Raw genomic sequence first — 367,901 nt, forward strand, 5'->3', positions numbered from 1 at the left:
CCCCGCGAACGACCCGGACCTCGTGGAGCGCGCCGCCGGTGCCCTCGGCGTCGACCCCGGGACGGTTCTCGACATCCGTGCCACCCGCCCGCGCCGCGACGGCCTCGCCGTCGACCGCCCGCTGACGGTACGCGAACTCCTCACCCACCACGTCGAGTTGCAGGAGAAGCCGACCCGCCGCCAGCTCGACCTGCTCGCCGAGGCCAACCCCTGCCCGCCCGAGCGCGCGGCCCTCGCCGCCCTGCCCGGCGACGACCCGCGCACCCTGCTGGAGATCGTCGAGGACCACCCCGCGCTGCGCGGCGCCCTCGGCTGGCCCCTGCTGCTCGACCTGCTCACCCCGCTGCGCCCCCGCCACTACTCCGTCTCCTCCTCCCCGGCGGCCGACCCGCACCACGCCGACCTCATGGTCTCCGTGCTCGACGCCCCCGCCCGCTCCGGCAAGGGCCGCTACCGGGGCACCGGCTCGAACCACCTGGCCGCCCTCAAGCCCGGCGACACGGTGTACGCCCGCGTCCAGCCCTGCCGCGAGGTGTTCCGTATCGACGGCTCGGCCCCGGTCGTGATGATCGGCGCCGGAACCGGCCTCGCCCCCTTCCGGGGAGCGGTGGCGGACCGTGCCGCCGCCCGCGCCCAGGGCGCCGAACTGCCCACCGCGCTGCTCTACTTCGGCTGCGACGCCCCCGACGCGGACTACCTCCACGCCGACGAACTGCGCGCCGCCGAGGCCGCCGGAGCCGTCTCGCTGCGCCCCGCCTTCAGCGCCGCCCCCGAGAACGGCGCCCTCTTCGTCCAGCACCGCATCGCGGCCGAGGCCGACGAGGTCTGGGACCTGCTGAACGCCGGGGCCCGGGTCTACGTCTGCGGCGACGGCTCCCGGATGGCCCCCGGCGTACGGGAGGCCTTCCGCACCCTGTACCGGGAGCACACCCCCGGCGCCGACGAGGCCGACGCCGTGCGCTGGCTCGACTCCCTTGCGGCGGACGGGCGTTACGTCGAGGACGTGTACGCCGCCGGGTGATCCCGGGCCCTTCCCGTCGTGGCCCACAACTCCACGCCTTAGCTCACAGCATGAGATAAGGGCGACCCGACATCGTGCCCGGCCTGCCAGGAGAGGTATGTTGCAGGTCGGGCACGGTTCGGAAGGGGCCACATGGCGGGGCGGAACGGGCGCACGGTACGCGATCTGAGGCGGGGCAACCGCACGGCCGTGCTCCAACGGCTGTACTTCGACGGCCCGTTGAGCCGCTTCGAACTCGGCCCGGCCACCGGACTCAGCTCCGGCTCGGTGAGCAACGTGGTCGCCGACCTCGTCGCGGACGGCCTGGTCGAGGAGGCGGGCAGCGTCGACTCCGACGGCGGACGGCCGCGCACCCTGCTCCGGGTCGCCCCGCACAGCGGCCAGATGATCGGCGTCGACGTGGGCGAAACCCGCGTCCGCGTTGAGCTGTTCGACCTCGCCCTCACCGAACTCGCCCGCGCGGAACACCCGTTGACCCCGCAGGGCTACGACGTCGACGTGATCGTCGGTCACATCCGCGACGGCATCGCCGAGGTCCTCGCCGCCGAGGCGGCCGTCCCCGCCCGGCTGCTCGGCGTCGGGGTCGGCGTCCCCGGCATCATCGAGCACACCGCAGACCAGGGCGCCGTGGTGCACGGGCAGACCATCGGCTGGGACGGCGTCCCGCTGGAACGGCTGCTCCGCGCGACCTCACAACTCCCGGACGACGTGCCGTACTTCATCGACAACGGCGCCAAGACGCTCGGCCAGGCCGAGATGTGGTTCGGCGCGGGACGCGGCGCCCGCAACGCCCTGGTCGTCCTCTTCGGCTCCGGCGTCGGCGCCTGCCTGGTCGCCCCCGACGTGGAGCAGGGGCGAGCGGTGGAGTGGGGGCATCTGACCGTACGGGTGCGCGGGCGCCGGTGCCGGTGCGGGGCGCCGGGCTGTCTGGAGGCGTACGCGGGCGCCGAGTCGCTGCTGGCCCGCTGGCGCGAGGAGGGCGGACGGCCGCCCGAGGACACCGACGAGGAGACCGCGCTCACCGCGATGCTCGCCGCCGCCTACCCGGCCGACGACGCCGAGCCCGACCCGGTGGCCCTCGCGGTCCTCGAGGAGACCGCCGAGTATCTGGGCGCCGGGCTCTCCGACCTGATCAACCTCTTCCAGCCCGAGCGCATCCTCATCGGCGGCTGGGCCGGGCTCCAGCTCGGCACCCGCTTCCTGCCCGCCGTACGCCGCCACGCGGCCACCTACGCGCTGCGCCATCCGGCCGACCGGGTGACCATCGAGCTGGGCCGCCTCGGTCCGGACGCGGTGACCGTGGGCGCGGCGATCCTGCCGCTGGCCGACTTCTTCGCGCGCGGCGGCCGTCGGGCCGAGCCCGCCCCGGGGGACCGGCTGCCCGCCTGGCGTACGGCGCTGGAGGAGCGGTCGCCGCGCTGAGGGCGTGGCAAGGGGCCGTGACGCGCACGGCGAAGGACCCTCATCCGAGGCAAAGGGCCGGAAAAGCCTGAGAAAAGAAGGGCCCCGGCCGTGACGGGGGGACGCACGGCCGGGGCGGGGTGGGCGCTGCGGCCGGTCGGTCGACCGCGTCCCACACCCCCTACAACGGCCCGGGGCGCCCGGTCGTTCCTGCGGTGGCGGTGACCCCGGTCACGTCCGGGAGCCGCAGGTCAGCGCGCCGCCGCCCGCTCGGGAACCCGGCCCTCGCGGGTCCAGCCCAGCAGTTCGTCCGCCGTCCAGGTGGTCACCACCCGCTCCGGCGGCACCGCGCACTCCTCGGCGCGGGCGCAGCCCAGGACCTGCCAGTCCAGCTGGCCGGGCGCGTGGGCGTCGGTGTCGATCGAGAACAGCGTGCCCGCCGCCACCGCCTCCCTCAGCAGCCGCTTGGGCGGGTCGAGCCGTTCGGGGCGGCTGTTGATCTCCACGGCGGTGCCCGACCCGGCGCACGCGGCGAACACCTCGGCCGCGTCGAACGTGGACTCGGGCCGCTTCTTCCCGGCGAGCAGACGGCCGGTGCAGTGGCCGAGGACGTCCGCGTGCGGGTTCTGTACGGCCTTCACCATCCGGCGGGTCATCGCGCGGGCGTCCATCCGCAGCTTGGAGTGGACCGAGACCACCACCACGTCGAGCCGGTCGAGCAGCTCGGGCTCCTGGTCCAGCGAGCCGTCGTCCAGGATGTCGCACTCGATGCCGGTGAGCAGCCGGAACGGCGCCCAGCGGGCGTTCAGCCCCTCGATCACGTCCAGCTGCTCGTGCAGCCGCTCCGGGGAGAGCCCGCGGGCCACGGTGAGCCGGGGGGAGTGGTCGGTCAGCGCGGTCCACTCGTGGCCGAGCGCGGCCGACGCCAGACCCATCTCCTCGATCGTGCTGCCGCCGTCCGACCAGTCCGAGTGGGTGTGGCAGTCGCCGCGCAGCAGCGCCCGCAGCCCCTCGCCCGCGCCGTCGGTGAGCGGTGCCCCGGCCTCCTCCTCCAGCGCGCTCAGATAGCCGGGCACCGCACCGGCCAGCGCCTCCCGCACCACCTGGGCGGTCTTCGGGCCGATCCCCTTCAGCGACTCCAGCGACCCGGCCGACGCCCGCCGGGCGACCTCGTCCTCGGGCAGCGCCGAGAGGACCCGGGAGGCGGTGCGGAAGGCCTTCACCCGGTAGGTGGGCGCCAGCGAGCGCTCAAGGAGGAAGGCGATCCGGTCCAGGGCCGCGACGGGATTCATGGGGCACCTCCGGCTTCGGGCCCCCGGCCGCACGGGGACCTCCAGCGTTCCCCAGCCCCGCGCCCGGCGCACGGCGGGCGCCGCCGGTCCGGCGCACCTGGACGAGTCGTCCGGGTGCGTGGCGATTTAGGCTCTAGAACATGACCGAACAATCAGCTCCGTACATGTCGAAGCCGCGGGTCATGGTGCGTGGGGTGTGTCCCGGCAAGCCGGGGCGCCCGCCCTTCCGGATCATGGAGATCGACGGTGAGGTGATCGGCGAGGTCACGTCCATCACGGAGGTGCTGGAGGTCGCCGCCGCCCGGGGGATCGTCATCCACGACCTGGACGATCCGGATGTGATCCGCTGGGTCGGCGGCGACAAGTTCACCTGGAGGCTGCGCTGAGCCTCGGGCGGCTCAGCCGACGGTGAGTCCGGGGCGGCTCAGCCGACCGTCCACTTCTGGTTGGCGCCCCCGCCACAGGTCCAGATCTGGAGCCGGGTGCCGTTGGCCGGGTTGTTGTCGGTCACGTCCAGGCACTTGTTGGCCTGCGGATTGACGATGTCGTTGGCCGAGGACACCACCCACTTCTGGTTCGGGCCGCCCGTGCAGTCCCACAGCTGGACCTTCGAGCCGTCCGCCGTGCCGTTGTCCACGATGTCCAGGCACTTGCCGAGCGCCCGGATCGTGCCGTCCGAGCCGACCGTCCACTGCTGGGCGGCGGTGCCGTTGCAGTCGTAGAGCTGGACCGGGGTGCCGTTCGCCGAGTTCGCGGCGGCCACGTCCACGCACTTGCCGGCCAGGCCCCGGATGGCCTTGCCCGCGGCCCCGTCGGCCGTCGTCACCGACACCGAGTCGACCACCAGCTGCGCCGGGAACTGCGTCGAGCCGTCCGGGTCGCCCGGCCAGTAGCCGCCGACGGCGAGGTTCATGATCAGGAAGAACGGCTTGTTGAACACCCAGGTCTTCCCGCCCAGGTCGGCCGGGGTGCGCCGCTGGTAGACGTTGCCGTCCACCGACCAGGTGATCGAGTCGGGCGCCCAGTCGACCGCGAAGGTGTGGAAGGCGTCCGCGAAGGCCTGCCCGCTGGGCAGCGAGTAGCCCGCGCCGATGCCGCCCGCGCCGGAGTAGCCGGGGCCGTGGATCGTGCCGTGCACCGTGGAGGGCTCGAAGCCGACGTTCTCCATCACGTCGATTTCACCGGAGTCCGGCCAGTTCACCGGGGTGCCGAGCATCCAGAACGCGGGCCACATGCCCTGCCCGCGCGGGATCTTCATCCGCGCCTCGACATGGCCGTACTGCGCGTTGAACTTGCCCGAGGTGTTCAGCCGGGCCGAGGTGTACTGGCAGGTGCCGTACCAGCACTGGTAGTTGTTCGGGTTCTCCTTCTTGGCGGTGATCACCAGATGGCCCTGGCCGTCCAGGGCCGCGTTGTTGGTGCCCGAGGTGTAGTACTGCCGCTCGTGGTTGTTGACGTTGTCGCCCGTCTCCTGCGTCCACTTCGAGGAGTTGACCGCGGAGCCCGCGGGTCCGTCGAAGGTGTCGGAGAACGTGGTGACGGCCGCCGCGGTGGGCGCCGCCGTCCTGGCGTGCGCCGGGGCGACGGCCGCCGTGCCGATCAGGGCGGCGGACAGGGCCGCGAACAGACATCTGCGGAGCAGGCGTGGGGTGGCCATGGCTCTCCGTTTCACGTGGGGGGTCTCCTGCACCTCGATTCAAGGAGTGAACTGATGACACGTCAATACCTTGGTACGGACCAGAAGTCGGAGCCGTACCCGGGGGTGCCCGGGGGAGTCCGCTGTCAGGCGTCGGCGGGCTCACGCACCCGCCGCGCGTGCACCGCCCGGCCGAGCCTGCGGCCAAGGAGCGCCCAGCCCAGCAGCGAACCGGTCGTGTTGAGGATGACGTCGTCGATGTCGAAGGCCCGCCCGGTGATCAGCGCGCCCTGCGTCAGCTCGACCATCAGCATCACCAGCGCGGTCAGCGCGAGGACTTGGAGGACACCCCGGGCGCGCGGGGCGAGCACCGGCACCAGCACGCCGAACGGCACGCCGAGCAGGATGTTGCCGCCGAGCTGCCGGATCACGTCGCGTACGGAGGCGTAGTCCAGGTACGCCCGCAGGGAGTTGCCGGGGTGCAGATTGCTGTGGGTCAGCGCCACCGAGGCCGGGGAGGGCTCCAGGGTGACCCGGGCGAGGAGGATGGCGAAGGCCACCATGAAGACGAAGGCCAGCAGCATGATGGGGAGCCGCAGGGGGAGCGGGAGCGGGCGGGGGCCTGCGGGCTTCGCCGCCTTCGCGGGGGTGCTGGTCCGCCGGAACTTCGCGAGGAGGTTCGCGCGTCCGGCCTTCGCGGGCGCGCTCGTCCGGCGGGCCTTCGCGGCAGTGGCCGTGCGCTTGGTCTTCCCGGAGGCCCGCGTCCGTCCGGCCTTGGCCTTGCGTTCCGGCCGCTCGCCTCGCCTCGGCAGGCGCAGCGCGGCGGGCAGGCGGGGGGCGGTACGGGTCATGCGGTCCTCCGGTCGGGGTGTTGTGTTCAGGGGCTGTACGGGTACGGGTGCGCGGGAGCCGTGCGGGTGCCCGCGCGCGGGGGTTGTGTTCAGGAGCCGTAGGTGACGCGGACCTTGTCGAAGCCGAGGGAGCGCAGCAGGCCCTGGAGCATGTCGGTGGTGTTGGTCTCGGCGCGCGCGGTCAGTTCGCTGTCCTTCGCGGCCTCGCCGATGTGCCGCACGGCGAGTTTCTGCACCGCCTGCTCGCCGTTGGGGTTGTCGGAGAAGAAGTCACCGAGCCGGTCCAGGAGCCCGCGCTGCTTGGAGACGGCGTAGGAGCGGTCCAGGTCCAGGGCGGGCTTGCCGAGCCGGGCGTGCGGCAGCCGGAGGGTCGCCGAGGTGCGGTCCTTGTCGACCTTCACATCGTTCTTGCCGAGCCGCCCGAGGTCCACATAGGCGTCCACGGTGCCCGCGCCGACGTACAGCGTGCGGGTGCCCCGGAGCGCGTCGGGGAGGAACTTGGCGTCCTTCTCCAGGTCCACCACCACCTGGAAGTTGCCGGAGGCGGCGTCGTAACGGCTCATGTCCTGGATGGACTTGAGCAGCGCCGGGCCGGAACGGTCGTGTGTATCGGTGCCGAACAGGTCCTTGATGCCCGGGAGTACGGCCAGCCGTATCCCCGCCACCAGCAGCACCAGTACGACGACGATCGCGGTCACCACTTTGGCCCAGAGCGGCATGTGCCGGGGCACGTCTCTGACGGAACGGGTCCTGACGGAACTGGTCTTGTCCACGGGTCCTCCTTCCCCCGAACGGATGCCCGCCAAATCCCTTCACAGGCAGGTGAGTTGACGAGAGGGTCCGGACGGCGTACGCGGCCGGTGGCGCGGGGGCGGTCCGGGGCGCCGCTAGCATGTCCGGCGCAGCCCGTACGGATCATGCGAGGAGCGGATCGTGCGAGACATCGCCGTCTTCAGTGGCAGTGCCCATCCCCGGCTGGCCGAGGAGGTCTGCGCGCATCTCGGGGTGCCGCTCAGCCCGACCCGCGTGAGCCGCTTCGCCAACGACTGTCTGGAGGTGCAGCTCCAGGCCAACTGCCGGGAACGGGACGTGTTCCTGATCCAGCCACTGGTCAAGCCGGTGCAGGAACATCTGGTGGAGCTGCTGCTGATGTGCGACGCGGCGCGGGGTGCCTCCGCCGCCCGGATCACCGTCGTGATGCCGCACTACTCCTACGCCCGCTCCGACAAGAAGGACGCGCCCCGCATCTCGCTGGGCGGCCGTCTCGTCGCCGACCTGCTGGTGGCGGCCGGGGCGAGCCGGGTGCTCGCGATGACCCTGCACGCCCCGCAGGTGCACGGCTTCTTCTCCGTCCCGGTGGACCATCTGCACGCGCTGCGCGAACTGGCCGCGCACTTCTCGCGGTACGACCTCTCGCGCACCACCGTCGTCTCCCCCGACCTCGGCAACGCCAAGGAGGCGGCGGCCTTCGCACGGCTGATCGGGGCGCAGGTCGCGGCGGGCGCCAAGCAGCGGTTCGCGGACGACCGGGTGAGCATCAGCTCCGTCATCGGCGAGGTCACCGATCGCGACGTCATCGTCCTGGACGACGAGATCGCCAAGGGCAGCACGGTGCTCGAACTCCTGGACAAACTACGAGAATTGGCGCCCCGCTCCATCCGGGTCGCCTGCACCCACGGCCTGTTCGCCGCAGGCGCCCTGAAGCGGCTCAGCGAACAGCCGGACGTCCTGGAGATCGTCTGCACCAACACCGTCCCGGTCCCCCTCGACGACCACCCCGAAAAACTCCACGTCCTCTCCATCGCCCCCGCCCTCGCCGAGGCCGTACGCCGCATCCACAACGGCGAATCGGTGAGCGCGCTGTTCGAGGAACCGAAGAACGCGTGAGCGGGGCGCGCTGCGCGTCCTCGGCGTACTGGCGCTGCTCGTGGCGGCGACGGGGTGTGCGCGGGGAGGCGCGGCGTGCGCGGGCTGGGGAACCGAGTCGGGCGTCGGCGTCATGTTCCGCCAGGCGGGGCACGGTCAACTCGCCGGGGCCGTTGCGGAGTTGTGCGCGCGGGGCGAGTGCGTGCGGTCGCGGCTGCGGGTCGTACGACCAGGGGCTCGCCCTCACCGAGGGCGGGGCCCTGACCGCGAGGATTCCGAAGTGACAACGGTGCCCCGCTCAGCGGGACTCCGCTCACCGGGACTCCGCTCACCGGGACTCCGCGTCCGACTCCCACAGGGCCGCCTCCACGGTCGGGTGCGGGGGCAGGAGGCGGGTCAGGCCGGTGACGCGGAAGACGCGGAGGGTCAGGGGATGGGTGCAGACCAGGTGGAGACGGCCCCCGCGTTCCAGGAGGCGACCGCGGGCGCGGTGGACGAGGCGGAGCCCGGAGCAGTCGAAGAACTCCACCGCGCGCAGGTCGAGGACGAGACGGACGCCGGGGCGGCCGGTGAGACGGTCGAGCAGCGGGGCGATCTCGGCTGCCGTGGCGATGTCGATCTCGCCGCGTAACTCCAGGACCGTGTGACCCCGGTCCTCGTGCACCCGCAGATGCCGGGTGGGCGGAGTGGGGTCCTGTCGCACGACGACATCACCTCCCACCCGCGCCCGTGACGCGCTCCGCGCCCGCCTACTCGCCTTCGACAGAAGGAATTTGAGCATGTTCGATTGACATATGTCTTCGACTTTGACGCATGTCGTTCGAACATGATCGAGCTGCGGATACGTAAGCGATTGCGTGGCCTGATCGTGTCGCTCAGGGCTACTTCGCCGTGCGCTGCTTCGCCGCGTGCGGCTGCGGCCAGCTGCCCGTCGAGCGGGCGACCGCCTTCGCCCGGGTACGGTCCACCGCGCTGCGCGCCACCGCGAAGATCGCGCCCTGCACCGCCGCCGCGAGCAGGATCTCGCCCCAGCCCCGGTCCGGGTCCAGGGGGTCGGGCGCGTGGTCCTCGTGCCGGACGGCCGTCCACACCTTGCGGAACGCCAGCCCCGCCAGCGCGCCGCCCGCCCAGCTGAGCAGGAAACCGACCGGCTGGTAGTGGAGGGGAAGCTTGGTCTTGTTCTTCGCCATGGGTCACTCCTTCCTCGCGTCGCGGACCTCTTGTCGGCCGAGCGGGACGTGCCACCCGTTCGCCCCTTCCGCCCTCTGTCCACCGCCTTCCCCGATTCCCGTACTCCGCCCGTTCGGCGCCGTATGAACCACCCGGTGCGGGGCAGTCGGTGACGGATGAGCGGGACATCCTCGAAGCGGAAGAAGCAGGCCAAGGCCGACCGGCACACCCGGATCACCGTGCTGGTGGCGCTCACCGCGAATCTGGTGATCGCGGTGGCGAAGGCGATCGGCGGGGTGTTCGCCGGCTCGCCCGCCCTCCTCTCGGAGGCGGCCCACTCGGTCGCCGACAGCCTCAACGAGGTCTTCCTGCTGGCCGCGCTGCGCCGCAGCCGCCGTCCGGCCGATCCGCGTCACCCGTTCGGGTACGGCAAGGAGCGGTACTTCTGGTCCCTGCTCGCGGCCGTCGGGATCTTCGTGATGGGCGGCTGCTTCTCCTTCTTCCAGGGCTTCGAGGCGCTGCGCTCGGGCACCGAGGAGAAGTTCAGCGGGTACGTCGCGGGCCTCGTCGTCCTCGGGGTCGCCTTCGTCGCCGAAGGGCTCTCGCTGCTCCGCGCGCTGTACCAGGCCCGCAGGAAGGGCGGCGGCTCCGCGGACCTGAGCGACCCCGCCCTGCGCACGGTGATCGCCGAGGACGGCACGGCGGTGCTCGGCGTCACCCTCGCCGCCGTCGGCATGGCGCTGCACATGATCACCGGCCAGGTCGCCTGGGAGGCCGCCGCCTCCCTGGTGATCGGCGCGCTGCTCGTCTACATCGCCTACCGGCTCGGCCGCGAGGCCCGCGATCAGCTCATCGGCGAGGCCGCCGACCCCGGACTCACCGCCCGCATCCGCGCGCTGCTGTGCGCGCAGCCGGAGATCGACAGCGTCGAGGCGCTGTTCACGATGAAGACCGGCATCGACTCCACGCTGGTGGCCGCCCGCGTCGACCTCGTGCCCGGCCTGGACAGCGAGCGGGTCGAAGAGGTCGCCGTACGGATCAAGCGATCGGTCGCGGAGATGTTCCCCGAGGCCGACCGGATCTTCCTCGACGACCGCAACGGCGCCACCGGCACACGGGAGAGCCCCGCCGCGACGGGGGAGCGCGGCGGGGCCTGACCGGCGAGTGCCCGGCCCCGGGGCGGTTCATGCGCACCGCCCCCGAAAAAATCCCCGCGGACCCGGATCGCCACCGGGCCGTCCTGAAAGCCGGACTCAGCCCGCCTCCACCGGCTCCAGCACGAACACCGGGATCTCCCGCGCCGTCTTCTCCTGGTACTCCGCGTACGGCGGAAACGCCGCCACCGCGCGCTCCCACCACTCGGCCTTCTCCGCGCCGGTGACCTCGCGGGCCCGCATGTCCTGTCTGACCGGGCCGTCCTGGAGTTCGACCTGGGGGTCGGCCTTGACGTTGAAGTACCAGACGGGGTGCTTGGGGGCGCCGCCGACGGAGGCGACCGCCGCGTACTTCCCGTCGTGCTCCACCCGCATCAGCGGCGTCTTGCGGATCTTCCCGCTGCGCGCGCCCCGGGTGGTCAGGACGATCACCGGGAGCCCGGTGTCCCGCAGCGTCGTGCCCTCGGTCCCGCCGGACCCCTCGTACAGCTCGACCTGCTCGCGCACCCACTGGGCCGGGCTGGGCTCGTACTCGCCCTCAAGCGGCATTGCCTCGTCCTCTTCTCGTGCAGACGGCTTCTTGCGTGAACGGCTCGCGACCGCGATCTGCCGTAACAGCGGCGGGCGCCGCAATCATCCGTACCGCGCTGCGGTGGCCGGAACACCCCCGTGTCCGCGAGACTGAAAGTGGCCGAAAGCAACCGAGTAACCTGGCCGAGAAGAAGCGACGTGCGATCCGGAACGGCCGGAACCGGTGCCTCCGCGCTCATGGCGGCCACGTTCTTCGGCCAGATCCGGGGACCGCCGATCTGGCCGAACTTGTCGTCGCCCCATGGGTGCCCCAGGCATCTAATGAAGATCGGCACGACGCACCTCTTCGTCTGCGAGGTCTTTCCATGACGGAACTGACGGACATCACCGAGCCGGACACCCCGGCCGCCCCCGTCGCCTTCCCGCAGGACCGCTCCTGTCCCTACCACCCGCCCACCGGGTACGGCCCCTTGCGCGAGGCACGGCCGCTGTCCCGGGTCACGCTGTTCGACGGCCGCGAGGTCTGGGCCGTCACCGGGCACACCGCCGCCCGCGCGCTCCTTGCCGACCCACGCCTGTCCAGCGACCGCACCAGGCCCGGCTTCCCCGTCCCCTCGGCCCGCTTCGCCGGGGTGCGGGACCGGCGGGTCGCGCTGCTCGGCCTGGACGACCCCGAGCACAAGGCCCAGCGGCGGATGATGATCCCGTCGTTCACCGTCAAGCGCGCCGCCGCGCTGCGGCCGAGCATCCAGCGCATCGTGGACGACCTGCTGGACGCGATGATCGAGCAGGGGCCGCCCGCCGAGCTGGTCTCCGCCTTCGCGCTGCCCGTGCCGTCCATGGTGATCTGCGGCCTGCTCGGGGTGCCGTACGACGACCACGAGTTCTTCGAGGAGCAGTCCCGCAGACTGCTGCGCAGCCCGACCGCCGAGGAGACTCAGGCCGCCCGGGTGGCGCTGGAGAAATACCTCGGGGATCTCGTCGACCGCAAGGCCGCCGCGGCCGAGCCCGGCGACGGCGTGCTCGACGACCTCGTGCACCAGCAGCTGCGCGAGGGCGCCCTGGACCGTACGGAGACCGTCTCGCTCGCGCTCATCCTGCTGGTCGCCGGGCACGAGACGACCGCCAACATGATCTCGCTGGGCACCTTCACCCTGCTCCGGCACCCCGAGCGGCTGGCCGAGCTGCGCACCGACCCCTCGCTGCTGCCCGGCGCGGTCGAGGAGCTGATGCGGATGCTGTCCATCGCGGACGGCCTGGTGCGCGTCGCCCTGGAGGACATCGAGGTCGAGGGGGAGACCATCCGGGCCGGGGAGGGCGTGCTCTTCTCCACCTCGGTGATCAACCGCGACGCCGCCGTGTACGAGGACCCCGACAGCCTGGACTGGAACCGCTCCGCCCGCCACCACGTGGCCTTCGGCTTCGGCATCCACCAGTGCCTGGGACAGAACCTGGCCCGCGCCGAACTGGAGATCGCCCTCGGCTCACTGCTCACCCGGCTGCCCGGGCTGCGCCTCGCCGTCCCGGCCGAGGAGATCCCCTTCAAACCCGGCGACACGATCCAGGGGATGCTGGAACTCCCCGTGAACTGGTAAGAGGCTCAGGCCATGCACATCGACATCGACACGGACACGTGTATCGGCGCGGGACAGTGCGCGCTGGCCGCCCCGGCGGTCTTCACCCAGGACGACGACGGCTACAGCTCGCTGATCCCCGGCCGCGAGAGCGGCGCGGACAGCCCGATGGTGCGGGAGGCGGCGCGGGCCTGCCCGGTCGGCGCGATCACCGTCACGGAGGACGCGCCCCAGGCGGCGGCGGTCACGGACGACTGAGCACGGCCGCCGGTGCGGATCACCGGTCCCGGTAGGGTGCCCGGATGACCGACCGACCCGGCAAGCCGTTCCTCTACGTCGTCGTCTGCGCGGCCGGGATCGCCGACGGGGTCGGCACCCTGATCGCGGCCGCGCGGACCCGGGGCTGGGAGGTCGGCGTCATCGCCACCCCGGCGGCGGTCAACGGCTTCTTCGACCTGGCCGCCGCCGAGGAGCTGACCGGCCGCACCGTACGGTCCGCCTGGCGCACCCCGCGCGACCCGCGTCCCTTCCCGCCGCCGGACGCGGTCGTGGTGGCACCCGCGACCTTCAACACCGTCAACAAATGGGCGGCCGGGATCGCCGACACCCTCGCGGTCGGCACCCTGTGCGAGGCGCTGGGACTCGGCGTGCCGATCGTGGTGCTGCCCCGGGTCGGCGAGGCACTGGCCGCCCACCCGGCCTACGCGGAAAGCGTGGCGCGGCTGACCGGGCTCGGCGTGCGGTTCGGCGAGGGCGGCGGGGACGGGGGCTTCCCCTGGGAGTCGGCCCTCGACCTGCTGGAGCCGCCCCGCTGAGCCGTCGGGTCCGGCGCCGGGTCAGCGGGTACGGCGCACGTACCCCGGCTCGCCGGGCGTGGAGACCTCCAGGTCCCGGCGGACGATGCTCAGCCGGGAGCCCCAGCGCGCCAGCGCCTTGCGCAGGCCCGCGTCGGTGTACTCCACGTCCAGCACCCGGTTGTCGTACGCCTTCGCGTACACCCCGCACTCGTCGTACTGCCCGCACTCCTCCGTCACCGCGAAGTCCAGCCCGGCGGCCTCGCGGTGCCCGGTCAGCTCCGCCGTGTTCTTCTGGCCGACGGCCAGGTGCCGGGTGTGCGCGTGCCGGGTCAGCAGGCGCATGTACGCCACCGCGTCGGCGGCGGTGAGCAGCCGGTGGGAGCGGGTGTAGCTGTCGTAGTTGTCGGGCTCGACGGCGTCGTAGCCCTTGCGGGCGCAGCCGTCGATCCAGGCGTTCACCCGGCGCGCGATCCGTTCCCGCTTGGCCGGGGTGCGCAGATCGAGGAGGGGTTCGTCCCAGTCCTCGTCGATCACCGTGCGGCCGTGCGCGTCGCGCAGCAGGAGACCGGCGGGCCAGTCGGCGCGCTCGCCGGGCTGGGCCTGGAAGGCGTTGACGTAGCAGACGTTGTAGCGGCCGGGGGCGGGGGAGTCGGCGCGGTCGCGGGTGACGATCCGGACCCCGGCGGGCGGTGGGTAGGCGCCGCCGATCTGGTAGTCGAACCCGGCGTGGCGCGGCGGCAGCCGCACCCCCTTCGCCTCCTCGCCCGGTCCGCAGCCGGTCAGGACGGCGGCGAGGGCGAGCAGCGCGGCGGCGGCACGCGGGACAGCCTGGCGGGCCACGTCCGCTCCCTGGGTTCTCGTGTGCGGCGACGGGACCGCCGTACGGCACTTCCGTGATCCAACCGGCCGCGCGCCGCGTGCGTCAACTCGCCCTGACCAGGCGCGCGTACCCTCGCGGTGACAGCACCTCCCCGACGGCAGGAGCGGCAACGATGCGGTATGTGAAGCTGGGTTCCACGGGCCTGGACGTCTCGCGGATCTGTCTGGGCTGCATGACCTACGGCGAGCCCGACCGGGGTGTCCACGAGTGGACGCTCGACGAGGACGCCGCCCGCCCGCTGATCCGGCAGGCCCTCGAAGCGGGGATCAACTTCTTCGACACCGCCAACGTCTACTCCGACGGCACCAGCGAGGAGATCGTCGGCCAGGCCCTGCGGGACTTCGGGCACCGCGACGAGATCGTGCTCGCCACCAAGGTGCACGGCCGGATGCGCCCCGGACCCAACGGCGGCGGCCTGTCCCGCAAGGCGATCATGTCGGAGATCGACCACAGCCTGCGCAGGCTCGGCACCGACTACGTCGACCTCTACCAGATCCACCGCTACGACCACGAGACGCCCGTCGAGGAGACGATGGAGGCCCTGCACGACCTGGTGAAGGCGGGCAAGGTCCGTTATCTCGGGGCGAGTTCGATGTACGCGTGGGAGTTCGCCAAGGCGCAGTACACGGCCGAGCTGAACGGCTGGACCCGGTTCGTGTCCATGCAGAACCACTACAACCTGCTCTACCGCGAGGAGGAGCGGGAGATGCTGCCGCTCTGTGCGGACCAGGGGGTCGGGGTGCTGCCGTGGAGCCCGCTGGCGCGGGGGCGGCTCACCCGCGACTGGGGCACGGTCACCGGGCGCAGCGCGAACGACGACTTCGGCGGCCGGCTGTATCTGGAGAGCGACCGGGAGATCGTGGAGGCGGTGACCCGGGTCGCCGAGGCGCGGGGTGTGCCGCGCGCCCAGGTGGCGCTGGCCTGGCTGCTGCACCAGGACACGGTGGCGGCGCCGATCGTCGGGGTGTCCAGGACCGGGCATCTGGAGGACGCGGTGGCCGCCGTGCGGCTGGAGTTGACCGACGAGGAGATCGAGGAGCTGGAGCGGCCATACACCCCGCGCGCGGTCAGCGGGCACTGATTTCCGCCACCTATTTTCCTTGAGTGATCAACAGGATTCCGGGGATTGAATCCTGGTCAATGATCAACTCCTTCCCGTCCGTTCTGTTTTCCGTGCCCGTGAACGGGAGATCTCTTGTTCCGCGCCACCGGCTTGTGCGAAAGTGTGCGCTGCCGGTGCGCGGGCCATTGTTTTTCCGCCGCGAGTGCCGGCCCGCTCCGGTGCGTCCCCCCTGTCTCATATGAGCTTCCCCAGGCGGGCGTTGGGGCTGTCGCGTTCGGGGTCCTGCCGTCGGTATGGGCCGATTCCGTGTCGGGTCTGGAGGAATGCGGTAGTGAAAGGCGAAGGACCGGAGAATTTCCCTGATTTCCCCCCGTCCCGGTATTCCGTCGAATACGCCGAGCAGGGCGGGCGAGCCTCGGTATCGGACCGGGAACTCAGTGCCGAGCTGAAGAACTGGACGGGAGCGGCGCCCGCGCTGTACCCCGTCGGCGAACTTCTCGACCGGCACTGGGCCGCGGGCTACGCCTACGCCCGGCTGTGCACCGCCGGGCCGCGCGCGGCCGGGATGCTCACCACCGCCGCCTTCACCCGGCTCTTCGGCGAGACCCTGCGCCAGGCCGGGCCCTCCGCCGCCTGGCGCCCCCATCTGCTGGTCACCGTGCGCCGCGTCGCCGCCGAGTGGGACGCCGACGGCCGCCAGGACCTGCTGCACCCCGCGCTGCTCCCGGGCCCCGGCAGCACCGAACGCGCCGCCGCCCGGTTGCTCCCCTCCTCCGGCAGGCGGCTGCTGTCCCGGGCCTTCCAGCGGCTGCCCCAGTCCTACCGCACCGTGCTCTGGCACGCCGAGGTCGAGGGCGAACCCCTCTCCGTCCCCGCCGAACTCCTCGGCCTGGACGAGGAGAACACCCTCATCGAACTGCGCCGCGCCCGTGAACGGCTGCGCGAGGAATGCCTCCAGACCCACCGCGAGCTGGCCGCCGACCCCGAGTGCGGGCGCTATCTGCGGATGCTCGACGTGACCTTCCGGCGCGGCGCCATGGACATGGACCCCGATCTGCGGGCCCATCTGGAGGGCTGCCGCCACTGCATGGAGACCGCCGAGCAACTGGCCCGCTTCAAGCAGGGGCTCGGGCTCGCGCTCGCGGAGTCGGTCCTCGGCTGGGGCGCCGCCGAGTACCGCGAGGCCCGTACACGCCGCACCGAGGAGACACCCGCCGTACCCGCGCTGACGGGCGGCGAGGACTTCGGCCCGTCGCCCGCCGCCGCTCCGGGCCTGCCGCCCGCGCAGCGGGACATCACGCCCCACGGGGCGACTGTCCGCTCCGCGCACCGGGCCGCGCGCCGCGCCCGCCGCCGCAACCTCGGCATGGCCGTCGCCACCGTCGGCGGCCTGGTCGTCCTCCCGCTGGTGCTGTGGTCGGCGCTCGGCTCCGGCGACGACTCCCCCCGCGCCCACGGCGCCACCCCCTCCGAGGCACCGGACACCCAGCCGCCCTCGCCGGGCCCGTCCTGGGCCGGGGCCAGCACCCGCGAGGGCGCCCTGCACGGCAGGCTGCACAACGTGGCCTCCGGCGACTGCATCGGGGTCGCGGGCAAGGCGGTCAAGGGCGCCGAGACCGAACTGGCCGCCTGCTCCTCGGCGCCGTCCCAGCGCTGGACGTACGAGACGAGCGGCCTGCTGCGCAGCGACGCCGCTCCCGACCTCTGCCTCGACTCCCACCTCGGCTACTCGGTGCGCCTCGCCCCCTGCTCGGCCACCGGACGCACCGCCAGGAACCTGCGCTACGACTTCACGCTCCAGGGCGTCCTCGTCCCGCGCTGGGACCAGGACCTGGCGCTCTCCCCGGCCGCCACCGACGGCTCGGGCGCGCTGGTCGTCAAGAACCGCGAGGACACCGGGGCGCAGCGCTGGGTCATGGACACGAGCCGTACCGACCCCCAGATGCAGACCGTCGGCTGGGACGGCACCACCCCGCCCGCCAAGGGCACCAGCAGCGCGCCCGCCGCTCCCACCCGGACCGCGTCACCGGCTCCGGCGCAGAGCGCCCGGCCCGCCCCGAGCGCGACCCCCACCGAGCAGCCCGGGCCCACCCGCGAGGGCTTCCCCGTCTCCTACCGCTGCGCCGACCACCAGGACGCCTGCTTCCGGGACGGCCACTTCGGCGACCGGGACCACGGCGGGTCCTACGGCTCGTACGGCGACTCCTACGGCGGTTCCTCCGGGGGCCGCCGCCGCTGACGGGCCGTCAGTGGGGTGGCGGGGGCGGCAGGGTCCGCAGGGACGGCGCCCGGTCCGGCCAGACCAGCAGGACCGGGCAGGGCGCGTGGTCCACGGTGAAGCGGGAGGCCGGGCCCAGGCTGTGCGGGCCCAGCCGGGTGCGGTCGCCGTCGCGGGCGAGGACCAGCAGATCGGCGCCCTCGGCCGCCGCGACCACCTCGCGCTCGACCCGGCCCGAGCGCTCCTCGCGGACGCAGGGACGGCCCAGGCGTTCGGCGGCCGAGGCGAGCAGTTCCGCCGCCGAACCGTCGTTCAGCGCCTCCATCAGATCGCCCGGATCACCCCGGCGCCCCCGCCCGAGCAGCCCCGCGAACGCCCCGTGCGCCACCCCGGGCACCTCCGGCCCGCTCACATGCAGCAGCACCACCTCGGCACCGGCCGGGGTGTGCTCCCGTACGGCGTCCACACAGGCGGGCCAGGTGCCCTCGACGAGCCAGGCGATCACACGCATCCGGTCGGGCCCCTCTCGACGTACGGCGGTCGCTCCGAGGGACCACCGGGGTTTCAGAACAGGTGCAGCGCACCCCACAGTGCCACCACCGACACGGCCAGCGCCGAGGGCACGGCGATCAGACCCAGCCGGGTGAACTCCCCGAGGTCCACCCCGTGGTCGTGCTGGTGCACGATCCGCCGCCACAGCAGGGTCGCGAGCGAACCGGCGTAGGTGAGGTTCGGGCCGATGTTCACCCCGAGCAGCACCGCGAGGACGGCGCCCGCGCCCGCCGGGGCCGCCAGCGGCAGCAGGACGAGGACGGCGGGCAGGTTGTTGATCAGGTTCGCCAGCAGGGCGGCCAGCGCGGCGGTGCCCAGCAGCGCGAATAGGCCCGTGCCGCCGGGCAGTACATGCTTCAGCGCGTCCGCGAGCCCGTTGTCCACCACCGCGCGCACCACCACCCCGAGTGCGAGGACGAACAACAGGAAGGAGGGCGCCGCCGCGCGCACCACCGTCAGCGGGGTCGCCTGCCGCCGGAGCAGCGCCCGCCCCGCCAGCACCAGCGCGCCCGCCGCCGCGACCCACGCCGGGTCCACCCCGAACCCCGATGCCACCACGAACCCGGCCAGCGTGCAGCCCACCGTCACCAGCGCGAACAGCGGCAGCGGCGGCTCCTCGCCCGTCTCCCGCGCACCCGGAGCCGAGACCGCCAGATCCCCGGCGAAGAACCGCCGGAACACCCCGTACTCCACCGCGATCGCGGCCAGCCACGGCAGCGCCATCAGCGCCGCGAACCGGGTGAAGCTCAGCCCGCTCGCCGCGAAGGCCAGCAGGTTCGTCAGATTGGACACCGGCAGCAGCAGCGAGGCGGTGTTGGACAGATGCGTACAGGCGTACACCTGCGGTTTCGGCCGTACGCCGGTGCGCGCGGCCGTCGCGAACACCACCGGGGTCAGCAGCACGATCGTCGCGTCCAGGCTGAGGACGGCCGTGATCACCGAGGCCAGCGCGAACACCGCGGTGAGCAGCCGCACCGGGCGCCCCCGCGACCAGCGCGCCATCCACGCCCCGCACGCCCGGAACAGCCCCTCCACGTCGCAGAAGTGGGCCAGCACCAGGACCGCCGCGAGGAACCCCACCACCGGGCCGAGTTGTGCCACCTCGTCGCGGGCGTGCTCCGGCGAGATGACACCGGCCACGATCGCGATCCCGGCGGCGGGCACCGCGAGGACGGCCTCCGAGCGGCCGAAGGGCCGTACGACCGCCCAGGCGAGCACCGCCACGAGCAGGACGGCGGACAGGGCCTCGGCGAGCGGGGTGTTCAGGGCGTTCCTCCGGGTCGGACGCGGTCGGTGCCCGCCCATGAAAACAGATCACGGGCGGGACACCGGGCGCCTGCCGCGCGCGGAACACCGGACGCCTGTCGCGCGTACGTGCCGGTCAGGGCTGGGTGCCCGGCCGGAACACGCTCAGGAACACGGAGGAGGAGTTGCCGCCGACCGGCACCGCACCGGCCGACCAGGTCACCTTCAGCGAGTCGCGCTCGTCCGGCGGAGTGACCACCAGGGCGGCGGGCTGGGCCTTGTCGGCGCCGCTGATCTCCGGGTTGGAGAAGGTCAGCCCCGCCCAGGCGCTCGCGCCCGGGCGCAGCGTGACCGTCACCGCGGAACCGGAGGAGCGCTTCGGGTCCGGACCGAGCTGCCTGCCCGAGGCGTCGACGAAGGCCGTGCCCGGATAGCCGTGCACCGTGCAGGTGCGGGAGGACTTGTTGGTGAGCACGACGGGGAAGTTCTCCTGCCCGGCCCCCGGGTCGTTGCGGCCGACCGAGGCGCGCAGCTCGGAGGTGTGGCAGCGGGAACTCGCGGCGGGCTCGGCACCCGGCTTCGTCGCGTCGCCCTTGGTGCCGTCGTCGTCCTTCGTGCCGTCGCCGCGCCGCGACTCCTTCGGCTCGGCGGCCGAGGACGCGTGCTTGCCCGACGGGGTGGCCGTCGCGGCCGACGCGGGCGGGGAGGCGCCCGGGGACCGCTCGGTGGCGGGCGCGGCCGTGCCCGACTCCGTCTTGACCGGTTCGGCGCGGACGCCCTGGCCGCCGCCGCAGGCGGTCAGCAGACCCAGTACGGCGACCGACCCCGCGATGAGGGCCCCGCGCCGCGCGGAGGGAGATGAGTTCGCCATGTCGCTCGACACTCCTGGTAGTCGCGGCACGCGCCGTACGCGTGCCTCCGGCGCCGGGTGCGCCGTCACCACACTCCGATGCGCGGACCGACGGAAAAGTTCGGAGCGCGCGAAGAATATTTTCCCGCCCCCGGTCCTTTCGCGCCCCGCCAGGCCGTCGTACCTGGTCAGCCGACCCGCAGCGAGCGCAGAACGGCGTCGGTGGCGTCCTTGCCGCCCCGGCGGCGCACCTGGACGTACACCTGCGGCGCGTCCGTCCCGTCCGCCGGGCGCAGCGCCGACTCGGTCACCGCGCCGCCGTCCGGGCAGTCCCCCCAGGTGTGCACCGTGCCGCGCCAGCCGCCCCCGGTGAAGGCCCGGCCGCCCCCGTCACGGCACCCCGCGTGGGTCAGCGCGGCCACCCGCGCCGCCACGTCCCCCTGACCGGCCACGCCGACGAACACACCGTCCACCGGCGCGTCCAGGTCCGGCCAGCGCTCCAGGTCGCCCGCCACCACCAGCCCCGGCTCCTTCCCGGACGGCAGCCCGAGCGCCGCCGGGTTCCAGCCCGAGTCACGGACCTCGCGCGCCCAGCCCGCGGGCACCTGGACGCTGATCCGGCCCGAGGCGTCCCGCACCCGGACCGGCCCGGCGTCCCCGGCGGCGGGCCGGTGCAGCACCAGGGCCACCGCCCCGGCGGCCACCCCCAGCGCCACCGCCCCGGCCACCACCGCGTACCCGGCCCGCACCCGGGGCCGCGGCCACCGCCCGCGCCCGCCGCCGGAACCGTCCGCCAGCCGCTCCAGCTCGTCCGCGAACGCCGCCGCGTCCGGCCAGCGCCGCTCCCGGTCCGGTTCCAGGGCCCGCAGCAGCGCCCGCTCCACGTCCGCGCCGAGCCCGGGGCGCAGCCGTCCCGGCGGCACCACGCGGCCCGGCGGGCCCGGCACGGTGCCGGTGACCAGCTCGTAGCCCACCGCGCCCAGGCTGTAGACGTCGGCGCGCGCGTCGATGCCCGCCCCCGGCTCGGCCTGCTCCGGCGGCTGATAGCCCGCCGAACCCGCCGCCAGCGTGAGCACCGACGCCTGCGCGAGGCTCTTGGCCAGCCCGAGGTCCGCGAGCAGCAGCCGCCGCTCGCCGTCGGGGGCGGTGTGCAGCAGCACGTTGGTCGGCTTGATGTCGCGGTGCACGATCCCCGCCTCGTGCAGAGCCGCCGCCCCGCGCGCGGCCTCGGCGGTCAGCCGCAGCGCCTCCGCGACCGGGGGCGCACCGTCCTTCAGCAGGTCGGCGAGCGTGCCGCCGTCCGCGTACTCCATGACGAAGTACGGCCTGCCGTCCGGGAGTTCACCGATGTCGTAGACCTGCACCAGACGGCTGGAGGAGGCCCGGCGCAGCAGCCTGGCCTCGGACAGGAACCGCTCGCGCACATCGAGCCGGTGCGCCCAGTTGTCGGCGAGCACCTTGACCGCCACCGGCGCGTCCAGCTCGTCGTCGTGGGCGAGCCACACCGTGGCGAAGGCGCCGGTGCCCAGGACCCGTTCCATACGGTGACGGCCGATCCGTTCCGGGGGATGCATACGACTATCATGCCTGGACTGAGATCGACTTCCAGGGGGCCGCTGTGGGGGACCAGCCGACGGCCGCTGCGGCGGACGAGCCGACGGCCGAGGACCTTGCCCGGCGGGCCGCGGCCGGGGACACGGCCGCGCTCGACCGGCTGCTGGCCGAGCTGCGCCCGGAGGTGGTGCGCCGCTGCGGCCGGTTCCTGCCGTGCCGCGAGGACGCCGAGGAGGCCGCGCAGGACGTACTGCTCCAGGTGGCCCGGCACATCACCGGCTTCCAGGGCCGCAGCCGCTTCAGCACCTGGCTCTACACGGTCGTCGCCAACTGCTGCCGCCAGAAGTACCGCGAGCTGCGCCGCCGCGCCGCCGAACGGCCCGCCCCGCCCACCCGCCCCGAACCCGTCGACCCCCGCACCACCAGCGTCATCGCGGGCTCCCGGGTCGACCTGCTGGAAGCCCTCGACCGGCTGGAGCGCGAGTATCCGCACCTGGTCGCGCCGCTCGTCTACCGGGACATCTGCCATCTGGACTACGCCGAGGCCGCCGAACGGGCGGGCATCCCGCTCGGCACCCTCAAGTCCCGTCTGCACGAGGCCCGCAAGCGGGTACGGCCCTGGCTCAGCGGCTACTGAGCACATCCGGGCGGCGGCTGAGCACCCCGGGCGCCCGCTGAGCCACCGACCGGCTACTGATCGTCCCGCTGAGGCCGCCGCTCGTCCTCCGGCACGGTCAGCTCCGCCCAGATGGTCTTGCCCTCGGCGGTGTGCCTGCTGCCCCAGCGCTGGGTGAGCTGGGCGACCAGGAGCAGCCCCCGGCCGCCCTCGTCGAAGGTCTTGGCCCGCCTCAGGTGCGGGGCGGTGTGGCTGGCGTCGGAGACCTCGCAGATCAGCCGGTCCATGTCGTGGATGAGCCGCAGCCGCACCGGCTGGGAGCCGTAGCGGATCGCGTTGGTGACCAGCTCGCTCACCACCAGCTCCGCCGTGAACGCCGCCTCGCTCAAGGCCCAGCGCTCCAGCTGCTCCCCGACCTCCCGGCGGACCGGCGCCACCAGCGCCGGATCGTCCGGCACGTCCCAGGCCGCCACCTGTCCGGCGGGCAGGGCGTGGGTACGGGCCAGCAGCAGGGCCACGTCGTCCGCCGCGTCACCGCGCGGCAGCAGGGCGGCCAGGACCCGGTCGCAGGTGGCGTCCAGCGCGTGGGCGCAGCGCTCGCCCAGGCGCCGCGTCTCCTCGCCGAGCACCTGGAACAGCAGCTGTCTGCCCCGGTCCCCGGCGCGGTCCCGGGAGGCCACCAGACCGTCGGTGTACAGGGCGATCACCGTGCCCTCGGGCAGCTCCACCTCGGCCGACTCGAAGGGGAGCCCGCCCAGGCCCAGCGGGGTGCCGGAGGGCAGGTCGAGTTCGCGGGGCGGCTCGCCCGGCTCCAGGACCACGGGCGGGGGATGGCCCGCGCGGGCCAGCGAGCAGCGCCGGGACACCGGGTCGTAGACCGCGTAGAGGCAGGTCGCGCCCACCTCGCCGCCGCCGTCGCCGCCGGACTCCTCGTAGAGCCGGACCACCAGGTCGTCCAGATGGGTGAGCAGTTCGTCCGGGGCCAGATCGAGATCGGCCAGGGTGCGTACGGCGGTGCGCAGCCGCCCCATCGCCGCCGACGCCTGCACCCCGTGGCCCACCACGTCCCCGACGACCATCGCGACCCGCGTCCCGGACAGCGGGATCACGTCGAACCAGTCGCCGCCCACCCCGGCCCGCGCCGCCGGGAGATAGCGGGAGGTGGCCTCCAGGGCGGCCGTGGGCGGCAGCCGCCGGGGCAGCAGGCTGCGCTGGAGGGCCAGGGCGGTGTCGCGTTCGCGGGAGTAGCGGCGGGCGTTGTCGAGACAGACGGCGGCGCGCGCGGTGATCTCCTCGGCCAGCAGCACGTCGTCCGCCGTGAACGGATCGCGCCGCCGGTGCCGGGCCAGCACCGCGACCCCGAGCGTCGTGCCCCGGGCGTGGATCGGCACCGCCAGCGAGGCGTGGATGCCGAACTGGCGCACCCGCTCGCCCCGCTCCCCGCTCCAGGCCAGCCACTTGTCCAGGTCGCCCGCGGCCACCGTGGCGGCCACGGTACGGCCGGTCAGCAGGGCCGCGGCCTGCGGCGAGAACTCCGGGTACACCTCGGAGCCGCCCGGCTCCGCGACCGCCTCCGGCTCGCCCTCGAGGACCGACCGGTGGGCGGCCCGGCGCAGCGGCACGGGCGCCACCACCCGGTACGGGGGCTCGCCGCCGTGCTCGGCCGGGTCCAGCAGGTCGATGGTGACGAAGTCCGCGAGCACGGGCACGCACACGTCCGCCAGCTCCTGCGCCGTACGGGTCACGTCCAGGGAGGTGCCGATGCCGATGCTCGCCTCGTTCACCAGGCGCAGCCGCTGCCGGGCCCGGTCGCTCTCGGTGACGTCGTGCGCGGCGACGACGACGCCCCGCACCCGGCCGTCCGGGCCGGTGACCGGCGCCATCCGGGCCAGCCACGTCCGCGCCGGTTCGCCGTCGGTGGCACAGGTGTGGACGCGGACGTCCAGCCGCTGCCCGGTGGTGAGCACCTGGAGCATGCTCCGCTCCAGCTCCTCGGGCTGGGGCAGGCCGCCCGTCTCGGTGATCCGCAGCCCGCGCACCCGCTCCTCGGGCAGCCCGGTGATCCGGGCCATGGCGTCGTTCATCCGGCACAGCCGCAGCCGGTCGTCGTAGACGGCGACGGCGCAGGGGGACTGGAGCAGACCCGCCTCGGCCAGCGGGTCGCCGGCCAGGGGCGGGGCGGTGCCGGGCGGCGGGGCGACGACGAGCCAGTCGCCGCCGTGGGTGCCGTCGGCCGGGCGGTGCTGGGCGAGCAGCCAGACGGTGACCGTGCGGCCGTCCTGGTGGCGCAGGTCGAGCGTGCCGTCCCAGTGGCCACCGGAGAGGACCGGCGCGGTGCCGTCGTAGGCGAGCAGCCCGGCGGCCGGGCGGCCCAGGACAGCGTCGGCGGAGTGGCCGAGCAGACGCCGGGCGCCCTCGTTCCACTCCAGCAGTGTTCCGTCGTCGGCGATCACGGCCCGGGCCGTCGCCGCCTCGTCGAACGGATAGCCCCGGCTCATCGTCGCCACTCCCAAGCGCGTGCGCGCAGAGTCGACAGGCGCACCTCCGTGACCCAGCCTAGGCCCAGTCGGCGAACTCCCGCCTGCTGTGCGGGCCCGAGCGGGAGACGGGGCGCCCGGCGGCTCGCCAGGGGCGCCCGGGCCCGCCGCGCCGCCGCCTCGTCAGAAGCGGGTCGTACCGGCACCGTTGCGCCCCGCTCAGGTGCGGTAGCCGAGGATCGTCATCATGCCGCTCTCCGAGTGGTACTGGTTGTGGCAGTGCAGCATCCACAGGCCCGGGTTGTCGGCGTCGAAGTCGAAGACCAGCTTGCGGTGCGGCAGGACGATCGCCGTGTCCTTGCGGGCGCCCACCGCGTCGAGCCCGGTCATCGCGAAGGTGTGGCCGTGCAGATGCATGGGGTGCCACATGTCGGTGGCGTTGATGAGGGTGACCCGGACCCGCTCCCCGGCCTTCACGGGGTGGCGCTGGCGCACGTCGTACGGCTTGTGGTCGAAGCTCCAGTCGTACTTGCCCATGTTGCCCGTCGCCCTGATCCGGAACTGGCGGTCGGGCTCGCGCTCGGACAGGGCCGCCGAGTCGGCGGGGCGCAACTGGTTCGCGAGGACGATGTTCCCGTCCAGCTCGTCGGGGTGCACATCGGGGAGAGGAACGGTTCTGCTCTTGTCGGTGCGCAGCACCGCGATCGCCTGTCCGTTCTTGCCCTCGGCCTTCGCCACCAGCGGGAAGACACCGTCCTTCGCGGTGACCAGCACGTCGTAGCGCTCGGCCATGCCCACCAGCAGCGCGTCGGTGTCGCAGTGCTGCACCGGATAGCCGTCGGTGTGCGTGACCGTCATGGTGTGGCCGCCGAGCGCGACCCGGAACGCGGTCTCGGAGCCCGCGTTGATGATGCGCAGCCGGATCCGCTCGCCGGGGCGGCAGCGGAAGCTGGTGGGCTCGCCCGGACGGCGGCCGTTGACGAGGTAGACGGGGAAGTCCACGCTGCCGCCCATGCTGTGCAGCAGGCGGCTGTAGGAGTGGTGCAGCCTGCGGTCGGGGCCGTTGTCCACATGGGTGGCGGTGGGATGGGCCGACGGGTGCTGCGGGCCCATTCCCATGTCCATGCTCATGCTGTCGAGCGTCGACGAGTCCGGGACCAGCTGGCGGAGCACCTTGTCCGGGGTGGAGCCGTTCACCCCGTCGAGCCAGTCGTCCAGGACGACGATCCACTCCTGGTCGTAGGAGAGCGGTTCGCGCGGGTCGTCGATGATGAGCGGCGCGTACAGCGCGCGGTCCGGCTGCATCCCGACGTGCGAATGGATGAAGTAGGTCCCCGGATCGGCGGCCGTGAAGCGGTAGGTGAAGTCGGCTCCGGAGGCGACGGCCCGCTGGGTCAGACCCGGCACGCCGTCCATGTCGCAGCGCAGCCGGATGCCGTGGAAATGCAGGGTGGAGAACTCCGGCAGCCGGTTGGAGAAGGTGAAGCTCAGCACGTCACCCGCGGTGGCGCGCACCAGCGGCCCCGGGAGCTGGTCGTGGTAGGCCCAGGTCCGCACACTGCGGCCGCCGAGGTCCAGCGTGGTCTCCCGGGCGGTGAGCCCGACCATGCGCACCCGGCCCGAGCCGCGCCTGCGCTCGGCGGCCCGGACCTCCGGACCCGACGGGTCGACATATCCCTGGGGCCCCGGGGGGACGAAGGCCTTCTCGGCCGCCGACGCGCCGCTCGCCTCCGGACCCGGCCTGGGCCGGGAGCCGGAGTCCGTGCAGGCAGCCAGGAGACCCGCGCCGGCGGCAGCGAACGGGGCTCGGAGCAGGGTACGCCGCGAAGGTGTATGCATAAAGGAAATAAGACACTTTTTGTGCTCATATGTGATGGATCTGGGGCGGCGCGTCCGCTGGTGTCGGCTCCGCACCGTCCCTGCCACCGGCGCGAAAGGTGCGGCAACTGGCGGAATTTACGGGTAAGTACCCGCGCTGTACCGTGAGGCCATGCCAGCTCTGAATGTGGAGTTCAGCGAGCGTGAACTGGCCGACCTGCGCCAGATCGCCAAGGAGCGCGGTACGTCGATGAAGGCGCTCGTGCGCGAGGCCGCCGCCGCGGACATCGCCCGGCACCGGGCACTCCAGGAGGGCGCGGAGACGTTCCGCGGCTTCTTCGCCGCCCACGCGGCGGAGTTCGCGGCGGCCTTCCCGGACGACGAACCGGCCGTACGAAGCGCCCCCGCACCCGCATCCGCGCCCGCACCCACCAGCACATCCGCACCCGCAGCTGCCTCCGCGCCTGCCTCCGCCTCCGCCTCCGCCGACGGCGAGGCCGCCTGAGCGATGCCGTCGCCCGTCATCCACATCGACGTCCCCTGGCTGCTGCGGCGGTACGAGGAGGTGCTGCCCGGAGCGGCGGCGGTGGGGGACCTGTCCGTACTGGTCGCCGCCGTGGCCCGGCACCGGGTGGAGCCGCCGGGGCCCGGGGTGGAGGCCGACGCCGCCTGGCGCGCGGCAGCCCTGCTGCACACCCTCGCCGTGCTCCGGCCGCTGCCCTCGGCCAACGCGCGGTTCGCCTGCGCCACCGCCGTCGCCTATCTGGCCGTCAGCGGCGCCCGGATCGAACCGCCGCCCGGCGCCCTCACCGCACTCGTACGCGACCTGCGCTCCGGCGCCGCCGACGTGCACGGCGCGGCCGGCCGGCTCCGTTCCTGGCAGATCTGACACCGCCCGGCGGACGGGGGAAGCCGTCGTGACCGCCGGCCGGGGCGGTGGGAACGGGCCGACCGGCCTGCCCCGTACGCGGAACCGCCGTTCCGCCGGGGCCTCCCGAGAAGGACCGGGACCAAGTCCACACCGCCGTGCCGCCCGGCGACACCGTGCGCGGCGGGGCATCGGGTGCGCGTGTTTCACACGGGGCGCGAGAGAACACACCGCCGTGGGTTTCGAAGAGTTCCTTTCAAAACCGGTGATGTGGGACGGGCGCCTTGTTGCTTGTGCAGAAGTTGTGCGAGGGTTGACACACCCGCGCGGGGGGTAAGGTCCGGGACCGCTTCGGCAGTTGAGGAACCGGAGCGGGGGCGACACCGGTGACTTCCCGCTCCCTGTGCGCACCCCGGAGGTCCGCTCCCGGCTCCCACGCACCGCACGCGCCAAAGGAAACCGCTCAAGTGACCACCCCTCGACCTCCCCGTCCCCCGTACCCGCAAGGCGGCGACCCGGGTGAGTCCGACGAGTCGCTCGCCGCGCCCCTGCGCGCCGGTTCCGACGCGGAGTCTTCCCGCTCCGCCGCCCTGCTGATGGCCCGTCACTGGCAGCCCGCCACCGACTACGCGGTCATCTGCCTGGCGACGTCCGGCCCTGTCGCCCAGATGGTCACGGCGGCGGCCTTCCACCAGGTGCTCGACCGGCTCCGCTTCGGCGAGCCCGCCGTGGCCCTGCGCCCCCGGCTGCTCCTCACCGTGCGCGACACGATCGTGGACTGGGCCGCCACCGACCGGATCACCGCCGCGCTGCCCGGCCTCGGCAAGCCCGCGGGCGGACGCGGGATGCGCGCCGCCAAGTCGCTCACCCCGGAGAACCGCGCCCTCGCCGAGCGCTCCTTCCACGCCCTGGCCCCGCTGGAGCAGGCCCTGCTGTGGCACACCGCCGTCGAAGCGGAGCCGACCGGCGTCCCGGCCGTGCTGCTCGGCCTGGACGAGGCGAGCGCCGCCGCCGCGCTGGAACAGGCCCGGGAGCGCTTCCGCGAGGGCTGTGTGCGCGCCCACCGCGAGCTGGCGCCCAGCGCCGAGTGCCGCCACTACAACCGCCTCTTCGACGTGCCGATCCGCCGGGGCGGCGACCTGCTCCCCGACGTGCGCAGGCACCTGGCCTCCTGCGCCTACTGCCGCCACGCCGCCGAACAGCTCGGCCAGATCGACACCGCGCTCGGCGCCCTGCTCGCCGAGGCCGTCCTCGGCTGGGGCGCCCGCCGCTATCTCGACTCCCGCCCCGGCCGCTCCGGCTCCGGTGCCGCGCTCGGCACCTCCCGCCGCCCGGGCGGTCGCAGGCGCGGCGGCGGCAAGCGCGGCGCGACGGCCGCGAGCGGCGACGGCACGGGCCGCCGCCGGGGCGGCGAGGGCCCGCTCGCCCGCGTCGTCGGGGTCCTCTCGCCCAAGGGGGTGCTCACCGGCGTCGGGGTCGCCTCCGCCGGAATCCTCGTGACCGTGCTCGCCGTCGGCGCCTGGCCGGGCGGCGGCGACGGCACCTCCCAGGTCGCCTCCACCGGTGCCGAGCCCGCCGCCGACCCCCGCACCGCGCAGCCGTCCGACGGCACGTCACCGTCCGTGCCCGCCGCCTCTCCTACCGCCGTGGCGGTCCCCACGGCCGGGCACCCCTTCCGACTGCGCAACGTCGGCGCCGACCTCTGCCTGAGCGTCAAGGGCGAGCCCCGCACCGGCGCCGCGACCACGCTGGCCCTGTGCTCCGGCGACGACATCCAGCGCTGGACCTACGACGCCGACGGGCTGCTGCACAGCGCCGCCGACCCCCAGCTGTGCCTGGACTCGCACGCCGACCCCGGCGTGGTCATCCTCGGCACCTGCGCCGACGCCGGTACGGAGCGCGCGGACGACGTGCGCTACGACCTCACGGTGCGCGGCGACCTGCTGCCCCGCTGGGACCGGACGCTGGCCCTCGCGGCGGCGGACACCCGGCCCGGCTCCGACATCGTGGCCGCCTTCCGGGACCGCTCGGCCGGGCAGCGCTGGCTGACGGACACGCCGTCGGCGAGTCCCGACGCGCTGTCCATATCTGGGGCTTCGGAACCGCCGCGCCAAGGAGCGTAGGGCCTGCGGCGCTTTGGCCGGAGAACATGGGGGGTTCTCGCCGTTGGCAGGTGCCGGATCGGTGTGGCTGGTCGCGCAGTTCCCCGCGCCCCTGGGGGGTTGTCCGTGCCCTTGGCTTCTCGGCTCAGGTCAGCGAGTCCGGGCCCACCGTCGCTACGGAGGCGTGGCCGGAGAGGGCCATCGTCAGGTCCAGTTCTGCCAGCAGGCTGCGGATCACGTGGTCCACGCCCGCTTGGCCGTCCAGGCCGAGGCCGTATACGTAAGGGCGGCCTAGGAGCACCGTACGGGCGCCCAGGGCGAGGGCCTTGAACATGTCGTCGCCGGTGCGTATGCCGCTGTCGAAGAGCACGGTGAGCCGGTCGCCGACGGCCTCGGCCACCCGGGGCAGCGCGTCGGCCGCGGCGACGGAACCGGCGACCTGGCGGCCTCCGTGGTTGGAGACCACCACCCCGTCCATCCCGGCGTCGGCGGCGAGGCGGGCGTCGTCCGGGTGCAGGATGCCCTTGAGCACGATCGGGCCGTCCCAGTGTTCGCGCAGGAACTCCAGGTCCGGCCAGGTGTGCCCGGCGTCCCCGAACAGAGCGAGGAAGCGCAGCACGGCCGCGTTCGGGTCCTCGTGCACCGGCTTGGCCAGCCCCGCCTGGAACGCCGGGTCGGTGAAGTAGTTGGCGGTGCCGACGCCGTGCAGGAACGGCAGATACGCCCGGTCCAGGTCGCGCGGGCGCCAGGACAGCAGCGGGGTGTCCAGCGTGACCACCAGCACCGAGTACCCGGACGCCTTCGCGCGGGCCAGGAAGCTGGCCGTCACCTCCCGGTCGCTGCCCCAGTACAGCTGGAACCAGCGCTCGGCGTCCCCCATCGCCTCCGCGACCTCCTCCAGCGGCGTGCTCGACGCCGACGACAGGATGTACGGCACACCCCGCGCGGCGGCGGCCCGGGCGGCCCCGGACTCCGCCTCGGGGTGCATGATCGACAGCACTCCGACCGGCGCGAGGGCCAGCGGCGCGGGCAGGGTGCGCCCCAGCACCTCGGTGGACAGGTCGCGTTCGCGTACGTCCCGCAGCATCCGGGGCACGATCCGTCGCCGCTCCAGCGCGGCCCGGTTGGCCCGCGCCGTGCTCCCGTCCCCGGCGCTCCCCGCGACGTACCCCACGGGGCCGGGGCCGAGCCGGTGTTCGGCCAGCTCCTCCAGGCGGGTCAGATCGGTGGGGAGCCGGGGCACCGCACCGGTCATCCCGTTCAGATAGATCTCGTACTGGAAATCCGCCCACTGCCCGACCATGATCCGGCTCCCTCCACTCCGCCACGGACAACCGGCCCCGTAGGGACCGGCGTCGATCCTAGGCGGGCGCGCGCCGCTGGTCAGGAGTCGGGACGCGGCCCTGGAAACCGGGGACTTGCGGGCGTCACCGGCCCGGAGACGCCCGCCCGGGAGCGTGGCAAAATCGGCGGGTGCAGATCGGGATGCTGGGGCCGTTGACGGTGCGCGCGGACGACGGTGGTCCGGTCGACGTGCCGGGGGCGCGGCTGCGGGGGCTGCTGGCCGCGCTGGCGCTCAGGGCGGGGCAGCCGGTCCCGAAGGCGTCGCTCGTGGACTGGATCTGGGGCGAACTGCCGCCCGCCGACGCCGCGAACCCCCTCCAGCGGCTGGTGTCCCGGCTGCGGAAGCTGCTGCCGGACGGCGCGATCGAGGGGCGCACGGAGGGGTACCGGCTGCGCGTGGAGCCGGACGCCGTGGACGCCGTACGGTTCGAGCGGCTGGTCGGGGAGGCCCAGGGGCGGGACGCGTTCGGGCGGGTGCGGCTGCTGCGGGAGGCGCTGGGGCTGTGGCGGGGCGCGGCACTTCAGGACGTGGGGCTCGGCGGCGGTGCGGCGTTCGACGCGGTCGTGGCCCGGCTGGAGGGGCTGCGGCTGAGTGCCGTCGAGGAGCGGGCCGAGGCGGATCTCGCCCTCGGGCGCGGGGCGGAGACGGTCACGGAGCTGACCGCTCTGGTGGCCGCGCATCCGCTGCGGGAACGGCTCGTGGCGGCGCTGATGCGTGCCCTGGTCGCGGCCGGGCGGGACAGCGAGGCGCTGCTCGTGTACCAGCGGGCGCGGGAGGCGCTGGCGGACACGCTGGGCGTCGATCCCTCGCCGGAGCTGGCCGCGCTCCATGTCTCCCTGCTGCGCGGGGAGTCGGGCCGCGCGGAGGCGAGCCGGAAGACCAACCTGCGGGCCGAGCTGACCACGTTCGTGGGCCGGGGCGACGAGGTGGAGGCGGTGCGCGGGCTCGTCACCGAGCACCGGCTCACCACCGTGATCGGGCCCGGCGGGGCGGGGAAGACCCGGCTCGCCACCGAGACCGCGCGCACGCTGCTCGGCGAACTCCCCGACGGGGCCTGGCTGGTGGAGCTGGCCAGGGTCGGCGCCGACGGCGATGTGGCACAGGCGACCCTCTCCGGGCTCGGTCTGCGGGATACCCTCCTCGGCGGGGCCCCGCACGCGGAGCCGGTGGACCGGCTCGTCGCCGCGATCCGCGAGCGCGAGGCGCTGCTGATCCTGGACAACTGCGAGCATCTGATCGAGTCCGCGGCGCTGTTCGCCCACCGGGTCCTCGGGGAGTGCCGGAGGCTGCGCATCCTGGCGACCAGCCGGGAACCGCTCGGCATCACCGGCGAGGCCCTGTGGCCGGTCGAGCCGCTGGCCCTGCCTGCGGCGGACGCCGCCCCCGGCGAGATCGCCGCCGCACCGGCCGTACGGCTGCTGCGGGACCGGGCGTCGGCCGTGCGCCGGGACCTCGCGGACGACACCGGCACGCTGGCGACCATGGTGCGGGTCTGCCGGGCGCTGGACGGACTGCCGCTGGCCATCGAGCTGGCCGCCGCCCGGCTGCGCACCATGTCCGTCGACCAGCTCGCGGGCGGCCTCGACGACCGCTTCCGCCTGCTGACCGGCGGCAGCCGCACCGCCCTGCCCCGGCACAAGACCCTGCGCGCGGCCGTCGACTGGAGCTGGGAACTGCTCACCGACGCCGAGCGGGCCGTGCTGCGCAGACTCGCGGTGTTCTCCGGCGCGGCGAGCCTGGAGGCGGCCGAACGGGTCTGCGCGGGCGAGGAGTTCGCGCGGGAAGAGGCCGCCCGGGACGGGATCGCCCGGAAGGAGGTCGCCCGGGAGGAGGTCTTCGAACTGCTCACCGCGCTCACGGAGAAGTCGCTGCTGCGCGCCGAGGGCGACGGCGCCCCGCGCTACCGCATGACCGGCACCATCAAGGAGTACGCCGGGCACCGTCTCGCGGAGGCCGGGGAGGCGGATCGCGCCCGCCGGGCCCACCTCGCGCATGTCACCGAACTCGCCGAGACCGCCGAGCCGCAGCTGCGCCGCGCGGGCCAACTCCACTGGCTGGCACGGCTGGAGGCCGAGCACGACGACATCGCGGCGGCCATGCGCGGCGCGCTCGCGGCGGGCGACGCACAGGCGGCGATGCGGCTGGCGGCGGGCGCGGGCTGGTACTGGTGGCTCGGCGGACACCGCGCCGAGGGCATGGAGCTGATCACCGCCGCCACGAAGGTGCCCGGCGAGGTGGCCGACGAGGTCCGGGCCACGGTGTACGCCCTGTACTCGATGTTCGCGACCTCCGGGCGGGGCGACGCCCAGCAGGCCGCGGAGTGGATCCACGAGGCACATCGGCTCAACGAGGGCCTGCGGGGCGGCGGTCATCCGGCGCTGGGGCTCGTGGGCGCCCTGGTGCGTCTGCTGCGCGGGCCCGAGGAGGCACTGACCGCGTTCGAGCCGCTGCTCACCGACGCGGACCCCTGGGTGCGTGCCCTGGCCCGGCTGCACATGGGCAAGATGCGGATCGTGCTCGGCCGCAGCGGACGGGAGGCGGACGCCCATCTGGAGGCGGCGCTCGCGGAGTTCAGGGCGCTCGGGGAGCGGTTCGGGATCGCGTTCGCGCAGACCGAGCTGGCCGACCGCATCGCCGCGCGGGGCGAGTTCGCCGCCGCCTGCGCGCACTACGAGCAGGCCGTCGCGGTCGTCACCGAGGTCGGCGCCGCCGAGGACGTCATCCGGATGCGGTCACGGCAGGCCCAGTTGTCCTGGCTGCTCGGCGACCGGGCGGCGAGCACGGCGGCCCTGGCCGAGGCGCGGCGCTGGGCCGAGCGGGTCACCTGGCCGGACGCGCTGGCCGAACTGGCCTTCGCGCAAGCGGGACTTGCCCGCTGGGACGGGGACGCCGAGGAAGCACGCGCCCAACTCGACAGCGCGACCGCCCTGTTGCGCGACGAGGCCGAGCTGCCGCACATCCGCGCGATCAGACACGACCTGCTCGGCCACCTCGCCGACGACCTGGACGAGGCCCGCACCCACCGTGCGGCGGCCTGCGCGGCGGCGGCCGAGTCGGGGTACGCGCAGGCGATCGCACAGGTGCTCGTCGGTGTCGCGGACCTCGCGCTGCGCCGGGGCGAGCCCGGGCAGGCCGCCCGGCTGCTCGCGGCGAGCGCGGAGGTGGGCGGCCTGCGGGACCGCTCGAACCCGGACACGGACCGGATCGAGCGGGAGGCCCGCGACCGCCTCGGCGACGCGCGGTACGCCGAGGCGGCGCGGGAGGGGACGCGGACCGACTGGCCCCGGCTGGCCGAGGCCGTGCTCGCCGCGCCCCGGGTCACGCCCGCTTCTTGAACGTGGAGACCGCCCACAGATAGCCGACGACCGCGAAGCCGGTGCACCAGGCGACGGCCGCCCAGATGTCGCCGCCCGACGGGTGGCCCGTCAGCAGCCCGCGCAGCGTCTCCACGATCGGCGTGAAGGGCTGGTACTCCGCGAACTGCCGTACGCCCGCGCCCATCGTGTCGGCGGGCACGAACGCGCTGCTGAGGAACGGCAGCATGATCAGCGGCACGGTGGCCAGACCCGCCGACTCCACGCTCTTCGCGGCAACGCCCAGGGCGACCGTGAGCCAGCTGACGGCGAACCCGAGCAGCAGCATCACACCGATCGCGCCGAGCCATTGCGGGAAGCTCGCGTGCGGACGGAACCCCATGGCGAAGCCGACGCCGATGATGACCGCGTCCGCGATCAGACCGCGCACCGTCGTGGAGACGACATGCCCGATGAGCACGGCGCCGTGCGAGACGTCCATGACCTTGAACCGGTTGATGATGCCCTTGGTCATGTCCCCGTTGACGGCGGCGGCCGTCGGACCGAGCCCGTAGGTGAGGGCCATCACGATCAGGCCCGGCACCGCGTAGTCGATGTACTCGCCCCGGACCTTGAAGGCGCCGCCGAAGACGTAGACGAACATCGCCATCATCACGAGCGGGAACAGGACCGCCTGGAACACGGTGACCGGATTGCGGAGCGTGTGCCGGAAGTTGCGGCGCAGCATGACCGCCGCGTCGGCCAACGGCAGGGTGGGCGTGCTCACTTGGCGGTCACCTCCGGCTGGGCCTGGCCGGTGAGGGCGAGGAAGACGTCGTCGAGATCGGGTGTGTGCACGGAGAACTCCTTCGCGTCCAGCATGTGTGCGTCCAGGCGGTCCAGCAGGGCGCGCAGCGACCGCGAGTCGCCCTCGCTCGGCACCCGCAGGGTCAGTTCCTGGTCGTCGCGTACGGACCCGGGCAGCACGCGGGCCGCCGTGTCCAGGTCGGCGGGGGCGGCGAAGCGCAGCCGGACATGGGTGCCGGGGATCTGCCGCTTCAGCTCCTCGGGGGTGCCCCGGGCGACCAGGCGGCCGTGGTCGAGCACCGCGATCCGGTCGGCCAACTGGTCGGCCTCCTCCAGGTATTGGGTGGTGAGCAGGATCGTGGTGCCGTCGGCCACCAGTTCGCGGACGATGTCCCACATCGTGCGGCGGCTGCGCGGGTCCAGGCCCGTCGTCGGCTCGTCCAGGAAGATGATGCGCGGATCGCCGACCAGGGTCATCGCCAGATCCAGCTTGCGGCGCATGCCGCCGGAGTAGGCGGAGGCCGACTCGTCCGCCGAATCGGTGAGTTCGAACCGCTCCAGCAGCCGCGCGACCACCTCATCGGCCGGGCGTACCCGCTTGAGGTCGGCCATCAGACGCAGGTTCTCCCGGCCGGTCAGCAGCTCGTCCACCGCGGCGAACTGGCCGGTCACGCCGATGGCCGCACGCACCTGACGGGTCGCGGTCGTCACGTCGTGCCCGGCGACCCGCACCGTCCCGGCGTCGGCCCTCAGCAGGGTGGTGAGGATGTTGACGGTCGTCGTCTTGCCCGCGCCGTTCGGGCCGAGCAGGGCGAAGACGGAACCCTCCGGGACCTCGAAGTCGACGCCGTCCAGGACGACTTTGCCGCCGTACGCCTTGCGCAGTCCCCAGACCGCGATCGCTGAATTTCGCATGCCCCCAAGGTGACGGCCCCGCCTGACACGGCGCCGCCACGCCCCTGACACGGGTGCGGGGCCCGTGTCACCACGGGCCCCGCACCGCCGTTCCGCGCGCCTCGCCCCGCGCCGTCACGCCCCGCCGAGCCGCGCCACCGCGCGCACCGGCGCCCCGTCCGCCCCCGGCAGCCGGAGCGGGAAGAGGAACACCTCGGCGTCGGCCACGCCCACCAGCCGGTCCAGGCGCGTCAGGTTCTCCGCGATCACCGCGCCCGCGCCGCACAGCACGCGGTGGGCCGGGAGGGCCGGGTCGGCGTCCGGGCCGCTCGGGTCCACGCTGAGGGCGTCCACCGCCACCGTGCGGACCCCGGCCGCCACGACGGCCTCGGCGGCGGCCGGGGTCAGCCAGGGATGGTCCGCGTAGGCGTCCGTGCCCCAGTGGGCCGACCAGCCGGTGGCCAGCAGCAGCACCGCGTCCGGAGCGAAGGCGTCCAGGGCCGGGGCCAGCAGCTCCGGCGTGATGGGGGAGCGGGGCGTAAGGCCGCGTACGTCGGCCACCACCGCGCGGCCCGTGAAGCGGGACAGGGGCAGCTCGTCAAGGCGGGGCCACGCGTCGTCGATGTGGTACGGCGCGTCCACATGGGTGCCGGACTGCGAACCCAGGTGCAGGGACAGGACGTTGACGCCGTCGGCGGGGGCGCGCAGCGCGGGGGAGACCGTGACCTCCGGGTCACCGGGATACACGGGCATCCCGGTGACCACGGGGACGGAGAGGTCCAGCCACCGCGTCATCGGGTGGGCTCCGCCAGGACCGGCTCGCCCACCGGCTCCGGGCCGCCGCCCGTGATCGGCGGCACCGGGGTGTCCGCCGTACGGACAAGACGGGCGCCCTCCGGGCCGTAGACCGCGCGGGGCTCGGGGAAGAGCCACAGCAGGGCCAGGTAGAGCAGCGCGGCCACAGCCAGGGAGAGCGGCAGGCTGATGTCCACGCCGCCCGCCACGTCGCCCAGCGGGCCCACGAACTGGCCCGGGATGTCGGTGAACAGCACGCCGAGCACCGCCGAGACCCACCAGGCGGTCATCCCGCGCCAGTTCCAGCCGTGCGTGAACCAGTAACGGCCGCCGCGCTGACGGCGGTTGAAGACCTGGAGGGCGTCGGGGTCGTACCAGCCGCGCCGGGTCCAGAAGCCGAGCATCATCACGACCATCCACGGCGTGGTGCAGGTGATGATCATCGTGGCGAAGGTGGAGATGGACTGCACGAGGTCCAGGCCGAAGCGGCCGACGAAGATGAACGCGATGGACAGGACGCCGACCAGCAGCGTCGCCCGGACCCGGGACAGCCTCGGGAAGACCGAGGAGAAGTCCAGGCCCGTGCCGTAGAGCGAGGTCGTGCCGGTGGACATGCCGCCGATCAGGGCGAGCAGGCACACCGGCAGGAAGAACCAGCTCGGGGAGATCGCCAGCAGCCCGCCCACGAAGTCCGGCGCCTTCGGGTCGACGTACTCCGGCGCCTTCGTCGCGATGATGCTCGCGGTCGCCAGGCCGAACACGAAGGGCAGCAGCGTGGCCAGCTGGGAGAGGAACGCGGCCCCGATCACCTTGCGGTGCGGGGTGGCGGCGGGGATGTAGCGCGACCAGTCGCCCAGGAACGCGCCGAACGACACCGGGTTGGACAGCACGATCAGGGCCGCGCCGATGAACGACGGCCAGAACATCGACCGCGTCGCCGCGTCCGCGTGGGCCGTGAACACCCCGGCGTAGGACGGGTCGAAGTCACCGGCGAAGGCGATCGCGCCGAGCAGGAACAGCACCGTCGCGGACGTCACCGCGATCTTGTTGACGAAGAGCATGAACCGGAAGCCGTACACGCACACCGCGAGGACGAGCCCCGCGAACAGCGCGTACGCCACGACGTACGACAGCGTGCCGCGCTCCAGGCCGAACAGCCGGTGCGCGCCGCCCACCAGGGCGTCGCCCGAACTCCACACCGAGATGGAGAAGAAGGCGACTGCGGTGAGCAGGGAGAGGAAGGAGCCGACGACCCGGCCGTGCACCCCGAGGTGCGCCGAGGAGGACACCGCGTTGTTGGTGCCGTTCACCGGGCCGAACACGGCCATCGGACACAGGATCAGGGCGCCCGCGACGACCCCGAGGACGGTCGCGGCGAGCCCCTGCCAGAAGGAGAGCCCGAACAGGATCGGGAACGCGCCGAGGACGCAGGTGGAGAAGGTGTTGGCGCCGCCGAAGGCGACCCGGAAGAGGTCGAGCGGGGTCGCGGTGCGTTCGGCGTCGGGGATGCGTTCGACGCCGTAGGGCTCGACCTCGGTGAGGGCGGGCGGCGGCGTGGCCGGGGATTCGGCGGGCTGTGAGGTCAACGGGGGCTCCTGCGCCGCGAGATGGGCGGATGTCCGGATCGGGATCTGCCGAAAGTACGACCCGGGCGCGGAGCCGGGCCAGGTGATGTTTCGTCCATCTCCGGGCCCCGCGATGGAGGGTTCGGCCACTGGGGCGCACCCGAAACCCGGGCGAACGCGAGGAAGCGTGAAGGTGTCACGGACGGGACGTGAAGGGGCGCCCGGCGGCCACGGCCGGAATGTTTCAGGCCGATTACACAGGCGGTGGGTTTCGGCCAGTCGGCCATGCGGCGCGATCAAGAACCGTGGCGTTGCACGGCCGACGCGTTCGATTTCCGTGACTTCTCGCCACTGATTCAACACGCAAGGTTACTGAAAGTCATGGGTGGGATGTGTGTTCCGGCGGCGGACTCGGCAGAGTGGCCGCCGCCACCCCCGGCACCCGATCGGAGCCGGACCGGCACCCCCGACTGTTCGAGCGGAAGGATGCACACGATGCGGAACACCGCGCGCTGGACCGCGGCCCTGGGACTCACCGCGGTTGCCGTCTGCGGCCCCCTGACCCAGGCCGCCGCAGCCGCCCCGGCCTCGCTCTACGCGCCCTCGGCGCTGGTGCTCACCACCGGGCACGGCGACAGCGCCGCCACCCTCGCCCCCGAGCGCGCCGTCACCCTGAGCTGCGCCCCCACCGCGTCCGGCACCCACCCGGACCCCGTCCGGGCCTGTGCCGAACTGCGCGGACTCCAGGGCGACTTCACCGCCCTCAAGGCCCGCGCCGACGTGTGGTGCACCCGGCTCTACGACCCGGTCACCGTCACCGTCCAGGGCGTGTGGCAGGGCCAACGCGTCTCCTACGAGCGCACGTTCGGCAACGCTTGCGCGAAGGACGCGCTCGACAGCAGCGTCTTCGCGTTCTAGGACCGGGATCGCGCGGACTCCAGGACGCCGGATCGGGCTCGTGACTGGGGAGTGCGGCCCCTGGCCGGAGCGACCGCGATCTCGTGACCGGAGCAGGCGGACGGTGTGGGGCCGTCCGCCGGACTCCGGAGGCACAACCGTGTCCCGGCCGGGCCCGTGGGGGGCCTAGGCCGGGACACGGCGTTTCCGTCTCCCGACGGCGTCCGGGGCGCCCCGGCTCCTACGCCAGCTGCCTGCGCACCAGTTCGTGCAGCCGCCCCCCGGTGTCCGCGAGCAGGTCGGCGGGCGCCCCCTGCTGGACGACCTTGCCGTCCTCCATCACCACCACCCGGTCCGCGTCCATGACGGTCGACAGGCGGTGGGCGATGACGATGCGGGTGGCGTTGAGCTTGCGGGTGCTCTCCATGACCGTGCGCTGGGTCTCGTTGTCCAGCGCGCTGGTCGCCTCGTCGAAGAACAGCACGCGCGGGCGGCGGATCAGCGCCTGGGCGATCATCAGCCGCTGGCGCTGGCCGCCGGAGACCGCGCCGCTGCCGGAGACGATCGTGTGCAGCCCCATCGGCATCCGCTGGATGTCCTCGGCGAGACCGGCCAGTTCGGCCGCCGCCATCGCCTCCTCGGGGGTGTACGGCTCGGCGCCGCAGATGACGTCCAGGATTGAGCCGGTGAACGGCTGCGCGTGCTGGAGCACCACCCCGCACTGGCGCCGCACCGCGGACTGGTCGAGCGCCGCCAGGTCCTGGCCGTCGTAGAGCACACTGCCGGAGACCGGCTTGTCGAAGCCGATGAGCAGGCGCAGCAGCGTGGACTTGCCGCAGCCGCTCGGGCCCACCACCGCGACGAACTCGCCCGGGCGCACCGAGAAGGACACGTCGTCCAGGACCAGCGGGCCGTCGTCCGCGTACCGGAAGGACAGCCGCCGGGCTTCCAGCGCGCCGGTGAGCGGACCGGGACGGGTGCTGGCCGCGCGCACCTCCGGGGTGGCGTCCAGCACCGGGCGGATCTCCTCGAACAGCGGCAGCGCCGCCACCGCCGAGACGAACGCGCCGGTCAGCTGGGTCACCGAGGTCAGCACCATCGTCACCGAGGTGCTGAAGGTGAGGAACGCCGCCGCCGACATCGCGCCCCTGGCCGGGCCCGCGAGCAGCATGAACATCACCAGTGTGCACACGGGCAGATAGACCGCGCCGAGCACCGAGCTGAGGTTCTTGATCCGTCCGACCCTCTGCTGGAGCTCCCGGCTGCGCGCGAACTCCCGTGCCCAGGCGGCGTACGCGTAGTTCTCCGCCGCCGCGACCCGCAGCTTGGGCAGACCGCGCAGGGTCTGGAACGCCTGGTTGTTCAGCTTGTTGCCGAGCGTCACCAGACGCCGCTGCCAGCGCACCTGCCACAGCCCGAGCCCGAGGAACACCGCGCCGATCACGATCAGCAGCCCGATCGCCGCGAGCGCCATCGGCACGCTGTACCAGAGCAGCAGCCCGACGTTCATCGCGCCGACCGTCACCGACTGCGCCACCACCGGGCCCACACCCGCGAGAAGGCGCCGGATCGCGCTGATACCCATGGCGGCACTGGCCAGTTCACCGGTCGAGCGCTTCGCGAAGAACCGGGTGGGCAGCCTCAACAGCCGGTCCCACACCGCCGGTTGCAGTGCCGCCTCGATACGGCCCTCCAGGCGCAGGATCGTCAGGTTCTCCAGCAGCGTGAACGCCGCCGAGACGATCCCGCTCAGCATCACCGCGAGACACACCTGCGCGATCAGGTTCTCCCGCGCCTCGGGCACGTACTCGCCGAGCACCTTGCCGGTGGCCACCGGCACCAGCGCGCCGATCACCACCGTCACCAGACCGGCCAGCAGCAGGTTCGTCAGATCACCGCGCGTGCCGCGCAGACTGAAGCGCAGCAGGCCGAGCGGGCCGAGGCGCCGCTCGGGCAGCGGGCGGTAGAACATCACCGCGCGCGGCTCGAACTCCTCCGCGTTCGCCTTCTCCACCGGCGTCTCGCGCCCGGTCGCGGGCTGGACGGCGACATAGCCGCCGCGCCGCCACAGCAGCGCGACCGGCGCCCCGGACAGCGCCCGGTGACCCACCAGCGGGCCCACGTTCTCCCGCCACCAGTGGCCGTGCAGGCGGACCGCGCGGGTGCGGACCCGGGAGGCGAGCGCGACCCGCTCCACCGGGTCCAGGCGCTCGCTCTCGGTGCCGCTGTGCGCGGGCTCGGCCAGCGCGATCCCGGCCGCCTCCGCGACCAGCCTGCAGGCCGCGTACCCGGCGTCCGCGTCCGCCGCCGTGGTCCGCCGCGCCGAGCGCTTGCCGATGGAGGCGAGCAGGGTGCGGTCGGCCTCGGCACGCACCGCCTCACCGGCCTTGATCCCGGCCGCGGCACGCGTCTCGTGGCTGCGCTCCAGCTGCTCGATCCACCGGTCAAGGGCCGTCAGCAGCCGGTACTGCTGGTCCACCAGGGTCTGCCACAGCGCCGGGTCCATCAGCAGATCGGCGGCGGCCTCCGCGCCGTACACCGAGCCGTACTGCACGCTGCCCGGCGGCACCTGGGTCCAGAACACGTCGTCGTCCGAGGGCGCGGCGGAGCGGTCCTCGGCCAGCGGCGCCTGGAACAGCACCGCGAGGCCGCGTCCGACGCCCAGTGCGAGCGCGTACTCCAGCGGGCTGGTGGCGGGCGGGACGTACTGCGGGTTGCCGTACTCGTCGTACGACCAGGTCTCGGTCTGCGCGCTCTGGTACAGCTCGCGCAGGTTCACCCGGTGCACCACGCAGTCCCGCACCGGGCGGGCGACCAGCGTGTGCTGGGGTCCGGCGACCGGGCCGAGCAGCAGCGCGCCCGCCTCCAGACGGCCGAGGTGGTGCCAGTGGCCCTGCTGGGCGGCGTCCACCGCGAACAGGTCGAGCGCGCCGGACGCCACCAGCCACAGCACCTGCGGGCCTTCGAGGTCCAGGCGGTTGAAGCCCGCGCAGTCCACCCGGGAGCCGAGCGCGCCGAGGGCGCCGAGGACCAGGTCCCCTTCATGTGTCCGCGTCATCTCACCGCTCCCTGACCAGCGCCGCGTAGGCGCCGCCGCGTGCCACCAGCTCCTCGTGGCGGCCACGTTCGACCACCGTGCCGTGCTGGAGCACCACGATCTCGTCGCTGTCGCGGACCGTGCTCAGCCGGTGCGCGATCACCACACAGGCGCAGCCGCGCCTGCGCAGGTTGTCCATCACGACCAGCTCCGTCTCCGCGTCGAGCGCGCTGGTCACCTCGTCCAGGACCAGGATGCTCGGGCGGCGCACCAGCGCCCGCGCGATCTCCAGGCGCTGGCGCTGGCCGCCGGAGAAGTTCCGGCCGTCCTGCTCGACCCGGCTGTGGATGCCGCCGGGCCTGCGCATCACCACGTCGTACAGCGCCGCGTCCCGCAGCGCCTCCACCACGGCCTCGTCCGGGATCGAGCGGTCCCACAGCGCCACGTTGTCGCGCACCGAGCCCTCGAAGAGGAACACGTCCTGGTCCACGAAGGAGACCGAGGAGGCGAGCGCGCCGCGCGGAATGTCCTCCAGACGCGTGTCGTCGATCCGGATCACGCCGTCCCACGGGGAGTACAGCCCGGAAATCAGCCGGGACACCGTGGACTTGCCGCTGCCCGAGCCGCCGACCAGCGCCACCTGCTGACCCGGGCCCACCGTCAGGTCGAAGCCGGTGAGCAGCGGCTTGTCGAGCGGGCTGTAGCCGAAGGTCACGTTCTCCAGTTGGACATGCCCGCGCAGCCTGCGCGTGGACTCGCCCGCGCCGCCGGGACGGTCGTAGAGCGGGTCGGCCTGGAAGTTCTCCACGTCCTTCAGCCGGGCCACGTCGGCCGCGAAGTCCTGGATGCGGCCCGCCACGCCGTTCAGCCGGGTGAGCGGGGCCGTGAAGCGGGCCACCAGCGCCTGGAAGGCGACCAGCAGACCCACCGAGATGTGCCCCTCGATCGCACGCACCCCGCCGATCCACAGGATCAGCGCGCTGTTGAGCGTGGCCAGCGTCGGCGCGACCACCCCGAGCCACGCGCTCGGCACCCCGAGCTTCTGCTGCTCCTCCAGGGTCGCCGCGTGCTGCCCGGCCCACTTGCGGAAGTAGCCGTCCTCGCCGCCGGTCGCCTTCATCGTCTCGATCAACTGGAGGCCGGTGTACGAGGTGTTGGTCAGCCGCGCCGTGTCCGCGCGGAGCTTCGCCGTACGGGTCGCGCGCAGCCGTACGACCATGCGCATCGCCACGATGTTCAGCAGGGCCACGCCGATGCCGACGAAGGTGAGCTGCGGGTCGTAGGTGTAGAGGAGGACCGCGTACAGCACGACCACGATCGCGTCGACGCCCGCCGCCGCGAGGTCGCGGGCCAGGGTCTCGGCGACCTGGTCGTTGGACTGGAGGCGCTGGACCAGGTCGGCGGGGGAACGCTGGGAGAAGAAGGTGACCGGCAGCCGCAGCAGATGGCGCAGGAAGCGGGCGCTGGAGAGGGTGGAGGAGATGATCCGGCCGTGCAGCAGATTGGTCTGCTGGAGCCAGGTCAGCACCAGGGTCAGCGCGACACAGGTGCCCATGGAGGCGAACAGCACGCCGAGCAGCGAGGTCTGGCCGCCGATGAGGAACATGTCGATGTAGGTGCGGCTCAGCGCGGGCAGCGCCGCGCCGACCGCGACCAGCAGCAGGCTCGCGAGGACCGCGGCGGGCAGGGTGCCCGCGGTGCCGCGCAGCCGGGCGGGCATCGCGCCGAGGATGCCCGGCTTGCGCCCGCCCTTGGCGAAGTCCTCGCCGGGCTCCAGGACGAGCACCACACCGGTGAAGCTGCCGTCGAACTCCTCCATGGGCACGAACCGGCGGCCCTTGGCGGGGTCGTTGATGTAGACCCCGCGCCGACCGAAGCGGCGGCCCATGCCGTCGTAGACGACGTAGTGGTTGAACTCCCAGAACAGCACGGCCGGGGCGCGCACCTCGGCGAGGGCGGCCAGGTCCATCTGCATGCCCTTGGCGGTCAGGCCGTAACTGCGGGCCGCCTTCAGGAGGTTGCTCGCGCGCGAGCCGTCGCGGGAGACACCGCACGCGATGCGCAGCTCCTCAAGGGGGACATGGCGGCCGTAGTGGCCGAGCACCATCGCCAGGGAGGCGGCGCCGCACTCGACGGCCTCCATCTGGAGCACGGTGGGCGTACGGACCGTGCCGCCACGGCCCTTGGGGACCGGGCGCCGGGGCGGTGCGGCGCGTCTGCGGCTACGGGTGTCGGGGTCCTGCCCCGTCTGCACGGTCACGGGAGCAGCCAATCGAGGGGACGCTGGTCGGCCAGGTGGACCGAACCGGTGGCCAGGGTCATGGAGTCGAGCCGGAAGGGCGGCCCGTCGGCGGAGGACCAGCGGTAACCGCTCTTCGCCGAGGCCGACTTCTCCAGCTTCACGGTCACGGCGACCGGGCGGCTCTTGCGGGTGAACTGCCGGCCGAGCTGGGTGTCGCCGAGGAACGCGGCGATCGACTGGGCCGACTGGGCGGTGCGGTCCACCGACTTCACCCGGCCGCGCAGCACGCCGTAGCGGTCGGCGGGCACGGAGGAGACGGTCAGGTCGACCGCCGCGTGCGCCGGGATCGAGGCGGCGTTCTCGGCGGGCACGTACACCGTCGCGTACAGCGGATCGTCCGCGTGTGCGACCTTCTCCACGGCGGCCACGTCGGCGCCGGTCTGGATGATCTGCCCGATCGTCGCGGCGAGCGCGGTGATCCGTCCGGCCGCGACCGTGCGGATGAGCGAATCGCCCTGCGCCGTACGGACCTTGAGGACGGGGGCGTTCGCGGGGAGCCGGGCGCCCTGCTTCGCGAGCACGGCGGTCACCTGACCGGCGACGGGGCTCTGGAGGAGATAACTGCCCTGCGCGTGCGTGAGGATGGCGGGCGCGGCGACCGTGGAGGTGACCGAACCGGTCACCGCCCACACGGAGGCGGCGGCCATCACGACGACGGTCACACCCAGCGCGAGCCAGCCCTGCGGGCGCGCGAGCCGCACCGGGAGGTCGAGTTCCTCCGGCGACTGGAGCTTGGCGAGGGCCTGTTGGCGGAACTGCACGGAACTTCCCTCACCCGAGGAGAGACGACGGCACGGAAACAGCGGCGGAGTCCGGTCCGGAAACCGCCGCGGAACGCCCGAGAGTCCCGGAGCCGGCGGACGGCTCCGGGACTTCGGTGAAACCAGGTGCGATCAGAGACCGGCGACCAGGTTGGTGACCGGCTGGGTGTTCAGGCCGGTGACGCCCTCGACGGTGCCGATGGCGGTGTCCACCAGGCCGGAAACCGGGGCGATGCCGTTGACGGCACCGGTCACGGTGTTGAGGGCGTTCACGGACAGACCGCCGGAGACGTTGTCCAGCTCGGCGTCCGAGATCTCGACGGTCTCAACCTGGGGGGTGGAGTTCATGGTGGAACTTCCCTTCATATGGATATCTCACAAGGGGGAGAGCGGCCCCCTCTGGGGGACAGATGGACCGCCGTACCGCGAAAGCGCCCGGGGGCCGCCGTCTCCGGCAGCCCCTGAGCGGTCCCCGCGGTGCGATGGATCAAAGCACGCACGCCGCGCCCGCTTCCACCCGAACAAGCCCCTCACCAGGCGTTTCTGTCGGTAATGGGGGGTGATGGTGACGGCGTGCGCACGACGTCGTGGCCACTCCTTCACATGCCGGGCGCGCGCCGCGCACCGACTCGTGCGTTCCTCCGGCGGCGAATCCGGCACTCCTCTCCAAAGGCGCGCCGCGGGGGCGCGCGGATGTGCAGATCCGGCCGTGCCGGTGACCCGCTTGGGCAGTCGGTGTGCAGATTCCCTGAAGCAACGATTCCGGTACACCTCGTGGACGGACCGTCACCTGACGGGCCCCCAGCGTGACGATCCGGACCCGCCGCCCTCGCGGTACGGCCCCGCGAGCCGGGCAGACCCCGCTGTCGCGGTGGCCGATTCGCTTTGCCCTGAAGGAAGTTGGTGAACGGAGTTGAACGCTCCGCGCACCCCGCCCGTACCTGTAGCCGTCCGGGCGCCCCCGATCCACTGCCCCTAGCGGCAGACCCCCGTCCCCCACTGGAGGTCGAGAAGGTTGAGTCACAAGCGAATGCCCAAGCGCAAGGCCGCGATAGCGGTGGGCGGTGTCGCGGCGCTCGGAGCCGCGGCCCTCCTGCTGCCCAACGCCATGGCGTCGCAGGACAAGGACGCGACCGCCGCCGCAGGCACCGCCAAGACGCTGAAGTCCACCGACGCCTCCACGCTCAGCGCCCAGATCCAGAAGCAGCTCGGGGCCGCGTTCGCCGGTTCCTACTACGAGAACGGCAAGCAGCAGCTCGTCGTCAACGTGGCCCGGGGCGACCAGAACGCCATGGCGCGCGCCCAGCAGGCCGGTGCCACCGTCCGCGAGGTCGACAACAGCACCACCGAACTCAAGGCCGCCGCACAGACGTTGAAGACCAAGGCGACCATCCCCGGCACCGCCTGGGCCGTGGACCCGCGCACCAACAAGGTCGTCGTCAGCGCCGACAGCACGGTCACCGGCGCCCAGTGGGACCGCCTGGAGTCCACCGTGGACGGCCTCGGCGCGAACATGGCCACCCTCAGAAAGTCCTCCGGCACCTTCAAGACCTTCGTCTCGGGCGGCGACGCCATCTTCTCCCAGGTCGAGGGCGGCAATGTGCGCTGCTCCCTCGGCTTCAACGTCACCGCCTCCGACGGCAGCCCCGCCTTCCTGACGGCCGGTCACTGCGGAGTCGCCGCCAAGGAGTGGTCCGACTCGCAGACCGGTCAGCCGATCGCCACGGTGGACCAGGCGACCTTCCCCGGCGAAGGCGACTTCTCCCTCGTGAAGTACGACGACCCGGCGACCGAGGCCCCGAGCGAGGTCAACGCGGGCAACGGCCAGACCGTGCCGATCAGCCAGGCCGTGGACGCCACCGTCGGCTCCACCGTGTTCCGCATGGGCTCCACCACCGGGCTGCACAACGGCCAGGTGACCGGTCTGGACGCCACCGTCAACTTCCAGAGCGAGACCGACCCCAACGGCGTGGACACCGTCACCGGTCTCATCCAGACCAACGTCTGCGCCGAGCCCGGCGACTCCGGCGGCTCCCTGTTCACCCAGGACGGCGGCGCGGTCGGGCTGACCTCCGGCGGCAGCGGCGACTGCACCAGCGGCGGCGAGACCTTCTTCCAGCCGGTCACCACCGCCCTCGCGGCCACCGGCGCCACCCTCGGCGACGGCGGCCAGGCGGGCGCGGGCGACCAGGCCGGTGCGGGCGACCAGGCGGGCGCCGGTGACCAGGCGGGCGGCGACGAGGTCGGCGGCTCGGCCGACCCGTCCGCCGGGGCCGGTGACCAGGCCGCCGGTGACGGTACCGGTGACCAGGCAGCGGACGACCAGGGTGCCGCCCAGGACGGCACCGCCCAGCACCACAAGTCGCGCCACCACCGCAGCGGCAACTGAGCCGCCGCACCCCTCCGGCACCCCGCGCGGGTGCCGGGACCTGACGCCCCGGCCGGCCGTTTACACGCGGTTCCGGTCGGCCGGGGACGGTCCGGCCCTCCGGCGGGAGGGCCGGACCACCCTTTTTCGGCCCCAGCCGCCGTACGGCCCCTGCGGCCCGGGTGCCCTCCCCCTCACCCGCCCCCGCTCGCCCGCAGCAGCAGCACCGCCACGTCGTCCACCCGCTCGCGCCCCGACGCCCCGTGCCGGATCAGCTCGTCGGCGACGCGTTCCAGCGGCCCGGCGCCCGCCTCGGCGAACACCGCGCCCAGCTCGACCAGCGCGTCCTCGATGTCCACACCCGGCGACTCCACCAGCCCGTCGGTGTAGAGGGCGAGCACCGAACCCGGGGTCAGGGACACCTCGGTCGTCGGATACACCGCCCCCGCGTCGATCCCGAGCAGCGGGCCCCCGGCCAGGTCCAGCACCCGGACCCGGCCGTCCGGGCGGCGCAGCAGCGGCGGTGGATGTCCGGCCCGCGCCATCACGGCCCGTCCGCGCGCGGGGTCCAGCCGGAGATACAGACAGCTGGCGAACAGATCGGCACCGAGATCGAGCAGCAGCCGGTTGATGCTGTCCATGACCTCCTCCGGCGCCTGCCCCACCGCCGTGTACGCCCGTACCCCGGTGCGGATCTGGCCCATTAGCGCCGCCGCCGTCACGTTGTGCCCCTGCACGTCGCCGATCACCGCCGCCGCGAGCGGCCGGGTCGGCACCAGGTCGTAGAAGTCGCCGCCGATCTCCATGCCCCGGGTCGCGGGCAGATAGCGTGCCGCCGCCTCGATGCCCGGCGGCGGGGCCAGGCTGTGCGGCAGCAGCGCCGACTGGAGTCCGTGCGCGAGCCGGTGCTTGGCGTCGTACAGCAGGGCCCGCTCCAGGGCCTGCGCGATGAGCCCGCCGAGGCTGGTCAGCACCGCGCGCTCCTCGGCCCGGAAGACATGCGGCTCCCCGTACGCCAGCACACAGGTGCCCACCGGGCGTCCCGAGGCGACCAGCGGCAGATACGCCCAGGCCGCGAAGCCGTCCCGGGCCTCGTGACCCGAGGGATAGAGCCGTTCCAGATGCGCCCCCGACTCGAAGAACGCGGGCACCCCGCTGTCCAGGACCTGGGTGCCGGGGGTCCGCGCGCTCAGCGGCAGGCCGTCGTAGTACTCGACCGCCCGCGCGTCGGGGTAGCCGTGGTGGCCCAGCACACGCAGCCGTCCCTCCTGCGAGCCGAGCAGTACCAGCGCCCGGCTGCCGACGGCGGGCCCCAGCTCGTCCGCGACCAGCCGCACCAGATCCCGTACCGCCACCGCCTCGGTCAACGCGCCGCTCAGGCTGAGGAGTTGGGAGATGGTCACCAGGCGGGGCGGGGGCGCGCCCGACCGCGCCGCCTCGCGCGCCCGTTCCGTGAGCACCTTGACCCGGGTGATGCGCACGCTCAGCCCGGTCGTGCTCGGATACAGCCGGAAGGACAGCCACGCGTCCGGCGGACGCAGCGCCACGAACGAGGTCGGGCGCTGGCCGAGCAGCGCGGCCCGGTAGCGGTCCTCGTACCCCGGATCGTTCAGCCACGGCACCGACATCCACGGCAGGGTGCCGAGCAGTTCCCCGGCGGGGCGGCCGAGGAGTTCGGCGGCGGCCTCGTTCAGGAAGCCGATACGGCCGCGCAGATCCATCGAGACCAGGCCGTAGGGCAGCCGGGACAGCAGCCGCGCCGCCTCCGCCGGGTCCGGGGCCGCCCCGGCCTCCGGCGCGGGCGCCGCCAGCAGATCGGGCTCGGGTCCGGGCGGGCGGGCCTCGGCGGCGGCCCGCTCGAGCTGCCCGGAAAGGCGCGCGCAGGCTTCCGTCAGCCGCGCCTGCTCCTCGCCGGACCGCTCCGCCGCGCGCGTGCCCGGCCAGGTCACGAACACCACGCCGTGCACCCGCTCCGCCGTCGCGAGCGGCACCGCCGCGAGCGCGAAGGGGTACGGCAGCACCACCGCGATCCTCGGGAAGCGCCGGGCCATCTCCTCCGCGCCGCTCACCCATACCAGGCGCCGCTCCCGGACCGCCTGGGCCACCGGGATCTGCGCGCTCAGCCCGACCCGCTCCCAGGGCGCGGCGAACGCGCGCGGCAGCCCCGCCATCACCGCCATCTCCAGGACCGGCGCGTCGGACCGCAGCAGATAGACCGCGCCGGAGTGCGCCTCGACCTCCTCCATCATCGAGGCGAGCGCGACCGACAGCAGCGGTCGTCCGGCCGCCGGGGAGACGGGCCCCGGTGTGTCGGACACCCCGACCACCTCCTCGTACGGTCGCGCGCCCGGCCCGGGCGGAGCGGGGCGCCCGCCCGGGGACGCCCCGCGCGCGGCGGATGCCGCCACCGGGCGGCGTCCGTGACCTGCGGACCGGCCCGGTCGGCAGTGGGACACCCGAGTACCCCGCGAGGGCGGGGCCCATGCCCGTGGTTCCGGAGCACGCGATGGCACACGGGCGCCGCGTGTGCGCCCCCGCGCCTCCTGATGGCCGGATCTCCGCGCACGAGATGGGCCGACACACCCAACAATGGGCACGCGGTCGACTTCCGAGGGTGACAGTACGGCCGCGCAGAGCGACGTAGAGCGAGACCGAGGGGGCGGGAGTGATCCGGGTGCTTCTGGTGCACGACGCGTGTCTGGTACGGGCGGTCCTGGCGGAGTGGTTGCGGCGGGAGCCGGGTCTCCACGTGGACGACACGCCGTGGCGCGGCGCCTCCGACCAGGTGCGCACACTGTCCCCGGACGTGTGCGCGGCCGACCTCGAGTACGGCGACGGCAACGCGGCGCCCCCACTGGCCGAGTTGTGTCCCCCGGGCACGGGAGGACGCCCACCGGCCCTCGTGGTCCTCGCCAGTGCCCATCGCCCCGGACTCCTCAAGCGCGCGGCCGAAGCGGGGGCGCTCGGCTTCGTCGACAAGGCGGGCTCCCCCGACCGCCTGGTGCGCGCGATACGGCACGTCGCCGCGCGGGAACGTTTCATCGACGCCTCCCTGGGCTTCGGCTTCCTGCGGGCGACACAGATCCCGCTCACCCGCCGCGAGCTGAGCGTGCTGGACCTCGCGGCGGGGGGCGCGTCGATCGCCGAGATCGCCCGCAGCCTGCATCTGTCCCACGGGACGGTCCGGAACTACATGGCGGCGATCACCCGGAAGACGGGGGCGCGCAACCGGATCGACGCGATCCGGATATCGCGGGGGGAGGGGTGGCTGTGACGGGGGCTGTGACGCCGTTCCCGGGGCCGCTCAGCCCACCCGTGTGTCGGGCGCCTCGGCCCAGTCGCCCATGAGGTCCCGGTACAGCGGCGAGGAGGCCAGCAGTTCGGCGTGCGTCCCGCACACCGTGCGCGCGCCGTCCAGCACCAGCACCAGATCCGCCCGCCGGGCCGAACTCATCCGGTGCGCGACGACGACGAGAGTCCCGCCGGGGCGGGCCGCGAACGCCCGCTCCGCGCGTTCCTCCGCCTCCGCGTCGAGATGGCAGGTCGCCTCGTCCAGCAGGGCGAGCGGGGCGGGGGAGAGGTAGGCGCGGGCGAGCGCGACGAGCTGGCGTTCGCCCGCGGAGAGTGCCGCCGGGTCGACCCGGGCGTCCGGGCCGCCGAGTGAGGTGAGCAGGGGGGTCAGGCCCACCGCGTCGGCGGCGGCCAGCAGTTCGTCCTCGGGTACGGGGCCTGGGCGGTGCAGCGTCAGGTTCTCGGCGAGGGTGCCGCCGTGGACGTACGCCTCCTGCGGGATGAGCGTGCGCAGGGCGGTCGCGTCCGGCGCCGGGTGCCCGTGGACGTGGAGGGTGCCCGCGTCGGGCGTGAGCAGCCCGGCGACGAGGGCGGTCAGCGTGGACTTGCCGGTGCCGCTCGGGCCGACGACGGCGAGGTGGGTGCCGGGGGGCAGCGTCAGGTCCAGCCCGTGGAGGACCGGTTCACTCGCCGGGCCGTAGGCGAAGCGGAGGCCGGAGAGGGCGAGTGCGGGTGTCTCGCGCTCCGGCCGCGCCACGGCGGCCGGGGACGCCTCGGGAGCGGGCGCGTGCGAGGTCTCCCCCGCAGGGATCAGGCGGCGCAGTACGACCGTCAGCCGTGCCCCGCTCGTGCCCAGCCCGTGGACCAGGTTCTGCAGGGCCGGATACAGGGACTGGCCGACGTACGCCAGCGCGCCGAGGAGCGCCCCCGGCGTGACGCCCCGGCGCAGCAGCCAGGGGGCCGCCACGAGGAGCAGGAGCACGGGCACCTCGCCGCCCAGCGCCAGCGCGGCCACCCGGGCCGGGCTCCAGCGGGCCAGGGAACGCGCCGTCCGCAGCTCGGCGTCGACGCGGCGGCCCAGGCTCTCCGCGACCCGGGCCTCGGCTCCGGTCGCGGTGATGTCCCGCAGGCCGGGGCCCACCGCGCCCAGGTCCTCGGCCAGCGCCTCGTCCGCCGCGAGGAACGCCTCCTGGCGGCGGGCCAGGGGACGCAGGGTCGCCGCGAAGAGGGCCACTCCGGCCAGCAGTGGAGGCAGCACCACCGCCAGGAGCAGGGGGTTCAGGGAGAACAGGCCGATCAGCGCGCCCGCCGCGGTGAAGAGGAAGGAGCGGGAGACCAGGACAAGCCCCGCGAGGGTGTCGCGGGCTATCTCCACCTGCTGGGTCAGGCCCGAGAGCGCGCCCGGGTCGGCCTCGCGGACCCCGCGCCGGACCACCCCCGTCACCAGCCGGTCCCGCACCGGTTCGACCAGCGCGGCCACCACGCCGTACACCCGCCCGGTGCCGACCGCGCCCACGACCACCGCCGCACCGGCCGCCCCGAGCCAGAGCAGGCCGGTGCGGACGTTTCCGGCGAGGAAGCCCGCGTCCAGGGCACGCGCGAGGGCGTACCCGGCCAGGAAGGTCTGCCCGGCCTCGAGCAGGGACCAGGCGCCGAGCCGCACCAGCACCCGCCACCGCGTCCGCGCGTACCGCGCCGCCCGCTGCCGTAGATTCACCGGAGTTCAACTCCCCTTGTGTCAAGAGCTACTTGGCCTCGGCGTCCCCGAACACCGCCCGGTACTCCGCCTCCCGCCACAGCTCCGCGTGCGGCCCCACCGCCCGCAGCCGCCCGCCGTCCAGCCACGCCACCGCGTCCGCCGCCGACGCGGTCGCCACCCGGTGGGCGACCAGGAGCCGGGTCGGGCCGCCGGGGGTCAGCAGGGAGCGGGAGATCTGGCGTTCGGTGACGGTGTCCAGGCTGGAGAGGGCGTCGTCCAGGATCAGCAACCGGCCGCCGTGCGCGAACGCGCGGGCCAGGCCCAGGCGTTGGGACTCGCCGCCGGAGCGGGGCGCCTCCCTGAGCGGGGTGTCGTAGCCCCGGGGCAGTCTGCGGACGAAGGCATCGGCGCGTGCCGTGCGGGCCGCCTCGCGGACCCGGTGGGCCGACGGCCGGTCCAGGCCGAAGGCGAGGGCGTCCTCGACGGTCGTCCCGAACAGGGCCGGGCGTTCGAAGGCGTAGGAGACGGCGCGGCGCAGCGCGTCGTGGCCGAGGTCGCGCAGCGGGACACCGTCCAGCAGCACCTCGCCCCCGTCCGGGTCGGCGAGCCGCCCGGCGATCTCGGCGAGCAGCGACTTGCCGGTGCCGGAGCGGCCCACGACGGCGAGGGTGGTGCCGCCGGGCACCATGAGGTCGACCCCGTCCAGGACGGTGCGTCCCCCGCGCCGGGCCGTCACGCCCCGCAGCTCCAACTTTCCCGGGGCGGAGGGGAGTTGCCGGGTGCCGTGCGCGGGCACCGGTTCGGCCAGCACCTCGGCCAGTCGCGCGGTGCCCGCCCGGGCCCGGCTGAGCGCGGCCAGCCGCCCGACCAGGACGCCGACCCCGGTCGCGAGCGCGGCGTACCGGGAGGCGGCCAGCACGTCGCCCACCGAGAGCCGGTGCCGGGCGAGCAGCAGCCCGGCCACCGCGACCACGCCCAGGTTCAGCAGCGGGGCCACGGTGAGCGCCCGCGCGGCGGCCCGGCCCTGTACCCGCCACATGGCGTGGCCCGCGCGGGAGAGCCGGGGGAGCGGGGCGAGGACCCGGGCCGCCTCCCGCTCCTCGGCGCCCGCCGCCCGGATCGTCCGGTGCCCCCCGACCGCCTCCGCCAGCCCCGCCGCGAGCACACCCTGCTCCCGCTGGTACTCGGCCGCGCACGCCGAGGTGTCCCGGGCCAGGGCCCGCAGCAGCAGCGCGAGCACCGGCGCCCCGGCGAGGAACACGGCCGCGAGCAGCCAGTCGACCAGACCGAGCGCGACCAACGCGCCGATCGGCAGCGCGAGTTCGGCGAGCAGCGCGGCCAGCGCCCCCGGGCCCGTACCGGCCTGCGCGGCGCCGCCGACGAGCCGGGCCACCAGGTCCCCGCCGCCGAACCGGGCCGCCGCACGCGGCCCCGACGCCAGTACGCGCCCGGTGACGCGACGGCGCAGCCACGCCGCCGCGCCCGCGTCCAGGGTGCCGCTCGCCACGCCCGCGCAGCCCTCGAGGATGGCCGACAGCAGGACGAGCCCCGCGCACCAGAGCACCCAGCGGGTGGCGTCCTCGCGGGTCAGCAGCAGATCGAGGGAGCGCCCCAGGACGGCCGGCAGCAGCAGCCCGGCGGCGGTCGCGGCGGTGCTCAGGGCGAACAGGGCGGCGGCGCGCGGGCCGCCGTGACGGAGCACGGCGCGGGACAGGGCGCGGGTGGCGTCGGCGTCGGGACTGGGCGTCATCGGCTGCGGCCTCGCCTCGGTTCGAGCGGGTGGAAGAGATCGAAGGGCGTCAAGCCCCCGTCGTTCAGCGGGCGTTGGGAACCGCCCCCGGGAACGGGAAGGCCCCGGACGCCCCCTCCCCGTGAGGGGAGAGGTCGCCCGGAGCCGAGTGGTGCCGGTCAGATCACAGGCAGAGCAGAACGCTGGCCGCCGAGACGCAGGACAGCAGGCTGACCGTGCTGGCGACGGTGAGGGTGTGGTCGTCGGACTCGAGAACCTGGAGGTCGAGCAGTGCCATGGTGGTGTCCTCTCCCTATTCATGGGGACGGGGTTGTGTCACGACTCCGGGTCGGAGCCGCGTGTGAGGGCCGCCTGCGGCGGCGGGAGGAAGGGCAGGTGGGCGCCCACATGGGGGGCGGTGCCCGGGCCGTCGCCCGCGTCCCGGCCGGCGTCGAGCGCCGAGGCGAGGGCGAGCAGACAGCCTGCCGTTCCGGTGGCGAGGTCCATCGAGAGCCGCATCATCTGGTGCCCGGGGAAGGCGAGTTGGCCCTGATAGGCCATCGCGAACCAGCCGAGCCCGTCGATCTGCCGCTCCAGCCGCTCCTGGGTGACACCCGGCGCGGTACTGCGCGCCAGATGCAGCACCATTCCGGCGCGGCCCTGGAGGAGACCTGGTTGTGCGTAGAAGCGGGAGGTCGCGGCGGCGAGGATGCCGTCCCGGGCGCGCTCGAACTCGGGTGCCGCGCCCGCCGCGTGGGCGAGGAGGGTCTGTTCCCGGCTGCCCGGGGCCGCCGCGCGGGCCTGTGCGGCGAAGCCGTCGGCGCCCGTGTGGGCGAGATAGTCGTCCAGGACCAGTCCGATCCCGACGCTGCCGTCCCCGAGGTAGGGCAGCGTGCGCCAGCCCTCGTCGACCTCCAGGCCGCCGCTCGCCTTCTGGACGACGCAGCAGGCCAGGTCGCGGCGGAGTGCTTCGGCCGCCGCCGCTGCCGCGCGCGGGTCGCCGGTCTCCTCGTACCGGCGCAGCAGGAACAGCGCCGGGCCGCTCGCGCCGCGCATCAGGCCCGCCCGCCGCCGGGGCGTGTCGGGGACCGGTTCGGCCAGCCGCCGTACGAGGATGTCGGCCGCCTCGGCGGCGTGTTCCGCGAGGGCCTTCTCCCCGGTCGTGGCGGCGAGATGCCCGAGGACCAGACCGAGTCCGGCCAGGCCGCCGTGCAGATCGGCGGACAGATTGCGCCAGTTCTCCCGCAGGATGCCGCCGACCAGATCCAACGCCTGCTGCTGATAGCCCAGTTGGTCGAGGACCAGGGCGACGCCCGCGAGTCCGTCGTAGAGGCCGAGCGGGGTGCCGGGCGGTGGGGGAGCGGTGTGCCTCAGCAGCCAGCGCTCACCCTCCTCGTACCGGTCGGCCCCGCAGGCCGCAAGCGCGTAGAGCACTCCGGCCGCGCCGTGCGCGAGGCCGAGTCCGCCGCCGTCGGCGAACTGGGCGATGTCGCCCGGGAAGAGCCGGTCGGAGCGGTCCGGGGTCGCGGAGGCGAGGAGCGCCTTGACCATGGAGTCCCGGCTGTGCGGCCAGTCGCCCGGCATCACCAGCGGGGTGGCCGGACGGGCCTCGCCGCCCCGGGTGTTCCGGGTGATCTCGGCGACCGCCTCGTCCAGGAAGGCGCGCGGCACGTCCGGGAACTGCTCCGCGATCACCTCCGCCAGATGCGCGGCCTTGCCCCGGTCCACCACGAACAGCGAGGTCACCGGCAGGAACAGGGCGATCCGCAGACAGGCGAGCGCATAGCGGTCCACGTCCTTGCCCCGGCGGTCCGGCGGGGCGAAGAAGCCGGGATGGGCGACCGTCTGGCGGCCGTTCTCCGCGGCCGGGGCCGCCGCCTCGAAGTCGATGAGGTGGACCGTTTCCTCGTCCGGCGCGACCATGATGTTGAAGACATGCAGGTCGTTGAAGACCAGCCCGCGCTCGTGCACCGCCGCGACCGCCCGCTCCACCGCCGCGTGCACCCTGAGCGCCCAGGCCGTGTACGCGGCCGTCTTCTCCGGGTCGGGGTCGGGTATCAGCAGCGGATGCCGCTCCGCGAAGAAGGAGTTGAGCGGGCGTCCTTCCAGGAACTCCATGACCAGGAACCGGTGTTCGCCGAGAGTCAGCCAGTCGCGCACCTCGGGCACCACCCCCGTCCCGGCGACCAGCTCCAGCGCGTCCTTCTCCCGTTCGAGCCGGGTCACCGCGTCCGCGCCGTCGGCCGCGAGCCCCGCGTACGGCCGGGCCTCCTTCAGCACCACCCGGCTGCCGTCCCGGACATCCGAACCCGCGTACACCCCACCGCCGTTGGAGAAGTGCAGCGCCTTCTCGACGCGGTACGGCAGCTCGCCCACCGTCGTGGTGTTGCGGGCCTCCAGATGCGGGCGCAGGAACTCCGGCAGCGTGACCCACTCCGGCACCTGGAAGGAGGGGTCGCGCCGGTCCGGCACGAGCGTGCCCTCGCCGTCGGCCACCGCGAGCACCAGCGAGCCGCGCTCGTCGACGACGTACCGGCGGGCGAACGCGCCGTAGCGGACGTAGAGCGGTCCCGCGCCCCAGCGCAGATCGGTCAGGATGTAAGGACCCTCGACACCGTCGAGCAGCGCGCCCAACTCGGTCAGAATGAGGTGCAGTTGCTCCTCGTCGGCCGGGTAGACGGTGACGAACTTGCCGCTGGTGTCGCGGCCCGCGTACTTCGCGTTGCGCAGATGCAGCAGATGCGGCCCGGGCACGAACTTGAACGGGATGCGGCGCGGCACGCAGTAGTCCCACACGATCTCCGCGACCCGGCCGGCGTTCGCGGCCGTCGCCGAGGAGTGGATCTTCCAGCCCTGGGCCGGTCCCGGCTCCGGCGCGCCGCCCTCCCCGAGCGGGGTCAGCGTCAGCCAGTCCCCGGAGCGGGCCGCGTGCCAGCCGTCCGGCACCGGGCGCCGTGCCGCCGCGTACTGCGGTGCCGCCTCGCCCGTCTCCGCCGAGAGCCGGTCGGGCGTGTCGTAGAAGTGTCCATCGGCGAGCGCGTACACCTCGTACCGCTTGTCCATGGCCTTGTCGCCCCTCCCACCCCTGCAACCGCCGTTCCGGTGGTCCCGGTCGGCACGAGAAGACACTCTCAGGAGTCGAACGGTGGCGGACAGTCATACAAGTCATGAGATCGTCGTGCGGAACGCACGGGTAAAGATGTGTTCGGACGGCTACGCGCGGAATGCTCGTACCACTTGGGGCGTGCACGGGGGCTGCGCGAAAGCCCCACAGGCGCTGTAATGGCCAACGTGGCGAGCGAGGGTGCTGCGGTACGCAGATCGAGAACCGAGCGTGCCGAGCGTGTCCTCGCCACGCTGATGGCCATGCCGTCTACGGACCGGCCCCGCCGGGTCCTCGAACAGGCACTGGTCCTGGCGGGAGCCACGTACGCGGGGATCTACGCCCCCGGCGACGACCCCGCGACCCTCCGGCTCGTGGAGTCCGCGGGCCTCCCACGCCCCCTGTACGGCCTGCGCGACGGCTGCCCGGCCACGGCGGGCTCCCCCGTCGCCGAGGCTCACCGCACCGGACGGCCGGTCTGGTCGGGCCCCGGTGCGACACCCGCCCCGGACACCGGCTTCGCGCTCGCCGCGCTGCCGCTCGGGGCGCCCGGCAGCGGCTGCCTGGCCGCCGTCACAGAACAACCCGGCGGCTTCGGCGCCGACGAACCGGGCCTGCCTCGAACTGCTCGCCGGAGCGGTCACCGCGCCGGTGCCCGTGCCGCCCGGCCCCGCCCGCGAACTGGCCGACGACGCGTTCCGCCTCGCCATGGACACCGGCCGGGTCGAGGTCGGCGACGACATCCTGCGGCTCTTCGGCCTCTCCCGCGAGGCGTTCGACGGCAAGGTCGAGACCCTGCTCGGCCGCACCGTGCCCGAGGACCTGCCCGCGCTGATGTCCGTCGTCGAGGCCGACCACCTGCCCGTCGGCGACCGCGAACTGGAGTTCCGCGCCCTCCAGCCCTCGGGCGCGCCCCGCTGGCTGCGGCTGCGCGGCAGGCTGCTGCCCGGCGGCGGGGGACACCCGGCCCGGCTCGTCGGCACCGTCGCCGACGCCTCCGCCTTCCGCTCCGACGTCACCGACGTGGCCCGCGTCCAGCGCCTGGCCGCCGCCCTCGCCACCGCGGGCACCGTCAAGGACGTCGGCCAGGCCGTCGTCGCCGCCCTGCGCGCACCCCTGCGCGCCGACCGCATCGCGCTCGCCGAACTGGAGAACGACCGTCTCGTCGTCACCGTCCTCGATCCGCCCGAACCCGGCGCCTGGCCCGAACTCTGGCGCGCGGAATGGCGCGGCGAGTGGCCCGACGCCCCCGTACGCGCCATGCCCGCCCTCGCCGCCGCCCTGCGCAAGGGCCGCGCCCGCATCTGGCCCGCGGGCTCCCGCCTGGAGCCCGGCCTCGCCGGAGTCGGCCCCGGCGGCCTCGCCGTCCTGCCGCTGCCCGCCGGGGGCCGCACCGCCGGGGTCTGCCTGATCGGCTGGGACCGGCCGCACGAGTTCGGCCCCGACGAACGCGCCCTGCTCACCGCCTGCGCGGGCCTGACCGGACAGGCCCTGCTGCGCGCCCACGCCTTCGACGCCGAGCACGAACTCGTCGGCATGCTCCAGCGCACCCTGCTGCCCCGCCGCCTGCCCCGCCTCCCCGGCGCCGAGGCCGTCGCCCGCTACCTCCCCGCCACGGCCGGTCTGGAGGTCGGCGGCGACTGGTACGACGTGATCCCGCTCGCCGACAACCACGTCGCCCTCGTCATCGGCGACGTTCAGGGCCACAACGCGGGCGCCGCCACCCTCATGGGCCAGCTGCGCACCGCCCTGCGCGCCTACGCCGCCGAGGGCCACCCCCCGGACGTGGTGGTCGCCCTCGCCAACCGGCTGCTGCTCGACATGGAGACCGACCTCTTCGCCACCTGCGCCTACGTCGACGTCGACATGGAGAGCGGCTCCGCGCTGTGCGTGCGCGCCGGACATCCGCAGCCGGTGCTGCGCCACCCCCACGGCACCACCGGGATCGTCACCGCCGAGGGCGGACCGCCCCTCGGAGTGCTGGCCCAGGCCGAGTTCCCGATGACCCCGCTGCGCCTGAGACCCGGCACCGTCCTCGCGCTCACCACCGACGGCCTGGTGGAGTCCGCCGACTCCGATCTCGACCAGGGCATGGCCCGGCTCGCCCGCGACCTCGCGGCCGTCGACCCCGCCGACCTCGGCGCCGCCGCCGACGCCCTGCTCGGCGGCGCCCACCGGGGCGACGACGTGGCCCTGCTGCTCACCCGCTACGACGGCATGGCCGTACGCCCGCTGCGCGAGAGCTGGAGCGTGTGGCGCGTCCCCGAGGCGGTCCGGCACGCGCGCCGCTTCACCCGGCGCGTGCTGCGCGGCTGGGACGTGCCCGAGGGCAGCCTGGACGCGGCTCTCCTGATCGTCTCCGAGCTGGTCACCAACGCCCTCGTGCACACCGAGGGCCAGGTCCGCCTCGATCTCGGCCTGGTCGGCCGCCGCCTGCGCCTCGCGGTCGCCGACGCCTCCCCGCGCGGCCCCCTCAAGCCCACCAGCGTCGCCTGGGAGGCCACCGGCGGGCGGGGCGTCCTCCTGGTCGAGGCGGTCTCCTCCACCTGGGGCACCGTCCCGGTCAGCGGCGGAAAACAGGTGTGGGCGGACCTGGTGACGGACGAGAACGCGTGAGCGGTACGGCTGTTTCGAGTGGCGCGTTCGCCGGGCGTGCCTAGGGTCGGTTGGTGTGGCTCATTCTTTTGAAGAACTCGTGCAGAAACAGCGTGCGGCCGACGAGGCCCATGCCACCGTGACGGACCTGCGCGACACCTACGGTCCGCCCGCCGAGCGCGGGATGACCGGCGCCCAGTCCGGCACCTACGAGACCGCCCTGCGCGCCTGGCGCGACCTGGCCCGCGACGCCCAGACCGCCGTCAGCGAGTACGCCCGCGAGACCGGCCGCCCGCGCGCCGAGGTGGAGGCCGAGGTGGAGCGGGCGGCGACCGGGGACTGACCCGGCGCGGGCCGTCGTACGCGCGTGCCCGGCCTCCGGTGGACCGCACCGGAGGCCGGGCACGCGGGCGCGCCGTCGGTCGTGGAACCGCCCGGCGCGGAGCCGCCCGGCGCGGACCCGTCAGGCGTGGGTCTTGGCCAGCAGCTCCAGGATCTCCGCCGTGGTGCCGTTCTCGCCCAGGCGCGGGAAGACGCGCTCGACGCTGTTGGTGTGCGCCTCCGCGTCCGAGTCGGCCATCGCGTCCGTGGCCAGGGTGACGTTGTAGCCCGCCGCGTAGGCGTCACGGGCGGTGGACTCCACGCCGATGCTGGTGGCGATGCCGGTCAGCACGATCTGCGTGATGCCCCGGCGGCGCAGCTGCACGTCCAGGTCGGTGCCGAACAGCGCGCTCCAGTTGTGCTTGGTGACCGTGATGTCGCCGTCGTGGCCGGAGAGTTCGTCCACGACGACGTCCCAGCCCTCGGGGAAGGAAAGGCCGCGCGGCTGCCGCTCGGTGCGGCCGGGCACCGCGTCCGCGCCGTCGGCGGCGAACGAGACGCGGACCAGCACCACCGGCAGCTCACGGGCGCGGAAGGCGTCCGCCAGCTCCACGGAGCGGGCCACCACGTCGGCGGCGGCGTACGGCTGGGTCTGCATGCCCACGATGCCGCGCTGGAGGTCGATCACGACGAGGGCGGTACGGGGGTCGAGCGTGGTGACGGACATGAGGTGATCAGACCTTTCGGGGGGTGAGCCGGCCGCGCGAACGGTCCGGCGGGGTGCTCACCGGCGGACCGGCGGGCGTGAACGGGGCCGGGGGGTACGGCCCGGCGGGTATGGCCGGTGTCACGGGCGCGAGAGCCGTTCCAGCAGGGTCAGCGCCGTGAGCACCGTCTGCCGCTCCTCCTCGGAGAACCGGTCCTCCAGGGCGCGCGCCAGCCACTCCTCGCGCACCTGCCGGTTGCCCTCCACCCGCGCCTGCCCCGCCTCGGTCAGGGTGACCAGCTGACGGCGGCCGTCGGCCGGGTCTGGCGTACGGCGGATCAGCCCGTGCTGGTCGAGCGCGGCCAGCGTGGCCGCCATCGACTGCGGTCGTACGCCCTCGGCGGCGGCCAGCGCGCTCGCGGTGGCCGCGCCGTGCTTGCCGACCAGGGAGAGCGCCGACTCCTGCGGCGGGGTGAGATCGGAGTCCCGTGCCACCTCGCGGATACGGCGCCGCAGCCTGCTGAACATCACGCGCAGTTCGCGCGCGGCCAGGGCGGCGGAGTCCGAGATGTGGGCCATGGCGTCACCGTAGACACCGACAGGGAGAACTGTCCAGCTCAGGCTGTTCAGTTTTACCTGTGTAAAAGACGCGGGGGTGCGGAGCGAGAGCGGGGGTGTGACGGCGGTCCGGGCGCCCGACCCCACTCGGCGCGCGTGATCCCGGGCGAACTGGTCTGCTGGAACGGCAGGGTTCCCACCCCCGAGCCGTACTCCGGAGACACGCATGAGCACGTATCGAGTCGCGCAGGTCACCGCCCCCGGCGGGACGTTCGAGCTGGTCGAGCGGGAGGTGCCGCATCCGGGGCCCGGCGAGGTACGGATCGCCGTGGAGGCGTGCGGGGTCTGCCACAGCGACGCCCTGTTCGTGACCGGCGCCGCGCCCGGCATCACCTTCCCCGAGGTCGCCGGACACGAGATCGCCGGGCGTGTCGAGGAACTGGGCGAAGGCGCCCTCGGCCGGGGCTGGAAGGTCGGTGACCGGGTGGCGGTCGGCTGGTTCGGCGGCAGCTGCGGCTACTGCACGCCCTGCCGCCGGGGCGACTTCATCGCGTGCGTCCGCCTGAAGGTGCCCGGCTGGGCCTACGACGGCGGCTTCGCGGAGAAGGTGATCGTGCCGGTCGACGCGCTGGCCCGCATCCCCGACGGTCTGGACGCCTCCGCCGCCGGACCCATGGCCTGTGCGGGCGTGACCACCTTCAACGGGCTGCGGCGCAGCGTCGCCCGCGCGGGCGACCGGGTCGCCGTCCTCGGCCTCGGCGGACTCGGTCACCTCGGCGTGCAGTTCGCGGCGGCGATGGGCTTCGAGACGATCGCCATCGCCCGGGGCGCCGAAAAGGCCGGATTCGCCAAGGAGTTGGGTGCGCACCACTACATCGACAGCACGTCCGGCGCCCCGGTCGCCGAGGCGCTGCAGAACCTCGGCGGCGCCAAGGTCGTCCTCGCCACCGCCGGGAACTCCGCGGCGATGTCCGCCACGGTGGACGGCCTCACCCCGCGCGGCGAACTCGTCATCATCGGGGTCTCGCCCGAACCGCTGGACATCACCCCGCTCCAGCTCATCAGCGGCGTCCGCGAGGTCAAGGGCCACCCCTCCGGCACCTCCCAGGAGGTGCAGGACACCATGAACTTCGCCGTCCTGCACGGCATCCGCCCGATGACCGAGACCGTCCCGCTGGACGACGTGGAGGCGGCGTACCAGAAGATGCTGTCGGGGCGGGCCCGGTTCCGGATGGTGCTGGAGACGGCGACGGGCTGAGGGGGCGGGGGGCCTCCGGCGGGGATTCGGCTCGGCTGGGCTGAGCGGGGGCCTCCGGCCGGGGGGTTCGGTTCGGACCGGCTGAGCGGCGGTGTCGGGTGGGGCGGTCGGGTCCGGCCGACCGGCGGTGGCCCTGGCTGCGCGGTCGGGCTCGCCGAGTGAAGAGGTCCGGCGCGGTGGCGCCTGGCGCCGTCGGCGACGGGACCGGGGTGGGCGAGGGGCTGGGGCGGGCGAGGGGCTGGGGGCCGGCGGACGGACGGCTCTCCGGCAGAGCGACGGTGACGGGTGCCGGTGCCGGTGCCGGTGCCGGTGCCGGTGCCGATGGCGGCGGCGGCGGTGCCGATGGCGGTGGCGGCGACGGGGCCGGTGGTCCGGCGGGAGGCCGGGGCGAGTCACCGGCGTCGGCCGAGCGGCGCGTGGTCGCGGGCGTCGGGAGAGGCCACGGGTGCCCGTTCGGTGCCCGACCCGCGCCGAGGCGGCCCGCCGGTGTGGGCCCGCCGGTGTGGGCCCGCCGGTGTGGGTCAGCCGGTGTGGCGTCGTCGCCCCGGCCGGTGCCGGGCCGCGAACCTGGCCGCGTGTCCCGCCGTCCGCAGCACCGAGCGGAGCGCACCCGCACCCGCGCCGGAGACATGGCCCGGCCTCGCCGCTTCGTGCCGGGGCGGGCGGGGGCCGTAGGACGCGCGGGCCGAGAACGACCAGGAGAGGCGGGAGCCGACCTGGGCGTGCGCGCCCCTCGTGCCTACTCGTCCCATGCCTGGATCAGGATCTGCTCGGAGATCCTGCCGTCCCGCAGGGTGATCATCGACTCGGCGTAGACCCGGTCGCCGTTGGCGTACTCGCAGGACTCGGTGAACGCCGCGTGGTCGCCGTCGATGACGCACTGGCCGAGCCGGTGGATCATGTCGCGGCTGTAGATGTCGTCGAGCATCTCCCTGATCTCGCCCCGGCCGCGCAGCACCTTGGGGTGGCTCGGCTGGGCGTCGCGGTCGATGACGCGTATCTCCGCGTCGTCCTCGTACAGGTTCAGGAGCGAGTCGCCGGTGTCGGACTCGATGCTCTCGCGCAGGGTGTCGGTGGTGAACGCGGGGTTTTTCGTGCTGCCCATGGTGGCCTCCTTCGGACGCTCGCGGCCCGGCGGGGAGCGGGACCGCACGGTCCACCTTTCGAGGCTCCCCCGCCCCGGCGGCCACGGCAAGCGCAGCAGCCGGGCTCCACCTGTCGGGTGAGGAGCGGCCGGTGCCCGTGTCCGGGGCGGGGCGCGCGCGTTGCAGAGAGCATGATCTCAACACGACGTATCGTCGCCGCGGTCGGTCTCGCCGTCGGCGTCACGGGCCTGGCCGCACCGCTCGCGAGCGCGGCCGACGCGAGCGCCGCGGGCACCGGGCAGATCAACCCGATGACCACGCTGGACACCCTCGCCGTCAGCGACATCCCCGCGGAGCACCGCGCCGAGGTCCCCGGCGTCAGCGAGCAGCTGCGCGGCCTGAACCAGCTCAGCGACATGAACCGGCTCAGCGAACTCCACCAGCTGACCGATCTGGCGGCACCGGCGCTGGGTGTGCTCCCGGCGCTCGGCTGACCGCAGGACCGACGCTCCCCGGACCGGGCCGTCAAGGCCCGGTCCGACGTATGTCCGTGGCGTAGGGTCGGCAGCGAAGGTACGTACAAGGGAAGAGGGGCCAGGTCATGGCGCAGGAAGTACGCGGCGTAGTCGCACCGGGCAAGGACCAGCCGGTGCGCGTCGAGACGATCGTGATCCCCGATCCCGGGCCCGGCGAAGCCGTCGTACGCATCCAGGCCTGCGGGGTCTGTCACACCGATCTGCACTACAAGCAGGGCGGCATCAACGACGACTTCCCCTTCCTGCTGGGCCACGAGGCCGCGGGTGTGGTCGAGTCGGTCGGCGAGGGGGTCACCGATGTGGCGCCGGGTGACTTCGTGGTCCTCAACTGGCGTGCGGTGTGCGGCAATTGCCGGGCCTGTCTGCGCGGGCGCCCGTGGTACTGCTTCAACACCCACAACGCCAAGCAGAAGATGACGCTCGCTTCGACCGGGCAGGAGCTGACCCCGGCCCTCGGCATCGGCGCCTTCGCGGAGAAGACGCTCGTCGCCGCCGGGCAGTGCACCAAGGTCGACCCGGCCGTCTCCCCGGCGGTCGCCGGACTGCTCGGCTGCGGTGTGATGGCGGGCATCGGCGCCGCGATCAACACCGGCAACGTGGGCCGGGGCGACTCGGTCGCCGTCATCGGCTGCGGTGGCGTGGGCGACGCGGCCATCGCGGGTGCGCGCCTTGCCGGGGCGGGCAAGATCATCGCCGTCGACATCGACGACCGCAAGCTGGCGAAGGCCCGCGAACTGGGCGCTACCGACACCGTCAACTCCCGTGAGACCGACGCGGTCGAGGCGATCCGCGGGCTGACCGGCGGCTTCGGCGCCGATGTGGTGATCGACGCGGTCGGCCGCCCCGAGACCTACCAGCAGGCCTTCTACGCCCGCGACTTGGCGGGCACCGTCGTCCTGGTCGGCGTCCCCACGCCCGAGATGAAGCTCGACCTGCCCCTGCTCGACGTGTTCGGCCGCGGCGGCTCCCTCAAGTCGTCCTGGTACGGCGACTGTCTGCCCTCCCGGGACTTCCCGATGCTCATCGACCTGCACCTCCAGGGCCGTCTTCCGCTGGACGCGTTCGTCACCGAGACGATCCAGATCGACGAGGTGGAGAAGGCGTTCGAGCGGATGCACGAGGGCGACGTGCTGCGTTCGGTGGTGGTGCTCTGATGACCGCCCGCATCGAACGCCTCGTCACCTCCGGCCAGTTCACGCTCGACGGCGGCACCTGGGACGTCGAGAACAACGTCTGGATCGTCGGCGACGACCACGAGGCCATCGTGATCGACCCGGCCCATGACGCCGAGGCCATCGCCCGCGCGGTCGGCGACCGGCGGCTGACCGCCATCATCTGCACCCACGCCCACAACGACCACGTCAACGCGGCCCCCGCCCTCGCGGACCTCACCGGCGCCGTCATCTGGCTGCACCCGGACGACCTTCCGCTGTGGAAGCTCACCCACCCCGACCGCGACCCCGACGCCAACCTCGCGGACGGCCTGGTCATGGAGGCCGCCGGAGCCGACCTCACCGTCCTGCACACCCCGGGCCACGCCCCCGGCGCCGTCTGCCTCTACGACCCCGGCCTCGGCACCGTCTTCACCGGCGACACCCTCTTCCAGGGCGGCCCCGGCGCCACCGGCCGCTCCTACTCCCACTTCCCCACCATCATCGACTCCCTCCGCGACAAGGTCCTCACCCTCCCCCCGGAGACCAAGGTCCTCACCGGCCACGGCGAACCGACCACCATCGGCGCGGAGGCCCCCCACCTGGAGGAGTGGATCGAACGCGGCCACTGATCCCCCCCCCCGACACGCGGGCAGGGGCGACCGGTTTCTCAACCGGCCGCCCCTGCCCGTTTTTTCTTCCGCCCTACGCCCGCACGGACGCGACCAACGCTTTCCAGGACCTGTTCCGCTTGAAGGGCAACTCGAAGACCCGGGCGAACACCCACGCCCCCAGCACCGAGACCGGCAGGGCCACGCCGAGCGTGAACCAGAAGGTGGGCAGTCCGCGGCCCACGAAGTGCGGGGCCACGCGGTGGATCACGGCCATGACGATCGGCAGATGGATCAGATAGAGGCTGTACGAGAAGTCACCGAGACTCCGCAACGGCCGCGTGGTCAGGAACCGTACGAGCACGGCGGGCCTGCCGGTGGCCACCGCGATGATCAGCATCGTCATGGCGGGAGCGACGGCCAGATCCACCCAGAAGTAGTGGTTCACCGTCCACACGGAACCCCGCACGACGCCCACCACCAGCACGGGCAGGGCGGCCAGCACGGCGAACCATCCCCATGGCAGACGCCGCACCCGCTCCGACGCGACGACGACTCCCGCCCCCACCATGCCCGCGACGAACACGGGCGCGAGATGCGCGGTGAGCCCGTTGGCACCCTCGACCGGGTTCGCACCGGGCGCCAGCATCCCCCAGGCGATCACCGGAATCGTCACCCCCGCGACGAGCAGCGCCGCCCCGAACTTCCGCCGGACGAACAGGAAGAGCGGAAACAGCAGATACAGCTCGCTCTCCACGCCGATCGACCAGAACGCGCCGTTCGGTGTGGGCGCGGTGACCATGTCCTGAAGGACGAGGCCGTACACGAGGATCGACTTCGCGGTGGGGAGCCCGTAGTGCGAGGGCGACACCACCCACCAGGCGATGACCAGACTCATGGCGAGCGCCGCCCAGTACGGAGGCAGAATCCGCCACGCCCGCCGCCGCAGAAACCGGCCGACCCCGCCGGTCCGCCACCCGTGCCGCGCCGGAGCGATCGCCAGCGAGAAACCGGACAACACCAGAAAGAACACGACAGCCAGCCGCCCGAACATCAACCCGTCCAGCCAACCGGGCGCCGTACTACGGGGATAACCGGGAAACGTGTACAACCAGCAGTGGAACAGCACCACATAGAGAGCCGCCAGCCCCCGCAGCCCATCGAGCCCCAGCACCGGCCGAGGGCCGGGAGCCTCGCGCTTCGGCTGTTCCGCCGGGGCGGCCACGTCGAGATTTCCGCCGCCGACCGGGCGGCTCACATCCCATAAAATCGCTCGACCTCTTCTCCGGATACCGAGCGGCACGGCGCCGCCCCGCAACGAGTGGTACGTGATGCCAGGCCGGGCAGTTCACCGCATATGGCTCGGTACGACCTCTGTCGCGGCGCGGTTCGCTGGCCTACCGTCGGGCCATGGTCGACGCAACTCGCTTTGCTGGGCACGGAGTTCTTGTCACCGGGGCCGCTCGGGGGATCGGGGCCGCGGTCGCCCGGCGGATCGCCGAGGAGGGCGGGCGGGTCCTGGTCACCGACCGGGATGGGGAGGAGGCCGAGCGGGCGGCGGCGGGACTGCGGGAAAAGGGGCTGGACGCACGGGCGTTGGCGTGCGACGTGGGGGAGCGGCGGTCGGTCGAGGCCGCTGTCGCCTGCGCCGTGGACGCCTTCGGGGCGTTGGACGTGCTGGTGAACTGTGCCGCACGGTCGTCGCCGGACCCGGAGTTGTTCGAGGACGGGCTCGACGAGGTGTGGGACGGGGACCTCGATGTCACGTTGACCGGGGTGTACCGGTGTTGCCGGGCCGCGTTGCCGCAGCTGGCCGCTTCCGGGCGGGGAGCCGTCGTCAGTGTGGGGTCGGTCAATGGGACGCAGGACTTCGGAGGGCATGCCTACAGCGCCGCCAAGGCGGGGCTGGCCTCGCTGACGCGGACTCTCGCCGGGCACGCCGCCGCGCGGGGGGTGCGGGTGAACCTGGTCGTGCCGGGGACGGTGCGGACGTCGGCGTGGGAGGGGCGCGACGAGGATCTGGCGGCGGTGCGGGGGCTCTATCCGCTCGGGCGGATCGGGGAGCCGGAGGACGTGGCCGCGGCCGTGGCCTTTCTCGCCTCGCGTGATGCCGCCTGGATCACCGGCACCGCCCTCGTGGTGGACGGTGGACTCACCGCCGTGCACACCGGGTTCCACGCGGCACTGCACGGGCGATGACCGACGGCGATGACCGACAGACGGTGAAGTTCACCGTTTCGTCACAGCATGACCGGAACCACAACCGTCCGGCCCGGGGGCGGGTCTAGTAGGCGACGGATGCCGTAGGGCAGAAGAGAGAAACGGGAGAGGGGAAGGGGTCGGACCATGGGGGACACACGCAGACGAGGTGCCGCTCTGCTCGGCGTCACCGCGCTGGCGGCGCCGCTGGCGCTCGTCGTCACCGCCGCACCGGCGCAGGCCGCGAGTTGCAGCACGAAGGCGGGGCCGTACCAGAAGAAGGTGGAGAAGTTCCTCGGCCGACCGGTCGACGGCAAGCAGTCCAGCGCCGACTGCTCGGCCATCCGCGCCTTCCAGAGCAAGCACGGCATCACCCCCACCATCGGCTACGCGGGCCCGGTGACCTGGGGCGTCATGGACCTCATGAACAAGCAGAAGGCCGTGGGGAAGAAGCCGAACAAGGCGGGCAAGTGCCCGGTGAACAAGGGCCGTATCGCCTGTGTGAACCTCACGCTCCAGCTCAGCTGGATCCAGGACGGCAAGAAGCTGGTCTACGGCCCCGTACCGGTGCGCACCGGACGCGATCACTACGAGACCCGCACCGGGCTGAAGAAGATCTACTGGCGGGACATCGACCACGTCTCCACTATCTACGACGTGCCGATGCCCTACAGCCAGTTCTTCGACGGCGGTCAGGCCTTCCACTCCGTCGGCCTCAGCATGTGGAACCCGCCCGGCTCCCACGGCTGTGTGAACATGACCACGAAGGACGCCAAGAAGTACTGGTCGCTGCTCAAGAACGGCGACGACGTGTTCGTGTACGGCCGCAAGCCGGGCACCTGAGAAGCGGGCCGGGGGCGCCCGTTCGCCCCCGAACTCCGCCCGGGTCACGGCCCATTGACGTGATGAGCAACACGGTCCGAAATGTCCGTATCGAGCGCACTTGCTCACACCGTCTTCACGAGGACCGGCATATGCTTCACACCATGTCCACCACTGCTGACACCGCCTGCCAGCGGTCGGCCGCGGAGGTCAACGAGGAGATCCGGGCCCTGTGGCGCCGCTCGGGCGGGATACTCACCACCGAGCAGCGCGCGGAGTACCAGCGCCTCGTCCTGGAGTGGGCCTCCGCGACACCGCAGCCGCGCCGCCCGTCCTGAACCGGCCGCCGCGCGACCGCCGACCTACCCGTTCGCCGTCCGTCCGTGACCGTATGGGCGCCTCTGGTGACCGATTTTTTCCCGGCCACGAGCCACCCTGCCATCGGCCACTTGCCACCTGTTACCGACCTTCGGGCCCTTCGGCCCCTGGTCACCCCCAGGTCGCCGAGTAGTACCGCTGATACGCCCGCCGCTCCTGCTCCGAGCGGATGTAGCGCGCCGCGAACAGGGCGATGAGGCTGCCCGCCATGATCAGCAGGCCGGGGCCCACATTGCGGGTGTCGGTGAGGCGGGCCAGCAGCGTACGGCCCTCGGCGATGCCGCTCACCGGGGCAGAGGAGCCGGGTGCCGCCGCGCTCGGGGCCACCGTGCTCTGCGGGGCGGCGGACGGCGCGGGCGAGGGGTTCTGGCCGCCCCCGGCCCCCGCACCGGCGCCGGAGGTGATCAGGCGGACGTTCAGCGCCGCCATCGCCTTCGTCAGCGGCTGGAAGAACGTCGTACCGCCCGACGTGCAGTCGCCACTGCCGCCCGAGGTGACACCCAGCGCCACCCCCTCGGAGAACAACGGGCCGCCACTGTCGCCGGGTTCGGCGCACACGTTCGTCTCGATCAGCCCGGTGACGGTGCCCTCGGGGTAGTTCACGGTCGCGTTGAGCGCGGTCACCTGGCCGTCGTGCAGCCCGCTGGTGCTGCCGCTGCGGAACACCCGCTGCCCCACGGTGGCATCGCCCGCGCCGGTGATCCGTACACCCTTGCCGCCGCCGACCGCGACCACGTCGGCCCCCGCCCCGGCCTTGCCCGAGTCGTACTGCACGAGCGAGAAGTCGGCGCCGGGGAAGTTGCTGTTCACCGTCGCGCCGAGCTGTTTGTCGCCCTGGTTGTCCGCGAACCAGATGGAGCCGGTCGGGCCGCAGTGGCCGGCCGTGAGGATGAAGTCCCGTTGCCCGTTGGTCACGTTGAACCCCGCCGAGCAGCGGCCACTGGTGGAAAGGATCGGCTGCGCGCCGTTCAGCCGGGTGGTGAACGTGCCCTTCGACCGCTCCATGGTGACGAAGTCCCCGATGCGCGAGGCGACTTGGGTCATCTTCGTCCAGTCCCCCGAGGACACCGTGCTGTCCGCCCGCACCACGACCCGGTTGGTGCGGTAGTCCACCGCCCACGCGGTGCCCGCCACCCGGGGCGCCGAACGCAGCGTCGCCGTGGCCGACTTCAGCTCGTTCATGCTGTGGCCCACCCGCTTGGGCTCGGCGCCCGCCTGCCGCACTTCCCGCGCGGCCTTCGCGTCGGTCACCGCGACGACCGGGCGCCCGTCGGCGCCGATCCAGCTGCCCGCCGAGCGCGCCGTGCCCAGCTTCGCCGTCAGCGCGGAGCCGGTCTCCCCGGCGGTGCCCGCCGTGCTCAGCGGGGTCGCGGGGGCCTGCGGCGGCTCGCTCGCCATGGCCGCCTGCGTCACCATCGCGCCTCCCAGAAGGAGTCCGCCGACGGCCGCCAGCCGTGTCACTCGCCGGACGACCCGCCGTCGTGCGTGCCTCATGCCTGACTCCCGAAACCCCGAGCGCGCGACACCCCGGCCGGGCGTCGCGGGGCCCTCCGGTCGATGAGCGCCCGCCCCTGAGTACGTGGGGCGGGGCGGGCGCGTTCAGCGACCGTCGCGATCTTCCGGCGGCTTTCGCGGATTCCGTTTTCCCTTGCGGGCGGGGCGAGTTCGTGCGGGCCGGGTCAGTTCTTGCGGGCCACCCCGCCGAACATCGCGACCTCCTCCGGCTCGTCCCCGGCCGCCGCCTCCGGGCGCCAGCGCGAGCAGGAGACGACACCCGGCTCCAGCAGGTCGAGACCGTCGAAGAAGCGGGTCACGTCCTCGGGCGTGCGCTGGGTGAGCTTCGGCGTCCCGTGCTCGTTCCAGAACGCGACCGCCTCGTCCACGTCCGGCATCGACGGGCTGGTGATGGTGTGCGAGAGCACGAGATGGCTTCCGGCGGGCAGCCGCTCGGTCAACTGCCGCACCAGGCCGTACGGGTCCTCGTCGTCGCCGATGAAAATGACCACGCCGAGCAGGATCAGCGCCACCGGCTCGCTGAAGTCCAGGGTCTTCGCGGCGTGTTCGAAGATCGCGTCGATGTTGCGCAGATCCTCGTCCAGATAGTCGGTACGGCCCTCGGGCGTGCTGGTCAGCAGGGCGCGGGCGTGCGCGAGGACCAGCGGGTCGTTGTCGACGTAGACGATCCGGGCGTCCGGGGCGAGCCGCTGGGCGACCTCGTGCGTGTTGTCGGCGGTGGGCAGCCCGGTGCCGATGTCCAGGAACTGGCGTATGCCCGCCTCCTGCACCAGATGGCGTACGGCACGGCCGAGGAACAGCCGGTCGGCGCGGGCGTACTCCCCGATGCCCGGGTGGAGTTGGCGGATCTGGTCGCCCGCCGCGCGGTCCACCTCGTAGTTGTCCTTGCCGCCGAGCCAGTAGTTCCAGATCCGGGCGGTGTGCGGCTGGCCGGTGTTGATGCGGGCGCGCAGCGACTCGGCGACATCGTTGGCGGCGGCCGGGTTGTCGGTCACGTGGGTCAGCTCCTGAGGGCCTTGGGGGAGTGGGGTCTTGAGCGGTGCACGGGTCAAGACGCAATCTAGACGCAGGAGTTGATCCCCATCGCTGGTCCCGCCCATTCCACCGCCTCCTCCGTGCGGTGCGGCCTCTCCGTGCCGGGCCCCGCCGTGCTGCCGGACGCCGGGCCGCCTCCTAGACTGCGGACATGGACGACACGCTCCTGACCCGGCTCGGCACGGGCAAATACCTGCTGGTCACCAGCTACCGCAAGAACGGCACGCCCGTTCCCACCCCGGTCTGGGTGGTGCGCGACGGCGACGCCCTCGGAGTGTGGACGACCGCCGACAGCTGGAAGGTCAAGCGCATCCGCCGCCGCGCCGATGTGCTCGTCGGCCCCTGTGACATGCGCGGACGCCCGACCGGCGAGCCGGTACCGGCCACCGCGGAGATCACCGACGCCGGTACCACGGCCCGCTACCGCTCCCTGATCGCCCGCAAGTACGGCATCGTCGGCCGCCTCACCCTGCTGGGCAGCAGGCTGCGCCGGGGCGCGGAGGGCACGGTCGGCATCCGGATCACCCTCGAGGACTGAGCCGCGCGGCGGTCAGCTCCAGGCCCGGTACGCCTCGTCGAGCAGCTGGAACACCGGCTCGCCCCGCACCGGGTCCTTGGCCGTGGACAGCCGTACCCGGTCCCCGCTGTGGATGCCGACGGCCGGGCCCATGACCCGGCCGCGCACCACGAAGCCCTCGGCCATCTCGACCAGCGACACATTGCGCGCCATCGGGGTGTTGCGGTGCACCACGGTGGAGTGGCGGACCGTGCCGACGCCCTGGCTGCGCTCGGTGCGCAGATCGCTGCCCTGACACACCGGGCACAGCAGCCGGTGGTACATCGCCGTGCCGCACCAGGCACAGCGCTGGAAGGTGATGACGTCCTTGTCGTCGGTGGCCCGCGTGGGTATCGCGGATCCGGCGGCGGGGGACGAGGCGGGGGCGGGTCCGGCGTCGGACGCCGTCGCGGACGACCGGGGTTCGAGTACCCCCGCCGCCCGGCCGCCCACCGGGTGCGTGGCGCTTGCTGAGTGGTGGTACACGCTGGTCAACTCCCTGCGCTGGGCCGGAAATCCCGAACGCGCGGTGTGAACCGCGCACACGTGTGCCCGGTCGTCGTGCCACCGTGCACACCGCCAGCGTATGGCACTCAGTGTCAGCCGTAAAGGCACTCCGTACCCTCAATCTGCGGGCGCGACCGCGCGGTTGCCCGCGTCAGGGCCGCCCGAGCGCCGCCTCGACCTCCCGCACCACGCGCCACAGCGGGGCATCGCGCCGGGCGACGACCACGATCACGTCCTCACCCCGGGCGGGCGGAGCCGGTGAGCGGGCCGCCGCAGCACCGCCCGGCTCCGCGAAGGCCGCCCGCACGCACCCCAGCGCGTGGTCCACCGCCGCGTCCGCGTCCCCCGCGCCGTCCGAACGCAGCCAGGACCGCAGGGCGTTGTTGTGCGCCGCGACCACCGCCGCCGCGATCACGTCCGCGCGCAGCGTGCCGTCGGGCCGCCCCGCGTACCGCTCGCGCAGATAGCCGGCGAGCGCCCGCTCGTAGCGCCGCACCACCGACAGCTCGTACGCGCGCAGCCCCGGCACCTGCTTGGTCAGCCGGTAACGGCGCACCGAGAAGGCCGGGTTCTCCGCGTACATCCGCAGCACCAGACGGGCCGCGTCGCACACCCGCTCCACCGGTTCCCCGGCGCCGTCGCCCGCCGCGAGGAACGCGGTCATGTCGGCGAGGCAGCGCTCGTGGTCGGGGAAGACCACGTCCTCCTTGGAGGGGAAGTAGCGGAAGAACGAGCGCCGTCCGACCCCGGCCAGCGCCACGATGTCGTCCACGGTGGTGCGGTCGTACCCGCGCTCCAGGAAGAGCCGGAAGGCGGCCTCGACCAGGGCGTCACGCATCGGCGGCTTCACGGCCGGGGCCGTGCTGCTGGTGCTCATGAGCGGGAACGTAGCACCCCGCGCGCCCGCATGGCACTCGGTGCACACAAGGCCGCCCATGAGGGAACCGAGTGCTGTACGGCAACGCCGGGGCGCACATCTCCACGCGATCACCCCAGGGCCCGCCGATCATCACCCCGGTCCTGCGGCGTAACCTTTCTCCACCCTGCCGTCACCGGTCCGCCCGAGGAGAACCCCCATGCCCCGCCCCCGCCTGCTCTACGTCACCGACCTGGCGTATCCGGCCCATGGGCGCCGCTACGGCGACGAGGACGTGTTCCTCACCTCCCGGCTGCGCGCCCACTTCGACCTGGCCCTGTGCCACCCGCTGGACGCGGCGGCCCTGATGGACGGCTTCGACGCCGTGGTGGTCCGCAACTCCGGCCCGGTGCTCGGCCACCTGGCCGCGTACGAGAAGTTCCGGGCGCACGCGCTGGAGACCGGGGCCCGGGTGTACAACCCGCTCACCGGCAAGGCCGACATGGCGGGCAAGGGCTATCTCATCGAGCTGACGGCGGCCGGTCACCCGGTCATCCCCACCGTCGACCGCGCCGAGGACCTGGACCGGCTGCCGCGGGCCGACCGCTACGTGGTCAAGCCGCGCCTCGGCGCCGACTCCCTGGGCATGCGCCTGGTGCCCGCGAGCCGGGTCGCCGAGGCACCCGTCGCCGACGGCAGCGTCCTGGTGCAGCCGCACATCGACTTCACCCACGAGATCTCCTTCTACTTCGTGGACGACGACTTCGAGTACGCCCTCTACGCCCCCGACCCCCGCCGCCGCTGGGAGCTGAAGCCGTACCAGGCCACCGCCGCGGACCTGGAGTTCGCCCGCCGCTTCATCGACTGGAACGCGCTCGGCCACGGCATCCAGCGCGTCGACGCCTGCCGTACCCTCGCCGGTGACCTCCTCCTGGTCGAGCTGGAGGACCTCAACCCCTATCTCTCCCTGGACGCGCTGCCCGAGGACGACCGCGAGGCCTTCGCGGCCACCCTGACCGCCTCCCTGAACCGCTTCGTCCAGGGGACACCGGGCCCCGCCTGACCTCGGCCCGGCGCGCGCCCTGAACGCCCGCGCCCCGCCCTCCGTATCCCCCTCGGGACCGCGCACTCCCGGACCCGAGGGACGGAAAGGAGAGCAGCGTGCCGACACCCCCCGATCCCCAGCCGCCGCGCCCCGGGCGGATCGTGGAACCCGTCCGTGTCGTACGGGCCCGCCGCCAGGACGCGCTCGCGGAGCTGATGCGCGAGCTGCTGCCCGAGGACGGCCGAGCCCCGCGCGAGACCGCCGGTACGCCCCCGCCTCCGCCCCTCGCGCCTTCCGCGCCCGCCGGAGCCGAGGACGACACCCAGGAGCTGCCCCCGGTCCCCGGAGCGAGACCCACACCGGCCGCGCGTTCCGGACGGTCCGGACGCCGGGCCCTCGCCGTGCTCGCCCTCGCCGCCGCCGCGCTCGTCGGCTTCGGCTGCGCCCTCCTGCTGCCCGCCCGGCAGAGCGCCACCGCCGCCGCCCGCCCCGGCCACTCCGCCGCGCCCCGCCCCGTCACCATCACCCCGGCCACCACCGAACCCGCCCCACCGACCGCTTCCACGGCCCCCGCCGCCTCCGCCACCGCTGACCCCGACGGCCCCGGCACCCTGCGCGAGGGCGACTCGGGGCCCGGTGTCACCGAGCTGCGCGAGCGGCTGCTCCGCGTCCCCGACGTGTTCCGGGACGGCTCCCCGACCGGCGGCTACGACGCCGTGCTCGCCGAGGCCGTCGCCCGGTTCCAGGTCTGGTACGGCGTCAGCGGCGACGAGCGCGGCGTCTACGGCGACGACACGCGCCGCGCCCTGGAGTCGCGCACCTGAGCGGTCCGGCTACTCCTCGGCCGAGGGCACCCGGATGTCCACCACGCACACGTCGTCGCGCCGCTCGTCGGCGAGGAGCGAGACGAGCAGCGCGTCCAGCGAACCGGCGCCCTCCCGGCCCTGCCCGCGGACCGTGCCCGCCAGACGGGACAGGGCCGAGTCCAGGCTCTCGCCGGGCCGTTCCACCAGGCCGTCGGTGTACAGCAGCAGCCGGTCGCCCGGTTCCAGGCGCAGCTCCGCCGACTCGAAGACCGGGGCCGCGCTCGCGCCGAGCAGGATGCCCCGGGGCCGCCGTACATAGCGCACCTCGGTGCCGCGCACCAGCAGCGGCGGGGGATGCCCGGCCTGGGTCCAGGCCAGCACGCGGGTACGGGGGTCGTAGCGGGCGAGGATCATGGTCGCCGTGGTCAGCGCGTCCCGCGAGTGCAGCAGCAGCTGGTTGAGCCGGGACAGCGCGCCGGTCAGCGAGGAGCCCGTGCTGACCATGCCCTTGGTGGTGAACCTGAGCTGCGCCATCGTGGCCACCGCGTCGATGCCGTGGCCCGCCACGTCACCGACCACGAACAGGGCCTGGTCGTCGGGGAGTTCGATCGCGCTGAACCAGTCGCCGCCGACCTGGATGCCCGACTGCGCGGGCAGATAGGCGACTTCGACCCGCAGCCCGGCCAGCCGCACCGGCTTGCGGGGCAGCGGCAGCAGCGCGTGCTGGAGCCGTCCCGCGAGCGCCCGCTCGGCCTGGAGGACACCGCGCTGGAGCAGCATCGCGCGTTCGCTCTCCACCAGGGCCAGTTCGGCGCTGCGCTGCGCGGTGAGGTCCTGCACGAACCCGTGCACCTCCACCGGGGTGCCGTCCGGGTCGGCCACGGCCTCCGCGACGATGCGCAGATGCCGTACGCCGCGTGCGGTGTGGACGCGGAAGGGGAGGCTGAACGGCGTGGCCCGGGTGGTGAGTCCGGTGATCGCCCGGGTGAGGAGGTCCGCGTCGTCCGCCGCGACCAGCCGGGGCAGCCGCTCCAGCGGCACCGGTCCGTCGGCGGGGTCCTGGCCGAGCACGGCGTACGCCTGCGCGGACCAGACCGTCTCGCCGGTCACCAGGTTCCAGTTGGCCCAGCCCAGGTTGCCGAGCCGCTGCACGTCGGCCAGGCGCTGTTCCTGGAGTTCTGCCGGGTCGTGCCGCAACCAGGTCACCAGCAGACCGCCGTCCAGCGGGGCGGCCCGCACCGAGTAGGTCGCGGTCACGGGCACACCGTCCACGGTGTCGTGGTAGGCGAACGGCTCGCTCTCGAAGGGGACCTTGGTGGTGAGCGCCTGGAGGTAGCCGTCCCACAGCGGCTCGCCCGCGACGGACGGATAGCTCTCCAGGATGCGGCTGCCGACCATGTCCTGGCCGCTGCGGCCGAACACGTCGACCGCCTCGGGCGCCGCGGCCTCGATGCGGTAGTCCTCCACCTCGCCGGCGGCGGAGCGCAGCGGGCACAGCAGGATCACCGCACCGGGCAGCGCGTCGAGCACGCTCTGCACCGGCTGCGACCCGTCGTCCTGGCCGTCCGGGCGCGCGTCGAAGGCGCGCAGCCGTCCCGCGCACAGCCGGGCCACGGCGCGCAGCAGCCGCCGGTCGCGCGAGGTGAACGGCCGCCCCTCGCCGCGCAGGACACCGAGGGCGACCCCCGAGGCCGCGCCGCCGGGCACCGGCAGCCAGGCCCGGGACCGCCACCGGTCCGGCGGGTCGTCGACCAGCAGATAGCGCTCCCGGTCCTTGGCCAGGTCCTCCAGCCAGCACGGCTCGCCCGCCGCCAGCGCCTCCAGCGGGGCCACGTGGGGCAGGGGCGGTATCCGGTGCCACTGCGCGGCGAAGGCGGGGGCGATCCCGGCGTGCCCCATCAGTTCGAGGCCGCCCTCGGGCAGCCGCTCGTAGAGCAGCACGGCGTCGGCACCGGCCTCGGGCGTCAGATGCCGCAGCAGGCACGCGGCCAGCTCCTGCGGCGAGCCGACTTGCACCAGGTCCCGGCCCAGTGCGCCGAGCACGTCCGCGATGTCACCGGTGCCGGAGGCCGCGGCGGCGCCCCGCGCGTCCCGGTCCGGCCGCCCCGCGGCCTCCCGCCGGGGCTGTTCCAGGGCCCCCAGGGTCAGCCAGCACTCCTCCAGAAGGGTGCGCCCGCCCGCCCGGGCGCGGCGCAGCAGCTCGTGGTGGGCCGCGTCGGCGGACCGGCCGTCCGCCGCCATCAGGGCGCCCTTGGCGCGCTCCACCACCGCCGTCGTCGCGGCGGCGTCCCGCAGCCGCTCCAGTTCCGCGCGCTGACGGGCCACGGCCTGGGCCGGCGCCGTGGGATCGGCGCCCGTGCCGGGGTCCATGGGAAGCGCTGGCTCGCTCGTCACGCGTTGAGCATGGCACAGGTCAGGCAGCTCGATCACGTGTCCGGCCGGTACGTGTGCTGCTCACGCGGTCGCCGACCGCTCAGCGCACGGTGCCGCGCCCGCCGAGCGCCTCGGAGACCACGCGCACACTGCGCGCGATGTGCTGGAGCTGGAGCAGCTCGGCCGCGTAGAGCTTGATCGTGTGCTCGATCACCGACTCGGGCAGCCCGAGGACGGGCAGTTCGGTCCGGGCGGTCTGCAGCGCGGTGCGCGCGACCCGGATCTCCTGCTGGACCTGGAGCCGGGCGTGCCGGGCGAGCAGGACGGGGTGCTTGATCAGCGCCGGGTAACCGGCGTAGCGGGCGGGGATCAGCTCGCGCAGCCAGCGGGCCGCCGAGCGCTCCCAGTCGTAGCTGCCCGGGGTCTTGACCTGGCATGGCCAGTCGGGGCTGATGCGCGTGGTGGTCATGGGCATGGTCATCGCTTCCGGGTGTGCCGCGGTGGGGGGCGCCGGGAGCAGTATTTATATATGCCGTCGGGTTTTCAAGACGCATGAAAACATTCATGCGTGCCTGGTCACGTGGCATCTGCGGCGATGCGGGACCATCCGGACCCCCGGACCAGCCGGGCCCCGGCTCACTCCGGCAGGAAGAACCGCCGCTCCTCGGCTCCCCGCTCGTACTTCTCCAGCCGGGCCTGGGTGCGCTCGGCGTCCGCGTCCGTCATGGCCTGGAGCAGCGCGGCGGCCATCACGCCGGGCGCCGCGTACGAGTCGAAGACCAGCCGGGAGCCGGTGCCCGTGGCGAAGGTGACGTCGGCCTCGTCGGGCAGCGGACTGAGCGCCAGATCGGTGATCAGGGCGACCTTCAGACCCGCCTCGCGGGCCACCCGCAGCGCGGTCAGCGTCTCCCGCGCGTGCCGGGGCATCCCGAACGCCAGCACCCAGCTGCCGCCCGCCTCCCGCGCCTGGAGCAGCGCGTCGTACGCCACGCTCCCGCCGTGGGTCACCAGCCGGACATCGGGGTGGATGCGCCGGGCCGCGTACCCGAAGTACTGCGCCAGCGAGGCCGAGATGCGCAGGCCGAGGACGGTCAGCGGGGTGGAGCAGGACAGCGCGCGGCCCACCCGGACCACCTTGCCGGGGTCCGCGAGGTCGCGGCGCAGGTTCTCCAGGTTCTGGATCTCGGCGTCCACGGCGGCCTGCAGCTCGTTCGCCCGGTCCGCCTCGTGCGGGCCCGGCAGCGTGCTCAGCGCGATCGACTGGAGGCGTTCACGCAGCGCCGGGTAGCCGCTGAAGCCGACGGCCGCCGCGAACCGGGTCACCGACGGCTGGCTGACCCCCACCCGGTCGGCCAGCTCGGTGATCGACAGGAACGCGGCCTCGGTGATGTGCTCGATCAGATACTGCGCGATCCGCCGCTGCCCCGGGGACAGCCGGGGCCCGTCGAAGAGCGCGCGCAGCCGGGAGGTCGGCGAGGCGGCGGGCCGGGAGACGGCGCCGTGCGAGGTGATCGCGGACGCCTGGGCGCGTGCCTGCTGCGGAGAGGGCACCGGCCCGTCGACTTTGTCTCCCACGATCACTCAACATAGCTCACCGTCCTTGACGGCCCGCCGGGTTGGGGCGGGCGGCCCGCTCAGCGCCGGTACAGCGTGATCGAGTACCCCACCTGGCCGACGGGACGGCTGGTCCGGATCAGCCGGGCGAGATCCCCGCGCGCCTTCGCGGCGGCCGAGTCCGACACCACGAGCAGTCCGCGCACCTGCGACACCGGCACCGCGCGCGGATCGGCGGCGTGGATGCCGTACGCCGACGGCACACCGGCGCCCTTGTAGACCAGCCACACCCGCTCGCCCGGGTACTTCTCCCGCAGCCGGTCCGCGAGCCTGCCCAGGTCCTGGCCCCAGTCCACGTTGGAGTCGTGCAGCAGCCGGTGCGTGGCCGCCGGGCCCCCGAACGCCTCGTTGGCGTACGACAGGTAGTACGGGAACACCCGCAGCGAACTCGCCGCCGCCCAGGCCACCAGCACGCCGGTCAGCGGCACCGTCCATCGATGCCGGGTCCGTACCGCCGTCACGCAGCCCGCCGCCACCGCCAGGAACACCGGCACGAACAGCGCGTACCGGGTGCCGAAGTCCCGCGCGCCCGTCATCGCCACGGCCAGCAGCAGCGCCGGGGGCAGCAGCAGATACGGCGCGGCGGGACGCAGCGGGCGCAGGACGAGGACCGTCACGGCACCGGCGGCGCCCAGCGCGAGCAGCGCCAGCGGGGTCTTCACCAGGAGGGCGGCGGGCAGGTAGTACCAGAGCGGGCCGGTGTAGAGCCGACCGAACAGGAAGCCCTGCCAGGCGTGGTTCTCGAAGGCGAACTGCACGCTCATCCCGGCCCGGTAGGCGGGCGGCAGCGGGAGCAGCGAGGTCAGCCTGCCGTGCAGTCCGGCGAGCGCGGGCACCGGCTCGGCGGGGGAGAAGCGCAGCAGCGGATCGACCGCCGCGTACACCGCCCACACCACCGCGACCGCCAGCACGGCCGTCCCCGCCGCGCCCCCGGCGCTCAGCAGGGCCCGGCGCCGCCGGTCCGTACCGGGCAGCGCGTGCCACACGGACAGGCAGACGAGCAGCATCAGCACCGGGATCGCGGGCAGCGCGCTCATCTTCGTCGCGAGGGCCGCGCCGAGGGCCAGGCCCGTGAGCGGGACGTACCGCCGGGGGCGCCGTCGCGCGCGCCAGGCCAGCCAGGCGGCCGTCACGAGGAAGCCCGTCACCGGCATGTCCAGCGTGGCCAGCGAGCCGTGCGCGATCACGTCGGGCGAGAAGGCGTACAGCGCGAGCGCCACCAGCCCGCCCGCCGTACCCGCCAGGTCACGGGCGAACGCGAACACCACCAGGCCGGTCAGCAGCGTCAGCGCGATCACCGGGAGCCGGGCCCAGAGCATCAGCTCGCCCGGGTCGTTGCCCGACTCGTACAGCAGACGGCGGCCCACGTCGCCCTGGGTGCCGGGGGTGTTCGGGTCGTAGCGCGGGTCGGCCACCGCCACCCCGGCCGCGATCAACAGCTTGCCGAGCGGGGGGTGTTCGGGGTTGTAGCGCAGACGGTGCTCGTGGAGGTAGTCGGTGGCGGTGGCGACGTAGACCGGCTCGTCGATGGTGGGTGTCTGTTGGACGGCGGTGGTCACCATGGCGACGGCCAGCTGGCCGAGGAGCAGGGCGATCAGCAGCAGGAGGGGCCAGCGGCGGTTCCTGGTGAGGAGGCGGAGTCGCGCCGGGGAGAGGACGGCTCTTGGGCCCTCGGGGGCCTGTTCGTCCCCAGGGGCCGCCTGCTCGCCCCGGGGGGCCGTCCGCTGTTCGCTCGCCATCGCCCGCCCCGCGACGGCGCCCTCGGCCGACGGGGCGACGGCCCGCGTCCCCCGCGCCCGGCGGCGCCACCGCCTCATGAGTCGTACCGGCGGGCTCTCCGCCGTGCCCAGGGGTACGGCCCCGGGGCGGCCGGGGTTCACCCCGAGGCCGGGGAGGGGACGGGCGGCGTTCCCTGGGGCGAGGGAAGCGCGGCGCAGGGCACGATCAGGTCGGCGGCGTCGCGGGTCGTCGCGATCAGGTCCGCGTTGCGCTGGTCCGGGCCGAGCACCCAGGCCAGCGCGTCGGCGTGCGGCTTGCCGAACTCCTCGTGCCGGGCCACCAGACGCCGTACCCGTTCGGCCTCGGCCACCTCGCAGTACCAGACCTCGTCCAGCAGGGGCCGCACCCGCGCCCACGAACCCTCGCGCAGCAGAAGGTAGTTGCCCTCGGTCACGACGAGCCGGGCGGTCGGCGGCACGGGGATGACACCGGCGAGCGGCTGCTCCAGGACGCGCTCGAACCCGGGCGCGTACACGACCTCGTCCGTCTCGGTCCGCAGCCGCCGCAGCAGCGCCGCGTACCCGGCCGCGTCGAAGGTGTCGGGGGCGCCCTTGCGGTCCCGCCTGCCCAGCCGCTCCAGCTCGGCATCGGCCAGATGGAACCCGTCCATCGGCACATGCGCCACCCACGGCGGCCCGTCGGCGTTCAGTGCCCGCGTCAGCGACTCCGCGAGCGTCGTCTTGCCCGCCCCGGGACCGCCCGCGACACCCAGAATCGCGCGCTCCCCGTCCCGGACGAGGCCACGCGCACGGACCAGAAGGTCTTCGAAGATCGACGGCATGGGCCGAGTGTGCCACTGGCGCTCCGCTGGTGGAACGGGTGGCGCGGGTGAGGTTGGGGGCGGGTGCGGCTGGGGGTGCGTGGGGTGGCGGTGTCCCGTGCCGGGGTGGCTGGAGGGGGTGGGCGGGGCGTGTGGCGTGCTGGGGTCGCTGGAGCGGGTGTGGTCGGAGCGGGTGTGGTGGGGCTGTGCGGCCGTGGCGCGGGAGCGTGCGGGCGCGCAGCCGGGCCCGGGGCGGGCCGGTGTCCGGCGGCGAGGCGCGCTGCGGGGCGGGCGGGTGGACTAGGGCGCCTGTCCGGCAGCACCGCGCCGTCGTGGTCACCCGGCCGTACCGGCCTCCGGCCCCTCGCCGTGCCGTACCCCCCACCCGGCCGTACCGCCGACCCCCACCCGGCCGTACGCCGCGTACCCGCCCAGCCGTACCGCCGTGCGGCCCCGGGAATCCGCCCCCGCTTCCGGGGAAGGCTGGCTGTTATGACTCAGCTCGGACTGCCTGACACCATCCTGGCCTGCCTGTTCGACCTGGACGGAGTCGTCACGAAGACTGCCGTGGTGCACGCGGCCGCGTGGAAGGAGACCTTCGACGCGTTCCTGCGTGGGTACGAGGGGGAGCAGGGGCGGCCGTTCGACGCGGTCGCCGACTACGACACGTACGTGGACGGGCGGCCCCGCGCGGACGGGGTGCGGGCCTTCCTGGAATCGCGGGACATCCGGCTGCCCGAGGGAAGCCCGGACGACCCACCCGACGCCGAGACCGTCAACGGCCTGGGCAACCGGAAGAACGAGCTGCTGCTCGCGAAGATCCACAGCGGGGGCGTGGAGGCGTACGAGGGGACGCTGCGGTACATCGAGGCGGTCAGGGCGCAGGGGCTGCCGACCGCCATCGTGTCGTCCAGCGCCAACGCCCGCGACGTGCTGCGCGCGGTCGGCGCCGAGGACCTCTTCGACGTACGGATCGACGGGGTCGTCGCCGCCGAGCGGCACCTGCCGGGCAAGCCGCACCCCGACACCTTCCTGGCCGCCGCGCACGATCTCGGCGTCGAGCCCGCCCGCGCCGCCGTCTTCGAGGACGCGCTCGCCGGGATGGACGCGGGCCGCGCGGGCGGCTTCGGCTATGTCGTCGGGCTCGACCGCACCGGGCAGGCCGACGCGCTCTTCGCGCACGGCGCGCATATCGTCGTGAAAGACCTCGCCGAGCTGGGAGGAAAGCAGTGATCACGGAGCGCGCCTACACCGTCGAACCGTGGACCGTCCGCGAGACGGCACTCGACCTGGACATCCTCGCCCAGAGCGAGTCGGTCTTCGCCCTGTCCAACGGCCATGTCGGCTGGCGCGGCAACCTCGACGAGGGCGAGCCGCACGGCCTGCCCGGCAGCTATCTCAACGGCGTGCACGAGCTGCACCCGCTGCCGTACGCCGAGGCCGGGTACGGCTACCCGGAGTCCGGCCAGAGCGTCATCGACATCACCAACGGCAAGATCCTGCGGCTGCTCGTCGACGACGAGCCGTTCGACCTGCGCTACGGCCGCCTCGTCTCCCACGAACGCGTCCTCGACATGCGGCGCGGCGTCCTGGAACGCACCTGCGAGTGGACCTCGCCCGCCGGGTCCACCGTCCGGGTCCGCGCCACCCGGCTGGTCTCGCTCACCCAGCGCGCGGTGGCCGCCATCGCCTACGAGGTGGAGGCCGTCGGGCGGCGCAGCCGGGTCGTCATCCAGTCGGAGCTGGTCGCCAACGAGAGCCTGCCGGGGCCCAACGGCGACCCCCGCGCCGCGATGACCCCGCACTCCCCGCTGGAGCAGGAGGACGGCTTCGCCTCCGGCGAGCGGCTGCGTCTGGTCCACCGCACCAAGCGCAGCGGGCTGCGGGTCGCCGTCGCCGCCGACCACGTCGTCTCCGGGCCCGGCCGCACCACCAGCCGCAGCGAGAGCGGCACCGACGTCGCCCGGCTCACCGTGACCTCCGTCCTGGAGCCGGGCCAGACCCTGCGGGTGGAGAAGACGGTCGCGCACGGCTGGTCCGGCACCCGCTCGCTGCCCGCGATGGCCGACCAGGTGGACGCCGCCCTCGCCGCCGCCTCGCACGACGGCTGGCAGGGCCTGCTCGCCGACCAGCGGGAGTGCCTGGACGACTTCTGGGCCCGCGCCGACGTCGAGGTGGACGGCGACGAGGAGATCCAGCAGGCCGTACGCTTCGGCCTCTTCCACGTCTTCCAGGCGGGCGCCCGCGCCGAGCAGCGCGCGATCCCCGCCAAGGGCCTCACCGGCTCCGGCTACGACGGGCACGCCTTCTGGGACACCGAGATGTTCGTGCTCCCCGTCCTCACCCACACCTCCCCGCGCGCCGTCGCGGAGGCGCTGCGCTGGCGGCACAACACCCTGGACGCCGCCCGCGAACGCGCCGTCCAACTCGGGCTCGGCGGGGCCGCGTTCCCCTGGCGCACCATCGAGGGCTCGGAGGGCTCCGCGTACTGGCCGGCCGGGACCGCCGCCTTCCATGTGAACGCGGCCATCGCGGACGCGGTCGTGCGGTACGTCGAGGCGACCGGCGACGTGCGCTTCGAGCGCGAGGTCGGGGTCGAACTGCTCGTGGAGACCGCCCGGTTGTGGCGCTCGCTGGGGCATCACGACCACCACGGGGCCTTCCACATCGACGGGGTCACCGGGCCCGACGAGTACAGCGCCATCGCGGACGACAACACGTACACCAATCTGATGGCCCGTCAGAATCTGCTCGCCGCAGCGGATGTGGTCGAGCGGCACCCCAAGGAGGCGCACCGGCTCGGCGCCGACGAGGAGGAGAGCGCGGCCTGGCGGGATGCCGCCGAGGCCATGAACATCCCCTACAACGACGAACTCGGCGTCCACGAGCAGAGCGCGGGCTTCACCCGCTACCAGCGCTGGGACTTCGCGGGCACCGGGCCCGACCAGTACCCGCTGATGCTGAACTTCCCGTACTTCGACCTCTACCGCAAACAGGTCGTCAAACAGGCCGACTTGATCCTCGCGCTGTACACCTGTGACACCTGCTTCGACGACGAGCAGATCGCCCGTGACTTCGCCTACTACGAGCCGCTGACCGTCCGCGACTCCTCCCTGTCCGCCTGCTGCCAGGCCGTCATCGCCGCCCAGACCGGGCACCTCAGGCTCGCCTACGCCTACACCACCGAGGCGGCCCTGATGGACCTGCACGACCTGGAGCACAACACCCGCGACGGACTTCACATCGCCTCGCTGGCCGGGACCTGGATGGCACTCGTCGCGGGCTTCGGCGGCATGCGGCGCCCCGTCGGCCGCTCAGGGCTGCGCTTCGCACCCCGCCTGCCCGAGCACCTGCGCCGCCTCGCCTTCAACCTCCAGTACCGGGGGCGCAGGCTGCGGGTGGACATCGGCGCGGACAAGGCGACGTACTCCCTGCTGGACGGCCCCCCGCTGGTCCTCAGCCACCACGGGGAGTCCTTCACCCTGAACACGGGCGAGCCCGCCGTACGCCTCCTGCCGCCGGTGCCACTGCGACCGACACCGGAACAGCCGCCGCACCGGGAGCCGAGGAATGTGTGAGGGGCGGGTTTGTCGTGGGGCGGTGGCCCCTGTCGGGGGCGGGCGTGGCGCTTCTGCGGGGGTTCGGTGACTGTGCCGGGTTCTCTGGCTAGGCCGAGCCCGGGGGTGACGACCTGATCCGCCGCGACGCGGCCGGGTGGCGCTGCCGGGCAGGGGGCTTGGGCGGGACGCGCGGCGCCCTGGCGCTCCGCCGGGGCCGGGAGTGACGACCTGGACCCGCCGCGACGTGGCCGGGCGGTGGCGCTGCCGGGCACGGGGCTTGGGCGGGTCACGCGGCGCCCTGGCACTCCGCCGGGGCGGGGGCGATGCCTGACCTACCGCGACGTGGCCGGGCGGTGGCCCTGCCGGGCAGGGGGCTTGGGCGGGACGCACGGCTCCTGGCGCTCGGCAGCCGAGAGCAGCGAGATGCCCCTGTCTTCTCCGGGTGCACCACCTTGTCCGCTTCGGCGGCCCTCTGGTGCTCCGCGCTGCCGTCCGGCTCGCTGCCGGGAAGTCGTGCGGAGCACAAGTCTTTTCCGGGCCCGGTCTGTCTTGGGGGTCGGGTCTGGCTCGGGGCGCGGGCCGGTCAGGCGGATGCGTCGAGGTCGGGGCGCCCCTTGAGGTCCGCGCCCCCTCGTTGCGCTCCGCGGCCGGGAAGCCGCAGGGCCGCCCCTGGCTTCTGCGGGTGCGTTCTGTCGGCCTCGTCGGGGCCAGGGAGGTCGGGGCGTCCTAGGCTGTTGCGTCGGGCTCGGGGGCGCCGTCGGGTTCGGGGGCGGCAGGGCCGCGCTCCGCGCTGCCCTCCGCCCCGGCTGTCAGGAAGCCGCGCAGCGCTCCCGCCTCCTCCGGCCGTAGCAGCGGTACCAGGTGGGCGAGCGCGCCGATGGGGTCGGGGCACTGGTCGAGGGTCCGTCGTAGCGCCTCGGCGGTGAGCTGGGCCGGGTGCTTCGCGGGACGGTACGCGCCCCGGCGGCCGTCGGCGTCGCGCAGGACCAGGCCCTTGTCGTAGAGGCGCTTGAGGATGGTGTGCACGGTGTTGTAGGCGAGACCGCCGATCCCGGCCTGGATCTCGGCAGGGGTCAGCGCCCGCTCGGTGGCCCAGAGCGCGGTCAGCACCTCGTTCTCCAGCGCCCCGGCGCAGCGCCGCATCACCCTGCCGGTCATGGCCGAACCCCGCGGCGCGCGAAGCGGCTGCCCCGCGCGCCGCGCCCGTTCTAGGGCAGCAGCTTCTCGACCGCCGCCGAGCCCTCGCTCTCCAGCTTGCGGCGGGCCCAGTCCAGGTTCTTCGGCGTGACGTCCCTGCCCGCCGCCATCACCAGGTCCTCCGGCGAGACGTCCCGGGAGGGAGCGGTGTGGAGCAGGGCGTCCGGGGTGCAGTGATCGTCGGACGACCGGGACTCTTCGGATGTTGAGCTCGACATGATGCCTCCTCGTCGGTCCGGATGGGCGCATCCGTGCCGGTGCCCACAGAACGGGGCACCCTCTCACCATTGCCCGCCGGGCCCCACCCCGCATCCGGAACACGCCCCAGCCGACCGACGCCGAACCGCCTGCCCGACACCGGCGCCCCCCACACCTCCCCCTGCTCCCGAAGCGCCTGCGCCCCTCGCCCCCACCCGCGTCCGGCTTCGGGCCGCGCCCCCACCCGCGTCCGGCTTTGGCCGCGCTCGCTGCCGCGCCCCGCCCTCCCGCCCCCGGCCTTCGGCGGCGGTCGGCCGGGGGGCCCTGCGTGGCGTGCCGCCTCGGCGGTGCCGGCCTGCTTCTCGGGGGGCGTACGCGGCGCTCCAGCACCGGCCTTCCAGAGCGGCGCCCGACTTCCGGCTGGCTACTGGTTCCCGGCCGCGCGAGGCGCGTTTCCCTGGGCGTGCGCGGCGCTCCGGCTTCCGGTCGCAGCCCCGCCCGGTCGGTGCCACACGCGGACTCCGACTCCCGGCGGCAGCGGCCCCCGCGTCCCGGCCGTGCGCGGCACCTTGGCTCCCTGCCGCGCCCGTCCACCAGCTTCCCCGCCGTTCGCGGCGCGTACCGTCCCGGCCGAGCGCGGCGCGATTCGCGGGGCGTGGGCGGTGCTCCGGTTTCCGGCGGCGGCCGTCCACCCGTTCCCGCCCATGTGGCGCTGCGGCTTCCGGGCCACCGTCCACCCGGTTCCCGGACCGTTCGTGGCGTACCGCCCTGGCTGTGCGCAGCGCGCTTCCCTGGCCGTGCGTGGTACCCGGCTTCCGGTCGCAGTCCCACCCACGCTCCGGGCTTCGGTCGCCGTCCCACCGGGTTCCGGCCATGTGCGGCGCCCCGGCTCCCCGCCGCACCCGTCCACCCCGGCCCCGGCCCCAGCCCTGCGCGAGGTACCGCACCACCCCGCCGCCCACACCCGCACCCGCCCCACCCGCCCTAAGCTGGAAGCACCCCCGTACCCCCACCAGGAGGCAGTGGCGATGGACGGGATTTCTTTTCAGCAGGGTGTCAGGGGTGGGGAATGGCACCTGCCTATTGCCGAGCATGGGCTCGTGGGGGATCTGCGGAGTGTGGCGCTGGTCGGGAGTGAGGGGACGATCGACTGGTACTGCTGTCCGTCCTTCGACGCGCCCAGTGTTTTCGCGGCGCTGCTCGATCCCGAGCGTGGCGGGTGCTTCGCGCTGGGTGCCGCCGTGCCGGCGCGGACGAAGCAGTTCTACTTTCCTGACACCAACGTGCTCATCACCCGCTTCTTCACCGAGGAGGGCGTAGGGGAGGTCCAGGACTTCATGCCGGTCACCGGGGACGACCCGGCCGAGCAGAGCCGGCACCGGCTGATCCGGCGGGTGGTCTGCGTCCGGGGCACCGTCCCCTTCCGCGTCCTGGTCGCCCCGCGCTTCGGGTACGGCGCCGCCCCGCACACCCTGCGCGACGACGAGGGGCGGATGCTCTTCGAGTCGCCGGAGCTGTCCCTCGCGCTCACCACCACCGTCGCCCTGGAGTGCGACGGCCACGACGCCCGGGGCGAGTTCAAGCTCGGCGAGGGCGAGACCGCCGTGTTCGCGCTCGACCAGGCGGGCGACGAGATCGCCCCGCGCGGCTGCGCCCACGCCGAGGCCGAGCACGAGTTCAACGCGACTGTCGCCTACTGGCGCCGCTGGCTCGCCCAGTCCCGCTACCGGGGCCGCTGGCGCGAGATGGTCCACCGCTCCGCCCTGACCCTCAAGCTGCTCACCTACGCCCCCACCGGCGCCATCGTCGCCGCCCCCACCACCAGCCTGCCCGAACAGCTCGGCGGCGAGCGCAACTGGGACTACCGCTATGTCTGGGTGCGCGACGCGGCCTTCGCCGTCTACGCCCTGCTCCGGCTCGGCTTCAGCGGCGAGGCGGAGGCGTTCATGCGCTTCCTGACCACCCACATCAGCCCCGGCGACGGCGCGGCGCGCGGCCTGCTCCAGATCATGTACGGCATCGACGGCCGCACCCAGCTGCCCGAGCACGAACTGCCCCACCTGGAGGGCTACCGGGGCTCCGCACCGGTCCGCGTCGGCAACGCCGCCGCAGACCAGCTCCAACTCGACATCTACGGCGCCCTGGTGGACTCCATCTACCTCTACGACAAGTGGGCCCAGCCCATCTCCAGCGCCCAGTGGGACGACGTGTGCCACCTGGTCGACTGGGTCTGCGACCACTGGGACCAGCCCGACGAGGGCGTGTGGGAGACGAGGGGCGGACGCAAGAACTTCCTGTACTCCCGGCTGATGTGCTGGGTCGCCATCGAACGCGCCATCCGGCTCGCCAACCGCCGCGGCCTGCCCGCCGACCACCGCCGCTGGCGCCAGGCCCGCGACGACATCTACCGCCGCATCATGGACCGAGGCTGGTCGGAGCAGCGCCACGCCTTCGTGCAGCACGAGGCGAGCGACGTCCTGGACGCCTCCGTGCTGATGATGCCGCTCGCCAAGTTCATCGCCCCCACCGACCCCAAGTGGCTCTCCACCCTGGACGTGCTCACCGAGGAACTGGTCTCCGACTCCCTCGTCTACCGCTACGACCCCGGCGCCAGCCCCGACGGTCTGCGCGGCGACGAAGGCACCTTCTCCATCTGCTCGTTCTGGTACGTCGAGGCGCTGGTCCGCGCGGGCCGACTGGACGAAGCCCGCCTCGCCTTCGAGAAGATGCTCACCTACGCCAACCATCTCGGCCTCTACGCCGAGGAGATCGGCCGCACCGGAGAGCAACAGGGCAATTTCCCCCAGGCGTTCACCCACCTCTCCCTGATCAGCGCGGCCTTCAACCTGGACCGGGCGCTGGGTTGAATCAGCCGTCCGCAGAGGCCAGTTGCTGGTGGACCGCCGCCGTCACCCGCGCCGTGTCGCCCGTCGCCAGCAGGTCGAGCAGCCCGCCCCGCAGCACCGCGAGCACCAGCGTGCGTTCCGCGCGGCCCGCCTCCGTGTCGCGCAGCGCGGCGGGCTGGGCGCCCGCGAGCAGCGCCAGCCAGTCCTCCACCGTGGCCCGCGCGAAGCCGCCCCAGGGACCGTCCGGGTCGGTGAGGGAACGGGCGTAGCTCTCCACCCACAGGGTCAGCAGCCCCCGGTGGGCGTCGTCGGACAGCCACCGCCACAGCTCCCGCGCGACAGGGCGCAGCCCGCCGGGCACTTCCGGTGCCTCCCGCGCGTCCATGATCCGCCGCAGCGCGGCCAGCTCGTCGGCCCGCGCCCGGGCGAGCAGGGCGCGGATCAGCCCGTCCTTGCTGCCGAACAGATAGAGCAGCACGCGCGGACTGGATCCGATCGCCTCCGCGAGCGGACGCAGGGACAGCTCGGCGAGGCCGCCGCGCAGCGCGTAGGCGTAGGCCGCTTCAAGGAGTTCCCGGCGGCGGGGCGAGGGGTCTGGCTCGGCGGGGCTCACAGGAGCTAGTCTACTGAAACAGTCGTTTCAGTGGCGCGGAAGGGTACCGGGAGGACGCGATGACGGAGCGTACGGCGGTCGTACGGCCCCTGGGCAGGCCCGGCGACCTGGGTTGGGTGGTCATGGCCCACGGCGAGTTCTACGACCGGGAGTTCGGCTGGGACACCGACTTCGAGGCGCTGGTCTGCCGGATCGTCGCCGACTACGCCGACGGCAAGGAACCCGGACCGCAGGCCGCCTGGATCGCGGAGGTGGACGGGCGACGGGCGGGCTGTGTCTTCTGCGTGCGCGCGGACGACCGCACCGCCAAGCTGCGCCTGCTCCTCGTCGACCCGGCGGCGCGCGGACTCGGCGTCGGCGCCCGGCTGATCGAGGAGTGCCTGGACTTCGCCCGCGAGGCCGGGTACGAGGCGATCACCCTGTGGACCAACGACGTCCTCGGCGCCGCCCGCCGTCTCTATCGGCGCCACGGCTTCGAGCTGACCGCCGAGGACCCCCACCACAGCTTCGGCCACGACCTGATGGGCCAGACCTGGCAGCGCCGCCTCTGACCCGGCCCCCTCCAGGGGGGTCACGGCAGCGGCTGCTCCGCCCAGATGATCTTCCCGGTGGGCGTGTAGCGAGTACCCCAGCGGTCCGCGATCTGCGCCACCAGGAACAGACCCCGGCCGCCCTCGTCGGTGCTCGCCGCGTACCGCAGATGCGGGGAGGTCGTCGTCCCGTCGGAGACCTCGCAGATCAGCGAGCGGGCGAGCAGCAGTCGTACGCCGATGGGGCCGCGTCCGTAGCGGATGGCGTTGGTGACCAGCTCGCTCAGGATCAGCTCCGTGGTGAAGGTCAGCTCCTCCAGGTTCCACTCCGCGAGCTGCCGGGTCACCTTCGCCCGGATCTCCGAGACCGCCGCCGGATCGGAGGGCACCTCCCACTCGGCGACCCGGTCCTCGCCCAGCACCCGCGTCTCGGCCACGATCAGCGCCACGTCGTCGGCGGGGCGCACCGGCAGCCGGTCGAGCACGACCCGGCAGGTCTCCTCCGGCGAGGCGTCCGGCGCGTGACCGAGCGCGTCGCGCAGCAGATCGAGGCCCACGTCGATGTCGCGGTCCCGGTCCTCCACCAGACCGTCGGTGTACAGCACCAGACGGCTGCCCTCGGGCAGCTCCAGCTCCGCCGTCTCGAACGGGAGGCCGCCCAGGCCCAGCGGGGGACCGGCGGGCACCTCCGGGAACTCCACCCGGCCGTCCGGGTACACCACGGCGGGCGGCAGATGACCCGCCCGCGCGATGCTGCAACGCCGCGACACCGGGTCGTACACCGCGTACAGACAGGTCGCCCCGGTCACCGCCGCCGCGCCGTCCGCCGGGGTCTCGTCCTGGTCGATCCGGCCCACCAGCTCGTCCAGGAGGCCGAGGAGTTCGTCGGGCGGCAGATCGAGCGAGGAGAAGTTGTGCACCGCGGTGCGCAGCCGGCCCATGGTCGCCGCCGCGTGCAGCCCGTGCCCGACCACGTCACCGACCACGAGCGCGACCCGGGCGCCCGGCAGCGGCAGCACGTCGAACCAGTCGCCGCCCACCCCGGACTGCGCGGGCAGATAGCGGTAGGCGATCTCCAGGGCGTCCTGCGCGGGCAGCGAGCGCGGCAGCAGGCTCCGCTGGAGCGTCACCGCCATGCTGTGCTCGCGCGTGTAGCGGCGGGCGTTGTCGATGGACACCGCCGCCCGCGCCACCAGCTCCTCGGCGAGGGTGACGTCCTCGGCGTCGAAGGGCTGCGGCTTCTCCGAGCGCCAGAAGTTGGCCACCCCGAGGATCAGATTGCCCGTCCTGAGCGGCACCGTGATCAGCGAGTGGATGCCGTACTCCACGATCTCGCCGGTGCGCTCGAAGTCCTGCGCGTGCCAGCCCGGCGCCTCCCGCAGGTCCGGCTCCACCACCGACTGCCCCGTGGCCAGGCTGCGGGCCTGCGGCGAGGTCGGCACGAACCGGATGCGCTCGCCCAGCGGATACAGCGGGGCGTCCTTGCGGATACCGCTGTACGCCGCCCGGCGCAGATCGGTGCCGGGCTTGGGCTCCTCGCCGTTCAGCACCGCCTCGAACAGGTCCACCGTCACGAAGTCCGCGAACCGGGGCACCGCCAGCTCGGCCAGCTCCTGCGCCGTACGGCTCACGTCCAGGCTGGTGCCGATGCCCACCCCGGCGTCGTACAGCATGTTCAGCCGCTCGCGCGCGACCTCGGCCCGGCCGGACAGGGCGCGCAGCTCCGTGGAGTCGCGCAGCGTGGTGACGCTGCCGGGCGGGCCGCCCTCCAGATCGGTGGGGCGCTGGTTGATCGCGACCAGCTTGTCCTTGACCAGGTGCACCTCGTCCGTCGCCACCCGGCCGGAGGCGAGGAGACCGGCCGTCTCGTCGTCCAGGCCCAGATCGAGGACGCTGCGCATCTCGGCGTCGTCGGGCAGATCGAGGAGGCGGTGCGCCTCGTCGTTGGCGAGCAGCAGCCGCCCGTCCCCGCCGACGATCAGCACACCCTCCCGGACGGCGTGCAGCACCGCGTCGTGGTGCTCGTACATCCGGGTCATCTCGTAGGGGCCGAGCCCATGGGTCTGCCGCAGCAGCCGCCTGCTGACCAGCGCGGTGCCCGCCGTGGCCAGCGCGAGCGCCGCCGCAGCCGCCGCGAGCAGCAGCGGCACCTGCTGGTCGGCCGCCCCGCCGACATGCTCGGTGGTGATGCCCGCCGACACCAGCCCGACGACCTTGCCGCCGGAGTCCCGCACCGGCACCACGACCTGGACCAGCGGGCCTATCGTCCCGTTCAGATGCTCGACGACCGTGCCGCCGTTGAGCGCGGGCCCGATGGTGCCGACGAACTTCTTGCCGATGCGGTCCTGGTTGGGATGGGTGTAGCGGATGCCGTCGGTGTTCATCACGACGATGAAGTCCACCTTGGACACCTTGCGCGCGGCCTCCGCGCTCGGCTGGAGCGCCGCCGTCGGGTCCGGGGTGCGCAGCGCCGCCGCCGTCCCCGGGGCGTTGGCGAACGCCCCCGCGGCGGCCAGGGAGCGGTTACGGGCCTCCAGATCGCTGTCGTGCCGCACCTGGAGCACCTGGGCCACCACGGCCGCCACGACCAGCAGCAGCACGATCGCGACCTGGAGGAGGAACACCTGCCCCGCGACACTGCGCGCGGACACCGCCGCCCGCAGCACACCGGGGTGGGAGCCGTCCCCGGGCGTACCGTCCGGCCGGTGCGCGCCGAAGGGCGCGCGCGGATGCCCGAACGAACGGGGCGTCCGCGTGTCGGGCCGGCCGGGCAGTCGCACCATGTGCCCATGTCTACACTGCCCGGCCCCATCAGGCGAGACCGTCACAGCCGGTGGCGGACGGCGCACTACGAGGACCGCCGCGCCGACCTACCCGGACGCCCCCGCCTCACCCCGGCGGCGGGAGCCCGTACGGGTTCCTCCGGAAGGGCGCGCGGGGCACGCATGGAGCGCAGGGCGAGCAGCAGTACGCCGATGTCGTCCAGATAGACGGGATCGGGCAGCAGGTCGGTCGGCAGCAGCAGATAGGCGACCGCGCCCCAGAACACCCAGCGCGGCCCCGTGGGCAGCCCGGCCCGCCGCAGCCCGCGCCGGGTCCGCACCAGCCGCACCAGCAGGACGACCGCGACGGCCAGCACCCCGGCCGCCACGACGGCGGCCACCAGCAGCAGGACCGTGGTGGAATCCATCCGCTCTCCCCTCCCCTTCGTCCGAGCCCTCGGCGGGCCCCTCGTGGCGGGCCCGGAACCGTACGCCTTCCCTCTGCCCGCCGTACAGCGCTCTACGGCACCGGCGGGCCGCTCACTCCGGCCGGTCCGCCCCGCCGTCGCCGGACGGCGCCTCCCGCGCGGGCTCGGACCTCGTGCCCTTGGGGATGAACCGCAGCCGCTCGAAGGTCCGCGTGAGCTGCTGCAACGCCGAGCCGGGCCGGGCGTCGGCCCGCTGCTGGGGCAGCGCGGCGGGCGCCAGCTCACGGTAGGCGGCCAGCGCCTCGTGGGCCTCCTCGGCGGCCTGCCGGTACAGATCCCGCGACTTGGTCATCGCCTCCAGCGCCTCGGCGTACCGCGTGACCCGCTGCCGCTCGCGCTCCAGCTCCTCCTGGAGCGTCATCAGCGTCCAGTGGTCCCGCAGCTCCGTCAGGGCCTCCCCGAGGCCCCGGGGCAGCGGCCGGTCCAGTGCCACGAACCGCCGCAGCGCCGCGACGAGTTCGGTGGGCTCGGAGCCGTCCAGGAACACGCTGCGCACGCTGAAGTCACGGCTGTCGTAGTCCTTCGGCGCCGGGTCGGGGGAGAGCAGCACGGCACCGCCGCGCGGCACCTCGACCCCGAGATCCTTCAGGGCCCAGTTCACCGCGCGGAACTGCTGCGGGCTCGCCCGGTGCTCCACGACCCGATGCCGCAGGCCCGGCGGCAGCAGCCCGGCCAGCGGCAGCCGGCCGCGCTCGTCCGGGGTCATCGCCTCGTGCACGACCAGATTGACGCACCAGGCGTCCTTGGCCGCCTCGCGCAGCCTGCGCCGCATCTCCTTGTCGTCCGCCGGAAGCGGGTTGACCTGCCGGAACCGCAGGCCCGCGACGGTGGGATGGTGATCCCAGCCGCTGTCCTGCGGGGCGCCGCCCTCGGGCCAGAACAGGGTGGCGGGCGAGGGCCACGACTCGTCCCACGGCCGCTCCGCCTCCGCGACCAGCCGCCACGCCCACCCCTCCGGGCGTCCCGTACGGGGCAGGAGCGTCATCCGGGCCCGTACGGTGACGGCGCCCCCGGCCCGCCAGCGGGCCTCGAAGACGTACGGGACGGCTTCCTCGTCCCCGGCGGCACCGTCCATGGGGACGGCCGGTTCGGCGAAGTCGTCTATGTCCCCGCTCTCCTTGCGCCGCCGCAGGGTGCGGCGCACGACCTCCTCGGGGGCGGGGCCGGTGTGACGGCCCCGCGCCGCCCAGAGGGTCCGGGGGACGGTGTCGCGGTCGGTGGCGGAGTTCGACATGGGCCAATTCTGCTGATGGAGGCTGGTGCGTCCTCCAGTATCACCGTTCGGGTGCGCCGGACGGCGGCCGGTCCCCCCGGCGGCGCGTCGCCCGTTCGGACGCCCCGCCGGGGAGCCCTCCCGCTGTCACGTGGGAGAACGCCGTACGACGCGCCGAGACCCCTGCGGAGCCCGTGCGGTCCCGTAGGGGTCTCGGTCTTCAGTTCGTACGCGGCGGGAGGGCCGTCCGCGTGTCTCAGGCGCCGCTCTCGCGGAGCATGTCCTCGCGCTCGACGAGCTTCACCCGCGCGCGGCCCTGCGGCTCGCCCAGGGCGCGCTCGGCGGCGTCCAGCTTGTACCAGCCGTCCCAGGTGGTGAAGCGGACGCCCCGCTCGGCCAGGAACGCCTCCACGGCCTCCGGCTCGGGCGTGGCCGGGGTCTGGAGCCTGCCGCCCGCGTAGTCCTCCAGCAGGTTCGCGACGGTCTCGTTGGCGTCGCCCTTGGTGTGGCCGATGAGGCCGACCGGGCCGCGCCGGATCCAGCCCGTGACGTACGTCGACCGAAGGTGGTTGCCGCTCTCCTCGATGACCCGGCCGCCCTCGTCCGGGACGGTGCCCGTCTCCAGGTCCCAGGGCAGCTTGGGCAGCTTCTCGGAGAGGTAGCCGACGGCGCGGTAGACCGCGGTGACGTCCCAGTCCTTGAACTCGCCGGTGCCCTTGACGTTGCCGGTGCCGTCCAGCGCGGTGCGCTCGGTGCGCAGGCCGGTGACCTTGCCGTCCGCGCCCAGGATCTCCGCCGGGGACTCGAAGAAGTGCAGGAAGAGCTTGTGCGGGCGGTCGCCGACGTCGCGGATCGCCCAGTTCTCCAGGGTCTTGGCGACCATGTCGGCCTGCTTGTTGCCGCGCCGGGTCTCGATCGAGCCCGCGTCGTAGTCGATGTCCTCGGGGTCGACGATGACCTCGATGTTCGGGGAGTGGTCCAGCTCGCGCAGCTCCATCGGGCTGAACTTCGCCTGCGCCGGGCCACGGCGGCCGAAGACGTGGACCTCCAGGGCCTTGTTCGCCTTCAGACCGTCGTAGACGTTCTGCGGGATCTCCGTCGGCAGCAGCTCGTCGGCCGTCTTGGCGAGGATGCGCGCCACGTCCAGGGCCACGTTGCCGACGCCCAGGACGGCGACCTTCTCGGCCTCCAGCGGCCAGGTGCGCGGGACGTCCGGGTGGCCGTCGTACCAGGACACGAAGTCGGCGGCGCCGTAGGAGCCGTCCAGGTCGATGCCGGGGATCGACATCTCGCGGTCGGCCATCGCGCCGGTGGAGAAGATCACCGCGTCGTAGAAGGCGCGCAGGTCGTCCAGGCTGAGGTCGGTGGGGTAGTCCACGTTGCCGAAGAGACGGATCTGCGGCTTGTCCAGCACCTGGTGCAGGGCCGTGATGATGCCCTTGATGCGCGGGTGGTCGGGCGCGACGCCGTACCGGATCAGGCCGAACGGGGCGGGCATCCGCTCGAAGATGTCGATGGACACGCCGGGGTCGGCGGCCGTCTCGGACTTCAGCAGGGCGTCGGCGGCGTAGATCCCGGCGGGGCCGGCTCCGACGATGGCTACCCGCAGGGGGCGCGGCATGATCAGGTTCCCTTCGAGCGTGGACAGGCGACTCGATCAGGAAGCCTAAGCTAAGGCAGCCCTAAGTTAGTACACGGGTCCGGCCTATGGACTCATAAGGCTGTCTTATGGGGCGATAGGTCGGGTTATGGGGCCAGATGTGTGGTCTGGCCCCATGTGGGCTGTATGCGTGGCTGGTCGGGCCCGGGCCGTCACGCGGGGCGGATCACGCGGTGGATCGCGGCCTCGCCCGCGCCGTAGATCGACTCCTCGCGGATGAGGGCGCCGGGGCCGGGGGCGTGGATCATCGTGCCGTTGCCGACGTAGAGGCCCACGTGCCGGTCGTCCTCGAAGAACAGGACGAGGTCACCGGGCTGGATCGCGGCCAGCGTCACCGGGCTGCCCCCGAGCGCCTGCTCCGCCGCACCGCGCGGCAGCGCGACCCCGGCCGCCCGCCACGCGTTCTGCGTCAGGCTCGAGCAGTCGTACGAGTCTGGCCCGGTCGCCCCCCAGACACACGGCCTCCCGAGCTGCGCCCGCGCGAACGCGATGGCCTTGGCGGCGCGGACCGCGTGCGCGGATTCGCTGGCCGCGGGGGTGGCGGGTGCGGCGGTGGGGAAGCCGCCGGTCTGCTGAGCGGGCGGGGCTGCGGGGGCGGGGGGCTGCTGGGGGTAGGCGGGGGGTGTGGCTGCGGTTGCGGCTGTCGGGGGCGTGGTGGGGACGGGGGGCTGCTGGGGCTGGGGTGCGGCGGCCTGCGGGGCCGGGGCGGGAGCGGGTTGGGGGGCGGCGGCCTGGGCTGGGGCCTGGGCGGCCGGGAACGTGAACGAACCCGTCTGGTACGCGGCGGCGGGGTAGGCGCCGGGCGCCTGGGCGGGCGGGGGTGTCGCGGGGGCGGCCATCTGCGGGGGTGCCGTGTCAACTGCGGTCATCGGGGCCGCACTTGTGGCCTGGTAGGGGTTTGCGCCGCTGGGCTGGGCGGCAGGGAAGGCGCCGGGAGCGGGGGTCGGGAACTGGCCCGTTGCTCCCGCCTGAAGCATCCCCGGGTCAACGGGCGGTGCGGCAGCCGTACTTACCGCCTGGAACGAACCGGTGCCGTCTTGCTGGGGCACCCCGGGGGCAGCGGTGGGGAAGGCTCCCGTGTTCGCGGCCTGCGCCGCGCCGCTGTCGGCTGCCGGGTATGCCCCGGTGGCGCCCTGCTGGGGTGCGGGGGCGGCCATCGCCGGGAATGTTCCGGTGTTGCCCGCCTGGGGGGTCGCGGCTCCGGCCGCCGGGTATGTACCTGTGCCGTTCTGCTGGGGTATCCCGGAGGCAGCGGTGGGGAAGGCTCCCGTGTTCTGGGCCTGCGCCGGGCCGGGGTTGGTCGCCGAGTATGCCCCGGTGGCGCCCTGCTGGGGTGCGGCGGCGGCCATCGCCGGGAGCGTTCCGGTGTTGCCCTGCTGGGGAGTTGCGGCTCCGGCCGCCGGGTACGTACCCGTGCCGTTCTGCTGGGGCACGCCGGGGGCGGCCCCCGGGAAAGCCCCCGTGCTCGCGGCCTGCATGGCACCGGTGTCGGCCGTCGGGTACTGGGGCGCGGCGGCGCCAACGCCCGGGAAGGTTCCCGCGCTTGGGGCCTGCGGGGAACCGGCGTCCGGTGCCGGGTACGCACCCGCAGCGCCCTGCTGGGGCGCGGTGGTGCCAACTCCGGGGAAGGACCCGGTGTCGGCCGCCGGGTACGCCCCCGTGCCCCCCTGCTGGGACATCGCCGCGCCGACTCCCGGGAAGGACCCGGTGTTCGCGGCCTGCGGTGCGCCCGCTGCGGCCCCCGGGAACGTACCCGTGTTCCCCGCCTGAGCCGTCGCCGGATCGACCACCGGGAACGCGCCCGTGCCACCGGCTTGGAGCATCCCGGGGTCGACCGCCGGGAACGCGCCCGTGCCACCGGCCTGGAGTACTCCCGGGTCAACCGCCGGGAAAGCACCCGTACTTGCCGCCGGGAACGCGCCGGTGTCCCCGCCGGGGAACGCCCCCGGGCCGCCGGGAGCCGCCGCAGGCTGCGGAGTCGGGGGGAAGTACGCGAGCGAACCCGTGTCCGTCACCGCGTCCGGGATGGCCGCGTACGCCGCCCAGGTACCGGCGCTGGTGTCGGAGAGGGGCGCGGCGGCCGGGAGCGTCGCCGCCCACTGCTGGGGCTGCTGCCACTGACCCGTGGCCTGGGACTGGCCCCCGGGCTGCGACTGGGCCTGGGCGGCCTGGGCCGGAGGCTGCGCGCGCTGGACCGGTGGCTGCGCGCGCTGGACCGGTGGCTGCGCGGGCTGCGCGGACGGCGTCGTCGGCGGTACCGGGTGCCGAGTCAGCAGCTGGTTCGCGGAGGCCAGCTTGTCCTGGTACTCCGACTTGGCCTCGGTGCCGTTCGGCGCGGCGGGCAGCCCGCTGGACGCGCGGACCGCGGCCTCCTGGGCGACGGCCGGGGCCGGACCGGCGGGCGGCGCGGCGAGGGCGGCACCGGCGGCGGGCGCGGCGTACCCCATCGGCTCCGGCGGCCCCGCCGTCATGGCGGGCAGCGGGATCAGACCGCTCGTCTCGGTCATGCCGGGACCGGCGAAGCCCGGCGGGGTCTGAGCCGGGAAAGCGCCCTGCGCGGGCGGGAGTTGCGGCGCGGCGGGAGTCGGCCCGGCCTCCAGGGCCGCCGGGGGCCGCGCGCCCGGGAGGGCCGCCGAGGGACCGCCGCCACCCGTCAGCTCGGCAGGCGCGCGCTGCCCGGAGGGCCCGGCGCCGAGCGCGGGCGGGGCGGGGGCGGTGAGTTCGGGGGCGTAGTCGGTACGGCCGCCCGAGGTGATCTCCGGCATCCGGTCCGGCGGCAGCGCGGCGGGAACCGTCGGGCCCAGCTTGGCGCGGGCCACGTCGAACCACTGCTGCGCGAGCGCGTCCAGGGCCGGGTCGGAGCCGCCCCGCTGCTTGGCCAGCGGTACGCCTCTACGGGTGGCCGCCGCCATCGCACGGGTGGCGTTGAAGTTCCCGGTGTCGTTCTCGGCCCGGGCGTAGAGGGAGTCGATCCGCTGCCGCACCTCTTCGGGGTTCTCCGATGCCATGCGAGACGCGCTCCTTCCTCGCCCCGCGGGGCAATCGGGCCGGCGCGCCCGCGAAGTCGGTCGAACCCCCGCTCCGGGCGCCGCGGAGGGCTCACGGGGTGGGGAGCCGGGCGGCCTTGGCGTCAACCTAGCCAACTTGTGTCACTCGTGTGAAGGTCGACGGGTGGAATGTCCGATACGTATTTGTGATGTTCACGGCAGTGTTCGAGCGGGAAAGGGAGCGCCCCCGTGACGAACCCGCGCCCCGCGCCTCCGGGGGCCCCGCGTCCGTAGGCCGTCGCCCGTCATGTGGCGGGTTTTTCTTATGAGTTCGGCCTGAATCCCTGATGCCGTTGAACACATCGGCGCCGCCCCGCGTATGGGGACCGGGGCGACTCCTGCCCCGCACCGGGCACGCCCCGACCGACCACGACACGCAGGGGAACGACCTTGGAACCCAACAGGCGCAGACGCCCGACCGGCGCACGACGTGTGACCTTCGCCGCCATGGCCCTGATGCTCGGCGGCGGTGGCCTCGTCGCGGCGAACGTCTACGCCTCGGCCTCCGAAGGCGGCTGGGGCGGGCAGAGCCCGGAGGCGACCGGACAGGTCAAGGCCGCCGGTATGGCCACGATCGACTGCCCCGACGTGGGCACCCAGTTGACGAAGGTGCCCGAGGCGGCCCGCGCCGACGTGGACCGCGAACTGGCCCAGCTGGACCAGCAGATCGCCGCCGCCTACCAGCAACTCCAGCAGTCCGCACCGGAGATACGGCAGGACCCGGCCGCCGCCGACGGCCCGATCATGAACCCGCTGAAGGACAAGCGGAAGGCGACCCTGGACCGCGTGGCCGACGCCATCGGCCGGGCCGGGGACCGCCCCGAGGGGCTCGACGCGCTCGCCGCCTGCACCATGCGCCCCGCCGAGAGCGCCCCCGGCGACAGCGCCTCGGCCGAGAGCACGCCGCCCGCCGCCACCCAGCCCCCCGCGGACAACGGCCAGGCCCCGGGCCAGGGCGGCAACGGACCCGTCGCGGCGGACTACACCGACATCAAGTCCGTACAGCCCAACGTGCCGAACCCGGCGAAGGGTTCGGACGCCTCCGGCGGTTCGTTCACCTCCGAGTGCGGTGTCAACGAGAACGGCCTGCGCAACTCCGACAACGTCATCGTGGCCCCCGGCGTCTCCAACGGCGCCCACCACTTCCACGACTACGTCGGCAACCAGTCCAACACCGCCTTCGCCAGCGACGACGACCTCGCCAAGGCCGACACCTCCTGTGTCGACAAGGGTGACAAGTCCACGTACTACTGGCCGGTGCTGCGTCTGCAGAACGGCAAGCAGGAGAAGGACGCGGGCGCCCCGGGCGGCGGCACCGAGGGCAACGCGGGCGAGATCGTCACGCCCAAGCAGGTCACCATCACCTTCGAGGGCAACCCGCGTGGCAAGGTCGCCGAGATGCCTCGGCTGCTGCGCATCATCACCGGTGACGCCAAGTCGTTCGTCAACGGCCCGGCCAACGCCAACGCGTCCTGGAGCTGCACCGGGTTCGAGGACCGGCAGCTGAAGGACAAGTACCCGCTGTGCCCGTCCGGTTCGGACGTGGTGCGCACCTTCCGCTTCCAGAGCTGCTGGGACGGCCGCAACACCGACAGCGCCAACCACCGCACCCACGTGGCCTTCGCCGGTGAGGACGGCGCCTGCCCCGAGGGCTTCGAGCCCATCCCGCAGCTGGTGCAGCGCATCGTCTACGACGTGGACGCGCCGAGCCTGAACGACGGGGGGAAGACGGTGCCGTTGTTCGCGGTGGACTCCTTCCCCGAGCAGCAGCACAAGCCCGTCACCGACCACGGCGACTTCATCAACGTCTTCGACGAGAACCTGATGCGCGAGATGGTCGACTGCATCAACTCCGGCCGTACGTGCGGCCCTCGCGGTGACGACGGCGGCGACAAGGGCGGCGACCAGGGCGGCGACGGCAAGGGCGACGGCCAGAACGACAACGGCGGCAAGCCCGGCGACGACGCCACCGCGAGCAGCCCCGCCGAGGCGCCGCAGACCGACGCGACCGTCACCCCAACCGGCGGCACCAAGCACGACGGCCACGGCAAGGGCGGCAAGCAGGACGAGCCCGGGAAGGCCGCCGAGCCGACCGAGACGACCGAGCCGGCCCAGGCCCCGAAGTCGGACCGCACCACCGCCCCGGCCGACCGCACCACCGCCCCTGGCAGCAAGGGCACCGAGACCGCCGAGGCCACCCCCTCCGTCTCGGCCACCGACAGCACAGGCGTGGCGGCCGTTCCGCAGACCACGCCGCCGCCCGCCACCGGCACCGAGCCCCAGACGTCCGGCGGCAGCCTCGCGGAGACCGGCGCGCAGCTCTGGCCCGCCGCGATCGGCGTCCTGCTGGCCCTGTCCGGCCTGGTGATGTTCCTGCGGGCCCGGCGCCTGCGCTACTGACCGGGAATCGGCAGCCGTAGCGACAAGGCGGCGGCGGTGCGAGGGCGACGAGCCCCGCACCGCCGCCGCCGTCGTCGTCTCAGCCCTCGTCCCGTCGGCAGTACAGGAACACCTGCGGCTCCGGCCCGCCGTCCGGATGTGCCGGAGTGAACATCACGTTCTCCTCCGCCAGCACCGAAAGACCGGAATCCGCCGCCAGCCGGGCGAAGTCCCCGGCCGCGAAGCTCGTCACCCGCACCGGCTGGCCCATGAACGTCACGTCCACGCCCTCCACGTCGACCGGCACCGTCGCCAGCACGGCGAGCCCGCCCGGCCGGAGCGCTGCGGCCAACTTGCCCACCACGGCGGCCTGTTCGGCGCGGGTCATCTGGAGCAGCGAGAAGTAGACGCACACCGCGTCGAACGCCCCCACGGCGAGCGGCAGTTCACGGATGTCCCCGAGCCGGAACTCGGCCTCCGGCACCTGCCGTGCGGCCAACTCGACCATCACCGGGGAGACATCGACGCCGAGCACCCGATGTCCCGCGTCCACCAGGACCCGCGCGGTCGGCCGGCCCGTACCGCTGCCCACGTCCAGCACCCGGCTGCCCGGCTTCAGCCGCTCCACCAGCCAGCCCAGCGAGGCGAGATGGGATGCGGAGGTGGCGAACGCCTCCTCGTAGGCCAGACCCAGCGCGTCGAACACGACGGCTGCCGGTGCCCGCTCTTCTTCCTCGGCCAAGACGGCTCCTCCCGTATCCCGTTCAGCTGCCCGGCATCGTCGCACCCCGGCCGGTGCGCCACAACGACCCCGTTTGCGGCTCCCGGTGCCCGCAGGGCACGCTTCCGGACGTGCCTACCTTGCTGATCGTCCATCACACCCCCTCGCCGAACTGCCAGGAACTGTTCGAGGCCGTGCTCTCCGGCGCCGAGACCCCCGAGATCGAGGGCGTCCGCGTCGTACGCCGCGCCGCCCTCGCCGCCACCGCCTCCGACGTGCTGGCGGCCGACGGCTACCTCCTCGGCACCCCCGCCAACCTCGGCTACCTGTCCGGCGCCCTCAAGCACTTCTTCGACCAGGTCTACTACCCCTGCCTGGACGCGACCCGGGGCCGTCCCTTCGGCGCCTGGGTCCACGGCGGCAGCGACGTGACCGGCGCCCTGCGCGCACTCGACGCCCTCACCACCGGCCTGGGCTGGCGCCGCGTCGCCGAGACCGTGACCGTCACCGGCACCCCCGCGAAGACCGACACGGAGGCGTGCTGGGAGCTGGGCGCCACCGTGGCCGCCTCCCTGTCCGCCGAGGTCTGACCGGACGGTCCCGCCACCGCCCCGGTTCACCCGTTCGAGTGGTCGGGCGACTCGGATACGGTGCGCCTCCCGCACCGGCCGGACGCCCCCTCGGCCGACCCGCCCGAGCGCCCCGTCCGCCCGGCGCCGCGCGGGTCCGACGGGCCTTCCGGAACCGTCCCCGCGCCCCTCGTCGCCGTCTCACCTGCGACCCGGACGGAAGTGCGGGCACGCAGACGCTGGCCGACGATGGGACCGAGGCCGCCTCCAGGGCCTGTCGTCGGAGGCGGTCGCACCCGTCGTACACAGTCGAACCGAGGGAGCGTCGGATGCGAGCGGACGGCCACGCACCCGGACGGCCCGCCAAGGGCGGACAGCACGACGACGGACGCGAGAGCGCGGAACTGCTGCGGCGGGCCGCACGCGACGTGCTCGACGCCGCCGAGGGCATACGCGCGGTGGCCGCGCGCACCACGGCCGCGCTCTCCGCGCCCACCCCCTCGGCGCCGCGCCGCCGCCGTACCCGCCTCTCTCCGGCCGCCCGCGCCGCGCTCCTGCGGGCCCTGACCGACCGCCGGGGCCTCGGCTCCCCACCCGCCCGCGATGCCCGGGGCCTCGCTCGCGTGCTCGGCGCGGGGGCCTCGGCCCTCGGCGGCGAGAACCTGGCCGCCAAGGTGGCCGTCACCGCGCTGCGGCTGCGCACCGCCGCCCTGCTCACCGGCCACCCCGAACTCGCCCGCGAACCGGGCGTGCGCAGGCTCCGCCGCGCCCTCACCGCCCACCGTGACCGGGACGCCGTCCGCGCCCTGCGCGCCCTGTTCCGCGACCGGGACGCCCAGCGCTCCCTGGCCGGACTCACCGCCCTGATGGCCGAACTGCTGCCCGTGCGCGCCCTGTTGGACGCCGAACCGGAGGACCGCGCGGGCGACGCGGAGGGCGGACCGGCGAGCGGGCCCGGCGCCGCGGCGGCCGAGGGCACCGTCCTCACCGACCAGGAACGGCAGACCATCGCCACCGAGGGCTCCTTCCTCGGCTTCCTGCGCAACATCGAGACGCTGTCCTGCGCCGGACGCGTCCTCGTGCAGAACGTACGCGGCCCCGACGGCGTCGTCCGCTACGTCGTCCAGGCCCCCGGCACCGCCCCCGGCCGCCCCCGCGACGACGCGCCGCCCGACGTGCTCGGCGCCTGGCACGAGCAGTTCACCCCCGACTCGCCGTACACCCGGGCCCTGTTGCCCGCCGTCGGGGACCACGGCATCCCGCGCGGCGCCGACCTCGCGCTGATCGGCCACGGCGAGGGCGGCACCGCGCTGCTCAACCTCGCCCAGGACCCCGAGTTCTGCGCCACCTACCGGGTCACCCATGTGATCGCCGTCGGCTCCCCGCCCCACCGGGGCAAACCCGCCGACCCGCGCACCTGGGTCGCCCGCGTCACCGACGAACACGACATCGTGCCCGCCCCCGAGGGCCGGGCCAGTGCCGCCGCCGACACCCACCCCCACCGCTACGAGGCCGAATTCGCCGGTACGGCACGGGAATTCCCCCGCTCCCACACGCTGCGCGGATACCTGGAGCACCTGCGCACCACCGCCCCCGCCGTACGCGAGGACATCGACCGCGCGCTCGCGCCGTACCGAGGGCCCGTCGTGCGCACCCAGGCGTACCGGCTGAAGAACCGCGCCCACCCGCCCGACGGCCACCCCTTCCTCACCCTGCCCACCACCTCCCTCGCCACCACCCGGGGCCCGGTCTCGATGCCGGTGCGCTACCACGACTCCTCCTCGGCCCACCTGTGCTTCCCGGCCGACGCCGAGGCCGTACGCGCCCTGCTGCCCCACGTCGCCTGGATGCGGCCGAGCACACCGGCGCGGCGCGCGCTCGCGGTGCTGTCCCTGTACGAACACCGCAGCTCCACCATCGGCCCGTACACCGAGATCGTCCTGTCGGTGCTGGTCGACGACCTGTGGCGGCCCCGCCCCCTCGACCTCGCCACTGATCTGCTGCGCCGCGCCGACCTGCGCCGCACCGGCCGGTACGTCCTCTCGCTCGCCGTCACCAGCGAGGAGGCCCAGGTCGTCGCGCGGGAGATCTGGGGCCTGCCCGCACTGCGCGCAGCCGCCGAAGCGGACTTGACGGATCGTCAACTCCGGTTCGCGGCGCCGGACATCGGCGTCACCGTCGAAGGGCGCCTCGGCCCGGGCATCCGCTGCCCCGAGGCCGACTGGGTCCTCTACGGCAGGCGCGGCGAGAGCACCGTCCGCACCCTCGTCCGCACCAGCGGACGCCCCCGGCTGCACCTCGGGACGGGTGTGCGGCTGCACCTGGACACCTCCGCCGCCGAACCCATGTCCGGGCAGCTGCGCAAGCTCGGCGCCGACGGCGCGCGGCCCCTGTTCGTGCTGTCCTGCCCGCAGTCCATGGTCCACCGCAGCGCGGGGGCGGTGCTGCCCCGCTGACCCCGCCGACGACGAAGACGCGACCGACCCACGTGACCGACCCACGCGACCGGGAGCAGCCATGGTGACCGAGTCCCCCCGTACGACGCCACGCGCCGCCGAACTCCTCGACCGGGCGGCCGGGTTGCGCGCCGACGCCGAGCTGATGGACGGCTACGCCCGCCGTCTCGTCGCCACCGCCCAAGCCCTGTCCGCCTGTTCCGCCGCCCCCGCGCACACCCGCCCCGCCCTGACCCGGCAGGCGGCGGCCTGCCGCCGGGCGGCCGGTCAACTCCGGGCGGCGGCAGCCGTGTTGCTCACCGCGCACCTGAGAACGGACGCCGTACCGAGCGGCCGTACGGGACGGTCGAGCGGACGCGCGGGACGGTCGAGCGGCCTGGCCGGACGGCCGCCCGCCGCCGGACCCCGGTCGTACGACGGCATCGCCTGACCGCCCTCGCCTGAGTGTCCTCGCCCGAGCGGCACCGCCCGCGCCGCGTTCGCGCATACGGGTGGTAGCGGGCGCGGTCCTCGGCCGAACGAGTGTGGCGCGGCGGCCCGGGCGCCACGGGCCCCCATAATCACGGCACATGCAGCTCGTGAAATCAGGTGACATGAACCGGCGTCCCCCCGTGGCCGTCACCGGACTCGGACTGGTCACGCCGGCCGGAGTCGGCAGGGACGCCGCCTGGGAGGGCCTGTGCGCCGGGCTCTCCACGGCGACCGCCGACCCGGGCCTGGACGGGCTGCCGGTGGCGTTCTCCTGCCGGGTGCCCGACCTCGATGCGGCCGGACTGCTCGGCCACCGGCTCAGCCGCCGCCTCGACCGCTTCACCACCTTCGCGCTGCTCGCCGCGCGCGAGGCCGTGGCCGACGCCCGGACCGGCCCCGACGGCTGGGAGGCCGCCCGGGTCGGCGTCGTCATGGGAGTCGGCACCGGCTCCATGCAGGGCTGGCAGGCCGAGTTCGACCGGCTCGCGGACCAGGTGCCCGACCGGGTCTCGCCGCTCGCACTGCCACGCAGCGTGCCCAACATGGCCGCCGCCGAGATCGCGCTCGACCTCGGCGTCACCGGCCCCAACATGGTCGTCAGCACCGCCTGCGCCTCCGGCACCAGCGCCATCGGGCTCGCCCGCGACTGGCTGCTCTCCGGCGCCTGCGACCTGGTCCTGGCCGGGGGCAGCGAATCGGCCCGACTCCCCATGACCGCCGCCTGTTTCGCCCAGATGCGCGCGCTGTCCCGCCGCACCGGGGCCCCGCACGAGGCGTCCCGCCCCTTCGACCGCGACCGCGACGGCTTCGTCCTCGGCGAGGGCGCCGCCGTCCTCGTCCTGGAGCGCACCGAGGACGCCCGCGCCCGGGGCAGCCGCCCCGCCGCCTACGTCTCCGGCTTCGGCGCCTCCTGCGACGCCCACCACTTCACCGCCCCGCACCCCGGCGGCGACGGCGCCGCCCGCGCCATCCGGGCCGCCCTCACGGACGCCGGACTCGCCCCCGAGGACGTCGACCACGTCAACGCCCACGGCACCTCCACCCCCCAGGGCGACCTCGCCGAACACAACGCCCTGCGCCAGGTCTTCCGGCAGCCGCCGCCCGTCACCGCCGTCAAGGGCACCATCGGCCACGCCATCGGCGGCGCGGGCGCCATCGAGGCCGCCTGCACCGTCCTGACCCTGCGCCACCAGCTCATCCCGCCGACCGCCAATCTGCACACCCAGGACCCGGCGATCGACCTGGACGTCGTCGCCAAGGCGCCCCGCCCGCAGGAGATGCGCGCGGCCATCAGCAGCTCGTTCGGCTTCGGCGGCCAGAACGCGGTGCTGGCGTTCACGGCCGCCGACTGACGGGAAGCCCGCCTCCCGGCCGGGAAAATCACCGTAAAAGGGGACGGGAACCGGGAACCACGGGGCGACAATCGCGCTCTTACGGTCCGTCAACGGCCGGGAACGGCCCGGCCGGGTAGAAAACGGGTGAACAGGCACATGTCCTTCCGCAACCGCATGACACCGCTGACCACCGTCGCCCTCGGCGCGGGCCTCGTCCTGGCCGCCGTGACCCCGGCCCTGGCGGGCACGGCCCGTACGACGCCCCACACCACCACCGCCCCTGCCGCCCGCCCCGCCGCGGTCACGAGCGTCCAGGGCGACCCCCGCAACGTCACCCAGCGCGTGGCCGACTTCTACGGCGCCTACATCGACGCGATCTGGGACGGCGAGGACCCGGCGAGTGCCGCCGACGCCAAGGCCCTGCGGAACTTCTACCTCTCGGCCCCGGCCCGCAAGAAGGTCGCCGCCTGGGAGCGCAAGAACCACGCCGACGGCATCCTCTTCGCCCAGAACGTCCCCGTGAAGTGGAAGGCCGCCTACTCCGGCTCGGGCATGGGCCACGCCACCACCCGCGTCACGCTGACCTGGAGCGACGGCAAGCACCCCGAGGTCACCCGGATCGACGTCCAGTCGGACCTCACGTCCCGCAAGATCACCGACCTGAAGCAGGTGCGCTGACGGCGGCACGCTCCCGGGCGCTGCGCACCGCCTCGGCGAGCCCGCTCAGATCGTAGGAACCGCGGTACAGCCGCCCGTTGACGAAGAAGGTCGGTGTCCCGGCGACCCCGCTGAGGTCGGCCGACTCGACGTCCTCGGCCACCCGGGCGGCTCCCGCGTGGGCGCGCAGGTCCCGTTCGAAGCGGGCGGTGTCCAGGCCCAGCTCCTCGGCGTAGCGCAGCAGGTCCGAGATGCGCAGGGCGCCCTGGTGGGTGAGGAGGACGTCGTGCATCGGCCAGAAGGCGTCCTGCCGGTCCGCCGCCTCCGTGGCCTCGGCGGCCAGCTGGGCATGGGGATGCACGTCGTGCAGCGGCAGATGGCGCCATACGTAACTGACGTCGTCGACGTCCGCGAGCAGATCGCGCAGGGCGGGCTCGGCCTGGCCGCAGTACGGGCACTCGAAGTCGCCGTACTCCACCACGGTGACCGGGGCGTCGAGCGGGCCGCGCACATGGTCGCGGTCCCGGTCCACGGGCACGGCGAGGTCGGTGATGCCCTGGGCCGTCCCCAGCAGCGCCCGCGAGCGGCCGAGGCGCGGCAGTGTGTGGACGAGACCGGTGACCACCCAGGTCAGCACGAGGGAGACCGGCACGGTGGCCAGGACGCCGACCTTGGCCTGGGTCAGCTCCTCGCCGTCGAAGGCGAGCGTGGCGATCAGCAGGGAGACGGTGAAGCCGACCCCGGCCGCCGTGCCGCCCGCGAGGACCGAACCCCAGCCGACCTGCGGGCGCAGCCGCCCGCGGCTCACCCGGGTGGTGACGAACTCGGCCACGAAGATGCCCAGCGGCTTGCCCACGACATAGGCGACCAGGATGCCCAGGGTGACCGGTGAGCCGAGGCTGTGGACGAGCCCGGACCAGCTGACGTGGACACCGGCGTTGGCCAGGGCGAACAGGGGCACGACGACATAGCTGGTCCACGGGTGGAACAGCTGCTGGAGCCGCCCGTTCGGCGAGATCGCGGCGGCCAGGCCCTGGCGCAGATTCCGCTCCAGCTCAGGAGTCGGCTGCTCCCGGAAGAGCCGGAACAGGCCGGTGGCCCGCTCCAGTTCGCTGCGCGAGGCCGGGTAGGCGTAGGTGAGCAGCCCGAACGCCAGACCGGTGACGACGGGATCGATGCCCGACTCCAGCAGCGCCACCCAGACACCGGCCGCCGCCACCGCGTACACCGCGCCGTTGCGGACGCCGACCCGGCGCAGGAACAGCGCCACCGCGAAGACGGCCGCGGCGGCGAGCAGCGCGGGCCAGGAGATGCTGCCGCTGTAGGCGAAGGCGATGACCGCGAGGGCCACGAAGTCGTCGACCACGGACACGGTCAGCAGGAAGGTGCGCAGCGCCGACGGCAGCCGCCTGCCCAGCAGGGCCAGCGTCCCGAGGGCGAACGCGGTGTCCGTGGACATCGCCGCGCCCCACCCGTACCCGGCGCCGTCCCGGCCCGCGAAGGCCAGGAAGATCAGGACGGGGACGAGCATCCCGGTCAGGCCCGCGGCCAGGGGCAGCGCGACCCGGCGGCGCTCGCGCAGCTCGCCCATGTCGAACTCGCGGCGCGCCTCCAGGCCGACCACGAAGAAGAACAGCGCCATCAGACCGCTGTTGATCCAGCCGCGCAGGTCCAGACCGAGCCCGGCGGAGCCCGCGCTGACCGACAGCCGCGTCGTCCAGGCGTCCTCGTACACACCCGGCGCGAGAGCGGCCCACACCAGCGCGCCGAGCACGGCCACCACCAGCACGAGCGCGCTGCCGGTCTCGGTGCGCAGGAAGTCCCGCAGCGGGGTGTGCAGGGATCTCGAACAGGCGGTCTGCCCGGTCCCCGAAGAGGCGGCGCCGGTCATCTGTGGGATGCCCACCCGTGGTGATGCCGGTGCTGGTCGGCAGGGGCCCGGTGTACGGCGACGAGGGCGGCGTCGTCACCGAGACGGCCGCCCACGTGGGCGAGGAGGTCGCGGCGCAGATGGTGCATCAGGGCTTCCGGGGTGTCGTCGGTCCAGCGGGCGACGCGGTCGGCCAGGGGGTAGAAGCGGCCCTGGGCGTCGCGGGCCTCGATCACGCCGTCCGTATAGAGGAGAAGGGTGTCGCCGGGGGCGAGCGCGAACGCGTCCACCGTGTGGTCGGCGTCGCCGTGGACGCCGAGGGGCGGGGAGGGATGCAGGCTCGGGACGGTGACGTGGTGGCCGGGGCTCAGCAGCAGCGGGGGAGGGTGGCCGCAGCTGGTCATCAGGGTGATCGCGTCCCCCTCCGGGATCTCCACGAGGAGGGCCGTGGCGAACCGCTCGCCCGCCTCCTCCGGGGTGTCCAGCTCGGCGGCGTACCGCGTGATGCTCCGGTCCAGCGCGGTCGCCAGCTCCCCGAGCGGCATGTGCCGGTGCGCGCTCTCCCGGAACGCGCCGAGCAGCAGCGCGGCCTCACCGATCGCCGGAAGCCCCTTGCCCCGTACGTCCCCGATCAGCACCCGTACCGCCCCCTCGCCCGGCGTCACCGCGTACAGATCACCGCCTATCTGCGCCTCGTCCTCGGCCGCGAGATACAACGACGCGATCCGCAGCGGACCGATCTGCTCGGGCAACGGCCACATCAGCACGTGCTGCGCCGCCTCGGCCACACTGCGGACCTGCGCCAGCTGCGCCTTGCGCCGCTCGCGTACGACGCTGTAGACGACCAGGATCGCGCACAGCACCGCCAGGGTGACGAGCTGCACGATGTGGTTCGTGGTGCCGATGCCGCCGTGCTGGAATCCGATGAGCGCCTGCGCGGCGAGCGCGAGGGCCCCCACGAACGCGGTGGTCCGGGGCCCGGCCAGCGACGGCGTCAGCGCCGGAGCGATCACCAGCGCAGGACCCAGATGTATGTCCGTCGGCACCCGCAGATCCACCACCGTGATCACCACGATCAGCGCGACCGGCAACAGCAGCAGCGCATGCGCCGAACGCAACGCCCACCGCGGCCCCACGGCCCACCCACCCGACCTCATTCCCCCAGAGTGCGCCAGAAGCCGCCCACCGGCATGTCGTCGCACGCCGCCCGAGGGGCCCCTCACCTGGCCCGACCGCCGTCGGCTATCGTGCCGGGCATGGGGGCGGTGAACTGGGGCGACATCCACGAGCGGACCATCGCCCTCTACGCGCGGCACGGTACGGGCCTCGGCGGACAGGAGCTTCCGGACGTCCTGAGCGAGACACAGCTGCGCCGGGCCGAGGAACAGTTCGGCGTGGAGTTCCCCGAGGACTACCGCCAGTACCTGCTGCGCGTCAGCGCGGGCGGCCGGGTGCGGACGCTGCGGTTCGACGGGGCGCGCTGGTACCGGTGGTTCGCCTCGTAGAGCCTGCGTCGGGTCAGCGGTTGACCGAGCGCATGCCCTCCTCGTCGTAGCGTTCGCCCGAAGCCTCGGGGAGTTCCGCGTCGATGCGCGCCAGGTCCTCGGGGGTGAGGACGATGTCTACGGCGGCGGCGTTCTGTTCGAGGTAGGAGCGGCGCTTGGTGCCGGGGATGGGGACGATGAAGTCGCCCTGGGCCAGGACCCAGGCGAGGGCGAGCTGGGCGGGGGTGACGTTCTTCTCCTCGGCGATCTCCTTGACCTTGGCGGCCAGGCGGAGGTTCGCGGCGAGGTGGGCGTCGGTGAAGCGGGGGTTCTGGCGGCGCCAGTCGCTCGGGTCCAGCTCGTCGGGGGAGGAGAAGCGGCCGGCGAGGAAGCCGCGGCCGAGGGGGGAGTACGCGACGAAGCCGATGCCCAGCTCGCGGCAGGCAGGCAGCACCTCCGCCTCCACGTCCCGGGACCACAGGGAGTACTCGCTCTGTACAGCCGTGATCGGGTGGACGGCGTTGGCCCGGCGCAGCGTCTCCGCGCTCGCCTCGCTCAGCCCGATGTGCCCGATCGTGCCGTCCGCGACCAGCTCCGCCAGCGCGCCGACCGTCTCCTCGATGGGGACGTTCGGGTCGACCCGGTGCTGGTAGTACAGGTCGATGTGGTCGGTGCCCAGGCGCTCCAGGGAGCCGCGCACCGAGCTGTGCACGTGCTCGGCCGAGCCGTCCTGGGGGCCGACGGAGGACATGTCGCCGGGTACGGCGTCGTCCATCCGGTAGTTGAACTTCGTGGCGAGCACATAGTCGTCGCGGTGGCCCCGGATCGCCTCGCCGACCAGCGACTCGTTGGTGAGCGGCCCGTACATCTGGGCGGTGTCGAGGAAGTCGATGCCCAGTTCCCGGGCGCGGTGGATGGTGGCGATGCCCTCCTTCTCGTCGGCCGTGCCGTAGAACGCGGACATTCCCATACATCCGAGGCCGATACTCGAAACCGTCAGATCCCGCAGATTGCGCTGTCGCATGGTCCAGCCTTTCCCGCACTCGATCGTGGTCCCCGTACGGCACGAACCCCCTTCTCCATCTAGCGACGGATCCGCCCGCCCGGCATCCCGTGAGGGGGACGCCGGGCGGGCGGCGGGCCGTACCGCGCCGGGTGGTCACGACGCTAGGTGCTGGAGTGCGCTCCAGCGCAAGTCGGCCGTTCAGAAGCGCGAGTCAGCGCGAGTCGGCGCGCGTCAGCCGTTCAGGCGCACCGGCAGCTCGAAGAGGTCGTTCTGGGTGACCACCGGCTTGTTGCGCAGGTCGGCGGCCGGGACCGCGAGGTCGAGGTGGGGGAAGCGGGCGTAGAGCGCGGGCAGGGCGACCCCCGCCTCCAGGCGGGAGAGCGCCGCGCCGGGGCACACGTGCGGGCCGTGGCCGAAGGAGATGTGCCGGTTCTTCGTCTCGCGGGTGATGTCGAACTCCCCGGCGCTCGGCCCGTGCGCCTCCTCGTCGCGGCCGATCGCGCCGTACGACACGATCAGCGCGTCGCCCGCCGGGATGACCTTGTCGCCGACCGGCACGTCCTCGGTGGCGAAGCGGATCAGCACGTGCGAGGTAGGGGTGGACCAGCGCAGGGTCTCCTCGACGACCGCGGACCAGTCGGCCTCGCCGGACAGGACCAGGGCGCGCTGGTCGGGGTGGGTGGAGAGGTTGACGACCGCGTTGACGATCAGCGAGATCGTGGTCTCGTGACCGGCGGCCACCATCAGCTGGAGGGTGGAGACGATCTCCTCGTCGGTGAGATGGTCGCCGTCCGCCGAGGCGCGGATCAGCGCGCTGGTGAGGTCGTCGCCCGGCTCGGCGCGTTTCGCCGCCACGGTGGCCGCCATGATCCTGGCCAGCTCGGTGAGGGTCGCGAGGACCTCCGCGGGCGGGGTCTGGGTGGAGAAGAACTTCTCGAACAGCACCTTCAGGCGCGGGAGTTCGGCGGTGTCGATGCCCATGAGGTCGGCGACGACGTACATCGGCAGCGGGTAGGCGAACGCGGCCTTGAGGTCCACCGTCCCGCCGTCGGCGGGCAGCGCGTCCAGGAGGCCCTGGGTCAGCTTCTCGATGCGCTCGCGCATCAGCTCCACCCGGCGCGGGGTGAGCGCCTGCGCGACCAGCGTGCGCATCCTGCGGTGGTCGGCGCCGTCCACGGTGAGCATGGAGCGGCCCGGGTTGGCCAGGCCGATCAGCGGCCAGTCGGCCGGGATCTCACCGCGCCGCCAGGCGCTCCACACGTTGATGTCCTTCACCAGACGCGGGTCGGTGAGCAGCGCCTTGGCCTCGGCGTGGCGCGTGACCGCCCACACCGGCACACCGCCGGGCAGCTCCACGGCGGCGAGCGGACCGGCCGCGCGCAGGGCCGCGCTCTCGCCGTCCAGGTCGGTGACGAAGGGATCGAGGGCGATCGGGGACGTCGCGGTACCGGTCGTCATCGTGACATGCCTCCCAGGCAGGGGTCGGAGTACTGCGCGTCGCGCCGGGGGCGGCCCCGGACCCGGCCGGAGGGGTCTCCTGCGGCCGGGGTGACGCGAGATCAGAGGGCGGGTACGGGCGTGAACCGGACGGGCAGCTCGGTCAGCCCGCGCAGCCAGGGCGAGGGCCTGCGGGTCAGGGACTCGGCGGGCACCGCCAGATCGATGTCCGGCAGCCGGTCGAGGACCACCTCGATCCCGGTGCGCGCGATCACCTCGGCGATCTCCTGCGCGGGGAACGGGCAGCGGTGCTCGCCGTGCCCGAAGGAGAAGTGCGCGTTGTTGCCACCGGTCAGCGCGGAGGCGTCGGTGCGCACCTGGGGATCGGAGTTGGCGCCCTGGAGACCGAGCAGCAGCAGATCGCCCGCCCGGATGCGCCGCCCGCCCAGATGGGTGTCGCGGGCCGCCCAGCGCCCGGCCACGTTCTGGGTAGGGGTGTCCTCCCACAGCACCTCGTTCATCGCCTCGGCGACGCTGTTGCGGCCACCGAACAGCGAGGCGGCGAACCGCTCGTCGGTCAGCATCAGCCGCAGCGAGTTGCCGATCCAGTCGGCGGTCGGCTGGTGGCCCGCCGCCATCATGACCATCAGGTCCTGGACCAGCTCCTCCTCGGTGAACCCGCTGCCGTCGGCGAGCATGTGCGACACCACGTCGTCGGCGGGCTCCTTGGCCCGCTCGGCCACCAACCGGGCCATGGAGGACGCCAGATGGGCCTGGCCCGCGAGCGCCCGCTCCCGGCCGTCGATCATGTCGTTGAGCGCGGTGACGAGCCCCGGACCGTCCTCGTCCGGGAAGCCGTACAGATGCGCCAGCACCCGTACGGGCAGCAGCCCGGCGTACTGGCCCACCAGGTCCGCCTCGCCCGAGGAGCACAGCGCGTCGATCAGCTCGTCCGCGAACCGCTCGGCCTGGCCCCGCAGTTCGAAGGGGTCCACCGACTCGAGCGCGTTGCTGACCATCGCGGCGCGCTGGCGGTGCCGTTCGCCGACGGTGTAGAGGATCGACGGCTGGCGGTGGCCGATCATCGGGAGCAGCGGCCAGTCGTCCGGCACGTTCTCCCACTGGTTCCACAGCTCGGAGTCGCGGCTGAACAGCACCGGATCGCCGGTGACCTGATGCAGCTCGCGGTAGCCGAGGACCAGCCACGCGGGCAGGTCCCCGTCGAGCAGCACCGGCACCACGGAGCCGTGGTCGCGGCGCATCTCCCGGTACAGACGGGCCGGTTCGGTCTGGAACCGGGGTCCGCCGAGGGGCACGGCGTCGGCCATCACACCACCTCCGTGGTCGTCAACGGCCCTGCGGCCACGGCGTACTGACTGCGCACATGCTCGACCAGGGTGATCAGTACCCGCTTGGCCGACTCGCGGTCACGGGCGTCGCAGTCGATCAGCGGGATCTCCGGATCGAGGTCCAGGGCGGCACGCACCTCCTCGGAGGCGCGCACCGGGCCGCCGAAGTCGTTGCAGGCCACGATGAACGGCGTGCCGTGGTGTTCCAGACGGTCGATGGCGTACCAGGAGTCGTCGATGCGCCGGGTGTCCACCAGGACCACCGCGCCCAGGGTGCCGGAGAACAGCCGGTCCCACAGGAACCAGAACCGCTCCTGGCCCGGCGCCCCGAACAGGTACAGCACATTGCGCGCGTCCAGGGTGATGCGGCCGAAGTCGAAGGCGACGGTCGTCGCGGACTTGCCGCGCACCTGCTCGATGTCGTCCACCGACGCACCGGCCTGCGTCATCGTCTCCTCGGTGTTGAGGGGACGGATCTCGCTGACCGAGCGGACCAGGGTGGTCTTGCCGACGCCGAAGCCGCCCACGACGACGATCTTCAGACCGTTGTCGGCGGAGGCACCCAACGGGGTGCGCGCGTCAGAGATTGCGGAGTCCAACGAGCACCTGCTCCAGGATGTCGGGGTCGGTGATGGCCGGCCGGTGCGGATGGCGTGCGCTGACGCGCCCCTGGGCCAGCAGGTCGCCGAGGAGCACCTTGGTGATGCCGACGGGCAGCCGCAGCTCGGCGGCGATCTCGACGACCGAGGCGGGGAACTCGGTCATCCGCAGGATCGCCACGTGCTCCGACTGCATACCGGGCGTGGGCGCCGACTCGGCGACGACCAGCGTGACCAGGTCGAACGGGTTGTCGGGAGCGGGGCCCACACGTCCCTGCGTGATCGTGTAGAGACGGTCCGGGGCGTCGTCCCTGCCGGGACGGCTCATGAGGAACGGGGCGGAGCGGTCAGGTGCTCACCGATCTGCTCCACGAGTTCGCTCATGGTGTGGCCCACGACCCCGGGGTCCGCGTCGTCGCTGGTGATCACCGCCAGATGGGCTCCCGAGCCCGCCTCGACGATGAACAGCACACCGCCGTAGAACTCGGTCATCGCCGAGCGCACCCCGCCGCTGCCGTCCCCGAACTCCACGGACGCGCCCTGCGACAGGGACTGGATGCCCGCGGCGATCGCGGCGAGCTGGTCGGCCTGGTCGACGGACAGCTCGGGCGAGCGGCACAGCTTCAGCCCGTCCCGGGACAGCACGAGCGCGTGCTTCGCGCCCGGCGTCCTCTCCAGCAGCCCCTCCAGGAGCCAGGTCAGCTTGTCGTCGGCGGTGGTCGGGCCGGTCATGAAGTGGGGCCTTCCGGGTGCGTGGGGTGGTGCTCGGACGAGGAGGAAGAGGCGGCGGGTGAGGCGCCGCCGGGGGATTCGGTGCCGGGGGCCGCCGCGTCGGCGTGTCCGGCCGCGCGGGCGTCGCCGGGGGCGTCCGCCGGGTGGCCGTGGGCCGGGCTGCCGCCGTTGCCGTTGTCGCCGGGGGAGTCGTCCGCGGTGGCGCGGGCGCGGGTACGGCGGGTGGCGCCGCCGGTGTGGTCGTGCGCGGGGGTGCGCTCCGCGCGGGCGGGGGGTGCGGCGTCCGCTGTCGCGGGGGCGTCGGCGGTGTGCGGTGCGGAATCGGCCGGGGGCGTGTCGGACGTGCCCTGCGGGAGGGTGCCGGGCGCTCCGGCGCGGGGCCCGGCGGCCGTACGGGCCGCGCGGTCGGCGGCCGTGGTCACGCCGTCGGCCTGCGGGAGGGTGCCGGGTGCTCCGGGGTGGAGCCGGGAGGCCGTTCGGGCCGCGTGGTCGGCGGCCGTGGTCACGTTGTCGCCCTGCGGGCGGGTTCCGGCCGGGGGCTCCTGCGGGGTGCCGTCGCGGCGGGAGCCGTCCGATACGGCGCCGGTGGCGCGGTCCGCCCCGGTGCCGGTGGCCGGTCCTGCGGAGCCCGACGGCTCGGCCGAGGTGTCCTTCCCCGGACCGCCGGACGGCCGCACGGCCTGGCGGAAACTCGTGAAGCGCGCCGCCCGCGTCTTCGCCTCGGCCGGGTCGGGGCCCGGAGCCGGGGCCGGGGTCGCGGCGCGGGAGGCGCGGGAGCGTTCGGCCTCCGCCAGGGTGCGGCCCCGGCGGCGGCGCGGCAGGTTGTCCGACGCCTCCGGCTCGGGCTCGACGACCCCCGGAAGTGCCGACGGAGGCACCCGCTCCGGCGGGACCGGGCTCGTCAGGATGTCCTGCGGGACCAGCATCAGCACACCCGTACCGCCGCGTGCCGAGGGCCGGAAGGAGACCTTGAGGCCGTGCTTGTGGGCCAGCCGGCCCACCACCGCGAGCCCAAGGCGCGTACCCGTGAGGCCGCCGAGCCCGGACACGTCACCGGTGACCGCACGCTCCGCGCGCCGCAGCTGCACATCGCCCATCACCAGACCGCTGTCCTCCACGGACACGATGACCCCGGCCGGGACCTCCTCCACGTACACATGGACCTCGGCGGTCGGCGGCGAGAAGTTCGTGGCGTTGTCCAGGAGTTCGGCCAGCGCGTGCATCACGCCCTCGGCCGCGTGCCCGGCGACGGCGGCGTCGCTGGTGGAGTGCACCCGCACCCGCCGGTAGCCGCCGATACGCCCCATCGCGCCGCGCAGGATGGACTCCATCGCGATCGGCCGCGCCCAACGGCGCCCCGAACGGGCCCCGGTGAGGACGGCGATGGAGTCGGCGAGGCGGCCCGCCTGGGCCGTGCGGTGGTCGAGGTGGAGCAGATCGGTGAGCACGTCCTCGTCGGTGTGCCGGTCCTCCATCGCCCGCAGGTCGGCCAGCGTGGCGGTGGCGAGGGCCTGCATGCGGGCCGCCGCGTTGGAGGTCGCCGAGACCGCCGCCGCCCGCTCGCGCCGGGCCTCCGCCAACTCCTCGCGCACCGACTTGAGTTCGGAGCGCAGCTCGTCGAGCGAACCGGCCCCCTCCCGCTCCAGCCGCTGCCGCTCCTCCTTGAACTCCACCCGCTGGGCGGCGAGTTCGTTGATGAGCCGCTGCTGCTCCCGGCGTGCCTCCTCGGTCTGCCGGTCGCGCTGCTGGGTGAGCCGGGCGATGTCCTCGCTCGCGCCCTCCAGCCGGCGGTGCAGCAGACGCCCGGCGTGGACGGCGTACGCGGTGCTCGTGGCGGCGGCGGTGAGCAGGACCGTGGCCGCGGTCCCGCACCACAGCAGCGCGTTGCGCGCGGGGTCCGGCGCGATCGACACCGCCAGGGCGAGCGCGAGCGCCGAGAGGGCGGCGGTCGCGGCGAGCGTGGCGGCGAGCACGCGGAGGGGGGAACGGTCGCCTGATGGCGTGGGCGCGGTCATCGGTCCGGTGGGGTCCTCGCGGCAGATGGCAGATGGCAAGGGGGTGCGGTGAGCGCACGGCGAAGGGGGTCGGGTGGGTTGACGGAAAAACGACTGTCTCGGTGAACCGGCGGTCACTATACGAGAGTTGGTGATCAAAGTGGAAAGAATGCAGCGGCAGTCCATGAAGTGGACGCGCAAACCCGTGCGTTGACCGTGAACCGGGTGTCCGGTGCCGTATGCGCATACAGCACCGGACACCGGACGCCGCCGGACCACGCGAGGTTGCGCCCGCCGGGCCCGATTCTTGTCACGCACCCGCCCCCGCCGAAGATCTTGACGACCGGCCTCCGGCTCGCTGAACTGTGACCGCCGTCCCGCACCCGGGCACGGCCGGGGGAGGGGGCGATGTGTGGGTCGGGGCTGCCGGGAACGACCGGGCATCGCGTCTCATGAACGGGGGCGGGCACACCCCGGTGCACAGGGGCGGGCACACCCCCGCGATCCGCGGCGCGCTCGCGCGGCTCGCCCGGGGCACCGGACGCGTGCTGCGGGGCGAGTGGCACGCCATCGTCGTCGACCCGGTGCGCAGACTCGCCCACCGGGGGCTCTCGGGGCTCCTGCTGGCGTTCGTCGCCGCCTTCGGGGTCATCTTCTTCCACGACCTCGCCCAGCACCCGGCCGGTGCCGACTGGGTGCGCCGCCTCGGCGGGGTCACCGCCGACCTGCCCCTGGGGCTGTCCCTGCTGCGCACTCCCGTCTCGCTCTACGTCCCCGCGCTCGACCTCCCGGTCTGGGCGGGCATCACCCAGCTCTTCCTGGCCTTCGCGCTCGCCGAACTCGTCCTCGGCCGCGCCCGCACCCTCTTCATCAGCTACGCCACCACCCTGGCCGGCACCCTCACCGCGCGGGCGATGATCGCGCTCGGCCCCGACGCCTGGTGGGGTCTCGGGCTGCCGCCCGAGGCGGGGCAGGTGCTCGACACCGGTCCCTCGGCGGCGGTCGTGGGCCTGTTCACCTATCTGGCGGTGGTCCGCCGGGCGCCCGTGGTTTTCACTCTGACAGGCGGATCGATGGTGTGGGAGTCCATCGCCGTCCCCAACCTCGCGGGCCGCGAGCACCTGATCGCCGTGGGCGCCGCCGTCGTACTCGGCGTCCTGCACACCCACGGCACCCGGCCGCGCCACCTCCTGCGATCCCTGGCAATGCGGCGCGTACGGCCCCCGGCGGTACGACACGACATCCCCCGCACCCCCGCCCCGGTCCCTCCTCCGCCCCTTCCCGCGCCCGCACGCGCGGTCACGTCGGCAGGGCCACGTCAATGTGACGGTTTTCGCACCTCGACCGGAGCGGGCACCCCCTAGTGTTTCCGCGAGATACCGGGGCAGGGCTTGGCTGACACGATGGTGTACGTCGCCGGCAGGCTGAAGGGAATCCGAGATGTTCCGCAAGGTGCTGGTCGCCAACCGGGGAGAGATCGCGATCCGGGCGTTCCGCGCGGCCTTCGAGCTGGGCGCGCGCACGGTCGCCGTGTTCCCCTACGAGGACCGCAACTCGCTGCACCGGCTCAAGGCCGACGAGGCGTACGAGATCGGGGAGCAGGGGCACCCCGTGCGGGCCTATCTCTCCGTCGACGAGATCGTGTCGGCCGCCCGCCGGGCCGGAGCCGACGCCGTCTACCCCGGCTACGGCTTCCTCTCGGAGAACCCCGAGCTGGCCCGCGCCTGCGAGGAGGCGGGCATCACCTTCGTCGGCCCGAGCGCCGCCACCCTGGAACTCACCGGCAACAAGGCTCGCGCGGTCGCCGCCGCCCGCGCCGCCGGAGTCCCCGTCCTCGCCTCCTGCGCGCCCTCCGACGACGTGGACGAACTGGTGCGCGCCGCAGACGAGATCGGCTTCCCGGTCTTCGTGAAGGCCGTCGCGGGCGGCGGCGGCCGGGGCATGCGCCGGGTGGAGGACCCCGCCCAGCTGCGCGAGTCCATCGAGGCCGCCTCCCGCGAGGCCGCCTCCGCCTTCGGCGACCCGACCGTCTTCCTGGAGAAGGCCGTCGTGGACCCCCGCCACATCGAGGTGCAGATCCTCGCCGACGGCGACGGGAACGTCATCCACCTCTACGAGCGCGACTGCTCGGTGCAGCGTCGCCACCAGAAGGTCATCGAGCTGGCCCCCGCGCCCAATCTCGACCCCGAGCTGCGCGACCGCATCTGCGCCGACGCCGTGCGCTTCGCCCGCGAGATCGGCTACCGCAACGCGGGCACCGTGGAGTTCCTGCTCGACCGCGACGGCCGCCACGTCTTCATCGAGATGAACCCGCGCATCCAGGTCGAGCACACGGTGACCGAGGAGGTCACCGATGTCGACCTGGTCCAGGCCCAGTTGCGCATCGCGGCCGGTGAGACCCTAGCCGACCTCGGACTCTCCCAGGACCGGATCACCCTGCGCGGCGCGGCCCTGCAGTGCCGGATCACCACCGAGGACCCCGCCAACGGCTTCCGCCCCGACACCGGCCGGATCAGCGCGTACCGCTCGCCGGGCGGCTCCGGCATCCGGCTGGACGGCGGAACCACCCACGCGGGCACGGAGATCAGCGCCCACTTCGACTCCATGCTGGTCAAACTCACCTGCCGGGGACGGGACTTCCCGACCGCCGTCGGCCGTGCCCGGCGCGCGGTGGCCGAGTTCCGCATCCGGGGCGTGGCCACCAACATCCCCTTCCTGCAAGCGGTCCTGGACGACCCGGACTTCCGCGCGGGGCGGGTCACCACCTCGTTCATCGAGGAACGCCCGCAACTCCTGACGGCACGTCATTCCGCCGACCGGGGCAGCAAGCTGCTCACCTATCTGGCCGACGTCACGGTCAACAAGCCGCACGGCGAGCGCCCCGAGCTGCCCGACCCGGTCACCAAGCTGCCGCAGGTCCCGACGGGCGAACCCCCGGCCGGTTCCCGGCAGTTGCTCGTCGGTCTCGGCCCCGAGGGCTTCGCCCGCCATCTGCGCGAGTCACGTACCCTCGGCGTCACCGACACCACCTTCCGCGACGCCCACCAGTCGCTGCTCGCCACCCGGGTGCGCACCAAGGACCTCCTCGCCGCCGCCCCGGCCGTCGCGCACACCCTGCCGCATCTGCTCTCCGTGGAGTGCTGGGGCGGCGCGACCTACGACGTGGCGCTGCGCTTCCTCGCCGAGGACCCCTGGGAGCGGCTGGCCGCGCTGCGCGAGGCGATCCCCAACATCTGCCTCCAGATGCTGCTGCGCGGCCGCAACACCGTCGGCTACACGCCCTACCCGACCGAGGTCACCGACGCCTTCGTGCAGGAGGCCGCCGCCACCGGCATCGACATCTTCCGCATCTTCGACGCGCTCAACGACGTGGACCAGATGCGCCCCGCCATCGAGGCCGTACGCGAGACCGGCACCGCCGTCGCCGAGGTCGCCCTCTGCTACACCGCCGACCTCAGCGACCCCGGCGAACGGCTCTACACCCTCGACTACTACCTCCGGCTCGCCGAGCGCATCGTCGAGGCCGGGGCCCATGTCCTGGCGATCAAGGACATGGCGGGCCTGCTGCGCGCACCCGCCGCCGCCCAGCTGGTCACCGCGCTGCGGAGCGAGTTCGGCCTCCCCGTGCATCTGCACACGCACGACACGGCGGGCGGCCAGCTCGCCACCTACCTCGCCGCGATCCAGGCGGGCGTCGACGCGGTGGACGGCGCGGTCGCCTCCATGGCCGGAACCACCTCACAGCCCTCCCTCTCAGCGCTGGTCGCCGCGACCGACCACTCAGAACGGCCCACCGGGCTCGACCTCGCCGCCGTCGAGGAACTGGAGCCGTACTGGGAGAGCGTGCGCAAGATCTACGCCCCCTTCGAGGCGGGCCTCGCCTCCCCGACCGGGCGCGTCTACCACCACGAGATCCCCGGCGGCCAGCTCTCCAACCTGCGCACCCAGGCCGTCGCGCTCGGCCTCGGGGACCGCTTCGAGGAGATCGAGGCGATGTACGCCGCCGCCGACCGCATCCTCGGCCGACTGGTCAAGGTCACCCCGTCCTCCAAGGTGGTCGGCGACCTCGCCCTGCACCTGGTCGGCGCCGGAGTGTCACCGGAGGACTTCGAGGAGACCCCGGACCGCTTCGACATCCCCGACTCGGTGATCGGCTTCCTGCGCGGCGATCTTGGCACCCCGCCCGGCGGCTGGCCCGAGCCGTTCCGCACCAAGGCCCTGCGCGGCCGTGCCGAGCCCAAGCCGGTGGCCGAGCTGTCCGCCGAGGACCGCGAGGGGCTGGCCAAGGACCGCAGGCCCACCCTCAACCGGCTGCTCTTCCCCGGGCCCACCCGCGAGTTCGAGACCCACCGCCAGACCTACGGCGACACCGGCGTCCTGGACAGCAAGTCCTTCTTCTACGGGCTGCGCCCCGCCAAGGAGTACGCCGTTGACCTGGAGCCCGGGGTGCGGCTGCTGATCGAGCTGCAGGCGGTCGGCGAGGCCGACGAGCGCGGGATGCGCACCGTGATGTCCTCGCTCAACGGCCAGCTGCGCCCCATCCGGGTCCGCGACCGCTCGGCCGCCTCCGACGTGCCGGTGACCGAGAAGGCCGACCGCGCGAACCCGGGCCATGTGGCGGCGCCGTTCGCCGGAGTGGTGACCCTCGCCGCGGCCGAGGGCGACGAGGTGGCGGCCGGGGCGACCATCGCCACCATCGAGGCGATGAAGATGGAGGCCACCATCACCGCGCCGAAGGCCGGCCGGATCGCCCGGCTCGCCATCAACCGCATCCAGCAGGTGGAGGGCGGCGACCTGCTGGCCGAGATCGTCTGACCCGGCCGGTCGCCGCCCTCCTGCCGAAGGCTCCGGGAGCCCTGCACCGCTCCCGGAGCCCCGCCGCCCTCAGTCCCAGAGCGGATACGTCATGACCTGCTTGAACCCGTCAGGACGGGCGTCCTGGTAGGTCAGGGTCATCCGCGTGAAGTGCTGCACCCCCGGGTCCTTCTTCCACTCGGCCGGGCGGTCGAGCCGCACGGTCACCGGGTAGGACCGGAAGGTGCCCCGGGCGCAGTACGGGTCGCAGTTGTTGACCCAGTTCACACCCTCGGCGTACGCCTTGCCGTCGTTCCACTTCGTCCAGTGCAGCCCCGTCAGACGGCTGTTCCCGTCGCCGCAGGCCAGCATGAAGTCCGCCGGACGCACATCGCGCTGCCACTGGCAGTCGACCAGGACGGGCCGGGCAGCGGCCGTGTGCGCGGCGGGATCGTCCGGGGGGCTGGCCGAGGCCGTGGTCATGGCCGCTGTGAGCAGTGCCCCCGCCGCCAGGGTGACCGCCGTTCCCATCAGTGATCCGCGCATGGTCGCTCCCACCTGTAGTGCCGTGTCCGACCGTGTGCGCACCGACGCTACGACCCTTCGCTCAAATGCACCAGTTGCGCAGGTCACACCGTATGTCCGGGTGTGAGGCGGGTCACGGGACGCCTTCCCGGAGGGTCTGTGGATCAGCTGTGCGGGGCCCTCGGATCAGCTGTGGGACACGGTCAAGCCGTAGAAACCGACCTTCGCGCCGTTGGTCGTGCTGTCGGAGGAGGACTGGTTGTAGGACCCGGCCTTGAAGTACTGCCGGTACGGGGAGAACGCGGACGGGATGCCGTAGCGGGTGACGGTGCCGTTCACGGTCAGCTCGATCGTGTTCCCGCCGGTCACGGCGATCGTGTAGGTCCAGGTCTTGCCGAGGGACACATGGCCGACCGGGTGGAGGGTCTGGCCGCCGGAGGGGGAGTCCTCGGTGCCGAGCACGATGTCGCCGTTCGCGCGGTAGTACAGCTCGACCAGCGGCTTGGTGGAGGAGCCGCCCGAGCCCAGGTGGATCTGGCCGACGCAGACGTTCTTGGTCACCGAGACCACGCGCAGGGTCGCGCTCAGCCGGTGCGCGCCGGAGAGTTTCCAGTCGGCGGCGCCGCCGTCACGGTTCATCTCGCGCAGTTCGGAGCGCGCGTAGTTGGAGTTGGGCGTGGTGACGCCCTTCTCGGGCGCCCAGAAGGTCATCGCGCCGTCGCGGGTGTCGGTGAAGAAGTACGCGTCCTGGTAGCCGTTCGCGCCGCGCAGCCGGGACGAGGGGATCGTGGTGGGGGAGCCGGGCGAGCCGACCGGCTCCTGGAGCTGCCAGATGGAGAGGTCGAAGTTGCCGCCGGGCGCGACATGCGGGTCGGCCGCCTGCGCGCTGCCGCCGAACACGCCGAGCGTGAGGGCGAGCGCGGCGGCGGTCGCCACCGCGAGAAGCCGGGGACGGGTCATGTGGGGGGTCCTCCCGTCGGACCGGAGACGCCCGGAGTTCATAGATGTGAACTCCGGGCGCATCCATGGACGTTGACGACCCGGAACGTAAAGGTTCGGACCATCGCCGTCAAGAGGTCAGCCCGCGGTCAGCAGGAGCCCTCGTCCTGCCAGGCACCCCAGTCCGAGCCGTTGGGCGTCTCGTTCTGGGTCCACCACTTGGCCTTCCAGTTGTGCCCGTTGTACGAGACCTCGTCCCCGCTGACGTACACGGCCGACGAACTCCAGGCGGTCTTGCAGGAGTTGCCCGGGTTCGGCGGAGTGGGCGTCGGGGTGGGGGTCGGGGTCGGCGTGGAGCCGGGCGGGGTCGCCCCCGCGAACTTCACCGAGAACTTGGCGAAGTCCCAGGCGCTCTGGGCCACGCTGGAGCAGGACCCGGAGGTGCGCCCGCCGTTGTCGGCGGGGGAGCACTGACGGTCCCGGTTCAGCGACCAGAAGGTGAAGCGGTCCATGTGGTGGCTGGTCGCGAAGTCCAGCACCGTCTGGAAGTCCGCCTGGGGGAAGTACTCACCGGCGTCGCTGCGGCCGTTCATCCCGGAGAAGCCCTCGTGCGCGTACGCCGTGGCCTCGTTCCACCCGAAGGTGGACTGCAGGATGCCGTTGAACTTGGTCAGCGCGTCGGTCTGGCTCGCCGCGCCGTTGAAGCCGCCATCGAAGGGCATGATGGAGAAGTTGTTCGGGGTGAACCCCTGCGACTTCGCCTCCAGCAGCATCTGCTTGCCGAACCAGCCGGTGCCGTCCGCCGTGCCCGGAGTGGTCACGGAGACGTACAGGCCGGGGTTGTTCTGCTGGAGGATCTTGGCGGCGCCGATCTCGTTCTTGATGGCCGCGGTGTTCTCGTACTCCGGCTCCTCCAGGTCGAAGTCGATCGCGTGCAGCCCGTACTTGGTGATGACCTGCTGGTACGCCGCCGCCGTGCTCGCCGCGTCGGAACAGGTCTGGCCCAGCTTGGTGCCGCCGTAGCCGCCGATCGAGACGGAGACGTCACCTCCCTTGGACCGGATGGTGTTGATCACCGACTGGACGGCGGTGTCGGAGGAGAGCGACGAGGTGCCGCCCCAGGTCGGGGTGCAGCCACCGCCGTTGGGCGCCAGGATGAAGGCCAGCTGGAAGGCCTTGAGCCCGGTGGCGTCCATGATCGCGGCCGCGTCCGGCGGATCGTTGTCCTCCGGCATCAGGTACGGGGCCGCCGCGTACCAGCGGTTGTCGAGGGCGCTGGGTGCACCCGAGGCGCTGCCCGCGGCGAGAGCGGTGGTACCGGCCGCGGCCAGTCCGACCGCGGCGGCCACGCCCAGACAAGCGCGAAGACGTCCCACTACGTGCCTCCATGGGGGGGTGGGGGATGGGGAAGCCCCCAGCCTCCGGGCGGGGCGCCCGTTTGGTCTAGTCCAATGCGGACACTTGGACTGGACCAAACGAAGTCTTTACTCGCCTGGAGGATTAACGTCCGCTCTGTGTACGACAGTTGGTGAACCGGCCGATCTGCGCGGAACCGTGGCGGAGTGTCGGCCCACTGAGGCACCCTTGACAGGTGCGTACTGTTTCGCGACGTTTGAGCGTCGGCGCAGGGCGGGGGGACGGCAAAGACATGAGCGGCAACAGGGGTGGGACGCGCCACGCGGCGCCCGGGACGGCGGCGCCGGAAGGGCGGGCGAGCTGAGGTGGAGATCACCATCCACAGACCCGGCGAGCTGACCTCCGCACTGCGCGGGGCCTGGCACCGGGCGATGGACGAGTCACCCGAGTACGCCAACCCGTTCCTGGCACCCGAGTTCACCATCGGCGTCGGCCGCCATCGCGGCGGCGTACGGGTCGCGGTCCTGTGGGAGAGCGGCGAGGCGGTCGGCTTCCTGCCCTACGAGCGCGGCCCGCTCGGGACCGGCCGGGCCATCGGGCTCGGGCTCTCCGACTGCCAGGCCCTGGTGCACCGGCCCGGAGTCACCTGGGACACCGGCCAGTTGCTGCGCGCCTGCGGGCTCAGCCTCTTCGAGTTCGACCATCTGGTGCAGGAGCAGCGGCCGTTCGCGCCATACGTCACCGGCACCTTCGCCTCGCCGGTGATCGACGTGAAGCCCGGCGACGGAACGTACGCCGAGTGGCTGCGCGCCACCTATCCGGGGCTCGCCAAGACCACGCTGAAGAAGGAACGCAGGCTCGGCCGGGACATCGGCGAGGTCCGCTTCGTCTTCGACGAGCGCGATCCGAAGGCGCTGCGCACGCTCATGCGGTGGAAGTCCGCGCAGTACCGCCGCACCGGCCGGATGGACCGGTTCTCCCGGCCGTGGATCGTGGACCTGACGGACCATCTCTTCCATGTCCGCGCCGAGCATTTCACCGGCGTCCTGTCCGTGCTCTACGCGGGCGACCGCCCGGTGGCCGCCCACTTCGGACCCCGCTCCAGCACCGTCCTGGCCGCCTGGTTCACCGCCTACGACCCCGAACTGCACTACTACTCACCGGGGTTGATGATGCATCTGCGCACCGCCGAGGGGGCCGCGCGGGGCGGGGTGACTCTGGTGGATCTCGGCCGTGGCGACAAGGAGTACAAGGACTGGCTCAAGACGCGCGAACTGCGGGTCGGTGAGGGCTTCGCCGCCCGGCCGCATCCGGTCGCGCTCGCCCAGCGCATGTGGCGCCGCCCGGTGCGGGGTCTGCGCAACACGGTGCTGGCCCACCCCCGGCTGCGCGAACCTGCGGACCGGCTGCTCAGGACGGTGGGCGAACTGCGCACCCAGGGACGCCCGCTCCGCTGAACCGGCGTATGCGGCACGACAGTTGACGACCGGCCGGACCACCCCGCGTGGTCCGGCCGGTCGCGTCGTGGTGTGAACGGCCCGTCGGTGTGAACGTCCCTAGTGCGTAAAGGATTTGAGTCCCGAAGGCTTGCCGCCTCTTTGGTTCATCTCTTAAATCAAAACATGAACTAAGTGGGGAGGCCGGTGTTCCGGTCCCCGAGCCGCAGGAGCCGCCACATGAGACTGAGATCCTTGGGAGCAGCGTTCGCCGTCACGGCGGCCCTGCTCGCCCTGCCCACCGCCCATCCCTCGGCCCGCGCGGCCGAGACCCCCCTGTCACAGGGCCGTACGACCACCGCCTCGTCCGAGGAGAACGCCGGAACCCCCGCCGCCGCGGCCGTCGACGGCGACACCGCCACCCGCTGGTCCTCCGCCGCGAGCGACGACCAGTGGCTGCGCGTCGACCTCGGCGCCAGCGCGAACGTCACCAGCGTGGTCCTGAACTGGGAGGCCGCCTACGGCAAGGACTACAAGCTCCAGATCTCCGACAACGGCACCAGCTGGACCGACCTGAAGTCCGTCACCGGCTCCGACGGGGGCACCGACACCGTCGACGTCTCCGGACAGGGCCGCTACGTCCGGCTGCTCGGCGTCCACCGGGCCACTCAATGGGGCTACTCCCTCTGGGAGTTCCAGGTCTTCGGCAGCTCCGGCGGCAGCCAGGCCGGCTGCGACACCGCCAACGCCGCGCAGGGCAGGCCCGCCACCGCCTCCTCCACCGAGAGCGCGGACTTCCCCGCCTCCGCCGCCGTCGACGGCAACAACGCCACCCGCTGGTCCAGCCAGGCATCGGACCCGCAGTGGCTCCGCGTCGACCTGGGCTCGGTCAAGGACCTGTGCGGGGTCGACCTGCGCTGGGAGGCCGCCTACGGCAAGGACTTCCGCATCGAGTCGTCCACCGACGGCCAGAACTGGAGCACCCTGAAGTCCGTCACCGGCGCGAGCGGCGGCAACGCCTCCTACGCGGTCAGCGGCTCAGGGCGCTACGTCCGCGTCTACGGCACCGCGCGCGGCACCGTCTACGGCTACTCGCTGTGGGAGTTCGCCGTGCACACCGGCAGCACCGGCACCCCGCCGGTCCAGGGCGGCGGCGACCTCGGACCCAACGTCATCGTCGTGGACCCCTCGACGCCCAACCTCCAGCAGAAGTTCGACGACGTCTTCTCCCGTCAGGAGTCGAACCAGTTCGGCTCCGGCCGCTACCAGTTCCTCCTCAAGCCCGGCACCTACAACAACATCAACGCCCAACTCGGCTTCTACACCTCGATCTCCGGCCTCGGCCTGAACCCCGACGACACCCAGATCAACGGCGACATCACGGTGGACGCGGGCTGGTTCAACGGCAACGCCACGCAGAACTTCTGGCGTTCGGCGGAGAACCTCGCGATCCGCCCGGTCAGCGGTGACGACCGGTGGGCCGTCGCCCAGGCCGCGCCGTTCCGCCGCATCCACGTCCAGGGTGGCCTCAACCTCGCCCCGAACGGCTACGGCTGGGCCTCCGGCGGCTACATCGCCGACTCGAAGATCGACGGCACCGTGGGCCCGTACTCCCAGCAGCAGTGGTACACCCGCGACAGCTCGGTGGGCGGCTGGACCAACGGCGTCTGGAACATGACCTTCACCGGTGTCCAGGGCGCGCCCGCGACCAACTTCGACACCGGCCCGTACACCACGCTGGACACCACCCCGGTCTCCCGCGAGAAGCCGTTCCTCTACCTCGACGGCAGCACCTACAAGGTGTTCGTGCCCGCCAAGCGCACCAACGCGCGGGGTGTGTCCTGGCCGGCCAACGCGGGCAGCTCGATCCCGCTCGACCAGTTCTACGTCGTCAAGCCCGGCGCGAGTGCCGCCACCATCAACGCGGCGCTGGCCCAGGGCCTCAACCTCCTGTTCACGCCCGGGGTCTACCACCTCGACCAGACCATCGAGGTCAACCGCGCCAACACCGTGGTCCTCGGGCTCGGCCTGGCCACCCTCGTCCCCGACAACGGCATCGACGCGATGCACGTCGCCGACGTGGACGGCGTGAAGCTCGCGGGCTTCCTCATCGACGCGGGCACGGCCAACTCCGACACCCTGCTGCGGATCGGCGCCCCCGGCTCCAGTGCCGACCACTCCGCCAACCCCACCACCATGCAGGACGTGTTCGTGCGCATCGGCGGCGCGGGCCCCGGCCTCGCCACCAACTCGGTCGTGGTCAACAGCAACAACGTCATCATCGACCACACCTGGCTGTGGCGCGCCGACCACGGCAGCGGCGTCGGCTGGGACACCAACCGCGCCGACTACGGCCTGCGCGTCAACGGCAACGACGTACTCGCCACCGGCCTGTTCGTCGAGCACTACAACAAGTACGACGTGTACTGGGCCGGTGAGCGCGGACGCACGATCTTCTTCCAGAACGAGAAGGCGTACGACGTGCCCAACGCGGCGGCCGTCACCCACGACGGCATCGTGGGCTACGCCGCCTACAAGGTCGCCGACTCGGTGACCACGCACGAGGCCTGGGGGCTGGGCAGTTACTGCAACTTCACGTCCGACCCCTCGATCGTCCAGGCCCACGGCTTCCAGGTGCCGACCGGCTCCGGGATCAAGCTGCACGACCTGCTGGTGATCTCGCTCGGCGGCAAGGGGCAGTACGCCCACGTCGTCAACAACACCGGCTCGCCCACCTCGGGCTCGGACACCATCCCCTCCAAGGTGACCAGGTTCCCGTAGCCGCGGGCCGCACTGCGCCGTCCGCGTACGCCGCCTAGGGTGACGTACGCGGACGGCCCCGTGCCGGTTCCGCCGACGGCCCCCGGTCCGGGTGGCCCCGGGAAGGCCGGACGCAGACGGCAACAGCCGTGCCGACCGGCCGACTTCACCCACGGGACGGCGCCGGTCGCCGTCCCGGTCCCGGCGGTCTCCTGGCCCGGGGGCCCCGGCGTGCGCACCGCCCTGAACCGCCCCGTCCGGCCCCCGAACCGCCCCGTCCCGAACGGAGTAGCTGCGCGGGCGCCCCGGGGGTGTTGCCGTTGTGATGGAAGGGTCCTGATCTCGACCAGTGAGGCACCTCATGCGTATGCGCAGCATTGCCACAACGGCCCTTCTCGCGGGCTCCCTTGCCCTCGCCGGCACCACGGCGGCCCACGCGGCGGACCCCGACCCGACGACCGGCGTCGCCGTCGGCAGCCCCGGCGTCGCCTCCGGCAACGTCATCCAGGTACCGATCGAGATCCCGGTCAACCTGTGCGGCAACTCGATCGACGTCGTCGGTCTGCTGAACCCGGCGTTCGGCAACGCCTGCGTCAACTCCTGACGCCCCCCGTGAGCCGGCTCCCCGCCCAGGGGGCCGGCTCACGGCTGTCCGGCTTCTCGGGCTGTCCGGCTCTCGGATTCTCCGGCTCTCAGGCCGGGCGGCGGAACAGCGCCGTCCACAGGAACGGCAGCCCCAGCACCTCCGCGTCCTCGCCCCGCTCCCGCATGGGCCGCAGCTCCACCTCCGTGAGGTCCTGGAAGATCCAGCGCAACGACTCCGCCGAGTACGCGAGCCCGCCGTGCAGCCTGCCGTCCCGGTACAGCTCCGCGTCGGACACCTCCGAGCCCAGGTGCTCGTCGGCGAAACAGGTGAGCGCGAAGTACCCGCCGGGCGCGAGGACGCGGTCCAGGAGCTGGAGATAGCTCACGCGCCGGTGCGGCGGCAGATGGTGGAAACAGCCGGAGTCGTAGACCAGCCCGTAGGGGCCGCCCAGCGTCCTGCGGGTCAGCTCGAAGGCGTCACCCCGGTGGAAGCGCACCTTCGTCCCGGTCTCCCGGGCGCGTTCCTCGCCCCAGGCGAGGGCGGCGGGGGACAGGTCCACGGCGTCCACCTCGAAACCGCGCGCCGCCAGGTGCAGCGCGTTGCGGCCCGGTCCGCAGCCCAGGTCCAGGGCGCGGCACGGCTCGATCAGGCCGTCGTCCAGGTGGGCGACCAGGTTCTCGTCGGGCTTGGCGGGGAAGAACGGCACCGCGCGGGAGCGGTCGCCGTAGAACGAGTCCCACCAGGAGGCCGCGTCGTCCGTCCAGCGGTCGGCGTCCGGCGCGAACAGGCCGTCGAGCAGCCGCAGTACGTCCTCCGTCGTGCGGATGCTCCGGTCCGTCCCCTCTCCGCTGTGCCGGTCCATCCCGTCCCCGCCCTTCGTCGGCCGGGCGGCGTCCGAGACGCGCCGCCCGGCCGCACGCTAACGCGCCCGGTGACCGCCCGCCAGCAGGTGTTCCGCCGCTGGTCAGGCCTTCGGGGCGACCGGGGCGGGCTCGCGCGGGGCGGAGCGGGAGTCGGGGCGGTGGCCGCGCAGCAGCAGACGGCGGGCGGGGCGCTCCACCGCCTCGTAGAGCAGCCAGGACAGGGCCAGGGACAGCGCGAAGGCGGCGGCGGTGACGCCCAGCCCGGCGAGCGGACCGAAGCGGGGTTTGTCGCCGAGCACCGTGACGCCCGCGCGCAGCACCAGCAGATGGATCATGTAGAACGCGAAGGACAGCTCACCGAGCCGGACCAGCCGGGGGCGCCGCCACAGCGAGGGCAGCCCGCGCAGGTCCGCGAGGGCCGCCGCCGGGATGAGGGTGACGAACCCGGCCAGGGTGCAGGCGGTCCCGGTGTAGCCGCCCCGGATCTGCGGGACGAGGAAGTAGCCGAGTAGCGCCAGCGCCAGCGACGCCTCCAGGCCGGGGCCGCGCCAGCGCCCGAGCATCACCAGGCGCGCGGTCACCGCGCCGAGCACGAACTCGGGCAGCCGCGCGAGCGGCAGCGAGTACAGCGGCTGGTGCAGCCAGTGGTGCGAGTCGGCGCGGGCCAGCACCAGCACCGCCAGCACCGCGAGCGCGCCCAGCACCACCGCGCCCCGCGCGCTGAGCCGCCGCAGCACCAGGAAGAGCGCGGGGAAGACGGCGTAGAAGAACGCCTCGCAGGCCAGCGACCAGCTGACCGGGTTCAGCGTCTGCCACCAGGGCTGCCACCACGAGTGCACCAGCAGCACGTTGGCCGCCGCCTGCCCGGGACGCGGCCGGGGCAGCCCGCTCAGCGTGTACGCCATCACGACCGCGACGACGAGGGTGACCAGGTGCACCGGGTAGACCCGGGCGATGCGCCGCCGCCAGAAGCCGAGCGCCCGGTCGCCCGGGCGGGCCGACCACATGAGGACGAAGCCGGAGAGCACGAAGAAGAACGACACCCCGGTCGCCCCGGGCCCGAACGCCCAGGCCACCAGGCGCCCCGGCTGCCCGCCGAAGTAGCCGAAGTTGTTCACGTGCAGTCCGAAGACCAGCAGCGCCGCCATCCACCGCAGTCCGGTGAGCGAGGGCAGGGAGGGTCTGGGGGTGGCCGAGGGGGAGACGGGGGCCGTGGCCGAGCCGGTCCGGTCGGGCGGCGTCCGGGTCGTCCGGGTCGTCGCCGTGCTCATCCGATCACCTGCCGCTGGAGGTTCGCGTGGGGCATGAAGGGGAGCGTTGCCCCGTCCGTGCCCCTCATTCACATCACGCGCGGAACATCACACTGCTGCCGAACGAGACAGCCGCCGTCATGCCACGGATGGCCCGCTCGCGGCACCCGAACGAGTGAGGGCGCACCGGGTTCGGAAAGCGGCTCCGATGGGCAGGGTGAGGCGCGTGAGGCGACACTCGATACGTGAGGCGCGTCACTCCGTGCGAGGGACCTCCCGGCCCGCCGTTCCCGGCGCCCCCGGCGCGCGGACCCATGATGCGGGAGCCGGGCACCGTCGTCGGAAACCACGAGATCAGACTTGGATGACTCGTTTTCTTGAATCTTTCGTGTTTATGGAGGTAGGTTCGGAGTCATGACCGCATCCCAGCCTCCGACCACCGCCGCGGAGCTGCGCGGTGCCGGCCTGCGCGTGACGGCGGCCCGCGTCGCCCTGCTGGAAGCCGTCCGCGACGGCGACCACCTCGGGGTCGAGGCGATCGCCGACAAGGTCCGCGACCGCGTGGGCCACATCTCCCTGCAAGCCGTCTACGACGCCCTGCACGCGCTCACCGCGGCAGGGCTCATACGCCGCATCGAACCGGCCGGGAGTCCCGCCCGGTTCGAGGGCCGCGTCGGCGACAACCACCACCACGCCGTCTGCCGGTCGTGCGGGGTCGTCGTCGACGTCGACTGCGCGGTGGGCCACGCACCGTGTCTCACCGCGTCCGACGGCCAGGGCTTCGCCATCGACGAGGCCGAGGTCGTCTACTGGGGCACCTGCCCCGCCTGTTCCACCGGTCGTACGGCCTGAGCGCCGCGTTCCGTCCGTTTCGGAAGGATTGACATGCCTGACAACAAAGAAGCGATCGTCACTGACCCGAAGGACGAGGGGACCGGCGGCTGCCCCGTCGCCCATGGCGCCGGAGCCACCTCGCTGCACCCCGCCCTCGGCAGCGGCAACGACCGCTGGTGGCCCAAACAGCTCAACCTGAAGGTCCTTGCCAAGAACCCGCCCGTCGCCAACCCGCTGGGCGAGGAGTTCGACTACGCCGAGGCCTTCCTGAGCCTCGACCTGCCCGCGGTGAAGCGGGACATCGCCGAGGTGCTGACCACCTCGCAGGACTGGTGGCCCGCCGACTTCGGCCACTACGGCCCGTTCATCATCCGCATGGCCTGGCACAGCGCCGGTACCTACCGCACCCTCGACGGCCGCGGTGGCGGCGGCACCGGACAGCAGCGCTTCGCCCCGCTGAACAGCTGGCCGGACAACGCCAACCTGGACAAGGCCCGCCGCCTGCTGTGGCCGGTGAAGAAGAAGTACGGCAAGAACCTCTCCTGGGCCGACCTCCTCATCCTCTCCGGCAACGTCGCCCTGGAGACCATGGGCTTCAAGACCTTCGGCTTCGGCGGCGGGCGCGTGGATGCCTGGGAGCCCGACGCCGACGTGTACTGGGGCCCGGAGACCACCTGGCTCGGCGACGAGCGCTACACCGGCGACCGCGAGCTGGACAGGCCCCTCGCGGCCGTCCAGATGGGCCTGATCTACGTCAACCCGGAGGGCCCCAACGGCAACCCGGACCCGATCGCCGCGGCCCGCGACATCCGCGAGACCTTCGCCCGTATGGCGATGAACGACGAGGAGACCGTCGCCCTGATCGCGGGCGGCCACACCTTCGGCAAGACCCACGGCGCGGGCCCCGCGGAGGACGTCGGTCCCGACCCGATGGACGCGCCGATGGAGCAGCAGGGCCTCGGCTGGAAGAACAGCTTCGGCACCGGCAAGGGCCCCGACGCCATCACCTCCGGCCTGGAGGTCACCTGGAACTCCACGCCGATCACCTGGGACCAGAACTTCTTCGCCACCCTGTTCGGCTACGAGTGGGAGCTGACCGAGAGCCCGGCCGGCGCCCACCAGTGGAAGCCGAAGGACGGCGCGGGCGAGGGCACCGTCCCCAGCGCCTTCGACCCGAACAAGAAGATCGCGCCGAACATGCTCACGACGGACCTGTCGCTGCGCTTCGACCCGATCTACGAGCCGATCTCCCGCCGCTTCTACGAGAACCCCGAGCTGTTCGCGGACGCCTTCGCCCGCGCCTGGTACAAGCTGACCCACCGCGACATGGGCCCGAAGTCGCTGCTGCTCGGCCCCGAGGTCCCGGAGGAGACGCTGCTGTGGCAGGACCCGCTGCCGCAGCCCGTCGGCCAGCCGATCGACGCGGCCGACGCCACCGCGCTCAAGGCCAAGATCCTCGACACCGGCCTCACCGTGCAGCAGCTGGTCCACGCCGCCTGGGCCTCCGCGTCCACCTTCCGCGGCAGCGACAAGCGCGGCGGCGCCGACGGCTCCCGCGTCCGCCTGGAGCCCCAGCGCGGCTGGGAGGTCAACGAGCCCGACCAGCTCGCCCTGGTGCTGCGCACCCTGGAAGGCATCCAGCAGGAGTTCAACGCCTCCGCCGGTGCCAAGCACCTCTCCCTGGCCGACCTGATCATCCTCGGCGGCGACGCCGCGGTGGAGCAGGCCGCCAAGGACGGCGGGTTCCCCGTCGAGGTGCCCTTCACCCCGGGCCGCGTGGACGCCTCCCAGGAGCAGACCGACGTCGAGTCCTTCGAGGCGCTCAAGCCCTACGCCGACGGCTTCCGCAACTACGTCGGCAAGGGCAGCAACCCCGGCCGCGCCGAGTACATGCTCGTCGACCGGGCCAACCTGCTCACCCTGAGCGCCCCGGAGATGACCGTCCTCATCGGCGGTCTGCGCGCCCTCGGCGCCACCTACCAGGGCTCCAAGCTCGGTGTCTTCACCGACCGTCCGGGCACGCTGACGAACGACTTCTTCGTCAACCTGCTCGACCTGGGTACCACGTGGAGCTCCACGAGCGAGGACCAGGCCACCTTCGAGGGCCGCGACGCCGCCACCGGCCAGGTCAAGTGGACCGGCACCCGTGCCGACCTGGTCTTCGGTTCCAACGCCGAACTGCGTGCCGTCGCCGAGGTGTACGCCAGCGACGACGCCAAGGAGAAGTTCGTCAAGGACTTCGTCGCCGCCTGGCACAAGGTCATGAACCTCGGCCGGTTCGACCTCGCCTGACCGAGGGCCCTTGAGGCGCCCGGGATCGGCCCCTGCGGGCAGGACCGGGCGCCTTCGCATGTTCCCACCTGGGCTCACGGGGGTTTTCCCGCCCCCGACTGCGCCCACGCGGGCCCGGGTGCACGATGGTGGTGAGGAAGCCTTCGGGCCGACACTCCGCCACGCGGCCGTGAGCAGGCGAGAGGAGGCGGCGGCCGATGACTCGCACACCATGGACGCCCCCGGTCACCCGGGTCCGCCTGTGGCGCTGGCGGCGCAACCCGCTGCGGCGGCGCAGCGATCTGGCCGAGGGCTGGATCATTCTGCTCACCTGGGTCTTCGCCGTCCTGGGCGGCGCGCTCGCGGGCTGGGCCGCCGGACAGACCGTGGACGCCTCGCTCGCCGCCCGCCGCGCCCAGGTGCACACCGTCTCCGCCGTGCTCACCGCCGACGCGGCGCGCAGCGTCACCGAGGGCAGCGGCTACGACGGCGACCATGTGTGGGCCACCGTGCGCTGGACCGACCCCGACGGCTCCGTGCACACGGGACGGACGAAGGTGCGGCCCGGGACCTCGGCGGGCAGCGCCACCACCGTATGGACCGACGGCACCGGCCGGACCGTGCCGCCGCCCGCCTCCACCGCCGAGGCCGCCCTCCAGACCGTGCTCACCGGCCTCCTCGTCGCCCAGGTCAGCGGTACGGCGGTCTGGGCCGGAGGCCGGCTGCTGCGCGGCTCGCTGGTACGGCGGCAGCTGTCCGAGTGGGACAAGGAGTGGAAGCGCGTCGGGCCGGAGTGGCGCAAGCTCAGCGGGGGCAGAGGCTGACGGGGTGCCTCCGGGCGGCGGCGGTCGCCCGCGACCTCAGCCGCGCAGCGCCTCGAACGCCTCCCGCGCGGCGGCCCCGATCGCGAAGTCGATGTCCGGCGCCAGGGCCGCCCGCCGGTCCGCGCGGGTCAGCGCCGCCACCGCCACCCGAGCGCCGGAGTCCGCCTCCACCACCCCGATCTCGTGCCGCAGATGCAGGAACGTGCCGGTCTTCCCGCCGAACCGCAGGGAATCCGTGCGCAGTTCACCGCCCATCCGCTGGGTGAAGACCTGATGCCCCATCAGACGGCGCAGCTCGGCGGTGGCCCCCGGCACGGAGATCCGGTCGAGCCACACCCGTTCCAGCAGGTCCACCAGGGCGGCGGCCGTACCCGCGTTCGCCCGCGCCGGGTCCAGGGTCTCGATGGTGTGCCGCCCGGTCCGCTCGTCGCGCACGGCCAGCTCCAGGGCGAGCGAGAAGTCGTTCCCGGCGGCGCCCGCCGCGCACGCGTACATGTGGCTCATCCGGTGCCGCACCCACAGGTCCGCGCAGCCCCACGCGCGCAGCCGCGCGGCCACCTCCGCGACCGGCACCAGGTCGAACAGCAGGTCGGCGGCGGCGTTGTCGCTCACCGACAGCATCAGGAGCAGCAGGTCACCGACGGCCACCGTGGCCGGATGCCGGAAGGCCGCGAGCCCGGTGGGACCGGCGGCACCGGCGGCCGGGGTGTACGGCACCGGGTGCGCCGGGTCGAGTTCCCCGGCCGCGATCCGGTCCAGGACCACCAGGGCAAGGGGCACCTTCACCACCGAGGCGAGGGGCAGCGGGGTGTCGGCGCCGAAGCCGAGCTGTTCGCCCGAGTCGAGGTCGCGGGCCAGGAACGAGCCGCGCACCCCGAGCGCGTCCCAGTCGCGGGCGACGGCCTCCGCCACGTCCAGCAGGCGCCCCTCCGAGGCGGTGAAGACGGGCCGGTACTCCTCCTCGGCGCTCATCCGCCCACCACCGTCCGCGTGGTGGCCCGGCCATCGGCCGCACCGCGCCGGGCCGCGCCCACGGTGGCCGCCAGGGTCCTGGCCAGCCAGTCGGGCACCCCGCCCCGCTCGCCCGCGCGCACGTCGTACCCCCGGTGCAGCGAGGTGTCCGCGAGCGGGGCCCAGCTCGCCCCGTGCCGCGCCGCGAACGGCTCCGCGCACAGCAGTGCCGCCCGCCCGGCCAGCGTCTCGGCCAGCGCGGTGGCGGCCGGACCGGCGCTCCCCACCAGCCGCTCCGGCAGCCCGGCACGGGCCACGGCACGCGTCAACCGGTCCTGGAAGTCGGGTACTTCGTCCTCGGCCAGGGTGAGGACGGGGAGAGCCGCGACCCGGTCGGTGGCCTTCCTCCGGGGCCGCAGATCCTCCAGGTGGACCACCCGCCGCTCCGGTCCGGACGCCGAAGCCAGCCCCAACGGCACCCGGAGCGCGGCCCGTTCGGGGGCGACCCGGGCGAGGACGTAGGCGAGCGAGCCGTCGGCAATGCCCGACTCGCGCTCCAGCGGCGTGAGTTCCCGCACCGACAGCGTCATCCCGTGCTCCGTGCCCGCCCGGATCACCCGGGCCAGCGCCACCGGGGCGCAGTCCGGCGGCACCCCGACCGCGCGCACCCGGCCCGCCCGCGCCGAACGGGCGGCACCCTCCAGACGCTCGGCCCGCTCCAGCACGTCCCGTGCGTAGGGCAGCAGCGATCGGCCGAAGTCCGTGACGGTGACCTGCCGTCGCGAACGGTCGAACAACTGGCCCCCGAAATGGGTCTCCAGGGACTTGATGCGGCGGCTCAGCAGCGGCTGGGCGATCCCGAGCCGGTCGGCCGCCCGGGAGAAGCTCGCCTCGTCGGCGGTCGCCGCGTAGGCCGCGAGGTGCGCGAGGAGATCCATGCAGGCGTCATATCAAAAAGGCATGCGGGCTTCAAAGTTCACTCTTGGACATGGGTGGTGTGCGGCTGTTTCGCTGTCCTCCCGTCGGTGATCCACCGGGCCGACGGCCGACTCCTACGGACGATCCGGGAGGACCTTTCCCATGCCCCGCACCACCTCCGTGCCCCGCCGCCGTCTGCTCCGCGCGGGCGGCGCCCTCGCCGCTGCCGCCGCGTTCACCCCGACGCTGACGGCGCGCGCCGCCGCGGACTCCGGGCCCGACGACGTGACCGCTCGACTGCGCGCGCTGGAGCGGGAGTACGACGCGCGTCTCGGCGTCTACGCCCGCAACACGCGCACCGGGCGGACCGTCGCGTACCGCGCGGGGGAGCCGTTCGCGATGTGCTCGCTGTTCAAGGCGTTCGCGGCGGCGGCCGTACTGCGGGACCACAGCGGTCACGGCGGTCAGTGCGGTGCCGAATGCGGGCTCGACGAGCTGATCCACTTCCCGCCCGCCGACATCCTGTCCAACTCCGAGCACAGCGAGGACTATCTGGAGACGGGCATGCCCGTGCGCGACGCGTGCGCGCTCGCCATCCGGTACAGCGACAACACGGCGGGCAACCTCATGCTGCGCCGTATCGGCGGCCCGGCCGGGCTCACCCGGTTCTTCCGCTCCCTCGGCGACGAGGTGAGCAGGCTCGACCGCTGGGAGACCGACCTGAACACCGCGATCCCCGGTGATCCGCGCGACACCTCGACCCCGTACGCCCTCGGGCGGAGCCTGGAGCGGCTGACCCTGGGCAGCGCGCTCTCCGCGGCCGACCGGCGACAGCTCGTCGCCTGGCTGAGCGGCAACACCACCAGCACCAAGCGGTTCCGCGCCGGACTGCCCGCCGACTGGACGCTCGCCGACAAGACCGGCACCGGCTCCTACGCCAGCGCCCACGACCTCGGCATCGCCTGGACCACGCGCCGCACCCCGGTCGTGCTCACCGTGCTGACCACGAAGGCGGAGCAGGACGCGCCCGTGGACGAGTCGCTGATCGAGCGCACCGCCCGCGTGCTGGCGTCGGCCGTCGCACCCGGCGAGTAGCTTTTCACGGCGGGAGATCGGGCGGGCGGCTCGGCGGGTGATCCGGCACGGATCCCACGGTGTCCGTGTCCGGGGATGACGGGACATGTCGAGTGCCCCAACTCCCGGATACCGGGCCCGATGCCGACATTTTCCATCCGTGCTGAGCTGCGAAATCAGTCCGGTTGAGTTTCAGCGGTGATGAACTCGTGGGAAATTGACGGGAGTTGTAAAGCCGACAAGACTCTGGCTATCTTCGCTTGGCCTCGGGCCCGCGAAGCGACGCGACTGCCGTGCGCCGACGCCGGTGTGTCGTGTCCGCCACCTCCCACACCTGCCGAATGGACAGAGGCTCACCTTGTCACGCTCTCAACCAGCCAGGTCCCTCGCCGCGGTCGCGGCCACCTTCCTCGCGGCGGCAGCCGCGCCCCTGATCGGGGCGGGCCCGGCCCTCGCCTCCGACGGCGGCGGATGCCAGTCCGCCACCGTCCAGTACCGCCTCGTCGACGCGGACGGCAAGACCGTCGGCGCGGACTGGACCTCGCAGGGCGGGTTCCACCAGTGGGACACCGTCCCCGGCACCGTCGAGGTCCGCCTCGCCCCCGGCCAGAGCGTCGGCGCGGGCTGCAAGTACCCCGTCTCGCTGGCGGAGTACACCACCGAGGGCCCGAACTGGGCCTCCTCCGGCGAGCAGCGGATGGTCGACAAGGCCACCGTCTACCTGACCGGCAAGGACGTCGCCGGACAGGACGACTCGGGCCGCGCATGGCAGAAGCTCAGCGTCAAGGCGCCCACCTGCTTCGGCCAGATCGACCTGTACGGCGACGACATCGCCTACGACGGCAAGGAGGGCGAGGGCCACGGCCAGCTGCCCGACGTGCGGACCGGCGTGCTCACCCCGTACCACCTGATCGCCGCCTGGAACGGCGGTGACAAGCGCTGCGAGTCCACCACCCCGGAGTCGCCGTCCTCGCCGTCCGCGCCCACCCCGTCCGCCTCGGCCCCGGAGGAGTCCTCCGCGAGCCCGGAGCCGAGCGCGCCGTCGGGCAAGGAGACGACCCCGGCGCCGAAGCCGAAGCCGTCCGGCACGCCGTCCACCAGCGCCCACGTGCCGCCGCTGAACAGCAGCCCGTCGGCCGAGGCGAAGGCGTCGCCCAACGGCGGTGCCAAGCCGCCGCTGGCGGAGACCGGTGCCGGCTCGGTCGGCATGCTCGCGGGCGGGGCCGCCCTGGTGCTGGCCCTCGGCGCCGGAACGGTGTACGTCAGCCGTACCCGCCGTTCCTGACGGCGCACCACAGCGGGAGGGGGAGCCGTCGGCGGACGGCTCCCCCTCCTTCGTGCTTCGTGTGCAGGACCGGTGTGGAGGACATGTGTGCAGGTCAGAGCGTGGTTACCGGCCAGTTTCCCAATACCGGCAGTAACATGATGACCTTGACTTCGGGTGTTACCCGCCAGTCAACTCAGCGCGGTCCGCGAGGCCGTGCCCTGCCCGGAGATGGCCATGTCTGCTGCCGACGAAGCATTCGAGAACGCGCGTTTCTCCTACGACCAGCATGTGCGCACCTGCCGCCAGTGCCACGCCGATGCCGCCCCCTGCGCGGTGGCCAAGCACCTGCTGCGCATCTACAACAACGCCCGCCGCGACCGCATGCGCGCGGGCGGCCCCTCGACCGCCTGACCTGACGGCCGTCCCCTCATCGGAGCGAGGGCTCGTCCAGCAGCTCCAGCAGCGCACGGCCACCGGACACGGCCGTCAGCGCGGAGGCCGTGGGGAAGACCCCGGCCCAGGAGCGGACCCGCCCCAGGACGCCGAGGCGCCAGGCGATCCGCGCCGCGCGCCGCAGCTCCGCCGCCGCGTGTCCGTCGCCGGTCCACGGCTCCAGATAGGCGTCACGCAGCCGGGGCAGTACCCCGGCGCCGTACCGCTGCTCGGCCTGGCGGCCCGGGACGCGCAGGCTGGTGAACGGGTGGGAGACGACGGCGTCCCCCCAGTCGAAGAAGACGAAGCGGCCCGGCTCGGGGCGGAACGCCTGGCCCTCGTGCAGATCCGCGTGGTCGAGCGAGTCGGGGATGCCCAGGGCCGCCAACTCCGCGCACCAGTCCACCAGCCGGGGACGCAGCGCGGTCAGCCGGGCCCGTTCCGCGGGCTCCAGTGACGTGCTCGCGGCCAGCAACTCGTCGAAGACGGCGGGGAGTCCGGGCGTACGGATGCGCGGCACACCGAGCCGTTCGAGCGCGTCGGCACGAGGGACGAGGGCGCGCTGCAGCGTGGCGTACTGCTGGAGCAGGTCCTCCCACGCGCGGGGTTCCACCGCCTCGGTCTCCAGCACGGTGCGGAACAGCGGGCCCTCGTGCGGCAGCAGCGACCAGCCGCGCACGGCGTCGACGGCGAGCGGGCGCAGCACCCGCCCCGGCACCCACTCGGCGAGGGCGGCGGTCAGCGGGGCCTCGAAGCGGCTCGCGGGCGGGTTCGCCTTGAACCACACCGTGCCGCCTGCGTCCCCGCCCACGCCCCCGTCCCCGGCCCCATCCTCGTCCACGGGCACCCGCACCAGCACCGACCACGGGCGCACCCGTGCGCTCGGCGCCCCGCTCGCCCGCAGCCCGTGCTCGGTCAGCCGCTCGCCGATCCAGCCGAGCGCGTCCCGCCGCCAGTCCGCCCGCTCCCAGGGCGTGACGGCGTCCGGGTAGGAGCCCCGGTCCACGTCCATGGGTGTGTCCTGTCGCATCCGGCCATCCCAGCAGCGAAGCCCGGCGATGACCAGCGGTTTTCGCGGGCCGGTCACTCCGTCGGGTGGGCCGAGCGGACGATCAGGTCCCGCAGCTCCTCCACGGCGCGGGCGCGGGCGCCGGTCAGCTCCGGGTCCGTCACCGTGGCCGCCGTGACGGGGACGGGGCGGGGGCCGCCCGTCATCTGGTGGCGGATCGCGTCGATCATCACCGGCAGCCGCCCCCACTCGCCGCCCACGACCACCAGGTCCGGGTCGGTCAGGGCGACGGCCGCGCTCAGCACCCCGCCGACCGCCCGCGCGAGCGCGTCCCGCACCCGTGCCGGGTCCGTGCCGCCGTCCCCGGTGACCGCCGCCCGTACCGCCTCCGCGTCGATGGCCGTCGAGTCGGCCCGGCGCAGCCCGAGCGCGGCGAACACCTCGGTCAGCGGCATCGCCGTACCGTCCGGACCCGGCACGCAGACATGGGCGATCTCGCCCGCGAGCCCCCGGTGGCCGCGCCGTACGGCGCCGTCCGTGACGACGGCGCAGCCCAGTCCCTCACCGAGGTGGACGTACACGAAGTCGTCCACCCCGGCCGCGCCGCCCGTCCGGCGCTCGGCGCGGGCCGCCCAGTTGATGTCGTTGTCCACCAGGACGGGGCCGTTCACATGTGGGGCGAGCACGGCGGCCGGGTCCAGGTCGCCCACCAGGAAGGGGGCGTCGGGGAGCCGGACCAGTCTGCCGCTCGCCCGGTCCACCGGGTCGGCGGCGCTGACCACCGCCGTGCGCGGGGCGCCCCGCTCGGAGGGGCGGAGCTTCTCGGCGACCTCGGCGAGCGCGCGGGCGGCCCGGCGTTCGCCCGCGTTGCGGCCGAGGTCCGCGCGGGCGCGGTCCACGGTGTCGCCGAGGGCGTCGACGGTCTCGCCGGTCACGCCGTAGGGGGTGATGCTCGCGACCAGCGCGGTGCCGAGGCGAGGGGCGAGCGCGTAGTACGAGCCCGCGCGTCCGCGCCCCGTCGTCCGCTCGCCGGTGTCCACCAGCAGCCCGGCCCCGGCCAGGCGCTGCACGCCGTCGGAGATGGTCGGCTTCGAGATGCCGGTCAGGGCGGCGATCTCCGCCCTGGTCAGGCGCGGGTGCGCCATCAGCGCGCGCAGCACGTTCTCGTCGGTGAGCGCGCGGAGCATCTCCAAGGAGGGCTTGGCGGGAGTCATGGACCGCATCCTAGTAAGGGCTGTTGCCTAAAGCGGTCGCGATGCCTACGGTGGGATTGGTAAGGACTCCTGACTAAATCATCGGGCAGGAGTCCGTACCGCCGTACGCCACCCACGCAGAGCCGTACCGAAGGAGCCGGGCGATGACGCTCGCCGCTGAACAGCAGCCCCAGACGGGGGAGTTGCCGCACTGGGACACCGTGCCCGAGGACCTGCCCGCCGCGATCCGCACGATCAAGGCCGCGTTGCGCGCCCGGATCGAGGCGTCGGGCCGGACCGTGGAGGAGGTCTACGCCGTCGCCGAGCGGCGCGTGGCCGAGCGGGTCGCGGAGATCCGCGCCGCGCGCGAGGCGGGCGAGCCGGTCTGGCCCGTCATCGAGTACGCCGACATCGAGAACGGCACCGTGACCGACGAGCAGCGCGCGGCGGTCGAGCGGCGCGGCTGTCTCGTCGTGCGCGGCCACTTCCCGCGCGAGCGGGCGCTGGCCTGGGACGCCGGGATCGTGGACTACGTCGAGGGCAACCGGTTCTTCGAGAACTACCGGGGCCCCGGCGACGACTTCTTCGGCAGTGTCGGCTCCCGGCCCGAGATCTACCCGGTCTACTGGTCCCCGCCCCAGATGGAGGCCCGGCAGAGCGGACGCATGGCCCGTGTGCAGTCCTTCCTCAACTCCTTCTGGAAGCACACCTCCGACGGGGTGCGGTGGTTCGACCCCGACCGCGACGCGCTCTACCCGGACCGCATCCGCCGCCGTCCGCCGGGCGCCGACTCCGCGGGTCTCGGCGCCCACTGCGACCCCGGCACCCTCGACCTGTGGATGACCGGGGCCTACCAGCGTGCCTTCCGCCACCTCTTCGACGGCACGGTGGAGGAGTACGACCCCTGGAACCCGGCCCACCGCACGGCGGGCCCGCAGTACCCCGGCTCGACCATGTGCTCGGCGTTCCGCACCTTCCAGGGCTGGACCGCGCTGTCCGACATGGACCACGACCAGGGCGTCCTGCACACCGTGCCGGTCCCCGAGGCCATGGCCCTGCTGATGCTCCGCCCGCTGCTCGCGGACGTCCCTGAGGACGACATGTGCGGGGTCACCGTCAACCAGGTCTTCCCCGCGAGCGAGCAGTGGCACCCCCTGCTCCTCGAAGCCCTCAGCGGCATCCCGGACGTGCGCGCCGGGGACTCCGTCTGGTGGCACTGCGACATGATCCACAGCGTGGCCTCCGTCCGGGACCAGCAGGGCTGGGGCAACGTCATGTACATCCCCGCCGCCCCCTGGTGCCCGCGCAACGAGGAGTACGCCGACTCGGTCCGCGCCGCCTTCCTCACCGGCTCCAGCCCGTCCGACTTCCCCGAGGAACACTACGAGCGCACCTGGCCGGACCGGTTCGCGCCGGAGGCCCTGAACGAGACGGGACGCCGGGGACTGGGCCTGGAAGAGACGCCTCAGGGGCAGTCCCCGAGCGCGCTGTAGGGGAGACCCCGAGCGCGGAACGGGGGAGACCCGGAGCCCGTCCCGGGGGCCGCGATCGTGCCCCCGCACGAGGCAGTGCCCCGGCCCGGCGGCCTAGCGTCCTGGCATGACATCGATCAGACCAGTCGCCATCGACATCCTCCGGGCCGCGGCGCTCCTTCCGGTGAGTGTGGCCCGCTCCGGCACCGCGCTGAAGGGCCACGATCCCCACCGTTTACGCAGACTGCTCCACGCGGGGACGGGCATCCTGCTCGGCGCCGTCGCGTTCGTGCTCGTCGGCATGGAACTGCTGGTCATCGCGCGCGGGGCGCTGTACGGATTCGTCGACCAGGGACCGTACGACCACTCGTGGGGCGGGCCCACGCGCACCGGGGCCTGGCTGGCGCACTTCCTGCTCAGCCTGCCCGTCGTGGCCGGAGGCCTGGGCCTGCTGTGGTTCATCGCCGGTCTGGACGACCGCCTGGGCGCCCGGTTCGTCCGGGGTGAACGAACCGGGGCCTGGGCGCTGCCCGTCGCGCTGCTGCTCTCGGCGGGGGCGGTCGTGTTCGTGATCGCCTGGACGCATCAGCTATAGCGCCGCCGCCTTCTCGGTGTGCCGGGTCTCCGCCTTGCTCAGCGCCGCGTTCCGGGTGTCCGGCATCAGGACGTACGTCACCAGGGAGATCAGCGCGCAGGCGGAGACGTACCAGAAGAAGAGGCGTTCGTGGCCCGCGTCCTTGAACCACAGGGCGACGTATTCCGCGGTGCCGCCGAAGAGGGCGTTGGCGACGGCGTAGGGGAGGGCGACGCCGAGGGCGCGGACGCGGGTGGGGAACAGTTCGGCCTTCACTGCCGCGTTGATCGAGGTGTAGCCGGTGACGATCACCAGGGCGATCAGGGACAGACCCAGCGCCGACCAGTAGGAGGACGCCGAGCCGAGCGCCGTCATGATGGGGTAGGTGCCCACCGTGCAGCCCACCGCGAAGGTGATCAGCAGCGGCCTGCGGCCGATCCGGTCGGAGAGCATCCCGGCCAGCGGCTGGAGCAGCGCGAAGACGGTGAGCGCGGTGAAACTCACCAGCGTGGCCGTCGACTTGCTCATGCCCGCACTGCCGATCAGATACTTGGTGAGGTACGTGGTGTACGTGTAGTACGCCACCGTGCCGCCCAGGGTGAGCGCCATGACCAGGCCCGCCTCGCGCCGGTGTTCCCACAGCGCGGTGAGCGTGCCGCGCGTGCTCCGCTCACCCTCGTCGGCCGCCTCCTCGGTGAACGCCGCCGTCTCCGTCAGGCGCCGCCGCAGCCAGAACACCACCAGGGCGAACACCGCACCGAGCACGAACGGAAGGCGCCAGCCCCAGCTCTTCAACTGGTCGTCGGTCAGCGTGTGTTGCAGCGTGATCAGGATGGCCAGGCCGAGCAGCTGGCCGCAGGTCATCGACACGTACTGGAAGGAGGAGCCGAGCCCGCGCCGGTTCCGTGCGGACGCCTCGGTGAGATAGGTGGCGCTGGCCGCGTACTCGCCGCCGATGCTGAGCCCCTGGAGCAGCCGGGCGAGCAGGAGGACGAGGGCGCCGAAGTAGCCGACCTGGCCGTAGGTGGGGGCCACGGCGATGAGCAGCGCGGCCACCGACATCATCGTGACGGTCAGGGTCAGCGCGCTCTTGCGGCCGTGCCGGTCGGCGGCCCGGCCGAGGATCCACCCGCCGACCGGGCGCATCAGGAAGCCGACGGCGAAGATGCCCGCGGTGTTGAGGAGCTGGGTGGTCGGGTTGTCGCCGGGGAAGAAGGAGTCGGCGAAGTAGATCGCGAAACTGGCGTAGACGAACCAGTCGTACCACTCGACGAGATTGCCGAGCGATCCGCCGACGAGGGCGAGACGGCGGCTGCCGGGGGAGTCCGTGGACGGTACGGCCGTGGGGGGTGTCATGGCGGCTCCAGGGGACGGCGAAGTCCCGGAGGCACGGCACACCTGCCGTTCCGCCGGGACACGGGTCCGCCCGATCATGAGTCACCGGCCCCACCCGCACAAGGGGCCGTCACCCCCGTGACGGCCCCTGGACCGGCCTACTTGAACCAGTACTTCACACCGCGGTGGTGCGAACACGTGCCCTGCGAGTGCTTCGAGTACGACACCGAGGCGTCCTTGCACTTCGCCGTCTCGTACTTGTCCTTCGGCTTCTGGTGGTGCGTCCAGCCGCAGACCCCGGTGGTGTGGTGCACACAGTGGTGGGCCGTGTTCTTGGACGGCAGCGCCGTCGCGGCGGACGCGGACGGTGCGCTGAAGAAGGCACCGGCGAGGGCGACGGCCACGGCCGTGGCGGCGAGGCGTGCGCGCAAAGGAATCCCCCCTGGAGATCGTTTGTGTGTATCGCGTGAAGATCGTATCCCAGCTTCTTCACATGGTTTGCGAGTTGGGTGAGGAAGAGGGGAGTGGGGGAGGTGGCCGCACCTCGGTCGCACCTCGGTCGCCTCTCGAAGCCCTGGTGCGGCGCGATGCCCGGATGTATTGTCCAGAACTGGAAATCCGGTCCAAGTGCGCTGTTCACGCGGGCCGCCAACTCCCGTGCGAGCGGAGGATGTTCATGGAGGACGGCCTCGATCCGGAGGGATGCGAAGCGGACGAGCATCTGATCCGGGAGACCGAGAAGATCGCCGTCGCCCTCGGCCGGATGTTCCCCGGGCTGTGCGAAGTCGTGCTGCACGACCTGCGCGACCCCGAGCACGCCATCCGCGCGATAGAGAACAACCTCTCCGGGCGCGAAGTGGGCGACTCCGCCACCGAGTTGGGACTCCTGCGCATCGCCGACCCGCGCTACCCGGGCGTCGTCCAGAACTACCCCAACCGCTTCCCCGACGGCCGCCCCGCCAAAAGCACCTCCATCGGCATCAAGAACCGCGCCGGTGACTACGTCGCCGCCCTCTGCCTCAACCTCGACGTCTCCGTGCTCTCCCCGGTCGCCCTCACCCTGGACCGGCTCGTCGCCACCGGCACCGAACACCCCGACGAGCCGCCGGAGTCGCTCGGTGAACGCACCGCACGCGAACTGCGCACCGCCGTCGAGACCCACGCCGCCCGGCGCGGCGGCACCCCGCGCACCCTGAGTCGCGACGCCAAGCGGGAACTGGTGCGCAGCCTCCACCGCGACGGCTACTTCGCCTCCCGGGACGCCGCCCGGACCATCGCGGACCTGCTCGGGGTCTCCCGGGCCACCGTCTACAACTACGCCAGATGACCGGGCCGTTCACGCCCGCCCGTACCGCCGATCACCCCAGGGAAGACACCATGGCCGCCGTACCCTCCCTCACCCTCGACGACGTCCGGGACGCCGCCGCGCGTCTGAAGGGCATCGCCCACCGCACCCCCGTGATCACCTCGCGCACCCTCAATGCCCGTGTCGGCGCCGAGGTGTTCGTCAAGTGCGAGAACTTCCAGCGGGTCGGCGCCTTCAAGTTCCGGGGCGCCTACAACGCCGCCGCCCGGCTCACCCCCGACCAACTGGCCAAGGGCATCGCTGCGTTCTCCTCCGGCAACCACGCCCAGGCGGTCGCCCTTGCCGCCCGTGAACTGGGGACCACCGCCGTCATCCTGATGCCCGAGGACGCCCCCCGCTCCAAAATGGAGGCGACCCTCGGCTACGGCGCCGAGGTCGTCACCTACGACCGCTACACCCAGGAGCGCAACGCGCTCGGCGCCGAACTCGCCGAGGAGCGGGGCCTCGCCCTGATCCCGCCCTACGACCACCCCGACGTCATCGCCGGACAGGGCACCGCCGCGCTCGAACTCCTGGAGGAGACCGGCGAACTCGACGCGCTCGTCGTGCCCGTGGGCGGCGGCGGGCTCATCGCGGGCTGCGCCACCGCCGCCAAGTCCCTCCACCCGGCCGTCCGGATCATCGGCGTCGAGCCGGAGGAGGGCGACGACACCAAGCGCTCCCTCGACAGCGGCGAACGCGTCACCCTCCCGGTGCCTCGCTCCATCGCCGACGGCCAGGTGGTGCCCTCGCCCGGCGAGATCACCTTCGCGCTCAACCAGCGCCTGGTGGACGCCATCGCGCTGGTCAGCGACGAGGAGATCGTGGAGGCGATGCGGTTCGCCTTCGAGCGGCTGAAGATCGTCCTCGAACCGAGCGGCGCGACCGGCCTGGCCGCCCTCCTCTCCGGCCGGATCGACAACCTCCCGCGCCGCGTCGGGATCATCGCCTCGGGCGGCAACATCGACACCCGCAGGTTCACCGAACTCCTCGGCTGACCACGGCGGTTCGGGGCGCGGCCATCACCGGCCGCGCCCGGAACCGCCGTACGGCCTTACTCGGGCGGCAGCGCGTAGTCCGCGAGCGACACCGCGCCCGAGTTGGCCAGCGGCACCCCGTCCAGGAAGGCGCCCGGCAGGTCGAACGCCTCCACCAGGGCGCTCATGTGCGGGGCCAGCTCGCGCAGCACGTCGTCCACCAGCTCGGGCAGCGCGCAGACCTGCTCCGGGGAGAGATGCCCGTGCGCCAGCAGGTCACCGCTGCGGGCGCTCGTCTCCCGCAGCAGGAACAGCAGGCACAGCCGCCCCAGCAGGGCCCGCGCCCCCGGCTCCGCCGCCCGGTCCACCGCGTCCAGGAAGGCGTCGGCCGCCCGCAGCCGGGCATGCGCCGCGACCATCTCCAGGGCCGCCGAGGAGGCGCCGTTCCAGCGGGCCACCGGATCGCCGGACGGCCCCTGCCGCAGCCGGGTCCGCGCCCGGTCCCGCCAGATCGACTCCGCCCGGGCCAGCAGCTCCCGCAGATGCCGGGGGTCGGTCAACTGGGCTGCTGAGGCAGGGGAGTCGAGCGGGCCCGGCGGCGGCTGCTCGGCGAACAGCATCTCGGCGGCGGCCTTCACCCAGATCACCGTGTTGTCGCCCTCGGCGGTGACGGTGCCCTCGATGTACTGCGGGAACTCGGACAACCCGTTGGCCGCGAACAACGCCTGGGCGCCGCAGCGTTCACGGCACTCGACGGTCACCTCCCGCGCCTGCCAGGTGATCCAGCTCTTGGCCACCGCCACCAACCGCTCGGCCTCCGCCTGCCGTTCGGTGTCCGGGTCCGTGCGGTGCGCGGTCCAGCCCTCAAGTGCCCTGCGGTGCAGGAAGGTCATGGCGTAGGAGGTCGCCAGACCCTTCAACAGCGGCCCGTGGTGCGAGCGGTGGGCGTTCACCGGGATGCGCTCGCCCGCGCGCGGCCCGCTGACCTGCCGGTGGCCGCCGTAGCGCACGGCTATGGCGAGGGCTGCCCGGGTGGCGCCGATCGCCGCGCCGCTCATGCACAGCTTGCCCATGGTGACCCGGCCGATGGAGCGCAGGAACCGCTTGCGCCGGTTGCCGAGTTCGCTGTGCAGCCTGCCCTCGGCGTCCAGGCGGCCGTGCGCGGACTCCAGCAGCGCGGAACGCGGCAGCGGCACCCGGTCGAAGGAGGTCATGCAGTGGTCCACGGGCGCGCCGGTGCGCATCGGCAGCCTGCGCACCCGTACGCCCGGCCGCAGACCGTTCTCGTCGCTGAGCGGGGTCAGGAACAGGAAGACCCCCTCGTCGCGGCCGTCCACCAGCAGCCGTGCGGCGACCACCGCGCTCTTGGGGCCGCCGGTCAGACTCGTGTTGGGCATGAACTTCTGGGCGCCCGGATGCGGGGTGTGCAGCACGAACCCGCCGGTGGCCGGGTCGAGTTCGGCGGTCGTCTCCAGGGCCGAGGCGTCGTTGCCGTGCTCCAGCTCGGTGCACAGGAACGTGCCGACACGGCGCAGCGAGGTGAAGTCGGACAGGTCCCGGCCGCCGTCGTGGTCGAGCAGGCTGCCCAGGAACAGGTTGTAGTGGATGCTCGCCACCGTGCACAGGCCGCCGCCACCGTCCACGATGGCCGCCCACTCGTGCAGGGCCGCGAGTTCGGCGGGATCGTCGGCCAGCCGCTCGGGCGCCCCGGCGGTGTCGTTCACCAGGCGCAGCCAGGAGTAGGAGAGTTCGGCGCGCTCGTCGGCGCCGAGACCGGGGCGGTGGCGGAAGGTGTCCCGCGCGATGAGGTCGCGCCAGCGGCCGTGCGCCCGCTCGCGCGCTCCGCCGTCGAAGAGGAGCCGGGTCAGCTCCGCCACCGCCGGGGACGGTGCGGAACCGGTCGAAGGGAGTGGGGGTGTGTGGTGCTCGTCGTCGTTCCCGGGTGCCGAGGGGAGTGCTGCCTGAGGTGTCAGAAGAGTCATGAGCCCGCTCCCGTGGTCGCAGATCCGGCAGGAAGGGATGCGCAGTGTCAGAAGATACGGACCTTCCGGTTTGCTTATCAAGCAAAGACTCTGTCAATCGGTCACCGCATGGTTGCGTAATGTGGGTGGTTCAAGTTCGACAACTGACCGAAACTGAACGGCTTTTACGGGGATGCGGCACCCCGCGCACGGCGCGCGCGGTCGGTCCGAAAGCGTTGTGATACCGGGCGGCACGTCTTATCGTGGCCGGCGGTGACGAGCCCGGACGCCCGCACGGGAGAGCGAGCACACGCTTGAAAGGCCGAGTTGCCGGGTGGCAGGATGCGTACCCGCCGGTCTCTTTCCGTCACCGACCGGGCCGTGAAGCCAGTGCGGAGGGTGTGCCGTGGCGCTGCAGGAACGTGCGATCAGGACAAGGCGCAACATCCTGGTGGCAGCCGCCGACGTGTTCGCCGACGTGGGGTACGAAGCCGCGACGATCTCCGAGATCCTGCAGCGGGCCAATGTCACCAAGGGCGCCCTCTACTTCCACTTCGCCTCCAAGGAACAGCTCGCCCAGGCCGTGCTGACCGACCAGCTCACCTCGGTGCCGGAGACGCCGCCGCGCGAACTGGTCCTCCAGGAGGGGCTGGACGCGGGCTTCCTCCTCGCGTATCTGCTCGGCGAGGGCGATCCGCTGGTGCGCGGCAGCGTCCGGCTCACCGTGGACCAGGGCTCGCCCCAGGACGGCCTGGACCGGCGGGTGCCCATGGCCTCCTGGATCGACCACAACGCCAAACTCCTGGCCCGGGCGAAGACGAGCGGCGAACTCCTGCCGCACGTCGACGTCGAAGCCGCGGCCAAGGCGTTCGTCGCCGCCTTCACCGGCGCCCAGGTGCTCTCCAAGATCATGAACGACCACACGGACATCATGGAACGCGTGGTCGACCTCTACCGGCATCTGATGACCAGCATCGCCGTCCCCGCCGTCCTCGTCCGGCTCGACATGGGTCTGGACCGGGGCGAGCGGGTGCACGCCGAGGCGCTGGCCCTGCGCCGGGAGGCCGAGGAGACCGGCGTCACCGGCTGAGCCGCCGGGAGCGGCGGGACGCGCGGGGACCGGACCGCCGCCCCCGCCGGTACCCGGACCGCCCCGACCGGTAGCCGCCCCCCGCCGACCGGCACCCGGACCCACCACTCACCGGACCACACGCCGGACCGCACCCCGGACCCGTCCCGGCCGATGCCCGGACCCGGCCGTCGGGCCGCCACCCCCACCACCCCCGCCATCCACGGACCCGCCCGGACGCCGGGAGCCTCCCGCCGACCGGCACCGCAGCACGACCACGTGAGCGCAGGACCGAACCAGGGAGGACACCGATGGAGACGACCGCCTGCCCCTACGTCTTGGACATCACAGGACGCGACCACCAGAGCGAGGCCGCCCACCTGCGCGGACAGGGCCCCGCCGTCCCCGTCGAACTGCCCGGCGGGGTCGTCGCCTGGGCGGTCGTGCAACAGACGTACGTGGAACGGCTGCTGGCCGACCCGCGCGTCTCACGGAGCGCCCGGCTGCACTGGCCCGCCTTCATCGAGGGCAAGATCACCGAGGACTGGCCGCTGTACCCCTGGGTGGCCAACGAGAACATGCTCTTCGCCTACGGGGAGCACCACTCCCGGCTGCGCAGGCTCGTCGCGGGCGCCTTCACCCTCCGTCGCTCCGAGGCGCTGCGCCCGCGCGTGGAGGAACTCTCCGCCGAACTCCTCGACTCCCTCGCCGCCGTGGCCCCCGGCACCCCGGTCGACCTGCGCACCGACTACGCCGAGGTGCTGCCGCTGCGCGTCATCTGCGAGCTGTTCGGGGTGCCGCGCGGCGCCGAGACCGACGCGCTCTCGGACGCGCTCAGCACGGTGTTCAGCTCCACGACCCCGGCCGCCGAGATGGAGGCCGCCCGGCTCCAGGCGTTCGGGCTTCTCGCCAGGCTGGTGGCGGTCAAGCGGGAGCAGCCGGGCGACGACCTCACCAGCTCGCTGATCGCCGCCCGCGACAACGGCGACCGGCTCACCGAGGAGGAACTGCTCGGCTCCCTCTTCATGTTCATCGCCGCGGGCCAGGACACCACCGCCACCCTCATCACCAACGCGGCCGGCGCTCTGCTCACCCACCCCGAGCAGCTGGAGCACGTCCGGGAGGGGCGCGCGACCTGGGCCGACGTGGTCTCCGAGACGATGCGGGTGCACACGCCAGGGGCGTACTCGCCGCTGCGGTTCGCCGTCGAGGACATCGACCTGGACGGGGTGACCCTGCGCAAGGGCGACTGCATCCTCGTCGACTTCGCGTCGGGCGGCCACGAGACCGACCGGCACGGCCCCGACGCGAGCCGCTTCGACGTGCTGCGCACCAAGCGCGACGTCCTCGGCTTCGGCCACGGGCCGCACCGCTGCCTCGGCGCCCCGCTCGGCGAGATCGAGGCGGCCTCCGCGCTCTCGAAGCTCTTCGGGCTCTTCCCGGACGTACGACTGGCCTGCGCGCCCGAGGAGTTGCGGCCACTGCCGACCTTCATGCTCAACGGATACCGTTCGCTGCCCGTGCTGCTGCGTCCGACGGACGCCTGACCGGCGTACGGCGCGGGCTCGTTCCCGGAACGAGGCTCTGAAGGGGGAGCGCCATGGTCCAGCAGGAGAGGGCGGTCCGGACCCGGCAGGCCCTCGTCCGCGCGGCGGCGGAACTCTTCGCCGCCGACGGGTACGCCCGTGCCTCCTTACCCGCGATCAGCGCGCGGGCCGGGGTGAGCACGGGCGCCCTGCACTTCCACTTCCCGGACAAGGACGCGCTGGCCGGTGAGGTGGAGCGGGTGGCGGCCCGTACGGTACGGGAACTGGCCGGGCGCTGCGGGCGCTCCGAGGGCAGCGCGCTCGGGGCGCTCGTCACCGCCACCCGGCAGCTCGCGGTCACCCTCGCGGCCGACCCGGTGACCTCGGCGGGCTTCCGGCTCAGCGGTGACCCGGCCCGGCGGCACCGGGCCGGGCTGCTCGACTGGTGGCAGACATGGGTGCGCGAGACGGTCGGCCGGGCCGAGGCGGCGGGCGAACTGGCCGACGGCGTCTCGTCCGAGGGCGCCGTGGTCGCGGTCGTCGCCGCGACCGCCGGGTTCGAGGCGCTGGGCAGCCGGGACCGCGACTGGCTCTCCCGCGAACGGATGGACCGCTTCTGGACCCTGCTCCTGCCCTGCCTGTCCTCCCGCCCGCCCACGAAAGAACCCCGCCCCTGATCTCCCAGGGACGGGGTTCTCATGATGGAGCGCCGGGCAGGCCTTGCACCTGCATCTCCCCGCAGGAAGCGGGACGTCTTTCCTTGGACCACCAACGCACGGCGCGTTACCCGCACTTGGGTGCCTCGCTCATGAACAAGCTTATCCTACGGTCACGGTGGACCCGGCGTCGCCGTGCCCCCGGAGCGGGGGCACGGCGCGGTGGGTCGGCGGGGACCGTCAGACCGTGCCGCTCTCGGCGACGGTGATCTTGCCCCGGGTGGCGCCGCTGTCGCTGCCCAGGGACTCGATCTTGTCCACGATGTCCTGGCCCTCGACGACCTCGCCGAAGACGACGTGCTTGCCGTCGAGCCACGGGGTGACGACGGTGGTGATGAAGAACTGCGAGCCGTTGGTGTTCGGGCCCGCGTTCGCCATGCTCAGCAGGTACGGGCGGTCGTGCTTGCGGGAGAAGTTCTCGTCCGCGAACTTCTCGCCGTAGATGCTCTTGCCGCCGGTGCCGTTGCCCCGGGTGAAGTCGCCGCCCTGCAGCATGAACTGCGGGATGACGCGGTGGAACGGGGAACCGGCGTAGCCGAAGCCGTGCTCACCGGTGGCCAGCTCGCGGAAGTTCTTGGCGGTCTTGGGGACCACGTCGTCGTAGAGGCGGAAGACGATCCGGCCGGCCGGCTGGTCGTCGATGTTGACGTCGAAGTAAACGTTGTCGCTCATGGAGATCAACCTACCGTCGTGTGGCGCCCGGCGTTCACCGACGCCCGGTTCGGGGTGCGGTGAGGAGTGTGATCCTTTACGCACCACGGGCCAGATGTTTTCGAGTGCAACTGTCTGCGCGGGCGGCAGTCGGCCTCAATGGCCAGACGGAAGAACCGCGTTGGCACGTCCCCGCGCCTGGAATGTGCGCACCTGTGAACCATGTCACCCCTTGCCCCCCGCTCGCGATCCGCCGAACAACTGACCTACCAAGCGACCGGCAGCGTCCTCGGCCCCCGGATCAGCCCGTCCCGCTGGAACTCGACCTCCCCGGGCGGCACCGCCAGCCGCAGCGCGGGGAAGCGTTCCATCACGGAGCCGATCAGCACCTCCGCCTCCATCCGGGCCATCAGCGCGGCCAGACAGAAGTGCGGCCCGTGGCCGAAGGCGAGGTGCCCGGGGCCGGTGCGGTCGAAGTCCAGCGCGTCCGGGTCGGGGAACGCCTCGGGGTCGCGGTTGGCGGCGACATAGGCGTTGTAGACGGCCTCGCCCTTGCGGATCAGATGGCCGCCGATCTCCACGTCCTCGGTGGCGATGCGGGGGATGCCCACACCGTTGCGGTGCGGCACGAAGCGGAACAGCTCCTCCACCGCCCTCGGCAGCAGCTCCGGCTCGCGCCGCAGCCGCGCGAACTGCTCCGGATGGGTGAGCAGCGCGTACATCATCGACCCGCTGTTGTTGCGCACCGCGTGACCACCGCTGACGTAGACCGCCATGGCCAGCGAGACCGCCTCGTCGTCGGTGATCTCGCCGGTCGCCGCGGCGGCTGCCAGCACCCCGGCGAGGTCGTCACGCGGCTCCGCGCGACGGCGGTCCAGCAGGTCCACCACCCGGCCACGCGTCGTCGCACGGGCCTGCCGGTTGCGGTCCTCGCCGTCGGCCGCCTTGGACAGCAGCGCCTCGGAATGGCCCGCCCAGGCCCGCCAGTCGCCCTCGTCCGCGCCCAGGAACGCACAGACCACGGCGATCGGGAACGGCGTGTACAGATGCTCCATGAGGTCGCCGGGCGGCCCGGCCTGCTCCATGCCGTCCAGCGCCCGGTGGGCGATGCGCTCCGCCACCGGCCGCAGCCGCGCCATGCTCCGCGCGGTGAACGCACGCGCCACGACCCGCCGCAGCACCGTGTGCCGGGGCGGGTCGATGTACTGCAGCCCCGCCGTCTGCGAGGCCACCGCCTGGGGCGCCATGCTGGTCACCGAGCGCCCGACCAGTTCGGCGCGAGAGAAGCGGGGATCGGAGGTGACCGCGCGGACGTCCTCGTAGCGGGTCACCAGCCAGGCATGCCCGTCGCCGTACGGCAGGCTGATGCGGGTGATCGGTTCGTCCCGCAGCAGCTCGTCGAAGAACGGGTCCGGGTCGAGCGCGGGCAGATCCTCGACGGTCCACGACCGTACCGGCGGCGGGGGCGGGGGAGAGGCGGGCGCGGTGTCCGGCGCGGACGTGGAGTCGAAGGGCATGGCGCATCACTCCCAGGTTTCCGGTCGCCCGGCGGTGCGAACTCTGCCCCGAAAGCCTGCCTCAGCCCCGTGGAGCCCGCACGCCGGACGCGTCCGGCTCGGGAGTCACCCGTGGAGTCACCAGTAGTGACGACGGCCGGCGATCGCGTGACCGGTGGAGCCCAGGATCCACAGCACGGCACCCACCACCGTGAGGATGATGCCTATGGTCCACAGGATCGAGATCCCGGTGAGAAAGCCGATGATGAGCAAGATGACGCCGACGGCGATCATGGTCTGCCTCCTGCGGTGAACGGAGTTCCTGCCTCTCCTGATGCCCCCGGACCGCGCACATTCTCCTGCCCGCCCGGGAATTCTCCGGCGGGCCGTACGACTGGGCGTCAGGACCGCTTTCGCGCCCCGTCCTCGGGGCGGGTGGGCAGCGCGAGGTGGGCGAGGTCGCCCGGCGGCGGTGTGCGCACCGGCCACAGCGGAGCGGCCCCGCCGTCGGCCACGGCCGCGGGCGCGTCGGTGAGGTTCATGCGCTCGCGCAGCCGCCCGTAGAAGTCCATCGGCCCGAGCCGCACCACCCGCAGTCTGCGCGAGGCGGCGTACACCCCGATCCAGTCGCCGGGGTCGAGCACCCCGCGCACCTGGCCGTCGATGCTGACCGCCGCCGGGCCCGAGCGGTCCAGGACGCGCAGCGCGATCGGCTCGTCCGGGGCGGCCAGCACCGAGCGGTTGAACGCCATGTGCGGCGCGACCGGTGTGAACAGCAGCCCCTCCGCACGCGGTGAGACGACCGGACCCCCGGCCGCGAAGCTGTACGCCGTCGAGCCGGTCGGCGTCGCCACCATCAGCGCGTCGGCGGAGTACGAGGCGAGCAGCTGCCCGGCGATGTACACACCCACCGACACCTGGCGGTCCCGGGTCAGCCGCTCCACGACCACGTCGTTCAGCGCGGTGACGTTCAGCGCGACACCCCAGTCGTGGCTCTGCTCGCACTCCCCGCGCACCGGTGGCGGCGGCAGCAGCGGACCGCGCCCGTGGCCCACCAGCGGCTCCATGTGCCGGGGCACTTCGAGGCGGCAGGAGGCGCGCAGGGTGAGCAGCATCCGGCTCTCCACGTCGAACCGGTTCGCCCGTACGGCGTCCAGGGCGGCGCGCACCGCCGGTGCGGGCACCTCGGTCAGGAACCCGACGCGGCCGAGGTCGACCCCGAGGATCAGCGCGTCGTCCTCCGTCGCGAGTCGGGCACCGCGCAGGAAGGTGCCGTCGCCGCCCAGGGTGACGATCAGATCGGGGTCATGGGCGGCGGCGACCTCCTCGCGGGCGCTGTGCCGCGTGCCGTCGCCCCACACGTCGATGTCGGCGCAGCCCACCTCGTGCTCGGCGCACCACTCGCGCACGGCCTCCGCCGCGGCCAGGGCCGCGGGCCGTCCCTCGTGGACGACCAGGCCGATCCGGTTCACCGTCATGTCCGTCGCCTCCCGGCCGCTCGCCCCGAGGGCCATCCTCGCCGGGAACGGGGACGGCTGCGCGGCGCGCCACGCCGCGCACGGTGGTCCCGGGGCAGGCTCAGCCCGCGACCGCCGCGCGGGCCGCGCGCTCCACCAGGGCGATGCCGTCCTGCATGGAGGTGTTGCCGTCCGAGAGGACCGCGACGAGGTAGCGGTGTCCGCCCTTGGTGATCCGGCCGACGCTGTTGACGTCCCACAGCCCAGTGGTGTTCCGCTGGAGCCAGCCGTTCTTCAGCGCACCGTGCGCACCGGCCGCCGACACGCCCCAGGACTGCTCGTCGGCGACGTTGCCCATCAGCGAGCGGATGTAGGCGCGGGACGTCTGGTCGAGCGGGGTGGCGGGGCCGGGGTCGAACACCGCGCGCAGCAGCCGGATCTGGTCCCTCGGCGTGGTGCGGGTCAGCCCCCAGCGGGGGCCCGAGCCGCCCTCGGTCTCGGTCAGCCCGAGCCGCTTGTTGGCCGCCTTCAGACCCGGGGCGAGTCCGATGCTCCGCCACAGGGCGTTCGCCGCCGCGTTGTCGCTGTGCTCGATCATCGCCTTCGCCCGGTCGCGCTCCACGGCGCTGAGGTTGCGCCCGGCGCCGTGGGCCTTCATCAGGGCCGCCGCGAGGATGTCCACCTTGACGATGCTGGCCGTGTCGAACGGGCCGCCGTCGCCGTGGACCTCGGGCCGGTGCTTCGGATCGTCCAGGTCGAGTACGGCGGCGGCGACGCGGGCCTTGCCCTGGGCGTGCACCGCCTTGGCGAAGTCCGAGCCGTGGCGGGGTGCGGCGGCGGCCGGGAGCGTGCCGGCCGTCACCAGCGCCGCCGTCAGCGCGGCGAGCGCGCCCGTGACCGTGGCGCGTCGCGTCCTTCGGGAGCGGGACAGATGCGTGAAGGGGTGGGGCATGGGAGCGGCCTTCGCGATGGGGGGTGGGGCGCGGTGCTGCGAACCTAAACAGAAAGGGCCGGGCCCCGACGTGACGGCTGCCACGCCGGGGCCCGGTTCGCGCGAAATGTGACCAGGGCGACACGGCCCTGCCAGGGGGTCCTACTGGGCGGTGCCGAAGTCCTGGGTCCAGTAGCTGCCCGGCTGCGCGAGGCCGACGCCTATCTCCTTGTAGGAGCAGTTGAGGATGTTCTCCCGGTGGCCGGGGCTGGCCATCCAGCCCGCCATGACCTCGGCCGGGGTGGAGTAGCCGTACGCGACGTTCTCGCCGTACGCGTTCCACTGGTATCCGGCGGCGGTGATCCGGGCGCCCGGGTCGGAGCCGTCGGAGCCGGTGTGTGACATGTTCTGGTGGGCGGCCATGTCGTCGCTGTGCGCCTGTGCGGCCTTGGTCAGCTCGGCGTTGACGGTCAGGGGGCTGCAACCCACCTTCGCGCGCTCGGCGTTGACCAGCTGCACGACCTGGGCGACGGCACCGGAGGCGGTGGCGGCCGGGGCCGGGGTGGCCGGGGCCGGGGTCGCGGCGGCGGTCGTCCGCACCGGCTTCGGGGCGGGCTTCGGCGCGTGCCCGGTCGCCGTCTTCGCGGCCGACTCCACGGCGGTCTTCACGGCGGCCGGGGTGGCGGACTTCGGGGCGGCGGGCGCGGACTTGGTGGCCGCCGGAGCGGCCTTCTTCGCCGGTGCCGTGGCGGGGGCGGAGGCGGTGGCCTTCGGGCGGGGCGCCGCGCCGTGGGTGCGGGCGGGAGCGGTGCGACGGTGCTCGGTGGGCTCTGCGTGCTCCGTGTGCTCGCGGTGCTCGCGGGCGGAGGGCGTCGCGGCCGGGGTCTCGGGCGCCGTCGTGGTGGGGGCCGGGCTGCCGCGGTGGCCCTCGGGACGGGTGTGGTTCCAGCTCCGCGTGATCTGGTCCGCCGTGTCCTGTCCCTGCTCCCACGCGGTCCGGGACGATGCCGATCCGGCCTGCGACCCCGTGTCGTCGCCCCACTTGACGCAGGCCATGGCGGCGGAGGGCACACCCACCGCGCCGACGGCGACGGCGGCGACCACCATCCGCCGGTACTGCTGCTGCTTGCGGTGCTTTGCCATGCGTGACCTCACTGCCATTGCGCGGACTTCGTCTTCCCAACTGCGAAGACGCTCTGCGAGACGCCATTCTTAGGAGGCGTTCACAGCGTGCGCAAAGAGCGGGTCGTACTACTCCGCTTCGTAGGACAGAAGCGGTCTGCGTGTACAGGCAGGGGTGGACCGACCCGTCGTCAGGGGGTCGGTCCACCCCTGCCGTGTCGTCAGAAACCCTGTGCGTTCGCAAAAACGAGAGACGGTGTCGAGTGAAGATCACCCCATGCGGTCAGGAATGATCCACATCCACCCCAAGACGGACAAACCCCATTTGTCATCGGGGTGCCATCTACTAAGCGGCCCGGGTAGGTCACGGGAACGCTGTGACCGACGTCACGGAACCGTGTCCGATTTCGCCCGGTCGTCTCAGCCGGAGACCGCCACGCGCCCGGCCGCCAGCAGCCGCAGTGCCGCCTCGGACGGTGAACCCGGCTCGGCGGTGTAGATGACGACGCGCTGGTCCCGGTCGGGCAGATGGAGGGTGTCGCAGTTGACGGTCACCGGGCCGACCGCCGGGTGGCGGAAGGTCTTGGTCAGGGTGCGGCTGGCCGCCACGTCGTGCGCGGCCCACAGCCGGGCGAACTCCGCGCTCCCGGCGAGGAGTTCGTCGACCAGCGCGGTCACCTCGGGGGAATCGGGGTAGCGCCCCGACGCGGCGCGGAGTTCCCGGACGGAGGAGCGCGTGAACTCGTCCGCGTCGGACACGCCGTACAACCGCCCTTCCTTCGGGCCCGGTCCGAGGAAGGCGCGCCGTACGAGGTTGCGCTCGGGCGGGGGGACGGCGGAGAAGTCCTCCATCAGGGCGGCCGTCAACTCGTTCCAGGCAAGCACCTCGTAGGTCGCCGAGGTCACGAACGCGGCCGAGCCGGGGAGCCGTTGGATCAGGTCGAGGATGCTCGGCGGCACCTCGCGCGAGGGTCCGGGCGGCGGACCCGGGGGCGTGCCCGCGAGATGGTGGAGGTGGTCGCGCTCGGCGTCCGACAGGCGCAGCGCCCGCGCCAGACCCGCCAGCACCTCGCGCGAGGGGCGTGGGGCCCGGGCCTGTTCCAGCCGCGTGTAGTACTCCGTGGAGATGAACGCCAGCTCGGCCACCTCCTCGCGCCGCAGCCCCGGCGTCCGCCGCCGCGCCCCGGCGGGCAGCCCCACCTCGGCGGGCCCGATCCGCTCACGCCTGCTGCGCAGGAACCCGGCCAGTTGTCCTCTGTCCACGCCGTCCAGTATTCCGCCGCCGGGCCGCGAGCGGCGAGGGCCGGACGGCATCCAGCCAGGTACCGGCGATACCTGGATGCGCGTGCGGCGACGGCGCAGGCTCGACGGCATGAACGACACCACCACCACGTCCCTCGGCCTGCTGGCCGGCAAGGTCGCCCTCGTCACCGGGGCCGGACGCGGGATCGGCGCGGCGGCGGCCCGGCTGTTCGCCCGCGAGGGCGCCCGGGTCCTGCTCGCCGCCCGCACCGAGGACCAGCTGAAGACGGTGACCGACGAGATCACGGCCGACGGCGGCACGGCCGCGTACGCCGAGTGCGACCTGGCCGACGCCGACTCGGTACGCGCCGCCGTGGAACAGGCCGTCGACCGCTACGGCCGCCTGGACGTCGCCTTCAACAACGGCGCGTCCGGCCAGCGGCCCGGCCCGCTGGACCAGACCCCCGAGGCCGACTTCGACCGGCTCTACGCCGTCAACCTCAAGGGCCAGTGGCTCGCCATGGCCGCCGAGGTGGCCGCCATCCGGGCCACCGCCGGGAGCGGCGCCCTCGTCAACACCTCCTCCGTCGGCAGCCACGGCGCCAACCCCGAACTGCCCGTCTACGGCGCGATGAAGCGCGCCCTGAACAGCCTCACCGAGTCGGCCGCCGTCACCTACGGACCCGAGGGCATCCGCGTCAACGCCATCGCCCCCGGCGGCACCCGCACCGAGATGATCCGGGAGTGGGAGGCCGAGTCACCGGGCCTGCTGGAGCGGATCACGGCACACACCCCGCTGGGCCGCATGGCCGAACCCGAGGAGATCGCGCAGGCCGCGGCCTGGCTGCTCAGCGACCGGGCGTCGTACGTCAACGGCACGCTCCTGCGGGTCGACGGGGGCGCACGGCTCTGACCGCGGTGGGGCCGGGGGCCCGGCCGTGCCTATGGTGGAGCGTGATCGACTCCGACCCGGGGCCCGCTCGGCGGCGTCGGCGGCCGGGCTATGTGGCCGCCGCGGGCGTCTTCGCCGTGGGCATGATGGGCACCACGCTCCCCACCCCGCTGTACGGGATCTACCGGCAGCAGATCGGGTTCTCCGAGCTGATCGTCACGGTGGTGTTCGCCGTCTACGCCGTCGGCGTCATCACCGCGCTGCTCGTCGCGGGCGGCGCCTCCGACGTCCTGGGCCGCCGCCCGGTGCTGGGCTGCGCCCTGGGGCTCTCGGCGCTCAGCGCGGTCTGCTTCCTCTTCGAAGAGGGGCTGCCGCTGCTCTACGTCGGCCGGGTGCTGTCCGGCTTCTCGGCGGGGCTGCTCAGCGGCACGGGCACGGCGGCCGTCCTCGATCTGGCACCGGCCGGGCGGCGGGGCCGCGCCGCGCTCGCGGCCACGGCGGCCAACATGGGCGGCCTGGGCCTCGGCCCGCTGCTCTCCGGCTTCCTCGCGCAGTACGCGCCCCGCCCGCTGAGCCTGCCGTTCCTCGTACACCTGGGGCTGCTGGCGGTCGCCGCCACCGTCACCGCCCTGCTCCCCGAGACGGTCCATCACGCGGGGCGGCGCCCACCGCTGCGCCCCCAGGGCATGACGATCCCGCCGCAGGTGCGCGGGGTGTTCGGGCCGAGCGCGCTGGCCGCGTTCGCGGGATTCTCCCTGCTCGGCCTCTTCACGGCGGTCGCGCCCGCCTTCCTCACCGAGACGCTGGGCGAGCACAACCTCGCCGTGACCGGCGCCGTCGTCTTCTGCGTGTTCTGCGCCTCCACCGTCGGCCAGGTCCTCATGGGACGCCTCGGCCCGCGCGCCGCGCTCCCGACGGGCTGCGCGGTGCTCGCCGCGGGCCTGGTGCTGGTCGGCGTCTCCCTGCTGACCGCGTCGCTGCCGGTACTCCTCGCCGGGGCGGTGGCGGGCGGGATCGGGCAGGGCATGGCCTTCCGCGCGGGGCTCACGGCGGTCGGCGCGGCAGCACCCCCGGACCACCGGGGCGCCACCATCTCGGCCTTCTTCGTCGTGGCCTACCTGGGCATCTCCCTGCCCGTCGTCGGCGTGGGCGCCCTCGCCGTGGCACTCGACGTGCGCGAGGCGGGCATCGTGTTCACGGCGTGCGCCATCGTGCTGGTCGCGGCGGTGGGCTTCCGGGTGGGACACCGGCCGCCGGAGGCGCTGTGACGGCCCCCTCGGCGGGGTGCGCTCAGACCCGCTGACCCTCCGGCACCCGTACCGTCGTCGTCACCCGCGCCTGGCTCGGCCCGCGCGGTGTCGAGCCGAAGCCGAAGAGCACCGGCGGTACGACGGGGCCCACGGCTCCGAGGTCGCGCCCCTCGTACACGGCCGTCGCGGCGGTGACCCGGCGCAGATCACGGGCGCCGTACCACTCGTACCGGCCGCCGCCCGCCGAGCCTCGGGTGCGCAGGCCCAGCAGCCGGGCGAACGGGTCGAAGACGGTGGCGCACGCGGTGCTCGCCGCCACGCGTCCCGGCACCGCCCGCAGCAGCAGCCCCAGCGGGCCGCGCCGTCCGACCGTGAAGCGCAGGGTGAGCAGCGCACCGGCGTCCACGCTCCAGTGGGTGCCGTCGGTCCGTACCCCTACGGGGACGACCCTGACCTCGTCGAAGCCGTACGTCCCGGCGATGAAGTCCGCCGTCCGGCGGGTCGGGGCCAGCAGCACGCGGTGGCCCTCGGCGGTCTCCAGCATCACGTCGCTGAACGGGCCGAAGGGCGAGCGCGGCCAGTGGCCCAGGACCAGCCGGGTGCCGGAGGCCGTGCCGATGCCGGTGATCCAGCCGTCGAAGCGCAGCAGGGCGGGCCGCCCGGGGACGCCGGGGACCTCGTGCGGGGCGGGACGCGCCTGTTCCGGTCCGGGTGACACCATCCGCCCCGACTCCCCTCGGACCCCTACGGCGAAACCCCTACCCCCGCGCCAGCATCTCCCGTGCCGTCTCCAGCGCCTCGGCCCGGTCGTGCGGGACGACACCGATCCGGGTGCGCCGGTCGAGGAGGTCGGAGGGCACGAGGGCGGCCTCGTGCCGTACCGCCCACAGGAGTTCGGCGCGGGTGACCGGATGGCCGGGTATCACCGGCTCGGCCAGGCTCCGGTCCCGCTCGGCCAGCGCGTGCACCGCCGCCGCCTCGGTGCCGTAGCGGCGGACCAGCCGGGTGGGCGCGGGCAGGCGGCGCAGGGCGGCCGGTTCGGCGGCGCCCACCAGGGGGAGCGCGGCGGTGGGGGAGGGGCCCGCCGGGAGCCGGTGGGCGGCGACGGCGGCGTCCACGGCGTCCTCGGCCATACGGCGGTACGTCGTCAGCTTGCCGCCCACCACCGTGACCACCCCCTCGCCGGAGGTGAGCACGGCGTGTCTGCGCGAGATGTCGGAGGTGCGCTCCCCGGCAGAGCCGGGCGCCGAGGTGTCCAGGAGGGGGCGCAGTCCGGCGAAGGCGCCGTCCACCTCGTCCCGGCGCACCGGTGTGTCCAGCACGGAGCCGAGCACGTCCAGGAGGAAGCCGATGTCGGTCTCCGGCACGTCGGGCTCGTCGGGGATCTCGCCCTCCACCGGCTCGTCGGTGAGTCCGACGTAGGTACGGCCGTCGCCCTGCGGGAGGACCAGCACGAAGCGGTTGGTCTCGCCGGGGACCGGGATGTGCAGCCCGGCCGGCAGGGCGCCCAGCCGCCGTGAGCGCAGGACCAGGTGGGTGCCCCGGGAGGGGCGCACGCGCAGCCCTTCGACCAGGCCGCCCGCCCACACGCCGGTCGCGTTGACGACGGCCCGCGCCCTGATCTCCCCTTCCTCGCCGGTGAGTTCGTCGCGGAACCGGGCGCCCCCGGCGTCCAGACGCAGCGCGCGGACCCGGGTGAGGACCCGGGCGCCGTGCGCGGCGGCGGTACGGGCGAGCGCGGTGACCAGCCGGGCGTCGTCGGTCACCTTGCCGTCCCAGGAGAGCAGCCCGCCGCGCAGTCCCTCGGCGCGCACCGCCGGGGCCAGCAGCCGGGCCTCCGCCGCAGCCAGCCGACGTGGCACGGGCAGCACTTGGCGCGGGGTGCGGGCGGCCAGGCGCAGCATGTCACCGGCGCGGAACCCGGCCCAGGCCAGCGACGCCTGGCCGCGCGAGACCAGCGGGGTCAGCGGCAGCACGAAGGGCTGCGCGGCCACCAGATGCGGTGCCGTGCGGGTCATCAGCACCCCGCGCTCCACCGCGCTCTCGTGCGCCACGTCGAACTGCCCGGCGGCCAGATAGCGCAGCCCGCCGTGGATCAGCTTGGAACTCCAGCGGGAGGTGCCGAAGGCCAGGTCGTGCGCGTCGATCGCGACCACGCTCAGCCCGCGCGAAGCCGCGTCCAGGGCGACCCCGGCGCCCGTCGCGCCGAGCCCGACCACCAGCAGGTCGGCCGTCGATCCGTCGGCGGCCGAGGCGAGTTCGCGGGTGCGCCGGGTGGCGTCGAGGGACGATCCCGGTGCGGCCCCGGCGGAGGCGTCCGTAGGGCTCATGGCGTGAGGGTCCTCTCCAGAAGGATGCGCAGTTCGCCGAGCAGGGCCGCGGAGTCCAGCTCGGGGTCGTCCTCGTCGGTCATGGTGCGCAGCGAAAGGGCGAAGGACTGCACGGTCAACAGCAGGGCGCGCGCCTGCCGTTCGGGATGGCCCGCGCGCACCGAGCCGTCCGCGTGGCCCGCGCGCAGCGCCTCCACCAGCAGGGCGAGCAGCGCCTGCTGGCTCGCGCCGCGCCGGTCCAGCACATAGGGGAGCAGCAGTTCGGGATCGACGTCGACGATCTTGCGGAAGAGGGGATGGGCGCGGAACTCGGCCACCCCGGTGGCCAGTCCGTCCACGATCCGCTCCCGCGCGCCGGTGTCCGCCCGCTCCTCGGGCAGCACCCGGGTGGCGACCGCGAGCCATTCGCGGGTCATCAAGTCGCCCACCAGGGACCGCAGATCGGGCCAGCGCCGGTAGAGCGTCATCCGGGAGACCCCGGCGCGGCGGGCCACGTCGGCGAGGGTGGTGCGGCGGACACCGACGGCCAGGACGCAGTCGCGCACCGCGTCGAGCACGGGGTCGGCGTCCGCACTGTTGTGACAGATGGACGTCATATGTCACAGTGTAACGCCCCGAGGGGCCCGGCGGACCCGGAGCCGGGTGAGCCGCCGGGTGAACCGCCTTCCGTGTGAACCGAGTTGGTGAGGACGACCGTTCGATGGACATGCTGTGGAACGGCTGGGGCGACCCGGCCAAGGCGGCGCCGCTGCCCGAGAACGTGACCGGCCTGCTGCGCGACCTGCTCGGCGTCCGGCCGCGCACCACCGCCCCGCTCGCCCTCACCGACCTCGAGCTGCCCGCCACCCCGGCCGACCCGGCCGCGCTGCGCGCCCTCGCCGACGCCGTCGGCGGCCCTCAACACGTGCGCACCGACGCCGAGTCCCGCGTCCGGCACGCGCGCGGCAAGTCCACCCCCGACCTGCTGCGCCTGCGCGCGGGCGACCTCACGGACGTACCGCACGCCGTCGTCCTGCCCGGCTCCCACGAGCAGGTCCTCGCCGTGCTGCGGGCCTGCGCCGCACACCGGCTCGCCGTCGTGCCGTTCGGCGGCGGCACCAGCGTCGTCGGCGGACTCGCCCCGCAGCGGCGGGAGTTCATCGCCCTGGACCTGCGCCGGATGAACGGCCTGCTCGACCTCGACCCGGTCTCCCGCACCGCCGTCCTCCAGCCCGGACTGCGCGGCCCCGAGGCCGAAGCCCTGCTCGCCGCGCACGGGTTCACCCTCGGCCACTTCCCGCAGTCCTACGAGTGGGCCACCGTCGGCGGGTTCGCCGCCGCCCGCTCCAGCGGCCAGGCGTCCGCCGGATACGGCCGCTTCGACGAGATGGTTCTCGGCCTCACCCTCGCCACCCCCGAGGGCACCATCGAGACCGGCCGCGCGCCCCGCTCCGCCGCCGGACCCGATCTGCGCCAGCTGATCCTCGGCTCCGAGGGCGCCTTCGGCGTCATCACCTCCGTGACCGTGCGCGTGCGCCCGCTGCCCGAGCAACGGGTGTACGAGGCATGGCGGTTCGCGTCCTTCGCGGAGGGCACCGCCGCGCTGCGCCGCCTCGCCCAGGACGGACCCCGGCCCACCGTGCTGCGCCTGTCCGACGAGACCGAGACCCTGATCGGCCTCGCCCAGCCCGACCGCATCGGCACCGCCTCGGACCAGGACTGCCTCGCCGTCACCGGGTACGAGGGCACCGAGGAGGACGTCGCCCTGCGCCGCGAGCGCGCCGCCGCCGTCCTGCGCGACTCCGGCGGCACCTTCGCGGGCGCCGAACCCGGCGAACGCTGGGCCCACGGCCGGTACTCGGCCCCCTATCTGCGCGACGCCCTCCTCGACGCCGGGGCCTTCGCCGAGACCCTGGAGACCGCCGCCTTCTGGTCGCGCATCCCGGAGCTGTACGACGCCGTACGCACCGCGCTCACCGGCACCCTCACCGGCGCGGGCACCCCGCCGCTCGTCATGTGCCATGTCTCGCACGTCTACGAGAACGGCGCCTCCCTCTACTTCACCGTCGTCAGCGCCCAGGGCGCGGACCCGGTGGCCCACTGGACCCCCGCCAAGCACGCCGCCAACGAGGCGATCCTCGCCGCCGGGGGCACCATTTCCCACCACCACGGGGTCGGCACCGACCACCGCGACTGGTACGTGCGCGAGGCGGGCCCGCTCGCCGTCGACGCCCTGCGCGCCGTCAAGCACCGCCTCGACCCGGACGGCCTGCTCAACCCCGGCGTCCTGCTCCCCGCCGACTGACCGGCCCCGCCGCCACCCACCCCGCCCCGGAGGCACACCGATGCGCCAGTTCACCGCCGTGGTCAACCCGACCGCGGGCGGCTCCACCGGGGCCGCCACCCTCCTCGCGGTCGGCCGCCTGCTCCGCGAGGCGGGCGCCACGCTGGAGACCGAGTACAGCCACGGTCTCGACCACGCCCGCGAACTCGCCCGCACGGCAGGCGAGTCGGGCCGTGTCGTCCTCGCCGTCGGCGGCGACGGCATGGCGGGCGCGATAGGCGGCGCCCTCAGCGGCACCGGCACCCTGCTCGGACTCATCCCCTCCGGACGCGGCAACGACTTCGTCCGCGCCCTCGGCCAGCCGTCCGACCCCGCCGCCCTCGCCGAGGTCCTGCTGCGCGCCGAGCCCCGGCACGTCGACACCATCGAGGTCGAGTCCGCCGTCCATCCCCGCACCGTCGTCCTCGGCAGCGTGTACGCTGGAGTGGACGCGCTGGCCAACCGGTACGCCAACCACGCCCGGCTGCTGCGCGGTTCGGCCTCCTACTACGCGGGCGGCCTGCGCGCGGTCGCCGGATGGCGTCCGGCCGACTTCCGCGTCACCATCGACGAAGTACCCTACGAACACCGGGGATTCACCGTCGTCGCCGCCAACTCCCCGTACTACGGCTCCGGTCGGGTCATCGCGCCCGGCGCCGAGATCGACGACGGCCTCCTCGACGTCGTCTTCATCCGCGAGGCACCCCGCACCCTCTTCTTCGCCCTGATGAACGACCTCAAGACCGGCACCCATGTGCGCCGCCCCGAGGTGAGCGTCGTCCGCGGCCGGGAACTGCGCATCGAGGCCACGCGCCCCCTGCCCTACGGCGCCGACGGCGAGGTCGAGGCCACCCTGCCCGTCACCCTGCGCGTCCGCCCCCGCGACCTCGCCGTGCTCTGCTGACGGTACGGCGGCACGACACGGCACCGCACCCGTCGCAGCCGCCGCACCCGCCCGAGCAGCACCGACGCCCGTGAGCCGCGAACTGATAACGTCACGCAACCAACGGCGCGCCACCGAGGTCTGAACCAATATGAAGATCTCTTTCCTTCTGCACAACGCGTACGGAATCGGAGGGACGATCACCACGACCTTCAATCTGGCCGGGGCCCTCGCCGAGCGGCACGACGTGGAGATCGTCTCCGTGCTGCGCAACCGCGACGACCCACCCCTCACCCTGGACCCCCGGGTCACGGTGAGACCCCTGGTGGACCTGCGCACCGAACGCGACGACCCGCTGCACAAGGAACCCGCCCGGGTCTTCCCCGCCGCCGAGCAGCGCCACGGCCAGTACAGCCGGCTCACCGACGAACGCATCGCCCGGTGCCTCGCCGACACCGACGCCGACGTGGTGATCGGCACCCGCCCCGGACTCAACGTGCACCTCGCCCGCCAGGCCCCCGACCGCGTCCTGCGCGTCGGACAGGAGCACCTGACCTGGGACCACCACTCGCCCCAGCTGCGCACCGTCCTGCGCCGCGCCTACCGCCGCCTGGACCTGCTCACCACCGTCACCGAGGCCGACGCCCGCGTCTACCGCCGCCAGGCCCGTCTCGCCCGCGTCCCCGTCCTGGCGCTGCCCAACAGCGTGCCCGACCCTGTACTCCCTCCCTCCGACCGCCGCGCCAAGCTGATCGTCGCCGCCGGACGGCTCGTCCCGGTCAAGGGCTACGACCTGCTCGTGCGCGCCTTCGCCCAGGTCGCCGCCGAACACCCCGACTGGCGCCTGCGCATCTACGGCATCGGCGAGGAACGGGACCGGCTGCGCGCCCTCGTCCAGGAACTCGGCCTCAGCAACACCGTCCACCTGATGGGCGCCGCCGCCCCCATGGAGGGCGAGTGGGTCAAGGCGTCCATCGGAGCGGCCAGTTCGGTCTTCGAACCCTTCGGCATGACCATCGTCGAGGCGATGCGCTGCGGACTCCCCGTCGTCAGCACCGACTGCCGCTACGGCCCCGGCGAGATCATCCGGGACGGCGTGGACGGCCGCCTCGTACCGCCCGGCGACCCCGACGCCTTCGGCGCCGCCCTGCTCGACCTCGTCCGCGACGACGAGCGCCGCCGCGCCATGGGCCGCGCCGCCGCCGAGAACGCCCGCCGCTACGCCCCGGGCGCCGTGGTCGCCGAGGCCGAACGGCTGCTCACCGACGCCGTCGCCGCCCGCGCAGCCGGACGCCGCCCCGACCCGGGCCCCGGCGCTCTCGGCCGCGCCCTCACCGGTGGCGCCCACGCCGCCCGCGACCTCGCGCACGTCACCGCCGCGCGCCTGCTCAGGACCCTGCGCCTGCGAGGAGTACGCCGATGACGACAGCGAACGGCACCGCACCGCGCGCCCTGTGCCGCGCCGACGCCGACGGCCGGATCACCTTCGAACTCCCCGAGTCCGCCGCCGGAGACCCCGAGGCCCGCGTCCTGCTGCGCCGCAGGCCCGCCAAGGGCGACACGGAGCCCGAGGAACACGCCCTCCCCCTCGAACCGGCGGACGACGGACGCCTCCGCGCCGTACTGGAGCCCAAACCCGTGCTCCCCGAGGGCCGTTGGGACGTGCTCCTGGTCCGCGCACCCGGCGCCGGACCCGAGCGGCTGCGCTCCGGCCCCCGCGACCTGCGCGCCCTCCTCGACGGCCACGTGCGCGAGTGGACCGCGCCGGTCGCGGTGCGCGTCCCGTACGCCACCAAGGACGGCCACCTCGCGCTGCGGACCTGGCTGCGCCCCGCGCACGCCGAGACCGGCCGGATCGACGTGGGGGAGCGGACCACGACGGTGACCGCGCGCCTGCACGGCACCGAGTTCACCGACGACGGCCTCGTCCGGGTGCGACTGCGCGGCGGCCGGGGCCGGGAGGTCGCCGTGACGCCCGTCGTGGACACCGACCGCAGGGGCTTCGCCTTCACCGTGGACCATGGCGAGCTGGTCGGCACCGAACCGCCGGAGACACCTGGCTACTGGGACGTGTACGTCCTGCCCGCAGCCGGTGCCGCGCCGATCCGCGCCGCCCGCCTCCTGGACGACGTGGCCGAGCGCAAGCACTCCTTCGTCCACCCGGCCGCACGCGTCGGGTCCACCACCGTGCGGCCGTACTACACGGTCGACAACGACCTGTCCTTCGACGTCGGACCGGCTCGCTGACCGGGGTCGCGGCCCGCGCCGTGAAGCGTGGGCCGCGAACCGTCGGTCAGGGCAGCGTGCGGCACAGCAGGGCCGCGGGCCCCGGGCGGCTGCCCAGGCGGGTCGTGAAGGCGATCCCGGCCGCGTACTCGTTCACCGCGCACTGGCCCTTGTAGTTGCCCTCGGCGAAGTCGCCGCCCGCACCGTCGGCCGGACGGTTGTCCGAGCGGTCGAACCACACCGTGCGCCCGCTGCCGCCGAGCGCGCCCTTGCCCGGCGCGCACACCGCCGCCGAGACCCGCTCGCCGCGCAGGCTGTACCCGATGAGGAACGCCCCCGACGGGCACTGGAACTTGGTGTACCCCGACGCCCAGTCGCCGCCCGAGGGGACGTACCGCTCGTCGTTCACCACCGTCTGGCCGCCGTCGGCCGCGCGCAGGTCGAAGGCGCCCGCGTCCGTGCACAGCCCGCGCCCGCCGGCGTGGCTCAGCCCGATCAGCCGCAGCCCGTCCGGGCAGGCCGCCTTGTAGGCGCCCGAGTCCCAGTCACCGGCCGCCTTCGCCTTCAGGGACTCCACCGCGTCCCCGTGGTCGGTGCTCAGCATCCGCCACACCGGCACCGGAGCCACCACCCCGGTCCTGCCCGAGTCGGCCATCAGCCGCTGCCAGCCCGCCGCCCGCCAGTCGCCGGAATCGAGGATGCCCGAGCGGCGCCCGGCGGAGTCGTAGCGCAGCAGCGCCCAGTCGTCGTGGCCCTCGAAACCGACCAGCGGCCAGTACGCGAAGTCGGCGTCGTGGTCCGCGAAATAGTCGGTGACGTTGGTGAACCAGGTACGCGCCTTCGCGTTGGTGTCGCCCGAACCGGCGCCGAACTCGCTGATCCACACCGGCGCGGTGTAGTGCTTGCCGTTCTCCTCCACGAAGAACGCCTCGTCGTACAGCGCCTGCCCCAACTCCTCGCGGGACATGTCCTGGTAGCGGGCGTCATGGGTCTCGCCGATGCCGGTCGCGCCGCTGTGCCGCGGTCCCGTGTAGCCGTAGAAGTGCGCGGAGTAGACCAACTTGTGCGCGTTCACCAGCGTGTTGGACAGGGTGCGCACCGGCGTGAGCATCGGGCGGCCGTGCGGCAGGCCGTCCACGGGCAGGCCCGTCCAGTTGATGCCCTCGATCACGATGAGCAGGTTCGGATTGCCCTCGGTCAGGATGCGGTCCCCGGCCAACTGGGCCGCCGCGTACCAGTCGTGGTCGTCGCCCAGGCCCCAGTTGGGGTCGTCGAGGATGTTGCGGCGGACCTCGTTGTAGAGGTCGGCGCCGACCACACCGGACACCGAGGCGTAGCGGCGGGCCATGAACACCCAGTCGTCGGCCCACTGCTTGGTCGTCTGGCTGGTGTTCCACCGCTCGTTGCCGTCGACCCCGCAGCACCAACGCGAGGTGTTGGTGTGGTTGTTGAGGATGACCGCGAACCCGCTGTCGCTGAGCGCGTTCACCACGGCGTCGTAGACCTGGAGCGGGGTCTTGCCGCGCAGCTGGGGGTTGGCGGCCACGGCGGCGTCGGGGACCGTCGCCGTGGAGTGGATCATCTCGTTGGAGAACGGCAGCCGGATGCTGTTGATGCCCAACTGGTGGAAGTCGGAGAGCAGTTGGGCTATCGGCGTGCGGTCGAGACCGAGCGGGATGTTGTGCGAGTCCTGGCCCGCGTGATGGTTCGCCGGGTCGTCGGTGCTGCCGCTGCCGTTCCACGAGCCCTGCGCGCCGTCCCAGTTGGCCGACTTCAGCCGGAAGCGCTCGCCCCGGCTGTCGACGATGTAGCGGCCCTGGGTGGACAGCGGGCCGCGCCAGGTGGCGGCGGCGTCGGCCGCCCGGACCCCGTGCGGGTCGGCGGCCGGAGCGGCGGTGGCGTTCGGCGCCGCGTGCGCGGCCGGGGCCGCGGTGGAGACGAGAAGCAGCCCTGCGGCCGTGGCGGCCAGACGCAGGGACGGTGAAGCTGTCGGCATGGGGGAGCCCTTGGTCTTCCGGGGGATGAAAGCACGTGAACATGCTTGAAAAACAAGAGAGTTGCGCGAGAGAGCCGGAGTGACGGACGTACCGGCTGGGCGGCAGTCTCCACCACCACGCACCCCGAGCGGAAGGGATTCCCCGGAAGGTACGGACCACACCCGCTCACGGGTGTGTGCGGCGGACGCGCTCAGGCCGCCGCGTGCTGCGACAGTTCGGCCCAGATGGTCTTGCCCCGGTGCTCGCGCCGGGTGCCCCAGTGCTCGGTGAGCTGCGAGGTGATGGACAGACCCCGCCCGTGCTCGTCGTCGTCCTCCGCGTGCCGCAGCTGGGGCGCCGTGCTGCTGTCGTCGGTGACCTCGATGATGAGGGCGGAGTGGTCACGGACGAGGCGCAGCCGGATCGGCCCCTCCGAGTAGCGCACGGCGTTGGTGACCAGCTCGCTGACCACCAGCGTCGCCGTGAAGGCCAGGTCCGAAAGATCCCAGTGGTCCAGCCGCTCCTGCGTGCGGGTGCGGGCCTCCCCGACCGCCTCCGGCTTGTTCGGCAGGGACCAGGAGGCGACGCGGTCGCTGCCCAGGCCGAGCGTACGGGCGAGCAGCAGCACCCCGTCGCCCGTCGGATGCGGGCGCGCCAGATCGCTCAGGATCGTCTTGATGATGTCCGGCAGCCGGCGGTCCTCGGGCTTCAGCGCCTCGCTGAGCCGGGCCAGCTGCTCCTGGGAGTCGGGGCTCGCGTCGCGCAGCAGCACCGGGTTGCACAGCATGACCAGCGTGCCCACGGGCAGCTCGGTGTGCACCGCGTGGTAGCGCGGCACCCCGCGCCCCAGCGGGGGCCCGATCGGCATGTCGGCGAAGACCACCGGCTCACCGGGGCGGGCCACCGCGGGCGGCGGATGACCCGCGCTGGCCACGGTGCAGCGGTGCGAGACCGGGTCGTAGACCGCGTACAGACAGCACGTGCCCGCGCGTCTGCTGTCCAGCGTGTCGTCCGGGTGGCGGGACTCCTCCGCGTCCAGCCGGGACACCAGGTCGTGCACCCGCTCCAGCAACTCCTCCGGGGGCAGGTCCAGGGTCGCCAGGGCGCCGATGGCCGCGCGCAGCCCGCCCATGGTGACCGCCGCCCGGATGCCCCGGGTGGGCGGCTCCCCGACGACCAGGCCGACCCGGGCGCCCGACAGCGGGATGATGTCGAACCAGTCCCCGCTGGTGCTGCTCGGCAGATAGCTGTGCGCCGTCTCCACCGCGCTGTGCCCGGGCACGTGCACCGGGCGCAGGCTGAGCTGGAGGATACGGGCGACCGAGCGCTCGCGCGTGTAGAGCCGGGCGTTGTCCAGGCACAGCGCGGTGTGCCGGGTCAGCTCGTCGGCGAGCCGGAGGTCGTCCTCGGTGAAGGGGGCGGCGGTGCGCTGCCGGTAGAAGCGGGCGAGACCGAGGATGCCGCCCCGGGCGGCGAGCGGCACCGCCATCCGCGAGTGCGCGTCCTGCTCCGGCACCAGCGCGTTGCTCTTGCCGTGCGTCTCCGCCTCCTCGTGGCCGTCCGGGCCGCCGAGCAGCACCGGGCGCCGCTCGGTGAGGACCTGCTTGTAACGGGAGGACAGACCGGGCTCCAGCACGCTGCCGACCTCGATCGGCCGGTGTCCGTTCGTGGGCCGCACCGAGCTGTAGCCCGCGCAGCGCAGCAGCAGATCGTGGCCCAGCGACTCCAGCGGGGGCACGTCGCCGCGCAGCACCGCGTCCAGGACGTCCACCACCACCGTGTCGGCCAGATCGGGCACGCACACGTCCGCCAGCTCCTGCGCGGTGTGCACGATGTCGAGCGTGGTGCCGATCCGCGCGCTGGCCTGCCGCAGCACCTCCAGGCGCACCTGCGCCCGGTAGCGCTCGGTCGCGTCCATCACGCTCAGCGCGAGGCCCTTCACTCCGCGCACGGAGTCGCGCAGGCGGAACGCGGCGAGCGACAGCACGGTGTGGGGGAGACCGGCGCCGTGGGCCGCGTCCGGCAGCGGGCGGTGTTCCACCTCGAAGTCCGACCTCGGCTCGCCGGTGGTCAGGACCTCGCGGAGCATCGCCTCCACCTGTTCGTGGTGCAGGCCGGGGGCCCACTGGCGCAGGGGCATGCCGAGGGCGCCGGCGGGGGGCAGGTGGCGGAAGTGTCCGGCGGCGTCGTTGAAGCCGACGAGGCGGAGTTCGGTGTCGAGTACGTACACCGGGTGGGGGGAGTCGGCGAACAGGGCGTCCAGTACCGCTCCGTCGAGGTCTCTGCCTCGGCCCCGGTCCGCGGTCATGTCCTGCGATGCGTTCACCTATCCAGACTGCGCCAGGGCTGGCTGGGTGTCGTGCGGGGGGTGGGGGGCGCTCGCCGGCGCTGGGCCGGGTGCCGCTGCGCCCACCCGTGCCGCCCCAGCGGCACGCCTGCCCGCAGCGACAGCGGGGGCGGTTTGTGCCAAGCTCAAGACCATGACGACTCCCGCACACACGACCGGGTCCGACGGGAAGACGCTCTACTACGGTGATCTGTCCGCGCCGCATGAGCTTCAGGTGTTTCTGGAGATGCGGGACCGGGCGTCCGCGCGGATGGCCAAGGCGTTGCTCGGCACGATCAAGCAGCTCGCGGACGACGGCAAGGCCGTCGTGAAGTTCCATTTCGCGGGGAACATCGACGACAGCGTGGGCGGGGACGGTGACCAGCAGGCCGTCGCCGCGCTGGCTGCCGCGAGCGACGCCGGGCAGAAGCAGCTCATCGGCTATCTGGCGGCGCTGTTCGACAACCAGCCCTTCCCGCCCGGCGAGGACAAGTTCTCCGACGCCTCCGTGCTGCTGTCCGTGGCGAACGGCGTGGACGGGCTGCGCTCCTCCGACTTCGACCAGAAGGTGTCCGGGCAGACCTATGTGACCTGGGCGGGCGAGTCCATCTCCACCTTCGAGACCTTCGGCCTGCCCGGCACCCCGGCGGTCTGGTACGACAAGGAGAACATCCCCGTCGTCACCGTCGAGGGCGAGGTGGACACCGACCCGCAGAAGTTCCTCTCCCAGATCAAGCAGTCCTGAACTCGAGCGGTCCTGAACCGTTCGAGTGCGGCGCACTCGGCCCCTGGGTAGGAGACGACCGTCCGGCCGCGCGGCCGGACGGTCGAGCTGCGAACAGGGATGGGGTGCACGGGTCATGACGTGGGAGCAGACCGGGGGCGGGGTCCTGGCGGTGGTGCCGTACGACGGAAAGCTGCTGCTGGTGACCGAGGGCAATGGCTGGGTGCTGCCCTCGGGGTCCGCCGAGGAGGCGGAGTCCGCGGAGGCCGCCGCCGCCCGGATCGTGTACGAACTCACCGGCTATCTGGTCGACGGCTCCCAGCCGCTGGAGCCCGGGGAAGAGCCCCCGGCCGTGTTGTGCAGCCTGCTCACCGACGACCCCTCGGGCGGCGCCCGTCTCGCACCCGAGGCCGTCACCTGGCTGCCGTTCGAGGAGGCGGAGAGCGTCGCGCTGCCCTCGGCCGTGGTCGCGTACCTGCGGGGGCACAGCCCGGTCTGAGCGGGGGAGCGTCAGTCGGGCACGGCCGCGAGGAAGTCGGCGCGGTCCACGACCACCCGGTCGATCTCGCCCGTGGCCACCACCTCGCCCGAGCCGTCCACGGCCCGTACGGCGAACGTCAGCCGCCGCCCCGGCGCACCGGGCGGCGGCTCGGCGCTCACCTCCACCTGCCCGCCCACCGGGGTGGCCTGCAGATGCCGTACCCGCACGGCGGTTCCCACGGTGGTCAGGCCGGGGCCGGTGAACGGCGCGGCGGCCCGTACGGTCGCCGCCTCCAGCCAGGCGATCAGGCGCGGGGTGGCGAGCACGGGTACGTCACCGCTGCCCACCGCCTCCGCCGTGTCGGCGTCGGTCACCTCATGGCGCATAGCCTCACGGTAGCGGGCGAACGGGAGCGGGCGATCGGGAACGGCATACGGAAGGGGCGTACGGAAAGCCTCCGTACGCCCCTCCGGTCAGAACCGCTCGCTACTTCGCGGGCTCCTCGGCACCCTCCGAAGTGGCCTCGGACTTCTCCGGGTGACGCACGCTCAGGTGCAGCGAGTCGTCCACCACGTCCGCCACGATCGTGTCGCCCTTGTCCACGTCACCGGCGAGCACCAGCTCCGCGATCCGGTTGTCCAGCTCGGTCTGGATCGTGCGGCGCAGCGGACGGGCGCCGAACTCCGGCTTGTAGCCGTGCGCGACGAGCAGCTTCTTCGCCGCCTCCGTGACCTCCAGACCGATGCCCTGCGCCCGGACCCGCTTGGCGCTGCGCTCCAGGAGCAGGTCGATGATGTGCCCGAGGTTCTGCTCGGACAGCGCGTGGAAGACGATCGTCTCGTCGATACGGTTCAGGAACTCCGGCGGGAAGTGCCCCTGGAGCACCGACTCCAGCTCGCCCCGGATCTCGTCCACCTTACCCTGGTGGGCGAGGATCAGCTGCGAGCCGATGTTGCTGGTGAGGATCACCACCGTGTTGCGGAAGTCCACGGTGCGGCCCTGGGAGTCGGTCAGCCGGCCGTCGTCCAGCACCTGGAGCAGCGTGTGGAAGACATCCGGGTGCGCCTTCTCCACCTCGTCGAACAGCACGACGCTGTACGGCTGGCGGCGCACCTTCTCGGTGAGCTGACCCGCCTCGTCGTAGCCGACGTACCCGGGCGGGGAGCCGACCAGGCGGGAGACCGTGTGCTTCTCCTGGAACTCGCTCATGTCGAACCGGATCAGCCGGTCCTCGTCGCCGAACAGCAGCTCGGCGAGCGCCTTGGCCAGCTCCGTCTTGCCGACACCGGTCGGACCGAGGAACAGGAAGGACCCCACGGGACGGTTGGGGTCGCCCATGCCCGCCCGGTTGCGGCGCACCGCCTGGGCGATGGCGAGGACCGCCTCGTCCTGGCCGACGACGCGGTCGTGCAGCGCGTCCTCCAGCTTGAGCAGGCGCTCCTTCTCGCTCTCGGTGAGCTGCGCGACCGGGATGCCGGTCTTGCGGGAGACGATCTCCGCGATGTCGTTCTCGGTGACCGCGACGACGCCCTCGCGGCGCTCCTCGATCTGCGCGAGTTCGTTCTCCAGCTCGGCGATCTCGTGCTTGAGGTCCTTGGCGCGGTCGAACGCCTCACCGGCGACCGCCTCGTCCTTCTCGCGGTTCAGCCGGGCCAGGCGGTCCTCGCGGTCCTGGACCTCCTTGGACTTGCCGCGCGAGCGCAGCCGCACCCGGGCACCGGCCTGGTCGAGCAGGTCGATGGCCTTGTCCGGCAGGAAGCGGTCCGCGATGTAGCGGTCGGACAGCTCGGCCGCCGCGACCAGCGCCGCGTCGCTGAAGCGCACCTGGTGGTGGGCCTCGTAGGCGTCGCGCAGCCCCTCCAGGATCTGCACGGTCTCCTCGACCGAGGGCTCGGGCACCCTGACCGGCTGGAAGCGGCGCTCCAGGGCGGCGTCCTTCTCGACGTACTTGCGGTACTCGTCGAGCGTGGTCGCGCCGACCACGTGCAGCTCGCCCCGGGCGAGGGCGGGCTTGAGGATGTTGGCCGCGTCCATGGAGCCCTCGCCGCCGCCACCGGCGCCGACGACGGTGTGCAGCTCGTCGATGAAGAGGACGACCTCCTCCGACGCCTCGGTCACCTCGGTGATGACCTTCTTCAGCCGCTCCTCGAACTCGCCCCGGTACTTGGCCCCGGCCACGAGCCCGGCCACGTCCAGCTCGACGACCCGGCGGCCCTCCAGCGTGCGCGGCACGTCACCGGAGACGATCCGCTGCGCCAGGCCCTCCACGATGGCGGTCTTGCCGACCCCCGGCTCACCGATGAGCACCGGGTTGTTCTTGGAACGGCGGGACAGGATCTCGATCGTCTGCTCGATCTCCTCGCCCCGGCCGACGACCGGGTCCAGCTTCCCGGCCTTCGCCTCGGCGGTCAGATCACGGCCGTACTCGTCCAGGGTCGGCGTGCTGCTCGGCTCCTGCGGGGCCTCGGCACGCGCGGCCGTACCGGCGTCGCGGGCGACCCGGTCCGTGTCCACCCCGAGATTGCGGGCCACCGTGGTGGCCTGGTCGTTGCCCGGGTCGAGCAGCGCCTGCAGGATGTGCTCGGGGCCGATGTACGAAGCACCGCTCGCCTGGGAGCGGGCGTGGGCGCCGATCAGCACCCGCTTGGCGGCCGGGGTGAGGCCCGGCTCGGCGGACGGGGTGCCACTGCCCGCGGGCAGCGACGCCTCCAGCTCCTTGGCCAGCTTGTCCGGGTCCGCCCCGGCGCGGGCCAGCAGCGAACGGGACGGGTCGACCTGGGTCGCCGCCCACAGCAGGTGCTCGGTGTCCAGGTCCTCGCTGCCGTCCTCGGCGGCCCGGCGCGAGGCGCGGGCTATGAGTTCACGCGCGGACTCCGTGAGCAGGCGCCCCACCGGCACCCGCTGCACGGCGGGCGGCGAGGACGTGGCCGACATCCCGAAGAAACGATTCAACAGATCGGAGAAAGGATCTGACGATCCAAAAGAGCCGAAGCCCATCGGTGGCACTGACACGTTCATCAGCCTCCTCATCTCCCCGTGCGGGAAACCCCACCTAATCACAGGGGACTTGAGGAAGTCCCGTACTACCGGACAATCACAACGGGCTCTCACGCACCGCCGTGAGCGGCCCGGCGGTGCTGCCGCCGGGCCGCGCCGGTCAGTGGTGCAGCAGCCGGGCCAGCAGCAGATAGGCGCGCTGCTCGGCCGCCGCGAGCGCCGCCGGGTCGATCCCCGCCGACCACAGCTCGCCCGCCGCCGCGTCGTCGGCGTCCCGCAGTTCCACCACGGTCACCGCGAGCCGTACCGGGATGACCGGGTGCACCGGCCGGGTCGCGGCCAGCGCCCGCTCGGCACGCCGGGTCGCGTCGGAGCAGGCCGCCAGCGCCCGTTCCACGCGCACCGCCGCCTGGTCGTGCACCACGAGCAGTGAACAGGCGAGCCCCACGACGATCCCGAGCAGACTGCCGAGCCCCCGGTCGAAGATCAGCGCCTCGGGGGAGGTGGGGTCGGCCAGATCGCTCAGGAGCAGCGCCAGCGGGGTCAGGAAGACCACGCCCAGGCCGTAGTTGCGCACCACCATGTACTCGAGCAGGAACTCCAGGATCACCACCACCAGCGCGAGCAGCGCGGGTTCGGGATGCCCGGCCAGCACGCCCAGCGCGATCAGCAGACCGACGGCCGTGCCCAGGGTGCGCTGGACGGCGCGCTGCATCGTGGTGCGCACGTTGACCGCGTGCAGCACGGCGGCGGCCGAGATCGCCGCCCAGTAGCCGTGCCCCAGACCGAGGCCCACGGCGACCCCGCCCGCCACCAGCGTGCCGAGGAACATCCGCACCGCGGGCACCACCAGGACCGCCATCGGCGTATGCCCACCGGGACGCCCGCGCACCAGTATCCAGGCCCGCAGGGCCGCCGGATCGACGGGCGTGGTCCGCTGCCACCGGTGCCTGCGGCGCCCGGAGGTCACCGGGGTGTGCGCGGACAGGTCGGGCAGCACCGGCGGGTTGGTGAGCCGCCGGTCGGCCAGCAGATCGGCCTGGGTGCGCAGCAGCCCCGCCAGCTCGGCCGGGTCGTGCGGGAGCCGTACGGAGGAGTCGATCAGTATCGTCCAGGACAGGTCGGTGAGCTGGACGGTGGCCGCGTCCCTGCTCACCCGGTCGCCGTCCGTCGGCGGGGCCAGACCGAGGCTGTGGTACGCCTGGAGCACGGCGGCCGTGGCCCGCTGCCGCGAGCGTCCGGTGCCGCCCCGGGCCGCGTCCATCAGCTCCGCGAGCGAGCGCAGTGCGCCCGCCACCGCCAGCCGCTCGGGCCGGTCGGGATGCACGAACCGGCCGAGGACCGCGAGCACCCAGGCGAGCGCGGCGCCCGCCGCCGCGAGCCCGGTGCGGGGCAGCACCTCCCCGAGCGTGGTGTGGGCGTTCGCGGACACCGCGAAGGAGAACAGCAGCAGGATCGCGCCGAGCCCGCCGAGCCGGGTGGCGTCGCACGCGTACTTCGCCAGCCCCGCCACCACCGCCGTCGCGGCCACCACCACGATGGCGCCCAGGTCCCCCTCCCAGGGGCGCGCCACCGCGGCGAGCAGCGAACCGAGGCCCACGCAGGCCGTCATGGCCACCGCGACCGCGGCGAGCGCCCTGGCCCGGCGCCGGTAGGGCAGATTGCGCCCGAAGGTCGTCGTGAAGGCGCCCATCATCCCGTACACGCTCAGATCGGCGCGCCCGGCCGCGACGACCGGCAGCGCGGCGAGCGCCATGGCGAGCGCGGCGCGCAGGGCGAAGGTGAACGCGCCGTCCACCTTCTGCAGCGAGAGGGCTCCCCGCGGGGAGAGCACGCGGGCGAAAGCGGCGGCCGCTCGCCGCCTGCCGTCACCGGTCACGGCGCGCTGGGGCGGGCGGGAAAGGGACATGTTCGGTGTATATCACTTGCTCCGGTCGGATTCCTGATCACTTACGAAACCCCTTCTGACCAGGGGATCGACTGATATGTCCGGCGCGTGTGCCGGGGGTGTGCGGCCGTCCCCGGCCCGGTGTCCGCCGGGCCCGGAGGCGGCGGACACCGGGCCGGGGACGGCCGGTACGACTACTGTTGTGGCGCATGAGCATCTGGCTGCCGGTGTCCGCGGTTCCCAGGCTGGCCGGCGCGGTCGTCGTCGGCGCGGCGGTCGGCGTCGCGGTCGGACTGACCGATCAGCCCGCGCTGGGCATCCTGTGCGGTATCGCGGCGACGGGCATCCTCTTCGTGGTCGCGGGCTGGCTCGTGCTGTGGCCCATGGACGCGAAGACCACCCACACCAATGCCCGGCGCGAGGACTTCCGTCCGCACGTCGAGGAACTGGTGGTCGTGGTGGCCTCGCTGCTCGGTCTGGTCGGGATCGTGCTGCTGCTGGTCGCGAACCGCTCGGGCACCGGTCCCGCCGCGGCGGCCGTCGCCGTGTGCGGCGTGTTCATGGCCTGGGCGGCGCTGCACCTGATGTACACCGCCCGCTACGCGTACCTCTACTACGGCGCGGCCGACGGCGGCATCGACTTCAACTCCTCGCAGCCGCCGGCCTACCGGGACTTCTTCTACTTCAGCTACAACCTCGGCATGACCTACCAGGTCTCCGACACCAGCGTCTCCAGCCCGCTGATCCGCTCGGTCGTGCTGCGGCACTGCCTGCTGTCGTACCTGTTCGGCATCAGCGTGCTCGCCACCACCATCAACCTGGTCACCGGGATCGTCACGAGCTGACGGGGCCGGGTGCGGCGGGCGAGGGGGCCGCGCCTCAGCAGGCGCCGACCCACTCCTCCGTGCCGTCCACGAAGAGCTGCCGCTTCCAGATCGGCACCTCGTGCTTGAGGGTGTCGGTCAGCAGCTTGCAGGCCGCGAACGCCTCGGCGCGGTGCGGACAGGAGACGGCGGTGATCACCGCGACGTCACCGATGGCCAGCGGGCCCGTGCGGTGCACGGCGGCCAGCGAGAGCACGGGGAAGTCGGCGGCCACCTTCTCGGCCACCCGCCGCAGCTCCGCCTCCGCGCTCGGGTGGGCGCTGTACTCCAGCGAGGTCACGGACTTGCCGCCGTCGTGGTCGCGCACGGTGCCGACGAAGAGGGCGGTGCCCCCGGCCGCGTCGTCACCGACCGCCGCGTACACCTCGTCGAGCGAGAGCACGGTGTCGCGGACGGCCAGCAGCCGGATGGGGGAGGCGAGGGACGAGGGGAGAGAGGACGTGAGGCTTTCGGGCAGGTGCAGCATGGCGCGGTCCAGGGTCCGGGTTCCGATGGGGGAGCGGTCGTACGGGGCAGTACGCGGGGATCAGCCGCCCGCGAACGGGGGCAGCACCTCGACCGTGCCGCCCTCGGGCAGCGCGATCGCCGCGTGGTCGCGGTCGCCCACCGGGGTGCCGTCGACCAGGAACGAGCAGATGCCCAGCACCTGGCCGAAGCGCGGCCGGTCGGCGTGGCGGGCCCGCGCCTGCTCCAGCGCCTGCGCGAGGGTCGTGGCGCGGTAGGGCTCCTCGGCCGTACCGGCCGCGCCCTTGGCCGCGGCCCAGTAGCGGATGATCCCGGCGGGTGCCGTCTGTGTCTCCATGTCCTGTGCCTCTTGTGGTGGTTGTCGTCCGGCTCGTGGGGGCGGGGGAGGAACGGGGAAAGAACGGGGGAGCGGCGGGGCCGTCACCGTGCGGGCAGGTCCAGGACCTCCACGGTCGCACCGGCGGGCGCCCCGCCGGGCGGCACCACGGCCAGGCCGTCGGCCAGCGCGAGGCCGCGCAGCATCGCCGGACCGTCGTACGGCAGCGGAGCCACCTCGGCGCCCGCCCGGCGCACCGGCAGCAGCCGGGTGTCGCGCGGATGCCCGGCCAGCTCCCCGGCGGCGACCGCGAGACGCGGCTCCGCCTCCGCGTGACCGCCGAGGGTGCGCAGCAGCGGTCCGGCGAGGGTGAGCGTCCCGGCGACGGCGGCCAGCGGGTTGCCCGGCAGGCCGACCAGACGGCGGGCGCGGCCGTCCTCGGCGGGCGGCAGCTCGGCGAGCAGCATGGGGTGCCCGGGCCGGACGGCCACCGAGTCGACCAGCAGCCGGGCCTCCAGCATCTCCAGCGTGTCGTGCAGGAAGTCCACGGGTCCGGCCGCCGTGCTGCCGGTGGTGATCACGATGTCGGCGGGGGAGCGGCGCACCGCCTCGTAGAGCATCCCGAGCCGGTCGGAGATCCGGTGCTGCCCGATCAGCTCGGCGCCCAGACCGTGCAGCCACGAGGGCAGCATCGGGCCGAGCGCGTCGCGGACCCGGCCGCCGCGCGGCACACCGGAGCGCAGCAGCTCGTCGCCGAGCACGAGGAGTTCCACGCTCGGCCTGCGGTGCACCGAGAGCCGGTCGTACCCGGCCGCCGCCGCGAGACCGAGCACCGCCGGGGTCACCGTGGTGCCGGAGGGGAGCAGCGGCTCACCGCTGCGGCACTCCTGACCGCGCGGCCGTACGTCCCGGCCGTCGGCCACCGGGCCGCCGGGGGTGCGGTCGTACAGCAGGCCGTCCCGCTCGCCGGGCTCCCCGTGCTCGCGGCGCAGCACCGCGCGGGCGCCGGGCGGCAGCGGGGCGCCGGTGGCGATGGGCACGGCGGTGTCGGGGGCCAGCGGGTCGGGCTGCTCACCGGCCAGCACCCGGCGCCCGGCCAGCTGCCAGGGGCCGGTGCCGGAGACCGCCCAGCCGTCCATCGCCGAGGTCGCGAACGACGGCAGGTCGGTGAGCGCGGTCAGCGGCTCGGCCAGCGCGTGGCCGAGCGCGTCGTCCAGGGTCCGGGGCACGGCGGGCAGCGGCAGCCCCGCGGTGCGCGCGATCGACCGGGCCCGCTCCCAGGTGGGAGCGGCGCCCCGGCCGTGCGCGTGCGGGGTGGCCGCCCGGCCGCCGCTCAGGGGTGCGTCGCTCACGGGGTCGCCGGGCCGTTCTCGCCTTCGGCCTCGTGCTCGGCGACCCAGCGCTCGGCCAGCTCGGTCACCCGGCGGTTGGCCTCGGCGACCGCCTCCGCGCCGCCGCCCTGGAGGGCCGCCGCGTAGCCGACCAGGAACGAGGTGAGCGGCGCCGCCGGGCGGGCCACCCCGTGGGCGACGACCTTCGTCATGTCCAGCAGCTCACCGACGTTGACATCGAGGTCGATGCCCAGGTCGGTCTTGGCCGCGGCGATCCATTCGTGCATCCGGTTCACTTCGGTCGTCCTCGCGTTTCGTGTCCGTCGTCTTCGGTCTGTCGTGCGTCTTCGAGTCTGTCGCGCGTCGTCGTCGTACCGTCCCGGGCCGCTCGGGCCCGGGGCCGCCTCAGCCGCCGATGGCGGACATCGGACGGTCCGGCTGTTTGAAGTCCGCGCTGTTGATGGTGTGTCCGGGCCCCTTGCCCGCGATGCAGGAGCGCCACGCCGCCTCCAGGGCGTCGTCGTCGCAGCCGTCGCGCAAGAGGCTCCGCAGGTCCGACTCCTTGGTGGCGAACAGGCAGTTGCGCAGCTGGCCGTCGGCGGTCAGCCGCACCCGGTCGCAGGTGCCGCAGAACGGGCGGGTGACGCTCGCGATGACGCCGACCACGGAGTCCGTGTCCGCGATCCGCCACTCCTCGGCGGGGGCGTTGTCCTCCCTGGGGACCGGCGTCAGCTCGAAGCGCTCCCCGATACGTTCCAGGATCTCTGCGGCGGGCACCATCTTCTCCCGTTCCCAGGCACCCTGCGCGTCCAGCGGCATGGACTCGATGAACCGCATCCGGTAGCCGTTCTCCACGGCGAAGGCGGTCAGGTCCGCGATCTCGTCGTCGTTGACCCCGCGCACCGGGACCGCGTTGACCTTGACCGGCGCGAGCCCCGCGGACTTCGCTGCCGCGAGCCCCGCCAGCACGTCGGACAGCCGGTCGCGCCGGGTGATGGCGGCGAAGCGCTCCGGGCGCAGGGTGTCCAGGCTGACGTTGACCCGGTGCAGCCCCGCCTCGCGCAGCGCCTCGGCGCAGCGGGCGAGCCCGATGCCGTTGGTGGTGATCGACAGCTCCGGGGCCGGGTCGAGCGCCGCGAGCCGGGCGACCAGGGCCGGCAGACCCCGCCGCACCAGCGGCTCGCCGCCGGTCAGCCGGACCTCCTTGATACCGAGCCGCCCGGTCGCGATGGCCACCAGACGCACGATCTCGTCGTCGCTGAGCAGCTCGTTCTTCGGCAGCCAGTCCAGACCCTCGGCGGGCATGCAGTACGTGCACCGCAGATTGCACCGGTCGGTCAGGGACAGCCGCAGATCGGTGTGGACCCGGCCGAAACGGTCCGTCAGCGGACGCGGAACGGTCCCGGTGGTGCCACTCGGCTGATCGGTGTGCGGTCGGGACACGGTCCTGCCTTCTTCCTTCGCTGTCCGGAGGCTGTCGTACGGTGCGAGATCTTCCCCTGCCGGAAGGTGATCCCCCGTTCGTATGGTGCGTGATCCGGGCCGCTGACGGCCCGTCGGCGCCCACGCGGGCGGTGACGCGGGGGCGGGCGTCCGGCCCGCCGGCCGCCCGGCCGCGCCGTGCCCCCGCTCCCCGGCCGACCGCTCTTCGGCCGGGAGTTCGCGGGTGTGGGCACGGCGCGGCCGGAGCGGCGCGCGCCCACGGGTCCGGGGCACTTCCCGATGATCATCTCGGGTGGTGCCCCGGCCCGTGGACATCGCCACGCCGTCGCCTGCCGCCCCGCGTGCCGCGTACGGGACGCGGGCGCGGGTCAGGCGGCGCAGGGCGTGGGACGTCAGCACGCGGTGGGTGTTCACCGGGCGACGGTGTACCGGGCGCGGGAGTCGCCGTGACCGTGGCCGTGGGAGTGCGACACCGGGATGTGCTGCACCCCGATGCGCTTGCGGAACACCCAGTACGTCCAGCCCTGGTAGAGCAGGATCAGCGGGGTGGCGAACACCGCGACCCAGGTGATGATGCCCAGGGTGTACGCACCCGCCGCCGCGTTGGACTCGGTCAGGCTCCAGGCCGGGTTGAGGCTGGAGGGCATCACCTCGGGGAACAGGGCCAGGAAGAGCACCGCGCTGGAGGCGGCGACGCCCACACCGGAGCTGATGAACGCCCGGCCCTCGCGCGAGCCGAAGTTGAAGCCGAGCGAGAGCAGCACGGCCAGCACGGCGATGGCCTCGGCGATCACGCTGCCCAGGTTGCCGGTCAGGAACTGGGTCCAGGTGAGGAAGGCCAGCAGCAGCACGACGGTCAGGATGCCCAGCTTCTGGGCCAGATGACGGGCCCGGGGCCGGATGGAGCCGACCGTCTTCAGCGAGGCGAACACCGCGCCGTGGAAGGTGAACAGCACGGTCGTGGTCACGCCGCCCAGCAGCGAGTACGGCCGGATCAGCTCGGCGATGCCGCCGTGGTACTCGTGGTCGGCGGTGATCGGCAGGCCGTGGACCATCGCCGCGAAGAGCAGGCCCCACAGGAAGGACAGGATCAGGGAGGTGCCGAAGATGATGGCCTCCCAGTTGCGCTTCCAGGCGGCGCCGTCGCGCTTGACGCGGTACTCGAAGGCCACGCCGCGCAGGATCAGGCACACCAGGATCACGAACATCGGCAGGTAGAAGCCGCTGAACATGGTGGCGTACCAGTCGGGGAAGGCCGCGAAGGTCGCGCCCGCCGCGGTGACCAGCCACACCTCGTTGCCGTCCCAGACGGGGCCGATGGTGTTGATCAGGACGCGGCGCTCGGTCTCGCCGCGGGCCAGTACCCGGGTGAGGATGCCGATGCCGAAGTCGAAGCCTTCGAGGAAGAAGTAACCCGTCCACAGAAAGGCGATGACGAAGAACCAGAGGTCATGGAGATGCACGGTCCGGGACTTTCTCTCAGTAGGCGAAGGCCATGGGCTTGTCGGCGTCCTGGGGGGCGCCGTCGATCGACCCGCCGCCCAGCCTGATGTCCCGCAGCGGTGGCCGCTCGGCCGTGACGGGCCCCGCACCGGCGTACTTGACCAGCAGCTTCAACTCGACCACGGCCAGCGCGATGTAGAGCAGGCTGAAGCCGATGAGGGTGATGAGCTGCTCGGTGAGCGAGACGTTGGGCGAGACCGCGTCGACGGTGCGCAGCAGGCCGGTGACGGCCCAGGGCTGACGGCCCATCGCGGTGAAGATCCAGCCGAAGGCGTTGGCGATCACCGGGAAGGCGAGCGTCGCGATGGCGGCGCGCCAGGCCAGACCCGTCATGACGGGGCCCAGTTCACGCTTCCTGGTCAGCATCAGCCGCGGCACGTCGAAGGAGCCGGTGCGGAACTCGGGGTCCACCCAGAACCTGCGCCGGGTCAGCCAGAGTCCGGCCGCGCCGAGGGCGAAGGACGTCATACCGAAGATGATCATCGCCCGGAAGCCCCAGTACGTCATGGGGACGTTGGGCATGTACTGCGAGGGGCTGCCGCCGTACTTCGCGGCCTCGGCCTCGGCCGTGTCGTTGATGCCGGGGACCGCCGAGTGGAAGTCCTTGTGCGCGAGGAAGGACAGCAGGCCCGGGACCTCGACGCTGACGCTGTTGCGGTGGCCCGCCACGTCCGGCACGGAGAGCACGGAGAACGGGGCCGGGGACTCCTTGTCCCACAGCGCCTCGGCGGAGGCCATCTTCATCGGCTGCTGCTCGAACATGACCTCGCCGAGCTTGTCACCGGTGATCGCGGTGCCCAGACCGAAGATGACGGCGAGCGTCAGGCCGAGCCGCAGCGAGGTGCGCATGGCCGCGACCTTCTTGAGGTCGTTGGGCCGGCCGCGGCGCTGGCGGCGGGCCGCCTTCCACAGGTGGATGGCGGAGATGCCCATGACGAAGGCGGCGCCGGTCAGGAACGCGGCGGTCAGGGTGTGCGCGACGACGACGAGGTTCAGCTTCTGGAAGAGCACCGCGCCGATGTCGGTCAGATGCGCCTTGCCGGCCGCCTTGTCGAGGCTGAAGCCGACCGGGTTCTGCATGAAGGAGTTGGCGGCGAGGATGAAGTACGTCGACAGGATCGTGCCGATCGAGACCATCCAGATGCACGCGCAGTGGATCTTCTTGGGCAGCTTGTCCCAGCCGAAGATCCAGAGCCCGATGAAGGTGGACTCGAAGAAGAACGCCAGCAGCGCTTCCAGGGCGAGCGGCGCGCCGAAGACGTCACCGACGAAGCGGGAGTAGGCGGACCAGTTCATGCCGAACTGGAACTCCTGCACCAGCCCGGTGACGACGCCCATGGCTATGTTGATCAGGAAGAGCTTGCCCCAGAACTTGGTGGCGTGGAAGTACTTGGTCTTCCCGGTGCGCACATACGCCGTCTCCAGTCCCGCCGTGATCGCCACCAGGCTGATGGTGAGGGGCACGAACAGGTAGTGGTAGACGGTGGTCATCCCGAACTGCCATCGCGCGATGGTGTCCGGGGCCAATGCCAGGTCCACGGCAGGTCTCTCCTCAACTCCCCGGTGTGGCTCGCGAAGCCGGGCCGGACCACCGGTGGAGGGTGAATGTGAATGTTTTGGTTATGTCGCCCATGTCTCCCGAAGCGGACATAGGGCGTGTCTTCTCGGGTGGGTGCCGGGCCGGTGTCGATTTCCGTCCGGGGCGGCAATTCTTCGATTACTGCTCGCCCGTCAGCGTCGGCCAATTTCCGGGACAAGTCAAAGAGGGGCGATTGATCGGATGATCGGCGGCGCTTATCTCTGTCCCGGAAAGCTGGTCGGGGGTGGCCGTCGGTGCCACGTTTCACCTGGTCACAGGCGCGGGCGGCCGTTCGAGGCGATCGAGTGCGGTCCCCTCGGAAAGGTGGACGTGTGTAGAGTAGCGGCTCGTATGAATCGTCGTTCACCGGGGGTGAGGAGACGATAAGCGGCGCCTATTAGGTGATCGAAATGGCCTCTTTGACTTCCCCCGGTAAATGGCAGAAACTGGCTTTGCAGCGGGATTCGGATAACGCGAATCGCGGACAGGGCACGGGGGAGGCGCCGGAGGCTTTCCCCTCCGGGCCGATCGTCCGCCGCAGCGGCCGCCCGCCCGGACCCGAGGGGACCTCACACCACGCTCCCGGGACCGAGCCGGCCTCCGCACGGCGGCGCGTCATCTCCCCGCCGACCGGAACCCGCCTGTACAGGCGTATGTGAGAAAGAGGCAGAGCACACCATGAGCAGCAGCATCGAGGACCCGATCGACGACCTTTCGGTCACGCCTCCCAAGAAGTGGGCCACCGGTGTTCCCGCCGTGACGCACGCGCTCGAGTACTCCCTGAGCCAGACGTCCCCGCGGCGCACCATGCTGACGCTGCTGAACATCAACCAGATCGACGGCATCGACTGCCCGGGCTGTGCCTGGCCCGAGGACAAGAAGCGCCACTTCAACGAGTACTGCGAGAACGGCGCCAAGCACATCAACGACGAGGCCACCTCGCGCCGCGTCACCCGTGACTTCTTCAAGCAGTACTCGATCGCCGAGCTGGACTCGAAGTCGGACTACTGGCTGAACCAGCAGGGCCGCCTCACCGAGCCCATGATCAAGCGCCCGGGCGCCACCCACTACGAGCCGGTCAGCTGGGACGAGGCCCTTTCCCTGCTCGCCCGCGAACTGCGCGCACTGGCCTCCCCCGACGAGGCGATGTTCTACGTCTCGGGCCGCCTGAACAACGAGGCCGCCTTCCTCCTCCAGCTCTTCGCCCGCGCCTACGGCACCAACAACCTGCCGGACTGCTCCAACATGTGCCACGAGTCCACCGGTTGGGGACTTGGCCAGTCGCTGGGCATCGGCAAGGGCAGCGTCTCCCTTGACGACATCCACCACTCGGACCTGATCTTCCTGGTCGGCCAGAACCCGGGCACCAACCACCCGCGCATGCTCGCCGCGCTGGAGGAGACCAAGCGCAACGGCGGCTCCGTCGTCGCCGTCAACACGCTGCCCGAGGCCGGTCTGATCCGCTTCAAGCACCCGCAGAAGGCCCGCGGCGTCATCGGCAACGGCACCGCGATCGCCGACCAGTTCGTGCACATCCGCGCCGGTGGCGACATGGCCCTCTTCCAGGGCCTCAACAAGCTCCTGCTCGACGCCGAGGACGCCGCGCCCGGCACCGTGCTCGACCACGCCTGGATCAAGAAGAACTCCATCAACTTCCAGGAGTTCGCCGAGCACGTCCGCAAGATCTCCTGGGACGACATCCTCACCGCGACCGGCCTGACCATGGCCGAGATCGAGGAGATCCACCGCCGCGTCATGAAGAGCAAGAGCGCCATCGTCTGCTGGGCGATGGGCGTGACGCAGCAGAAGCACGGCGTGGCCACGATCCGCGAGATCACCAACTTCCTGATGCTGCGCGGCAACATCGGCAAGCCGGGCGCGGGCGTCTGCCCCGTCCGCGGCCACTCCAACGTGCAGGGCGACCGCACCATGGGCGTCTGGGAGCAGATGTCCGACGAGTTCCTGGACGCGCTCGGCCGCGAGTTCCGCTTCGAGCCGCCCCGCCACCACGGCTACGACGCCGTGCAGGGCATCAAGGCGATGTACGAGGGCAAGGCCAAGGTCTTCCTCGGCGTGGCCGGCAATTTCGTCCGGGCGACCCCCGACAGCGAGTACACCGAGCAGGCGATGCGCACCTGCCGCCTGACCGCGCACATCTCGACCAAGCTCAACCGCTCCCACACCGTCTGCGGCGAGTACGCGCTGATCCTGCCCACCCTGGGCCGCAGCGACCGCGACTACCAGAACGGCGTCGAGCAGTGGATCACCGTCGAGGACTCGATGAGCGACGTCCACCGCTCGCACGGCAAGCTGCCCCCGGCCTCCAAGCACCTGCTCAGCGAGGTCTCGATCATCGCCCGCCTCGCCCGCAAGACCCTCGGTGACCAGCCGGACATCGCGTGGGAGGAGATGGAGGCGAACAACGACACCATCCGCGACCACATCTCCCGCGTCGTCCCCGGCTTCGAGAACTTCAACGAGCGGGTCCGCCAGCCCGGCGGCTTCAACCTGGGCAGCCCGGTCAACCGCGACGTGTTCCCGACCCCGAGCGGCAAGGCCGTCTTCTGGTCCAACGACTTCTACGCGCCGCACGTCCCCGACGGCCACCTGCTGCTGCAGACCACGCGCTCGCACGACCAGTGGAACACCATCTGGTACGCGCCCAACGACCGCTACCGGGGCATCCACAACGCCCGCCGCGTCGTGATGGTCAACCCCGCCGACCTCAAGGAGCTGGGCTTCGAGGACGGCGACATGGTCGACCTGGTCAGCATCTGGCACGACAAGGAGCGCCGCGCGGAGAACTTCAAGGTCGTCTCCTACCCGGCCAGCCGTGGCTCCGCCGCGGCCTACTACCCGGAGACGAACGTCCTCGTGCCGCTCGACAGCACCGCGGACATCAGCAACTGCCCCACCTCCAAGGGCGTCGTGATCCGCCTCGAACCCGCCCGCGTCCCCGCGGGTGCCACCAGCGCCGCCGGCTGAGCCGACGCGCGCCCCCTCCGCCACCGACGGTCCGGTGGCGGAGGAGTGCCACGGATGGCCCGGAACCCGCAGCCCCGGCGGGCCCGGGCCATCCGTGGATGTCCCCGGACCACGCACGTCCTCCGGGACACCCCGCCCGACCTCCGGGGCACCCCGCCTGACGACGAGTCATTCCCTTGAGCCCTGATCCCTCCCGCGCCCGGCTCCGGCGACCGCACCCCCGCCGCCCCGGCACCGGCCGCCCGGCAGGCCGCCCCGCCGGACCCGTACGCCCCCGGCCTCGACCGCCCCGCTGAGCCGTGCCCCACGCCCCACGCGGGGCACACGCGCACCCCGACCACCCACCCGTCGCGCCACGGCTCGTGCCGTCGGCCGTCTCCCCGTACCGCGGTGTCACCTACAGTGGATTTCTCAGAGCCCCGCTGTCTGCCGTCACCGCAGGAACCGCCCCCTGACCACCGGGGACGCACGGACCCCGTCGCCCGGCGCGTCCCTCCCCACCGGCGGCCCGCCCCGGCCGCCCAGCGAACCAGCTCACCGGCGCGAGACCCCCGCCGCCGGGCCTAGGAGAGGAACAAGACCATGGGACGAGTGACCGTGCGGCGTCGAGTGCTCCGCATCCGCGACGGCGCGTCCACGCACCGCCCGGACACCCTCGCCGCTGAGGAGCCGATGGAGATCCGGGTCGGCGGACGCCCGCTCACCGTGACCATGCGCACCCCCGGCGACGACTTCGACCTCGCCGCCGGATTCCTGGTCAGCGAGGGTGTCGCGCACAAGGAGACCGACGTCGCGGGCATCCGCTACTGCCTGGGCGCCACCGACGACGGCAGCAACACCTACAACGTGGTCGATGTCGTCCTCGGCCCCGGCGTGGAGGCCCCCGACGCCTCCCTGGAGCGGAACTTCTACACCACGTCCTCCTGCGGACTGTGCGGCAAGGCCAGCCTGGACGCCGTACGCACCGTCGCCGCCTGGTCCGTCGCCGACGACGAGCTGCGCATGAGCCCCGAGACGCTGGCGCCCCTGCCCGAGAAGCTGCGCGCCGCACAGAAGGTGTTCGACAGCACCGGCGGACTGCACGCGGCCGGGCTCTTCTCCTCCGACGGCGAGCTGCTGTGCCTGCGCGAGGACGTGGGCCGCCACAACGCCGTCGACAAGGTCGTCGGGCACGCCCTGCGCTCCGGGATGCTCCCGCTGCGCGGCTGTGTGCTGATGGTCAGCGGCCGGGCCTCGTTCGAGCTGGTGCAGAAGGCGGTCATGGCCGGCATCCCGATGCTCGCCGCCGTCTCCGCGCCGTCCTCGCTCGCCGCGGACCTCGCCGCCGAGAGCGGTGTGACCCTGGTCGGCTTCCTGCGCGGCGACTCGATGAACGTCTACACCGGCGCCGAGCGCCTGGAGCCCCAGCCCGTCGCCTGACCCCGCGCCCCGGTACGGCGCCCCGAGAGGCGCCGTACCCGCCGCGTCAGACCGCGGTGCCGGGCAGCCGCTCCAGGGCGGCGGCGACGTCGGTGCTCCGGGCGACCTCCGTCAGGGCCCGCGCCATCACCGACCCCGGGGTCTGCGCCGTGGTCACCAGGCCGACCGGCACCGTCCAGTCCGGCTCCACCAGCGGCACCGCGCGCATCCCGTGCGGCACGCCGAACACATGGAGCCAGGCGTGCGGCACCACGCTGGCCCAGCGGCCCGTGCGCACATGCGAGAACAGCGCGGCCACCGAGTCGGTCTCGATGCGCGGCGAGGGGGTGGCACCGGCCTTGGCGAAGACGCCGTCCAGGATCTGGCGGCCTTGCATCGACTCGTTCAGCAGGCACAGCGGCAGCCGCGCCGCCTCGGCCCACGTCGCCGTCGCCTGATGGGCAAGCCCGTCGGCCGCCGTGAGCAGCAGGACATAACGCTCCTCGTAGAGCGGAAAGGCGTGGAAATGGCTCGAAAGCTCTTCCGGAAGATAAGTGATTCCGGCGTCGATCTCGAAATGCTGGAGCTGGCGGAGAATGTCCTCCGACTGCAGATCCGCTATCACTTCCACGGTCACCAGGGGATGCGCGGTGCAGAAAGGCCCCGTCAGCAGCGACACCGCGGCGGACGCGGTCGGCACCGAACCGATCCGCATCCGGCCGCTCAGACCGCTGCGCAGGGCACCGACCTCGTCGCGCAGGGCGTCGCGGTCGGCGAGGATGCGCTGCGCCCACACGACGATGCGCTCGCCCTCCGGCGTCAGGCCCTCGTACTTGCGCCCGCGCCTGACCAGCGGGACGTCAAGTTCGTCCTCCAGCTTGCGGATCGCCTCGGAGAGGGCGGGCTGGGAGACGGAACAGGCTTGGGCGGCACGGGCGAAATGGTGCTCCCGCGAGAGGGACACGAGGTACTCGAGTTGGCGAAACAGCACGCAATGGGTGTACCGGAATGCTCCGCGAAATGCCAATCGGCGCTCACGGGGCCGCGCGCCCCGGGCACCCGTCCGGACCGCTCCCGAGCCGGTCCCGCCGCCCGTGACCAGGCCCGACGGGCGGCCCGGCGGCCCGTACAAGATGTAGGGGAATTCACACGTCGCCGGACCGGGAACGCGTTTCTCGCCCGTCCGGAAATTCAGCGGCAGTATCGGACCAGCGCGATCTGACGGATCGCCGATTTGCTAGAGTTATTAAGACATGCGAAAGAATCGCGGTAACTCCTCTTCCCTGTTCGCCGGACTGACCCGTGTTCTCTCCCCACGGGGTTCGTTCGCCATGGCCAAGGTGAGCGGAGCGCTTCCTTTCGCACTGCGGGCCGCGCTCACCATGGCGCTGCCGACCCTGCCGCTGGTGCTCCTCGGCCACCCGCAGCTCGCCTTCTTCCCGGCCCTCGGCGCGTTCACCATCACCTTCGAGCGCAGCCTGCCGATGAGCCGCCGCCGCAGACTCTGGATGCTCGCGCTGGTCGGCGCCGTCATGACCGTCGCCGTCGGACTCGGCTCCCTCCTCGCCGTCTGGGCCGGACCCTCGGGCCCCTGGTTCCAGGGCGTGGCCGCCGTCGCCGGGATGGCGGCGGTCGCCGGACTCGCCAAGTTCGGCTGCGACTACGCCGGGCTGCGCGGCCTCGGCGCCGTCCTGATCCTGCTCTCCTTCGCGGTCACCGCCGAGGGCACCCCCACCCTCGCCGACGTCCTTCCGCACACCGCGCTGGCCGCGCTCGGCGCCGCCGTCGCCTGGCTGGTCTGCCTGCCGAACTCGCTCCAGCCCCAGCGGCTGCAGCGCCTGGCCCTCGCCGACGCGCTGAACGCCTTCGCCCGCGCCCTGGACGCCGCAGGCCCCGCCGAGACCGCCAAGGCCCGCCACCAGGCCGTCGCGGCGGCCCTGCGCGCCTACCACGCGCTCAACGAGTCCGGCGGCGGCGAGCCCGACCAGTCCGCCAGGCCCGTGTACTCGGCCGACTTCGTCTGGTCGCTGCTGACCGACGACACCCGGCACTCCACCGAGGACGCCGAGGTCGCCCGCCAGCTGCGCGAACAGGCCCGCGTCCTGGCCGACCGCCGCTGGCACACCCTGCTGCCGCTGCCCGAGGAACTGCTCGACGGCTCGCCCCACGCCCGCAGCGGCGACGCCGTCACGCCTGCCGAGGGCGCGGCAGCCACCCTGCCGCCCATCCCCCCGAGAACGGACGCGCCACGACCGCTCGACCGGCGCACCCGCGTCGAGACCAAACGCGGCGGCCCCGGGCGCCGCCGGGCCGCCGCCCTGCTGCCGACCGCCGTCCGCACCGCCGTCGGCACCGCCGTGGCGGGCGGCCTCGCCCTGTTCCTCGGCGTCGGCCACAGCTACTGGGCCGCCATCTCCGCCGCCGCGGTGCTGCACTCGGTCAACGTCTGGAGCACCGTCCAGCGCTCCGTGCAGCGCACCCTCGGCACCGCGATCGGGCTGCTCATCACCAGCGCCGTCCTGGTCATGCACCCCAGTTCGCTCGCCATCATCTGCCTGATCATCGTCTTCGAGTTCCTGCTGGAGTACGTCGTCGCCCGCAACTACGGCCTCGGCGTCGTCTTCCTGACCCCGCTCGCGCTGCTGCTGAGCGAACTGCTCTCGCCCGTCTCCGCCGAGCGGCTGCTGCACGACCGGGTCGTCGGAAGCGTCATCGGCATCAGCGTCGGCCTGGTCTGCGCCCTGCTCCTGGTCCACGGCCGCGCCGCCGAGCGCCTGCGCGACGCGCTCGCCGCCTCCGTGTACGCCGCCGACCGCGCCCAGCGTGCCCTGTCCGGCACCCCGGGCCAGCGCCGCTTCGCCCAGGTCCAGCTGGCCGCCGCCTCGGTCGAGCTGTACGAGGCGAAGGAGGCCGCACGCGGTGAACTGCGGCCCACCCGGGTCGACCCGGCCGCCGTCCTCGCCGCCCAGCGACGCGCCTACGACCTGCTGGGCCGCCTCAGCCACTCGATGCTCCGGAGCGAGCGCCGCGGACGCACCGCGCGCCCCGTCCGCCCCACCCACCCGGACACCTGACCGGGGGCCGCTGCGGGCGGAACGTGTCCCCAACCACCCGGCTGCGTCTATGTTCGTGCTGCGTACAAGCGATGAGAAGGCAGGTTTTTCCGTGATCGAGACGCAGCCGATAGTCGTCCCGCCGGCCAGGGCGGCCGTGTTTCTCGTGGCCACCGTGGACCCGGGCGGAGAGGAACAGGTCCGGGAACTGCTCGGAGACGTGGCCTCCATACGGCGTTCCACCGCCTACCGCGTGCCCGACGCGGAGCTGAGCTGCGTCGTCGGCATCGGCTCGGACGTATGGGACCGCTTGTTCAGCGGGCCGCGCCCGGCCGCACTGCACCCGTTCGTCGAGCTGAAAGGGGAGCGCCACCACGCGCCCTCCACCCCCGGCGACCTGCTCTTCCATGTGCGCGGACGCCGCATGGACGTGGTGTTCGAGCTGGCCCGGCAGTTCGGGGAACGCCTCAAGGGCGCGGCCACGATCGTGGACGAGGTGCACGGCTTCAAGTTCTTCGACGACCGCGACCTCCTCGGCTTCGTCGACGGCAGCGCCAACCCGGAGGGGCAGCTCGCCGCCGAATCGGTCCACATCGGCGACGAGGACCCGGAGTTCACCGGCGGCAGCTATGTCATCGTGCAGAAGTACCTGCACGACATGGACGCCTGGCAGGGCACCTCGCTGGAGCAGCAGGAGGCGACCATCGGCCGCTCCAAGCTGGAGAACATCGAGTTCCCTGACGACGTGAAGGCACCCGACTCGCACGTCGTGGTGAACACCATCACCGGACCGGACGGCCGCGAACTGAAGATCGTGCGCGAGAACATGCCGTTCGGACACATCGGCGACCGCGAGTACGGCACGTACTTCATCGGGTACGCCCGCACCCCCGAGGTCACCGAGCGGATGCTGCGGAACATGTTCCTGGGCCGCGAACCGGGCCTGCACGACCGGATCCTGAACTACTCGACGGCCGTCACCGGCACCCTCTTCCACGTGCCCACGGCGGACTTCCTCGCGGACCCGCCGCCCGCGCCCAAGCCGAAGGACGGCGCGCACACCTCCGCGCCGTAACCCAAGGGGCCCCGCGCACCGCCGAGTCGGAGCGGCGGTGTGCGCCCGGCCCGCGCCTGACGATCCCAACAGCCCTTCTTTGCCAAGGCTTTCCCGCCAGCGCTGTCCCATCTCCCTTGCGGGGTCCGGCGATCCGGGTTCCCCCGCGAAACCGTGACCTAGGCTGGGCACACTCGCGCCCCGCACGCGCTGCGAGTTGACCCGGAGCACAGGGAGTTGCCATGACCCAAGACACGTCGGGACGGACCGCAAGCGACGAAGAGACGCGCTCTCCGGAGTTCCACCCCTACCACCACCCGGCGGCAGGCTGGGGTGCCGCGAAGAGCGTGTCGCGCTTCGTGATACGCGAGGGCGAGTTCGTCGACGGCCCCCGGGCCATACGCAAGATGAACCACGAGGACAAGGGCTTCGACTGCCCCGGCTGCGCCTGGCCGGACGACCTCAAGGGCCTCAAGCTCGACATCTGCGAGAACGGCATCAAGCACGTCACCTGGGAGATGACCCGCAAGCGGGTGGACCCCGGCTTCTTCGCCGCGCACACCGTCTCCGAGCTGGCCACATGGAGCGACGCCGCCCTGGAGGACCAGGGCCGCCTGACGCACCCGATGCGCTACGACGCGGACACCGACACCTACGTCCCCGTCTCCTGGCAGGAAGCATTCGACCTCGTCGGCCGCACCCTGCGCGGCCTCGACAACCCGAACCAGGCCGCGTACTACACCTCCGGACGGCTCGGCAACGAAGCCACCTTCCTCTACCAGCTGATGGCCCGTGAGCTGGGCACCAACAACCTGCCCGACTGCTCCAACATGTGCCACGAGGCCAGTGGCCGCGCCCTGCAGGCCGCCCTCGGCACCGGCAAGGGCACCGCCGACCTCAAGGACTGGGAGGTCACCGACGCCCTGTTCATCCTCGGCGTCAACGCGGCCTCCAACGCGCCCCGGATGCTCACCTCGCTGGCCGAGGCGTACAAACGCGGCGCGCAGGTCGTGCACATCAACCCGCTCGTCGAGGCCGCCGCCCGGCGCACGATCATCCCGCACGACTTCGTGGACATGGCGCTGTTCAAGTCCACCCCCACCAGCACGCTCAACCTCCAGCCGCGCATCGGCGGCGACATGGCGCTGCTGCGCGGCATGGCCAAGGCGATCCTCGCCGAGTCGGAGACCGATCCCAAGGCGCTGGACCGCGAGTTCATCGAGCGGCACACCGTGGGCTTCGAGGCGTACCGGGCGCTCGTGGAGGCCACCACCTGGAAGGAGATCGAGGAGCAGAGCGGTCTCACCCAGGCCCAGGTCGAGCAGGCCGCGCGCGTCTACTGCGACGCCGACCGCTCCATCTTCAGCTGGTGCCTCGGCGTCACCCAGCACGAGCACGGCGTGGACACCGTCCGCGAGATCGTCAACGTCCTGCTGCTGCGCGGCAACCTCGGCCGCGAGGGCGCGGGCCCCTCGCCGGTGCGCGGCCACAGCAACGTCCAGGGCAACCGCACCTGCGGCATCGACCACCGGCCCTCCAAGGACTTCCTGGACCGCCTCGCCACCGCCTGCGGGATCGACCCGCCCCGCGAGCACGGCCTGGACACCGTCGGCACCATCGAGGCGATGCACACCGGCGACGTGAAGGTCTTCGTCGGCATGGGCGGCAACTTCGCCCTCGCCGCGCCCGACAGCGCCTACACCTTCGACGCGCTGCGCACCTGCGAGCTGACCGTCCAGGTCAGCACCAAGCTCAACCGCAGCCACCTGGTCCACGGCAAGCAGGCGCTCATCCTGCCCTGCCTCGGGCGCACCGAGAAGGACAGCCAGGCGGCCGGCGAGCAGTCGACCTCGGTCGAGGACGCGATGAGCATGGTCCACCTCTCGCGCGGCATGAAGCGCCCCGCCTCCGAGCACCTGCTCTCCGAGCCCGCGATCATCGCCGGGATGGCCCGGGCCGCGCTCCCCGACAGCGCCACCCCCTGGGAGTCGTACATCGAGGACTACGACCGCATCCGCGACACCATGGCGAAGGCGCTGGAGGGCTTCGAGGACTTCAACCGCCGCGTCCGCCTCCCGCTCGGCTTCCGCATCAAGCAGCCCGCCCGCGAGCTGGTCTTCCGCACCCCCTCCGAGCGCGCGGAGTTCTCGGCGGCCGAGCTGCCCGACGTGCTGCCCAAGCCCGGGATGCTCAAGCTGGGCACGATGCGCTCCCACGACCAGTGGAACACCACGATCTACTCGGACGACGACCGCTACCGGGGCATCAAGAACCTGCGCACGCTCATCTTCATGAACGAGGACGACATGAGCGAGCGCGGCCTCAAGCTCTTCGACGAGGTCGACATCACCAGCGTCGCCAAGGACGGCAGCACCCGCAGCGTGTACCGGTACAAGGCGGTGCCGTACGACATCCCGCAGGGGTGCGCGGCCGGGTACATGCCGGAGATGAACGTGCTGTGCGCCATCGGCGACTACAGCACACAGAGCGACCAGCCGCTGATGAAGAACGTCAACGTGCGGGTGGTCCCGGCCGGTTCGGCCCAGTAGACCCGAGGCGCGCGCGGCCGGTCCCCACGGCGGGACCGGCCGCGCCGTGTCGTGCCCGTGCTGCGGCCTTCAGCCGCGGTGGCCGCCAGCCGTGGTGTCCGTCAGCTACCGTGCCCGTCAGCCGCCGATCTCGATGTTCCGCCGGGTCTTCGCACCCGTCTTGGGCAGCAGCACCGTCAGCACGCCGTCGGAGAGGTCGGCCTGTACGCCCTCCACGTTCACGTCGCCGGGCACGCGCACGCCGTAGGAGAAGCTGCCCGCCCTGCGGCGCAGCGCGTTGGTGCCCTCCGTGTCGTCGAGCACGCCGTGGATGTGCAGCTCGCGGCCGTCCACCTCGACGCTGACCTGTTCGCGCGGGATGCCGGGGAGTTCGGCGCGCACCAGATAGGCGTCGCCCGCGTCCTCCTCCTCGACCAGTGGCATCCAGTGCCGTGCCGGGCTCTCCGGCTGCGCGGACTGCTCCACCAGGCGGCTGACCTCGCCCCACAGCTGCTGGAGTTCCACCACGGGATCGTGACCGGCCCACCAGGCCGACCTCGCGGTCTTGGCGACGTCCGCTCGTTCGTCCATGCCCTGTCTCCGATTCCTGTCCTCGGCCGTTGCGGTTTTCGAGTCTAGGCACAATTGCCGTTTCTCAGCGCGTCGTACCGCACGCGCACAAGCACCCGGCACGGCGTGTCCATAAGAGAGGAGAAAACATTCCGGGAACCCCGCGAAGAGGTCGGGACAAGCGGTGTGGAAAACCCCTCGGAGCCCTTGCGGGAGCACGCCCCGCTCCGGTTGCGGCGCACTGGACATCGCGGTTCAGTGAAGACCTGATCCGTCGCGCACCTGGAGCTGCCATGTCGATGTCGTTCGGCTCACCGTTCGGTTCGTCCGACCCATTCAGCGATCTGCTGAATCGGTTCTTCGGCATGTCGCCGGCGTCCTCGCCTCCAGCAGTCCAGCGCGTGCCCATCGGCCGGCTCCTGACCGAGTCCTCGCAGGAACTGCTCAACCTGGCGGCGCAGCGCGCGGAGGACGACGGCACCTCCGACCTCGACACCCAGCACCTGCTCTGGGCGGCCACCAAGGTGGAGCCCTCACGCAGGCTGCTCGCCCAGGCCGGGGTCAACCCCGACAAGCTCGCGCAGACGATCGCCGAGGTGCTGCCGAGCGAGTCCGGCACACCCTCCGCCGAACCGGGCCTGACCCCCGCCGCCAAGCGCACCCTCGCCGACGCCTTCGCCCAGTCCCAGGCGGCCGGTGTCTCCTACATCGGCCCCGAGCACATCCTCGCCGCCCTCCTGGACGACGCCGACTCCGGCGCCGGGCGCCTGCTGTCCGCCGAGGGCGTCGACGGCCGGAAGCTGGCGTCCCGCACCGAGCAGGCCGCGCGCCAGGACCAGGGCCGCTCCGGCGGCGGACCCACCAGCACGCTGGACGAGTTCGGCCGCGACCTCACCGAGGAGGCCAGGCAGGGCAAGCTCGACCCGGTGGTCGGACGCGCCGACGAGATCGAGCAGACGGTCGAGATCCTTTCCCGCCGCTCCAAGAACAACCCGGTCCTCATCGGCGAGCCCGGTGTCGGCAAGACCGCCATCGTGGAGGGTCTTGCCCAGCGCATCGTCATCGGGGACGTCCCCGAGACGCTGAAGGACAAGCGGGTCGTCGCCCTCGACATGTCGGGCCTGGTGGCCGGTGCGCAGTACCGGGGCCAGTTCGAGGAGCGCCTGAAGAAGGTCATCGAGGACGTCCAGGCGTCCGAGGGCGAGATCATCCTCTTCATCGACGAACTGCACACCGTCGTCGGCGCGGGCGCCACCGGCGAGGGCTCGATGGACGCGGGCAACATCCTCAAGCCCGCCCTCGCACGCGGCGAGCTGCACGTGGTGGGCGCGACCACCATCGACGAGTACCGCAGGTACGTCGAGAAGGACGCCGCCCTGGAGCGCCGCTTCCAGCCGGTCATGGTGCCCGAGCCGAGCGTCGCCGAGACGGTGCTGATCCTCGAAGGGCTGCGCGACGCCTACGAGGCCCACCACCAGGTCCGCTTCGAGAACTCCGCGCTGGAGGCCTGCGCCGGGCTGTCCGACCGGTACATCACCGACCGCTTCCTGCCCGACAAGGCCATCGACCTGATGGACCAGGCCGGTGCGCGGGTCCGGCTGCGCAGCGCGGCCCGCTCCACCGAGGTCGTCCGCCGCGAGGACAAGATCGCCAAGCTCCAGCGCGAGCTGGACGAGGCCGTCTCGGGCCAGAACTACGAGAAGGCCAACGACCTCAAGGGCAAGATCGCCGAGGTCGAGGCCGAACTCGCCGGGATCGAGGAGCGCCGCGAGGGCGTCGTCACCGTCACCCCGAACGACATCGCGGACATCGTCTCCCGCCGCACCGGCATCCCCGTCTCCCAGCTCACCGCCAGCGAGAAGGAGCGGCTGCTCAAGCTGGAGGAGGAGATGCACGCGCGGATCGTCGGCCAGGACGAGGCCGTCACCGCCGTCTCCCAGGCGGTGCGCCGCAACCGCGCGGGCATGGGCGACCCCAACCGCCCGGTCGGCTCGTTCCTCTTCCTCGGCCCCACCGGTGTCGGCAAGACCGAGCTGGCCAAGGCCCTCGCCGAGCTGCTGTTCGGCGACGAGGACCGCATGATCCGCTTCGACATGAGCGAGTTCCAGGAGAAGCACACCGTCGCCCGCCTGGTCGGCGCGCCTCCCGGCTACGTCGGCTACGAGGAGGCCGGACAGCTCACCGAGAAGGTCCGCCGCCAGCCGTACAGCGTGGTGCTCTTCGACGAGATCGAGAAGGCCCACCCGGATGTCTTCAGCACCCTGCTGCAGATCCTGGACGACGGCCGCCTGACCGACGGCCAGGGCCGCACCGTGGACTTCCGGCACACGGTCATCATCATGACGTCGAACATCGGCGCCCATCTGATCCTGGCGCACCAGGGCGACGTGTCCGAGATCAAGGACGACCTGCTGGAGGAGCTACGCGGCCGGTTCCTGCCGGAGTTCCTGAACCGGATCGACGACATCATCATCTTCCACAGCCTCTCCGAGACGGACCTCTCGCAGATCGTCGACCACCTGCTGGCGCAGACCCGCCGCCGGGTGGAGGCGCAGGGCCTGCACCTGGAGGTCACCGAGGCCGCCAAGAAGCTGCTGATCGCCCACGGCCACCAGCCGGAGTTCGGCGCCCGGCCGCTGCGCCGCACGATCCAGTCGGAGCTGGACAACCGCATCGCCGAGCTGCTGCTCAGCGGTGAGGCGGAGCCGGGCGACACGATCGTCGCCGACGTCCGGGACGACTCGATCCACTTCTCGGTGCGCAAGGAAGGCGCCGAGCACGAGGGCGACAAGGACGACAAGGGCAAGCACACCGGGAAGAAGACGGAGGCGAAGGGCGGCAAGGCGAAGAAGGACGCCGAACCGGCCGCCAAGAAGACCGCTTCCGGCGGGCGCAAGAAGGACCACAAGGACACCGAGCACGAGGAGTCGAAGAAGGACTGACCGCCCCGGGCCCGCCCCTCGCGCGGCGGGCCCGGCAGGCGCTGCCCGGGCGTGACCGGCGCCCGGGCTCTCATCGAGGGAGCACCGATGGCGCACCACCACAAGACGAACAAGGAAGTCGAGGGCAACCCCGACCGCGACCACGGGCGCGGGATGCCCCGCCGTCCCGACGAGGAGCGCCTCGAGGAGCGCACCCGCGAGGACGAGCGCGACGTGGGCCTGCCCGTCCGCGAGCCGGAGAGCCCCGAGCGCGTCTACGAGCAGGAGCGCACCGAGATCGACCGCCAGGTGGACCGGGGCGAGATCGAGACCGGCGACGTGACCCGCAAGGAACGCGACCCCTTCCCGCCGTCCGACTACGACGACTGAGCCGCACCCTTTCTCCGGCTCTCAGGCCGCCGCCCCGAGACACCTCGTCGCGGCGGCCGTGAGCGCGCGGACCCCGGTGGTGATCGTCGGCTCGATCAGGGCGGGCGCACAGAACAGGGCCGGTGCCCCGGCGCCGTCCGGCGACGCGTCCGGCATGACGAGCCCGCCGCCCAGCAGCCAGAAACAGGCAGGGGTGTCGGTGGCGGCCAGCACCTGGCCCATGGCGATGTTCTCCGCGCACCGCTCTGGCCGCACCACGTCCATGCCGCGCGCGGCGAACGCCCTGAGCGTCCGCGCGGTCACGAGGGGATCGTTCCCCATTCCCGGCAGGGAACGGACCTGCCGGATCTCCGGGGCCCGGTCCGTCCCGGCGGAAAGCGCCTCCAGATGAATGGCCCGTACGATCGCGCTCAATACCCGGGTGCGGACGCTCTCCTGGAATGTGCGCGCGTTTATCAGGATGTGCGCCCGGCCGCGCGCTCCGGAATCCCGGTCGGCCCCGGTGTACAGGGATTCGGGAAGTATCGCGAAAACGCCCGCGCCGACCTGGGCGATTTCCGGGTCCGGAATTCCGTCGGGAATGCCGCGCAGGCGCCGCGCGATGGCGGTGGCGAGCGCGGTGGGCGTGGAATCGGGGCCGGTTCCGTAGACGGTCGCGCTGAGGATGTCCGAGGCCGCGAAACGCTGGCCGGGACGGCAGCCGAGCGTGCCCGGCGGCAGCGCGGACAGCCGCTGGCCGAGGGCGGCGGCGGGCCGTCCGAAGCGTTCGTAGAGCCCGTCGCCGAGCAGCGCCTGGGCACCCCGGCCGGTCTCCGTCGCGGGCTGGAACAGACAGAGCAGTCGGCCGCGCCAGCGGGCCCGTCCCGCGGTGAGGGCGCGCATGGCGCCCAGCAGACACACCATGTGCATGTCGTGGCCGTGCGCGTGCATCACGCCGTCGTGGACCGAGGACCAGGGCAGGCCGGTGAGTTCGGTGATCTGCGGCGCGTCCAGACCCGCCGTCAGCAGGACCGTGGGCCCAGGCCCATTGGCGAGCGTCGCGACGACTCCGGTGCGGCCGACGCCGTCGGTGACCGCGTACCCCAGCCGGGAGCAGCGCTCCGCGATCTCGGCGGCGGTGCGGTGCTCCTCGAAGGCGGGTTCCGGACGGGCGTGCAGCGCGCGGTAGAGACGGGCGAGGGAGGACACCGCCTCGCCCGGACCGGGGCGGCCCCACCCGTCGTACGCGTGGCCTGCCAAGGCATCACTTCCCGGCTCTCCCCGAGAGATTCGGGCATTCAGGGAGAGTCTACGTGAAGCGTGTGACAGTGGGCGGGGCCCGCCCCGAGGGCCGTCAGCCCTGCTCGCCCGGCGTGCCGAGTGAGACCACGACCGCCGTCGCCTTGCCGTCCGGCGCGTCGTACGACACGGTGTCGCCCGCGCGGTGACCGAGCAGCGCCTGGCCCAGCGGGCTGTCGGACGTCACCAGGCTCTCGTCGCGCGAGTCGGCGATCTCGCCGATGTGCAGCGTCTGCGTCGTGTCGTCCGAGAACCGGATGGTCACGGTCGTCCCGACGCCCACCACGCCCTCGGGCGGCGGACCGGCCAGCTCCGACTGCTTCAGCCGTACGGTCACGTCCTCGATGCGGCCGTCGAGGCGGCGCAACTGGTCGGCGCGCTGCAACTCGTCGGCCTGGTCGGCGCGGTCGCCCACCTCCTCGGGGTCCTTCAGCGTCGAGGCCACCAGCGCGCGCTCCTCGCGCAGGTCGGCCAGCTCCTGTTCGAGCGCGTGACGTGCGTCGGCGCTGATGGGCTCGGGGTCACCGGTCATCCCTGCTCCTGAGGTGGTACTGGCCTACTGGCTGGACAGGAGAAACCTTAGGTGGGCCGTCAAGTCGCCTGCCAGTCGGCGGGCCTCACCGGTCCGCCGGGTCCGCCGGGCCCGCCGGGTGGTCCGGCACCCACGGCCGCTGCCAGGGCACCCCGCCCGCCACCAGCGCGTCGGCCTGCGGCGGGCCCCACGAGCCGGGCGGGTAGGGATGCACCGGCGGGGGGTAGGTGAGCAGCGGCTGCACGATGCGCCAGCACTGCTCCACCACGTCCTGCGGCGCGAAGTAGCGGTCGTCGCCGGTCAGCGCGGCGTACAGCAGCCGCTCGTACGGCGCGAGGGGCGCGCCCAGTTCGCGGGCGAAGATGTTGTCCAGCGGGACCATGCGCCACGCGGAGTTCTCGTCCAGCGCGGACAGCTGCAGCCGCATCCCGGCCTCGGGGTCGATGCGCAGCACGATCTGGTTCCCGGCGACCCGGCACGGATCGGGCAGGAAGTTCAGCGTGGGCGGCTCGCGCAGGATCAGCCGCACCTCGGTCACCCTGACCGGCAGCCGCTTGCCCGCCCGGATGAGGACCGGCACCCCCGCCCAGCGCCAGTTGTCGATGCCGAGCCGGAGCGCGGCGTACGTCTCGGTCGTCGACCCCGGCGCCACCCCGGAGATCTCCTGGTAGCCGGTGTACTGGCCGAGCACGCAGTCGTGGGCGTCGGCCGCCGGCATCGCGCGCAGCACCTCGACCCGCTTGGCCCACAGGTCGGCCGCGCTGGAGCCGACCGGCGGGTCCATCCCCACCAGCGCCAGGACGAGCAGCAGATGGTTCTGCACCACGTCCCGCACCGCGCCCACGTCGTCGTAGAAGCGGCCACGCTGCTCCACCCCGAACTCCTCGGCCAGGGTGATCTGCACGGCCGCCACGCTGTCGCGGTGCCACACCTCGGCCAGCGCCGAGTTCGCGAACCGCAGATACTCCAGCTCGATGACGGGTTCCTTGCCCAGGAAGTGGTCCACGCGCAGGATCTGCCCCTCGTCGAGGACCTGGGTGAGCTGCCGGTTCAGCGCCCGGGCCGAGGCGAGACCGTGCCCGAAGGGCTTCTCCAGCGCCACCCGCGCCTGACCGAGCAGCCGTGCGGCGGCCAGCTGGTCCACGATCGGCGTGAACAGCGAGGGCGGCGTCTCCAGATAGAACAGCGGGCGCCTGCGGCTGCCGAGCCGGTCGGCGAGACGGCGGTAGGGCTCGGGGCCCTGGAGATCGCCGTGAAGGTAGCTGAGCCGGCTCGCCAGCCGGTCGAAGACGGCCTCGTTGACGGACGGTTCGGCCGCCTCCACCGCCTCGCGGGCCCGCTCCACCAGCTGCTCGTCCGTCAGCTCCCGGCCCGCCATGCCGATCACCGGGCAGTCGAGCAGCCCGCGCCGCTCCAGGCGGTACAGCGCGGGGAACGTCATCTTCTGCGCGAGGTCCCCGGTCACCCCGAAGATCACCAGAGCATCGGCTTCCCACGAACCGGGCATGGGCTCCCGCTCCTCACCGTGGACGCGATCCTTCCCCGCAATCGTCCGCGCCTCCGACCTCGTACGCGACTCGGCCGGTGAGCGGTGGCCTGGCACGGGGACGGCATGTACGGTGTCCGGACGCGTCGCGCGGTGGCGAGTCCGCCGTGCGGCGGACCGAGCCGTCGAGAGCCGCAGGAGGTATCCCATGTCCTCGAAGCGCCGCCGTAAGAAGAAGGCCCGCCGCGGCAACGCGGCGAACCACGGCAAGCGTCCCCAGAGCTGACACCGGCCGGGACGAACGGGCCCGGGTGCCACTCCTTCGGGGGACGGCACCCGGGCCCGGCCGCGTTCTCCGCCCCGGCCGCTCCCGCGTCCCCGCGCTCTCCCTCACCTCCGCCGCGCCGGTTCCCTCGCCTCGCCGTGGCCACCGCCCGGGTGGCTGAAGCGGGCCTGGAGAGCGGCGTCGACCTCCTCGTACGTGCGGTCCTTGGTCTCCGGGACGAAGCGGGCCACGAACAGCAGGCCCAGGAAGCAGATCACCGCGAAGACCAGGAAGGTCTGACCCTGACCGATGGCGGCGGCCACGGGCAGGAACGCCTGGCTGACGACGAAGTTGGAGATCCAGTTGGCCGTCGTCGCCGTGCTGGAGCCCAGCGCGCGCACCCGGGGCGGGAACACCTCGCCGACCAGCACCCAGAAGATCGGCCCCAGGCCGCCCGCGTACGCGGCGATGTACAGGATCATGCACACCAGGGACAGCTCGGAGTTCCAGCCCGCGATGAAGCTGAGGCCCAGCAGCGCGACCAGGAGCGCCATCCCGGCGAGCGAGACGAGCAGCAGGGTGCGGCGGCCCGTGCGGTCGATCAGCTTGGTGGCCAGGATCGTCATCACCAGGTTGATCACGCCGATGAACACCGAGTAGAAGATCGAGTTCGAGGCGCTCAGACCGGTCTTCTCGATGATCGTCGGGGCGTAGTAGATGATCGTGTTGATGCCGCCGAACTGCTGGATCACGGCCATCGCCAGGCCCACGACCAGCGCGGGGCGCACCCCCGGAGTGAGCAGGGTGCGCCAGCCCACCGGGCGCTCCGGCTCCTCGCCCGGCTTGCGGCGCGGCCCCGGCACCTCGTTGCGCAGCCGGGCCACCACCCGCGACGCCTCCTCCGGCGGCAGCACCCGGCCCAGCACCTCGCGCGCCTGCCGCCAGCGGCCCCGGCGCACCAGCCACGGCAGCGACTCCGGCACCACCAGCAGACAGCACAGGGTCAGCACGGTCGCCGGGACCGCGCCCAGCGCGAACATCAGCCGCCAGTCGCGACTGGACGCGAACGCCAGGTCCACCAGGTACGACACCAGGATGCCGGTCGTGATCATGAGCTGGTTGGCGCTGAGCACCCGGCCCCGGACGCGGGTGGGGGAGATCTCCGAGAGGTACACCGGGACGGTCGCCGAGGCCGCGCCCACCGCCAGACCGAGCACGACCCGGCCGATCAGCAGCGTCCAGTAGGCGGGCGCCGTCGCCGCGATCGCCGTACCCACCAGGAAGACCGCGCCCTCCAGGGCGACCGCCCTGCGCCGCCCGAGCGCGTCGGCGAGGCGGCCCGCGCACAGCGCGCCCACCATCGCGCCGATCAGCAGGACGCTGACGATCGTGCCCTGTTCGGTGGGGGAGAGGCGGAAGTCGTCGGTGATGAACAGCAGCGCGCCGGAGACGACCCCGGTGTCGTAGCCGAAGAGGAAACCGCCGACGGCGATCATCGCCGCCCACCGGTAGATCTTCCGCATCCCCTCGGGCGGCACCTCGGTGACCGGCCCGTGCGTCCCCGGTTCGCGGGAGAACCCCTGCATCTGCGCGTCCCCTTGTCCTGGGCGTGTCCTGGGCATGTCCCGGCAGTCGTGTCCCGGGCGAGGGCCGGGTGGCGGTGCGGGCAAGGTCTTCCGCGCCGGGCCGCCGGGGAAACGGGCGCGGACCTGGGCGGGTACGCCTTTCGCCCGGACGGACGGCAGCGCTGGCCGGGGTGCCGACGGCCGCCGAGACTGGGCGGCGAGCACCGGCCCGGACCGTCCCGTACGGGCCGCACCCGCGCGTGCGTGCCACGCCGGGACTTCCCGCACCGAAGGGGATTACTGTCCGGCTATGAGCGAACAGGGTGAACCCGAGCAGGAACCCGGGACGAACGCCCGCAAGGGCCCCTATCTGGACGCCCGGGTGGGCTCGGCGGCGGGTCCGGGCGCGGGCGGATCGACCTTCACGGTGCTGGTGGCCGCCGCCGCCAACCTCGGCGTCGCGCTCGCCAAGGCCGTCGCCGGTGTCCTCAGCGGCTCCAGCGCGATGCTGGCCGAGGCCGGGCACTCGGCCGCCGACACCGTCACCGAGGGGCTGCTGTTCGTCGCCCTCAAGCGCAGCCGGAAACCGGCCGACGAGGACCATCCCCTCGGCTACGGTCCCGAGCGGTACATCTGGGCGCTGCTCGCCTCCGTCGCCACCTTCGTCGGCGGTGGCGTCTTCGCCCTCTACGACGGCATCCACGCCCTCACCCACGGCGAGAAGCCGGGCAACCCGCTGATCTCGTACATCGTGCTCGCGGTCGCCTTCGTCCTGGAGGGGCTGTCCCTGCGCACCGGTCTGCGGCAGGCCACCGGCCGCGCCGAGCACTTCCGCGTGCCCATCCTGCGCTACCTCCAGCACACCCCCGACACGGCCGTGAAGGCGGTCGTCATGGAGGACTCCGCCGCGCTCATCGGCCTCGTCCTCGCCGCGCTCGGCCTGCTCGGCGGCCAGCTCACCGGCTCCGGCGTGTGGGACGGCATCGCCTCGATCCTCATCGGTGTGCTGCTGATCATCGTGGCCTGGGTCCTCGGCCGCGCCAACACCGAACTCCTCGTCGGCCGCGCCCTGCCCAAACCGATGCGGGACGCGGTACGCCGCGAACTGCTCTCCGTCGACGCCGTCCAGGAGGTCCTGGAGCTGACGACCCTGGTGCAGGGCCCCGGCGAGATCCTCATCGCCGCCAAGATCGACTTCCGCGACGTCTCCACCTCCAGCCAGATCGAATGGGCCTGCGAGGAGGCGGAGACGCGCCTGCGCACGCTGATCCCGGCGGTGAAGCGGGTGTATCTGGACCCGACCCCACCACGCACGCCTGCGCCTCCGGCGGCTTGACGGGTGGGGATGGTCGGGCTTGTCCGTCGCCTCCAGCGGGGGAGCGAGGTCAACTCGGGCCTGCTGTAGGTGACTTGGGCCTGCCTCGTCCCGGTCGAGCGGCCCGCCGGACCTGGTCCTGGTTCGCTCGTTCCGGCCCGGCGGTGTCCCGTCCAGGGCGAGTGCGGCACGGCCCGCTGCCTCCAGTGGTGCGAGGGGCCGCGAAGCGGTCGACGCGGGCGCGCCTCGTCGGCGGCCTGACCGGGGTCGGTCCGGGAGCCCCGGCCCGACCCCCGGCTCGCGCCGGTCAGCGCGACCGTGTCCCGCCTCGGTCGGGACCGGTGTTTCCGTCCGCGTCGGCGCACGGGCCCGCCGGACGCGATCGGCCTCGGTGGGGCCTTTGGCCGGGACGGCGGAGCCGGGCCCGCCGACGAGTCCCGCGCGGGCCCCGCTCGGCCCGTCACCTGCGGTGCGCATGAGCGGGCCCCGGGAGCGGTCCCCCATCTCCCGGGCCCGCTTCTTCACCGGCCACCTCGCGTCGCGCGTCCAGTTTTCGCTCGCCGGGATCGGCTCTGTCACGCCGGGCGTGGCACCATGCGGGACAGGCCGCGGCGGTCGTAGTAGCGGGTGGCGGTGAAGCCGAAGGCGAGGGCCACGGCGAAGCCGATGGCGATCATCTGCCAGCCGCGGTCGAGACCGGCGTCGGCGCGGGCGTCGAAGTAGAGGATGGCGCGGACGCCGGAGGCGAGCTGGCGCATCGGTTCGAAGGCGCCGAGGAAGCGGTAGAAGCCGGGGACCGCCTCCAGGGGTACCGTGGCGCCGGAGGAGGGCAGGGCGAAGGCGATGAAGACGAACATCGAGACGAGCTGCCCGAGGGTGCCGAACGCCGCGTTGATGGCCTGCACACCGAGGCCGACGGTGAGCGTCGCGCAGTAGGAGAAGACCCACAGCAGACCGGGGTGCGGGGCGTCCATGCCCAGCGCGCCGACCGTCGCCAGCATGATCAGCGACGTGGTGATCAGGGAAAGACCCGCCGTCATCACCATCTTCAGCACCAGCATCTGCGTCCGGCTGATCGGGACCGTCGCCTTGCGCGAGTGCCAGGGGCCGATCTCGCTGTCCGCGTAGCCCAGCGCGCTGTCGACCGTGTTGTGGATGATGTTGCCGCCGATGAACCCGGCCAGCACCAGCAGCAGCGCGTAGTAGAAGGCGCTCAGACCGAGCCCGCTGTGCGCCCCGATGGGATGGCCGACCGCCGTACGGACCTCCACCGGATCGGCGATCAGCACCCGCGTGGCCGCGCTCTCGCCCCGTACCGCCGGGGAGGCGGCGAGCTGCTTGCCGACCGACAGCGAGATCTGGTGGGCCGCCCGCTGGGTGATCTGGCTCGCCAGCGAGGAGGCCAGGCTGCCCACGCCGGGGTTGGTCAGCACGGTCAGCGTCGGCCGCTTCGCCGCGCGGGAGGTGGGCAGCGCTCCCACCGTGTCCGTGAAGTCGGCGGGGATCACCAGCGCGCCGTAGATCCGCCCGGTGTCCAGCCGCTCCTGCGCCTGCGCCCGGGTCAGCTCGAGCCAGCGCACCTGGCCGCCCTGCGTCGAGGAGAGCACGGACCGGCTCGCCTGCGCGCCGAGGTTGGTCCGCTGCCCCGGCAGCGGCTTGCCGGTGTCCTCGTCGATCACCGCCACGGGCAGCCGGTGCAGGCTCCCGGTGGGGGTGAGGATGCCGCCCATATAAAGGAGGGAGAGGAGCAGTGCCACCAGCCCGGTCAGCACGGCCGGGACGATCCACAGCTTGCCCCTGCGCAGCAGCTGGGTCGCGTGGAGCCGGTGGACGGAGGGGCGCGGAGGCTTCCCGGAGGCCATACAACTCCAAGGTCGGGGCGGCGACGACGCACGGGACGGCCCGCGCGCAGATGACGATAGAGCGCCCGGGGGCGAACCGGACGCCACGACACATTCCGCCCGCGAGGGCTCCCGCGACCCGCCGCCCGCCCACGTCACCGGGGGACGCCCGCGTCCTTCCGGGTGACCGGACGGGCCCGACCTCGTAGGGTTCCGGTACCGCATTCGTACGGCGGCGCCGCCCGCGGCCCCCGGCGAGCGCGCCCCGCGAGTGAAGGGACACCCCCGGCCCCGTGACCTCTCCCCGCCTGCCTCCCCTGCCGTTCGTCGTGATCGGCAACACCAACCTCGGCCGCCGCGTCTGCGCGACCCTCCAGGAACGCGGCCGCACGGTCATCCACCTGACCAAGCCCGGCGACCGGGACCTGCGGGCCGCGCTGGCCGAGGGCGCCGAGGGCGTCGCGATCCTGCTGCACGACGACGTGGCGGCCCTGCGCTACGCGCTCGCCGTCGCCCACCTGGTGCCGAAGGTCCCCATCGTCGCCACCGTCTTCGACCGCACCGTCTCCGACGAACTCGAGCGCCTGCTGCCCCAGTGCGACGTGACCTCCCCCGCCGACCTCGCCGCCCCCGCGCTCGCCGGACCCTGCGTCGACCCGGCCACCCTCGCCCTGGAGCGCTCCGGCGAACGGCTGCGGGCCGTACGCGCCCGCGACGGCGTGCCCTGCCTGGAGGAGTGGCTGCCCCACCGGCGCGGACCCGGCCACCGGACCGGACGGCTCGCCGGTCAGCTCCGGCCGTACGACGCGGGCGCCCGGCTGCTGCTCATCGGGCTCTGCGGCATCCTCGCCGTCCTCGCGGGCGACTGGTCCTGGATGGTCGCGCACGACCATCCGCCCGCCGAGGCGTTCTTCCACGCGGCCCGTGTCGTGGCCGGGGTCGGACCGGCGACCGCCGGTGAGGACGAGAGCGGCTACCAGGTCGCCTCCGGGCTCGCGATGCTCGCCACCCTCGTCTTCAGCGCCCTGTTCACCGCCGGGATCATCGAGCGGATGCTCGGCCTGAAACTGATCGGGCTCATCGGCCCGCGCACCCTGCCCCGCTCCGGACACGTCATCGTCGTCGGCATGGGGCAGGTCGGCATGCGGCTCGCCGCCGAACTCCAGCGGCTCGGCATCCCCGTCGTCGGCGTCGAACGCGACCCGCACGCGGCGACCGCGCGCCTGGCCCGCTCCCTCGGCATCCCCGTCATGAACGGCCACGGCGGCGACCGGGCCGTCCTCGAACGGCTGCGCCTCGGCCACGCCCGCGCGCTCGCCGCCGTCGGCTCGGACGACCTGGACAACATCGCCGTCGCCATCGCCGCCCACGGTGTGGCACCCGGCACCCGCATCGTCGTCCGGGCCGGAGAGCACGAGGCCATCGCGGAGACCCGGTCCCTGCTCCCGATGGGCACCGTCCGCGACGTGACCAGCCTGGCCGCGGCCTACGTCCTCGCCCGGCTGCTGGGCGACCCGGTCACCGGGGTGGTCGCGTACCAGCACGACATCTGCCTCCAGACGGACGAGGAGACCTTCGTCCCCTTCCCGCTCACCTCCCGCGACCACTGCCTCCATCCGGGCGGCACCGCTTCGGCGCCGGAGGCACCCGCGCCGCACCACTGAGCGGGGCACCGGGCCGCCTCCTCGGGCGGCGCGCGCGGCGGTGAGGCCGAACACTGGGAGAGGACCGCTTCTTTCGACGGAAGGATCTCCCCATGGCTCTGCTGCACCGCAAGGATCTCGGACTCCTGGCCCTGCGCCTGGGCACCGGCGGTGTCCTGGCCGCGCACGGCGCGCAGAAGCTCTTCGGCTGGTTCGGCGGGGGCGGGATCGACGGCACCGCCCAGGCGATGGAGGCCATGGGCTTCAAGCCAGGCAAGCCCAGCGCCATCGCCTCCGGACTCAGTGAGGGTGGCGGCGGTCTGCTGCTCGCGCTCGGTCTCGCGACCCCGGCGGCCGGTGCCGCGGTGGCGGGCGGCATGTCGGGCGCCGTCGCCGTGCACCGCAAGTCCGGGTTCTTCATCACCTCCGGCGGCTACGAGTATCCGGCATACCTCGGTTTCGTCGCGGCGACCGTCGGGCTGTTCGGCCCCGGCCGCTACTCCCTGGACCGGCTCATCGGCTACCGCCTCGACCGGCCCGGCCTGATCGCGCTCTCCTTCCTGACGACCGGCGCCGTCGCGGCCGTGGTCGTGGGCCGCCGGGAGCGGGTGGTGGCGGAGCGGGCGAAGGAGAGCGCGCGGGCGTCCGCGAAGGCGGCAGCCGCCGGGGCGGAATGAGCAGCTGCTCGCATATCGACTTCGCGGGATGTGCATATGCGAGCATAAAAGGCGAAAAACCTCGGATATGCGATGAAGGACTCGGCCTCCCGGGCCGGGTCCTTTGCTTTCCGCCTTTTGATCCCGTCGGTCGGCTGTTCCCCAACTCGTCTTTCAGGTAAGGGAATTGACCTTTCCGCCCTGGATTTCCCGGCTATTGCGCGTCGCGTGGCGGGGGGTCTTTCAGCGGCATAGTCTGGCTTAAAGCGCCATATATGGGATATGGATGCCTGCCCAACGGCGGAAGGGTGAGAGCCTTGAGCACCTTGGACGAAGAACAGTCAAAGATGATGGAAGCGGAGTCGGATCTCGAGCCCCGCGTGGGCCCGATCCCCAAAGGGGAGCCGTACTTCCACCCCTACCATCACCCCGCCGCAGGATGGGGCGCGGCCACCAGCGTGACCAAGTTCCTGCTGCGCGAGGGCACGCTGATCGAGGGCCCGCGGGCGATCATGAAGATGAACCACGAGAACGGTGGTTTCGACTGTCCCGGGTGCGCCTGGCCCGATGACACCAAGGGCCTGAAGCTCGACATCTGCGAGAACGGCATCAAGCACGTCACGTGGGAGCTGACCCACAAACGGGCCGGCCGGGAACTCTTCGCCCGCCACACGGTGAGCGAGATGCACGAGTGGAGCGACTACGAACTGGAGGACCAGGGCCGCCTCACCGAGCCCATGGTCTACGACGCGGCCACCGACCACTATGTGCCGATCTCCTGGCACGACGCGTTCGAGCTGGTCGGCCGCCATCTGCGCAACCTGGAGAACCCGAACCAGGCGTCGTATTACACCTCCGGACGCCTCGGCAACGAGGCGACCTTCCTGTACCAGCTGATGGCGCGCGAGCTGGGCACCAACAACCTGCCCGACTGCTCCAACATGTGCCACGAGGCCAGCGGCCGGGCCCTGCAGGCGTCCCTCGGCACCGGCAAGGGCACCGTCGACCTGAAGGACTGGGAGGCCACCGACGCCCTGTTCATCATCGGCGTCAACGTCGCCTCCAACGCGCCCCGGATGCTGACCTCGCTCACCGAGGCATTCGACCGCGGCGCCCAGGTCGTGCACATCAACCCGTTCATCGAGGCGGGCGCCACCAAGGCGATCATTCCGCACGACTTCCTGGACATGGCCACCTTCCACGCGACGCGGACCAGCACGCTGGACCTCCAGCCGAGGGTCGGCGGCGACATGGCGCTGCTGCGCGGCATGGCCAAAGCCGTCCTGGAGCAGGCGAAGACCGATCCCAAGGCGATCGACAAGCAGTTCATCGAGCGCCACACCAGCGGCTTCGAGGAGTACCGCGCGCTGTGCGAGGCCACTCCGTGGGAGGAGTTGGAGCGCCAGTCCGGGCTCAGCCGCGCCGACATCCTCAAGACGGCGCGCATCTACACCGACGCCGACCGCTCCATCATCAGCTGGTGCCTCGGCGTCACCCAGCACGAGCACGGGGTGGACACGGTCCGCGAGATCGTGAACCTGCTGCTGCTCCGCGGCAACCTCGGCCGCGAGGGTGCCGGTCCGTCCCCCGTGCGCGGGCACAGCAATGTGCAGGGCAACCGCACCTGCGGCATCGACCACCGCCCGGAGCCGGAGTTCCTGGACCGGCTGGCCGAGGTCTGCAAGATCAACCCGCCGCGCGACCACGGCCTCGACACCGTCGGCACGCTCCAGGCGATGAACCGGGGCGACGTCAAGGTGTTCATCGGCATGGGCGGCAACTTCGCCCTCGCCGTGCCGGACTCGCCGTTCAGCTACGAGGCGCTGCGCAACTGCGACCTCACGGTCCAGGTCAGCACCAAGCTGAACCGCAGCCATGTGGTCCACGGCAAGGAGGCGCTGATCCTGCCGTGCCTGGCCCGCACCGACAAGGACCACCAGCGCAACGGCGTCCAGAGCACCTCCGTCGAGGACTCGATGAGCATGGTGCACCTGTCGGTCGGCATGAAGCGGCCCGCCTCCAAGCACCTGCTGTCGGAGCCCGCGATCATCTCCGGCATGGCGCGCGCGGCACTGCCCGCGAGCCCCACGCCGTGGGAGTGGTACATCGAGGACTACGACCGCATCCGGGACACCATGTCCGAGGTCCTTGAGGGCTTCGAGGACTTCAACCGCCGGGTGCGGCTGCCGCTGGGCTTCCGCATCAAGCAGCCCGCCCGCGAGCTGATCTTCCTCACCGAGTCCGGCAAGGCGGAGTTCTCGCACGCCCCGCTGACCGACGTCGTCCCCGCGCCGGGGATGCTGACGCTCGGGACCATGCGGTCGCACGACCAGTGGAACACCACGATCTACTCGGACAACGACCGCTACCGGGGTATCAAGAACCTGCGTGAACTCGTCTTCATGAACGAGGACGACATGCGCGAGCGCGGCATCTCGGAGTTCGACCCCGTGAACATCGTCGCCACGGCGAAGGACGGCAGCCACCGCTATCTCGACGGCTACCTCGCCATCCCGTACGACATGCCCCGCAGCTGCGCGGCCGGGTACATGCCCGAGATGAACGTCCTGATCGCCCTGTGCGACTACAGCACCCAGAGCGACCAGCCGCTCATGAAGCAGGTGAAGGTCCACATCACCGCAGCGACCTGATCCCCCCCGACGAAGGACAGGCGGCCCCCTCCTCGTGAGGGGGCCGCCTGCTGCTGTGGCGTAGTGACGCCGGATGGTGAAGATCCCTTGCCCCGAAGATCACTTTGCGGAAAGGTGTGGCGCGCACCTGACACGCCATCAACTCGAGGGGTTCCACATGAACATGGCCATACGCGCCACGCTCGTCGCCGCCGCCCTGGTCGGAGCCGCCGTCGCCCCGGCGAGTGCCGCCTCCGGGTCCGTGTCCGCGCCCCGCGCCCAGGCGCAGACGGTGCGGTTCGCCGGGGGCGAGGCCAAGGGCCTCACCATGGCGGCCTCCGCCCCGAAGGGCACCGAGGCCATCCTCGAAGCCGACCCCGCCGCGGCGGTCGCCGCGGCCAACGTGTGCGGCTCGGGCTACACCATCTCCACCGGTGCGGCCCGCTACGGCAGTTACGGCACCACCTACACCTGGTGGAACGGCGCCTCCAGCGGCAGCAACGCCCTGTACGACCGCCCGATCTGTGGCGTCTTCTTCAACGACAGCGGCGTCACCCGCTACATGGGCGTCCGCCTGAAGGACAACTACACCGCGACCCCCGACACCCAGGACTTCGGCGCCTACTCCCAGTACGCGGGCCCGGTCTACCAGAACAAGGGCTACTGCGGTCAGGCGTACTCCTACATGGAGGACGCCAACGGCAAGGTGCTCGTGGACAACTACCTGAGCGTCGGCAGCTGCGACTGACCCGGCTGAAGCGCGGTCACGGCTGACGCGGCGGCACGGCTGACGCGCCGAGGCTCCTCCCGGGTCCGGAACCGGGAGGAGCCTCGGCGCGTCGAGCCGGGCCCGGGTCAGTGGCCCGAGGGGATGTGGTGGACGGCGATGCGCTTGCTGAACACCCAGTACGTCCACCCCTGGTAGAGCACGATGAGCGGGGCGAAGATCGCCGTGACGATGCTCATCACGGTCAGCGTGTAGGAGCCGGACGAGGCGTTGCTCACCGTCAGCGACCAGTCGGGGTTGAGCGTGGAGGGCATGACGTCCGGGAAGAGCGCCAGGAACAGCATCGCGATCGCGGCCACGATGCTCAGCCCGGAGAAGATGAACGCCCAGCCCTCACGGCCCAGTTGGTTGAAGAACAGCGCCACGGGCAGCGCCACGAACGCGACGATCATCACGCCGAGGCTCTGGCCATTGCCGGAGTTCACCTGGGTCCAGATGAGGAAGGCGAGCACCAGCGGAAGGGTGATCAGCCCCAGCAGGGGCGCGAACTTCCGTGCCCGCTCCCGGATCTCACCCGCCGTCTTCAGCGCCGTGAAGATCGCGCCGTGCGTGACACAGACCGCCAGCAGGGCGAACCCGCCGAGGATCGCGTACCCGTTGAACAGCTCGCCGGGCGTGCCCACGTACGACTTGTCCGCGTTGATCGAGATGCCGCGCACGATGTTGGCGAAGATGACGCCCCACAGGAACGGCAGGATCAGCGAGGTCCAGAAGGTGACCTGCTCCCAGCTGCGCTGCCAGCGCTGGTTGTCGCGTTTGCCGCGGTACTCGAAGGACACGCCCCGGGCGATCAGACAGAGCACGATGATCAGCAGCGGGATGTAGAAGCCGCTGAACATGGTGGCGTACCAGTCCGGGAAGGCCGCGAAGGTGGCACCGGCGGCGGCGATCACCCAGACCTCGTTGCCGTCCCACACCGGGGCGATCGTGTTGATGAGGACACGCCGTTCCTTGTCGTTCCGGGCCATCACCTGGGTGAGGACACCGACGCCGAAGTCGAAGCCTTCCAGGAAGAAGTAGCCGACCCAGAGGAGGGCGATCAGGATGAACCAGAGATCGTAAAGATGCATGACCGTCCGTCCTCAGTAGGCGATCGAGAGGGGCTTGTCCTGCTCGTCCGGGGACATGCGCATGGTCGGGTCCTTGGACGGCGGTCTCTCCTCGACGTCCGGACCGGGTTTGGCGTACTTGACCATGAGCCCCCCTTCGACCACCGCGAGGATCGCGTAGACGGCACTGAGCGCGACCAGTGAACCGATCTGGGTGCCGATGCTCACGTTCGGGGAGACGGCGTCCGCGGTCTTCATCAGGTGGAACACCACCCAGGGCTGGCGGCCCATCTCCGTGAAGATCCAGCCGAAGCTGTTGGCGATCAGCGGGAAGCCCAGCGTGAGCATGACGATGCGCCAGCTCCACTTGGTGAAGAAGTCGTTCATCCGGATCTTGTTGGTGATCATCAGGTTGGGTGGCTCGTCCTCACCGGTGCGGTATCTGGACTGGAGCCAGAATTTCTTGCGGGTGAGCCAGAGGCCGAGGACGCCGATGCCGAAGCTCGTCATCCCGAAGAAGATCATGAGCCGGAAGCCCCAGTACGTCATGAAGATGTTCGGGATGTAGTCCTCGCGGGTGCCGCCGAACAGCGCGACCTGTTCGTCGGCCCGGTCGTTGATGCCGGGCACGGGCGAGTGGAAGTTGCTCTGGGCGAGGAAGGACAGCAGGCCGGGCAGCTCCAGCGCGACGTCGTTGCGGCCCTCGTTGACGTTGCCGACCGAGAAGATCGAGAAGGGTGCAGGACCCTGGGTGTCCCACAGGGCCTCGGCCGCGGCCATCTTCATCGGCTGCTGGCGGAACATGACCTTGCCCAGCTGGTCGCCGCTGAACGCGGTCAGGATGCCGGCGATGAGCATGACGACGAGCGAACACCGCAGGGAGGCCCGCATGGCGGCGATGCGGCGCCGGTCGGTGTCCTTGCCCCGCTTGGCCCGCCACAGGTGATAGGCGGCGATGCCCATCACGAAGGCCGCGCCGGTGATGAAGGCCGCCGACAGGGTGTGCCAGACCTGGGTCAGGGTGGTGTCCTGGAACAGCACGCGCCAGATGTTGACGAGCCGGGCCTTGCCGGAGACGGGGTCGATCCGGTAGCCGACCGGGTGCTGCATGAAGGAGTTGGCGGCCAGGATGAAGTACGCCGAGAGAAGGCTGCCGATCGTGACGACCCAGATGCACGCGAGGTGCACCTTCTTGGGCAGCCGGTGCCAGCCGAAGATCCACAGACCGATGAACACGGACTCGAAGAAGAAGGCGATCAGCGCCTCCATCGCCAGCGGGGCGCCGAAGACGTCACCGACGAAGCGGGAGTACGTGGACCAGTTCATGCCGAACTGGAACTCCTGGAAGATGCCCGTGACGACACCCAGGGCGATGTTGATCAACAGGAGCTTGCCCCAGAACTTGGTCGCGTGGAAGTACTTCTCCTTTCCTGTCCGCACCCAGGCCGTCTCCAGACCGGCGACGATGCCTCCCAGACCGATGCTGAGCGGGACGAAGAGGAAGTGGTAGACGGTGGTCACACCGAACTGCCATCGGGCGATGGTCTCGTGAGCGATTGCTAGTTCCACTGCGTCCTTCTCTCGCTTCGATCCAGCCGCATTGTGGCTAAAAGGTATCTCCAGTGCATAGTCGCGTCGACTCGAAGAAATGGGGAGGAACCGGGCGGGCCGTGAAGCGGGCCCCGGCGGGTCCGGCGCCCTCCCCTGTTCGGTGCGCCGGACGGGTGGTCAGCCGCGCGGACGGCCCCGCGTCTGTTCGGGTGAGCGGCGCCGCCGGTGCGGGGCGCGGCGGTGGGGGAGATTGTCCGGCGGCATCGCATCTGCGGCCGAAATAGGTGATTTCGGCCGCAGATGCGACCTTTATGTGTTATTTATTCTGTAAATGCTTTGCCACCACAATCGAATAGGGATGGCATTGTTTTCACGCCCACCGATTTATCGCACGTTCGGTGGTTAACCGGGCGGTAATGACGGCTCTGTTTGGAGGGCGGGCGTCTCCACCGGCAGACTCGGTGCCATGAGTTCCGCTCTCGTGGTCGGCGGCGGCCCCAACGGGCTCGCCGCCGCGGCCCTGCTCGCGCGGGCGGGCCTCGAGGTCACCCTGCTGGAAGCCTCGGACGAGGTCGGCGGCGGCACCCGCAGCCATGAGGCCCTCGTGCCCGGACTGCTGCACGACCACTGCTCCGCCATCCACCCCATGGCCGTCACCTCGCCCGCGCTGCGCGCCCTGGAACTGGAACGGCACGGTCTGCGCTGGCTGCTGCCCGAGATCGACTGCGTCCACCCCCTGGACGACGGCGACGCGGGCGTGCTGGTGCGCTCCGTCGAGGACACCGCCCGGCTGCTCGGCGCCGACGGCGACCGCTACCGCGCCCTGCTCGGACCCTCCGTACGGAACTGGGACGCGCTCGCCCAGGACGTGATGGGCCCGCTGCTGCGCGTCCCCTCGCACCCGCTGCCGCTCGCCCGGTTCGGGCTGCCCACCACCCTGCCCGCCTCGGCCCTCGCCAGGCTGTTCAGCACCGAGCGGGCCCGCGCCCTGTGGGCCGGGGTCGCCGCCCACGCCTACCGCCCGCTCGGCCGCCCGCTCACCTCGGCCATCGGGCTCGGCATCCTCGCCGCCGGACACGCGGCGGGCTGGGCCGTCGCCGAGGGCGGCTCGCAGTCCATCGCCCGCGCCCTGGAGAAGGTCCTGCGCGAGCACGGCGGCACGATCCACACCGGCGTCCGCGTCACCGGCCACCGGCAGCTCCCGCCCGCCGACGTCACCCTGCTCGACCTGGACCCCGGCCAGGCCCTCGCGATCTACGGCGACCTGCTGCCCGGCCGCACCCGGTCCGCCTACCGGCGCTTCCGGCGCGGCCCCGGCGCCTACAAGGTCGACCTGGCCGTCGAGGGCGGCATCCCCTGGACCGACGCGGACGCCCGGCGCGCGGGCACCGTGCACCTCGGCGGCACCTTCGCCGAGATCGCCCGCGCCGAGCGCGAGGTGTCGGCGGGCCGGATGCCCGAGCGGCCCTTCGTCCTGGTCGGCCAGCAGTATCTGGCCGACCCCGGCCGCTCGGTGGGCGACGTGCACCCGGTCTGGACGTACGCCCATGTGCCGTACGGCTACGACGGGGACGCCACCGGCGCGGTCCTCGCCCAGCTGGAGCGGTTCGCGCCGGGGGTGCGCGAGCGGATCCTCGGCATGGAGGTCACCCGGCCCGCCGGATTCGCCGCCGCCAACCCCAACTTCGCGGGCGGCGACATCCTCACCGGCGCCAAGACCGCGCCCCAGCTGGTCCTCGGCGCCCGCCCGGCCCTGGACCCGTACGCCACGGGGCTGCCCGGGGTGTTCCTGTGCTCGGCGGCCACGCCTCCTGGACCGGGCGCCCACGGCATGTGCGGGGCGAGTGCGGCGGCCTCCGCGCTGCGGCACCTCGGCGTGCGGGCGGATCTGCTCGCGGGGTGAGCGTGTGTGGGCTGAGCATGTGTGGCCTGGGCACATGTGGGCTTGTGTGGCCTGGCCATGCGTGGGCTGAGCACATGTGGGCTGAACACACGTGGGCGGCCCCCGGCTCAAGGGGCCGCCCACCGGCGGGTGTTCAGCTGCCCGCGAGGAGTTCCAGCGTGTCGATCACGCGGTTCGAGAAGCCCCACTCGTTGTCGTACCAGGCGACGACCTTGACGTGCCGGCCGTCCACCCGGGTCAGCGCCGAGTCGAAGATCGAGGAGGCCGGGTTGCCGACGATGTCGGCGGAGACCAGCGCGTCCTCCGAGTACTCCAGCACCCCGGCGAGCGGGCCCTCGGCGGCGGCGCGGTAGGCGGCCAGCACCTCGTCCCGGGTCACGTCGCGGGAGACCGTGGTGTTCAGCTCCACGATCGAGCCCACCGGCACCGGCACCCGGATCGAGTCGCCCGACAGCTTGCCGTCCAGGTTCGGCAGCACCAGGCCGATGGCCTTCGCCGCGCCGGTCGTCGTCGGCACGATGTTCACCCCGGCGGCACGCGCGCGGCGGGCGTCGCGGTGCGGGCCGTCCTGGAGGTTCTGCTCCTGGGTGTAGGCGTGCACCGTCGTCATGAAGCCGTGCTCGATGCCCGCGAGGTCGTCCAGGACGGCGGCCAGCGGCGCCAGCGCGTTGGTCGTGCAGGAGGCGTTGGAGACGATCGTGTGCAGCGCCGGGTCGTAGGCGTCGGTGTTCACGCCGTACGCCAGCGTCACGTCCGCGCCGTCCGACGGCGCGCTCACCAGCACCCGGCTCGCGCCCGCGTCCAGGTGGACGCGCGCGGCCTTGGCGGCGGTGAAGCGGCCGGTCGCCTCCAGGACGACGTCCACGCCCAGCTCCGCCCACGGCAGCCGGGCCGGGTCGCGCTCGGCGAGCACCTTGATGCGGCGGCCGTCGACCACGAGGGTGTCCCCGTCCACGGACACCGGTCGGCCCAGGCGTCCGGCCGTGGTGTCGAAGGCGAGCAGCCGGGCGAGCACGGCGGGCTCGGTGAGGTCGTTGACGGCGACCACCTCGAGGTCGCTCCCGCGCTCCAGCAGCGCGCGCAGCACATTGCGTCCGATGCGGCCGAATCCGTTGACGGCGATACGAGTCATGAATGGTGTCCCTTCCGTTCGCCTCCCAGATTCGTGGGGCGAGGGGCGGGCGGGGGAGCGGCGGGAGCGCCATGGTTCGCAAGGATCGTGCCAGGGGCTTTTGGCTGCGGTGGCTCAGCTCCCCTTGGTGAAGGTGCGCCGGTAGTCGCTCGGCGTCGTCCCCAGCACGCGCTGGAAGTGCAGCCGCAGATTCGCGCCCGTGCCGAGCCCCGTCTCGGCGGCGATCCGCTCCACCCCGTGGTCCGAGCGCTCAAGGAGTTCGCGGGCCAGGTCGACCCGGGCCCGCGTCACCCACTCCATCGGCGTGTAGCCGGTGTCCTCCACGAACCGCCGAGAGAAGGTGCGCGGCGACACCGAGGCGTGCCGGGCCAGCGCCGCGAGGCTCAGCGGCTCCCCGAGCCTGCGCAGCGCCCACTCGCGGGTACCGGCGAACCGCTCGCCCAGCGGCTCGGGCACACTGCGCGGCACGTACTGCGCCTGGCCGCCGCTGCGATAGGGGGCCGCGACCAGGCGCCGGGCGGCATGATTGGAGGCGGCCACGCCGAGGTCGCCGCGCAGGATGTGCAGACACAGGTCGATGCCGGAGGCGGCGCCCGCCGAGGTGAGCACGCTGCCCTCGTCCACGAACAGCACATTGCCGTCCACCCGGACCAGCGGATGCCGCTCGGCCAGGGCGCGGGTGTAGTGCCAGTGCGTGGTGGCCCGCTTCCCGTCGAGCAGCCCCGTGGCGGCCAGCGCGAACGCGCCCGTCGAGATGGCCGCGAGCCGTGCCCCGCGCGCGTGCGCGGCGAGCAGCGCCGTCACCACGGCGGCCGGCGGATCCTCGCGGTCGGGGAACCGGTAGCCGGGCACGAACACGATGTCCGCCCACTCCAGCGCCTCAAGGCCGTGCGCCACGTGGTACGACAACCCGTCGCCGCCGGTCACCAGACCGGGCGCGGCCCCGCAGACCCGTACCTCGTACGGCATGGAGGCGCGGGTGGTGAACACCTGGGCGGGGATGCCCACATCGAGCGGCTTGGCCCCTTCGAGGACGAGGACGGCGGCGCGGAACAGCGGGGAGGACGGCACGGGGAGCAGCGTACGAGGAGGGTGAACCGGCGCGTCGGCACGGCGTGTTCACCGCGCGCCCACACGTCCCGGCCTGCCGGGAGAGGAAGATCACCCGGCCCCGGCGCGGTCTTGGCCGCGCACCCCGTACGCGGTACCGTCGGTGCGAAATCGATGACGGCGGAACGGAAGCCGGTGGAAGTCCGGCACGGTCGCGCCACTGTGAGCGAGGCCCCCGCGAGGGGCCGCGCGAGTCAGACCCGTGGCCGTCGTCCTGTGCACCACCGAGATGGGACGCGAATTCCCGAGGAGGTCCTGCCATGGCGCAGACCGTCGCTCCGCCGACAGCCACCAGCCCCGCCGTACCTGCCAAGCTGCCGCTCAAGGACATCGCGCCCTGGGCCGTTTTCTTCGGCGTCCTCATGCTGATCCTGCTCTACTTCGTCGGCGCCGAACAGGGCGCCACCTCCGTGTTCAGCGGCACGGACGTCCACGAGTGGGTGCACGACGCCCGCCACCTGCTCGGCTTCCCCTGCCACTGACGTAAGGGACGCCGCACGCCATGAACTCCGCAACGGTCAGAAACCTTCTCGTCCGGGGCATGCTGGCGGGTCTCGCCGCCGGGCTGCTCGCCCTGGTCGCCGCCTACTTCCTCGGTGAACCGAACGTCGACCGGGCGATCGCCTTCGAGGACGCCCACTCCCACGAGCACGAGATGGAGGTCGTCTCCCGCTCCCTGCAGTCCACCGCCGGTCTCGCCACCGGTGTCCTGGTCTACGGGGTCGCCTTCGGCGGTATCGCCGCGCTCGCCTTCTGTTTCGCGCTCGGCCGCGTCGGGCGCTTCGGTCCCCGGGCGACCGCGCTGCTGCTGTCGACGGCCGCGCTGCTCGCGGTGTACGTCGTGCCGTTCCTCAAGTACCCGGCCAACCCGCCCTCGGTGGGCGACCCGGACACCATAGGCAAGCGCACTACGTTGTACTTTTTGATGATGTTGCTCAGTGTGCTGCTCGCGATCGGCGCCACCCTGCTCGGCAAGCGGCTCGCCCCGAGCCTGGGCGCCTGGTGGGCCACGGTCACGGCCGTCGCCGCCTTCGCCGTGGTGATCGGCCTCGCCTATGCGTTCCTGCCGGTGATCAACGAGGTTCCCAGGGACTTCCCGGCCATCCTGCTGTGGCGCTTCCGGCTCGCGGCGCTCGCCGTGCAGGCCGTGCTGTGGGGCGGATTCGGGCTGCTCTTCGGCGAGTTGGCCGAGCGGCAGCTCAACCCGCGCCCCGCGAAGGCGCCTTCGGCCGCGGCGGTCGCCGCCTCGGGCTGAGTCGGCCGGTCGAGATGGCCGTTCGACGACGGCCGTACGACGACGAGAGGGCCCCGGGACCGTCCGGGGCCCTCTCGCGTTCGTCCGCCCGGCCCCCGCCACTGGGAATGCGGGTTCAGGGCGAAGAGCGGCGCCCGGTGGGACCGAGTACCGGGCGTCGACTCGCTAAACTTAGCTTAGCCTTGCCTAAGTTTCATTCGCCAGTCCGGGATCGGCCGGATTCCGACGGTGATGCCGTCCTACTCGGTGAGCGGGCGGCCCAGCCGCAGGTTCCAGCGCCCGGCCCGGCCGCTCAGCTCCGTGACGGTCAGCGGGGGTACGTCCAGCCGCCAGAACGTCTCGGGGGGCAGGGCGAGGGCGTGGACGACGGCCGCGCGGACGACCTCCGGTTCGACGACGCCGAGCGTGCGGCCGTCTTCCTGTGCCGACTCCAGCCAGGCACCCACCCGTTCGCACAGGGCGCGCACCGACTCCCCGCCGTGCGGGGCGCCTTCGGGGTCGGCGAGCCAGCGCATCAGCTCCTGCGGCTCGACGGCACCCACCTCCTCCAGGGTGCGTCCCCGCCAGCGACCCGCGTCCAGCGTGGCCAGCTCCGGCAACTCTTCGGCGTCGAGCCCGAGTTCGGTCGCCGTCTCATGGCAGCGGGCACCCGGGGACCGTACGACCCGGTCAGCGCGGCCGACGCTGGACAGCGAGCCCGCCGCCGCCCGGGCCCGGGCCGCACCCGAGGCGTCGAGAGGACCGAGCCCGTCGTAGAACCGGGCCTGCCGCAGCGCCTGGCTGCTCGCGGGCGAGACGAGAAGAACACGGCTGGTCACGGGGCTCCTGGGGCTGTCGTGGGGGCGGACGGCGAACGTAACATCGTCACGGCGTGCCCAGGGGGGCGTCCGGGACGAGAGGGTCGCCGTGCCGGTATGGGCCTCCGTGGAGTGGCGGTGAGAGTGGGGACCTTGTGATCCGGCGGTCTCACGCGTCCGTTCCCAGGCGGCTCAGCGCCCCCGTCACCAGCGCGGCCGTCCCCGTCTCCAACGTCAGCCGGACGCTGGGGAGATAGTGCGGGGAGTGGTTGCCGGGGAGGGTGCGGAACTTTTCGGCCGGGGTGGTGCCGGGGGCCGCCGTCCACTGTGCCGGGCCCACTGTGCCGAGCATCCAGTAGGCGCTCTGGATGGCGGGGTGGCCGTGGAGGTCGGCGCCCGCGCCGGTGAGGAGGGGGAAGTCCTCGGTGGCTGTGGTGGCGGGCCAGCCGGTGACGCGGGACGGGCCGAACGCCGTGCGGTGGGCCTGTCGTACGGCCGCCGTGACCCCGGGGTCCGGCAGGGTGACCCCCGAGCGGGACAGTTCGGTGACGGTGACCCGGGGCGGCAGCGCGGCGGCGGAGACCTCGGCGCGGGCCATGCGCTCCACGGCGGCTGCCGCGCCCGCGAGTGCCGTCTCGGAGAACGCCCTGATGGTGACGCGGAGTTCGGCGCGGGCGGCGATCACGTTCCCGGCGTGACCGGCGTCGCCCGTGTGCAGCGCGGAGGCCGTGACCGTCAGGCGCTCGGCGGGGTCCGTCTCCCGGGCGGTGATGGCAGGCAGGCGGGTGACCACCCCGGCCGCTGCCGACAGCGGGTCGGCCGTCAGATGCGGGGTCGCCGCGTGGCCGCCGTCGCCCTCGAAGACCAGCTCAAGGGTGCGGCTGCCCGCCAGCACCGGGCCGTCGGCGTGGGCGACCATGCCCGCCGGGAAGGCGGCCGTGTGCTGGGCCAGCACGACGTCGGGCACGGTGATCCGCTCGTACAGCCCGTCCGCCAGCATCGCCCGCGCCCCGCTCAGCGTCTCCTCGGCGGGCTGGCCGACGACCAGCAGCGTGCCGCGCCAGCGGCCCGGGTGTGTGGCGAACCAGCGGGCGGCGGCAGCCGCGCAGGCCAGATGTGCGTCGTGGCCGCACGCGTGCATCACCGGCACCGGGCGCCCGTCGGGGCCGGGTGCGGTGACGGTGCTCGCGTAGGGGGCGCCGGTGCGCTCCGCGACGGGCAGCGCGTCGAGTTCGGCGCGCAGCAGGACGGCCGGTCCGTCGCCGTTGCGGAGTTCGGCGGCCACGCCATGGCCCCCCACGCCCCGCAGCACACGGAAGCCGTCGGACTCCAGCCAGTCGGCGAACCGGGCGGCCGTACGGGCCTCGGCGCCGGAGAGTTCGGGGTGCTGATGCAGATCGAGGTACAGCTCGGCGGCGGGGGCGAGCAGAGGGCGTATGTCCGGCAACTCGGCCTCGGCTGACGAGTGTTCGCGGAGTTCGGGCACGCGGGGCTCCTCGGGATCGGGACCGGACCGGGCGGAACACGGGGTCGCGGCCGACTTGGGCGGAACATGTCAGCGATGTGACAGCGGAACGCCAGGGCGGTGACAACGGACGCGCGTAGAAAGGTAATCGCCGAAGGCCACGGCCTCCGGCGGGTTCGCCGCACCACCGGCCGGGAGCCTCCCGTCCGGCAGTACGTCCCCTGACCCGGAAGGAGCCATCATGGCTGACAACAACCTCGCCTCCCTCGCCCAGGAGATCCTGGACCTGGAGTCGGAGACCTTCGAGATCACCGACTACTCGGACGCCAGTGAGGTCATGCTCGGCTCGTCCACGAGCTGCTCCTCCACGAGCACCTGCTCCAGCACGACCAGCACCACCTCCTGCACCGCCTGACGCTCGTCGTCGGCCGGACGGTCCCCGGCGCGCACCTCGCGCGCCGGGGACCGTCCGTGTGAACGGGCCGTGGCGAAGGACCCGTTCACCTCTCAGGGAGCCGGGCCCGGCGCTACGGGAACGGATGCGGCACGTGCCGCAGCTCGTCCTCCCGCAGCGGCGCGGGCACCATCCCCGCCCGGTGGGGCGCCGTGCGCAGCCGGGGCATGTGCAGCGCCCGCTGCCGAGGCCAGCCGAAGTCGATCGGCAGCAGCCCGGGCGCGAGCGTGGCCACCGTGCGCAGCCCCATCCGCCGCTGCTCGGGCGTCGTCTGGTCCACGGCGACGACATCGCACCCCGCCCCGGCCAGCAGATCCCGCAACAGCAGCAGATCGTCCCGGAGATCACCGGTACGGGGACGCAACTCCTCCCATCCGGCGAACAGTTCGTCCGGAGTGGCCGTGCGCGGCGGGTCCAGATACCCCCGCGCGTGCTCCCGCATCGCGGGCAGCCCGAACAGCGCCGCATGGTCGGGCAGCCGTCGTACCAGGTCGAAGTCCTCCACCATGGCGGCGAGTTCGGCGGGTCGCTCCGCCACCTGACCGGGCAGATGCGGGATGTACGTCAGGATCTCGGACACCGCCGACTCCACGGCCGTCTCCGGGTCGAAGGACGCCCCCGCCGCGAAGGCGAGGGTGCCCGGGCCGTCGTCGCGGCGCACCGCGAGGCCGGTCACGACGGGCACCGGGAGGTCCACCCGGTTGTCGAAGACATGCACGTCGTAGCCCTGGAGCGCGGCCCGCGCGACCATCGCCCGCACCCGGGGCCCGGCCACCGCCGTCAGGTCGATCTCGGGCAGCGGGAGGTTCCCGTACCAGCCGAGCAGGAAGGCGTCCCGCTCGACCAGTTCGAGCAGCCCGAAGAAGACCGCCTCCTCCCATGTGCCGCCCGTCGCACAGCCGTTGGAGCACTCGAAGACGAAGTTGTCCGCCCGGGTGCCCTCGCTGTAGTACACCAGCCGGGCGGGGACCAGGACTTCGCGCTCGTCGCGCAACGACCAGCCGCTCACCCAGGGGATGGGCCGGGCCGGGTCGAAGGGCGCGACCATCGGGTCCTCGGTGTAGGTGCGCGGACCGTAGAGCCCGCAGGTGCGCGGGTCCAGGGCGCGGTCGCCCAGCTCCTCGAGGGAGGCGGTGACGACCGGCGCGCGATGCCGCCGGTGCGTACCCGCGTACCGCTCCAGGCCCTCCAGGAACGCCAACTCCCTGCTGCTGGCGAAGGAGTTGGACTGACCGCTCCAGGTGACGTCGGTGAGACCGGCGTACCCGCGCATGAAGACGCTGCCCGCGACCGGGGCCGTCGTCGGCGAGGTCACGTCGATCCAGGTGCCGCCGCCGAGCACCCCGCACACCGGGTTGGCGAGCCCCTTCACCGGGAGCGGATAGTCGGACGCGCGGCGCAGCCGGTACGCACCCGGGTCCGGCTTGGGCAGCGAGGCGGGCGCCGACAGCGTGGCCTCGGCCGCCGCGCGGGCCGTGTCCGCCCCGGTGAAGGGACGGCAGTGCGGGCACATCGGCTCGGGCACCAGCGGGAAGGTGCGCACCCGCAGGGTCTCCAGGTCGAGTTCGGTGACCTGGGGCAGCGCGGCGTCCGCGCCCCGCGCCGTATGCCGGGCCGCGCCCGAGGCGATCAGCCAGTACAGCGACCACACCGCGTCCACCGTGTGGTCGGGCAGCATGGGCCACTGCCCGGCCGCCGTCGTCTCGATACCGGTCTCCAGCGCGTCCCGCTCGGTACGGGTGCGCAGCCGCTGGCGGCGCATCGCCAGACACGTCCCGCACGCGGCCGGGGTCTCGGGCGCCCCGCCCCACGGGCCCAGCAGCACGGCCTGCGCGGTGAGATGGATGTCCGCCGGGTTCGGCGGCAGCTCGGCGCGGACGCTCTCGCCGAGCACATTGGTGTCGCCGATCCGGGAGACGGCGGGCGCGGGCAGCCCGGCCGCGGCGGCCCGCGCCGCGAGCCGGGCCTCCAGGTCGGCCCGCGCGGCCTCCAGCGGCGCGGGTGCGAGCGTCGTCGTCATGTCCGGTTGCTCCAGCGGAAGATCCGGGTGGCGATCAGGCCGAAGATCGCGGCGAACACCACGAGCCCGAGGCAGTCGAGCGCGATGTCCCCGAGGTCGCCCCGGCCGCCCATCGCGTCGGTGACACCGTCGTTGAGGTAGTGCAGCGGCAGCACCTTGGCCACCGTGCGCAGCCAGCTCGGCATCAGGTCGTCGGGGAAGAACGAGCCGGACAGGAACGCCATCGGCACCATCACCAGGTTGGCGATGGCCGCGACCGCCTCCGGGGTGTTCGCCAGGCTGCCGACGACCAGACCCATCGCGAGGAACGCGGTCACCCCGAGCACGAGCAGCGGAAACGCCGCCCACCAGGGGCCGTTCAGCTCAAGACCGAAGAACGGCAGCAGCGCGACGGCGGTGAACAGCAGCGTCTGCGTGAGCGCCACCGCCAGCGCCACCGTCCAACGGGACGCGATCAGCGTGCGCAACGGGGTCGGCGTGCGCCAGATCAGCCGGAGCAGATCGTCACGGCGCTGCTGCATGAGGGAGAAGCCGACCGAGAACACGGCCGCGTTGCCCACGCCCCAGGACAGCACGCCCGGCGCGATGTAGTTGATGGAGGCGAGCCCGCCGTCCACGTGCTGGCCCTGGAAGATCAGCCCGAACAGCACCAGGAAGGCCAGCGGGAAGGCGAAGGTGAAGAAGAGGGTCGTCTTGTCGCGCACGCTCGCGACATAGGTGGCCCTGGTCAGTGCGGCGTAGGCGCTCAACGGTGGTGCTCCGATCCGGTGCCGGTCAGCGAGAGATAGGCGTCTTCGAGGGTGGGGGTGCGCACGGAGACCGAGTCGATGTCGACCAGGTCGCCCAGCGCGGGCAGCACCCGGTTGGGCACGGTCGTCTCCAGGACCAGGTCGTCGCCCTCCACGGCGGCCCGGTCCACCCCGTCCAGGGCGAGCGCGGCCTCGGGGGTCACCCGCCCGGCGGGCACGAGCAGCCGGGTCGGGGCGTGCAGCGCGCGGATCAGACTGCGGGGCGAGTCCAGCGCGACGAGCCGTCCACCGGCGATGATCGCCACCCGGTCGCACAGCGCCTCGGCCTCGTCCAGATAGTGGGTGGTGCAGATGATCGTGCGCCCCTCCGAGCGCAACGACTTGAGCAGCTCCCACAGTTCGCGCCGCGCCTCCGGGTCGAGCGCGGCCGTCGGCTCGTCCAGGAAGATCAGCTCCGGCTCGTTCAGCAGCGCCGTCGCGACCGCGAGCCGCTGGCGCTGACCGCCGGAGAGATGGTCGATCCGGGCGTTCTCCTTCTCGGTGAGCCCCACCCGTTCCAGCGCCGTCGTCGCCACCTCCGGGCCCATGCCGTAGAGCGCGGCGACCGTGCGCAGATGCTCCCCGGCCGTCAGCCGGGCGAAGAACGCCGAGGACTGGGTCTGCACCCCCATCCGCGCCAGCAGCTTGGTGTCGCGCGGCCACGGGCTCTGCCCGAAGACGCTCACGGTGCCCGCGTCGGCCTCGCGCATCCCCTCGACGATCTCCACCAGGGTGGTCTTGCCCGCGCCGTTGGGGCCGAGGACGCCGAAGAACTCGCCGTGCCGCACGGAGAGCGAGACCCCGTCCAGGGCGGTCACCTCGCCGTAGCGCTTGGTCACGCCCGTGAGGTCGACGACCGTCTCGGCGGGCGGTTCGGGGTGTCCGGCGTCGGACCGGGGCCCGGTATCGGTGCCGGACTCGGTCTCGGTCGTGCTGTCGGGTGCGCTCATCTCGCCTTTCCTTGCTGTGTCCGGAGCGGCCGGGACGACCGCCGGGGCGGCACCTCCCGGCGGACTGTGGGGGTGGGGGACGGCCGGTGGGGCCGCCTGGGGAACGGGGGCCGCTTCCGGCGCCGCCGCCGCGCGCCGCTCCCGCAGCGAGCGCCCGAGCCCGCCCAGCGCCCACAGCAGCAGCACGGCCGCGAGCAGGGCGGGCGGAAGCGACCAGGCGAGCACCGCGTAGCGGTCCGGCAGCATCGAGCGCAGCGCGGCCCCGCACAACACGAGCAGCGCCGCGCTCTGCACGGCGATCAGCAGCGCGAAACCGCCGTAGAGCAGCCGCAGCCGCGTGGGGTACGCGGCGATGCCCGGACCGCGCCGGAACACGCGCCGTGCCGCGAGTGCCAGGAACGTGCGGCTGCCGCCCGCGAGTTCGACCACACCGAGGGCGTGGGCGAGCGCCTTGTAGCCGTCGAGCGGGGGCAGCGGGAGGAGGTTGGCGAGGCCCAGCACCGTGCCGAGCAGCAGCAGCGCGCCGAGCGCGGAGCGGCCGTCGGCACCGGCTGGGAGCAGCGCCCACACCGGGTAGAACGGCACCAGGAAGAGGAGGTTGGCGAACACCCCGGCGCAGGCGGTGGCCACCTTGCGGGCCCGGCTGCCGAGGAACTGCACGTCCTCCACCTCGCAGTAGAGGTAGGTCGCGAAGCAGAACCAGCGCAGCCCGATCTCGGTGACCTTCCCACCCCAGGCCCGCGCGAACAGCCCGTGCGCCAGCTCGTGCAGCCCCAGGCCGCACCACAGCACACAGCCCACCGCGAACAGCAGCACCGGCTGCCGCGCCGTCTCCTCCGTCTGCCGCCACAGCGTGCCCGCCTGGACGACGACGGCGACGAGCACGCCCACCGCCAGCGCGGTGAGCACGGTCAGGACGGCGGGGCGGCGGGCCCACCCGGTCATGGTGTGCAGCCGGTCCATCAGCGCGGGCGCGTCCGCGACCATCCGGGTGCGCCCGGCGAGAATCCCGTTCGGCGGATGCCCGGGGCCGGGCGGCGGACCCGCGGCCGGCGCGGGGGAGCCCTCCATCAGCCCCCGGCCGTGCAGCAGCCGCAGCAACTGCCCCCACTGCGCCTCGCCCAGCCGCGCCCCGAACGTCCCGGCGTACTCCTGCCCGATCTCCGCCAGCGTGCGGCTGCCGTCCAGGCGGCTGATCAGGAAGTATTCCTTCGGGCCCAGCTCCAGACGGCGCCCGGTGCGCGGGTCCTTCAGCAGATGGACCCGGGCGGCGCCGCGCACGAGGGCGGGCCCTCGGACGAGGTCGGGCCGCACCCGGGGCCGGGCGGCGAGGAAGGTCTCGGTGGTCACGCGCCGCCCTCCGGCTCCGGACACGCGCCGCCGTCGGCCGCCGCACCCGTGTCGTCCTTCGCCCCGTCGCGCAGCGCGCGCGCCAGCACGTACGACAGGAATGCCTCGTCCCGCACCGTCATGCTCAGCCGGTTGTTGGTCATATGCAGGTACGGCGAGAGCAGCATCGGCAGCGCCTGCCCCGGCCCCTCGGGGACGATGTCCCGGGTGCCGTCGTACGACCGGAAGACCAGCGCCCCCTGCTCCGCCAACTCGGTCGCCCGGTCCCGGAGTTCGGCACAGTGCTCGGCCCAGCCGCGCAGGAACGCGGGGAGCTTCGCGGACTCGCCCTCGGCCACCGCGCGGCGGATCTGCCGGAACCGCCCCGGCAGGCTGGTGCCCATCGCCGTGTACGCGCGGTCGTAGCCGTCGTCGGCGGTGTAGTTGGTGGTGCTGAACGCCCGGTTCCAGAAGGTGTGGTAGCGGTCCAGGAAGGTCAGCAGGGCCTCGTCGTCCCGCAGGAACGTGCCGGACATGACCATCATCAGCTGGGCGGAGAGCCCCAGCAGCACCGTGCGCACATGCAGGTTCATCGTGCGCGCGGCCTCGATCACCAGGTCGCTGGAGTGCTGGAAGTGCCACTCGGCCAGCTCGATCCCGGCCGGGCCGCCGTACTTGCCGTACTCCGGCTCGTAGGGGCGGTCCTCGAAGGAGTTGTTGGGCCGCAGCAGCATCTTGCCGTCCGGGCCCAGGTACTCCGAGCGTTCCTCGTCCCCGAACTCCAGCGTGAACAGCGTCTCGTAGAGGTCCGCGAAGAAGCCGTCCTTCACCTCGTACAGCGCGGGCCGCTCCCGCAGGAACGCGGCGAGCGCGGCATGCGCCCGCTCCCGTACGGCCTCGGCGTCGGCCGCGCGGGCGGGCTTGAGGCGCAGCCTCAGATGCGGGCCCTCCAGCCAGTAGTTGATGAAGAAGTACCCGGCGAGCAGCCCCTCTTCGGTGAGCGCGTCGACCAGCGGCCGCACGCACTGGAGGAGCAGTGGGCGGGGGCTGGCCGCGTAGAAGACGTGCACGGCCAGCCACTCGCCGGGTGCGTCGTCCCCGGCGGCCGGTCCGGGCGCGGCGGAGGATGCGGTGGAAACGGTCATCGGGGTCCGTCCTCTTCGGGCCGTCCGGCCGGGAGCAGTTCTACGGCGAGTTCGGCGACGTGCCGGCCGCGCGGGGAGGTGACGTGCAGCTCGTCCGCGCCGGGAAGCATCTCCTCGAAGACGGTCCGGGCACGCTTCCCGGCGAGGAGTCCTTCGAGGGCGGTGAGCGAGAGCGGGGACTCGAAGTCGACGTACTGGGGCTTCGAGCCGCCGAACCAGGCCGGAGCGTCCCCGGAGCCGGACTCCTCGTGGACGGTCGCGAACACCCGGGTGGGCAGGCCGTGTCGGAGCCGCCAGCGGTGCCAGGCCAGATACCACTCGCCGTCCGTCGTGCCCGGGGTGCGCAGCGGGAGCGAGCCGTCGGCCGCCGTCCAGGAGCGCCGCTGGAGGACCAGGGCGTGATGGCGCACGCGCGGCCTGCGGGTGACCCCCGCCTCGGCGGGGCCCTCGGGCACCCCGCGCCAGACGTCCGGGACGGCGCGGGAGGTGGGGGAGAAGAGCAGCAGGGTGCGCGGGATCTCGGGCAGGACCATCGGGACCAGATAGCCGAGGTAGACCGGGACGACCTCGCGGTCCAGGCGGCGCGAGCGCAGCAGCAGCCGGTCGGTGGCCTCGTCGTGCACGGCGTAGAGGTCGTCCAGGTGGAGGCGGGCCTCCTCGGGGGCGGTGCTGTGCTCGCCGGGGCAGACGATCTCGTGGTCGGTCAGACGGCCGTGCAGGTTCAGGTTGGTGGTGGCGGCACCCGCGGTGACCTCGGCGAGCACGGCGCCGGGCGGCAGCGTCGCGCGCAGCTCCTCGCGCAGGGCGCCGGTGAGGCCGGGGGAGTCCGGGCCGTCGAAGCAGTGCGTGAAGCGGGTGAAGGGGAAACTCAGGCCGCCGTAGGAGTTGTTGAGCACGGCCAGCGGGCCGTCCGCACGGCGGGCGAGCTGGAGGAAGTGGCTCTGCGGGGCGAACGCGGGCGCTGCGGAGCCGAGTTCGTGCGCCGCCCCGTCCACGGTGGCGTCGTCGAGAACGAACTCCTCCGCATCGGAGGGCAGTTCGGCCCAGCTCGCGCGCATCCGGGCGGTCAGTGCCGCGCGGGCCCGGTCGATGGCCGTGATCTCGGGCATCCCGAGCCAGTTCTCCTCGGGGGCGTGGCTGCCGTCGGGGAGGTAACCGCTCTTGGCCGAGGTGAACTGGAGGTACTGGCGGAAGATGTCCTCGTGGAAGTCGTGGACCAGCCGCAGCAGATCGTCACAGCGGCCGCCGCGTCCGTAGCGGGCCAGGAAGAAGCCCTTGAGGGTGAGGCGTTGGGGGAGCGCCACGTCGAAGGCGGGCAGGACGCGCCCGATCGAACGCAGCGGACCGTCCGCCAGCGCGGCCCACTCGGCGAGGTCGGCCGTGGTGGTCCCGGCGGAGACGTCCTCGTAGAGCAGGGTCTGCGGGAGCACGGGTCGTTCGGCTCCCAAGTCGGTCTGCAGGGACTGGAGTTCGGTGCGCAGTCCGGAGAGTGTCGCGCGCCGGGCGGGCACGTCCGCTCCCGGATAGCGGGCGAGGGCGGCGGCCGGTCCGTCCAGCCGGGCGGCGAGCGCGTCGGCCCACGGCAGCCCGAGTCCGCGCAGCGCGTCCTGGAACGCGGCCAGCGGGTCGGGGCTGTGCACACTGGTCTCCAGCGCGGGCAGCCGCAGCATCCCGAGGTCGCGCAGCGCGGCGAGATAGTGCTCGGCCTCCTCGTCCCCGGCACCGGTGGTGTCCGCCAGCCAGCGGGCCAACTCACCGTGCGTCAGCGGGGTTTCCGCATCGCGCAACAGGTCCAGCATCCCGTCCAGGGCGCCCTGGCGGCGCAGGAAGAACAGCCGGTCCTGGGCAGCGTCGAAGCTGACCGGCGCGCTGTCGTCGCCCGCCGTCACGGCCCGGCGGACATAGCGCACCCGGTCGTCGTCCAGCTTCCAGCCGGAGGCGAGCGCGACCGGCAGTCCGGCCCGGCGCTCCGGGTCGGCGGTGATCAGCTCCGCGAGCCGGGCGAGGACGACGACATTGAGCCGGGGGTGACTCGTCCAGGCGTCCCCGACGACGGTCTCGGCACCGTCCGCGTCGCCGTCGAAACGCCCCAGCGCCACACCGGTCAGCGTGCTGAAGGGACTGGTCTTGCAGGCCGTCCGGTAGAGGTACGACAGCAGCGAACGCTCCATCTTGCGGGCCCGCTTGCCCGGCACCGGCGCCGGATCGGCGGCGAACGCGTCGAGCCGTTCCTCCAGCGTGGGCGAGGCCAGCAGCAGCCCCCGGCGCAGCCGGTCGTCGTGGGCGAGCCCGCGCAGCGCGGCACGGGTGCGGGCCAGGCCGTCCGCGACGACCTTCTCGCCCTCGGCGCACAGTTCCTCGAAGCGGACGCGGGCCTCCAGCCAGGCCGCGAGGTCCGCCCCGGTCGTACCGTCAAGCCCCTCGGCCAGGGCGCGGGCCGCGTCCAGGTCGCCGGGCAGGCGGTTGTTGAAGACCTGCCGCCGCAGCGCGAGCAGGCGGCGGCGCAGCGCGGCGTCCTCGGTCGCGCCGACGGCGGCGGACAGCGGATCGCTCAGCCGGGCGCCGAGGTCACGCAGCCGCGCCTCCTCGGCGGCCGTGCGGGCGGCCCAGTCGGCCGCCTCGGGCGCGCGCAGCGCCTCCACGGCGGTGACGGGCAGACCGGCCACGCGCAGCATGAACCGGCGGTGCAGGCCCACGGGTCCGGCGGTGCCGGGGGTGTCCTGCGCGGTGGTGGCGGTCGGGCTCATACCGGGCCCCTTTCGTCTGTTGGCCGCTCGTCGGTCGACCGCTCGTCTGCTGGTCGCCCGAAGCCCCGGCGCACCGGGGAGGCGTACGGGGTGCGGGTCACGGGGCGACGATGTCGTAGCGGTAGTCGGCGGGAGCGCGGCCCTCGTCGCCGATCATCATGATCAGCAGCGGGATCTCGCCCCGTCCGTCGGCGCCGAACTCCTCCGCGTACGACACGCAGTCGAAGCCGAGCGCGACCCCGCAGCCGGTCCCGGCGGCCGACGCGGCGGTGTACACGGCCTGGGCGGTCGCGCCGACAACGGCGTTCACCAGCCGGTAGCCCCGGTCGCCCACGGCGTCCATGACGGCGTGCGTGCGCGCGACCGGCACCAGGACGGCCGCGGCCTGCTCCAGGTTGTAGTTGGCGAGGAAGTAGTTCTCCTGGAGGAAGGCCCCGAAGGAACCGGCCCGCATGAGCACCAGCTCACCGGTGTCCCGGTCGTACTCGTACAGCCCCGGCGGCACGTCCCGTACGTGGTTGACGAAGACGTGCAGCCGGGTGAGCGGCGGTGCGCCGGGCGTCTCGGCGTCGGTGTCCAGGTCGCTCCCGGCGACGGCCGAGGCGAGGACGGCGGAGAGCGTGGCCGCATCGAGGGCGGTGCCGGTGAACCGGCCGAAGCTGCTGCGGCGTTCACGCAGCGCCCGGCGCACCGGGGCGTCCAGCGGCGCGGGTTCGGGCAGCGCGACCCGCTCACCGGGACCGGCCGGAGCCGCGAGCGCCGGGTCCAGGACACCGGGCGCGGGACGGTCGGCGGCGCCCTCCAGGGTGGCGGCGTGCACCCGCCGCAGCGTCGGGAAGGTCTGTGTCCGCCGCGACTTCTCCGTCGGCACCCGGCGCACCCGCGCCCCGGACACCGGCCCGGAGGGGGCGTCCGGTGCGGTGCCCGCCCAGCGCAGCGGCACCACCGCGAACACCCCGTCCTCCTCGGGGTCGAAGCCCAGCAGCCGCCCGATGCGCGGCTCGTCGAACCAGAACGCGCTGCCCAGGCTCAGCCCGTGCGCCCGGGCCCACATCCGCCAGGTCTGGAGCAGGGCGCCGATGTCCATCGTGATCGCGTGATAGCAGAAGCTGTTGTACTTGAAGGCGTTCTGCCAGAACGTCACGCCCAGCACCAGGAACTGATCGGTGTCCGCCGCCTCCGGCAGCCCGCCGAGCGCTTCCCGCACCTCGCCGGACACATCCCCCGAGAGGAGCCGGGTCAGCCGGTGGTGCGGGGTGTCGTAGTAGTAGACACCCGGGTTGAGCGGGCCGCTCGCGCCGCTGACCCAGTGCACCCCGATCGGGTAGAGGCCGCCGCCCGAGGCGGTGCCGCGCGACCAGTTGGCGTGCGTGTGGAACGGCAGCGAACCCAGGTCGGAGTTGGCCTGCACGGCGAGCCTGCGCCCGGTCAGACCGTAGGAGTCCCGGAGCATCGAGCCGAGCAGCGGCAGCGTGAACGCGCCGGTGCCCGCCTCTCCGAACAGGCCCCGGCCGAGCGTGGCGTCCTCCGCGCAGCCCCCGTCGGGCAACGGGAAGGACGGTGCACCCGGGAAGTGCTTCCCCTTGCGCGGCCGGTCGGCCCAGTCGGGCACGAAGTCGGCCGGTTCCATGGGCGTTCTGCCCCGCCGCATCACCGCGGTCGCGTACTCATGAGCGTATCCCACGGTCACTCCCTCTGTCTGCATCGTCTGTGGGGACGTCGGCGGCTCGGGCCGACGCCGGAGGAGGTACGGAAAGGCCGGTCAAGGAAAGGGATGCGGCGCGGGGTTGAGGTCGCCCGGCGCCAAGTCGTCCGCGCGCAGCCCCGCTTCACGCAGCGCCGTACGCGTACGGGGCATGAGCGCCGCGCGCTGACGGCTCCACCCGAAGTCGATCGGGACGAGGCCGGGGACCAGCACCTTGACGGTGTGGAAGCCCAACGCCCGCTGCTCGGGGGCGGTCTGGTCGACCACCACCACGTCGAAGCCGCGCCCGGTGACGGCCGCCACGCACGCCGCCACGTCCTCACGGAGATCCGCGGCCGGACGCGGCGCACCGTCGGCCAGCGAACCGAGCGGCACCCGCTCCTCCGCGTCCCGCTCGCGCAGCAGGAAGTCGGTGTACCGGCCCATCTCGGGCAGCCCGTACAGCAGCGGATGGTCGTGCAGCACGCGCACCTCGTCGAAGTCGGCCGCCATACGGCGCAGCCGGGGCTCCTCGCGCGCGGTGCGGCGGCGCAGGTTGACCGAATCGGTGGCGATCTCGCACAGCCCGCCCGCGAGCGCGTCCTCCGGATCGAGCGAAGCACCCGCACCGAAGCACAGAAGGCCGGGCCCGCCGTCCACCCGCTCGGCGACGGCCGTCACGACCGGCACCGGGAAGGTGATCCGGGTGTCGAAGAACCGCGCCCGGTAGCCGTACATCGCCAGCCGGTCCACCATCGCGCGGGTCGCGGTCCTGACGCTGCTCGCCGGGTCGATCTCGGGCAGCGTGGCCCGGCCGAACCAGGCCAGCAGGAACGCGTCCCGCTCGATGGTCTCCATCAGTCCGTGGTGCACCGCCTCGGCCAGACTCCCGCCGGACGCACAGCCGTTGGAGCTCTCCTGGACGAAGCGCCGCCCGATGCCGCCGGGCGCGTGGTAGTACGCGACCACCTCAGGGACCAGCACCGGCCGCTCGTCGCGCAGCGACCAGCCCCACACCCAGGCGATGGGCCGGTCCGGCGCGAAACGCGGGGCGCCGGTGCCGAGGTCGTAGAACGAGTCGGCGTACAGGCCCGTCACCCGAGGGTCCACCGCCGTGTCCCCGAGTTCTGCCAAAGTCGCCGTGATCACGGTCCGTTTGGCGCGGGCGCGCATCCCGGCGTACCGCTCCAGGCCCTCAAGGAGGCCCACCCGCACGCTCGTTCCGTAGGCGCCGGTGTGGCCGCCCCAGTAGCACTCGCGCAGATAGGCGCCGGAACGGGTGGTGAACGCGCCCACCGTGGACGAGGTGGACGCCGACGCCAGATCCGGTGCGACCGAGGGGCCGAGCATCCCGGTGAGCGGGTTGACGAACGTCTCCAGCGGCAGGTCGTACGCCCCGATGGGCCGGGTGCGGAAGCCGTCCGGGTCGTGCTTGGGCGAGGGGTCCAGCACGATCCTGGCCCCCTCGGCGGTGTCGTCGGGGCGCTCCGCGCAGGCCGGGCACTCGGCGTCCGGGACCAGCGGGAACCGGGAGACGCGCAGGGTCTCCAGATCGAGCAGCCACACCCACGGCCGGTGTGCGGGGCCCGGCCTGTGGGCCGCCGCCGTGACCAGCGCGGCGAGCGCGTCCACCGTGAACGCGGCCCGCCACGGCGGCACCCCGGTCGCCCGGGTCTCCTCGCCCCGCTCCAGCGCGTCCCGCAGGAACCCCGCGCGCACCGCCTGCCAGCGCCGGGCCAGACACTGCGGACAGCCGCTCGCCCCGGACGCGGTGACCGGGCCGACCACGGCGTGATGCCCGTACAGCCCGACGGGTACGACCCCGGGAGTGAACGCCCTTGCCTCGGCGGCGAGTTCGTCGCGCACCCCGAGTCGCGTCACCGCGCAGGCCGGGGTGCCGGGGCGTGCGGCGAGATCGGCCGTGAGCGCGGCGCACACCTCGTCCCACGGCTCGCACGCCACCGGATCGGCCACGGCCGCCGTGGTCTCAGTGGGCACGGGACTCCCCGCCGGTCAGCAGCACCCGCGCCACGTGCACATCGCCCGCAGCGAGGTCCGCAGCCGCCACCGGCACCGCGAACGCGTCCCGCCCGTCGGCGGCCAGCCCGTCCAGCACGGCGGCCCACGTCGTGCCGGTCTCCCCGAGCGGTACGGCGTCGGAGGCCACCAGCGTGGACACCTCCAGGTCCTCCCACACCGGGTCACCGGTGTCGGGCTCGGCACCGGCGCCACGCAGCTGCTCCGCGCCCAGCAGGTCGCGCAGCGCCTCCACCACGGTCTCGCGCGGACGGAGCCCGCTGCCGACGGCCCAGCGGGTCTCCCCGCTCCCCGGAGCGGTGAACCGGGCCAGCGCGACCGGGAGTCGGCCGTCCGTGCCGGTGAGGTCCAGGACCTCCGCCGTCACACCCAGGTTCTCCGCCGAGCGCAGCAGGAAAAGCAGCTCGGGATCGCCGGTGGGCGTGCCGAGGTCCAGCGCGCGCACCGGAGCGGCCCGCCGGACCGCGCGGCGCAGCGCGTCGTACGCGAGCGCGGTGCGCAGGGCGCGGGTCAGCGCGGCACGGGGGCTGCCGCCCGCGCCCGTACCGGCCGAGGTGCGCTCGAAGAGCCCCTGGTCGTTCCAGCCGCCCAGCGTGCGCGTGGCGCCCGTGGGGACCAGCACGGTTCGCCCGTCCAGCAGCGAGACGCCCTCGCTCCAGGCGGCGATGCGGTCGGCGGGCACGTCGAGGCCACTGGAGAGGGCGAGTTCGGCCGGTGCCACCCGGGTCCACTTGCCCGAGGCCGCCTCCCGCGAGGCCGGGTCCAGTGTGTGGGGCGGCACCACGTGCTCGGCATACACCTCGGCGGCCCGGAACAGTGCCGCGAGACGTGCGCCGGCCACATGGTGCACCTCGGCGGCGGACACCTCGCGGACCCGCCCCGGCGCGAGACCGAGCCGTACGGTGCTCAGCTTGAGCGGGGTCTGCTCCCAGTCGTCGTCGGCGTAGGCCGTGAAGACCCCGGCCGCCGCGTGGACCAGCACGTCACGCCGCTCCAGCTCGGTGAGCGCGGCCTTGGCGGCGGCCTCGTCGGCCGGGCCGTCGGCGGGGAGCAGGGCCGCCCGGTCGTCGGCGTGGGCCTCGCGCAGCACGTCACCCGGGACCGGCTCGGCGTGCGCGGCGGCCACCGGCGCCGTCCCCGCGCAGAACGGGCAGCGCGGGTGCGGCAGCAGCGGCTCGGTCAGCACGTCGAGCGAGTCCAGGTCCTGGACGACGACCTGACCCCGGGTCTCGGCGGGCAGCGCGCCGGTGACCAGGCGGAACACCTCGAAGGCGAGGAGGTTGCCGAGCATCCCGGCGAGCGGCCCGGCCAGGACGCGGGCCGGGGTGCCGAGCGGCGCGGCGGGTCCGACGGAGGCCCACAGCTCGGCGCTGTCGGCGGCTTCGGCCCCCGCGCCGAGCCGCAGTGCCGCGCACGACCAGCAGCCGGGCGTACCGGCGGTCACCGCCGGGCCCACCACCGCGCGATCGCCGAACGTCCAGGCGCCGAGAAGCCGTCGCCCGGCGGGTATGCCCTCGGTCTGCAGCCGGAGGAGCTGCCGGGGCGCGTCGGGGCCGGTCACCAGCACGGTGTCCCAGCCGTCCAGGTCGGCCCAGCCGTAGGTGCCGTCGGTCGGCTCCGGCAGCCGGGCCACGCGGGGCGGACAGCCCGCCTCGGTCAACTCCGCAATCTCGGCATCGAGTTCGGCGGTGCCCGCCACACCGTGAAGTTCCCGGCTGAGCACGGCGGGCGCGGGCCCCTCGGTGACGGCCACGGCCTCGCAGCCGTTGCGCAGCAGACCGAGGGCCGCCCAGCGGGCCAGGGCGTCGGAGCCGAGGACCGCGACCGGGGTCGAGCGGAAGCGCAGGAAGCGGGCCGCCGCGTCGTCCGCGTAGTGGTCCAGATAGTCGACCTGATGGGCGAAACGCTTGGCCACCTGCGGCGGGAGCGGATCGGCCGCGGGTCTGGGTCCGGCATCCCGGGCGAAACCACGCGCGTAGAGTGCGCGCACGAGTCCGTGGACCATGGCGCGCTGCTTGTCCCCCAGGCCGGTACACAGCTCGTCCACGCGCCGTTCGCCGTCGAGATGAGGCACGATCAGCGAGGCGAAGCGGTACGCGTTCTGGGTGACCACGTTGAAGCCGCCGTGGGCGTTGTGGAAGAGCACGCCGTCCGGGGTCTGGGTGAACAGCACGTCCCTGCGGATGCGGGGCCGCGACTGGGCGATCTCCTCGGGGGTGGCGGGAGCCTGGGCCATGCTTGCGGTACCTCCGAAAGACGAGGGGGGACGACGGTCGGCCGGGGGCCGACTAGGACGGGTCCATCGGGTCGTGCTGGTCGTGCTGGTTCTGCGGGTCGTGCTGGTCGGGCGGCGCGGGCGCGGAGGCCGGAGCGGCGGTGGCGGTGGCTGCAGCCGTGGCCGGGAGGCTGGTGCCGGCCGCCTGGACGAAGAGCCGCAGCAGGTCGTGGACCCGGTAGCGGCCCGGCGGGTCCTCCTCCAGCAGCCCGGCGTCCACCAGTGCGCGCAGCACCAGGTCGCCCGGCGCCGGGGGAGAGGCCCGGCCGAGACCGGGCGGCGCCTCGCCGGGTGCCGAGGGCGGCACACCGGAGGCGGGCAGCGCGGGCCGCTGACCTGACGGTTCGCCGCGCAGCACGGCCAGTTGGAGACCGCGCAGCGCGGGTCCTGGCTCCACGCCCAGCTCGGTGGTGAGGTGGGCGTGGATGCGGCGGTACTCGGCCAGCGCCTCGGCGCGGCGGCCCGAGCGGTACAGCGCCTCGATCAGCAGCGCGGAGAGCCCTTCGTGACCCGGCTCGGCCCGGACCGCCTCACGTGCCTCGGCGATCATCTCCCGGTGCCGCCCCAGGCGGAGTTCGCCGTCGAAGACCCGCTCCACGGCGAACAGCCGCTCCTCGGCCAGGCGCGGTACATGGTCGCGGTGCAGCTCGTCGGAGTGCACGTTGCCGAGCAGCGGGCCCTTCCACAGGCGCAGCGCGGCCCGGCCGAGGTGCAGCGCCTGTTCGGGGTCCTCGGTGGCGGACGCCCGGCCGAGCAGCCCCCGGAACTGGAGCAGGTCCAGGGTGTCGGCGTCGGCGTGCAGCCGGTAGCCGCCGGGTACGGCCTCCACCGCGCCGTCGGCGATGCCGTACTTGGTGAACAGCCTGCGCAGCCTCAGGACGCAGGTGTGCAGGGCGGAGCGGCCCCCGGCGGGCGGGCGGTCGCCCCAGACGACGCGCTGAAGCAGCTCGGCGGAGACGACCGCGCCGGGGTGCAGCAGCAGCGCGGCGAGCAGGGAGGTCGGCCTGGACGGCTGGAGCACGACGGTCTCGCGGCCGTCGGTGATGGCCAGCAGGCCGAGGACGAGGAAGCGCGGGCGGCCCGGGTGGGCGGCCAGTCGCTCGGGAAGGGCGCCGTCGGGCGCGTGGAGACCGGTCTTCACCACAGCCTTTCGCATCGCACGGTGAGTGATGCACCAACGGCCTTGCACGACAACACACTTGTTCACATCCGGGGTAGAGGTTGTGAACAAGTCCACTGCCGAGACGGGAACTTAGAAGCGAACGGGTCATCCCGTCCAGTGGTTGGCGCGAAACAACTGGTTACATCTGAGGTGGAAGGGCCTTTCCGCCCTGTGGTGTTGGCGAGAGGTCCATCAGGGCATACCCTCCCGGTGGAGCCGCGCGGCGCTCCCCGCAAGGCCGCACAGGGGAGGAACCATGCTGTGGTGGGCGCTCGTCCCGGTCGTCACGATGATCACCGGTCCGGTGGTCCTCTACGTCCTCAGTCGCCGCAAGCGCGCCGACGACGACACCGAGGAACGCTACGAGGAACTCTCCCGCAAGTACGACGAGTTGCTGGAGAAGACCGAGTCCGGCGAACCGCCGACGACGGGCGACCGGCACCCGCACGCCTGAGCCGCCGGCCGTCCGGCCAGAATGACCGGATGCCCGACGAGACCGTCCTTTTCCCGCTGCCGCACGGAGCCACGGGCCTTTTCCGCCCACAGGACGGCCCGCTCCCGGAGACCGATCCACGCGCCTTCCGCGCCGCCCTCCACGCTGCGGCCCGCGCCGGTGGAGGGCGGGTCGGCGAGGTGGTGGAGCAGGCGTATCCCCGGACGTACCACGCCGCGACCGTCGTCGACCGCGCGGGCGAGTGGACCGTGCTCTGCCACGCCCACCACCCGTGGATCGCGTTCGCCGACGGGCTTCGCGACACGTGCGTGAGCGGCTTCCGTGAGCCGTCGGAGTGGGCCCGCGCCTTCTGCGGCGCGGGGTTCACGGTGCTCGACGCCGACCGGCTCGCGCTGCCGCTCTCCCGGGTGGACACGTCGGTGCTCACTGAGGGCGAGTGGCACGGGATTCGTTTCTACGGGGTCACCACACTCGGCGAAGTCCTCTTCAACTCCTGGGACTGAACCGCCCTCACGCCGGGGCGTGTTCGCTCATGTACCAGCCGTCGACCCGGGGGCCGACCAGATCCGCGGGCCAGCCTGCCGTGGCCACCGCCGCGTCGTAGACCGCGTCGCCGAAGGACACGATCGCCTGGTGCGGGTCGGGGGTCTCGCGGAGCTTGGACCACGGGAGGAGGACGAGGCCCGCGTCGGGGTGCCAGTCGGCGCCGTCGACGCCCCAGGAGCGGCCGTCGAGGCCGTCCGGCTGGGGCCAGATGTAGGCGTACATGCCGATGTCGAGCGGGTTGTCGCCCCCGGTCTTGGTGTTGTCGAAGGAGAACCCCACCGACACGTACTCGTAGAGCTGGGCGTTGCGCAGGAAGGGCGGGCCCTGGGACGGGGGAGTGGTCGGCTTGGCACGGAAGCGGGTCGCGGAGAGGTCGAAGCCGCCCCACATCAGCCCGACGCGCGGCCGGTGTCCGAGGTAGGGGGCCTGCCACGCCTCGAGCCCGTCGGCGGCCAGGTTGAACGCCTCCCACATGCGCCGGGCCGGGTGCGCCGACCACACGCGTTCGGCGCGGTCGTCCTCGAAGGCCGGTGGGGCGCCCGGGATCTCGCAGATCAGCGAGCTGTGCGGGGCGGGGATGCCGAGCTGCGCCGCCGCGTCGCAGAAGTGGGCGTAGAAGTCCGCCACCGAGGTCCGCGACAGCGACAGCGTGCGCGTACCGTCGTCGGTCTCGATCACCACGTCCCCGTCGAGCAGCCGGTAGTGCACCGTGAAGGTCACCCCGTCCCGCCGGTACACCGGAGTCGTCAGACCGCGTGGTGTGACGGTGAGGACGATGTTGCCCCAGCCGACCTGGAAGGGATCGTCCAGGGCGTACTTCCCGGCGATCTGTACGACCCGGTTCACGTACTCGATCATGGGGGCGAGTTCCGCGTGGTCCAGCACCGGCCACGCGTCGGAACGTGCGCTCACGGAAGCCTCCCAGCGTGTCGAAGGGATCGGTCCGGAAGGGAAGACGGAAGGGAAGACCGGCCCGGCCCACGGGGGGCGTACGGCCGTACGCCCATTTTTCCACGATCCTCCGGGCCCCGCCTGTCCCCGGCCGCCCCGGCCTCCGGACCGCCGCCGACCCCGCCTCCCGGCCCTCCGCCGCCCTGCCGTATCGGGCCCACCGTGGGACCATGACGGCACAGCGATACGGGGGTGAGCTGGGGCGTGGCGCCGTGCCGATGTGCCGCTGCGGGGAGCCCCGAGCCTATAGTTTAAAGTTGTACAACAAGGCGACGCGCGGTGTCACGACAGGCGCACGGGCCGCCGCCCCCGTCAGCGAGTCCAGGAGGAATCCAGCATGGCGTCGTCCGAGACCACCGGTACGTCAGCGGCCACCGGCCAGGACCCGGCGGCCGGCCAGGACCCGCCCGGCGCGTCCGGGATGCAGTTCGGCATCTTCACGGTCGGGGACGTCACCCCCGACCCCACCACCGGACGCACCCCCACCGAGGCGGAGCGTATCCAGGCGACCGTCGCCATCGCGCGCAAGGCCGAGGAGGTCGGACTCGACGTCTTCGCGACCGGCGAGCACCACAACCCGCCCTTCGTGCCGTCCTCGCCCACCACCCTCCTCGCCTACATCGCCGCGCAGACCGAGCGCATCATCCTGTCGACCTCCACCACGCTGATCACCACCAACGACCCGGTGAAGATCGCCGAGGACTTCAGCGTGCTCCAGCACCTCTCCGGCGGCCGTACGGACGTCATGCTCGGCCGCGGCAACACCGGCCCGGTCTACCCCTGGTTCGGCCAGGACATCCGCGCGGCCCTCCCGCTGACCGTCGAGCACTACGACCTGCTGCGCAGGCTCTGGCGCGAGGAGACCGTGGACTGGGAGGGCAAGTTCCGCTCCGCGCTCCAGGGCTTCACGCTGGCCCCGCGCCCGCTGGACGACGTACCCCCCTTCGTCTGGCACGCCTCCATCCGCACCCCCGAGGTCGCCGAACTCGCGGCGTACTACGGCGACGGCTTCTTCGCCAACCACATCTTCTGGCCCGCCTCGCACACCAAACAGCTGGTGAACCTCTACCGCCGCCGGTTCGCGCACTACGGCCACGGCACCCCCGAGCAGGCGATCGTCGGTCTCGGCGGCCAGGTGTTCATGCGGCCCAAGAGCCAGGACGCCATCGACGAGTTCCGCCCCTACTTCGACAACGCCCCGGTCTACGGCCACGGTCCGTCCCTCGAGGAGTTCACCGAACAGACCCCGCTGACGGTCGGCTCACCGGACCAGGTCATCGAGAAGGCGCTGAACTTCCGCAACTACGTGGGCGATTACCAGCGCCAGCTCTTCCTCATGGACCACGCGGGCCTCCCGCTGAAGACCGTGCTCGAACAGCTCGACCTGCTCGGCGAAGAGGTCGTACCGGTGCTCCGCAAGGAGTTCGCGGTCGGCAGGCCCGCCGACGTACCGGCCGCCCCCACCCACGCGTCCCTGCTGCGCGCCCGCCGCGCGGAGGAAGCCGAAGGGGAGAGCGGCGCGACGAAGAGCGACGACGAAGGGAACACCGAAGCCCGATGAAGATCACCATCATCTCCGGCGGCCTGCGCGAGCCCTCCTCCACCCGGCTGCTCGCGGACCGCCTGGCCACGGCCGTCACCAAGGACCTGGAAGCACAGGGCGAGTCCGTCGAGCTGTCCTACGTCGAACTGCGCCCGCTGGCGCACCCCATCATGGACGCCATGCTCACCGGGTTCGCCGGAGAGGCGCTGGAGTCCGCGTTCGAGCAGATCAGGGAGGCGGACGGGGTCATCGCCGTCACGCCCGCGTTCAACGCCTCCTTCAGCGGGCTGTTCAAGTCCTTCTTCGACGTGCTCCCGGAGGAGACTCTTTCCGACATGCCCGTCCTGATCGGCGCGACCGGCGGCACCGAACGCCACTCCCTGGTCCTCGAACACGCCCTGCGCCCGATGTTCTCCTACCTCCACGCGATCGTCTCGCCCCGCCCGGTCTACGCCGCCACCGGCGACTTCGGCGCGCAGAGCGGCACGGGGCTCGGCAACCGCATCACCGAGGCCGCGGCCGACTTCACCCGTGTGCTCCGCTCCTGCGGACCGCGCTCCCGGCGCGACGCGGCCGAGGACGAACTGGCCGCCATGGAACGCCTGTTGACCGGTGACCGATAGACGGACCCGATGCGGGGCCGGGCGCGTGCCGCCCGGCCCCGCATCCCCAAAGCAACAATTCAGGACACGTATCAAACTTTGAACCAAGCCTGAAGCGACAAATCTTGACGTCCTCGAACGTGGTCCGTACCTTCCGCAACGGCTGCGACGCGTTCCGCGACGGAAACGGAACGCGCTTTCCCCGCACGCCGGTTGGAAGCACGTCCCGTCCTTCGAGGAGCAGACGATGCGCCGAGAGAGATCGCTTTTACCGTCCGTCCTGGCCGCCCTGCTGCTCCTGCTGGGCTCCCTGATCGGACTCGCCGGGCGCGCGGAGGCCGCCGGTTCGCTGCCGTGCGACATCTACGGCGCGGCGGGCACCCCCTGCGTCGCCGCGCACAGCACCACCCGCGCCCTGTTCTCCGCCTACAACGGCCCGCTCTACCAGGTCACCCGGGCGTCGGACGGCGCCACCGCCGACATCGGCGTCCTGGCGGCGGGCGGCTACGCCGACGCGGGCCGCCAGGACACCTTCTGCGGCGGCTCCACCTGTCGCATCAGCAAGGTCTACGACCAGACCACCCGTCACAACGACCTGACCCCCGGCCCGGCGGGCACCGCCGGGATGGGCGCCGACCGGGGCGCCGACGCGAGCGAGATCGCCGTCACTGCGGGCGGCCACAAGGTCTACGGCATCTGGATCTCCCCGGGCGTCGGCTACCGCTACACCGGGGTCGCCTCCGGCGTCGCCGTCAACGGCCAGCCCGAGGGCGCCTACATGGTGGCCAGCGGCACCCACGTCGGCTCCGCCTGCTGCTTCGACTACGGCAACGCCGAACGCACCCCGGCCGACACCGGCAACGGCCACATGGACGCCGTCTCCATCGCCACCACCTGCTACTTCGCCCCCTGCACCGGCTCGGGCCCCTGGGTCGAGGCCGACCTGGAGAACGGCATGTTCCAGGGCGACAACGGCTCCAACCCCGCCAACCGGGGCAACAGCAGCACGTACGTCACCGCCATGCTGAAGAACAACGGCCAGACCAAATACGCCCTCAAGGGCGGCGACTCCCAGTCCGGCGCCCTGACCACCTGGTGGGACGGCGGACTGCCCACGCGCGGCGGCTACAAGCCCATGCAGCAGGAGGGCGGCATCATCCTGGGCACCGGCGGCGACAACAGCAACTGGAACATGGGCACGTTCTTCGAGGGCGTCATGACCGCGGGCTACCCGACCGACGCCGCCGACAACGCCGTCCAGGCCGACATCGTCTCCGTCGGCTACTCCGGCCAGACCAACGTGCCCAACGGCCCCCAGGGCACCATCACCGGGCCCGGCAACAAGTGCGTGGACGTCGCCGCGGACGACACCGGCGTCAACGGCGCCGCCGTCCAGCTCTGGGACTGCCAGACCTACGCCGAGGACCAGCACTGGACCCACAACCCCGACGGCTCGCTCGGCACCATCGGCCGCTGCCTGGACATCAACGGCAACGGCACCGCCAACGGCACCAAGGTCGAACTCTGGGACTGCAACGGCGTCGGCGGCCAGAAGTGGGTCCAGCAGTCGGACGGTTCGCTGCTCAACCCGCAGTCAGGGCGTTGCCTCGACTCGCCCAGCGGCGCCACCGGCAACGGCACCCGGCTCCAGATCTACGACTGCAACGGCTCGGCCGCCCAGAAGTTCGCGGTGAACGGCGGCGCCCCGGTCGCCGGGCCCGGCGGCAAGTGCGTGGACGTCGCCGCCGACGACACCGGCGTCAACGGCACGGCCGTCCAGCTGTGGGACTGCCAGACCTGGGCCGTCGACCAGCACTGGTACCACCGCAGTGACAACTCCCTGTCCACCCTGGGCCGTTGCCTGGACATCAACGGCAACGGCACGGCGAGCGGCACCCAGGTCGAGCTGTGGGACTGCAACGGGGTCGGCGGGCAGAAGTGGGTCCAGCAGGCGGACGGCTCGCTGGTGAACCCGCAGTCGGGGCGGTGCCTGGACCTTCCGGACGGCACCACGGCCAACGGCACCCGGCTGCGGATCTGGGACTGCAACGGCTCGGCGGCCCAGAAGTTCCGGCTGGGCTGAGAGGGGCTGGGCCGAGAGCGGGCGGGGCGAGGCAGACCAGGGATGCCCTGCCTCGCCCCGCCCCGCCGTGGGCCCGTCCTTCACCGGCTTCGGCGCCCGGCCCCCGCACACTGGGGGCCAGGTGTCGTATCCGGAGCCGAAGGGAACCCGTTCGCCCATGCACATCGATCTCACAGGACGCACCGCGCTGGTCACCGGCTCGACCCAGGGCATCGGCGCGGCCATCGCCGCCGGACTCGCCCGCGCGGGGGCCCGCGTGGCCGTCAACGGACGCGACGCGGGCCGGGTCTCCGCCGCCATCGCGGCCCTCGCCGAGCAGGTACCGGACGGCGAGTTCACGGCCGCCGCGGCCGACGTCTCCACCGAGGAGGGCGCCGAACGGCTGAAACGCGAGCTGCCGGACGTGGACATCCTCGTCAACAACCTCGGCATCTTCGGCACCGCCGACCCGCTGGAGATCACCGACGACGAATGGCGGCGCTACTTCGAGATCAACGTCCTCGCCGCCGTCCGCCTCACCCGGCTCTACCTCCCCGGCATGACGGAGCGCCACTGGGGCCGCGTGCAGTACATCGCCAGCGACTCCGCGATCGTCATCCCCGCCGAGATGATCCAGTACGGCATGTCCAAGACCGCCCTGCTCGCGGTGAGCCGCGGCTTCGCCAAGAAGGCCGCGGGCACCGGCGTCACCGTCAACTCCGTCATCGCGGGCCCCACCCACACCGGCGGCGTCGAGGACTTCGTCTACGAACTCGTCGACCGCGACCTGCCCTGGGACGAGGCCCAGCGCGTCTTCATGCGCGAGTACCGCCCCCAGTCCCTCCTCCAGCGCCTCATCGAGCCCGAGGAGATCGCCCACATGGTCGTCTACCTCAGCTCCGACCAGGCGTCCGCCACCACGGGCGGCGCCCTGCGCGTGGACGGCGGCTACGTGGACGCGATCCTGCCGTAGGCACCGGATCACGGCGGCACAACTGACCTCACATCGAACGGAGTTGGCGCCGTCCAGCCTGACGGCCGGACCCCTGGCGTGGCAGGATGCAGCCGCCACCGCCGCCCGTAGAGGAGCCCCCTCCGTGTCCGACGCCGAGACCCAGCCGCCCGTCATCGACACCAGCAAGCCGCACGCCGCCCGGATGTACGACTGGTACCTCGGCGGCAAGGACAACTACCCGGTGGACTGGGCTGCCGCCGAACAGGTCCAGGCGCTGTTCCCGCAGGTGCCCGAACTGGCGCGGGCCAACCGGCAGTTCATGGTGCGGGCCGCCCGCGCCGTCGCCGAACTGGGCGTACGGCAGTTCCTCGACATCGGCACCGGCATCCCGACCGACCCGAATCTGCACCAGGTCGTCCAGGCGGTCGCGCCCGAGTCCAGGATCGTCTACGTCGACAACGACCCGATCGTGCTGCGCCACGCCCAGGCCCTGCTGACCAGCGCGCCCGAGGGCCGTACCGCGTACCTCCAGGCGGACGTCCGCGAGCCCGAGAAGATCATCGAGGCCGCGCGGGAGATCCTGGACTTCGACGAGCCGGTGGCGCTCTCCATGGTCGCCCTGCTGCACCTGGTCCCCGACGAGTACGGCGCCCTCGGCCTGGTCCGCGCACTGCTCGACCCGCTCCCGGCCGGAAGCTGTCTGGTGCTCTCCCACGCCACCGCCGACACCGACCCGGACACCTGGAACGCCGTGGCCGACGTGTACCGGCGCGGCGGCACCCCGGTGGCCGTGCGCTCCCGCGCGGAGTTCGCCGCGTTCCTCGCCGGACTCGACCTGCTGGACCCGGGCATCGCGTTCGTCAGCGACTGGCGGCCCGACGCCGCCGGGCAGCGGCAGGGCGCGAGCCTCCCGCTGTACGCGGCGGTCGGCCGCAAGCCGTAGCGGGTCCGGGCGCGCGCCGGGTGAAGACCGACCCGGCGCGTATGCGCATGCCGCGCCCATGACGAGGAAAGATGGGCTCAGAGCGTTCGATCACCCCGTCGAACACACCTATGCGGAGGAGCGGACTCATGCCGCACGAGCGAGCCGGCGCTCTCGCCGGTCCCGAGGACCTTGTCGACGTGGCCCGGCTGGTCACGGCGTACTACGCGCTGCACCCGGACCCGGCCGACCCGGGCCAGCGGGTCGCGTTCGGGACCTCGGGGCACCGGGGCTCGTCCCTGGCGACGGCCTTCAACGAGGACCACATCGCCGCCACCAGCCAGGCCATCTGCGAGTACCGCGCCGAGCGGGGCATCGACGGACCGCTGTTCCTCGGCGCCGACACGCACGCCCTCTCGGAGCCCGCGAAGGTCACCGCCCTGGAGGTGTTCGCCGCCAACGGCGTCACCGTCCTGATCGACAGCGAGGACGGCTACACGCCCACCCCCGCCGTCTCCCTCGCGATCCTCACCCACAACCGGGACCGCACGACGGGCCTCGCGGACGGCGTGGTCGTCACGCCCTCGCACAACCCGCCCGCCGACGGCGGCTTCAAGTACAACCCGCCGAACGGCGGCCCGGCGGGATCGGACGCCACCTCCTGGATCCAGGACCGCGCCAACCAGATCATCGCGGGCGGCCTGAAGGACGTACGCCGCATCCCGTACGCCCACGCGCTCGCCGCCGACACCACCGGGCGGTACGACTTCCTCGGCGCCTACGTCCGCGAGCTGCCCAGCGTGCTGAACCTGGACGCGGTGCGCGACGCGGGGCTGCGGATCGGCGCCGACCCGCTCGGCGGCGCCTCCGTCGCGTACTGGGGCCGGATCGCCGACGCGCACGGCATCGACCTCACCGTGGTCAATCCGCACACCGACCCCACCTGGCGGTTCATGACGCTGGACTGGGACGGCAAGATCCGCATGGACTGCTCCTCGCCGTACGCGATGGCCTCGCTCATCGAGCAGCGCGACCGGTTCGCGCTGGCCACCGGCAACGACGCCGATGCCGACCGGCACGGCATCGTCACCCCGGACGCCGGTCTGATGAACCCCAACCACTACCTCGCGGTCGCCATCGGCTACCTCTACCAGAACCGCGACCAGTGGCCGCAGTCGACCGGCATCGGCAAGACCCTCGTCTCGTCCTCGATGATCGACCGGGTGGCCGCCGACCTCGGCCGCCGTCTGGTCGAAGTCCCGGTCGGCTTCAAGTGGTTCGTGGACGGCCTGCTCAGCGGCGACCTCGGCTTCGGCGGCGAGGAGTCGGCGGGCGCGTCCTTCCTGCGCCGTGACGGCTCGGTGTGGACCACCGACAAGGACGGCATCCTGCTCGCCCTGCTCGCCTCCGAGATCACCGCCGTCACCGGCCGCACCCCCTCCGCGCACTACACGGACCTCACCGAGCGCTTCGGCGAACCCGCCTACGCCCGCATCGACGCCCCCGCCACCCGCGAGCAGAAGGCCCTGCTGGCCAAGCTCTCCCCGGCCCAGGTCACCGCCGACACCCTCGCGGGCGAACCCGTCACCGCCGTCCTCACCGAGGCGCCCGGCAACGGCGCCCCCATCGGCGGCATCAAGGTCACCACCGAGAACGCCTGGTTCGCGGCGCGGCCCTCGGGCACCGAGGACGTGTACAAGGTGTACGCCGAGTCCTTCCTCGGCCCGGACCATCTGGCCCGGGTGCAGGAGGAGGCGCAGGCGGTGGTGCTGGCGGCGCTGGGCGACTGAGGCTTTTACCGAGGGGGCACGGGCCGAGAGGGCGCGGGCCGAGAGGGCGCGGGCGCGGTGAGGCGGGTTCAGCGCCTGCCGTGTCCGCGCCCCGTCGCCGCGAGCACGGCCTGGGCCATCGCCGCCTCGCCGCGCGCGTTGGGGTGCGCCGGGGCGGCGGGCGCGGCCGGCTGCAGCGGCTCGATCCAGCGGTCCTCGGGCGCCTTGCACATGTCGTGGCCGACGGTGGGGCCGTAGGTGTCGACATACTCGACCCGGTTCCAGGCCGCGACCAGCCGCAGCATCAGGTTGAGCCGCTTCTCCGTGTCCCGCAGATAGGGGAAGTCACCGCGCGCGAACGGCACGGCGGGGAAGCAGCCCGTGCCGTCGTCGGGCAGCAGATCCGGATACCCCACGAGCAGGACCCGTGCGTGCGGCGCCCGTGCGCGGACGGCCCGCAGCACCCGGTCGATCTTCGGCGCGGTACGCGCCACGGTCACCGCCAACTCGTCGTACCCGGAGGCCCGGTAGGACCGCTCACACGGATTGCCGTCCGGGTCCTGCGCGCCGAGTTTCGCGCAGGTGGAGATGATCGAGCCGAAGCCGACGTCGTTCCCGCCGATCTGCACGGTGACGAGGTCGGTCTTCCGTGTGAGCGCGTCGAGTTGAGGCGGATTGGTCCCCTGCGCCTGCCACATCTCCGCCGTCGTGGCCCCCGAACAGCTCACGTCGACGAAGTCGTCCACCCGTCTCCGCTCCGCCACCAGCGAGGGGTAGTTCTGATCGGACCGCGCACAACTCGCGTCCACCTGACGGGGGATGAGCGGCCCGGAGGTGTAGGAATCCCCGAGCGCCGCATAACGGACCTGCCCGTGCCCGGGATGCGCCGCCGCCGGAACCACCGACCCGGCGACCAGCGCACAACCCCCCAGCACCGCACCCAGCAGACCGAGCGGCCTGCGTGAAGTGCCCTGTTTCCGTCCGCGGTTCGCCATGGAGTCCTCCCGAACTGACAGGCCATCACTTGCGACCGGGTCTGTATACCGCCGGGTAGGTCCAGGGAGCCAGACGCGTGAACACACTTTCCGCACAGGGGGGTTGGCCAGCCTTCACACCCCGGGGCGGCGGAGAGCCCTGTGGAACACTGCGGACGTTCGCACGCGTCGAGGAGGAGCAGTACCCGCATGGCCGTCATCCACCGCACCACTCTGAAGCCGACCAAGCTCGAACTTCTCACCCCCTGGCTGCCCACCCGTTCCTGGTACCGAGGCGGCCCGGGGGAGCCCCGGCTGGAACGGACCGGCGGTTTCCGCCTCGACGACCCCGAGGGCGAGGTCGGCATCGAGTTCATGGTGGCCACCGATTCCGCGGGCCCCGAGCCGGTCGCCTATCTGGTCCCGCTCACCTATCGCGGCGCCCCGCTCCCCGGCGCGGAGCACGCCCTCGTCGGCACCACCGAGCACGGCGTCCTCGGCAAGCGCTGGGTCTACGACGGCTGCCACGACCCGGTGCTGGTCGGCGAGTTGCTGGCGCTGATCGTGGGCGACGCCCAAGCCGTGGCGCAGAGCGTCACCGACACCCCCGACCGCGAGGTCACCCGCTCCCACACCGGCACGCCCCTCCCGCGCACCCCCTTCGCCCCGGCACCCGCCGAGGACGCCGACGGCACGAGCGTGCCCGCACCGGGTGGCGCGACCCTGCGCGTCCACCGCGTCCTGCGCCCGGTCCCGGAGAACCCGCCCGCGTGCCCCGGCGACGCGGCGGGTCATGTGGCGACCGGCTGGCCGGGGCCGGACGGCTCCCGGCTGCGCGCGGTCTTCGTGACGCTGCACACCGGCTGACCGCGCGGCAAGCACCGGCGGCACCGACAGCACCGGCAACCGGGTAAGCGCGCGGGCGCCTCTGGCATGAGCAGGTCAGATCTGTCACGCTTGCCCCGGCCGCGCCCTCCTCACCGAGGGCGCACCCCGCACGGCCATCGCGCAGCCCCACCCCACGGCCGCGCCGGCGCACTCCGGCCGGACTCGGCCATCAGCAGGCCGAAACCCCGGCCTTCGCGAAGGAGTAGCGTGTTGAGACCCACCCCCCACAAGGCGCTCGGCGGGCTCGCCCTCGCCGCCCTGCTCGCCTTCTGCCTGCCCGCGGGCTCCGCAGCCGCCCGGCCCGCCGAGGCGAAGGCGGCCGACGCCTGCACCCCGGCCCAGGTCGTCGGCAACGGCGGCTTCGAGAGCGGCACTTCGCCCTGGACCCAGTCCTCCAGCGGCCTGATCACCAGCCGCACCGGGCAGAGCGCGCACGGCGGTTCCGCCTACGCCTGGCTCGGCGGCACCGGCGCCACCCGCACCGACACGCTCACCCAGAGCGTCACCGTGCCCAGCGGCTGCGGCAGCGCCACCCTCAGCTTCCATCTCCACATCGACACCGCCGAGACCACCTCCTCCACCGCCTACGACAAACTGACGGTGAAGCTCGGCGGCACCACCCTCGCGAGCTACTCCAACCTCGACCACGCCACCGGCTACGTCCGCGAGACGGTCGACGTGTCCTCGTACGCGGGCCGCACCGTGGACCTCGCCTTCACCGGCACCGAGGACTCCAGCCTGAAGACCAGCTTCGTCCTGGACGACATCGCGCTCGACACCGCCGACACGACCACCCCGCCCGCGACCGACACGGCCCGCACCCCGGCCGCGCCCGACTACACCGTCAGCCTCAGCAGCGACAGCACCGGCACCGTCTGGACCGGCCACGAGAGCGCCACCTTCACCAACGCCTCGGCCGATGCGCTGGGCGAGGTCTACCTGAGGCTCTGGGACAACTACCACGGCACCTGCGCCGCCCCGCCCATCAAGGTCAGCAACGTCACGGGCGGCACGGCGGGCGACCTCTCGGTGGCCTGCACCGCGCTGAAGATCACGCTCCCGCAGCCGCTCGCCGAGGGCCAGTCCGCCACCATCGGCTTCGACCTCGGCATCACCGTCCCCGACGGCGCCGACCGGTTCGGCCACGACGGCGCCTTCAGCTTCATCGGCAACGCCCTGCCCGTCCTCGCCGTACGCGACGGCTCCGGCTGGCACCTGGACCCGTACACCAACAACGGCGAGTCCTTCTACTCCCTGGCCGCCGACTTCAAGGTCACCCTCGACCACCCCAGCTCCCTGCTGGTCCCCGCCACCGGCACCTCCACGGACACCCCCGGCAGCAGCGGCCGTACGGTCACCACCGCCACCGCCTCGAAGGTCCGCGACTTCGCCTGGGCCGCCGGACCGTTCAGCAAGATCTCCGGCACCTCGCCCGGCGGCGTCCCGGTCAACGTCTACTCCGTCTCCGGGATCAGCTCCTCCAGCGCCCAGTCCATGCTCAGCACCGCCAAGAGCGCCGTCGACGCCCACGCGGGCCGCTTCGGCGCCTACCCCTACGGCGAGCTGGACGCGGTCATCGACAACAACTTCTGGTTCGGCGGCATGGAGTACCCCGGCTTCGTCCTCGACCTGGTCTCCACCACCGCGCTCACCCACGAGATCGGCCACCAGTGGTGGTACGGCATCGTCGGCGACGACGAGTACACCAGCCCCTGGCTGGACGAGTCGTTCACCGACTACGCCACCGACCTCGCCCAGGGCAAGACCGGATCGGGCTGCTGGAACAGCGTCTCCTGGGCCTCCAGCGCCGAGAAGATCACCAACTCGATGGCCTACTGGGACGCCCACTCCTCGCGCTACTCCACCGTCGTCTACGGCTACGGCAAGTGCGCCCTGCACGACCTGCGCCGCCTCATCGGCGACACCGCGATGACCAAGCTGCTCAAGGACTACGCCGCCGCGCACTGGTACGGCGTCTCCACCACCGCCGAGTTCAAGGCCGCCGCCCAGGCCGCCACGAGCACCGACCTGACCTCCTTCTGGACCCAGCACCGCATCGACGGCTAGCCCCGTCGACGGCCGACCCGCACCCGCCCGGCCGGGCCCCGCGCCCGGCCGGGCACCCCCCCGCCTCCCCGCGTGCCACCCACATGGCCCAACCCCGGCCCCGCCACGCCTTCGCCCGGCCCAATCCGGCGTGCGCCACGCCCCGATGCCGGGTCAGATGGATCTCGTGCGAAGCGACATACACCTCCTCCGTGGCCGCAGCTCACGCCTGTGCCTCACCGGCGTCCTGTCCGGCCTCCTCCTCTTCCTGTCGCCCCCCGCCGCAGTGTCCGACTCCGGGTGGCGCATCCTTCCGCGCGGCAGCGCCTACATGGGCGTGGGCGTCCGCGCCCACGAACGAGGCACCGCGTGGTCCGACGACGACCGCGCCCTGACCACCCGGGCGACCCTCACCGAGGGTGTGGACGTCTCCAGCCACCAGGGCAACGTCGCCTGGAACACCCTGTGGAACGCGGGCACCCGCTGGGCCTACACCAAGGCGACCGAGGGCACGTACTACAAGAACCCCTACTTCACCCAGCAGTACAACGGCCCCTACAAGGCGGGCATGATCCGGGGCGCGTACCACTTCGCGACCCCCGACACCACGAGCGGCGCCGCCCAGGCGGACTACTTCGTCGACCACGGCGGCGGCTGGTCGGCCGACGGCAAGACCCTGCCCGGCGTGCTCGACATCGAGTGGAACCCCTACGGCTCCGCCTGCTACGGCAAGTCCCAGAGCGGCATGGTCAGCTGGATCCGCGACTTCCTGAACCGCTACAAGGCCCGCACCGGCCGCGCCGCCGTCGTCTACACCGCCACCACCTGGTGGACCCAGTGCACCGGCAACTACTCCGGCTTCGGCGCCAACCCCCTGTGGATCGCCCGCTACGCCTCCTCCCCGGGCACCCTCCCGGCGGGCTGGTCGGCGTACACCATGTGGCAGTACACCTCGACGGGCCCGACGGTCGGGGACCACGACAAGTTCAACGGCTCGACGACCAAGCTGCGGTCCTTCGCGACCGGCTGACCCCGGCTCACCCCGCCTCACCCCCGTCTCACTCGACCGGCCGGACGCGCTGCGTCCCGGCCGGTCAGGGCGTCCGGGGCGGCGGCTTGGTCGCGGGCGGTCCGCGCAGGGCGCTCAGCACCGCCCAGACCACCGAGACGAACGGCACCGCCACCACCGCGCCGATCACCCCCGCCACGATGCTGCCCGCGATGACCGACACGGCCACCACCAGCGGATGCAGCCGCACCGCCCAGCTCATCACCAGCGGATGCAGCACATGGCCTTCCAGCTGGCCGATGACGACGATGAGCACCAGCACCGCGATCGCCGTGAGCGGACCCCGGGTCGCCAGGGCGACCACCGTGGCCACGCCGAGCGCCACCGGCGAGCCCACCAGCGGCACGAACGCGGCGAAGAACTCGAGGAGCGTCAGCGGCAGCGCGAGCGGCACCCGCAGCGCGAACAGGGCGATGCCGACGAGTACGGCGTTGGTGGCGGCCACGATGATGATGCCGCGCGTGTACCCGGCGAACGTCCCCCACGCCGCCCGGCCCGCACGGTCCCACACGGTGCGCGCCCCGCGCGGCAGCACCCGGTCGCGCACCCACTCCCACTGCCGGTCCCCGGAGTGGATGAAGAAGGCGGAGGCGAACAGCGCGAGCGCCCCGCCCGTGACCACCTCCACCACCCGCCCGATCCCGGCCACCGCACTGCTCAGCAGGGCCGCGCGGTGCGTGGACAGATACTCCGTCACCTCCCGCTGGAGCGAGTTCAGCCGGTCCTGGCTCAGCCGGAACGGCGGGCGCCGCAGCCAGTCCTCGATACGGTGCACCCCGCCCCGGAACTCGTCGCCCAGCTGCGCCGACTCACCGGCCACCGCGTTGCCCACGAGCGCCAGCAGCCCGAGCAGCAGACACAGGCTGCCGACCATGGCGAGCGCGACGGCCAGCGGACGCGGCATCCAGCGGTCCAGCAGATCCGCGACCGGGCGCAGCACCGAGGTGATGACCATCGCGAGGAACAGCGCCACCGCGATGAGCTGGAAGCGGCCCAGGACGCCGAAGATGCCGTAGACCGCGATGCCGACCAGGATGAGCCGCCAGGCGTAGGCGGCGGCGATCCGCAGCCAGGGCACCGTCAGCTCGGCCGCCGAGACCTTCGGCGCGGTGCGCGAGTGGGAGGGCAGCCGCACCGTGGGGGAGGGGGGCCTGGCGCCCGGCGCCGTGTCGTGCGCCGGGTGACCGGACTTCCCGTGCCGTCGCCACCACCACCCCGCACCACCCACGTGCCCGCCTCGCCTCCGTGCCGCCGAGCCCGACCCTCGGGCACGTCCCGACCCTCGGTCACATCTAGAGAAAGGTAAGGGCAAAGCAGGAGAAACCGGACCCGCAACGCGCCCCGGTGCGTCGAGGTGGCACCCGCACCGGTCGCGCATCCGGGTGGCCGGAGGTCCGCCGGATTAGGACAACGGGGTGATTCTCGAAAGAGTTTTCCGCATGTTTTCCGGCCAATTCGGACCCTGTTCGCCAGGGGCGGGGGAAACGCCGAACCGGTTCTTCACGGCATCGGGAAAATGGACGAACATATCGTCGCATGGACATTTTGCTGGTCGCCAGCGCGTTCAACAGCCTCTGTCAACGGGTCTACGCGGAACTGTCCGATCAGGGCCACACCGTGGACGTCGTCCTCGCCACCCACGGCCCCGAACCGGTCCGCGCCGCCGTCCGTGAGACGCGCCCCGAGCTGATTGTCGCGCCCATGCTGAAGAGCGCCCTCCCCGAGGACGTATGGCGGGAACACACCTGTCTGATCGTGCACCCCGGACCCCCTGGAGACCGCGGCCCCTCCTCCCTGGACTGGGCGATCGCCGAGGACGTCACCCACTGGGGCGTGACCGTCCTGCAGGCCGAGGCCGCCATGGACGCGGGCGCCGTCTGGGCCTCCGAGACCTTCCCCGTGCCCGCCACCGGCAAGAGCGACCTCTACCGCAACGAAGCCGCCGACGCCGCCTCGGCCGCCGTCCGCCTAGCCGTCCGCCGCTACGCCGAGGGCTCCTACAAGCCCCGTCCGCAGACCGGCGACTGGCCCGCCGTGGTCTGGCGCGACTACTTCCGCCAGGACCGCCGCCGTATCGACTGGGCCCAGGACGACACCGCCACCGTCCTGCGCAAGCTGCGCGGCGCCGACTCCCAGCCCGGCGTCCTCGACGCACTCCTCGGCCGCGAGGTCTTCCTGCACGGCGGCCACCCCGAGGACCAACTCAGGGGCCGCCCGTGCGAATTGATCGCCACCCGCAACGGCGCCGTCTGCCGCGCCACCCGCGACGGCGCCGTATGGATCCCCGAACTGCGCCCGCGCAAGAGCAGCGGCGACCCGGCCCCCTTCCGCCGCCCCGCCGCCACCGTCCTCGCCTCCTGGGCCCCCGAGTACGCGGCGTCGCTCCCCGAGTCGACCGTCCCCCTCGAACTCCCGGAGGACCGGCGCACCTGGAGCGACATCCGCTACCGGCAGCGCGGCGACACCGGCTTCCTCGGCTTCACCTTCCCCGGCGGCGCCATGAGCACCGACCAGTGCCGCCGTCTGCTCGCCGCCTACGAGTACGCCCTCGCCCGGCCCACCCCGGTGCTGGTCCTCGGCGGCGCCCGCGACTTCTTCTCCAACGGCATCCACCTCAACGTCATCGAGGGCGCCCCCGACCCCGGCGCGGAGTCCCGGGACAACCTCGGCGCCATGGACGACCTCGTGGAGGCCGTCCTGCGCACCACCGACCGGCTGGTCGTCGCCGCGCTCGCCGGGAACGCCGCCGCCGGAGGCGCCATGCTCGCCCTCGCCGCCGACGAGGTGTGGTGCCGCACCGGCGCCGTCCTCAACCCGCACTACCGGCGGATGGGCCTGTACGGCTCCGAGTACTGGACCTACAGCCTGCCGCGCCGCACGGGCGAGGCCACCGCGCACCGCCTGACCACCGAGGCCCTGCCGGTCAGCGCCGAACACGCCGCCCGGCTCGGCCTGGTGGACCGCCTGGTGCCCACCGGCGCCGGGGAGTTCGCCCCCGCCGTCCAGGCCATGGCCGCCGACCTCGCCACCAGCCCCGGCCTCGCCGCCCGCATCACCGCCAAGGCCGCCGCCCGCCGCGCCGACGAGGACAGGCGCCCGCTCGCGGAGTACCGGCGCGACGAACTCGCCCGCATGCACGCCATCTTCGACGACCCCACCGCGCCCTACCACGCGCTGCGCTCCGCATTCGTCCGCAAACAGCCCTCGGCCTCGGTACGGCCGCTCACCACCGACACGGGGGAGGTGTCGTGAACGGCGCCACCGAACGGCTGCTCGTGGCCGGAGTCGGCAACATCTTCCTCGGCGACGACGCCTTCGGCCCCGAGGTCATCCGCGCCCTGGAGGAACGCCCGCTGCCCGGCGGGGTCACCGTGCGGGACTTCGGCATCCGGGGCATGGACCTCGCCTACACCCTGCTCGACGGCTGCGCGACCGCCGTCCTGGTCGACACCGCGCAGCGCGGCCACCGCCCCGGCACCCTGTCCCTGATCGAGGCCGAGCCCCCCGACGCCACCACCGTGCCAGAGGCCCACGGCATGGACCCGCAGAAGGTGCTCGCCCTCGCCGCCCACCTCGGCGACGAACCGCTGCCCCGCGTCCTCGTCCTCGGCTGCGAGCCCGCCGTGCTGCCGCGCGGCGACGAGGACATCGCCCCCGGACTGAGCGAGCCCGTGCGCGAGGCCGTCGGCCGGGCCGTCGACGCCCTGCACACCCTGGTGCCCGTCCTGCTGGCCGACCCGGCCGCACCCGCGCCCTCGTTGGGCCGCCCGATGGAATCCGGGCCCCCGTACGCGGCTGCGCTGCCCGCCCTGGCGGCCGACGGCGCCGAAGATCGGTGAGAGCCCGGGCCGTGCCCGACACGGCCCGGCGACCGTTCTTCCCGCCACCCGAGGAGCTGCGCCATGTGCGAGGCCGATCTCAGACAGGCCGTCCTGGCCAAGAACGACGACCTCGCCGCGCGGCTGCGCGCCGACCTCGCCCGGCAGGGCGTCACCGTCGTCAACCTGCTCTCCAGCCCCGGCAGCGGCAAGACCGAACTCCTCGGCCGTGTCCTCGCCCGCGCCGTCGAACGCGGCGTCCCGGTGGCCGCCCTCACCGCCGACCTCGCCACCGAGAACGACGCCGTACGCCTCGCCCGCTCCGGCGCCCCCGTCCAGCAGCTGCTCACCGACGGGCTGTGCCACCTGGAGGCCGCCCAGGTCCGCGACAAGCTCACCGGCTGGCTCCCGCCGGACACCCGCGCCCTCTTCGTCGAGAACGTCGGCAACCTCGTCTGCCCCGCCTCCTACGACCTCGGCGAGACCCTGCGCATCGCCCTGATGGCCGTCACCGAGGGCGAGGACAAACCGCTGAAGTACCCCACCGCCTTCGGCTCCGCCCACCTCGTCGTCATCACCAAGACCGACCTCGCGGAGCCCGCCGGTTTCGACGAGGACGCCTTCCGCGCGAACGTCCACCGGGTCAACCCGGGGGTGGAGATCGTCCGCTCCTGCGCCCGGAGCGGGGACGGGGTGAACGCGCTCCTCGAGTACGTGCTGTCGGCGCCGGACGCGGTGGTGCACCGGCCGCCCCTGGCACCCGGGCCGCACGGGCACGGGCACAGCCACGGCCCCGACGGGGGGCACAGCCACAGCCACGGCCCCGACGCGGGACACACGCACAGCCATGGTCCGGCCGCGCACCACAGCCACGGTCCCGCTACCGCCGCCGCGCCCCGTTCATGACCGCCCCGGCGACCGGTACGGTCCGCCGGCGCCTCACCGTGCGCGGCACGGTGCAGGGCGTCGGCTTCCGGCCCCATGTGCACCGGCTCGCCGACGGCCTCGCGCTCGCCGGGTACGTGAGCAACACCGGTGACGGGGTCGTCATCGAGGTCGAGGGCCCCGAGGACGGCGTCGGCCGGTTCTGCGCCCTGCTGGCCGAACAGCCGCCCCCGCTCGCCCGGGTGACCGGCATCGGCCATGAGGACCTGCCCGCCACCGGGACCACCGACCCGTTCACCATCCGCGCCACCGATTCCCCCCAGGGCCGTACCCAGCTCCCGCCCGACACCGCCACCTGCGCCGACTGCCTGCGCGAACTGGCCGACCCCGCCGACCGCCGCCACCGGCACCCCTTCCTCACCTGCACCCACTGCGGCCCCCGCTTCACCATCGCCACCGCGATGCCCTACGACCGCGCCGCCACCACCATGGCCGCCTTCCCGATGTGCCCCGCCTGCGCCCGCGAGTACGGCGACCCCGCCGACCGGCGCTTCCACGCCCAGCCCGTCGCCTGCCCCGACTGCGGCCCGGAACTGACCCTGCTCCCGGCCCCCGGCACCCCGCTCCGCCCCGCGCGCGGCGCCGACGCCCTGGCCGGGGCACGGGAACTGCTCGGCGCGGGCCGGATCATCGCCGTCAAGGGTGTCGGCGGCTACCACCTGGCCTGCGACGCCACCGACGCCGACGCCGTGGCCACCCTGCGCCGCCGCAAGGAACGCGGCGGCAAGGCGTTCGCGGTGATGTGCGCCGACCTCGCCACCGCCGAACGTGTCGCGGTGCTCTCCGACGCCGAACGCGCCGCGCTCACCGGCCCGTCGCGCCCCATCGTCCTGCTGCGCGCGCGGCGGACGGCCGGTGGACCCCGGCTCGCCGACGCGGTGTGCCCCGGCAGCCCGCACGTGGGCGTCCTGCTGCCCTACACCCCCGTGCACACCCTGCTGTTCGGGCTCCCCGGCGATCCCCCGGGCCCGCGCGTCCTCGTCATGACCAGCGGCAACCGCTCCGGCGAGCCCATCGTCACCGACGACGCCGAGGCGCTGATCCGGCTCGCCGGACTGGCCGACGCCTGGCTCACCCACGACCGCCCCATCGCCTCGCCTTGCGACGACTCCCTGCTGCGGGTGCGCGCCGACGGCACCGCCCAGGTCCTGCGCCGCTCACGCGGGTACGTCCCGCGCCCGCTGACCCTCCCGGTGCCGGTGCGGCCCGCGCTCGCGGTCGGCGGCGACCTGAAGAACGCCCTCTGTCTTGGCGAGGGCGACCAGGCATGGTTCGGCCCGCACATCGGGGACATGGGCGACCTGGCCACCCTGGAGGCCGCCCGCCGCGCCGAGACCCACCTCGCGACCCTCACCGGCGTCACCCCGATGCTCGTCGCCGCGGACCGGCACCCCGGCTACCACTCCACCGCCCACGCCCGCCGTCGCGCCACCGAAGCCGCCCTGCCGGAACCGGCGTTGGTCCAGCACCATCACGCCCACATCGCCTCCGCCATGGCCGAGCACGGTCTCGACGGCACCACCCCCGTCATCGGCGTCGCCTTCGACGGCACCGGGTACGGCGACGACGGCACGGTGTGGGGCGGCGAGATCCTGCTCGCCGACTACACCGGGCACCGGCGGCTGGCCCACCTCACCCCGGCGCCGCTGCCCGGCGGCGACGCGGGCGTGGCCAACCCGTGCCGTCTCGCGCTGGCCCGGTTGTGGGCGGCGGGTCTGGAGTGGACGCCGGACGTACCTAGCGTCCTGGCCTGCACACCGGACGAACTCGCCGTACTCAAGCAGCAGTTGACCCGCCAGGTGAACTGCGTCCCGACCTCCAGCATGGGCCGTCTCTTCGACGCCGTGTCCTCCCTGGTCGGCGCCTGCCACCGCGCCGGACACGAGGCGCAGGCCGCCCTGGAGCTGGAAGCACTCGCCACCAGAGCCCGGGACGCGGACCGCGTGGCGTACCCCTTCGGACTCACGGTGGGCCCACCGGACAGCTGGCAGCTGGACCCCGCCCCGCTGCTCCGGGCCCTGGTCGAAGACGTACGCCGAGGCGTCCCGGCGCCCGTCATGGCGGCCCGCTTCCACCGGGGCGTGGCCCGCGCGGTCGCCGACGTGTGCCACCGGGTCCGCACCGCCACCGGCCTGACCACCACGGCTCTGACCGGCGGCGTCTTCGCCAACGCCCTGCTGGAGGAGGAGAGCGCCGCCCTGCTCACGGCGGACGGCTTCACCGTCCTGCGCCACGGCGAGGTGCCGCCGGGCGACGGCGGACTGGCGCTCGGACAGCTCATGGTCGCCGCGCACACGGCACGGCCATGACGAGCCCGCTGACCCGCGGCTCGGCACACGACGACGAGACGGAGTGACCCATGTGTCTTGCAGTGCCCGGCAAGGTCGTGGCCATCGACGATGGCGCCGACCCGCGCACCGGGCTGATCGACTTCGGCGGGGTCCAGAAACAGGCGTGTCTGGAATACCTGCCCGACGTCCAGGTGGGGGAGTACGTCATCGTCCACGTCGGCTTCGCCCTCCAGAAGCTCGACGAGGAGTCCGCCCGGGCCTCACTCGAACTCTTCGAGCAACTCGGCCTGCTGGAAGAGGAGTTCGGCGACGCCTGGGAGCAGGCGGAGCGGCAGGGAAGCGGGAGTGAGAACCGGTGAAGTACATCGAGGAGTTCAACGACCCGGCGCTGGCCCGCCGTCTGCTCGACGAGATCCGTGCCACCGCCACCCGCCCCTGGGCCCTGATGGAGGTCTGCGGCGGCCAGACCCACTCCATCATCCGGCACGGCATCGACCAACTCCTGCCCGAGGAGGTGGAGTTGATCCACGGGCCCGGCTGCCCGGTATGTGTCACCCCGCTCGACGTCATCGACAAGGCGCTCGCCATCGCCGCCCGCCCGGACGTGATCTTCTGCTCCTTCGGCGACATGCTCCGCGTGCCCGGCACCGACCGCGACCTGTTCCGGGTCAAGGGCGAGGGCGGCGACGTACGCGTGGTGTACTCCCCGCTCGACGCGCTCGACCTCGCGCGCCGCAACCCGGACCGCCAAGTCGTCTTCTTCGCCATCGGGTTCGAGACCACCGCGCCCGCCAACGCCATGGCCGTCCACCAGGCCCGCCGCCTCGGCCTGGACAACTTCAGCCTGCTGGTCTCCCACGTCCGCGTGCCCCCGGCCGTCGAAGCGATCATGACCGCCCCCGAGTGCCGGGTGCAGGGCTTCCTCGCCGCCGGGCACGTGTGCAGCGTGATGGGCACCGAGGAGTACCCGGAGCTGGCCGCCCGGCACAAGGTGCCCATGGTCGTCACCGGCTTCGAACCGCTCGACATCCTGGAGGGCATCCGGCGCGCCGTCCACCAACTGGAGCGCGGCGAGCACCGGGTGGAGAACGCGTACGCCCGCGCCGTGCGCGAGGAGGGCAACCCCGCCGCCCGGCGCATGATCGAGGACGTCTTCGAGGTCACCGACCGCAACTGGCGCGGCATCGGCCGCATCCCGGCCAGCGGCTGGCGCCTCTCGGCGGCGTACCGCGCGTACGACGCCGAGCACCGCTTCGACGTCACCGGCATCCGCACCGAGGAACCGGCCGTGTGCCGGGCCGGTGAAGTCCTCCAGGGCCTCATCAAGCCCACCGAGTGCGAAGCCTTCGGCACCGCCTGCACCCCGCGCACCCCGCTCGGCGCCACCATGGTCTCCAGCGAGGGCGCCTGCGCCGCGTACTACCTGTACCGGCGGATGGCAGGCGCCCCGGTGTCGCCCGGCTCGCGCATCCCCCGAGAGGACTCGCGCATCCCCCGAGAGGACTCGCGCATCCCCCGAGAGGAGATGAACCCCGTTGGCTGACCTCGCCACCGAGGCAACCGTCGACCCCGCGAACTGGTCCTGCCCCGCCCCGCTGCGCGACCAGGGCGTCGTCGTCATGGGTCACGGCGGGGGCGGCGCCCTCTCCGCCGAACTGATGGAGCAGGTCTTCGCCCCGGCCTACGGCAACCCCGTCCTGGCCGCGCTCACCGACTCCGCCGTCCTCCAACTCGGCGGCGCGCGGCTCGCGTTCTCCACCGACTCCTACGTGGTGCGCCCGCTGTTCTTCCCCGGCGGCTGCCTCGGCGACCTCGCGGTCAACGGCACCGTCAACGACCTCGCGATGAGCGGGGCCCGACCCGCCTATCTGTCCACGGCGTTCGTCCTGGAGGAGGGCGTCGGACTCGACGTCGTCGCCCGCATCGCCCGCGCCGTCGGCACCGCGGCCGAGGCGGCCGGGGTCACCGTCGCCACCGGCGACACCAAGGTGGTCGAGTCCGGACACGGCGACGGCGTCTACGTCACCACCGCCGGGGTCGGCCTCGTCCCGGACGGCGTCGACATCCGCCCCCAGCGCGCCCGCCCCGGCGACGCGGTGATCGTCAGCGGCCCGATCGGGCTGCACGGGGTCGCGGTGATGAGCGTGCGCGAGGGCCTGGAGTTCGGCGTCGAGATCGCCTCCGACACCGCGCCGCTCGCCGGGCTCGTCGCCGCCATGCTCGACGTCACCCCGGACCTGCACGTCCTGCGCGACCCCACCCGGGGCGGCCTGGGCGCCGCCCTCAACGAGATCGCCCGCGCCTCCGGCACCGGCGTCCGCCTCACCGAGCGCGCCGTCCCCGTGCCCGACGAGGTGGCCAACGCCTGCGGGTTCCTCGGCCTCGACCCGTTCTACGTCGCCAACGAGGGCAGGCTCGTCGCCTTCGTACCCCGCGAACACGCCGACGCCGTGCTCGCCGCGATGCGCGCCCACCCGCAGGGCACCGGGGCCGCCCTGATCGGGGAGTGCGTGGCCGAACACCCCGGGATGGTCACCGTCGCCACGGGGCTCGGCGGCACACGGGTGCTCGACCTGCCGCTCGGGGAGCAGCTGCCGCGCATCTGCTGAGCCGCAGGGCACGCGAAGAGAGGGGCCCACCGGGCAAGGCGGGCCCCTCTCCCTGTGGCTTTCAGGGCACCGGCTCCACCGCCGTGATCTCCAGCTCCCGCCCGCTGCGCAGATCCTGCGAGGGCCGGTCGCAGCGCGGGCACCAGAAGAACGGCGGCATGCCCACCGCGAACTCCTCGGTGCACGGAGCACACCAGGCCACCGCGGTCACCTGCTCCACCACGAGGTCGGCCGAGGAGAGGGCGGTGCCGTCGCGTGCCACCTCGAAGGCGAAACGCAGCGCGTCCGGCACCACCCCGGCCAGCTCACCGACCCGGACCGTCACCGAGGAGACGTCCCCGCCGCCGTCGGCACGGGCGATCTCCCCGGCGCGCTCCACGATCGCGGTCGCGATCGACAGTTCGTGCACGGCGGACTCACGGGTACCGGTGACCGGCGCCCAGGCCCCCGGTCATCCGGTAGATCTTGAGTTCCCGCACCATGCCGGGGATCTCCTTGACGAGGAGGACCAGCGTAAGACCGGCCAGCAGGGCGGCCTGGGCGATCAGCACCTGCTTGCCCGAGACCAGGGGCTTCGCCGCCTCGTCCCCTTCGACGTGCTTCATGGCACTCACTTCCTGCTCTCTCATCCCGGGGGAATGTTCGGCATGACGTCCAGCAGCGCGTCGTGCTGCTTGGAGCGGACACCGGTGGAGCGGCGCGCGTCGGCGGTGCCGTCCTTGTGATGCCCGGCCTGCTCCTGATAGGGGCCCTCGTTGCCCTGGTGCAGTCCCGGAACGTGCGTCGGCGTGTCCGGTTTGACCTGCGGGCGGCCCACTCTGATCTTGCCCATGACGGTCTCCTCTCTGGGCTTCACGAACGCTCGGTCAGCTCCGTGAAGAACCGTTCGACGGCCGGCCAGACCCGGCCGCCGCCGGACAGCCCCCGCCACTCCTCGCGGACCAGGGCGACCATCCGGAAGCAGTCGTCGATCGGTACGATCCAGTGTTCCTCGTGTCCGCGCACCGTGTTGATCAGCAGCGCCTCCACGTCGGGCACCATCCCGGCCAGGGCCGGAACCGACCCGGCCAGGGCGTGCCAGGCGGTCGCGTCGATCTCCCAGCGCATCGTCCCGGCCGGGCTCGGACCCTCGGCGGTCACCGAGCCGTCCGCCCGGGGCACGAAGAACACCAGGCCCACCGGCACACCCAGCGCCGCCGTGTCGACCGGCGCGAGCCGCACCCGGCGCCGGGGCACGAGCCGGTACCGGCCCCCGCCCGCGCCGCCGTCGGCGAACAGCACCGAACAGGGACCGCACACACAGCGCAGCCCGTCCGCCTCCGCCTCGTACAGATGGGCGTGCTCCTCGGCGACGGGCGCCGCGCACAGCTCGCACGCCTCGGCCGCCGCCGGGCGCCCCGCCGCCGCGCCGGAGCGGACGACCCGGGCCAGCGCCCCGCTCACCGCGCTCCCTGCGCCGCGCCCCGGCGGGTGAGCGTGGCCAGCGGGACGAACGCGGGCGGGGAGGTCCGCTCGGCGGTGACCGCCTCCACCCGCGTCAGCTCCGGCGCGGCGGCCAGCACCGCCGCGCGGACCACCTCGGCGACATCCGTGGAGTCCGAGCCGCATCCGGCGCCGCAGCCACCGCCGCCCGCATCCACCCGGACCCGCGCCACAGCGCCCTCCACGCCCTCCCACTCCAGGTCGCCGCCGCGCTTGCGCACGGCGGGACGCAGCCGCTCGACCGCGCGGGCGGCCCGGCGCTCCGGCGGCTCGGGGTGGATGCCGTGCAGCACCAGCAGATGCGCCAGCAGCTCGTCCTCGGCCAGCCGGTCGCGCAGCGCGTCGTCCGCGTGGTCCAGGACCCGGGCCAGCGCCTCGCCGTAGACCTCGGTCAGCAGCCCGACCGCGCCCAGCGCCTCGCGGGCGGTGGAACCGGAGTCGGACTCCAGGCCGCCCAGCACGTCGTCGAGATGGGCCAGGCGTGCCTCCACCGCCGGGTCGTCGAGACGGCGGACACCCTCAGCCATGGTTCGCCCCGTACGTGGGCGAGTGCACGACGTCCAGCGTCTTGCCCTTGCCCATGTACATGTGGACGCCGCACGGCAGACAGGGGTCGAAGCTGCGCACCGTGCGCATGATGTCGACGCCCTTGAAGTCGTCCGGGCCGTTCTCCTCGAAGATCGGCTGGCCCTGCACCGCGTCCTCGTACGGGCCCGGGGTGCCGTAGATGTCGCGGGGGCTCGCGTTCCACGGGGTCGGCGGGTACGGGTGGTAGTTGGCGATCTTCTTGTCCTTGATCACCAGGTGGTGCGAGAGGACCCCGCGCACCGCCTCGTGGAAGCCGCAGCCGATCGCCTCGTCCGGGACCTCGAAGTCCTGGAACACCTTGGTCTCGCCCGCCCGCATCAGCTCCATGGACTCCTCCAGGAACTGGAGGGACATCGCGGCGGCGTACGCCACGAAGTAGGGCCGCGCGCGGTCGCGTTCGATGGTGTTGCTCCACTTCGGGATGGACCACTCCAGCGTGGTCTCCGGAAGCGACTCGCCCTTGGGGAGCTGGATGCGCACCTTGCCGTTCGACGCCTTGACGTACTTGGTGTCGACCAGGCCGCTCAGCGCGGTGGACCACAGGCGGGCGAGCGGGCCGCCGCCGGTGTCGAGCGCGAGGTGCTTGTCGGTCTCCTTGTGGTACCAGCGCGGGCTCATCACCCAGCTGTAGTTGCCGTCGAACTCCCGCTTCTGCGGCACCGGGACGGTCGTCTGGTTCCACGGGTGCCGCATGTCGACCGGGTTGCCCACCGGGTCGTGGGTGACGAACGGCTGCTCGTTGACCCAGTCGTCGTAGTACGAACTGCCCAGCATGATGCGGATGTTGAGGTTGATGTCGATCAGGTCGTTGGTGACCAGCTTGCCGTCGACGATGACGCCCGGGGTGACGTACATCGCCTTGCCCCACTCGTTCATCGACGCGTAGCGGTAGTCGACGACCGACGGGTCCTGCCAGGCGCCCCAGCAGCCGAGCAGGATGCGGCGGCGCCCGACCTCCTCGTAGCCCGGCAGGGCCTCGTAGAAGAAGTCGAAGACGTCGTCGTTCATGGCGACGGCCTTCTTGATGAAGTCGATGATGTGCATCAGCCGGCTGAGGTAGTCGGTGAAGATGCTGGGCTGCGGCATCGTGCCCACACCGCCCGGGTAGAGCGTGGAGGGGTGGACGTGCCGTCCCTCCATGAGGCAGAACATCTCCCGGGTGACCCGGCTGATGCGCAGCGCCTCCTTGTAGACCTCGCCCTCGAAGGGGTTGAAGGCCTTCATGATGTCGGCGATGGTCCTGAAGCCGTGGATCTCCCCGCGCGGGGCGTCCGTGCGCTCGGCCCGCGCCAGCAGACCGGGGTTGGTGGCCTTGACCATGGCCTCGCAGAAGTCCACGAAGACCAGGTTGTCCTGGAAGATCGTGTGGTCGAACATGTACTCGGCGGCCTCGCCGAGGTTCACGATGTGCTCGGCCATCGGCGGTGGCTTGATGCCGTACGCCATCTGCTGCGCGTAGTCCGAGCACGTCGTGTGGTTGTCGCCGCAGATGCCGCAGATGCGCGAGGTGATGAACCCGGCGTCGCGCGGGTCCTTCCCCTTCATGAACACCGAGTAGCCGCGGAACAGCGACGAGGTGCTGTGGCACTCGGCGACTTCCCGGTTGGCGAAGTCGATCTTCGTGTAGATGCCCAGGTTGCCGATGATCCGGGTGATCGGATCCCACGACATGTCCACGAGCTGAGCCGGTTTGCGTCCCGTCGGCCGGGATTCGGTGGTCGTCATCTGCGGTACTGCCCTCGCTGTCGGAGTTCGGCGGGTGGGGGTGGGGGTGGTGGCCGGGTCACGGTCCCGTCGGGCTCAGGCACGCCAGTACGGGTCGTAACCGCTGGTCAGCTTGCGCTTCTTGCCACGCCACTTGGGCTCGTGGTTGACCATCTCGTTGGTCAGGCCGCGCAGTCGGCGCACCACGGCGCCGTACGGCTTGATGACCAGGGAGGACAGGGTGCCGCCGGGCGGCTCGTCCATGAACGGCATGAACGCGTCCGGGAAACCGGGCATCGTGCAGCCGATGCAGATGCCGCCGACGTTGGGACAGCCGCCGATCCCGGCCATCCAGCCCCGCTTGGGCACGTTGCAGTTGACCACGGGGCCCCAGCAGCCGGTCTTCACCAGGCACTTGGGGGAGTTGTAGTCCAGGCCGAAGTCGCCCTGCTCGTAGTACGAGCCGCGGTCGCAGCCCTCGTGCACGGTCTTGCCGAACAGCCACTGCGGCCGCAGCATGTGGTCCAGCGGGGGCGGCGGGGCCGTACCGGCCGCGGTCTGGAGGACCCAGACCAGGACCTCCATGAAGTTCTCCGGCTGGATCGGGCAGCCCGGCACGTTGACGATCGGCAGCCCCGCCTGCGACGTGAAGTCCCAGCCGAGGTAGTCGGCCAGGCCCATCGCACCGGTCGGGTTGCCCGCCATGCCGTGGATGCCGCCGTAGGTGGCGCAGGTACCGGCGGCGACCACCGCCCACGCCTTCGGCGCGAGCTGGTCGATCCACCAGTTGATCGTCTGCGGCTGGCCGGTCTTCGGGTCGTTGCCGAACGACGTCCAGAAGCCGTCGCCCTCGATGATCTCCTGGTTCGGCACCGAGCCCTCGATGACGAGGATGAACGGGGTGTCCAGCTCGCCGCGTGCCGCCGCCCGGTAGGGCGCGAGGAAGTCCTCGCCGCCCAGGCTGGGCGAGAGCACCTTGTTGACCAGGTTGACCTTGGGCAGCCCGGGGATCACGCCGAGGACCACGTCCTCGATGGAGGGCTGCATGGCCGCCGTCAGCGAGACGGTGTCGCCGTCACAGCTCATGCCCTCCGAGATCCACAGGATGGTGATCTCGTTTATGCCCTGGGCTTCGGTGGTGGGGCTCTGCGTGGTCATGTCGCCTGCCTTCGCTGCGGTCGGTCGCCGAGGGGCTCGACCTCGTCGGGTCGGAAGTAGTGGAATCGGCCGTACCAGCCGTGCAGTTCGGCCGCCGGATCGTCGTCCACGGTCACCGCGAGATGCGTGCTGCCGTCCACGTCGTGGAAGACCGCGGACACCCGCGCCGTGCGCCCCTCCAGGAACATGTCCTGGGCGTCGGAGCCCCGCTTGCGCGGACGCAGCCGCACCGGGCTGCCGCCGCCGAGCTCCACCCCGTCCACGAGCACCGTGTCCGTCGTCGGGGACAGGCCGTCGTCACCGCCCTCCTGCCACCAGGCGGGACGGCCCTCGGGAGACACGGGGGAGGACACGGCGGACGGCTCGGCAGGGGACACGGAGGACGCCGGGGACGCCGGGGACAGCGAGCGGATGGCGCCGTGCAGCCGGGAGAAGACCTCCGGGGGCATGGTGTCGACGCGGTCGAGGATGCGCGCGGCGCGCGGGTCGGTGGCCCGGGCCTCGGCCTTCTCCTCGTCGGTCAGCAGCATCGTGCGCAGCGTCAGGATCTCGTCGATCTCCGCCGCGTCGTGCAGATCGCCCGGACTCTCGGGGGCCACCTGCGGATGGTCGGGAAGGATGATGGGGGAGGAGAGCAGCACGGGGCCGGTGGAGCCGTCGGCCGCGTCGTCCGTCTCCGGCGCGGGTCCGCCGAGCACGGGGAACGTGAAGGCGTTGCGGCAGCCGCGCGCCTGCTCGCGCAGCGCCTCCGGCGGGTCGATCAGCGACACGAACTCCAGGCCGCTGCCGCCGAGCAGGGTGTGGGCGGCGAGCAGCGCGTGCCGCAGCACCTCGCCGCGCGCGCCACCGGTCTCCGGGGACCGCCCGGTGTTCTCGGTGCGCACGCACACCCGGTAGAGACCGTCCGCGAGCCGCTCGGCCCCGGCCGTGGTACGCGCCCGTACGGCCTCGCGGGTGCGGACGATCCGGCCCGTGCCCCCGGGCAGTTCCTCGGTCTCCCGGGCCTGAGGAGCGCCGGTCGGCGCGGAGCACACGCCGCGCAGCAGGTCGGCCAGCGGCCACACCAGCTCCACCTCGTGCGGTACGGCCTCGTCGAAGCTGAGCCGGCCCCCGCCGTCGGCCGTCAGCAGCGACTCCACCGGCCGGTGTCCGCCGTCGCCGTCGGGCTCCTCGACCTGCTTGCGCTGCAGCTGGAGGTAGCGCACCCGCACCCTGAGCGCCGCGTCGGGGCCCTCGGCGCGCACCAGGCACTCGGTGCGCTGGTACCAGGAGTCCGCCGAGCCGGAGATGCCCTCGGTGACCGGTCCTGCCGCCTCCACCCAGTCCCGGGGCGGGAGCACCCCGAACTGCCAGCGGACGCGGTTCTTGGCCGAGGAACGGCGGTACGGGTAGAGCAGATAGCCCTCGTAGAGGACGGCGTCGGCGACCGCGCTCATCCCGGCGAAGACGCCGGACGCCCCCGTCTCCGGGACCGTCCCGGCGTCCGGGGCGGGGCCGTCACCGGGCGCGACGGCACACGCCGTACCGCCCTCGCCGCCGCTCGTGTCCGCCATGCCGCCTCCTCGCCGTGCCGGTGCAGTGGTCCATGCCTTCCACTCACCGTCACATCCGTCACGCGACCTCGCCCCTCAGGCCCACGCCGGTTGGGCCGGGCGGGTGAGCGCGCATATGCGGGCGGCGGTTTCCCGGCCCGGCCGGGCTACTCGCCCTCCGTGGGGTCGTCGGCCGCGTGCTCCCCGTGCGCGGTGTCTCCGTGCGCCCCGTCCTCGTGCGCGGCGTCCTCGCGCGCTCCGTCCTTCTGCGCCGCGTCCTCGTGCCGCGCGCGTCGTGACCGCACCGCCTCCACCAGCAGCGGGATCAGGGAGAGCACGACGATGACGCCGACCAGGGGCAGCAGATAGTCGTCCACGTGGGACACCGAGGAGCCGAGGGCGTACCCCACCAGCACCAGGCTCTGCGACCAGAGCACCCCGCCCACCGTCTGCCACAGGGTGAACGTGCCGAGCGGCACGCCGAGGGCGCCCGCCGCCGGGTGGAGCACCGAGCGCAGCATGGGGATGAAGCGGCCGATCACCAGCGCCTTGCCGTAGCCGTAGCGGGCCAGGAGGCGTTCGGCGCGCTCGGCGCCCTCCTTCACCCGTCTGCTGGAGGTACGGGTCAGCAGCGGGCGTCCGCCGTGCCGTCCGATGAGGTAGCCGACCTGACCGCCCGCCACCGCCCCGGCCGCCGCGCACAGCATCACCTGCCAGAGCACCAGCCGGGGCGGCTGCCCGTGCGCTCCGGCGGCGCAGAGCACCCCGGCCGGGAACAGGAGCGTGTCGCCGGGCAGGAAGAAGCCGACGACCAGCAGGCCCGACTCCGCGAACGTCACCACCAGGACGCCGAGCGCGCCGAAGGCGGCCAGCAGCGAGGCGCTGTCCGTGGGGTTGACGGCTTCCACCCCATCGCCTCCCGGTCCGTCGCTCGGTAGCCTCCCGCCAAGTGTCGCCCGGACCCGGCGCCGGTGCCCACGGACGAGCCCCGCGAGAGTCGGCCCGAAAACTCTCTGTCCGTGCCCCGGCACTGCCCGTACACTGCCGATTCACAGGGGCACGGGGGCAGTTGACGGGGGGAGCCGCCATGTCGGACACACCGTACGGTCCTGCCGGGACACCGGGACATCCGATGCCCCCGGTGCCGCCGATGCCGTCGAGCCCGCCGCCCGCACCGCCCGACGCACTGCGCGCCGCCGCCGTCGGTCTGCTGAACCTGAGCGGGCTCGGCCTCGGCTACCTCCTGCTGCGAAGACGGCTCCTCGCCGCCGCCTGCTGGGTGGCGACCGCCGTCCTGCTGCTGGTCGCCCTGCCCGCCGACCCGGACGGCGTCCCGGCAGGCGTGCTCGCCGGTTACGTCGTCGTCCTGGTCCTCGCCGCCGCGCACGGCGCGTTCGCCGCCCTGCGCACCCGGCTCGCCTGGCCGTCCACGGCCCCCCTCGCGCTCGCCCTCGGCGTCCTGCTGCTCGCGGTGCCGACCGGCGGCACCCTCTGGTACCGCGACGCCCGCGAGGAAGCCGTCCAGCAGGCCCTGCTCGACCGGCTGCACCGCGCCGACGAGACGGTCACGGCGGCGGGCCGCCACTCCTTCAGCGCCTCCCGCTCCGAGTACCGCGACGCCCTGGACGTCTACCGCGACCTCGCCGTCCACCACGCGGGCTCCCGCGCCGCCGACCAGGTGCCCGACAGTCTGCGCACCTACTACCGCACCGTAGGCGCCCCCTACACGAGCGGCGACTACTGCGGCGCGATCGAGCCGCTGAAGTATCTGCGCACCGTGCCCCAGTCCGTGCCCGAGGACCGCCTGGGCTCGCTCGCCCAGTGGCCCGACGACCGGCTCGCCACCTCGCTGTACACATGTGGCGCCACCGCCCTCTCCGGGGACGGCGAGGCGTGGGTGGAGCACTTCGGCGACCTGCTCGGCACCTTCCCCGACTCCGGCCCGGCCGCCAAGGTCGCCCCCGCCGTCGAGTCGGCCGTGGCCCAGGCGCAGAAGGACGTCGGCGGAAAGTCGCCCTGCACCGCCGTGGAGCGGCTGCGCGAGCTGAACACCCGCGCCCTCACCCTCTCCAACTCCGCGGGCAGCTCCGCCGCCCAGCTCACCGCCTCGGCGGGCCGCGCGAAGCGGAGCGGGGACGCCGGGGCGTACGACTGCGGGATCGACCAGTACAAGGACGGCGAGTTCTCCGCCGCGCAGAAGACCATGGAGGACTACGCCGCCCACGCCAAGGGCGACAAACGGGAGCGGGCCCGGAAGATAGCCATCGGCGCCGAGGTCGCCCAGACCGTCCCCGCCGCCGGGAAGAAGCTGCCCACCACCGCCTCGGGCGGCGGCATCTCCGTCACGGTGAAGAACGACAGCCCGGACGACATCACCGTCCTCTACACCGGCCCGGTCACCGGCAGCTTCACCCTCAAGGGCTGCGGGAACTGCCGGGCGTACACCTTCACCGACACCCTCTCGGCCGGTTTCAAGCCCTGCAACGACAGCGGCAAGAACTACCCGAAGCGCACGATCAGCCTGCCCGTCGGCACCACGTACTTCGTCCACAAGCCGAACGGCACGAGCACCGCCGCACCCGCCTCCGACACGGCCAGGATCCGCTCAGGCTACATCTACACCGAATGCGCCTACACCACGCGGACGTTCGGCAACTGACGCACCGTCACACGGGTGCCGGGGCGTGGTCGGTGTGGTCCAGCCACGCCCGATAGACCGGTGACTGCGCGGCCACCTCCCAGTAGGCGTCGGCCAGTTCGGCGTAGCCGTCCTCCAACTCGGCCTCGGTGCGCGCCGCGAGCAGCAGCCGTACGCCGATGGGGTCGCCGCGCAGGGGCCGGATGGCGAGGTCGGAGCGGGGACGGGCGGTGGGCTGGCTGACCGTGACCACCTCGCCGGTGGCGGCCAGGGTGTACGCGGTCAGATAGTCGCCGTGCAGCAGGCGCGGCTCGATCCCCGCCTCGCGCAGCACCCGGCACAGCCCGTCCCACTCGCCGTCCACCGTGGAGTCCACCATCCAGCGCTCGCCCGCCAGGTCCGCGAGCCGCACCTCGTGCCGGGCTGCGGCCGGATGGTCGGCGGCGAGCGAGACGAACTGCGGCTCCCGCTGGACCAGGACCCGCACACTGAGCCCCGCCGGGACGCGCAGCGGGCTGCCCTCCACCTCGTGCACGAAGGCCAGGTCGAGCCCGCCCTCGGCGACCATCCGCAGCAGCGCGTTCGCGGACGCGTCCACGTGCAGCGTGGGATCGGCCGGAGGCACCCGGGCGCGCAGCCGCCGCAGCCAGCCCGGCAGTGCGCGGCTGGCCGTGGCCCCGATGCGCGGCCGGGGCCCGCCCGGCGCCCGCGTCGCCGCCGCCCGCGCCTCCGCGACGAGCGCACCCAGCTCCCGCACCAGCGGCCGTGCGCGGCCCAGCACCAGGCGGCCCAGCGGGGTGGGACGGCAGCCGGTGCGGTCCCGGGTGAACAGCCGCCCGCCCAGGGCCTGTTCTATCCGGCGCAACTGCGTGCTCAACGACGGTTGCGCCAGGCCCAGTTCACGGGCAGCGCGGTGCAGGCTGCCCGCGTCGGCGATGGCGCACAGCACGCGCAGATGTCTGACCTCAAGATCCATGCCGGGAGCCTAGGTGGGGGCTGTGAGACGGCGCCAGAGGTTCAAATCGGGGCGCAACGGGGCGAGTTGACGACGATAGCCGCGTGCTATCCCTACTTGCCATCATCCGCCGGGAGTTGCTCTCCCCGAGACTCATGGGCAACCGATCGTTCACCCCACGGAACGAGTAGGAGCCCCCACATGAAGTCCTTCCGTACCTCCGCCCTGTCCGCGAAGACCGCCAGAGGCGTGATCGCCCTCGGTCTTGGCCTGGCCTGCGCCGCCCTCGGCACCGCGGTGCCCGCCCACGCGGCCCCGGCCCACGCGGTCCCCGCCGCCCCGCACGCCCACTTCACCGGCTCCGCCGGAGAGGCCGCGCAGAACAAGGCATTCTTCGAGGCCGTCCTCGCCTCGGTCGCGAAGAAGCAGGCCGCGCACCCGAGCCTGGCGGCGGCGGTCACCGTCTACTACAACGCCTCCCAGGCGCCCAGCTTCAGCTCCCAGATAGCGAACGCCGCGTCCATCTGGAACGGCTCCGTCTCCAACGTCAAGCTCCAGGCCACCTCGGGCAGCGCCGACTTCTCCTACTACGAGGGCAACGACCCGCAGGGCTCGTACGCCTCCACCGACGGCCACGGCAGCGGCTACATCTTCCTCGACTACGCGCAGAACCAGCAGTACGACTCCATCCGGGTCACCGCCCACGAGACCGGCCACGTCCTGGGCCTGCCCGACCACTACAGCGGCCCGTGCAGCGAGCTGATGTCCGGCGGCGGCCCCGGCCCGTCCTGCACCAACCGCTACCCGGACAGCAACGAGCGCGCCCGCGTGAACCAGCTGTGGGCGGCGGGCTTCGCGAAGGCGCTGGAGAAGGTGAACGCGGTGCGCTGATCCCAGCGGTGCGCTGATCCCGCGGTGTGCTGAGCACGGCGCGCGACGGCACACGCGGCGGCGGTGCGGACGACCCGCACCGCCGCCGCAGCCGCTCCCGGCGGCTACGCCACCCGGGACCTCGGGGGCCGCTCGATGAGGTTCTGCACGGCGCGGCTCAGCACCAGCACGCCCGCGATGATCAGCAGCGCGCCGCACGCCTCGGGGACCAGCCACCAGCCCGTGCGGATGCGTTCGCCGAACAGGGTGATGCCGAGGGCGAGGCTGACGACCGCGTCGCCGATGGTCAGCGCGGGCTGGGCGGCGGCGAGCGGACCCGCCTGGAGGGCGTTCTCCAGCAGGAGGACCGCCGCCGTGCCCGCCAGGGCGAAGCCGTAGGTCTGCCAGGACAGCAGGAACGCCTCGAAGCCCTCGTCCGCGAAGGTGCCGGTGGCCGACTTCAGCAGCGCGGCCGTGAGTGCGTTGGCGATCGCGGAGCCCGAGGCCAGCAGTGCCGCCCGCCCGGTCGGGGAGCGCCCCTTCCGGGCCAGCAGGGTGACGGCCACGATCGCCCCGACGCACAGGACCAGCGCCGGTACCCAGTGGGTCAGCGGCGCCTGGTCGCGGGCTCCGTACGGCGCCGCCGAGGCCAGCATCACCGCGAGCCCCAGCACCACGGTGCCGACGCCCCACCAGCCGTAGGCGGGCAGATGCCGGTGCAGCAGCGGGCCCACCACGAGGAGCGCGAAGGGCAGCTCCAGGATGAACAGCGGCTGCACCAGCGCCAGCGGACCGTTGACCAGAGCCAGGCTCTGGAAGATCGCGGCACCGATCACCCCGGCCATGCCGATCACCCAGGCGGGACGGCGCACCAGCTCCAGCAGCAGCCGCAGACCGCTCTTGGAGCTGACCGAGGCCGCCTTGCGCTGGAACGCGGTGCCCACGGCATTGCTCGCGGCACCGGCGACGGCGAACACCGCGGCAAGTTCGATCACTACCGTCTCCCGCCTGCGGGTCGTCCACGTACCGGAGTCCACGTCCCGGAGGAGCCCGGAGGCGCTTCGGGCTTCCCCAGCCTACGAAAGCGCACGCCATCGCGCCGCCGGGGCGCCCTGCGCCGCCCGGTCCGGGGGCCGATTCACTCGAACGGGTCATTATCTCCGTGATGTACCGGCTTCATCGCATGACGGGGCGTATGGCGGAGAGACATCCGACATGCACGATTCGACACCCGACAGCCCCCTCCCGGCGCCGCGTGCCGCGCCCGGGTCCGACGTGGTGTTCAGAGCCGACTTCGCCTCGGAGAGACAGTGGATCGCGGGCCACTCCTGGGCCTATCCGAACGGCGGCCCGGTCAACCCGGGCGACGACAAACTCGACCACCTCGTCTCCGACCCCGCCTACAGCCGCTCGGGCGTCTTCCGGGCCCGCCGCCGCCCCGACGGCCGGTGGAACACCGGACTGCTCACCACCGAGGGCAGCCGCGACGGCTTCATGGTCCGCACCGGGGACGTCCTGGAGACCCGGGTGCGGCTGCCCGTCGAGACCGGCGCCTGGCCCGCCATCTGGACCTGGCGGGACGGCGGCCAGGAGATCGACGTCTTCGAGTACCACCCGGACAACCCCGACCTGCTGGAACTCACCAACCACGTACGCGGCAGCAACAGCTACTTCCGCGACCGCGCGATCCGCCCCGGCGCCTGGGTCGACCTGCGCACCGAGTTCGGCGCGGGCTCCGTCGTCTGGACCGTGAACGGCACGGTGGCCTTCGCGGACCGCCGGGGCACCGGACGCGGCTGGCACGCCTACCTCATCGTCAACCTCTCGGTCTGCGGCGGCCGTTACCACCCCCCGCCCGCCCGCGGCACCACCGAGATGTCGTACACCGTCAGCAGCCTCCTCGTACGCCGCCCGACGGGCCGGGGCGTGACCGCCGAGCGGGACGAGACGCGGGAGGAGGCGACCCCGGAGGAGGAACAGCCGGTCTGACCCGGTGGTGCGGGTGGGGGATCAGGGGCGGACGAGGGCCTTGAGGACCTGACGGTCGGCCATGGCCCGGTAGGCGTCCGGGGTCCGGTCCAGGGGGAAGGTCCGGTCGAAGACGCGGCCCGGGTCGATCGTGCCGTCGAGCACGTCGGGCAGAAGCCGCTCGATGTAGGCGCGAGCGGGACTGGCACCGCCGGTCAGGGTGATGTTCCGCAGGAATCCTGCCCGGCCGAGCGGCCCTTCCTCGTACTGCGGGGCACCCAGACGGCTGACGGTGCCTCCGTCCAGGACGGCGCCCAGGGCGGTGTCGAGCGCCTGGCGGGTGCCGACGGCCTCGATCACCTTGGCCACGCCACCGGTCAGCTCGCGGACGCGGGCGACGCCCTCCGCACCGCGCTCGGCGACCACGTCGGTGGCACCGAACTCCCGTCCCAGCGCGGTACGTTCCTCGTGACGGCCCGCGAGCACGATCCGCTCGGCACCCAGCCGCCGCGCGGCGATCACCGCGCACAGACCGACCGCGCCGTCGCCGACGACCAGCACCGTGTCCCCACGGCGGACCCCCGCCGTGACCGCGCCGTGGTGGCCGGTGGTCATCACGTCCGACAGGGCCAGCAGCGACGGCACCAACGCGGAGTCGGCGGCCACCGGGAGCTTCACCAGGGTGCCGTCCGCACAGGGGACACGGACGGCCTCGCCCTGCCCGCCGTCGACGCCGTCGAAGCCGTACCGGCCGCCGTGGCGGCACGAGATCTGCAGGCCCTTGGCACAGTAGTCACAGGTGTTGTCGCTGTAGGTGAAGGGGGCGACGACCAGGTCCCCCGCCCTCAGCCCGGTCACCTCGGCGCCGGTCTCCTCGACGACGCCCAGGAACTCGTGGCCCATGGGACGGCCGGTGCCGGTCGCGGGCATCGACCGGTACGGCCACAGGTCGCTGCCGCACACGCACGCGGCCACGGTGCGCACCACGGCGTCGGTCGGCTCGACGATCTTCGGGTCGGGCCGGTCCTCGACACGGACGTCTCCGGCTCCGTACATCACTGCTGCACGCATGAGAGGGGGATGCTCCAAAGAAGGAAGGGGGCGGTGCCCGGGGGTGTCGGTGTCTTGCCTCTTCACCGTCCCCCGGATCGCGCCGGTGTGGCAGGGCGGGCTCTTCAGGGGTAATGACAGGACCCCCCTCGCCCCCGCCCGGCGCCTGCCCGGTGGGCGAGACTGGGGACATGGCACCCCAGAGCGCGCACAGCGAGAGCGCCGAGCTGGGCCGCTTCCTGCGCGCCCGCCGGACCCGGACCAGCCCCCAGCACGTCGGCCTCACCGTGGGCGCGGGAATCCGCCGCACCCCGGGCCTGCGCCGCGAGGAGCTGGCCACCCTCGCGGGCATCAGCATCGACTACTACGTGCGGCTGGAACGCGGCAAGGAGACGCGCCCCAGCCCCGCCGTCCTCGATTCGCTCGCCCGCGCCCTGCTCATGGACGACCAGGAGCACCAGCACCTGCGCGAACTCGCCGCCCGCGCGGCCCGCTACGCCCCCGAACCGCCGCCCGCGCCCAGCCGTACCGTGCGCCCACACCTGAAGCTGCTGCTGGAATCACTGCGCCCGAACCCCGCCTACGTCATCAGCCGCAGCATGGACCTGCTCGCCTGGAACCCCGGCGGCCTCGCCCTGTACCCGGGGCTGGAGGACTGGCCCGCCACACAGCGCAACATCGCCCGCTACCTCTTCCTCCACCCGGCGGCCCGTGACCTGTTCCCCCACTGGGAGCGCCAGATCACCGGCTGCGTCGCCCGCCTGCGCGCCATCGCCGGAACCGCCCCGGACGCCCCCGACCTCACCACTCTCGTCGGCGAACTCCTCCTCAAGAGCCCCGACTTCGCGGGACTGTGGGAGCGCTACGAGGTGACCGGACGCAAGCCCGCGCACAAGACCTTCCGGCACCCCCGGGTCGGCACGCTCACCCTCACCTCGCAGTCGCTCCACGTGGAAGGCACCCCCGGCCAGCGCATCGGCGTCTACACCGCCGAACCCGGCACCCCCGAGCACGACGCCCTCCTCCTGCTCGACATGAGCGCACCCCCGTCGGCACAAGGCCGCTCGACCGCCCCCGAGGCCACCGGTCGGCAGCCGTAGGCCCGGTGCACGGGTGACCGTTGCCCGTGAGACGCACTGTGACTAGCCTGTGTTCGTCCTGTCGGTCGCTGATCGGGGTATCGAACGAGGGCGGCGGATTCCCGCGCCCGGACGCAGGCAAGGAGGCCGGACGTGGGACGCCTCGTGCCCGCCGTGACGCGGGCCCTCGACATCCTCGAACTGTTCCTGGAGGGCGACGGCACGCTCTCCGCACCCGACATCGTGCGCAAGCTGCAACTGCCGCGCACCACCGTGCACGAGCTGGTCACCACCCTCGCCGCCCGCTCCTATCTGGTCCCGGTGCCCGGGCAGCCCGGGCGGTACCGGCTCGGCGTGCGGCCGTACCAGCTCGGCAGCCGGTACGCCGAGCAGCTGGACCTCGCCGCCGAGGGCCGGGAGGTGGCGCGCAGCGTCGCCGAGACCTGTGACGAGACGGTCCATGTGGCCCTCCTCGAGGACACCGACGTCATCTACATCGCGAAGGTCGACTCCACGCACGCGGTCCGCATGGTCTCCGCCGCCGGGCGCAGGCTGCCCGCGCACTGCACGGCGGTCGGCAAGATGCTGCTGGCCTCGCTGCCCGCGCCGGAACTGGCCGCCCGCGTCCCGGACGGCGCCGAGCTGGTGGCCATGACCCCGGACAGCCTCACCGACCCCGGACAGCTGCGCGACGCCCTCGCGGAGATCCGGCGCCGGGGCGTCGCGGTGGAGCGCCGGGAGTCCAACCCGGACGTCAGCTGCGTGGCCGCCCCGGTCCGCGACCGCACCGGACGGGTGGTCGCCGCGCTGTCCATCTCGGTGCCCACCGTCCGCTGGAGCGAGGAACGCCGTACGGAACTGGAGGCGCTGGCCGTCAAGGGCGCAGCCGAACTCTCCGAGCGGCTCGGCCACCGGGAGGCGGCGTGAAGGGCTACGAGGTCGCCGTCGCGGCGCGGGCGGAGCTGGGCGAGGGCCCGACCTGGGACACGGCCACCGCCCGGCTGCTCTGGGTGGACGTCCTGGCGAGCCGCGTGCACACCTACGACCCCGCCACCGGGCGCCGCACCGTCCGCACCACCGAGCAGCACATCGGCGCCGCCAAGCCCCGCGCCCACGGCGGCCTGGTGCTCAACCTCCGCGACGGCGTCGCCCTGCTCGACCCCGACGGCACCTTCCGCTGGCTGCACCACGACCCCGTGCCAGGGCGCCGCGCCAACGACGCGGCCGTCGCCCCCGACGGCTCCCTCTGGGCCGGGACCATGCGCTACGACGAGGCCCCCGGCGGCGGCACCCTGACCCGCCTCACCGGCGACGGCGCCGCCGAACCGATCCTCACCGACGTCGCCGTGAGCAACGGCATCGGCTGGAGCCCGGACGGCACCCTGATGTACTACGTCGACAGCCCCACCCGGCGCGTCGACGTCTTCGACCACGACACGGACGGCGTCCGCAACCGGCGCACCCTGGCCGTCATCGAGGACGGCGCGGGCTTCCCCGACGGGCTGACGGTCGACGCGGCGGGCTGCGTCTGGGTGGCCCTGTGGGACGGGGGCGCCGTCCGCCGCTACACCCCTTCCGGCGCACTGGACCGGGAGATCCGCCTCCCGGTCCCGCGCACCACGGCCTGCGCCTTCGGCGGCCCCGGCCTGACCGACCTCTACGTCACCACCGCCCGCGTCGGCCTCACCGCGCCCCCGCCCCTGTCGGGGTCGGTGCTTGTGGTGCCGGGCGCGGGGGAGGGGCTGCCGCAGCCGCCGTTCACGGGGTGAAGTCGCCTTCCGCGTAGCTCACTTCACGCCCCCGACCGGCGCTTGTTCCACACGTCGAAGCCGACCGCAAGCAGCAGCGCGAGCCCCTTGATGACCTGCTGCCAGTCGGTGCCGACGCTCAGCAGGTTCATGCCGTTGTTGAGCACGCCGAGGACGAGGCCGCCGATGATGGCGCCGAGCACCGTGCCGACGCCGCCGCTCATGGAGGCGCCGCCGATGAACGACGAGGCGATGGCCTCCAGTTCGAAGTTGACGCCCGCCTTCGGCGAGGCCGCGTTCAGCCGGGCGGCGACCACCAGTCCGGCCAGGGCCGCGAGGACGCCCATGTTCAGGAAGACCAGGAAGGTGACCTTCTTGTCCTTCACGCCGGACAGCTTCGCCGCGGGGAGGTTGCCGCCGATCGCGTACACGTGCCGTCCGAAGACCGCGTTGCGCATGAGGTAGCCGTAGCCGACGACCAGGGCGCCGAGGGCGATGAGGATGATCGGGGCGCCCTTGTAGCTGGCGAGCAGCAGGGTCAGGGCGAGGATCGCGGCGACCAGCGCGGTCAGCTTCAGCGCGAAGAGCCGCAGTGGGGGCACCTGGAGCGCGAACTCCCGCTGTCTGCGCCGCCCTTGGACCTCCTGCCAGACCACGGCCACGATGAGGAGCAGGCCAAGCAGCAGGGTCGGATTGTGGTAGTCGGTGTCGGGGCCGAACGCGGGCAGGAAGCCGTTGCCGATCTTCTGCAGCCCCTCCGGGAACGGACCCAGCGTCTGCCCCTTCAGCAGGATCTCCGTCAGCCCCCGGAACAGCAGCATCCCGGCGAGCGTCACGATGAACGACGGGATGCCCAAGTAGGCGATCAGATACCCCTGTACCGCCCCTGCCACCGCGCCCACCAGCAGACACAGCACCAGCGCGAGCGGCCAGGGCACGTCGTGCCGTACGTTCAGCACCGCGAGGAACGCACCGACGAACGCGGTCAGCGAGCCCACCGACAGGTCGATGTGCCCCGAGATGATCACCAGCATCATCCCGATCGCCAGGACCAGGATGTAGCTGTTCTGGAGCACCAGGTTGGACACATTGCGCGGCAGCAGCAGATCGCCGTCGGTCCACACCGCGAACAGGGCCACGATCAGGCCGAGCGCGATCACCATCCCGTACTGGCGCAGGTTGCGGCGCAGGCCGTCCAGCATCAGCCGGAGCACGCCAGGACCGGCGGGCGGCCCGCCGCGCTCCGGCGGGGCCGGGGCCGTCACGTCCGCGCTCATGGCGTCACCTCTTCGTCTCTGGTCATCGGGCGTCGTCGTCCCTGGTCATCAGGCGCATCAGCGCTTCCTGGGTGGCTTCGGCGCGGGGCACCTCGCCGGTCAGCCGTCCGGCGGCCATGGTGTAGATCCGGTCGCACATGCCGAGCAGTTCGGGCAGTTCGGAGGAGATGAAGACGACCGCCCGGCCCTCGGCCGCGAGCCGCCCGATCACGGTGTAGATCTCGTACTTGGCGCCCACGTCGATGCCCCGCGTCGGCTCGTCCAGGATCAGCACGTCCGGGTCCGCGAAGATCCACTTGCTGAGGACGACCTTCTGCTGGTTGCCGCCCGACAGCCGGCCCACCGGCTCCAGCACGGTCGGCGCCTTGATGTTCATGGCGGTACGGAACCCCTCCGCCGCCCGCCGCTCCGCGTGCTCGTCCACGATCCCGCGCCGGGCCACCTTGCCCAGCGCGGTCAGCGAGACATTGCGGTGCACGGTGTCGATGAGGTTGAGCCCGTAGTGCTTGCGGTCCTCGGTGACGTACGCGATCCCGTTCCCCACCGCCTCCGCCACGGTCCGGGTACGGATCTCCCGGCCGTCCTTGAGTACCGTGCCGCCCGCGTACCGGCCGTAGGAGCGGCCGAACACGCTCATCGCCAGCTCGGTGCGGCCCGCGCCCATCAGTCCCGCGATGCCGACGATCTCGCCCCGGCGGACCTCGATGGACACGTCGTCGACCACCTTGCGCTGCCGGTCGATCGGATGCCGTACGGTCCAGCCGCGCACCTCAAGCGCCGGGGCCGCACCCAATTCCGCTTGGTGTGGCGGGCGTTCGGGGAAGCGGTGGTCCAGGTCGCGGCCGACCATCCCTGCGATGATCCGCTCCTCGGTGGTGCCCGGTGCCCGCACGTCCAGCGTCTCCACCGAGCGGCCGTCACGCAGTACGGTCACCGAGTCGGCGACCCGGCGGATCTCGTTCAGCTTGTGCGAGATCACGATGCAGGTGATGCCCTGGGCCTTCAACTCCAGTATGAGATCGAGGAGTTTGCCGCTGTCCTCGTCGTTCAGGGCGGCGGTCGGCTCGTCCAGGATCAGCAGCCGCACCGACTTCGCGAGCGCCTTGGCGATCTCCACCAGCTGCTGCTTGCCGACACCGATGTCCGCGACCCGGGTCTCCGGATGCTCGTCCAGACCGACCCGGCGCAGCAGCTTCGTGGCGTGCCGCAAGGTCTCGGTCCAGTCGATCAGACCGTGCCGGGCGTGCTCGTTGCCGAGGAACAGGTTCTCCGCGAGGGAGAGATACGGCACCAGCGCCAGCTCCTGGTGGATGATGACGATGCCCTGCCGCTCACTGGCCCGGATGTCCCGGAACCGGCACTCCTCGCCCTCGAACCGCACCTCGCCCGCGTAACTGCCGTACGGATGAACCCCGGAGAGCACCTTCATCAGGGTCGACTTCCCGGCACCGTTCTCTCCGCAGATGGCGTGCACCTCGCCGGGCCTGACGGTCAGGGTGACGTCGGACAGGGCCGTGACGCCGGGGAAGGTCTTGACGATCGAGCGCATTTCGAGCACGGGTTCCGCCATGGCCGCGCCTTCCAAGTCGGGGGAGTCGGCCGTCACTTGAGCTGGGACTCGGTGTAGTAGCCGCCGTCGACCAGGACTTCGCGGTAGTTGCCCTTGTCGACGCTGACCGGCTGGAGCAGATAGGCGGGCACGACCTTGGCACCGTTGTCATAGGTCTTGGAGTCGTTGACCTCGGGCTTCTTGTCCTTGAGGGTGGCGTCCACCATGTTCGCGGCGACCTCGGCGAGCTTGCGGGTGTCCTTGTAGACCGTCTGCGTCTGCTCCCCGGCGATGATCGACTTCACCGACGCCAGCTCCGCGTCCTGCCCGGTGACGACCGGCAGCGGCTTGCTCTTCGCGCCGTAGCCGTCCGACTTCAGCGCGGACAGGATGCCGATGGAGATGCCGTCGTACGGGGAGAGCACCGCGTCCACCCGGCCGGAGCGGTAGGCGGAGGTCAGCAGGTCCTCCATGCGGTGCTGGGCGGTGGTGCCGTCCCAGCGCAGGGTGGTGACCTGGTTGAGCGCGGTCTGCCCGGACTTCACCACCAGCTGCTTCTTGTCGATGTACGGCTGGAGCACCTTCATCGCGCCGCCGAAGAAGTACTTGGTGTTGTTGTCGTCGTTGGACCCGGCGAACAACTCGAGGGAGAACGGCCCCTTCTTGCCGCCGTCCAGCCCCAACTGGTGCGCGATGTACGTGCCTTGCAGCTCGCCGACCTTCTCGTTGTCGAAGGACGCGTAGTAGTCCACGTTCTTGGTGCCGAGGATCAGCCGGTCGTAGGCGATGACCGGGATATGGGCGTCGGCGGCTTCCTGGAGCACGTTGTTCAGGGACTTGTTGTCGATCGCCGCGATGATCAGACCCTTGACGCCCTGGGTGATCAGGTTCTCTATCTGGGCGACCTGGGTGTCCGGGTCGTCCTCGCCGTAGACCAGCTTGGTCTTGTACCCCTTGGCGCGCAGGTCCTTGACGACGTTGGCGCCGTCCGCGATCCAGCGCTCGGAGGACTTGGTCGGCATGGCGACGCCGATGGTGCCGCCCTTGGCGTCGCCGCCCTTGTCCTCGCTGCCGCCCTCCCCGCTCTGCCCGCAGGCGGTCAGGGTGAGGGCGAGTACGGCGGTCGCGGCGAGGGCGACTTGGCGGGGGCGTGCGGTGTACCGGTCGCGCATGGGGAACCGTCCTTGTTCGTCTCGGCGTTGAGCGGGTCGGGCCGTGCGGGTGGGTCTTTACGGGGCCACGTGGTGGTACGGGGTCACGCGGTCGTCGGGAAGCGGCGCAGGGGGCCGGGCAGGCGGCTGCCGAGCGGGGCCATGCCGCCGTCGGCGCCGTGCCGGGCGAGCAGATCGAGGACCAGCCGTCCGCGCCGCACCCGCTCCTGCGCGGTGTCCAGGGCGACGCTCCTCAGGTGCGCGCCCCACGGGTAGATGCCGGGCGCCTTCGACAGGCCGAACTTCAGATACAGCGGGGCGCCGCGCCGGATCAGCTCGGCCACCTCGTACATCCGCACCTGGCCGCCGAGGTCGTCCGGCGCCTCGATGTACAGGTCCATGGGGGCGCCGGACACCCGGCGGATCTCGGTGAGATGGGCGAGGGTGAGATCGCCGGGCACGTTGATCGAGTCGGCGCCAAGGCGCTCGAACACCGCGTAGGAGACGGGGTTGACCGGGCCGATCAGCGCGGAGACCTTCAGCGTGGTGTCCGCCGGGAGCACCCCCGACTCCCGCGCCCGGTGCAGCGCCCACAGCACGCCCTCGTCGGCCACCAGCAGGCAGCGCACGCCCAGTTCGGTGGCGCGCACCGCGTCCTCGACACACCCGGCGACCGCGTCGTGGCCCCGGGCGCGCGGGCCGCCGCCGCCCGAGTCGGAGCGCACCGCGCCCCCGGTGTCCCAGGTGCCGCGCGGCCCGGTGAACAGGCACAGCTCGATGCCGCGTTCGCGGGTCGCCCCGGCCATCTCGGTGATCTCGGCGTCCGTGAGCATCCACACGCCGCTGCCCTGGCTGATCCGGTGCACCGGCACGTCCAGCCGCGCGGCCTCGGCGAGCACGACGGCCAGCGCCTCGGGCCCCTCGCACGACGGGATCTCGGTACGCCAGCTCCCGCCGCCGGGGAAACGGTGCGGGGAGGCGTCGGCGGGGTCGGGCGCGGGCGCGCCGAGCCCCAGAGCGGCGAGCGCCTGCTCACCGGGCCTGCGGACTGCCGGGGCGGAAAGGTCGGTCACGGGCTGCCTTTCGTGTTCGGTATGCCGGACAGGGTTCGGATCTTCGGGCGAGAGGCGCCCGCTGAGGGCGCGTGCACCCAGGTCAGGGCAGCAGCAGCACCTTCCCGGGGCCCTTCGCCTCGACCGCCCGCGCGAACTCGGTCAGCGGCAGCCGGTGCGTCACCAGGGGGAGGGGGTCGAGCAGCCCGGCGCCGAACAGCCGGACCGCGTGCGCCCAGGCGGCCGGGGGAGCGCCGAAGACCGTCCGCACCTCCAGCCGCCGTACGACGAGGTCGGCCGGGTCCAGACCGAGCGCGCCCGGCGCCGGGATGCCGGTCAGGACCAGGCGTCCGCCGCGCCGGAGCAGGGTGGAAGCGGTGAGCGCGGCCTCGGCGGAGCCTGCCGCCTCGATCACCACGTCGTAGCCGCCGGGCAGGTCCGGGCCGCTCGGTGCGAAGTCCGTGGCACCGAACTCCTTCGCCAGCGCCTCGCGTTCACGGTCGAGGCCCACCACCAGGAGTTCCCCCGGGGAGACCGCCGCGAGGAACCGCACCGCGAGCATCCCGAGCGTCCCCGTGCCGACCACCGCGACCCGCTCGCCCGGCCGGACATCGGCCAGCAGAGCGGCAGCCGCGATGCAGGCGGCGGGCTCAAGGAGGGCCGCCGCGGTGAGGTCGGCGTCGTCGGGCAGGGGGTGCAGCAGCCGGGCGGGGAGGGTGAGGGTGGGGGCCATCGCGCCGGGGTGGGTGAAGCCGGTCTCCTCGTAGCCCGCCGCGCAGAGCGTGGTCTCGCCCGCGTGACAGCGGGCGCACACCTGGCAGTTGCGGAAACCCTCGCCGACCACCTTGCGGCCGACCAGCCGCTCCGGCACCCCGGCGCCCACCGCACGGACCGTCCCGGACCACTCATGGCCCGGCACCACGGGGTAACGCACGTACTCCGGGGGCCGGTTGCCCCGGTACAGCTCGCGGTCGCTGCCGCAGACGCCCACCGCGTGCACGGCGACCAGCGCCTCGCCGGGACCGGGCGCACGGGGTGTGTGCGGCTCCAGTCGGTACACGCCCGGCGCCTCCACCACCACCTGGACGCTCACGTCGTCCCCTTCGGCCGCCGCTGCTCCCAGCCCTCGGCCCACAGGTCGAACCGGGCCTGCTGCTGCGGGAATTCGGCCGCCGCGTCGGTGTCCAGCTCGACCCCGAGGCCGGGGGCGTCGGAGAGCTGGAAGTAGCCGTCGACCACCTCGGGGGCACCCTTGACCACCGTCTTGATCTCCGCGTCCGCGAAGTCGTTGAAGTGCTCCAGGATCTTGAAGTTCGGTGTGCTGAAGCCGACTTGGAGCGAGGCGGCGGTGAGGACGGGCCCGCCCACATTGTGCGGGGCGACCAGCACGTAGTGGGTCTCGGCGGTCGCGGCCAGCTTGCGGGTCTCCCAAATGCCGCCGATGTGGCCGACGTCCGGCTGGATGATGTCCGCCGCCTGGCTCTCGAACAGCTCCCGGAACTCGATCCGGTCGTGCATCCGCTCCCCGGTGGCGACCGGGATGTCCACCTTCGCAGCCACCTTCTCCAGCGCCTTCAGATTCTCCGGCGGCACCGGCTCCTCCAGCCAGGCCGGGCCGAAGGGCGCCAGTTCGCGGGCGAGGCGGATCGCGGTCGCGGGGGAGAAGCGGCCGTGCATCTCCAGCATCAGCTCGGTGTCCGGCCCGATCGCGTCCCGTACGGCCTCGATCAGGGAGACGGCGTACCGGGTGCGCTCGTGGTCCAGCTCGAAGTGGCCGGTGCCGAACGGGTCGATCTTCAGCGCCCGGTAGCCCCGCGCCACGACCGCGCGGGCCGCCTCGTGGTACGCCTCCGGGGTGCGCTCGGTGGTGTACCAGCCGTTCGCGTACGCCTTGACCCGGTCGGTGACCTTCCCGCCGAGCAACTGCCACACCGGTACGCCGAGCGCCTTGCCCTTGATGTCCCAGCAGGCCATCTCGACCACCGCGATCCCGGACATCACGATCTCCCCGGCCCGGCCGAAGTCGCCGTACTTCATCCGGCGCACCAGATCCTCCACCGCGAACGGGTCCGAGCCCGCGATGTGGTTGGCCTCGGCCTCCCGCAAGTAGCCGATCAGGGCGTCGGTGTGGCCGAGCATCCGGGTCTCCCCGACGCCGGTAAGGCCCTCGTCCGTGTGGACCTGCACATAGGTCAGATTCCGCCATGGTGTGCCGACCACATGGGTGCTGATTCCGGTGATACGCACGCCCGCCCACCCCTCGGTGTTCGAAATTTCGTCATGCGTTCGAAATGCTGGCGTGACAGTAGGGAGGGGGTGTGGGGGGTGTCAATGGGGCGGGCAGGTAACGGTTCCGGCAAGCGAGAGGCGAGAGGGAGGGGTCCGGCTCTAGTCCCTCCCCTGGTACCGCTCCCGCGCCAGCTCGCGTACGTCGCCGATCGTGCTCCACTCGTTGCCGCCCAGCCGGGCCAGGGGGCGCAGCAGGCCGATGTCGGGGCGGCCGTCGACCAGCACGTCCTCGTCGACGACCACGTGGACGACCCGGCCGAACACCACCGTCGAGTCGCCCAGGCCCAGCGTCGCGTGGAGCACGCACTCGATCGCCACCGGTGAGTCGGCCACGCGCGGCGGGCGCACCTTCAGGGAGGGCTCCCGGGCGATGCCCACGGCGTCGAACTCGCCCTCGTCGCGCGGGAAGTCGGTCGCGGTCGCGTTGATCTCCGCGAACAGCGGCTCGGGGGCGAGGTTGACGACGAACTCCCCGGTGGCCTCCACGTTGTGCAGCGAGTCCTTCCGCCCGACGGAGGTGAACTGCACGATCGGCGGAGCGGTGGAGGCGACCGTGAAGAAGGAGTGCGGAGCGAGGTTCGCCGTCCCGCCGTCCGCCGACAGGGTGGAGACCCAGGCGATCGGCCGGGGCACGACCACGGAGGTCAGCAGCTGGTAGAACGAGCGCCGGTCCATGGACTCGGGGGAATAGTCGACACGCATGACAGCACAGTAGGCCGCGTACGCCGCGACCGCGCAGGCGGGCCGACCGGGTCAGTCCACCGGCCAGGTGTGCACCGGGGCGTTGAGATGCATGTAGTCGATGTACGTCTCGGTCATCCGCCGCAGTGCCTCGTGACGGCCCGCCTCGGAGGTGGTGTCGAAGCGCCGGAACGCCTCCTTCTGCCACACCGCCCCGTTGCGCGCCGTGACACAGCGCTGCTCGATGATCCCGAGCAGCGGCTCCCGCCAGGCCGCGTCCATGCCGGACAGCTCAAGGCCCCGGTGCGCCAGCGGCAGCAGCCGCCGCAGCACCAGCTCGGGCACCGGCACCTCGCCCATCCCCGGCCAGTACAGCAGCGCGTCGATGCCGTTGCGGGCCGCCGTGTGCAGGTTCTCCTCGGCCGCCGCGAACGACATCCGCGACCACACAGGGCGGTCCTCCTCCACCAGGGCACGGGTCAGGCCGTAGTAGAAGGCGCCGTTGGCCAGCGTGTCCGCGACCGTAGGCCCCGCGGGCAGCACCCGGTTCTCGATGCGGACGTGCGGCTTGTCGTGGGCGACCGCGTAGACCGGCCGGTTCCAGCGGTAGATGGTGCCGTTGTGCAGGGTCAGCTCGCCCAGCTCCGGGATGTCGCCCCGGTCCAGCGTCTCGCCGGGGTCCTGCTCGTCGCACAGCGGCAGCAGCGCCGGGAAGTAGCGCAGATTCTCCTCGAACAGGTCGAAGACGCTGTTGATCCACCGCTCCCCGAACCACACCCGGGGCCGTACCCCCTGGACCTTGATCTCCTCGGGGCGGGTGTCGGTGGCCTGCTCGAACAGCGGGATACGGGTCTCGTGCCACAGCTCCCGGCCGAACAGGAACGGCGAGTTGGCCGCCAGCCCCACCTGCACCCCGGCGACGGCCTGCGCCGCGTTCCAGTACGGCGCGAACTCCTCGGGCGAGACCTGGAGATGGAACTGGGTGCTGGTGCACGCGGCCTCCGGGGTGATGGTGTCCGCCCAGGCGCGCAGCCGGTCCACCCCGTCCACCTCGAGGCGCAGGTCCTCGCCCCGGGCCGCGAACACCATGTCGTTGAGCAGCCGGTAGCGCGGGTTCTCGGAGAGAGACTTCTCGCCGATGTCCTCCTGGCGCAGCGTGGGCAGGATGCCGATCATCACCAGGCGCGCGCCCACCGTCCGGGCGCGGTCCTCCGCGTGGTTGAGCGCGCCGCGGATCTCCGCCTCCCAGGCGTCCGGACCGCCCGAGGTCAGCCCGCGCGGCGGCACGTTGATCTCCAGGTTGAACCGGCCCAGCTCGGTCGACCAGGCCGGGTCCGCGATCGCCTCCAGCACGTCGACGTTGCGCATCGCCGGTTCCGCGCCGGAGTCCACCAGGTTCAGCTCGATCTCCAGGCCGACCCGCGGCCGCTCGGACTCGAAGCGCGACTCACGGAGCATCTGCGCGAACGCGTCCAGGCACTCCTGCATCTTGATCCGGTACCGGCGGCGGTCCTCGCGGGTGAAGACGAGCGCCGGGACGTCGCGTCCCATCGGCCCTCCTGGATTCCCTCCTCGGACACCTGTTCCACCCCAGCGTCGCACCACCCGGGCCGCCCCACCACGCGGACCGGAACGGCCGGTGAGCGGCCCGTGACCCGCTCCGGTGAGCGCCCCGGGCCCGCTGGGTGAGCGACCTCGGCCCGCTACTCCGGCTCCAGCGCACGCGCCACCAGCAGCGCCACGTCGTCGTGGTCGTCCGGGTGCCGCAGCCCGTACAGCAGCTGGTCGCAGGTCTCCTCCAGGGGGCGGGCGGGATCGTCCAGGAAGCCCAGCAGCGTGCGGAGCCGGTCGTCGATGGCGTGCTGCCGGGTCTCGACCAGCCCGTCGGTGTACAGCACCAGCAGATCGCCGGGGACCAGCTCGACCGTGGTCGCCTCGAAGGCCACCCCGCCGACGCCGAGCGGCGCCGCGGTGGGCAGGTCCACGAACCCGGCCGGTTCCCCGGGCCGGCCCAGGGCGGGCGGCAGATGGCCCGCGTTGGCGACGGTGCACCGCCCGGTGGCGGGGTCGTACACCGCGTACAGACACGTGACGATGTAGTGCTCCAGATCGCAGGTGATCTTGTCCAGGTGGCGCAGGATCGACTCCGGCGGCAGATCCAGATCCGCGTAGGCGCAGGTCGCGGTGCGCAGCCGGCCCATGGTGGCGGCGGCGTCGATGCCGTTGCCCATCACATCGCCCACCACCAGCGCCGTCTTGCCGTCCTCCAGCGGGATCACGTCGTACCAGTCGCCGCCGACCTCGCTCGTGGACTGCGCGGGCTGATAACGCGAGGCCACCTCCAGACCCGTGTGCCGGGGGGAGTGCTCGGGCAGCAGGCTGCGCTGGAGGGTGAGCGCGGTGTTGCGCACGCTCTGGAACCAGCGCGCGTTGTCGATCGCCACCGCCGCCCGCCCGGCGATCTCCGCCGCCAGCACCACGTCGTCCTCGTCGAACGGCAGCGGATTACGGGTCCGCTTCAGATCCAGCGCGCCCAGCACCTCGCCGTGCGCGATCAGCGGCACGGCCAGATACGAGTGCACCCCCGCCTGCGCCAGCAGCTCCCCGGCCTCCGCGTCCCGCGCGATGCGGGGCAGGTCCTCGGGGCCGACCCGGGCCACCAGCACCGGACGCCCGGTGTGCACGCACAGCGTCACCAGCCGGTCGCCCGCGTACGCCGCGAGGTCACCGGGCGGGTCGGCGGCGCCCAGCGCCTCCGTGGGATGGGCCGCCTTCAGCGCGAGCGCCCGGAACAGCTCGGGCCCCTCGTCGGGACGGCTCGTACGACGGCAGGCCAGCGCGGAGTCCAGCACGTCCACCGCGACCACGTCCGCCAGCTCCGGGGCCGCCACCTCGGCCAGCTCGTCGGCGGTCTGCTGCACCTCCAGCGTGGTGCCGATCCGGGCCGAGGCGTCCGCGATCAGCGCCAGCCGTCTGCGCGCCCGGTCCGCCTCACCGGCCGCCCGGTGCCGCTCGGTGACGTCCACCACCGAGGCCGCCGCGCCCAGCACCCGCCCGCGCGGGTCCTCCAGGCGGTAGAACGACAGCGACCAGGCGTGCTCGTGCTCGGGATCGCCCGGCAGCCGCCCCACGTGGTACTGGTCGAGCAGCGGCAGCCCGCTGGCGAGCACGTGGCGCAGCGCCGACTCCACCGTGCCCACGTCCGGGAACGGCATCGTGTCCCGCAGCAGCCGCCCGATGTGGTCCGCGGCCGGCATCCCGTCGATCCGCTCCAGTGCCGGGTTGACCAGCAGATAGCGCAGATCCGGGTCGAGCAGGGCGAGCCCGATGGGGGACTGGTACACCAGCCGTTCGCACAGCGCCAGATCGGTCTCCACGCGCTGGAGCACCGTGTGGTCGGCGGCGATGCCCAGGGCGTAGACCTCGCCCGTGTCGTTCAGCAGCCGCATGGTGCGGAACTCGGTCAGCCTGCTGGAGCCGTCCTTGTGCCGCACCGGGAAGGTGCCCGCCCAGCCCCGGCCCGTCTGCAGCACCTCGGTGAACAGGTTCACGGCGGCCTTCAGCTGGGACGGGTCGATGAGCAGCCGTGCCGCGTACTGTCCGAGCGCCTCCTCGGCCTTGTAGCCGAACAGGTCCTCGGCCTGCGGGGACCAGAAGACGATCCGCCCCGAGGGCTCCAGCGCCACCGCGGCCACGCTGAGCATGTCCAGCAGACCGGTCGGCCGCGGCTGCTCGGCGCGGTGCCCGTCGTCCGCCAGGAAGGAGTCCACTGCCATCCCGCCACCTCCACCGCCGCTGCGCGCGCCGTACCTCCATGCTGCCTCCGCCGCCGGGGCACGCGCACCGCAGGGAGCGGGGCGGGGTGCGGTTCAGCTCCTGCCGTCGCCGGGGTTCTCCTCGCCGGGGGCCTCTCCGTCGCGGTCCGTGCCGGGCTGGTCGGCGCCTGGCTGGTCCGCGTCGGGCCGGTCCGTGTCGGCCTGGTCCGTGTCGGCCTCGTCCAGGGTGGGCTCGTCCTCGTCGTGCGAGGGCAGCCAGTGGTGCTCGCAGAACCAGCGCCCGAACAGCGCGCCGCCGTACACCACGAACCCGACCCCGATCAGCCACGACGACACCACGAGGACGGTGCCCACCGCGCCGTAGCTCAGCGCGTTGGTGACGATCAGCGGGGTGAAGACCAGCGTGGAGAAGGCGCGAAGGCCCGCGAGCCCGACCACGGTGGCGAGCGCGCCCGGCAGCAGGAGGTACCAGCGGACCTGGCCGCCGAGCAGGAACCACGGGCCCCACCAGAAGAACAGCACCGTGGTGAGCGTGGTCAGCACGATCCGGGGGGAGCCGTGCAGCGACGTTTTCGTCTGCACCTCCTGGTACAGATACGCCATCAGCACCGCCAGCCAGGTCGCCTGCCGCCACACCCGGTGCCAGGGACCGGCCGGGAGCCCCCACACGCGCTCGAAGGCGTTCTGCACGCTGCCGCCGAAGGACACGCCGAACAGCGCGAGCATCAGGATGCTCCACGCGCTGGTGGTGCCGATGACCTCGCGCGGCGGGCTGAACACGTCTGTGAGCACCTGCGCCGACGTGCCGGACAGCCCCATGCCGTCCGACAGCCACGAGGCGAACCCGCCCCGCACCAGCGGATCGGCCGCCGCGACCACGATGAGGAGCGGGGCGAGCGTCACCAGGGAGAGCGTGGCGAAGCCCATCGCGCGGTGCATCAGCTCCAGCTCGCGACCGCGCCGGAGCAGGGCGGGCAGCTCGACCCACTCCCAGGCGCGGTGGAGGCCGCGCCGCCACTGGCTCACGCTCTCGACTCCCCTGCACACCGCACGCGGACCGACTCCGTCTCCTGCCCCGATCATCCGCCCCGGCGGCACGGAGCGCCCGGCCGCGGGGTCCTGGGCGGGCCAGAGTGGTGAACGGGCGTGCCGTACGGGTCAGGGCCGGGGCGGTGCCGGGACCGCCGTACGAGGTCAGGCGGGCGGCTCGTCCGGATCGTCCGGCGGATACGTGATGCGCCCGTCCGCGACGTGCGCGTGGGGGTCCAGGGTGGCGGGCTTCGTCGACGTGGCCGACATGATGTGGTCGACGTCGGCGCCCGCGACGAGCAGCGCGTCCGTGATGAGCCTGCGGTGGCAGCGCCAGGGCACCGCCTCGCTGCACATGATGGCGGGCCTGCCGTGCTCGGCCAGCTCCAGCAGCTCGTCCAGGCCCTCGTGGAACTCGTCGGTGGCCATGTGGTCGGCGTAGTCGCGGAACGCCTTGACCCGCCAGGCCCCGTTGGGGGTCGGCACGTCCTTGGGGGTGTACCGCCGCCCGCCCAGCTCGGGAATCCAGCGGTACTCGATGTCGTCCGGCAGCGCCTCGGCGATGGCCGCCTGGTTCCACTGCGGGAACTTGCGCGAGGACGGGAAGGAGCGCACGTCCACCAGGTGGGTGATGCCGTTCGCGCGCAGCATCGCCACCACGTCGTCGAAGTCACGGGTGGAATGGCCCACCGTGCAGACGCGCTTCCGCTCGCCGCCCTCGCGCCGGGTTCCAGGCCGCCGTTTCCCGGCCAACCCGGGCCGTCAGACCTGTACGGGCCGCACGTGGACGCGGCCACTGACGACCTTGACCTCCCAGTCCGGCTCGTGCACCGAGGCCGGGCCCCGGACCGCCTCGCCGTCGTCCAGGCGGAACTCGCTGCCGTGCCACGGGCACTGCACACAGCCGTCCGAGGTGACCTTGCCCTCGTGCAGGGGGCCGCCCGCGTGGGTGCAGGTGTCCGACAGCGCGTACACCTTGCCGTCGTGCCGTACGACGACGACCGGGACGCCGTCCGCCTCGCACCGCACGAGCTTGTTCTCGCTGAGTTCGGCCAGCGCCACGACCTCGGTCCAGTCCGAGGCGGGTTCCTGGAACGCGGTGTGGCTGACGCCGACACCGTCGACGAACGACAGATGGCCGCCGAGGTAGGCGGCTCCGGCCGCGATGCCCAGGCCCAGCAGGCTCAGGGCCGCACCCGCGCGATGGTGGCCCGCGCGGCGCACCAGCCAGGAACTCGCCTGCACCACGGTGGCGGCGGAGTTGCCCACCGCGTGCACCAGACCGACCCGCTGCGGCGGGCCGTAGGTGTCGGCCCAGTCGGACGCGCCGGTCGCCGCGGTGGGCACCGTCGCGAGCAGACCGAAGCCGATGAGCCGCTGCGCGGCGGCCGTCCCGGACTTTCCGGCCGTCAGGTCCAGCACGGTGGCCATGCTCCACGCGCCGATGGGCAGATCGGTGAGCACGGGGTGCAGCGCGTGGCCCAGCCAGGTGCCGGACAGCGCGTCCTTGACCGGGGCGTCGCGCGTCGCGCGCCCCACCAGGCCGGCGGCCTTGCTCGCCGGACCGTCGAGAACCTGCATGTTCCCGATCTCGTTGATGGCGTCCTCGACCAGCTTTGGCATGACAGTCGCTCCTCGTCGCGGGCGGGCGGACATGTCGAGCGGCCTCCCGGGCGCTTCCGCCTCATGCTCCCACCGCACGGGTACCCCGGCCACCGGAGCATGTGCGCGGCGAGGGACGGGAGTTCACCGCAGGGTCCGTGTGGTGCGCGGGAGTTCGCCGTGGTGATGCGCGGGGGTTCGCCCCTGCTCAGCCCCGCTCCCACGCCTGCGGACCGCCGCCCCGCCACTCGACCCAGGGACCGGCCGCCACGTCCGACGCCTCGACGTCCTCCATGCCCGCGCGGCGCAGGAACTCGGCCACGTCGAGCAGCGTGTACGCCATCCCCACGAACCGGTCGCCGACGCGCACCCGGCGTCCCCCGTCCTCGGCGGGCGGGTACACGACTACGGGAGGCAGGGCGGCCATGCCCCCAGCGTGGCCCGGTCGGCGGCCCGCCGCACGCGCGGCTACTCCACGGCGGGGTCCTCCTGGCTGCACCGCACCGCCGTCCTGACCGCCTCCTCCAGACGGTCCCGGTCCTCGCCCGTCGCCGTCGCGTACGAGGTGATCGCGTCCTGTACGGCGTCGTAGACCGCGCGCCAGCGCTGCCGCTGCGCGTCGTACTCGGCGCCGCTGAGACCGGCCAGCCGGGCCCGCTCGATCTCGGCGGACCGCTCCAGCGCGATCAGGCTGTCGGGGATGTCTGCCACGAGGGGATCGTAAGCCGGGGGAGGGCGGGCCGCGCCCCGGGCGGCGAGGGATTCCCGGGGAGTCGACCGGTGTATCCGTTGCCGACGGCCTCATGGATGGGTCCGGGATCTTTCTTTCACCTGATCGGGTGATTGACCAATCCGCCGGACCGCCGGGACCGGATTCCCCGTGTGAGGGATGAGGAGAAGGACGAGCGAGGGCCGCGGGGTCCGCACCCGATGGGCGGGCCGGTCGCGGGGTGTGCCGCGCCGACGAGGGCCGGGCGGACGGCGGCGGGCGTCCGTCCGCCGATGCGTCCGGCCGTCGTGGAGGGCGTGGCGCGGGACCGGGGTGCGGCTCCGGTCCGGCGGTGCGGTGTTCTCGCCGTGCCGTCCCGGCGACAGCGGCCCTCGGGGCGGCTCCGGTGCGAGAGCGGCGTGCCGGGGCCGCACTCGTCCTTCTCTTTCTCCCTCTCTTCTCTTCCCTTCTCTTTCTGCCGCCCTTGAGAGGACCGATCCATGCGTCACACCGCCGTCGTCGGCAGCGGCGTCGCCGGGCTGACCGCCGCCCATGTGCTGGCCCGCTCGCACCGCGTCACCCTCTACGAGGCCGACGCCCGCCTCGGCGGCCACGCGCACACCCATGACCTCGCCCGGCCCGGCGGTGGCCCCCCGCTGCGGGTGGACTCGGGTTTCATCGTGCACAACCGCCGCACCTACCCCCACCTGCTCCGCCTCTTCCGTGAACTCGGCGTCGCCACACAGGAGTCGGAGATGAGCATGTCCGTGCGGTGCGAGGGCTGCGGTCTGGAGTACGCCGGTGCGCGCGGCCCACGCGGGCTGTTCGCAAGGCCGTCCAACGCGCTGCGCGTCCCGTATCTGCGGATGCTCGCGGAGATCCCGGCCTTCCACCGCGCCGCCCGTCGGCTCCTCGATCGCGGAGGTGACGGTGAACTCGCGCTCACGCTGGGGCAGTTCCTCGACCGCTCGGGCTTCTCCCCTTATTTCCGCGCCCACTTCATGACCCCGCTGGTCTCCGCCGTCTGGTCCTGCGACGCGCAGACCGCTCAACGCTACCCGGCCGCCTATCTGTTCAGGTTTCTCGACCACCACGGGATGCTCTCCGTGACCGGCTCCCCGGTGTGGCGGACCGTCACCGGAGGCTCCCGCACCTACGTCGACCGGGTCGCGGCCCGGCTGCACGAGGTCTGCACCGCCACCCCCGTCCGCACCGTGCTGCGGCACACGGACGGCGCCGAGGTGATCACCGAGGACGGCCGCACGGCCGCGTACGACCACGTGGTCGTCGCCGTCCACCCCGACCAGGCGCTGCGCCTCCTCGGCGACGCCACCCCGCACGAGAAGGAACTCCTCGGCGCCTTCCGTTACTCCCGCAACCCCACCCTGCTGCACACCGACACCGCCCTGCTGCCCCGCGCCCGGGCCGCCCGCGCCTCCTGGAACTACCTGATGCCCGCCTGCGACGCGGGCGCGGACCGGGTGCGCGTCAGCTACGACATGAACCGCCTCCAGTGCCTGGCCACGGACGAGCCCCACATCGTCACCCTCGGCGGAGCGGACCGGGTGGCCCCGGACCGGGTGCTGGCCCGGATGACGTACGAACACCCGGTGTACACGCCGGAGTCGGTGGCCGCCCAGCAGCGGCTGCCCGAACTCGCCACCGGCGTCACGGCGTTCGCGGGCGCCTATCACGGCTGGGGGTTCCACGAGGACGGCTGCCGCAGCGGGGTGGAGGCGGCTGCCGCGCTGGGGGTGCGCTGGTGACCCTGCCCGCCGTGCCCGCGCTGTACCCCTGCACGATCCACCATGTGCGCAGGGCGCCCTTCCGGTACGCCCTGCGGCACCGCACGTACCTGTGGCTGGTCGATCTCGACCGGCTGCCGCGACTCCCGTGGTTCATGAGGCCGTTGGCGCGCTTCCGGGCCCGCGACCACTTCACCGGCGACGCCCCGGCGATCCGTACCGCGCTCGACGCCTTCCTCGCCGGGCACGGCATCGACCTGGCGGGCGGCCCGGTCGTGATGCTCACCCACGCCCGCGTCCTCGGATACGTCTTCAACCCGCTGACCCTGTACTGGTGTCACGACCCCGACGGCACCCCGCGCTGCGTGGTCGCCGAGGTGCACAACACCTACGGCGGGCGCCACGCCTATCTGTTGCACCCCGGCCCCGACCAAGTCGCCGCCACCGACAAGGAGTTCTACGTCTCACCGTTCTTCCCGGTGGACGGCCGCTACGAGATGCGGCTGCCGCTGCCCGGCGAACGCCTCCAGCTGTCCCTGCGCCTGGACCGGCCCGGCGCCCCGCCCTTCACCGCCACGGTCCACGGCCGCCGCCGCGCCGCCACTCCGGCCGCGCTGCTGCGCCTGGCCCTGCGCCACCCCTGGTCCACCCTCGCGGTCTCGGCCGCCATCCGCTTCCACGGCATCCGCCTGTACCTGCGCGGTCTGCCGGTACGGCCCCGCCCCGGCAGCCACCCACGTCACCCGGAGATCCCCACATGACGACAGCCGACCACCGCCCCGCGACGCGCGCCCGCATCCCGCGCGCCCGGGACACCCGCGCCCGGGACACCGAGGGCGTGGACCCCGCCCGCTGGCCCGACGTGGCCGTCGTACCCCGCGCCTCCTGGCCCGTACGGCACGTCGCCGCCGCCGTCGTACGCCACGCGCTGCGCCGACTGCCCCTGCGCGTCCGGCTCGCGGGCGGGGCCACCCTCGGCCTGGGCGGCCCGCTGATCGAGATCCACGACCCCGACGCCTTCCACGCCCGCGTCGGCACCGGCGGGCTCATCGGCTTCGGCGAGTCGTACCTGGCGGGGGAGTGGGACGCCCCCGACCTGGTCGGCGCCCTCACCGTGCTCGCGGCCCACGCGGCCGAGCTGGTCCCGGCCCCGCTGCAACGCCTGCGCGGACTGTGGGCCCCGAGGCAACCGGCCACCCGCCGCAACACCGCCGACGGCGCCCGCGACAACATCAGCCACCACTACGACCTGTCCAACGACCTCTTCGCCCTCTTCCTGGACGACACCCTCACCTACTCCGCCGCCGTCTTCCGGGGCTTCCCCGCCGAGTGGTCCCTGCTCGCCGCCGCCCAGCACCGCAAGACCGACCGTCTGCTCGACATGGCCGCCGTCGGCGAGGGCACCAGGCTCCTGGAGATCGGCACCGGCTGGGGCGAACTCGCCCTGCGCGCCGCCGCCCGGGGCGCCCACGTCACCTCCCTCACCCTCTCCCGCGAACAGCGCGACCTCGCCCTGCGCCGCGTGCGCGAGGCGGGCCTCGGCGACCGTGTCACCGTCGAGCTGCGCGACTACCGCGAGGCGCGCGGCAGCTACGACGCGATCGTCAGCGTGGAGATGCTGGAGGCCGTCGGCGCCGAGTTCTGGCCGGTCTACTTCCGCACCCTCGACGCCCGCCTCGCCCCCGGCGGCCGGGCCGCGCTCCAGGCCATCACCATGCCCCACGACCGGATGCTGGCCAGCCGGAACACCCACACCTGGATCCAGAAGTACGTCTTCCCCGGCGGCCTGCTGCCCTCCATGGAGGCCGTCGAGCAGACCGTGCGCGAGCACACCGCGCTGGCCGTCGCCCGCCGCGACGCCTTCGGCGCGCACTACGCCGAGACCCTGCGGCTGTGGCGCGAGCGGTTCACCGACCGCTCCGACGAGGTCACCGCCCTCGGCTTCGACACGGTCTTCCGGCGGCTGTGGACCTTCTACCTCGCCTACTCCGAGGCCGGGTTCCGCTCCGGCTATCTCGACGTCCAGCAGTATCTGCTCACCAAGGAGAACCCCGCCCCATGAGCACCACATCCCCGAGGCGGACCGGTGCCGCCCACCGGATCGCGGACCTCGCCGAGGAGGCCGTCGGCACCCGGCTGCCCATCCGGCTGCGCGCCTGGGACGGCAGCGAGACCGGACCACCCGGCGCCCCCGTGGTCGTCGTACGCTCCCGGCGCGCGCTGCGCCGACTGCTGTGGCAGCCCGGCGAACTCGGCCTCGCCCAGGCGTACATCACCGGCGAGATCGACATCGAGGGCGACCTCGCCGAGGGGCTGCGCGCCGTCTGGGCCGCCGCCCGCGCACGGGGCACCCACGCCCCGCGCCTCACCCTCGCCGACCGGGCCCGCGCCGCCGTCGAAGCCGTACGCCTCGGCGCCGTCGGACCACCGCCGCCCGCCCCCGCCTCCCAGGCCCGGCTGCGCGGCGCACTCCACACCAGGTCCCGCGACCGCGCCGCGATCAGCCACCACTACGACCTGTCCAACGACTTCTACCGCCTGCTCCTCGACGACACCATGGCCTACTCCTGCGGCTACTGGACGGGCGAGGCGGCAGAGGACGACGATTCCGCCCCGGCCCGCGCCCAGCGCGCCAAGCTGGAACTGATCTGCCGCAAGCTCGGGCTGCGCCCCGGCGCCCGGCTGCTCGACATCGGCTGCGGCTGGGGCTCGCTCACGCTGTACGCCGCCGAGCGGCACAAGGCCCGGGTCACCGCCGTCACCCTCGCCCGCGAACAGGCCGCCCACGTCCGCGAACAGGTCCGCGAGCGGGGACTTGCGGACCTGATCGAGGTGGTGTGCCAGGACTACCGCGACATCACCGGCTCCGGGTACGACGCGGTCGCCACCGTGGAGATGGGGGAGCACGTCGGCGACGCCGAGTACCCCGCCTTCGCCGCGGCGCTGCACCGGCTCGTCGTGCCGGAGGGCCGGGTGCTGGTCCAGCAGATGTCGCGAGGTCACCGCGCGCCGGGCGGCGGCGCCTTCATCGAGGCGTACATCGCACCCGACATGCACATGCGACCGCTCGGTGAGACCGTCGGGCTGCTGGAGGGGGCCGGACTCGAGGTGCGCTCGGTGGAATCGCTGCGCGAGCATTACGTGCGCACCGTGGCCGCCTGGCACCGCACCCTGGAACGCCGCTGGGACGACGTCGTACGCCTCGTCGGCGCGGAGACCGCCCGCGTCTGGCGGCTCTACCTGGCCGGTGGTGCGCTCGCCTTCGAGGAACGGCGCATGGGCGTGGACCAGATCCTCTGCGTCCGCCCCTCCGACACGGGCGCGAGCGGACTGGCCCGGCCCGAGGGCGCGGACTGGTACCGGGGACTGGAGCAGCCGTGACCGGCTTCGCGTGGGGCGCCTTCGCCCTGAACCTCGGCTGGGCCGCGGCGACCGCCTTCGGCGTCATGGCCGTCACGTTCGCCGTCGCGGTCCGCAAGGGCGTGCACCGGGTCGTGGACATCGCCTGGGGCGCGGCCTTCGCCGCCGTCGCGGTGGTCACCCTCGCGGCCTCGGCCGGGGAGGGCGACACGGGCCGACGGGTCCTCGTCACGGTCCTCACCGTCGTCTGGGGGCTGCGGCTGGCCGTGCACATCGGGCGCCGGGGCCGGGGCCACGGCGAGGACCCGCGCTACGCCGCGCTCCTCGCCAAGTCCCCCGGCAACCGGAACCTCTACGCCCTGCGGATGGTCCACCTCCTCCAAGGCGCCCTGGTCTGGCTGGTCTCGCTGCCGGTGCAGGCCGCCCCGTACGCGTCGCCCGCCGTCTCCGGCCTGGCCTGGCTGGGCACGGCGGTGTGGGCGGTGGGGATGTTCTTCGAGACCGTGGGCGACGCCCAGCTCGCCCGCTTCAAGGCCGACCCCGCCCACAAGGGCCGCATCATGGACCGGGGCCTGTGGCGGCTGACCCGCCACCCCAACTACTTCGGCGACTTCTGCGTCTGGTGGGGCCTCTTCCTCGTCGCCTGCGACGGCGGCTGGGCCCCGGCCGCGGTGTCCGTGGTCGCCCCGGTGGTGATGAGCTTCCTGCTCGTCAACGGCAGCGGGAAGCGAATGCTGGAGCGGCACATGGCGGGGCGGCCGGGCTGGGACGCGTACGTGGCCCGCACGAGCGGCTTCTTCCCGAGGCCGCCGAAGAAGGGGTAGGCGCACCCCGGGTCCGTGGGCTCGGCGGAGCTACGCGGGAAGGCTCAGCAGGGTGACGGGCGCGGTGGTCGGCCGGGGCGAACCGCCCGCCGGTTCCACCGTGACGCCGACCCCGGAGGCCCCGGCCACCGGGCCCCGCAGCAGCACGGTCTGACTGCGCAGCACCGGGTTCATCAGCCCGGCCGACCGCATCGTCCCGCCGTCGTCGAACCACAGCTGGTACACCTTGCCGTCCGGCGGCGCGGGCATCCGCGAGGCCATGAACACCGCCCGGTCCCGCTCCGCCGACACCACCACCGTGCCCGTGCCGCCCGCCACCCGCACCGTCGCCGACTTGGCGTCCGGCGCCGCCAGCACCCCCGCCACCTCGTCGGCCCGGCCCTCCGCCACGGCGGCCCGCCGCGTGGCGTCCTGGGCCCGCTCGTACTGCCACAGCGCCGTACCCCCGAACGCCGCCGCGACGGCGACGGACGCGGCCAGCGCCCATGCGAGCGGACCACGCGTACGTCGCCTGGTCGTACGCAGACGCGCGGTCGGCGCCGTACCCGGCGCCACCTGACGCACCGAGGCGATCCGGCGCAGCACCTCCGCGCGCAGCGCGGGCCGTACCGGCACCGTCGCCGCGAGCCCCAGCCGGGCCGCCGTCGCCTCGAACTCCGCGACCTCCAGCGCGCAGGACGCACAGTGGGCCAGATGCCGTTCGACACCGGCGCGCTCGTCCTCGTCCAGGGCGTCCAGCGCGTAGGCGCCGGTCAGGGTGTGCGGATCGGCCGCGCTCACGCGGACACCCCGAGACAGTCGCGCATCCGGATCAGCCCGTCGCGCAGCCGCGTCTTGACCGTGCCGAGCGGCAGCGCCAGCGCCTCCGCCACCTGGCGGTACGTCAGCCCCCGGTAGTAGGCCAGGGTCAGCGACTGCCGTTGAATCTCCGTCAGCGTACGCAGACACCGTCGCACCTGCTCCTGCTCCAGCCGGGTCTCCACCTGCTCGGTCACCTCGTCGTACTCGGGCGTACGGTCCAGCAGCGCCGCCCTGGTGTCGCGGGCAGCCGCCGCCTCGACCGAGCGCACCCGGTCGACGGCACGCCGGTGCGCGAGGGTGAGGATCCAGTTGATGGCGGTGCCCCGCTCGGGCCGGTAGCGCGGGGCCGTGCGCCACACCTCCACCAGCACGTCCTGCGCGACCTCCTCCGACTGCGCCCGGTCACGCAGCACCGCGCGGACCACTCCCAGGACCGGCCCGGCGACGGTGTCGTAGACCGAGGCGAACGCCTCCTGGTCGCCCAGCGCCACCTCGTGCAGCAGCCGCTCCAGATCGGGCTCGGCCGCAGGGTTCCCGCCGATGTACACGGCTTCCTTCACAACGGTCCTCCCAGAGCACGACGGGGCCCGGACCCGCCGCCCGTGACGAGTGCTTTCCCGTGCTTTCCCGGCGGGCTCGGGCCATTCCGCCTCATGCCCCTACTTCGGCCCCGCAGGCGCCGTGGATGCACCCGGCGCCGGACGGCTCCGCGCACGTCACCCCGCAGGAGGACGCATCAGCGGACGAATTCAGGGAATCTGCCTCACACCTGTGGCCCGGCCGGGTCCGAGGGAACACGTCCAAGGGAACAGAGGACACACCGGACCACCGAGAGGACCTGGTCATGAGCATCCCCAACGCAGAGACGGGCCGCCCCGGCGAGCCGCAGCGGGCGGCCACCGACCTCACCGCCGGCAGGACCGGCATCGGTGAACCGGCCGCCACACGTGGCCGGACCTCCATCGCGGACGTGGTCGTCGTCAAGGTCGCCGGTACGGCCGCACGCGAGATACCCGGCGTGCACGCCATGGGCGGGGGACTGTCCCGCACCATCGGCGCGGTCCGCGACCGGGTGCCCGGCGGCGGCACGAACGTCGGCCGGGGCGTCAAGGCCGAGGTTGGTGAGAAGCAGACCGCCATCGACCTCGCCCTGGTCGTGGAGTACGGCGTACCGATCGCCGAGGTGGCCCGCGATGTCCGCGAGAACGTGATCCACGCCGTGGAACGCATCACCGGACTGGAGGTCGTCGAGGTGAACATCGCCGTCGACGACGTGCACCTCCCCGAGGACGACGAACCCGAGCCGGAGAGCACGCCGCGTGTGGCGTGACCCGGCACCGGCCCCGGCGGACCGAGCGGTCGCGGGTGGGAGCGACCGGCCCGGACGGCGACGACCGGCCGGACGAAGAGGAGACGGAAGATGGACAGAGCGCTGATGGGAATGATCGCCGGCCTGGCGCTGGCGTTCGCGGGCTGGTTCGGCGGCTTCGGCGCGTTCGTGCTCGTGGCCGCGCTCGGCGCCCTCGGCTGGGCGGTGGGTCACTGGGTCGACGGCGGCGGTCGCGCCCGGGACCTGCGGGACTCCTTCCAGCGGGGCCGTCGATGACCGAGCCCCACCCCCGCGGCACCGCCGCGGTCTCGGAACAGGCCGTCCGCCGGATCGCCGGGCGGGCGGCCACCGAGGCCCACCCCGACGGTGCCGTACGCATCACCGGCAGCGCGGCCACCGTCCACGGACGCCGCACCGAGGTCGCCCTCGACCTCGCCGTGCCCTACCCGGAGCCGCTGGCCCCGCTGGTCCGCCGTATCCAGGACCGGGTGACCGCCCGCACCGCCGAGCTGACCGGTCTCGACGTGTCCCGGCTCCGCATCGGCGTCACCACACTCACCCCGGCCTCCGGCCAGCTGGCGCCTGCGCCGCCCGACCCCGCACCGGCGTCGGCCGACACGCCCCGGACCGGCTCCCGGGCGCCCCGCCGCTGGTGGTCCCAGCGCCGCTTTCCGCTCGGCATCCTCGCCCTCCTCGCCACCCTGGCCTTCGGCTCCCTCGCCGCCGACCTGATCCTCGTCCACACCGGACACCGCCCGGCCGCCGCCTGGCGCACCGGCACCCTGCACTGGCTGTACGGCCACGGTCCCGGCGAACCCCTCGTCACCGCCGTAGGCACCTGCTGCGCCCTCCTCGGCGCCGTGCTGCTCGTCCTCGCCGTCACCCCCGGCCGCCGCAACCTCCTCACCACCGCCTCACCCGCCTCCGGCACCGACATCGCGCTGGACCGCTCGGCCGTCGCCGCCCTGCTCCGTGACGCCGCCACCGGAACCGACGGCGTCACCGGGGCGAGGACGCGTGTCCGACGCCGCCGCGCCACCGTCCGCGCCGACCTCGCCTCCGGCGACCGGACCACCGCCGAACTCCGGATCACCCAGGCCGCCGACAACGCCCTGGCCGAGTGCGGACTGCGCCGCCCCCTGCGGCTACGGGTCACGGCCCGACCCCGACGGGGCTGGGCACCCGCCCCCGCCCCCGTGCTCGCCTGCGCGCCCCCTCCGAGTGTGGCGCTCGCGGCTGGCCCGGTGCCCGCTTCGGGCTCGGCTCCGGCTCCGGTTCCGGCTTCCGCGCCGGTTCCGGCAGCGGCCCCGGCCCTGGCACCGACTCCGGCTCCGGCGCCGGTTCCGGCAGCGGCTCCGGCTCCGGCCTCGGCCCCGACTTCGGGCCCGGCTGCGCCGCCCCCTCCGACGCCCGCCCCGTCAGCACCCCTCCCCACCCCGCCCACCCGCGCCCTCGCGGGAGGCGACCTCTGATGCAGACCCTCCGCTCCTTCCTCAACCGCACCGTCCTCGCCCTCACCGGTCTGACCCTGCTGGTGGGCGGTTCCGGGCTCGCGCTGAGCGGTACTCCGGCCGCCGGACGGCTGCCCGTACCGCCCGCCCACCACGCGTTCCTGACCAGCGCCCGCCTCGTCGGACTGCGGGCGCAGGGCTGGTGGGCGCCCGGTGTCATGGCCGGGTCGTTCGCCGCCACCGCGCTGTGCGCGCTGTGGTGCGCCCGGCAGTTCAGCGTCGGCGGCGGCTCCCTGCTGCCACTGCCCGGCACCACCGGTGCCCTCCGCACCCGGGCCCTGGAGGACGCGCTCAACCATGACGCGGCGGCCCTGCACGGCGTCGCCCGCTGCCGCACCCGGGTGTTCGTCTCGCGCGGACGGCTCACGGTCCGGCTGCATCTGTGGCTCCAGCCGGGGACCACCCCCGCCGCCGTGCTGCCCGGCCTGACCCGGCTGATCGGACGCGCCGAGACCGCCACCGCCCCCTGTACCGTCCACAGCCGAGTCCGGCTCAGCCACCGATCCCACCGGGTACCGCATGTCCGTTGAACCCCAGGCGCCCGACGCCTCCCGCCTCCGCACCGTCCTCGCTCCCCGGGCCGCCACCTGGGGAGCCGCGCTGCGCCGCACCCCGGTGTCCATGTGGCGGGACGACGTGTCCGACCACGCCGCCGCCCTGACCTACTACGCGATCCTGACCGTGCTGCCCGCCATGCTCGTCACGGTCATCGCCACCACGCTGATCAGCCCCGGCACGGCCGAGCGGTTCATCGCCCAGGTCGCGGCGTACGCCCCCGCCGAATCCGGCGGCGAACTCCGCGACACGCTGGCCCGGATGCTGCGCACCGACTCGGCGGCCTGGCCCCTGCTCGTCACCGGAACCGCCAGCGCCCTGTGGTCCGCCTCCAGCTATCTGGCCGTCTTCCGGCGCGCGCTGCACCGGATGTACCGCATGGAGGACCGGCGCTCGCCCTGGCGGCGCGCGCACCGCATCGTCCTGACCGCGCTGGCCCTGCTCGGCCTGCTCGTCGCGGGCCCGCTGGTCCTGCTGCTCACCGGCCCCGGCGCGGAGGCCGTCGGCTCCTTCCTCGGTCTCGGTGCCACGGCGGCCCTGGTCTGGAGGCTGCTGCGCTGGCCGCTGCTGCTCGGCCTGGCCGTCGTCCTCGTCGTGATCGTCTTCCGTACCGGCCCGGCGCCCGCCCGCTCGCGCAGGCACTCGCTGCCCGGCGGCATCCTCGCGGCGGGCCTATGGCTCACCGCCTCGGGTGCCTTCGCCCTGTATGCCTCCGCTCTGGGCACCTACAGCCGTCTTTACGGCTCTCTCGCCGGGTCCGTGGTCTTTCTGATCTGGCTGTGGCTGTCCAACCTGGCGCTGCTCACCGGCGCGCAGTTCACCGCCGAACTGAACAAGGCCGAGCCGGGACCGGCCGGCTGAGCGCGGGCGTCTGCGGGCCGGATCGAGCAGATGCCCCGCGACGCCGCCGAGGACCAGCCCTGCCGCGATCAGCAGTGCCTCCGCCAGCACGATCCCCGCTGCCAGCAGCACACCTCCGACGATCAGCACCCACCAGTACCACGCACGGTGGGGCGGGCGACGGACGCGTGCGCCGGGCGAGAACCGCGGAGCGGCACGGCCGAGCAGCGCCTCGTGGTCGTACGGGGTCATGACTCCTCCTCGCCTCACGCCTGCCGGTCGGTCCTGTACGCGGATCTCCGCGCACCACCAGGATTCGCCCCGGCCACCCTCCGCCACCATCGGGTACGACCCCCATTCGTCCCGGAGCCCGGCCCTCACCGCCTCAGGGACGCGGCGCCGGGCGGCCACTCGTGTGGGGGACAGCCGTGGGGAGCAGTCCCGATCCCCGGATGGGGGCCGCCACGGATGGCGGCCCGTCCGGCCCGCACCCACGCTGGACGATGAGGCCCCCCATCAGCGCCCGAGCGCGCCCCCGAGCAACCCTGAGACCGAACCCTGAGAAACCCGGACGGCCCCCGACCACGAGCCCCGGAGGAGGTGCCCCGCGATGCCCCTGTTCTGGCGGATCTTCCTGCTCAACGCCGCCGTCCTCGTCGCGGCTGCCGCCCTGCTGCTCGGCCCCGTCACCGTCTCCACCCCCGTCCTGCTCACCGAGGCCGCGATCCTCACCGCCGGACTCGCGGCCATGCTCGTCGCCAACGCCGTCCTGCTGCGCATCAACCTCGCCCCGCTGCAGCGCCTCAGCCGCGCCATGACCACGGCCGACCTGCTGCGCCCCGGCGTACGGCCGCCGGTCGGCGGGCACGGCGAGATCGCCGAGCTGATCACCGTCTTCAACGCCATGCTCGACCGGCTGGAGGACGAGCGGGCCACCAGCAGCGCCCGCGCCCTCTCCGCCCAGGAGGCCGAACGCCACCGCGTGGCCCAGGAACTCCACGACGAGGTCGGCCAGACCCTCACCGCCGTCCTGCTCGAACTCAACCGCGCCGCCCGCCAGGCCCCGCCCGGACTGCGCGAGGAGCTTCAGCAGGTGCAGGAGACCACCCGGGCCGGACTCGACGAGGTCCGCCGCATCGCCCGCCGACTGCGCCCCGGCGTCCTGGACGAACTCGGTCTGACCAGCGCCCTCAAGGCCCTTGCCGCCGAGTTCTCCGGACCCGGCCTCACCGTGCGCCACCAGCTGGGCACCGACCTGCCCCCGCTCGGTCACGAGAGCGAACTCGTCCTTTACCGCGTCGCCCAGGAAGGGCTCACCAACGTCGCCCGGCACGCCCGCGCCCACCACGCCGAACTCACCCTCAAGCAGACCCCCGCAGGAGTCGAGCTGCGCGTGCGCGACGACGGACACGGCACCGGCGGCGCACCCGAAGGCGCGGGCCTGCGCGGGATGCGGGAACGCGCGCTGCTCATCGGCGCCGACCTGGCCGTGGGCCCGGGCCCGGGCGGCGACGGCACCGAAGTCCTCCTCACCGTCCCCGTCCGCAGCCACCGTCCCCGTCCGGAGCCGCTGCCATGACCGACCCGGCCCCCACCCGCATCCTGCTCGCCGACGACCACGCGCTGGTACGGCGCGGGGTCCGCCTCATCCTGGAGGGCGAACCCGACCTCACCGTCGTCGCCGAGGCGGACGATGGCGCAGAAGCCCTGGCCCAGGCCCGCGAACTCCGGCCCGACCTGGCCGTCCTCGACATCGCGATGCCCCGCCTCACCGGCCTCCAGGCCGCCCGCGAGCTGTCCCGCACCCAGCCGGAGACCCGCATCCTCATCCTGACGATGTACGACAACGAGCAGTTCTTCTTCGAGGCCCTGGCCGCCGGTGCCTCCGGCTACGTCCTCAAGTCCGTGGCCGACCGTGACCTGGTCGAGGCATGCCGCGCCACCATGCGCGGCGAGCCCTTCCTCTACCCCGGCGCCGTCAACGCCCTCATCCGCGACTACCTCGACCGGGTGCGGGACGGCCGCACCCTGCCCTCCCGCATGATCACCGGCCGGGAGGAGGAGATCCTCAAGCTCGTCGCCGAGGGCCACACCTCGCAGCAGATCGCCGACATCCTGGTCATCAGCCCCAAGACCGTCGAACGCCATCGCGCCAACCTGCTCCAGAAACTCGGCCTCAAGGACCGCCTGGAACTCACCCGCTACGCCATCCGCGTCGGCCTGATCGAGCCCTGACCCCACGCCTATCGCTCGGCATCGACGCCCACGGTCTCCGCCGACGACTCCTCCGCAGAGGCCCGGCTCTCGCCGTACGCGCGCGTGTCCGTCACTTCTGCCGCCTCCGCCACTTCCACCGGCTCGGCGGTCTCCACGGGCCGCCCCGCGAAACCGAGCGCGCCGAGGACCCGGGCGAGCAGATGCGCCCGGGCCGCGATCACCGGTCCGAGCACGGCCAGTACGAGCACGTACCCGGCGATGAACGACGGCAGCCGCCCGTCCAGGCCCGCGCCCACCGCCATGGCGGCCAGGATCAGCGCGAACTCCCCGCGCGCCACCAGGGTCGTCGCGATGTCGGCGGCATGCTCGGGGCCGTAGCCGTAGGAGCGGGCGACGAGCAGTCCGGCGATGATGTTCATGACGATGGTGAGAGCGGCTGCCGCGGCGACCGGACCGGCCACGGAGGCCAGCCGGGCGGGGTCCAGGGCCAGTCCGAAGGCGAAGAAGAAGATCGCCGCGAAGGCGTCGCGCAGCGGATGCACCAGCTGCCGGATGCGCGGCCCGGACGAGGTGCCTGCCAGGATCAGGCCCACCATGAACGCGCCGATGGCGTCCGCGACCCCCAGCAGCTCGGAGACCCCGGCGACCAGGACGGCCGCGCCGAGGAAGCTGATCACCAGCAGTTCGTTGTCCCGGACCCGGATCAGGCGGCCGACCAGCCGTGTGCCGTAGCGGGCGGCGACCGCCAGCACCAGCAGGAACGCGAACGCCTTCGCCGCCTGGAGGATCGTCTCCGTGACGCCCTCGGCGCCGCCGATGACCGGCTGGAGCGCCGCGAGATACAGCGCCAGGAACAGGTCCTCGACCACGATCACGCCGAGGATCAGCCGGGTCTCCGGGCGGCTGATCCGGCCCAGATCGATGAGGATCTTGGTGACGATGGCGGAGGAGGAGATGCCGAGCACACCGGCCAGCACCAGCGCCTCCCGCGCACCCCAGTCGAGCGCGAAGCCGAAGCCGAGGCCCGCGCCGACGTTCAGCAGCAGATAGATCCCGCCCGCCGTCAGCAGCCGTCTGCCGCCCCGCCGCAGGTCTTTGAGCTGGAACTCCAGCCCCAGGTAGAACAGCAGCAGCACGAGCCCCAGCGCGGACAGCATCTCGAAGTCGTGCGGGTCCGACACCAGGACCAGACCGGGGGTGTGCGGACCGAGCAGCAGACCGGCCAGCATGAACAGCGGGATCGTCGGCACGCCGATCTTGGCGCCGAGGCGGGCGAGGAACGCGGCGGCCAGGAAGGCGCCGCCCATGGCGAGCAGGGCATCGGCATGTCCCACGGGCCACCGCCTTCCCCTGGGTCGAGGTCAGGTGTCATGACACGGTCGCACGGGCCGCGCGGCGCCCACCATCGGTGCCGGCACCCATTTACGGCAGGTACGACACCCATCTCTGCGGGGAGCCACGACACCCGTCCGGCCGAACGCGCCGCCACCTCACCCCCGCAACTCCCGCACCCCGTCCGGCGAACGCCCCACGACGAATTGCCGACCCGTGCCGCCCGTGTTTCGTTGGGTGCTGAGCGTTCCCGCCCGGGGGCGCACGGCCGGCTGGAGGAACAGTGGCAGCGCAGAAATTCGTCCAGATCATCGCCTTCGAGACCGACCGCATCGACGAGATGCGCACCCTGGCCATGAAGATCGAGGAACGCTTCGGCAGCAAGGAACAGGGCCCCAGCTACCAGGCCGTCCTCAAGGACCGCAACCAGCCGAACCGCTACTACGAGGTCCTCCAGTTCGACTCCTTCGACGAGGCCGCGCGCAGCCGCCAGAACCCCGAGTCCCGCGAGTTCGCCGAGCGCATGGCCGCGCTGTGCACCCGCCCGCCGTCCTTCCTGGAGTGCGACGTGCTGGAGGAGTCCCGCTGACCCAGCCGGGACTCCCCGCCGTACGGTCCACCGCCTACAGCAACCGCCACAGATGGTCGTCCGTGCCGTTGTCCGCGAACTGCACCACCTGCGCGCTGTTCGCGGTGGACATCCCCGACACGCCGAGGACCTTCCCGCTGTGCTTGTTCAGCAGGAGGAACCAGCCGTCACCCTTGTCCACCCGGCGCCACAGATGGTCGTCGGTGCCGTTGTCCTCGTACTGGACGACGATCGCACTGTCGGCCGTGGACATGCCGTCCACGCCCAGCACCTTGCCGCTGTGCCCGTTGCGGACGAGGAACCAGCCGTCGCCCCGGTCGACCAGCTGCCAGGCGTGATCGCCGGTGGGCGTGTTGTCGTACTGCACCACCCGCGCGCTGTTGGCGGTGGACATGTTGTCCACGGCGAGCACCTTGCCGCTGTGCTTGTTCTGGACACGCCGGAAGGGCGGTTCCGGTGTCCAGGGGCGGCCGTCCGGCGCGGCGGTCGGGAAGCCGCTGATCCGGAGCCGGGCCGCGCCCATGGGGACGAGCGTGACGCTCTCCACGGGTGAGTCGGAGCGGGCCGGGCTGCGCTGGAGCGGGGCGACCACGTGCTCGTCGTCCGCGACCCACTCGGCCACGCGGCGGGCCCGCGCCGTCATGCGCACGGGCGTGCCCTCCTGGGTGAAGGGGTTGGCCGGGACCGGACCACCGCTGCGGGTGAACTCCGGGATGCTGTCCGGGACCAGCCCGTAGTTCCAGGGCGTGGTGGCGTGCACCTCGTACTCGGGGAAGGTGTCGTCGCCCGCGTAGCGCACGTAGTTCTCGCCGATCCGCAGGGCGTAGGCGAGGGGACCGTGCTCGACGCTCACCGCGTCCTGCCCCGCGCTCCAGGTGCGCAGCACGGTGCGTTGCGGAAGCCGGAGCGTCACCGTGTCCCCGTTCGACCACTGACGGTCCACCACGGTGAAAGAGGGCCCCGGTGTCGCCGCGTAAGCCTTTCCGTTCACGGTGAGTCGAGGCTCCGCGCACCAGCCCGGCACCCGCAGATGAAGCGGGAAGCGCACCCCGCGCGGCGTCGCGAGCGTGAGACGGACGGTCTCCCCGAACGGGTAGTCGGTGTCCTCGGTGATCGTGACCTCGGTGCCGCCCGCCACCGTCGCGCGCACCGTACAGGGGGAGTAGAGGGCGGCGGCCAGCCCGCCACCGGGCGCCGCGAGCCACAACTCCTCGTTGAAGTACGGCCATCCCATGCCGTAGTTGTGGGGGCAGCAGCGGTACTGGTCGACGCCCGGCTGGAAGGACTGCATGGCGAAGCCGTTCTGGAACTGCCCTTGTGTCTTGGTCCTGTTGTCGAGGTCGATACTGTTCGCGCTGGTGATGTAGTGCACCGCACGGCCCGCCGGGTCGAGCGCCGCGGGCAGCAGATTGAACGCCAGTTCCTCGCAGCGGTCCGCCCACACCGGATCGCCCGTGATCCGGGTCAGCAGCTCGTGGCTGGCCATGAACTCCACGATGCCGCAGGTCTCGAAGCCCTGGCGGGGATCACCGAAGCCGGGACGGATGTTCTCGTCCCCCGCGAAGCCCCCGCCGGGGAACTGCCCGTAGGAACCCATCACCTGGTCGTAGACCTGGTAGGCGGCCCGGGTGTCGGCCGTCGAGCCGGAGCGGCGGGCGTACTGGGCGCCCTCGCGGAAGCCCTGCGCGATGTTGACGTTGTGCGGGGTGGGCAGCGCGCCGGTCCAGGAGGCGCCGTAGCCGTGCATCTTGTCGGCCAGATCGAGGAGGAAGCCGTCGCCCGTGCGGTCGTACAGCCACAGGGCGATGTCCAGGCCGTCGCCCCAGCGGTAGGAGACCCAGCTGTGGTCGAACGCGCCCTTGCCCTGCGCGTTCATGAAGGTCAGGAAGCGGGTCAGGAACGGGACGATCCGCGTGTCGCCGCTGTACTCTTCCCAGGTGCGCAGCGCCATCAGCAGTGGCAGGAACGGCCAGAAGTCCGGGCCGCCGTCCAGTGAGGTGCGCAGCGAGCGCGGGCCGAAGAAGCCGTCGGCCTGCTGGGTGGCCAGCACCGCGTCGATCCAGCGCCGGGAGTTCGCCAGCGCGTGCTCGTCGCCGGTGGCGATCGCGAGCGGTACGTAACCCCGCAGCCAGTACGGCAGTTCCTCCCAGCCGGGGTTCTCCGGGTGCACCCAGCCGGTGGTGGTGAAGTCCAGGAAGTGCGAGCGCTGTTCGTAACGGCCGAACAACCCGTCGAGCTGAAGCCTGAGTTGGCCCGCGAGCCAGCCGCGCGCCGTGATGCTGCCGGGGCGCAGCCGGGTGAAGGCGGCGGGCGCGAGCGCACGGGGGGAGCGGCCCTCGGCGGCGGCCGGAGGGGCGAGGCGGACGGACAGCGCGGCCGAACTCAGCGCCAGGGCGCCGCCGGTGAGGAAATGACGTCGGTGGAGAGGCATACGGCGCTCCTGAGGAGTGGGGGAAGAATGCGCGGCCCGCCCCGGGGAGGCGAGGCGGGCCGTGCGGTCAGGAGGTGCAGGTGAGCGTGCCGTTCTCGGCGCCCTTGATCAGCGCCTCGTGCGCGGCGTGCAGCCGCTTCGCGTCGGGCTTGAGGACCTTGCGGTCATAGGTCATCAGCCCGTTCAACTCACCCTCGACGTCCGAGATCTGGGTGTACACGGCGCCGTTGCCGCCCTTGCAGGCCGCCAGCTGCTCGACCTCCTTCAGCCGGTCGAGGTACACATCCGTGTAGGTCTCCGGAGTGACGCCCACATAGGTCATCTGGACCGGGAAGGCGTGCCCGGGGACACCCAGGCCGAGGCCGCCGTACTCGCCGCTGACCAGGGCCCGTCTGCCGTCGGCCGCGGGCAGTTGCGGGCTCGGGTAGCCGTGGGCGTCGGCGATGTCGCCGTTGCCGCCGTCCACCGCGCCGCAGCAGTTGAGGCCGCTCATGTTGTTGACCAGCCGGGTCGGGTCCAGGGACTTGGCGTAGTCCGCGATCCGGGCCTGGTCGTACTGGCCCCAGCCCTCGTTGAAGGTGACCCACATGATCACCGAGGGGTGGCTGTCGTGCTGCTGGATCATCTGCTTCAGCTCGTGCTCGTACTCGGTGCGCGCGGACGCCGACGGGTTGACCGTGTTCATCGCCGGCATGTCCTGCCAGACCAGCAGGCCCAGCTTGTCCGCCCAGTAGAACCAGCGGTCGGGCTCGACCTTGATGTGCTTGCGCACCGAGTTGTAGCCCAGCTGCTTGTGCACCTTGAGGTCGTAGGCGAGGGCGTCGTCGGTCGGGGCCGTGTAGAGACCGTCGGGCCAGAAGCCCTGGTCGAGCGTGGCCATCAGATAGACCGGCTTGCCGTTGAGCAGCGTGCGCTGCTTGCCGTTCACCGTCTTGACCTCGATGGAGCGCATACCGAAGTAGCTGCCCACCCGGTCGGTGGAGGCGCCCCGGCCGACGGTGACCTTGAGCGTGTACAGATGCGGGTCGTCCGGCGTCCAGGCGTGCGGGTGCGGCACCGGCACCTTCAGGGCCGTACCGGTGGTGCCGTGCGCCCGGCCCACCTCGCGGCGTCCGTCGTAGGCGACCGCCGTGACCGGCACACCGTCACGCACCCCGCGCACGTCCACCGCGACCGAGCGCTTCGCGAGATCAGGGGTGGTCTTCACGTCCGAGGCGTGGTCGCGGGCCACCGGCTCCATCCACACCGTCTGCCAGATGCCCGAACTCGGCGTGTACCAGATGCCGCTGGGGTCCAGACGCTGCTTGCCGACCGGCGGGTTCTCGCCGCTCGCCGAGTCCGTCGGGTCGTAGACGCCGACGATCAGCTCCTGCGGGCCGGACTTCTTCAGCGCGTCCGTCACGTCGACGCTGAACCGGTCGTAACCACCCTTGTGCTCACCGACCTTGCGGCCGTTGACGTACACCACGGCCTGCCAGTCCACCGCGTCGAAGTTGAGCTGGAGCCGCTGCTGGTGGGCGCGCCAGTCGGACGGCACGGTGAAGGTCCGCTTGTACCACATGCGTTCCTCGTGCCGTTCGATCCCCGAGAGCTGGGACTCCACCGGGTACGGGACGAGGATCCTCTCGGCCAGCTTCTTGCCCGTCGGCGGCTGTTCGCCCGCCTCGGCCCGGGCGAACTCCCAGGTGCCGTTGAGGTTCTTCCAGGCGTCGCGGGTCAACTGCGGGCGCGGGTACTCCGGGTGGGCGTTCTTCGCGCTGACCTGGTCGGCCCACTTGGTGCGCAGCTGGTACGTCGAGTTGTTGGTGCCGGTGCTCCAGAAGTCGCTGACGGCGGTGCCGTCGGCCTCGGTCAGGCCGCCCTTGCCGTCGTAGCGCAGATCCGCGTAACCGCCGTGGCCGCCGACCACCGGCTCGGTGAGCGGGACGACCAGCCTGGTCGGGTCGGAGACGTCCAGATGGGCGGTGCCGCGCGGCCACGCCGAGCCGCCGACATCGATGTCGAGATGACCGTCGAAGCCGGCCGGGGGAGCGGCGAGCGGACGGTCGAAGTCCAGCACGAGGGTCTTGCCGTCGGGCTGGACGGCCGCGCTGTGGGGGCCGTTGTAGGTGAAGCCGTCGGGCAGCGTGAACGCCGACTGCGGGATCGCCTGCTTGCTGCCGCCGGGCGGCGTCCAGCGCACATGCAGGTTCGAGCCGCCGTAGTGCTCGAAGTACTCGACCTTGAAGTCGTAGGCGTGGCCCGCCTCCAGGGTGACGGGCGCCGAGGTCTGCTCCTTGTCCCAGTCGTCGACCCAGTGGTCGATGACGGACTTGCCGTCGATCCAGAGCCGGAAGCCGTTGTCCCCGGTGATGGAGAAGACGTGGGCGCCGCTCACGGTCGGTGTGAGCTTGCCGGTCCAGCGCACGCTCACGTCGTCCTGCTGGCCGGTGCGGGCCTTCAGGCGCGGTTCGAGGTCGGGGAAGTCGAGGCTGGGGTCGAAGGTGGTCGCCTTCAGCGTGGCGAAGTCGAAGGCGCCGGGGGCGGATTGGGTGTAGTACTCGCCCTTGAGCCCGTGGGCGACGGGAGCCTCGGCCGCCCGGGGCTCCGCGGGGGCGGCCTTGGAGCCGACCGCTCCGGCCAGCACCAGCGCCATGGCGGTGAACGCGGAGGCCAGCCAGCGGCCGGGGCGGATTCTGCGGCGGGGGAAGGTGGGATGCACGAGTACCTCCGGTGGGAAACGGAGTTGCGGGTGCGTGCTCTGCCCGTGCTTCGGAACATCTTGTATAACGTTGGAAACAAGGGCAGTTGGCATGAGAACACGCCTCCTGCGCCCTGTCCAGGTGTCTGACACGAGGCGTGGGAGGACAGCAGATGCGCGTGAGCCTGAAGGACGTGGCCGAACGTGCGGGGGTCTCCGTGAAGACCGTCTCCAATGTGGTCAACGACTATCCGCACGTCACACCGGCCATGCGGGCCCGCGTCCAGCAGGCCATCGACGAACTCGGCTACCGGCCGAATCTGACCGCCCGTCACCTGCGCAAAGGGCGAACCGGAATCATCGGCCTGGCCGTGCCCGAACTCGGCAACTCCTACTTCGCGGAGCTGGCCGGCGCCGTCATCGACGCCGCCGCCCAGCACGAGTACACCGTGCTGCTCGACCACACCCAGGGCCAGCGCGAACAGGAGATCCTGGTCTGCCAGGGCTTCCGGGCCCGCGTCATGGACGGCCTGATCCTGAGCCCGCTGGAGCTAGAGACCGAGGACCTCGCCGCCCGCCGCGACGACGCCCCCCTGGTCCTGCTCGGCGAGCGCCGCTACGACCTGCCCTACGACCACATCGTCATCGACAACATCGCCGCCGCCCGCGCCGCCGTGCGCCACCTCCTCTCCCTCGGGCGGCGTCGCATCGCCTTCCTCGGCGCTCGCCAGGACCGCCTTCACCAGCCCGCCCACCTGCGGTTCATCGGCTGGCAGGCGGAACTGGCCGCCTCCGGACTCGTCGCCGACGAACGCCTGGTGGCCACCACGCAAGGCTGGGGCCACGCGGACGGCGCGCGGGCCATGGCCGCGCTGCTCGACGCCGGGGAGCGGCCCGACGGGGTGTTCGCCTACAACGACCTGATCGCCCTCGGCGCCATGCGCGTGCTCTTCGAGCGCGGCCTGCGCATCCCCGAGGACGTGGCCGTCGTCGGCTTCGACGACATCACCGAGGCGCGCTACGGCGCCGTCACGCTCACCACCGTCTCCCCGGACAAGGTGGCCATCGCCCGCCTCGCCGTGGAATCCGTGGTCGGCCGCCTCAAGGGCGAGCAGAACCACGAGGCACCCCGACCCGCCCGCCAACTCCAGCCCGGCTTCACGCTCGTGGAGCGGGAGAGCACCCTCGGACGACGCGTCCACAGCAGCTGACCAGCACAAAGTCCGTGCATCGAGGGCGAGTTGGCCCGGATTGCGGTTGGATGACGTGCTGTCCGAGGTGTTTACACGGCCCTTGCAACGATGTAAAAAGCATCCTGATCTGGTCACCGCCGGACCGGCCTTCCGCAGTCCCGAAGTGGGGTAATCCGCATGAAGCCGCACTCCCGCAGCACCACCAGAACCATCCTCGCCGTGGGTCTCACCGCCAGCCTGGCGCTCGTCGCCGCCTGCACCAAGTCCGAGGACGACAAAGCCTCTTCGGGCAGCACCGCCGTGAACGACGACGCCGGGAAGCAGGTCGCCGAGAGCGGCGGCGGCAAGACCTGCGCCATCGGCGACTACGGCGCCGACAAACTGGATCTGTCGAAGACGGTCGTCGGCTTCTCGCAGTCGGAGAAGGAGGCCAACCCCTTCCGCATCGCGGAGACCGCCTCCATCAAGGCCGAGGCCGAGAAGCGCGGCATCAAGCTGCTCACCGCCAACGCCCAGTCGCAGTTCTCCAAGCAGATCAGCGACGTCCAGGACCTCATCGCCAAGGGCGCCAAGCTCCTCGTCATCGCCCCGCTCAACTCCGACGGCTGGGATCCGGTGCTCCAGTCCGCCCGCGCCAAGAAGATCCCGATCATCACGATCGACCGCCAGATCAACGCCACCCCCTGCAAGGACTACGTGAGCTTCATCGGCTCCGACTTCGTCCAGCAGGGCCGCCGCGCCGCCGACCAGCTCATCGAGGCCACCGGCGGCAAGGGCGAGATCGCCATCCTGCTCGGCGCGGCGGGCAACAACGTCACCACCGAACGCACCAAGGGCTTCGAGGAGCAGATCAAGGCCAAGGCCCCCGGACTCAAGGTCGTCTTCAAGCAGACCGGCGAATTCACCCGTGAGAAGGGCCAGTCGGTCACCGAGCAGCTGATCCAGTCCAAGCCCGGGATCAAGGCGATCTACGCCGAGAACGACGAGATGGGCCTCGGCGCCGTCAACGCCCTCAAGGGCGCGGGCAAGAAGCCCGGCGCGGTGAAGATCGTGACCATCGACGGCACCCGCAACGCCGTCCAGGGCATCGCGGACGGCTGGATCAGCGCCGTCATCGAGTCCAACCCGCGCTTCGGACCGCTCGCCTTCTCGACCCTGGACTCCTTCACCCAGGGCAAGCCGGTCGGCGAGGACATCGTCATCAAGGACAGCCAGTACACGAGCGCCAATGCCAAGGCCGACCTCGACAAGGCATTCTGAGCCCGGCGAGGCCATCCGGGCCCGACAACGCCTCGGACCGGGCAACGCCCCGCGAGTCCGACAAGGCAAGGCTTACTGACGGCTCGTCACCGTGCGGCGCCGGGGGAACGACCGCTCCCGGCGCCCCGGGCGGGCATGTCACCCATGACCCCCATGGAGAGCAGCCGTGACCGCACCTCCCGACGAAGTACTCGCCGTACGCGACCTGACCAAGCGCTTCCCCGGTGTACTGGCCCTGGACGGGGTGACGTTCACCCTCCGGGCCGGTGAGACACACGCCCTGGTCGGCGAGAACGGCGCGGGCAAGTCCACCCTGATCAAGGTCCTCACCGGCGTCTACCGCCCCGACGAGGGCGAGGTGCGCTACCGAGGCGAACCGGCCGCCTTCTCCACCCCGCTCGCCGCGCAGCACGCCGGGATCTCCACGATCTACCAGGAGGTCAACCTCATCCCCCTGATGAGCGTGGCCCGCAACCTCTGCCTCGGCCGCGAACCGCGCACCCGGCTCGGCCTGATCGACTTCGCCCGGATGCACCGCGAGGCCGCGGAGACGATGGCCGAGTACGGCGTCCACGTCGACGTCCGCCGCCCCTTGCGCGAACTCGGCGTCGGCGCCCAGCAGATGGTCGCGCTCGCCCGCGCCGTCTCCGTCGACGCCCGCGTGGTCGTCATGGACGAACCGACCTCCTCGCTCGAACCCCGCGAGGTGGAGACGCTGTTCGGCGTCATCCGGCGGCTGCGCGCCCAGGGCATCGCCGTGCTCTACGTCAGCCACCGCATGGACGAGCTGTACGCCGTCTGCGACACGGTCACCGTGCTGCGCGACGGCAAGCTGGTGCACACCGGACCGCTGGCCGAGACCGGCCGCCTCCAGCTCGTCTCCCTCATGCTCGGCCGCGAGACGGGCGAGGTCAGCGCGGAAGGCGTCACCAAGTTCGCCGGAAGCCACGACGCGGGCACCGAACTGGTGCTCAGGGCGGAGAACTTGACGAAGCATCACCTGCTGCACGACGTCTCGGTGGACATCCGCCCCGGCGAGGTCGTCGGGCTCGGCGGACTGCTCGGCTCGGGGCGTACCGAGACCGCCAAGGCCATCGCGGGCGCCCTCGCGCTCGCGGGCGGCCGGGTCACCGTGGCCGGACGCCCCGTGCGCACCGGCTCCACCGCCGCCGCGATCCGCGCCGGGATCAGCCTGCTGCCCGAGGACCGCAAGACCGAGGGGATCGTGCCCGGCCTGTCCGTCCGGGAGAACATCGCCCTGGCCGCGCTGCCCCGCATGTCCCGCTTCGGGCTGGTCTCCGAGGCGAGCGTGGACCGCGTGGTCGACACCTTCATGAAACGGCTGCGGATCAAGGCCGCGAGCCCGCACCAGAAGGTCGGCGAACTCTCCGGCGGCAACCAGCAGAAGGTCCTCCTCGCCCGCTGGCTCGCCATGCAGCCCAAGGTGCTGCTCCTGGACGAACCCACCCGGGGCATCGACGTCGGCGCCAAGGCCGAGGTGCAGAAACTCATCGACGAACTGGCCGAGGACGGCCTCGGCGTCCTGCTCATCTCCTCCGACGTGGAGGAACTGGTCGAGGGCTCCGACCGCGTGGTCGTCCTCCGGGACGGCGCCGTCGTCGGCGAGCTGACCGGCGACGACGTGAGCGAGGACCAGCTGATGCGGGCCATCGCCGAGGCGGCCGAGGAGGAACCCCGCCATGACTGAACTCGCCCTCGACAGAAGGTCCTTGCCCGACCGGGCCGCAGTGGTCGGCTGGCTCCAGAACTACGGCGTCTATCTCGGCCTCGCCGTCCTGCTGCTGTTCAACGTGTTCTTCACCGACCACTTCGTCTCCGGCGAGAACTTCCGCACCCAGGCCGTCCAGGTCGCCCCCGTCCTGATCGTCGCGCTCGGCATGGCGCTGGCCATCGGCACCGAGGGCATCGACCTGTCGGTGGGCGCGGTGATGGCGCTGGCCACCTCCGTCACCTCCCTCTACCTCGGCTACGGCCCCTGGTTCGCGCTGCTCATCGCCATGGTCGGCGGCGCGGTCGTCGGACTCGCCAACGGCTCCCTCATCGCGTACGTCGGCGTGCAGCCCATCGTCGCCACCCTCGCGCTCATGGTCGGCGGACGCGGCATCGCGCTGGTGTTGCTGCCCCAGCTCAAGGACGTGCGCGACCCCACCATGGCCTCGCTCGGCGCGGGCAGCGTCCTCGGCATCCCCTACCTCGCGCTCATCGCGGCGGCCCTGGCCGTGGTCGTCGGCTTCGTCGTGCGCCGCACCGTCTTCGGCCGCCGGCTCCTCGCCGTCGGCGACAGCAGGCCCGCCGCCCAGCTCGCCGGGCTCCCGGTGCGCGGCGTGCTGATCGCCGTCTACATCTGCTCGGGCGTCCTCGCGGCCGTCGCCGGGTTCCTCGCCACGGCCCGCCTCCAGGCCAGCGACCCCAGCTCGCTCGGCAACCTCATGGAACTGTCCGCCATCACCGCCGTCGTGGTCGGCGGCACCCCGCTGACCGGCGGCCGGGTCAGGATCGGCGGCACGGTGGCCGGAGCCGTCCTCATCCAGCTCCTGACGGCCACGCTCATCAAACACGATCTGCCCACGTCCTGGACGCAGATCGCCCAGGCACTGGTCATCGTGCTCGCGGTGTACGCGGCACGGGAGAGGGGCAAGCGGTGACCAGCACCAAGGAACACCCCACGACCGCCCCGCAGGCGGCACCCCCCGAGGACACCGCCCGGCGCGGCGACCGCATCGCCGCCCTCGCCCAGCGGCACGGCGCCCTGGTGGCCCTCGTCGTCCTCGCCGCCGTCGCCTCCCTCTCCTTCGACTCCTTCGCCACCGGCGACAACCTCGGCAACATCGCGGTCAACTCCGCGTTCCTCGCCACCGTCGCGCTCGGCATGACCTTCGTCATCGTCAGCGGCGGCATCGACCTCTCGGTCGGCTCCGTCTTCGTCCTCGGCGGAGTCCTGGCCGCCTGGGGCTCGCAGTACGGCACGGTCGTCGCCCTGCTGCTGCCGCTCACCGTCTGCGCGGTGATCGGCCTGGTCAACGGCCTCCTCGTGGCCCGCACCGGCCTCGCCCCCTTCATCGTCACCCTCGCCTCGATGCTCGCCGCCCGCGGCATCATGCTCGCCATCACCGACGAGGGCGCCGACACCTACCTCGTCGCCAAGGGCTCGTTCTTCGCCACCCTCGGCCAGAGCAAGCTCCTCGGCGTGGCAACACCCGTATGGATCACGGCCGTTCTCTATCTGGCGGGCGCCGTCCTGCTGCGCCGCACCGCCTTCGGCCAGCGGGTCTACGCCATCGGCGGCAACGAACAGGCCGCCGCCCTCATGGGCGCCCCCGTCGCCCGCACCAAGATCGCCGTCTACACCCTCTCCGGCCTCCTCGCGGGCCTGGCCGGTGCGCTCAGCGCCGCCTACCTCGCCTCCGGCGTCACCATCCTCGGCTACGGCATGGAACTCGACGCCATCGCCGCCGTCGTCATCGGCGGCACCCTCCTCACCGGCGGCCTCGGCTACGTCAGCGGCTCCCTCGTCGGCGTCCTCCTGCTCAAGGTCATCCAGAACGTCATCAACCAGATCGGCTCCCTGGACTCGGCCTACCAGCAGGTCGCCAGCGGGGCGTTCCTCGTCCTGGTCGTCATCGCCCAGACATGGCTGGCGAGGCGGCGGCGGGTGGGGTGAGCACGACGCCTCATGGCGCTCGCGGTCACGGCTCACGGCGTGCACGGCGGCGGTTCAGCCCGCCGCCGTCAGCGCCTCCAGCGCGCTCGCCTGGGTACGCCAGTCCACCGGGTTCGGCGCCGTGCCCGCCCAGCGCGCGCCCAGCCGGTTCAGCGCGTCCCGGTCGGTGCCCCAGACCGAATCGGCCTGCCGGGTGAGATACGTGCGGTAGGCCGACGACCCGGTGGCGTCCGCGAGATCGGCGAGATGCCGTACGAACACGCCCTTGAACTGCTTCTGGTTGTCGTCGCACGACGCGGACCCGAGGTCACAGGACTCGGTCAGCACACCGTCACGCGTGAGCTGCGCGGAGGTCGTCCCCGCGTCGGCGAGGCGCCGGGCGGTGTCGAGATAGCGGCTCTGCCCGGTCGAACGCCACAGCTCGGTGAACGCCCCGATCGCCAGCCCCTGGTTGTAACTCCACACCGTCTGGCCGTTGTTGGCACACGACGAGTTGAGCCCGTCGTTCACCAGACCGGCTGAGTTGATCATTCCGCTGTTGAGGAACCAGTCGGCCGCCGTCGTCGCCCGCGCGCCCCACGTGGTGTCGCCGGACACCCGCTGGTGCAGCGCGGTCACCAGCCACAGATAGAGCCCGTTGGTCACCGCGTTCTTGTACGTGCGCTCCCGGTTCCACCACACCCCGCCGCCGCAGGTGTTCGTGTCCCAGTACTGCTGCACGTAGGTGGTGATGGTGACCGCCTCGTCCAGATACCGCTTCTCGTGCGTGTAGTCGTACGCGTCCACCCACGCCACCGCCCACCACGCCGCGTCGTCGATGGCACGGCTGATGAAGTGCCCCTCGATCGGGTCCGAACTACGGCCGCCCGCCGGGAAGACACCGTTGTTCTGCTCGAAGGTCCGGGCGATCACCCAGTCGTAGTCGTGCCGTCCGCTGGTGCGCGCGAAGTCGATCAGCGAGGTGAGCGCCACCGCCGAGTTCCACCAACTGCTCCGCCACCAGCCCTCGTTGACCTGGTACGACGCCACGAGCGCGTCCGCCGCCGCCCGCGTCCGGGTCGGCACCGGCCGCGCCCACGCCGTGCAGCTGCCGTCCTGGTGCGACGCCTCCCGGCCACAGGCCCGCACGGCACCGCCGTACAGCAGGCCGCGCGGATCGCGGGTGGCGAACATCTTGGTCCGTGCCGAACTCGCCCCGGACGCCACGGAGATGCGGCCCAGTGAAGAACCCTCCGGCCAGCTCGCTCCCTCGTCCCAGGAGCGGTCGAGCCAGATCTCGTCCCCCGCCCCGCCGTTCTCCACGACACCCCAGGCCGTGCCGTTGGCCTGGTCCATGTGGAGGCTGATCGTGCGGCCGTACAGCGTGGTCGCGGGCACGGGGCGCGTGTCGCCCGCCGCGGTCGCCGGGTCGCCGCCGTCACAGGCCGAGCCGTCGCACACCTGCGGCCGGAACCAGTCCGTGCAGGTCACCGCCCCGGCGTCCCCGCACGCCCGGACCCAGCCGCGCCGGTGTGCGACCGGGTCGGTCACGTTGTACATCAGCGTCCGCGTACCGGTCCACGAGCCGGGGACGCTCGCCTTGCCAAGCAGCCCGTCCCAGGTGGCACCCCGGTCCCAACTCCGGTCCAGCCAGACGGAATTCCCCTGCGTGCCCTGGTCGATACTGGCCCACGCCATGTCGTCCGCCTCGGACACGTGCAGCCGCAGCACCCGCCCGTTGATGTTCCGGTCACCCACGGGGAAGCTCTCCTGCCGCGCTTTCGACGGATCGAGCGTGTCGCAAGCCAGCGCACACACCGCCGTCGCCGCGACGGACGGCGTGGGGAGCGCCAGCAGTCCGCCCAACGCGAGGGCCAGTGCGAGGAGTCCACCGAGGAGGCGATGTCTGCGAGTCGGCATGGCGCGTCCGTCCTGTCGGTCGTCCGTTCGTCCAAGGGGCCGAGCAATCCGGGTGATCCGCAACTTTCCAACGTTGAACCACTCCGGTCATGTGCACGACAGCACCGCCGGGAAAGTCTGTCCAGCCTCAGGGCGCACTCGGCCGGAACGCGTCCCTACGCCGCGGTCGCCCGTGCCGGAGCGGACGCGACCAGCAGCACGGCGAACGCGAGAGGTGCGACCGCCTGGTACCCCACCCACACCTCACCCCCGGCGCCGCCACCCCGCCACGCCACCAGGAAGCCGACCAGAGCCGTCAGCACCCAGCCCGTGTCGTACGCGACCATGAGCCGCGTGTACGTGCGCATCGACCGGCTGCGGGTGCAGCCCAGCTCGACGCCGCCGCAGATCAGCAGAGCCGCGCCCGAGACGGTCAGCAGCCAGATCGGCGTGCCGAGCAATCGGCCCAGCGGGGCGGCGGCGGTGAGGCCGGCGGCGCCGAGCAGCACCTTGAAGGCGCCGTCGGCGAGGGCTCCGGCCGTTTGCCGGGTCACCCGCGGTGTCGCGATCTGGGTCATGAGCGTTCCCCCTTGAAGCTCGTCCCAACTGAGCTTGTCCGTAAAGAGATTACGGTAATAATCGAACTATGAGAATGACGAGGGCCGAAGCCAAGGAACGCAACCGCCGCGCCCTGCTGGACGCCGCGTTCGAGGTCGTCTCCCGGGACGGATACCGCGCCAGACTCGAGGAGATCGCGGAGCGCGCCGAGCTGACGACCGGCGCCGTGTACTCGCTGTTCGGGAGCAAGAACGGCCTGATCGTCGCGCTCGTAGCCGATCATCTGCGGCCGTACTACGAGGAGATCGAGCAGGCGGTACCGGCCGGACTGGACCTGCTCGAAGCGGTCGACGCCTTCGCCCGGCACTACCGGCGCGGTTGTGACGCCCCCGACGCGAGGGCCGGGCTGTCGCTCCAGATCACCTTGCTGGACATGGCCCTGCACGACCCGGAGCTGGGGGCCCGGCTCGCCGCGTCCGTCCGGGCGCAGGAGAGTCACCTGGTCGCGTTGTTCGCCGGACGGCCTTACAAGGGTGGCATTGTGACGTTATGTCAGGCGCGGCGTCTGACCACCGCACTCCGGGCCCTGTTCGTCGGCCTCGGCCAAGGCGTCACCCTCGGCCTCGCACCCGACGCGGACGAGCAGTACTTCGCCGACACCGCCCGCGCGCTGGTGTCCGGCCTCTCCCTTGTCGAGCGCGACGCGGACGCCCCGTGAACCCCGTTGCCAAAGAGGCCAGTTCCACCTGTGGACACCGCAAGGGCTCCGTGTTCTCATGCCTGAGGACCCGCTTTACAACGTTGTAGCAACGCCGGTCGGACCGGTAGTCCAGTGCACTCGTCGTCTCCGTACGTCCACCGCGCTCGCGAGAGCGCCGTTGCCCCCATGGAGCGTGCCGTGCGACCACCCCTGTCCCGTTCACCCCGCGGACGGCTCACCCGGATCGCCCTCGTCTGCGCGACGGCGGCGCTCGGGCTGACCTGCGCCGATCCGGCCTCCGCGAGCCAGAGCGCCAAGCCCGTCCGCAAGGCCACCGTGGCTGTCCAGAACGCCAGATTCCAGGTGCTGTCCCCGACGCTGATCCGCACCGAGTACGCGGGGGACAACCGCTTCGAGGACAGCGCGACGTTCAACGCGATCGGCCGGGACGGTTTCACGCCGCCCGCGTACAGCTCGTCCGTCAAGGACGGCGTCCTGACCCTCACCACCAGCGCCCTGACCCTGCGCTACGAGATCGGTTCCGGGCCCTTCTCCGCCGACAACCTGACCGTGCGGCTGAAGGCGGGCCAGGACCAGGTGCTCGCCGCGCCCTGGCAGCATCCGGACTGCGCGGTCGGCGCGCTGTGCGAGGCCGAGGACCAGCTCCACGACGGACCCGGACTGGCCGTCGACCACGCCGGGTTCACCGGCAAGGGCTTCCTCGCGGGCTTCGAGGTGACCAACAACTCCCTGACCACCGACGTGCGTTCGGAGAAGTCCGGCACCTACGACTACGCCGTCCGCTACGCCGACGGCACCGGCTCCGACGGACGCCACGAGACCCGTACCCTCAGCCTCAGCGTGGACGGGGGAGCGGACCGGATCTTCAGCCTCCCCGCGACCGCCGACTGGAACGCCTGGGGTGTGGCCCGTATCCCGCTCACGCTCGGCGCGGGCCACCACACCGTACGGCTGCACCGCGCCGCCACCGACTCCGGCGCCGTCAACATCGACAGCGCGGCCCTGGTCGACTCCGGCGCCGACTACCCCGGCAAAGCCCAAGCAGCCCTGTCCGGCTGCCACTTCGGTACCAGTTGCGAGGCCGAGGACACCCTGCTCGCGGGCTCCGCCGTGCTCGCCACTGACCACCAGGGCTACTCCGGCGACGGTTTCGCCGCCGAGCTGAACAAGGACGCCCGGCTCACCGCCCACGTCACGGACGTGCCCGCCGACGGCACCTACCTCCTCCACCTGCGCTACGCCAACGGCACCGGCGGCGACGGCCTGCACCAGGCCCGCGAGGTGCGCATCGGCACGGGCACCGGCGGCACCGACGCCACCCTCACCCTCCCGGCGACCGACACCTGGGACACCTGGAAGTCGGCTTCCGTACCGGTGCAGTTGAAGGCGGGGACCAACGACATCACGCTCAACTGCCCCGACACCACGAGCTGTCACGTCAACGCGGACACCCTCGCGGTGACCGCCCGCACGGACCCCGCCCCGCAGCCGCACCTCGCCCTCGGCGGCTACCGGCGCAGCCTCGACGGACTCGACGGCGACCGCGACCCCAACACCCGCACCACACCGGGCCTGTTGCACCGCGACGGCTGGTATCTGCTCGACGACACCGCCTCCGCGACGTACGACATGCGCACCGAGAAGGCCGTTCCGCGCCCCTCCCACGGCGCCGGTCCCTACCAGGACGGTTACCTCTTCGGGTACGGCCACGACTACAAGCAGGGCCTCACCGACCTCGCCACCCTGACCGGACCACCGCGGCTGCTGCCCCGCTGGGCCTACGGCGTCTGGTACTCGGAGTACATCGACCGCACGGCCGACGACTACGAGAAGACCATCCTGCCCGCGTTCCGCAAGGCGGGCGTCCCCCTGGACGTGCTGGTCACCGACACCGACTTCAAGTCGCCCAACACCTGGAGCGGCTGGAACTTCGATACGGCCAAGTACCCCGATCCGAAGGGCTTCTTCGACTGGTCGACCGCCGAGGGCCTGCACAACACGCTCAACGTGCACCCGAGCATCCTGGAGTCCGACCCGCAGTACGCGAAGGCGATGGCGACCGCCAAGAACAAGCTGGCCAAGGGCGGTTGTGCGTCCAGCGCGGGCTCGGCGTGCCGTACGTTCGACTTCGGCGACCCGGACCAGCTCACGGCGTACCTCGATCTGCACCGCCCCTTCGACCGGGCCGGGAACGACTTCTGGTGGCTCGACTGGTGCTGCGACGCCTCCCGCTCCTCGCAGCCCGGCGTCACCCCGGACGCCTGGATCAACCAGAAGTACGCCGACCTGACCGCCGAGACCAGTGAGCGCGGCTTCGTCCTCTCGCGGGCCTACGGCTCCCTCCAAGCGGGCGGCTACAGCGGCGGCGTCGGCCTGCCCACCGGCCCCTGGGCCGACAAGCGCAGCACGCTCCACTTCACCGGCGACACCTCCTCCACCTGGGGCACCCTGCGCGCCGAGGTCGGCTACACCCCCGGCGAGTCCGTCGCCACCGGCATGGCAGCCGTCAGCCACGACATCGGCGGCCACAACGACGGCCACGGCATCCCCGGCGCCGAGACCTACACCACCGACGACGGCCAGAGCCACCGCACCACCAAACTCCCCGACGACCTGTACGCCCGCTGGGTGCAGTTCGGCACCTTCCAGCCCGTCGACCGCCTGCACAGCAACCACAGCGACCGGCTCCCCTGGCAGTACGGCGACGCGGCCCGCGACTCCGCGAGCACGTTCCTCAACCTGCGCGAATCCCTCGTCCCGTACACGTACACGCTGGCCCAGCAGGCGAACACCACCGGCGTCCCGATCACCCGGCCGCTCTACCTGGACTATCCCGAGGAGGAGAACGCCTACGGCAAGGCGGGCAGCGGCGAATACCTCTACGGCCCCGACATGCTCGTCGCGCCGGTCACCACCCCCGGCACCAGCACCACCACCTCCGTGTGGTTCCCGCCCGGCCGGTGGACCGACTACTTCACCGGCCGCACCTACAGCGCGGGCACCGGCGGCGCCACGTACGACGTGACGACCACCCTCGCCACCATGCCGGTCTTCGTCCGCGCGGGCGGCATCGTCACCACCCGGGCCGCGTACGTGGACCACGACGCACAGACCCCGCTCGACAAGGCCGCCGTCACGGTCGCGACCGGCGCGCCGGGCTCCTTCACCCTCTACGAGGACGACGGGGTGAGCGCCCCCTCGCGCCACCGCGCGGCCACCACCCGCATCCACTACACCGAGCACGCCGGGCGCCACACCCTCCGCATCGGCCCGGCCAAGGGCTCCTTCCACGGGCAGGTGGCCCGCCGCTCCTGGACGGTCACCTTCCAGGGCGCGGACCACGCGCCCACCAGCATCACGGCGGCCGGTACCCGCCTCGCCCCCTCGGCCTGGCACTGGGACGCCGGCACCAAGTCCCTCCAGGTCACCCTGCCGGCCACCACGATCCGCACGCCGGTGACCGTCGAGTACCGGTAGCGGAGGCGGACACCTGGGCCGCGGCTAGACTCCGTCCGACGTCACACCACCCGAAGGGAGTCCGGTGACCGAGGACCGGGACGGCATCGTCGTCCACTGGCGGCCCATGTGCCCGTACTGCATGCGACTCCGGCTGCGGCTGCGCCTCTCCAAGCTGCCGTACACCGAGGTCAACATCTGGCGCGACCCGGACGCGGCCGCGTACGTGCGCTCGGTCGCGGACGGCAACGAGACCGTCCCGACCGTGTCCGTGGCGGGCCACGCCCTGGTCAACCCGTCCCTGGCGGAGATCGAGCGGGCGGTCGAGACGTACGCTCCGCATCTGCTGCCGGGTGGGCGCTGACGCTTGGGCCGTGTGGCTCAACTCCCTTGTTAACGACCTTAGTTGACGCGCTCCGCAGCCGCTGCCCGCTCGCCCGACCCGCGCGCGATCAGCCGCGTCGGCACCGTGACCGTACGGACCCGGCTGCGGTCGCCGTCCAGCCGGGACAGCGCCGTCACGGCGGCCGTGCGGCCTATCTCCTCCGGGTTCTGGGCGACCACCGTGAGGGCCGGTTCGAGGGCGTCCGCGAGGGCGATGTCGTCGAAGGCCACCACGGCCACGTCCTTGCGCCGGTCGCGGGCGAGCCGGGCGACGACACCGACGGCGACGATGTTGTTCCCGGCGAACAGCGCCGTCGGCGGATCGGGCAGCGCGAGCAGCCGCGCGGTCGCCTCGCCCGCACCCCGCTGGTCGTGGGCGCTCGCCACAAGGAGACGGTCGTCGGGCAGGCCGCCCTCCCGCAGCGCCTCGCGGTACCCGGCGAGCCGTTCGCGACGCGTGTAGAGCTTGGTCGGCAGGTCACCGACGAACCCGATCCGGCGATGCCCGTGTGCGATCAGATGGGCCACCCCGGACCGCGCCCCCGCCCGGTTGGAGCTGACCACGCTGTCCGTGACGAGCCCCGCGCCCGGCCGGTCCACGAAGACCACCGGCAGCCCCGCCGCGCGATGCGGCTTGAGATGGGCGTGGTCCGCGCCCACGGACGGCACCACCATGAGGATGCTGACCCGGCGGGCCAGGAACTTGTCCGTCAGCGCCCGCTCGCGGCCCGCGTCGTCCGCCGAGGAACCCATCAGCAGGGTCAGCCCCCGCTCGCGGACGCTGTCCTCGATGCTCCCGGCCACCGCGCCGAAGAAGGGGTTGCCCAGATCGGGCACGACGAGCCCGATGGTGGTGTCGGGCCCGCCGACGCGGATGTTGCGGGCCATCAGGTTCGGCTGGAAGCCGAGCCGGGCCACGGCGGCGAGCACCCGCTCCCTGGTCCCCGCCGAGGCGGGCCCGTCCTCGTTGAGGACACGGGAGACCGTCTTGGCGCTGACACCGACCTCGCGTGCGACGTCGGCCAGGGTGGGGCGGCGCTTCGCTGCCATGGGGCACACGTCTCCTGTGCTCGTCGGCTCCGGCCGCGGCCTCGGCCGGAGACGCGTGAGTGCTGACACGCCAGGCCGGCGTCGGCGTCGGCCCGCGGTGTCGGACGGCGTCCCGACCCCGGATGCCGGAGGGGTCGCCGCCCGGGTGTCAGGGGGTCTCGACCCCGGCGGCCTTCACGGCCTCGGAGTCGGCGACGACAGTATCCCCGCTCTCGTCCACGGTGAGCGCACCGGTCATGATCGCGACCACCTCCGCCATCGAGTAGTCCGACGGCTTGATCACCGCCGCCCGCTTCCCGAGCCGGTGCACATGAATACGGTCCGCGATCTCGAAGACGTGCGGCATGTTGTGGCTGATCAGGACGACGGGCAGCCCCCGCTCCTTCACCCGCCGGATCAGATCGAGCACCTGCCCGGACTCCTTCACACCGAGCGCGGCGGTCGGCTCGTCCATCACCACGACACTGCGCGCCCAGGCGACCGACCGCGCCACCGCCACGGCCTGCCGCTGCCCGCCGGACAGCGTCTCGACGGCCTGGGTGAGCGAGCGCAGCCCGATCTTCAGATCGGCCATGTGCCCGGCCGCCTCCTGCCGCATCCGCTTCTTGTCCAGCATCCGGAAGACACTGCCGAGCACCCCCGGACGCCGCAGCTCACGGCCGAGGAACATGTTCGACGCGATGTCCATCGACGCGGCGACCGCCAGATCCTGATGCACCGTCTCGATCCCGTGCGCCCGCGCGCTCTGCGGCCCCGAGAACCGGATCGGCTCCCCGTTGAGCCGGATCTCACCCGCGTCCGGCACCAGCGCCCCGGTCAGCGCCTTGATCAGACTGGTCTTGCCCGCCCCGTTGTCCCCGATGACGGCCAGGACCTCACCGGGCAGCAGATCGAAATCGGCCCCGTCGATCGCGGTGACCTGCCCGTACCGCTTGACCAGACCGCGCGCCTGGAGGATGGGGGTGGGGGAGTCGGCGGCGCTCATCGGGCCTTCTTCCGGGAGAACTGGTCGACGGTCACCGCGAGGATCACCAGGATTCCGGTGATCAGCGTCTGGTAGATGGACGCCACGCCCATCAGCTGGAGCCCGTTGCGGAAGACACCGACGATCAGGACACCGATGAAGGTGCCCAGCACCGAACCGCGCCCGCCGAACAGACTCGTCCCGCCGATGACCACGGCGGTGATGGAGTCCAGGTTGTCGGTCTGGCCCGCCTGCGGATCGCCCACCCCGGTACGGGAGATGAGCAGCAGCGCGGCCACGCCGTACAGCAGCCCGGCGACGGTGTACACACCGATCGTCAGCCGCGAGGTGCGCACCCCGTTCAGCCGGGCCGCCTCCACGCTGTTGCCCAGCGCGTACACATGACGGCCCCAGCCGGTGCTGCTGAGCGCGTAGGCGAACAGCAGGAACAGGGCGATGGTCACCAGCGAGCCGTAGGTGATGTCGGTGTGCCCGAGCGGGAAGGTCTGCCCGAGTCCGGTCAGCATGCCGGGCAGTTGGGTGACCGTCTGCTCCTTCGAGTAGATGTGGGTCAGCGCGAACGCCACATTGAGCATGCCCAGCGTCACGATGAACGGCGGCAGCGGGATCTTCTCCGTCAACACCCCGTTCAGCAGCCCGAATCCGGCGCAGACCAGCAGCCCGAGCCCGATCGCGAGCAGGGGCGGCAGCGTGCCCTCGGCGGCCATCCTGGCCATCATGATGCTGCCGAACGCCATCACCGCGCCGCACGACAGGTCGATACCGGCGGTGAGGATGATCAGGGTCTGCCCGATGGCGAGCGTCCCCACGACCATGACCTGCTGCACGATCAGCGAGAAGTTCCCGCCGGTCAGGAACTGGTCGGTGGAGAGGGAGAAGAAGACGCAGGCGATCAGGAGTGCGGCCAGCGGGCCGGTGGTCGGCGCCGTGAGCAGTCGGCGCGCCGTACCGGGCGCCGAGAGATCGGCGTACGGCGTGGTCGTGGCTGTCATGCGGAGTCCTTGTCGAAGGGGCCGTGCGGGAGGACTTCGGGGAGCTGTGTGCCTCGTCGCCGGGGCCGTCGGCGAAGTGCCGTGGCGAGGGCGGGCGTTGAGGGAGTAAGGGGCGGCCGTCCCTCAGGGGAGTAGGGACGGTCGCCCCGGTCGGTGGCGTACGGCCACGGGGCGGATCAGCCCCAGCAGTTGTCCAGGCCGTACGCGGTGTCCTTCGACGTGACCCCCGACTGCGGCTTGTCGGTGATCAGGTTGACGCCGGTGTCGGTGTAACCGGACGCCTTCTTGCCGCCCTTGGCGTACGAGACCACGGCCTTGACGCCCTGGGCCGCCATCTTCAGCGGGTACTGCTGCGCGGTGGCCGCGATCTGCCCGCTCTTGACGGCCTTGGTGCCGGTGCAGCCGCCGTCGACGGAGACGATCAGGACGTCCTTCTCGCGGCCCTTGGCCTTCAGCGCGGTGTAAGCACCCAGCGCCGCAGGTTCGTTGATGGTGTAGACGAGGTTGATGCCCGGTTCCTTCTGGAGGCAGTTCTCCATCGCGGTCTGCCCCTTGGCCTGGTCGCCCGCGGTGTCCTGCGAGCAGACCACCGACGGGTCCTTGGCGCCGACACCGAAGCCCTTGAGGAAGCCGTCGTGCCGCTGGACGCCGACCGAGACACCGGGCGCGAGGTCGAGCGTGGCGATCTTCGCCTTCTTGCCCTTCAGCGCGGCCTTGGCGTACTCGCCGATCAGCTCACCGGCCTTGAGGTTGTCCGTCGCGAACAGCGCGTCGACCGCGCTCTGCGGCTCGGTCGGGGTGTCCAGCGCGATGACCAGGACCCCCTTGGCCTGGGCCTTCTGGATCGCGGGCACGATCGCCTTGGAATCGCTCGGCGTGATCAGGATGCCCTTCACCCCGGAGGCCACCATGTTCTCGATGGCGGTGACCTGCCCGGCGTTGTCCCCGTCGAACTTTCCGGCAGCGGTGAGCAGTTGGGCGTGGTTCTGCTTGGCGGACCGCTCCGCGCCCTCCTTCATCTTCACGAAGAACGGGTTGGTGTCGGTCTTGGTGATCAGCCCCACCTTGACCTCGCCCGAGCCGGAGCCCGCGGACCCCGAACCCGAACCGGAGCCGGAACCGCAGGCGGTGAGGGTGAGCGCCGCGACACCCAGACACGCGGCGGCTCTGAGGACGGTCGAACGCTGGCGGGTGATGCGAGACATGAACGACTCCTGCGGGATTGCGAGCGGCGCGGCCGGCATCGGTGCATGCCGTCCCGAGGTGTCATCGTTGACTTATGTCATCGTTGACACGGCATGGCGAGGATGATGGACGCCCTCTCCCGGCAACGTCAATGGCTTGTACTTGTCACAAATCGGCAACGCACGACTTCGCCGTCACGCCCGGCGAATCCGCCCCGCGTGCCTCAAGAACCCGTCCCCGCCGAACCGTTGACGCCCTCGGACCGGTGACGCATCATCGGTGCACCTGCCGTCCGTCCCCGGCGACGATCTACGCCCACCGTTTCGACGCGGCCAACACGAGACGACCGGTGTGATCGGATGGCCAGGTCATTGACGGCTGACCGTACGGGTCACGCCCGTGACGATCGTCGTCGCCAGGATCCAGCCAGTGATGATCAGGACGTACGACAGCCACTGGTACCAGCCCTGCGGCGCGAACGCCGACTCCTGGCCGAAGTCGATGACCGGCAGGAGCAGGTCGAGGGTGTAGAAGACCGGGTTGAAGTCCGGCGCCTCGCCCGCCTTGACCGGGCGAGGATGATGCAGGCCGTACGCGATCGACCCCACGGCCATGACGGACAGCAGCCAGACGGCCGCGCGCAACGGGCGGAAGCCGTAGCCGACGGTGGCGTCCTGGACGTACCCCCACAGCCGCCCGTACCAGACGAGCGTGGCGCGTCGGCGGCGCAGTTTGGCGAGTTGCACGAGCCGGGCCGCGTCGTCGTCACCGACATGGCGGTACGCCGCCATCAACTGCTCGTAGGAGTGGGGTTCGTACGGCCCCTCGTCGTGCTCCAGCATCGGGAGACGGCGCTCGGCGGGCTGGTGCGGGGCGAGGACCGTGTACCGGAGGTTGCTGAGCAGCACCCGCTCGGGCAGCATCTCCGGTTCGAGGGTCAGGATCTCGATGTGGGAGCGCCGCAGATTCAGGGCGCCCTCGATGCGGTGACTGCCGCGTATCCACAGCTCGCCGATGACGCAACTGCTCGCGCGCAGAGCCGTGTCACCCGGATGCGACAGGCGGGCGTGGTGCAGATCGAGCTGGCCCGATATGCGTGCGCCCCGTAACTCGACGCGCCCTCGGGCGCGGAGGCATCGCGCCCGTACGTGTGTCCCCGCAGTGAGGTTCTGCATGTCCAGCGCGACACCGTCCGGGTTGTCGAACTCGGCGTCCTGAAAGTTGATCCGCCCGGCGACGGAGGCTCCGGTGAGTCGTACCTGTCCCCGCGCGCGCAGCTCAGGCGCCGACAAGTCGTCCCCGATCTCCGCCTGGTTGAGCATCAGCACCGGCTCGGAGCCGTCCGCCGTCGTGAACTCCGCCCGCTCCATGAACAGCGCCGCTGAGATCTGCGCCCCACCGAGCCGAACCAGCCCGCTCATGTGGCAGTCCGTCAGGCGGAGCACCCCGTCGACCCGCAAAGTTCCGGCGTTCAGGCCCGGCAGAACGGAGTTCCTGAGATCGAGCTGGCGCAGATGGGCACCGTAGAGATCGGGAGCGTTGTCGAACCGGCAGTGGCTCAGTCGGATGGCGGCGTCGATCGAGGCGTGCTTCAGGTTCAGGGCTCCGGTGATCCGCGCCCCGGTGATTCTCAGCGCGGCGATCTCGCCCTCTTCCTGCGGAGCCCTGAGCAACAGCGCCCGCAGCACACTCGCCCGTACGGTCCGCTCGGCGGCGTACGTACCGTCGGGTGCCGCCTCCTCGTCCTCGGCGCGGAAATCCACGGACTCGCCTCGCGGAAAGGCCTGCCACACACGCGTCTCGGCCGGCGTCAGCTCAATGGTCTCGCTCACGCCGGGACTCTGACGGGCCGTTCCGGAGCTGTCAACTGCGTTGAGCTGCGCTCCACTTGTAGATGCGTCGGCTCCGCGTCACGCCTGCGGCTGCCAGGCTGCCACCAGGTCCAGGAGGCCCGGGAAGCGGGAGTTGAGATCGTCGACGCGCACATGGCTGCGCCGTTCCAGCCCGTACTGCCGCTGCCGCGTGACGCCCGCCTCGCGCAGGGCCTTGAAGTGGTGCGTGAGTGACGACTTGGGCCGGTCGAGGCCGAACCACCCGCAGGAGTGGTCGAACTGCTCGGATTCCAGCAGGAGTTTGCGCACGATCGTGAGCCGCAGCGGATCGCTGAGCGCGGCGAGCACGGTCTCCAGGCGCAGCTCCTCCACCGCGGGCTCGGGCAACGGCTCGGGCAGGCCGGGGGGCTCTGGCAGCGGGGGAGTGGCCGGGGTTCCTGCGGCGACGGACATGCACGGCTCCTCGTGACGCGACGCGACCGGGCTTCCTCGATCGGGCCGGACTCCTTGTACGAGTTCCATCGTACTACGTGTTAAGTTCGACTCGACTCGTACAACGGATGTCGGGAGGACCAGCCATGCCCGGACAGCGAACGTCGCAGGTCAGCGCGGTTACGATGGGAAAGGGCGAGAGGGGCGCGGCCCCGCTGTGGTGGGTGTGGCTCGCCGCGTGGCCGGTCACGGCCGTCTTCGTCCTCTCGAACGCGGCGACCCCGCTCTACGTGCTCTGGCAGCACGACATCGGCTTCTCCAAGGGCACGCTGACCGTGGTCTTCGCGTGCTACATCGTCGGACTGCTCGGCTCGCTCCTGGTGTGCGGCGTCGTCTCCGACCGGATCGGCCGTAAACCCGTCCTGCTCCCCGCCCTGGTGCTCGCTCTGGCCGCGTGCCTGATCTTCGCCACCGCGACGAGCGTCGCCGCACTGATCGTGGCCCGGCTGTTCACCGGCATCGCGGTGGGCGCCGTCGTCTCGGCCGGAATGGCCGCCGTGAGCGACGTCGCCGGACCCGCCCGCAAACGGGCCGGTGCTCTGCTCGCCTCCTGCGCGATGGTCTTCGGTGCCGGTCTCGGCCCGCTCCTGGCCGGAGTCCTCTCCGAGACCCTGCCCGCGCCGACGGTGACCGTCTTCGCCGTGGAGGCCGCCCTCCTGGTCACAGCGGTGCTCGCCGTACTGCGCATGCCGCTGGCCCGCCCCATGTCCCCCACCCGGGGTGCCTGGCTCCGCGTACCCGCCGTACCGACCGGCAGCGGGCGCCAACTCGCCCGGGGCATCGCCGTGTTCGCCCCCGGCATCACCGCCACCTCGTTCGTGCTCTCGCTCGGCCCCTCACTCCTGTCCGGCCTGCTCGACACCACCAGCCGCGTCGTCGCGGGCGCCCTGGCCTTCGTCATGTTCCTCGCCGCGACGGGGGTGCAGTTCGCGGTGCGGCGCCTGGACCGGCGCACGGTACTGCTGGCGGGCGCCGCGGCCACCGCGCTGGCCATGACGGCGCTGATCACGGCTGTCGCCACGGCCTCGGTCGTCGCCTTCGTCCTCGCGGCGCTCCTCGCGGGCGCGGGCCAGGGCATGGGCCAACTCGGCGGCCTCTCCCTGCTCAACTCCGCCGTGCCCCCGGCTCGCCTGGCCGAGGCCAACGCCGCGTTGAACGTGGGCGGTTACCTCATGGCGGGCATCCTCCCGGTCCTTGCCGGTTATCTGAGCGACGGGGTCGGCCTGACCACGGGGGTGACGGTGTTCGGCGCGGCGCTGCTCGGACTGGCGGTCGTGGGCGGCGGGGTGGTGATCGCGGGCGGACGTCCGGCGAAGAGGCCCGCCGACTGACCTACCGCTGAACGGGGCTGGTCGCCCTCGCGACGCGTCGGGGCGGTGCTGGACCTTCTTGAGGTGACGCGCGCCGGACACCGACCCATGAACCCCTGCTGACACACCGTAGATCAATGTGCGAAGCTGCCGGTCACACGGGGGAGGGACGTGGTGGTGCGGCGGGATCACACGGAGGACGACCGAAGACGGCACGGCGCCATCGGCCCCGCGCAAGCGGCGTCGGCGGTGCTCGTAGTGGCCGGAGTGGCCCTGGCAGCGCTGCTGCTGCACACGGACACGGGCCTGTTGACCAAGGGCCGGGGGCCGCTGGGCGGCAACCCCGTCCTCGTGGTCGTCCTCGCCCTGCTGACACCCTTCGGTGCGTTGGCCCTGCGCGGGACGTACCAGGAGCGGGTCGGCGCCGGGGAACTCGACCCGGTGGAAGAGCGGATGGCGGACGGCGTCAGCCGCATCCTGCTGGCCGCGGCGCCGGTCGTCCCGCTGCTGGTGCTGCTCCTGCACCGGTTCGGGACGTCCGGCAGCGACCACGAGTCCGGCAACGGTCCGTTGCCGACTCCCCACCCGGGGCAGGACCTGAAGTCCAGCCTGCCGCCACCCGCACACCATGCCGGACACGCCGACCACAGCACCGACTTCGGGTTGACGCGCGTCCTGCTCGGTCTCGTCATCGCCCTGCTCGTCGTGGTCGTCGTGATCGCCGGGCTGCGCCTGTGGCGGCATCTCACCCGGCCGTCGGCCCCCGAGACCCCGGCGACGTACGCGACACTCGACGACGAGCGGCAACGCCTCGCCCAGGCCGTCGACTCCGGGCGCCGCGCCCTGGTGGACGGAACCGACGCCCGCGCGGCCGTCATCGCGTGTTACGCCGCCATGGAGCAGTCGCTCGCCGACTCCGGCGTCACCCGGCGCGCCTCGGACAGCCCCCAGGACCTGCTGGAACGGGCCGTCACAGGGGGCCTGCCCACCGGAACGGCCGCCGCCACGCTCACCGCCCTGTTCCGCGAGGCCCGTTACTCCACGCACCCCATGGACGACAGCCGACGCGACCGGGCCGCCGCCGCACTCGCCGAGATCGCCGACGGCCTGGGCTCGCGGACGCCCCGTCCCGACGTGACGGGCACCTCGTGAAGGCGCCCGCCCGGATACGGGCCATCGTCAACTCCGTTCAGGGAAAGCCCGGTTCGGTGCGCCACTCCCTCGCCGTACTCGGCACCGCCGCGCTCGGGACCGAAGTACTGCTCGCCCTGGCCGACGGCGTCACCGCGGCCGTGAGCGGCCTCGCCCTCATCACCGTGATCGCGCTGGGCCTGGGCCGCTACGCCGCAGGCGCCGCCGCCCAGGACGGCGGCCGTCGCAAGCCGGTGCGCCTGCTGGACCGCCACGCCCCGGCGCTCGGCTCGTGGCAGCGCATCGTGGCCAAGACCCTCGCGGACGACGGCGAAGCGCACCCCGACACTGTCATACGGCCGCAGTTGCAGCGGCTGTTCGCCGCCCGGCTGGCCGAACGGCACGGCGTGGCCATGTACCGGAACCCGCAGCGGGCCCGGGCCCTGGTCGGCGCCGAGCTGTGGCCGTGGATCGATCCCGAGGCGGCGACCGCTCCGCAGCCCACCCTCCCCGAGCCCGTCCTGCGCTCCCTGCTCGACCGCCTGGAAGCCCTGTGACGCCTGCCGAAGCCCGGTGGCCGCAGGAAGCTCTCCGGCCGGTGGCGCCACGGCCGCCCCACACGGCCCGCGCATCGCCGATCCCCGGAGCCCGCCACCCGGACCCGCAGCCCACGCACCCCGATCCCGCCCCGTGAGGAACCCATCGTGACCAGCCTCCACCCCACCCCCGATCACGCACTCCTGACCCCCGGCCAGGCGGGCGAAAGGGCCGCGGCCGTCCTGGCCGAGATCCGCACCGCCGTGGTCGGCAAAGCGGAACCGCTGGAGCTGGTGATGCTCGGCATCCTCGCCGGCGGCCACGTCCTCATCGAGGACCTGCCGGGACTGGGCAAGACACTGCTGGCACGCTCCTTCGCCACCGCGCTCGGCCTGGACTTCCGCCGTATCCAGTTCACCCCCGACCTGCTGCCCTCCGACGTCACCGGAGCCCCGTTCTACGACCAGCGGACCGCCGACATGGTCTTCCGGCCCGGCCCGGTCTTCACCCATCTGCTGCTCGCCGACGAGATCAACCGCACCCCGCCCAAGACCCAGGCCGCGCTCCTTGAGGCGATGGCCGAGGCCCAGGTGTCCATCGACGGAAGCACCCGGCCGCTGCCGGACCCCTTCGTGGTCGTCGCCACCGCCAACCCCATCGAGTACGAGGGCACGTACACCCTGCCCGAGGCCCAGCTCGACCGGTTCCTGCTGCGGGTCCGGATGGGCTACCTGGAGGCGTCCGAGGAGGCGGGCATGCTGCGCGCGCGGGTCGACCGGGCGGCGCCCGAGGCCGTACTGCGCACGCTCAGCGGCCCGGGCGAGGTCCTGGCCATGCGGGCCGCCGTCGAACAGGTCGAGGTGGACGACGACCTGCTGGAGTACGTCGTCGCACTGGTCCGCGCCACCCGGGACCACCCGCACCTCCAGGTCGGCGCCTCTCCGCGCGGCGGCCTGGCCCTGGTGCAGCTCGCCCGCGCCCGTGCCGTCCTGGACCTGCGGGACTACGTGACCCCGGAGGACGTCAAGTCCGTGGCGGTACCCGGCCTCGCGCACCGCGTCACCCTCAAGCCGGAGCTGTGGGTCCGGCAGATCGACGGCGACGACGTGATGCGCGAGATCGTGCAGTCCGTGCCCGCCCCGCAGACCGTGCCGCGCACACCGATCGCGTCATGACGGCCCGCGCGGCGTCCCGCAGAGCGACCGTCGCCGTCCAACGGGCCCTGGACGGCCGCCACGACGTGACCGCCGAGCCCCCACCGCCACCCCCGCCCGGCTGGCGTGCGGGTGAACGTGCCCTGCGACTGGGCACGTTGGGCGCCGTCGCGCTGGCCGCCGCACTGATCACCGGGCGCCCGTGGGTACTTGCGCTCGCCACCGCGCCCCTGGTGCTGCTGGCCCTCGCCCTGCCGAGCGGGCCGCGCCCCGGGACGGTGACGGCCGAGGCCGAGGCGGAGCCACGGCGCTGCTTCGAGGGCGAGCAGGTGACGGTCCGGATCACGGTGTCCTACGACGGTGAGCCCGGCCGCCTGGACCCCGGCGTCACCCTCGGCCACGGGGTCCGGCTCGACCACCTCGCGGTCGGCCCGCACCGCGTCGATCTCGTCCTGACCGCCCAGCGCTGGGGCCGCTGGACGCTCGGCACGGTCGACGTCGACCTCTACGACCGAGGCGGGCTGGCCCGGCGCTCCGTCCGGGTCGGACTCGGCGAGATCGCCGTCTTCCCGCTCCCCGGACACGCCAGCCTCACCCCCATCCCGGTCCGGCTGCCGCAACGGCTGGGCGAGCACACCGCCGCGCAGCGCGGCGAGGGCGTCGAGGTCACCGGCGTACACCCGCATGTACGCGGCGAACGGCAGCGGCGCATCCACTGGCCCGCCACCACCCGGCGCGGCACCCTCCAGGTCCACCAGTTCGCCGCCGAGCGCACCGCCGACACCGTGGTACTGCTGGACGTGCTCGCCGACGTGGTCGACCCGGTCACCGGCACGTCCTCGCTCGACGAGACCTTCCGGGCCGCGGCCGGGCTCGTCCGCGCCTACCTGCGCACCCATGACCGGGTCGGCGTCGTGGCGGTCGGCGGCGCGACCCGCTGGCTCCGACCGGGCAGCGGCCAGGGCTCCTTCTACCGCATCGTCGAGAGCGTGCTGGAGGTCCGCAAGGACCGCGCGTACCGTACGGAAGGACTCAGCCCGCTCCCACCGCCCGCGTTGCCCGAAGGAGCGCTGGTGTACGTCATCACACCGCTGACCGACCAGCGGATCTTCGGCATCCTGCAGCAAGTGCGGGGCCGGGCCAACCCGATGGTCGTCGTCGAGATCCCCGTCGGCGAGCCGGTCCTGGAACCCGGCGACACCGAGGCCGAACTCGCGCTGCGGCTGTGGCGGGCCGACCGCGACGCCATGCGCTTCGCCCTGGTGGAACGCGGCATCGCCGTCGTCACCCACCGGCCCGGCGCAACCCTCGACGTCGCCCTCGCGCCCCTGCTGCGCACCCGCATCCACGGGGGAACCCGATGACCACCGCCCCCGCCCGGACCGACAGCCGAGCCACCCTGCTCCTCACACGCCTCACCTCCCGCCTCACCGACCGCCTGCTTGGAACGGCCCTCGTCGTCGCGGCCTGCGACCCACCGGCCGTCCTGCACGCGCCACTGCTGATCAAGGTGCTGGTCCTGGGCGCGGCGGCGGTCGCGTGGTGGGCCGCTCCGATGGTCGACGCGCGTCCCGTCCTGACCTCCATGCACTGGCGGGCCATCGCGGCCCGCCGCAGAACGACCGTGCTGCCCGCCGCGTCGATCGCGCTCGCCGCCGTCACCGGCCCGGCGGTCTGGCTGACCGCCTGCGTCGCCGCCCTGCTGCTCGCCTACCTGCTCGTCACCGACGCGTGGACGGCCGGAGCCACCGCCCCGCCCGGCCGCCCGCAGGCAACCCCCGCATTGGCGGCTGCCGCCGCGACCTCGGTGGTACTGCTCGCCGCCGAGGCGCCGGTCGCGGCCACCTCATGGGCACGTCTGCCCGCCTCCCTCGCCGTCGCCGCGACCGTGGTGTGCCTGGTACTGGCGCTGCGCAGCCGCTGTACGCCACGCGCGCCCAGGGATCCTGGTCGATCCCGCATAGGGTCGTCGCCATGACGCTGCGACCCGTGCAGGTGAACATCAAGGCGGTCGACGCCCCGGCCCTCGGCCGCTTCTGGGCCGAGGCGCTGGGCTGGACCGCTCACCACCCCGGCGTCACGACGTACGTCGGGCCCGGCGGCACCCTCGTCTGGCCGGACCCGGTGGCCCTGGGCATCGACATCGTCCCCGTCCCGGAACGGAAGACCGCGACGAAGAACCGGCTGCACCTGGACCTCGCCACCACCTCCGCGGCCCACCAGACGGAGCTGGTCGCGCGTCTCCAGGACATCGGTGCGACACCCGTCGACGTCGGTCAGGGCGACGTCCCGTGGACGGTCCTCGCCGACCCCGAGGGCAACGAGTTCTGTGTACTGGAACCCCGGGAGGTCTACCGGAACACCGGCCCTGTCGCCGCGGTCGTGGTCGACTGCGCGGACCCCCGGGCCATGGCCCGGTTCTGGGGCGAGGCGACGGACTGGACCCCGCACGAAGTGACCGACGACCAGGCGGCGTTGCGCTCCGCCGAGGGCGGTGGCCCGTACCTCGAATTCCTCCGCACCCCCGGCGCGAAGACCGTACCGGACCGCATCCACCTCGACCTGCTGCCGTACCCCGGTGACGACAAGGCGGCGGAAGCGGCCCGGCTCCGGGCCCTCGGCGCCACCGACCTCGATGTCGGCCAGGGCGACGCCCCGTGGACGTGCCTGGCCGACCCGGACGGGCACGAGTTCTGCGTGCTGGCACTGCCCTGAACCACTCCCCGTCCGGCCGGTCGAGCCCGTGGCCCAACGATCAGTGGAGTCCCAGCAGTTCAGCCAGATTCCCCCCGAGCACCCGTTCCCGCACCTCTCCACGCGGCGTCACCCGTTCCACCGTCGTACGCGCGACCACCGGATCGCCGTAGGGCGCGTCCGAGCCGAAGAACGTCCGCGTCGGCAGCTCCTGGATCGCCAGCCGGACGGCGAAGACCAGGTGGGCGGTGGAGAGTTCGAGACGGAGGCTGGGGGTGACGCGGGCCAGCTCGATTGCCTCCAGCCAGTTCGCACCGGCCAACTGGCTGATCACCAAAGGAACTCGGGGATAGCGGGCCGCCAGCGCGGCCAGGGTGCGTACGTCCGCCGCTGTCGTGGGGGCGTATCCGTGCACCACCACCGGCAGATCGCCGTGTTCGTGGGCCGCCCGGAGGACCGGCTCGACCAGGTCGGCCCGGCCCGGGGGAGGCGTCAACTCCCCGATGCCGTACAGCCCGCGCCCGACCACGTCCCGTGCCACGGCGGCCAGGGTCTCCTCCGCCGGACGCCCCAGCCGGACGGAACCGAAACCGAGGAAACGATCCGGGTGCGCGGCGAGCGCCGCGTCGAACTCCCGCCAGGCTTGGGTGTATCCGTCGTCCCCGGATCCCGTCCCGCCACCCAGCGCACCCTCCAGCACGCTCATCTCCCGCCGGAGCGAGGCCACATCCGTCGCCCGCTCCGGATGCGGGCGGGTCAGGAAGAGGACGGCGCGGTCCACCCCCGCGTCGTCCAGCGCGGCCAGCTGTGGGCCGAGCGGGTCGTGGACATGGCTGTGGGCGTCGAGGATCATGCGCACCTTCCCGCGGTGATGACGCCGCCCGCCGGAATGCGGGGCGGCCTGACCAGTGTTGGACCCTGACACCGTGGGAAGGTCAAACGAGAGGAACGTCCCGTGCTGATCGGGGAGTTGGCAAAAAGCACCGGCACGAGCGAGCGCCTGCTGCGCCACTACGAGCGCGCGGGCCTCCTCCACCCCGACCGGCTCCCCAACGGCTACCGCTCCTACGGCCCCGACGCCACCGCCGACGTACACCGCATCCGCGCCCTCCTCGCCGCCGGGCTGCCGACCAGGATCATCCGCCAGGTGCTGCCGTGCACCACCGGTACGGCCGCCGTACGCCCCTGCCCCGGCATCCTCGACGCCCTGCGTGACCAGCTGCGCACACTGGACCGGCGCGCCGAGGAGCTGACGGCGGCCCGCAGAGTCCTGAGGGAGACCATCGCGGACGCGGAGAGCCGCTAGGGAACCCGTTCGCCCGGGGCCCGCACCGCCTGCCCACCGCTCGCTACACCTGTTCCGTGGGCAGGACCAGCAGCTCGTTCACGGCCATGTGGCGCGGGCGGGTGACCATGTACGTGACACTGTCGGCCACGTCCTCCGGCGCGAGGGTCTCCATGTCGTGGAAGGGGTCGATCATCTCGCTGCGGATCTCGGGCGGATTGTGCGAGGCCAGTTCGGTGGCGACGGACCCGGGCTCGATCACCCCGACGCGTACATGGCGCCGGGTGACCTCCTGGCGCAGGGATTCGCTGAAGGCGTTGACCCCGAACTTGGTCAGGCTGTAGACGCCCGCGCCGCCGAAGGACCGGCGTCCGGCCAGGGAGCTGATGTTGACGATGTCGGCCACCTGGCGGGGGCCGGTCCCGGCGGCGGCCAGGAGGTGGGGCAGGGCGGCGTCGGTGGTGTAGAGCAGCCCCTCGACGTTGACGGCGATCATCCGGTCCCAGGCGTCGGCATCGGCGCCGACGACGGGGCCGAGCAGCATCAGCCCGGCGTTGTTGACCAGGATGTCGAGCCGCCCGTAGGCGTCGACGGTCTCCTGGACCGCGCGGGTGGCGTGCTCCCGTTCGGTGATGTCGGCCTCGACGGCCAGTGCGGTGCCGCCGTCCTTTTCGATGCCGGTGACGAGTGCGTCCAGGCGGTCCTTGCGACGGGCGACGACGGCCACGGTGGCGCCCTGGGCGGCGAGAGCGCGGGCCGCCGCGGCCCCGATGCCGCTGCTGGCGCCGGTGACGAGGGCGACCGTTCCGTTCAGTTTGCCGTTCATGGTGGTGCTCCGGTTTTCGAGGTGGGGCTCGATGAGGTCTGGCTTCTTTTTCCTGGCGGAGGCGGTCACGCGGCCCTCACCAGGAATTCACAGGTGAGGTGTTCGGTGTCTTCCGTCGTCCGCTGAGGCCAGGCGAGGAGGGGGATGTGCGAGGGGTTCCGGCGCCGACTCAGCGGAATATGGGTACGTCCGAGGAGGGAGCGCAGCGGGGTCACGCGCATCGTGACCGGTGTTTCTTTCGTCGTCTTCATGGTGCTGTTCTCGTTCCGAGAAAAGGAACGGGATGATTTCACGGGCTAAGGCGCGTGAAACCACGCCCGTTCCTTTCGCGGAGGACTGCTGCCGGATTTCGCCGGTCGTCAGATCCTGGTCTGCTCCGCCTTGCTGCCCGCCGTGGCGGCCCAGTCCTTGAGCGGGGCCCAGAGCTGGAGGTCGAACACGCGGTGCTTGAACTTCCAGACACCGTCGACGCGCTCGAACCGGTCGCTGTAGACGCCGATCACCTGCGTGGGGCCGTCCTCGCGGGAGATCACGAAGCAGTCCAGCTCGGTCTTCGCCGTGGCCGTGTCACCGTCGATGTCGATGACCGCGTCGGCCATCCAGTGGTACATCACCGGCACCGCGGCCCACAGCTCCTCGGCCTTGGCCATGATCCCGTCGATGCCCTGGGCGGGCGCGCCGAAGGCGGGGCCCAGGTCGAAAACGGCGTCCTCGGCCCACAGCGTGCGCAGCAGATCGCGGTCGGGTCCGTCGAATCCGTGGCAGTACTTGTTCAGCAGCTCCTCGACCGCGATGCGGCTTTCGATCTTGTCGAGACGTGCTTCGATGCTGCTCATGTAAAAATACCTTTTTGCTTGATTCTTGGTGCGAATGCACTGAGATGTGAAAGGGAACGGAATGACCCTACGGGGCCTGCTCGGCCATGCCGGGGTTTTCGCTGTCGCCTTTTCGTGTTTACCCCCTGGTACGGCGGCCGTGTTCAACGGCCACACCATCAGGGTCACACGTCATCCGGTAAGCGAAAAGGGGCCAGATCTGTCCTACGGAGGACGTCACAGGGATATCAGGGCCTCGGCGAGGGCGTGGCCGCCGTGACCGTCGTTCCAGAGGGCGGCGGAGAGCCGTTCCCCCACCCGACGGCCGTCCCGGGAGGCGAGCCCGTCGCCCTTGGCGACGATCTGCTCCGTGCTCATGGGGTGCCGCGCGGTGCCGACGCTGTCCACGACCACGGCCGACCTGGTGCCGCCGTCCCTGAACCGCAGACGTACGCCGGTCGCGAAGTGCTCCGGGTAGTACGCCTTCTCCAGCTCGGGGTCGACCTCGAACCGCACCTTGCCGGCGATGCGCCGGATGCGCTCGTCCGTGAGGAACTCCTCGCCGTAGGCGTCGTACCGCCTCGGACCATAGGCGAGGGTGGCCCCGACGATGTACGGGCAGCTGTACTGCGCCGTCATGGTCGACTCGGCCTCGGTCATGTGCTGGTCGGCGATCAGCTGAGGCCCGGTGACGAGGATGTCGTCGATGAGCGGCCCTCCGAAGCTGGCCGCGACCCCGTAGACGCCCTCGACGGCGAGCCGGGGCGCCGTCACCTTCGGCAGCAGCGCGAAGTCCGCTGGGCTGGGGCAACGCGTGCCCCCAGGCGCTCACCAGCACACTCGGGTCCACCGGTAGCCCGCTCTGGTACGCCCGGGAGCGTGACCGTCGCCGTGGCCGCGCGCACCGCCGAGGCCAAGGGGGCGGCCCCGGCCACACTGAACTGGGCTCCCGAGAGCCCCGAGGGCCTGGAAGAGGCGCCCGTCCTGTACCGCGAGGCGCAGAACTACTACCGCACCCCGCGCGCCCAGCACCGCAACTCCGACAACGAGTGGGTGCTGCGCAGCATCGACCAGATCGCGCAGTACGACTCGTACGCGATGATCGAGCTGATCGCTCCGCGTCCGCTGCTGATGATCGTCGGCTCCGAGTCGGACACGGCGTACTTCAGCGAGGAGGCCGTCGCCAAGGCATGATGACCATGCCGAGCTGTTCGTCGTCGACGGCGGCACCCACCTCTCCCTGTACGACCAGGACGAGCACGTCACCCCGGCGGTCGCCAAGCTCACCGAGTTCTTCGACCAGAACCTCGCCGCCTGACCGCTACTGATCGCGCCCGGCCCTCTTGGGGGCCGGGCGCGTCGTCGTCGGCAGGGCGGTGCGCGTTCACGGGCCAGGACGGTACGGCCCGCTCAGCACCCGCAGGTCACGGCCCCGACCGGCGCGGTCAGCCCATCGACCGCGTGCCGCTCCACCCCGGCCGCCGTCTCCACCGGGAACCCCTCCCGGATCCAGTACTCCACGCCCCCGATCATCTCCTTGACCCGGTAGCCGAGCCGGGCGAGCGCGAGCGCCGCACGGGTGGCACCGTCACAACCGGGCCCCCAGCAGTACGTGATCACCGGCACCGGGGGGTCCAGCAGCCCGGCGGCGCGCGACGGGATCTCCGCCCCGGGCAGGTGCACCGCCCCCGGTATCCGCCCCTGCTCCCAGCTCTCCACGCCACGCGCATCGACCAGGACGAACCCCGGGTCGCCGGATTCGAGCGAGGCGTGCACATCGGAGACGTCCGCCTGGAAGGTCAGACGTGCGGTGAAGAAGGCGGCGGCGTCGGCGGCGGACGCGGGCGGCACCCGGAGAGCCGGGCTCGTGTCGATGTCGGTCATGGGAAGAACCCTAGGGAGCGCCTGACCAGGCCGGAACCGAAGTTCCACGGCATGACAGGCACTCACCCGGGAATCCCGTGGCGATAATCGCCCATGACCGTTGAATCCCTCGATGACACCGACCTGCGCATCCTGGCGGCCCTCCAGCGCGACGGACGCGCCAGCTACGCCGAGCTGGCGCGGGCCGTGGCGATGTCCCCCAGCGCCGTCACCGAACGCGTCCGCAGACTCGAAGAGACCGGCGTGATCCGCGGCTACTCCGCCGTCGTCGACCCCGAACGCCTCGGGCTCGGCATCCTGGCCTTCGTCCGGCTGCGCTATCCGCACGCCCACTACAAGCCCTTCGAGGACCTGCTCGCCACGACCCCCGAGATCCTCGAAGCCCACCACGTGACCGGCGAGGACTGCTTCGTCCTGAAGGTCGCCGCCCGCTCCATGCGCGACCTGGAGCGGACCACCGGCCGCATCGCGGGACTCGGCTCCGTCACCACCAGCGTCGTCTACTCCAGCCCGCTGCCGAACCGCCCCGTCACGGCGGCGACTTCCTGACGACGCCACCGCCCGGGCCGCCGACCCCAGCTGGTCCGGTCCTTCTTAAGCGCGGGTTAATCGGCCCTTAAACGTTCTTGGGCACCGCACGCAATTGCCCAGCTAACCGCAGCTCAGGGGGATTTGGTCCCGGCGCGACGGTTGGCCGGGGCAATTGAACGTGCGTATGGTCAGGGCCCACCGGCGGGCGCCCCCGCACCCAAGAGAGCGCTCTCAGGCCCCCGTTGGGCCGCGCGCCCGGTGTGCACCGGTACGACGCCCGGAGCCGCAAGCACCCCCCAGGGCAGCCCGGACAGGCTTCCCGTACACGACCCCCCGACGAACAGACGACTTCCGAAAACAGTCCCCACCGGCAACTCCCCCCACAGACAAGGTGTTTCCCCGCCATGGCCGCTCATCGCGCACGCCGATGGTCGCTCGCAGGGCTGGTGTGTCTGATCACCGCCGCTCTCGCCTCGGCCGTCCTCTACACCACGACCGGTCCCGCCGCGCACAGAGCCGACGCCGCTCCCGCCCTGACCTGGTCCGACGACTTCGACGGCCCCGCGGGCAAGGCGCCCGACTCGTCCAAGTGGACGCTGGAGACGGGCGGCAACGGCAACGGCAACCACGAGCTGCAGTACTACACGAAGAGCACGGACAACGCGGCGCTCGACGGCAAGGGCAACCTCGTCATCACCGCCCGCAAGAACACCGACTCGGGCCTGCAGTGCTGGAACGGCCCCTGCCAGTTCACCTCGGCCCGGCTCAACACCGCGCAGACCTTCACCCAGAAGTACGGCCACTTCGAGTCCCGCATCAAGATCCCGCGCGGCAAGGGCATGTGGCCCGCTTTCTGGATGCTGGGCGACGACCTCGGCAGCGCCGGCTGGCCCAACAGCGGTGAGATCGACATCATGGAGAACGTCGGCAACGAGCCCAGCACGGTGCACGGCACGATCCACGGCCCCGGCTACTCCGGCGCGAACGGCATCGGCGCCCCGTACAACGCGCCCGACGGCAAGGCGTTCGCCGACGACTTCCACGTCTTCGCGGTCGACTGGAGCCCCGACGCCATCACCTGGTCCGTCGACGGCCACGCCTACGAGACCCGCACTCCGGCCGACGTGAACGGCAACAAGTGGGTCTACGACCACCCGTTCTTCATGATCCTCAACCTCGCGGTCGGCGGTGACTGGCCCGGCAGCCCCGACGGCGGCACCGCGTTCCCGCAGACGATGACCATCGACTACGTCCACGTCTCCGCCTCGGACCAGCCCACCTCCGGGGGCGGCAGCGGCACCGCCCGCACCGGCGCCATCAAGGGCATCGGCGGCATGTGCGTGGACGTCGCGGGCGCCTCGGACGCCGACGAGACCCCGATCCAGCTGCACGACTGCAACGGCGCCGACGCCCAGAAGTGGACCCTCGGCACCGACGGCACCGTCCGCGCGCTGGGCAAGTGCCTTGACGTCAAGGGCGGTTCGACCGCCAACGGCGCCCCCGTCCAGCTCTACCGCTGCAACGGCAGCAAGGCCCAGCAGTGGGGCTACAGCTCCGCCCGCGACCTGACCAACGTCGCCGCGGACAAGTGCCTGGACGCCAAGGACGGTTCGTCCTCCGACGGCACCCGCCTGCAGATCTGGACCTGCGGCGGCAACGCCAACCAGAAGTGGACCGTGGGCTGACCCGAGCGCGCCTCGGCTCTCAACGCCCTTACCCCTACAGCGACTTCACCTCCCCCCACCGAGCGCCCGGCCCCATCCCGGGCCCCCACCGCACGCAAGGAGCTCCTCGCATGACGCCTCGTCACCAGCGCAACCTGACCCGCCGCAAGCTGATGATCGGCCTCGGCGGCGCCGCCGTCGCGATCCCGGCCGCCGCCGCCATCGCCCCGCTCGCGCTCGCGGACCAGCCCGCCGACAAGACCAAGGCGGCCTCCGGCGCGCTCCCGGTGACCATCGTCAACAACACCGGCTCGTTCGACAACGCCAGCATCCACGTCTACGTCGTCGGCAACCAGGACGGCAAGCAGGTCCGCCTCACCCCGGACGGCACCCTCGCCCCCATCGCCGTCTCCGACAACGGCGCCGACGGCTTCACCGACTACGCGATCTCGCTCTCGGGCACCGAGACCAAGCTGTCCCTGCCCTTCATGTCGGGCCGCATCTACGTCTCGCTCGGCGACAAGCTCAAGTTCAAGGCCGTGACCGACGGCAACGGCAACGCCGCGCTCCAGTTCCCGGCCGGCTGGGTCACGTCCGACCCCAACTTCGACATCCTCCACGACTGCGCCGAGTTCACGTACAACGCGAGCGGCATGTTCTGCAACACCACCATGGTCGACATGTTCAGCGTGCCGATGAACATCCGCCTCACCGGCGAGAAGGACCAGACCACGGGCGCCATCCGCGACGGCGGCCGGGCCGCCGCCTTCGACGCCGTCAAGAAGGTCGAGGACTTCGCGGGCCTGATCGTGGACGACAAGCGCATCATCGCCCCCGGCCACGGCCTGGACGCGGGCATCTTCGCCAAGGACTACTTCGCGCCGTACATCGACGAGGTGTGGAGCACCTACACCGGCAAGGACCTCAAGATCACCACCAACGCCGGTACGTTCACCGGCCGGGTGCGCGGCGAGAAGTTCACCTTCGACGGACCCGCCTCGGTGTCCTTCGACAAGCCCTCCACCCGTGACGTCCTCTTCTGCGACGGCAAGCTGGCCGCCCCGAACGACGGCACCACCGGCCCCGTCGCCGCCGTCCTCGGCGCGGGGTTCAACCGCTCCACGCTGCTCACCGACACCGCGCAGCCCAGCACCGACCCGGCCGCCTTCTACAAGGCCGAGCTGACCAACCACTACTCCAAGGCGATCCACGAGGCGACCAAGGACGGCAAGGCCTACGGCTTCGCCTTCGACGACGTCGCCGACTTCGCGTCCTTCATCCAGGACACCTCCCCGTCGGGCTTCACCCTCACCCTGACGGCCTTCTGACAGGCCCCTTCGCACCACTCGGACGGCCGGAACCCGCTCGTGGGGTTCCGGCCGTCTCCCGTCTCACTCGCCCTCGTGCCAGAGCCCCCCGGCCAGGGCCGCGTCCAGCTCCCGCTGCAGCTGGACCGCCTGCACGATGCTCCCGGTCAGCGTCCTGCGCAGCACCGGATCGGTGATCCCCCAGGCGTTCATCGCCTCGTCGGGGGAGAGGGAGGCCGGCGCGGAGAACACGGCGGGGGAGAACGGGTCGATGCAGGGCCCGTCATGGACGTGGCACGCCTGCACCTGCGGGTCCTGCACCTGCGCGTCCGGGACGTGCGGCCCCTGGACGTGCGGCTCCCGGGCCGGGGAGGCCGCCCGCCGCTCCCCGTGCTCGACGTCGCGCGGCCCGCGCTGCGCCGGGATGATGCCGCTCTCCAGCAGCATCCGGCCATGATCCAGGTTGAGTACGGCCGCCCAGGTCGCCAACTGCGCGGGCAGCGGCAGGGTCTTGCCGTCCAGCGTCCGGCTGATCGTCGTCAGGCTCAGCCCCGTCATGGCCGCCAACTGCGCCCGCCCGCCCTGCCGTCGGCGTACGTCGTACCCGGCCGCCGTCGCGACCGCGGTGAGGTACGCGCCGACCCGCCGCGCCTGGGCCTGCCGCACGCCCCGGCTTCCGTGGAGATCCTCCGTGCTCCGCATGTCGGGAGGGTAGCGCGCGGGCGCGCGGGGCCCTGTGAGTTGCATGCGTGCACTTTCGCAGGTCAAGCACCTAGATCGACATTTCCGCAGGCCACAAGGTCAATCTCGCATCTGTGTGCGAATCAGAATGCCCTTGCGTCACGTGAGTTGGGCAACTTGCATACGTTGCGTGCGCGGGGGCCAGCCGCGCGGCGCGCGTCCCTGAGGGGGTCGTTTGACCATGCTCCGTCTCCATATGACCAGACTCCTCGACAAGGCGGGGGAGTTCGGTGACGCGAGTGTCGCCGACGTGGCACGGCGCACCGGCATCAGCAGGTCGACGCTCCACCGCCTCGCGGCCGGCACCAAACAGCCGAGCCTGCCGACGCTGTGGACGCTGCGCGGCGTCTACGGCGTCTGCATGGACGCCCTCGTCTACGACGACCCGCACCCGTCGCAGGAGCCCCCCGGCGCACCCCCGGCCGCGATGGCCGCCCAACTGACAGACCCGGGAGCAGACTTTGACCACTTCCCCCCAGACCGGCCCCGCCCCCGCCTCCCTCATCCCCAAGGAACCGGCGCTCATCACCCGCGCCCGGCACGGTGACCCGGAGGCGTTCGGCGAGCTGTACCGATTGCATCGCGGTGTCGTCGCCGCGTTCATCGGCCGCCGGGTCAGATCCAACCCCGCCCTGGCCGAGGACCTGACCTCCGACGTGTTCGTGAAGGCATGGTCCAAGATCTCCACGTTCCGCTGGACGGGCACCCCGATCCGCGCCTGGCTGTGCACGATCGCCCACCATGTGGTCGCCGACCACTTCAAGGTGGCCGCGACCCGCCGTCTGACCTTCGTCGACCAGATCACGCACATCGGCGACACCTGGGCGGTCCCGGTCAGCACCGCCGAGGACACCGTCCTGTCCACGCTGGACGTCGACGGCCTCCTCGCCGCCCTCGCGGGCATCACGCCCCGCCAGCAGGCGGTGATCCGGCTGCGGTTCCTGGACGAGATGTCGATCAGTGAGACGGCTCGCACGCTCGGTACGACGGACGGCGCGGTCAAGACGCTGCAGTGGCGTGCCCTGGGCTCGCTGCGCAAGGCCTACACGGGGGCGGCGGCATGACGGACGACTTCGACTTCAGCGGCGCGGACGGCATCGAGCGGGAACTCGCGGACCGGCTGGCTCGTGTCGCGCGCGCGTTCGTGGCTGAACTGCGGGCGGAGGGACGGTTGGTGGAGCCCGGGTCCGTGCGGAGGGAGGGGCGCCGGCTGGAACGGCCGCCCGAGCGAGTGATGCCGCTGACGCCGCGTCAGGGACCGGCGCATCTTCAACCGGTGCTGTCCAGCGCGGACTTGGGGGTGGTGGAGCCGGAGGTCCAGCTCGGTTCCGACGTGGCGTTGCCGGGCATGTCGGGGGTGTTCGACCAAGAGGCGGAGCCCGTAACCGAGTTGGCGTCGCCGGTCGTGTCCCCGGGGAGCCCGTCCGTGTTCGTACCGGACCCGGCAGTGCCGGTGGAATCCGAGGCCCGGCCCGTCCACGACGTGGCGATGCCGGTAGGGGTGCCGGACTTCGAGGCCGTACCCGCGCCGGAACCGGCCGTACCGGTGATGTCCGCAGCGCCGACTCCGGAGGCGAGGCCGGTCATGGAGGCACCGCCGGACCCGGCGGAGCGGCTGGAGCCGGTGCCGACGCCGCCCGCCGGGATGCTGCGAGGCGCGATCACGCTTCCGCACACCCGCCGCCACGCGCCCGCCCCACCGTCCGAGGACCCGGCTCCCGTGGCCCAGCCGATGCCCGAACGGCCGTTGCCCGAACCGCCGTTGGCCACCGACGAGGACATGGCGCTCCCGGTCCCGGAGGCGGCGGAGAAGACCGGTGGCCCGGTGTCGCTGGCGGCGCGGCTGAAGGTGGAGAGCGCGGGCCGTCTGGAGGTCACGCAGATCACGGCGGACACGGAGTGGGTGGGGGTGCACATCCACGCACTGGGTCTGGCGGACTGGGAGTACTGGCTGACGGTGATCGGCGTGCCGCCGGACGTGCGGACGCTGCGGGTGGGCGACGCGGAGGTGGTGACGGGCCGTATCGCGGGCACCGAGGTCCGCCTGACCGCGCACGAGGTGCCCCGCCTGCTGGACGAGGCGTCCCGCACGCTGGTGACCCCGTACCGCCTCGGCGGCCGTGTCTACGACCTCGCCCGCTCCCTCACCGACCGCCATGGCCGCTCCTGGCGTTACCTGGGCCGCGACGGCGAGGACGGCATGCCGCTGCTGGCCCTGACGGGTACGGACGGGCCGCCGATGCCGCTGGGCGCGCTGGTCGCGACGCGCGGCCCGCTGACCTGAGGCGGCGGGCCGGGAGGCCCGGCTCCCGAGCGGTCGGTCACGGGAGCCGGGCCCGGGCGGCGCGGGCGCGCGGCATGACTGGGCGGGGCATGACCGGACGGGGCCATGCCCACCAGGACCCACCAGGTCAGCGGGCCACCGCGGCCTCTCCTCCTCAGTCCCCGCCCCCCTCCTGCTCGATGCGGTTCATGCGAGCGGTGACGTCGTCGACGAGGCGTCCGAGAAGGCGCCCGAGATCGCTTCGGTCCTGGTCGGACCAGTCCGCGACGGCCTCGGAGAACCAGCCGACGAGCGAGGCGGCGTAACGGTTGGCGGCGCCGGTGCCGTCGGGCGTGGCCTCGATGAGGCTCGCGCGCCGGTCGTGCGGGTCGGCGATGCGCCGTACGAGGCCGCGCCGTTCGAGTTCCTGGACCTGGCGCGTGACATGCGGGCCGACGACCTGCATCCGCTCGGCGATCTCGCCGATGCGCAGCGGCCGGTCGGACATGTGGAGCGTGACGAGCACACCCATGGCGGGCCGGTCGAGCGAGAGCCCGGCGGCGGCCGTCGCGCGTTCGGCGAGGCGTCCGCGGTTGAGGGCGTTGCTCAGCTGGGCGAGCCGGGGGATGACGGCGAGCACGTCCGCCGAGGGCGTGTCCGAGGGGTCGGCGTTCACATCAACTCCACTTGCATACCTAACTTAGGTATCTATATGCTCGGGTCCGAAGGCGTCCCAGGGGCATCTGCACCCCGCAAAAGGATACCTAAAGTACGTATCTTTGGCCTGTTCCGGAAGGACCCCCGCAGTGAACCACTCCGCGAACCGCACCGTCCTCGTCTCCGGCGCCAGCATCGCCGGCCCCGCCCTGGCCTACTGGCTCGACCGCTACGGCTTCGACGTCACCGTCGTCGAGAAGGCCGCCGCGGTACGGGGCGGCGGCTACGCCATCGACATCCGCGGCACCGCCCGCGACGTTGTCTCCCGCATGGGCCTGCTCTCGCGCCTGCGCGAGGCCCACGTCGACACCCGCAAGCTGTCCTTCGTCGACGCCGAGGGCGCCCCGATCGCCTCCCTGCGCCCCGAGTCCCTGACCGGCGGCGCGGAGGGCCTGGACCTGGAGGTACGCCGGGGCGACCTGGCCGACGCGCTGTACACCCCGATACGCGACCGGGTCGAGTTCCTGTTCAGCGACTCCATCGCGACCCTGGACGACCGGGGCGACCGGGTGGACGTGGTCTTCGACAGCGGCACCCGCCGCACGTTCGACCTGGTCATCGGCGCCGACGGCCTGCACTCCCACACCCGCGGCCTGGTCTTCGGCCCCGAGGAGGAGTTCCACCGCTACCTCGGTTACACCTTCGCCGGTTTCACTCTGCCCAACGACTTCGGCCTGGCGCACGAGGGCGTCATCTGGAACACGCCGGGCCGCGCGGCGGTGCTGTACGCCCATGAGCCCTCGGACCGCCTGCACGGCTTCCTGACCTTCACGCAGGCCGTGCCGCCGTACGAGGCGTTCCGCGACCCCGGCGCGCAGCGGGAACTGGTGGCCAAGACGTTCCCGGAGCGCGTCTGGCACCTTCCCCGGCTGGTGGAGGCGATGGGGGAGGCCGAGGACCTGTTCTTCGACATCGTGAGCCAGATCCACATGCCGACGTGGTCCCGCGGGCGGGTGGCTCTCGCGGGCGACGCGGCCCACGCGACATCGTTCCTGTCCGGCCAGGGCTCCAGCGTCTCCCTGGTCGGCGCCTACGTCCTGGCGGGCGAACTGGCCCGCCACACCGACCACGCGGAGGCGTTCGCGGCGTACGAGCGCCTGACGCGCGACTTCGTCGAGCAGAACCAGGCCCTGGCCACGACAGGCGGCTCCTTCGTCGCCCCGAGCACCCCGGACATGCTCGCCACCCGTAACGAGGCACTGCGCGACACGGCAGCGCTGACGGGTGCGGAGGGCCGGGCGGCGAGCACGGCGCTGCGGTTGCCGGAGTATGAGGTGGCGGGCTGAAGGGAGGGCGGCAGTGTATGGGCCCCGGTGGAGTTGGTGTGGCGTTCTGCCGGGGTGTGTTGTGTTGTGTTCAGTGGATGGTGGTGGTGCGTTGTTCTTTGAGGGAGGCGCAGTTGGAGCCGGTGATCTGGGTGTAGACGTTGTGGATCTGGCCGCCCCAGTCGACGCAGTGGCCCTTGCCGTAGATGTAGGTGGGTCCGGCGTAGGAGGTGTAGGTGCCGTAGTCCTGGTCGTAGGCGTCGGTGTCGGGGACGTAGATCCAGGCGGCCACATCGGTCGCGGTGCCGGGCGTGTTGCGGATGGTGGTGACGCAGTTCTTGCCGTTGGTGGGGTTGTAGGTGAGGTAGACGGTGCCGAGGGAGCCGATGGGTGCGGAGTTGACGGTTTTGTAGGCGTTGCCGCAGACCTTCTGGGGTGTGGTGTTGGGTGCGGCGGAGGCGGGTGAGGCGAGGGCGGTGGTGGCTCCTGCGGCCAGGGCCATGGTGGCGAGGGCGGCCAGTGCGGAACGGTGGAATCGCATTTTTCCCCCTTGTGGTGGTTGGAGTTTGTTGCTCCTGCCTGGTGTGACTCACGGCACATGCGGATGGTTGTGCCGTCCGGGCGCCGGGGGCTGGGCCGGGCTGAATCGTCTGCCGGGTGGTGTGGGTTCACCCGCTGAGCGTGACGGGGCCCGGGGTCGGGGCGGGTTGGTGTTGTGCGGGGTCAGATGCCGAGTGTGATGGGGCCGGGGCTGGGGGGCAGGTGGTGTACTGCCGCTTCTACGGCTTCCCGTGCTGTGGTGAATTGCCCGAGGTCCTGGCTGGTGAAGCCCCTGCCTACCCCGTATGTGTTGTCGCTGTTGGCGCTCAGGCATGGTCCGGTGATGGCCAGGTGGGGGCGGGTGGTGGTGGAGAAGCGCAGTGCCCGGTGGCTGGTGAAGGGGTAGAGGGCGCGTAGTGCCGGTTCGGCGTAGGCCGCTTCGATCAGGTTCTGGCAGGTCTCCTGCCAGAGGTAGTCCAGTTCGGCTGCTTCCCGGCGTATTTCGTGCCATTCGGATTCCGTCAAGCGTGCGGGGTCGCCGTCGGGTGCCTCGGACCGGCCGGTCGGGTGCATGAAGGGTGCCGCCTCTCGGATGTCCTCCAGCTCTCGGATGTCCTCCTGTGGCGTCTCGTCGCGCCGGGCCCGGGTGGCCCGGGCGGCTTGCGCCGGTTTGTCCGGGTTCCCGTCGATGGGGGGCATGTCTTGGGCTGGTTCCTCGTCGCGGATCGGCTACCGCCGTTCATGCGGCCAGGTGCTGGTCGTCAGCGGTCAGTGCTCTGTGCTCTGTGGTCAGTGCTCTGTGGTCTGTGGTCTGTGGTGCGGGAGGGTATTTACGGCAGCTGTGTGGTCCAGCGGTCCGGAGTCCGGGGGTGTGAGGGGCACAGCTCCGAGAGGGGTGTCCGTCTCGGCCGGCGGAGCTGCGGGGAGGCTGTCGCGGGCCGCGTTGTCGGAGTGGAGGGCGGCGAGTTCGGGGGGAGTGGGTATGGGGCTCGATGGTGTCTCACCGCAGGGCCGCGAGGATGCGGAGCAGCGGCTCCGGGCGCTGCAACCGGGGGGCTGGCCGGGTTTGATGGAGCTTGCCGCTCTGATCTGCCTGCAGGCCTGGCGTGGTGTTGTCGGTCTTTCTGTCGCTCCGGTCGGCGGGGAGGGGTTTCCGGCCGGCCGGGGTGTGCCGACGTGATACCCGGAGGGTGAGATCGCCACGGTCCCGGGGCGCGGCTGACGCGGGGTTGCCCGCCCTGGGACGCGCTGGTTGTGTCTGGCGGCCGTACGCACGTCTTGTGGCGGATGATGTCGGTGATGCCGAGGGCGGGTTGAGTCTCATGCGTGATGAATGATCACGTCCCCGTGTTTCAGATGCCGCCACGGCTCGGGCTGCGGGGAGCCGGGCGGGCGTCGGCTGTCTCTCCAGGGCCGGGCTGTGGCGCGAACTCCGCCCGAAGCCGTGCGATGTCCCAAGCCGCGTGATGTTCGGATCTCGCCGTGTGTCTGTGCTGCGATTACCGATATCCCCCGCAGCGCCTGAGCCGACCGTCCCCTGTGATGACACCCCGGCGGCCACCTTCGTCGGCTCCGGGCAGGGTCAGGGTTGTCCGGGCCGTGCCGTGTTCGGCTTCCCGGCCCCGTCACTCGCACCGACGCCGGCTCCGGTCCAAACATCATCTGCCGAGCGGCCTCGGCGGGCGTCTTCCGGAAGCCGACGGGCGCCGGACGGGCATCCGCGGTCTCGATGAGTAGGTCGAGTGCCGTCTCCCGTTCCTGGGGCTCGATGTCCCCGCGGACGTCTCCGGCTGTCTGCCTGTTCTCCGCCACGGCGTTCTCGGGCAGCAGGCGGACGGCCTGCCGAAGGCCGCGCAAGCCAGGGTGGTGTGGACGTCAGCGGGGTACCGGCCGTTCCCGCTGGGGGTGAAGAACACGCCGGACTCGCTGGAACGTGCGGCGGGGTACCGCCCCGCTTCCGTTGGGGTGAAGATCGCGCCGGATCGCTGCTGTTCATGCCTCGCCGCGTCATGGTTTTCCTGACGTGATGGTGATCGGAAGGGGTAGATCGTGCGGATGAGGTTCATGGGTGCGGCTCTGGGTGCGGCGGCACTCACCGTGCTGACTGTTCCCGTAAACGCTCACGCGGCGGCTGTCGCGTGTGGTGGCGGGGTGTCGACCGGTCGGGTGGCTGTCAACGGCTGTATCAGTGCCCAGCGTGGCAAGGAGGGCAGGGTCTACACCCGGGAGATCACGGCTCACATCAAGCTGCGTAACACGGGCACGAGGGCGGTGGACGTCTCTTACGAGGCCTTTTTCCGTGTCGTCTCGGGCGGTCACTGGGTGAAGCTGGGCACCGGCCGCACCTCTGTTCCGGCGGGCGCGACTGCCGGTCCCACGGAGGTGGGCAGTTCCACCCGGGTGTGCGGGCCGGTGAGGGTCGAGATCCGGGTGCATGCGCGTGCGGCCGGGGGTGTCTGGAGTGGGTGGTCTGCTGCGGGGACGGCGCAGTGCCAGACGTGAGCGGTGGCTCGCCCGCGCCCGAGCCCGTGTCCTGGGCGCGGGCGAGGGGGGTGCGGGCGGTGTGCTGCTTGTCCGCGCCCTCGCGGTCTCCGCCACCGCCCGCCGCCCTTATGTGATCAGCTTCGACGTCAACCACCGCCCCGCTCTCTGGCCGAAGGGCATCGCCCCGGACGCACTCCGTTACCTCGCGAACCGCGCCGACATCGTCCTGGTGGGCCTGGACGAGGCCCAGGATCTGTGGGGCCCGGACCTCACCCCCACCACAGCGCGTGACCTGCTCCCGGGCCCGCGGATCCTCGTCGTCAAGGACGGCTCCCGCGCGGCGACGGCGTTCACCGCGTCGGAGACGGTCACGGTCCCGGCCCTGCGGGTCACTGTGGCCGAGCCGGTGGGCGCGGTCGACGTCTTCGCGGCGGGCTTCTTCGCCGGGCTGCTGCGGGGCGATCCGTACTGCGTCCCGGCCCCGTCACGGCGGCCTCGGCTCTGAGGGGGGCGGCGGATCGGGGTCCGCTTGCGCTGCAGGCCGTTGTCGACCCGGCTGCTCGCTTTCACCCACCGGCGGGCGGTGGGAGGTGTACGAGGAGTCAGGTGGGGGTGGTCCGGTGCGGGCGTGGCTGGGTTGTGTCCGCGCTGTCGGGGGAGTGGGGGCCGTGGGTGGGTGAGGTTTTCCCGGATCCTGGTCATGGTGTGGTTGATCCACCAGGCTTGCCCGTGTTTTTCCCTGCGGAGAAGGGGCGGCGGGCGTGGCGGACAGCGCGCTTCTGGTGATGGATGTCCAGCGGGACATCGTGGCGGTCGCGGACGGCGGTTCCGGATGTCTGCCGCGCTTGGGCCGGGCGATCGACGGGGTCCGGGCTGCCGGTATCCCTGTGATCTATGTGGTGATCGGATTACGGCCGGGTGATCCGGAAGTCGGCTCCCGCAACAAGGTGATGGCCGGCATCGTGCGGGCCGGTCTGTTCGCCGAGGGTGAGCCCGGTACCGGGATCCACGGCGACGTTGCGCCCCGGCAGGGCGACGTGGTGGTGACCAAGCGACGGGGGAGTGCCTTCTCGGGCAGCGACCTGGACCTGGTGCTCAGGGGCCCGCGGCAGTCTCGTCCTGACCGGTATCGCGACCAGCGCGGTGGTCCTGTCCACTCTGTGGCGCCACTCTGTGGCGCGCTGTCGACCTGGACTTCGGTCTCACGGTCCTGGCGGACGCCTGCCTGGACACCGACCCCGAGGTGCACCGGTTCCTCGTCGAGAGGCTGTTTCCGCAGTGGGCGCAGGTCGTGACCGTCGAGGACTGGGTCAAAGCCGTCGCCCCGCGATAGCGGAAGGTCTGTTCGGTGCTGTTGCGGCTGACGGGGCGGCCGGGTGGTTCTGGCGGTCCTGTTTGTGCCGTTTCTGGTGATGGTGGTCATAGGGGGTGGGTCACGTTCTATCGGGGGTCGTAGGCGGGGTGTGTGCTGACCAGCACCCAAAGCCGCAAAATGGCACATTTCAGACATTTCTCCGTGTGGGGGTAGTAGGTCACATGCTTGCGTGGGGGTTTGTCTGGCTTTAATCATGTTGGTCGTTGCCGGAGTGGCAGGCGGTCCGGGTGTTGATCCCCGGGGGTGCCTGTTCTTGATTTTTCCGGTGGCTGCGGGGCCTCGCCCCGGCGCCCACAGGTTTGTCGGCCGGTCCTGGCTGGTTGCCTTAACGACGTCTTTTGGAGAGTCCCCTCGTGTCTGTGTTTTCTGCTGCCCGCCGTTCTGCTCGTCTGCGTCGTGTTGTGCTGTCCGGTCTGGTCACGGCGGGTGCCGCGGCCGGCGCGGTGACGATGATGCCGTCCTCGGCGTCGGCGGCCGAGATGCCGCAGACCGCCCACCATGTCGCCGCGGTGCCGCACACCGCTCACACCGCCAAGACCGCCTCCCAGGCTGCCGCTGGCGGGAATCTGGACGGCTGGATCAAGCAGTCGCTGGCGATCATGAAGGCGAAGGGCATCCCGGGCAGCTACGACGGTCTGAAGCGCAACATCATGCGCGAGTCCGGCGGCAACCCCAACGCGCAGAACAACTGGGACGTCAACGCGCGCAACGGCATCCCCTCGAAGGGCCTGCTGCAGGTGATCGACCCGACGTTCAACGCCTACCACGTGGCCGGCACCGCCCACAGCGTGACCGACCCGGT

313 protein-coding genes, 3 pseudogenes and 1 riboswitch (1 of these 317 only partly in view) are annotated in these 367,901 nt (G+C 72.7%); of the genes and pseudogenes, 149 read left to right on the forward strand and 167 right to left on the reverse strand.

Annotated elements, in window-relative coordinates:
- Together B079_RS0125105 and B079_RS0125110 are read left to right on the forward strand one after the other, a co-directional pair.
- Positions 1-1,021, forward strand: partial view of a cytochrome P450 gene (locus B079_RS0125105; protein ID WP_018548607.1) — the end only. The gene continues 2,159 nt to the left of window position 1, outside the view; 1,021 of the gene's 3,180 nt are visible here — the last part of the coding sequence; the start codon falls outside the window, past its left edge; its stop codon occupies positions 1,019-1,021.
- 132 nt (positions 1,022-1,153) lie between these two features.
- Positions 1,154-2,443, forward strand: a complete 1,290-nt coding sequence (locus B079_RS0125110) for an ROK family transcriptional regulator (RefSeq protein WP_018548608.1) — start codon at positions 1,154-1,156, stop codon at positions 2,441-2,443.
- A gap of 230 nt (positions 2,444-2,673) precedes the next feature.
- Here the strand turns inward: B079_RS0125110 and B079_RS0125115 are convergent, their stop codons facing one another.
- Positions 2,674-3,714: a PHP domain-containing protein gene (locus B079_RS0125115; protein ID WP_018548609.1), complete on the reverse strand. Its 1,041-nt coding sequence runs from the start codon at positions 3,712-3,714 to the stop codon at positions 2,674-2,676.
- A gap of 140 nt (positions 3,715-3,854) precedes the next feature.
- On the opposite strand from B079_RS0125115, the gene B079_RS0125120 reads away from it, so the two are divergent.
- Complete coding sequence (locus tag B079_RS0125120; RefSeq protein ID WP_026249065.1) at positions 3,855-4,100, forward strand: hypothetical protein; 246 nt, start codon at positions 3,855-3,857, stop codon at positions 4,098-4,100.
- A gap of 38 nt (positions 4,101-4,138) precedes the next feature.
- Here the strand turns inward: B079_RS0125120 and B079_RS0125125 are convergent, their stop codons facing one another.
- The 3 genes from B079_RS0125125 to B079_RS0125135 all read right to left on the reverse strand — a co-directional run bounded on the left by B079_RS0125125 (position 4,139) and on the right by B079_RS0125135 (position 6,920).
- Positions 4,139-5,371: a ricin-type beta-trefoil lectin domain protein gene (locus B079_RS0125125; RefSeq protein WP_018548611.1), complete on the reverse strand. Its 1,233-nt coding sequence runs from the start codon at positions 5,369-5,371 to the stop codon at positions 4,139-4,141.
- 125 nt (positions 5,372-5,496) lie between these two features.
- Positions 5,497-6,201 carry a VanZ family protein gene (locus B079_RS0125130; protein ID WP_018548612.1) on the reverse strand — a complete coding sequence of 235 codons (705 nt, stop codon included), beginning with the start codon at positions 6,199-6,201 and terminating at the stop codon, positions 5,497-5,499.
- Positions 6,202-6,290: 89 nt separating this feature from the next.
- Positions 6,291-6,920 (reverse strand): DUF4230 domain-containing protein, encoded by a 630-nt coding sequence (locus tag B079_RS0125135; RefSeq protein WP_037802013.1) that lies wholly within the window; start codon positions 6,918-6,920, stop codon positions 6,291-6,293.
- Between the two features lie 214 nt (positions 6,921-7,134).
- Between B079_RS0125135 and B079_RS0125140 the strand changes: the two genes are divergently transcribed.
- The gene (locus B079_RS0125140; protein WP_018548614.1) at positions 7,135-8,088 is read left to right on the forward strand and encodes a ribose-phosphate diphosphokinase; all 954 of its coding nucleotides are present in this window, start codon (positions 7,135-7,137) and stop codon (positions 8,086-8,088) included.
- A 307-nt stretch (positions 8,089-8,395) separates the two neighbouring features.
- Here the strand turns inward: B079_RS0125140 and B079_RS0125145 are convergent, their stop codons facing one another.
- Together B079_RS0125145 and B079_RS0125150 are read right to left on the reverse strand one after the other, a co-directional pair.
- On the reverse strand, positions 8,396-8,770 hold the full coding sequence (locus tag B079_RS0125145; RefSeq protein WP_026249066.1) for an anti-sigma factor antagonist: 375 nt from the start codon (positions 8,768-8,770) through the stop codon (positions 8,396-8,398).
- Between the two features lie 178 nt (positions 8,771-8,948).
- Positions 8,949-9,257, reverse strand: a complete 309-nt coding sequence (locus B079_RS0125150; protein ID WP_018548616.1) for a DUF4235 domain-containing protein — start codon at positions 9,255-9,257, stop codon at positions 8,949-8,951.
- A 156-nt stretch (positions 9,258-9,413) separates the two neighbouring features.
- On the opposite strand from B079_RS0125150, the gene B079_RS0125155 reads away from it, so the two are divergent.
- Complete coding sequence (locus tag B079_RS0125155) at positions 9,414-10,394, forward strand: cation diffusion facilitator family transporter (RefSeq protein WP_018548617.1); 981 nt, start codon at positions 9,414-9,416, stop codon at positions 10,392-10,394.
- A gap of 96 nt (positions 10,395-10,490) precedes the next feature.
- Here the strand turns inward: B079_RS0125155 and B079_RS0125160 are convergent, their stop codons facing one another.
- Positions 10,491-10,940 (reverse strand): nitroreductase family deazaflavin-dependent oxidoreductase, encoded by a 450-nt coding sequence (locus B079_RS0125160; protein ID WP_018548618.1) that lies wholly within the window; start codon positions 10,938-10,940, stop codon positions 10,491-10,493.
- Positions 10,941-11,287: 347 nt separating this feature from the next.
- On the opposite strand from B079_RS0125160, the gene B079_RS0125170 reads away from it, so the two are divergent.
- From B079_RS0125170 to B079_RS0125180, 3 genes are read left to right on the forward strand one after another with little or no spacing between them, the layout of a single operon-like run.
- Positions 11,288-12,517 carry a cytochrome P450 gene (locus tag B079_RS0125170; RefSeq protein ID WP_018548620.1) on the forward strand — a complete coding sequence of 410 codons (1,230 nt, stop codon included), beginning with the start codon at positions 11,288-11,290 and terminating at the stop codon, positions 12,515-12,517.
- A gap of 12 nt (positions 12,518-12,529) precedes the next feature.
- Positions 12,530-12,754, forward strand: coding sequence for a ferredoxin (locus B079_RS0125175; protein WP_018548621.1), 225 nt, complete (start codon positions 12,530-12,532; stop codon positions 12,752-12,754).
- Between the two features lie 44 nt (positions 12,755-12,798).
- On the forward strand, positions 12,799-13,311 hold the full coding sequence (locus tag B079_RS0125180) for a flavoprotein (protein ID WP_018548622.1): 513 nt from the start codon (positions 12,799-12,801) through the stop codon (positions 13,309-13,311).
- Positions 13,312-13,332: 21 nt separating this feature from the next.
- On the opposite strand, the gene B079_RS0125185 is transcribed toward B079_RS0125180, so the two are convergent.
- The gene (locus B079_RS0125185) at positions 13,333-14,133 is read right to left on the reverse strand and encodes an endo alpha-1,4 polygalactosaminidase (protein WP_018548623.1); all 801 of its coding nucleotides are present in this window, start codon (positions 14,131-14,133) and stop codon (positions 13,333-13,335) included.
- A 152-nt stretch (positions 14,134-14,285) separates the two neighbouring features.
- On the opposite strand from B079_RS0125185, the gene B079_RS0125190 reads away from it, so the two are divergent.
- Entirely contained in the window at positions 14,286-15,254 is a 969-nt protein-coding gene (locus B079_RS0125190; RefSeq protein WP_018548624.1) for an aldo/keto reductase, read from the forward strand.
- Positions 15,255-15,567: 313 nt separating this feature from the next.
- A complete protein-coding gene (locus B079_RS0125195) occupies positions 15,568-17,475 on the forward strand; it encodes a ricin-type beta-trefoil lectin domain protein (protein WP_018548625.1) in 1,908 nt (635 codons plus the stop codon).
- A gap of 7 nt (positions 17,476-17,482) precedes the next feature.
- Here the strand turns inward: B079_RS0125195 and B079_RS0125200 are convergent, their stop codons facing one another.
- The 4 genes from B079_RS0125200 to B079_RS0125215 all read right to left on the reverse strand — a co-directional run bounded on the left by B079_RS0125200 (position 17,483) and on the right by B079_RS0125215 (position 21,675).
- A complete protein-coding gene (locus B079_RS0125200) occupies positions 17,483-17,965 on the reverse strand; it encodes a universal stress protein (RefSeq protein ID WP_018548626.1) in 483 nt (160 codons plus the stop codon).
- Between the two features lie 53 nt (positions 17,966-18,018).
- A complete protein-coding gene (locus tag B079_RS0125205; protein WP_018548627.1) occupies positions 18,019-19,311 on the reverse strand; it encodes an arsenic transporter in 1,293 nt (430 codons plus the stop codon).
- A gap of 76 nt (positions 19,312-19,387) precedes the next feature.
- Entirely contained in the window at positions 19,388-20,122 is a 735-nt protein-coding gene (locus B079_RS0125210; RefSeq protein ID WP_018548628.1) for a DUF4232 domain-containing protein, read from the reverse strand.
- Between the two features lie 167 nt (positions 20,123-20,289).
- Positions 20,290-21,675: a serine/threonine-protein kinase gene (locus B079_RS0125215; RefSeq protein ID WP_018548629.1), complete on the reverse strand. Its 1,386-nt coding sequence runs from the start codon at positions 21,673-21,675 to the stop codon at positions 20,290-20,292.
- A gap of 44 nt (positions 21,676-21,719) precedes the next feature.
- Between B079_RS0125215 and B079_RS0125220 the strand changes: the two genes are divergently transcribed.
- A complete protein-coding gene (locus B079_RS0125220) occupies positions 21,720-22,292 on the forward strand; it encodes an RNA polymerase sigma factor (protein WP_018548630.1) in 573 nt (190 codons plus the stop codon).
- Positions 22,293-22,345: 53 nt separating this feature from the next.
- Here the strand turns inward: B079_RS0125220 and B079_RS0125225 are convergent, their stop codons facing one another.
- Both B079_RS0125225 and B079_RS0125230 read right to left on the reverse strand, forming a co-directional pair.
- Positions 22,346-24,769, reverse strand: coding sequence for a SpoIIE family protein phosphatase (locus B079_RS0125225; protein ID WP_018548631.1), 2,424 nt, complete (start codon positions 24,767-24,769; stop codon positions 22,346-22,348).
- A gap of 198 nt (positions 24,770-24,967) precedes the next feature.
- Complete coding sequence (locus tag B079_RS0125230; protein WP_037801958.1) at positions 24,968-26,587, reverse strand: multicopper oxidase family protein; 1,620 nt, start codon at positions 26,585-26,587, stop codon at positions 24,968-24,970.
- A 151-nt stretch (positions 26,588-26,738) separates the two neighbouring features.
- Between B079_RS0125230 and B079_RS32735 the strand changes: the two are divergent.
- The 3 genes and pseudogenes from B079_RS32735 to B079_RS0125245 all read left to right on the forward strand — a co-directional run.
- A pseudogene (locus B079_RS32735) lies at positions 26,739-26,963 on the forward strand (hypothetical protein); the annotation flags it as partial.
- A 111-nt stretch (positions 26,964-27,074) separates the two neighbouring features.
- Entirely contained in the window at positions 27,075-27,455 is a 381-nt protein-coding gene (locus B079_RS0125240; protein WP_018548634.1) for a hypothetical protein, read from the forward strand.
- A 446-nt stretch (positions 27,456-27,901) separates the two neighbouring features.
- Entirely contained in the window at positions 27,902-29,557 is a 1,656-nt protein-coding gene (locus B079_RS0125245; RefSeq protein ID WP_018548635.1) for an RICIN domain-containing protein, read from the forward strand.
- Positions 29,558-29,681: 124 nt separating this feature from the next.
- Here the strand turns inward: B079_RS0125245 and B079_RS0125250 are convergent, their stop codons facing one another.
- Positions 29,682-30,839 (reverse strand): lactate 2-monooxygenase, encoded by a 1,158-nt coding sequence (locus tag B079_RS0125250; protein WP_018548636.1) that lies wholly within the window; start codon positions 30,837-30,839, stop codon positions 29,682-29,684.
- A gap of 170 nt (positions 30,840-31,009) precedes the next feature.
- Between B079_RS0125250 and B079_RS0125255 the strand changes: the two genes are divergently transcribed.
- Positions 31,010-34,216 (forward strand): ATP-binding protein, encoded by a 3,207-nt coding sequence (locus B079_RS0125255; RefSeq protein ID WP_018548637.1) that lies wholly within the window; start codon positions 31,010-31,012, stop codon positions 34,214-34,216.
- On the opposite strand, the gene B079_RS0125260 is transcribed toward B079_RS0125255, so the two are convergent.
- The 4 genes from B079_RS0125260 to B079_RS0125275 all read right to left on the reverse strand — a co-directional run bounded on the left by B079_RS0125260 (position 34,200) and on the right by B079_RS0125275 (position 38,256).
- On the reverse strand, positions 34,200-34,961 hold the full coding sequence (locus tag B079_RS0125260; RefSeq protein WP_018548638.1) for an ABC transporter permease: 762 nt from the start codon (positions 34,959-34,961) through the stop codon (positions 34,200-34,202). The genes B079_RS0125255 and B079_RS0125260 overlap by 17 nt on opposite strands.
- Positions 34,958-35,896 (reverse strand): daunorubicin resistance protein DrrA family ABC transporter ATP-binding protein, encoded by a 939-nt coding sequence (locus tag B079_RS0125265; RefSeq protein WP_018548639.1) that lies wholly within the window; start codon positions 35,894-35,896, stop codon positions 34,958-34,960. The genes B079_RS0125260 and B079_RS0125265 overlap by 4 nt, the downstream gene beginning before the upstream one ends.
- A gap of 114 nt (positions 35,897-36,010) precedes the next feature.
- Positions 36,011-36,670, reverse strand: coding sequence for a cyclase family protein (locus B079_RS0125270; protein WP_018548640.1), 660 nt, complete (start codon positions 36,668-36,670; stop codon positions 36,011-36,013).
- A complete protein-coding gene (locus B079_RS0125275) occupies positions 36,667-38,256 on the reverse strand; it encodes a purine-cytosine permease family protein (RefSeq protein ID WP_018548641.1) in 1,590 nt (529 codons plus the stop codon). Before B079_RS0125275 ends, B079_RS0125270 begins: the two co-directional genes overlap by 4 nt.
- Before the next feature lie 474 nt (positions 38,257-38,730).
- On the opposite strand from B079_RS0125275, the gene B079_RS0125280 reads away from it, so the two are divergent.
- Complete coding sequence (locus tag B079_RS0125280) at positions 38,731-39,153, forward strand: subtilase-type protease inhibitor (RefSeq protein ID WP_018548642.1); 423 nt, start codon at positions 38,731-38,733, stop codon at positions 39,151-39,153.
- Between the two features lie 220 nt (positions 39,154-39,373).
- Here the strand turns inward: B079_RS0125280 and B079_RS0125285 are convergent, their stop codons facing one another.
- From B079_RS0125285 to B079_RS0125300, 4 genes are all read right to left on the reverse strand, one after another.
- Positions 39,374-42,190 carry an NHLP bacteriocin export ABC transporter permease/ATPase subunit gene (locus B079_RS0125285; RefSeq protein ID WP_018548643.1) on the reverse strand — a complete coding sequence of 939 codons (2,817 nt, stop codon included), beginning with the start codon at positions 42,188-42,190 and terminating at the stop codon, positions 39,374-39,376.
- A 1-nt stretch (position 42,191) separates the two neighbouring features.
- Positions 42,192-44,429 carry an NHLP family bacteriocin export ABC transporter peptidase/permease/ATPase subunit gene (locus B079_RS0125290; protein ID WP_018548644.1) on the reverse strand — a complete coding sequence of 746 codons (2,238 nt, stop codon included), beginning with the start codon at positions 44,427-44,429 and terminating at the stop codon, positions 42,192-42,194.
- Entirely contained in the window at positions 44,426-45,232 is an 807-nt protein-coding gene (locus B079_RS0125295; RefSeq protein WP_018548645.1) for an HlyD family efflux transporter periplasmic adaptor subunit, read from the reverse strand. The genes B079_RS0125290 and B079_RS0125295 overlap by 4 nt, the downstream gene beginning before the upstream one ends.
- Positions 45,233-45,364: 132 nt before the next feature.
- Positions 45,365-45,580 carry a hypothetical protein gene (locus B079_RS0125300; RefSeq protein WP_018548646.1) on the reverse strand — a complete coding sequence of 72 codons (216 nt, stop codon included), beginning with the start codon at positions 45,578-45,580 and terminating at the stop codon, positions 45,365-45,367.
- Positions 45,581-46,262: 682 nt separating this feature from the next.
- Here B079_RS0125300 and B079_RS32740 point away from each other — a divergent pair.
- The gene (locus tag B079_RS32740) at positions 46,263-47,621 is read left to right on the forward strand and encodes a S1 family peptidase (protein ID WP_018548647.1); all 1,359 of its coding nucleotides are present in this window, start codon (positions 46,263-46,265) and stop codon (positions 47,619-47,621) included.
- Between the two features lie 173 nt (positions 47,622-47,794).
- On the opposite strand, the gene B079_RS0125310 is transcribed toward B079_RS32740, so the two are convergent.
- Positions 47,795-49,927 (reverse strand): SpoIIE family protein phosphatase, encoded by a 2,133-nt coding sequence (locus B079_RS0125310; protein WP_234016873.1) that lies wholly within the window; start codon positions 49,925-49,927, stop codon positions 47,795-47,797.
- A gap of 338 nt (positions 49,928-50,265) precedes the next feature.
- Between B079_RS0125310 and B079_RS36085 the strand changes: the two genes are divergently transcribed.
- Complete coding sequence (locus tag B079_RS36085) at positions 50,266-50,874, forward strand: response regulator transcription factor (RefSeq protein WP_018548649.1); 609 nt, start codon at positions 50,266-50,268, stop codon at positions 50,872-50,874.
- A gap of 30 nt (positions 50,875-50,904) precedes the next feature.
- Here B079_RS36085 and B079_RS36090 read toward each other — a convergent pair whose 3' ends face one another.
- The 4 genes from B079_RS36090 to lanKC all read right to left on the reverse strand — a co-directional run bounded on the left by B079_RS36090 (position 50,905) and on the right by lanKC (position 57,382).
- Positions 50,905-52,608 (reverse strand): ATP-binding cassette domain-containing protein, encoded by a 1,704-nt coding sequence (locus B079_RS36090; RefSeq protein ID WP_234016864.1) that lies wholly within the window; start codon positions 52,606-52,608, stop codon positions 50,905-50,907.
- Positions 52,609-52,636: 28 nt separating this feature from the next.
- Positions 52,637-54,340 (reverse strand): ABC transporter ATP-binding protein, encoded by a 1,704-nt coding sequence (locus tag B079_RS0125325; protein WP_018548651.1) that lies wholly within the window; start codon positions 54,338-54,340, stop codon positions 52,637-52,639.
- Positions 54,341-54,503: 163 nt separating this feature from the next.
- The gene (locus B079_RS0125330; protein ID WP_018548652.1) at positions 54,504-54,617 is read right to left on the reverse strand and encodes a SapB/AmfS family lanthipeptide; all 114 of its coding nucleotides are present in this window, start codon (positions 54,615-54,617) and stop codon (positions 54,504-54,506) included.
- A 38-nt stretch (positions 54,618-54,655) separates the two neighbouring features.
- A complete protein-coding gene (gene lanKC / locus B079_RS0125335) occupies positions 54,656-57,382 on the reverse strand; it encodes a class III lanthionine synthetase LanKC (RefSeq protein ID WP_018548653.1) in 2,727 nt (908 codons plus the stop codon).
- Between the two features lie 219 nt (positions 57,383-57,601).
- On the opposite strand from lanKC, the pseudogene B079_RS32745 reads away from it, so the two are divergent.
- Both B079_RS32745 and B079_RS0125345 read left to right on the forward strand, forming a co-directional pair.
- A pseudogene (locus B079_RS32745) lies at positions 57,602-60,038 on the forward strand (ATP-binding SpoIIE family protein phosphatase).
- Between the two features lie 55 nt (positions 60,039-60,093).
- The gene (locus tag B079_RS0125345; protein ID WP_026249069.1) at positions 60,094-60,360 is read left to right on the forward strand and encodes a hypothetical protein; all 267 of its coding nucleotides are present in this window, start codon (positions 60,094-60,096) and stop codon (positions 60,358-60,360) included.
- A gap of 120 nt (positions 60,361-60,480) precedes the next feature.
- Here the strand turns inward: B079_RS0125345 and B079_RS0125350 are convergent, their stop codons facing one another.
- Together B079_RS0125350 and B079_RS0125355 are read right to left on the reverse strand one after the other, a co-directional pair.
- Positions 60,481-61,065 (reverse strand): hydrolase, encoded by a 585-nt coding sequence (locus B079_RS0125350; RefSeq protein WP_018548656.1) that lies wholly within the window; start codon positions 61,063-61,065, stop codon positions 60,481-60,483.
- Between the two features lie 120 nt (positions 61,066-61,185).
- Complete coding sequence (locus tag B079_RS0125355; RefSeq protein WP_018548657.1) at positions 61,186-61,623, reverse strand: MarR family winged helix-turn-helix transcriptional regulator; 438 nt, start codon at positions 61,621-61,623, stop codon at positions 61,186-61,188.
- A 205-nt stretch (positions 61,624-61,828) separates the two neighbouring features.
- On the opposite strand from B079_RS0125355, the gene B079_RS0125360 reads away from it, so the two are divergent.
- Entirely contained in the window at positions 61,829-62,860 is a 1,032-nt protein-coding gene (locus B079_RS0125360) for an alcohol dehydrogenase (RefSeq protein WP_018548658.1), read from the forward strand.
- Positions 62,861-63,381: 521 nt separating this feature from the next.
- Here the strand turns inward: B079_RS0125360 and B079_RS35315 are convergent.
- Positions 63,382-63,612, reverse strand: coding sequence for a hypothetical protein (locus B079_RS35315; protein ID WP_158685052.1), 231 nt, complete (start codon positions 63,610-63,612; stop codon positions 63,382-63,384).
- A complete protein-coding gene (locus tag B079_RS0125365) occupies positions 63,600-63,965 on the reverse strand; it encodes a nuclear transport factor 2 family protein (protein ID WP_018548659.1) in 366 nt (121 codons plus the stop codon). The genes B079_RS35315 and B079_RS0125365 overlap by 13 nt, the downstream gene beginning before the upstream one ends.
- 171 nt (positions 63,966-64,136) lie before the next feature.
- Here B079_RS0125365 and B079_RS0125370 point away from each other — a divergent pair, with 171 nt between their 5' ends.
- The 3 genes from B079_RS0125370 (at position 64,137) to B079_RS0125380 (ending at position 66,264) form a co-directional block, all read left to right on the forward strand.
- Positions 64,137-64,439: a hypothetical protein gene (locus B079_RS0125370; protein ID WP_018548660.1), complete on the forward strand. Its 303-nt coding sequence runs from the start codon at positions 64,137-64,139 to the stop codon at positions 64,437-64,439.
- A gap of 107 nt (positions 64,440-64,546) precedes the next feature.
- Entirely contained in the window at positions 64,547-65,635 is a 1,089-nt protein-coding gene (locus B079_RS0125375; RefSeq protein WP_018548661.1) for an S-(hydroxymethyl)mycothiol dehydrogenase, read from the forward strand.
- Positions 65,635-66,264, forward strand: coding sequence for an MBL fold metallo-hydrolase (locus B079_RS0125380; RefSeq protein WP_018548662.1), 630 nt, complete (start codon positions 65,635-65,637; stop codon positions 66,262-66,264). The genes B079_RS0125375 and B079_RS0125380 overlap by 1 nt, the downstream gene beginning before the upstream one ends.
- Positions 66,265-66,337: 73 nt before the next feature.
- Here the strand turns inward: B079_RS0125380 and B079_RS0125385 are convergent, their stop codons facing one another.
- Positions 66,338-67,546: an acyltransferase family protein gene (locus tag B079_RS0125385; RefSeq protein WP_234016865.1), complete on the reverse strand. Its 1,209-nt coding sequence runs from the start codon at positions 67,544-67,546 to the stop codon at positions 66,338-66,340.
- A 107-nt stretch (positions 67,547-67,653) separates the two neighbouring features.
- Here B079_RS0125385 and B079_RS0125395 point away from each other — a divergent pair, with 107 nt between their 5' ends.
- From B079_RS0125395 to B079_RS35595, 3 genes are all read left to right on the forward strand, one after another.
- Positions 67,654-68,442 (forward strand): SDR family NAD(P)-dependent oxidoreductase, encoded by a 789-nt coding sequence (locus B079_RS0125395; protein WP_018548665.1) that lies wholly within the window; start codon positions 67,654-67,656, stop codon positions 68,440-68,442.
- 147 nt (positions 68,443-68,589) lie between these two features.
- Positions 68,590-69,285 (forward strand): L,D-transpeptidase family protein, encoded by a 696-nt coding sequence (locus B079_RS0125400; RefSeq protein WP_018548666.1) that lies wholly within the window; start codon positions 68,590-68,592, stop codon positions 69,283-69,285.
- Positions 69,286-69,416: 131 nt separating this feature from the next.
- Positions 69,417-69,602, forward strand: coding sequence for a hypothetical protein (locus B079_RS35595; RefSeq protein ID WP_018548667.1), 186 nt, complete (start codon positions 69,417-69,419; stop codon positions 69,600-69,602).
- Between the two features lie 151 nt (positions 69,603-69,753).
- Here B079_RS35595 and B079_RS0125410 read toward each other — a convergent pair whose 3' ends face one another.
- Both B079_RS0125410 and B079_RS0125415 read right to left on the reverse strand, forming a co-directional pair.
- Positions 69,754-71,136 carry a S1 family peptidase gene (locus B079_RS0125410; protein WP_037801963.1) on the reverse strand — a complete coding sequence of 461 codons (1,383 nt, stop codon included), beginning with the start codon at positions 71,134-71,136 and terminating at the stop codon, positions 69,754-69,756.
- A gap of 185 nt (positions 71,137-71,321) precedes the next feature.
- A complete protein-coding gene (locus tag B079_RS0125415) occupies positions 71,322-72,152 on the reverse strand; it encodes an SAM-dependent methyltransferase (RefSeq protein WP_018548669.1) in 831 nt (276 codons plus the stop codon).
- Between the two features lie 191 nt (positions 72,153-72,343).
- On the opposite strand from B079_RS0125415, the gene B079_RS0125420 reads away from it, so the two are divergent.
- Positions 72,344-72,730 carry a PPOX class F420-dependent oxidoreductase gene (locus B079_RS0125420; RefSeq protein WP_018548670.1) on the forward strand — a complete coding sequence of 129 codons (387 nt, stop codon included), beginning with the start codon at positions 72,344-72,346 and terminating at the stop codon, positions 72,728-72,730.
- A gap of 12 nt (positions 72,731-72,742) precedes the next feature.
- Here B079_RS0125420 and B079_RS0125425 read toward each other — a convergent pair whose 3' ends face one another.
- Positions 72,743-73,234: a Zn-ribbon domain-containing OB-fold protein gene (locus B079_RS0125425; protein WP_018548671.1), complete on the reverse strand. Its 492-nt coding sequence runs from the start codon at positions 73,232-73,234 to the stop codon at positions 72,743-72,745.
- A gap of 172 nt (positions 73,235-73,406) precedes the next feature.
- Complete coding sequence (locus B079_RS0125430) at positions 73,407-74,132, reverse strand: TetR family transcriptional regulator (protein ID WP_018548672.1); 726 nt, start codon at positions 74,130-74,132, stop codon at positions 73,407-73,409.
- Between the two features lie 199 nt (positions 74,133-74,331).
- Between B079_RS0125430 and B079_RS0125435 the strand changes: the two genes are divergently transcribed.
- Positions 74,332-75,174 (forward strand): hypothetical protein, encoded by an 843-nt coding sequence (locus B079_RS0125435; RefSeq protein WP_018548673.1) that lies wholly within the window; start codon positions 74,332-74,334, stop codon positions 75,172-75,174.
- Between the two features lie 98 nt (positions 75,175-75,272).
- On the forward strand, positions 75,273-75,980 hold the full coding sequence (locus B079_RS0125440) for a peptidoglycan-binding protein (RefSeq protein ID WP_026249070.1): 708 nt from the start codon (positions 75,273-75,275) through the stop codon (positions 75,978-75,980).
- A gap of 9 nt (positions 75,981-75,989) precedes the next feature.
- On the opposite strand, the gene B079_RS0125445 is transcribed toward B079_RS0125440, so the two are convergent.
- The 5 genes from B079_RS0125445 to B079_RS0125465 all read right to left on the reverse strand — a co-directional run bounded on the left by B079_RS0125445 (position 75,990) and on the right by B079_RS0125465 (position 82,509).
- Positions 75,990-78,332, reverse strand: coding sequence for a SpoIIE family protein phosphatase (locus tag B079_RS0125445; protein ID WP_018548674.1), 2,343 nt, complete (start codon positions 78,330-78,332; stop codon positions 75,990-75,992).
- A gap of 103 nt (positions 78,333-78,435) precedes the next feature.
- Positions 78,436-78,816, reverse strand: coding sequence for a hypothetical protein (locus B079_RS0125450; RefSeq protein ID WP_018548675.1), 381 nt, complete (start codon positions 78,814-78,816; stop codon positions 78,436-78,438).
- A gap of 155 nt (positions 78,817-78,971) precedes the next feature.
- Positions 78,972-79,886, reverse strand: a complete 915-nt coding sequence (locus B079_RS0125455; protein WP_026249071.1) for a MurR/RpiR family transcriptional regulator — start codon at positions 79,884-79,886, stop codon at positions 78,972-78,974.
- 83 nt (positions 79,887-79,969) lie between these two features.
- The gene (locus B079_RS0125460; RefSeq protein ID WP_106432388.1) at positions 79,970-81,688 is read right to left on the reverse strand and encodes a phospholipid carrier-dependent glycosyltransferase; all 1,719 of its coding nucleotides are present in this window, start codon (positions 81,686-81,688) and stop codon (positions 79,970-79,972) included.
- Between the two features lie 137 nt (positions 81,689-81,825).
- Positions 81,826-82,509, reverse strand: a complete 684-nt coding sequence (locus tag B079_RS0125465) for a nucleoside/nucleotide kinase family protein (protein WP_018548678.1) — start codon at positions 82,507-82,509, stop codon at positions 81,826-81,828.
- 471 nt (positions 82,510-82,980) lie between these two features.
- Here B079_RS0125465 and B079_RS0125470 point away from each other — a divergent pair, with 471 nt between their 5' ends.
- Together B079_RS0125470 and B079_RS0125475 are read left to right on the forward strand one after the other, a co-directional pair.
- Entirely contained in the window at positions 82,981-83,721 is a 741-nt protein-coding gene (locus B079_RS0125470; RefSeq protein ID WP_018548679.1) for an HAD family hydrolase, read from the forward strand.
- Positions 83,718-86,066 (forward strand): glycoside hydrolase family 65 protein, encoded by a 2,349-nt coding sequence (locus tag B079_RS0125475; protein ID WP_018548680.1) that lies wholly within the window; start codon positions 83,718-83,720, stop codon positions 86,064-86,066. Before B079_RS0125470 ends, B079_RS0125475 begins: the two co-directional genes overlap by 4 nt.
- A gap of 708 nt (positions 86,067-86,774) precedes the next feature.
- On the opposite strand, the gene B079_RS32750 is transcribed toward B079_RS0125475, so the two are convergent.
- Positions 86,775-87,206 (reverse strand): BlaI/MecI/CopY family transcriptional regulator, encoded by a 432-nt coding sequence (locus B079_RS32750; protein ID WP_199779972.1) that lies wholly within the window; start codon positions 87,204-87,206, stop codon positions 86,775-86,777.
- A gap of 50 nt (positions 87,207-87,256) precedes the next feature.
- Positions 87,257-87,463, reverse strand: a complete 207-nt coding sequence (locus tag B079_RS0125485) for a hypothetical protein (RefSeq protein ID WP_018548682.1) — start codon at positions 87,461-87,463, stop codon at positions 87,257-87,259.
- A gap of 1,008 nt (positions 87,464-88,471) precedes the next feature.
- Here B079_RS0125485 and B079_RS0125490 point away from each other — a divergent pair.
- The gene (locus B079_RS0125490) at positions 88,472-90,310 is read left to right on the forward strand and encodes a glycoside hydrolase family 15 protein (protein WP_051095291.1); all 1,839 of its coding nucleotides are present in this window, start codon (positions 88,472-88,474) and stop codon (positions 90,308-90,310) included.
- A gap of 1 nt (position 90,311) precedes the next feature.
- Here the strand turns inward: B079_RS0125490 and B079_RS0125495 are convergent, their stop codons facing one another.
- Positions 90,312-90,902, reverse strand: coding sequence for a TetR family transcriptional regulator (locus B079_RS0125495; RefSeq protein WP_018548684.1), 591 nt, complete (start codon positions 90,900-90,902; stop codon positions 90,312-90,314).
- 59 nt (positions 90,903-90,961) lie between these two features.
- On the opposite strand from B079_RS0125495, the gene B079_RS0125500 reads away from it, so the two are divergent.
- Positions 90,962-91,453: a GNAT family N-acetyltransferase gene (locus B079_RS0125500; protein ID WP_018548685.1), complete on the forward strand. Its 492-nt coding sequence runs from the start codon at positions 90,962-90,964 to the stop codon at positions 91,451-91,453.
- 20 nt (positions 91,454-91,473) lie between these two features.
- On the opposite strand, the gene B079_RS0125505 is transcribed toward B079_RS0125500, so the two are convergent.
- The 5 genes from B079_RS0125505 to B079_RS36475 all read right to left on the reverse strand — a co-directional run bounded on the left by B079_RS0125505 (position 91,474) and on the right by B079_RS36475 (position 100,563).
- Positions 91,474-94,215, reverse strand: coding sequence for a SpoIIE family protein phosphatase/ATP-binding protein (locus tag B079_RS0125505; protein ID WP_018548686.1), 2,742 nt, complete (start codon positions 94,213-94,215; stop codon positions 91,474-91,476).
- Positions 94,216-94,280: 65 nt separating this feature from the next.
- Positions 94,281-94,622 (reverse strand): DUF1232 domain-containing protein, encoded by a 342-nt coding sequence (locus tag B079_RS32755; RefSeq protein ID WP_018548687.1) that lies wholly within the window; start codon positions 94,620-94,622, stop codon positions 94,281-94,283.
- A 112-nt stretch (positions 94,623-94,734) separates the two neighbouring features.
- Positions 94,735-95,916: a hypothetical protein gene (locus B079_RS32760; protein WP_018548688.1), complete on the reverse strand. Its 1,182-nt coding sequence runs from the start codon at positions 95,914-95,916 to the stop codon at positions 94,735-94,737.
- A gap of 235 nt (positions 95,917-96,151) precedes the next feature.
- Positions 96,152-97,516 (reverse strand): FAD-dependent oxidoreductase, encoded by a 1,365-nt coding sequence (locus B079_RS0125520; RefSeq protein ID WP_018548689.1) that lies wholly within the window; start codon positions 97,514-97,516, stop codon positions 96,152-96,154.
- A 191-nt stretch (positions 97,517-97,707) separates the two neighbouring features.
- Entirely contained in the window at positions 97,708-100,563 is a 2,856-nt protein-coding gene (locus tag B079_RS36475; RefSeq protein WP_018548690.1) for an NlpC/P60 family protein, read from the reverse strand.
- Positions 100,564-101,058: 495 nt separating this feature from the next.
- Between B079_RS36475 and B079_RS0125530 the strand changes: the two genes are divergently transcribed.
- Complete coding sequence (locus B079_RS0125530; RefSeq protein WP_026249074.1) at positions 101,059-103,002, forward strand: DUF1996 domain-containing protein; 1,944 nt, start codon at positions 101,059-101,061, stop codon at positions 103,000-103,002.
- A gap of 79 nt (positions 103,003-103,081) precedes the next feature.
- Here B079_RS0125530 and B079_RS0125535 read toward each other — a convergent pair whose 3' ends face one another.
- The gene (locus tag B079_RS0125535) at positions 103,082-103,723 is read right to left on the reverse strand and encodes a class I SAM-dependent methyltransferase (RefSeq protein WP_026249075.1); all 642 of its coding nucleotides are present in this window, start codon (positions 103,721-103,723) and stop codon (positions 103,082-103,084) included.
- A gap of 110 nt (positions 103,724-103,833) precedes the next feature.
- On the opposite strand from B079_RS0125535, the gene B079_RS0125540 reads away from it, so the two are divergent.
- From B079_RS0125540 to B079_RS0125560, 5 genes are all read left to right on the forward strand, one after another.
- Positions 103,834-104,292: a flavodoxin family protein gene (locus tag B079_RS0125540; protein WP_026249076.1), complete on the forward strand. Its 459-nt coding sequence runs from the start codon at positions 103,834-103,836 to the stop codon at positions 104,290-104,292.
- A gap of 308 nt (positions 104,293-104,600) precedes the next feature.
- The gene (locus tag B079_RS32770) at positions 104,601-106,727 is read left to right on the forward strand and encodes an acetoacetate decarboxylase family protein (protein ID WP_018548694.1); all 2,127 of its coding nucleotides are present in this window, start codon (positions 104,601-104,603) and stop codon (positions 106,725-106,727) included.
- Positions 106,728-106,788: 61 nt separating this feature from the next.
- Positions 106,789-107,157: a hypothetical protein gene (locus B079_RS0125550; RefSeq protein ID WP_018548695.1), complete on the forward strand. Its 369-nt coding sequence runs from the start codon at positions 106,789-106,791 to the stop codon at positions 107,155-107,157.
- A 163-nt stretch (positions 107,158-107,320) separates the two neighbouring features.
- On the forward strand, positions 107,321-108,550 hold the full coding sequence (locus B079_RS0125555; RefSeq protein ID WP_018548696.1) for a beta-ketoacyl-[acyl-carrier-protein] synthase family protein: 1,230 nt from the start codon (positions 107,321-107,323) through the stop codon (positions 108,548-108,550).
- Between the two features lie 138 nt (positions 108,551-108,688).
- Positions 108,689-109,210, forward strand: coding sequence for a hypothetical protein (locus tag B079_RS0125560; protein WP_018548697.1), 522 nt, complete (start codon positions 108,689-108,691; stop codon positions 109,208-109,210).
- Here the strand turns inward: B079_RS0125560 and nhaA are convergent.
- Both nhaA and B079_RS0125570 read right to left on the reverse strand, forming a co-directional pair.
- Positions 109,185-111,080, reverse strand: a complete 1,896-nt coding sequence (nhaA, locus tag B079_RS0125565; RefSeq protein WP_018548698.1) for a Na+/H+ antiporter NhaA — start codon at positions 111,078-111,080, stop codon at positions 109,185-109,187. The two genes, B079_RS0125560 and nhaA, sit on opposite strands and share 26 nt — an antisense overlap.
- Positions 111,077-112,216, reverse strand: coding sequence for a PP2C family protein-serine/threonine phosphatase (locus B079_RS0125570; RefSeq protein WP_051095293.1), 1,140 nt, complete (start codon positions 112,214-112,216; stop codon positions 111,077-111,079). Before B079_RS0125570 ends, nhaA begins: the two co-directional genes overlap by 4 nt.
- Positions 112,217-112,315: 99 nt before the next feature.
- Between B079_RS0125570 and B079_RS0125575 the strand changes: the two genes are divergently transcribed.
- Positions 112,316-112,564: an SMI1/KNR4 family protein gene (locus B079_RS0125575; RefSeq protein WP_018548700.1), complete on the forward strand. Its 249-nt coding sequence runs from the start codon at positions 112,316-112,318 to the stop codon at positions 112,562-112,564.
- 13 nt (positions 112,565-112,577) lie between these two features.
- Here B079_RS0125575 and B079_RS0125580 read toward each other — a convergent pair whose 3' ends face one another.
- The 7 genes from B079_RS0125580 to B079_RS32775 form a co-directional block, all read right to left on the reverse strand.
- Positions 112,578-113,567: an aldo/keto reductase gene (locus B079_RS0125580; RefSeq protein ID WP_026249077.1), complete on the reverse strand. Its 990-nt coding sequence runs from the start codon at positions 113,565-113,567 to the stop codon at positions 112,578-112,580.
- Positions 113,568-113,780: 213 nt separating this feature from the next.
- Complete coding sequence (locus B079_RS0125585; protein ID WP_018548702.1) at positions 113,781-115,007, reverse strand: cytochrome P450 family protein; 1,227 nt, start codon at positions 115,005-115,007, stop codon at positions 113,781-113,783.
- Positions 115,008-115,108: 101 nt separating this feature from the next.
- A complete protein-coding gene (locus tag B079_RS0125590; RefSeq protein ID WP_018548703.1) occupies positions 115,109-116,314 on the reverse strand; it encodes a cytochrome P450 in 1,206 nt (401 codons plus the stop codon).
- Positions 116,314-116,934 (reverse strand): GTP-binding protein, encoded by a 621-nt coding sequence (locus B079_RS0125595; protein WP_234016866.1) that lies wholly within the window; start codon positions 116,932-116,934, stop codon positions 116,314-116,316. Before B079_RS0125595 ends, B079_RS0125590 begins: the two co-directional genes overlap by 1 nt.
- Positions 116,915-117,262, reverse strand: a complete 348-nt coding sequence (locus tag B079_RS0125600; RefSeq protein ID WP_018548705.1) for a DUF742 domain-containing protein — start codon at positions 117,260-117,262, stop codon at positions 116,915-116,917. Before B079_RS0125600 ends, B079_RS0125595 begins: the two co-directional genes overlap by 20 nt.
- Positions 117,259-117,666, reverse strand: a complete 408-nt coding sequence (locus B079_RS0125605) for a roadblock/LC7 domain-containing protein (RefSeq protein WP_018548706.1) — start codon at positions 117,664-117,666, stop codon at positions 117,259-117,261. Before B079_RS0125605 ends, B079_RS0125600 begins: the two co-directional genes overlap by 4 nt.
- Positions 117,663-119,681 carry an ATP-binding protein gene (locus tag B079_RS32775; RefSeq protein WP_018548707.1) on the reverse strand — a complete coding sequence of 673 codons (2,019 nt, stop codon included), beginning with the start codon at positions 119,679-119,681 and terminating at the stop codon, positions 117,663-117,665. The genes B079_RS0125605 and B079_RS32775 overlap by 4 nt, the downstream gene beginning before the upstream one ends.
- A gap of 431 nt (positions 119,682-120,112) precedes the next feature.
- On the opposite strand from B079_RS32775, the gene B079_RS0125615 reads away from it, so the two are divergent.
- Positions 120,113-121,024 carry a hypothetical protein gene (locus tag B079_RS0125615; RefSeq protein WP_018548708.1) on the forward strand — a complete coding sequence of 304 codons (912 nt, stop codon included), beginning with the start codon at positions 120,113-120,115 and terminating at the stop codon, positions 121,022-121,024.
- A 76-nt stretch (positions 121,025-121,100) separates the two neighbouring features.
- The gene (locus tag B079_RS0125620) at positions 121,101-124,475 is read left to right on the forward strand and encodes a pyruvate carboxylase (RefSeq protein WP_018548709.1); all 3,375 of its coding nucleotides are present in this window, start codon (positions 121,101-121,103) and stop codon (positions 124,473-124,475) included.
- 69 nt (positions 124,476-124,544) lie between these two features.
- On the opposite strand, the gene B079_RS0125625 is transcribed toward B079_RS0125620, so the two are convergent.
- The 3 genes from B079_RS0125625 to B079_RS0125635 form a co-directional block, all read right to left on the reverse strand.
- Positions 124,545-125,000 carry a hypothetical protein gene (locus B079_RS0125625; RefSeq protein WP_026249079.1) on the reverse strand — a complete coding sequence of 152 codons (456 nt, stop codon included), beginning with the start codon at positions 124,998-125,000 and terminating at the stop codon, positions 124,545-124,547.
- Positions 125,001-125,165: 165 nt separating this feature from the next.
- Entirely contained in the window at positions 125,166-125,939 is a 774-nt protein-coding gene (locus B079_RS0125630) for a polysaccharide lyase family 7 protein (RefSeq protein ID WP_018548711.1), read from the reverse strand.
- 128 nt (positions 125,940-126,067) lie between these two features.
- Positions 126,068-127,294, reverse strand: coding sequence for a chitinase (locus tag B079_RS0125635; protein WP_026249080.1), 1,227 nt, complete (start codon positions 127,292-127,294; stop codon positions 126,068-126,070).
- Between the two features lie 345 nt (positions 127,295-127,639).
- On the opposite strand from B079_RS0125635, the gene B079_RS0125640 reads away from it, so the two are divergent.
- From B079_RS0125640 to B079_RS0125650, 3 genes are all read left to right on the forward strand, one after another.
- Entirely contained in the window at positions 127,640-128,731 is a 1,092-nt protein-coding gene (locus tag B079_RS0125640) for a GNAT family N-acetyltransferase (protein ID WP_018548713.1), read from the forward strand.
- Positions 128,732-128,950: 219 nt separating this feature from the next.
- On the forward strand, positions 128,951-131,491 hold the full coding sequence (locus B079_RS0125645) for a discoidin domain-containing protein (protein ID WP_026249081.1): 2,541 nt from the start codon (positions 128,951-128,953) through the stop codon (positions 131,489-131,491).
- 346 nt (positions 131,492-131,837) lie between these two features.
- Complete coding sequence (locus tag B079_RS0125650) at positions 131,838-132,074, forward strand: chaplin (RefSeq protein WP_018548715.1); 237 nt, start codon at positions 131,838-131,840, stop codon at positions 132,072-132,074.
- 88 nt (positions 132,075-132,162) lie between these two features.
- Here B079_RS0125650 and B079_RS0125655 read toward each other — a convergent pair whose 3' ends face one another.
- The gene (locus tag B079_RS0125655; RefSeq protein WP_018548716.1) at positions 132,163-132,918 is read right to left on the reverse strand and encodes a class I SAM-dependent methyltransferase; all 756 of its coding nucleotides are present in this window, start codon (positions 132,916-132,918) and stop codon (positions 132,163-132,165) included.
- A gap of 102 nt (positions 132,919-133,020) precedes the next feature.
- Complete coding sequence (locus B079_RS0125660; protein ID WP_018548717.1) at positions 133,021-134,190, reverse strand: acyltransferase family protein; 1,170 nt, start codon at positions 134,188-134,190, stop codon at positions 133,021-133,023.
- Positions 134,191-134,583: 393 nt separating this feature from the next.
- Between B079_RS0125660 and B079_RS0125665 the strand changes: the two genes are divergently transcribed.
- The 3 genes from B079_RS0125665 to B079_RS0125675 all read left to right on the forward strand — a co-directional run bounded on the left by B079_RS0125665 (position 134,584) and on the right by B079_RS0125675 (position 138,098).
- A complete protein-coding gene (locus B079_RS0125665) occupies positions 134,584-135,021 on the forward strand; it encodes a Fur family transcriptional regulator (protein ID WP_018548718.1) in 438 nt (145 codons plus the stop codon).
- A 33-nt stretch (positions 135,022-135,054) separates the two neighbouring features.
- Positions 135,055-137,295, forward strand: coding sequence for a catalase/peroxidase HPI (gene katG / locus B079_RS0125670; RefSeq protein WP_018548719.1), 2,241 nt, complete (start codon positions 135,055-135,057; stop codon positions 137,293-137,295).
- Between the two features lie 197 nt (positions 137,296-137,492).
- The gene (locus B079_RS0125675; protein WP_018548720.1) at positions 137,493-138,098 is read left to right on the forward strand and encodes a hypothetical protein; all 606 of its coding nucleotides are present in this window, start codon (positions 137,493-137,495) and stop codon (positions 138,096-138,098) included.
- Between the two features lie 36 nt (positions 138,099-138,134).
- On the opposite strand, the gene B079_RS0125680 is transcribed toward B079_RS0125675, so the two are convergent.
- Both B079_RS0125680 and B079_RS0125685 read right to left on the reverse strand, forming a co-directional pair.
- On the reverse strand, positions 138,135-139,070 hold the full coding sequence (locus B079_RS0125680) for a serine hydrolase (protein WP_018548721.1): 936 nt from the start codon (positions 139,068-139,070) through the stop codon (positions 138,135-138,137).
- Positions 139,067-139,987: a LysR family transcriptional regulator gene (locus B079_RS0125685; protein ID WP_018548722.1), complete on the reverse strand. Its 921-nt coding sequence runs from the start codon at positions 139,985-139,987 to the stop codon at positions 139,067-139,069. The genes B079_RS0125680 and B079_RS0125685 overlap by 4 nt, the downstream gene beginning before the upstream one ends.
- 142 nt (positions 139,988-140,129) lie before the next feature.
- Here B079_RS0125685 and bla point away from each other — a divergent pair, with 142 nt between their 5' ends.
- From bla to B079_RS35600, 3 genes are all read left to right on the forward strand, one after another.
- Positions 140,130-141,062, forward strand: coding sequence for a class A beta-lactamase (gene bla, locus B079_RS0125690; RefSeq protein ID WP_018548723.1), 933 nt, complete (start codon positions 140,130-140,132; stop codon positions 141,060-141,062).
- A gap of 337 nt (positions 141,063-141,399) precedes the next feature.
- Positions 141,400-142,326, forward strand: a complete 927-nt coding sequence (locus tag B079_RS0125695) for a hypothetical protein (RefSeq protein WP_018548724.1) — start codon at positions 141,400-141,402, stop codon at positions 142,324-142,326.
- A gap of 216 nt (positions 142,327-142,542) precedes the next feature.
- Positions 142,543-142,719 (forward strand): hypothetical protein, encoded by a 177-nt coding sequence (locus tag B079_RS35600; RefSeq protein ID WP_018548725.1) that lies wholly within the window; start codon positions 142,543-142,545, stop codon positions 142,717-142,719.
- Positions 142,720-142,735: 16 nt separating this feature from the next.
- Here B079_RS35600 and B079_RS0125705 read toward each other — a convergent pair whose 3' ends face one another.
- The gene (locus tag B079_RS0125705) at positions 142,736-143,770 is read right to left on the reverse strand and encodes a phosphotransferase (RefSeq protein WP_026249082.1); all 1,035 of its coding nucleotides are present in this window, start codon (positions 143,768-143,770) and stop codon (positions 142,736-142,738) included.
- Between the two features lie 53 nt (positions 143,771-143,823).
- On the reverse strand, positions 143,824-144,963 hold the full coding sequence (locus B079_RS0125710; protein WP_018548727.1) for an ROK family transcriptional regulator: 1,140 nt from the start codon (positions 144,961-144,963) through the stop codon (positions 143,824-143,826).
- A gap of 143 nt (positions 144,964-145,106) precedes the next feature.
- Here B079_RS0125710 and B079_RS0125715 point away from each other — a divergent pair, with 143 nt between their 5' ends.
- Positions 145,107-146,435, forward strand: coding sequence for a DUF1479 domain-containing protein (locus tag B079_RS0125715; protein WP_018548728.1), 1,329 nt, complete (start codon positions 145,107-145,109; stop codon positions 146,433-146,435).
- 106 nt (positions 146,436-146,541) lie between these two features.
- Positions 146,542-147,009 carry a hypothetical protein gene (locus B079_RS32780; RefSeq protein WP_018548729.1) on the forward strand — a complete coding sequence of 156 codons (468 nt, stop codon included), beginning with the start codon at positions 146,542-146,544 and terminating at the stop codon, positions 147,007-147,009.
- On the opposite strand, the gene B079_RS0125725 is transcribed toward B079_RS32780, so the two are convergent.
- Positions 147,004-148,344: an MFS transporter gene (locus B079_RS0125725; RefSeq protein WP_018548730.1), complete on the reverse strand. Its 1,341-nt coding sequence runs from the start codon at positions 148,342-148,344 to the stop codon at positions 147,004-147,006. The genes B079_RS32780 and B079_RS0125725 overlap by 6 nt on opposite strands.
- Positions 148,345-148,481: 137 nt before the next feature.
- Positions 148,482-148,754, reverse strand: coding sequence for a DUF3761 domain-containing protein (locus tag B079_RS0125730; protein ID WP_018548731.1), 273 nt, complete (start codon positions 148,752-148,754; stop codon positions 148,482-148,484).
- Between the two features lie 239 nt (positions 148,755-148,993).
- Between B079_RS0125730 and B079_RS0125735 the strand changes: the two genes are divergently transcribed.
- Both B079_RS0125735 and B079_RS0125740 read left to right on the forward strand, forming a co-directional pair.
- A complete protein-coding gene (locus B079_RS0125735) occupies positions 148,994-149,650 on the forward strand; it encodes a PAS domain-containing protein (protein WP_018548732.1) in 657 nt (218 codons plus the stop codon).
- A gap of 50 nt (positions 149,651-149,700) precedes the next feature.
- Positions 149,701-150,666, forward strand: coding sequence for a threo-3-hydroxy-L-aspartate ammonia-lyase (locus B079_RS0125740; protein WP_018548733.1), 966 nt, complete (start codon positions 149,701-149,703; stop codon positions 150,664-150,666).
- A 56-nt stretch (positions 150,667-150,722) separates the two neighbouring features.
- Here B079_RS0125740 and B079_RS0125745 read toward each other — a convergent pair whose 3' ends face one another.
- A complete protein-coding gene (locus B079_RS0125745; protein ID WP_018548734.1) occupies positions 150,723-152,522 on the reverse strand; it encodes an acyl-CoA dehydrogenase in 1,800 nt (599 codons plus the stop codon).
- Between the two features lie 490 nt (positions 152,523-153,012).
- Here B079_RS0125745 and B079_RS0125750 point away from each other — a divergent pair, with 490 nt between their 5' ends.
- The 3 genes from B079_RS0125750 (at position 153,013) to B079_RS0125760 (ending at position 155,878) form a co-directional block, all read left to right on the forward strand.
- The gene (locus B079_RS0125750) at positions 153,013-153,696 is read left to right on the forward strand and encodes a ScbR family autoregulator-binding transcription factor (protein ID WP_018548735.1); all 684 of its coding nucleotides are present in this window, start codon (positions 153,013-153,015) and stop codon (positions 153,694-153,696) included.
- 290 nt (positions 153,697-153,986) lie between these two features.
- Positions 153,987-155,222, forward strand: coding sequence for a cytochrome P450 family protein (locus tag B079_RS0125755; protein WP_018548736.1), 1,236 nt, complete (start codon positions 153,987-153,989; stop codon positions 155,220-155,222).
- Between the two features lie 53 nt (positions 155,223-155,275).
- A complete protein-coding gene (locus B079_RS0125760) occupies positions 155,276-155,878 on the forward strand; it encodes a ScbR family autoregulator-binding transcription factor (RefSeq protein WP_018548737.1) in 603 nt (200 codons plus the stop codon).
- Between the two features lie 219 nt (positions 155,879-156,097).
- On the opposite strand, the gene B079_RS0125770 is transcribed toward B079_RS0125760, so the two are convergent.
- From B079_RS0125770 to B079_RS0125800, 7 genes are all read right to left on the reverse strand, one after another.
- Positions 156,098-156,589 carry a peptidylprolyl isomerase gene (locus tag B079_RS0125770; RefSeq protein ID WP_018548738.1) on the reverse strand — a complete coding sequence of 164 codons (492 nt, stop codon included), beginning with the start codon at positions 156,587-156,589 and terminating at the stop codon, positions 156,098-156,100.
- Between the two features lie 245 nt (positions 156,590-156,834).
- Positions 156,835-158,085, reverse strand: coding sequence for a cytochrome P450 (locus tag B079_RS0125775; protein ID WP_018548739.1), 1,251 nt, complete (start codon positions 158,083-158,085; stop codon positions 156,835-156,837).
- A gap of 117 nt (positions 158,086-158,202) precedes the next feature.
- The gene (locus B079_RS35605; RefSeq protein WP_018548740.1) at positions 158,203-158,358 is read right to left on the reverse strand and encodes a DUF6131 family protein; all 156 of its coding nucleotides are present in this window, start codon (positions 158,356-158,358) and stop codon (positions 158,203-158,205) included.
- A gap of 107 nt (positions 158,359-158,465) precedes the next feature.
- Entirely contained in the window at positions 158,466-159,542 is a 1,077-nt protein-coding gene (locus tag B079_RS0125785; RefSeq protein ID WP_018548741.1) for an NAD(+)/NADH kinase, read from the reverse strand.
- Between the two features lie 100 nt (positions 159,543-159,642).
- A complete protein-coding gene (locus B079_RS0125790) occupies positions 159,643-160,473 on the reverse strand; it encodes a serine hydrolase (RefSeq protein WP_018548742.1) in 831 nt (276 codons plus the stop codon).
- A gap of 141 nt (positions 160,474-160,614) precedes the next feature.
- Complete coding sequence (locus B079_RS0125795; RefSeq protein WP_018548743.1) at positions 160,615-161,595, reverse strand: CAP domain-containing protein; 981 nt, start codon at positions 161,593-161,595, stop codon at positions 160,615-160,617.
- A 399-nt stretch (positions 161,596-161,994) separates the two neighbouring features.
- A complete protein-coding gene (locus tag B079_RS0125800) occupies positions 161,995-162,837 on the reverse strand; it encodes a helix-turn-helix transcriptional regulator (protein ID WP_018548744.1) in 843 nt (280 codons plus the stop codon).
- A 109-nt stretch (positions 162,838-162,946) separates the two neighbouring features.
- Here B079_RS0125800 and B079_RS0125805 point away from each other — a divergent pair, with 109 nt between their 5' ends.
- Complete coding sequence (locus B079_RS0125805; RefSeq protein WP_018548745.1) at positions 162,947-163,729, forward strand: SDR family NAD(P)-dependent oxidoreductase; 783 nt, start codon at positions 162,947-162,949, stop codon at positions 163,727-163,729.
- A 41-nt stretch (positions 163,730-163,770) separates the two neighbouring features.
- Positions 163,771-164,976 carry an MFS transporter gene (locus B079_RS0125810; protein ID WP_018548746.1) on the forward strand — a complete coding sequence of 402 codons (1,206 nt, stop codon included), beginning with the start codon at positions 163,771-163,773 and terminating at the stop codon, positions 164,974-164,976.
- Between the two features lie 22 nt (positions 164,977-164,998).
- Here the strand turns inward: B079_RS0125810 and B079_RS0125815 are convergent, their stop codons facing one another.
- Genes B079_RS0125815 through B079_RS0125825 form a run of 3 tightly spaced genes read right to left on the reverse strand, consistent with a single transcriptional unit; the run spans position 164,999 to position 167,884 of the window.
- On the reverse strand, positions 164,999-165,679 hold the full coding sequence (locus B079_RS0125815) for a hypothetical protein (RefSeq protein WP_018548747.1): 681 nt from the start codon (positions 165,677-165,679) through the stop codon (positions 164,999-165,001).
- A 37-nt stretch (positions 165,680-165,716) separates the two neighbouring features.
- Positions 165,717-167,288 carry a glycerol-3-phosphate dehydrogenase/oxidase gene (locus tag B079_RS0125820; RefSeq protein ID WP_018548748.1) on the reverse strand — a complete coding sequence of 524 codons (1,572 nt, stop codon included), beginning with the start codon at positions 167,286-167,288 and terminating at the stop codon, positions 165,717-165,719.
- Positions 167,285-167,884 carry a TetR/AcrR family transcriptional regulator gene (locus B079_RS0125825; protein WP_018548749.1) on the reverse strand — a complete coding sequence of 200 codons (600 nt, stop codon included), beginning with the start codon at positions 167,882-167,884 and terminating at the stop codon, positions 167,285-167,287. The genes B079_RS0125820 and B079_RS0125825 overlap by 4 nt, the downstream gene beginning before the upstream one ends.
- 104 nt (positions 167,885-167,988) lie before the next feature.
- On the opposite strand from B079_RS0125825, the gene B079_RS0125830 reads away from it, so the two are divergent.
- From B079_RS0125830 to B079_RS0125845, 4 genes are all read left to right on the forward strand, one after another.
- Complete coding sequence (locus B079_RS0125830) at positions 167,989-169,572, forward strand: FAD-binding oxidoreductase (protein ID WP_018548750.1); 1,584 nt, start codon at positions 167,989-167,991, stop codon at positions 169,570-169,572.
- A 40-nt stretch (positions 169,573-169,612) separates the two neighbouring features.
- The gene (locus B079_RS0125835; protein WP_018548751.1) at positions 169,613-170,494 is read left to right on the forward strand and encodes a diacylglycerol/lipid kinase family protein; all 882 of its coding nucleotides are present in this window, start codon (positions 169,613-169,615) and stop codon (positions 170,492-170,494) included.
- Positions 170,495-170,624: 130 nt separating this feature from the next.
- A complete protein-coding gene (locus tag B079_RS0125840) occupies positions 170,625-171,896 on the forward strand; it encodes a glycosyltransferase family 4 protein (RefSeq protein WP_018548752.1) in 1,272 nt (423 codons plus the stop codon).
- Complete coding sequence (locus B079_RS0125845) at positions 171,893-172,720, forward strand: hypothetical protein (protein ID WP_018548753.1); 828 nt, start codon at positions 171,893-171,895, stop codon at positions 172,718-172,720. Before B079_RS0125840 ends, B079_RS0125845 begins: the two co-directional genes overlap by 4 nt.
- A gap of 46 nt (positions 172,721-172,766) precedes the next feature.
- Here the strand turns inward: B079_RS0125845 and B079_RS0125850 are convergent, their stop codons facing one another.
- Complete coding sequence (locus B079_RS0125850) at positions 172,767-174,695, reverse strand: glycoside hydrolase family 5 protein (RefSeq protein ID WP_018548754.1); 1,929 nt, start codon at positions 174,693-174,695, stop codon at positions 172,767-172,769.
- A gap of 191 nt (positions 174,696-174,886) precedes the next feature.
- Complete coding sequence (locus tag B079_RS32785; protein ID WP_158685053.1) at positions 174,887-177,001, reverse strand: SpoIIE family protein phosphatase; 2,115 nt, start codon at positions 176,999-177,001, stop codon at positions 174,887-174,889.
- A 154-nt stretch (positions 177,002-177,155) separates the two neighbouring features.
- Here B079_RS32785 and B079_RS35320 point away from each other — a divergent pair, with 154 nt between their 5' ends.
- Together B079_RS35320 and B079_RS0125865 are read left to right on the forward strand one after the other, a co-directional pair.
- A complete protein-coding gene (locus B079_RS35320; RefSeq protein WP_026249085.1) occupies positions 177,156-177,746 on the forward strand; it encodes a thioredoxin domain-containing protein in 591 nt (196 codons plus the stop codon).
- A gap of 115 nt (positions 177,747-177,861) precedes the next feature.
- A complete protein-coding gene (locus B079_RS0125865; protein ID WP_018548757.1) occupies positions 177,862-178,224 on the forward strand; it encodes an NUDIX domain-containing protein in 363 nt (120 codons plus the stop codon).
- Between the two features lie 11 nt (positions 178,225-178,235).
- On the opposite strand, the gene B079_RS0125870 is transcribed toward B079_RS0125865, so the two are convergent.
- The 3 genes from B079_RS0125870 to B079_RS0125880 form a co-directional block, all read right to left on the reverse strand.
- Complete coding sequence (locus tag B079_RS0125870) at positions 178,236-178,592, reverse strand: thioesterase family protein (protein ID WP_018548758.1); 357 nt, start codon at positions 178,590-178,592, stop codon at positions 178,236-178,238.
- Between the two features lie 100 nt (positions 178,593-178,692).
- Entirely contained in the window at positions 178,693-181,203 is a 2,511-nt protein-coding gene (locus B079_RS0125875; RefSeq protein WP_420705792.1) for an ATP-dependent Clp protease ATP-binding subunit, read from the reverse strand.
- A 160-nt stretch (positions 181,204-181,363) separates the two neighbouring features.
- Entirely contained in the window at positions 181,364-183,112 is a 1,749-nt protein-coding gene (locus B079_RS0125880; RefSeq protein WP_018548760.1) for an FUSC family protein, read from the reverse strand.
- 188 nt (positions 183,113-183,300) lie between these two features.
- Between B079_RS0125880 and B079_RS0125885 the strand changes: the two genes are divergently transcribed.
- Positions 183,301-183,936, forward strand: coding sequence for a DUF1345 domain-containing protein (locus tag B079_RS0125885; protein WP_018548761.1), 636 nt, complete (start codon positions 183,301-183,303; stop codon positions 183,934-183,936).
- 34 nt (positions 183,937-183,970) lie between these two features.
- On the opposite strand, the gene B079_RS0125890 is transcribed toward B079_RS0125885, so the two are convergent.
- From B079_RS0125890 to B079_RS0125920, 7 genes are all read right to left on the reverse strand, one after another.
- Entirely contained in the window at positions 183,971-184,441 is a 471-nt protein-coding gene (locus tag B079_RS0125890; RefSeq protein ID WP_018548762.1) for a molybdenum cofactor biosynthesis protein MoaE, read from the reverse strand.
- Positions 184,442-184,501: 60 nt separating this feature from the next.
- On the reverse strand, positions 184,502-184,777 hold the full coding sequence (locus B079_RS0125895; RefSeq protein WP_018548763.1) for a MoaD/ThiS family protein: 276 nt from the start codon (positions 184,775-184,777) through the stop codon (positions 184,502-184,504).
- An 83-nt stretch (positions 184,778-184,860) separates the two neighbouring features.
- Positions 184,861-186,108, reverse strand: a complete 1,248-nt coding sequence (locus tag B079_RS0125900; RefSeq protein ID WP_018548764.1) for a molybdopterin-binding protein — start codon at positions 186,106-186,108, stop codon at positions 184,861-184,863.
- Entirely contained in the window at positions 186,105-186,374 is a 270-nt protein-coding gene (locus tag B079_RS0125905; RefSeq protein ID WP_106432389.1) for a DUF6457 domain-containing protein, read from the reverse strand. The genes B079_RS0125900 and B079_RS0125905 overlap by 4 nt, the downstream gene beginning before the upstream one ends.
- Before the next feature lie 118 nt (positions 186,375-186,492).
- Positions 186,493-187,530, reverse strand: coding sequence for a GTP 3',8-cyclase MoaA (moaA, locus tag B079_RS0125910; protein ID WP_018548766.1), 1,038 nt, complete (start codon positions 187,528-187,530; stop codon positions 186,493-186,495).
- Between the two features lie 410 nt (positions 187,531-187,940).
- Positions 187,941-188,993 (reverse strand): cytochrome d ubiquinol oxidase subunit II, encoded by a 1,053-nt coding sequence (cydB, locus tag B079_RS0125915; RefSeq protein WP_018548767.1) that lies wholly within the window; start codon positions 188,991-188,993, stop codon positions 187,941-187,943.
- A 16-nt stretch (positions 188,994-189,009) separates the two neighbouring features.
- Positions 189,010-190,572, reverse strand: coding sequence for a cytochrome ubiquinol oxidase subunit I (locus tag B079_RS0125920; protein ID WP_018548768.1), 1,563 nt, complete (start codon positions 190,570-190,572; stop codon positions 189,010-189,012).
- Between the two features lie 718 nt (positions 190,573-191,290).
- Here B079_RS0125920 and B079_RS0125925 point away from each other — a divergent pair.
- Positions 191,291-193,597 (forward strand): FdhF/YdeP family oxidoreductase, encoded by a 2,307-nt coding sequence (locus B079_RS0125925; protein WP_018548769.1) that lies wholly within the window; start codon positions 191,291-191,293, stop codon positions 193,595-193,597.
- 582 nt (positions 193,598-194,179) lie between these two features.
- A complete protein-coding gene (gene fdhD, locus B079_RS0125930; RefSeq protein WP_026249087.1) occupies positions 194,180-195,016 on the forward strand; it encodes a formate dehydrogenase accessory sulfurtransferase FdhD in 837 nt (278 codons plus the stop codon).
- Positions 195,017-195,062: 46 nt separating this feature from the next.
- Here fdhD and B079_RS0125935 read toward each other — a convergent pair whose 3' ends face one another.
- Positions 195,063-195,986 carry a LysR family transcriptional regulator gene (locus B079_RS0125935; RefSeq protein WP_018548771.1) on the reverse strand — a complete coding sequence of 308 codons (924 nt, stop codon included), beginning with the start codon at positions 195,984-195,986 and terminating at the stop codon, positions 195,063-195,065.
- 262 nt (positions 195,987-196,248) lie between these two features.
- Here B079_RS0125935 and B079_RS32790 point away from each other — a divergent pair, with 262 nt between their 5' ends.
- From B079_RS32790 to B079_RS0125950, 3 genes are all read left to right on the forward strand, one after another.
- Complete coding sequence (locus B079_RS32790) at positions 196,249-198,069, forward strand: FUSC family protein (RefSeq protein WP_078496089.1); 1,821 nt, start codon at positions 196,249-196,251, stop codon at positions 198,067-198,069.
- Between the two features lie 91 nt (positions 198,070-198,160).
- On the forward strand, positions 198,161-199,123 hold the full coding sequence (locus B079_RS0125945) for a Dyp-type peroxidase (protein ID WP_018548773.1): 963 nt from the start codon (positions 198,161-198,163) through the stop codon (positions 199,121-199,123).
- A 221-nt stretch (positions 199,124-199,344) separates the two neighbouring features.
- Complete coding sequence (locus B079_RS0125950) at positions 199,345-201,651, forward strand: FdhF/YdeP family oxidoreductase (RefSeq protein WP_018548774.1); 2,307 nt, start codon at positions 199,345-199,347, stop codon at positions 201,649-201,651.
- Between the two features lie 117 nt (positions 201,652-201,768).
- Here the strand turns inward: B079_RS0125950 and B079_RS32795 are convergent, their stop codons facing one another.
- Positions 201,769-202,221 carry an Hsp20/alpha crystallin family protein gene (locus B079_RS32795; protein ID WP_018548775.1) on the reverse strand — a complete coding sequence of 151 codons (453 nt, stop codon included), beginning with the start codon at positions 202,219-202,221 and terminating at the stop codon, positions 201,769-201,771.
- A gap of 272 nt (positions 202,222-202,493) precedes the next feature.
- On the opposite strand from B079_RS32795, the gene B079_RS0125960 reads away from it, so the two are divergent.
- Complete coding sequence (locus B079_RS0125960) at positions 202,494-205,142, forward strand: ATP-dependent Clp protease ATP-binding subunit (RefSeq protein WP_018548776.1); 2,649 nt, start codon at positions 202,494-202,496, stop codon at positions 205,140-205,142.
- Between the two features lie 87 nt (positions 205,143-205,229).
- Entirely contained in the window at positions 205,230-205,511 is a 282-nt protein-coding gene (locus B079_RS0125965) for a hypothetical protein (RefSeq protein ID WP_018548777.1), read from the forward strand.
- A 21-nt stretch (positions 205,512-205,532) separates the two neighbouring features.
- Here the strand turns inward: B079_RS0125965 and B079_RS0125970 are convergent, their stop codons facing one another.
- The 3 genes from B079_RS0125970 to B079_RS0125980 all read right to left on the reverse strand — a co-directional run bounded on the left by B079_RS0125970 (position 205,533) and on the right by B079_RS0125980 (position 208,828).
- Positions 205,533-206,750: a M20/M25/M40 family metallo-hydrolase gene (locus B079_RS0125970; RefSeq protein ID WP_018548778.1), complete on the reverse strand. Its 1,218-nt coding sequence runs from the start codon at positions 206,748-206,750 to the stop codon at positions 205,533-205,535.
- A gap of 94 nt (positions 206,751-206,844) precedes the next feature.
- Complete coding sequence (locus B079_RS0125975; RefSeq protein ID WP_018548779.1) at positions 206,845-207,321, reverse strand: GreA/GreB family elongation factor; 477 nt, start codon at positions 207,319-207,321, stop codon at positions 206,845-206,847.
- Positions 207,322-207,406: 85 nt separating this feature from the next.
- Positions 207,407-208,828 carry a glucose-6-phosphate dehydrogenase gene (locus tag B079_RS0125980; RefSeq protein WP_018548780.1) on the reverse strand — a complete coding sequence of 474 codons (1,422 nt, stop codon included), beginning with the start codon at positions 208,826-208,828 and terminating at the stop codon, positions 207,407-207,409.
- Positions 208,829-209,015: 187 nt separating this feature from the next.
- On the opposite strand from B079_RS0125980, the gene B079_RS36635 reads away from it, so the two are divergent.
- Positions 209,016-209,093 carry a 50S ribosomal protein bL37 gene (locus B079_RS36635; protein WP_374100450.1) on the forward strand — a complete coding sequence of 26 codons (78 nt, stop codon included), beginning with the start codon at positions 209,016-209,018 and terminating at the stop codon, positions 209,091-209,093.
- 104 nt (positions 209,094-209,197) lie between these two features.
- Here the strand turns inward: B079_RS36635 and B079_RS0125985 are convergent, their stop codons facing one another.
- Entirely contained in the window at positions 209,198-210,658 is a 1,461-nt protein-coding gene (locus B079_RS0125985) for a sugar porter family MFS transporter (protein WP_018548781.1), read from the reverse strand.
- 289 nt (positions 210,659-210,947) lie between these two features.
- On the opposite strand from B079_RS0125985, the gene B079_RS0125990 reads away from it, so the two are divergent.
- Positions 210,948-211,973 carry a cation diffusion facilitator family transporter gene (locus B079_RS0125990; protein WP_018548782.1) on the forward strand — a complete coding sequence of 342 codons (1,026 nt, stop codon included), beginning with the start codon at positions 210,948-210,950 and terminating at the stop codon, positions 211,971-211,973.
- A gap of 554 nt (positions 211,974-212,527) precedes the next feature.
- Here the strand turns inward: B079_RS0125990 and B079_RS0125995 are convergent.
- Positions 212,528-213,814, reverse strand: a complete 1,287-nt coding sequence (locus B079_RS0125995) for a YhgE/Pip domain-containing protein (RefSeq protein ID WP_018548783.1) — start codon at positions 213,812-213,814, stop codon at positions 212,528-212,530.
- Positions 213,815-214,086: 272 nt separating this feature from the next.
- On the opposite strand from B079_RS0125995, the gene B079_RS0126000 reads away from it, so the two are divergent.
- The 4 genes from B079_RS0126000 to B079_RS32800 all read left to right on the forward strand — a co-directional run bounded on the left by B079_RS0126000 (position 214,087) and on the right by B079_RS32800 (position 219,470).
- Positions 214,087-215,457, forward strand: coding sequence for an NAD-binding protein (locus B079_RS0126000; protein ID WP_018548784.1), 1,371 nt, complete (start codon positions 214,087-214,089; stop codon positions 215,455-215,457).
- A 92-nt stretch (positions 215,458-215,549) separates the two neighbouring features.
- The gene (locus B079_RS0126005) at positions 215,550-216,113 is read left to right on the forward strand and encodes a DoxX family protein (protein WP_018548785.1); all 564 of its coding nucleotides are present in this window, start codon (positions 215,550-215,552) and stop codon (positions 216,111-216,113) included.
- Positions 216,114-216,439: 326 nt separating this feature from the next.
- Positions 216,440-218,743 (forward strand): FdhF/YdeP family oxidoreductase, encoded by a 2,304-nt coding sequence (locus B079_RS0126010; protein WP_018548786.1) that lies wholly within the window; start codon positions 216,440-216,442, stop codon positions 218,741-218,743.
- Between the two features lie 157 nt (positions 218,744-218,900).
- Positions 218,901-219,470 carry a hypothetical protein gene (locus tag B079_RS32800; RefSeq protein WP_018548787.1) on the forward strand — a complete coding sequence of 190 codons (570 nt, stop codon included), beginning with the start codon at positions 218,901-218,903 and terminating at the stop codon, positions 219,468-219,470.
- A 107-nt stretch (positions 219,471-219,577) separates the two neighbouring features.
- On the opposite strand, the gene cydB (B079_RS0126020) is transcribed toward B079_RS32800, so the two are convergent.
- Entirely contained in the window at positions 219,578-220,579 is a 1,002-nt protein-coding gene (gene cydB / locus B079_RS0126020; RefSeq protein WP_018548788.1) for a cytochrome d ubiquinol oxidase subunit II, read from the reverse strand.
- A 12-nt stretch (positions 220,580-220,591) separates the two neighbouring features.
- Entirely contained in the window at positions 220,592-222,127 is a 1,536-nt protein-coding gene (locus B079_RS0126025) for a cytochrome ubiquinol oxidase subunit I (RefSeq protein ID WP_026249090.1), read from the reverse strand.
- A 448-nt stretch (positions 222,128-222,575) separates the two neighbouring features.
- On the opposite strand from B079_RS0126025, the gene B079_RS0126030 reads away from it, so the two are divergent.
- Positions 222,576-224,012: a phytoene desaturase family protein gene (locus B079_RS0126030; protein ID WP_026249091.1), complete on the forward strand. Its 1,437-nt coding sequence runs from the start codon at positions 222,576-222,578 to the stop codon at positions 224,010-224,012.
- 133 nt (positions 224,013-224,145) lie between these two features.
- On the opposite strand, the gene gap is transcribed toward B079_RS0126030, so the two are convergent.
- Positions 224,146-225,144: a type I glyceraldehyde-3-phosphate dehydrogenase gene (gap, locus tag B079_RS0126035; protein ID WP_018548791.1), complete on the reverse strand. Its 999-nt coding sequence runs from the start codon at positions 225,142-225,144 to the stop codon at positions 224,146-224,148.
- A 114-nt stretch (positions 225,145-225,258) separates the two neighbouring features.
- The gene (locus B079_RS0126040) at positions 225,259-226,215 is read right to left on the reverse strand and encodes a GlxA family transcriptional regulator (RefSeq protein ID WP_018548792.1); all 957 of its coding nucleotides are present in this window, start codon (positions 226,213-226,215) and stop codon (positions 225,259-225,261) included.
- A 123-nt stretch (positions 226,216-226,338) separates the two neighbouring features.
- Positions 226,339-226,480, forward strand: a riboswitch (cobalamin riboswitch).
- Positions 226,481-226,514: 34 nt separating this feature from the next.
- Here B079_RS0126040 and B079_RS0126045 point away from each other — a divergent pair.
- Both B079_RS0126045 and B079_RS0126050 read left to right on the forward strand, forming a co-directional pair.
- Positions 226,515-226,736, forward strand: a complete 222-nt coding sequence (locus tag B079_RS0126045) for a CbtB domain-containing protein (protein WP_018548793.1) — start codon at positions 226,515-226,517, stop codon at positions 226,734-226,736.
- A 20-nt stretch (positions 226,737-226,756) separates the two neighbouring features.
- Entirely contained in the window at positions 226,757-227,509 is a 753-nt protein-coding gene (locus tag B079_RS0126050; RefSeq protein ID WP_026249092.1) for a CbtA family protein, read from the forward strand.
- 239 nt (positions 227,510-227,748) lie between these two features.
- Here the strand turns inward: B079_RS0126050 and B079_RS0126055 are convergent, their stop codons facing one another.
- Positions 227,749-228,327: a histidine phosphatase family protein gene (locus B079_RS0126055; RefSeq protein WP_018548795.1), complete on the reverse strand. Its 579-nt coding sequence runs from the start codon at positions 228,325-228,327 to the stop codon at positions 227,749-227,751.
- Positions 228,328-228,475: 148 nt separating this feature from the next.
- Positions 228,476-229,792, reverse strand: a complete 1,317-nt coding sequence (locus B079_RS0126060) for an amidohydrolase (RefSeq protein WP_018548796.1) — start codon at positions 229,790-229,792, stop codon at positions 228,476-228,478.
- Between the two features lie 220 nt (positions 229,793-230,012).
- Here B079_RS0126060 and B079_RS0126065 point away from each other — a divergent pair, with 220 nt between their 5' ends.
- Positions 230,013-230,186, forward strand: a complete 174-nt coding sequence (locus B079_RS0126065; protein ID WP_018548797.1) for a thiazolylpeptide-type bacteriocin — start codon at positions 230,013-230,015, stop codon at positions 230,184-230,186.
- Between the two features lie 112 nt (positions 230,187-230,298).
- On the opposite strand, the gene B079_RS0126070 is transcribed toward B079_RS0126065, so the two are convergent.
- The 9 genes from B079_RS0126070 to B079_RS32810 all read right to left on the reverse strand — a co-directional run bounded on the left by B079_RS0126070 (position 230,299) and on the right by B079_RS32810 (position 246,356).
- On the reverse strand, positions 230,299-232,245 hold the full coding sequence (locus tag B079_RS0126070) for a TOMM precursor leader peptide-binding protein (protein ID WP_018548798.1): 1,947 nt from the start codon (positions 232,243-232,245) through the stop codon (positions 230,299-230,301).
- The gene (locus B079_RS0126075) at positions 232,242-232,994 is read right to left on the reverse strand and encodes an ABC transporter permease (RefSeq protein ID WP_018548799.1); all 753 of its coding nucleotides are present in this window, start codon (positions 232,992-232,994) and stop codon (positions 232,242-232,244) included. The genes B079_RS0126070 and B079_RS0126075 overlap by 4 nt, the downstream gene beginning before the upstream one ends.
- Complete coding sequence (locus B079_RS36640) at positions 232,991-235,333, reverse strand: ATP-binding cassette domain-containing protein (protein ID WP_420705790.1); 2,343 nt, start codon at positions 235,331-235,333, stop codon at positions 232,991-232,993. Before B079_RS36640 ends, B079_RS0126075 begins: the two co-directional genes overlap by 4 nt.
- Positions 235,330-236,457, reverse strand: coding sequence for a lantibiotic dehydratase C-terminal domain-containing protein (locus tag B079_RS0126085; protein ID WP_018548801.1), 1,128 nt, complete (start codon positions 236,455-236,457; stop codon positions 235,330-235,332). The genes B079_RS36640 and B079_RS0126085 overlap by 4 nt, the downstream gene beginning before the upstream one ends.
- Positions 236,454-239,204, reverse strand: coding sequence for a lantibiotic dehydratase (locus B079_RS0126090; RefSeq protein ID WP_018548802.1), 2,751 nt, complete (start codon positions 239,202-239,204; stop codon positions 236,454-236,456). The genes B079_RS0126085 and B079_RS0126090 overlap by 4 nt, the downstream gene beginning before the upstream one ends.
- A 97-nt stretch (positions 239,205-239,301) precedes the next feature.
- Complete coding sequence (locus B079_RS0126095) at positions 239,302-240,888, reverse strand: SagB family peptide dehydrogenase (RefSeq protein WP_026249093.1); 1,587 nt, start codon at positions 240,886-240,888, stop codon at positions 239,302-239,304.
- A gap of 78 nt (positions 240,889-240,966) precedes the next feature.
- Complete coding sequence (locus B079_RS0126100) at positions 240,967-242,886, reverse strand: TOMM precursor leader peptide-binding protein (RefSeq protein WP_018548804.1); 1,920 nt, start codon at positions 242,884-242,886, stop codon at positions 240,967-240,969.
- A complete protein-coding gene (locus B079_RS0126105; RefSeq protein ID WP_018548805.1) occupies positions 242,876-245,161 on the reverse strand; it encodes a TOMM precursor leader peptide-binding protein in 2,286 nt (761 codons plus the stop codon). Before B079_RS0126105 ends, B079_RS0126100 begins: the two co-directional genes overlap by 11 nt.
- Before the next feature lie 52 nt (positions 245,162-245,213).
- Entirely contained in the window at positions 245,214-246,356 is a 1,143-nt protein-coding gene (locus tag B079_RS32810; RefSeq protein ID WP_086022420.1) for an AfsR/SARP family transcriptional regulator, read from the reverse strand.
- A gap of 262 nt (positions 246,357-246,618) precedes the next feature.
- Between B079_RS32810 and B079_RS0126115 the strand changes: the two genes are divergently transcribed.
- On the forward strand, positions 246,619-246,816 hold the full coding sequence (locus B079_RS0126115; protein WP_018548806.1) for a hypothetical protein: 198 nt from the start codon (positions 246,619-246,621) through the stop codon (positions 246,814-246,816).
- Positions 246,817-246,845: 29 nt separating this feature from the next.
- A complete protein-coding gene (locus B079_RS0126120; protein WP_018548807.1) occupies positions 246,846-247,319 on the forward strand; it encodes a hypothetical protein in 474 nt (157 codons plus the stop codon).
- A gap of 7 nt (positions 247,320-247,326) precedes the next feature.
- Here the strand turns inward: B079_RS0126120 and B079_RS0126125 are convergent, their stop codons facing one another.
- The gene (locus B079_RS0126125) at positions 247,327-248,274 is read right to left on the reverse strand and encodes a DUF5996 family protein (protein WP_018548808.1); all 948 of its coding nucleotides are present in this window, start codon (positions 248,272-248,274) and stop codon (positions 247,327-247,329) included.
- 460 nt (positions 248,275-248,734) lie between these two features.
- On the opposite strand from B079_RS0126125, the gene B079_RS0126130 reads away from it, so the two are divergent.
- From B079_RS0126130 to pgm, 6 genes are all read left to right on the forward strand, one after another.
- Entirely contained in the window at positions 248,735-249,874 is a 1,140-nt protein-coding gene (locus B079_RS0126130; RefSeq protein ID WP_026249094.1) for an LLM class flavin-dependent oxidoreductase, read from the forward strand.
- Positions 249,871-250,479 carry a CE1759 family FMN reductase gene (locus B079_RS32815; protein WP_018548810.1) on the forward strand — a complete coding sequence of 203 codons (609 nt, stop codon included), beginning with the start codon at positions 249,871-249,873 and terminating at the stop codon, positions 250,477-250,479. The genes B079_RS0126130 and B079_RS32815 overlap by 4 nt, the downstream gene beginning before the upstream one ends.
- Before the next feature lie 226 nt (positions 250,480-250,705).
- Positions 250,706-252,541 (forward strand): arabinofuranosidase catalytic domain-containing protein, encoded by a 1,836-nt coding sequence (locus B079_RS0126140; protein ID WP_018548811.1) that lies wholly within the window; start codon positions 250,706-250,708, stop codon positions 252,539-252,541.
- 157 nt (positions 252,542-252,698) lie between these two features.
- Positions 252,699-253,493: an SDR family NAD(P)-dependent oxidoreductase gene (locus tag B079_RS0126145; protein WP_018548812.1), complete on the forward strand. Its 795-nt coding sequence runs from the start codon at positions 252,699-252,701 to the stop codon at positions 253,491-253,493.
- Positions 253,494-253,617: 124 nt separating this feature from the next.
- Entirely contained in the window at positions 253,618-254,418 is an 801-nt protein-coding gene (locus tag B079_RS0126150; protein WP_018548813.1) for an SAM-dependent methyltransferase, read from the forward strand.
- Between the two features lie 128 nt (positions 254,419-254,546).
- Positions 254,547-256,187, forward strand: a complete 1,641-nt coding sequence (gene pgm, locus B079_RS0126155; RefSeq protein WP_018548814.1) for a phosphoglucomutase (alpha-D-glucose-1,6-bisphosphate-dependent) — start codon at positions 254,547-254,549, stop codon at positions 256,185-256,187.
- A gap of 68 nt (positions 256,188-256,255) precedes the next feature.
- On the opposite strand, the gene B079_RS0126160 is transcribed toward pgm, so the two are convergent.
- Positions 256,256-257,161 (reverse strand): SGNH/GDSL hydrolase family protein, encoded by a 906-nt coding sequence (locus tag B079_RS0126160; RefSeq protein ID WP_199779973.1) that lies wholly within the window; start codon positions 257,159-257,161, stop codon positions 256,256-256,258.
- A 189-nt stretch (positions 257,162-257,350) separates the two neighbouring features.
- Here B079_RS0126160 and B079_RS0126165 point away from each other — a divergent pair, with 189 nt between their 5' ends.
- The 3 genes from B079_RS0126165 (at position 257,351) to B079_RS0126175 (ending at position 261,104) form a co-directional block, all read left to right on the forward strand.
- On the forward strand, positions 257,351-258,007 hold the full coding sequence (locus tag B079_RS0126165) for a maltokinase N-terminal cap-like domain-containing protein (protein WP_018548816.1): 657 nt from the start codon (positions 257,351-257,353) through the stop codon (positions 258,005-258,007).
- Between the two features lie 231 nt (positions 258,008-258,238).
- On the forward strand, positions 258,239-260,095 hold the full coding sequence (locus tag B079_RS0126170; protein WP_018548817.1) for a M1 family aminopeptidase: 1,857 nt from the start codon (positions 258,239-258,241) through the stop codon (positions 260,093-260,095).
- Positions 260,096-260,252: 157 nt separating this feature from the next.
- Complete coding sequence (locus B079_RS0126175) at positions 260,253-261,104, forward strand: lysozyme (RefSeq protein ID WP_018548818.1); 852 nt, start codon at positions 260,253-260,255, stop codon at positions 261,102-261,104.
- Positions 261,105-261,168: 64 nt separating this feature from the next.
- Here B079_RS0126175 and B079_RS32820 read toward each other — a convergent pair whose 3' ends face one another.
- Positions 261,169-262,278, reverse strand: a complete 1,110-nt coding sequence (locus tag B079_RS32820) for an AI-2E family transporter (RefSeq protein WP_018548819.1) — start codon at positions 262,276-262,278, stop codon at positions 261,169-261,171.
- Between the two features lie 401 nt (positions 262,279-262,679).
- Here B079_RS32820 and B079_RS0126185 point away from each other — a divergent pair, with 401 nt between their 5' ends.
- The 7 genes from B079_RS0126185 (at position 262,680) to hypE (ending at position 270,806) form a co-directional block, all read left to right on the forward strand.
- Positions 262,680-264,395 carry a hydrogenase maturation protein gene (locus B079_RS0126185; protein WP_018548820.1) on the forward strand — a complete coding sequence of 572 codons (1,716 nt, stop codon included), beginning with the start codon at positions 262,680-262,682 and terminating at the stop codon, positions 264,393-264,395.
- Entirely contained in the window at positions 264,392-264,982 is a 591-nt protein-coding gene (locus tag B079_RS0126190) for a hydrogenase maturation protease (RefSeq protein WP_018548821.1), read from the forward strand. Before B079_RS0126185 ends, B079_RS0126190 begins: the two co-directional genes overlap by 4 nt.
- 63 nt (positions 264,983-265,045) lie before the next feature.
- Entirely contained in the window at positions 265,046-265,867 is an 822-nt protein-coding gene (gene hypB / locus B079_RS0126195) for a hydrogenase nickel incorporation protein HypB (RefSeq protein ID WP_018548822.1), read from the forward strand.
- The gene (gene hypF / locus B079_RS0126200) at positions 265,864-268,215 is read left to right on the forward strand and encodes a carbamoyltransferase HypF (protein WP_018548823.1); all 2,352 of its coding nucleotides are present in this window, start codon (positions 265,864-265,866) and stop codon (positions 268,213-268,215) included. Before hypB ends, hypF begins: the two co-directional genes overlap by 4 nt.
- A gap of 50 nt (positions 268,216-268,265) precedes the next feature.
- Positions 268,266-268,556 carry a HypC/HybG/HupF family hydrogenase formation chaperone gene (locus B079_RS0126205; protein ID WP_026249096.1) on the forward strand — a complete coding sequence of 97 codons (291 nt, stop codon included), beginning with the start codon at positions 268,266-268,268 and terminating at the stop codon, positions 268,554-268,556.
- On the forward strand, positions 268,553-269,740 hold the full coding sequence (hypD, locus tag B079_RS0126210) for a hydrogenase formation protein HypD (RefSeq protein ID WP_018548825.1): 1,188 nt from the start codon (positions 268,553-268,555) through the stop codon (positions 269,738-269,740). Before B079_RS0126205 ends, hypD begins: the two co-directional genes overlap by 4 nt.
- Positions 269,733-270,806: a hydrogenase expression/formation protein HypE gene (gene hypE, locus B079_RS0126215; protein WP_018548826.1), complete on the forward strand. Its 1,074-nt coding sequence runs from the start codon at positions 269,733-269,735 to the stop codon at positions 270,804-270,806. Before hypD ends, hypE begins: the two co-directional genes overlap by 8 nt.
- A 61-nt stretch (positions 270,807-270,867) precedes the next feature.
- Here the strand turns inward: hypE and hypA are convergent, their stop codons facing one another.
- The 9 genes from hypA to B079_RS0126260 all read right to left on the reverse strand — a co-directional run bounded on the left by hypA (position 270,868) and on the right by B079_RS0126260 (position 278,178).
- Entirely contained in the window at positions 270,868-271,215 is a 348-nt protein-coding gene (gene hypA, locus B079_RS0126220; RefSeq protein ID WP_018548827.1) for a hydrogenase maturation nickel metallochaperone HypA, read from the reverse strand.
- A gap of 7 nt (positions 271,216-271,222) precedes the next feature.
- Positions 271,223-271,411, reverse strand: a complete 189-nt coding sequence (locus B079_RS32825; protein ID WP_018548828.1) for a hypothetical protein — start codon at positions 271,409-271,411, stop codon at positions 271,223-271,225.
- A gap of 20 nt (positions 271,412-271,431) precedes the next feature.
- Positions 271,432-271,638, reverse strand: a complete 207-nt coding sequence (locus tag B079_RS0126230; RefSeq protein WP_018548829.1) for a hypothetical protein — start codon at positions 271,636-271,638, stop codon at positions 271,432-271,434.
- Between the two features lie 20 nt (positions 271,639-271,658).
- Positions 271,659-272,249, reverse strand: coding sequence for a DUF5947 family protein (locus B079_RS0126235; RefSeq protein WP_018548830.1), 591 nt, complete (start codon positions 272,247-272,249; stop codon positions 271,659-271,661).
- The gene (locus tag B079_RS0126240) at positions 272,246-272,815 is read right to left on the reverse strand and encodes a NifU family protein (protein WP_018548831.1); all 570 of its coding nucleotides are present in this window, start codon (positions 272,813-272,815) and stop codon (positions 272,246-272,248) included. Before B079_RS0126240 ends, B079_RS0126235 begins: the two co-directional genes overlap by 4 nt.
- The gene (locus B079_RS0126245) at positions 272,808-274,601 is read right to left on the reverse strand and encodes a nickel-dependent hydrogenase large subunit (protein ID WP_018548832.1); all 1,794 of its coding nucleotides are present in this window, start codon (positions 274,599-274,601) and stop codon (positions 272,808-272,810) included. Before B079_RS0126245 ends, B079_RS0126240 begins: the two co-directional genes overlap by 8 nt.
- 75 nt (positions 274,602-274,676) lie before the next feature.
- The gene (locus B079_RS0126250; protein ID WP_018548833.1) at positions 274,677-275,738 is read right to left on the reverse strand and encodes a hydrogenase expression protein HypE; all 1,062 of its coding nucleotides are present in this window, start codon (positions 275,736-275,738) and stop codon (positions 274,677-274,679) included.
- Positions 275,735-277,291, reverse strand: a complete 1,557-nt coding sequence (locus B079_RS0126255) for a hypothetical protein (RefSeq protein ID WP_018548834.1) — start codon at positions 277,289-277,291, stop codon at positions 275,735-275,737. Before B079_RS0126255 ends, B079_RS0126250 begins: the two co-directional genes overlap by 4 nt.
- A 146-nt stretch (positions 277,292-277,437) precedes the next feature.
- A complete protein-coding gene (locus tag B079_RS0126260) occupies positions 277,438-278,178 on the reverse strand; it encodes a DedA family protein (protein WP_018548835.1) in 741 nt (246 codons plus the stop codon).
- A 179-nt stretch (positions 278,179-278,357) separates the two neighbouring features.
- On the opposite strand from B079_RS0126260, the gene B079_RS0126265 reads away from it, so the two are divergent.
- The gene (locus tag B079_RS0126265; RefSeq protein ID WP_234016868.1) at positions 278,358-279,929 is read left to right on the forward strand and encodes a hypothetical protein; all 1,572 of its coding nucleotides are present in this window, start codon (positions 278,358-278,360) and stop codon (positions 279,927-279,929) included.
- A 7-nt stretch (positions 279,930-279,936) separates the two neighbouring features.
- Here B079_RS0126265 and B079_RS0126270 read toward each other — a convergent pair whose 3' ends face one another.
- Complete coding sequence (locus tag B079_RS0126270) at positions 279,937-280,884, reverse strand: LysR family transcriptional regulator (protein ID WP_026249097.1); 948 nt, start codon at positions 280,882-280,884, stop codon at positions 279,937-279,939.
- A gap of 180 nt (positions 280,885-281,064) precedes the next feature.
- Between B079_RS0126270 and snpA the strand changes: the two genes are divergently transcribed.
- Complete coding sequence (gene snpA / locus B079_RS0126275; protein WP_018548838.1) at positions 281,065-281,754, forward strand: snapalysin; 690 nt, start codon at positions 281,065-281,067, stop codon at positions 281,752-281,754.
- 104 nt (positions 281,755-281,858) lie between these two features.
- On the opposite strand, the gene B079_RS0126280 is transcribed toward snpA, so the two are convergent.
- Positions 281,859-282,728, reverse strand: a complete 870-nt coding sequence (locus B079_RS0126280) for a DMT family transporter (protein ID WP_018548839.1) — start codon at positions 282,726-282,728, stop codon at positions 281,859-281,861.
- A 220-nt stretch (positions 282,729-282,948) separates the two neighbouring features.
- Between B079_RS0126280 and B079_RS0126285 the strand changes: the two genes are divergently transcribed.
- On the forward strand, positions 282,949-283,722 hold the full coding sequence (locus tag B079_RS0126285; RefSeq protein WP_018548840.1) for a family 16 glycosylhydrolase: 774 nt from the start codon (positions 282,949-282,951) through the stop codon (positions 283,720-283,722).
- A 21-nt stretch (positions 283,723-283,743) separates the two neighbouring features.
- On the opposite strand, the gene B079_RS0126290 is transcribed toward B079_RS0126285, so the two are convergent.
- Positions 283,744-284,772 carry a zinc-binding dehydrogenase gene (locus tag B079_RS0126290; RefSeq protein WP_026249099.1) on the reverse strand — a complete coding sequence of 343 codons (1,029 nt, stop codon included), beginning with the start codon at positions 284,770-284,772 and terminating at the stop codon, positions 283,744-283,746.
- 170 nt (positions 284,773-284,942) lie between these two features.
- On the opposite strand from B079_RS0126290, the gene B079_RS0126295 reads away from it, so the two are divergent.
- The 3 genes from B079_RS0126295 (at position 284,943) to B079_RS0126305 (ending at position 287,599) form a co-directional block, all read left to right on the forward strand.
- Positions 284,943-285,851: a helix-turn-helix transcriptional regulator gene (locus B079_RS0126295; RefSeq protein WP_018548842.1), complete on the forward strand. Its 909-nt coding sequence runs from the start codon at positions 284,943-284,945 to the stop codon at positions 285,849-285,851.
- 132 nt (positions 285,852-285,983) lie between these two features.
- Positions 285,984-286,757, forward strand: coding sequence for an IclR family transcriptional regulator (locus B079_RS0126300; protein ID WP_018548843.1), 774 nt, complete (start codon positions 285,984-285,986; stop codon positions 286,755-286,757).
- Positions 286,754-287,599, forward strand: coding sequence for an SMP-30/gluconolactonase/LRE family protein (locus tag B079_RS0126305; RefSeq protein WP_018548844.1), 846 nt, complete (start codon positions 286,754-286,756; stop codon positions 287,597-287,599). Before B079_RS0126300 ends, B079_RS0126305 begins: the two co-directional genes overlap by 4 nt.
- Before the next feature lie 23 nt (positions 287,600-287,622).
- Here B079_RS0126305 and mmsB read toward each other — a convergent pair whose 3' ends face one another.
- The 14 genes from mmsB to B079_RS0126375 form a co-directional block, all read right to left on the reverse strand.
- Positions 287,623-288,855 carry a multiple monosaccharide ABC transporter permease gene (gene mmsB / locus B079_RS0126310; protein WP_018548845.1) on the reverse strand — a complete coding sequence of 411 codons (1,233 nt, stop codon included), beginning with the start codon at positions 288,853-288,855 and terminating at the stop codon, positions 287,623-287,625.
- 22 nt (positions 288,856-288,877) lie between these two features.
- A complete protein-coding gene (mmsA, locus tag B079_RS0126315) occupies positions 288,878-290,425 on the reverse strand; it encodes a multiple monosaccharide ABC transporter ATP-binding protein (RefSeq protein WP_026249100.1) in 1,548 nt (515 codons plus the stop codon).
- A gap of 32 nt (positions 290,426-290,457) precedes the next feature.
- Positions 290,458-291,576 (reverse strand): multiple monosaccharide ABC transporter substrate-binding protein, encoded by a 1,119-nt coding sequence (chvE, locus tag B079_RS0126320; protein WP_018548847.1) that lies wholly within the window; start codon positions 291,574-291,576, stop codon positions 290,458-290,460.
- 83 nt (positions 291,577-291,659) lie between these two features.
- Positions 291,660-292,628, reverse strand: coding sequence for a hypothetical protein (locus B079_RS0126325; protein ID WP_018548848.1), 969 nt, complete (start codon positions 292,626-292,628; stop codon positions 291,660-291,662).
- A gap of 82 nt (positions 292,629-292,710) precedes the next feature.
- Complete coding sequence (locus B079_RS0126330) at positions 292,711-293,700, reverse strand: zinc-dependent alcohol dehydrogenase (RefSeq protein WP_018548849.1); 990 nt, start codon at positions 293,698-293,700, stop codon at positions 292,711-292,713.
- Positions 293,697-294,854: a mandelate racemase/muconate lactonizing enzyme family protein gene (locus B079_RS0126335; RefSeq protein ID WP_026249101.1), complete on the reverse strand. Its 1,158-nt coding sequence runs from the start codon at positions 294,852-294,854 to the stop codon at positions 293,697-293,699. Before B079_RS0126335 ends, B079_RS0126330 begins: the two co-directional genes overlap by 4 nt.
- 141 nt (positions 294,855-294,995) lie before the next feature.
- Entirely contained in the window at positions 294,996-295,598 is a 603-nt protein-coding gene (locus B079_RS0126340) for a flavin reductase family protein (RefSeq protein ID WP_018548851.1), read from the reverse strand.
- A 51-nt stretch (positions 295,599-295,649) separates the two neighbouring features.
- Positions 295,650-297,128 (reverse strand): glutamate--cysteine ligase, encoded by a 1,479-nt coding sequence (locus B079_RS0126345; protein ID WP_018548852.1) that lies wholly within the window; start codon positions 297,126-297,128, stop codon positions 295,650-295,652.
- Positions 297,129-297,280: 152 nt separating this feature from the next.
- Positions 297,281-299,353: a SpoIIE family protein phosphatase gene (locus tag B079_RS0126350; RefSeq protein ID WP_018548853.1), complete on the reverse strand. Its 2,073-nt coding sequence runs from the start codon at positions 299,351-299,353 to the stop codon at positions 297,281-297,283.
- Between the two features lie 93 nt (positions 299,354-299,446).
- On the reverse strand, positions 299,447-300,436 hold the full coding sequence (locus B079_RS0126355) for a ribonuclease BN (RefSeq protein WP_420705791.1): 990 nt from the start codon (positions 300,434-300,436) through the stop codon (positions 299,447-299,449).
- A gap of 111 nt (positions 300,437-300,547) precedes the next feature.
- Positions 300,548-301,072 carry a DUF488 family protein gene (locus tag B079_RS0126360; protein WP_018548855.1) on the reverse strand — a complete coding sequence of 175 codons (525 nt, stop codon included), beginning with the start codon at positions 301,070-301,072 and terminating at the stop codon, positions 300,548-300,550.
- Positions 301,073-301,144: 72 nt separating this feature from the next.
- On the reverse strand, positions 301,145-302,005 hold the full coding sequence (locus tag B079_RS0126365; protein WP_018548856.1) for a Rieske 2Fe-2S domain-containing protein: 861 nt from the start codon (positions 302,003-302,005) through the stop codon (positions 301,145-301,147).
- Positions 302,006-302,192: 187 nt separating this feature from the next.
- Complete coding sequence (locus tag B079_RS0126370) at positions 302,193-302,411, reverse strand: hypothetical protein (protein ID WP_026249102.1); 219 nt, start codon at positions 302,409-302,411, stop codon at positions 302,193-302,195.
- A 41-nt stretch (positions 302,412-302,452) separates the two neighbouring features.
- Positions 302,453-302,695 (reverse strand): hypothetical protein, encoded by a 243-nt coding sequence (locus B079_RS0126375; RefSeq protein WP_018548858.1) that lies wholly within the window; start codon positions 302,693-302,695, stop codon positions 302,453-302,455.
- Between the two features lie 498 nt (positions 302,696-303,193).
- On the opposite strand from B079_RS0126375, the gene B079_RS0126380 reads away from it, so the two are divergent.
- Genes B079_RS0126380 through B079_RS0126400 form a run of 5 tightly spaced genes read left to right on the forward strand, consistent with a single transcriptional unit; the run spans position 303,194 to position 308,622 of the window.
- On the forward strand, positions 303,194-304,459 hold the full coding sequence (locus B079_RS0126380) for an NAD(P)/FAD-dependent oxidoreductase (RefSeq protein WP_018548859.1): 1,266 nt from the start codon (positions 303,194-303,196) through the stop codon (positions 304,457-304,459).
- Positions 304,456-305,199 carry a DUF1365 domain-containing protein gene (locus B079_RS0126385; protein ID WP_018548860.1) on the forward strand — a complete coding sequence of 248 codons (744 nt, stop codon included), beginning with the start codon at positions 304,456-304,458 and terminating at the stop codon, positions 305,197-305,199. The genes B079_RS0126380 and B079_RS0126385 overlap by 4 nt, the downstream gene beginning before the upstream one ends.
- Complete coding sequence (locus tag B079_RS0126390; protein WP_018548861.1) at positions 305,196-306,500, forward strand: SAM-dependent methyltransferase; 1,305 nt, start codon at positions 305,196-305,198, stop codon at positions 306,498-306,500. Before B079_RS0126385 ends, B079_RS0126390 begins: the two co-directional genes overlap by 4 nt.
- Positions 306,497-307,819 carry an SAM-dependent methyltransferase gene (locus B079_RS0126395; protein ID WP_018548862.1) on the forward strand — a complete coding sequence of 441 codons (1,323 nt, stop codon included), beginning with the start codon at positions 306,497-306,499 and terminating at the stop codon, positions 307,817-307,819. Before B079_RS0126390 ends, B079_RS0126395 begins: the two co-directional genes overlap by 4 nt.
- On the forward strand, positions 307,816-308,622 hold the full coding sequence (locus B079_RS0126400; protein WP_018548863.1) for a DUF1295 domain-containing protein: 807 nt from the start codon (positions 307,816-307,818) through the stop codon (positions 308,620-308,622). Before B079_RS0126395 ends, B079_RS0126400 begins: the two co-directional genes overlap by 4 nt.
- Positions 308,623-308,652: 30 nt before the next feature.
- Here the strand turns inward: B079_RS0126400 and B079_RS0126405 are convergent, their stop codons facing one another.
- On the reverse strand, positions 308,653-309,402 hold the full coding sequence (locus B079_RS0126405; protein WP_018548864.1) for an anti-sigma factor: 750 nt from the start codon (positions 309,400-309,402) through the stop codon (positions 308,653-308,655).
- Positions 309,399-309,983: a sigma-70 family RNA polymerase sigma factor gene (locus B079_RS0126410; RefSeq protein ID WP_018548865.1), complete on the reverse strand. Its 585-nt coding sequence runs from the start codon at positions 309,981-309,983 to the stop codon at positions 309,399-309,401. The genes B079_RS0126405 and B079_RS0126410 overlap by 4 nt, the downstream gene beginning before the upstream one ends.
- A gap of 284 nt (positions 309,984-310,267) precedes the next feature.
- Here B079_RS0126410 and B079_RS0126415 point away from each other — a divergent pair, with 284 nt between their 5' ends.
- From B079_RS0126415 to B079_RS0126445, 7 genes are all read left to right on the forward strand, one after another.
- On the forward strand, positions 310,268-310,753 hold the full coding sequence (locus tag B079_RS0126415; protein WP_018548866.1) for an Asp23/Gls24 family envelope stress response protein: 486 nt from the start codon (positions 310,268-310,270) through the stop codon (positions 310,751-310,753).
- A gap of 90 nt (positions 310,754-310,843) precedes the next feature.
- On the forward strand, positions 310,844-311,029 hold the full coding sequence (locus B079_RS35325; protein WP_158685054.1) for a hypothetical protein: 186 nt from the start codon (positions 310,844-310,846) through the stop codon (positions 311,027-311,029).
- Entirely contained in the window at positions 311,026-312,225 is a 1,200-nt protein-coding gene (locus B079_RS35330; RefSeq protein ID WP_018548868.1) for a DUF6286 domain-containing Asp23/Gls24 family envelope stress response protein, read from the forward strand. The genes B079_RS35325 and B079_RS35330 overlap by 4 nt, the downstream gene beginning before the upstream one ends.
- Positions 312,225-312,794: a hypothetical protein gene (locus tag B079_RS35335; RefSeq protein ID WP_018548869.1), complete on the forward strand. Its 570-nt coding sequence runs from the start codon at positions 312,225-312,227 to the stop codon at positions 312,792-312,794. Before B079_RS35330 ends, B079_RS35335 begins: the two co-directional genes overlap by 1 nt.
- Entirely contained in the window at positions 312,784-313,680 is an 897-nt protein-coding gene (locus tag B079_RS0126435) for a YihY/virulence factor BrkB family protein (RefSeq protein WP_018548870.1), read from the forward strand. The genes B079_RS35335 and B079_RS0126435 overlap by 11 nt, the downstream gene beginning before the upstream one ends.
- Before the next feature lie 589 nt (positions 313,681-314,269).
- Complete coding sequence (locus tag B079_RS0126440; protein WP_018548871.1) at positions 314,270-315,238, forward strand: sensor histidine kinase; 969 nt, start codon at positions 314,270-314,272, stop codon at positions 315,236-315,238.
- Positions 315,235-315,894, forward strand: a complete 660-nt coding sequence (locus B079_RS0126445) for a response regulator (protein WP_018548872.1) — start codon at positions 315,235-315,237, stop codon at positions 315,892-315,894. Before B079_RS0126440 ends, B079_RS0126445 begins: the two co-directional genes overlap by 4 nt.
- A gap of 8 nt (positions 315,895-315,902) precedes the next feature.
- Here the strand turns inward: B079_RS0126445 and B079_RS0126450 are convergent, their stop codons facing one another.
- Positions 315,903-317,210: a cation:proton antiporter gene (locus B079_RS0126450; protein WP_018548873.1), complete on the reverse strand. Its 1,308-nt coding sequence runs from the start codon at positions 317,208-317,210 to the stop codon at positions 315,903-315,905.
- 281 nt (positions 317,211-317,491) lie between these two features.
- Here B079_RS0126450 and B079_RS0126455 point away from each other — a divergent pair, with 281 nt between their 5' ends.
- Complete coding sequence (locus tag B079_RS0126455; RefSeq protein WP_018548874.1) at positions 317,492-317,797, forward strand: hypothetical protein; 306 nt, start codon at positions 317,492-317,494, stop codon at positions 317,795-317,797.
- A 34-nt stretch (positions 317,798-317,831) separates the two neighbouring features.
- Here B079_RS0126455 and B079_RS0126460 read toward each other — a convergent pair whose 3' ends face one another.
- Together B079_RS0126460 and B079_RS0126465 are read right to left on the reverse strand one after the other, a co-directional pair.
- Positions 317,832-320,228, reverse strand: coding sequence for an RICIN domain-containing protein (locus B079_RS0126460; protein ID WP_018548875.1), 2,397 nt, complete (start codon positions 320,226-320,228; stop codon positions 317,832-317,834).
- 67 nt (positions 320,229-320,295) lie between these two features.
- On the reverse strand, positions 320,296-322,863 hold the full coding sequence (locus B079_RS0126465; RefSeq protein ID WP_051095319.1) for a glycoside hydrolase family 2: 2,568 nt from the start codon (positions 322,861-322,863) through the stop codon (positions 320,296-320,298).
- A 218-nt stretch (positions 322,864-323,081) separates the two neighbouring features.
- Here B079_RS0126465 and B079_RS0126470 point away from each other — a divergent pair, with 218 nt between their 5' ends.
- The 5 genes from B079_RS0126470 (at position 323,082) to B079_RS0126490 (ending at position 329,043) form a co-directional block, all read left to right on the forward strand.
- Positions 323,082-324,119: a LacI family DNA-binding transcriptional regulator gene (locus tag B079_RS0126470; RefSeq protein WP_018548877.1), complete on the forward strand. Its 1,038-nt coding sequence runs from the start codon at positions 323,082-323,084 to the stop codon at positions 324,117-324,119.
- A 159-nt stretch (positions 324,120-324,278) separates the two neighbouring features.
- Positions 324,279-325,361 carry an ABC transporter substrate-binding protein gene (locus tag B079_RS0126475; protein ID WP_018548878.1) on the forward strand — a complete coding sequence of 361 codons (1,083 nt, stop codon included), beginning with the start codon at positions 324,279-324,281 and terminating at the stop codon, positions 325,359-325,361.
- 166 nt (positions 325,362-325,527) lie between these two features.
- Positions 325,528-327,069 carry a sugar ABC transporter ATP-binding protein gene (locus B079_RS0126480; protein WP_018548879.1) on the forward strand — a complete coding sequence of 514 codons (1,542 nt, stop codon included), beginning with the start codon at positions 325,528-325,530 and terminating at the stop codon, positions 327,067-327,069.
- Positions 327,062-328,027, forward strand: a complete 966-nt coding sequence (locus tag B079_RS0126485; protein WP_026249105.1) for an ABC transporter permease — start codon at positions 327,062-327,064, stop codon at positions 328,025-328,027. The genes B079_RS0126480 and B079_RS0126485 overlap by 8 nt, the downstream gene beginning before the upstream one ends.
- On the forward strand, positions 328,024-329,043 hold the full coding sequence (locus B079_RS0126490; RefSeq protein ID WP_018548881.1) for an ABC transporter permease subunit: 1,020 nt from the start codon (positions 328,024-328,026) through the stop codon (positions 329,041-329,043). Before B079_RS0126485 ends, B079_RS0126490 begins: the two co-directional genes overlap by 4 nt.
- Before the next feature lie 54 nt (positions 329,044-329,097).
- Here B079_RS0126490 and B079_RS0126495 read toward each other — a convergent pair whose 3' ends face one another.
- Both B079_RS0126495 and B079_RS0126500 read right to left on the reverse strand, forming a co-directional pair.
- The gene (locus B079_RS0126495) at positions 329,098-330,942 is read right to left on the reverse strand and encodes a glycoside hydrolase family 76 protein (protein WP_026249106.1); all 1,845 of its coding nucleotides are present in this window, start codon (positions 330,940-330,942) and stop codon (positions 329,098-329,100) included.
- Positions 330,943-331,097: 155 nt separating this feature from the next.
- Positions 331,098-331,499, reverse strand: coding sequence for a hypothetical protein (locus B079_RS0126500; RefSeq protein WP_018548883.1), 402 nt, complete (start codon positions 331,497-331,499; stop codon positions 331,098-331,100).
- Positions 331,500-331,573: 74 nt separating this feature from the next.
- On the opposite strand from B079_RS0126500, the gene B079_RS0126505 reads away from it, so the two are divergent.
- The 3 genes from B079_RS0126505 (at position 331,574) to B079_RS0126515 (ending at position 336,020) form a co-directional block, all read left to right on the forward strand.
- A complete protein-coding gene (locus B079_RS0126505; protein ID WP_018548884.1) occupies positions 331,574-332,197 on the forward strand; it encodes a TetR/AcrR family transcriptional regulator in 624 nt (207 codons plus the stop codon).
- Positions 332,198-332,377: 180 nt separating this feature from the next.
- On the forward strand, positions 332,378-335,677 hold the full coding sequence (locus tag B079_RS0126510) for a TIM-barrel domain-containing protein (RefSeq protein ID WP_018548885.1): 3,300 nt from the start codon (positions 332,378-332,380) through the stop codon (positions 335,675-335,677).
- 64 nt (positions 335,678-335,741) lie between these two features.
- Positions 335,742-336,020 (forward strand): glutaredoxin domain-containing protein, encoded by a 279-nt coding sequence (locus B079_RS0126515; RefSeq protein WP_018548886.1) that lies wholly within the window; start codon positions 335,742-335,744, stop codon positions 336,018-336,020.
- Positions 336,021-336,058: 38 nt separating this feature from the next.
- On the opposite strand, the gene B079_RS0126520 is transcribed toward B079_RS0126515, so the two are convergent.
- The 6 genes from B079_RS0126520 to B079_RS0126545 all read right to left on the reverse strand — a co-directional run bounded on the left by B079_RS0126520 (position 336,059) and on the right by B079_RS0126545 (position 342,537).
- Positions 336,059-337,090 carry a LacI family DNA-binding transcriptional regulator gene (locus B079_RS0126520; protein WP_018548887.1) on the reverse strand — a complete coding sequence of 344 codons (1,032 nt, stop codon included), beginning with the start codon at positions 337,088-337,090 and terminating at the stop codon, positions 336,059-336,061.
- A 148-nt stretch (positions 337,091-337,238) separates the two neighbouring features.
- Positions 337,239-338,075, reverse strand: a complete 837-nt coding sequence (locus tag B079_RS0126525; RefSeq protein WP_018548888.1) for an ATP-binding cassette domain-containing protein — start codon at positions 338,073-338,075, stop codon at positions 337,239-337,241.
- Positions 338,072-339,067 (reverse strand): ABC transporter permease, encoded by a 996-nt coding sequence (locus tag B079_RS0126530; RefSeq protein ID WP_018548889.1) that lies wholly within the window; start codon positions 339,065-339,067, stop codon positions 338,072-338,074. The genes B079_RS0126525 and B079_RS0126530 overlap by 4 nt, the downstream gene beginning before the upstream one ends.
- A 176-nt stretch (positions 339,068-339,243) precedes the next feature.
- Positions 339,244-340,272 (reverse strand): sugar ABC transporter substrate-binding protein, encoded by a 1,029-nt coding sequence (locus tag B079_RS0126535; RefSeq protein WP_018548890.1) that lies wholly within the window; start codon positions 340,270-340,272, stop codon positions 339,244-339,246.
- A 348-nt stretch (positions 340,273-340,620) separates the two neighbouring features.
- Positions 340,621-342,084 (reverse strand): hypothetical protein, encoded by a 1,464-nt coding sequence (locus tag B079_RS0126540; RefSeq protein ID WP_018548891.1) that lies wholly within the window; start codon positions 342,082-342,084, stop codon positions 340,621-340,623.
- 78 nt (positions 342,085-342,162) lie between these two features.
- Positions 342,163-342,537 (reverse strand): ArsR/SmtB family transcription factor, encoded by a 375-nt coding sequence (locus tag B079_RS0126545; RefSeq protein WP_018548892.1) that lies wholly within the window; start codon positions 342,535-342,537, stop codon positions 342,163-342,165.
- 164 nt (positions 342,538-342,701) lie between these two features.
- Between B079_RS0126545 and B079_RS0126550 the strand changes: the two genes are divergently transcribed.
- The 7 genes from B079_RS0126550 (at position 342,702) to B079_RS0126580 (ending at position 349,423) form a co-directional block, all read left to right on the forward strand.
- Complete coding sequence (locus B079_RS0126550) at positions 342,702-343,907, forward strand: MFS transporter (protein WP_018548893.1); 1,206 nt, start codon at positions 342,702-342,704, stop codon at positions 343,905-343,907.
- Positions 343,908-344,063: 156 nt separating this feature from the next.
- Complete coding sequence (locus B079_RS0126555; RefSeq protein WP_106432394.1) at positions 344,064-345,038, forward strand: DUF4129 domain-containing protein; 975 nt, start codon at positions 344,064-344,066, stop codon at positions 345,036-345,038.
- Positions 345,035-345,574: a hypothetical protein gene (locus tag B079_RS0126560; RefSeq protein ID WP_018548895.1), complete on the forward strand. Its 540-nt coding sequence runs from the start codon at positions 345,035-345,037 to the stop codon at positions 345,572-345,574. Before B079_RS0126555 ends, B079_RS0126560 begins: the two co-directional genes overlap by 4 nt.
- A gap of 147 nt (positions 345,575-345,721) precedes the next feature.
- The gene (locus B079_RS0126565; RefSeq protein ID WP_018548896.1) at positions 345,722-346,729 is read left to right on the forward strand and encodes an AAA family ATPase; all 1,008 of its coding nucleotides are present in this window, start codon (positions 345,722-345,724) and stop codon (positions 346,727-346,729) included.
- A complete protein-coding gene (locus B079_RS0126570) occupies positions 346,726-348,072 on the forward strand; it encodes a DUF58 domain-containing protein (RefSeq protein WP_018548897.1) in 1,347 nt (448 codons plus the stop codon). Before B079_RS0126565 ends, B079_RS0126570 begins: the two co-directional genes overlap by 4 nt.
- Entirely contained in the window at positions 348,069-348,686 is a 618-nt protein-coding gene (locus B079_RS0126575) for a hypothetical protein (RefSeq protein ID WP_018548898.1), read from the forward strand. The genes B079_RS0126570 and B079_RS0126575 overlap by 4 nt, the downstream gene beginning before the upstream one ends.
- Positions 348,683-349,423 carry a VOC family protein gene (locus B079_RS0126580; RefSeq protein ID WP_018548899.1) on the forward strand — a complete coding sequence of 247 codons (741 nt, stop codon included), beginning with the start codon at positions 348,683-348,685 and terminating at the stop codon, positions 349,421-349,423. The genes B079_RS0126575 and B079_RS0126580 overlap by 4 nt, the downstream gene beginning before the upstream one ends.
- Positions 349,424-349,463: 40 nt before the next feature.
- On the opposite strand, the gene B079_RS0126585 is transcribed toward B079_RS0126580, so the two are convergent.
- Positions 349,464-350,255 carry an amidohydrolase family protein gene (locus B079_RS0126585; protein ID WP_018548900.1) on the reverse strand — a complete coding sequence of 264 codons (792 nt, stop codon included), beginning with the start codon at positions 350,253-350,255 and terminating at the stop codon, positions 349,464-349,466.
- 102 nt (positions 350,256-350,357) lie between these two features.
- On the opposite strand from B079_RS0126585, the gene B079_RS0126590 reads away from it, so the two are divergent.
- Entirely contained in the window at positions 350,358-350,708 is a 351-nt protein-coding gene (locus tag B079_RS0126590; protein WP_018548901.1) for a MerR family transcriptional regulator, read from the forward strand.
- Positions 350,709-350,751: 43 nt separating this feature from the next.
- On the opposite strand, the gene B079_RS0126595 is transcribed toward B079_RS0126590, so the two are convergent.
- The 3 genes from B079_RS0126595 to B079_RS0126610 all read right to left on the reverse strand — a co-directional run bounded on the left by B079_RS0126595 (position 350,752) and on the right by B079_RS0126610 (position 353,102).
- Positions 350,752-351,513, reverse strand: a complete 762-nt coding sequence (locus B079_RS0126595) for an SDR family NAD(P)-dependent oxidoreductase (protein WP_018548902.1) — start codon at positions 351,511-351,513, stop codon at positions 350,752-350,754.
- A gap of 359 nt (positions 351,514-351,872) precedes the next feature.
- Positions 351,873-352,349 (reverse strand): nuclear transport factor 2 family protein, encoded by a 477-nt coding sequence (locus B079_RS0126605; RefSeq protein ID WP_018548904.1) that lies wholly within the window; start codon positions 352,347-352,349, stop codon positions 351,873-351,875.
- A 216-nt stretch (positions 352,350-352,565) separates the two neighbouring features.
- Entirely contained in the window at positions 352,566-353,102 is a 537-nt protein-coding gene (locus tag B079_RS0126610; RefSeq protein ID WP_018548905.1) for an MmgE/PrpD family protein, read from the reverse strand.
- A 105-nt stretch (positions 353,103-353,207) separates the two neighbouring features.
- Between B079_RS0126610 and B079_RS36105 the strand changes: the two genes are divergently transcribed.
- Positions 353,208-353,522: a hypothetical protein gene (locus B079_RS36105; RefSeq protein ID WP_018548906.1), complete on the forward strand. Its 315-nt coding sequence runs from the start codon at positions 353,208-353,210 to the stop codon at positions 353,520-353,522.
- 216 nt (positions 353,523-353,738) lie between these two features.
- On the opposite strand, the gene B079_RS0126620 is transcribed toward B079_RS36105, so the two are convergent.
- A complete protein-coding gene (locus B079_RS0126620) occupies positions 353,739-354,212 on the reverse strand; it encodes a rhodanese-like domain-containing protein (protein WP_018548907.1) in 474 nt (157 codons plus the stop codon).
- Between the two features lie 93 nt (positions 354,213-354,305).
- Between B079_RS0126620 and B079_RS0126625 the strand changes: the two genes are divergently transcribed.
- The 3 genes from B079_RS0126625 to B079_RS0126635 all read left to right on the forward strand — a co-directional run bounded on the left by B079_RS0126625 (position 354,306) and on the right by B079_RS0126635 (position 357,735).
- Positions 354,306-354,761: an Lrp/AsnC family transcriptional regulator gene (locus B079_RS0126625; protein WP_018548908.1), complete on the forward strand. Its 456-nt coding sequence runs from the start codon at positions 354,306-354,308 to the stop codon at positions 354,759-354,761.
- A gap of 386 nt (positions 354,762-355,147) precedes the next feature.
- Positions 355,148-356,428 carry a glycoside hydrolase family 16 protein gene (locus B079_RS0126630; protein ID WP_026249110.1) on the forward strand — a complete coding sequence of 427 codons (1,281 nt, stop codon included), beginning with the start codon at positions 355,148-355,150 and terminating at the stop codon, positions 356,426-356,428.
- Between the two features lie 110 nt (positions 356,429-356,538).
- Positions 356,539-357,735 carry a beta-1,3-glucanase family protein gene (locus tag B079_RS0126635; protein WP_018548910.1) on the forward strand — a complete coding sequence of 399 codons (1,197 nt, stop codon included), beginning with the start codon at positions 356,539-356,541 and terminating at the stop codon, positions 357,733-357,735.
- 63 nt (positions 357,736-357,798) lie between these two features.
- Here the strand turns inward: B079_RS0126635 and B079_RS0126640 are convergent, their stop codons facing one another.
- A complete protein-coding gene (locus B079_RS0126640; protein WP_158685055.1) occupies positions 357,799-358,416 on the reverse strand; it encodes a transcriptional regulator in 618 nt (205 codons plus the stop codon).
- Between the two features lie 235 nt (positions 358,417-358,651).
- Between B079_RS0126640 and B079_RS34325 the strand changes: the two genes are divergently transcribed.
- The 3 genes from B079_RS34325 to B079_RS0126650 are packed head-to-tail and all read left to right on the forward strand — an operon-like array spanning position 358,652 to position 360,739.
- On the forward strand, positions 358,652-359,002 hold the full coding sequence (locus B079_RS34325) for a helix-turn-helix domain-containing protein (RefSeq protein ID WP_158685056.1): 351 nt from the start codon (positions 358,652-358,654) through the stop codon (positions 359,000-359,002).
- Complete coding sequence (locus tag B079_RS0126645) at positions 358,917-359,519, forward strand: RNA polymerase sigma factor (RefSeq protein ID WP_018548912.1); 603 nt, start codon at positions 358,917-358,919, stop codon at positions 359,517-359,519. Before B079_RS34325 ends, B079_RS0126645 begins: the two co-directional genes overlap by 86 nt.
- Positions 359,516-360,739: a BN159_2729 family protein gene (locus B079_RS0126650; protein ID WP_026249111.1), complete on the forward strand. Its 1,224-nt coding sequence runs from the start codon at positions 359,516-359,518 to the stop codon at positions 360,737-360,739. The genes B079_RS0126645 and B079_RS0126650 overlap by 4 nt, the downstream gene beginning before the upstream one ends.
- A gap of 154 nt (positions 360,740-360,893) precedes the next feature.
- Here B079_RS0126650 and B079_RS0126655 read toward each other — a convergent pair whose 3' ends face one another.
- Positions 360,894-361,394, reverse strand: a complete 501-nt coding sequence (locus tag B079_RS0126655; RefSeq protein ID WP_018548913.1) for a MarR family winged helix-turn-helix transcriptional regulator — start codon at positions 361,392-361,394, stop codon at positions 360,894-360,896.
- 130 nt (positions 361,395-361,524) lie between these two features.
- Between B079_RS0126655 and B079_RS0126660 the strand changes: the two genes are divergently transcribed.
- On the forward strand, positions 361,525-362,721 hold the full coding sequence (locus tag B079_RS0126660; protein WP_018548914.1) for an FAD-dependent monooxygenase: 1,197 nt from the start codon (positions 361,525-361,527) through the stop codon (positions 362,719-362,721).
- Positions 362,722-362,791: 70 nt separating this feature from the next.
- Here B079_RS0126660 and B079_RS0126665 read toward each other — a convergent pair whose 3' ends face one another.
- Both B079_RS0126665 and B079_RS36110 read right to left on the reverse strand, forming a co-directional pair.
- Positions 362,792-363,241: a hypothetical protein gene (locus tag B079_RS0126665; RefSeq protein WP_018545921.1), complete on the reverse strand. Its 450-nt coding sequence runs from the start codon at positions 363,239-363,241 to the stop codon at positions 362,792-362,794.
- Between the two features lie 182 nt (positions 363,242-363,423).
- Complete coding sequence (locus B079_RS36110) at positions 363,424-363,939, reverse strand: DUF6193 family natural product biosynthesis protein (RefSeq protein ID WP_018545922.1); 516 nt, start codon at positions 363,937-363,939, stop codon at positions 363,424-363,426.
- Positions 363,940-365,803: 1,864 nt separating this feature from the next.
- Between B079_RS36110 and B079_RS36115 the strand changes: the two genes are divergently transcribed.
- From B079_RS36115 to B079_RS36120, 3 genes and pseudogenes are all read left to right on the forward strand, one after another.
- Positions 365,804-366,229 carry a PfkB family carbohydrate kinase gene (locus B079_RS36115; protein ID WP_051095060.1) on the forward strand — a complete coding sequence of 142 codons (426 nt, stop codon included), beginning with the start codon at positions 365,804-365,806 and terminating at the stop codon, positions 366,227-366,229.
- Positions 366,230-366,485: 256 nt separating this feature from the next.
- Positions 366,486-367,057: pseudogene (locus tag B079_RS32850) on the forward strand (cysteine hydrolase family protein).
- 443 nt (positions 367,058-367,500) lie between these two features.
- Positions 367,501-367,901 (forward strand): hypothetical protein (locus B079_RS36120; protein WP_018548915.1); only part of this gene is annotated, 401 nt, incomplete at its 3' end.

Origin of the sequence: Streptomyces sp. LaPpAH-108 (assembly GCF_000373625.1) — a bacterium.
In the GTDB taxonomy this organism is placed as follows: Bacteria; Actinomycetota; Actinomycetes; order Streptomycetales; family Streptomycetaceae; genus Streptomyces.

Excerpts from the sequence above, each read along its gene's own strand:
- B079_RS35600 (WP_018548725.1), top strand. The coding sequence starts at position 142,543 with ATGTCTGCTGCCGACGAAGCATTCGAGAACGCGCGTTTCTCCTACGAC.
- B079_RS0125655 (WP_018548716.1), bottom strand. The coding sequence starts at position 132,918 with ATGGACCGGCACAGCGGAGAGGGGACGGACCGGAGCATCCGCACGACG.
- B079_RS0126005 (WP_018548785.1), top strand. The coding sequence starts at position 215,550 with ATGGCTCTGCTGCACCGCAAGGATCTCGGACTCCTGGCCCTGCGCCTG.
- B079_RS0126380 (WP_018548859.1), top strand. The coding sequence starts at position 303,194 with ATGCGTCACACCGCCGTCGTCGGCAGCGGCGTCGCCGGGCTGACCGCC.
- B079_RS0125585 (WP_018548702.1), bottom strand. The coding sequence starts at position 115,007 with ATGACGACCGGTACCGCGACGTCCCCGATCGCCCTCGATCCCTTCGTC.
- B079_RS0125960 (WP_018548776.1), top strand. The coding sequence starts at position 202,494 with ATGTCGATGTCGTTCGGCTCACCGTTCGGTTCGTCCGACCCATTCAGC.
- B079_RS32780 (WP_018548729.1), top strand. The coding sequence starts at position 146,542 with ATGACATCGATCAGACCAGTCGCCATCGACATCCTCCGGGCCGCGGCG.
- B079_RS34325 (WP_158685056.1), top strand. The coding sequence starts at position 358,652 with ATGACCAGACTCCTCGACAAGGCGGGGGAGTTCGGTGACGCGAGTGTC.
- B079_RS0125365 (WP_018548659.1), bottom strand. The coding sequence starts at position 63,965 with ATGGGCAGCACGAAAAACCCCGCGTTCACCACCGACACCCTGCGCGAG.
- B079_RS0125755 (WP_018548736.1), top strand. The coding sequence starts at position 153,987 with ATGGAGACGACCGCCTGCCCCTACGTCTTGGACATCACAGGACGCGAC.
- B079_RS0125215 (WP_018548629.1), bottom strand. The coding sequence starts at position 21,675 with ATGCATCCCCCGGAACGGATCGGCCGTCACCGTATGGAACGGGTCCTG.
- B079_RS0125675 (WP_018548720.1), top strand. The coding sequence starts at position 137,493 with ATGACTCGCACACCATGGACGCCCCCGGTCACCCGGGTCCGCCTGTGG.
- B079_RS0125400 (WP_018548666.1), top strand. The coding sequence starts at position 68,590 with ATGGGGGACACACGCAGACGAGGTGCCGCTCTGCTCGGCGTCACCGCG.
- B079_RS35595 (WP_018548667.1), top strand. The coding sequence starts at position 69,417 with ATGCTTCACACCATGTCCACCACTGCTGACACCGCCTGCCAGCGGTCG.
- B079_RS36475 (WP_018548690.1), bottom strand. The coding sequence starts at position 100,563 with ATGGCATCGGAGAACCCCGAAGAGGTGCGGCAGCGGATCGACTCCCTC.
- B079_RS0126475 (WP_018548878.1), top strand. The coding sequence starts at position 324,279 with ATGAAGCCGCACTCCCGCAGCACCACCAGAACCATCCTCGCCGTGGGT.
- B079_RS0126445 (WP_018548872.1), top strand. The coding sequence starts at position 315,235 with ATGACCGACCCGGCCCCCACCCGCATCCTGCTCGCCGACGACCACGCG.
- B079_RS0125875 (WP_420705792.1), bottom strand. The coding sequence starts at position 181,203 with ATGGGCTTCGGCTCTTTTGGATCGTCAGATCCTTTCTCCGATCTGTTG.
- B079_RS0125115 (WP_018548609.1), bottom strand. The coding sequence starts at position 3,714 with ATGAATCCCGTCGCGGCCCTGGACCGGATCGCCTTCCTCCTTGAGCGC.
- B079_RS0125790 (WP_018548742.1), bottom strand. The coding sequence starts at position 160,473 with ATGCCCCACCCCTTCACGCATCTGTCCCGCTCCCGAAGGACGCGACGC.
- B079_RS0126230 (WP_018548829.1), bottom strand. The coding sequence starts at position 271,638 with ATGGGCAAGATCAGAGTGGGCCGCCCGCAGGTCAAACCGGACACGCCG.
- B079_RS0125680 (WP_018548721.1), bottom strand. The coding sequence starts at position 139,070 with ATGAGCGCCGAGGAGGAGTACCGGCCCGTCTTCACCGCCTCGGAGGGG.
- B079_RS0125575 (WP_018548700.1), top strand. The coding sequence starts at position 112,316 with ATGGGGGCGGTGAACTGGGGCGACATCCACGAGCGGACCATCGCCCTC.
- B079_RS35325 (WP_158685054.1), top strand. The coding sequence starts at position 310,844 with ATGGACAGAGCGCTGATGGGAATGATCGCCGGCCTGGCGCTGGCGTTC.
- B079_RS0126440 (WP_018548871.1), top strand. The coding sequence starts at position 314,270 with ATGCCCCTGTTCTGGCGGATCTTCCTGCTCAACGCCGCCGTCCTCGTC.
- B079_RS0125740 (WP_018548733.1), top strand. The coding sequence starts at position 149,701 with ATGGCCGCCGTACCCTCCCTCACCCTCGACGACGTCCGGGACGCCGCC.
- B079_RS0125550 (WP_018548695.1), top strand. The coding sequence starts at position 106,789 with ATGGTGACCGAGTCCCCCCGTACGACGCCACGCGCCGCCGAACTCCTC.
- B079_RS0126585 (WP_018548900.1), bottom strand. The coding sequence starts at position 350,255 with ATGATCCTCGACGCCCACAGCCATGTCCACGACCCGCTCGGCCCACAG.
- B079_RS32790 (WP_078496089.1), top strand. The coding sequence starts at position 196,249 with ATGCGAAAGAATCGCGGTAACTCCTCTTCCCTGTTCGCCGGACTGACC.
- B079_RS0125620 (WP_018548709.1), top strand. The coding sequence starts at position 121,101 with ATGTTCCGCAAGGTGCTGGTCGCCAACCGGGGAGAGATCGCGATCCGG.
- B079_RS0125490 (WP_051095291.1), top strand. The coding sequence starts at position 88,472 with ATGGACGGGATTTCTTTTCAGCAGGGTGTCAGGGGTGGGGAATGGCAC.
- B079_RS0126575 (WP_018548898.1), top strand. The coding sequence starts at position 348,069 with ATGACCACCGCCCCCGCCCGGACCGACAGCCGAGCCACCCTGCTCCTC.
- B079_RS0126625 (WP_018548908.1), top strand. The coding sequence starts at position 354,306 with ATGACCGTTGAATCCCTCGATGACACCGACCTGCGCATCCTGGCGGCC.
- B079_RS0125445 (WP_018548674.1), bottom strand. The coding sequence starts at position 78,332 with ATGGACCCCGGCACGGGCGCCGATCCCACGGCGCCGGCCCAGGCCGTG.
- B079_RS0125530 (WP_026249074.1), top strand. The coding sequence starts at position 101,059 with ATGCTCGGCGGCGGTGGCCTCGTCGCGGCGAACGTCTACGCCTCGGCC.
- B079_RS0126580 (WP_018548899.1), top strand. The coding sequence starts at position 348,683 with ATGACGCTGCGACCCGTGCAGGTGAACATCAAGGCGGTCGACGCCCCG.
- B079_RS0125890 (WP_018548762.1), bottom strand. The coding sequence starts at position 184,441 with ATGCTGCACCTGCCCGAAAGCCTCACGTCCTCTCTCCCCTCGTCCCTC.
- B079_RS0126485 (WP_026249105.1), top strand. The coding sequence starts at position 327,062 with ATGACTGAACTCGCCCTCGACAGAAGGTCCTTGCCCGACCGGGCCGCA.
- B079_RS0125230 (WP_037801958.1), bottom strand. The coding sequence starts at position 26,587 with ATGCATACACCTTCGCGGCGTACCCTGCTCCGAGCCCCGTTCGCTGCC.
- B079_RS0126185 (WP_018548820.1), top strand. The coding sequence starts at position 262,680 with ATGGACATTTTGCTGGTCGCCAGCGCGTTCAACAGCCTCTGTCAACGG.
- B079_RS0125110 (WP_018548608.1), top strand. The coding sequence starts at position 1,154 with ATGGCGGGGCGGAACGGGCGCACGGTACGCGATCTGAGGCGGGGCAAC.
- B079_RS0126495 (WP_026249106.1), bottom strand. The coding sequence starts at position 330,942 with ATGCCGACTCGCAGACATCGCCTCCTCGGTGGACTCCTCGCACTGGCC.
- B079_RS32825 (WP_018548828.1), bottom strand. The coding sequence starts at position 271,411 with ATGAAGCACGTCGAAGGGGACGAGGCGGCGAAGCCCCTGGTCTCGGGC.
- B079_RS0126460 (WP_018548875.1), bottom strand. The coding sequence starts at position 320,228 with ATGCCTCTCCACCGACGTCATTTCCTCACCGGCGGCGCCCTGGCGCTG.
- B079_RS0125250 (WP_018548636.1), bottom strand. The coding sequence starts at position 30,839 with ATGGTCGGGCAGTGGGCGGATTTCCAGTACGAGATCTATCTGAACGGG.
- B079_RS0125865 (WP_018548757.1), top strand. The coding sequence starts at position 177,862 with ATGACGTGGGAGCAGACCGGGGGCGGGGTCCTGGCGGTGGTGCCGTAC.
- lanKC (WP_018548653.1), bottom strand. The coding sequence starts at position 57,382 with ATGGACAAGCGGTACGAGGTGTACGCGCTCGCCGATGGACACTTCTAC.
- B079_RS0125830 (WP_018548750.1), top strand. The coding sequence starts at position 167,989 with ATGGACATGCTGTGGAACGGCTGGGGCGACCCGGCCAAGGCGGCGCCG.
- B079_RS32775 (WP_018548707.1), bottom strand. The coding sequence starts at position 119,681 with ATGACCGCGCCCACGCCATCAGGCGACCGTTCCCCCCTCCGCGTGCTC.
- B079_RS0126570 (WP_018548897.1), top strand. The coding sequence starts at position 346,726 with ATGACGGCCCGCGCGGCGTCCCGCAGAGCGACCGTCGCCGTCCAACGG.
- B079_RS0125375 (WP_018548661.1), top strand. The coding sequence starts at position 64,547 with ATGGCGCAGGAAGTACGCGGCGTAGTCGCACCGGGCAAGGACCAGCCG.
- B079_RS0125270 (WP_018548640.1), bottom strand. The coding sequence starts at position 36,670 with ATGACGCGGTGGCTGGACCTCTCCGTCCCCGTGGTCACCGGGATGCCC.
- B079_RS32795 (WP_018548775.1), bottom strand. The coding sequence starts at position 202,221 with ATGGACGAACGAGCGGACGTCGCCAAGACCGCGAGGTCGGCCTGGTGG.
- B079_RS0126630 (WP_026249110.1), top strand. The coding sequence starts at position 355,148 with ATGGCCGCTCATCGCGCACGCCGATGGTCGCTCGCAGGGCTGGTGTGT.
- B079_RS0125130 (WP_018548612.1), bottom strand. The coding sequence starts at position 6,201 with ATGACCCGTACCGCCCCCCGCCTGCCCGCCGCGCTGCGCCTGCCGAGG.
- B079_RS0125135 (WP_037802013.1), bottom strand. The coding sequence starts at position 6,920 with ATGCCGCTCTGGGCCAAAGTGGTGACCGCGATCGTCGTCGTACTGGTG.
- B079_RS0125645 (WP_026249081.1), top strand. The coding sequence starts at position 128,951 with ATGAGACTGAGATCCTTGGGAGCAGCGTTCGCCGTCACGGCGGCCCTG.
- B079_RS0125950 (WP_018548774.1), top strand. The coding sequence starts at position 199,345 with ATGACCCAAGACACGTCGGGACGGACCGCAAGCGACGAAGAGACGCGC.
- B079_RS0126295 (WP_018548842.1), top strand. The coding sequence starts at position 284,943 with ATGGCACCCCAGAGCGCGCACAGCGAGAGCGCCGAGCTGGGCCGCTTC.
- B079_RS0125500 (WP_018548685.1), top strand. The coding sequence starts at position 90,962 with ATGACGGAGCGTACGGCGGTCGTACGGCCCCTGGGCAGGCCCGGCGAC.
- B079_RS0125825 (WP_018548749.1), bottom strand. The coding sequence starts at position 167,884 with ATGACGTCCATCTGTCACAACAGTGCGGACGCCGACCCCGTGCTCGAC.
- B079_RS0125170 (WP_018548620.1), top strand. The coding sequence starts at position 11,288 with ATGACGGAACTGACGGACATCACCGAGCCGGACACCCCGGCCGCCCCC.
- B079_RS0125570 (WP_051095293.1), bottom strand. The coding sequence starts at position 112,216 with ATGAGGTCGGGTGGGTGGGCCGTGGGGCCGCGGTGGGCGTTGCGTTCG.
- B079_RS0125850 (WP_018548754.1), bottom strand. The coding sequence starts at position 174,695 with ATGCCGACAGCTTCACCGTCCCTGCGTCTGGCCGCCACGGCCGCAGGG.
- B079_RS0125420 (WP_018548670.1), top strand. The coding sequence starts at position 72,344 with ATGGACGACACGCTCCTGACCCGGCTCGGCACGGGCAAATACCTGCTG.
- B079_RS0126270 (WP_026249097.1), bottom strand. The coding sequence starts at position 280,884 with ATGGATCTTGAGGTCAGACATCTGCGCGTGCTGTGCGCCATCGCCGAC.
- B079_RS0125605 (WP_018548706.1), bottom strand. The coding sequence starts at position 117,666 with ATGACCGGCCCGACCACCGCCGACGACAAGCTGACCTGGCTCCTGGAG.
- B079_RS0126370 (WP_026249102.1), bottom strand. The coding sequence starts at position 302,411 with ATGGCCGCCCTGCCTCCCGTAGTCGTGTACCCGCCCGCCGAGGACGGG.
- B079_RS35315 (WP_158685052.1), bottom strand. The coding sequence starts at position 63,612 with ATGGGACGAGTAGGCACGAGGGGCGCGCACGCCCAGGTCGGCTCCCGC.
- B079_RS0126640 (WP_158685055.1), bottom strand. The coding sequence starts at position 358,416 with ATGCGGAGCACGGAGGATCTCCACGGAAGCCGGGGCGTGCGGCAGGCC.
- B079_RS0126650 (WP_026249111.1), top strand. The coding sequence starts at position 359,516 with ATGACGGACGACTTCGACTTCAGCGGCGCGGACGGCATCGAGCGGGAA.
- B079_RS0126545 (WP_018548892.1), bottom strand. The coding sequence starts at position 342,537 with ATGTCCGTCGCCGCAGGAACCCCGGCCACTCCCCCGCTGCCAGAGCCC.
- B079_RS0125280 (WP_018548642.1), top strand. The coding sequence starts at position 38,731 with ATGCGGAACACCGCGCGCTGGACCGCGGCCCTGGGACTCACCGCGGTT.
- B079_RS0126050 (WP_026249092.1), top strand. The coding sequence starts at position 226,757 with ATGAACTCCGCAACGGTCAGAAACCTTCTCGTCCGGGGCATGCTGGCG.
- B079_RS0125985 (WP_018548781.1), bottom strand. The coding sequence starts at position 210,658 with ATGCAGGGGTTCTCCCGCGAACCGGGGACGCACGGGCCGGTCACCGAG.
- B079_RS0125835 (WP_018548751.1), top strand. The coding sequence starts at position 169,613 with ATGCGCCAGTTCACCGCCGTGGTCAACCCGACCGCGGGCGGCTCCACC.
- B079_RS36110 (WP_018545922.1), bottom strand. The coding sequence starts at position 363,939 with ATGCCCCCCATCGACGGGAACCCGGACAAACCGGCGCAAGCCGCCCGG.
- B079_RS0126350 (WP_018548853.1), bottom strand. The coding sequence starts at position 299,353 with ATGGCAGTGGACTCCTTCCTGGCGGACGACGGGCACCGCGCCGAGCAG.
- B079_RS0125630 (WP_018548711.1), bottom strand. The coding sequence starts at position 125,939 with ATGACCCGTCCCCGGCTTCTCGCGGTGGCGACCGCCGCCGCGCTCGCC.
- B079_RS0126240 (WP_018548831.1), bottom strand. The coding sequence starts at position 272,815 with ATGGCTGAGGGTGTCCGCCGTCTCGACGACCCGGCGGTGGAGGCACGC.
- B079_RS0125370 (WP_018548660.1), top strand. The coding sequence starts at position 64,137 with ATGATCTCAACACGACGTATCGTCGCCGCGGTCGGTCTCGCCGTCGGC.
- B079_RS0125205 (WP_018548627.1), bottom strand. The coding sequence starts at position 19,311 with ATGGGCGGGCACCGACCGCGTCCGACCCGGAGGAACGCCCTGAACACC.
- B079_RS0125895 (WP_018548763.1), bottom strand. The coding sequence starts at position 184,777 with ATGGAGACACAGACGGCACCCGCCGGGATCATCCGCTACTGGGCCGCG.
- B079_RS0125435 (WP_018548673.1), top strand. The coding sequence starts at position 74,332 with ATGCCCCGCCCCCGCCTGCTCTACGTCACCGACCTGGCGTATCCGGCC.
- B079_RS35320 (WP_026249085.1), top strand. The coding sequence starts at position 177,156 with ATGACGACTCCCGCACACACGACCGGGTCCGACGGGAAGACGCTCTAC.
- B079_RS0125150 (WP_018548616.1), bottom strand. The coding sequence starts at position 9,257 with ATGGCGAAGAACAAGACCAAGCTTCCCCTCCACTACCAGCCGGTCGGT.
- B079_RS0125990 (WP_018548782.1), top strand. The coding sequence starts at position 210,948 with ATGAGCGAACAGGGTGAACCCGAGCAGGAACCCGGGACGAACGCCCGC.
- B079_RS0125125 (WP_018548611.1), bottom strand. The coding sequence starts at position 5,371 with ATGGCCACCCCACGCCTGCTCCGCAGATGTCTGTTCGCGGCCCTGTCC.
- B079_RS0125885 (WP_018548761.1), top strand. The coding sequence starts at position 183,301 with ATGAGCATCTGGCTGCCGGTGTCCGCGGTTCCCAGGCTGGCCGGCGCG.
- B079_RS0125795 (WP_018548743.1), bottom strand. The coding sequence starts at position 161,595 with ATGGCAAAGCACCGCAAGCAGCAGCAGTACCGGCGGATGGTGGTCGCC.
- bla (WP_018548723.1), top strand. The coding sequence starts at position 140,130 with ATGCCCCGCACCACCTCCGTGCCCCGCCGCCGTCTGCTCCGCGCGGGC.
- B079_RS0125210 (WP_018548628.1), bottom strand. The coding sequence starts at position 20,122 with ATGGCGAACTCATCTCCCTCCGCGCGGCGCGGGGCCCTCATCGCGGGG.
- B079_RS0126345 (WP_018548852.1), bottom strand. The coding sequence starts at position 297,128 with ATGGGACGCGACGTCCCGGCGCTCGTCTTCACCCGCGAGGACCGCCGC.
- B079_RS0126605 (WP_018548904.1), bottom strand. The coding sequence starts at position 352,349 with ATGAGCAGCATCGAAGCACGTCTCGACAAGATCGAAAGCCGCATCGCG.
- B079_RS0125665 (WP_018548718.1), top strand. The coding sequence starts at position 134,584 with ATGACCGCATCCCAGCCTCCGACCACCGCCGCGGAGCTGCGCGGTGCC.
- B079_RS0125905 (WP_106432389.1), bottom strand. The coding sequence starts at position 186,374 with ATGCACGAATGGATCGCCGCGGCCAAGACCGACCTGGGCATCGACCTC.
- B079_RS0126290 (WP_026249099.1), bottom strand. The coding sequence starts at position 284,772 with ATGCGTGCAGCAGTGATGTACGGAGCCGGAGACGTCCGTGTCGAGGAC.
- nhaA (WP_018548698.1), bottom strand. The coding sequence starts at position 111,080 with ATGACCGGCGCCGCCTCTTCGGGGACCGGGCAGACCGCCTGTTCGAGA.
- B079_RS0126390 (WP_018548861.1), top strand. The coding sequence starts at position 305,196 with ATGACGACAGCCGACCACCGCCCCGCGACGCGCGCCCGCATCCCGCGC.
- B079_RS0126175 (WP_018548818.1), top strand. The coding sequence starts at position 260,253 with ATGGATCTCGTGCGAAGCGACATACACCTCCTCCGTGGCCGCAGCTCA.
- B079_RS0125880 (WP_018548760.1), bottom strand. The coding sequence starts at position 183,112 with ATGTCCCTTTCCCGCCCGCCCCAGCGCGCCGTGACCGGTGACGGCAGG.
- hypF (WP_018548823.1), top strand. The coding sequence starts at position 265,864 with ATGACCGCCCCGGCGACCGGTACGGTCCGCCGGCGCCTCACCGTGCGC.
- B079_RS0125360 (WP_018548658.1), top strand. The coding sequence starts at position 61,829 with ATGAGCACGTATCGAGTCGCGCAGGTCACCGCCCCCGGCGGGACGTTC.
- B079_RS0125560 (WP_018548697.1), top strand. The coding sequence starts at position 108,689 with ATGTCCTTCCGCAACCGCATGACACCGCTGACCACCGTCGCCCTCGGC.
- B079_RS0125785 (WP_018548741.1), bottom strand. The coding sequence starts at position 159,542 with ATGACGGTGAACCGGATCGGCCTGGTCGTCCACGAGGGACGGCCCGCG.
- B079_RS0125180 (WP_018548622.1), top strand. The coding sequence starts at position 12,799 with ATGACCGACCGACCCGGCAAGCCGTTCCTCTACGTCGTCGTCTGCGCG.
- B079_RS0125820 (WP_018548748.1), bottom strand. The coding sequence starts at position 167,288 with ATGAGCCCTACGGACGCCTCCGCCGGGGCCGCACCGGGATCGTCCCTC.
- B079_RS0125715 (WP_018548728.1), top strand. The coding sequence starts at position 145,107 with ATGACGCTCGCCGCTGAACAGCAGCCCCAGACGGGGGAGTTGCCGCAC.
- B079_RS0125660 (WP_018548717.1), bottom strand. The coding sequence starts at position 134,190 with ATGAGCACGGCGACGACCCGGACGACCCGGACGCCGCCCGACCGGACC.
- B079_RS0126465 (WP_051095319.1), bottom strand. The coding sequence starts at position 322,863 with ATGGCGCTGGTGCTGGCCGGAGCGGTCGGCTCCAAGGCCGCCCCCGCG.
- B079_RS0125995 (WP_018548783.1), bottom strand. The coding sequence starts at position 213,814 with ATGGCCTCCGGGAAGCCTCCGCGCCCCTCCGTCCACCGGCTCCACGCG.
- B079_RS0126620 (WP_018548907.1), bottom strand. The coding sequence starts at position 354,212 with ATGACCGACATCGACACGAGCCCGGCTCTCCGGGTGCCGCCCGCGTCC.
- B079_RS0125430 (WP_018548672.1), bottom strand. The coding sequence starts at position 74,132 with ATGAGCACCAGCAGCACGGCCCCGGCCGTGAAGCCGCCGATGCGTGAC.
- B079_RS0125980 (WP_018548780.1), bottom strand. The coding sequence starts at position 208,828 with ATGCCCGGTTCGTGGGAAGCCGATGCTCTGGTGATCTTCGGGGTGACC.
- B079_RS0126595 (WP_018548902.1), bottom strand. The coding sequence starts at position 351,513 with ATGAACGGCAAACTGAACGGAACGGTCGCCCTCGTCACCGGCGCCAGC.
- B079_RS0125240 (WP_018548634.1), top strand. The coding sequence starts at position 27,075 with ATGCCGTCGCCCGTCATCCACATCGACGTCCCCTGGCTGCTGCGGCGG.
- hypB (WP_018548822.1), top strand. The coding sequence starts at position 265,046 with ATGTGCGAGGCCGATCTCAGACAGGCCGTCCTGGCCAAGAACGACGAC.
- B079_RS0125760 (WP_018548737.1), top strand. The coding sequence starts at position 155,276 with ATGGTCCAGCAGGAGAGGGCGGTCCGGACCCGGCAGGCCCTCGTCCGC.
- B079_RS0126470 (WP_018548877.1), top strand. The coding sequence starts at position 323,082 with ATGCGCGTGAGCCTGAAGGACGTGGCCGAACGTGCGGGGGTCTCCGTG.
- B079_RS32755 (WP_018548687.1), bottom strand. The coding sequence starts at position 94,622 with ATGGATTCCACCACGGTCCTGCTGCTGGTGGCCGCCGTCGTGGCGGCC.
- B079_RS0125225 (WP_018548631.1), bottom strand. The coding sequence starts at position 24,769 with ATGAGCCGGGGCTATCCGTTCGACGAGGCGGCGACGGCCCGGGCCGTG.
- B079_RS0126635 (WP_018548910.1), top strand. The coding sequence starts at position 356,539 with ATGACGCCTCGTCACCAGCGCAACCTGACCCGCCGCAAGCTGATGATC.
- B079_RS0125380 (WP_018548662.1), top strand. The coding sequence starts at position 65,635 with ATGACCGCCCGCATCGAACGCCTCGTCACCTCCGGCCAGTTCACGCTC.
- B079_RS0125735 (WP_018548732.1), top strand. The coding sequence starts at position 148,994 with ATGTTCATGGAGGACGGCCTCGATCCGGAGGGATGCGAAGCGGACGAG.
- B079_RS0125520 (WP_018548689.1), bottom strand. The coding sequence starts at position 97,516 with ATGCCGCGCCCCCTGCGGGTAGCCATCGTCGGAGCCGGCCCCGCCGGG.
- katG (WP_018548719.1), top strand. The coding sequence starts at position 135,055 with ATGCCTGACAACAAAGAAGCGATCGTCACTGACCCGAAGGACGAGGGG.
- B079_RS0125350 (WP_018548656.1), bottom strand. The coding sequence starts at position 61,065 with ATGTCCGTCACCACGCTCGACCCCCGTACCGCCCTCGTCGTGATCGAC.
- B079_RS0126395 (WP_018548862.1), top strand. The coding sequence starts at position 306,497 with ATGAGCACCACATCCCCGAGGCGGACCGGTGCCGCCCACCGGATCGCG.
- B079_RS0126245 (WP_018548832.1), bottom strand. The coding sequence starts at position 274,601 with ATGACGACCACCGAATCCCGGCCGACGGGACGCAAACCGGCTCAGCTC.
- B079_RS0125975 (WP_018548779.1), bottom strand. The coding sequence starts at position 207,321 with ATGACCGGTGACCCCGAGCCCATCAGCGCCGACGCACGTCACGCGCTC.
- B079_RS32815 (WP_018548810.1), top strand. The coding sequence starts at position 249,871 with ATGAAGATCACCATCATCTCCGGCGGCCTGCGCGAGCCCTCCTCCACC.
- B079_RS0125190 (WP_018548624.1), top strand. The coding sequence starts at position 14,286 with ATGCGGTATGTGAAGCTGGGTTCCACGGGCCTGGACGTCTCGCGGATC.
- B079_RS0125775 (WP_018548739.1), bottom strand. The coding sequence starts at position 158,085 with ATGCCCTTCGACTCCACGTCCGCGCCGGACACCGCGCCCGCCTCTCCC.
- B079_RS0126505 (WP_018548884.1), top strand. The coding sequence starts at position 331,574 with ATGACGAGGGCCGAAGCCAAGGAACGCAACCGCCGCGCCCTGCTGGAC.
- B079_RS35335 (WP_018548869.1), top strand. The coding sequence starts at position 312,225 with ATGCAGACCCTCCGCTCCTTCCTCAACCGCACCGTCCTCGCCCTCACC.
- B079_RS0125355 (WP_018548657.1), bottom strand. The coding sequence starts at position 61,623 with ATGGCCCACATCTCGGACTCCGCCGCCCTGGCCGCGCGCGAACTGCGC.
- B079_RS0126105 (WP_018548805.1), bottom strand. The coding sequence starts at position 245,161 with ATGGCCCAGGCTCCCGCCACCCCCGAGGAGATCGCCCAGTCGCGGCCC.
- B079_RS0126520 (WP_018548887.1), bottom strand. The coding sequence starts at position 337,090 with ATGGCAGCGAAGCGCCGCCCCACCCTGGCCGACGTCGCACGCGAGGTC.
- B079_RS0126145 (WP_018548812.1), top strand. The coding sequence starts at position 252,699 with ATGCACATCGATCTCACAGGACGCACCGCGCTGGTCACCGGCTCGACC.
- B079_RS0125450 (WP_018548675.1), bottom strand. The coding sequence starts at position 78,816 with ATGACCATGCCCATGACCACCACGCGCATCAGCCCCGACTGGCCATGC.
- B079_RS0125705 (WP_026249082.1), bottom strand. The coding sequence starts at position 143,770 with ATGCGACAGGACACACCCATGGACGTGGACCGGGGCTCCTACCCGGAC.
- B079_RS0126070 (WP_018548798.1), bottom strand. The coding sequence starts at position 232,245 with ATGACGACGACGCTCGCACCCGCGCCGCTGGAGGCCGCGCGGGCCGAC.
- B079_RS0125325 (WP_018548651.1), bottom strand. The coding sequence starts at position 54,340 with ATGACGCCCAGTCCCGACGCCGACGCCACCCGCGCCCTGTCCCGCGCC.
- snpA (WP_018548838.1), top strand. The coding sequence starts at position 281,065 with ATGAAGTCCTTCCGTACCTCCGCCCTGTCCGCGAAGACCGCCAGAGGC.
- B079_RS0125965 (WP_018548777.1), top strand. The coding sequence starts at position 205,230 with ATGGCGCACCACCACAAGACGAACAAGGAAGTCGAGGGCAACCCCGAC.
- B079_RS0125200 (WP_018548626.1), bottom strand. The coding sequence starts at position 17,965 with ATGCGTGTGATCGCCTGGCTCGTCGAGGGCACCTGGCCCGCCTGTGTG.
- B079_RS32740 (WP_018548647.1), top strand. The coding sequence starts at position 46,263 with ATGCCCAAGCGCAAGGCCGCGATAGCGGTGGGCGGTGTCGCGGCGCTC.
- B079_RS0125410 (WP_037801963.1), bottom strand. The coding sequence starts at position 71,136 with ATGAGGCACGCACGACGGCGGGTCGTCCGGCGAGTGACACGGCTGGCG.
- B079_RS0125650 (WP_018548715.1), top strand. The coding sequence starts at position 131,838 with ATGCGCAGCATTGCCACAACGGCCCTTCTCGCGGGCTCCCTTGCCCTC.
- B079_RS0125625 (WP_026249079.1), bottom strand. The coding sequence starts at position 125,000 with ATGCGCGGATCACTGATGGGAACGGCGGTCACCCTGGCGGCGGGGGCA.
- B079_RS0126205 (WP_026249096.1), top strand. The coding sequence starts at position 268,266 with ATGTGTCTTGCAGTGCCCGGCAAGGTCGTGGCCATCGACGATGGCGCC.
- B079_RS32770 (WP_018548694.1), top strand. The coding sequence starts at position 104,601 with ATGCGAGCGGACGGCCACGCACCCGGACGGCCCGCCAAGGGCGGACAG.
- B079_RS0126340 (WP_018548851.1), bottom strand. The coding sequence starts at position 295,598 with ATGCGTGTCGACTATTCCCCCGAGTCCATGGACCGGCGCTCGTTCTAC.
- B079_RS0126530 (WP_018548889.1), bottom strand. The coding sequence starts at position 339,067 with ATGACAGCCACGACCACGCCGTACGCCGATCTCTCGGCGCCCGGTACG.
- B079_RS0126065 (WP_018548797.1), top strand. The coding sequence starts at position 230,013 with ATGGCTGACAACAACCTCGCCTCCCTCGCCCAGGAGATCCTGGACCTG.
- B079_RS0126045 (WP_018548793.1), top strand. The coding sequence starts at position 226,515 with ATGGCGCAGACCGTCGCTCCGCCGACAGCCACCAGCCCCGCCGTACCT.
- B079_RS0126265 (WP_234016868.1), top strand. The coding sequence starts at position 278,358 with ATGTCGGACACACCGTACGGTCCTGCCGGGACACCGGGACATCCGATG.
- B079_RS0126120 (WP_018548807.1), top strand. The coding sequence starts at position 246,846 with ATGCCCGACGAGACCGTCCTTTTCCCGCTGCCGCACGGAGCCACGGGC.
- B079_RS0126525 (WP_018548888.1), bottom strand. The coding sequence starts at position 338,075 with ATGAGCGCCGCCGACTCCCCCACCCCCATCCTCCAGGCGCGCGGTCTG.
- B079_RS0125470 (WP_018548679.1), top strand. The coding sequence starts at position 82,981 with ATGACTCAGCTCGGACTGCCTGACACCATCCTGGCCTGCCTGTTCGAC.
- B079_RS35605 (WP_018548740.1), bottom strand. The coding sequence starts at position 158,358 with ATGATCGCCGTCGGCGTCATCTTGCTCATCATCGGCTTTCTCACCGGG.
- B079_RS0126355 (WP_420705791.1), bottom strand. The coding sequence starts at position 300,436 with ATGATCGGGGCAGGAGACGGAGTCGGTCCGCGTGCGGTGTGCAGGGGA.
- gap (WP_018548791.1), bottom strand. The coding sequence starts at position 225,144 with ATGACTCGTATCGCCGTCAACGGATTCGGCCGCATCGGACGCAATGTG.
- B079_RS0125770 (WP_018548738.1), bottom strand. The coding sequence starts at position 156,589 with ATGAGCGACAACGTTTACTTCGACGTCAACATCGACGACCAGCCGGCC.
- B079_RS0126550 (WP_018548893.1), top strand. The coding sequence starts at position 342,702 with ATGGGAAAGGGCGAGAGGGGCGCGGCCCCGCTGTGGTGGGTGTGGCTC.
- B079_RS0125590 (WP_018548703.1), bottom strand. The coding sequence starts at position 116,314 with ATGGCCGACGCCGTGCCCCTCGGCGGACCCCGGTTCCAGACCGAACCG.
- fdhD (WP_026249087.1), top strand. The coding sequence starts at position 194,180 with ATGGGACGAGTGACCGTGCGGCGTCGAGTGCTCCGCATCCGCGACGGC.
- B079_RS0125840 (WP_018548752.1), top strand. The coding sequence starts at position 170,625 with ATGAAGATCTCTTTCCTTCTGCACAACGCGTACGGAATCGGAGGGACG.
- B079_RS0125465 (WP_018548678.1), bottom strand. The coding sequence starts at position 82,509 with ATGCCGTCGATCTTCGAAGACCTTCTGGTCCGTGCGCGTGGCCTCGTC.
- B079_RS0126010 (WP_018548786.1), top strand. The coding sequence starts at position 216,440 with ATGATGGAAGCGGAGTCGGATCTCGAGCCCCGCGTGGGCCCGATCCCC.
- B079_RS0125460 (WP_106432388.1), bottom strand. The coding sequence starts at position 81,688 with ATGGCGAGCGAACAGCGGACGGCCCCCCGGGGCGAGCAGGCGGCCCCT.
- B079_RS0126415 (WP_018548866.1), top strand. The coding sequence starts at position 310,268 with ATGAGCATCCCCAACGCAGAGACGGGCCGCCCCGGCGAGCCGCAGCGG.
- B079_RS0125120 (WP_026249065.1), top strand. The coding sequence starts at position 3,855 with ATGACCGAACAATCAGCTCCGTACATGTCGAAGCCGCGGGTCATGGTG.
- B079_RS0126140 (WP_018548811.1), top strand. The coding sequence starts at position 250,706 with ATGCGCCGAGAGAGATCGCTTTTACCGTCCGTCCTGGCCGCCCTGCTG.
- B079_RS0125265 (WP_018548639.1), bottom strand. The coding sequence starts at position 35,896 with ATGCGAAATTCAGCGATCGCGGTCTGGGGACTGCGCAAGGCGTACGGC.
- B079_RS0125155 (WP_018548617.1), top strand. The coding sequence starts at position 9,414 with ATGAGCGGGACATCCTCGAAGCGGAAGAAGCAGGCCAAGGCCGACCGG.
- B079_RS0125175 (WP_018548621.1), top strand. The coding sequence starts at position 12,530 with ATGCACATCGACATCGACACGGACACGTGTATCGGCGCGGGACAGTGC.
- mmsB (WP_018548845.1), bottom strand. The coding sequence starts at position 288,855 with ATGAGCGCGGACGTGACGGCCCCGGCCCCGCCGGAGCGCGGCGGGCCG.
- B079_RS0126500 (WP_018548883.1), bottom strand. The coding sequence starts at position 331,499 with ATGACCCAGATCGCGACACCGCGGGTGACCCGGCAAACGGCCGGAGCC.
- B079_RS36635 (WP_374100450.1), top strand. The coding sequence starts at position 209,016 with ATGTCCTCGAAGCGCCGCCGTAAGAAGAAGGCCCGCCGCGGCAACGCG.
- B079_RS0126090 (WP_018548802.1), bottom strand. The coding sequence starts at position 239,204 with ATGAGCCCGACCGCCACCACCGCGCAGGACACCCCCGGCACCGCCGGA.
- B079_RS0126285 (WP_018548840.1), top strand. The coding sequence starts at position 282,949 with ATGCACGATTCGACACCCGACAGCCCCCTCCCGGCGCCGCGTGCCGCG.
- B079_RS0125330 (WP_018548652.1), bottom strand. The coding sequence starts at position 54,617 with ATGGCACTGCTCGACCTCCAGGTTCTCGAGTCCGACGACCACACCCTC.
- B079_RS0126160 (WP_199779973.1), bottom strand. The coding sequence starts at position 257,161 with ATGGCGAACCGCGGACGGAAACAGGGCACTTCACGCAGGCCGCTCGGT.
- B079_RS0125580 (WP_026249077.1), bottom strand. The coding sequence starts at position 113,567 with ATGCGACAGCGCAATCTGCGGGATCTGACGGTTTCGAGTATCGGCCTC.
- cydB (WP_018548788.1), bottom strand. The coding sequence starts at position 220,579 with ATGCATCTTTACGATCTCTGGTTCATCCTGATCGCCCTCCTCTGGGTC.
- B079_RS0126250 (WP_018548833.1), bottom strand. The coding sequence starts at position 275,738 with ATGACCACGCAGAGCCCCACCACCGAAGCCCAGGGCATAAACGAGATC.
- B079_RS0126085 (WP_018548801.1), bottom strand. The coding sequence starts at position 236,457 with ATGACCGTTTCCACCGCATCCTCCGCCGCGCCCGGACCGGCCGCCGGG.
- B079_RS0125160 (WP_018548618.1), bottom strand. The coding sequence starts at position 10,940 with ATGCCGCTTGAGGGCGAGTACGAGCCCAGCCCGGCCCAGTGGGTGCGC.
- B079_RS0125870 (WP_018548758.1), bottom strand. The coding sequence starts at position 178,592 with ATGCGCCATGAGGTGACCGACGCCGACACGGCGGAGGCGGTGGGCAGC.
- B079_RS0125725 (WP_018548730.1), bottom strand. The coding sequence starts at position 148,344 with ATGACACCCCCCACGGCCGTACCGTCCACGGACTCCCCCGGCAGCCGC.
- B079_RS0125710 (WP_018548727.1), bottom strand. The coding sequence starts at position 144,963 with ATGACTCCCGCCAAGCCCTCCTTGGAGATGCTCCGCGCGCTCACCGAC.
- B079_RS32810 (WP_086022420.1), bottom strand. The coding sequence starts at position 246,356 with ATGCGAAAGGCTGTGGTGAAGACCGGTCTCCACGCGCCCGACGGCGCC.
- B079_RS0125285 (WP_018548643.1), bottom strand. The coding sequence starts at position 42,190 with ATGACGCGGACACATGAAGGGGACCTGGTCCTCGGCGCCCTCGGCGCG.
- B079_RS0126165 (WP_018548816.1), top strand. The coding sequence starts at position 257,351 with ATGGCCGTCATCCACCGCACCACTCTGAAGCCGACCAAGCTCGAACTT.
- B079_RS0126435 (WP_018548870.1), top strand. The coding sequence starts at position 312,784 with ATGTCCGTTGAACCCCAGGCGCCCGACGCCTCCCGCCTCCGCACCGTC.
- B079_RS0125925 (WP_018548769.1), top strand. The coding sequence starts at position 191,291 with ATGAGCAGCAGCATCGAGGACCCGATCGACGACCTTTCGGTCACGCCT.
- mmsA (WP_026249100.1), bottom strand. The coding sequence starts at position 290,425 with ATGGCGGAACCCGTGCTCGAAATGCGCTCGATCGTCAAGACCTTCCCC.
- B079_RS32800 (WP_018548787.1), top strand. The coding sequence starts at position 218,901 with ATGAACATGGCCATACGCGCCACGCTCGTCGCCGCCGCCCTGGTCGGA.
- B079_RS0126030 (WP_026249091.1), top strand. The coding sequence starts at position 222,576 with ATGAGTTCCGCTCTCGTGGTCGGCGGCGGCCCCAACGGGCTCGCCGCC.
- B079_RS32760 (WP_018548688.1), bottom strand. The coding sequence starts at position 95,916 with ATGTCGAACTCCGCCACCGACCGCGACACCGTCCCCCGGACCCTCTGG.
- B079_RS32750 (WP_199779972.1), bottom strand. The coding sequence starts at position 87,206 with ATGACCGGCAGGGTGATGCGGCGCTGCGCCGGGGCGCTGGAGAACGAG.
- B079_RS0126365 (WP_018548856.1), bottom strand. The coding sequence starts at position 302,005 with ATGCCAAAGCTGGTCGAGGACGCCATCAACGAGATCGGGAACATGCAG.
- B079_RS0125505 (WP_018548686.1), bottom strand. The coding sequence starts at position 94,215 with ATGGTGCGACTGCCCGGCCGGCCCGACACGCGGACGCCCCGTTCGTTC.
- chvE (WP_018548847.1), bottom strand. The coding sequence starts at position 291,576 with ATGCGCGACCGGTACACCGCACGCCCCCGCCAAGTCGCCCTCGCCGCG.
- B079_RS0126130 (WP_026249094.1), top strand. The coding sequence starts at position 248,735 with ATGCAGTTCGGCATCTTCACGGTCGGGGACGTCACCCCCGACCCCACC.
- B079_RS0125395 (WP_018548665.1), top strand. The coding sequence starts at position 67,654 with ATGGTCGACGCAACTCGCTTTGCTGGGCACGGAGTTCTTGTCACCGGG.
- B079_RS0125685 (WP_018548722.1), bottom strand. The coding sequence starts at position 139,987 with ATGGATCTCCTCGCGCACCTCGCGGCCTACGCGGCGACCGCCGACGAG.
- B079_RS0125615 (WP_018548708.1), top strand. The coding sequence starts at position 120,113 with ATGAACGGGGGCGGGCACACCCCGGTGCACAGGGGCGGGCACACCCCC.
- B079_RS0125845 (WP_018548753.1), top strand. The coding sequence starts at position 171,893 with ATGACGACAGCGAACGGCACCGCACCGCGCGCCCTGTGCCGCGCCGAC.
- B079_RS0125815 (WP_018548747.1), bottom strand. The coding sequence starts at position 165,679 with ATGGTGTCACCCGGACCGGAACAGGCGCGTCCCGCCCCGCACGAGGTC.
- B079_RS0126115 (WP_018548806.1), top strand. The coding sequence starts at position 246,619 with ATGCTGTGGTGGGCGCTCGTCCCGGTCGTCACGATGATCACCGGTCCG.
- B079_RS0125485 (WP_018548682.1), bottom strand. The coding sequence starts at position 87,463 with ATGTCGAGCTCAACATCCGAAGAGTCCCGGTCGTCCGACGATCACTGC.
- B079_RS0125805 (WP_018548745.1), top strand. The coding sequence starts at position 162,947 with ATGAACGACACCACCACCACGTCCCTCGGCCTGCTGGCCGGCAAGGTC.
- B079_RS0126665 (WP_018545921.1), bottom strand. The coding sequence starts at position 363,241 with ATGCGATTCCACCGTTCCGCACTGGCCGCCCTCGCCACCATGGCCCTG.
- B079_RS0126255 (WP_018548834.1), bottom strand. The coding sequence starts at position 277,291 with ATGGCGGACACGAGCGGCGGCGAGGGCGGTACGGCGTGTGCCGTCGCG.
- pgm (WP_018548814.1), top strand. The coding sequence starts at position 254,547 with ATGCCGCACGAGCGAGCCGGCGCTCTCGCCGGTCCCGAGGACCTTGTC.
- B079_RS35330 (WP_018548868.1), top strand. The coding sequence starts at position 311,026 with ATGACCGAGCCCCACCCCCGCGGCACCGCCGCGGTCTCGGAACAGGCC.
- B079_RS0125555 (WP_018548696.1), top strand. The coding sequence starts at position 107,321 with ATGAACCGGCGTCCCCCCGTGGCCGTCACCGGACTCGGACTGGTCACG.
- B079_RS0125600 (WP_018548705.1), bottom strand. The coding sequence starts at position 117,262 with ATGAGCCGTCCCGGCAGGGACGACGCCCCGGACCGTCTCTACACGATC.
- B079_RS0125300 (WP_018548646.1), bottom strand. The coding sequence starts at position 45,580 with ATGAACTCCACCCCCCAGGTTGAGACCGTCGAGATCTCGGACGCCGAG.
- B079_RS0126535 (WP_018548890.1), bottom strand. The coding sequence starts at position 340,272 with ATGTCTCGCATCACCCGCCAGCGTTCGACCGTCCTCAGAGCCGCCGCG.